Consider the following 461,373-nt stretch of genomic DNA (forward strand, 5'->3'; position numbering starts at 1 on the left):
AACGCAAGCCGCTGTTAAGGAATTAATGACAACTTCTCCTAAAGAACTTGAAGAGAGTTTTTACAAAAACTTAGAGTTTGGAACTGGAGGAATGCGTGGCGTTATGGGGGTTGGTGATAATAGAATCAACAAATATACGCTTGGAAAAAATACTCAGGGATTATCTGATTACATGCATGAAGTTTTTCCAAACGAACCTTTAAAAGTAGCTATTGCTTATGACTGTCGCCATAATAGCAATACTTTGGCTAAAGTAGTGGCTGATGTTTTCTCTGCAAACGGAATTCAAGTTTATTTGTTTTCTGATTTAAGACCAACTCCAGAATTGTCTTTTGCCCTTAAATATTTAAAATGTCAGTGCGGAATTGTTTTAACAGCTTCTCACAATCCACCAGAATACAACGGATACAAAGTATACTGGCAAGACGGTGGACAGATAGTTCCGCCTCAAGACAAAGAAATTGTCAATGTTATCGAAAGTTTGGGTTATGATAAAATCAAATTCAATGCTAATGAAAGTCTGATTCAGTATATTGATACAGAAATTGACAAAGCTTTTATAAAATCGTCTATCGAAAACGCGAGTTTCAATACCCCAGCTGAAGCTAAAGACAATCTTGATATTGTTTTTACTTCATTGCACGGAACTTCAATAAAATCAATTCCAGATACTTTAGCACAAGCTGGATACAAAAATGTGCATATTGTTCCTGAACAAGCTATTCCAGACGGAAATTTTCCAACTGTAAAATCTCCGAACCCAGAAGAACCAGAAGCTTTAACAATGGCTTTGGCTCTAGCAGATAAAACAAATTCTGACATTGTAGTGGGTACAGATCCTGACTGCGACCGCTTGGGAGTTGCTGTTCGCAACAACGATGGTAAAATGATTTTATTGAACGGAAACCAAACTATGGTTTTAATGACTTCTTTTTTATTGAAGCAATGGAAAAAAGCAGGTAAACTTAACGGGAAACAATTCGTTGGTTCTACAATTGTTTCAACTCCAATGATGATGGAATTGGCTACAAGCTATGGTGTTGAGTGCAAAGTTGGACTAACTGGCTTTAAATGGATTGCAAAAATGATCAAAGATTTTCCTGAACTTGAATTTATCGGCGGCGGTGAAGAAAGTTTCGGTTTTATGGTTGGTGATGCTGTTAGAGATAAAGATGCTGTCGCAGCAACCTTATTAATCTGCGAAGTTGCCGCTCAAGCCAAAGCCGCGGGAAGTTCTGTTTACAAAGAACTTTTACAGCTTTATGTTGAAAATGGTTTCTATAAAGAGTACTTAGTTTCGCTGACTAAAAAAGGAATGGAAGGTTTACAAGAAATCAACCAAATGATGATTGATTTACGCGAAAAACCTTTGAAAGAAATCAATGGACAAAGAGTTATTATGGTTGAGGATTACCAATCGTCTATTGCTTTAAATTTATTGAATGGCGAAGAATCAATAATGGAAATCCCAAAATCGAATGTATTGATTTATTATACAGAAGATGGATCAAAAATTTGCGCTAGACCTAGTGGAACTGAACCTAAAATTAAATTCTATATCAGTGTAAATGCTGAAATCCAATCGGTTTCTGATTTTGATGAAGCAGAGAAATTCTTAGACAACAAAATACAAAATATCATTGCAGATATGCAGTTAAACTAAACCTGCATTTCTCAATCTATACAATTTTGCAAATTGCATGCAGAATTAACAAGTTCTATATCTTTGAACTCTGATTTACTTTCAAGATTGTAAATCAGAGTTTTTTTTATAAAAAAAACTAAAAAGAAATTGAAAACTCCTCAATTGGATTAATTTTGTGCATTGAAAATTAAGTGCTCAAAATAAATACTAAAACCCAAAAGAGCTGACCAACCAAAGAAAATAACATCAAAAAAAATAAATGAGTAATTTCAAAAAAATAGTTCCTTTTATATACCCGTATAAAAAATACGCATTCTTAAATATCTTTTTCAATGTTTTGTATGCGCTTTTCAGCACACTTTCGTTTGTTGCTTTAATACCAATGCTTCAGGTATTATTTGAAAAAGGAAAAAAAGTCGAAATAGAACCGGTTTACGAAGGCATTTTTAAAATAAAAGAATATGCTGAAGACTATTTGGCTTATTACATTACTACTGCACAAAAAAACCATGAACCTGGTTATGTTTTATCGGTAATGGTCGCCATTATCATTTCAATCTTTTTACTTAAAAACTTAGCCGATTATTTGGCGATGTTTTTTATCAATTTCCTTAGAAATGGAGTATTAAAGGATATGCGAAATGCTTTGTACAAAAAAACACTAGAACTTCCTTTGGCATTTTATTCTGAAAAAAGAAAAGGAGACGTAATTTCTAGAATTTCAGCTGACGTAAACGAGGTTCAAAACTCTTTCTTGGCAATCTTGGAGCTTATTGTAAAAGAACCTTTAACGATTATCTTTACAATAACCACGATGCTTATCATTAGCGCTAAGCTGACTTTGTTTGTTTTCATTTTTATTCCTGTTTCTGGATATATTATTTCGCTGATAGGAAAACAACTTAAAAAACAATCAACCAAAGCGCAAGAAGAGCAAGGAAGATTCCTTTCTACTATCGAAGAAACAATTGGCGGATTGAAAGTTGTAAAAGGATATAATTCTGAAAATTACTTTAATAAAGTTTTCCAAAACTCGACAGAGCGTTTTTTCACTTTATCAAATAGTATCGGAAACCGCCAAAACTTAGCTTCTCCAGCAAGTGAATTTATGGGAATTACTGTAATTGCCATCTTACTTTGGTACGGCGGCCAAATGGTTTTAATTGACAAAACATTACAAGGCGCTGCATTTATTGCTTACATGGGATTAGCTTACAATATTCTTACTCCTGCAAAAGCAATTTCTAAAGCTTCTTATGGAGTAAAAAGAGGAAATGCTGCAGCAGAACGTGTTCTTGAAATTTTAGAACAAGAAAACACAATTACTTCTAAAGAAAATGCTGTTGAAAAAACAACTTTTGATGACAATATCAGTGTTCAAAATGTAAACTTTAAATACGAAGAAGAAACAGTTCTAAAAGACTTTTCTCTTCAAATAAAAAAAGGACAAACTGTTGCTCTTGTAGGACAATCTGGAAGTGGAAAAAGTACAATTGCGAATTTATTGACTCGTTTTTATGATGTAAACGAAGGGTCGATTTCTATTGACGGAATCAACATTAAAGACATGAATCTGCAATCTCTCCGAAGCTTGATGGGATTGGTAACGCAAGACAGCATTTTATTTAACGATACTATTAAAGCAAATATCGCTTTAGGGAAATTAGACGCTACTGATGACGAGATTATCGAAGCGCTTAAAATTGCAAATGCTTTTGAGTTTGTAAAGGATCTTCCGCAAGGAATCTACACTAATATAGGAGACAGTGGAAACAAACTTTCCGGAGGTCAAAAACAGCGTTTATCTATTGCTCGTGCCGTATTGAAAAATCCGCCGATTATGATTTTAGATGAAGCAACATCAGCATTGGATACAGAAAGCGAAAAATTTGTTCAAGTAGCATTAGAAAACATGATGCAGAATAGAACGTCAATTGTAATTGCACACCGACTTTCGACTATTCAGAAAGCAGATGTGATTGTCGTAATGCAAAAAGGAAAAATCGTTGAACAGGGAACTCACGAAGAATTAATTGCCCACAACGGAACTTATAATAAACTGGTAACCATGCAGTCTTTCGAGTCGTAAGAACACATCAAAAACCAGATTAATTTACACAGATTAAGGAAATATTAAAACTCAGTTTAATTTCTTTAATCTGTGTTTATTTTTATAACTTTAGGTTGATTTAGAACAAATCCTGTAACTCCGCCCAAAATGTATCTTAAAAACCCCAACATAAAACTTCCGGATGACCCTGATACTATTGTGTGGAAATATCTTGATTTATCTAAATTTCTTGACCTTTTACTTTCTAAAAAACTATTCATGTCACGTTCTGACAAGTTTGAAGATCAATACGAAGGTACTTTTAGCGAACCGACTTACGAAGAAATTAAAAAGCTAGCGGCAGATAACCCTGAATTTTTAAATTACTACAAAACACATCGTGAAAAAGTAGCTATAAGCAGCTGGCACATTAATGAATATGAATCTTTTGCCATGTGGCAGATTTTCACAAAAAATAATGAAGGCTTAGCTATTCAATCTACAATTGGAAGGTTGCAAAAAGCTGTAAAACCAGAAAACAATTATGATCAATATATTGGCGAAGTAAACTATATCGATTATAAAAAAGAATATATTCCGTTTGATAATTTATTCTTTCCGTTTTTATTTAAAAGAAAGAGTTTTCAATACGAGAGAGAAGTCCGCATTCTTAGCGACACTTCCAAAAGCGATATCAAATTAAATGACGGATTAAAAATCAATGTCGATATCAATCAATTGATCGAAAAAATCTACATTCATCCAAAATCTGAAAACTGGTATAAAAAACTGGTAATTGAATTGGTGGAACGTTTAGGATTTGGTTTCGAAATTGAGAAATCAGATCTGGAAAGTGATATTTTGATATGAAGCCGCTAAGGTTCTGAGGAGCTAAGGTTCTAAGTTTTTCTCTTATGCTGATTAAAAAGCATTAATAAAAGTGCAAAAAAAAAACTTAAAGATAATTATTTCTCTTTGAGTTTTTCTAAATACCTATTTCTAAGATCCAAATTTTGATCTTCAATGATTATTTGTCCATCTTTTTTATAATAATAAACAGAATCAGATTTAGACTTTTTCATCACAGAATCACCAATCTCCATTTTATCATATAATTCAGTACTCACTTGCCATCTAACCCCAGAATCCAAAAACAGACAATGTGGGAGACGATATCCCTCCCCTCCTTCTATTTTCTTCTCATAAACAACTCCAGAAAAGCCATATTCATTAGCTTCTTTATATTCCTTTTCTATGTATCCCATTGAATTACCAACGAAATATGCTCCAACAACAGTAAGAAAAAAAATGGGCATAAAGATTAGTTTTGCTATTTTAATTCCTTTATCATAGCCTTCAACCTCTTCCTCTGGATTCATAAAAACTATATAGGCTTATAAGACTTGACCTCCCATTTTTTAGAAGCCAAATCTATATAATTGTAATGCAAAACATCATTTTTATCGAATTGTCCGTTTTGGTTGGTATCTTCAATAGTTCTAAAATACAAACGGTTTTTAGATTCAATCAAACTCCAATCTACCAGCTCTTGAAGATCTGCTGAAACTTTCGTGAAATTTTCTCCGCTGATATCGCTTAAGTACAAAGTTTTAATATCACTTGTATCAATTTTTCCGTCTTTATTAGTATCTGAATCTGTCAGTGTATAAACCATAACATTATTATGTGTTTTATCTGCAACGGTTTTCAGAAAAGTAGCCGTTAAAATTAGAACTGGCTTATCAGACAAAGGTCGGATAGAATCTGAATCTACTTTTTGGAATTTTAAATTCTGAAGATATCCTGTAATTTCATATTCTCCTAAATTAGAAATCGTAAAACTTACATCATTAACGCTCGAAGAACCAAATCTTGCCTTAGATCCTCTTTCAAAAACCCTTAAATCTCCAACTGGGTGAATTAAATAATTGGTTCCTTCCATTTGAATTGGCAAATCGGCGATTTCAATCTGGGTTGTATCTGTTTTAGTAATACTCACTTTATTTGAAGCACCGTAGCTTACTTTTGGTTTTTGAACTTCTTCTCGGCAGCTTAGTACTGTTCCGATCAGTATTATGGCGATATATTTAAAATACTTTCTCATCTACATTGATTAATACGATTATCAAATATACTATTTTTGATTGTATTTTTTATTTTTATTGAATTTTATAACCGATCACGAAGCAGATTATAGCCTCGCATTAATCTTAACGTTAAAAACCCTCGAAGTCATATAATTCGGAATCGCATATTGATTTTTTGAATACACATCACGAACCCAAGTATTTGTAATCGCATTTTGATTATTAAAGAGATTAAAAATTTCTAACCCTAAAGACAATTCTTTAAAGTTTTTTAGCCAACCTGTTTTTGTGTTCTGTGTACTGCTGTCTACAAAAACTTTTGCAAAACCAATATCTGCTCTTCTATAATCATTCAATCTATTTTGATACAAGTATGGATCTGTGTAAGCTGGCGCACCACCCGGCAAGCCTGTATTATAAACTAAATTTAAATATACTTTCACACTTGGAATGTTCGGCATATAATCCTGAAACAGCATCGCAAATTTCAATCTCTGATCTGTAGGCCGCGCAATATAACCTTTGTTTTCGTAATTTTCTTCCGTTTTCATGTATCCAAAACTCACCCAAGATTCGGTTCCGGGAACAAATTCGCCGTTTAATCTAAAATCCAAACCTTGCGCATATGCTTTTGCATTATTATTGGCAACATAACGGATACGAACATTATCAATAGAATACACATTTACATCTGAAAGTGATTTATAATAAAGTTCCGTTACCCATTTAAATGGGCGGTTCCACATTTTAAAATTATAGTCATTACCCAAAACAACATGAATCGCTTCTTGTGCTTTCACATTCGGGTTTACAACACCTTCCAGATCTCGAAGTTCCCTATAAAATGGCGGTTGATGATACAACCCTCCAGAAATTCTAAAAACCATATCGCGATCCCAATCTGGTTTTATTGCAAATTGCGCACGGGGACTTACTACAAATTGAGTTTTTCCTTCTTCTGCAGCTCCTTCAACATTCCATCCTTGAAAACGAGCTCCTAAATGGTACCAAATCTGACTTGAACCAATTTCCGATTGTTTATTCCACTGCGTATAGCCAGAAAATCTATTTATGGTATTAAAATTTGTAGCACGAATATCTTGATATGGCAAAAGCGGCCCTGTATAAGGAGTATAGGGCTGATTATTTTTTGGAAGAATAAGCAAAGGAGGATTTATAGAAAATCCAGCAGAATCGATTACCTCCCATTCCACTACTCGATCTCGAATAGATTCTCTAGTATATTTTAAACCAAACTCTAACTGGCTTTCTTTCCAGTTCTGAATTCCTTTTAGTTCAATATTTGCAATTAAAGCATCCAAATCGTTTCGGGCATGATTCAGCTGAGAACCAATTCCACGTGTAAAATCAATAGCCGAAGCATTTTCTGGATCTTCAGCATTTACACTTCCTAAACGATATTGGGCTAAAATATCAAAATGCTCCTTTTCTTTAGTATGAAATAAAGAACCAATTAATTTTAAAGTGAGTGTAGAAGAGGCTTTGAAAGTAGTTTTCAAAGCTCCAAAATAAGTGTCGTATTGATCTTTTTCTTGTCCGTCATAATAAACCGAAAGCGCCATTGGCTGGTCTACCGTACCAAAATTAGTTTGACGCACTAAAGGTTCATATGAATACTTATTTTGAGAAATATTTCCTAAAAAGCTCATTTGCCACTTTTCAGAAATATCGTAATTGATATTCGTTTGAATATCGGCAAAAGTCGGTTTGTAATTCGTCTCTGTATCTTGGCTGTTTACTAGAAGGCTATTATTTCTATAACGCACTCCAGTTACCGCAGACCATTTTTTATTTTTAGAAACTAAATCGACCGCAGCACTTCCACCTAGGAAACTTGCTTCAAAAGCAGCACCAAATTGAGTTGGCTTACGATACGTAATATCTAAAACGGAAGATAATTTATCTCCAAACTTGGCTTGAAATCCGCCAGCAGAAAATTCAACATTCTGCACCAAATCTGTATTCGTAAAACTTAATCCTTCTTGCTGACCGGAACGAATTAAAAACGGACGATACACTTCTACTTCATTCACATAAACTAGATTTTCATCATAATTCCCGCCTCGCACCATATATTGCGAACTTAACTCGTTATTTGAATTAACACCAGGAAGCGTTTTCAGAATATTTTCAATTCCAGCATTTGCACCAGGAATTTTCTTTATGGTTTCTGTATCAACAGATGTAATTCCCTGAACTCGCTTCCTATTTCCAGAAGAAACAAAAACTTCTCCCATTTGCTCCTCAGAATTATTCATAATCGGATTAAAAACAAAAACTTCATTTGTTTTCAAACTAACAGTCAAACTCATCATTTTTAATGAAACGTGAGTAAAAATCAAAGAGACCTTTTTGTTTGAAGGAATTACGATTTCATAAAAACCATTCGAATCTGACTGAACAAAAGTATTCTGCCAAGAGACATTCACACCCGAAACAGGATGTTTCTCTACATCTAAAATCAGCCCTTTAATACGAGCGTTTTGAGCTAATGCAATACAGCTAAAAAATAAAAAGAGAAAAGCGAATGTAAACCTATTTTGACTCAAAGATTTTGGGTTTTATTTTTTTTGACTTCTGAAAAAACGAGTTTCAAAGATAGTAGTATTTCCTACATTATCAACTACCTCAATTTTTAAAACGTTTTCTCCTTCTGCCAAATACTGATCATCAAAAGTATGAGTAATTCTTCTGGCTTTATTTTCATATTCAAACAAAACCCAACTTCCATTTAAATATCCATTATAAGACTTAATTCCCGACAAAGCATCACCTATTGTAAAGTCAATTTTCTTTTGATCGCTAATCCATTTTCCCTCTACTGGTTTTGCAATTTTTATCACTGGCCCAATTGTATCTAAAACCAAACCATATGTACCCAATATTTTTGCTTTGGCAGTAAAAACGTCGCCTTTTCTAATGGTTCCATTGTAACTTGTTCCTTTACCAATATATAGTTTGTCTCGTAATGATTCTGGATAATTATCGTCTTTTATAGTAATCGTAAAGTTGGAATGAACCGGAACTGTATCGTCATGAATATAAATTTTATTATTTCTAACATCGAAATTCATATTAAAATCCTCATAAAAAGTTCCCGCAGGAAAAAACACAGACATATTATCTTTTTCGAAATTGGAATCTTTATTATATCTCACAAAATAAGGCCCTGTAACAGGTTCTGCCTGCACGAGCGGTGTTGCTGTGTCGTATTCGATAGGCACTGTTATAGAATTTAAATTTCCAAAATAATCTGAAACTTCGATTCTGTAATTCAAAGCCAAGTTTGGTTCTGGCGTGATAACTCCGTACTGCGAATCTGTTTTAATTATGCTTAAAGCGAAAGGCGTTTTCATAAAAAGCTTTTGAACTCTCTGACTTGTTTTTTTATACCTCGCATAATCTATAAAAGCATTGATATAACGCATTTCATCAAAGGAATACGTATTAAACTGATAATTATAATTTGGATTTCCGTTTAAAAAAGTCGAAACATTAAAAACCCCATTTTTGTTATACGAAACATCATCGGTATCTACCGCATTAATTCCAAAACCAATTTTTCCGTTTGCCTTAACTTTTGAAGCCAGATAAGTTCCGTCTTTCTGGAGAGCCATATTCACAAGCAAAGGCTGTTTAGATTGGTTGACCGTTGCATTATCCAGTGGATACACATACAAACTAGACAAAGTTGGTTTTTTAGTGTCCTTAATATTTTGGTCAAAGCCAAAGAAAATCGGATTGATAACAAATTCTGTTTTAGTATCACGAATTTCAAAATGAAGATGCGGTCCTTCTGAAGAACCTGTATTTCCAGAAAGCCCAATTATATCGTCTTTTTTTACAGGAAGTTCGTCTGGTTTTGGAAACATTTCAATTTCATATGCCTTTTCTTTGTAATGTGTTTTTTTTACATAATCCAAAATTGCACCGGTTGGCGTTTGCAAATGCCCATAAACAGAAGTATAACCATTTGGATGCGTGATGTAAATACATTTTCCGTTTCCAAAAGTCGAAATTTTGATTCTTGAAACATATCCATCGGCAATAGCATGTACAGTTAACCCTTCTCTCTGATTGGTTTTCAAATCAAAACCAGCATGAAAATGATTAGGCCTTAACTCTCCAAAATTACCCGAAAGTCGCATCGGAATATCTAATGGAGGACGAAAATAGTCTTTAGGATATTGCGTTTGAGCAAATATAAAATTACAAATCAAAAAGGTAAGGGCAGAAAATCTCATAAGCAACATTTTTGCTAAGATAAATAAAAATAGATCAATAAAAGCAAGAAAAAACCTATAATTTTACAATTAATTGAATTACATATATTTATCTATTTTAATGTAAAAAAATCGATAAAAAATTGCATTAATAAAAAGGAATATTAACTTTGTATGATTAAGTAATGAATAGGATGTATAATGAGTGTAATTGCAGAAATAATTGATACTCTTGAATATAAAGCCCAAAAGCTTTTTGAGAAATCAAAAGGTTTGGAGCAAAACAATCAAGTATTACGATTAGAATTAGCCAAAGCTGCGCAAATTATCCAGAAACAATCTGAGGAAATGGAGGCTTTGAAAAAGCAAAATGAAACACTTAAAATAGCCAATTCGTTGCTTGGCAGCGACAATAACAAGAGAGAGACAAAGCTTAAAATAAATTCATTAATTCGCGAAATTGATTACTGTATAGCACAACTATCAGATTAATAATATGGACGGAAAGCTTAGAATTAAAATATCAATTGCCGATCGCGTTTACCCACTTACGGTTGAACCGAGTCAGGAAGAGGGACTTAGAAGTGCTTCTAAAAAAATTGATGCTATGATAAAGCAGTTCGAAGAAAATTACGCGGTTCGTGACAAACAAGATGTTCTAGCAATGTGTGCACTACAATTTGCATCGCAAGTAGAACAAAAACAAATTGATAACGCAATCGATGGAGAAGAAACCATCGAAAGAATTAAAAGATTAAATACGCTTTTAGATCAATATCTCGAAAAATAAACGTTCTTTACAGAAACTAAGATACTGCCTACATTAGTTCACAATTGGTAAACTCAACACTAACAATTTAGAATGAGCAAATCGTCGCTACTATAGTATGCCCTCCATTTGGCTGGGAAACTTGAACAGTGAGTTAGCTCAAAACTTGTCTTTACGAGTTTATACAAGCAATTAATGTAGGCTTTTTTTATATATAAACCCTAACAAACATGGACATCATAACGATCATCATTGGTATTGTAGGTATTGCAGCAGGTTTTGCAATAGCTAAAATTATCGAGAAAAGTAATATTTCAAACCTAATTAAAAACGCTAAAAAAGAAGCAGCTTCTATCTTAAAAGACGCTAATTTGGAAGCTGAAAATATCAAAAAAGACAAAATTCTTCAAGCAAAAGAGCGTTTTATCGAACTTAAATCGGAACACGAACAAGTTATTTTAGCACGTGATAAAAAAGTGGCTGAAGTAGAAAAACGTGTACGCGATAAAGAATCTCAAATTTCTAACGAACTTTCTAAAGCTAAAAAAGTAAACGAAGATTATGAAGCTAAAACAGCCGAATACAACAACAAAATTGAGGTTTTAGACAAAAAACAAGCTGAAGTTGACAAACTTCACAAAAGCCAATTACAGCAATTGGAAGTAATTTCTGGTCTTTCTGCTGAAGAGGCAAAAGAGCAATTGGTTGAAGGTTTAAAAGCTGAAGCTAAAACAAAAGCAATGTCTCACATTCAAGAAACTATTGAAGAGGCAAAATTAACTGCACAGCAAGAAGCTAAAAAAATCATCATAAACACTATTCAAAGAGTTGGAACGGAAGAAGCAGTTGAAAACTGTGTATCTGTTTTCAACATTGAATCTGACGATGTAAAAGGACGCATTATTGGTCGTGAAGGACGTAACATTAGAGCTCTTGAAGCTGCAACTGGAGTTGAAATCATTGTTGATGACACGCCAGAAGCTATCATTCTTTCTTGTTTTGATCCTGTTCGTAGAGAAATTGCTCGTTTGTCTTTGCACAAATTAGTAACTGACGGACGTATTCACCCAGCTCGTATCGAAGAAGTTGTAGCTAAAACTGCAAAACAAATTGATGACGAAATTATTGAAGTAGGAAAACGTACCGTAATCGACTTAGGAATTCACGGTTTACACCCAGAATTAATTAAAGTGGTGGGTAGAATGAAATACCGTTCTTCTTACGGGCAAAACTTATTACAGCACTCAAGAGAGGTTTCTAAACTTTGCGGTATCATGGCTGCAGAATTAGGACTAAACGTAAAACTAGCTAAAAGAGCTGGTTTATTACACGATATCGGAAAAGTGCCAGATACAGAAAGCGATTTACCACACGCACTTTTAGGTATGCAATGGGCTGAGAAATACGGCGAAAAAGAAGAAGTATGCAACGCAATTGGAGCGCACCACGATGAGATCGAAATGAAATCTTTATTGTCTCCGATTATTCAAGTTTGTGATGCTATTTCTGGAGCAAGACCAGGTGCTAGACGTCAGGTTTTAGATTCTTACATCCAGCGTCTAAAAGATCTTGAAGATGTAGCTTACGGATTCAGCGGAGTTAAAAATGCTTATGCAATTCAAGCTGGTAGAGAACTTCGTGTAATTGTAGAAAGTGAAAAAGTTTCTGATGATAATGCAGCAAACTTATCTTTCGAGATTTCACAAAAAATTCAAACAGAAATGACTTACCCTGGACAAGTAAAAGTTACAGTTATCAGAGAAACTAGAGCTGTAAATATTGCTAAGTAATCAGGATTACAAATAAAAAATAAAGGCTGTCAATTGACAGCCTTTATTTTTTTAGTTCTATTTAAATTTTACATATCATTAAAAACGATTTTAAAGCTCGTTCCTACTCCTACTTCACTTTCTACTTCAACCGTTCCTTTCATAGCCTCAATTTGATTTCTTGTAATATACAACCCAATACCTCGAGCTTCTTCGTGTTTATGAAAGGTTTTATACATTCCGAATATTAAATCACCATAAACTTTCAAATCGATTCCCAGACCATTATCTGAAATCTTAAGCGACTTAAAGCCTTCTGGCTCGATTGCAAAATCAAAAGTAATAATAGGATCACGATCAGGATGTGCATATTTAATTGCATTTGTTGTAAAATTCAGCAAAACACTTTCCATATACGCTGGATTAAAATTAATCGTGAGATACTTTGGAACATTATTAATAATGGTTACTTTTCGCTGTTTATCATAACCTTTAATAGTCGAAATAGTCTTCTCGATATACTCACAAAGCTTTAACGGCACTACTGCAATATTAATATTGCTTTGCGTTTTGACAATTTGGGTAAGATTCGAAATAGTCTCATTGAGATCGTTAGAAACAGCTCTCAAGTATTCCAGCATTTCAGCTACAGTTTGCTTACTAACATCAGCATCAATAAGATCTAAAATAGATTTTATATTTCCAGCCTGCGTATTTAAATTGTGCGAAACAATATGCGAAAAATTCAACAATCGGCTATTTTGATCACTATACAGTTTCATCGTTTTCAAAAGTTCCAGCTCTTTTTCTTTTTGCGCCGATACATCTGTATGAGTTCCGATTACACGAAGAGGCTTTCCGTTTTCATCCCGTTCAATTACTTTTCCTCGATCCAAAATCCATTTGTAATTTCCACTAGAAGTCATTACACGATGATAATTTTCGTAAAACGGAATCTTATTATCAAAATGTTCGTGAATATCGGAGTAATATTTTGGAAGATCATCAGGATGAACGATTTTATCCCAACGCTCTGGATCATCAAAAATATCGGTAGATTCCAGTTCTAAAATTTTAAGAGACAAGGACGAATAAAAAACACTATTAGTAACCATATCCCAGTCCCAAATCCCCACCGTAGAAGCGTCAAGAGCAAATTGAAAACGTTCTTCAGAAATTCTAAGTTTTTCTTCTTTATCTTTCAATTCGGTAATATCCGAAACATGTCCATAAAAAATAACATCTCCTCCGGCTCCCGCTTCTGTTTTTGCAGAAATCCTAAACCAGCGAATGCCTTTTTTAGGAAGACTAGCCCTAAATTCAATTTCCCAAGGTTTTATTTCTTTCCTAGCCTTAATTAAAGACTGAAAAAAAAGTTCCCGATCCTGCGGTAAAATTCGATCGTAAACTATAAATTTTATATCATTATCAAAATTTGCTGAAGAAATTTCAAATATTTCATCAGCCGATTTACTTACGAGTGGAAAGGTGTAATTATTATCATCATCAATAATAAATTGAAAAAGTAAGTCGGGCATTTCGGCCAACAATTTTTTATAAAAATTATTTACCTCCAAGCAATCGTCATTTCCATATAAATCAAAAACCATATACTACTTTTTTATGTAAATAAAACATTAAGAACTTATGCGGGAGAAGCAAAACAAAACATCACATTTCACTGTATTTAATTCGTTTTAACTCAAATTTTTAACACAATATATAAATTTTCAAAACAAAAAACGCACAATACAATAAAAAATTATTTTCTTGGATGAAAACTATGCATAACCTCCTTTAAAAAACTGCGATCAAGATGAACATAAATTTCTGTTGTTGTAATAGATTCATGCCCAAGCATTAACTGAATGGATCTCAAATCTGCACCATTTTCAAGCAGATGTGTAGCAAAAGAATGGCGTAATGTATGCGGACTTATACTCTTATTCAATCCCATTTTTTGTGCAAGATCTTTAATGATAGTAAAAACCATCGCGCGTGTTAACTGATTTCCTCTTCTATTCAAAAATAAAGTGTCTTCTGCTCCTTTTTTAATATTGAGATTACAGCGAACTGCATTTCTATAAATATCAATATATTTCTGAGTTAATGATCCTATTGGAACAAATCTTTCTTTATTGCCTTTACCTGTAATTTTAATAAAGCCTTCATCAAAAAACAGATCAGATATTTTTAGAGAAATGAGTTCAGAAACACGAAGACCACAGCCATAAAGAGTTTCAATCATAGCGCGGTTTCGCTCGCCTTCGTTGGTGCTTAAATCGATTGTTTCGATCAGAGCATCAATTTCTGGAAGTGATAATGTATCGGGTAATTTACGTCCTGTTTTGGGCGCTTCGATTAATTCTAAAGGATTATCGTTTCTATAATCTTCAAAAACCAGATAATTAAAGAAACTTTTGAGTCCAGAGATAATTCTAGCCTGCGACCTTGGATTAACTTCTTTAGCTACCGTATAAATAAATTGCTGTAAAGTTTCGTCGGAAATTTTTATTGGCGAAATATCAATCTGATTGGTTTCCAAAAAAAGACACAAACGCTCAATATCAAAGCCGTAGTTTTCGATTGTATTTTTAGACAAACCTCTCTCAATCCTCAAATAGGACTGATAATCTTTTATATATCTGCTCCAATTCATATTTACAAAGTAAATGATTTTTTAGCATAAAAAAACCTCCCTAGTTTAAGGAAGGTTTTCAAATATTTTTAATTTCTTAATTAAATTTATAAGCCGCAGTTATAGCAAAAACACTGTTTTTTGGACTATCGTAATATTCGTCCCAAGTATCTGCGTCATTATCTGCAATATTAGACAAACCTACTGTATAACGAGCACCAACTGAGAAGTTATCAGTAAAGTTATATCCAAGTCCGAAATTAAATCCTGTATCAACAGATTTGAAACCATCTTTTACATCTCTGCCTTCACTTTTAGCAGAAACTAAAAATCCTAATTGTGGTCCAGCCTCAGCAGTAAATTGTTTTGTGATATAAAACTTCGCTAATACAGGCACATTAATATAATTTAATTTAGTATCAAATTTATCGCCTGCAAACTTCAATTTAGCGCCTTGAGTAGAGAACAAAAGCTCTGGCTGAATAGATAATCTTTCAATAACTTTAATCTCAGCAAAACCTCCTACTTGAAAACCTACTAAAGAGTTAGCATCCCAATAATTTCCGCCTGCAAAAGTTGTAATATTAAGACCTCCTTTTATTCCAAATCTTGTTTCCTGAGCATTTGAGAATGCAAAAGCCATAATTGCAATGGCAGATAAAATAATTTTTTTCATTCTAATTTGTTTTGGGTTAAATTAATCAGATCAAATATAAAAATATTCTTCATAAAACTACATTAGGAATTTAATAAATAAAATAGTAATAAGTTTGTAAGTTGTTAAATTAAAATCATATAAACTTTAAATGCAAAATCTAAAACAAAAAAAAACCTTCCCAAGGGAAGGCATAAAAAAACTAAATTATTATTATTATTATTTTTATTTTTAGAATTTATATCCAACAGTTAATGAAACTACATTATTATGGATTTTAACATCATTATCAAAGTCAGAAATGTTTGATAAACCAAAATTATATCTTACCCCAACTGATACATTCTCCGTGAAATCATATCCTGCTCCAACATTTAAACCGAATGAAACTGATTTAATATCATCTTTTGCATCATCATTTCCAGAATTTTTTTCTCCATAATACATCTCTTCCCATTTATCTTTAGCTGACAGTAAAAAACCTATTTGGGGCCCCGCCTCAACACTAAATTTATCAGCAACATAATACTTAGCCATAACTGGAACGTTTAAATAGCTAGTATTGATTGTTTCTTTAAAATAGTAATTAACCTCTGATTCCTCAAATTTAGCTCCTTGGGTAGAATACAAAAGCTCTGGCTGAATTGAGAATTTATCTGTAAGTTTAAATTCTGCAAAACCTCCCACTTGAAAACCAACTTTAGACGATGCGTCTTCAATGTCTCCCGAAAAACTTGAAAGATGTATTCCTCCCTTTAATCCAAACTTTACATCTTGAGCATTTGCCCATCCGAAAGTTAATACTGCAATAGCAGTTAAAACAATTTTTTTCATAATTTTTAAAAATATTATTTGATTAATATTCAACAAAACTAAGATTAGACCTACAAAAAACACTCCACTATAAGTTTAAAAAGTATTAAAATAAGACACAAATAATACTAGAATAGACTTCCTGAAAATCAAAACTTTAAAAGAGAAAACAAAGAATTTCATGCCTTAAAAAATAATTTGAGTGGGAATTTTAGTAATTATTTAATCCAAATTATAATGCAATAAAATGCTAAATATGTAGTTTTGAACTTTAAATAACATTTTAAAATACCAATTTTTAAAAACCTTTTTATGAAGAAAATACTTTTAGCAGCTGTTATGTTCATTGCAACATCAGCGGCAGTAAACGCACAATTTGTACAAATCGGGGTAAAAGCAGGAGCTAACTTTGCAAATCAAACTGGAGGTTCTGACTTTAATGGAATCTCTGTTGATAAAGAAGGAATTACAAGTTACCACGCAGGTCTTGTAGCAGAACTTAAATTATTAGAAAAATTCTCAATTCAGCCAGAGCTTTTGTATTCTACTCAAGGAGCTACTTATAAAAATGCTTTTTCAGAATTTAAAAACGAGATGGGATATATTGCTATTCCTGTAATGGCAAAAATCTATATGACTAAGTCTCTTAGTTTAGAACTTGGTCCACAGGCATCATTCCTTGTTAGCAATAAAAAAGAATTTGACGTTGCAGATCCAAAAACATTTGATTTTTCTCTAAATGCAGGTTTAGGATTAAAAGTTGTTGGAGGTCTTTTTGTTCAAGCTCGTTACGGTATAGGTCTGACTGAGATTTCAGAACAAGCTGATTTTAAAAACTCTGTATTCCAACTTTCTGCTGGATACATGTTCTAAAAATATATCACATACTTTTACAAAAACCGCTCTATTTATTAGTGCGGTTTTTTTTATTTTTACACTACTCAATGACAATTGCAAAAATCAATAGCAATGTCAATATCTCAAAACAAAACAAACACATATGAAAATCTGCATTATCAACGGACCAAACTTGAATCTTTTAGGAAAACGCGAACCAGAAGTTTACGGAAGCCAAACCTTTGAAGATTATTTTGAAACGTTGAAACAAAAATTTCCAAACATCGAACTTTCGTATTATCAAAGTAATATTGAAGGTGAATTAATTGGTAAAATTCAAGAATGTGGCTTTAGTTATGATGGAATAATTTTAAATGCAGGCGCATATACGCATACTTCTATTGGTTTGGGAGACGCAATGAAAGCCGTTACAACTCCTGTAATAGAAGTTCATATTTCTAACACTTATGCTAGAGAAAGCTTCAGACATCAATCCTATTTATCCGGAAATGCCAAAGGTGTAATTCTGGGATTTGGTTTAAAAAGCTACGAATTAGCGATTCAGTCGTTTTTGTAATTTTTTAAACAAATGTCATACTGAGCGAAGTTGAAGGCTAACGAAAATAAGATAAAGCTTCGACTTCGCTTAGCCTGACAAACAAGTCAGTAGTTTCTTATCGAATTTAACAAATTATTAGTAACCTCATTTTCAACTTCTTTTATTTTTGTGAGAGAAACCACTTTCATGAGAAACTATACTTTACTCGCTTTTTTATTATTTTCTATTTCTAATTTCGCCCAAATCATAGGAACTGTAACCGACGAAAAAGGAAATCCGCTTCCATTTGTTTCTATTTTTCAAGAAGGCACCTATCATGGCACCACTTCTAATGAACAAGGAAAATATCAGCTAAATGTAAAAGAAATTGCGGGAAGCACAATCATTTTTCAATATTTAGGCTATAAAACTCAAAAGAAAATTGTTCTCGCAGCAACGAAAACAGTCATTTTGGATGTTCAGCTTCAAGAAGAAAGCTTCGCATTAAATGAAGTTGTAATCGACCCTAAAAACAATCCCGCAAATGCAATTATAAAAAGCGCCATTGCCAATAAAAAAGAAAACTCAGATAAAACGGGAAGATATACTGCCGACTTTTATTCGAAAGGAATGCTTAAAGTAAAAGATCTTCCTAAAAAAATTCTAGGTAAAAAAGTAGAATTAGGTAGCGACATGGGAGCTAATTTAGATTCGACAGGAACAGGAATTTTATATTTATCCGAAACAATATCTAAAGTTAGTCTTGAAAAGCCAAACAAGTTTAAAGAAAATATTATAGCTTCTAAAGTTTCTGGAAATAACCGCGGCTACAGTTACAACACAGCAGCATTATCAAATTATGATTTTTATGATAATGCCTTAGATTTTGATGTTAAACTCATCTCTCCTATTGCAGACAATGCTTTTAATTACTACAAATACAAATTGGAAAGCACTTTTTACGATGATAACAATCAGCAGATTTATAAAATTAAAGTCATTCCGAAACGCGATAAAGAACCCGTTTTTGAAGGTTACATTTATATTGTAGAGGATAGTTTTGCGATTTATGCCATCGATTTAGATATCAAAGGCTATAGAATGAAAAATGAGTTCACTGAAATAATGAATTTAAAACAGAGTTTCAGTTATAACTCCAAAAATAAAATCTGGTCCAAAAACGCGCAGACACTTTCTTTTAACGCGGGTATTTTTGGCGTAAAATTTTCTGGAAATTTCAATTATGTTTATTCGAATTATGAATTTCCAACGTCGTTTGAAAAGAAAACCTTCGGAAATGAACTGGTGGCTTTTGATCTCAATGCGAACAAAAAAGATGATGCATTCTGGAATGAAATTCGTCCGATTCCGTTAACTCTGGAAGAAAGCAATGATTACACCAAAAAGGATAGTCTGCAAACCATTAGAAAATCAAAAAAATACACCGATTCTATTGATGCCAAAAACAATAAGTTTAAAGTTTGGGATATCTTAATGGGCTACGATTATAAAAACACTTTCAAGAAATATTCATTTGATTATAAAGGTTTGCTAAATATTTCTTCCTTAAGTTTTAATACCGTTCAGGGTTTTAATCTGGATTCTGGTTTCTCTTTTAAAAAATGGGATGAGGAAAAAGGGACAAACACTTCAATAAGCACAACTTTTAATTATGGCTTTTCGGATGAACGTTTTCGCGCAATTGGCGAATTCAGTCATCGATTCAACAACATCAACTATGCAACGATTTGGGGTTCTGGAGGAACAAAAACAGCGCAATTTAATAGTGCAGAACCTATTTCTAAATTGATCAACTCTATTAGTTCTTTGTTTTTTAAAGACAATTACATGAAGCTTTATAATTTAGAGTTTGCTGAAATCAATTATGGCCAAGATATTGCGAATGGAGTAAATCTTACTGGAAAAATCGGTTACGAACAGCGCAAACCACTTTTTAATACAACCGATTATTCTTTCTTTAAAAAAGATGATGTTTATTCGTCAAATAATCCTTTAGCGCCAGACGATTTTACTAACTCAGCTTTTGATCAGCATCATTTGTTTAAAGCTCTTGTAACTACGAGAATCAACTTTGGAAACAAATACATTTCAAGACCAGACGGCAGGTTTAATTTTAAAGATGATAAATATCCGACCGTTTATTTAGCATTCGAAAAAGCGTTCGCAGCAAGCGAAAAAAAGTACGAATACGAAAGAATAGGTGCCTCTCTTCAATATGATCTATCTCTTGGAAATAAAGGCCTTTTAGGAACCAATTTTAGAGCAGGCAAGTTCTTTAATGCAGAAAATATTTCGTTTATCGATTACAGACATTTTAACGGAAATCAAACTCATATAGGAACAAGCGAGCGTTATTTGAATGTTTTTAATATGATGCCCTATTATTCAAATAGCACAAACGATAGTTATTTTGAAATGCATACAGAATACAATGACACTGGTTTTATCATGAATAAAATTCCGTTATTGAATCTTTTAAAATCAACTATGAATGTTGGTTTCCATGCCCTTGCAATTCCTGACAGAAAACCATATTCTGAATTTACTGTTGGTTTAGATAATTTAGGTTTCGGAAAATTTAAATTATTCCGAGTAGATTATGTACATTCTTATCAAGGAGGGATTCAACAAAATGGTGTTGTGTTTGGGTTGAAGATTTTGAATGCGTTAGATTAAAAAAAGATGCTAAGGTTCTGAGATGCTAAGATTCTAAGTTTTTCTTTAGTCAAAGTTTTAAATGTTGACAAAGATTAATTTAAAAATCTTTGAGAAGGCTTCTCTGGAAGCCTCGGAATCACGCAGCCTAACAAAAAATAGTATTAGGCATAAAAAGAAAAACTTAGCATCTCAGAACCTTAGAATCTTAAGAATAATCATCTGGTTCAATATGAATCAAAACATTTCCTAATTGCGGAATCTGTTCTTTTAAAGTATCTTGCAATTTATGAGATAAATCGTGCCCTTCTTTTACTGAAATTTTCGCTGAAACTATGGCGTGAAGATCAACATGATAACGCATTCCTGCTTTACGAATAAAACATTTTTCGGTTCCAAGAATTCCTGAAACTGTCAAGGCAACAACACGAATTTCTTCTACTAAATCGTCATTTAAGTTTTCATCCATGATTTCGCCAAGCGCAGGTCTGAAAATTTTATAGCTGTTATATAAGATAAAAAAAGCGGCAAAAAGCGCAGCCCAATCATCAGCAGATTCATAACCTTTTCCCATAATCAACGCAATCGAAATTCCGATAAAAGCAGCAACAGAAGTAATCGCATCACTTCTATGATGCCAAGCATCGGCTGCTAAAGACGAACTATTGGTTTGCTTGCTTCTTTTCATTACCAAACGAAAGGAATATTCTTTCCAGATAATAATTGCGCCTAAAACATATAAAGTCCAAGATTTAGGCAAATCGTGCGAAGTTCCAATATTTGCAATACTTTCATAACCAATAATTGTTGCTGAAGTAATTAAAAACCCAACAACCAAAAACGTAATAAGAGGTTCTGCGCGACCATGACCATAAGGATGGTTTTCATCTGCCGGCTTATTCGAATATTTGATTCCAAATAGCACCAAGAATGACGCAAATATATCTGTTGTCGATTCAATCGCATCGGCAATCAAGGCATAAGAATTGCCAAAAAAACCTGCAAGACCTTTTACAAGGGCCAAGCAGGTGTTTCCAACTATACTAAAGATAGTAGCTTTTATAGCTTTTTGTTCGTTTGTCATTTAGACTATTTTTTTTCGCATCCCGATAGCTATCGGGATTACGAAATTTAAATCTTCAAAGATTATCAAAATAATTTGTGAATTGGCGGCAAACTCTTAATTTACGCTCTCACGATTTTTGCGCCGATTGCTCTCAAACGCTCGTCGATACGCTCGTATCCACGGTCAATTTGCTCGATATTCTGAATAGTACTTGTTCCTTTTGCAGAAAGCGCCGCAATCAATAATGAAATTCCTGCACGAATATCAGGAGATGACATTGTAGTTGCTTTCAATTGAGATTCGAAATTATGTCCCATAACCACAGCTCTGTGCGGATCACATAACATAATTTTTGCTCCCATATCGATTAATTTATCCACAAAGAACAAACGGCTTTCGAACATTTTTTGGTGAATTAAAACGTCTCCTTTTGCTTGCGTCGCTACAACTAAAACGATACTTAATAAATCAGGCGTAAATCCTGGCCATGGCGCATCAGCAATAGTTAAGATAGAACCGTCGATATCTGTTTTTACTTCATATCCATCTTTGTGAGCAGGAATATAAATATCGTCGTTACGTTTTTCGATTGTGATACCCAATTTTCTGAAAGTATTCGGAATTAACCCTAAATTTTCCCAGCTTACATTTTTGATTGTGATTTCGCTCTTTGTCATAGCCGCAAGACCAATCCAAGAACCAATTTCAATCATATCAGGAAGAATTGTATGCTCGCAACCTCCAAGGCTTTCAACACCTTCAATAGTCAACAAGTTAGACCCAACTCCAGTGATTTTTGCTCCCATAGAGTTCAGCATTTTACACAATTGCTGTAAGTAAGGCTCACAAGCAGCATTGTAAACTGTAGTTTTTCCTTTTGCTAAAACTGCAGCCATTACAATGTTTGCAGTTCCAGTTACAGAAGCTTCGTCTAAAAGCATATCTGTTCCTTTAAGACCTTCTTTAGGAGTTTCAACTCCGTAAAAATGATCTTCTCTGTTATATCTAAATTTTGCTCCAAGGTTAATAAAACCTTCAAAGTGTGTATCTAATCTACGGCGACCGATTTTATCTCCGCCTGGTTTTGGAATATATCCTTTTCCGAAACGAGCCAAAAGCGGACCAACAATCATAATAGAACCACGAAGCGCTCCTCCTTCTTTTTTGAAAGCTTCCGTTTCTAAATAACCAACGTTAACCTCGTCAGCTTGAAAAGTAATAGAACCTGGTTCGTTGCGTTGAATTTTTACCCCTAAATTACCCAACAAAGTGATTAATTTATTGATGTCTATAATGTCAGGAATGTTATTAATTTTTACTTTCTCTCCTGTTAGAAGCACGGCACATAAAATTTGTAATGCCTCATTCTTTGCTCCTTGCGGAGTGATTTCTCCTTTTAAAGGAGTTCCTCCTTCGATTTTAAAAATTCCCATAGATCTTTGTTAAGGTTCTTTCAAAGTTTCTAAGATTCTAAGATCCTGAGATTCTAAGTAAAACTTAGTATCTGAGAAACTCAGCGTCTTAGTAGCTTTTTTTATTTTTGATTATTGTTTTTTTGAAATGTCTTTTTTTGACCGCCTTTATTATTGTTTTTGTTATTCTGAGTTTTCGGCTGTATACCAGAAGCTGTTTTATTCGACATGCGTTTGTTGGTACGCATTAAGTCTGTTGTATTTAGCAGTTCTTCTGTACTATGCAATAAATTGATTTTGCCTCCCGATAATTCATATAAATGTTCAAAAATCACATCGTCTTTTACTGTGTCTTTATTCCAGCTCAAGAACGATTTTTTCATATGATTCGCAATTACCATCACCAAAGCATTTTTCATTTCGCCTTCTTCCCATTTATTAGCAACATCAATCATGTACTTAATGTTGTTTCCATAAAATCTATATTTTGGGAAATTCTGAGGATATTGTAAAATCTCAGGTTTCAGTTGCAAAACATCTCTTGACGGAATCGGATATGGTGATTCTACATTTAGTTTAAAATCAGACATAATAAAAAGCTGATCCCAAAGTTTATGCTGAAAATCTGGCACATCACGTAAATGCGGATTCAGACTTCCCATAACCTGAATGATATATTTTGCGGCTTTATTGCGCGTTTCATCATCTTCGATTGCAGTTGCCTGATCAATCAATTTTTGCAAATGACGACCGTACTCCGGAATAATTAAACGCTGTCTTTCAGAATTGTATTCTAAATTGAAAACAACGTCACTTGCGGCTTCTCTTTTATATTTTTCAATCATAAGTTTATAATGAAACTATACCTTCTATTGTAGAAACTTCTTTGTATTTACTGATTACATCATCTGAGCTGTGCATAGTAACATCTACAGAAACGCTGGTAAATTTACCAGTTTTTGATTTTGTTGTTTTAATCACCGCTCCCATTCTATCGAAAGCTTTTTCAACACGCTCTACATTATCTGCTACAGAAGGCACAATAAATTTGTACAAGTATTCTGCTGGCCAAGTGTTTGCGTTATCAAGCTCCAATTTCAATCTTTCGTAAAATTCGGCTGTATTTTTTTCTTTATCGTTCTCCATTCCTAATTAAAAATAAACGCAAATATACGGTTTTGAGTTTAGATTTTTGAGTTTAGATTTTAGATTTTTTTCGGGGTTAAAACTTTGTTTTAAAGGGACAAAGTTACAAAGGCGCAAAGGTGCAGAGAAAAAAGCAATCGAAGATTATTTCTTTGTAAAATTTACTCTTATATTTGAGAAAACAATCCGCCAAAATCTCTCGCAAAATCACAGAGCCGCAGAGAGATTTTTTAAGTTTTAAAAACTTCGCGCCTTAGCGACTTTTCGATATTAAAAAAATACTATAATGAAAAAACTCCTTTTACTTTTTATCGCTCTTACACTAAATTCAGTTCAATCGCAAGAAATCAAAACGCTCACTTATTTCCAAAACGACACTTTAAAACTAGATCTGGATTTATATCTGCCTAAGAAAAAAGCTGGCGAAAAAATTCCGTTGATTATGTTCGCTTTTGGTGGCGGATTTTCTGGCGGAGAGCGTACAAGCGAAAAAGATTTTGGTTTATTCATGGCGAAAAATGGCTATGCCGTCGCGAGTATTTCGTACAGCTTATACATGAAAGGAAAAGATTTTGGCTGCAAAGGAACTTTAACCGAAAAAATAAAAGCAATTCAAATTGGCGTGAGTGATATGTGGCAGGCTACAGCTTTCTTAGTTGAGAATGCTGACAAATATAATCTTGATGCTTCAAAAATCTTTATTTCTGGAATTAGTGCTGGGGCAGAAATTGGTTTTCATGCTTCGTTTTGGGATTATAAATTAATGAACTTATACAAAAACAATTTGCCTGAAAACTTTAAATACAAAGGTTTCATTGGAGGGTCTGGCGCAATTCAGGACATCAATTTGATTACAAAAGAAAAAGCAATTCCGATGTTATTGGCACACGGAAGCAATGATGACACCGTTCCGTACGCTGCAGGTTCACACCGATCTTGCCCAACAAACGCTTCGGGCTGGCTGATTCTTTTTGGTTCTTATGCGGTTTACAATCAAATGAAAGATTTGCATAAAGATATTGAACTGATTACTTTCTGCGGTGGCGGACATGAATTCTCTGGTTATCTTTTCCACGAAGGACAGCAATATGTTTTAGATTTTGTAAATGATGTTTCGAAAGGAAAAAAGTTTGAATCGCATTTGATTGTGCCTTCTAAAAAAGGAAAAGGTCCTGGGAAGTATTTGTTTTGTGAATAAAATAAAAAAAGAAGGATAATAACTACATTTGAAGCTATTTTATTTTACAAAAATGGAAGTAACAAAATCAGATATTCAAAAGCTAATAGAAGTTCAGAAAAACAATACCTTTTCAAATCATTTTATATGTTCCATCAAAAAAGATTACAAAATCTATGGAAGTATTGAAAAACATAAAATCAATATCTGGAAAAGAACAAGTTTAACTGGAAGCTCATATTCAGTATATTCTTTTGAATTTGATTCAGAAGACGTACTCACAAAAGTCAATGATAAATTAAATTCATTTGCTCAATTTTCACAACTATTATTTCCATTATTCTTTTTCTTTCCTTTGCTTTCGACTGCTTTTACAGATTTTCAAATTAAAAAATTCTTAGTCTGTATAAGTGTTTTTCTATTTTTGACTTTTGCATGTTATTTAGTTAGTCGCAGAATATATTTATTTAATAAAAAAGATCAATTGACAGACTTTTATCAATTAATAAATATTAAAGCAAATAATAAGCAATTAGCCAAAAAGCACAGAAGTCGAATCCTTGATTTAGAAACAGAAGAAAAATTGGAAAAAGAATGGAGTGGCAGTAAAATATTAACCCGAATATTTACATATCCATTTTGTTTAGCTTTAATATTATTTGGCATATTCGGTATGATTCCAGATGGCCATTTTTTTATTGCCATTCCCATGTTAGCAATTGTTGGAGTTTACTTATATTCTGATTTAAAAATGATATTCAAAGAAAGGAAATAACGAATATTATATTTGGCTAAAACCGGAATTTTAATTTTCAAAACTGCTCCAGCGGAGCAAAACATGTATAGCAAATTCAATTTTCACATCAGTCAAAAGCTCCAGCGGAGCGACATATAAATTACTCAAAAACATGTCGCTCCGCTGGAGCTTTATATTTATCGTCTATATTTTTTCTATAAATATATCATCCCTATCAGGACTTTAAAAATAAGAACTTTTGTTTATCAAAATATCAAATCTTTTGTTTCTGATAAATATTCTTTTTAATTACGAATAAGTTTAGGTAAATTTGCGCTTTATTTTTAGAATAGTGCAAAAAGAAATTATAGTCTTGCTTGGCGGACCTGGTACTGGAAAATCAACACTTATTAACGAATTGGTAGCTCGTGGCTTTTGCTGCTATCCAGAAATCTCTAGACAGGTTACCATGAAAGCACAGCAGGAAGGCATTGAGCAGCTGTTTTTGGAACAGCCACTTTTGTTTAGCCAAATGCTGCTTGAAGGTCGTATTGAACAATACAAAAATGCTCTTGAAGAACCAGATAATGTGGTTTTTATTGACCGAGGAATTCCAGATGTTGTAGCTTATATGGATTATATTGGCGACGAATATCCAGAAAGTTTCGTTAAAGCATGTGAAGATTATAAATATTCTAAAACTTTTATTTTACCGCCTTGGGAAGAAATTTACCAAAGTGATTCTGAACGTTATGAAAATTTTGATCAGGCAGTAAAAATCCAAGAGCACCTTGTTGAAACTTACAAAAAATATGGTTACGAACTGATTGAAGTTCCTAAAGATACAGTTGAAAACAGAATTCTTTATATCTTAGACAAAATTTAGCGGTATGGTTTAAAGTTGCAAAACTAGAAACTGTTTTCTAAATTTTTAACTTTAAAACTAAAGCAATGCTCGGAGCACAGGATATTCTTCTAAAATACTGGAAACACGACAGTTTTAGACCGTTGCAAAAAGAAATTATCGATTCGGTTCTTGAAGGACAGGATACTTTTGCCGTACTTCCGACGGGTGGCGGAAAATCAATTTGTTTTCAGGTTCCGGCCATGATGCAAGAAGGAATCTGCCTCGTTATTTCACCCCTGATTGCCTTAATGAAAGATCAGGTGATGAATCTGCAGAAAAGAGACATCAAAGCGATTGCGCTTACAGGCGGAATTCATACCGAAGAATTGATTGATCTTTTGGACAATTGCCAGTACGGAAATTATAAATTCCTCTACTTATCACCCGAGCGTTTGCAATCGGATTGGATTCTGGAACGCATTAAAAACCTGCCTATAAATTTAATTGCTATTGACGAAGCGCATTGTGTTTCACAATGGGGTCATGATTTTAGGCCTGCTTATCTTAAAATTTCGGAATTGAAAAAATTCTTTCCTAAAATTCCGTTTTTAGCTTTGACTGCAACAGCAACTCCGAGAGTTATTGAAGATATTAGAACGCAATTAGAATTAAAAAATCCAAGACATTTTCAGCAGTCATTTGAGCGAAAAAATATCGCTTATATGGTTTTTGAAGTTGAAGACAAATTATACCGTACCGAACAGATTCTTAAAAAAAATCCGCAACCTTCTATTATATATGTACGAAATCGCAAAGCGTGTTTAAACATGTCTTCGCAATTGCAATCGTTAGGTTTTACATCAACTTACTATCACGGTGGACTTTCGTCTAAAGAAAAAGATAAAAACATGCAGCTGTGGATGTCTGAGCAGGCTCAAGTTATTGTGGCCACGAATGCCTTTGGAATGGGTATTGACAAAGACAATGTTAAAACGGTTATTCACACCCAGCTTCCTGAAAACTTAGAAAATTATTATCAGGAATCAGGACGAGCGGGACGAAATGGAGCGAAAGCTTTTTCGGTTCTTTTGTATAATAATTCAGATTCTATTCAGACGGAGCAACAATTTTTAAACATTTTGCCAGACAAAAAGTTTCTGAAAATGATGTACAACAAACTTTGCAACTACTTTCAGATTGCTTACGGAGAAGGTTTAGACGAAACTTTTTCTTTCAAATTAAATCATTTTTGCAATAAATATGATTTTCCTACCCTCAAAACATACAATGCTTTACAGTTTTTGAATCAGCAGGGCATTATTACCATGTCTCAAGAATTCTCTGAAAAAATTAGCATTCAGTTTTTGATTGAATCTAAAGAAGTGATTAGATACATGAGCTTAAACCCAAATGACGAAGAAATCATTTTGGCAATTTTAAGAACTTACCCTGGAGTTTATGAAGTAAAATCTAATTTGAATCTGGGATTAATTGCTAAAAAATCAAACAGATCGGAAGAACAGGTTGTCGCTGTATTAGAAAAACTAAAAGAAAAAGAAATTATAGAATACAAATCTAAAAATAACGATGCTACAATTTTATTTAATGAAGTCCGTGAAGATGACCTTACTATAAATAGAGTTTCGAAATATTTAGAAAAACAGAACGAAGTTAAAAAAGAACAACTTTTATCGGTTCTTCATTATATCAAAGACACTAAAACCTGCAAAAACAGGTTGGTTTTGGACTATTTTGGAGAAGAAACAAACGAAAATTGCGGCATTTGTTCGTATTGCATTACTCAGAAAGGAAAAATTACTGAAGCCGATTCGATTGCAGACAAAATTCTTTCATTACTCAAAACAGCCTCGTTGACTTCGAGAGAAATCGAGAACCAGATAAAAATGGACACAAAAGACATTTTATCGGTCCTTCAGGAATTACTCGAAAACAATCATATCATTATACAAGCGAATAATAAATACACTTTAAAATCATAATGGAGAAATTGAGAATTATATTTATGGGAACACCAGAATTTGCTGTTGGCATTCTGGACACCATTATTAAAAATAACTATGAAGTTGTCGGCGTGATTACTGCAGCAGATAAACCAGCGGGACGTGGACAAAAAATAAAATATTCGGCTGTAAAAGAATATGCACTTGCCAACAATCTTACTTTATTACAACCAACCAATTTAAAAGATGAGAGTTTCTTAGCAGAATTAAAAGCTTTAAATGCCAATTTACAAATCGTAGTTGCTTTTAGAATGCTTCCAAAAGTAGTTTGGGAAATGCCTAGTTTAGGAACTTTTAACCTTCATGCCTCTTTATTGCCAAATTACCGCGGGGCCGCTCCTATTAACTGGGCTATTATTAATGGCGAAACTAAAACTGGCGTTACTACTTTCTTTATTGATGATAAAATTGATACAGGCGCCATGATTTTAAATTCTGAAATCAATATTGAGCCAGAAGAAACCGCAGGACAATTGCATGATCGTTTAATGCATTTAGGAAGCACAACTGTAATTGATACTTTAAAAGTTATTGAAAACGGAAACGTTACCACTACTATTCAAGAAGATAATGCAGAAATTAAAACTGCTTATAAATTAAATAAGGAAAACTGTAAAATTGACTGGACAAAATCTGGCGCAGAAATTAATAATTTGATTCGAGGATTAAGTCCTTATCCTGCATCTTGGTGTTATTTGAAAGATCAAAATGAAGAATTAAACATCAAAATTTATGAAGCCAAACTAGTCTCAGAATCACATTCTTATGAGATTGGAAAGCTAATTAGCACTAAAAAAGAAATCAAGATTGCAATAAAAGAGGGCTTTATTCAGTTATTAAGTCTACAATTTCCAGGAAAAAAGAGAATGCTTGCTTCAGAATTATTAAATGGAGTGAGTTTTTCAGATGCTGCAAAAGTGTATTAAGGTCAGTAAAACAGGGGTTTGTACCTGTTTTTCATCGATGAACAACACTCTTTATGAACAAAAAAAGCAAGTTATTAACAATTTTTGCTAAAAATAAAGAAAACACTTGCACGCAACGGATTTCCTACTAAATTTGTGTATTAACAATTTTTTTTAACCAACAATTAATAACTAATTATTATGAACAAATCAGAATTAATCGATGCTATCGCTGCTGATGCAGGAATCACAAAAGCTGCGGCGAAATTAGCTTTAGAGTCTTTTTTAGGTAATGTAGGAACTACTTTGAAAAAAGGTGGAAGAGTTTCATTAGTAGGTTTCGGATCATGGTCAGTATCTTCAAGAGCTGCTAGAGACGGTAGAAACCCTCAAACAGGAAAAACTATCAAAATCGCAGCTAAAAACGTTGTAAAATTTAAAGCTGGTGCTGAATTAGAAGGTGCAGTGAACTAAGTAAGAAAGTTCTCTAAACTTATAATATAATTAAAACCTTCCTTCTGGAAGGTTTTTTTATGCGGTTTAACGATTTTTTTTGTGATTTTAATTTTTTTATGATTAAATTTAATAAAAATTGTAACCGTATGATTTCAGAAAAATTAAAAAAAGGACACCTGCTTATTGCCGAGCCTTCAATAATTGGAGATTTATCTTTTAATAGATCGGTAATTTTATTAGCAGACCATAACAAAGAAGGATCAATTGGTTTTATAATTAATAAGCCATTAAAATACACTATTAATGACTTAATACCTGAGATTGATGCTAACTTTAAGATATATAACGGCGGCCCTGTAGAACAAGACAACCTTTATTTCATTCACAATATTCCTGAGTTAATCCCAAATAGTGTTGAGATTTCAAACGGGATTTATTGGGGTGGCGATTTTGAGTCAACCAAAGACTTAATAAACAACGGATCTATTAGTAAAAATAATATTCGTTTTTTCTTAGGCTACACTGGTTGGGAAGAAAATCAGCTTGAGAATGAAATGCAGGGAAACTCTTGGATTATTGCTGATAATAATTACAAAAATAAAATTATCGGAAAATCTACTACCCATTTTTGGAAAGAGCAGATTATTGAGCTTGGCGGCGATTATCTTATTTGGTCTAACGCACCAGAAAATCCATATCTGAATTAATTTTCAGAGATGGATTCATTTAGTCGCTGCACTAATAAATGAGCCAGATTTGCTGTAAACTCTTTTTTTCGATATTTGGTTATCGGCTGTATTCCCATGATTACATTAGTTAGAAATAATTCGTCTGCTTTTTGAAGATCAAACGGCGAAATTATTTCTTCTGATACTTCTATACCTTCTATTTTTTTAGCTAAAGCTAAAATCTGTTTACGCATAATTCCGTTTAAAGCACCTTCTGAAACTGGAGGCGTAATAAGTTTGTTACCCATTACCATAAAAATATTTCCCTGAAGTGCTTCTACAACATTTTTACTATCATTCAGCAATATACAATTAGCCAAGTCATTTTCACTCGCATAAATACTTCCCGTAATATTAATTATCTTATTTGTCGTTTTAAGAGACGATAATAATTGTTTTGTCACATAGAAGTCTTTATACAAATCAACTTCATAATCATTTGTATTTATACTGTAAGCTTTATTTCCAAGAGAAATCGCGTTGATTAAGAATGAAATATCATTGCTTTTTGGAAGATATAAACCGCCATCGTTTCTAAAAACGGTAATTCTTGCTCGAGCTGAAGCCTCAATTCCTTGTTCCTTTACCAAATTAAGAATCTGCTCTTCAAAATACTCCATTGTAAAATCCATCGGAATCATCATTCTAACCACACGCATTGAAGCCATTAATCTAAAATAATGATCTTCAAGGAACAAGATTTTCCCGTTGACAATTTTTACTGTTTCAAATATTCCGTCACCATATAAAAAAGCGCGATTTAGAGTTAACATATTGTCTTCCTGCGCTATATTTCCGTTAAAATTAATCATAAAAAAACCCTGAATTTTGTTCAGGGCAAATATAAGGTATATAATAGACTTTTACTAAACAGATCCTATAAGATGTTTTAGATCTGAGATCTGATTCTCCCACAATTGTTTAGCCTCGCCTAATTCATCTTTATCGGCAAAATCGACTACCATAAGCGATACGTCTTTAGTCAATTCATCGACCAAAATATGAAGTTCAAAAAAGTACTCAGTATCTTTACTGCTATCATCGACCCATTTGAATTTTACTTTTTCTCCAGATTTTTTTGAAGCCAGACGCGCTTTTTCCTGTGAATCATTCCACATAAACGTAAAAAATTCACCTCTTGAATTAACATTGTCAGCAAACCATTCTTGTAGACCTGACGGAGTTGATATATATTGATACAATAATTGCGGCGAAGAATTGATCGGAAACTCTATTTCGTAACGTATTTTTGAATCCATGTGCTACTTTAATTTTTTTCGAAATATAAGAATATATGTCCAAAAACAATGCATTTTTAAAAATATTTTTTTTTCTTCATTTTATGCTTGTATGCTTTAATAATATTTATATCTTTGCACCCGCAATCAGGAATTCATGATAGCAGTCCAGGCGAGGTAGCTCAGTTGGTTAGAGCGCAGGATTCATAACCCTGAGGTCACGGGTTCAACTCCCGTCCTCGCTACTAAAAGGTAAAACCCTTAGACAGAAATGTTTAAGGGTTTTTTATTATCTTTAAATAAAAAATACTCCTAATTTTATGGAAGGCGAAATAAATTTGAATACTATTTTAGAGAATCTTAATCCTATTCTTAATGAAGGAAAATATGTTTTTACAAAAGTAGATTCTCTAGAACAGGTTCCTTTTTCAAAAATTTTATTTTTATTTAAAGAAAAAGAGGGGATCACTATAGTATTAGAAAAACATTTTGCAGAAGAGCTTAATCTTCATTTCTCTTATATTGCTTCTTGGATTACTTTAGAAGTTCATTCTTCTTTAGCCGCTGTAGGTTTGACCGCCGCGTTTTCTCAGGCATTAGGAAATGCCAATATCAGCTGCAATGTTGTCGCGGCATACTTACACGACCATATCTTTGTTGACGAAAATGACGCTTTGAAAGCAATGGATGTACTCCTAAAATTAAAACAAGAAAATAAAAATTCTTTGTAATAAAAAATCAAAAAATAACCACAAAAACTGCCATTAAAATAGTTATTTTGCAGAGGTAATTTTATAACATATGGACATAGTAAAATTTAAGATCACATCTAAAACTATAAAAGTAGAAGTACGTAATTCTAATAATTATGTTTTTAATTTCAATACTGCTTTAGATATTGCCAAAGAAGACAAAGATGTTTTATTAAAACTTTACAATGCACTTGATCTTCTTTTTAAGAAAGAACAAATTAGCGAGAACAAAAACTACATTTCGCCAAATCAAACCAATATATTAGATCAGATCTCTGCTGCAGATTTGGAAAAGGAGGATAATTAATTTTATCTGGAGACCCTCTTTTGTAAATTAAAAACCATTTCCAGTTAATTCTTTTAACCAATCTCAAATGGATAACAAAATCATTTCTGAAAGAATAATTGAGTTGAAAAATGCTGATCTCAAATTGAGAAACAAGCTTATTGAAAACAAAAAACTTTTTGAAGGATATGATGAAGAAATGGAAAAGCTGCATAAACAACATGCAATAATCTTAGATGAAATCATAAATACAATCGGTTATCCTACGATTGATAAAGTTGGGAAAGAAGCCAGCGAAGCTGCTTGGCTAATCATACAGCATTCTATTGGATCTCCAGATTTTATGAAAAGATGTGCAGAGCAATTGCAAAATGCAGTCAAAGAAAATCAAGCAGACCCTATTCATCTTGCCTATTTAACAGACAGAATAGCCGTCTTTGAAGGAAATCCACAACTTTACGGAACCCAATTTGATTGGGATGAAAGAGGAAATTTAAGTCCAAATTTATTCGATGACTTACAAATGGTAAATCAAAGAAGACAATCTATTGGACTCAACTCTCTGGAAGAACAAACCGAAATTATTCGAAACCGAATAATACAAGAAAATCAAGTACCTCCTGAAGATTTCGAAAAACGAAAACAAGAAGCACTTGAATGGAGAAGAAAAACGGGATGGATAAAATAACTTCAAATCCAACTGTAATTCCCAATTAATTTCTCCTACGGTAAAAAGTCTGCAGATAGTTTTTACCGACTCGAATAAAAACATTACTTTTAATCTGTATCCCTAAAAAAAGTATTTTCTGTATCTGTACCCAAATCTACAATAGCAATAATTTTGCTAAAAAAAGATATGGAATCTAAAGCAACAACACAGGAAAAAAGAACTTTTAGAGAGGTATATATATTTGATATGGAGATTTTACAAAACATCTTCAATAAAAATAGCAATGTGAAAGCTGAAGATAAAATGCTTTTTGGAATACCTTTTCTACTTTTCGAAAAAGACAATAAGATTAATTCGTTTGCTAGTTTAATACTGGATGAAAAGAACGAAATTATATTTCAAATATATGACGACGGAAGTTTGACTAATGAAGACAGAACAATATTTAATGAATACATTCAGAATTTTCTAGAGAAAAAGAGAAATGCAAATTTCAATAACCCCGAACAATTAAGGCAAAGCACAGAACATTTTGTTCACTGCCTGAGTTTTTAAGCGCTTAACGGAAAAGAAAAATGAAAAATCACGAAACATTATATTTTAAAATTGCTAAAATCATTGAAGATCAAATTCACAATGAGACTCTTTCGCTTGGCGACAAACTGCCTTCTGTTAGAAGTGCACAAAAGCTGTATAATGTTAGCTTAAATACCATTAAACAGGCGTATTTGGAATTAGAGAGCCGTTCGCTAATAGAATCTCGCCCAAAAACAGGATATTATGTGAGTAAAAGTTCACAGCGCACGACGGCACTTCCTACAATCGCAAGTATAGATAATCATGAAAAGGAAAATACACCCGAAGATTTAATTGATAAAGTTTTCAGCACAATAAACAAATCGGATGTAACACAATTTGCACTCGGATTACCCGGGAAGAATTTTCTTCCAGTTGCCAAACTCAACAAAGGAATCATTAATGCTGTCCGCAATAGAGGCGATGCAGGCACTGCCTACGAACCGGTTCAAGGATCTGAAGAACTTCGACGCGCCATTGCCAAATGGGCACTTGTCATGGAAGGAAAAATTACGGAAGATGATCTTGTAATTACTTCTGGCGCTATGCATGCCATGTACAATGCACTTATGGCCGTGACATCTCCTGGAGACAGCGTTGCGGTAGAAAGTCCTGCCTATTTTGGAATACTCCAAGCCATTAAGGCATTAGGTCTAAAAGCGGTCGAAATTCCAACCCATCCTTTGTATGGATTAGATCTGGATGCTTTAAAAAAAGTACTGCCTGAAATAAAGGCCTGCTGTCTTGTTACCAATTTCAATAATCCAATGGGTTTTCAAATGCCTGATGAGAACAAACAAGAGTTGGTAAGACTAATTACACAATATAACATTCCGTTAATTGAAGATGATATTTACGGCAACCTGTACTTTGGTTCAGAGCGCCCTAAGCCTTGTAAATTTTATGACGAAGCTGGTTTGGTTTTGTGGATTGGATCTGTTTCTAAAACTCTTGCGCCTGGTTATCGTGTTGGCTGGATTGCTCCTGGAAAATTTAAAGATAAAATTATACGTCAAAAGCTGGTTCAAACGGTTTGTAATTCCTCTTTATACTCAGATGTTATTGCAGATTTCTTAGAACACGGACGTTACGATCATCATCTTAGAACATTTAGAAATAAGCTTTATGCTAATTATCTCCAGATTAATCGAGCTGTAGAATCTTATTTTCCGGACAACACTAAAATAGCACAACCAAAAGGCGGTTTTATGTTATGGCTAGAATTAGATGAAAGAATTTCTACAACAGAATTATACAACACTGCCATAGCTCACAAAATCTCCTTTGCACCAGGAAGGATTTTTTCGCAGTACAATCAATACAACAACTGCATGAGATTAACGTATGTTTTAGAATGGAATGAACGCGTAGATTCTGATTTGGAAAAATTGGGCAGAATAATAAAAAACAGTATTTAATAGCATTATGAAGAATAAAGATCAAGTAGAAATAGCAACTTACAACCCAAAATATCAAAAAAGCTTCAAGGATTTAAATATAGAATGGATTTCAAATTATTTTGTAGTTGAACCTAATGACGTAAAAGCGCTCGATCATGCCGAAGAATATATTATAAATAAAGGCGGTGAAATATTTTCTGCCATTTTAAATGATGAAGTTTTGGGCGTTTGCGCTTTAATCAAAAGTGACGGAAAAAATTATGATTACGAATTAGCCAAAATGGCTGTAAGTCCGAAAGCTCAAGGAAAAGGTGTTGGGTTATTATTGGCTGAATCAGCCATAAAATGGGCATCAGATAAAGGAGCTTCTAAAATTTATCTGGAAAGCAATACCAAACTGAAACCTGCTATTAAACTTTATGAAAAACTAGGTTTTAAAGAAATAACAGGACTTTCTTCAGCTTATAATAGAGTCGATATTCAAATGCTGCTTAAGCTGAATTCTTAAACATCCAAAAAAAATAAAACCCCTTAAACAGCGATATGTTTAAGGGGTTTTGTTTTTATCATTATTTAAAAATATTTCGAATGACTTTACCAATTTCCACAAAATCATCGTGACTGCTTACGGCTCTTTTCTCCGTAGTATTTATTTCTGTTTTGCTAAAAGGATAAATAAGTATATAATTCTTACTGCTTACTCTGCTATTAAGTAAATCTGGCACATCCCTCATGTGCGGAACATACGAATGCATTCCTTTATCGGCCATCATAATTATCAATCCAACATCTTCTCCTAAATTGAAAGCAATTTCTTGAGCTTCTTGCCAAGAACCAATTGTTTCAAATGTAGCTTCTATTGATGCTTTTTTTACAATTCTTTTTAAAATGAGCATGGTTTTGTCTTTTCCGTAGAAACTCATTTTCGCGCCAGAATTGCGTCCGATATTCCAGATCCTCAACATCGAATGAAAAAAACCAGCATCCATTTCTGCATTTTCAGGTATCAGCACAGCATATTTTTTAATTGTCGATACAGGCTGAACTGCATGATAAACCATGAGATTTATATTTTTATTTCGAAGGTATCCGTTATACAAATTGTATACAAATGAAGCCGAAAAACCTTTTCCGCCTTGTAACCCTACAATAAGATCGGTAATTTCTTTTTCCTTAATAACATTACTTATTCCGCTGGCGGTATCATTATCATGGCGCGTAATCGGGTTCAGTTTAACATCGGCCGCCGAAGCTGCTTTAACTGCCGATTCTAGAATTTTTTCTGCATTTTTTACCGACGATTCATTTTCTTCTTCATTAATAACATTTACAGCAAAAATACGATCTGTATTGGTCGATGTTTTCACCATAAGTCCCAGATTTACCATTTTTTCTACGGTATCTTCATGATTAAGCGCCAAAAGTATATTTTCTTTTTCTTCACTATTTCCCGATACCTTATTGTCTTTATCTGCATCTGCTATGCGCTGGGCAGTTGCCATAGAAACGAAAGAAGAAACAGTACAGGAAATCAAAATCAAAAGTATGCTGCCATTTAAAACATGATCATTTAAAAGTCTTATCGGTTCGCCGGCATCATTTTCTCCAATAATAATATTGTAACCAACCATCACTGACGCTAAAGTCGCAGCGGCAGAAGCAGAACTCATTCCAAAAATCAGTTTGCCTTCATCATTGGTCAATTTAAATGTTTTTTGAGTTAAGATCGCTGCAAAATATTTTCCACCAATTGAAGCAATCAGCATAATTGCGGCCACCCACAAGGTTTCCCAACTTTGTATAAAAGCACTAAAATCAATAAGCATTCCCACACTTATCAAGAAGAAAGGAATAAAAATGGCATTCCCTACAAATTCTACCCTATTCATTAAAGATGAGGTATGCGGAATCAGTCTGTTTAAAGCCAGTCCGGCAAAAAATGCTCCGATTATAGATTCAATTCCAGCAAGTTCTGCCAAAAGTGCCGCAAGGTAGATCATTACAATAACAAAAAGATACTGCGAAATTTTATCTTCTACATTCTTAAAAAACCAACGGGCAATTATTGGAAACACGAGCAAAACAATCGAAGTAAACAGAACCATAGAAATGGAAAGCTTGAGCCAAAACGCTGTTCCAACTTCTCCTTGCGACATTCCGACTACAACAGCCAAAACGAGAAGAGAAAGAACATCTGTTATCATGGTTCCGCCTACGGTTACATTGACCGCAAGATTTTTAGCAATTCCTAAACTGCTGATCATTGGATATACAATTAAAGTATGCGATGAAAACAAACTAGCAAAAAGCACCGAAGTCAGTAACGAAAAACCTAAAATATAATAACCGCCAACAAGTCCTAAAATAAAAGGGACAGCAAAAGTGTAAAGAGAAAAGGTGATGCTTTTCCATTTATTTTTTTTGAAATCGGCCATATCAATTTCCAATCCAGCCAAAAACATAATATACAACAATCCTGTTGTACCAGTTACCACAACGCTACTGTCTCTTGAAAGCAACCCAAAACCGTTAGGACCAACGACAGCTCCAGCAATGATAAGCCCAAGCAAATGCGGTACTTTAATCTTATTCAATAAAAGAGGAATACACAATATGATAATAATTTCGATAAGAAATTTTAAAAGCGGATCTTCTATTGGGAGAGTTATATGATGTATACTCAAAAACATAAATTATTTTTTAGATGGCGTAAGTTCAACCGAGAATTTTACGGTACAGTTGTCTTGTCCAATTATTGTCTGTGTCCCTTTAATGACATTCTTTTTGATATCGTCTAATACGACATTAATTTTTATATTGCTTTTAGCAGAACTCTCTTTGGCCGAATCGAGCACTATTTTATTGACTAAATACTGTCCTCTAAAAACTCTCTTAATCTGATTATTGCTTAATACATAGGCATACATCCCTGTAGAATCTGATGCAAACTGCCAGACTTCTGTACGCTGATCTCCAATAACATAATTGGTGCAATTGGATTCTCTACAAATCATTTTGCTGTTCCATTTAATCTTTAGGCTATCTGGCCAAGTCTGAATTTTGGGCACCGTATCTTTTATCTGGACAGCCAATTGAAGACTGTCTTTCATCTTCAACAATAATTCATATTCAGCTTCTTTGTCGGCAAATTTCTGTTCGCGTTCCAGAAGCTCGTTTTCTCTTTCTGTAAGTTCACGTTCTTTTTTATTATCACAGGAAATCAAAAAAGGAATAATAATTAAAACTAAAAGTCTTTGCAAAGTCATAGCAGTTGATTTTTTGTAACCAACAATTTAAGAATAAAAAATCGGTTTATCACAGTAATTGCCGAAAAACCCTCATACTTACATTGCTTATCCTTTGCTAATTTGTTTTTATAAATAAAAAAAAAAGCGCGCAAATTGTAACATTTATTATGCAAAAGCGTCAAATGTTAAATTAAATTACGGTTCTTTGTAACTTATTACATTCTCACTTGGGATTACTCAATTTCTGAATACAATAATATTGATTCCAATGAGTTTAGAACTAGGAAGCTAGTCACGATATTTTCGTTATGGACAATAAAAAAGTTATTTTAAGTTTAAAAAAAGGTAATGAAGCAGCTTTCAAAGAAGTTTACTTCAACTATTACGATAAACTTATAAATATTGCCAAACGCTTCCACTCTTCTGTATTTACTCCTGAAGACTTTGTTCAGGAAACTTTCATAAGATTATACAATAAAAGAGAACTGCTTAACGAAGAGGTGCTGTTCGACAAACAGATCTTTACTATCTGCAAGAACATTATTATCAATCATGTTAACAGAGAAAACAAAATAATACAGCTTGATCCTTCTCAAGTTGAAATGCTAGATGAAGAAACTGACACTGGAATTTTTGAAGAAAGACAAGAAAAACTACAAAATTTCATTAATCAGCTTCCAGAACAGCAACAAAAAATATTCACTTTACACAAACTGGAAAACCTTAGCTATAAGGAGATTGCAGAAATAACGGATCTTTCTGAAAAGACCATTGCCAATCATATTTATCTCGCCAGTAAATTTATTCGAAAAAAAATCGAAAACCATTAGGAACTTTTTAGTTCTCGTTTGTTATACTAAAAAACAAGAACTAAAAATGCATATTGAAGCGTATAAAACTAATGTAAAAACAAAGAAAGATGCAAGCTTACTTGTAGCTCACTTACAGTTTATCATTTCTGATTGTATCATAAATTTCGATCGCCAAGGACAAGAAAACATCCTTAAAATCGAAACTAATCGAGATATTAAAGAAATGGTTTACGGTGTTTTTAACAAACAAGGATTTCATTGTCAAATCATTTACACCTAAAAAAGATGGATCAGGAGAAATTTGACGAGGAATTTAAAAAGTTATGGGAAGAGTCTCCTCTTTCTCATTCAGACAGCGAAAAAGAAGCTTCGTGGGAACAATTCCGTGCTAAAACATTTTCTGAGAAGAAAAGAAAATCTAAACCTTGGCATCTTTATGCGGCGGCTTCGGTTTTACTTTTTACGCTTATTGGAACTGGAATTTATTTTAACCAAGAAACTGCAGCCGAAAATATCGTTCTTGCTGAAAATGTAATTGAAAATACTACCTCAGCCATAAAGCATGTTGTTTTACCAGACAGCTCAAAAGTAGAATTAGGTCCGAATTCTAAAATTATTTACGGAAACAATTTTGCTCTAAACAGAAAAATAGAAATTGATGGTGAGGCTTATTTTAAAGTTAAAAAAGACAAACAGCATCCTTTTCAGGTTTTCTGCGATGAAACGACAACTACAGTTTTAGGAACTTCTTTTACGGTTAAAGAATCTGAAAATGAAGAAGTGACAGTTGAACTTTTTGAAGGAAGCGTTCAAATGAATATAAAAGGCCAAAACCAGAAATGGATTTTGAAACCTGGTGATAAATTTACGTACGGAAACCAAACGGCTTCAGTAACAGAATTTAGCAGATTTATAGATTTTGATAACGAAAAACTGTCGGTTATCAGTCAATACATTGAAGAAAACTACAGTTATAAAGTCAATATTCCGAAAGAAAATCTGAATCAGAAAATTACAATTCGAATCAATAAAAAAGAGGATTTAAAAACAATTTTACAACTAATATCAGAAATGTATAACCTAAATTTTGAAATAAATGAAGATTTAAAACAGATCACTTTTCAATAAAAACAAGAAAGGATGTAAGCCGCGAAACTCCACATCCTCCTAATATTCAGGATAACACGAGGTTATTCCATTTAATAATATTCAAAAATACAAAATTTCATGAAGCATATAATTTCAGCATGCTTTTTTTTATTCAGTTTAGGAATGTCAGCCCAGAACGTTACACTAACTGTAGATCAAAATACTACATTAAAAGAGTTCTTCAAGCAGATTGAAAGTCAAACCGATTTTAAATTTGCTTTTACAGATCAAATTGATACGAATAAAAAATATTTTACGAAAAAAAGCACTTTTAAGACTATCGAAATTGAGAAGCTGATTTCTGAATTAAATCAAACTTCGATTGTACAGTTTTCTATTACAGGCAATAATATTTTTGTTAAACAGAAACCTCAAACTCAAAAACCAGCCAAAAAAAAAAATAAGCTGACAGGTCGCATTTTTGATGATGAAAGACAACCCGTTATTGGCGCCAATATTTTTATTAAAGAATTGGAAACAGGAGTTGTAACAGATGTTAATGGAAATTATAGCATTGAAGTTCCTGACGGAAATTATACGGTTCAAGTAAGTTATGTTGGATTTAAAAATGAGGAAAAACGAGTTTCTGTTACAGATGACAGTAAAGTTAATTTCAACATAGATCCAGATAGCCAGCAATTGGGAGAAGTTATTGTAATGAACAATAAAGCTGCTGATATTAAAGCAACTCAAATGAGCGTGAATAAGCTTTCGATGCAGGAAATTAAAAAAATTCCTGTTGCTATGGGCGAACCAGATCCTTTAAAATCAATTTTGACTCTCCCTGGAGTTACCAATGCGGGAGAAGCTTCTTCTGGTTTTAATGTCCGAGGCGGTGCTGCCGATCAGAATTTGATTCTTTTGGATGGCGCTCCGGTTTATGCAGATTCGCATATGTTCGGATTCTTCTCTATTTTTAATGCAGATATCGTTAATGGTTTAGATTTATACAAAGGCGGAATTCCTTCAAAATTTGGAGGACGTGTTTCTTCTGTTTTAGATGTAACACAGCAAACTGGAGATTTTGAAGAATACAAAGTGAATGGAGGAATTGGAATTATCTCAAGCCGTCTTTTAGTTCAAGGTCCGTTAGAAAAAGAAAAAGGTTCTTTTATTCTTTCTGGGCGTGCTTCTTATGCTCATTTATTTATGAAATTGGCAGATAATAATAACTCAGCTATGTTTTATGATTTGAATGCTAAATTAAATTATCGTTTTAATGCCAAGAATACACTTTCGTTTTCGGGTTATTTCGGAAATGATTTATTCGATATTAGCGACCGTTTTGCAAGTACGTACGGAAGCACAATGGGAATTTTAAATTGGAAACATAAATTTACTGATCGCCTGAACAGCAATTTATCCGTTTTCTATAGCGATTACAGATTCAATCTAGAAATTCCAATTGAAAGTTTTAAATGGGATAGCAATATTGCAAGCTACGGATTGAAATACAATTGGAATTTTCAACAATCTGAGAAGTTTAAAATCAATTATGGAATTGATGGTTTGTATTATAATTTCAATCCTGGCGTTGTAAAACCTACTTCTTCAGATTCGCAGTTTAATTATATGCAGCTGGATAAAAAATACGCTTTAGAAACTTCTGCTTTTGTCGATTTTGAAAATCAGATTACAGAAAAACTGACTTTCCGCTATGGGCTTCGCTACAGCATGTTTTACCGTTTAGGAGACGAAACCATCAGCACTTACGAAAACGGTCAGGCTGTCGTTTATAATCCTTTATACAATATTTATGAAGAAGGAACACCAAACGGGAGCATTTCTTATGGAAAGGGAAAAACAATCAGCAACTTCAATAATTTTGAACCGAGAGCTGCATTATCTTATGCCTTTAACGACGAAACTTCTGTAAAAGCAAGTTACAACAGAATGGCACAATACATTCATATTTTATCAAACACACAGTCTCCATTACCAATGAGCATCTGGACACCAAGCGGACCTTTTACAAAACCTCAGCTTTTGGATCAATATGCCATGGGGTATTTCAGAAATTTCAAAGACGGAGATTACTCTTTAGAAACCGAATTATTTTATAAAAATGTTCAAAATCGTATTGACTATATTGACGGTGCTGATGTCTTGGCTAACAACAATGTTGAGCAGGTTATTCTAAACGGAAAAGCAAGATCTTATGGTTTAGAATTGTTATTCAGAAAAAATACAGGCGTTTTCACTGGGTGGGTTTCTTATACTTTATCTAGAGCCGAACAAAAAACGCCAGGAAGAACTCCCGAAGAACCGGGTATTGCAAACGGCGACTGGTATTTATCTGGTTACGACAAACTGCATAATTTGAGCATTGTTGGAAGTTATGAACTGAACCCGAAATGGTCTTTTAATGGAAATTTCACGTTACAGTCTGGTCAGCCGGTAACGTATGCAAATGGCTATTATGAAATGGGAGGCATTCATATTCCGAATTATTCTTTGAGAAACGAAAATAGATTACCGCTTTTCCACCACTTAGATGTTGCGGCAACTTACACTCCAAAACCAGACAAAAAGAAAGGTTGGCAGAGCTATTGGGTATTTAGCCTTTATAATATTTACAACAGAAAAAATGCGGCTTCTATGAGTTTTACAACCAATGAAGATACAGGAGCAAATGAAACCAGAAGGCTTTCTATTTTCGGAATTGTACCTGGAGTTTCTTATAATTTTAAATTTTAATGCTATGAATAAATTGAAAAAATATACCCTAATGAACAGAGCACTAGCATTACTAAGTCTTCTTTTTGTTTTTTCTTTTGCTTCTTGCGAAGATGTAGTCAATCTAGATCTAGAAACTGGCGAAACGAAACTGGTTATCGATGCCGAAATTATCTGGAAAAAAGGAACTGATGGAAAGGAGCAAACTATAAAAATTAGTAAAACAGCTCCTTACTACAACAATTCTACGCCAAAAGTTTCTGGTGCGCAAGTACGAGTAGAAAACAGTAATGGAGATGTTTTTACCTTTAACGAAACTGAGGCAGGAGTTTACAAATGCACCAATTTTATTCCTGTAATCGATGCCGATTATAAATTATTTATTGATGCCGAAGGGCAAAGTTTTACCGCAACAGAAAAGTTAACTTCTGCAACTCCGATTAATAAAATTGAACAAAAAATTGTTCCTGATTTTGGAGGAGAAGATGTTATAGAATTGACTTTTTATTACAACGATCCAGCAGATCAGGTTAATTTTTATGTAACCGATTATCAAAGCGAATTCCTGATTTATCCTGAATATGAGATTACAAATGATGAATTTTACAACGGAAACGAAATCAGTACAAGATATTCTCATGAAGATATGAAACCAGGAAATACGGTAAAAATTACGCATAGAGGCGTTTCTAAAAACTTCTTCAATTACTGGAAATTAATTTTGGAAGCTTCCAGTTCAAATCCTTTTTCTGTTCCTCCAGGAAACATTAGAGGAAATATTATAAATACTTCTGATGCTAATAATTTTGCCTTTGGGTATTTTAGACTTTGTGAAGCAGATCAGATTGATTATTTACTGAAATAAAAATGGTTATCCATAAAAACACAAAAGCCTTAAACGAGAATGTTTAAGGCTTTTGTATTTTCCAATCCTCTTTATTTATTTGATATACAAAATTCAATTTCGGTTTTTCGCCAAAATAAGCCACTTCTTCTTCCGCAACTTTTTTGGCTCCTACTCTAGAGATTGCAACTTGTGATCTGATATTTTCTGAACCAATATGAAATTTCACTTTCGAAACATATTGAAAAAGATAATCCAGCATCGTATTTTTCACACTTAAGTTAAACCCTTTTCCCCAGCACGAAACAGCATAAAAAGTATAGCCTATAAAAATGCTGTCGTCTTCTTGATCAAAATCGTAAAATCGGGTGCTTCCAACAACTTCTTCTGTTTCTTTGTTTATTATTTTAAAAGCGCCTTTACTTTTCATGGCTCCTTCAAAAAAATTTTCAAAGACTTCTTTTTTCCATCTGTCTTTATTAGGATGCTGTTCCCAAATTTTAGGATCTGAAGCTGCTTTATATAAATCATCAAAATCTTTTTCTTCTAAAGGATATAGAATACAAAGATCATTTTCTAACACGGGTTGTAAATTAAAAATCATAGTTTTATTGTTATAATACCAATTCTTCAAAAATAGGATCCTGCAAAAGTGAAGCATACAAAGATTCTAAAGCATATTTAGAACCATGTATCTGCCATTCTAAAACTACATGATCCAAATTACGGCGCTGTGTCAATAATTTTGATTTTACACCATAGGCCGAAAAAAGTTCCTTACATCTTGCATGACCATCATCAGAACGTTTAAAGGTTATTCGAAGAGTTTTATGTTCGTTAATGAAATCTATTTTATTCTGAAGAAAGGTAAGCAGCGTAAGAATCGAAAGAATCATCAATGCCGCACAAGCCGATGCAAAATAATAGCCCGCTCCTACTCCCATACTTACCGCTGCAACCGACCATATTGTTGCGGCTGTTGTAATGCCCGAAACATGGCTATCTGATCTAAAGATTACTCCCGCACAAAGAAAACCTAAACCTGTAACAATATTAGAAGCTATACGATCCGGATTTCCTGGTCCGCCAATCCATTCTGACATCAAGGTAAAGAAACAAGCTCCGACCGATATCATTATTGTGGTGCGAAGCCCAGCGGCTTTTCCTCTATATTCTCTTTCGGCACCAATTAGAGCTCCCCAAAACGCTGCTAAAAGCAATCTTATGATGATTTCGATTTCCATTTAAGTCTTGTGTTTTTTCAAATTAAAATTAAGGAAAAAACATAAAAAAAACCTCCAAAATCAAAAATGACTTTGAAGGTTTTACTTTATTGAATTTTTGAATAGCACAGAATATACTTTAAGCCAGATGGCGCATTTAGTTGTTTATAAAAGTCTTTCGGCTTTTAGTACTTTTTATGTTAGTGCATTATATGGAGAAGCTTAGGGTTCAGAAATGAGGTTTAAACCTCTTTCTGAGATGAATTTTGAACTTTTAACTTTTGTTGAAGTTTTTTTTATTTTTATCGAAATTTGTTCAATATGTGAAGATAAAGTTTTTAATTTTTATGTGAACCTATAATTGGCATTAATTCTTTCGCTAACTCTACTTCAAGAACACTTATTAAAGCTTCCATTCCCTTATCCAAAACGATATAATTTAGTTTTAAATTACCATATTTGGTAACATCATACCAATAAGTAAGTTGCAAACTCACAGTTTTATTATTTACTGAATGTCCTAAATGATTTACAAAACGATAATGAAAATTCTTCTTCACCTTGCCTACATAAAGAGTATTTGAATTTTTATTATATGTTTTTGGTAAAAAAGAAAGCCCTCTTCCTGCTGTATTAATTTTTATATATTCAAAATCAAATTTCAATTCTTCTTCTTTAAATTTTTCCTTATCAAAAGTAAACCAATATAAAACTGGTTTATCTTTACAAAGACTTTTATACAATTCATTAAATTCTTTGGATTTTGAAAATTTCTTTGCACTTCTAAATGTTTCATGAAGATGACTTTCATTAATATCTATTGTCTTTATTAATTCGCTATTATTTAATTCTTGTAGACAAGATTGAAGATTTAAAATTTGCTTTTCAATTAAAGATGTTATTTTATTTATCATTTTTTATTTATTTTTCTACTCTACAACTAAGTTTAAGACTTTTTGATGATATAAACTTAAAATATTTTCAGAAAAATAATCTATTTTTGAATATCGGAACAAATCACAATCAAAATGGATAAATATAAAATAGTTATTGAAGAATTATTAAAATTTAGAAATGAAAGAGATTGGGAACAGTTCCATGATTCTAAAAATTTAGCATTAGCTATATCAATTGAAGCTGCCGAATTAAACGAACTTTTTTTGTGGAAAAAAGATTCTGAATCAGAAAATATAAATATTGAAAAAATTAAAGAAGAATTAGCAGATATACTTTCCTATTCCTTTTTGCTCGCTGAGAAACATAACCTTAATGTTTTTGATATAGTTTTAGATAAAATTAAATTAAATGCTGAGAAATATCCTGTAGAAAAAGCAAAAGGAACTGCAAAAAAATACAATGAATTATGAGTTCAAATCAATTATTTTCAATTGAAAGATATGATTTCGATTCTAATCTATTTGCAGAATTTCAAAGACTTCACTCAGTACAGGACTTATGGCCTCTTGTCTATATTTTAAGTGACAATATTTCAAAAGAAATTTATATTGGAGAAACAACTGATGCTTTTGCCAGAATGTATAATCATTTAAAAAACAGCACTAAAAACAAATTAACCCTTCTTCATTTAATAACCAGCGAAAAATTCAATAAATCGGCTACTTTAGATATTGAATCTAATCTTATTAAATATATTTCTGGCGATGGTTTGTTTAAACTAATCAATGGGAATATAGGTTTAGCTAATCATAATTATTACCAAAAGAAAGAAGTTTATTGGGATGTTTTTAAATCAATTTGGGATAACCTGAGAGCCGAAGGAATTGCTAAAAATTCTCTCGATTTTATTGATAATTCTGACTTGTTCAAGTATTCTCCTTACAAATCGCTTACGATTGAACAAAAAAATAGTCTGTTGACTATAATGAAAAATTTATTAGACAATACTTTTAAAAGTATTATTGTAGAAGGTGGAGCAGGAACTGGAAAAACGATTTTAGCCATTTTTCTCTTCAAATTATTAAATACCGATAACGATGATTTCAATTTTGAAGAATTTGGAGATGAGGAATTTGAATTCATGCAAATTGTTTATGAGCTAAAAAAGAAATATATTAATCCTAAAATGGCGTTAGTAGTTCCGATGTCATCTTTTAGAAATACTTTGAAAAAAGTATTTAAAAATATCAAAGGATTGAATGCTAAAATGGTTATTGGTCCTAGTGAAGTCGCTAATGATATATTCGACATACTTGTAGTAGACGAATCACATCGATTGAGGCGTCGTGTAAATTTAGGAGCATATTATGGTGCTTTTGATACTGCTTGTAAAAAGCTAGAATTTGATATAGAAAGTTGCAGTGAGCTGGATTGGATATTAAAACAATCTGAAACTTCAATTTTATTTTATGACGAAAATCAATCTATAAAACCATCCGATGCTAAAAAAGAAGATTTCGACAAACTAAAAGCGAACAGTTTTACTAAAATTGAATATTTAAAATCTCAGTTTAGAGTTAAAGGTGGTAACGATTATGTTCAATACATTGATGATTTACTTAATTGTCGCCTAAATACAACAGAATCAATATTTAATTCTAAAAATTATGCGTTTATACTTTTTGATTCAATCGAAGAATTAGTTGCAGAGATTAAACTAAGAGATAAAGAAAGTGGTCTTTCCAGATTAGTTGCGGGATATTCTTGGCAATGGATATCGAATAAAAACAAAGATTTATACGATATTAAAATTGAAAATACAGAACTAAAATGGAATAGTGTAGCTAGCGACTGGGTAAATTCACCAAACTCTATTAATGAAGTTGGATGTATACATACAACTCAAGGTTAGGACTTAAATTACACTGGAGTTATTTTTGGTAATGAAATCAGTTACGATAAAGTAAAAGATGAAATTGTAATTTTAAAAGAAAACTATTTTGATAAAAACGGGAAACAATCTATCAAAGACCCACAAGAATTGAAAGACTTTATTATAAACATATACAAAACGATAATGCTTAGAGGCATTAAAGGAACATATGTATATGTTTGTGACAAAAATCTGAGGGAGTATCTTTCTCAATTCATCCCAAAAAATAAGATCGAAAAAACCATCTCTTTTATCCCCGAAGAAAATGTAATTCCATATATAAATAGTATTCCTTTATTCGATTTGAAAGTAACTGCTGGTAATTTTAGTGAATTACAAACTGTAACTGATTGTGATTGGATCGAAATACCTAAAAGATACAAACCTTCAATCGATCTTTTTGCCTGCAAAGTTGTTGGAGAATCTATGAATAAAATTATCCCTAATAATTCTATTTGCTTGTTCAGAAAATATTCTGGAGGTTCCAGAGACGGAAAAATTGTTTTGGTGCAACATTCCAATATTCAAGAAGGCGATTTTGGTTCGGGCTATACAATTAAAGAATATAGAAGCAAAAAAATAATTGATAATGATTCTTGGAACCATCAATCCATTACTTTAAAACCATTATCATTTGATTCAACATTTAATGATATAATTTTAAAAGAAGAGGATTTAAATGAATTGAAAGTAATTGGAATTTTTGAGTGCGTTTTGTAACCAGTCTTCATTAGCTTTATTCAGTCTTCGTCTCGCCCACTCCTATTCTATGCAACTCATCCAACAACTCCATTTCATCATTCGGCAGTAACTGCAAAGCCATTTCAACCAAAATCATAGCATCAGAGAAAGGTTTGGTAGAATTTTCGCTTTGGAGCATGGTAATACTTGCTTTTAATAAAGCAGTAATCATAATATTCAATTCACTGTAACAAGATACATTCAGCGTTGCGGAAAAGGAATCATTATTAGGTTTGAGTTTATTAAAATAGTTTCCTTTATTCATTATTTCTAATAATTCTGTTACGGCTTTTTGTTGTGTTTCCATATTTATAATTGACGTTTTTTGATAAGTCAAAATTGAATTATTATTTTGGAATACAGGTTATCACATATGATAACCGCTCAAAAAAGTGAAAATAAAATTTATTAAAAAACCAAAAAAACCTCCAAAATCAAAAACTTGACTTTGAAGGTTTTTTTACTTTATCAAAAACTCTTATTTATATTCGGCTTCTTTCTGCTTGTACCAATCCTTCATCACATAAAAAGCTTTCTTTTTAATTCCTTGATCTGAAACTAAACCTTTACGGTTAAAGAAATCCTGAATATCTGGCAATTGTCTTCTTGGTGATCTGAAATCGACTAAAATCCACGGAGAAACGCCTGCTAAGCCTTCGATTCTATTAAACATTTGCGTGTTTTGAATGTACAATTCTTCTTGATATTCTTCGTTCCAGCGTTCTTTTTTATCGCCGTGACGACCTTGCAAAGCTTCGCCTCCAAACTCGCTGATAATAACAGGTTTGTTGTACGGAATTACCCATTGCATGTCTTTACAAGATTCATTGGTTCCTCGGTACCAGCCTAAATATTGATTAAAACTTACGATATCGACATACTCATTCATATTGTCATGAAGCGTATTGATATTATTAGAACTCGAAGTAACTTCCATCGCCATACTGATTAAACGCGAATTATCCTGTGTACGGGCAAATTTGGCCAACTTACTTAAGAAAGCGTCTCGATCATCTCCATGCGGAGTTTCGTTTGCTATAGACCAAATTACGATTCCGCAACGGTTTTTATCTCTATAAATCATATCATGCAATTGGCGTTCGGCATTGGCATACGTATTGGGGTTTGTCCACGAAATCGTCCAATAAACCGGGACTTCAGACCAAATCATCAAACCCATTCTTTCGGCTTGTTTGACCATATTTTCATTGTGCGGATAATGTGCCAATCGAACATAATTACAGCCTAGCTCTTTTGCCCAAGTCAATAACGTGATGGCATCATTTTGAGACCAAGCTCTTCCCGACCTGAAAGGCGCTTCTTCATGAATACTAATGCCGCGTAAAAAGACTTTTTTTCCGTTTAGCAGAATTTCTTTTCCTTTGGTTTCAATAGTTCTAAAACCAATTTGATCTGCGATATTTTCATCTGCTTTAGAAATGATTACGTCGTACAATTTTGGCTTTTCAGGTGTCCATAAAACAGGATTGGCTTTAACATCAAAATAGGCCATTCCCTTAGCATCTGTCGTAATGTTCTTTTTGATTTTTAATTCTGGAATGGAAACCGAAACCGTTTGATTTGCTGATTCGCTGTTTAGTTTTATCCAGCCCGAAATTTTTCCTTTTTCCTTTTTATCCAACTGAACCAAATAATCTTCGATATACGTATTTGGAACCTGAGCCAGAGTTACATCTCTGGTAATACCGCCATAATTCCACCAATCCATATTTACAGTTGGCACGTTGTCTTTGTGGCGTTTGTTGTCGACTTTTACTACTACGAAATTATTTCCGTCAACCAACAAATCGGTTACATCAAAATTGAAAGGCGTATAACCTCCCACGTGAGTTCCTGCCAATTTTCCGTTTACGTAGACTTTCGCATCATAATTGACAGCTCCAAAATGAAGAATTCCTTTGCTTTTGGCATCTTTTTTATAATTAAAGTCTTTCTGAAACCAAACCGTTCCTTCGTAAAAGAACAATCTTTCATCTTTAGAATTCCAATCAGACGGAATATCCATTACTGCTGAGGTTGCAAAATTATATTCACTCAGTTCTGTAGTGTTCCATTTTTTATTTTCAAAAAAACCATTGTCTTTAAAAGGCTCTAAGCGGTAGTTATAATATCCGTTTTCGAGAGGATCTACAATATATCTCCATTTTCCGTTTAACGTAATATTGTTTCGAGATGAAATGTTAGATACCAACGGAATTTCCTGCGCTATTGTTTTTCCCATTAACAGAAAAGTACAACACAGCATTATTATCTTTTTCATAGTTAAAATCATTTTGGTTTTGAAAGGTCTTTAGTTAGTAAAATATGAAGATTATAAAGTTAAAAAGTTTCTTTAAAGCATTATTAAATCAACCTCATCCATTTTTACAAAATAACCCATCAAATACTTATCAATATTATGCTATCTGCCTTGTATTATTGTTTTCATCCAAAAACACAGCCATCTTAAAAATCTCCAATGGAAAGCCCAGCAAATACTCGTGTCTTTGAATATTTGTTTTTTGAATATATTTGTTATGAAAGCAAAAAGCCAGAGACATTACTGTAGTTCTAACACCTTTTTTTTTAAAATGACAACAACAGAAATATTTAATATAAAATTAGCCGAATTAAAATCTCAAATAATTGAAGTTCAAAGAAAAAAAAATACTTCTAGCGTCCTTCTTTATAAAGATTATTTATCAAAAATGTATGAGTGGTATGTCGCATTAGGAATCGAAGAAAAATGGATTATTAACATTTACAAAACAAAAGATGGTCATAATTTATTCCATTTATTAGATCCCGAATTAAAAAACGATTTAATAGATTTAGAAGATTTTAGAGTTAATTATCTTAACGATATCACTATCATAAAATCTAAATATCGAGGTTTTGAATACATATATGTTTACCTATATATTTATTGGCAAATATTTAAAAATTCGCCACGTTTTGAGAAATATCAAAATCTTCCCGATCCTTATGAACCTGTAATAAAAATTTTATTAAGAGGAAATCATGTCTGTAAAGGAGAAATGTCGACAATAGAAGTTGATAATATGCCTATTAAAAGGCAAATCGACTTTCGCTTACCGTCACTTGATTACGATTTCTTAGAATATATAGACGAAATATGTATAAGAAGTGGAAGTGGAGGAATTCCTAATCAAGAAAAAACAAATCAGTTATGGAAAGATTTTCAAAAATTGAAATAAACAAATTAGAATTAAAATAAAATATTTTGAGAACAGTAAACTGCATGAAAATTTTTCAATTAAAATAGGCATGAAAAAAATAAATCTTTTTAGAATTTCACCACTATTTATTGTCATTTCTGGAGTGACTGCTTTTCTTATATACAACAATCAATTGAATAAAAAATTTATACAATTAGAGGTAAACAGCATTCTTGTAAAGAGAAATAATTGGCAACTAAGAACGACTGAGTTCTATTTGCAAAATGGATTGAGAATTGACTCTACATTTAAGGATAACTTTGACCTAAAAATAGGAGATTCTATTTCAAAAGAATCAAATACTAATATTTTTATTGTTTACAGAAAGGAAAATGGAAAATATAAATTTCACAAAAAAAATGCTATCAATTAAAGCAAACTTATCTTAGCTTTTAAAAATTTAAAAAGCCACTTCAATTAAGAAATGGCTTCTGTCTCTTCAATCAATCCTAAAATTTTGCCGTACGCAATCGCTGCTTTATGAACCTGAACCGTCCAATCTTCGGCAGCGTTATCATCGGCTCCATCAGAAATATATTTTAAGCTTAAAAACGGAATATTTTCTTTCATGGCAATCATGGCTAAAGCGTACGCTTCCATATCCACAACATTATAGGCGTCTGAGCAATGTCCCATTTCAAAATTGTCACCAGTTCCGCAGATTCCTTCTTGAAGATTATCCATTAACAGACCATATTCTAAAACTGGCGGTAAACCAGAAAGAGGAGTTTCATATAATGCAAAACCTAAACCGCGCACATCCATATCTCTTTGAACAAATTTGGTGCAACAGATTACGTCGCCTTTTTGAAAACAGCTGCTTCCTGCTGAACCTAAATTAATAATTACAGAAGGTTTTTTCTTTTGAATGGCTTTTGACAATTCGTAAGCTGCGTTTACTTTTCCGATTCCGGTAATTAAGACATTGTGATCTTTAAAAACTTCTGCCGCTTCAGATTCAAGTGCAAAACAGAATAATATATCTTCAACAGCAAATGATGCCGTTTGGTTAATTTGTATCATGTGTAATTTATTTTCGGTTTACAAAAATACGTTTAAAAATTTACGATGCTCTAACCTAGACTTAAAATCCAAAAAAGACGTTAAAGTCTGTTTTCGCTATTGGATTTTATGATATAAAAAATACATTTGCGAGAACCACTAAAAAAATAAAACCAGAAAGAATAATTGCATGGATAGTGAAAAATTTATTTTCTGCCTTGAAGGCGTTAAAGATATAGACGATCATACTCAGACCAATGTGGTAAAATGTCTGGAAGAATTGGCTATTGACCAAGGCATTTCGAGTATTCATAAAACTTGCGATACTATTGAAGGGTTGGAAGAAAGTCTGAATATTTTGCTTTACGAAGATCATAATTTCAAAGATTATGAAATTATTTATTTAGCCATGCCAGGTCAGGAAAATAATATCTGCCTTCATGATTATTATTACAGCATCGAAGAAATTGCCGAATTGTTTGAAGGTAAAATGAAAGGCAAGATTATTCATTTTGCCAATCTTAAGGTTTTAGATTTAAACGAAGAAGAAGCTCAATATTTTTTAGATATAACTGGAGCAAGAGCGATCTCTGGTTACGGTTCCACTTATAATAAAATTGCCAGCTGCAGTACAATTGACAAAGCTTTTTTTAGCTTGTATCAGGAAAATGACAATTTGATTGAAGTCGTAGAAGATCTCTATACCAAACATTACAATCTGTGCAAACTGCTTGATTTTAGATTATATTATTAGAATGAAAAAGCAGGCAGAGAAAATAAAAACCTATAACCCAAAAGGATTTAGAGAGAAGTTTTTAGGAGAAGACAATCCTATTCATTTACTTTTTAAATCGAATTCTGATCATTTTTTCTGTTTGGAAATCGAAGAAATGATGCAGATGCAGCATCCTGTTCCGCCTTCGAAACATTCTTGCCATACTTTAATTTTTATTTCTTCAGGCCAACATGTTATGAAATTGGGTTATCAGGAATATATCACGACTGATAACGAAATGATTATGGTTCCTGCCGGCCAGATTTTTTCGCTTGATAATGTGAACAATATCCATAAAGGTTATATCTGCCAATTTCATCCTGATATTTTGATTCGGAAATATGGCAGTCGTGAACTGCTCAATGATTTTGACTTTCTAAAAATTTCAGGAGATCCCAAAATTAAACTTGCTCCCGAAGATATTGCCCCAATTACCAATATTTTGGAACGATTGAAAAAGGAATATTCTGAAAAAACGGTTACAGATTTAAATATTGTTCAGTCGTATCTGATTACTTTATTTTATGAAATGAATAAAAATGCGGTGAAAACTTCTAAAAGCATTTCGGCGGCAGAAGCAATTACGGCAAAATTTAAAGAATTGATTCATGACCATATTAAAACCCAACATCAGGTCAATTATTATTCTTCTCTATTAAATGTTACTCCGAATCACTTAAACAAATGTGTAAAGAATGTAACCGGAAAATCTGCTGTAAAATGGATTGACGAAAACATATTGCTTGAGGCCAAATATTTATTATTTCAAACCACACTTTCTGTAGGTGAAATCGCAACGCAAGTAGGCTTTGAAGATCAATCTTACTTTAGTCGATTTTTTAAAAAAGCAGAAGGAATTTCTCCTATACGATATCGAAAAATGATTGATAAGTCCTAATTATTGATTATAGAATCCTAACAAATATGTGGGTGTTTTTCGGAAATTTGCTTCCTCAAAAATGCAAATTATGATTTATGTTTTTAAAACTTCCGTTGATAGTAAGGCCAAATTCGAATCGGCTTCTGCATTACTAAATGAATTATTACCCGAATCTCAGTGGAATTTCGATCTCGAAGATTGCGACAATATTCTGAGAGTTGACAGCGAGTTGAATGTAACCGCATTACTTCAAAACAATACTATTTTCGATTGTATCGAATTAGAATAAACTTTATAAGCCTTTAAAATTTATATGGAATCAAAATTATACCAAAACCGAACTTTTGAAACGATTGATTATTCGGATCAGAGTTTAGCCAATACCGAATTTGTTAATTGCGAATTCGTTAACTGCAATTTTTCTAAAAGCGATTTAAGTCATAACGACTTTCTAGATTGTGTTTTTAAAAATTGCAATCTTTCTTTGGCTACTTTGAGAAATACTGGATTGAAAAACATCCAATTCATCGGCTGCAAATTAATGGGATTGGATTTTAGCGCTTGCAATAGTTTTTTATTTTCAATGAACTTTCAAGATTGTATTTTGGACTATTCTACTTTCATTTATAAAAAACTAAAGAAGACCATTTTTATAGATTGCTTTTTAAAAGAAACAGATTTCTCGAATACCGATCTATCTTTGGCCTCTTTTAAAAATTGTGATCTTTCTGGCGCCACTTTTGTGGAAAGCATTTTAGAGAAAACCGATTTCAGAACTTCCAGAAACTATGCTTTTGATCCTTCAGAAAATAAAATTAAAGGAACAAAGGTTTCCCATACGGCACTTGCGGGTCTGCTTCAAAAATTTGATTTATCCATAGAATGATTTTTTGGTTTTCAGTTTCTTTATGCTACTGAAAATTATTTGTAAAATTAAAAAGCGGGACTACAAACTAAATTGTATCCCGCTTTTCTCTATTTAATCAACCACGATTTTTATTTTAACCAACGTGGATCTCCCACTTTTCTATCAATTAATGTTTGATTTTTAATTGTAAAATCACCATTTGGTGCATTAGGAAATTGAGGATCTAATACAGTTGCAGCAGCATCTGGTCTATTGTTACCTGTTGTTATCTGTAAATTAGGTGAATTGAAATTATTATTATTTGCAAACCCTGGAGCGAACGTTGCTGTAGAATTTGTATAAACTGCAGATCCAACTGCTAATAATGTATTACGTACTGTTGATAAATTAGAAACAAAACGTATATACAAAATTCTACTTGCCGCTGGTAATGTAGGTGCATAGATTGTACATCCATCGATTAACACATTACTTGTTAATCCCGTTCCTGTTAATCCTGCAGCAGCATCTAAACGGATGAAATCACGTGATGAACAAGTGTCAAATGTACTTTTTGTTAAAGAAACACTTCCCACATAAGTAGTTCTGAAGTCAATAAAATCAGCACCAGCATTAACGTTCACATTTTCAACAATACTATTATCCACAGAGAATGATTTCAATTTTGCTGATGCATTTCCATAGATTAATTGAGAAGGATAATCATGAACATAACATCCGCTTATTAAAACATCTCCTAAACCTGTAGCCGCTGCTGTACCAATTGTTATGGCTCCGCCAGTTGTACCAGTTCCGTTTAAGTCTAAATCTATTAAAGAAAGATTAACCACTTCACTTGAATTAGCCGGATTATTAGCCAAAGTAAAATTAACTTTTAATTTTGGTTTGTTTTCTGGTCTTAGACCTCTTAGCGTTATTGTTTTATTTATTGCAATTGTTCCAGTTTGAGCTGTGTAATCACCCGGCATGAAAACTAAAACAGATCCAGAAGGCGCATCAGTAATTTTTTGAAGGAAGTCATCTCCCTCTTTCACTAATATTCCAGTTCCAATGTCAATTCCGGTAGTAAAAGTTGCATCACCCCTTTTCTTTGTTCCGTTTAATAAAATTGCAGTGTATGCAGTTTCTGGAGTTAAACCTGTAATTGTAGCTACCCCAGCTGTTTTTTCAGCTGCTGTAATAGTGTGCGCAATATTTCCAGGCATAGCAGTAATTTGTGTTACAGCACTATTTGGAGTCCATCTTAATGTAACTTGAGTTGCTTGAATATCTGCATCTTGAACTGGGAACATTATCTGTTCTGATAATGTTGTAGCTGTTATAACCGACCATTTAGAATCTGCTAAGCCAGAAGTAACTGCTTTTACTCTAATCGAATAAACTGTTTCTCCTTCTAATGCTACTTTTACAGGAAGTTCTGTAGGAGCAACATTTATGGTTTTATAAATTGTAGCGAAGCTCGGATCATCAGCACTAAATTCAACTACATAATGATCTGCATTTTCATCTGATTTAACCGTCCAATCTAACTCAACCGTGGTTGAGTTTCTGATAGTAGCTTTAAGTCCGATGGGAGAAAATTCTCTTGTATTTCCTATACCGTCTAATAACGCTTCATTATAACTTTCACAGCTAGAAACTGCAACTGAAAGAAGTAATACGGTTATTAATCCTTTAAATATATTTATTGTTTTCATCATAATAACTTATAATTTATTATTAGTTTTTTGAAAGATTTTAATAACCGTAATCATTTTTTAACTGACCATTACTTGCATCAAGAAATACTTGCCATATTGCCAAAATTGTCTCTCATCAGGGTTCACTCCCACTTTATACAATGAGGCTATCTTAGCATCTGCAGCTGTTCCTGTCCATGTCCAAGCAGTAGAAGAATACAATGCTCCTGGATTTGTAGTTTCTCCACGATTAAGTCCATAGATATCTAAACTTACATTATCTGACTGATATTTATAGTACAAAGTAGCTGGCACATCTGCATATTGTCCTGTGCGCGTAGATAATTCTGCCATTTTTTGTTTTGCTTTATCTAAGTTTGCTTTAAGCAAATTCCAACGAATCAGCGCTTGTTTACGTTCCATCTCTCCTGTAAACTCATATTTATTTTCTTCAACAAGGGCATTAAACATGGCATCTTTGCTAGTTAAGCCATTTACATAAGATTCAACTTTGGTGGCTTGATCTGCTGAAGAAAATGATCTTCTACGAACTTCTTTCAAGTAAGGCATTGCTGCAGTTGGACCCTCCAATTCGTTTGCTGTTTCAGCAGCAATTAAAAGCACCTCAGCATAACGCATGTACATTTTATTAACCCCGTCATCATTTGTAGAAGTTACATAACGTTTCATCCATTCGTAACGGTATTTACCAAAATACCATGTGTCTAAAGTACCTAGCTCTTGTTTTGCAATACCATTCACTGCTGCCCCATACTTATAAGGCACACAAGTAACATTTCTACGAGCATCAGCTTGATCATAATCATAGAAAACAAATGGTAATGGACCTGCTACTCCACCACGGTTAGCACCATTAGCCTGAAATTGATCGGCAGCCGCAGTGTGTTTTACCGCAAAAGTGAACAACATTCTACCACGCCCATCAGAGAAAGGAAGTTCCCAAAGAGACTCTCCGCCAGCAGCAGTATTTTCTTCATTGTATTTTCTCCATAGTCCTTCAAAAGTAGACTCTAAACGAGCACTACCACTTTGGATCACTTCGCGAGATTCTTTTAATGCCAATGCATACATGTTTGCAACTGAAAGTTCTGGATCGCTACTTCTTCTTACTCCATCAGGATATTGCTGATAACCACTTGCTGCCAAAGCCAAACGTGCTCTAAATGCTTTTACAAAAGCTTTATTTACATGTTCTACTGTATTCGTATAAGCAGTTTCATTAGGCCATGCCACCAATGTTGATGCTTCACCTAAATCTGCGATTAATTGTTTGTAAATAATATCTCTACTCGCTTTAGGCAAATATAATGTTGCAGTAGTGATAGGCTCAAAACGAGCTGGAACATCACCCCAAGACTTAAGCAAATCGGCATAATAGATCGCTCTTAATGTTAAAGCTTCTCCTAGTAATTGTCCCATTTCTGAGCCTGGTGTAGGATTACCATATTGACGCAACCCCTGAATACAAACATTGGCACGCTCAATTCCTGAGTACATCATTGCATAGGCATTATTGGTCGTATTCATTTCTGTATTACTTGGCTTCGCATCATACACACACAAATCTGCTTTATCTCCTGCTGTTTGAGAAGTATTGTACCATTCTGTATCTGTATTTAATCCATAATATGGCAAAAATCTCCCTCTATAAGAATTAGTCTCCGCAAACGGCACTTTTATTCCATCTACAGCTCCTTTTGCAAGTGCAACTTCAGAAAATATCAAAGATGGCTCTAATGTTGACGGCGCTTCTGTATCTAAATAGTCATCTTCAAATTGCTGGCAAGAACTAAATAAAGCCGCAATAATCAATCCCGCTATTATTATTTTATGTTTCATTTTGTGATCGTTTAAAATTAGAAATTAAGATTCATACCAAAAATCATTTGTCTGCTTCTTGGATAAGGACTTGAATCTACCCCTGGTGTAAGTGGATTTTTTCTTTTTGTCGAAACTTCTGGATCAGAACCAGAATAGTTAGTCCAAACAAAAACATTGCTAGCCGTTAAATAAAATCTCAATTTTGAAATTCCTAGTTTAGATGTAAACATTTCAGGTGTAGTATACCCTAATGTCAAAGTATTCAATCTTAAAAAAGATGCATCTTCAACTGCCCAATCAGTAAAAATAGCCGATCTCATGTAAGGAGACCACATAGTTGTATTCGCATTAAGAGCTGCTAAAGCTTCAGGATTATCTGTTACTAATTGTCCTGTTGCTGGATCTAGGTTAGTCCATCTTTTTCCGTCAGCCATAGTAGAATTTAAGTTTTTATATCTTCCTGAAGCTGTAGCTGTAGAAAATTCAATTTTATCGGCATTATAAACCTCATTACCAATACTCCAGTTAAAAGCGGCCATTAAATCGAAACCATAAGCATTACCATTAATTACAAAACCTCCTGTGCTTTTAGGATTAACATTACCAATAACGGTTTTATCGTTTGCATCTACTTTACCATCTCCATTGATATCTTTTAATTTCATGTCTCCAGGCTTAAGACCGCTTCCGTCTCCTACTAGAGAAGTAGAAGTATTAACCACTCCGTTTTTCAAAACATACTTTCCTGCAACATAATCAAAGTCTGAAACTTCATATCTGCCATCATTTCTATAGCCATACATACTACCTAACGAAGAACCAACTGCTACTAAATAATCATCTCCAATTTGTGAAGAAGCCCATCCTGTTGCTTGTCCAAAATCACTCATAACCCCTAACGAGTTAATACGATTTTTGTTTACTCCCATATTGAATGAAAAGTTCAATCCGTATTTTGCCTTTTCAATCGCAACAACATTTATAGTAGCTTCAAAACCTGTATTTTGTGTTTCTCCCATGTTACGATATTGGAAATCGTATCCAACTCCTGAAACTGGAAAATTGATTAACAAGTCACTTGTAACATTTTTATAAACATCAAAATTACCACTTAAACGATTTTTGAAAAACGCGAAATCTAAACCAAAGTTTTGAGTCACTGTTGTTTCCCATTTCAAATCTGGGTTAGGCATTGTTTTAGAAGGCGCCCAAACACTAGTAACACCGTTAATCCAAGTTGTTGGTGTCGATTGGAAAATTTGCACCTGCTGTCCAACAGGAATATTATTGTTTCCTGCTTCTCCATAACTTGCTCTTAATTTTAAAAGACTTAACCAGCTTTTATTTTTCAAGAAATTCTCTTCAGAAAGTTTCCATCCTGCAGCAAATGCTGGAAAATATCCCCAACGATTCTGCTCTTGGAATTTACTAGAACCATCTGCACGAAATGTAGCTGTGAAAATATAACGGTTTTTGTAATCATAATTTGCACGTCCAAAAAACGACAATAATCTGTCATCAGGGCTATAATAATTATCTACTGCTTGTGGAGTTCCTTGTGTTGTTAATGTTTTTGCTTTTTCAAAATCAAAAAAAGTAGGATATCCATGAATTGTCGATGTAAGCGTATTTGTTGTATAATTAATGCTTTCTTCTCCAACAAGAGCCGTCAAATGATGATCTTCTCCCATTATTTTTTTGAAATCATAATTCAACGTATTAGCATTTCTGAAACGTCTCTCCTTACTATCTGACATAATCATTGCAGGCATATTCTGCAACGTAGCCAACGGCGCATTAGCCACATAATAAGTAGTAAGACCGTAAAAACGATAATCCTGATTATTAAAATTATCCAGACCTAAATCTACTTTCAATTTTAAATTATCTACAATCTCCCATCCGAAACTTCCTAACATATTAAAGTTTTTACGAAACTGCTGACGATTATTATCTGAAATAGAAGTAAAAGGATTTATTAACATATCTGTTCCATCCCCATTCACATCTTCTGAAGTTAAACCTGCAACTGGAAGTGGCGCATACCCCACAATAGTACGCATACGTGAATCTGAAGAAGATTTCTCATTTTGCTCATTCACACCACCACCATCAATTTCAGTATCTGAATAACGCACCGTAAAACCAACATCAACCTTATTGCTTAATTTGCTTTTTAAAGCTAATGCCAAGTTATTTCTTTTGTAGTTTGAACCAATCATAATTGCCTTTTCATCGTAATGAGCATAATTAAAGTTATAATTAAGCTTATCCGTTCCACCTCTAATTCCTAAATCACGGCTCTGAACTTCGCCCGTGCGTCCAAAAATTTGCTCTTGCCAATCATCACCTTTTAAACCTTGGTACAGATCATGATCTTGCCAATTTCCAAAGTACTTGGTATAGCTGTCTGGATTAGAAGCTACTTTAGTTCCGCTCTGCGAAAGCAAGGCATATTCATATTGCCATTTAGTATAATCTTCTGGAGATAAAACATCAATTTTATTCGCCATCGTTTTCATACCGTAAAACATATTAAAGTTTACGGCCATTTTTCCATCTTTTCCGCTTTTTGTCGTAATAAGAATTACCCCGTTTGCACCACGTGATCCGTAGATTGCAGTTGAAGCGGCATCTTTTAAAACCGTCATTGTTTCAATATCAGATGAAGAAATGTCATTCATATTGTTGATCGGAAATCCATCTACAATAATTAAAGGCGAAGCGTCTTGAGTAAGTGAACCTCCTCCACGAACTCTAATTCTAATATCAGCATCTGGAGAACCTTCTGCTGCAGTTACCTGCACTCCGGCAATTCTACCCGTTAAAGCTTCAGCAACATTGGCCACTGGCACTTTTTTCAAATCAGTACCTGAAATCGTAGATACAGCCCCAGTCAAATCAGATTTCTTAGCTGTCCCGTATCCAATTACAACAACTTCATTTAAGTTATTAGCATCTTCAACCAGGGTAGCATTTACTTTAGTTTTTCCTTCTGCAGAAATATTAAGGCTTTGAAATCCTATAAAAGAAAAACTTAATACTGCTTTCGGATTGGTTAGTTTTATTTTGTAATGCCCGTCAAAATCGGTAGAAGTTCCGTTCTTAGTTCCTTTTTCTAAGACGTTTACCCCAGGAAGAGAAAGTCCCGCAGCATCCTTCACGGTTCCCTCTATCGTTGTGCCCTGTGCGTGTACTTGACTACCGATCAATAAGCACAGTAAGAAAACAAGTTTAAAGCAAAAATTTGCTCCTTTGTTTAATAGTTCTTTAAAGTTCATGGTTGATTGTTTAAGTTATTAAAAGTTTTTTCTTTTTGGTTTAAGTGGTTTTTTGTGGTTACTTTCAATTCATTTTATAGTTAATATTTGTGGTTTTATTTTAACAGTAATTTATTTATCTCTTCATCAAAGCATTATTCCTGCTCTATTTTTCGTTCTATAACTTAATCGATTTCGAAGATCAAAAACAAAGTTGTAATCGATTACACAAACATAGATATTTTTTTAAAACGAAAAATAAAATTTCATAAAAATTTCATAAAAAAAATTACATAATAAAATTTATAGCAGTTTTTTCTATGAGATATATAATTTATCTTGATATAAAATATTAAATATATTTTTATTATTCGTGTATTTGATTCGATTTTTATAAAAAAAACAATCGATTACATCAATAAGTATTACGAAATTATTAGGTGTTATTTTTACACTTAAAAAGTTAAATTCAAGCTAAAAAAATGGGAGAGATTTCATTTATATTTTAAAATTTACAATGATTTTACCTATAAAAGAAATCAATAAGATGACAGAAAAAGTAATTTTGACTATAAGTTTGGTCTTTACAAGCACAAAAAAAGCCCTTAAACAAAAGTTAAGGGCTCTAAAAAATGATATTTTTAAACTTATGCAGGCTGTACCTGAACTTGTTTCTGATGTAACCTCATCAAGATGAATGTGATAATCATTCCAATTACTGACATTCCAACTCCGATAAGATTAGGAGAAGAATAGCTGAATCCCGCTGCCAAAGGCAATCCGCCAAGAAAAGCACCTAAAGCATTGCCGATATTAAAACTCCCTTGAAGAGATGCCGAAGCAATCATCTCTGCTCCTTTTGCTGTACGAATCATCAGCATCTGAATTGGCGCAATTACCGAGAATGAAATAGCTCCAGTTAAGAAAGTAAGAAATAAAGACATGTATTGATTGAATGAGAAAAAGTAAACTAGAATTAAATCTAAAGACATTACTAATAATAAAGCTAATGTAGTTGGCGCTGGTGAAAATTTATCTGCCAATTTACCTCCTACGAAATTTCCAACCACCATTCCTAATCCAGCTAAAATTAAAATGGAAGAAACATCTTCTGGCGAAAATTTAGAAACATTAATTAATAAAGGAGCAATATAACTGATCCAGGCAAAAAGACCTCCAAACCCAATTGCCGTAATTCCGATAATCAACCAAGCTTCTGTTTTCTTAAAGAACTGAAGTTGTGTTTTCATATTTACACTTTCTCCTTTTTCAAGATTTGGCATCCATAAATAAATTGCCAAAAAAGTCAATAATCCAACAATAGCAATTAATACAAAAGTATAACGCCAAATAAAATGATGACCTATATAAGTTCCAATTGGAACACCTATTAAGTTCGCAATGGTTAAACCAGCAAACATTATAGAGATTGCCTGTGCTTCTTTTCCTTTATCTGCCAAACGGCTTGCGACTACCGCTCCCACTCCAAAGAATGCACCATGCGGTAATCCAGATAAAAATCTAGACGCAAATAAAATAGTATAATCGGGAGCAATAATTGACAATGCATTAAAAACTGCCAACATTAAAGCTAAAATTAAAAGCATTTTTTTAGGTGCATAATTTCTTCCCGCGATTACTAACAAAGGCGCTCCAATAACAACTCCAAGTGCATAAGACGAAATTAAATATCCTGCAACCGGAATGGAAACTTTCATATCTGAAGCAATATCTGGGAGTAATCCCATCATTACAAATTCTGTAATACCAATAGTTAACCCTCCTAAAGAGAGCGCAATAAGACTTTTTTTCATTTTGATTTATTGTAGAAAGGAATAAATTTCTACGATGCAAAATTAATACCGATAGCCTTAAAAAAAATTGTAAATTTGCGACATAAAATTGTATATTTAAGTTATGCCTAAATTAAATCAGTTTAAAACGCTTGTTCTTGATGAATTCGAAGAAGAGAAGTTTCATCTTCCACCGCATACGCATACATATTACGAAATCATCTATATCAAGAAAGGAAGTGGTATTCATCATATAAATAATAATCTGCTTCATTATAAAGCAGGAGATCTATTTGTGATTTCACCAGATGATGAACATTATTTCGACATTAAAAAGAGTACTCGTTTTATTTTTATAAAATTTACCGATAACTATTTTAATTCGAAGCAAAACTTAACCTGTGATGAATTCTTAATTCACACGCCAGAAAGCTTTATGCGGGATAAAATTTTAAAAGAAACCGTTTTAAAATTTGATGAACCTTGCAAGACTATTCTAAAAAATACAGTCGAAAACATCACAAAGTATGGTGAATATATTGATGTGACCAATTCACCTATTGTTTTCTATCAGATTCTTTCCATTTTTGGTTTGATTAAAGAAACCATACGATGCATGAATTTACAAATGACATCAAAGCATCTGGATAATGAACAAATTGCCAATTACATTCATCAGAATATTTACCAGCCCAAATTGGTTCAGATAAAAGTAATTGCAGATCATTTTAACATTGCTCAAACCTATTTTAGTGCTTATTTCAAAAGAACTTTCAACATAAGTTACCGCGAATACATTCATAATTTGAGAACGACTTTAATCGAAAAAAGATTTCATAACAATCAATTGCCCATAAAACAGATTGCCTACGAATTCGGTTTTACAGATGAAAGTCATTTGACGAATTATTTCAAAAAACGAAAAAACATGAAACCGACTGATTTTAAGAAACTGTAGTTATCAAAATCTTAAAAAGTAATTTCTCCACACATTTTTAACTAAATTTGTACTTCTAAAAACAATTTCTTTGAAAAAGAAAATCCATATAATACTGCTTTTTAGAATACTCAGCTTCTTTTTGAATCCGAGTTATACTTACGCATGCAATATGGTGCATCACAAAGAAATTGCTTCTAAAGAAGAAAACAGCTGTTCTAAAAAATGCTGTGAAAAGAAAACTTCAAAACAGGAAAAACATAATTGTGACGGAAAATGTCGTCATTCTGGCTGCACAACTTCTGCATTGCAATTTGTTATTTTGACTTCAAATGATCTTGATTTACAAAATGATGTCTTCAATTTTTCTTTAAGAAACACTATTTCATCTTACAGTAATTCTACAATTTCTTCTGGATTTACTTCTATTTGGCTCAAGCCGAAAATATAATTATCGCATTTATGACAGCCCATATTGGGTGTTTTTTAAAACGAAATTTTTAATTAATTTTAAAGGAAATAAAATCCTTTACCTAAATATTATATACAATGAAAAAATCAATCATAGCTTTAGCAACAGTACTTACCGTATTATGTAGTACAAATAACATTCAGGCAAATACAGCAAAATTAGAGTCGGGAACAACAGAAATCGTTGATGCGAGTCAGCTTCAATCTGTTTATGATGCTTATTTTACGGTAAAAGATGCCCTTATTAAAAGTGACAGCAAATTGACTTCGGCGAAAGCCAAAGACTTACTGACAGCGATTACTGCGGTAAAAATGGACAAACTAAAAAGCAACGAACATGCGGTTTGGATGAAAGTGGTTAAAAAACTAACTGCCGATGCTAAAAGTATTTCAGCAACAACAGATCTTAAGAAACAACGCGAGACTTTTAAATCTTTATCTAAAAGCACTTATGATCTTATAAAAGTTTCTAATCCAGAACAGCCAATCTACAAGCAATATTGCCCAATGGCAGATGCTGACTGGTTGAGCAAAGAAAAAGCAGTTAAAAATCCGTATTACGGTTCTTCTATGCTGACTTGCGGAAATGTGGTAGAAACGATTAAATAATATGAAGCTTTACATCAAAAATATGGTGTGCAGCCGATGCAAAATGGTTGTGAAGTCTGAGTTCGAAAAACTCGGACTTCAAACTACTTCTGTTGAATTGGGTGAAGTCGAACTGGAAAAAGAAATCAGCGACGAGCAAAAAGAAGTTCTATTAGAAAACCTTCAAGTTTTAGGTTTTGATTTAATCGATGATAAAAAAACAAAAACCGTCGAAAGAATAAAGAACTTAATTGTCGATTTGGTTCATCACAAAAACAATGATTTAAAAATCAACTTGTCCGATTATTTAGCCGAAAATCTAAATCAGGATTATAATTCGTTGAGCAATCTCTTTTCTGAAATTGAAAACACAACAATCGAAAAATATTTCATTAGTCAGAAAATCGAAAAAGTAAAAGAATTATTGATTTACAATGAGCTTTCGTTAAGCGAAATTGCAGATATTCTCAACTACAGTAATGTGGCACATTTGAGCAATCAGTTCAAAAAAATTACAGGCTTTACTCCTACTTCGTTCAAACAATTGAAAGATAAAAAACGTATTCAGATCGAGAATATATAGTTTTTGATTTAACCGCAAAGAGCGCAAATATTTACACAATCCCGATAGCTATCGGGAACAAAGTTTATTAGCCACAGATTATAAGGATTAAAAGGATTTTTAAATCTGTGTTAATCTTTTTAATCTGTGGCTAACTTTTTTAAGAGCAATTCACAAACAAAATAAACATAACCAATGGTTTCAACCATTGGAGCACAACGATTGGACCCAATGATTAGAACGCACCAGATCATCCAATGCGTTCCCAAGGTTGAAACCTTGGGCTATGTTTTATCACCCCTTAAAAAGTTTTTTTTAGCCACAGATTATAAAGATTAAAAGGATTTTCAAATCTGTGTTAATCTTTTTAATCTGTGGCTAACTTTTACGCGCAAAGTTCATAAAGCTAAAGCTTTGAGAACTTTTAAATCTTAAAAAAATAAACATTCGTGTGCTTTGCGTAAACCTTTGCGCTCTTTGCTTTAAAAAACAGCATTTAGTAAATCTTACAAATCATTCCCAAAATTATACAAACCGAACTCACAGATACTTCAGAAATTTGCATTGTAATACTTAAAAACCAATACAATGACTCATCAATATATAATTTCAGGAATGTCTTGCAATGGATGTCGAACTAAAGTCGAAAAAACTTTAAATGAAGTTGAAGGCGTTCAGGCAGAAGTAACTTTGAATCCGCCAACAGCTACGATTACAATGGAGAAACATGTTCCGACAGAAAAATTCCAAGAAGTTTTATCTGCTGCTGGAAATTATACTATTGAAATGGATTCTCCTAAAAATCATGGCGAAGCTGCTAAATCTTGCTGTTCTGGTCATAAAAAAGAGAATCACAATCATCATAAAACAGAAACTAAAAAAGTACATCAGCATAGTGCAAATGGTGTTTATTACTGCCCAATGCATTGCGAAGGCGACAAAACGTATAACAAACCCGGAGACTGCCCAGTCTGCGGAATGGATTTAGTACCACAAGTTGCCATAACAGCAACGCAATTTACTTGTCCGATGCATCCGGAGATTGTTTCAAACGAGCCAGGCGACTGTCCGATCTGCGGAATGGATTTGGTTCCGATGCAAGCTTCTGAAAGTGAAGAAAACAAAACTTATTCTGATTTATTGAAAAAAATGAAAATTGCGATTTTATTTACGCTTCCAATTTTCATTATCTCTATGTCAGAAATGATTCCGAATAATCCACTTTACAATATAATCTCCATCGAAAAGTGGAATTGGGTTCAGCTTTTATTTTCGATTCCTGTTTTGTTTTATGCAGGATGGATGTTTTTCGTTCGCGCTTACAAATCTATTGTGACTTGGAACTTAAATATGTTTACTTTAATTGGAATTGGAACCAGCGTTGCTTTTCTATTTAGTATTGTTGGGATGTTTTTCCCAGATATTTTTCCAGCAGAGTTCAAATCGCATCACGGAACGATTCATTTGTATTTTGAAGCGGCGACCGTAATTATCACTTTAGTTTTATTAGGACAATTATTAGAAGCCAAAGCACACGGACAAACTAATGGAGCCATAAAAGAATTATTAAAATTAGCGCCGACAGAAGCGACTTTGGTCGAAAATGGAAATGATAAAGTAATTTCTATTCACAATATCAAAAAAGGCGATTTACTTCGTGTAAAACCTGGAGAAAAAATTCCAGTTGATGGTAAAATAACTTCTGGCGAAAGCAGTATAGACGAATCTATGATTACCGGCGAACCTATTCCAGTAGATAAAAAAACTGGCGATGCAGTAATTTCTGGAACTATAAACGGAACAAAATCTTTTGTAATGCTTGCTGAAAAAGTAGGTTCTGAAACGATGTTGTCGCAAATTATTCAAATGGTAAATGATGCCAGCAGATCTCGCGCTCCCATTCAGAAATTGGCCGATCGCGTTTCTAAATATTTTGTTCCTACAGTTGTTATTATTTCGATTGTAACCTTTTTTGCATGGGCAAAATTTGGTCCAGAACCAGCCTACGTTTACGGATTAATCAATGCCATTGCGGTTTTAATTATTGCCTGTCCGTGCGCACTCGGATTGGCAACTCCAATGTCGGTAATGGTTGGCGTGGGTAAAGGCGCTCAAAACGGAATCTTAATCAAAAATGCCGAAGCCTTAGAAAACATGAATAAAATTGATGTTTTAATTACCGATAAAACAGGAACAATTACAGAAGGAAAACCATCTGTAGAAAAAATATTTGCAATTCATAATGACGAAGATTTTCTGCTTGAAAACATAGCTTCTTTAAATCAACATAGCGAACATCCTTTGGCGCAGGCCGTAGTCTCTTTCGCGAAAGCAAAAAACAGTTCTCTGAAAGAAGTTCAGGGTTTTGAAACCATTGCTGGAAAAGGAGTTATTGGAACGATCGAAAACAAAAAAGTCGCTTTAGGAAATAAAAAATTAATGGATGAAATTGGAGTTTCTGTTGCTGATGATTTAGAAAGTAAAGTAACTGCCGAGCAAAATCTTGGAAAAACCATTTCATATATTGCTATTGAAAAAGAAGTTTTAGGCTATGTTGCCATTACCGATGCCATCAAAGAAAATAGTGCAAAAGCCATTAAAGAATTAATCGCTCAAGGTGTTGAAGTTATCATGATGACGGGCGATAATCACAATACAGCAAAAGCCGTTGCTGAACATTTGCATCTAAGTTCCTTCAAAGCCGATTGCCTTCCGGAAGATAAATTGAAAGAAATAGAACGTCTACAGGCTCAAGGAAAAATTGTGGCAATGGCAGGTGACGGAATCAATGATGCTCCTGCTTTGGCGCAATCCAACATTGGAATTGCAATGGGAACCGGAACGGATGTCGCTATAGAAAGTGCAAAAATTACTTTAGTAAAAGGCGATTTAAACGGAATTGTAAAAGCAAAAAACCTCAGCCATGCTGTAATGTCAAATATTAAACAGAATTTATTTTTTGCTTTTATATACAACACTTTAGGCGTACCAATTGCCGCAGGAATTTTATATCCATTTTTAGGAATATTGCTTTCGCCGATGTTGGCCGCGGTTGCTATGAGTTTGAGTTCAGTATCGGTAATTGTAAATGCTCTGCGATTGCGAAATCTAAAATTGTAGGTTGGAATGTAATTATTTTCAACGCATAGAAACATAGTTTTGCATTGTGCGTAAAGGCGTTTCACTTGCATCAATACACATCGCTATGTGTGGAAACTTGTTTCTTTTATTCTCTTTTTAGACATAAATTCTATGTCTCTATGTGTTAAAAATAAATTGTGTTCAATTTAGACCAACGATTTAAAATTATTATTTATCATGAAAATTAAATACTTCTTTATACTTTTCTTAATTGCTTTTCAGCTGAAAGCCCAAAAAGTGGTGCGATACGATTTATACGTTCGTGATACCATTGTCAATTTTTCGGGTAAAGAAAAACGTGCGATTGCTGTTAACGGGCAAATTCCAATGCCGACTCTAACTTTTACCGAAGGTGATATTGCTGAAATTTATGTGCATAACGAATTAAAAAAAGAAACGACTTCGATGCACTGGCACGGATTATTTCTGCCCAATAAAGAAGATGGTGTTCCGTATTTAACTCAAATGCCGATAGAACCTGGAACAACTCATAAATATACATTTCCGATTATTCAGAATGGAACGTATTGGTATCACAGCCATTCTGGTCTTCAGGAACAAATTGGTTTATACGGACTTTTTATTATCAATAAGAAAAAAGACGATTCAACAATCAGAAAAGGAATCGACGATTTACCGACAATTCCAGTTATTTTAAGCGAGTGGTCGGATTTGAAACCTGAGAATATTCAGCGAATGCTACACAATGCCAACGATTGGTTTGCTATCAAAAAAGGAACAACGCAAAGTTACACCGAAGCGGTAAAACAAGGACATTTTTCAACCAAGGTTACCAACGAATGGAAGCGAATGAATGCCATGGATGTGAGTGATGTTTATTATGAAAAATTTCTACTAAACGGAAAAAACGAGCAACAACTTTCGGATTTCAAACCCGGTTCGAAAGTCCGCTTAAGAATTGCAAACGGAGGCGCTTCCAGTTATTTCTGGCTGACTTATGGCGGAGGAAAAATCACCGTTGTCGCTAGTGACGGAAATGATGTTGAACCTGTAGAAGTCGATCGTTTAATTATTGCCGTTTCTGAAACCTATGATGTTGTGGTTACAATTCCAGAAGATAATAAATCTTTTGCTTTTTTGGCTACAGCCGAAGATCGAACAGGATCTGCTTCTTTATTTTTAGGAAATGGAGAAAAACAGCCCATTCATCATCTTTCAAAACTTAAATATTTTGAAGGCATGAAAATGATGAACGATATGATGAAAATGAATGGCGAAATGAATGATATGGGTATGAATATGTCTTTGAACAAAATGGATATGAACGCCGTAATGTATCCTGAAATTTCGGGCGAAGACGAAAATTCTAAACCAATGGATCATTCTGGTCATAATATGGAAGAGATGGAAATAAAAAGTGACAGCACTGAAACCTCCGAAATTGTGACTTTGAATTACGGAATGCTGAAATCGCCTTTTAAAACCAATCTTCCTAAAGATGCTCCCGTAAAAGAATTGCGCTTTACGCTCTCTGGAAATATGAATCGTTATGTCTGGAGTTTGGATAATAAAGTAGTTTCTGAAACCGATAAGATTTTAATTAAAAAAGGAGAGAACGTTCGTATTGTTTTATACAATGCTTCAATGATGCGCCACCCGATGCATTTACACGGACATGATTTTAGAATATTAAACGAACATGGCGATTATTCACCGCTAAAAAATGTCATCGATATTATGCCGATGGAAACCGACACAATCGAGTTTCAGGCAAATGCTGATGGTGACTGGTTTTTCCACTGTCATATTTTATATCATATGATGGCTGGAATGGGTAGAATTTTCAGTTACGAAAATTCAGCACCAAATCCACTGATTCATCATCCTGAAATGGCTTTCAAAATGTTGAAAATGGACGATCGTATGTTTCATTTTATGGCAGAAAATGATTTTGCGAGTAACGGAAATGATGGTGAAGCGATGTTCAGTAACACCCGTTGGAGCATTGGAACGGAATGGAGATTAGGTTACAACGACAAACACGGTTATGAAACGAAAACTCATATTGGACGTTACATTGGAAAGAATCAATGGTTAATGCCTTTTATAGGTTTTGACTGGCGTTATCGCAAAATGGGAATGGACGAACAGGAACAGAATCTTTTTGGCCAAAAAAACACCAAAGACAATCGTTCGGTTTTTAGTGCTGGTCTTGAATATACTTTACCTATGCTTATAAAAGCACAAGTTGAGGTTTATACGGATGGAAATGTTCGTTTGCAGTTTGAACGAAAAGATATTCCGCTTTCTCAAAGACTGCGAATGAATTTGATGTGGAATACAGATAAAGAATATATGGCTGGCTTAAAATATATTGTTGCCCGAAACTTCGGAATTACAACACATTATGATAGCGACATGGGAATTGGGTTTGGGTTGAATTTAAACTATTGATTTTTTCTTAAACCATATAAGTGATTTAAGTTCATTTTAGAAAAGCATTCTTACAGTAAATAAATTATATCTTCGTTTCTAAAATCAATAATCTGGATATAACGTATGAGAAAGCTATATTTTATACTACCCCTTTTCTGTTGCATATTCTTAACAAGTTGTGATCCTTCACAGGGTATTTTGTTTACTAATAAAGGAAAAAGCAATGTCAAGGTAAAACTTATTATCAATCCGAAAGTTAAAAACGATAAATTGGATGAGATGAAAAAAGGAGATTCAATTGTTTTTAATTTAATTCCTTATAATCCAGAAGAAAAACTAGGACATATTTATTTTGGAAGAGGTAGATGGAACGATGAAAATATTCGTGAAATCAGCAGATCTATCAGAAGCATTCAAATAGAAAACGCTAATTATAAAATCATTTATAAATCACAAACTGCAATAAACCGTTTGCTAAAAGAAAATTATAAAGGGATAATCATGAAATCACTCAATATTAAAATTGATGATGATTTTTTTAGCAAAAATTAAAACTTTCTTTTACCAAAACATTAACAATAGAACTATTCCTACAGTAAAGAAATCAATTTATATTTGATCTACCAATTATAATCTTTCTAACATAAAAAACATTTAAAACAAAATGACAAAAGTAATCACAATTTTAACTGTTGCTTTATTTTCAATTGGAGTAACCGCTCAAGAAACAAAACCAGCAGCAAAAGAAAAAGCTAAAAAAGAATCATGCTGTAAAAAAACATCGACAGAAAAAAAAGATAAAAAGTCTTGCTGCGTTAAAAAATAATTGAAACTCGATTTCAAAGAAAAAGGCCTCAAATATTTGAGGCCTTTTTTATGGTCTTTTTTCACCACGAATTCCACGAATTAGGAAATGCTTAATGCATTGTAAAAAATAATTCGTGAAATTCGTGGCAAAATAAAAAACTATTTCAATCTTACACTCCATTCAAAATCCATTTCAGAAACTTGAATTCCTTCTTCATTTGTTCCAATAGATTTCATCCAGAATGTCTGTCCTTCTCCAGTCTCTATGGTTTTCTTTATTGCCTCGGCAATTAAATGTCCGTCATTGCAGACAAAAGTAATTCTTCCTGTCGCTTTTTTTGTGAAGTTTCCTTTGTTGTTGGCCACCAACATCGAGATCTTTTTACCACTTTGTTGAATCTGTGAAATCACCAAAGCTCCCGTTGTAAGCTCTGCTGCCATAGCTTGAACTGCAAAATACATTGAGTTAAACGGATTCTGATTGATCCAGCGATGCTTGACACTTACAATGCAACTATCACTATCAATTGCTTTTACACGCACACCACAAAAGTATGCAGAAGGTAATTTGAATAAGACGAATTTGTTAAGTTTTGATACAGAAAGTGCCATAGATTTGTTTTTTTATGTAAAAATACAAAAAAACTATGCGCGCACAATAAATTATTCACATATCAAAAGGAACCCAATAAAGACGCGGATTTAGAATGATTTTCAATCATTTAAGCATTATTTCACAACATTAAATTTGTTAATTTTTTGTTAATATTTGGTACTATGCAAAACAAGATACTGTTTTTTAGACATATATTTGCATAAGAAATTACTATATACTTTTAATCATGGAAACAACAACACCACTCATCATGGAAAAAACATCAGAAAAGAATACAGCATCATTTACTCATTTGAGTACTTTAAGCCAATATATAATTCCGTTTGGGAACTATATTTTTCCGCTAATCATTTGGACAAACTATAAAGACAAATCTGAATTTGCAGATCATCACGGAAAACAAGCTTTAAATTTCCAGCTAAGCATTTTGCTTTACAGTTTGATCTTAGCACTTATTGCCATTCCAATTTTCGTTACTGTTTTCTTGCAGAATCTTCCGTTAGAAGCTGTTTTTAATGACGACGATTTTGTAATTAGAAACTTTAACTTTCAAGCAAACATTGGACTTTTAAGCGTCGGAATTACTGCTGTGGTCCTTTTTGGAGTTTTAAAATTCGTTGAATTCTTTTTAGTGATCTATGCTTCAATAAAAGCTTCAAACGGAGAATTATACAAATATCCGCTTACGATTCCTTTTATAAAGTGACATTAAAAAATTAAAAGTTATAGTCGAAACATCAATCAAATCATATAAGTTTCGAAATCAATCATCAATCAAATTATCATCAATCAAAAAACGAATTGTTCAATCAAAAAAAAACAAAATGAAATTATGAACATTGAAAACACAAAAGCACAGATGCGCAAAGGTGTTCTTGAGTTTTGCATCTTATCAGTTCTAAAAGAAAAAGACGCATATACATCTGAAATATTAGACACTTTAAAAAACGCAAAATTACTAGTTGTAGAAGGAACCGTTTACCCGTTGTTAACTAGATTAAAAAATGACGGTTTACTTAATTATCGCTGGGAAGAATCGACCTCTGGACCACCGCGAAAATATTATGGGTTAACCGAGATAGGACAAACTTTTTTAAACGAACTTAGCGGCACCTGGACAGAATTATCTGACGCCGTAAATCTAATCACCAATCAAAATCAATAAGTCATGAACAAAACAGTAAATATTAACTTAGGCGGGATGTTTTTTCACATCGATGAAGATGCATACTTAAAATTGACACGCTACTTTGACGCTATAAAACGATCACTTAACAACTCATCTGGACAAGATGAAATTATTAAAGATATCGAAATGCGTGTTTCTGAATTGTTGACAGAAAAACAGAAAAGCGAAAAACATGTTGTTGGACTGAAAGATGTTGACGAAGTGATTGCTGTAATGGGTCAACCAGAAGATTATAGAATTGAAGACGAAGAAAACGCAAATCAATCTTTCAATAACTACAATGCAAGAAAACACAAAAAATTATATCGTGACAAAGAAAATGGTATGATTGGCGGTGTGGCGACAGGTTTAGGACATTATTTCGGAATTGACGCAGTTTGGATTAAAATCATATTCTTAATCTTCGTTTTTGCAGGTTTTGGAACAGGAATCTTGGCTTATTTTGTTCTTTGGATTGTAACTCCTGAAGCTGTTACAACTTCTGAAAAATTGGAAATGACAGGAGAACCGGTAACCATTTCTAACATCGAAAAAAAAGTTAGAGAAGAAATTGATTCGCTTTCTGAGAAATTCAAAAATGCGGACTATGATAAAATGGGAAACCAGGTAAAGTCGGGAGCTGGGAGAATAAGTAGTTCATTTGGAGACTTTGTTATGACGGTTTTTAAAATCTTTGCTAAATTTTTAGGAGTAATTCTAATTATCTCAGGGATTTCTACCTTAATCATGTTATTGATCGGCGTATTTACTTTAGGAACTAATATTTTTATTGATTTCCCTTGGCAGAATTTTGTTGAAGCTGGAAACTTTACAGAATATCCTCTTTGGTCATTCGGATTGTTAATGTTCTTTTCTGTTGGAATTCCGTTTTTCTTCTTAACTCTTTTAGGATTTAAACTGTTATCTCCAAATTTAAAATCAATCGGAAACATCACAAAATATACCCTTTTAGCTCTTTGGATTATTTCTATCGCAATTCTTACTAGTATCGGAATCAAACAGGCAACTGAAATTTCATACGATAATAAAGTGGTGGAGAAAAAAGTTCTGGCAATCAAACCTACTGATACTTTATACATTAAGTTCAAGTACAATGATTATTACACAAAAAGCTTGAACCACTATAGAGAATTTGAGTTTGTACAAGATTCTGCAAACAAAGAACTGATTTATTCTAATGATGTACGTATACACGTATTGCGCACAGACGAATCAACTCCGTTTATGCAGATTGAAAAAAGTGCAAGAGGAAACTCTTTTACAAATGCAAAAAAAAGAGCAGAAAAGATCGATTATAAGTTTCAAGTTAACGGAAATCATTTAATTTTGGATAACTATTTTCTGACAGATGTAAAAAATAAATTTAAAGGCCAAGAAGTTGATATTTATCTTTATTTACCAGAAGGGCAATTAGTTAAACCAGATTCTTCTATAAGAGATTACTATAACTCAGATGACAATTTCTTTGAATTAAATTACAACGGAGATTACAATTACAAAGTTATCGGATCTAAAGTAAAATGTTTAAACTGTCCTGCTGATGAAGATAATGACAATGATGAAACTGACTACGAGAATATAAACGAAGAAGTTAATGATGCCATTAATGATGCTCAAATTGATGCCACTGATACTGTAAGAGAAGTTTCGGTTAAAATTAACGGAAAAGAAGTTATCAACGGAAAAAAAACTAAAGGAAGACTAACCACTGATAAAAACGGAGTAATAATCAAAATTAACTAAACCATGATAAAAATAATCATTCATATTACGAAATTTATAATTATAACTATTACTGCTTTATTGTTTGCTTCATGTAATTTTAACATGAATGCAATTGAAGGAAGCGGCAATGTTACAACAGAAAAAAGAACCGTTCAAGGAGAGTTTAAAAATATCTCTGTAAGCAATGCTATCGATTTGGTTATTGTACAGTCTGCCACTACAGAAATTACCGTTGAAGCCGATGACAATCTTCAAAAAGAAATCGTTACGAAAGTAGAAAACGGAACACTTATTATAGAATGCAAATACAGCTCTTTCCGCAACATTACATCAAAAACGGTAACGGTAAAAATGCCTGCTATTCATAAAATAGAAGCTTCAAGCGCTTCAACTGTCGAAGCCAATGGACTTATTCAAGGTGAAGACATTACTTTAGAAACTTCAAGTGCTGCTTCGATGGATGTTAAAATCGAATCGGACAGAATCGCAATAGATGCTGGAAGCGGAAGCTCTGTAGTTATTGAAGGGAAAGCATTAAGCCTTACTACTTCTGTTTCAAGTGGAGGAAGCATTGATGCCGAAAAATTAATGGCCAATGACATTCAAGCAGATGCTTCTAGCGGAGGAACAGTTTCTGTAAAACCAATCTTAAGCTTAAAAGCAGATGCTTCTAGCGGAGGAAATATTAACTACAGCGGTACTCCAAAAACAATTGAAAAATCTGCAACATCTGGAGGAAGTGTAAATAAAAGCTAAAAAAAGCAACTGTTAAATATAAACGAAATCATTCATCAAAAGTGGATGATTTTTTTATATTTGTCAAAATCAAATCTAGAATTAATGAAAAAAAGTACAGCCCTGCTCCTATTAGTATTTGTTACGACTTTGACTTTCGCTCAAAAAAGAGAAAAAATTAAAGGTTCTAAAATTGTGACAACCTCAGTAAAAGAAGTCGGAAGTTTTGATGCCCTTGAAGTCGATGATAATATTGAAGTTTATTTGGAACAAGGAGAAAAAAACGAAATTAAAATTGAAGCCGATGACAATCTCCACGATATCATTGGAATGGATTTAAGAGAAAAAACACTTAGATTATATACCAATAAAGAATCTTCTATATTCAAGAAATTATCTGTTAAGGTTACTTATACTAAATCATTAAATAAAGTTATCGCTAAAAATGAAGCTATAGTTTATGCTATTCAGGAATTGCAATTAGATGATATTACAATGAACTGCGTTGATTTTTCTAAATTGTATCTGAATGTAAATGCAAAGAAATTTACTTTAATTGCCGATGATAAATCTAGAACAGAATTAAACTTAAAAGCTGAAGACGGAAATTTACAATTGAGTAAAAATGCGGGAGTTAAAACATTGGTTTCTGCTGTAAAATTCAAATGCGATTTGTATCAAAAAGCCACTGCTGCAATTGAAGGCATTGCCGAAAAAGCAACAATTAGATTAGACAATAATTCTGTTTTTACAGGAACCAAATTTACTTTGAAAGATGCAAATGTCACAGCTGAAGGTTCTGCCGTTGCTACTATTTTAGCAGATACCACTATTGCAATAGCAGCTGGAGACAAATCTGAAATTTCGTTATATGGCGATCCAAAAATAGACCTTACACGCTTTAGCGAAGAAGCAAAACTAATTAAAAAGCCAGGCGCAACAAAAGCAAAAACAACGACATTGTAAACTTTAAAGTTTAAAAATAAACATAATGAAAAAGAAAAATCCCAGTCTAAAATTTTTAGACTGGGATTTTTTTATTACAAAAGGTTTCAAAGTTTTAACAACTTGAAAACTTAAACTTGAAACTTACTCCTTTGAAGCCAAATATCTTTCAGCATCCAAAGCTGCCATACACCCTGTACCCGCAGCCGTAATTGCCTGACGGTATACGTGATCTGCAGCATCACCAGCTACGAAAATACCCTCTACATTTGTTTTAGATGTACCTGGAGTATTTACAATATAACCAGTTTCGTCAAGGGTGATATAATCTTTAAAAATATCTGTATTCGGTTTGTGACCAATTGCCACGAAGAAACCAGTTGCAGGAATTTCGATTGTTTCGCCAGTTGTTTTGTTTAAAGCTTTAATAGCATGCACAACATTGTTGTCTCCTAAAACTTCAACCGTATCGTGATTCATTAAAATCTCGATATTTTCAGTTTTACGAACACGCTCTTCCATAATTTTAGAAGCTCTAAATTTTTCGCTTCTAACCAACATTGTTACTTTTTTACAAAGCTTAGATAAATAATGTGCTTCTTCACAAGCAGAATCTCCTGCTCCAACAATAACAACATCTTGGTTTCTGTAGAAGAATCCGTCACAAACTGCACAAGCAGAAACTCCACCACCCATATTTAAATAGTGCTGTTCTGATGGTAATCCTAAATATTTAGCCGAAGCACCTGTAGAAATAATTACCGTTTCACAGTGCAATTCGATTGTATCATTAATCCAAACTTTATGAATATCTCCAGAAAAATCAACTTTTGTAGCCCAGCCATCACGAATATCAGCACCAAAACGTTTTGCTTGTTCTTGCAACTGAATCATCATTTCAGGTCCCGTAACTCCATCAACATAACCAGGAAAGTTCTCCACCTCATTAGTTGTAGTCAACTGACCACCAGGCTGCATTCCTTGATATAGTACTGGATTCATATTAGCTCTAGCCGCATAAATAGCTGCAGTATAACCTGCCGGACCAGAACCTATAATAAGGCATTTAATTTTTTCGATTGTATTTGACATAGTAATAGTTTTTTTGAGTTGCAAATGTAAACTTTATTATAAAAAATAACGCCGAAAATAAATCTGAAATAGCTATGTCCAAATAAGTTTTATTTATTTTCATTTTTTCCTTTTACAAATCAAATTTATTTATATCTTTGCATCCGCTTTCGGGCACTACAACAAAATTACATCTTCGGGGTGTAGCGTAGCCCGGTTATCGCGCCTGCTTTGGGAGCAGGAGGCCGCAGGTTCGAATCCTGCCACCCCGACAAAAGCCGAACAGAAATGTTCGGCTTTTTTGTTTTTGCATAATTTCAAATTATAAAGTTGAACAGAATTACCACATTTTAGGACATAGCCTGCGGTTTCAATCGTGGGAACGCAACATGATAATTAAATGCTTCTCCGCGGTTGAAACCGCGGGCTATATTTAAAAAACAAACCTCTGAAAATCGATTGATTTTCAGAGGTTTTAATTTCAAAATATTTTTTTTCGTTTATTTCTCCATACTAATGTAAGCAGGGTAAGATTCGCGATTAGGCAAAGTAAATTCCTCATCATAAGGCTGTGTACCTTTATCATTATTATATGATGCCACTCGTTTTACACCAGTTGCTGTACTTCCTCCTGTACCATTTATAACATTTTGAATATTTCCTGAACCTGCAAAACGCGTGATACACATTTTTTCCAATTTTACATTCGGACTGTTCGGTGCTTCAAAGCCATTTTTCTTATTTACATTACCGTCTGTTCCCGTAAAAACAGCATAAGAACCCATTCCTATAGTATGATGCTCTTTTACCTTATTAGCCACTTTGAATGCTGCATAACCATCAACTCTACCTCCCTGACTGCTCCAGCTTGCTTGATTTGGCGCATCATATGGCGGTTCGTTTTGAAAGAAAAAAGTTCTACCGCGTTCTCCTAGCCATAAAACCTCATATTCCTGATAATGTTCAACAAACAATGCATATAGCGTAACATCATTCCCCTTAACAATAAGTCCGTTTTTACATCTGTCTCTTTGCCAGCGTGCATTGCCACCTTTCTGCGAACCGTGATCGGCACGCCACAACCAGAAATGATCCCCCACAACATTATTACTATTGATCTGCATAGAAGCTTGAATTTGAATATTATTTGACTGAACCCCGCCCACTCGGCAAGTAATGTCGCTAAGTAAGATTGGATCTGCACTATGATCTGCATTTGCTCCTTCATTACCAACTCTAACTTGATACGTCGTACTATTCAATGAATCCATTAAAAGCCCAGCAATAATAATTCCGTCTTTATCATCGGCATAAATACATCCCCAACTATTTTTTTCTGTTGGCTCTAGCGTTACAGAAGCAATACCAGCTCCCAGAAGTATGGCATCTTTTCTGTTTACCTGAATCGGAGCATTTAATGCATAATGACCTGGAGTGAAAAAAATATTCTTACCTGCTTTTAGCGCAGCATTAATTTCTTTATCGGTATCTCCTTCTTTAGCAACGTACCAGTTTGTAATCAAATCTTGAATTTCACCTTTTCCTATATCTGTAGCAGACCATGAAACTCCAACTCTATCCTTTTGCCATGCTGGTACAAAAACTTTATATTCTCCGTCATTATCAATAAAAAGAAAAGGTTTTTCTCGTATAATAGGCGTTGTCGAAATTGGAGAATTACTATCATCTGCTTTTGGAGGATTTACACATCCTTGCCAAACCATATTATATGAACCACCCATCGTTCCTGAACCAGAAGGAAAAACAGTATTTCTAGTATACCATTGTTGCTGTCCACCCCAGTTCGGTCTTGCAGATGTGTAATGAGTATCGGCAATAAAACCACCACTGCCCCAAAAGTTAGTATCTCCAATATCCGAAATATACTTTGAAGTACTTTCAATTAGTAATCTTCGTGCGCTAGTTGACTGAGAAACGGTCCATGAAAAATCACGCATTACTTCTACATTTTCAACAGAACGCCAAAATGTACAAGTCGCATTTGCACCGCCAGAAAGATGGGGTCTTGTAAATATTGCTCCCAATTTAACGTCTGAAGGCAATTTTCCTAAACCTCCAATATGAGAATAAAACCCTAATTCTATAGCATTAGATGTTGCAGACGATGCAGAACCCGATCCGCCAACATCGTAGGTTTGTTCATTCACATTTGGTTTAAAATAATAAGCCTGGCGTTTTGTTGTCCACTCTCCATTGGCACCTCCTAAACCAATACTGCTAAACTGTGCATTAATTTCATTTCGGGCTGTTTCAGCTTTTTCATGCTTTCTATCATAGAAATACATATTATCTCCAAAAATCTGATTTTCGACTGAAATTATAATAGTAACATCATTTCGAGTAACTTTATAATAATTCTCATATTTATCTTTATTAGGTTTATTATCGGTAAATGTCAATTTAGAAGTTGATCCTACTGAAACAAAATCAGATGCTAAACGGCTGCCCCCTCTAGTAATTATATAATTTCCAGAAGAACCAAAAGCTGACCATGATAATGTAATACTATGTTTCTTTTTGCTGTAAACGATTTTGCGTTCAATTTTTTTATTTCCTTCTATTTTTTCGTTATTCGAAAACGAAGAAGTAAAACTGCATAAAAGCAGCATAAATGCAAATGCTGTAAATAATGAAATTGCTTTTTTACTCATAAGAATGTTCATTTTGTGGTTTGATAGATTGTAATAATTGTAATTTTAAGAAAGCCCAAAATAGCAATAATCTCCAACCTTCGAGTCCGTTTTTGGACTCAATTTTCTTATCAAAAACACTACAAAATTTCGAAATTTATCTTTTTATAACATAAATATGACCTTTCCAGCCCATTTGTTTTTCTTTAATAGCTTTTTTTTGCCCGCTAATAGAAAAAGAAAACAAAATGAAAAAGATTCTATTATTTATTGCTTTAGTTTTTTCAACTGTCATAATCGCACAAGAAAAAAACATCATTTCTATAGATTCCTGTTCATTAGCTAGAGAAAGTGTGCTATACAAGAAAAATGCCCATGCTTCTTATTATCACGATAAATTTAATGGAAGAAAAACAGCGAGTGGAAAAAGATTCAATAATAATGAGCTTACTGCTGCGCATAAAAAATTCCCTTTTGGCACAATACTAAAAATAACAAACGAGGAAAACAATAAATTCACGATCGTAGAAATTACGGATCGAGGACCTTTTGTTAATGGAAGAGAAATTGATCTAAGCAAAAGAGCTTTTATGGATATTGCATCTAATAAAAAAAGTGGCTTAGTTTATGTCACTATCGAGATTTTAAAATAAAAAGTTTTTCACACAACAAAATTAGATTCTTGTCTTTTTGAGGTAAGAACATCACTAAATTGTCCCAAAAACTTATTAAAAATTTTATTCATAACTAAAATTATTTTGTATCAAACACCCATGAAACCCCGATTAGGCAGACTTTCACAAATGTTAACAAAATAGATTTTCAGAAACCATAAATAATTGTATTTTTACGGTTCAAAATTCAGAAAATAAATGGGCAAAATCATTGCTATTGCTAATCAAAAAGGAGGCGTTGGAAAGACTACTACATCAGTAAATCTTGCTGCCTCATTAGGTGTTTTAGAGAAAAAAGTATTATTAATCGACGCTGATCCACAGGCCAATGCTACATCTGGTCTTGGAATTGACGTAGAAACAGTTGAAACCGGAACTTACCAAATACTTGAACATACTGTAACACCAAAAGAAGCCGTTTTAAAATGTACAGCTCCAAACGTAGATGTGATACCTGCTCACATTGACCTTGTTGCTATCGAAATTGAATTGGTTGACAAAGAAAACCGTGAATACATGCTTAAAAAAGCATTGGAAGAAGCAAAAGAAGAATATGATTATATCATTATCGACTGTGCACCTTCTTTAGGTTTGTTAACCTTGAATGCTTTAACAGCAGCAGATTCTGTAGTTATTCCTATTCAATGTGAATATTTTGCACTTGAAGGATTAGGAAAATTATTGAACACTATTAAGAGTATTCAAAAAATCCACAACCCAGATCTTGACATTGAAGGTCTATTACTAACAATGTACGATTCAAGATTACGTTTATCAAATCAGGTTGTAGAAGAAGTTCAAAAACACTTTAACGATATGGTTTTTGATACTGTAATTCAGCGAAATGTAAAACTAAGTGAGGCTCCAAGTTTTGGAGAAAGTATCATTAATTATGATGCAACAAGCAAAGGTGCCGTAAACTATATTCATTTAGCACAAGAAATTATAAAGAAAAACAGTAAATAGTTTTTATGACAAAAGTAATTAAAAAACAAGCCTTAGGAAGAGGATTATCTGCATTATTAAAAGATCCGGAAAACGACATCAAATCAGTAGAAGACAAAAATGCTGACAAAGTTGTTGGAAATATCATTGAGCTTGAAATAAGTGCGATTGAAATAAATCCATTTCAGCCTAGAAGCAATTTTAATGAAGAATCATTACGTGAATTAGCCACTTCTATTAAAGAATTGGGTGTAATTCAACCTATTACTGTTCGTAAATTAGATTTTAATAAATACCAGTTAATCTCTGGAGAACGTCGTCTTCGTGCGTCTAAATTAGTAGGCTTAACTCATGTTCCTGCTTATATCCGTATTGCAAATGACAACGAATCATTGGTTATGGCTTTGGTTGAAAACATCCAACGTCATGATTTAGATCCAATTGAGATTGCTTTATCATACCAACGTTTAATCGACGAAATTCAATTAACTCAAGAACAAATGAGTGAAAGAGTGGGGAAAAAACGTTCGACAATTGCCAACTATTTGCGTCTTTTAAAATTAGATCCGATTATCCAAACCGGTATTCGTGACGGTTTTATCAGTATGGGACACGGTAGAGCAATTATCAACATTGAAGATTTAGACGTTCAAACCGATATCTATCAAAAAATTGTTAGCCAAAATTTATCAGTTCGCGAAACAGAAGCTTTAGTTAAAAATTACCACGAAGGTTTACAGCCAAAAGCGGATGGAAAGCCAAAAGCGGATGCTGCATTCGTAGTTAGAGAAACTCAAAAAAACTCTTTCAACGATTATTTTGGTTCAAAAGTTGATATAAAAGTCGCTGGTAACGGAAAAGGAAAAATTACAATTCCATTTAATTCTGAAGCTGACTTTAATAGAATTATGAAATTAATAAACGGATAGTGAATAAAATTGTCCCCATTGGCCTATTGTTCTTTCTAACAGGAACCGTTTCTCTTTTTGCCCAGGTAAAAAAAGACACGGTTTTGGTCGTAAAAGACACCACATCATTAGAAGAAATAGACCCGCTTACACCAGCAAAAGCAGCTTTTTACTCTGCAGTTTTACCTGGTTTAGGTCAAGCATACAACAAAAAATACTGGAAAATTCCATTGGTTTACGGAGCAATCGGAACAAGTTTGTATTTCTACATAGACAACAATAAAAAATACCATGATTATCGTGACGCCTACAAACGAAGATTAGAAGGCTATAACGATGATAATTACAAATATCTGGATGATAGCCGACTTATTGCTGGACAAAAATTCTATCAAAGAAATAGAGATTTATCTGCTTTATTCGTTGTCGGATTCTATGTTTTAAACATAATCGATGCCAATGTTGACGCCGCATTGATACAATTTAACGTAAACGAAAGACTTTCAATGCGTCCAGAAATTTATCCTGCCGATGTAACATTCAAACCAAACGTTGGTCTAACTTTTAATTATAAGTTTTAATAGATTAAATTCTATATAAAAAATCAAAAAACAAATCATAATGAAAATTGCGCTTTTAGGATACGGAAAAATGGGTAAAGTAATCGAAAGAATTGCTTTAGAACGAGGTCATGAAATAGTTTTAAGGAAAGATGAATTTAACACCTATGACGGCCTTTCAACAGCCGATGTTGCCATCGATTTCAGTGTTCCATCAGCTGCAGTGAGCAACATTTCTGCATCTTTTAACGCTAATGTTCCTGTGGTATCAGGAACTACTGGATGGCTAGAACATTATGACGAAATGATTGCACTTTGCAATGAGAAAAAAGGAGGATTTATTTCAAGTTCGAACTTCAGCTTGGGAGTAAATATTTTCTTCGGACTAAATGAATATTTAGCTAAAATCATGAAGCAATTCGATTCTTATAAAGTTTCGATGGAAGAAATTCACCATATCCACAAACTTGATGCTCCAAGCGGAACAGCTATTTCTTTAGCTCAAGGCGTTATCCAAAACAGCGATTATGCAAATTGGACTATGGATGAAGCACAAGCAAACGAAATTCATATTGAAGCAAAAAGAATTGGAGAAGTACCTGGAACACATACTGTAAATTACGATTCTGCTATTGACAGTATCGAAATTAAACATACTGCTCATAACCGCGAAGGTTTTGCCCTTGGTGCTGTTGTTGCAGCAGAATGGCTAGCAGGAAAACAGGGAATTTTCTCTATGAAAGACGTACTAAACTTACAATAATTGACCAAAATTCAGGATTATTAAAAACTTGAATTTGAAACTTAAAATACAATATTATGACACTTTACTCTTGGTTCGTATTTTTCTTAGCCGTTCAAATTATTCATTTTCTTGGAACATGGAAATTGTATCAGGCAGCAGGAAGAAAAAGCTGGGAAGCAGCAATTCCGGTATACAATTCTATCGTTTTAATGAAGATTATCGGACGTCCAACGTGGTGGACATTACTGCTTTTTATTCCAATTATCAACTTGATTATGTTTCCAGTTGTATGGGTAGAAACCTTAAGAACTTTTAATAAAAGATCTGCTTTAGACACTTTTTTAGGACTTTTTACATTAGGCTTCTACATCTATTACGTAAACTATACTCAGAAATTAGAGTATCGTAAAGACAGAAGTTTAACTCCAGAAAACAAAACAGCAGACACTGTCAGCTCATTATTATTTGCCATTATAGTAGCAACTTTAGTTCATACTTATGTTGTACAGCCTTACACAATTCCAACATCATCTTTAGAAAAATCTTTATTGATTGGTGATTTCTTATTTGTAAGCAAATTAAACTACGGCCCTAGAGTTCCAATGACGACTGTTGCATTACCAATGGTTCATGACTCTATTCCTTTAACTAAAAGCAAATCATATTTAAGCTGGCCACAATTACCTTATTTTAGATTACCAGCTATTCAGAAAATAAACCGATGCGACATTGTCGTCTTCAACTGGCCCGTCGATACAGTTCACTATTTCTTTGAACCAAAAGGAAGACCGGGTGTTATCAAGCCAATTGATAAAAAATCAAACTATGTAAAAAGATGTGTTGGTATTCCTGGAGACAGCTTATCAATAAAAGACGGCTATGTTTTTATTAACGGGAAAAAGCTAGTTTTACCTGAAAGAGCAAAACCTCAGTACTCATACGCTGTAGCATTAGACGGAAAAACATCTATTGACTTTGAAACCATTTTCAAAGAATTAGATATTACTGATCCAGCAGGTTTTAGAACTGAAAAAAGAGATACTCTTTATTTAGGTGCATTAACAGAAGCTGGAGCAGAAAGATTTAAACACACTCCAGGAGTTACTGCTGTAATTAGAAAAGTTGACACAGGAGACAACAACGACATTTTCCCTCACATCAACAAATGGAACCAAGACAACATGGGACCTATTTACATTCCTGAAGCCGGAAAAACAGTTGCTCTAACAAATGAGTCTCTTCCTTTCTATAAAGAGATTATCACCAATTACGAAGGAAATACATTAGAATTGCAAGGTTCAAAATTCATAATCAACGGAAAACCTGCAACAACATACACCTTCAAACAAAACTATTACTGGATGATGGGAGACAACCGTCACAACTCTGAAGATAGCCGTTACTGGGGTTATGTTCCCGAAAATCATATTGTAGGAAAACCAGTTTTCATTTGGATGAGCTGGGATACTAACGGAAAAGGCATCAATAAAGTTCGCTGGAACCGAGTATTTACAACTGTAGATGGTGAAGGTCAACCGCAATCTTACTTCAAATACTTCTTAATTCTTCTAGCTATCTATTTTGTAGGAGATTTTATTTGGAAAAAAAGAAGAGAAAATAAAGCATAATTAAAAAAAAGTTATTTTTGTGTCAGGTTTCAAGTTTCACGTTTTTTACGTCAACTTGAAACCTGAAACTTTTAAACTTGAAACAAAACGAAATGAATTCCTTAATACTTCCGACCTATTTTCCCTCTATTAGTCATTTTGCAGTTATTGCGCAATCTGAAACAATTACATTCGAAATGGAGGATAATTTTCAGAAACAGACCAATAGAAATAGAACTTACATCTATAGTCCAAATGGAATTCAATTATTAAATATCCCTGTTAAGCATTCTAAAGCGACACATCAGAAAACAAAAGACGTTTTGATCGAAAACGAATTTGATTGGCAGAAACAGCATTTTAAATCGCTTGAAGCAGCATATAGAAGCTCTCCGTTCTTCGAGTACTTTGAAGATGACATCGCTCCTATTTTTGAAAAAAAACACCAATTTTTAATGGATTTAAACTTCGAAGTTTTAGATATTGTAACTAAATGTCTTCGTATGAAATTAGAATTTGGGAAAACAACAGAATATTTTCACGAAGTAAATGATTTTACCGATTTCAGATATTTGGCAAATGGTAAAAAAGATGAAAATTCTTTTGAAAAATACACTCAGGTTTTTGATGACAAACATGGCTTCATCAACAATTTAAGTGTTTTAGATTTACTTTTTAACGAAGGTAAATTTGCAATGGATTATCTAAAAACACAAAAAATCATATAAATTATTTTTTAAGTTATCCATTACGAATTCTCGTATCACCATAACTTTCGGCTTTTGACTTTCGGCTTTCAACTTTTGACTTCCTATTAACAAATCATTCGACCAAAAGCCTTGTCATTATTGGATAATGATCTGAGTTTTCGAAATCAGAGAAACTTTCAAATTGCTTTACTTTCATTTTACTGTCTGTAAAAATATAGTCAATTCTTGCAGGATAATATTTGAATTTATAAGTAGCACCAAAACCTTCTCCCGCTTCTTCAAAAGCATCTTTTAGCTTGCCTTTAATACTTCTATAAACATAAGAAAACGGACTGTTATTCATGTCGCCACAAATAATAATCGGATAAGTGCATTTCTTAATATGCTCTTTAAAAATTTCAGCCTGTTCTTGCTGCTGTGTGAATCCTTTACTGATTCTAGCATAAATACGCTGTGATTTTTTCTGATTTACATTATCAATATCATCAGAAATCTCGCTTACATCTGGAGATATCTTAATAGATTGCAAGTGCATATTATAGACACGAATAATATCTTTTCCGCGCTTAATATCTGCATAAACAACATTATTATCTGATTTAGGAAAAACAATCTTTCCTTCGTCTATAATAGGAAATTTAGAAAAAATAGCCTGCCCCGTTTTAATTTTTTTACCATCAATAAAAATATAACGGTGTGGATATACTTTTAGATCTAAATGAGCAGAATTTGAGTATTCTTGAATACATAGAATATCTGGATCTTTTTCGTCGATAAAAGATTTAATATTGGACGGGATATCATCGCGGTCCAGCCATTTAAAGACATTAAACAGACGCACATTATAACTCATTACAGAGAAATCTTTTTCGTCTTTCACATACTCTTTTCCAGAAAACTTATAAAACTTACTAATGAATGTAATTCCTGTTAGCAAAACCAAACCAGACAAAATAAGGCGTTTTTTAAACTGAATTCCCCAATAGATAAAGAACAATATATTGGCCACAAAAAAGGCTGGCATAAACAAAGTAAGCACCGATAAAAGCGGAAAACTTTTAGGTGCTAAAAAAGGTAAAACATAGACGCTAAATGTAAGCACAGTCAGCACTATGTTCAAAAAGAACATTATTTTATTAAACCAAGAAAGGTTTTTCATATTTATTTCCTACAAGTTTATTTTCCAGCTTTAAATAAAAACTCTTTTTCTTCTTTTGTCAAGCAGTCGTATCCCGACTGGCTTATTTTGTCTAAAATTTCATCAATCTGTTGCTGCGTTTTATCTTTCGTAACAATTCTTGATGTGGTTTTTTCTGTAGGTTTTCTGTAATTTTTATGAACTTTTGTAAATGGGGTCGTAGGAGATTTTTTAAAAAGATTCGCAAAGAAATCTAAAGTTTTAGAAACGATAGTACTTAAATCGATACCGTTTTGCAGCAATTTAATATAAATAAATCCGAAGAAGGCACCGGCTAGATGCGAAATATGCCCGCCCATGTTTCCAAGACGAAACTGCATCAAATCTAAAATTATAATAACAGCAGTAATATGCCAGAGCTTTACGTTTCCAAATAGAAACAAGCGAACATTCATTAGCGGAGAATAAGTTGTTGTAGCAACCAAAATTGCCATGATGGCAGCAGATGCACCAACAATTGAGCCACCAATATTAGACAAATAAAAACTCAGCGCAAAAGCCACTCCTGCAAAAAGAGCACTTAAAAGATATAATCCTAAATATTGCTTTTGAGTAAAATACGTGAGAAACAAAGAGCTTGCAAAATTAAGCACCATCATATTAAACAACAAATGCAAAAATCCATCATGAAAGAAAGCGTATGTTAAAAGAGTCCAAGGTTTAAACATAAAAACCTGAGGATCTGAAGACAAAGCTACCCAGCTCGGAAAATCAAACAGGCCATTTGAATAGTTGTAGAAGAAAATAAGTGATACAATAAAACATGCTATATTCCAATACATAACACGCATGGCTATGCCTCCTAATCTATATTGTAATTTTAAATCGTCTAAAATATTCATAGAAACTCTTTTGTTTTAGAATTCGTACTTTAAAGTTAAAAATTAATTCCAACGGTTGTTATTAAACTGATTTTTTTTCCAGTACCACATCATTAAAAAACCAGTAATTGCACCTCCAACGTGGGCAAAATGCGCTATACCTGTACCGCCACCGCCAAACAGAGAAGTACCTTTAACACCTAAAAATAAATCCATTAATAAAAGCCCAGGAACAAAGTATTTAGCTTTGATTGGAACTGGGATAAACAAAAGTGCCAATTCTGCATTAGGAAACATAAAGGCAAAAGCAGTCAGCAAACCGTAAATAGCACCAGAAGCCCCAACAACAGTTCCAATGTAAGCACTTGTAAATCCATCAAATTGGGCTGGATTTACTAAACTTTGCCATCTCGTATCTATTTTTCCCTGACTTAAAATATTTAAGATATCAGCTTTATGAAATCCGTTTGCTGTCAATATATTAATTGTATCCTCAAAAAAGTAATAATTTACCGCTGTATGAAGCAATGCTGAACCCAAACCACAAGAGATGTAAAAAAACAAAAACTTTTTACCTCCCCAAAAATGCTCTAAAGCAGATCCAAACGAAACCAATGCAAACATATTAAACGCAATATGCATAATTCCGCCATGCATAAACATATGAGTAATAGGCTGCCATACGCGAAAACTTGGATTTTCCGGGAAGAACATCGCAAAATACTCGTAAGATATTGGCACTAACTGAGAACCAATAAAAAATATAATATTAATAATAAGCAGTTGTTTAACTACTGGAGTCATATTCATCATAAAGCAAACTTTTTATCTATATCTTCGACACGCATGGTGATGAAGGTAGGTTTTTGAAAAGGTGAAATATTCGGATCTTTACAGGCAAACAATCCGTTTACTAAATTATCTTGTTCTTTTTCGGTTAAATAAGACCCTGTTTTAACCGCTAAACTTTTAGCCATTGACTTGGCAATTGTATCGTTCTGACTGTAGCTGTTCGCTGGAATTCCGTCTTGCAAATCGCTTAATAATTGTTCGATTACCTGCGAAACTTCACTTTCTGTAATATTTACAGGAATTCCAGAAATTACAACATGATCGGTTTTGCTTTCATCAAAAACAAACCCAGTAGTTTCTAAAGAAGGTTTTAATTCTTCGATTAATTCCATTTCAGATGCCGAATAAAACAGATCTAAAGGAAAAAGCAACTGCTGGCTCGAAGCTTGATTAACGGTCATATTCAGCAAAAATTGTTCGTACAAAATTCTCTGATGCGCACGCTGTTGATCCACAATAATCATTCCTGATTTTATTGGCGAAACGATATATTTTTTATGAATTTGATACGTTTTCTGAGTAGATTGTTCTACATCTTCATCATTAAACAAAGAAGAAGTCACTTCTTCATTTTCGAATGTGAATGGCGAACTTTCTATACTTTCTGGATTTTCGACATCTAAACCAACATATAAACTTTCCCAGCTTGTGGTTGGCTCTACCCTTTTGGAATACCCAGAATACGATGTTCCAGAAGATGATGATCCCGACGAAGATGAAAAAGAAGACCCCGAACTATATCCTGATGATCCCGAAGCTGCTTTACTATAATGCTGATTGGTTTTATCGTCAGTAAACGGATTAAAAGTTCCATCCACCTGAATTGTAGGCACTTCTGCTTCAATATTTTTATAATGATAAGGCGTATCTAAATTAGCATCACGGTCAAAATCTAAAACTGGAGCAACATTAAACTGCCCTAAACTGTGCTTGATAGACGCTCTTAAAATAGCATACAAGGCCTGCTCATCATCAAACTTAATTTCCGTTTTAGTTGGATGTATATTGATATCAATTGTATTTGGCGGAACCTGCAGATATAAGAAATAACTGGGCTGAGAACCATCTTTAAGCAATCCGTCGTATGCAGACATTACAGCATGATGCAAGAAACTGCTTTTTATAAATCTATCGTTTACAAAAAAGAACTGTTCTCCTCTATTTTTCTTAGCAAATTCAGGTTTACATACAAAACCTTGAACGTTTATAATTTCGGTATCCTCGTTTACAGGAACCAATTTTTCATTCGTTTTTCCAGACATAATACCAACAATTCGCTGGCGATATCCTGCTGCAGGAAGATTGTACATCTCACTTCCGTTATGATAAAAACTAAAATGAATATTAGGATGTGCCAATGCTACACGCTGGAACTCATCCATCACGTGACGAAATTCAACCGTATCGGACTTTAAGAAATTACGGCGAGCTGGAATATTAAAAAACAAGTTTTTAACCGCAAATGAAGTTCCTTTTGGCAAAACAGCCACTTCTTGCGAAACAAATTTACTTCCCTCAATTACAATATGCGTTCCAAGTTCATCCTGATCCTGTTTCGTTTTCATTTCCATGTGCGCAATCGCCGCAATAGAGGCCAAAGCCTCTCCACGGAAACCTTTTGTTCCAAGTGAAAATAAATCTTCTGCTTGGCGGATTTTGGAAGTAGCATGACGGGCAAAACACAAACGGGCATCTGTAACGGTCATTCCAACACCATTATCAATTACCTGAACTAGCGATTTACCAGCATCTTTTATAATTAATTTGATATCAGTTGCTTTGGCGTCAACAGCATTTTCTAACAATTCTTTTACGACTGAAGCTGGTCTTTGAACCACTTCTCCAGCAGCAATTTGGTTAGCAACGTGATCAGGAAGCAATTGAATAATACTCGACATTAAGCAAAAATAATTTTAAAGTTTAGATTAGGTTTTTTATAAACCAAGAAGTACAAATTTAGTGAATTTTGATTGGCTTTTAGAATAAGAATAATCATAAAAAAAACAAAAACTACAACAGTCTATAAAACAGAATGATTGCGCGTTAGACACAAAAAAACTAGTTCATTTTATTTATTTCATCCAAGGTATAAACCTTGTATTCCATTCCCATTTCTTTTGCGTTTTCCTCAACTGTAGTTGCAAAACCGGCTTTCTTTCTTCGATCGTTAACTCTAGTAGGATTTTCAATTGGCGAGACGTAATTAAAAAACTCTTTTTTTCCTGTTTCTTTATTCGTTATTTGTTTCATCTGACCTTGCGTTCCATAAATCTGTTCTTTTCCTTGTTGCGTTAAAAAACGATCTTGCATTTTAGCAAAGTAGGTAAAAGGTATCTCTTTCTTTTTCGCTTCTTTCTCAATCATTGACAAATATTCTCCAATTTTAGAACTGTGTTGAATAACATACCACGCAGCAATATTGGTTGGTTCGCCAACTAAGCTTTTTCCTGGATAACCATATAGTTTTATAATTTCTTCAACCTTAATCAAATTAAGAGAATCTCGTTTTTTCATCTCTAACCAAATGCCCTTTCTAAAATTCGGATCATTTTCACGACCAAGGTCTTTTACGATTTCTTTTTTTCGATCCTCAGAAGTATCAAAATTGATATATTCCCTAAGAATTTGATCTGATTTCATAATTGAATCAAGTTCTCTTTTCAAATTTTCATTGATTTTATTCTGAGCATAACTTAGACTGAAGCATAAAATAAAAACGTAAAGTAGATATTTTTTCATAGAAATTAAATTAAAAACCAACTCAAATGTAATATAATTCCGAATTCGATGGAACCTAACACAATCACAAAAAAAGCATAAAAAAACCTACACTTTTAACAGTATAGGTTTTTTTATTTTTTTTAAAACAAATATATTTTATTCGTTCTCTATTTTTCTTGGCGTATCTTCGATTTGAATTGCACCTGAAGACAATAAAGGCTGGTTATAAGCATGAGCTATCGAAGCTTGCTGGCGAATATAAGCCATTTTGATTGCCGCAATTGCCGCTTCAGTTCCTTTGTTTCCATGAACTCCTCCACTTCTGTCAATAGATTGTTGCATATTATTATCTGTTAAAACACAGAAAATAACTGGAACATCAGTTTGAACATTCAAATCTTTAATTCCTTGAGTAACGCCTTCGCAAACAAAATCAAAATGTTTAGTTTCTCCTTGAATTACACATCCAATTACGATAACAGCATCTACATTTTGTGTTTGAAGCATTTTTTTTGCTCCGTAAATTAACTCAAAACTTCCTGGAACATTCCAACGGATAATTTGCTGAGCAGGAACATCGCAATCAACCAAAGCATCAAAAGCACCATTATAAAGTCCTTCTGTTATAGCATCATTCCATTCAGAAACAACAATCCCAAACCGAAAGTCTTTCGCGTTTGGGATTGTGTTTTTATCGTATTCTGATAGATTTTTATTTTCAGTAGCCATCTGTAATATTTTAGATTTTTGATTTTAAAATTTAAACTTGTAACTACAAATCTACAATCTTAAATCTAAAGTCTAAAATTTTTATTGCGCTAATCCAATCAAAGCATCAACAGACGCTGCTTCTGGAGCATTGTCGTAATTATCTTTAATATCATTAAAATATTTTAAAGCGTCTTCTTTTTGACCTAAAGCTAAAGCAGTTTTTCCAGCTTTTAACAAGAAACGAGGTGTTGTAAAATCGTTTTTGTTAGACTCAGCAGCTTTTACATAAAAATCTAAAGCTTCTTTTTGCTGATTTTTTTGAGAATAAGCATCTCCTGTAGCACCTTTAGCTAAAGCGCTTAAAACTACATCTTCTGACTTGAATTCACCTAAATATTTAATTGCTTCATCAAATTTACCCGTATTTAAGTAAGCGATACCAGCATAGTAGTTTGCTAAATTTCCAGCGTCAGTTCCAGAATATTCGTCAGCGATTTTAATAAATCCAAATTTACCTTCTGAACCGTTTAATGATAATTTAAATAATGAATCGCTAGAAACACCGTTTACAGCTTTTTCAAAGTTTTGTTGAGCAACAAACATTTCACTTGCAGCCTCTTCTTGTTTAGGAGTTGCTATAAATTTTTGGTAAGCCAAATAGCCAATTGTAGCAACCGCGATACCAGCAACTAAACCAATAATGATTTTTTGATTTTTAGCCACCCAATCCTCAGTTCTAGAAGCTGTTTCGTCTAATTTTGAGAAAACTCCAGCTGTTGTACTGTCTTTTTCGTCAATAACTACTTGTTGCTCTTCAGTAACCACTTCTTTTACTTCCTTTTCTTTTGGTGTCTTATATCCTCTTTTATTGTAAGTTGCCATTTAAATTTTATTTAGTGAACGGCAAAAATAAAATTTTTATTGAAACTGAGGTAAAAAATTTCAATTTTATCACTATTTTAAAAGAAATATTTTCATGATTCACTTATCCTTTCGCAAAAGCGGTAAAATAAATAAGCCTAAGAAAGGGCCAAAGCCAATTATATCGATAATTTTCGGTAATTTGCAGCCTCAAATTTTCACTGCTCAGAAGCGGTAAACTTTACACTTGGAGTCCTTACAAATGCATTTAAACAAAATCTCATTATTTAATTACAAGAACTTTTCTGAAGCAAGTTTTGATTTTGACATCAAAATAAACTGTTTTGTTGGAAAAAATGGCATTGGGAAAACTAATGTACTCGATGCTATTTATCATTTGGCTTACGGAAAAAGTTATTTTAATCCGCTTGCTGTTCAAAATATCAAACATGGCGAAGAGTTTTTTGTAATTGATGCCGAACTCGAAAAAAATCAGAGAACGGAGCAGATTGTTTGCAGTTTAAAAAAAGGACAGAAAAAAGTTCTAAAGCGAAATGGAAAACCTTATGACAAATTCTCCGATCATATTGGCTTTATTCCGTTAGTTATTATTTCACCAGCAGATAGAGATTTGATCGTTGAAGGAAGTGAAACACGCCGTAAATTTATGGACAGTGTCATTTCGCAATTAGACGCTACTTACCTACACGAATTAATACAATATCAAAAAGTAATCACCCAGCGAAATGCACTTTTAAAATATTTTGCTTTAAATCATGTCTTTGATAACGATACCTTATCTATATATAATGAACAGTTACAAGGTTACGGAAAATCGATTTTTGAAAAACGAAAAAAATTTCTAGAGCAGTTTATACCTATATTTAATACACACCATCAAGCAATAACGGGATCTGAGGAAATTGTGCAATTGGTTTACGAAAGTCATTTATTCGAAAAAGACCTTTTAACGCTTTTGCAGGAAAACATCAATAAAGATCGAGCGTTGCATTATACCACTGTTGGAATTCATAAAGATGATTTGTCTTTTGAAATTGATTTGCATCCGATAAAAAAATTCGGATCTCAAGGACAGCAGAAATCTTTTCTAATTGCTTTAAAATTGGCACAATTCGAGTTTTTAAAAAAACAAAGCGGTGTAAAACCTATTCTTTTGTTTGATGATATTTTTGATAAACTGGACGAAACGCGTGTTGCCAAAATTGTAGAAATGGTAAATAGCGAAACGTTTGGACAGCTTTTTATTTCTGACACTCATCCAGAAAGAACCGAAGCGATTGTTAAATCGACGCATCAGACTTACAAGATATTCAATTTGTAATTCGTGAAATTTGGTACAATTTGTATCAGTTTTAGAATCAATCCCAAAATAGAAATCAGTAAATTAGCCCGAACAAAAAAACTCATAATGCAACTGCAATAAAATATAATAGGATTATGTTAACGAAAGAATCATTGCAATTTTTAGACGATTTAAAAAAGAACAATAACAGAGAATGGTTTCAGGACAGCAAAAAGCGTTATGAAATTTTCAAGAAAGATTACCATCAATTGGTAAGTGATTTTCTTGACATCATGAAACCGCTTGATCCTTCTTTAGAATTATTAGAAGTTAAAAACTGTACTTTTAGGATTAATCGAGATATTCGTTTTTCTAAAGACAAATCTCCTTATAAAGCACATTTGGGCGTTTGGATGTCGGCCGGTGCAAAAGGCGCAAATCGTGCTGGATATTATGTTCATATCGAAAAAGGTGCGAGTTTTATTGCTGGCGGATTTTATTCGCCTGAAGCTGAAGATTTAAAGAAAGTTCGCAAAGAAATTGCTTTTTTCTACGAAGATTTACAGGAAATTTTAAACGACAAAAATTTCAAGAAAGAATTTGGAAGTTTAGACATCAACGAAAACAATTTGCTTAAAAGCATGCCTCGCGGTTACGAAAAAGATCATCCTGCAATAGAATTCTTGAAATTGAAAAGTTTTACTGCGACTCAAGTTTATGATATTTCTGAAGTAACTCAGAAAGATTTTGTTTCTAAAATGAGCAAAAAACTAATTGCTTTAAAACCTTTAAACGAATTTATCAATCGTGCTTTAGATACTGAAGAATTTTAGTTTTATTTGCCACAGATTTCACAGATTCTCACAGATTAATTTTTCGCAACAGCAAAAATCTTTTTAATCTTTCTAATCTGTGGCAAAAAACAATAAGCGAATGAAGAGGAGAATACTTTTTCTTGGAGAATCTTACCGTGCCGATGCTATAACCTGGATGAAGGGCCTCAAACAATTTGGCGATTTTGAAATTATAACTTGGGAACTTCAAACATCAAATAGTTATAGATTCAAACGTATTTTAGAGTATTTCTTTGCTCCTCTTTCTATTCGAAAAATCATTAAAAAAGAAAAGCCAGATATGGTAATTGCTGAAAGAACGACCAGTTACGGTTTTCTTGCGTCATTATCTGGTTCTAAAACCATCGCCATCGCCCAGCAAGGACGAACCGATTTATGGCCAGAGGAATCTAAATTGTATCCTTTTAAGAAATTCATCCAAAAATATGCTTTCAAAAAAGCGCATTTAATTCATGCTTGGGGACCTGTTATGGCAATTCACATGAAAGCATCTGGAGTTGACATGGATAAAGTTCTAGTTCTCCCAAAAGGAATTGATTTATCAATCTTTACTTCTTCCATAAATAATTCAAACAAAATCGAAGCGATTGTAACACGATCTTTAATGCCTGAGTACCGACACGATTCTATTTTAAAAGCATTCGGAATTTTGAATCAAAAAGGGATTGATTTTTCTTTAACTATTGTTGGCGATGGAACAAGATTGCAATATTTGAAAGATTTAGCGAAAGAACTGCAAATCGAAAATAAAGTGATTTTTACAGGAAGAATTGCAAATACAGAACTTCCAAAATTATTACAGCAATCTAATATTTATATCAGCATGCCAATTACCGAAGGCGTTTCGGCATCTTTATTTGAAGCAATGGCTTGTAATTGCTTTCCTGTAGTTTCAGATATTCCAGGAAATCAAAGCTGGATAACACATCGAGAAAATGGTCAATTAATCACAATTGATGACATCGAAATGTTAGCCAATGAATTAATCTGGTCTTTTGAAAATTCGGAATTGCGAAATGAGGCAATTATTCGAAACAGAAAATTTGTGGAAGAAAACGCTAATTATAATATTAATATGAAGATTATTTCGGAGAAATATCATGAGTTGTTGAACTCACACACCATTAAATAGTTTTAGTTTTTATTGTTTCGGATCGAACCTGAGAAACTTTTTTATTATCATCCAAAACTCCATTACTTGGAATTAATCGAATGGAATCCCCTTCTTTATAAATATAAAAAATACCTAAATCCTTAACAATACCTTCCTTCTTTATTTGTTTCATCCCACAATTCAATCCCAAAATATGAGCATCCTTCACGATCAAATGTATATGGTCATTATCAACTTGGGTATATGTTCCAGAAGTAAAAACAAAGCAATCATTAAGACATTGCACTGGTGCATCACAAAAAAATATGCCATCTAATTTGAATGTTAGACGACGACCATAATTGGCTTCCTTTACTTTTGTTAAAGAATATTCTGCAACATCTGTATATCCAATTATATCATTTGTCTTCCATTCTCCTACTATATCCGTTTGAGCAAAAGAAGACATTGACAAAAATACATTTAGAATCAGAAAAATGGCTACGCCGTTTTTAATAAGTGATTTTGACATAATTACACTATTATAATTAATTCAAACTTACAAAAAAATAGACTTTAATTCAGAACTAAGTCAAAATCAGAACGTAACATTTTCTATCCCCTATCGACATATTACTTATTAAATTCTCTAATTTAATCTTAAAACAATATGAACAATAGACGAAATTGGTTAAAAAAAGTAAGTTTAGGCGCAGTAGGATTAAGCCTTTGCCATTTTGAAACATTCGCAAACACTCCATCCGAAAATTACATTTTTCCTGATGCAGAAAAATCGCCCATTTTATTACGTTCGAATGAAAATCCGTATGGACCTTCTCCTTTAGCGCGTACAGCTATGCAAAAAAGCATCAGCAATAGCAATCGATATGGCTGGGATATTTCAGATGAATTAATTTCTCTTATTGCCAAAAAGAATAATGTTTCAAACCCCAACATCCTTCTTGGCGCTGGTTCAACTGAAATTCTAGACTTAGTTCTCCAATATACCGCACTTCAGAAAGGCAATTTTATCTTAGCTGAAACAACTTTTAATTATTGGGCATTTCCATCTGAAAAATTAGGAATTAAAAAAATTACCGTTCCATTAACTGCAGACAAAAAACATGATTTGCCAGCAATGCTAAAAGCAATTGATGCAGACACAAAAATGATTTACATCTGCAATCCTAACAATCCAACAGGTACAATATGCGATTATGAGCAACTAGTTTCTTTTGTAAAAGAAGCTTCAAAAAAAGCAATTGTTTTTGTTGATGAAGCTTATCTCGATTTCACAAAAGAAAAATCATTAAGTAGCCTCGTAATTGAAAACAAAAACTTAATCATTACAAAAACTTTCTCAAAAATGTATGGTCTCGCTGGCGCACGCATAGGTTACGCAGTTGCATCTTCATCAACAATTGAAGAACTAAGTGCTTTAAAATCTTCCCCTAATCTATCTGTTAGCAGAGTATCAACGGCTGCGGCAATAGCATCCTTAAATGATCATAAATTTATCGAGCAAGTGCATGCTGCAAATGAAGAAGTGAAAAAATATACTACCGAACAGCTTACTAAACTTAATTTAACTTGTATTCCCTCGCACGCTAACTTTATTTATTTTTCTTTAGATAATTACAAAAAAGACTTCTTTAAACAATTAGAAAACCACAATATACAGGGAACAAAAATCTATGAGGAGAAAGGAAAATGGACACGAATCACCATTGGAACAATGAAAGAAATGCAGCAATTTATTGAAGCTATCAAATAAAAATTTGAAAAAGTCTTTTTTCAGAAAATCTACTCAAATAAATTATTATCGTTACTTTTGATCTCAGAATTTTTCCGAAGTTTCGGAACTTAAAAAGCCTTTTTATTTATGGAAATCCAATCCAATTTTTCTTTAAAAAAATATAATACTTTCGGCATTGAAGCAAGTGCCAAACAATTTGTTGCAGTTCATTCTATTGCTGAATTAAAAACAGTTTTAGCAGCAAACAAAAACGAGAGAAAATTTATTTTAGGAGGCGGAAGTAATATGCTTTTAACCAAAGATATTGATGCTCTTGTTATTCACATCGATTTAAAAGGCAAAAAAACAATTAAAGAAGACGACGATTTTGTCTGGGTTGAAAGTCAAGCTGGAGAAACTTGGCACGATTTCGTTCTTTATACTATCGACAATAATTTTGGCGGATTAGAAAACATGTCACTTATTCCTGGAAACGTAGGAACAACGCCAGTCCAGAATATTGGAGCTTATGGAACGGAGATTAAAGACACTTTTGTTTCTTGCGAAGCCATGAATATTGCAACTCAGGAAATGAAAACATTCACTAATGATGAATGTAATTTTGGCTACCGCGAAAGCATTTTCAAACATGAAGCAAAAGACCAATATATTATTACGTCGGTTGTTTTTAAACTAACGAAACGCAATCATAAAATCAATACGTCTTACGGAGATATTTTGGCTGAATTGGCTAAAAACAATATTACAGAACCCACATTAAAAGATGTGAGCAATGCTGTAATTGCCATTAGACAAAGTAAATTGCCAGATCCAAAAGAATTAGGAAATAGCGGAAGCTTCTTTAAAAATCCGATTTTACTGAAATCTGATTTTGAAAAAATCCATCAAAAATTCCCAGAAATGAAATTTTACGAAGTTTCAGAAACCGAAGTAAAAGTTCCTGCTGGTTGGCTGATTGAGCAAGCTGGTTTTAAAGGAAAACGTTTTGGAGATGCTGGTGTTCATAAAAATCAGGCATTAGTTTTAGTAAATTACGGAAATGCGACAGGACAAGAAATTTTAGCCGTTTCAAAAGAAGTTCAGAAAACCGTTTTTGAAACTTTTGGCATTCAAATTGAAGTAGAAGTAAATGTGATTTAATTTTCTTTTGCCACGAATTTCACGAATTGGCACTAATTTAATTTGTGCTAATTCGTAAAATTCGTGACGACAAAACAACACAAAAAATGTACACTCCTGATCTATATAAAAACGAAAATCCAGAGGAAATTAGAGCTTTTTTGAAAGAAAATAGTTTTGGAATCCTGATTAATCAGACCGACGGAAAATTATGCGCTACTCATATTCCGATAGAATTGGAAATGAATGCTGACGGAAAAGAAATCTTGCAAGGACACATTTCAAAACTGAATCCGCAAGCTGCAGGTTTTAAAGAAAACGATCAGATTTTGGCTGTTTTTACAGGTCCGCACAGTTATATTTCTTCTTCTTGGTACGATTATGAAAATGTGCCTACTTGGAATTACATAGCTGTACATGTTTACGGAAGAATTAAAATTGTGGATTACGAAACTTCTGTAGAACAATTGAAAAAACTTGTTGACAAATACGAAGCGAATTCTAAGAATCCGGTACGCGTTGAAGATTTATCTGAAAAAACAATGCGCGAAGCTAGAGGGATTTTTGGTTTTGAAATCGAAATTGACGAAATTCAAGCCACAAAAAAACTCTCCCAAAACCGCGACGATTATAATTACAAAAACATAATTTCGGAATTGGAAAAAACCGAAAACCCTCAGTCTATTGCTGTTGCAAAAGAAATGTCAAAATGCCGAAAGTAAATTGGTTTTGATCATTGAATTTATCGAATTGATAAGTACATTTGCAGTCGCAGAACGTGAAAATTAATAGAACCAAATAAATCAGATGCTTATATACATATTTTACTTTTTTATTGCTATTGTCGTAGTTCAATTATTTTATTATTTAGGAGTTTTTGGGAAATTTGCTTTTGCTAAGCCACAGCTTATTAAGCCTAAAAATCTTCCAGTTTCTGTAATCGTTTGCGCTAAAAACGAAGAAGAGAATGTAAAAAAATACGTTCCGCTTTTAGCACAGCAAGATTATCCAGATTTTGAAATTGTCTTAATTGACGATGCATCTAGCGATGAAACTCTTGAAGTTTTTGAAGAATTTGAAAAAGAATTCTCTAATATCCGTTTGGTAAAAGTGGAGAACAACGAAGCTTTTTGGGGAAATAAGAAATACGCTTTAACACTTGGAATAAAAGCGGCAAAGAAAGATTATTTACTTTTTACAGATGCAGATTGTTTCCCAAGTTCTAAAGATTGGATTACCTCTATGACTTCACAATTTACCATGAACAAAACAATCGTTTTAGGATATGGAGGTTATGAAAAAGTAGAACGTTCGTTTTTAAACAAAATTATTCGCTTTGAAACTGTTCTAACAGCAATACAATATTTTTCTTGGGCAAAAATGGGGCTTCCTTACATGGGAGTCGGCAGAAATCTTGCTTATAAAAAAGAAGAGTTTTTTAATGTAAATGGTTTTATTGACCACATTCAGATTCGTTCTGGCGATGACGATTTATTCATCAATCAGGCCGCAAATAAAACAAATACTACTATTTCTTATACGCCTGAAAGTTTTACCTATTCAGAACCTAAGAAAACATACAAAGAATGGTTTACTCAGAAAAGAAGACATATTTCTACTGCAGAACATTATAAGTTCTTTGACAAAATGCAGTTAGGATTATTCTTCATTTCACAATTATTTTTCTTTTTATTAGTTATTGTATTATTAGCATTTCAATTTCAATGGATTGCCGTATTAGCAATTTTAGCAACACGCTATACAGTTGTATGGACAGTAATTGGATTTTCAGCAGGAAAATTAAAAGAAAAAGATATTAAAATTTGGTTTCCAGTTGTTGAGATAGCGCTAATATTAACGCAAATTAATATCTTTATAACTAATATCTTTTCAAAACCCGTATATTGGAAATAAATTCTAAAATAGAAAAAGCAAAAAAAGGCGATCAGATCGCCTTTACTTTTTTATTAGATCATTATTGGAATGAGGTGTATTCGTTTATGCTCAAACGAACCGAAAATGAAACCACCGCAGAAGATATTACCATAGAAACTTTCTCCAAAGCTTTTGACAAAATAGCTTCTTACAATTCAGAGTTTCAGTTTAACACCTGGCTTATTGCAATTGCAAAAAATGTCTATATTGATTTGCTTCGAAAAAAGAAAACCAATCTTTTTATAGAAATCACAGACAACGAAGACCAGCAAGCGTACAACATTGCCGACCCTACTCCATCTGCAGAAGATGCTTTAATTAAAGAACAGAATCTTTCTCGTCTGCTTCTATGCATCAAAGAACTTAAACCACACTACCAAGAAGTAATTCAGCTTCGTTATTTTCAGGAAATGTCTTATCAGGAAATTGCCGTTAAGATAAACGAACCGTTAAGCAGCGTTAAAGTGAAACTTTTACGAGCTAAAAAATTATTAGCCGAAATTATCGAACGTAACAGATAATTTATTATCTTTAAATAAAGAATAAATAATTACTTGTTTTATTCTTAAAATAAATAGATTTCCATAATACTAAAACTACAACTTTTACGTTGTTAGCTCAAACCTAAACCTTTTCTGCGTATGATTTAAAGTTACTTAACCTTAAAACCCAAAAATCATGTCTAAATTAAGCATTTATGAAAACAAGTGGACCGATCTTGTTTTCGAGAACAAAAACAAAGAATACGGCGCTTATCAGTTACGCCAGGAGAATTCCAAAAACTCTGTTACAGCTCTCTTTATGGGTTTATTGTTAATAACGGCTTTAGGAAGTGCACCGTTACTTATTAGCAAAATTAGGACTTCGCCTGTTGAAGTTGAGCCAGAACCAACAATCTACAAACCTACGGTTATACCCGTGGATCCTATTGTTGTACCACCGCCGCCAGCTCCGCCTGCACCTATGGCTGAACATAGTGCAACTCCAAAAACAGATGCAGTACAGCTAACGAATCCTGTAGTTGCGACAACACAAAATGCAGTTGAAAACATTGCAGCAAATACAGAAAATGTACCTGCTACAGACAATACCGCTGGAAATGGACCTGCAATTAATGCTATGCCTTCTTCTGGAGGAAATGGAGATGTCGCTTCGGTTGCACCACCAACCAACGATCCTGTTTCTATTGCGGTTTTAGATAAACTTCCAGAATTCCCAGGTGGAATCGCGCAGTTTTACAAGTATGTTGGAAACAATTTCCGCAGACCAGAACTTGATGTAGAAAAAACATTAAGAGTTTATGTATCGTTTGTTGTTGAAAAAGACGGATCGCTTACAGACATTATGGTAAAAAATGATCCTGGTTATGGTGTAGGAAAAGAAGCCATTAGAGTCTTGAAATCATTAAAAACAAAATGGGCTCCAGGAGTTCTAAACGGACAACCCGTGAGAACTGCATACAATCTTCCAATCACAGTAAAAACAGAAGTCGAATAATATAAATATTTTGAAAAGTGAAAAAGCAGAACTTAGGTTCTGCTTTTTTGTTTACATTTAATTCATCAATCAACCCTGTCTAATTAAAAACTCAACTTTAATGCCGTTTACATTTTCGCATCCTGCAATAATACTTCCCTTAAGATATTTACCAAAATCATGGTTTTCTCTAACAGCATTAATAATCGGAAGTCTTACTCCTGATTTCGAATATTTTCTCCGCATGAAAGTTAAAAGCGATTACAGCCATACTCTAAATGGCATTTTCTGGTTTGATTTACCTTTTGCTCTTTTACTAACTTTTCTCTTTCATAATTTAACTAGAAATCTCTTGTTTCAAAATCTTCCATACTTTATAAAAAATAGAGTTCTGGTTTTTACAGATTTTGACTGGAATATTTATTTTAAAAGAAATTGACTAATCGTTTTAATCTCTTTACTAGTTGGAATATTTTCTCATATTTTCTGGGATGCTTTTACACATAAACATGGTTATTTTGTCAATCAATTTGATGCTTTTCAAAAAATCGTATTACTATTTGGAATAGAAATTCCGTTTTGGAAAATAGCGCAGCATTCAAGTACTCTTTTTGGAATTATTGTTATACTGTATGCTTTCTCTAAACTCCCAAAAGTTTTCTATACCCAAACCACCATCAACAAACTGTATTGGATTGCTGTTATTTTATTTACCGCGACAATTATATCAATGAGATTTACATTAAATCCAAAAGCTTTAAATATTGGAAATATAATTGTGACTTTTATAGCGTCCTTTTTAATTGCAATAACAGCAGTCCCATTAATAATAAAATTTAAATCAAACCAAAAAAAATAACAAAATCGACTACATTTACTCCTTCAAAACGGAAATCATTTTAACTAAATTAAAACAGAATAATGGGAATATTTTCAGCCATTCTTGGTAATGCAGGTTCAGTTAGCCAAGAAGATTTAATTAAAAAATACGGACAGCTTTTAACGGCTAACGAAGAAATCGAAATGGGTTTCAAACTTATCCGTGATACTTTTATTTTTACTAACAAAAGATTAATCTTAGTTGATGTACAAGGAATTACAGGAAGTAAAACAGAATACAAATCTATTGGCTATAAAAGTATTACTCGCTTTAGTGTAGAAACAGCTGGAACTTTTGATTTGGATGCTGAATTAAAAATCTGGATTTCAAGCGAACAACATCCGAGTATTGTAAAACAATTTAATAAATCGGTTAATGTTTATGAAGTGCAAAAGATTCTTGCTTTTCATGTATTAGGATAAAAAAATAAACCCGGCAAAATTGTCGGGTTTATTTTTTTTATGATAACAACAACTCTTATTTCTTTTTGGTTGTTGTTGTTGTTTTCTTAGTGGTTGTAGTTGCTTTTTTTGTTGTAGCTGCTGGCGCAGTGTTTACAATCTTTTGCTGTACATATGGTTTATACAACCCATCTTTTTCTGCCCTTTTCTTAGCTTCATCTGCTCTTTTTTGAGAATCTGGATGCGAGCTCATCATTTGATCAATAAACGAAGCTTGAGCGCCTTCACTCATTTTTGCCAAAATTCTAAACGCAGATTCTTCAGCATTTACATTGTAACCGTTTTTCTTCATGAAATTGTAAGCAAATAAATCTGCTTCAGATTCTTGTTTACGGCTATATTTACTATCAATAATTGCGCTTCCAATTTTTCCAAGTTGACTATCTGTAACTGTCGCTACTGTTGCCGACTGAGAAGCTACTCCATCCATTAAAGCTTCTTTTTGATAAGCTGCACGAATAGCATCTCTAGAATCGTTGTTTGCTACGTGTCCGATTTCATGCCCAATTACAGCAATTAATTCATTGTCATCCATAATATCCATTAAACCTGAATAAACACGAACGCTTCCGTCTGCAGTTGCAAAAGCATTTACTTCTTTCAATTTATATACTTTGTAATTTAAAGTAAACCCGTCACCAGAAGCATGTTTTCCAAAAACTCGATTTAATCTTAAAGTATAACCATCTGTTGGCCCAGCAATTTCATGTTCTGCATCTAATTTATCTACTGCTTCTTTAGATAATTTTGCCGCATCGGCATTACTAAAAGTAAAACCAGTAACTCCTTTCTGAACTGCCCCAATTGCTTTATCTCCAAAATTAATCTGTGCAGTCATTTTAGTTAAACCAAATGCTGTAAATAAAAGCCCCGCTATTATAAATTTCTTTTTCATATTTTTTTATAATTACAATTTAACAACAAATGTAGCATAACAAAATGCTATTTTAATTTCCCACAAAACTTGTTTTTCAACAATTAAAGGTATAAAATTTTAACGAGTTATATAATTACCTAATAAATAAAACTATATAAAAAAACCGACAAACTCTAAAGAATTTATCGGCTCTATTTTTACTCTTTAAAAAACATTATTTCTTCTTTGTTGTCACTTTCTTTTTAGTTGTAGTTGCTTTAACCGGAGCAGTATTTACAATTTTTTGCTGTATGTAAGCTTTATACAAACCATCTTTTACTGCTCTTTTTTTAGCTTCTTCAGCTCTCTTGCCAGAATCAGGATGCGAACTTACCATCTTAGTAAGAAAAGACGCCTCTGCTCCTTCACTTAAATTTTGAAGAATTCTAAAAGCCGATTCTACCGCATTTACATCATACCCATTTTTTTTCATAAAATCATAAGAAAAGTTATCGGCTTCAGATTCTTGCTTTCTGCTATGTTTACTATCAATCATTGCACTTCCTAGTTGCCCTAATTGAGATTGGGTAATAGTCTCGATTTTTCCGGATTGCGACGATGCAACATCGAGTAAAGCCTCTTTTTTATAAGCTGCCTTTATTGCATCTCTTGTATCATGATTTACAACATGACCGATTTCATGACCAATAACAGCAAGCAATTCATTATCATCCATAATATCCATTAAACCCGCAAAGACACGCACACTCCCATCAGCACATGCAAAGGCATTAATATCTTTTACTAGATATACCTTATAATTTAATGCAACACCTTCACTAGATATATGTTTGCCAAATAAACGATTTAAGCGAATTGAGTATCCATCATTTGTTCCAGCTACAGGATTATTCGCATCCATTTCGTCAATCGCTTTTTTTGCTAAAGCAGCTGCATCGGCATCACTAAAAGTAAAACCAGAAACCCCTTTACCTAAAGCTCCCATAGCTTTATCCGAAAGGATTTGTGCATTTGCTTCGACAAAACCAAAAGACAAAAATAAAACTCCAAGGGCAATAAATCTTTTTTTCATGTTTTAAAACTGTTAAATTAACAGCAAAATTAGCACAGCATGAATTTTACAAGTTCTCAAGAAGCCAAATTTGTAACAGATTAAGACTGAACTTTTATATTCCACAAAAACCAAATAGAAATCTAAATATTAAACAGAAATCAAAAAAACTACACCTAAAAAAGCATTAAAAAATAAATTATTAACAATTGCATTCAATTATCTTAAATATTTGCCATTAACAAGATATGTAAACGAAAAGCAAATAAACATCTCAAAATAAACTACATTCCGTATCTTTGCACTTTGAACATTGATATATGGAAACAGTCACTGAAAATATACAAACCACAAAACCAAAGTGGTTAAAAGTAAAATTACCTATCGGACAAAAATATACTGAACTTAGAGGTTTAGTTGATAAATATAGTTTAAATACCATTTGTACTTCTGGAAGCTGTCCAAATATGGGCGAATGTTGGGGTGAAGGAACAGCAACTTTCATGATTCTAGGAAATGTTTGTACTCGTTCTTGCGGTTTCTGCGGTGTAAAAACAGGCAGACCAGAAACGGTAGATTGGGATGAGCCTGAAAAAGTAGCTCGTTCTATTAAAATCATGAATATCAAACATGCTGTAATCACTAGCGTTGACAGAGACGATATTAAAGACGGCGGCTCTATCATTTGGATGGAAACCGTGAGAGCCATCAGAAGAATGAACCCTCAAACTACTCTTGAAACTTTGATCCCAGATTTTCAAGGAATTGAAAGAAACCTTGATCGTATTGTAGAAGCAAATCCTGAAGTTGTTTCTCATAACATGGAAACTGTACGACGTTTAACTCGCGAAGTTCGTATTCAAGCTAAATATGATAGAAGTTTAGAAGTACTTCGCTATCTTAAAGAAAAAGGAATTAACAGAACAAAATCTGGAATTATGCTTGGTCTTGGAGAAACTGAAGAAGAAGTTTTCCAGACTATGACCGATTTAAGAAATGCGAATGTTGATGTGGTAACAATTGGACAATATTTACAGCCAAGTAAAAAACATCTTCCTGTAAAAGAATTCATTACCCCTGAACAATTTGCCAGATATGAAAAATTTGGTCTTGATCTAGGTTTCAGACATGTTGAGAGTGGACCTCTTGTTCGTTCTTCATACAAAGCACAAAAACATATTTTATAAATTTAGGTTAATAGTTTAATTGGTTAATCGTTTAGTCGCCAAGACGTTTAACGGTTTGAAACAATTAAACGATTTTAACAATAAAACGAATAAACCGAATAATTGAAAACAAGAATTGCTATTAATGGATTTGGGAGAATTGGAAGAAATTTATTCCGATTGCTTTTAAATCACCCCGAAATCGAAGTCGTTGCTATAAATGACATTGCAGACAACAAAACCATGTCGCATTTAATTAAATACGACAGTATTCATGGTGTTTTGAAAGCCGAAGTAAGTCATGACGAAAATAGTATCATAGTAGATGGAAGACATTTTTTCTTTTTTCACGAAAAAAACATTTCAAACATAGACTGGAAGTCGCATTCGATTGATATTGTGATTGAATCGACAGGCAAATATAAAACGCATGAAGAATTAAATGCGCATCTGGAAGCTGGAGCAAAAAAAGTAATTCTTTCGGCTCCATCAGAAGTTGACACTATCAAAACGGTAGTTTTGGGTGTAAACGAACATATTTTGGATGGAAACGAAGATATAGTTTCTAATGCAAGTTGCACAACCAATAATGCTGCTCCGATGATTAAAATTATCGAAGAATTGTGCGGAATTGAGCAAGCTTACATTACCACTATACATTCTTTTACAACAGACCAAAGTCTTCATGACCAGCCACATAAGGATTTACGCCGTGCGAGGGGAGCCAGCCAGTCGATTGTTCCAACAACTACGGGTGCAGCTAAGGCATTAACAAAAATTTTTCCTAAATTGCACAATAAAATGGGTGGCTGTGGCATTAGAGTCCCAGTTCCAGACGGTTCATTAACAGACATAACCTTCAATGTAAAACGTGCCGTGAGCATTGAAGAAATAAATAAAGCATTCAAACAAGCCTCAAAAACAAATTTAAAAGGGATATTAGATTATACCGAAGATCCGATTGTTTCGGTTGATGTAATTGGCAATACAAATTCTTGTTTATTTGATGCTCAGCTAACTTCGGTTATCGATAAAATGGTAAAAGTTGTAGGCTGGTACGATAACGAAATTGGCTATTCATCAAGATTGATTGATTTAATTTTACTGATAAGAAAAAAATAAGATTCATTGTAATAGCATTGCCATACATGAAATACTATCTTTTTATTGTTGTTTGTTTTTTTAACTCATTTTTGTATTCTCAAACTAAAAAGAATACGGATAGTGTTACCTATTATAACAAGCTGGCTAATTCTAACCTTAACAATAAAAAGTTTGATCAGGCGGTTTATTACACCGAAAAGTCTATTAATTTTTGCGAAGAAAATGGCAAAAAAGAGAATTTGGCCAATCAGACTTTTAAGCTAGGAAAAATCTATTATAACCAGAGAAAATTTGAAGACGCTTTAAAAAACTTCCACAAAACAGTTTCTTTATTTGACACCTTAAAACCAAGCTGCACAAAAGTTTTGGCATTGCATTATATTGGCGTAACAAATACCGCAAAAGGCGATTACAAAACAGCTAATGTTTATTACACAAAAGCCAAAGATTTACTTAAAAACCTGAACATCAATGATAACGCAGAAATATTAAATTATCAGAAAGCTTTAGCATTTAAAACCAATAACGATCTTAAATCGGCAATAAAGACTTTTAAAGCGATCACTAAAAAACCAGATAACAATGCAATTATAAAAACCAAAGTAGATACATATTATCAGCTTGGTTTAATTGAAGGGCAACTTAAAAGAAACGATTCTGCAATTATATATTTTAATAAAGCCTTAGATTACAATGCCAAAGTCAATGATTTTTCGAAGAAATCGAAAATCGTTTTAGCCATAAGCCAATACTATAAACAAAATAAAAACTATGATCTGGCATATTCCTACCTAGATGAGCATTATCAGCTGGAAAATTATATGCTAAAACTAAAAAATGCCAAAATTGATTTGGATGAATTCCAAAAATTCAAAAAAAATCAATCTTTAAGCAATACCATTAAGAAAGAAAGCGAAGAAAAATTTCAGCTCAAAACTTATCGTTACTCTAAGCTAGTCAGTATTTTAGCCATTGCCTTAATTTCAATTTTGTCTCTTTTAAGTTTGGCTTTGTATAAAAACAATATCATTAGAAACCAGAACAATTTACTGCTCAGAGAAAAAAATAAAGAATTGATTCTGGCCAAAAACAAAGCAGAAAAAGCATCAAAAGCAAGATCTGAATTTTTATCAACCGTAAGCCATGAACTCCGGACGCCGTTGAATGCAATAAACGGAATTACACATATCCTTCTAGAAGACAAGCCAAAGAAAAAACAACTAAAATACTTGGAGTCTTTAAAATTCTCTGGAAACTATCTAACCACCTTCATCAATGAAATTTTAGAAATTAATAAAATTGATTCGACTAAAGTGGAAGTTGAAAATATCAGCTTTAATTTGAAAGAATTGCTTTTTAATATTCAAAGTTCATTAAAAGAATTGGCAACCGCCAACAAAAACTACTTCAATTTAGAAATAGATAAAACTATTCCCGATAATTTAATTGGAGATCCTACAAAATTATCTCAGATCATACTTAATCTAATCAATAATGCATTAAAATTTACTCAGAACGGGCACGTAAATGTTATCGCAAAACTATATTCTCAAGAAGAAGAAAATGCAACGGTTTATTTTGAAATTGTCGACACTGGAATCGGAATTCCAGAAGACAAACTTCAATCTGTTTTTGAGAGCTTTTCTCAAGGTTCTATAGAGGTAAACAGAAAATATGGAGGAACAGGTCTTGGCCTCACTATTGTAAAAAAATTAATAGAACTTTTAGGAGGCGAAATAAAATTAAAAAGTGAAGTAGGTAAAGGTTCTACATTTACCTTCAAGTTAAACTTCAAAATCAATAATGAACCATTGGAAGTAATCGAAGAAGTAAAACCCTATAATGACAAACAATTGAAAAACAAATCTATTTTATTGATTGAGGACAACAAGATCAATCAAATGATCACTCGCAAAATGTTGGAAAACAAAAATATCACTTGCGAAATTGTTGACAATGGAGAAGATGCTGTCGAGCTTTTAAAAGTTAAACGCTTTGATATGATTTTAATGGATGTTCATCTTCCTGGAATTAACGGAACGACGGCTACCAAATTGATTCGCGAATTTGACAAAGCGACTCCAATTATTGCCTTAACAGCTATTTCGCTAGACGAAAACCGAGATATGCTCCTTTCGTTCGGAATGGACGATGTTATTACCAAGCCTTTTGTCCCAGACGAATTCTATAGTACTATTGCTAAGTTTTTTGATTAACTTTTTTAAGATGCTAAGTTTCTAAGATACTAAGACTCTAAGTTTTTCTTTTATACTTAAATTTCTAAATACTTTAAAATCGCAGCGTCGAAATCTTGCTGATGATTAATGAAAGAACTTTTTATTGGAAGATAATACAATTGATCTACTAACTGCGAATCTTTTAAACGCACGTAATCTTTCTCCGTTGTAATTATTTTTCTTCCATTTGCTTTGATTTGAATTGAATCTAGATCTGCATCAGAAAAATGATGATGATCTGGAAAAGTCAAGCATTCATCACTTTCATTTTTTAGGTAGTCAAAAAATGGTCTTGGTTTTGCAATTCCAGCCAAAAGAAGTTTAGACTCTGCTTTTATTTCGCTTATCGCAATTGTTTCGTTTTTGCCGTAAACAACTGTATCATAATCAATAAAAGTAAAAAAGACTTGCTGTTTAGGATTTAATTTCAGTTTTGATCTAATTTGCGTCTGTTCTTCTTCCGTTAAAATTTTAGGGCATTTTGTAACAACCACTATACTGGCTCTTTCTGCTCCGCTCCTGCTCTCACGTAAATTCCCCGTTGGCAGCATAAAATCATCTGCATATAAATCGCCATAAGAAGTCAGTAAAATATAAAAACCAGCTTTTACTTTTCTGTGCTGATAAGCATCATCAAGCAAAATAATTTCTGGTTTTTCATTTTGTGAAAGTAATTGCTGAATTCCGTTTGTGCGATTCGCATCAACAGCAACCATTACATTTGGAAATTTTTGATAAAACTGAAACGGTTCATCACCTAAAATTTCGGCATTTGAATTTTCATCAGCCAAAACAAAACCTTCCGATTTTCTTTTATAACCGCGGCTCAAAGTAGCAACTTTATACTTATCAGATAACAATCGAATTAAATATTCTATTTGTGGTGTTTTACCGGTTCCGCCCACGCTCAAATTTCCAACAGCAATAACTGGCAGATCAAATGAAGTTGATTTTAGAATTCCTTTATCAAAAAGAAAATTACGGATTGAAGTAATGAATCCGTATAAAATAGCGAAAGGGAAAAGTATTTTTCGAAGTAAGTTCATAGAATTATTTATCTGAGTAATGACCCATTGCAGAAACTATAATAACGGTGACAATCTCTTCTTCTACACGATAAATCATTCTATCTTTTTGATTAATTCTTCTAGACCAATATCCATTAAGGCTATACTTCAACTCCTCTGGTTGTCCTTCTCCAAAAAAAGGGGTTTCAGTTAGTTCTAAAAGTATTTTTTCAATCTTTTTTATGGTAGCTTTATTTCCTGATTTATAGTGATTTTTCAAATCTTTACGAGCAATATCGTCAAATTCTACAAAATACTTCCCCATATATCATCTGGATTTAATCTTGTCGTTTTTCCTTGTTTAATATTCTCTTCTGCTTTTTTAACTTTTTCAATAAATTCGGCACTATAAATACTTTGCTCCTCATTAACCTGTCCATAACTATCCGTTTCAACAATTTCAATACCATCAAGACCTTTAAAGAAAGTTTCGAACATTTCCATAAATGCTTTTCCTGTCTTCGTGTGTTCGTTAATTTTTATAGTTGTCATCACTTATAAATTTTATATTACAAATGTACTAAATTTGTACTTTTAGTATCAACTATTATTACCATTAGTATAAGATAGTTGTTACCAACAAAAATTTGGAAAAAACTGAAAATGAAAATCAAAAATATTATATCGTCTCTTGAAGAAATGGCTCCTTTGGCTTATGCCGAAGATTTTGACAATGTCGGACTTTTAGTCGGAGATTCTGAAACCGAATCTACAGGAGTTTTAGTCTGTCATGATGCCTTAGAAAGTGTTATCGACGAAGCTGTTGCTAAAAACTGTAATCTAGTCGTTTGTTTTCACCCGATATTATTTTCTGGAATTAAAAAAATTACAGGCAAAAATTATGTGGAACGCGCTATTTTAAAAGCGATCAAAAACGATATTGCTATTTATGCCGTTCATACTGCACTTGACAATCATTCTCAAGGGGTAAATAAAATTTTCTGCGATGCATTAGGATTGAAAAATACTAAGGTTTTGATTCCGAAACAAAATTTCATTCAAAAACTAGTCACTTTTACCGTTCCTGATAATGCAGATAAAGTTCGAAATGCGATGTTTGCAGCTGGAGCCGGAACAATTGGAAATTATGACAATTGCAGTTTCAACACGGAAGGTTTTTTTACTTTTCAAGGAAATGAAGACAGCAATCCTGTAATTGGAGAAAAAGGAAAACTCCATACAGGAGAAGAAATTAAAATTGAAGTGGTTTTTGAAAAACATCTTCAGTCCAGAATTTTAAAAGCACTATTTGCCAATCATATTTACGAAGAAGTCGCTTATGAGATTTACGATTTAAAGAATTCTCACCAAAATATTGGTTTAGGAATGATTGGCGAGCTGGAAAACGAAATGGAAGAAAAAGATTTCCTTGTTTCTGTAAAAGAAAAAATGATTGCCGACGGAATTCGTCATTCTGCCTTTTTAGGCAAAAAAATAAAAAAAGTTGCCGTTTTGGGCGGTTCAGGAAGTTTTGCCATAAAAAACGCTATTCAAGCTGGAGCCGATGCATTTTTGACTGCCGATTTGAAGTATCATCAGTTTTATGAAGCTGAAAACAAGCTACTTTTGGCCGATATTGGTCATTTTGAGAGTGAACGCTATACAAAAAATTATATTGTTGATTATCTTCGAAAAAAAATTCTTAATTTTGCAATCATTTTATCGGAAGAAAATACAAATCCAGTTAAGTACTTATAGAATATGACGAATACGAAAGAATTAAGTGTTGAGGACAAGTTAAGAGCAATATACGATTTACAGCTTATTGACTCTAGAATTGACGAAATCAGAAACGTTAGAGGAGAACTTCCTTTAGAGGTTGAAGATTTAGAAGATGAAGTTGCAGGTTTGAGCACTCGTTCAGAAAAACTGAAAGGTGAACTTGAAGTGATTGAGGAGCAAATCAAAGCAAAAAAAATTGCTATTGAGGAGCATAAAGAGGTTATCAAGAAGTACACTAAACAACAAGAATCAGTACGTAACAACAGAGAATTTAATTCTTTGACAAAAGAAGTTGAATTTCAAGAATTAGAAATTCAATTGGCTGAAAAGCAAATCAAAGAAATGAAAGCTTCTATCGAGCACAAAAAAGAAGTTATTTCTAACTTAAAAGAAAAACTTGATGCTAAAAGCTCTCATTTAAAACATAAAAAATCTGAATTAGACGCTATCATGGCTGAAACTCAGAAAGAAGAAACTTTCTTAACTGAGAAATCTGCTGAATTTGCTTCACAAATCGAAGACAGATTATTGGCTGCTTACAACAGAATCAGAAGCAGTGTTCGTAACGGATTAGCTGTAGTTTCTATCGAAAGAGGAGCTTCTGCTGGATCTTTCTTTACAATTCCACCACAAACTCAGGTTGAAATTGCTTCAAGAAAGAAAATCATTACTGATGAGCACTCTGGAAGAATTTTAGTTGATACTCAGTTAGCTGAAGAAGAAAAAGAAAAAATGGAACAATTGTTCGCAAAATTCTAATATCAAGTCCCGATTAAATCGGGACTTTTTTTTATACTTATTTTTTTGCCACAGATTAAAAGGATTAACGCAGATTAAATTACTCGTATGCTACATAAAATCTTTTTAATCCTTTTAATCTGTGGCAAAACATTTTTTACCTTTAGAAAAAAAATTAAGTTTTGGGAATTAAAAAAGGCATTCGTTTTATTACATTAAAATCTGTTGGATCTTACATTAATTTTTTGAGTTATGTGCGTCCGCAAAAAGCTATTGAACTTTCTTATGCACTTTTCAGCCAACCGAGAATTGGCAAATTGCAGAAAGAAAAACTTCCTAAGATTTTAAAAAACACTGAAACAGAAATTTTTCATCATAACGAACATCATTTTCAAACTTATGTTTGGAAAGGAAATGAAACCAAAATTTTATTAGTTCACGGTTGGGAAAGCAATTCTTCACGCTGGAAAAAGACGTTGCCACATCTTCAAAAATCTGGAAGCACAATTATAGCTCTTGACGCTCCTGCACACGGACAAAGCAGCGGAAAAGAATTTAACGTGCCGCTTTACGCTGAATTTATCAATAAAGCAGTAGAACAATACCAGCCCGAAATTATTATCGGACATTCTATTGGAGGTGCAGCTTGCGTTTACCATCAATATTTATTTCCAAATACAAGTATCAATAAAATGGTGATTTTAGGAGCTCCTTCGGAGTTAAAAACGTTAATTGACAATTACGTTTCAATGCTGAGCCTAAATACCAAAATGTTTTCTCTTTTAGAAAGTAAATTCTTGGACCGATTCAATTTTAAATTGGAAGATTTTTCGGGACAGAAATTTGCTTCAGAATTTACAATTCCTGGATTTATTGCTCATGATACTACAGACAAAATCGTAGCTTTTGAAGAAGGCCAAAAAATAGCAAGCAATTGGAAAAATAGTCAGTTTATTGAAACTTCTGGTTTAGGCCACGGAATGCATGATGATCAATTGTATGAGAAAGTAATTGAGTTTTTGTTTTCGGAAGGTTCAAAGTAGAATAGGTTTTCCATTTTGTCGTCCTGCGTTCCTCAGGATGACAAAATTGTTTAAAATTCTAAACAATAATTTTAAAATATTTCAACAGCTCTTTTTCTCCTTTTCCGGTAACCGTAATAGCTCGCGAATTTTCATTTTTTCTGAGCCAGTCTTCTTTTAGCATTTTATTAAAAAGCAATGTTCCAACCGAACCGGCAATATGATTTCTACGTTCGCTCCAATCTAAACATGGTTTTAAGAAAATTCGTTTTTGTTTTTGTGCTTCTTCTAAATTAATTCCAAAATCTGAAAACCACTTTTCCCCTTCTGAACTTATTTCAAAAGTATTATTTTGGTCTAATATTATTTTTTGTTCCAATAAACTATCCGTTAAAGCCACACCAATTTTTCCCGCTAGATGATCATAGCAAGTTCTGCAGAATTTTATTGGAGGATAAGTTTCTGTTTTACTTTTTGAAGCAACCTCAGACTTTGGAACTAAACTTGCCATTGCTTCAAGCGCATACGCGACTTCTTTATTTGAAAATCGATAATATTTATGACGCCCTTGTTTTTCTACACAAAGTAAATCGGCATCGAGAAGCTTCCCTAAATGCATACTAATATTTTGTGGAGATGTGTTGACGCTTACTGCCAATTCTGTAGCTGTAAAAGCTCTTCCGTCCATTAAAGTCCACAAAATTGAGGCGCGCGTAGGATCGCCAATTAAAGATGCTGTTTTTATAAATTGATCTTCCATTTAGATGTTCATAGTTAAGCGCAGAATGAAGTATCGCCTTGTAAAGTTAAATAACTTTGCTAAAAACATTCAATATGAATTCAACTTTATTCCTTCAATCTGATAGCATCGATCCTTATTTGATCTATAAAACCATGTTACAAAACAATCCCGTTTATTGGGATGAAACCAATAAAATATGGGCAATATATTCTTATGAAGATTGCGTTTCTATTCTGAAAAATCCTAAAGCCGAGATTCTAGATGTAAATCCAGGCAATAAACAAAAACTGAACAAAACGGCGTTAGAAATTTTAAATAACCTAACAAGATTATCAAATGGGATACAACATGAAATTTCAAAAGAAATCGCAATGTTGTTGTTTTTAAAAATGAAATCTGTCGATATCAATTCAATTATTTCTCAATTAATAAAGAATAATTTAGTTGAAAATAAAATAGATTGGGTAAATTCGGTTTGCAAAACACTTCCAGTTTTGGTTGTTTTGAAAAGTTTTGGTTTTGAAGAAAAGGACTGTGAATTTATTTCAACCCAGATAGAATCTTTGGTTAAAATAATGCTTCCGCAGAAAACTGAAGAGCAAGTGAAATCTATAAATAAAATCTCTGAACAGATCTTTTCAATTGCAGAAAAACAGCTTTCTTCATTACGCTTTTTCGAATCTTTATCCCCAAAAATTTCCGAATCAAATTCTCTTTCGCTTGACGAAATCAAAACGATAAGCATTAGCAATTTAATTGGATTATTTATTCAGAGTTTTGATGCCGGAAGAGGAATTTTGAGTAATTCGCTCTTGCAGATTCTAAATAACAAAACTTTTTCCAGTAAACAGGAAATTGAAAAATCGATTATCGAAACTTTGCGATTTGATCCGCCTATTCATAATACAAGAAGAATTGCAACGGAAGATATTCCCATTAGCGGAAGTCTAATTAAAAAAAATGATCCTATTTTAGCTGTTCTTGCGTCGGCAAATCGAGATCCGAAGAAGTTTGAAAATGAATTGAAATTTGATATTGAAAGAAATAATAACGCTGAAAATCTAACTTTTGGAATTGGCCCTCATATGTGTCTGGCAAAACATTTCTCCATTCATTTGACTACTGAAGCTTTATGGTTTTTATTTAATGAGCTTAAAACCGTTGAAATTTTAGAAAATAATATTCAGTATGAACCAATGATTAATGCCCGATTACCAAAAGCAATCTGGATTTCATTACAATAAAAAAAATAAAAATATGATAGCTGTAATTTTTGAAGTTATTCCGAATGAAGGAAAAAAAGAAGAATATCTGGATATAGCAGCGAGTCTGCGCCCAGAATTAGACCATATTGAAGGATTTATTTCGATAGAAAGGTTTCAGAGTTTTACCGATCCTTCAAAAGTTTTGTCTTTATCATTTTGGAAAGATGAAGAAAGCATTCAGCAATGGCGAAATCTTGAAATTCATCGTCATGCTCAAGCAAAAGGCAGAAATGAAGTTTTTAAAGATTATCATTTAAGAATTGCAACTGTCGTTCGTGATTATGGAATGTTTGAAAGAAAAGAAACTCCAGAAGATAGTTCCGTTTTTCATGACTCATAAAAGGTTCAAAGATCCAAAAGTTCATAGGAACAAAGTTTTTTTAGATTCTGAGTTCCTAGGATTCTAAGTTTTGCTTAACAAAATCTAAAATTCTAAGAAGTCTAACAATCTAAGAAGTCCTAAATTTTAGCTACTTTTGCACTATGGAAGAAAATTTAAAACGTCTTAATAAATTTATTGGAGAAACGGGTTATTGTTCTCGTCGTGAAGCCGATAAATTAATCGAAGAAGGACGCGTTACAATAAATGGCGCTGTAGCTGAAATGGGAACTAAAGTTTCGCCAGATGACGAAATACGCATTAATGGTAAACTAATCGTGGAGAAAAACGAAAAATTGGTTTATCTGGCTTTCAACAAACCTGTTGGAATTGAATGCACAACTAATTTGGAGGTTAAAAATAATATCGTTGACTATATTAATTACCCAAAACGTATTTTTCCAATCGGAAGATTGGATAAGGCCAGTGAAGGACTGATTTTTATGACCAATGATGGTGATATTGTAAATAAGATTCTTCGTGCCAGAAACAATCACGAGAAAGAATACACGGTAACAGTTGACAGACCAATTACAGATCGTTTTATTCAGCGTATGGGAAATGGTGTTCCGATTTTGGATACTGTTACCAAAAAATGTAAAGTAGAACAAATCAGTAAGTATACCTTTAAAATCATTTTAACACAGGGATTAAACCGTCAAATTAGAAGAATGGCCGAATACTTGGGTTATGAAGTAACGGCGCTTAAACGTATCAGAATTATCAATATTTCTTTGGATGTTCCTGTCGGGCGTTATCGCGATTTAACAGATGATGAGATAAAAGAATTAAATCAGTTAATTGAGCCTTCTAGCAAAACTGAAGAGGCGAGTTTTCCTAAAGTTGAAACTTCGTCTTCAGCTTCCACTCCAACTAGAAGAAAAAATTTTATCTCAAAACACGATCCTCGATTTAAAAAAAGGGGAGATAATAAATAAAAAAGAAAATCCCATTCGCACGAATGGGATTTTCTTTTTTATTTATTTTTATCCAAAAACTCGTAGTATAAAGCTTTAGATAAAAAGCTAGCATCTTGATAATTCCAAATCATTTCTTCTCTAACTGATTCTGCATATTTTCCGTCTAAATTGTTCTTTTTGAAATATTCTCGTCGAGTTTCATCATTAAAATTTAATCCGCTAAGGAAAACTGGTTCTACTCCTTTGTTTACAGAAATATTATAGTTTGTAATAAGACTTCCCCAGTTTACATAACTGCATAACAGAATTGTTCCGTAGAAATACCAAAGCATTTGATTGAAAAGAAAAGCATTTGTTTTCTGTTTGCTGATTTTTTGAAATGAGACTACTAATCCGATAATGGCTAAAATTAGAAAAGCATACACCCCTAACCTTTTATAAGTAAGACCATAAAAAGAAACATACTCTGAGTTTTTAATAATCGCGCTTATAATTAAAACCACATTTAGTCCAAGCCATACTTTAGCCAGCATTTTTAAAGAAGAAGCTTTTTCATCAAAATTAAAACCTCCTTTAAAATAAAATAAGATTACTCCAACCGCCATTAAGATTGAAAAAATTACGGCGTTTACGCGTTCGTGCGTGTCAGAACTTAAATTTGTTTTTTCTACTGCTTCAAAAAACTGCTCGTAATTGTAAGTTGCGATAAAAACTAGCAACATGATATTTAAGAGAAACAAAGTGATTACACCGCTTTTTCTTTCGAAATCAAGATCTAAAAACGAAAAAGTACTTTGATTTTTTACTTCAGAAATATTGGTAAAATCATTATTTAATTTTGGATTGTACTCATAACAAGTGTCTGGAACCCAATAATTCCAAAAACTGAACGAGATGTAAAAGCCCAAAATGCACATTGCAATTAATTGTGGCAAATTGATATCCAACTCATAATCTGTAAATAATGAAGAAAAATGATCACTTCCGAAAGAATAAACAATAAAAAACAATCCTAAGAAGATCACTGGAATAAGAACAAAGGCAACTAGCTTTTTAGCAAAATCATTATGGATTTTTCTTTCTGGAAGCCATTGCTTAAAGATAAAAATTCGCCCAATAGAAGTAAATCCGTTTAAGACTATTAGAGGGAAAACCTGAATCATTTTGAGTTCTCCGTCTTGGGTTTTGAATTGTAAAAAGAGTATTGATAAAGCTAAAGCAAAAAATGATGCTGCATCTCCGTACCATGCAAAGGCGAAACAAGACAAAATAGATGTCATTACAAGAACTAAATGTGATCTGTCGACAAACTTCTCTTGAAAGAAATAACTAATCAAGAGCGTAAGAACTACACCGAAAACAGAAATATTGATTCCCACAGATTGGTTGTAAAAAAGCAGTATAAAAACTGCTGTACAGGCTAAGATAATTTGATGTTTTTTCATGATTGATAGATTCAAAAGTACTTTGTAATTCAAAGTTTTTAGGTAAAAAAATAGTGTTATTTATGATTTCATTAATTTTTCAAGGTATGATAAGTGTTCTTTAAAAGCTGCACGCCCCAAATCAGTCACCTGATAAGAGGTTTTTGGCTTTTTACCTACAAATTCTTTCTTTACTTCGATATAACCCGCTTTTTCAAGTGCAGAGGAATGACTCGCTAAATTACCATCGGTGATATTCAAAAGCGCTTTCATCTCGGTAAAATCTACCCAGTCGTTAACCATCAGAACGGACATTATACCCAGTCTGACACGGCTTTCAAAATCTTTATTTAGTTTATCAATAATTCCCATTGGGTTATTTGTATTTTTTGAACATCACTAATCCGTATACAATATGCAGGATTCCGAATCCGATAATCCAGAAAATCAAACCATATCCTATATTAAAAAGTGCAATACATCCTAAAATCAGTTCCGAAAAACCTAGATATTTAATATCTGAAAATGTATATTTTTCTGCGTTTATAACGGCTAATCCGTAAAATATTAATGTTGATGGTGCCACTAAACCAAAATAACCATGGTACATCATTGCCAAGCAAAACACTCCACCAGCTAAAAGCGGAACAGCTAGATTGAACAACATCTTTTTTGTTGCTGAAGTCCAGATTGGCAAATTGTATTTTCGGCTTTTTCGAATGGTGAAAAAGATTCCGAATGCAAATGCAAATACTAAAATTGTGATTCCGATCCAGAATAATTCTGAAACGAGATTTGTAGAATACAATCTATGTTCATCGTTTAGATAATCCATTCCGTTTGCTTTGAACAACTGGTAAACATAGATTCCGCCAATTAAAGCCGAAAGACCAGCGAAAACTCCTGAAAGTCCGCTTAATGATATAAATCTTGAAGAGCGCTCCATCATGGAACGAATATGTGCTAAATCTTCTTGGTGCTTTTGATTCATAATTAAAGTACTTTGCAATACAAAGTTATTATTTATTTTGAATTAGCAAGCGAAAAAATGTTTTTTTTTTTATTTTGACAAGACCTAACAGGTTTTAAAAACCTATTACGTCTATTGTTCGCAAAGCTGCGTGAGGGATAGAAGCTAGCTACCGAAGTAGCGCGGATAGCCCGACCGTAACGAGATAAAAAGGCGTATATGCGCAAAGTATGTTTGCCTTTTTATCTCGGTACGGTCACGCCCAAATTATAAAAACGAAAAAGCCCATTCTTAACGAACAGGCTTTTAGTATTTTGAATTTTAAATTAAAACCATCTTCTTCTTTTGAATAGAAGAACTCCGAAAGTAGATAGAATTATAGAAACTAAAAGCAGAATCCAGATTCCGTATTTGCTTTCTTCTAATCCGTTTGGCACATTCATTCCGTACAAACTGGCAATTAGGGTTGGAATCATTAAGATGATCGAAATGGAAGTCATCTGCTTCATGATTGTATTCATATTGTTTGAAATTACAGAAGCGTATGCATCCATCATTCCTGTTAAGATGTTGTTGTAAATATTGGCTGTATCTTGCGCCTGATTTAATTCGATTTCGACATCTTCTAATAATTCTGGGTCGTAATTGGCTTTGTGCGCTTTTAAATTTTTAATTCTTTGAAATAAAACGTCGTTTGCTTTTAATGAAGTGATAAAGAATACAAAACATTTTTCGATTTGAAGCAAGGCTTGCAATTCTTCATTTTTGATCGATTTCTCTAAGTTATCCTCGGCAAGTTTTATTTTGTGATTGATTTGTTTCAGATATTTCAAATACCAAACGCTTGATGACAAAAGCAATCTCAGCACAAGATTGAAATTATCTTCAATTTCGATGTTTTTACGTTGTGAATACGATACAAAATCGGCAATAATTTCTGTTTTATAAAAACTGATGGTCACACAGATATCATCTTTAAAAATGATTCCGAGAGGAACGGTATGAAAAGGAATTTTGATATCGCCACTTTTAACTGGAATACGCATAATGATAAGCGTCCAGCCGTCTTCGATTTCGATACGGGGTCTTTCGTCGATATCCTCGATATCATTGTAAAAAGCTTCAGGAATTTGAAGTTCTTCTAATAAATAGTTTTTATCTGATTCTGTTGGAGATTCGATATGAATCCAGCAATTTGAAGTCCATTTTTGGATTTCTACCAATCCGTTGTTGTTTGTGTAAAAGGCTTTCATTTCAAAATACAGGTTTTTAGCGCAGCATTTTGAAATTTTCAAAAGCTGCTTTAATTAAATACTAACGAATAATAATAATCGTCCATTTGGAGAAGTGTTTTTTAAGTGGTGCAAAAGTATCCTTTATTTTTAAGAACCAAAACTTTAAAGTATTAATTATATATTAAAGTGCTGTTTTGAGTGGTTTTTAAACACATAGAACCATAGAAATGCTAGTTTTAGAAAAGGCATTTATTTGTATCCATTCACATCGCTATAGTGTTAGAAAGTTTAGCACAAAAAAAAAGCCTGTTCAATTGAACAGGCTCTGTATTATTTTGAAACAAAATTATTTATTTTTTGCGCTTCTCATTTTTCTTGCTAATAGCGTATTTTTAAGTAACATAGCAATTGTCATTGGTCCTACTCCACCTGGAACTGGCGTAATAAACGACGCTTTTTTGCTTACGCCGTCAAAATCAACATCTCCTTTGATAACGTATCCTTTTGCGTTTGAAGCATCTTCTACGCGTGTAATTCCAACATCAATAACTGTTACTCCTTCTTTTACCATATCGGCTTTTAAAAATTCTGGAACACCTAAAGCTGTAATAATGATATCAGCGTTTTTAGTGAATTCGGCTAAGTCTTTTGTACGGCTGTGAGTTAACGTAACTGTAGAATCACCTGGATTTCCTTTGCGGCTCATTAAAATACTCATAGGACGTCCTACGATATGGCTTCTTCCAATTACGACTGTATGTTTTCCTGCAGTTTCTACTTTGTAACGCTCTAGCAATTCCATAATACCAAATGGTGTTGCTGGAATAAAACTTTCCATTTCAAGAGCCATTCTTCCAAAGTTAGTTGGATGAAATCCGTCTACGTCTTTGTCTGGATCGATTGCTAATAAGATTTTTTGCTCATCGATATGTTTTGGCAATGGCAACTGAACAATGTATCCATCAAGGTTATCATCTTCGTTTAGCTCTTTAATTTTTGCTAAAAGTTCATCTTCTGTAATTGTTTCTGGTAAAGCAACTAAAGTTGAATCAAACCCAATCTCTTGGCATGATTTTACTTTACTTCCTACGTAAGTTAAACTTGCCCCGTTATTTCCCACTAAAACTGCTGCTAAATGAGGCACTTTTCCTCCAGCTGCTTTTATAGATTGAACTTCGGCTGCAATTTCGTTTTTGATGTCGTTAGATGTTTTTTTACCGTCTAGTAGTTGCATTGTTTTATTTCAAGTTTAAAGTTTCATGTTTCACGTTACTTGCGAAACTTAATATTTATTGAATTAAAAAAGTTTCAAATTTCAGTCTCTTAATTTGAAACCTGAAACTTGAAACTTTTAATTTTATTATTTCGGCATTCCTCCTGGCATACCACCCGGCATCCCTTTCATACCTCCCATCATTTTCATCAGATTTTTTCCTCCTGGGCCTTGCATCATTTTCATCATCTTGCTCATTTGGTCAAACTGTTTCATCAGCTGATTTACTTGCTCGACTTTAGTTCCCGAACCTTTTGCGATTCTGGCTTTTCTTTTTACGTCGATAATAGCTGGCTTACTTCTTTCTCCTGGAGTCATCGAATAAATAATCGCTTCGATATGTTTGAAAGCGTCGTCTTCGATTTCAACATCTTTCATGGCTTTTGAAGCACCTGGTATCATTCCTACCAAGTCTTTCATATTACCCATTTTCTTTACTTGCTGAATCTGCGTTAAGAAGTCGTCAAAACCAAATTCGTTTTTAGCAATTTTCTTTTGAAGTTTTCTTGCCTCTTCTTCGTCAAATTGTTCCTGAGCTCTTTCAACAAGAGACACAACGTCTCCCATTCCTAAAATACGCTCTGCCATACGTTCTGGGTAGAAAACATCAATTGCTTCCATTTTTTCTCCAGTACCGACAAATTTGATTGGTTTGTTTACAATCGATTTGATTGAAAGCGCTGCTCCACCACGAGTATCACCGTCTAATTTCGTTAAGATAACTCCATCAAAGTTTAAGATATCGTTGAAAGCTTTTGCTGTGTTTACAGCATCTTGTCCTGTCATAGAGTCTACAACGAACAATGTTTCTTGTGGCTGAATTGCTTTGTGTACACGTGCAATTTCGTCCATCATTTCCTGATCTACTGCCAAACGTCCTGCTGTATCGACGATAACAACATTAAAGCCGTTTGCTTTAGCGTGTTTAATTGCGTTTTGAGCAATTTCTACAGGATTTTTATTTTCTGGTTCTGAGTAAACCTCAACACCTATTTGGTCTCCTACAACATGCAACTGATTAATCGCTGCTGGACGGTAGATATCACACGCTACAAGAAGTGGTTTTTTATTTTTCTTTGTTTTTAAGAAGTTGGCTAATTTTCCTGAGAAAGTCGTTTTACCAGAACCTTGAAGTCCTGACATCAAAATAACTGTTGGGTTCCCTGAAAGGTTCACGCCAGCAACGTCTCCACCCATTAATTCAGTCAGCTCGTCTTTTACTAACTTAACCAACAATTGTCCTGGCTGTAATGTTGTTAATACATCCTGACCAATTGCTTTGTCTTTTACTCTTGCAGTAAAATCTTTAGCAATCTTAAAGTTAACATCGGCATCAAGTAAGGCACGACGAACTTCTTTTAAGGTATCGGCAACGTTTACTTCTGTAATTTTACCGTGTCCTTTTAATATATGGAACGCTTTATCTAACTTATCACTTAAATTATCAAACATATCATTTTCTTTATATGAAGTGCAAAGATAATCTAATTAGATATTTCAGGCAATTTATTTTTAAGGTTCATAGCCACAAAGACACAAAGGCGCAAAGTTTTTCTTTAAAAGATTTAATTAAGATAAAAATCTCGAAGATATGCTAAGACATAAAGTTATTTTTGTTACCAATTGCATTAATTTCCCGATTATTTTTCTCTCGCAGATTTAGCAGATTGTTATGATTTCTATTTAAAAAATCTGCCAACATCTGGTAAATCTGCGAGAGAAAAAAACTTCGTGCCTTAGCGTCTTCGTGGCAAACAAAAAAAGCGCAAAGAATAAAACCTTTGCGCCTTTGTGCCTTTGCGGCTATGAACCTTTGTAACTTTAAAATTAAAATTGGAAGTAAATAAATGGCTGTGAACCGGCTACTGCAGTTGCGTAAACAATCCAATAAACAAATCCTAAGATTATTGCTTTTACTAATAATGGCGTTTTGTCGAAAACAGATTTCATTCCGTTTGTGAACGATTCTGGTAAGAAATGCCAAACATAACCAAATAGCATCAATCCGAAAACATTTTTATAACCCAATACAATTGTTTTCCAAAGTTCTGGTTCGAATGTCAATTGACCAATATTATTAATTACCTGCAAAGCTGTTTCGAAATCTCTAGCTCGGAAGAAAATCCAACAAAAAACCACAAAATGGAATGTAATTACGATTGAGAAAAATCTCCAAAAGAAATTTGGACTTTTGTCTTTCTTCGAAGGAAAAAATTCCATAAATATTTTATGAACTGCCAAAGCTAATCCGTGAAGTGCTCCCCAAACAATGAACTGTGCTCCTGCTCCGTGCCACAAACCTCCTAAAAGCATCGTGGTAAACAGATTGAAATTTGTTACTAATGTTTGTTTTATTTTGCTTGAAAGTAAAAATGACAAAGCGAAAATTAAAATACTGATTCCTGCAATAATAAGCGGAATTACACTCTCATTATAACACGACATTCCCCAAAGCAATAATCCGAAAAAGAATAAACTAGGAAATAAATATCCTGCGAAAGATCCCTGACGGTTTCCTCCAATCGAAATGTATAAAAAGTCTTTTAACCAAGTCGACAGCGAAATATGCCATCTTCTCCAAAAATCGGTAATCGAAGTCGATTTGTATGGAGTTCTAAAGTTGACTGGCAATTTAAACCCAAGCAATAATGCAATACCAATTGCCATGTCTGAATATCCAGAGAAATCACAGTAAATCTGAATGGCATATCCGTACGAAGCCATTAAGTTTTCGAACGAAGTATAACTCATTGGCGTATCAAAAACACGATCGACAAAGTTTACTGATATATAATTTGAGATTACTGTTTTTTTGATTAAACCTCCAATAATTAAAAACAAAGCATTGTTTACATCTTGCTTGGTAAGATTTAATTTTTGATAAATCTGAGGCAAAAAGTCTTTTGCACGTACAATTGGCCCAGCAACTAATTGCGGGAAAAACGAAACAAAGAATAAATATTCGATGTAATTTTTTGTCGGTTTAATTTCTTCTCTATAAATCTCAATAATATAACTCATGGATTGGAAAGTATAAAACGAAATTCCAACAGGAAGAAAAACATTGTGAAGTGCAAAATTACCATGAAACATATCATTGTAAGTCACAATCAAAAAGTTCATGTATTTAAAATAGCCTAAAAGCGCTAAGTTCAAAATAACGCTTATTACCAAGTAAAATTTCTTAACGCTGTCTCTGCTTTCTCTGTAAATGATTTGGCTCAAACCATAATCTACAACAGATGAGAGCAATAACAACAAAAAGTAAATTCCGCTCGATTTATAGTAAAAGAATAGTGAAAAGAGAATAACATACGTTAATCTCAAATAAAATGTTTTGCGTAAAAAACCATACACAAAATAGAAAACCAGAAATAAACCTAAGAATAAACCGGTATTGAATAAAAGTTTTTCGTCTTCATTATAAACGAACCAACTTTTAACTTGTTCTATTGTAATTGCACCAAAATTTTGAATGAACCAATTATTAATGCTATCTATTGCTGTCAACTTACTTCTTTGATTTAAAATTATCGTATGATCTTAAAAACGCCTGAGTAAACAAATCTCCTTGTTTCTCGTATCCTCTTTTTGAATAATGAACCCAATCGGGCCCTATTAATCCTTGTATTTTTAATTGTCTGATTCCGCTCATTCCGCCAAACTCATCGTATAAATCCCAGACGGCAATATTTTCTTTCTGAGCTATATTAAGAATTTGTTTTGCATAATCATCAATATACGTATTTGGTTTTCTTCTTAGCAAAGATGGCGGCGGTGTCATTACAATGATCGGCGCATCTATTTTTTGTGCTCTAATATTGCTGATAAATTCTTTTAGCTCACGAATATATTTTTCTGCATCTAAATGATCATAGCTTTCATTTGTTCCTAAAGAGAAAACCAGTAAATCGGGATGCAATGATTTTAATTGCTCAAAGAATAACGGATATTTATTGTAATCTGAATATTTAGCTCCGTTTACTCCAATTCCGCTGTAAATAATTCCAGGAGTGTCTTTTTCTAAAACAATTCCGTTTAACTCATAATCTTTTGCTTCTTTGTTCGGAATCAAGAAAATTCGACTCAAAGCATTTTCAGAATTGTAATAGTGCGAATACGAATCTGATTTTACTGCTAAAGGAACAAATTCTGACATTGAAATCGTCTTTTGTCTCGTTTCCTTTGTGGCAATTTTTAAGGTTCTTCCCGCTCGGATATTATTAGACTTTAAATGATTGTCTCTTTTAATTTCTGCAATCGAAACATTGTATTTGTCTGCAATTGTACCAAGCACTTCGCCTTTTTTAATTTTATGTGTAATAACTTTTGGCTCTGTTGTCTGAATAGAATTGATTTTAGACGAAATTGCCAAATCAAACATATCCTGATTTTGAGGCGTAATAATTTTTATTGTATTGAATTTGTAAGCCAAATCTTTTACGTTCATTTCCATCACAAATCCGCCAGAATCTCTCCAAAGTCCTATTCCGCTTAACCCAATCGGACAATTCTTGACTGGGTGAATGTTTCTATAACTTTCCCAAGTTCTGTTCGATTTAAAACGCTCATTGTAAGAACCATTTGTTTTAGCTAATTGATACGGAAATACTAAACCGCGTCCTGCATTACCAAATTTCTGCTGCAGTTTTTTTCTGATCTCATTAGTCATCAAATCACCTTGAATGTGAGAATCTCCAATATGCACAATATTGAGTTTTTGACTCTTCTGATCTTCGTTTTTTTCCAGTTTCTGAAAAAAATCACTTAACGCTTTTGCATTATAAATTTGACCATCAGAAGGAGCATCAATTATTGCTGTATCTGCTTTTTGAATCATACTTTTGGGTGTTGGATGTACATCTGTTTTTGGAGTTTTTTCATTTGTTGCAAAAAAAAGACAACAAAAGAAAAAAATAAGTTTGTTTATCATACACTATCTTTTGTTACTGAAACGGAATCGGGTCTGGCTTTTCTTACTGGTTTTGGCTTAGTTCCTTCAGCATCTCTTTTTTCTCTGAGCACTTTATATTCTTCGTATCCTTTATTCAATTGTCCGTATAGCAAATTACCTATTGCTTTTGCACCACGTTGGTTAAAGTGGGTATAATCTTTATTTGCTTTTGCAGGAGTCTCATCAACCCATTTAATCATAGAACCATCTCCTCCCATCAAAGTATATAAATTTACAAATCCTGCCTGCGCTTCCAACGCATAGTGCTTTTGTGCTTTCATTAACGGAACTACAGCAGAATCGGTCTTCATTTCTAAATCATATTTTGTCGATTTATCGGCAGTAGAAACAATTAAAATTGAAACCCCTGGAAACGATTCTTTAATTTTATTTACGGTTTTTGTCATTCCTTTTTCATACCAAGAATAATTTTTTGTTCCGTAATTTAAAACGTTCGTTCCGTAGTGCAGAATAATCAAATCGTATTTCAGACTATTATTAAAAGCTCTCATTACATCTGCATTGAACATTGAAATTGGAAGTCCAGAATTTCCTCTCTGCGAGAAATTATCCACATGAACTCCACTTCCATTATCAAAATTAAATCCGTAAATAGGAATAGAATCTGCCTGAACGAAGTTTGCCTTGAAAGCTTTTAAACTTCCAGATGAAACTTTTAGTGTATTCACTAAACTATTTGGCGAAAGACTTTTTTTGATGGTATCTTTCCCAATAATAAAATTAACTTTCCCGGTTTTAGACGAACGCCCATAAAATAAGGTTGCATTATCTAAAGAAGTAGAATATTTGTTCAATCCGGCCTCGTACTGAACCCAGGTTGAATTGGATTTATCATTTGCAAAAAACACGTGTCCGTTAACTCCAAAAGGACTTATTGGTCTTTTTACATTTAAATAAGACTGTGTTTTCCAGTTTTTAGAACAAGTTGATTTTACAGAACCTCTAGAAGCAGCAGATTCTGAAGTAATAGAAACAAATCCAACTCCATTTCCTCCAAAACGTTCCTGATAATTAGTACGAACGTCCTGTACAATTAAATCTCCATCGGTCATGGAATCTCCATAATAAGCGATTCTCACCTTATTCTGAGGATTTTTTTCTAACTGATACAATTTCTCATAAAAGGAAATCAGGTATTGATATCCTTTGTAGTTTTCAAATGTTTCGGCTGGAAACTCGATTCCTTCCGTTTCATCAAAAACAATTTTCTGCCCGTTTAGTGCTTGCTCACTTTTTGCAATACTATCTTTGTCTAGCGATAATGAATCGTCGGCAACAGACTCTAAAAGCATACTATCTATCAATATGTTTTTAGAATCTAACTTAGTCTCAGAAAATATTTTGTCTGGAAGGATTTGTTTAAACCCAATAAAAGCAACCAATGCTAAGGCAACGATTGAAAAAGACTGAAAAAAATAAGATTTTGTATTCACCTAATAAATATAAAAAGTATAACTGACTGCATTCAAAAATTAAACCAATTAAATAATTGTTAACCTATTGCAGAAAAATTTGTGCAAAGATAGAATAACATTTTGTTTCTGTTTCATTTTAACAAGAAAGTAGAACAAAAAAAAGAGGTTAGAAAATCTAACCTCTTGAATCAAAAAAAAAATAAAAAAAACAAAGCTAATGATTAACTAGATTTTGATGCCGAAGCATTTAAGTTAAAATGAAATATTCTTTATAATCTTTAGATTTTTTCATTTATGAATTTATTTCAAGATAGCATACTGGAATGATGGGTGTCCTCTTTCTAAATCTGCTTTTGCTCCACCTGTAAATTTCATTTTATATACATTTCCAGCTGGATCTTTTACAACAAAGAATCGATCGGTTTTTAAAACAAACTGAGTTATAATATCTCCGTTTGGTCCTGTAGCAGAAGTCCCTCTCCAATTTGAACCAATATTTCTTTGATCCGCAGTAAACTTAGCCGTTTCAACATTAGCCAATGTAAAGTTCTCATATGTCGTTGTCGCCGTTACTAACACTTGGTAAGTTTGTGCTCCTCCTTTTACATTATTAACTACATAATCTGGGTAGAAATATGGCACTGTAGACCCTGCATAAGGAATCACATTAGTAAAGGTTGTAAAATTAAGATCCCATTGTGCCTTTTGTGGTTCAACGCTAACCGTTTTATTATCTAGTAAACTAAAGAAAGTAAAGTTATAAGCAGAATTTTTAGTAACAACAACTTCTTGGTGTGTTGTTGCATCAATATTAGCATATTGAATTTTATAGTCATTGCCACTTTTTAAAACTCTAATTTTTTTCCATCCTCTTGTTGCTCCTGCCACTGCACCTTCTTTTCCTAAAACTGGAGCGACATCTGCTGGCTTATTTCCTAAATAAACTAAATAAACTTTATTTTCAGAATCAGTTGCAGATACTTCAGCAATTGCTGTTTTTGTAATATCACCAGCTGAGTCATCAACTTGAGAAGAAAACCCGGTTCCTTGAGAAATAATCATCGTTTCATCAGCTACCTGAACCTCATCAATATTGCTTGTTTCAAGTTTTTTTGCAGCCATTTTAACTGAGCTGTTTAACACTACTCTAAATTCTGAACCAGAATAAAATCCTAGATCCCAAGAATTACGTAAAGCAGAAGTCATTTTTCCACTACTTAAATCAATATAAACTTGATTTGGCTCCATTGGCCCACCAACTTCTGGAGACAAAGACGTTCCTAAAGAAGCAGTTTCATTAAAGTTTACTTGAATTGATTTGTTTTCAGAAATTACAGCATTAATAGTTGCACTGCTAATAGTAAAAACAACATTTTTCACTTCGCCTTCTATAGCCTCTTTTAATTTCTTAAAAGTAAATGTTACTGAAGAAACATTTTTTTCGAAAGGAACTATTACTTTACTTGCTGCTATTGCTGGTGTTGTATTGTAGTCTGTACCATTTGCAACTGCAGTTTCAGTGTAAGACAGAGTTAGTGATCCTGCAGAAGATGTTGGAGAAGCAAATTTAATTTCGATTGGAGTTGTTTCAGCAGATAAATTTACTGAAGTTGCAGCGAAAGCAACTACATTAGCCTGCGCCACTTCATCATCACTACTACAAGCTCCAATAGCAAGCAGTACAAAAGATAATATTAAAATAAAGTTTTTTTTCATAGTATTGATTTATTAATTAAAATTTAGATTATATGTTAGTTTAAGAAAATAAGAGCGTCCATAAGCAAGCATTAATTCTGAACTTCCAGAACCATGAGCTCCTCCGCTTGCACCACCGTTACCCTGAGTAATTTGAACAGAAGTAATATTGAATAAATTACGAGCACCAACTGTAACTTCGAATTTATTATTGAAGAATGTTTTACGAGCCGAAGCATCCATCCAGCTATAAGGCTTAATTTCATTCAAATAAAATTTTGCTTTACCGTTTTCGTCCGTCCCTGCTGCAAATTGCTGCTGCTGCCCGTTATATTTATAATAAAGTGCTAGCAAAGTGTTCCATTTTGGAATATTATAAGAAACGCTAGAGTTCAACTGTAAGGAATACAAAAATTTATCATCAGAACTAATATTCAACTGAGCCAAATCTAGCTTTTGTGAAATACCAACAAGTGCAGCTCCAACTTTTACATTCCAGTTTTTATAAGCATATTGTTCTGTGGTTGAAATATTCCACATTTTGTACTTATTGATATTTATATATTGATACTTACCAGGAAGCTCAACTAAAACCATATCAATTCTGTCATTAACATCTAAAAAAGTTACGGCAAGATTATTTGCTATTTGAGCTCCCGAATCAAAACTGCAGGTTCTTTTAAAACTAACTTCATATGAAGTACTATTTTCTGGAACCAAATTAGGATTGCCTTGTACATTATGATTAGAATCTACAAAATAGGTATATAATTCATCAAAATTTGGCGTACGATATGACTTTCCAAGAGAGGCTCTAGCTTCTAATCCTTTTTTGAAAAGATATCTGAGTCCTAACGAACTCGCATATTGGTTTTCAAAAGCAGACTGAAAAGAATATCGAAGCCCTGGGCGGATAGAGAATTTATCTGTCAAACTAATCTCCGCAACTGTAAAAATATCGTAATTCTCCAATCTTTTTCTGACATCTTTAGACTGAAGCTGATTATCTAAAAATGTTCCTGCAGCACTACTATAAAACCCATTTTCGTTCGTAATCTCATAACCAAGCTGGAAATCGACTTTTTTATTATTAAAAAAGTTACTTAATGCTCCTGTTGAATAAAAAACTTCCTTAGATTGATATGTAAATCTGTTATTATTAGATTCTTTCTGAGTCTCCATTTGATAATCAAACAATTCTGCATCTCGTTCTTGTTTTTGATGCGAAATAGAAACATTGTAGTTCAATTTAGAAAAAACCTTCCCGTTTGCATTTAAATGATGGTAAAACCTATTTGTAATGTATCTTTTGTCTCTTGTAAAATAAGTCTCAGGGAAAGGATAATTATCTTGAGGAACCAATATTGGACTATAATAATCTACATTTTCCCCATAGTAATCAAATTTGTAGAAAATTTTAAAACTGTTTTTCTGGTATCCAAGCATTGCATTTCCAACCCATTGTTCTTTTGGTAACCAACTGTACCCTCTCAAACCATCTGTCGCATAATGATCTTTTCCTTTCATATTATCATAGAAGCCTTCAAAATTATTATGATTTCCCCCTACATTCACAAACCAATTATTGTTAAAATTATGACCTATTTTTGCTGATTGAATATGACGTCCTTTATCAGAAAATGAATATTCATTTCCTACTGTTTCTTCCTGAACAGTTGCGCTAATATCCCATTTATGATTTCCTCCTTTTTTAGTAATAATATTCAATATACCAGTAACAGCATTTGCACCATGAGTTACTCCCATTGAGCCTTCTATAATCTCGATACGCTCGACGTCATCAAGATTCACCTGTGTTAGATCTACATTTGTCCCCATTCCAGTATCACTTACCAATGGTATATTATCAACTAAAATTTTAAAATACTGTGAATCCAATCCAAACATAGAAACAGTCGAACGTCCATCACTTCCACTATTTCGAATTGTAATGTTTAAGTATTGGTTCAAAACATCCGCAAGATTATTTGCTGCTAATTGTTTAATATCTTCTTTTGAAATTACACGCACATTAAAAACAGACTTCTTTATAGATTGTGGCTCAAGCTGTCCTGTAACAACTACTTCAGACAATTTTTCTGCCGACTTAATCGAATCTTTTTGCTGCGCAAAAGAATAAGTACAAAAAAGAAGGCCAGCAAAAAGAGTAATTTTAATTTTCATTATTTTTATTCAGTCTTAATAATCGATGCAAATATATAACTATTTTTAATTGTTCTAAATTAAATTTATATATTTGCGAAAAATTTAAAAACAAAACAATAAGTTATGATTTCAAAAAGCCTTTTTCTGTCAGCCGCTTTGGCTTTAACATGTGGTCTTGGTTTTAGTCAGGACAAAAAACAACAAGACATTAAGTCAATTAAATCAATGTGTGGTTGTTACGAAGTGAAGTTTAATTTCACAGAAACATTTTCATATCCAAAAGACACTCTTACTTATAAGCCTTCAGAGACTAAACATGAATCTGCATTAGAATGGGTAGAGTTATTAGAAGACACTCCAAACAAAATTGTAATGCAACATTTACTTATTGTAAGTGATGATATGATTATCAAACACTGGAGACAAGATTGGCTATACGAAAACACAGACTTATACTCGTTTGATAAAGGCAATACTTGGAAATACAAAAAGCTAGACAAAAAAGCAGTCAAAGGTCAATGGACTCAAAAAGTATATCAAGTAGATGATAGTCCAAGATATGAAGGGTCTTCAACTTGGGTACATGTTGACGGGCAAGATTACTGGGCAAACGTTGCTGATGCACCGCTTCCGAGAAGAGAGCAAACAAAACGTAACGACTACAATGTTTTAAAAAGAAGAAATATTCACGAAATTACTGCTACAGGATGGAACCATGAGCAAGACAATGACAAATTGGTTCGTGACGATGCTGGAAAAGATGTTTTGTTAGCGCAAGAGAAAGGATTTGATGTTTACACTAAAGTTCCAGATGTAAAATGTCTAGCAGCTCAAAAATGGTGGAAAGAAAATAACGCGCTTTGGAAAAATATTCGTGACAAATGGCAGACTCTTTTTGACAGACACCAAGATTTAAACCTAGAAGCTAAAGTTGACAGAAAAGCGCTTTACTCTCTATTATTTGATTTAAAACCAGATACTGCAAAAGCAGAAACAGATAAAATCATTGACAAATTTGTTAAGTAATTAGAATTAGTTGTTAATAAAAAATCCGGAAGTTTTATAAACTTCCGGATTTTTTTTATTTGTTCTATTTAATTACTGAGCACACTCAGAATAGGTAACAGCATGTCTTGATAAATCTGTCCATTTTGGATCTGCTGAAGATGCAGTGATTAATTTGTCACATCCGCTCCACAATGTTGCAAATTCTTTTTTGTATTCTTTTTTCTTTAATAAAAATGCAGGTGCATCTTTTTTAGCAACATAGTAAGATTTAGCATCTCCACCTACAAATTTAATACCTCCAACTCCTAAAGAAGTAGTTTCTTTTGCATGTGGATCACAGTATATTTTAAATTCTTTACTAAATGCAGGGTTTAAAAGTTGCATTAATAATTTTGATTTTTTCTTTTTGATTTGCACATCAGCAGTTTCAAAATATGCGTAACCTTCCTTTAAGTACTCTTGGTTCAGTTTATCATCGTTCCATTTTTGAAAATCTGTACCAAAATCAATTTTTTTAGTCAAATTATCAAGTCCACTAGGTGGTAAGTACATATACTTAATATCCTCTGGTTTTAGTTTGTGTTTTTTTCCAGCTGCGTCTTGTAATTTAATAAATTCAATTAACCCTTTGTCTCTATCAATATCACGAATAGTTCCGCTAATTTCTGTTCCGTCTGCTAGCGTAATGTAAGCTGTTTTACTGTGCGAAAATCCATAAGATGGGTTAATTAAATCTTGAGCTTTTGTTGCTGTAAATGCAAAAAGAAGCATCATTAAAAGTAAAGGTTTTTTAATCATTGTTTTTGGGTTTAAATTTTGCCTACTCTCACGATTTTCGGCTTCCTCGTATTGATTTTATAGTATCATAAGCCGGTTTTTCTTCTTTGTTTTATGGCCCTTTTAGCTGTAAAATAACCAATTATTTCCTTCTGTAAACATACTTATAAAAACAACATATACAAATTCCGTTAATACTTTTTTACACGAAAATTCATTAAAAAAAATCCGGAAGTTTTTAAAGCTTCTGGATTTTTTTGTTTTTAAATTTTTATCATAATGGATTTTGCACAATTAATGGATTGGCATCAATTTCTGCTTTAGGAATTAGCCACTGCCATCTTTTATCTGCAGAGTCTACACTTAAAACTCCATTTACAATACTTGAATCATGATTTGCACCTGTTCTATCTAATGACGAATTTGTTCTCTTCAAATCATAGAATCGAAATCCTTCACCCCATAATTCAATTCTTCTTTGTAAAAGTATTTCCTCAACTAAGGCTTGACCTGTATTACTAGTCAAAACATAAGCAGGATCTCTCGTTATCTCAAAATCAAAAAGGACTTTTGCTGCATTGGCATCTCCAAGTCTGGCTTTAGCTTCAGCCTCTATTAGATACATTTCGGCAACTCGCATATATGGAATATCGCATCTACTATCTCCTGTATTTATTGATAAAAATTTCTGGCTAGTATAAGGAAATTTAGCATAATTCGATGCCAATGAAAGAGCTGTATGGCTTCCTGTTTTATCAAAAATTTTAGAACGAACATCTGTTTGGGGAATTATATTATACAATTTACTATTAATTGCTTTTGGGCAAGAACGTATAACAGTTGAATTATAATTTCTTGACATATATGCTCCAAAGTTTCCAAAATAATCAGTTTGAACTTCATTTATATGACTTCCCCACATCCATTCCTTATTAGAGTAATCATTAAATCCCGCAACATAATCTGATGCAGACATTAGTGTTTTTCCCGTTCTCGCTTTGTTCGCATAATTTGCTGCTACTGCCCAATTCCCTTGAGTTAAAGCAATTCTTGCTTTCAGACCTTGCGCTACTTTTAAATCAAGATGTGAATTGTTAGGTTTTGTGTAATCAGCTAGCAAAACATTTGCTTCATCCACATCCTTATTAATTTGCACATATACCTCTTCAACTGTTGAACGAGGAAATTTATCATTGCCAACAGTCAAAATAATAGGAACACCAAGCTGAGAATTATTATTTCCGTTTATATATCTTTCTCCAAAAAGCTGAACCAACTGATAATGACAAAAAGCTCTATAAAGTAAAGCTTGTCCTTTTACAATTTTCTTATCTGCATCAGAACCGATGGACGCATCTACTGCATTTATAATAGTATTTGCATTTCTAATTATTCTATAATAAGTTCTAAACTGGAATCTTAAATCCTGAGAATTCTCATTAGAAAATGCTGCCCAGTTATAAACTTGCAAATACCAGCCATTAGTAACAGGGAAAACAATGTCATCACCAGCAATATCTATCTGCTGCATCAAACTGCCTAACCCATTTTCATTTTGATTTCCTTCATATCTTATATATAAAGATCTGTGAATACCATTCAAAAGAGTCATTAGGTTTTCAGTTGTTTTTGTTGCTCCTTCATAATTCACAAACTCTGTTGGCTTTTTATCTAGAAAATCATCCGAACAAGATCCAAAAATAATTATGCATACAAATGCAAATATCAATTTTATATAATTTGATTTCATAATGTTAAAAATTTAAATTCAGACCTAATGTTATTACTCTAGATGGTATATATCTATTCTGCGTTGTACCGTTAAAAGTTTGTGTAGGATCCATTCCCTGACGTTTTGTAAACAACAATAAGTTTTCTCCATTAATGTAAACAGAAGCATTATCTATCTCTAACTTTGAAATAAACTCTTTTGGCATTTTATAAGATAAATTAATCTGTCTTAATGATAAATAATCAGAACCTTTTAACCATCTGTCTGAAGCGGCAGATGATTGAGTATTTCTATTTACATCTAATCGTGGTACATCTGTAACATCTCCAGGTTTTTGCCACCTGTTCAATATATCAGTACTAAATGCTGATCCGTAATTATTCCCAGTGTGCATTAAAACAGCATAATTAGTATCATACATTTGTCCTCCTATTTGGTAAGTACAAACAATATCTAATTGAAGACCTTTGTATTTAAATGTATTTCCAAAGCTTCCAAATAAATCTGGAATTGCTGAACCAGCATAATGGTATAAAGCTTTATTCTGGTCTGTAGTTACATTCACTCCATTCACAACTCTTATCGTACTATCTCCAGAGTTCACAAATTGAGGATTAGCTACATATAAAGCATAACCATCTGCTGGATCCACGCCATACCAATCTCTTAGCCAATAATCGTAAATTGAATGCCCTACCGAAAGTTTCTTAGTTCCATCAATAATTTCCCCTTGTGGCAGCTTTGTAATTTTATTATTGATAGTTGATGCATTAACATTTAGGTTCCAAGAAAAATCATTTGTTTTGATAATTGCACCATCTAATGAAATCTCAATTCCTTTATTTACCATTGAACCTATATTTTCCATTCTATTATCTAGGCCAGATGATAATGGATTTGGAACTGCAAAAATTAACCCATCAGTATTTCTATTATAATACTCAATACTACCTTTTAATCTATTTTTAAATAATCCAAACTCTACTGCAATATCTTTCTGGGTATTGACTTCCCATTTTAGATTAGGAGCTCCTGCAGCGTAAATTAACACACCGCCTTCTGTTCCATTATCATATCCTAAACTATAAGTATTCTGACTAACGTAATAATTCAAGCCATTAATTTGCGAACCTGCATCATTTGTATCACTAATAGTATGTGAGTCATTTCCAACTTCTCCAATAGATGCTCTTAATTTTAAGTCATTAATCCATGTTTTTTCTTTTAAAAAATTCTCTTTAGAGATTACCCACGCTCCCCCAAAAGACCAAAAATTTCCCCATCGATTATTTTTAGCAAATTTTGAGGATCCATCTCTTCGTAACGATGCAGAAAAAATATATTTATCATCATAGTCATACCCAACTCTAGAAAAATACGATTCGGTAGCGTAATTTCTCGTATAAGAATTCAAGCCTGTTGTAGTCGCATAATTAACAAACTCTATAATCTCTTGAGCTACCTGACCAGTTTTAGTGCCCGTAGTCCAATTTCTTTCATAATCGAAACTTTCATGACCCAAAAGTGCAGTAAAATTATGACTGCCAACTTTTTTAGAATAATTAAGCAACTGATTATATGTAACTCCTGTTAAAATTTTATCATCCTTTCCAATTAATCCTGTTGGCGCCCCATCTCCAATTAAAGTATTATAAGAATAGGTTCTATTAGAATATGTTTTATCAATTGAGGCATTTGTGGTGAATTTAAAATCTTTGAAAAAAGTTATTTCGAAAAATGTTCTTGCCGAAAGTGCCAATCCTTTTACTACATCAGTATCATGTAAAGTTTCATAAACAACATTTCGTCCATTAGAAGCACCCGCCCCCCTAGTTGTTGAATAAACTCTATCGCCATTATCATCAAACACATAATCTCCATTGGCGGTATGATCAAAAACTGGGTAAATAGGCCCCATCGTTCTTATAGTTCTAAATGGGTTTTTGAAAGAACTTGTATTTTCTACACCATCAGTCCCTAATTTAGAGTTAGTTAAAGCTCCTGAAATGTTTACTCCTGTTTTGAACCAATCTTTTAGACTTGTAACAAGATTTAATCTTCCTGTAGTTCTTTCGAAACCTGACTTTTGTATATATCCTTCTTCATTCAAATAACCGAGAGAAGCGAAATAATTTGATTTCTCCGATTTCCCTTGATAAGAAAAATCTACATTTTGACGAACTCCAGCTCTTTCCAATTGTTTTTCCCAATTCAAATCTTGTGGATAAAGCAATTGAGCATTTGGATTTAATTTTCCATCTGTTCCAACAATACTATTTGCAGGAACATTGAATGGATTTGTAACTAGAACAACTGGCACTCTTGTGGAAGCATAAGCATTAGCTGCATCAATTTGAGATTGGTTTGCCATAGGACGACTATTTCTAATCGCCTCCCATTCTAGAGGATAATAATCAAAAGCATTCACTCTTTCATAATCCTTAATTGAACGAGAAGTCATTCCAGTACTCATATTTAATGAAAACTTATCTTTTGATGACTTTCCTGTTTTTGTAGTGATTATAATAACTCCATTAGCAGCTTTTGAACCATAAAGAGAAGTTGAAGAAGCATCTTTTAGGACAGTTAGACTTTCAATATCACTTGAATTTAAACTGCTTATATCTCCTGCGTAAGGAACTCCATCAACAATATAAAGTGGAGTATTTGATCCATTTATAGAGCTGAATCCACGTATTCTTACTTCTGGTGCAGCTCCAGGTTGACCAGCCGAACTTTGAATTTGTACCCCTGAAGAACTACCTTCTAAAACAGATAAAGCATTCGTTAAGGGTCTATTCTCAAGCTGTTCTGATTTAATTTGAGTTGCTGATCCTGTGTAAGAACTTTTTTTTGCTTTTCCATAAGCCACCTGAACCACAACCTCCTCCAATTGCTCTCCACCATCTTGCATTTTGACATTTACAGTAGACGAATTACCAACTGTAATAGATTGGTCTTTCATACCCATGTAAGAAAACATGATAACGTCTCCTGTCTTGGCTTTAATTTTATACTTCCCATCAAAATCGGTTTGAACTCCATTGCTAGTTCCTTTTACCACAACATTTGCACCTGGAATTGGTCCACTTCCATCTGATACAATTCCTGAAATTGTTTTTTCCTGCGCAAAAAACAATTGAGCAGTCAACAAAAACACAAGAATTGCAAATCCTTTTAATCTTCTTTTCATTATAGTTTGTTTGAATTAAGGGGCGCAACTTATAAAATTAAATTAATTTTAACAAGATTTTACACTCATTTAACATAATTAATTATAAAAATAAACTTACAATTATTTAGAGAAAATAAAAAAACCACCTATCTCTAGATGGTTTCAATCCTGTATCATTTATACTAAAAGCTTACTAATTCAAAATAGTTAAAAAACGAATATTAGGAGATATCTTAATAACTATGTAATTAAACACTATGAAATCTGATACAAAACTAATACAGAACTAAACTGCAAGTATTACCGGATAAGCCAAAAAAACAATAAAAAAAGCCAATAGTTCGAAAACTATTGGCTTTAAAATTTCTTAAGATTTAATTCTTACATTCTCTCTGGAACTTCGATTCCTAATAATTGGAACGCAGATTTTATTACCTCAGCTACTTTTTGAGAAAGCTGAACTCTAAATATTTTCTTAGTTAAATCAACCTCTCCTAAAATATGAACTGATTGGTAAAAAGAGTTATATTCTTTTACTAAATCGTACGTATAATTGGCAATTAATGCGGGACTATGATTTTGAGCAGCGTTCTGAATTACTTCTGGGAAAAGTTCGATTTGTTTTACCAACTCTTTTTCTTTTTCATGAAGTTCTTCAATTTCAATTTTGTTAGAAAAATCAAAATCGGCTTTACGGATTATAGACTGAATTCTTGCGTATGTATATTGAATAAACGGACCAGTATTTCCAGCAAAATCAACAGATTCTTCTGGATTGAATAAGATACGTTTTTTAGGATCTATTTTTAAAATGTAATATTTCAAAGCTCCTAAACCAATTGTTTTGTACAATTTCGCTTTTTCTTCGTCAGAATAGCTGTCTAATTTTCCTAAATCTTCTGAGATTTGTTTTGCTGTATCAGTCATATCCTGCATCAAATCATCTGCATCTACAACAGTTCCTTCACGGCTTTTCATTTTTCCAGAAGGTAAATCAACCATTCCGTATGATAAGTGATATAAGTTTGAAGCCCAGTCAAACCCTAATTTCTTCAAGATTAAGAATAATACCTTAAAGTGATGATCTTGCTCGTTTCCAACTGTATAAATCATTCCACCAACATCTGGCATATCTTTTACGCGCTGAATTGCTGTTCCGATATCTTGTGTCATATAAACTGCTGTTCCGTCAGAACGCAATACAATTTTACGATCTAAACCTTCATCAGTCAAATCAATCCAAACAGAACCGTCTGGATCTTTTTCAAAAACGCCTTTATCTAAACCTACCTGAACAACATCTTTACCTAAAAGATAAGTGTTACTTTCGTAATAATATCTATCAAAATTAACTCCAAGATTAGTATAAGTTGTTGCAAAACCTTCATAAACCCATTCGTTCATTTTTTTCCAAAGAGAAATCACTTTTTCGTCGCCAGCTTCCCATTTTTTAAGCATGTCTTGTGCTTCAATGATAATTGGCGCTTGCTTTTTGGCTTCTTCTTCAGTTTTTCCAGCTTCTATTAAACCGTTAATTTCATTTTTGTAAGCTTTATCAAACTCTACGTAGTATTTACCAACTAATTTATCCCCTTTTAAACCAGAAATTTCAGGAGTTTCTCCGTTTCCGAATTTCTCCCAAGCCAACATCGATTTACAGATATGAATTCCTCTATCGTTGATAATTTGTGTTTTGTATACTTTTTTACCAGAAGCTTTAAGAATTTCTGCAACCGAATATCCTAACAAATTGTTACGAACGTGTCCTAAGTGCAAAGGTTTATTGGTATTTGGAGACGAATATTCTACCATTACCGCTTTATCATCTGGGTTTGGAGCTATAAAACCAAATTGATTTTGATCTTTTATTCCGTTAAAGAAATTTACATAATAACTGTCTGAAATAACAATATTCAAGAAACCAGAAACTACATTAAAACGGGCAACTTCAGAAACATTCTCAACTAGATAATTTCCAATTTTATTTCCTAATTCAACTGGATTGCTTTTAGTCAATTTCAATAGCGGAAAAATGACCATTGTAATATCTCCTTCAAACTCTTTTCTAGTAGTTTGAAACTCGATTTTATCAACAGTAACATCAAATAATGCTTGTATTGCTTTTTGTATAGAAGGTGTAAGAATTTGTGATAATGACATGTAAACTTATTTTTAAAGTGAGCAAAGATACTGCTTATTCATCAATTAGAGAAAATCAAAAACATATTAAATTCAGAAAAAGAGTTTCAATTTGACAAAAAAGCACATTTTTTATTTGTTAAAATTATCAAAAAATCAAAACCGTAATCTCTTACAAAACAGGCAATGAGAAAAAAAATATGCTTTTTTATTTAATTTCTTGTAACATATCAACCGTAAAAGAGTCTTAATAGAGACTTTAATTTTTTCAAAGTCACAAAAAAAAAGAAAAACTAACAAAACGAAATCATCATCAATCAAATCAAAAATAATCAGTAAAAAAATCATGAAATTAAAATTCTTTCTGTTTGCGTTATTCGGTATAATCGCAACAGCACAGGCCCAGAATACTGGAAGTATTACTGGAAAAATTACAGAAAAGTCGAACAATGCGCCAATTTCTTATGCAACTGTTTCGCTTAAAGAAAATGGAAAAGTGGTTTCTGGAGTAAATACAGATGATAACGGAGACTTTTCATTTAAAAACATTGGTCTAAAAAGTTACACAATCGAGATTCAATATATTGGATTTAGAAAATACATCGGTTCTGTTCTTTTGAGCGAAAACAAAAAAAATGCCACTTTAAATGTTTCGCTTGAAGAAGAAGCTACACAGCTTAAAGGTGTTAACATTGTTAGCGAGCGTTCAACTATCGAACAAAAAATTGATAGAAAAGTGGTTACTGTTGGTAAAGATTTAACTACGGCTGGAGCTTCTGCATCAGATATTATGAACAATATTCCTTCTGTAAATGTAGATCAAGACGGAAAACTTTCGCTTCGCGGAAATGACAATGTTCGTGTATTAATTGACGGGCGTCCAACAAATATTGACCCTGCCCAATTATTAAAACAAATTCCATCGACTTCTATCAAGAAAATTGAATTGATTACTAACCCAAGTGCAAAATACAATCCAGAAGGAATGTCTGGAATCATTAATATCATCTTGCATAAAAATGCGAATACTGGTTTTAACGGAAGTTATAGCGGTGGTATTACATTTGGTAAAACGGCAAAATACAACCAATCTTTAGATTTAAATTACAAAACTGGGAAAGTAAATTTCTTTGGAAATGTGGGACAAAACTTTGGAACTTACCAAAACACAGGATTCATACAAAGATTTGATCAAGATATAGTTCAAAATATTTCTGTTTTGAATGATAATGATTCCTACTTATACAAAATTGGAATGGATTATTTAATTGATGATCACAACACTTTGTCTATCTACACAAATCAAAACAAATCTAACGGAAAAGGCTTTGTAGATACTGATATTGATTACAATAATGTAACTGGTTCTGATATTTCTAATATCTTTCAAAAATCAAGCTATTGGGGACCTGATAGAGTTGGAACATACAATTTGGCATACAAACACATCTTCAAAAAAGAAGGCCATACTTTAGATTTTGAAGCAAATTACAGTGATAATAAAGAAACTCAAAATGCTTCTTTCGACACTAAAACAACCAAAATTGACAATACTGCTTCTGGTATTGTTTATAATGATTTTCTTCAAGGAACCAGAAAATTAAGCACTGTGAACGTAGATTATGTTAATCCGTTAAACGAAAAAACAACCCTTGAAGCTGGAGCTGAAGCAAGGATCACGAGAACTGATAACGATTATATTACTGGAAATCCTTTGTTACCTGTAGCAAGCCAAACCTCTCATTATACTTATGATACAGATATTTATTCTGCTTATGTAACATTTGGACAGAAATACAAAAAGTTTAGCTATCAATTGGGTGCACGTTTTGAAAGTTATAAAGTACAGGCAAATTTAAATTACGGTCAGACTAAATTTGATGATGATTATATTACATTGTATCCATCTGCCTATTTAACGTATAATTTGAATGAGAAAAACACTTTACAGTTAAGCTACAGCAGACGTGTAGACCGTCCGAGTTTAGAACAGACAAAACCTATTCGTGAATTTGCAACTCCATTGGTAACTTCATTAGGAAACCCAGAATTAAGACCTCAGTTTACCAACTCAGTAGAAGTAAATTATACTAAAACTCTTGAAAAAGGAAGCTTTACAACTGGAGTTTTTGTTAGAAGTATTAATGACCAAATCAGCAGAATTTTATATCCTGATCCAGCAGATCCGAGCATGGAAAAACAAATCATGAGTTTTACCAACTACGATCATAATACAGCTTACGGATTTGAAGTTTCTTTCAATTATAAAATCACAAAATGGTGGGATATCCAACCATCGATTGATTTCTCAAGTATTAATCAGCAAGGTATCGTATTCCAATATGATCCTGCAACAAACACAAGTAATCCAATCGACAGAAAAATCACAGTTGCTGCTTTCAACGGACGTATGAACTCTAATTTTAAAGTAAACAAACGTTTAAGTTTCTTAGCTTTTGGATTCTATAGAGGCGCTACAGACGGGCTTCAAAATAACAGCCACGAAATGTATAAAATGGATATCGGTACACGTTACACCTTATTGGACAACAAAATGAATTTGAGCGTTCGTTTCAATGACGTTTTCAATACCATGAAATATGCTTTTGACACCATGTATCCTTATCCTCAAGCAGGTCAGTTTAAATGGGAAAGCCAAACGGTTTACTTTGGTTTGACTTACAACTTTGGAGGCGGAAAAATCAAAAATTTACAACGTAAACAAAGAGACGACAATACTAACAAAGGCGGGGGCGGCATGTTCTAATCTTGTCTGAGAAAATTTTTTAAACAGTTTTTTAAATAATTTCTTGTAGAAAAAAAGTCTGGAGATTGCCACCTCCAGACTTTTTTTTGTTTTATTCTATACTATAAAAAGTTACACAATTCCTTTATTTCTTCTGGATTTGCAGTTTCAGAATTATCTGTGATTGCTGAAGAATGATAAAAAGTAAGGTCTAATTTTTCTTGTAACAATTTGATATTTGAAGATCTTAAACCTCCTCCTGGCATAATTTCAATTCTGTCTCCCGCTAGTTCTTGAAGCCTTTCTAAAGCGAAAATCCCTTCCTCTACATTTACACCTTGACCTGAAGTTAAAATGGTTTTGAAGCCACAGTCGATTACATCTTCGAGCGATTTTTCAGGATTTTTAACTACGTCAAAAGCGCGGTGAAAAGTACAAGATAAGGGATGCGCCAAATGCACTAATTCCTTATTCTGCTTTTTATTTACTTTTCCGTTTTCTTTTAAAATCCCGAAAACGAAACCGTCTACACCTAGTTTTTTATATTGCTTGATATCTTGTTTCATTTCGGTAAGCTCTTCGTCAGAATAAACAAAATCACCACCTCGAGGCCTTATAATAACGTGCATTTTTATATTTATACTTTCGCGAACTTTTACTACCAAAATAGAGTTTGGAGTAGTTCCTCCCAATTTCATATTTTCACATAGCTCAATTCTATCTGCGCCATTTGCTTGAGCAATTAATGCCGATTCATAATTAAAACAAGCTATTTCTAGTTGATTTTTTTTCATTTTGATTTCAATAGTTTTTCTCCAAATGAAACCAGATAAGTTTTAAAACCTGTCTGGTTTGAGTACGCAATTTATAAAAAAACCTGCTCCCAATAAGAAACAGGTTTTAAAAAAATATAATGTAAGATGATTATTTTACCATTTAATAATAGCACTTGCCCAAGTAAATCCACTTCCGAAGGCTGCTAAAACTACAGTATCTCCAGATTTGATTTTCCCTTGTTCCCAAGCTTCTGTCAGAGCAATCGGAATAGATGCTGCTGTTGTGTTTCCGTATTTCTGAATATTGTTGTGAACTTGGTCGTCTGTTAATTTGAATTTATTTTGAATGAATTGCGAAATTCTCAAATTTGCTTGATGCGGAATCAACATATCAATATCTGAAACTTGAAGACCATTTGCCTCCAATCCTTCATTGATTACTTCAGCAAAACGAACTACAGCATTTTTAAATACAAATTGTCCGTTCATATATGGATAATAACTTTCATCATTCGGATCATTATCTGCAATAATATCTGTTACCCAACGCGCTCCCATTCCTGGTGCCTGCAAAGCTAATTCTTCTGCATGCTCTCCTTCAGAGTGTAAATGTGTAGATAAAATTCCTTTGCTTAAATCTTCTTCACGGCTTAAAACTGCAGCTCCTGCTCCATCTCCAAAAATTACAGAAACTCCACGTCCGCGAGTTGTCATGTCTAATCCTGTAGAGTGAACCTCAGAACCAATAACCAAAATATTTTTATACATTCCTGTTTTAATATATTGATCTGCAACAGAAATTGCATAAACAAAACCAGAACATTGATTTCTAACATCTAATGCTCCAACTGTTCTTAAACCTAAATCTCTTTGAACCAGAACTCCAGGCCCTGGAAAATAATAATCTGGACTTAATGTAGCAAAAACTACAAAGTCAATATCTTCTTTGGCAACACCAGAACGCTCGATTGCAATTTTAGCTGCTTTTACTCCCATTGAAGTAGTAGTGTCTTCTCCACGGATAATGTGTCTTCTTTCCTGAATTCCGGTTCTTTCCTGAATCCATTCATCATTGGTATCCATTATCTTAGACAAATCATCGTTAGTCACCACATTAGAAGGAACATAATATCCTAAACCAGCTATTTTTGAATGATACATATATCTATTATTATTTATTAAAAAATTGGATTGCAAATTTACGCATACTTTAAAATATACGTACACAAAATACTATTTTTTTCGTTATTAGCAATTTAATATATTCTAATTATACGCTAACTTATCATCATTTACTTCTTGAAAAGGCAATTTTCGGACGCAAACATTGAAAAAAATTAAAAATCAGGCTCAAGATGTAACAAGACAAAACTATCTTAGACAAACATTTGAATACCGATTTACAAACCCATAAAATTCAAACTATGAAATTAAAGGTTACACTGTTTTTATTTTTAAATATAAGCTTTTTCTCTTTTGCGCAAGAGAACCTAACTTATCAAAAACCTTCAAAATCTATTTTAGATTTGGCAGATTATCAAAGAGCTCCTTCCGTATCAATGGATACCAAAAAAGAAAACATGCTCTTAATGTATCGCAATACTTATAAAACACTCGACGATTTAAACCAAGACGAAGTTCGTTTAGCTGGTTTGAGAATTAATCCGGTTACTAATATTTCAAGTACTGTAACATACTTAATCAATCTAAAACTAAGAAAAATAAACGGAAGGGAAGAAATTCAGGTTAAAGGACTCCCTGATAATCCGAAAATATCAAACATTCTTTGGTCACCAAACGACAAAAAAATCCTATTCTCACACACTACAAATTCTGGTGTAGAACTTTGGGTTTTAGATGTTGCAAGTGCACAAGCAACAAAACTTACAGAGGCCAGAGTAAATGCAAATCTTGGAAATCCGTTTAATTGGTTTTTAGACAGTGAAACCATCTTAGTAAAAATGCTTCCTAAAAACAGACCGCCACTTTTAGATTCTAAAAAAGATCTGCCTACTGGGCCGATTATTTCAAATACTTCAGGAGAAAAATCTCAAAACAGGACATATCCCGATATGCTAAAAAACAAAAACGACGAAGCTAATTTTGAAAACTGCATAACTTCTGAATTGTATAAAGTAAAACTAAATGGAGATGCTGTTTTATACAAAGACGCCGCTATGTTTGCCGGAGAAAGAATCTCTCCAGATGGTCAGTACATTATGCTGACAACAATTCAAAAACCTTTTTCTTATGTAGTTCCGTTAAACAGATTTCCATCCAAAACGGTTGTTTACGATTTAAGCGGAAGAGAGATTAAAACGGTAAACGAGGTTCCTTTAAATGAAATTATGCCAAAAGGCTTTATGGCTGTTCGAAAAGGAAAAAGAGAAATGGCTTGGAGAAACGACAAATCGGCAACTTTATCTTATGTGGTAGCGTTAGACGAAGGAGATCCTGCAAATCAAGTTGATTTTAGAGATGAAATTTTCCTTTGGGATGCGCCTTTTGACAAAGAAGCTTCTTCATTAGCAAAAACTCCTCAGCGTTTTAGTGACATTATATGGGGCAATGACAATTTAGCGATTGTTTCAGAAGAATGGTATGACACCAGAAGCACCAAAACATTTTTGATTAATCCATCAAACCCAAATCAGCAGCCAAAATTAATTACAGATAGAAATTCGCAAGATGTTTATTCTGATCCCGGAGTTTTTGAAACAAAAAAAAATGCTTACAATAAATATGTTTTAGCAATCGAAAAAAACAACCTTTATAGAATTGGCGAAGGTTATACTAAAAACGGACAATTTCCTTTTGTAGACGAATTCAATCTAGAAACTTTAAAATCAAAACGCATTTACACTTCTCCGTACAAAGATAAAAAAGAAGATATTTTAGAAATTGAAGATTTGAAGTCTGGGAAAATTTTAGTTCAGATTCAGTCAAAAACAGAATACCCAAATTACTATTTCAGAAATATTAAAAAACAAAATAGTCTAACACAAGTTACAGATTTCAAAAATCCGTTTGAAAGCATTAAAAATGTTAGCAAAGAAGTTATTAAATATAAACGCAAAGACGGATTGGAGCTTTCGGGAACTTTATATCTTCCTGTCGGTTATGATAAAAGTAAAAAAGAAAAATTGCCACTATTGATCTGGGCATATCCAGCAGAATATAAAGATAGGAATAGTGCTTCTCAATCGACTCAAAACTCAAACGAATTCACTTTTCCTTATTATGGTTCATTTGTATATTGGGTAACAAAAGGGTATGTCGTTTTAGATGACGCTGCTTTTCCAATTATTGGCGAAGGAACTACCGAACCAAACGACAATTTTATTTCGCAATTAGTAGATAATGCAGCCGCAGCAATTGATGCAGTAGATGCTTTAGGCTATATTAACCGTAAAAAAGTAGCTGTTGGAGGACATTCTTACGGAGCTTTTATGACTGCCAACTTATTAACCCATTCGGACCTTTTTGCCTGCGGAATTGCAAGAAGCGGTGCATACAATAGAACATTAACTCCATTCGGATTTCAATCTGAACAAAGAAATTACTGGGAAGCACCAGAAGTTTACAACGCAATGTCTCCATTTATGAATGCTGAAAAAATGAAAACGCCAATTTTGTTAGTTCATGGAGAAGCAGACAATAATCCAGGAACTTTTACTTTGCAGACAGAACGTTATTTTCAAGCATTAAAAGGATTAGGAGCGCCGGCAAGAATGGTTATTCTGCCAAAAGAATCTCACGGTTATGTAGCAAAAGAAAACATTTTGCACCTGCTTTGGGAACAAGATCAGTTTTTAGAAAAATATTTAAAGAATTAATATTCATCTATTTATAAAAAGGAACCCGATAGAATTAACTATCGGTTTCTTTTTATAAATAATTTAAAGCCAGAAAAACTTCTTGTTCAAGTGGCAAATCTATTTCGCTTTCAAAGAAAATCAACTGTCTTTTATAAACTGTTTCAATCAAATAATGGCTTCCTCTAAAATAAGTTCTTCTAATCTTTACCATCAACTTTGATTCCGAAACCATTTTAAATTGATGCGGATAAACCAATGTTTTATGCGTTTCGTCTGCGTAAGACAATAATAAATGAGTCGGAATTTCATTTACTTCTCCAAACAAAGATGCCACATATTTAACCTGTGGATCTTCATATATTTTTGAAGGATCGTCTTTTACCAAAACTTCTCCGTTTCTCATCACGATTGCCTGATCGGCAAAAGACAAAGCATCTGTACTATCATGTGTTGCAATAATACACGTAATTCCCTTTTGTTTTAGATAACGAAATAAATTACGACGTAAAGCATTTTTTCTAAAAGCATCTATCTGACTAAATGGCTCGTCTAACAAAATTACTTCTGGTTCTAAGGCCAAAACTCTAACCAGCGCCACTCTTTGCTGTTGTCCACCACTTAGAAATTTAGTCTTAACATTTGCAAACTGATCCATTTCTACCATCTCTAACAATTCCTGAACACGAAGCTTTTTCATGTTTGCAAAACCGTTCGAGAGAAACTTACCTACGTTTTCTGCAACCGTTTCATATGGAGACAAATCAAAATCCTGTGCCAGATATTTCATATAAGGCATCCCTGGAATGAGATTGAACTTTGGCCCCAAGATTGGTTTGTCACCATAAAAAATCTTCCCCTCATCGAGATCGTATAATCCGTATATAAGCTTGAGTAGCGTACTTTTTCCGCAGCCACTCTCGCCAATAATCGCAATATTCTGGCCTTTTTCAATAGAAAAAGAGATGTTTTTTATAACGGGGTTTTCGGTGTACGAAAAAGATATATTTTGAATGTCAAGCATGAGTTGTAATATGAGTCGTCAAATTTACAATGTTTAATTTCTAAAGTCAAAAAAAAGCTGCTTCAATTATTTGAAACAGCTTTTTTGATAATTTATTTTATTAGAAACTATTTTCCAGCTTCTGCTTTAGCGTCATTTACCATTTTGTCGTTTGCTGTAATTGAAAATTCAACACGACGGTTTTGAGCTCTTCCTTCTGGAGTATCATTTGTTGCAATTGGATCTGCAATTCCTAAACCTGAAGTTTTGAAACGGCTTGATTTTAATCCTTTTGAAACTAAATAAGCTTGCACAGAAGCAGCTCTTTGTCCAGAAAGTGTCAAGTTATATTCTGGTTTTCCAGTATTATCTGTGTAACCAAAAATTTGAATATCTGTATCTCCATAATCATTAAATACAGGAACTAACTTATCTAAATTAGCTTTTGCTTGAGCTGTCAAAGTAGATTTATTAGTATCAAAACGAACAGCATTTTCGTTTAATGTTAAGTGGATACCTTCACCAACTCTTTCAACAGAAGCACCTGGTAAAGCTTGATCAATTTCACGAGCTTGCTTATCCATTTTATTTCCGATCAAAGCTCCAGTTCCCCCACCTACAGCAGCTCCAATTGCAGCTCCTAAAGCAGCGTTTCCGCCTCGTCCGATATTATTTCCTAAAATACCACCAATAACACCACCTGCAACTACACCAATTCCGGCTCCTTTTTGTGTATTATTTGCGTTTTTTACTGAATCACAGCTTGTAAAAAAACTAGCTATAACCATTAAACTACTTAAACCTAAAACCGTTATCTTTCTCATTTTCTATATCTTTAAAATATTAATTAGCTCTTTGAAATTGGTAAACCACATCTTTAACCTGACCTCCAACATTGATATTATCAATTAACTGAAAAGAACTTTCAGTTACACCTGCAACTTTAAGCAAATAACCATCTCTTACTTTCTTCGCTTTTTCGCCTGCATTAAGAATTTTCAATACAAACAAACCTTGATTGTTGATACTCCATACAATTGGCGAAGAAAATCCAGTACAACTTGGCGAAGTCAAAGCCATTGTTCCTTTATTATTATTCGAAATAAAGCTCCAAGTACTTCTAATAAAACATTTTGAATCTGCGAGATCAAATGAATTTACTTTGATATAATCAGAACCTGGGTAAGAAACATTGGTAAGTACCCAATTCCCTTTTAACGCTACTTGAGTCGATTTGTCAAGTTTTGTTGAAAGCGTAGTAGCTTCAGAAGATGAAGCTGTTGACGAAGCTGATTTACACGCAAAAAACATAGCGGCAATCAAGCATATAAAAATACTTTTCTTCATTTTGTACAATTTTTTTTAGATTAATACTTGCCTTTTTAACAATTATTGTACCACAAATATACGATTCATAAAGATAATTTTCGTTTTAGAATCTATTTATTTTCTTTCAAAATTAACATTTCCGACATTTTGTCACCCTAAAAACAATTGGTATTCTATTTGAATAAGTGAAAATCATCACATTAAAATAAAAATCAAAAAATATGGCAACAGGTAAAATTAATGTTTCAGTAGAAAACATTTTTCCTTTAATTAAAAAGTTCTTATACAGCGACCATGAAATCTTCTTACGCGAGCTTGTTTCTAACGGTACCGATGCTACTTTAAAATTAAAACATCTTATCAGCATTGGTGAAGCGAAAGTAGAATATGGCAATCCGATCATTGAAGTTAAAGTGGACAAAGAAGGTAAAAAAATCCACATTATCGATCAAGGTTTAGGTATGACAGCTGATGAAGTTGAAAAATACATCAATCAAGTTGCTTTTTCAGGCGCTGAAGAATTCTTAGACAAATACAAAGATTCTGCTAAAGATTCTGGAATTATCGGACATTTTGGTCTTGGTTTCTACTCTGCTTTTATGGTAGCTGAAAAAGTTGAAATCATTACAAAATCGTATAAAGATGAGCCAGCAGCACATTGGACATGTGACGGAAGTCCTGAATTTACTTTAGAACCAGCTGACAAAACTTCACGCGGAACAGAAATCATTCTTCATATCGCTGAAGATTCTTTAGAATTCTTAGACGATTCTAAAATCAGTGGTTTATTAAATAAGTATAACAAGTTCATGCCTATTCCGATTAAATTCGGAACAAGAACTGAAACGCTTCCTAAACCAGAAGACGCTCCAGAAGATTACGTTAATGAAACAGTTGAAACTGATAATATCATTAACAACCCAAATCCAGCTTGGACAAAACAGCCTACTGAATTATCTGACGAAGATTACAAAAACTTCTACAGAGAGTTGTATCCAATGCAATTTGAAGAGCCTTTATTCCACATTCATTTAAATGTTGATTATCCATTTAACTTAACTGGTATTTTGTATTTCCCGAAATTGGGTAACGATATGCAAATCCAGAAAGACAAAATTCAGCTGTACCAAAACCAAGTTTACGTTACTGACAACGTAGAAGGAATTGTTCCTGAATTCTTGACAATGTTAAAAGGTGTTATCGATTCTCCAGATATTCCATTAAACGTTTCTCGTTCTGGCTTACAAGCAGATGGAGCTGTTAAGAAAATCTCAAACTACATTACTCGTAAAGTAGCCGATAAATTAAAAGCTTTATTTAATGAAAACCGTGCTGATTTTGAAGCAAAATGGAACGACATTAAAATCGTTCTAGAATACGGAATGCTTTCTGAAGAGAAATTCTACGAAAAAGCAGGTGCATTTGTTTTGTACCCAACTGTAGATGATACATACTTTACTTTAGAGGAATTAAAAGAAAAATTAAAAGAAAACCAAACCGATAAAGACGGCAAATTAGTTGTTCTTTACGCTGGAAACAAAGATGCTCAGCACTCTTACATTGAGGCAGCAAAAGATAAAGGCTACGAAGTATTGCTTTTAGATTCTCCGATTATTTCGCATTTAATCCAAAAAATTGAAAACGATAATAGCGGATTAACTTTTGTACGTGTTGACTCTGATCACATTGACAACTTAATTAAAAAAGAAGAAAACACTATTTCTAAACTTTCTGATGACGAAAAAGCTGCTTTAAAAACTTCTTTAGAAGCTTACATTCCAAAAGCATATAGTGTACAATTGGAAGCTATGGATTCTCAAGCAGCTCCATTCATTATTACGCAGCCAGAATTTATGCGCAGAATGAAAGAAATGAGCCAGACAGGCGGTGGCGGAATGTTCGGAATGGGTAATATGCCAGAAATGTACAATTTGGTGGTAAACACTAATTCTGATTTGGCTTCAAACATCTTGAATACAGAAGACAAAACGCACCAAGAGCATTTAGTTAAGCAAGCTTTAGATTTAGCTAAATTATCTCAAAACCTATTAAAAGGCGAAGCGCTTACTGCTTTCGTAAAAAGAAGTTTCGAAATGATCAAATAAGCATTTAGATACTATCTTATAAAAGCTGCCCAGTTTGGGCGGCTTTTTTTATTTCTCATCTCTTCGACCATAATTTTTTCTTCAAAAATTCGTTATAAAGCTCTATAGATTACCACTAAATGATCTTTATTGCAATTCATTTTTTTTATTACATTTGACTGCCTTATTTATCTAACCCAAAACAAAAAGACCCTATGAAAAAAACTGCTATCTTACTAACAACCATTTGTGCCACAGCACTTTTATACGTTTCTTGTTCAAGTGACAATAACGACCCAGCCGTCTCAACAGATTTGACCAGCGTTGGAGCATCAGTTGCCATTGATGCTTCAAACGAAATGGACCTCAACACCAGTCTTTTAATTTCAACAAGCACCTCAACTACAGGAAAAGCTGCTGAAACACCAGCCGGAATTTGCGCAACAGTTACTATTAGCACACCAAACGGAACAGAATATCCTAAAGTCTTTTTAGCTGATTTTGGAACAGCAGGATGCAAAGACGCAAATAATCTTACACGAAAAGGAAAACTAGAAGTAACTCTTTCAGGGCCAATTACAGAAACTGGAAGCAAAATGACAATTAAAAGAATTGACTACTCTATAAAAGACATCAAACTTGAAGGAATTATTGAATACACAAATACTACAACTGTACCTACCACACCGCAATGGACCAGAAAAGTGACTAATGGAAAATTAACAGACTTACAAGGAGGGGTTTATACCAATTCAGGAATTTACACTACTAAACAAACCGCAGGCGTAGATACTCCTTTTGTTTTATCTGATAATGTATATGAAATTACAGATGGCACACATACCGTAATAGCATCAAATGGGGCAACACTTACTTTAACAGTAAAAGAACCACTAATTAAAAAATATTCATGTTTATTTATCTCCAAAGGACAATTAAAAGTACAAGGAGGTATTTTAAACGGAGTCATAGATTACGGAAACAATGACTGCGATTCCAATTACACTTATACGCACGAAAATGGCACTTCGTTTATTTTGTCGATGTAAAGCCTTTTCCTGCACTACTTTAAAATCCCAATTTAGAAATAAATTGGGATTTATTTTTTTTATAAAAATAAAACATCAGCTCTATTTACATTTAAACTATTTTCTTTATTTTGCACCAAAATCTCAAAAACTAATGAAAAAAACACTAATTGCTTTTGTTACTCTTGCAGTATTAGCATCTTGCAGCAAAAAAGAATCAGCTGCTGATAACCTACACATCACAGGAAACATTAAAGGTTTAAAAACCGGAACTTTATATATCCAAAGAATTGTCGACACTTCTCTTGTTGCTATTGACAGCATCAAAATTGATGGAAACTCAGCTTTTGAAAGAGATATTAAATTAGAATCTCCAGAAATGCTTTATTTGTATTTAGATCGAGGGGTAACAAACTCATTAGACAATAACATTTTATTCTTTGCCGAGCCAGGAAATATAAATATCGATACTAATTTAGACAACTTCATCGCTGGTGCAAAAATTACTGGTTCAAAAAATCAGGAATTATATGAAGAATACCAAAAAATAAACACGCGTTTTAGAGACGATAATTTATCTATGGTTGAAGCAAAATTTAAAGCTTTAAAAAGACAAGACCAAAAAGCAATTGACAGCATTGACGCAAAACAACAGTCCAACATTAAAAGAAAATATTTGTACGCTACAAACTTTGCCATAAACAATAAAGACCACGAAGTAGCACCTTATATTGCTTTAGCAGAGATTTACGATATCAATTTGAAGTTTCTTGATACCATTCAAAAATCAATGACGCCAAAAGTAGCACAATCGCTTTATGGAAAGAAATTAACCAAGTATGTCGCTGAAGTCAAAAAAGCAGAACAAAATGCTCCAGCAGCCGCAACAACTCCAGCTCCAGCTGAATAAAACATAAAAACAACAATGAAAACGTCCTGAATTATCAGGACGTTTTTTTATGCTTAAATTCAACAATAATAACAATTGCAAACCTACTTCACCACCCTAACGTTTTTTAACTGTTAGAATGCAATTATATCATCATTATAGGATTATTACACTATATGTTTCCCGCAGCTAAAACCGAGGTTTACCTTTGAAAAAACTTCCGTAATCAAAAACTGGAATTTTGTATTTATTTTTTTGGGATTTTGTATTTTTTGCATAAAAAAAACCACCACATTTCTGTGATGGTTTTTGAGCCGATAGAGGGACTCGAACCCACGACCTGCTGATTACAAATCAGCTGCTCTAGCCAGCTGAGCTACATCGGCCTATTTTGCGAGTGCAAAGATATAAATGTTTTTTAATATTCCAAAAAAAAATTCACACCTCTCTCTATAATTAAAAAAACCACCACATTTCTGTGATGGTTTCCGTTGAGCCGATAGAGGGACTCGAACCCACGACCTGCTGATTACAAATCAGCTGCTCTAGCCAGCTGAGCTACATCGGCGTCATTACGGGTGCAAATATAAAGCGGTTTTTCAATTTCCCAAAATAAATTTGCACTTTTTTACACTTTTTTTTGCCTATAATGCGTTGATTTTTTCAATCAATTGATTAGCAGCTTGTTCTAATTCAACATTAATTTGCTTGAAGTGTGCTTTTTTATTTTCAACGTTCTTTGCGTTCACTTTTGTAATCAAAGTATCGAATGCAGCAATAGCTTCATCGACCAAAGCATTCGTTTCTGGAGTAGGATTTCCTGTTGTTGACATCTCAAACAAGTAAACTGCCTCAATAATATCTCCTAATACGAAGTTGATGTCTTTCTTTAAATTCTTAACGTTTGCCATTTTTCTTATTATTTTAATTTGCGTCTGCAAAAGTACATATTATCTTTAAATTTAATGCTAAGAAATGTAAATTTCTAAAATTGAAGCTTTTCCGCTCAAGTTAAATGCATTTATCGCAGCTGGAACCAAGACAGTATCTCCTTTAATGTAAGCATGCTTAAATCCGTCATATTCGATTTCGAAGCTTCCTTCAATACACATATAAACGGTAAATGTTTCACCATTTTTAGCCACTTCTAATTTATTTTCTAGCGGAAGAAAATTAGTTGTAAAATAAGGACAGTCTACAACTGTATTCGAAGTATTCGCTTTCGAATCGTATTTCTTTTGTGTATCAACTTTATTGTAGTTAATAGCATCAAGTGCTAAATCTACATGCAGTTCTCTTTTGTTTCCTTGTGCATCAACACGATCAAAATCGTATAAACGATACGTAATATCAGAAGTTTGTTGAATTTCTGCAACAACCAATCCCGCGCCAATTGCGTGAACAGTTCCTGTTTCTAAGAAAAAAACATCTCCCGATTTTGCTTTCACATCATCTAAAATAGAAACCAAAGTATTATCGTGTAAATGTTTCAAATATTCTTCTTTACTAGAATCTTCTTTAAAACCTACAATAATTCTAGCATCGGCATCTGCCTGCATTACATACCACATTTCGGTTTTTCCGAATGAATTATGGCGCTCTTTTGCCAGCTTATCATTTGGATGCACTTGAATAGAAAGGTCTTCCCTAGCATCAAGATATTTAAAAAGTAACGGAAACTGTTTTCCAAATCTTTCATAAACTTTAGTTCCTAAAATCGCATCTGGCGTTTCATCAATCAAATCCATTAACGATTTTCCTTTTAAAACTCCATTTGCAACCACACTTACATCTCCTGGCACCGTAGACAATTCCCAGCTTTCGCCAGTAATTTTAGAAACGATTGGTTTATTTAAAATAGTTTTCAATTTTTCTCCTCCCCAGATTCTTTCTTTCAAAATCGGTTCAAATTGCAAAGGGTATAAATTTTGACTCATGTTTTTTAGGCTAATATATTTATTTAATTAATTCTAACTTGATACTATTTTGGTAATCTACGATACTAATTCTTGAACGATTTCTAAGGCTTTCGGTATATGTTTTACAGCATTTGCACTGTCAAATATCGAAATCAGCAAACCATTTTTATCAATTATATAGGTAACGCGTCCTGGCAGAAGTCCGAACAAGTTATTGCGGACACCAAAAAGTTTTCTTAATCTTTTATCCTGATCAGAAAGCAAAATAAAAGGCAATTTGTGTTTAGCAGCAAATTTATGATGTGATTTTACACTATCACTGCTAATACCAATTACCTCAGCTCCTAAATCTTTAAAATCTTCGTATTGATCCCGAAAACTGCAAGCTTCGGTTGTACATCCTGGCGTATTATCTTTTGGGTAAAAATAAATCACCAGCGGTTTTCTTCCTAAAACGCTTTGGCTTTCAAAAAGTTCACCATTGTTGTCTTTCGCAGTAAAATTCGGAACTATATCTCCTATTTTTAATGACATTTTTTATTCTCCTTTATAAGTTACAAAATTTCGTTCCGTTTCGTTCAGCACGACTTCAAGATCAAAGTCAGTATGAATTCGTTGTCTAATTTTATTCCATATCACAACAGCAATATTCTCTGCGGTCGGATTCAAATCTGCAAATTCAGGAACATCCAAATTCAGATTTTTGTGATCAAACGGAATTTCTACTTCCTCTCGTATAATATCCGCTAATACTTTCACATCTAAAACAAAACCAGTTTCGGGGTCAATTTTTCCTGTAACACTTACTGTTAAACCATAATTATGACCATGAAAGTTGGGATTGTTGCATTTTCCAAAAACAGCATCGTTTTTCTCAAATGACCAATCCTTTCGATGCAGTCGATGTGCAGCATTAAAATGTGCTTTTCTTGATATGGTTACTCTCATTTATGCTTTTGGTTAGTTTGGCTATAATTTATGGTCTTCGAGATAATGATCAAATTCATCAAAAATTATCTTAAACCATACGGTGTAAATTTCGGGCTGTTTTTCAATATCTGCTTTAACATCTTCAATACTCATCCATTTCCAGTCTTCTACCTCGTCTGGATTTATGTTCGGTTCCTCATTATAATAACCAATCATAACATGGTCCAGTTCATGTTCTGTCAAACCGTTGTCAAAAGGCGCTTTGTATATAAAGTGAAACAGCTCTTTCAATTCGGCTTTAAACCCCATTTCCTCAAACAATCTTCGGCTTCCCGCTTCGATGTTTGTTTCTCCCTCTCTCTGATGGCTGCAGCAAGTGTTTGTCCAAAGCAACGGAGAATGGTATTTATGATGAGCACGTTGTTGCAGCATAATTTCGTTTTTACTATTTAAAATAAAAACCGAAAAGGCACGGTGCAATAGCGCTTTTTCATGTGCTTCTAATTTTGGCATTAAGCCAATCTGTTCATCGTTTTGATTAACTAGTATTACGTTTTCTTCTGTCATAAGGCTTCTTAAGCAAACAAAAATACGAAAAAAGAAATGGCTTAAAAATGCTAATTAAGCTTGTCCAAAAGTAAGCTTCTGACCAATTTTCTATTTTACTGATTTACAATATTATAATTTACACTAAATTTTTAAAAGCTGTTAAAATTAAGACATAAAAACTACATTGTCTTCTTTTACGTAACTAATAAAAAGTTAAAACACACTTAAAAAAATCTCAATAATAACCATGACTGTATTTTGAAGCTAATTCTCAGCGTATCTTTGATATACAGATTAATGCACCAAGAACTTATGAAATCTAAAAATTTAATTTTCAGCCTTTGCTTTTTACTGCCACTCTTTATTTTACAAGCCTGCGGACAGAACACGAAAAAACAATCTGCAAAAACAGTTATTATGGAAAATAAAATCAGTAAACCCGGAAATCCTTATTACTCCAATACCGACACAACTAAACTCAATGTAAGCAATGCCGAATGGAAAAAGGTTTTACCGGAAGATGTTTATGCTGTAATGCGTGAGGCTGACACCGAAAGGCCTTTTACGGGAAAATATTGGAATACTGACGAAAAAGGAACTTATTACTGCGCTTCTTGTGGCAACTTGCTTTTTAGATCGACTGCTAAATTTTCAAGCAGCTGCGGATGGCCAAGTTTTTTTGAACAGGAAAACAAAAAAAGCATTGTTTTTAAAGAAGACAACTCACTTGGAATGGAAAGAATCGAAACCCTTTGCGGACGCTGTGGCGGACATTTAGGACACATCTTTGATGATGGCCCTCCCCCTACAGGAAAACGCTACTGTATGAACTCGATTGCTCTTGATTTTGTTCCTGATAATAAATAATCTAAAATGAAAAATATACTTTTAATATGCTTTTTTGCGCTTTCGCTGAATGGCATTGCGCAAAATAAAAAAGCTAATCTGGAAACCATTACATTAGGCGGAGGCTGTTACTGGTGCGTTGAAGCAGTTTACGAACAGCTAGACGGAGTAAAATCTGTTGTGTCTGGATTTTCAGGAGGAAAAGTTGCAAATCCGACTTATGAAGAAGTTTGCACAGGACAAACAGGTCATGCCGAAGTAGTACAGATTACTTACGATAAAAACGTAACCGATATTAACGAAATTTTCAAAGTCTTTTTTACTGTTCACGATCCGACAACTTTAAATCGTCAGGGAGCCGATGTGGGAACTCAATATCGTTCTGTTATTTTCTACAAAAATGAAGAACAGAAAAAAGCAGCACAAAGCATTATTGCCGACCTCAACAAAGCAAAAGTTTACAGCAATCCCATTGTGACAAAAGTAGAGCCTTTTAAAGTTTTTTATAAAGCCGAAGATTATCATCAAAACTATTATGCAAACAATAAAAATCAGCCGTATTGCAAAATGGTCATTCAGCCAAAATTAGAAAAATTTGAAAAGGTTTTTAAAGACAAGCTCAAAAAGAAATAAAGAGTATTAAACAGATATTATAAAGACTGTCTTTTTTGAGACAGCCTCTTTCTTTCTTCAAGCTTCGGAGAAGCGAAATATTTATAGCAAGAATGTTTTTATAATACAAAGCTCCGGAGGAGCGGCATATATTAGATTGTAAAAAATATGTCGCTCCTCCGGAGCTTTTTTATTTGTCCTATTAAATTCTATAAATATTTCACCCCGCTGGGGTTTGCTGATAGCATAATTTTATAAATATTCTATTAACCCAAAAAGGCTGTCTATTGAGACAGCCTTCCTATTTCACAAACCCTTGTAAATATTGGGTTTTTATCTAGCTGAAAAAATAATTCACTTTTTTTTATTTTTTTTTGTCCAATTCTGAAAGTTCAGTTGTCATTAGGGTATAAACAATTAAAAATTATATATCATGGAAACTAGAATTAATGTATTCGAAAAAGGTCAAAAAGCAATAAGCACTTTATTTGGAATTACCGGCTATTTGAAAAAATCAACAATCGAGAGATCTTTAATGGAATTGGTAGATTTCAGAATATCTCAAATTAACAACTGTGCTTATTGTCTAGATATGCACTCAAAAGAAGCCTTAGCTAATGGCGAAACTACACAGCGTTTATTTGGATTGAGTGCATGGAAAGAAACTCCTTATTACACAAAACGCGAAAGAGTTGCCCTAGCTTATGCTGAAGCTGTAAACGCTTGCGATGTTCCTGACGAAATTTACGAGATGGCGAAATCTGAATTTACCGAAGAAGAATTAATTGACCTTACACTTGCTATTGCAACGATTAACACTTGGAACCGCATAAATATTGCTTTTGCTAATACTCCTGGAACTTACAGAGTGGGTCAATTTGGATAATAAACCAATTAGGTTGTTTTCTAAAAACGAGTAACTTTATAAAGCTAAAAAAATTGATCACTTATAAAACATAAAAAAATGAATGAGTTTTTATTGATTTTCAGAAGAGATTTTAAAACAAAAGAAACCCAGCCTTCTCCAGAAGAATTGCAACAGCATTTACAGCAATGGCAAAACTGGTTTGGCAGTCTGGCGGCACAAGATAAATTGGCAAGACCTTTACAGCGCTGGGACGGGCAAGGAAAACTTGTAAATTCGAATAAAGGAATTACCGACGGTCCATTTGTAGAAATCAAAGAATCAATTGGCGGTTTAATCATCATTAAAGCCAAAGATTATGATGAGGCAGCCGAAATTGCACAAGGCTGTCCAGTTTTAAATTTTGGAGGAAATGTCGAAATTAGAATGGCCGTTTAGATTTTAAACCAACATATAAAAATGCCTTTGTATCTTTACTTAGGCATTTTTTTCTTAAAAACATGGAACACAAAGAACTAATACCCAATTTATTTAGAACTGAATATCAAAAAATAGTTTCGGTTCTCTGCAGTTTATTTGGCATTCATCATATCGAAATTGCCGAAGATATTGTAAGCGACACTTTTTTGACTGCTTCAGAAACTTGGGCAATTAAAGGAATTCCAGAAAATCCAACCGCTTGGCTATATACCGTTGCCAAAAACAAAAGCAAAAACTATTTGAAAAGAAATAACGTTTTTGAAACCAAAATAGTTTCTGAAATTAAACACAATACGCCATTAAACAATCCTGAAATCGACATTGATTTATCAGATCAAAATATTGCCGATAGTCAGCTTGCGATGATATTTACGGTTTGCAATCCTTGCAATTCTGAAGAAGCTCAAATTGCACTTGCCTTAAATTTATTATGCGGTTTTGGAGTAAGCGAAATCTCTGATGCTTTTTTATCTAATAAAGAAGTCATTTATAAAAGAATTAATCGCGCCAAAGAAAAACTTAAAGAAGAAAACATAAAAATTCAGCATCCGAGCAATTCTGAAATAATAGACAGAATACAAACGGTTCTAAAAACTATTTATCTGCTTTATTCTGAAGGCTACTATTCTATTTCGCAAAATACTACTTTACGAAAAGACCTTTGTACGGAAGCAATGCGCCTTACTTACTTATTAATTCAAAATAAAAGTACAAATCTGCCGCAAGCCAATGCGTTAATGGCGGTGATGTGTTTTCATTCTTCAAGATTTGATGCGCGAACTGGTTTTAATGGTGAAATTATTTTATACGAAAATCAAGATCAATCCTTATGGAATAAAGAATTAATTGATAAAGGAACCTATTTTTTGAGCCAGTCCTCAACCGGAAATACACTTTCAAAATACCACTTAGAAGCTGGAATTGCCTATTGGCACACTATAAAAACAGAAACCTCAGAAAAATGGGAAAATATTCTGGAACTCTACAACAATCTAATTATTTTAGAATATTCGCCAATTGTGGCCTTAAATAGAACTTACGCCTTGGCCAAAGTCAAAGGAAAAGCAGAAGCAATCAAAGAAGCTGAAAAACTGAATTTAACCGATAATCATTTTTATTATTCCCTACTCGGAAATTTATATGCTGAAACTGACACAAAAAAGGCATTAGAACATTTTGAGAAAGCAAAAAATCTAGCCAAAACTACTGCTGACAAAAATATTATCAGTAAAAATATTGAGCAATTAAATCAAGATTTGATAGACTATAAAAACAAAAAAGTGAAATGAGGTTTATCATTTCACTTTTTCTATACTTATTTTTAAACTATTGCTTTGCTACTTTTTTAAATCTCATCATTGGGACATCGCCTTGAATTAAATTTAATTTTCCATCTTTATCAATAGAATAACTTGTAATTAGCCTAATTTGTTTTAAAAATTGCTGTTCTCCTCCTCCTTCACAAAACATCATTGTAGTTGGCCCCTCTTCACCAAAAGTCAAAGACTTTCCTTTTAAAGTATAAGATGCACTATAACCATTACATCCGTTATTCCCATATACTTTAGTTTCTTTTTGATCGAAAGTAAGCTGTGGTTTTTTGTTTGGATACAGTCCTTCAAAAGCAATTCTTGGTCCAGAAATATATTCTAATTCCCAAGTTGTACCAAATAAATCATCAGCACTTTTATCTGTTTTTGATGCCTTACAAGAAGCAAATAATAGAGTTAAAACTGAAAGGACTGCAAATGTGTATTTTTTCATAAAAATGTTTTTTTAAGATTTATAATTTGTTTTGTTTTTTGAACTAAAATAATTCTATAAAATCCTATTCTCAATATTCGTGCCCAGTTACAGCTTTTATCAAGTTTAAATTTAACCCGAAGCCATTCTTTTTTGTCTCTAAGTTACTACAATTTATTTAAAGTTTTACAGCTCAGATGTTTAAAATAAAACAAGTGACACTATTTTTTTTGTAATTTGCATCAATCAAAAAACCAAAAATCATCAATAAAAAACCAAAAAATGAAACATTTCCTATTCTTGTTTGTTTTTGCATTGACAACTTCACTTGTTCAATCGCAAGAAAATCTTCCAACCGATTATCTAACAAAAGAATTCCATCAAGGACGACGTGAAGCTTTTAGAGCTTTAATGCCTGCTAATTCTGTCGCAGTTGTTTTTTCTTATCCCGAAAGAGTCTTTTCTAGAGACATCGATTACAATTACCACGCAAACCCCGACATGTATTATTTATCGGGATACAAAGAACCAGATGCCGTCCTATTAATTTTTAAAGAGCCACAAGGAACCGAAAAATACAATGAAGTTCTTTTTGTTAGAGAAAAAAATGCAACTCGCGAAATGTGGACAGGAAGACGTCTAGGAATTGAAGGCGCGAAATTAAAGCTTGGATTTACAACTGTTTATAACGGAAAAGATTTTAACGCGTTTGCCATTGATTTCTCCAAATTCGATAAAGTTATTTACGATGAATTCCCTACAGATGCAAAAGAAAGCGACCATCCTGACAATCTATACGTATTGCTGAAATCATTTAAATCTAAAGCAGGAATTACGCAAGCAAATGAAGATTCAAAAAATTTATTCTCTAAAATTACCAGTTCTCTTCGCGAAATAAAAACGCCAGAAGAACTTGTCTTGATGCGCAAAACGGTAAAACTTTCGTGTATTGCACACAACGAAGTTATGAAGGCTGTAGGTCCAAATATGAGTGAAAACGAAGCCGATGGAATTCACGCTTACATTCATAAACATTATGGTGCTGAAGGGGAAGGCTATGGCCCGATTATAGGAGCTGGAGCAAACGGATGCATTTTGCATTACTGGGAAAACAACGCTACAAAAATCGACAATCAATTATTATTAATGGATGTTGGATCTGAATACCACGGTTATTCTGCAGACGTTACCCGAACAATTCCGGCAAACGGAAAATTTACTGAGGAACAAAAAGCAATTTATCAGATTGTATATGATGCACAAGAAGCTGTTTTTAAAATCTGCAAAGAAGGAACTCCGCTAGTGGCTTTAAACGAAACCGCAAAAGACGTCATAGCCAAAGGTTTGATTAAATTAGGAATTATTACAGATCCAAAAGATGTAAGATTATACTATCCTCATGGCTGTTCACACTTTCTTGGTTTAGATGTTCATGACAAAGGAACCTACAACGGACCGCAGACTCTTATAAAAGAAAACATGATTCTTACTGTTGAACCTGGAATTTATATTCCAGCAAACAGCAAATGCGATAAAAAATGGTGGAATATTGGCGTTCGTATCGAAGATGATATTTTAATGCTTAAAGATTCGTACGAAAACCTGTCTGCAGATTCTCCTAGAAAATGGCAAGATATAGAAGCTTTAGCCAAACAAAAAAGCACTTTTAATGATATGAAGTTTCCTAAAATCTAATTCGTTTTATTTTAGCCACAGATTAAAAAGATTTCCACAGATTATTTTTTTTTGTTTAAAATCTTAATAATCCTTTTGTCCCGATAGCTATCGGGAGTGCAAAAAAAAATATAAGCCTCAATTATTTTGAGGCTTTTCTTTTAAATTTTTCCCGAACTTTACATTCTTAAATCAGTTTAAAATGAAAGCACTTACCTTCTCTACTTTTGGAGATTCAGATGTTTTAGAATATATCGACATTCCTAATCCGCAATTAAAACAAGATGAAATATTAGTCGAGATGAAAGCCATCGGACTTAATTTTGCTGATGTTTACCGTCGAAAAGGAAATTACCATTTAAAAGGAAATCCACCATTTATTGCTGGTTATGAAGGCGCTGGAATTGTGGTCGATGCTAACAATCATCCAGAATATAAAACTGGTGACCGTGTGGCTTTTGCCGATGCACCTTTTGCTAATGCAGAATTGGTTGCTGTAAATGTAAATCACATCATTCCCTTATCTGAAAATATTTCTTTTGAAACGGCAGCTTCTGTTCTGCTTCAAGGCTTAACAGCACATTATCTGGCAACAGACAGCCACAAAACACAAAAAGGAGAAACCGTTTTAATACATGCTGTTGCAGGCGGAGTAGGCCAAATTTTAACTCAAATCAGCAAACTTCTTGGTGCAACGGTTATTGGTTTAACCTCATCTGCTGAAAAAGCAAAAACCGGATTTGAACAAGGTGCAGATCACGTTTTTCTTTATAATGAAGATTGGAAATCAGAAGTTTTTAAAGTTGTTCCAAATGGTGTTGATGCGGTTTATGATAGCATAGGAAGCACTTTAATGGATAGTTTTGAAGTTACTAAAGAATGCGGACAGGTCGTTTTCTTCGGAATGGCGGGCGGTGATCCAGCGCCAGTAGATCCAAGAATGCTAATGGACGGCTCTAAAACTTTAACTGGAGGCGACTTATGGAGTTATTTAAACTCTAAAGAAGAACGAATTAAGCGCGCAACTCAATTATTCGATTGGATCACCGAAGGAAAGATCAACCTTTCGGAACCTACTTCTTTCAAATTATCTGAAGGAAAACTGGCGCACGATTTCTTAGAAAGCAGAAAAAGTACAGGAAAGATTATTTTAATCCCTTAATTCTTTTCGCCATGACCCGACAGAAGCGAATAGACGAAGTAATTCTCGAATTTTAATTACAAACGATTCTTGAATTCGTGACTATATTTTACAACTGTGTAACTTCAATTTTTGTTAGTTCAGACAATTCTAAAATCCTTCCTACTTCATTTTTATTCGCAACAAAAAACAAATAATTATCTCCGTGCGTATCATAAGTCATTAATTCTAGATTGTGTTTTTCTAATGCCGATTGAATGTAAGGAAACAAATCATGACTATACGTTTCTTCCGGATATTCGAAATTTAAATCTTCACCTATCATTTCAGAAATAAAATATTCAGCATCTTCGGGATCAAATTTCCAGTCACTGTTCCAAGTATCTATGCTTTCGAAGAAATCAAAATGACCTTCGACTTTTTCATAATAGTCTTTTGTCTCTTCTTTTAAATCTTTAAAAAGTTTTTTCGATTGTTTTTTAAGATCTTTTTCTTCAATATCCCCTCTCGAAACTAATTTTATAAATTCTTCAAAAGCTTCTAGAGTAGCTTCTTCACTTTCTACTAGATTTTCAGACGAAGGAAGTTCGACAGTTTCTGGAATTTCAATATTCAAATATTGGCAGATTCCCTGTAAAACCAATTTAAAATCTCTAATTCCAATTGCTTCACTTTCATTCTTCGGATTATTTACATCCAAGAGCTCACTTTCTAATAATCCCTTTGTATAATCGAAGAAATGTGTTCCTGAATACAATATTTTAAAATCGTTTACTTCTAAACTATTGGTACAGCAAAAAAAGATTACAAAGTTTTTTATAGATCGTTTAAAAAACTTTTTCTCCTCTGCGGTTGGCTCCGAATAAAACTGAATATGTATAAAATCATATTCTAAACCTTCTTGTATGGCTTCATCAGAAAGAACACCAATATTCATTTTTTTATAAAGCTCATTTAGAACTTCATACGAATTATTGAAACCTGCTTTTTTAATTTCTTCTTTTCCTTCTTCATGATCGAAAGAACTTGGAAAGAAAAATAGATTTACAATAACATCTTCTTTAATTCCTTTTACTTTAAATTCAAGGCTAGATTCTTGATTATATAAATACGAATAAATGGGATCGACAACATCAAAAGAAATGATTGATTTTGGATCATTATTTCTATTAAATAAATTGGAGAAAAAGCTCATAAAAATATCTTGTTTAAAAACTAATCGTTTGAATATTTAAAACTCTGATTCATTTTATCAAAAGGAATTACTTCATTGACAATGGATTCTAATTCATAATCCGTCAACAATCCTCTAGCCGATTCTACTATTTTGGGAGAAACATGTATTTCATAATCAATAATTTCACGTTCTAAAATTTCTGCTAGAATACTATTTTGGCGATCGGTCAGATATTTTTTGTGCGATTTAAATACCGACTTGATATCGTTTCTAAACTCCTCATCAGTAAGTTCGTTGTACACATCTTGTTTCGACATATCGATCAATAAAACTTTGAAGATAAAATCCTGAAGGTTTTTCGCCAGATAATTAACCTCATTCATATCATGCCAAACGAAAACAATTGGAACATCACCATTATTTTCTTCGTTTAAAAAGAAACAATAATAATCTCCTCCTCCACTTTTAGCAAAAGGGATAAATTTAAACTCTGGATTTATATTTCGATAATTCTCTGGATCTCTAAGCTCTTCTATTTCCTCTGCAACCGATTTTAAATTGAGTGATTCAAAATCGTAAGAATGCAAAAGCAAAGGTGGATTATCTTTTAAGGTTGGATAAACTTCTGTATACCAATTTGGACCATATTCTCCAACATCCAGCATGCCATCGGCATCTAACTGTTTGTATAAAAGAGGAAAATGAAATCCGTATTTTGTTTCTATTTCTTGTACTGTCATCTTTTGGGGCAAATTCTATTACAATCAAACCACTAAGATAACAATCTTTTTACTACTCAAAAATCCTGAGGTCAATTATTTCAAGGATTCCGCAATCATCAAGGCACATTTTTCACCATCAATTGCTGCCGAAATAATTCCGCCGGCATAACCTGCGCCTTCTCCGCAAGGATATAAACCTTTGATTTGCAAATGCTCTAAAGTCATAGGATCTCTCGGAATTCTAACTGGTGATGAAGTTCTGCTTTCTGGCGCATGTAAAATCGCTTCATTTGTTAAATAACCTCGCATTGATTTGCCAAAATCCTGAAATCCCTGACGCATAATCTGCGTTAGGAAACCTGGAAAAACCTGTCCCAATTCAACCGAAGTAGTTCCTGGAACATAAGACGTTTTCGGAATATCTGCCGAAACTTTACTTTTAGTAAAATCAATCATTCGCTGAGCTGGAACTTTCTGCGTTTCACCAGCCAAATGCCAAGCTTTTTGTTCAATGCTTTTTTGAAATTCCATTCCGGCCAAAGCACCAAATTTTGCAAAAGGCTTAAAGTCTTCTAATTTTAATTCGACTACAATTCCAGAATTTGCTGTCGATTGATCACGTTTTGATGGCGACCAACCGTTTGTAACTACTTCGCCCGGACTTGTCGCGCATGGTGCAATTACACCTCCCGGACACATACAGAACGAATACATTCCGCGGCCGTTAACTTGTTTTACAATCGAATAAGGCGCTGGAGGCAAATGCTCTCCGCGGAAATCACAGCTGTATTGAATACTGTCGATTAATTCTTGTGCATGTTCTGCACGAACTCCCAAAGCAAAAGGTTTTGCTTCTATTAAAATTTTCTTTTTGTCTAATAATTCAAAAATATCACGCGCCGAATGTCCTGTTGCCAAAATCAACTTGTTGGCGTGAATTTTATCTCCGTTTTGAGTTACGATTCCTTCAACTTCATTGTTCTTTACTAAAATATCACTGACACGAGTTTCAAACAGAACCTGCCCTCCAAATTCCCTTATTTTATTTCTAATGTCTTCAATAATTTTAGGCAATTTATTGGTTCCAATATGCGGATGCGCTTCTACCAAAATGTCTTCAGAAGCTCCAAAAGCTACTAGAAGTTCTAAAATTCTAGTTACATCACCTCGTTTTTTAGAACGCGTATACAATTTTCCATCAGAATATGTTCCTGCCCCACCTTCGCCGAAACAGTAATTCGAATCTTCGTTTACAATATGCTCACGGTTGATTGCTTTCAAGTCACGACGACGACCTCGAACGTCTTTTCCTCTTTCTAGCACAATCGGTTTTAAACCTAACTCGATTAATTGCAAAGCAGCAAAAAGCCCCGCGGGACCAGCGCCAACAACAATAACTTCTTGTGCATTGGAAACATCCTTATATATAGGTAGCTCAATTTTGGTTTCCTGAAAAGGCTCGCCTTTTAAATAAATAAGAACCTTCAAATTAATTTTAATTGCTTTTTGACGCGCATCAATAGAGCGTTTTAAAATCGAAACATGCTGAATTTCTTGAGCAGAAACTTTAATTTGCTTAGACAAATGGTCTTTTAGCAATGATTCGTTTGCAGCAATTTCTGGTGTAACTTGAAGTAAAAGTTCTTTAGGCATTTTTGTATATTTATTCTATTAGCTTTTCTTTTTATGAAAAGAACATGCAAAAGTACTATTTTGAAATGAGATTTTATATTTACTCTAAAATTTGCACTCAGATTATTTACATCAAAAAGATTCCTTTTGACTGTATTGGATGCACTACAGTGTGTCTTTACAGAAAAAACTCAGAATCTTCGAACCTTTTTTTCAAATTAACCTTTGTACCTTTGCCTCTCTGAACCTTTGCACCTTTTAAAAAAAATGTCTAGAAAAATAAAATTGATTTGGGATTTTCGTGGACCAGCTTCAGCTAAGACAGCAGAACATCACGAAATTCATTTAAAAGAATATATAGTAATTGAAAAGCTACCTTTAAATATTACAGGATTTAAAGTCATAGACGATATGTACGCCATAGCTTTTATGGTTGTAACCGATGAAAATATGATTCAAGTAAGAGATGCTTTGAAACCGCATCGGGGAGAAATCTTTGAAGAATAAAATCCAATAAAAAAATTCCAAATTCCAATGCTTTAGATTGCTTGAAATTTGGAATTTGTATTTTTTAATATTCTGTTATTTTTGGATTTGGAATTTGAAAAAATTGGAATTTAATTCGCGACCTCGCTAATAAATTTAATACGCATTAGACGCAGTTCATCAATATCATAGTCGCCATCAAATTCTTTTAAGGCATCTTCGATTTTATCTGATTCTGATTCCATGAAGTAATCGTGAATTTCTTCTTGCTGATCGTCATCTAAAATATCATCCAGCCAATATTTGATATTTAGCTTTGTTCCAGAATAAACGATTTGTTCCATTTCTTTAATCAACGCATCCATCGAAAGTCCTTTCGCGGAAGCGATATCACTTAATGGCAGTTTTCTATCGATATTCTGAATAATATATAATTTGTTTGCAGAGTTTACTCCTGTAGATTTAACCACTAAATCGTCTGGGCGAATAATATCGTTGTCCTCAACATATCGGCTGATTAAAGCAACGAACTCGCTTCCGTATTTTTTTGCTTTTCCTTCACCAACACCATGAATATTGTATAATTCCTGTATTGTTATCGGATATTTTAAAGCCATATCTTCGATTGAAGGGTCTTGGAAAACTACAAATGGAGGAACTCCAAGTTTTTTGGCTACTTTTTTACGAAGTTCACGAAGCATTCCTGTTAAAACTTCATCTGCAGTACCAGAAGATTTCCCTCCCGTTACAATAGTTTCATCATCAGCCTCGGTGTATTCATGATCTTCAGACATCATAAATGAAACTGGCTTTTTGATAAAGTCAAGACCTTCTTGCGTAATTTTTATTACGCCATAAGTTTCAATATCTTTTGACAAAAGTCCTGTTACCAAGACTTGTCTCAATAAAGCCATCCAATATTTTTCGTCGTGGCCAGAACCAGAACCAAAATAAGGTTGTGTATCTGTTTTGTGCGCTTTAATGACAGCATTAATACGCCCTATTAAAGTAAAGACAATTTCTTTTGACTTGTAAATATGTTTCGTATCGCGAACAACTTCCAGCAGCTTAACCACTTCATCTTTGGCTTCTACTTTATGTTTTGGATTACGAACATTATCGTCCATATCGGCTCCTTCGCCTGTTTCGCTGTCAAATTCTTCACCGAAATAATGAAGAAGGAATTTTCTACGAGACATTGAAGTTTCGGCGTAAGCCACAACTTCCTGCAAAAGTGCAAAACCAATCTCTTGTTCGGCAACTGGTTTTCCAGACATAAATTTCTCCAGCTTTTCTACATCTTTATATGAGTAGTAAGCCAAACAGTGTCCTTCTCCTCCGTCACGTCCTGCACGACCCGTTTCCTGATAGTAGCTTTCTAATGATTTTGGAATGTCGTGGTGAATTACAAAACGAACATCTGGCTTATCAATTCCCATTCCGAATGCGATTGTTGCTACAACGACATCAACATCTTCCATCAAGAACATATCCTGATGTTTCGCCCGCGTTTTTGCATCTAAACCCGCATGATAAGGAACAGCACTGATTCCGTTTACTTGTAAAACTTCGGCAATCGATTCTACTTTTTTACGGCTTAAGCAGTAAATAATTCCAGATTTGCCTTTATGCTGTTTGATAAATCGAATAATATCCGATTCGATATTTTTTGTTTTTGTGCGAACTTCATAATATAAGTTCGGTCTGTTGAAAGACGCTTTAAAAGTATTGGCGTCTGCCATATCAAGGTTTTTCAGAATATCTTCCTGAACCTTTGGTGTTGCAGTTGCAGTCAGTCCAATAATAGGCACTTTCCCCAGCTGCTTAATTATATTTCTCAGATTTCTGTACTCTGGCCTAAAGTCATGTCCCCATTCTGAGATACAGTGCGCTTCATCGATAGCAACAAAAGAAATAGGTACACTTTGTAAAAAGGTTACATATTCTTCTTTTGTTAATGATTCGGGGGCGACATACAAAAGTTTGGTCAATCCAGACGTAATATCTTTTTTGACTTGAGCAATTTCTGTTTTAGTTAGGGAAGAATTTAATACATGTGCAATTCCATTCTCAGACGAAAGACTTCGAATTGCGTCAACCTGATTTTTCATCAAAGCAATTAAAGGAGAAACAACAATTGCTGTTCCTTCTTGAATTAAAGCTGGCAGTTGATAGCAAAGAGACTTTCCACCACCAGTCGGCATTATTACGAACGTATTCTTTCTGTCTAAAATACTCGTAATGACTTGCTCTTGCAAGCCTTTAAATTGGCTAAAGCCGAAATACTTCTTTAATTCTTTATGTATTTCAATTTCATTTGAATTCATTCTCTATATTAATGGTATTTTGTATAAATTTGCAACACATAAAGATACAACTTTCTTTTATACATACAAATTTTAAATATTCTGTTTTGATCACAAAAGAAAATATATTGGCGATTGCCAAGAAAACAATACTCTCTGAAAGTGAAGCAATTACAAAACTAATTGATTTTTTGGACGAAAATTTTTACGAAGCTGTCCAATGCATATACGAAACCAAAGGCCGTTTGATCGTGACGGGGATTGGAAAAAGCGCGATCATTGCACAAAAAATGGTGGCTACTTTTAATTCAACCGGAACTCCTTCTATGTTTTTACATGCCGCAGAAGCAATTCACGGCGACTTAGGAATGATTCAAAACGACGACATCATTATTTGCATTTCTAAAAGCGGAAATAGTCCAGAAATCAAAGTCCTTGTTCCTTTATTAAAAAGATTTGGAAACACCTTAATTGCTATTACAGGAAACACAACTTCATTTTTAGCAAAAGGTTCTGATTTGGTTTTAAACACAACTGTTGACACAGAGGCCTGCCCTATTAATTTAGCTCCGACAAATAGTACAACAGCACAGCTTGTAATGGGCGATGCTTTAGCCGTTTGTTTAATGGAAATGCGTGATTTTAAACCAGAAGATTTTGCAGTTTATCATCCAGGCGGTGCATTAGGAAAAAAACTATTGCTTCGCGTAAAAGATATGATAGAAAACTCACTAAAACCAACCGTTACCCCTGATACCTCTGTCAAAAAAGTGATTTTTGAAATCTCTGAAAAAAGACTAGGCGTAACAGCAGTTGTAGAAAATGATAAAATAATCGGAATTATTACCGATGGAGATATTAGACGAATGTTAAACGATAGAGATTCTATCGCAGACTTAACAGCCAAAGACATCATGACGAAAAATCCAAAAATGGTTTCATCTGAGACAATGGCAGTTGATGCTTTAAATATTTTAGAAGACTACTCTATTACACAATTAATTGTTTCTGACGAAGGAACATACAAAGGAGTTTTACATTTACATGACATTTTAAAAGAAGGAATCGTATAATGGCAAAAAAAAATCTTGGCGAAATGTCATTTTTAGATCATCTTGAAGAACTAAGATGGTTATTGGTTAGAAGTACACTTGCAACATGCATCATGGCATTTGTTACTTATTTTATTAGTGATTATTTATTTGATCAAATTATTTTAGGTCCGATAAGACCAACATTCTTTACCTATGTTTGGTTTTGCGACTTATCACATCAGCTAGGTTTTGCTGATAGCATTTGTATTACAGAACTGAATTTTATTATTCAGAATACCGAAATGGAAGGTCAGGTTAACATCTTTGTATGGATGTGTCTTTTGGCTGGTTTCATCTTGAGTTTCCCTTATATTTTATGGGAAATCTGGAAATTTATCAGTCCGGCCCTTTATGAAAAAGAAAGAAAGAATGCTAAATTATTCATTTTTGTCTCTTCCTTACTTTTCTTTTTAGGAGTATTATTTGGATATTTTGTTGTAATTCCGATGTCAGTAAACTTCGTTGCAACTTTCTCTGTGAGTGATGTTGTAAAAAACCAATTTACGCTGGAATCGTATATGGGAATGGTAAAAACAAGCATATTGGGAAGCGCGATCTTTTTTGAACTTCCAATTGCAATTTATTTCTTAACGAAATTAGGATTAGTAACCCCACAATTCTTGAGAAAGTACTGGAAATATGCCGTAGTAATCATTTTGATTATTGCCGCAATTGTAACTCCTCCAGACGTTGTGAGTCAAACTATTGTTGCAATTCCGATGTTACTTATTTACGAAGTCAGTATTCTAATTTCGAAGATTGTGTATAAAAATAAATTAAAAGAAAATGTCTGATATTATTCAAGAATTTAACGATTATCGTTCTAAAATGAACGAAAAACTGCTTGCTGACAATAACAAAATTGTAAAGCGAATTTTTAATCTTGACACTAATGCTTATGCTGAAGGCGCTCTTGATGTAAAAACAAAAGAACTTTTGGGTCTAGTAGCATCAACTGTTTTAAGATGTGACGACTGTGTAAAATACCATCTAGAAACCAGCTATAAAGAAGGCGTTTCTAAAGAAGAAATGATGGAAGCAATGGGAATCGCAACTCTAGTTGGAGGAACAATCGTGATTCCTCATTTAAGAAGAGCTTACGAATTCTGGGAAGCACTTGAAGAAGCAGGGAAATAATTAGAAAATGTGCCAATTTGATAATTAGATAATTTCTCCTGAAATACATTAATTATTTAATTTTGAAGCACAAATTCTAAATTTGAAAAACGCAATAATTTGTTAATTGATTTATCAAATCGATTATTTTAAATTTATTTTGTCTTTCAAATCAAATTATAAAATTGAATTTGAGATCGTTTTTTCATTATCTCATTATCTAATTTTCAAATTATCTAATTAAAAAAAATGAAGCTAAGAGCCGATAATTTAATCAAAACTTATAAAGGACGCAGTGTTGTAAAAGGGATTTCTGTTGAAGTAAATCAAGGAGAAATCGTGGGGCTTTTGGGTCCGAATGGAGCTGGAAAAACAACGTCTTTTTACATGATTGTGGGATTGGTAAAACCAAATCAAGGAAACATCTATCTTGACGATTTGAATATTACTGATTACCCAATGTACAAACGTGCACAGCAAGGAATTGGTTATTTGGCACAAGAAGCTTCTGTATTTAGAAAATTAAGCATTGAAGATAATATTCTAAGCGTTTTACAATTGACTAAACTTTCTAAAGAAGAACAGATTGCTAAAATGGAAAGTTTAATCGAAGAATTTAGCTTAGAACACATTCGCACCAACCGAGGCGATTTACTTTCAGGAGGTGAGCGTCGTCGTACAGAGATTGCTCGCGCATTGGCAACCGATCCTAAATTTATTTTATTGGATGAGCCTTTTGCAGGAGTTGACCCGGTTGCAGTTGAAGATATTCAGCGAATTGTGGCACAATTGAAAAATAAAAACATCGGAATCTTAATTACCGACCACAACGTTCAGGAAACCTTAGCGATTACCGACAAAACCTACTTAATGTTCGAAGGAGGAATTCTTAAAGCTGGAGTTCCAGAAGAATTGGTAGAAGATGAAATGGTTCGCCGCGTTTATCTTGGACAAAACTTCGAGCTTCGTAAAAAGAAACTTGAATTTTAAGAAAGTTATATCTGAATGGTAAAAAGTAAAATGCAAATTTCTTTTTACCATTTTTTTTTAATCTAATATTCTTAAAAAAGTTACGAATGAAATCAGAAAAACCAACTCAGGAAGATTACGATAATTGGCACAAAGATCCAAAGAATTGGTATTTCTTCAATACCTGTTATTATAATCCGAAAGACAAAAGATTACTTCCTCCCAAAAAGATTCAATGGATGGGCTACACTATAAATTTTGCCAATCCATATTCTGTCATGCTCCTATTGCCTTTTATAATAATTGTTATTTTAGTTTTATTGAAATAACTTTAAAAGTATTCCGTATTACTCAACAGTAATAAAATGCAATTGTTCTAAATCGCCATTGTAGATATTAACATCAACTCGGTGTTTGATTCCTGGCAAAGAAGCTTTTTCAGTAAACTGCCAAAACAGCCAATCATCTTCAATTTTTTCTCTGTAGAAATTATAATTGGCAATCCAGAAAAGATATTCGCTAAACTCTTCTTTTAAAAAATCTGAATAATATCGTTCCCCTGAATAAATTATTGGCCGAACCTGATAATGTTTCTCCACTTTATTCAACCAACGCTTCAAGCCTTTTTTCAAACTGTCTAAAGGCTGATTTTTCGGTAATCTTTCGATATCCAAAACTGGCGGAAGATCTCCCTTTTGCAATTTTACTGTTTTGATAAAAAGATCTGCTTGCTCAATCGAATTTTCGTTTGGACGATAATAGTGATAAGCGCCACGCATGATTTTATTTTCTTTTGCGCCTTCCCAATTTCTTTTGAATTGTCTATCTACACGATCATTTCCTGCAGTTGCACGAATAAAAACAAATTGAACCGGGTATTTTTCATCTAAAATTTCGACTTCTTCCCAATCGACTTTTCCCTGAAATTCAGACACGTCAATTCCAATTACTTTTCCTTTATGATTCTCAAGAACACGAATATTTCTAACATCAGAAAGGTGTTTGTCGACCGCATCTTCATCTAAAACCTTTTCTGTTTTAAAACCTAAATAATAAGCAAGCCCTTTGCGATAATGATAAATTATCCCAATGAATAAAAGTCCGAAAAAAATCAATAAAAGTCCTCGAAAAAGTCTGCTCAGAAAAGATCTTCCAGCTGGTTTTCTTGAATATGTTTTACGATAAGTCGTTTTTCTTGCCATTAAACAGAATTACTTTTTCAGAAATAGATTATTGATAATAGACAGTAAAACGTAGAATACAATAATCAGCGGAATTGCAATGTAATGAAGTAATGCCACTAGCAATACACAGACAATCAAAAATACGATTTGAAGTGCATTTTCTTTTAAGCTGAATTTTTTAATTTTTAAAGAAAACAACGGAATTTCAGCATTCATAATATAAGCGCTGCCTAATGTAATAAGTAATAAAACCCATTGATTTGTCAATAATTCAAGAATTATAAGAGACGAATCTGCATACATATCCAGAACTATTTGTAAACTAATAATAAAAATAGCATTTGCAGGAGTTGGCAAACCAATAAACGAATCTGTCTGACGCGTGTCGATATTAAAGTTGGCTAATCTGTAGCAGGCACCTAAAGTTATAATAAATCCTAAAAAAGGAACAATTGCTTGATTTCCTAATTGATCTCCGCCTCTTGCAAACATACTGTACATGACGTAACCTGGCACAACGCCGCTTGTCACCATATCTGCCAAAGAGTCCAACTGTAATCCAAGCGGACTTGAAACTTTAAATAATCTGGCAAAAAAACCATCAAAGAAATCAAAAAATATTCCTAAACAAACCATGTAAAAAGCCATTAAAAAATCTCCTTTCGAGACAAAAACAACTGCGACACAGCCACAGAAAAGATTGATTAATGTAATTAGATTTGGAATGTGCTTTTTAATATTCATAGTTTAAAGTTTTGATAATGGAAGAGAACAAATTTAGCATAATAACTCGATGCAAAACGAGTTTTTTGGAGAGTTTTTTATTTCAAAATATGACTTTCGGAATATTTAACTAAAGGAACTTATTAGATGAGTAAAATATTATATTTTTGATAAAAATTTAAAAACAGGCCTCGATCTGCAAAAACATATACATTGAAGAAATATTTAGTGTTTTTATTACTTTGGAGTTGTACTTTTCAGTATGCACAAACTGTTCGAAAATATTCGAATGAATTTATGAATATTGGTGTCGATGCCGCAGCTCTTGGAATGGCAAGTGCTGTAACTGCTTCGAGCAATGATGTAAATGCAGTTTACTGGAATCCTGCAGGTTTAACGCATCTTGAAGATCATCAAATTGCTTTAATGCACGCCAGCTATTTTGCTAATATTGCGCAATACGATTACATTGGCTATGCAAGCCCCATTGACGACAGAAGTGCTTGGGGAATTTCGATGATTCGTTTTGGAGTGGATGATATCATGGATACCACACAATTAATCGATAATCAAGGAAATATAGATTACAATAGAATTAGTCTTTTCTCTACTGCAGATTATGGTTTTACTTTTTCTTATGCTCGAAAACTACCTGTTGACGGATTTCAATATGGTGTAAACGCAAAAGTAATTCGAAGAATAATTGGAAAATTTGCTAATTCGTGGGGATTTGGATTTGATATTGGACTTCAGTTTGAAAGAAACGACTGGAAATTTGGCTTAATGCTTCGAGATATTACCACAACTTACAACATTTGGAATATTGACGAAGAAGAATATGCCAAAATCGCTAATGCAATTCCGGGAGAAAATAACGAATTGCCAGAAAGCACAGAAATAACACTACCAAAAGCACAATTGGGAATTTCAAAAAGATTTGATTTTCATAACGAATGCAGTCTTGTGACTTCTGCAAATTTAAATATGCGATTCGAACAGACAAATGATATCATTTCTTCAAAACCTATAAGTATAGACCCAGCTCTAGGGTTTGAGTTTGGATATACCGATTTGGTTTTCGTTCGAGCTGGCGCTGGAAATTTTCAGAACGTAACACAATTGGACAATACTGAAAAAGTAAACTTCCAGCCTAATATCGGTTTGGGATTTAGATATAAAGGCATACAAATTGATTACGCCTTAACTGATTTAGGAAATCAAAGCACTGCATTGTATTCTAATATTTTTTCGCTGAAAGTAGATTTAGGTATCTTTAGATAATAATTAGAAACCGAAAACATTAAAATTTTAAATCATGAAAACTGTCATGTCCAAGAAAGCACTTTTTATTTTATTATTCTTATCCAGTTTTATTGGTTTCAGCCAAAGTTTAGCTTTATCTAAAGATGCTAAAATTAGCATTCTGACTTGTGGACTTGGAAACGAAACGTATTCTTATTTCGGACACACAGGAATTAGAGTTTTAGATCCTGGAAACAATTTTGACGTTGTTTACAATTACGGAACTTTTGATTTTAGAACTCCAAATTTTGTTCTAAAGTTCGCAAAAGGAGATCTCCAATATTTTGCAACAGTACACTCTTATGCCGATTTTTTTAATGAATACACTTATGAAAAAAGAAGTATTTATGAGCAAGAATTACTGATTTCTCAAGATTTAAAACAAAAACTTTTTGACCGATTAAATGCCGTTTTAGCTTCTGACGAGCGTTATTATACATACAAATTTATCGATAAAAACTGCACTTCGATGGTTGTTGATGTGGTGAATAAAACTTTAGGCGGAAATGTAATTGCTAAAACAGAAGACACAGACAAAACCTATCGCTCTATTCTATTTCCTTACTTTGATGGTCATTTCTACGATCAATTGGGAACAAGCATTATTTTTGGAACGAAAGTAGATCAAATGGGAACAAGAATTTTTCTTCCATTTGAATTGAAAAACAGTTTAGACCAAACTACTTTTCAAAATAAACCTCTAGCTTCAAAAAGCACAACACTACTTGAATTTACAAAAGAAACACCAACTTCTTGGTGGAATAACATCTATACCTATCTTTTTATTCTGCTTTTTGTAATCTTCGCCCGAAACAAAACAGTCGATAAAATCTACTTTTTGATTTTATCTCTTATTGGAATATTCTTTGTTATTATGGGATTTTATTCTTTTCACCAAGAACTGGCAATGAATTATAATGTTCTATTATTCAGTCCACTATTATTGGTTTTAGTTTTATTTTCTATTTTCAAAAACAAATTATGGACTTATCGATTTTCGTTAATCAACTTTATACTTTTAGTGATTTACTTTTTGTTTTTGATTAACAAAGCACATTTCTTCATCACTTTACCGTTAATCGTTACAAGCGGAGTGGTTTTAGTGCGAACAGCTATTCGCAACAAAAAACCAATTCCGATTATAATCTAAAAAATATTATTGGCCTCTGTAGAACAAAACCGTAGTAATGGTTTTGAAAGTGATACTCAAATCAAGAAAAACACTTCTGTGCTTGATGTAGTATAGATCGTATTGAAGTTTAATCAAACTCTCATCTATAGATTCTCCATAAGAATAATTAACCTGCGCCCATCCTGTAAGTCCAGGCTTAATTACATGACGTGTTTCATAAAAAGGCATTACAGCAGCGATTTCTTCAACAAAAAAAGGACGCTCAGGCCTTGGGCCAATTACGCCCATGTCTCCTTTTAAAACATTAATAAATTGAGGCAGTTCATCTATTCTTGACTTTCGCATAAATTTACCAAATGGAGTAACCCTTTTATCATTATGAACAGCAAAAACAGCTCCATTGGTTTCTGAATTCTCTGTCATGGTTCTGAACTTATAGATCTTGAAAATATCTCCATTTTTCCCTACTCTTTCTTGAGTATAAAAAAGGCTTCCTTTATTTGCAAAGATGTTGCAAATAAAAATTATTGGCATAAAAACTAAGGAAATTAATAGTCCAAAAATAGAAAACATAATTTCTATAAGCTGAACAAATGACAAATAAAGTTTATTGCTATTACTTCTGCTGAAAGGAAAAAATCTATAAAAATCTTTTTCTATATGATGAACCGGGATTCGTTGTGTCTTACTTTCATAAACCTGAGTATATTCTCGTATAATAGTTCCCTTTTCTAATAAATGAAGCAATTGCTGATATAAATCTGGAGTGATTCCGTCTGTATTTTGAGAAGCAATAATGATTTCTGAAACATGATGTGTCGATACAAAATGTTCTAAAGCATCTTTCTTTACTTCTTTTACATAATGAAAATCTAGATTTTCATTTGCAATAGAATCGGAATTTACAAAACCAATAATTTTATAATGCGGATCGACATTCTCTAATCCTAAAACCAATTCTTCAACTTCGCTTTGGTCACAAATCAAAACTGCACTTTGAGAAAAACGATGAGAGGCTAGAAAGTAGCAGTAAAACAAACGCCATAACAACAGCGTGATTAATATTGTAAAATAAAATATTAGTATAACGAGCCTCTGTTTAGGCAATACAGGAGAAAGAATTGGTGTAAACAAATAAGCCAGGACAGTGGCAGTAACAGTAAAAACGACATTCTGCAGAATCTGAAGCTGATTGCTTGCCACTTGTAAATTATAAATTTCGAATATTACTCCAAAAATATAAAGATAGGCAATTAGTAAAAGAATACTCAACGAGCTGTGAATATCAAATTCAAAATAATGATAGTCAAATACTGAGCTTAATAGATATAACGCGGATAAAATAAAAATAGCATCGAAAGAAAGGAGTAATATCTTCCTCTCCGAAATTTCGAAATGCATTTTCTTTTTTGAGAACATCATTTGTAGGTTTTAATTGGGTTAGGGCAAAGCAAATGTATCGCAAAAAAATATAACTAATCTATTAATTTTCTGTTTCTTCAGGAATTTTCACTTGTACAAAAAGAAGCGATAATGCATATACAAACGCAGGGGCGGCAGTTCTCATTGCTGCATGATTAATGGTTAAAAGCCAAAATATTATAAATGGCAAAAAATATAAATGTTGTTTATTGTTTATATAAACTACAAATGGAACTGTAACAAGAATTAAAAAAGCTACAATCCCAAAAACTCCATGTTCGGCAAGTAGTCTGGTTATCTCACTATGTGATGCGGCTTGTCCTCCTAATTCCTCTTCCCTTTTGGATTTACTTAGCCCAGCTCCAACACCCAAAAGAGGGCTATCCATAAAAAGATTTATTTCTGCATCCATAATTTCTTCTCTTCCTCCCAAACGATCTTTTTTCTCACGGCCACGAGCATCTTTATTAGTATAACGTTTTTCAATTAGACCTCCTGTTTGAGAGGAACTATATGTCCAAACCCCAATACTGACGATTCCTGTTAAAATAAATATTAAATTTAATTTACTTTTCCCTTTGGCATTAGAAAAATAATAGAGTAAAAACAAAAAACACACAATCATTGCAGCTGCGGTCATAATTCCTCCTCTCGAAAAAGTAACAATGCCTCGATAACTGATGAAAATAAATAATATCGAATTAATAAATAACTCTATTTTAGATTTTGAGAATAAAATCAACTGTGTGAAAAAGATAAACATTCCAAGTCCCAAGATAGTAGAAACTTGATTCGGTCCAAAACCTCCTGAAGTTTCAAAATTTGATTGTGTACCAGTCACAACATCTTTAATACTTGGTGCATATAAAAATAGATATACAGTTATGGAAATTATTGGAAACCCCATTATTATTAAAACTTTCCCAAGTGTATCAAATGCAATTCTTCTATTAAACATATAAATCGCACACATAGCTATGCATAATGGGCCTGATAAATTAAAAAACAAAGATTTTTTAAGATCAACATCTATCCCAGCTTCCGAAATCGTAATGAAAATAGCAGGAACTAATAGTAATAAAAACACTAAATATATTAATCCATTTTTCGAAAAATTACTATAAACCATTCCAAAAATCATGAAGAATATTACGGAAAATTTTGCAAATTCATTGTTTAAATTTCCTCCCGTCATTCGTAAAAAAACCTCTGCTCCAACTAAATAAGCACTTACAAAAAGCACTTCATTATTTTTGTTTTTACTTGTATAAACAATTATAAATCCTACAATGATAATAAGTAAAGCATATATCTTGGATATAAATGGAATAACAAAGACGACTAATGCTAATAATGCATGAAAAACAATTAAGGTTAAATAAGTAAGTTTTGAGTTTTTCATTATAAAATATTTACTCTGCAAAAGTAATCAAAGATTGCAACCATGTAATGTACTCTTGTAAAATTGATTTTTCGCTAAAATTTTGATTCACAAAACAATTCAAATTTTTCCCTAATAATTTTCGGACACCTTGCTCTTCAATCAATTTCTGGACTGAATCTACAAACTGACTTAAATTATTTGAATCAATTATCAAACCTTCATTAGGTGAAGGAATAACTTTTGAAATTTCACCAACATTGGTTGCCACAACAGGTAAACTGGCTAGTCCATATTCTAAAACAGCCAAAGGAAGCCCTTCTGAAAAGGAGGTTAAAACTGCGATTTCGCACTGTTTCAACAAATCTTGTACATTATTTACTGCTCCATAAAAAAATACATTTTTAGAAAGTCCTTTATCTTTAACCTGATCAAATAGATTTGCGCTATAAGAATCGTTAAATTTTTTTCCTATCAAATGAAAAGTCCAATCCGGAAATTTTTCATGAATTTCCTTTGCACCATTAATCAATAATTCATGGTTCTTTTGAGGGCGTAAATTTGCAACACAAATTATTCTTTCACCATCTTTTCCTTCTAATTTAAAAGTACTTAAGGAAGCTTCAGGTTCGATAATAAAATTAGGAAAATATATAACATTTTGGCAATTTAGATAATTTTGCGCCCATTTTTTTAGAGGTTGATTGACAGAAATAATCCCTAAAAAGAAAAAGGATGAAAGTTTTAATATCAAATTTTTTCGTGCTGAAAGATTCTGTGAAATTCCATAATGATCATGCCAAATTATTTTAACCTTTGGTATTATTAGTTTCACTACCACTCCAATAAAGAATGAGGAACTATGTGCATGAATAAGCTCTACTTTATTCCTCTTGATATAATTTCTTAATCTTAAAATTGCACCTAAATCTAACGCAGATTTTTTTTTCAAGAATGAATAAGTTACTTTTTCATTTAAGTGATCTAAAAGTAAACCTTCATTTCTTGTAGCAATTAATCCTGAAAACTCAATTTTTCCAGCAAGTGAATTTGCATAGTTGACAGCCATACGTTCTGCACCACCAACTTCTAAAGAATCTATAATCTGTACAATTCTCATTTTATCAGCAATTTTGAGATTTCTTTTTCAAAAACATCTGTAGTGAAATTGCGTGACCATTCCATCGCTATTTGACTTTTCTTTAAAAAATCATTTTGGTTCACTATTAAATTCTCTATCTGTTCAACATCTTTATCCAAATCCATTTCAAGCAGAGTCCCACGTTTACCATAATCTAACATATAAGAAACACATGATACTTTTGTCGCTATTGGAGTGCAACCCCAAAACATTCCCTCTGCGATGGCTTTTGGCCACCCTTCACTTTTTGAAGGTAAAATTACAAAGTGACTTTTTTGATAAACATCCTTTAAAGTTTCTTTATTCTGATTTCCTTTTAAATTGATATATTCCTCCAGTTTATTCATTTGAACATAATTTTCTAGAGAATCTCTTTCGACACCATCTCCATACAAATCTAACGTCACATTGTAACCTTCTGTTACTAATTTTTCAACTAGTTCAATACTATATAAAGGATTTTTACCTGAAACTAAACTCCCAACAAAAACGAATTTAATTCCAATGTTAAAATCAGTTTTCTCAATATTCTCTTTTTCTGCTTCAGAATAAGTTGCTGTAAAAAATGGTTTTATATTCTTTGATTGATTTTCCCAGTCTCCATATACTAAAACTTGCATATTTCTTGTTAGAAATGCATTATTAAGAATCCATTTTTGTAAGCGATAGCTCCAAGGCTGTTTACTTTTAGGATCCCAATTTCCAGCATATTTTGCTGTTTTAATTTTATTTGGAAAAAGAACCTGAACAAAACAACCAATTAGCCCCATATTTCCTGGACATCTCAAATGAATATGATTGGCTGCTTTCATTGCCCAAAATATCTTCCAAAAGATAGTCGGCAATTTAAAAATTGATACTAAAATATTTTTTAGACTAATGAAACTAAAATCAGGAACTGCCTTAAAATTTATTTTATCATGCTGATACGAAATATCTATAGGAGTTATTTTTCGCTTTCTTAATGGAGCAACAATAATAACCTCGTCAACATATTCCAGCCAAATATTCATTTCTTGAACATAAGGTGAATATCCTAAATATTCATTGCTTTTGCAAACATGAGATACATGAGTTATGATAACAAATTTAACTGAGTTCAATCTTGTTTTTTTTTTCTACAATTGTTAGAATTCTCTTAATATAATTTTTAGGGTGCAAATATTTTTCACTCCAAAGCAGATTCTCTTCTCCCATTTCTAAATATTTCTTATTCTCTAATAGATAATCAATTTTTTCTGGCAGTTCTTCATAAGCATTACGACTGCTAAGCTTCTCATAATTCACATGTTCATTAAAATTGTCAACTGAAATATTGAGTGGTGTTGTAACAACTGCTTTTCCAAATAATAAGTATTCGCCTATCTTCCAACCAGGAGTATCTTTAAGCCCATCATCAGCTATACAAATATTGCTCTTATTTAACGTATTAAAATAATTATTTTTATTTGATTGTTTTTTATCAAGTATTAGATCGGGAGCCAAGGTAATTGCTAACGGGTCACTCAACAAACCTACCGAAGCCTGTTTATATTTTTTTCTCAATATCCTACACGCATTAACTCTAAATTCATTCTGAAGTCTTCTGCGCTCTTTTTCATCCTCATCTTTATGATTATCTGGATTCCATAATCTTGTATAAAAAATCACATTTCCTCCAAAATCAATTGCCTTCTTCGGATATCTTTTTACGTCTACATGCTTATGTGAGGAACTTGTAAAAAAAGAAAACCGATCCATTGCTCTAACTACTTCGGTCCGGCTATATTTATGAAATAGTATGTCAGTCTTTAAGTTCATCAACAATAAATGACTTTTGTAAGACATTGACGTATTAAAATTTAGAGGGTATATATTATTTACATGATCTGCAGTGCGAAGAGATCTTTTAAAATAAAAATCATACAATTCTGGCAAATCTATAAACTCTGGCGAGTCAGAATAATCAAAATAAATCCGTTTGTTTTCGATATATAATATTCCTCCGTTGTATTTTATTTTTTCATTTTTTACTAAATTAAACTCTATTCTCTCTTTTTTACAAAAATAAAAATAAGAATATACAAGCTGATTAATGTGTGAAGTCCAAACTGACAATTCTAATTTCATAATTACTCGCCTTAATTTTACTTTAACGATCTATTCTAATTATCAGAAGTAGGTAAAGCAGGTTTAGCAAAAACTAAGCTGAAATAGCCAACCATCCTTCCGACTCCCTCAGTTAAAGGGACTATTTTGTTTTTCTCGGTCAAGATATTAACAAACCGAATTAAAAATAGCAAAACAGTAATAGAATTCCATTTAAAGCGATCAATAAATTTTGGATTTGGATTTTTAATCCTCCAAACATACCATCCATTTCTTACTACCATTTTCCCATACTTATATCGATTTGGTCTCCCTGATGGATCATGATAATGATACAATTTAGCATTTGTATTAATGACATTTTTGCCAAATTGTAAAGCTCTTAAACTAAAATCAGCATCTTCATATAAACCATAACCTTCAAAAAATTTTGAAAATTTAATTCTATCAAGAATGCCTTTTTTAAATGACATAGACATTCCAATCAACAAATCCACTTCATAAGTTTTACCTGTCATAGGAAAACCACAAGTTCTTCCATGCGAATAAAGCGGCATCTTTCCAGGTCCTAAGTTTGAGGCTAAACCAAGAGAATTTCTTGCAACGTTTCTTAAACCTTCTTTATAAAAATATCCTTCAAACAAATAAAACTTCTTTTTATTATAATTTCTATTATTGTCTTGGGGCTTCCATTTGTTTTCATTAATTGCAATTCCTCCAACACCAATAATATCATCATTACTTTGAAATGTATTACAAATTTCCTTAAAATAATGAGGAGTTAATACAGTATCATCATCCAAAAAACAAACAATATCAGATTCTGGATCTACTTTTGAAATTCCAAAATTACGTTGTTTGGTTAACCCTCTGTCTTGATCCGAAACTTTGAAATATTTTAAATTATCATATTTATTTTGCTGCAAAATTATTCTCGTCTCATCGTTAATAGATCCGTCAATAATCAAAATTTCATTAGGATAATTTTCTTGAATTTTAACTGACTCAAGCAGTCTCTGCAAAGGTTTAGCCCTCATATAAGTACAGATTACTAACGAAACTCTCATTTTTTGCTGTTTAATTTGTTTGCCCAATGTAAGCTTCTATCCCATTGAATTTTATAATTGTTATAATATTTAATAGGGGTTTTAATTTTTTGAACGCTGTAGAATTTGAAAAACAGAGTCGTTTTATATCCTTTCAACTGTTGTTTGGTTGCATTCAAAAGATTATATAACATAACTGTTGGCGACGGTTTTGGCTGAATAAAATCATTCGTCCAAGCTAAAATATATTTTTCTCTAAAACCTCCAATTGGTGCTTTAAGATGGATTATTTCTGGTTTTGGAGAAAATATAATATCAAATCCCTTATTTCTAAGTTGCATTCCATAGTCACTATCTTCACCATAACCAAATTCAAAACTTGTGTTGTAAGATATTGATTCTATATTTTTTGATTTCACAATACTACAGCCAGAACCAAAATTGCTTGATTGCAATCTACGCTGGATTTTTTTGTTTTCGGCATAGTCAGGTGCATAACATCCAAATGTAACTTGTTCTGCTCCATCTTTTTTTATTACCTCAAAAGCTTTTTCCAAAAATCTTTTATCAATTCGGATATCATCATCAGCCATAAATACCCATTCACTGTTTATTTCCGCAAGAGCTAAATTTCTCGCATTACACGCTCCTGTTTTATGCGTAAAAATATGTTTTATGTAGAATGGCCAATTATCACTTTCAATAAAATCAAGTTCTGAAACAGAGCTAATAAAAGGATTTTGTTCTACAATTATTACGTTTTTTGGCAAATGAGTTTGTAATGCCAAATCATTTAAGAAATCATGCAAGTATTTTTTTCGTCCAATTGTCGGAATTATAATGTCTATAGAACCATCTTCTACTACCTTTCTTCGCGATTGGCTTTCTATAAGTTGTAATACATCGCCTCTTACATTGCGTTTACTATAGAAGAGTGTAAAAAAGAGAGGTGAAAAAGCAAACTTTTTTTCATAAAGAAATAAATTTAAAAACAGCAAAAATATCCAACGTGTTTTATAATGCTGTTTAATAAATCGAAACAATAGAAAATTATTGTTTTTGAATTTAGGGAATATTATATCTGATTTTTTAAGCAACCTTGGATCAGAATAACAATATAAACCTAGTGGCATTGTTAGTTTAGCCATTGAGTGCAAAAAATAATCAAAGTCTGAGTCTTTAAAAATTTGATTTTTCAAAGCATTTAAAACCTCCGCATGAATTCCGCCAACATGGCTGCTCATCATCCAAGTTGGATAACTAACTCCTTTGTTAATATTTAAAAATAGAGATAAATCTGCATATCCAATCGCTTCTGAAAAAAATGAATTTGTTGACAAATTATAAGATGCCATTATTTTTTTATGATGAAAAATTTCCGTCAGTTTAGTGTAATTCAAATTTGATTTTAAATCTAATTGACACCATACAATAAGACTTTCCGGATATTGCTCAGCAATTTGAAATAAATTGACCGCTATACTTTTTTGAGAAAATAGAATATTTTCTCCTTCAGAATTTACTTCTACAATTTTATTATTCTGATGATAAATAATTATCACTTTCTCTCTTTTTTAAATTTATAATTTTTTGGTAAAAATCAATATTATCAAATAGCAGTTTATTTATGTCAAATTTTTCTTCTACTCGAGCCCGTGCACCTTCTCTTATTTTTTGAGCTAGCTGCCTATCTTCAAAAACCTGCTTAATTCGCTTAGCGTATAAATCATGATTTGAAGGATGAACCAAAAAGCCACTTTCTCCATCAATAATCAATTCTTCCGACCAGCCAATATTACTATTGACAACTACTTTTTGCATTGCCATAGATTCAATTGTTACCATTCCTAGTGTTTCTGCAAAAGTTGGAAACACACAGACGTTGGCTTTCTTTATGTAATTTTGCATTTCGCTATATGGGATTTTACCTAGATAATTTACATTTTTCAAACCATCTACGGCAAATAACGTTTTCATTAACTCCCAAGTTGATTTGGAGTCCGTTTTTATATCTGGCGCATCGCCTCCAATTAGAATTAATTTTGCATCGGGAAAATCAGTTTGCACTTCCTTAAAAATTTTTGGAAGTTCTAAAACTCCTTTTTTTCTAATTAAGGTTCCTGCATATAAAATCAGATTCGTTTCAAATTCTTCTGGTTTTTCGTTTTCAAAACTTTGAAGATTCAATCCATTATGAATGGTCTTGATTTCTTTTCCTTTTATCTTAAAAAGTCTTTTTGAAACTTCTCCTGCAAATGTTGTTGGGGCTATAAATGCCTGCGCCTTATTTATTGCTAATTTTTCGAACCAAAAATTTTTAAGCTTTTGCTTTCTATTTTCTAAATGACAGAAATAAGTATCACTTCCGTGAAAACGAATCACTAAAGGAATTTTAAAATGCATAAATGCTGTAATTCCAGTCCAATCTGCGGCTTCAATTATTGCAATATTCTCTTGTTTTATTATCTTACTACAGTATTTCTCAATGTGCTTACGATACAAATACCATCCGAAAAATTTATATTTTATTCTTTTAATGCGATGAATTTTAACTCCATTATCATCTATAATTTCTTGTACAGGTTGATCATAAATAAAAATAGTAATATCATTTCCAGACTTATGCAGTGAGGTTACCAGATTTTTAATACTTGTTCCAATCCCAGCCGATTTTGGAATACTAGGATGTGAATATTCTGGCGTTAGAAAAGCTATATGCATTATTTATTAAAAAAGTCTTTTATAATTTTTGCTGTAAATTTTTTTGCTCCCATATCATTCATATGACTACAATTCGAGAAATACTTATCTTCAATCACCTTATTTTCATAATTATAAATTTCAGGATATAATTGATTTACCTTAATAAAATAATCCTTTCCGACCGCATTTTCACATACTGGAGTCATTACGGCAATAAGCTTAATATTATTTAATTGGCATATCTTTTTTATTTCCTCATAATATTTATTCCTTTTTGGTTGAAAATCTAAAATTTCAGGTTTCATATTTCCATTCTTATGGGATAATGCGTTATATCCGCCATTATCAAGTGCTTTGTTTTTTTTATTTAATGCATAAAAAAACACTTCTCTAAAACCAATTTTCGTATCAAATTTTAGATATCTGTAGAAAGGGATATAATAAATGCTATTAAAATCATTCTGACTCTCGAAATGTTTTTTAACAGATTCTGAATCATACAAATATGGTAGAAATTTCAAAGACATTCCTTCCGATTTTTCTTCAGATCTTAAAGTCACATCGACATCAATTATTACATTTTTGATTTTATTTTTTTTCTCTAAAAGCAATTTCAAAATCAAATCAGATTCAAATAATTTTGATCCTTGCATTCCGAAATTAAATGCTTTTAGCCCTTTATCAGTAAACATTTGTGTAACAAAATGATTATTTGCTCTTGACGAACCTAATATTACAACATCATATTCTGTTGGTGGAGAATTATAGATAAAACCTATTTTATCTCTTTTATTAGATTGAAGAAAAAAATAAGAATAAATCTTATCCATTACTAACATCAAAATAAAAGTCAAGATCAAGATCTTTAAAAGATAAAGTAAAAATTTTCGCATATCCATATAATTCTTTTGCAACAGAAATGAACTGCTATTATTTCTGAAAAAAATCTTTAATAATTCTTGCGGTAAACAATCTTGCTCCTTCATCTGTCATGTGCCCACATGAAGAAAAATATTTATTTTCAATAACTGAATTTTCGTAATTATAAATTTCTGGATACGTTTTTTTTACTTTATCAAAATAATTCATTCCAACAACATTTTCACACATAGGAGTCATAACAGCAATGAAATTGATATTATGCTTTTTACAAATGCTTTTGATCTCTTCGTAGTATTTATTGTGTGGCAAAGGATTTAAATTGACAATATTATTTTTCATATTGCCATTTTTATGTTTTTCTAAAGGGTAATATCCTAAATTATCTAAAGAATTTGTTTTTTTATTTATAAAGGTAAAAAATGTTTCTCTCCAACCAATTTTACTATCATATTTTATATATCTATAAAATGGTATATAGTATAATTCATTGAAATTGCTTTCCCTTTTATAACGTTCTTTGATGATTTCAGAATTATGAATATAAGGCAAAAACAATGCGGCAATTCCTTCAGCTTGATGATCGCTAGCAAGATTTAAATCAGCTTCTAGAATTACATTTTTGATTTCATATTTTCTTTCCACCATCAATTTCAAAAGTAATGAGGCTTCAAACAAATGTCCTCCGCTCATGCCGTAGTTGAATGTTTTTAATCCTTTGTCTTCAAACATTTTCGATACAAAATGATTATTAGCTCTTGAAGAACCTAGAATCACTACATCATATTTTTTTGCTGTAGAGTTAAAAACGGTTTCAATTTTCCCACGGTTTCTCGACTGCATAAAAATATAAGTATAGAACCCATCTAAAATAACCGCTATCAAAACTGTTAAAAGTAAAATTCCTAAGATGTATAATAAAAACTTCTTCATTAAAATTGGAAATAAATAAATTCTTTATAATCTGAATAGGTTCCAAAAGCAATAATAGCCATAATAGCGAGAGCCATTTTCAACCAACTTCTTTTTCCTGAGATTGGCTCCACTTTAGTTTTATTATTCCATTCTACTAAAACGAATAAGCCAATCATCATTAGTAATTCATAATTATATCGTTCGTTGTCTAAATACTGAGGGCTAAACTCTCCATTAGTAAATATTCTTTTTAGATACAAAACGGCATCCGTAATAGTTCGTGCTCTAAAAAATACCCATGCAACACAAGTCAATAAAAAAGTAGTGAGAATACTAAAAAGCACTTTTACCGAATCTAAATTCCATTTTAAAGTAATAGAGTCCATATTATTTCTATTACTATTGGATAATAATAAAGGAAGAAAGTAAACAGCATTTATAAATCCCCAAACAATGTACGTCCAGTTGGCGCCATGCCAAAATCCGCTGACAATAAAAATGATGAATGTGTTTCTAATTTTCATCCAAAGGCCACCTTTACTTCCTCCTAACGGAATGTACAAATAATCTCTAAACCAAGAAGAAAGTGAAATATGCCAACGGCGCCAAAACTCGGCTATATCTCTCGAAAAATAAGGGTAATTGAAATTTCTCAAAAGATCTAAGCCAAATAATTTAGAAACTCCCAGTGCAATATCTGAATATCCAGAGAAATCTCCATAAATCTGAAATGCAAAATAAATTGCTCCCATAATTAATGAGAAAGAATTCATTGAAGGATAATGATCAAAAATAGAATTGGCATACACCGCGCAAGTATCTGCAATAACCACTTTCTTTACCAGTCCCCAAACAATCTGATAAACTCCTTCTTTTGCTTTCTCTAAATTAAATTCACGTTTTTCTTTTAACTCGGGCAATAAATGCGTTGCTCTTTCTATTGGTCCAGCAACTAGAAGCGGAAAATAGCTTACAAAAAGTGAATAGTCTATAAAGTTGTATTCTGCTTTTATTCTTTTATAATAAATATCAATTACATATGATAATCCGTGAAAAGTATAGAATGAGATTCCAACAGGTAAGATCACATTCAACAAAAATGGACTTACTTTAAAACCAAAAGAAGTGAACATTTCTGCAAATGAAGTTGCAAAGAAGTTATAGTATTTAAAAATTCCTAAGAATCCTAAATTCACTAAAATACTCAACCAAAACCAGAATTTTCGGCCTTTGTCTGAATTGCTTTTCTCGATTTGAATTCCAGTGAAATAATCTAAAAATGTAGAAAAAACTAGCAGAAATAGAAATCTCGAGTCCCAACACGAATAAAAATAATAACTAGCAACAATTAATAAAGCATTTTGAGTGCTTTTAGTTTTATTGAAGACAAACCAATACAAGAAAAAAACGATTGGCAAGAATATGGCAAAGGCCAAAGAGTTGAAAAACATAAATTTAAAATCAGTTTAAAATAAAACAAAGTAAAAGTCTTACGATCATTTAGCTATACCATTTGTTAATGAATCCCTGAATTGGAAGATAAAAATCTTGCACATTTTCCTCCACTTTTTTTGGTTCCCAATTCCACCATGCAATTTGCTGCAATTTACTGATGGTTTCAGGATTATATTTCATTTTTATTATTGTTCCTGGAATTCCCCCCACTACAGCATAATCAGGAACATCTTTTGATACAACAGACCCAGCTAAAATTGTAGCTCCATTTCCTATTTTAACGTTGGGCAAAATAATAACATTCATGCCGATCCAAACGTCATTCCCAATTATAGTTTTACTTTCTGGAGTTACGATACTTTGTTTTAGTTTGTTTTTTGACTCTTCATCCAAAAACAAACTATTATTTCGCAAATGATTAAAATGAGGAAAGCTAGTAATCTCGCTAACTTGATGATGCCCAGAATCTAATATAAAATTGACATCGTTTGCTATTGAACAATATTTCCCTATTTCTAATGATGAATTATTATGCCATTGCCAAACAAATGCTCCATTGTGATAAGTTTTATATCCGATAGAAACATTTTTAGCAAAATGCAAATAATGCTTATTTTGTCCTTTTAAGAATGTATGATATTCATTCCCGAGGATTTTCCATGCTATTTTTCGTAAAAATTTTTTCATTTTACTATTTGCATTATTGCTTCCCAAGTACGCTGTGATGCTAATTGTGGGAGATGTTGATTGATTATTTTAAACCACTCTTTTGCTTGAACTTTAATTTCATTACTGTCTTCTAAAACTTTTTCAATTGAAGTTGCAATTGAAGTTGCATTATCCATAAAAAACACAGGATTTTTTTCAGGCATTGACCGAAAATGCACATAATTGTAGCACGTAAAGATATCCCAGTTTTTATCTACCTGATTTTCTTGATTGTATCTAAAATAGCCACATGGCTTATCATGGCAAATAAAATCAAAAACCATTGAAGATCCCATATTTACCACCATTTCAGAATGGTACACAGTATTAGTTAACAAGTTAACATCTGCTTTTGTTGGCAAAACGGTATTCCATCCTTCCCCTATTTTTTCCCAACTCGGATCAATTGAAACAATTAAATCTTTATTCTTAACTAAAACCTCATCATATCTGCCTGAAAAATCAACAGGACAACGTCTAAATATAATCCCTAATGAATAATTCTTCTCTTCGTTTATTTTTCGTACTGCATTAGCAAAGTCAGATAAATATTGCGGGTCATCGGGACAAGTAGTCGCATCATCTCCAGAATAGCAGATGTATTTTTTATTTAAATCCATCTTATGCTTACCAAAGAATTGTGCCTTATCTTCGATAATGCCTTGATCAAAATGGCTTTCAAATTGGGGTGTTCCTACAACAAAAATCTGATTTTCATTTATATATGGATAATACTTTTGAAGTTCAGCCTTCATGTGCTCGCTCCAGACAAAATAATAATCCGTTTCAACCACCATTGTTGCTTTAGGCAGATTATCCCATGAAAAAATAAAAGTTCCTGTTGGTATCTTAAGTTCATTGGCTGCTAATAAAGGTGCTATTGCCAAAACAGGACGCTGGTTAGTACAAAATACAAAATCAGGTTTTTCCTTTCGAAGTGTTTCTAAACAACCTTTATAAAACTCCGTATCTCTTTCTTGGATTTTTATCTTTTCTCTAACTTTTTCTAAGCCTTTTTCAGAATTGTTTATTAAGATGAAGAATTTTGCAAAACAACTTTTAACTGTACCTTTTAGACTTTTAAAAGAAAAAGGAAAACGATAAGAATCGTAAACTGTATCTTTTTCTTTTTTTATACTGAGATTAAGCTCAATATGTTTTCGAGCATTTTTGTAACTATCTGTTAAAGGATTTGGCTTCGCATTTTTAATTTTGATTTCTTCAAAACCGATTTTTTTTAAATCAAATGGCGTATTATTCCAGTACGTAATATTAAAATTTTTCTCTTGTCCAATTTTATAAAAATTAGAAAAAGCAAAATTTCTAAGCCCAACTCCGTCTGGCAATAAAATAAAAATCTTTTTAGGCATTAGCTGTCTCTGAATTGTTTTTGGTGATTGAGCTGCCAAATATCCGATTTCTGAAGATATTTAAGAAATAATTCTGCACTATTTCCTTGTCCAAAATCACAGTCAGATTTTTGTACTTTATGGGTGTCGATAATAGAAAGTGCCTCTTCTATTTCTTCTTCAGAATAATCCACATTTATTATATCTGCATGTATTGCCCTATTCTGTTGTCTAGTGCCAATATTGATAATCGGAATGCCGTAATAAGGCGCTTCGCGAATACCAGCACTACTGTTTCCTATAATGAATTTACTGTTTTTTAAAAGAGTCAAAAAATACTCAAACCGAAGTGAAGGAAAAATTTTAAATCGTTCATTATTTTTTAACTTCCCATAACTATCCAAAATAAATTGGCTTCCTAAATCATTGTTTGGATAAATGACCACATAATTGTGATTATCATTAAGCAAGGCAGAAACAAAATTTTCTGCATATTGCTTCATTGCATTTATTTCTGTCGTAACAGGATGAAACATCACAATTGAAAAATCAGCATATGGAATATTATAATATTCTTTTACCGTTGCTAAATCTGGCAGTTGTTCCGAAAACATGATATCAATATCTGGAGAACCGATTGTAAAAACAGATTCTTTTATTTCTCCCATTTGAATCAATCTTTTTTCAGCTTCGACATTAGAAGTAAAATGTATATGACTTAGTTTACTTACACTATGTCTAATCAATTCATCAACAGTTCCTGAAACTTCGCCTCCTTCAATATGGGCTACGAGAATATTGTTAAGAGATCCAACTATCGCACCGGCCAGAGTCTCAACACGATCTCCATGAACGACTATCATATCTGGTTTTATAGTATTGCAATAACTTGAAAATCCTTCTATAGTCTTTGCAAGAGTAAGATCCATAGTGGTTTCATGAGTATGATTCACGAAAGTATGGATGTTTTTAAAATTGCATCGTTCAATTTCAATTAGGGTGTATCCGTATTCTTCTTGCAGATGCATACCGGTTACGAAAACAAAAACCTCAAATTCCTGCTGTTTTTCAAGAATTGTGATTAATGATTTTATTTTCCCAAAATCGGCTCTGGTACCCGTTAAAAAAAGGATCTTTTTCATTGATATTATTGAATATCTTCCCAAGTTAATTGTTCATCATTCTTAATATCTCTTGTTGCCTTTTTTCCGATTATATCATTAAAACTTTCAGCTAAAATTTTTCCTGTTCCCGGCCTTTTTACCCAAATATTTTCTTTAGTAAAAACTTCTCCTTTTTTCATTGAAGCAATAGCACAAACTGTAGCAAAAGCAAAATCAATAGTTACTTGCTCTTCATCAGCAGGTTTTTTTGAACCTCCTCGCATTTGAGCGATTTCTGCACTTGAAATGATTAGTTCACGACAAGCACTTTCATCCATACTGCATACAATATCTGGACCTGTACGTTGCATGTGATCTGTAAAATGTCTTTCTAAAATGCTAGCTCCTAAGGCAACAGCTCCTAAACAAGCATTGTTATTCAAAGTATGATCGCTTAATCCGAAAACCTTATTTGGAAAAGCTTGATTCAATTCGACCATAGCGCCAAAACGAACCAAATGAATTGGCGTTGGGTATAAATTTGTAGTATGCAATAAAGCAACAGGAATATTATATTTATCAAATACCGCTACTGCTTTTTTAATGCTTTCAATTGTATTCATTCCTGTACTTAAAATGACCGGTTTTCCAAAAAAAGCAATATGCTCTAAAAGCGGATAATTGTTGCATTCGCCAGATCCTATTTTGTAAGCTGGAATATCAAACTTTTTTAGTCTTTCAGCTGCTGCACGAGAAAATGGTGTCGAAATAAAAATCATGCCTTTGCTTTCTACATAATTTTTAAGTTCTAATTCATCTGCTTCGTTAAGCGAACAGCGTTCCATAATTTCATATATCGAAACATCTGCATTTCCAGGAATGACTTTTTTGGCTGCGCCAGTCATCTCGTCTTCAACAATATGTGTTTGATGTTTTACAACTTCTACCCCAGCTCTTTGAGCTGCATCTACCATTTCTTTGGCAACTTGTAGAGATCCTTCATGATTAATTCCAATTTCGGCAATCACTAATGGTGGATAATCTGGGCCAATTTTTCGGCCTGCTATTTCGATATATGGATTCATTTCTTTATTTGTTTTTATATAAATATTGAGCGTAGTCAAAATCTTCTTGCGTATCAATATCAACGCTGGCAAAAATATGATTTATCTCAAATGGGAAAGCATTTTTGGATATAATTATATCATTTAAAATTTTTTGTGATTTTGTGATATAAAGCAAGCCGTTTTCAAAAAAAAGAGGTTCGAGATCTTGGCTCCTTTGGCCTATTTCATAATTAAAAGGAACAAACTTACCTTCAATTATTTTTCCAAATTTCTGATGATTTCGAGAAACTGTAAATAGACTGTCATAATTCCCTTTTAAATAAAGATCAAATGCATCTTTAAGTAAGTTTTCTGGACGTAACGGATTTGTTGCTTGTAATAAAATTACATTCTCGACATCTTCCTCAATTGCTTCTAAAACATGCTTTAATGCTGTTACTGTTGGTTCCAAATCTCCTGATAAAGATTCTGGCCGATGAATCACTTTTGCACCATATTCTAATGCAATTTTCTTTATTTTATCATCGTTTGTTGAAACATAAATTTCGTCAATTATTGCACTATTTTGTTTTGCATACAAAATTGAATGAGCCAATAGAGGAATATTACCAATTAATTTTGTGTTTTTTTCTGGTAATCGTTTTGAACCTCCTCGCGCAGGAATTATGGCAATAGTTTTCATTAGCTAAAATTCTTTTTTGCGTTTTCAATAATTGTATTCATTCCTTCATTCCAGCTTTTTGTAGAGTATAAATTTTCAGGAATCGAAATATTAGGCGTTTCTTTTTCTTCCAGAAACAATTCTATAGCCTGTACCCAATCTTCAATAAAGTTCGGGTTTTCAATCAGTTTTCCTAGTTTTCCGTATTGTAAAACTTCAGGAACGCCTCCATTTGCAGAAGCAATGCAATAACAACCACAATGTAAGGCTTCAATTAAACTCATTCCAAAACCTTCATGCCAAAGTGTTGGAAATAAATAACAATCTGCCATTTGATAATACTTTGGTAAATCATTATTGGGTATTCTTCCTAAAAAAGACACGCCATCGATATTTAAATCTCGATTTGCACCAATCACTAAAAGAACAGCATCTTTCTCTTGTATATTGATTCTTTTCCAAACATCTAAAATAAAGTCCAATCCTTTTTTAGGACGATCCTGAGAACACCAGATAAATACTTTTTTGTTTGTAATGCCTAGCTGTTTCCTTAGGTTTTCTTTTTCTTCAATATTTACTTCATGGAATTTAGAAGTATCGATTCCGTTATGTAAAACTGAAAATCTGATTGGTAAAACAGTATAGTAGTTTTTATGCGCTTTATAGGAGTCATGGGTCAACAAAACCATTTCATTTATACCCTCAAAAAACCACCTGCCTAAAAAATTCTCATAAAATGGAGGAAATCCATGGTAAAAGAATTGCAAATAGCATTGATTCCTTTTATTTTTAATTTTTAAAAAATCAAGTAATGGTTTAACGATTCCAAAATTATCAATGATTTGGATTATAAACTTATCATTCTTTTCAATAATTTTTTCAAGCTCATTAAAATATCCTAAGTAAGGATTTTTTAAAAATTTCTTTTGAATTTTTAACCGATTGTTGTTCAAAACTAAGCCATAATCTACTCCATTATATAAAGTTTCGGGCTTCTCGCAAATAATATAATCAATAGCATGATTACTCATTAAATAATTATGATATAAAGTTGTCCAACTCCCAATATGTGAGTAAGGCAATGGAATTTGAGAAATCAGAATTACTTTCGACATTTTGAGCGCTTTAACTTTAAATCTTACTTTTTTATTTTGAATGTAATACTATTTAAATCATCACTGACTTCCACAAAATAAGGAAGAGTATGATAAAACGAAATAATATGCAGCAACAGTAAATCATTAATTTCTTTTAAAGTATAATATTTAGGGACATTCTTACCTAAAAATTTCTTCATTTTATATTTCAATGAATTTTGGAAAGGATCTTTTAAAAAACGAAGATTTAAAATTCCCTCTTTAAAATTAGGCAATTCACTAAACAGAAAATGAGTGATAATTTCCTTTTTATTAAGTATTACTCTTTCATTGTCATCTTTCTTTAAATCTTCAAAATCATTTTCTGAAATACCAATCCCCCAATTTGCATTATTTACCTCTGCTCTCTTACTTTGAATATTTCCTAATAGTTTTTGATAATTAATTCTCACAATGTCTGTCAATTGCAAATCTTTTGTAAGAACTTTTTTTTCAGCCTTTCTATAACTGGTATGCCATTGATGGAGCATTTGAATTTCTTTCGAATAAAAAACACTTTCAGTTCCATTTTTTTCTAATCGATTGTGCACATCGATGTCTTCTGCACCCCAAAAATGCAAAAATTCATCGTATGCAGTTACTGCTTTTAAACTTTCAAGATTAAATAATGATAATCCCTGTGCCCCAACCTCACTACTGAAATCAATTTTAAAATCTTCAAATTTCTTATCCGATTTGGATTCTTTTTCATTAAGAAAACCAACTTTAAAATAATAACCTTTAGATGGATTTTTTAATTCATGTAGTTTAGAAATAAAATTTGGACTAAAAATCATATCAACATCAGCTGTAAAAATATACTCTGTAGTAACATTTTTCAGCCCTATATTAATTGCTTTAGCCCTAGACCAAGGCTGAAATTCTGAGTAATTATAAATATATTTTGCAAATTTATAATTAGAAACTAATTGCTTAATAATAGATGCCGATGCTGAATCTGAACCATAATCTACTAAAAGAACTTCAAATTCAGAATTTGTCTGCTCCTTAAGTGAATCTAAAGAACGCTTAACCCTCTCAGACTCCCTATTTCTATATGGATAAATTATCGTTATCATAAATTAAACTCTGGGATGATTGTCAATATATTTCAAAATTTTTGAACTTTAGCTTTTAAACTTTCTTGCAAAAAAGGCACAATTGTCTTCATATTCATTATTCACAATACTATTTTCAAAAATCTCACGATGTTTATCTAAAATAAAGGCTAGACCAGATGCAATCCTCCAGTCAACATAGGTTAAATTTCCTTTCAAATTTTTAATGCTCGAATTTCCACTCTCCGCCTTCATTTAATAATCCATATAGAAAATCATTCTTTTTTATTGGGTAATAGCTTCCACTAATTAAAACGTAATAATCGAGATTTCCTTTAAGTGCTTCAATCATTAAATTAAGAATTGCTTTTTGATGCGACCAATCTCCCTACCAAACCTTACCCCTTTTGATGAATTTAATATTTTCAAATCTTTCCAAGTTTGTTGGCATTAAAGATTTTTTATCAATATGAATGAAAAATAAACGTTATTATCATCTAAAACTGTCAACAATCGTTTTAGATCTTCATAATCATGATAGACCGTTATGAGATAAGCATTTTTTTTATTTTGCATATACTTTTAAATCAAATAATTGCTAGCTTCTTCTTTTGAAAGTCCTTTCCATCTTAAGAAGTATTTCATTATTTTTTTATTTAAAATAAATTTACCAAATACTTTACTTTTAAGAATGAAAAGCCATTTTGAGCTAGCCTCTATTGATTTTAATTTAAAATCAATTTCCGTATTATCTTTTTCTAATTTTGAAACCTCATTATACATCCATTGTTCAACTACATTACCCATATGGTAAGCATAATTGTCTTCTGAAGATAAACGCCAAAAGCCTTTTTTTACCACCGGAATATCTAGGATTTCACTTTCGCTATTTCCTCCCAATTTATAATTAGAATATTTTACTTCCAAACTATTAAAAATTTCACCTCTGTATGTTCCTACAAAATGCCCTGCTCCAATAACAGCTTTTTCGTTGCTACTCGAAATTGTAAAATAATTTTCTAAATGAGCTCTATTGTAAAAATCAGGATTTCCAACACTAATAGCAAAGTTTTTTAAAGCCAAAGGATTTTTAACTTTTGAAAAAGCGAGTTTTTTTGAAAAAAAATTATCCCAATAAATATTTGAAGTATAAGTTCTTAACGAGCGAGATGAGGGTGTAGGACAAACTACTCCAGCTTTTGGGAAATTTTCAAAAATAGAATATGTGGCTTTTTGCCATCCATTTAGAAATAATACATCTGAATCTGTAATTGTAATTAATGGAAAATTATGTCCAACTACACCCTTTAAAATAGCATTTAATTTCCCAATATTTGTTGTTTCTAAAATTTCATGAATTTTTTTTTCCACATACAATTCCTGCAAATAATTCTTCACCTCAGCGCAACTTCCATTATTTACAACAGTTATAAAAGTTTTTTTATGAACCGTAAGAAGTAATGACTCTAAACATAGCTTAAGAATAGCCAGACTATTTTTAAAATAATCATTCTGGTTTGGAATATAGACTGGAATAATAATTTGATGAGAATATGTCAAATTAGTCGTTTCCTGGTCTTTGTTCGGATTAAACCCTAATCTCATTTTATTATAGTTTTATACATTTCAATAACCTTCATTTTATTCTCAAAATAGTCCAGTCTTTCTCTAGCTATTTGTTGGTTTTTTAATGATGCCTTTTTGAGTAAATTTAAGTCTGAAATTGCTTTCAGAATATTCTCTTTAATCTCTTCAATAGATTCTGGGTTTTGAATTAAAAAACCGTTTTCATTGTTGGTAATTATTTCTTCTGTAACTCCACCAGGGTTTGACTGTATTGGAAAAGCTCCCATAACAATTGCCTCTAATAGAGTATTTGGCATTCCATCTGAAATACTATTTCCAATGTAAATTAAAGATTTCCCCATTAGCTTGGTTAATTCGCTATGTGAAAGCTCATGTCTATCAAAAAAATTAAAGTTTAACTGATTGATTTTTATATAATCTTCCACTTTAGAATGTGAACCAAAAACTACTATTTGATATTTTTTTATTTCTTTTTCTATTGAATGAAGCGCCTTTACAATATTTAGGCCTCTCCCTAAATCATGTTCATATCCTTTGACTAAAATAATTTTTCTTTCTAAAACTGGCAGCCTGAAAAATTCCAACTCGTTTATTTTATAACCAGCACCACCAGGAATCACATCTGAAAATTTTCCAGAAAAATTTAATTGAGTAGCTAAATTAAAATCTCGAATACAATCTGCGTGTAGAAAATCAACTCTTTTCAAAACATTTTTAATTTTATAATTATGTCTCTTAAAGTTCTTATAGTAAAAAAGGTCACTACCCCAGCAAGAATACAGCCATTTCACTTTTGGAAACTTTCGCATTGTTTTCAAAATAGGATAAGAACAATTCTGCATTTCAAAACTATGAACCACATCTGGCTTTATTTCTAAAATTATTTTTTCTAAAGCCTCATTTGCCGTCACTTCAAGATATGGAAGAATTTTTTCATATAAATCAGGGTATTTTTTTCGTAGAAAACTTTCCCCTTTTATATGCTTTGCCTTCCTTCTTTTCCATTCTGTGAATTGTGTAATCGAACTTAAAGTCTCAAGTTTTCCTCTTCCTAAAACATCAAACCAATATAACTCAAAATTTGCGTCTTTAAGGTTTTCTATCCAACGAATGACGTGAAGAGAAGGCATTGAAACTAAGAGGACTTTCATTTTAATAAATAGATTTTTTATTTTATGTCATTGTACGATCGCAAATTATAATTTAAAAAAATAGCTTCTAGCCTAAATGTAATAGCAATTTTATTTTTGAGAATAATTTTTATGATGACACTAGCCAAATATATATTTAAAAAAACTATAAAACTATTCTATTTAGAAAGCCCAAATTCCAAATTATGAGTAAATCAGCAATTTTATTTTTTCTGTATAATAATTTTGGATTTCCCCATTTTGTATGATACTTCACATAATCATCGAGAACTTTTTTGTCTTCCAAAAGATATTTATTGCCTTCTGTAAGTACATAGCTTGGTAATTTACTTATATCCAAATCTACACTTTCTTGAAGTTTTTTATATCCTTCACTTAGATCTTCTCGATTTTTTTTAACTTTTTCTCTTTCTAAATGTTCAACTTTAGAAGAATTAACCAAGGCATGTTTAATATTATGCTTTTTCAAAGTCATAGCATAATCATTATCTGCGTAACCAAAATTAAATGTTTCGTCTAAATAGCCTATTCTCTTCAAAACATCTTTATAAATTACTAAACACCACCCTTGAATGTGTGTTCTAACCTTATATCCCAGCTCAAATTCATTCGCAAAATCTAGATCATTAATATTCCCACTAGGAGAAAATGATTTTATCTTCTTATTGTTTTTACTTACCTTATGTATTGCACTAAACCAATTTTCATAAAAAATTAGATCGTTGTTACATAATGCTACAAATTGTCCTTTAGCTTCTTTTATTCCTATGTTCAAAAACTTATGAAAATTAAAATTTGAATCCGGAACAATAACTTTTACAAATTCTGGATATATAAATCCAGACTCGTTATAGTTTTTATTTGACTCAACTAAAATAATCTCTAAGTCGATATCTTTTTCGGATTCAATTAAAGAAGAGATACAATTAGAAGTCATCTTAAATAATCCCTCTGTAGTTGTGTACGATAATATTACTACTGACAATTGCATATAATTACTTTATTCTTTTTTGTATTTTTCTAAAGAAAGCTTTTAACATCTTAAAAAAACCAACGCTAATTAATACTTGCTTATTTTTCTTGGCATATTGTTCTATAAAATCGTCAATTGAAGTAGATGGAATATAATGCAATTTGTCCCATAATTCAGGTTTTAACGGATGTATATTTTTAAAATTATCATAATTACTTATGTCTAAATCACGCCAAAATTCGAAATGTTTTTGTGTATCAAAATCATCTCTATGTCCCCAATTTGTAATCTTAAAAAATATTTCTTCCTCAGATCTTGCCCAAGATTGATGAATAGCTTTTGCATTCATAAGATGATTGCTAATACTGTAATTTGTTCTGGGTCCATCATATTTTTTGCAGTTAGTAATAAATGGAAATCGCTCATTGTTTTCTATATAAAGGTATCCTTCTGGAAGCTTTTTGAATAGTGTAATCCAGATTCCTTTAAAAATGACAGGAGTAAATTTTGGAAAAATCATTAGATACCAATGCTGTTTTAAGAATATTCTAATTTTTTTAAAATCATACATATATTCATCAACGTCAAGTTGAATTAACCATCCATCACCCATCCTATTTAAAAGCATATTTCTTTCTCGAACATCACATTCCATTGGAGATAATCCTGGAACATAAAAATCATCATAATAAAACTCAATCTTGTTTTTAACATCAAACTTCTTAACTTTTTCAAAAAAGCTTTCTTCAATTTCAAATGAATTTCCACTCCAGGTTAGATAATTTTTATCAATTGCTAAAAAAATTACATCTACATAATCATACACTTGTTTAACTGATGTAAAAAACATATTGTAATCATATGACAGAAGATATCCTACCTTTATTTTCATCTTTTATTAAATTAACTATTTTAAAATCAACACTTTTTTCAAAAAACTTTTTCTAGTTTAAAAAATCTCTTAAGAAAGCTACTTTTTTATCATTTGAAAATTCATCAATATAGGCTTTCTTTATATCAATGCATTTTTGTAAAAAAAGAGATTCTCCATAGTTTAATATTTCTATGGCTTTCTTACTCAAATCTTCTTCGTCTATTGCAATCAATTCTGGAAATTTGTTTAATCGATCTTTCATTGCTCCAACGTCATAAGATAAAATTGGCAACCCATAAGCCATAATTTCTAATGCTACATTTGGTCCGCCTTCATATTTAGAAGTAATTAAAAAACAATTAAAGAGATCAAAAAAATTATATACTTCATCATATTGAACTTCTTCAAAACTAATTGTAATTAATTCTTCTAGATTTTTTTCTTTAGCTAAATTTTTGAGACTTTTATAATAATTTTGATCACAACCTCCTTTAATAATTAATCTTGCTTTCACTCCTTTATCTCTAAGATTTGCTATTAAGTTTATTGCATGCTCGAATTGTTTCTCTTCCGAATATCTACCTAAAATTCCAAAATCGTAAAGATCCGTTTTTCTTTGGTTCCTTACTTTATTAATTGCAACGTCTTCATTAAAAAGCAAAATTTCTTGTGCAACCGTATTTTTAAGGTCTAAATTTTTAATAAAGAATTCTTTTTGTTTTTGAGAGGTAACAATATTGTATCTTATTTGAGACAAATATCTTATAGTAGAATTTTCCAGTGGATTAAAAAATACAGTAGTGTATTTTATCACTATATCTTTTTTTGATTTATATAGTTGAATTAATGGAATATAATCATTTACCAGAGAAGTTTTGGTTATGATATATATTTTATCAAATCTTGACAATTTTTTAAATTTCCAATAAAGAAAATCGAATGGTAATGATTCCAACCTTAACTTTCTCTTTATACTCTTATTTATTTTATAAAAAAAGACATTATTGAAAAAGAAAGGTCTAGTAAAAAACTTTACTTTTCTATCAATATATATGTTTTTCGTAAAATTTAAATCAAACTCTCCCGCCACAAAAACATGCACTTCTTCGACTTCAAGAAGTGATGCAAAAGTATTAGCCGTATGAATTGTTTCTAACTCACTGCCACCCGAAAATTGAAAAAATGGCGTTGTTATTAGTATTTTCATTTAAAAATGACTTTCAGTAGAATTTATTTTTACGCTCAAATCTAGTCGTCTTTATTAGACTCCTAAATCTTTTTTATTTCATAGCTTGTTCTATTTTGCTATTTAAAATTTGATTAATAATATAACCACCTTTCATTTTTACTGGATAGTATGCAATTAAAAACTTTAATAATAGAAAAATTTTAAATCTAAAAGATGATTTAAAATTTATTATAAAGAATACTATATTATGAGCAAATACGCTTCTATGAATATTTTCTTGATTAAGATATCCCATCAAACTTAACGTATTTAACATTACCTCTTTCCTAAATTGCGTTTTTTCCTCTAAACTGAGTAGTTTATTTAAGCTTTTCAAAAACAACAAATGACTACGGAAAATTTTTTTTACAAAATCTCGATTTGTGTATTTTGATGTATTTTCTTCATAAATACGATAATAACAATCTGTTTTACTGATAATTTTAAATCTAATATCTTTGTTATATACTATCTTTATATTGAATTCATCATCATCAAAAAGATCTAATTCTTCATTGAATCCTTCTTGTTTTAGAAAGAAAGATCTTTCCCAAAAAGGTCTGGTCATATTCCAAGGTAAGGGTCCTGTCAAAAATAGACATAGCAATTCATCTCTCTTCACTTGCGACAAATCTGGATAATCGTAATTTCCAAACTCATAGTTTTTAAAAAAACCCATTGAAAAGACGGCAAAATTAAGGTCTGGAAATTTTTCAAAAATTTCTAATCTTTTTTCTAAACAATCATCTTTTAAGAGATCATCTGAATCAAGAAATAAAAAAAACTCCCCTTTACTTATATTAACACCAAAATTCCTACAGCTATTCGCTCCCTTCCTTTTATCATTTGGTCGAGAGAAAAATTTAAATCGGCTATCTTTTGAAGCATATTTATCAACCTCTCCTTTTACATCATCTGTGCTTCCATCATCGACGATTAAACATTCCCAATTAGAGTAAGTTTGAAGTAAAACACTTGATAACGTTTCGTGAATTAAATGTGCCCTATTAAAAACTGGAACGATGATTGAAACTAAGGGATCATTTTTTATAAGCATATATTAATCCCGAAATTGGCGATAAACTTTTTGAAAAGTACTCAAAATTATTATTTTTAAGTATTTCTTCAATTTTTTCTGCTCCTTTATCATGCCATTCTAGCATGAAAACATCTATCTTGTGAAGTAATTGTGAGTTCTTTAAATTTTCAAAAATTTCATATTCTGCTCCCTCACAATCCATCTTGATAACAATTTTTCTGCTTGGATTTTCATCCATTATTCTTACTAATTCTTCGCTAGCACTATTAATTTGGACTGGTACTTTAATAGCTGTATTAGTATTTGAATAACTAGGGCTCAATTCACCTCTTATACCGGTATTCCCTTTACTGTTTTTATTGAAAAGGAAAAATTCTTGTCTTGTTTTATCTCCTAAACCTATATTTTGAATACTTTCAACTTTTGAAATTAATTTATTTAAACCAAAATTATCAATCGCCTGATTGTATGTCTCTTCTATAGGTTCAAAACAATAAATTTTTTCTACATGAGGTAAATTTGAAAAAAACAATGATGCAATTCCAATATTAGTTCCGATATCAATTATTACGCTTTTATCATTACAAATAAAATTATAGTCGTTTTCTACAAAGACCTCTTTTAAAATAAAAAACTCTTCCGCACTTTCGACATAAATTTTTAAATTTAAAAAGCCAACTAGAAATCCTTTATTATAATTTACAATCGAAATATTTTTAAATTTTTCTTCAAGCTCTTCTATATGTTTTCTTGCTTTAAAAATTATATCGAAATTATCCTTAACGTCAAATTTCTTTAAGCCTTTAATTTCCGCATTAACAATCTTCTTTTTATTTTCGATTCTATAACCTAAATCATTGATTATCTTGTATAATATTTTTTTCATAATTTATTTAAAAGCAATATCGAAATCAATATTAATTTTACTTTGTCCTTTTGGTTTTTTCCCTTTAGTTAAAAAATAATTTCCCTCTTCAATACTGAAGGTAAAAGCATTATCTATCCAGTCTGAGTCTTCACCGTTAACTGCTAAATAAATTGTTGCCGAATAGATGCCATATTCAAAAGGATTTCTCTCGAAACTTAAGATAATTTTATTGGGGTTGTCAATATTTTCTACATCTTTTAGAATAGAACTCACCCAAACCATTCTTTGTCCAAAATCATCTTCAATCCTTAAATCGAATCTAATATCTTCTGAATTTAGGTTATTGATATTTACTATATCAAAAATAATAGACATTGGCTGACCTGTAACGGGTTTCAAATTTTCTGATGCACCAAAAACCTTGACACTATCGAAAAACACTTTTTTATTTCCTTTTCTGTTTTTAATTTCCGAAAGTTTCAAATCTAATGCATTGCCCTTAAGATATGCTAAAATACTCTCATCTGTGTTGCCTTTAAAAACAATTTTTCCATTTTCTAAAACTATTCCTCGAGTACATAAATTTTTGACCGCTGACATATTATGGCTTACAAAAAGGACAGTTCTACCTTCTCCTCTTGAAATATCCTTCATTTTTCCAATCGCTTTCTTTTGAAATTCGGCATCTCCAACAGCTAAAACCTCATCAACTACTAAAATTTCAGGTTCTAAAAAAGCCGCAACAGCAAATGCTAAACGAACTGTCATTCCAGAGCTATATCTTTTCACTGGAGTATCAATATAACGTTCGCAACCAGAAAACTCAATAATTTCATCAAGCTTAGAAGTAATTTCCTTTTTTGTCATTCCTAAAATGGCACCATTAAGAAATATATTCTCTCTTCCTGTCATTTCTCCATTAAAACCAGTTCCAACTTCTAATAAGGAAGCTATACGTCCTCTAGATTTTATACTACCTGTTGTTGGTGCTGTAACCTTCGAAAGAATTTTCAAAAGTGTAGATTTTCCTGCCCCATTCTTTCCAATGATCCCTAAAACTTCTCCACGTTCAACTTCAAAGTTAATGTCTTGTAAAGCCCAAACGTAATCTGAAGTTCCTTTTGTGGAACGATCGTTGGTATCACCAATTTTTAAATATGGATTTTCTTTTCCACGAATTTTATGCCACCAACGGTTTAAATCATGACTTAAAGTTCCTGTTCCTACCTGTCCTAAGCGGTATTGCTTAGAAATATTTTCGGCTTTTAATATAATCTCTTTCATTATACAGTGTCTATAAAGCTTTTCTCTGTTCTATTAAAAACCAATAATCCAATAAAAAAAATAGTTAATGTAACAACCATTGTATATACTAACCCTAAAATCGATATACTACCAACATTTAAAAGCATATAACGAGAAGTTTCAATCACATAAGCTAATGGATTGTATTCTACAATCCATCCAAATTTTGGAAGTTTATCTTTTATCAACTCCATAGGATACATTACAGCAGATATATACATTAGCAATTGTACTCCAAAACCAACTAAATTATTTAAATCCCTATATTTAGTAACCATTGAAGAAATCATCATCCCCAAACCTAACCCCAAAATTCCCATAAATGAAATTAAAATTGGGAAAAATAGTATGGATCCATTTAAACTTAAATCTGCTCCTTGAAAATAAAAGAAAATGTAAAAGAAAATAAATATACAAAACTGGATTCCGAACTTAATCAAGTTTGAAATTACTATAGATAGGGGAGTAATAATTCTAGGGAAATATACTTTTCCAAATATTCCTGCATTGGATTTGAAAGTATCTGAAGTCCCATTCAAACAAGCAGTAAAATAATTCCAAACCATTATTCCGGCAAGATTAAATAAAAATGGTGGTATGGAACCTGTTTTAATGCCAGCTACGTTATTAAAAATAATCGTAAAGGTAATAGAAGTAAACAAAGGCTGTATTAAATACCATAAGGGGCCTAAAACAGTTTGCTTATAAACTGTTATAATATCTCTCTTTACAAAGAGCATTAGTAAATCTCGATATTGCCAAATTTCTTTAAAATTAAGCGAGAAAAATTTATTCTTGGGTGTTATTTCAAACAACCAGTCATTTGTATTTTTAGAGTCCATTTAAAGGGGCATAAAAATCTTAATTTAAAAAATTAACAAGATTTTTAACATTTTAAAAATTGTTTAAAAATGTCAAAAGGCGTTTAAAAAAACACCTCTTGACTATATTTGAATTTATTTTCGTTTGATCTTATTTATCTAAAACTTCAAAAGTTGAATTCATGCTTTTGAATTCTGGCACTATCTTTTTCATCTTAGATACAATATCATCATTTTCATAAAAATCGGCAATTCCGATCAATTCATCAACTTCATTATGAAGATTTTCATACTCATCTTGAATTTCTTGCGCAATCATAATCTTATTATGATGTGTTGGAAGAGTCTTAGAAGTATCATTTAACAATTCTTCATAAAGTTTTTCTCCAGGTCTTAAACCAACAATTTTAATTTTAATTTCTTTATCTGGAATGAAACCAGCCAACTTAATCATTTTTCGTGCTAAATCAATAATTCTAACTGGTTTACCCATATCAAAAATATAGATTTCACCACCATTACCCATTGCCCCAGCTTCTAATACAAGTTGACATGCCTCAGGAATTGTCATAAAATAACGAATAATATCCTGATGCGTAATGGTTACTGGTCCTCCCTCTGCAATTTGTTTGGTAAATAATGGTACCACTGAACCGTTTGAACCTAAAACATTTCCAAAACGAGTCGTAATAAACTTCGTGCCTCCTTCTACGTTTTCGTTTTGATTTTTTAAAAATAAAGACTGCACATATTTTTCTGCAATTCGTTTACTAGCTCCCATCACATTACTTGGGTTTACAGCCTTATCCGTAGAAACCATTACAAATTTCTTTACATGATATTTGCAAGCTAGGTCAGCAAGGTTTTTAGTTCCTTTAATATTAGTTTGAATAGCCTGAGAAGGATTCTCTTCCATCAAAGGTACATGTTTATAAGCTGCTGCATGAAAAACTACATGAGGATTATAATTTTTGAATACTTTCTCTAATGCTTTCTTACTTCTTACATCAGCAATTACTGCTACAATCTTTGCATTCAAATTCATAGTCTGAGTCTCTAGACACAAATTATGTAATGGAGTTTCAGCATGATCTAAAACAATAACATTTTTAGGGTTAAAGTTTAAAACCTGCCTTACAATTTCACTTCCAATCGATCCAGCTGCCCCAGTAATCAAAATAGTTTTATCTTTTAATTGCTTAGAAATTGATTTACTATCTAGAACTATAGGTTTTCTTTCTAATAAATCCTCAATCTGTATATTTTTTACTTTTTGAGAAATTTCCTTCTGATTTTCCCAATCGGAAATCAATGGAACAGTATATACCCTGTAATTAAACTCTAAACATTGATCAACAATAATAAGCTGTTCCTCTTTGGTTAAGCTTTTATCCGCTATAATAACTCCTTCAGCCGCTACAGATCGCATTAATGCAGGAAGTTTTTTTCTTAAAATTAAGATTGGCAAATCGAGCATTCGTTTAGAAGCATTCTGATTATTCTTATCTACAAAACCCACAATTTTAAATCGTGAAGGTGTTTCAAATTTTAAGGCATTAGCTACAGAAATTGCATTTGCATCTGTACCATAAATTACCGTTCGCACAAGCTTTGTTGTAGTTTTCTCTGAAAAATACATTTCAAAAGTCTGTTTCACAATTACGCGATACAAAAATAAACCGCAAAACGATAAAACTAAATTGATAAAAAGTGCTGTATTTAAAAATGCTTTATGCCCCGTATATAGCTCAAATATTAGATTTATAAATAGAAAGAAAACCAAAACTGACATTTGAGAGAAAAGAAGTTTTATTGCGTCAATATATGAGGAGTGTCTAATAATTCCTGAATATGTTCTAAAGAGCCAAAAGAAAAATATATTGACCCCTATTAAGCTCGCTACAAAATAAAAATCATGAGAAGTTATAATGTACCCGATTGCAGTACCATCAAAAAGCAAATAAGTAAAGGAAAATGAAAAAAACAAAACCATTACATCAATAGCAATAATAATCCACCTAGGCAAATAACTCAAATTATTAATATTTGCCCTAAGGTTTCTGGGAGAAAAGGATCTATATAGCAAAGAGACTATATTATTTGGTTTTTCAGTATTCAATTTAGCATTTTTTAAGTCAGTAAAATTTGAACTTTATACAAAAATACAAATTAAAGGTTTTAAATAATTACTTGATGGTGCAAATTAAATTTTAACACCTTTTTTCTTTTGCTTTAAAAATTCTAATAAGTAGGTTCCGTACCCTGATTTAAGTAGAGGTTGAGCTAATTGTTCAAGTTGGGCATCATCAATAAAACCTTGTCTCCAAGCAATTTCTTCAATACAGCCTACTTTTAACCCCTGCCTTTCTTCAAGAACTTGAACAAATTGTCCTGCTTGCATCAAACTGTTAAAAGTTCCTGTATCTAGCCAAGCTGTTCCTCTACTTAAAATCCCTACTTTTAACTGACCTTTTTCCAGATAAACTTTATTTACATCTGTAATTTCATATTCACCACGAGCACTTGGCTTTATATTTTTTGCTATTTCCACAACAGAGTTATCATAGAAATATAGCCCTGGAACAGCATAATTCGATTTTGGTTCCAAAGGTTTTTCTTCTATAGAAATGGCATTTTTATTTTCGTCAAACTCCACTACTCCATATCTTTCAGGATCTGAAACATGATAGGCAAAAACAACACCTCCTTCTGGGTCGGCATTATCTTTTAAAAGTTGTTGCATATTTGTACCAAAGAAAATATTGTCTCCAAGTACTAAGGCCACTTTATCTCTCCCGATAAACTCCTCACCAATTACAAAGGCTTGAGCCAAACCATTTGGATCAGGCTGTTCTGCATAGCTAAATTTACAGCCAATTGCACTACCATCTCCCAAAAGTTTTTTAAAATGTGGTAAATCATGCGGAGTCGATATTATTAAAATCTCATTTATTCCTGCCATCATCAAAGTAGATAATGGATAATAAATCATCGGCTTATCATAAACCGGCATTAGTTGTTTACTTACCGCTAATGTTAAAGGGTGTAATCTTGTACCAGAACCTCCAGCTAGTATAATTCCTTTCATAAACTTAATTTTAGATTTTAGATTTTAGATTTTAGACGTTTAATTTTTCAAACCTCTAAAATTCTACTCTAAGATTTTTAAACAAACATTTTTTTTAAACTTTCCTTATAATTTGGAATATTTAAATTATAAATTGCTTTTATTTTTTCTTTATTCAACAATGAAAAACTTGGTCTCTTTGCTGGAGTTGGGTAAGATGCTGATGGAATTCCTCCTACTTTGCAATTATAACCTCCAAATTCTTTTATGCTTAACGCGAATTCGTACCAACTAATTTCTCCTTCATTCGAATAATTATAAACTCCAGGAATCCATTTTGAAGATTCAATGATATCAATCATTGTTTGTGCTAAATCTGCAGCATAAGTGGGCGAACCAACCTGGTCATTTACAACATTAATTTCATCCCTTTCCTCCATTAGTCGCTGCATCGTTTTTACAAAATTATTTCCAAATTTGCTATAAACCCATGAAGTTCTAATTATAACCGATTCTGGATTTTCTTTCAAACAAGCAATCTCACCAGCCAACTTACTTTCTCCATAAACATTTATAGGATTAGTTTCAGCCTCTTCATCTAAAGCAATTGATGAACAACCATCAAATACGTAATCTGTCGAAATATGAATCAATCTAGCATTATTCCCTCCGGTAAATCTTGCTATTAATTCTATTGCTAAGTGGTTCACTCTAAAAGCTAAATCTTTTTCTGATTCAGCTTTATCAACAGCAGTATAAGCTCCACAATTAAATATAATATTAGGACGAATTGCTTCTAATTGAGATTGAAGCATTTCTAAATTATCTAATGTAATTTGAGTTCTATCTGCAAATACCCATTTATATTGAGGATAAGAAGATGCTAAAACTGAAAGTTCAGATCCTAATTGTCCCGTTGCACCAGTTACTAGAATTTTTTTCATTAAAATAAACTATTACAATTTTCAATAAAAGGAAGAATTTGATCTTTTTCTGAAACTATTGCTTCTTCCAGATTCATTCCCCAATCAATATTCAAAGACGGATCATCGTATTTAATTCCGCCCTCAGAGGCTTTGTTGTAAAATTGATCACATTTATACATTACTGAAGCTGTTTCGCTAATAACAGAAAATCCGTGTGCAAATCCTTGAGGCACTAATAATTGTTTTTTATTCTCTGCTGATAATAAAACACTAAATGCTTTTCCATAAGTAGGAGAATCTTTTCTTAAATCTACCGCAACATCAATAATTTCCCCTTCTAAAACACGAACTAATTTTGTCTGCGCGAAAGGAGGATTTTGGTAATGTAACCCCCTTAAAGTTCCTTTCTTTGAGAATGATTGATTATCTTGAACAAATTCTATATTAATTCCTAAATCATCAAATTTTGTTTTACTATAAGATTCAAAAAAGTAGCCTCTTTCGTCTCCAAATACTGTTGGTTCTACAATTACCAAGTCTTTTATAAATGTTTCTTCAATTTTCATTTTTAATTTTATATTCATTTAAAGAAATTAATAATAACCTCCTTTATTCTATTTTTATCTATATTACTTAAATTTGATCCTGATGGCAAACATAATCCTTTTTCAAATAACTCTTCGGAAATCCTACTCCCATAATATGGATATTTTTTGAAAATTGGTTGCAGATGCATTGGCTTCCATAATGGGCGACTCTCTATATTCGCTTTTTCAAATGCAATTCTTAAACTTTCTTTTTCTTCTTCTGTTTTTAGGAGTACTGCATTAAGCCAATAATTAGAAAAGATATTATTGTTTAGATTGTCAAAAAGTTTTGCGTTTTCAACTTGTTTAAAGATTTCTTTATAAAATAAATGATTAGCTTGTCTTAAACTTATATTCTCCTCTAAGATTTTTATTTGTCCAAGTCCAATTCCTGCGCAAATATTACTCATTCTATAATTATAACCAATTTCGCTATGCTGATAATGTACCGCTGCATCTTTTGATTGAGTAGCATAAAAAATTGCTCTATCTTTTGTTTCTTTAGAATTTGAAATTAATGCTCCTCCACTAGAAGTCGTTATAATTTTATTTCCATTGAAAGATAAGATCCCTAAGGTGCCAAAACTACCACATTTTTTTCCTTTATAACTGCTTCCAAGTGCTTCAGCGCTATCTTCGATTACTGGTATCTCATATTTGTCAGCAATTGAATGTATTTCATCTACTTGATAAGGCATACCATATAAATGAACCGCTATAATTGCTTTTGGTTTTTTTCCTTTTTTTATTCGATCTTTAATTGCAATTTCTAAATTTTCAGGACAAATATTCCACGTGTCCAATTCGCTGTCTACAAAAATTGGGATGGCTCCCTGATACAGAATTGGATTGGCCGAAGCTGAAAAAGTCATACTTTGACAAATAATCTCATCTCCTTCCTTCACTCCTAACAAAACCAATGCTAAATGAATAGCTGATGTACCTGAATTGAGTGCCGAAACAAATAATTTCTCATCTAAATAATTTTCTAAAACACTTTCAAACTCATCAACATTTGGCCCTCCCGAAGTGATCCAATTTGTTTGTAAAGCTTTTTGAATATACTCTTGTTCAAAACCACTTAGTTCAGATAAGGATAAATAGATTCGTTTATTATCCATTAATTTTCCAGTAATCTGAAGGATAACGAATATCATCATCACCAACATTTGCAAGCGGTAATGTTGAAAAAGAAATTAGTTTTGAATCTTTTTCTAAAGACTCTATAGCATTCGCATAACCTGCAGGAATATGAACAATTTTACTTTCCGATCCACAAACAAAAACAGTTTCTATTATTAAATCTTTTGATGGATTCTCCCAGTTATCAATTTTTATAAAATGAATATTGAAAGAACCAGTTAAACAATAAAAGTTTTTGTTATCTAATTTATGTCCTTGCCAGGCACGAATAGGGTTTTCTTCAGAATTACTAATGATGTAGAATCTCTCGATATCCGTAAACTTAAAATCATTTACATACAAAATAGTTCCGCGATGATCGGAAAAATTACCTCCTTGTATTATTTTTGGAATCATGCCTTTAATTTTAAATCGCTTTTACTTAACAAATAAAACTTAAGTGTATATAATAAAAGTAATGGTGATATCACAATCACAAATAGTACTATATCACTAACCTTTTGATATAAAAAGATAATTAAAGCTGAAACTGCAATTTGAGCGATGGCGTAGTATAAAGACACCAAACGGTGTTGTATTTTATATTCATTACTTAAAACCTGATACAAATGAAGACGATGTGCTTCGAAAATATTTTGTTTTAAGTATAATCGATGCATAATTGTGCAAATGGCATCAACACCATAGATCGCTAAGAACAAAAGCCATACGAGAGAACTGGTTACTAATATCAATTTCAAAATCAAATAAATGACCCAAAAAGCAATAGCGATACTGCCAATATCCCCGGCAAAACATTTTGCCTTTTTTCTATAATTAAAAAACAAGAAAACTAAACTGGCAATCATGGCATACTTTATAAAAACAGCATCAAAGAAAAATTGAATGTTTTTGTTCACGTATAAGAGTGCGCCCATCACAACCAAAGTATATAATCCTGTGATACCATTAATTCCATCCATAAAGTTATAAGCATTCATCAATCCTATTGCCAGGATATATGCAATAATAACTCCATAAAAAGGCATCAGGGTAAATACTCCTAAATCATAAAAAATCAAGGTAATAGCTAAAAAGTGAATTGAAATCCTGATTTTGTTAGACAGACTCCGAATATCATCCCAAAAACTCACTAAGCTGACCAAAGTAATCCCGGTAAAGAAAAAATAATTCGTCTGAATATTTTGCAAAAAATAAATTAGAGCAGAAAACCAAAAAATGATTCCGCCGCCTCTTAAAGTGATTTCAGTATGTGAACTTCTTTGATTTGGTTTGTCAATGATATTAAACCGATCTGCCACTTTAAAATAAAGCAACATTATTATCATTAGTACAATTCCAATAACTGTATATTCCATTATTTTTAATTAATTTCTTTTATCCAAACATTTGGCTCACTGCTTACAAATAAACAAGAGAGCCATCCCTTTAATGACATTCGTTTGTATAGATCTATATCAATATTAGTGTAAGCTGACTCAAAGAACTCTTTAGTAAGCTTACTATTTTCCCTCTCTATAATTAAAATATTGTTAGGGTTATAAAATGCATATTTTTGAACTTCAGAATTTGTAGTGATTATTTTTCTTCTAGCTCCAATGGCCTCAAATGTTCTCATAGTGAGGCCTTTTTGCCCTGGATGATTTATATCTAAGATAACTTTTGATTCTTGATAAAAACGAAGTAAATCACTTGCAATTAAACTCTTAAAACTCAGTTTTTTATAGTTAAACTTTTTAAATGTTTTATCAAAAATTTTTTTATAGAAATAAACGATTCTACCTTGCATGTAGTAATAACAAAATGCTTTAAGGTTATTGTTATTACACCAAATTGCAATTTTATTACTGATTTCGTATCTATCTGAATGAGCTGTTCCTAAAAAAAGTAAATCATTTGAAATTTCAGAGTTTGAAATTGAATCAACACTTTTATAAAAATCTAAATAGAAAAGTGGTCTAAATTCTAATCCATACTTAATTGCATCATCTGAATCAAAAGAAAATTTCTTATGAAAATATTTTAAGATGTTTACTGCATTTTTATTATTTAAAAAAGAATCCCATGTGTAAAAAATACATTTACAATTAGGATGTATTTTTTGAAACTCTTTTAAAAAAAACTCAGGGATAACCTCTCCTTTGTTTACAAATAAAAAATCATACTTTTTATTAATCGTATTTCTTAAAATTTTTGAATAATACTTATTAATTAGTACCTGAAGTAAACTTCTTTTAAGTCGAATTATTCCTTTGACAAAATTATTGTTTGATGGCCTTTCATCATAATAATCAACATTTGCTCCCAATTCCTCTAACTTTTTGATAATCTCTTTTTCAAGATTAAAAGTTTGAACAGAAAAGAACAGTACATTTTTATTTCCAAGAACTTCTTCAATCATCATTTTAAAAGACCTTTTTTCTTCATCTCTTCTAATGATTTGCTTAATTTATCTTCCTGAATTTCTTGTTGTAGAACCCAAGACGAAAATTTATTAATACCTTCTTTAAAATACACCTTAGGCTCAAATCCCAAAATATTTTTAATTTTAGTTAAATCAGCATAGTTATGACGAATATCTCCTAGTCTAAATCTCCCTGTAATAGTTACAGGAACATCTATATTGTAAGCTTTAATTAATGAATTAGCCACATCAAGAACATCTGTCGCAACACCAGTTCCAACGTTAAAAACATGACCATTTGCTTCTTCTTTTTCAATTCCAAGGATAGTAGCTTCTACCACATCATCTATATAGACAAAATCTCTCGTTTCTTTTCCATCTTCAAAAATTTGAATCGAATTATTATTTCTAATTTGTGTTGAAAATATAGATAAAATTCCCGTATAAGGGTTTGACAAAGACTGCCCCGGACCATAGACATTTTGATATCTAAAACCTACTGGCGCGATTCCTATTGTTGGGCACACAGTCATAATCATTTGCTCTTGATTTTGTTTAGTGATACCATAAACAGAAGAAGGATGAATTTTTGAATCCTCATCAGTTGCTAATAATTCAAGAATTTGGTTATCCGCATATGTCAGCTCAAAATTTCCAGCAAGCATATCATTTTCTTTTCTATGAGAAGGATAAATTATTCCTAATTCTGGATGTCTATATTTTCCTTCACCATAAATAGATCTAGAAGAAGCAATTACAATTTTTTCAACAGAATTATTGTTATTTGCTAAAATGTCAAGCATAATGGCAGTTCCTTGAATATTTACTTCTGTGTATTTTTCAATACAATACATCGATTGACCAGTTCCCGTTTCTGCAGCAAAATGAACTATTACTTCTTGATTTTCAATAGCTTTCTGCCAATCATTTCTTGATGTAACAGTTCCATTTATAAAAGTAACTTTGTCTTTTATACTTTTAAATAATGGTGATGTAACCTCTGGATTCTCGCCATGTATTTGCTTTGAAAGATTATCTAATACCGTTATTTTATGTCCTTTTTCAATAAGTTTCAATGCAAGGTTACTCCCAATAAAGCCTGCTCCGCCAGTTATAAGTATGTTTTTCATCTTTAAAATTTCATTTTATTTTTTACAATTTTCTTGATTTTTTTATTATTGTTTCAAAGGATTAATAGTTTTCAAAACTATCTTACACCTTTCTGAAAGAAGTTTTTTTTTTATTTAATCGACTAATTAAATTTTATGTTATCTGCTAAAAAACTATGCAAAATATATTATTCAATTTTTATTTTATTCTCGATTAATTTTGCAAAATATTCGGCTCCAGCGTGAGTTAAATGTGAGCAATCTTGACTTATAAACTTACAATCAGGAGTAAAAACGGGAATATTACCATTTTTATCAATTATTAAACCAATAAGATCAATGTACTTATCTCCCCACTTCGTTTTCATTTTATAATTTCCTTCAAGATAACCTTCTCGCATGTTTATTCTTTGCTCACAATAATTTGGCTTATGCCTGTTATTATAAATTACGCCATTATTCTTACCAAAATTTTTTGTCCCGATAATCCATGTCCTTTTCATATCTATACTAAAGTGGGCGATTATTTGTTTTAAATTTAAATTAGAAGAAATTTCGTTTGATTCAGAGAGATAAATATAATCAGCCATATTTAACCTAGATTTAATATCCTTACATCCATAAATATCAAAAACATATGATATTTCAATTTTGTCTCTATATTTTGATTCTAACAAGATATTCGCCCAATCTCTTGCAAAACTGTTTCCAATTATTAAAATTTTTACTTTCTTAACATCTGTAAAATTCTTATCCAACTTATAAATTCGGTCATTATAAAGGGCATGCATATTTCGTTTTACATTGTTTTTTGTTATTTCTAACTCTGGCACATCATTAACCACACCTGCATTTTTATATATAATAAGAGAAATCGCCGTTGTTGCAAATGACAAGAAAAGTACCCCACTCAATAATAATTTTAAAGAAATTATTTTTTTATCCCTAAATATTTGCTCAACGAAGTAATATGATAATATAGAAAAAATTATTATAATAATAAAAAGCAATAAAAAAACTTCAATTGTAATTGAGTCTGATATAGTATACCTATAAAAGGCTAAAACCACTTGATGCCACATGTAAAGGCTGAAACTAATTTTACCTATAAATATCATTAGTTTATTTTCTAAAATAAAAGAAGAAAATTTATCTTGATTTTTATTCGATGTAATCAATAAACCTAGTGTTGTCAAAACTGCAAATAATATTTTCCAATCATTAGAAATTCTAATGAAAAACACACTTAACAGTGATATTAAAAAAGCAAATTTATATTTTCCGTTTAAATTCTTGTTAATAGTTAATATTGCACCTATTCCACCAAACGACAGCTCCCAAAAACGGTATTGAATCAAATAAAACTTTGAATTAGTATCAGAATAAAAGAAAAACAAAAGCACAGAAATTGCAGATAATAATATCAATAATGGAAGAATATATTTTACCTTCTTACTATTCCCAAATATCAAAAACAAAATAGGGTAGATAAAATAAAACTGCTCCTCAACCCCTAAACTCCAAGTATGCATTAAAGGCTTATATTCATTTACAATATTCCAATAGTCATGTGTTGTTATAAGTTGTAAAATATTGTTTGCAAAAAAATTAGTTGCCACGACAGATTGTGCTAAATTTTCCAAGTCATCAGGCAACATAACTATAACACCTATAACTATAGTTAGTGTTAAGATAAGCAGTACTAGAGGAATAATTCTCCTTACCCTTCTTATATAAAAATTAGTAACAGAGAACTTATTTTCTTTTGACTCCCTATATACTATAGTAGTAATTAAATATCCACTAATTACAAAAAAAACATCAACCCCTAAATAACCATTTGAGAAAAAACCGAAATGAAAAAATATAACCGCTAATACTGCAATAGCACGCAACCCATCTATATCAGTTCTATAATAGTCCTTTATTTTATTATCCATTTAAAATTTAAAATTATACTCTTAATAACCTTTACACTTTTTAAAAATCATCAATTAAAGAATTTCATTTTTCTTTATTTTGCATATCATTTCAAAATAAACATTTGTCATAATAAACAAAACGTTTAAGCGCTCCCTAAAATTCATTTACAACTTTCTCAATATATTAAAATAGCGTATAAAACCAACATTGTTTCTAGTAATGATTTTAAATTTAATTAGGTAAAATAATATCTTCTCCAGATTAGAAAAATAACTCTTGTAAGTTAACTCTTCCTTAATTACTTTTTGAAAAAACAACAAATCAAAGACATTGTTAATAATGCCTTGCTTGACTTTTTCATCGCCTTTGTTCATTAAAACGCTATGTATAATTGAAAATATCATTTTTATATATAATATTTTGAATTTTTCATAGTAAACTTCAAGTTTGTTCTTTTCTTTAAGGAAATCATAAAGACCGTCTAATACTATTGCCTTATCCAAAATTTTGGAAGAAATTGTTCTCATTATCGACCCTGGCCTTTGCCTATACCCTATTAAAACAGTCTCAATTTTTGAAACCTTATTGGCTGAGTAGAATGACCTGAATATAAAATCTAAATCTTCGAACCAAAGTCCTTCTTTAAAAATTAAGTCATTTTTTTTCAAAAAATCTCGTTTGTACATCTTGTCCCAGACTGCTAATGAGATATTATTTTTAAAAAGTATATCCATTTTATCTTCTAACAAAACTAAATCACCTTCAAAATTTATTTTATCAAATCTAAATTTCTTTTTATCAAAATTTATAAATTCGTAATAAGGTGCCATAACAATATCAGAATTATTTTGTTTAGCAGTTTCGAACATTTTATTAATAGCGGATTTATTTTCAATATAATCATCACTATCAAAAAAAACTACATACTCTCCTTTTGCAAATTGAAGTCCATAATTTCGAGCCGAACTCAAACCTCCATTTTCTTTTCTATACAATGTAACATTATCAAAGCGCTGAGTAAAATCAATTGCTATATCAATAGAAGAGTCTTTTGACCCGTCGTCTACCAATATCACTTCAATATTATCTTCTATAGGTAAAAGACTATCTAAAAATTGATGAAAGTATAATTCAACATTATAAAAAGGTACAACAATACTAATTTGGGGTATTTGAGCACTCATAATTTATTTAAAGTTTAATCCTATCAGCAACACTAAAAATAATTGGCCATAATAAGATTGTACCTACCGCGTACCACATATTATTAAATGTGGCCAAGAGAATTATTGAATTTAATGATGCAAGGGCTGTTAGATAATATTTGCTGTCTTTTTTAATTAATAAGGGATAAACCAAAGAACTTATCATAATAACAACATACATAAAAATTAAACCAAAAGAACCTAATGCTAAATAGGAACCGTAGTACACTGTTGGTGCATTTAATAATGGCGTAACTAAATAGTATGAAGGATCAAATGCTTCTATTTCGTCTTCATAACCAAAAATTGCAACTAATCTTTTACTAATGAAATCGGGAAACAATTGAGTTGTCGCAAAAATACCAATATTACTAATCTCAAAATGATCTTCTTTTTCAAGAATTATATTTTGAAGGTTTCCCATAGGGGAAATTATATATATATAACTCCAATAAAATTCTACTGGTACTCCGCTATCAAGAAAAGAGTCAGTAGCCCCTGCAACACGTAAGAGATATTCTTTATCATCTTTAGTTTGCTCTGCCCTAATATTTCCAACAACTCCAAATAAATAAAGTACAAGTAAAACTATACCTAGTGACCTAAAAACACTTATGAAATTGATTTTTTTTAATCGTATTAAATACAAAAAAACAAATGCAGAAAAAACTATCATAAAAGCACCTCGATTCATAATAAGTACATATGGAATCAAAGTCAATAAAAATTGAAAGAAAGCTTTTCTATTCTTGATTGCCAAATAACGATCAGCCAATAGGATAGATAAAAAAATATTGAAGGTACCTAAAATTGAATGAAGTGTAGGAATACCTTTGAATTCATCATATGAATAAGAAGACACCAAGAAAGTCTTTACAATAGGAATTGTAAATTCATATAAAAAATCTAAACTATATCCAATTGCAATGAAGTAAAGTGCTTTTTTGATGAATAAAGGACTTAAGTCAACATTATTTACATTTATTTTCAGCGTTTTCTTTTGCAAAAATGTCAAAAGAAAAGCCAACAGAATTGTGATAAACAAAAAACCTAACAAAAATCCGCTTAATTTTGGAAACAAATCTGACCAACCAATTTGATAAAGCAGTAAAAGTGAAGAGAAAGAAATTACATATACAAAACAAGGAAGATACAATATTTTATGATTCATATTTCTAGGAGAAAATTTGTGTTAACCATTCCTCTAAAGAAAGTACTATTCTTTTATTTTGTTCAATATTAGCCCCAATAAAACTTTCTTCAATATTGATATTGTCTAAATCGAATAGTGAAACCATTCCCGACTTTCCTACAATTTCATCTTTTTCAAAAAAAGTATTATTAGTTGCAACTTTTGTATTGCAAGCTAAAGATTCTATAACTCTCATAGCTAATCCTGTTTGTCGTGAATTACTGACATCAACCATTATACGACTCTTAGACAATATATCTAAATATTTTATTCTTTCCATATGTTTAAATGAAACAACAGATCTGTCAAGTGCTTTTCTTTTGAGAAAATATTTAACACGAGTCGTAAAAGGCATATATAAAAAAGGTTTTAAAGTATAACCTTTTACTGAGCAATATTCTTTAAATTTCAAAATGGCTTCATATCGCTCTTCAAAAAAATAACCCATAAAAAAGAAATCATATTCATATACTTTCTTTTTTTCTCTGTGCTCTTCAACATCTTTTGTATAAAACAATGGAACATACTGGATATCAAAATCTTCACAGTCCTGAAAATCAAAAGTCTTAACAACTTCGAATGAATTAATTAAATGCTTAAAAGGATTTGTTCTCTCAGAATCCCATTGATACATTATAGTTTTGCAATCTAAATTATTTAGTTTAAAAGCATCTAAAAAAGAAGGTGGCAACATATACCCTCTAATTACAAATAGATAATCATATCTTTTATTAGCTATCGAATTTAAAATTTTAGTATAATGTTTAGCTTGGAACCTTTGCATGTAGTTGCCAAAAAAATTATTTACAATGTTAAAATCGTAGCTGTAAGATCGCTCTGCAAAAAAATCAACATTAGCCCCCATTGATTCCAGCTCACTTTTAATCATTTTTTCGTAATCATGGAATATAGGACCAATAAACAATATTTTTTTATCTTGAAAATTCATCAATTTTTGAATACATTAAAAAACACTTGTGAGCATAAAAGTTGACAACCTAATTTAATAACCATTTATAAATCATTCTATTTAATAATCCTTTATTTTTTAAACCTATAAAAGAATCAACTAGTTTTTTTCTTTGGAGGTCAAATTTATCACCATATAAATAATTAACTTTTTCAATCTGTAAAATGTAAGGCAATAAATAATTACCATCATTAACTCTTGAAATAAAACTTTTTATTCGATTTCCAAATGTTATTTTTTCTTTTTCAGTAACTGTTCCAGTATGGCTACGATAATACATTAACGGCTCCTCAATATAAACTACATTTCCAAATCCATAACCTATTAAAGCAAGTAGATAGTCGTGCATAATAATATGTTCCATATCTGATTTAAGCATTTCTTCCTTCATGCACCTATTAATTATGCAAGTACATCCTGTTATTATATTAACGATAAGAAGTTTTCTGAAAGTAAATTTTTTAGGCACGAACTTATGAAGCTTCCAAAATGAATTATTTGTGACAATATCATTTTGATCAATTAAACGTAAATCATGAAAGCAAACTAAAGGTTTCCCATCATCGTGAGATTTTAGATTTATAGCATTCATTTGGATTTCAATTTTATTTCTGAACCAGATATCATCTTGATCACATAAGGCAATATAATTGTTCGTCGCTAAAGAAATAGCAAGTTTGAAAGATTTGTTCGACCCAAGATTGACATCATTAAAAAAGAGTTTTATGTTTCTATTCTTATCTTGAAACATTTTTAAAATTTCTTTTGTATTATCTGATGAACAATCGTCAACAATAATGATTTCATTTATATCATATGTCTGCTCTAAAATAGAGTTTAACTGTTTTTCTAAAAATGCACTTCCATTATATGTACACAATACAACACTTACCTTATTTTCTTCGTAATACATAATTTTAAACTATTTTTTTAATGCTAATCTGTAAACTCTAAATCTCTGAAAAACACTAAGAATCAATAAACTAATTTGATAAATCACAATTTGTCATAATAATTCATCAAATTATCACAAAATTTTTCTTCTAAAAAATTTGATATTGCATAATTGTAAGCTGTAGTTGTCACTCCTTCATATTTTTCCTTGTTAGTAATGATATCACTCATGTAGTTAACAAGCTCATTCTCGTTATTATAAAGAAAACCGGTTTTGTTATGTTCAACAATTTCGGCAGTTCCGCTATCATTATATCCAAAAACAATACAGAAATTTAACATGCTTTCTACAGTAACTCTGCCCATTGCTTCGTTTCTTGAACACATTAAAAATGCAGTTGCTTTTATCATTAACTCATCAACGTCCTTTCTAAAACCAAGAAAATCAATATCGTTTTCAAGTCCGATTTTTACTACTTTTTCTTTTAAATAATTCTCGTAATCCGATGAACCTTCCCCAACTATTAAGAGTTTATATCCATTATTTACTTTTACGACTTTACTAAAAGCATCTATTGCTTCTTCTACACCTTTACTTTTAGTGAGTGCTGAGCAAAATAAAAAGTACTTTTCTTTTGGCTGAGGTTTAGAAAAAATTGGCTTCTTTCTAACCGCATCATGCAAAACAAATGCTTTTTCGACAACATCAAAACCACGTGCAACACCATTTGTAATGCAAATGATATTATCTGTTCTTTTTATCCTCTTTTTATATTTTTGAATTCCGCCAAAAAGATAAAGACCATAACTTGGATGTATATATTCTCTTAAATGCCAAATATGTCTAATATTTTTGTTTTTCGCTAAAGCGACACCAATTGCAACTACTCCAGAATTTGAATGAATAATATTAATCTTATTTAAATCAACTATATCATATAATTCCTTAATTGCTAGTGAGTTCAAATATTTTTTATAAAATACCCGTAAAATATTTTTCAAATAACTAATTATTCCATCAGTTTTAGGCCGTAATTCATTCCTGAAACTTACAATATGATAATCCCATCCATTTTTGTCAAAAAAATCACAAATCATTCCTCTTAGAGGAAAAACTACTGTAACAAAAACGCCTCTCTCTTTTAAAGAAGATACAATATTTATTAAAGATTGATTTGCTCCGTATGCTCCTCCATCATGGGCTATAAAAAGTATTCTATTTTCCATATGCAAAATATCTTATTTTGTCTTCCTTAAATAGTAGGTTTGAGATATGAGAGTAAAAAAAAGACGAATAACGGTCTTAGGGCAATAAATTAATGCATTAGCAATTCCTTGATTTCTTAATACTAATAAAAATAATTCCCATCTTTCTCTATGCGAAACTTTTTTCTTATTTCTATCATTTGCAATCAGCCAATAATTTGTAAGATGACAACCCAAAAAAAGTGTCTTATTGTATTCTTTAACCTTTTTTTCATTATAAAATGCCTCTAAAAAAAGCCTTGTTCGCGGTATATAAGTTCTATAATCCCACCCCACTTCATCATTGTAAGAATTTATTAATGTATAATCTATAAATTCACAAATTGAACTACCATTTTTTTCTACATACTTTAAAACCATAATAATTGTACCTACCATACTAGATAAATTATTATAATAATCTTGTAAAGACGGTTTGATTTTTTCTATATTATACACGCATGAAGACATTGTAAAAGAGCTTGAAAAAACAATAAAACTCTTAAATTCTTCAATTAATTGTTCAAATCCAATTGTTCTAAATGAAACTCCTTTACAAAAATTAAAGAAAACGGTATTTTCTTCTCTATCTAATAATTCCAAAAGATAGTCCACTATACTCTCTTTTACAAAATCATCATCTGATAAAGTCCATAACCATTTTGTATTACAGTTTTCAAAACATCTCGCAATATTTGCATCTCCACCAACATTAACACTATTTCTTACTAAGCTAATTTTACTTAACTCTTCCCTAGTCAGTAGGCTTTCAACAGAAGATTTTGAAAAATTATCATAGACAATTAAATTAACACGATTATTTAGCTGTGGAATTAATAGTCTAATTTGTTTTTGAATTGCTTGTGGCCTATTATAAGTAGGTATAGCAATTGTTAATATTGGACAATCTTTTTTTAACTTGCTATCCATTATGCCATTCTTTTTTCTTGCTAATAAAAATAGAATAAGTCCATATAAAGGCTATTACAGTCAAAATCATATAACCAGATGTCAGACCAATTACGCCAAAATAGTTTCCAAGAGTAAGCGTAGAAATACAACATAGTATCCCTATTACCAAACTTGGAACCAACATAGGCTCTTTTTTATGGCAGCGCATATAAGTTGCCCAGCTAGAAATAGCATGATTGAGTAGAATCGGAATCATCATAAAAAGCATAGGCAAATACGGGAGAAATCTCTCTGACAAATTCTTACCTCCTATTTTTATTTCAAAATATCGCAACACAAAAATGATTGCAAAGAGAGTTGTGAGTGCAAGTATATTAAGCAGAGTAGATTGCAAAAGTGTTCTATTAAATAATTCATCTAATTTTCCGTACTCTTTCTGTGCTATTAAACTTGAAAAAACAGGGATCTTTGTCGAAATCCAACTAAACGCTAATGAAAAAATAGAATTCAAAATAGTTAATGTCATTCCCATCTGACCTGCGACAATAGCTCCTTCTGTAGCAAAAAGAACTGGGTTGAAAAGCTGAAATATGAAATAACCACTTATCCAACTTAAAGCAATTTTCCATTGGAAAGGAAAAATCTCAGATCTATAATTTACAGTCCATTTGTCAACTTTTGTCCATATAAATTTTAGCATTTTAATTTTAGAGCTAAATATTATCCATATTGGAACAATTAAAAAAGCTAAAGTCGCTGCTATAGGTGACGAATACAATTTAAATCCATATGAAAACAAACCTATTAATAGTAATAGTTGTATTAACTGTTGCAGAAATCTTATTTTTGCAACCTCTTTAACTCTTCCAAGACCTTCAAAATATGCCAGTAAAGGAGAAACCATTAAAGATAAAGAAGTTGTGATTGATAATATTAACCATGGAATTTGCCAATCTACATTAATGTTCTCTTTTCCAAATTTGTTAAAGAAAACATATCCTGCGATCACCAATCCAAAAAACAATAATATTGCTATTACTGCAAACCACTTTAATGTAAATCGCAACAATGAACTTAATCTAGAGCTTGACTCTACAGAACCCGTAAAACTAGTTTTATTCTGCCAAATCAGATTTGAATTTTCATGAGCAACAAATTGAGTGATAATTCCTGACAAACCCAACTCAAAAAAAATCTGAATGGCTAAGATGCTACCAAAGGTATAATAATATCCTTGCTCTACTTTTGTTAAGCATTTCGCAACCATCATCAGTGAAATGACACCTCCTCCTGCTTGTATTATTCTTGATAAAATTGTAAAAGCAATCGCGCCATCAATTCCAATTTTATTGGCACCTATTCTAATTAATTTAACCACATTAAGAATTTAAATATTCGCGAATAACATCAGCTATATAATCATAATGAGATTCATTCAAACCTGGCCATACGCCTAACCAAAAGGATTGATTCATTATAGCATCTGTATTCTCCAAAGTACCTACTAGCCTATGTTCAATATTGGCATAAGCAGGTTGTCTTAATAAATTACCTCCAAACAACAAACGTGTTCCAATTTTATTTTTTTCTAAATGCTGTACCAGCATATGACGATCATTTGCATCACCTTCACGAAGTGTCAAAAGAAATCCAAACCAAGAAGGTTCAGAATTTGGAGTAGGTTCAGGAAGAATAAAAACCTCTTCAAACTCTTTCATACGCTCATACAAGGCAGCATAATTTTCTTTTCTACGCTGTACAAATTTATCTATTTTTTTTATTTGAGAAACACCAAATGCAGCTTGCATATCAGTTACTTTCAAATTAAAGCCAATATGAGAATATGTATATTTATGATCATAACCATAAGGTAATGTTCCTAATTGTTGTCCAAAACGACATCCGCAAGTATCATCTTTACCAGGTTCACAATAGCAATCGCGTCCCCAATCACGAAAACTTTCAGCTAATTTACTCAATACAGGATTATTTATTAAAACTGCACCACCTTCTCCCATAGTGATGTGATGTGCAGGATAAAATGAAAAAGTTGCGATATCACCAAAAGTTCCCGTTTTCTTTCCATTATAAGTCGCTCCTAAAGAATCACAATCATCTTCAACAACCCAAAGATTGTGCTTTTTTGCAACACGCATCACTTCATCTAAATCAAAAGGATTTCCTAATGAATGAGCAATCATAATGGCTTTAGTTTTAGGACTTACAGCCACTTCAATCATATCAGACTTGACATTATGTGTCGCAATATCAACATCAATGAAAACTGGAATTGCGCCAAATTGAATTATTGGGTTTATTGTTGTTGGGAAACCTGCTGCCACTGTGATAACTTCATCACCTGGCTTGATAGCTCTTTCTCCTAATTTTGGAGACGTTAGGGCATAAAATGCAACTAAATTAGCAGAAGATCCAGAATTTACAAGTAGAGATCTATGTGCGCCGAAATAAGCTGCAAAATCAGCTTCAAATTTATTAGCAAAACGACCTGCAGTTAGCCATCCGTCTAAAGCAGCATCAACTCCAAATAAAATATCTTCTTCATCTAATACTTTTCCAGTAACTGGAATATAATTCTCCCCAGCAACAATAACTTGAGTTGATTTCTTTTTTGCAATTTCTTTTAAATTATTTAGTAGAGAATCCTCTTTTATATTTTGTAACATATCAATGACTGATTAAATTTTATTTTAATTTTCTAATTATTTTTACTTAGCTGATTCCAAAGAATGGTTCTATTAATAGAATCATTTATTGTAAATATTTCTTTTATATTTAAATCTTTTACAATTTTATTAGTATTAGGAACCAATTTAGAAATATTCAAATAATTTTCTTTTGATGATTTGGACAGAATTTCCACTTTAGCAATAGATTGACCTTGTACTTTTAAAGCCAATTCATTTAAAGATATGGGAATATTACTTCCTAGGTTATATATTTCTCCTACTTTCCCATCGATTAATGATTTTAAAATGGCATATGCCATATCGCTAGCATATAAATAACTTCTTTCGGTTAAACCATTTCCTAATATCCTAATTGGCCCTCCCAAAATTGCATCTCTAATAAAACTATTAACGGCCCAAGGTTTTTCAAGATCTTGATATGGCCCCATAAATGCAAAAGGCCTTAAAATTATTATAGGCAACCTTAGATTATTCTTATAATAAGAACATAAAGTCTCTGCAATTCTTTTAGATTCAGCATAACAATTAGAGATATTAAGCCCCTCAATAGGACCGAAAGAATTTTCATTGATTAATTGATCTGTTTCGTTTTTACCATATACTTGGTGTGAACTTAGATGAATAATTTTTTTTAAATTCTGAATTCTTGAAGCAACATCTAGTATAGATTGTGTTCCTTTATAAAATGTTTCGATAGTTCTTAATGGATCAGAAACATGTTCTCTATTATCCGGTGAACCGGCTGCATGTATAATGTAATCTATATCATTGGGCAAATCATGCAAATACCTAACGTCTTGTTCTATGAATCTTACAAAAGGTTTTTCAGACAAGTGCGGAACTTCTTCTTTAAATTTAGCTATATCTCTAGCTAGTAAGCATAATTTGATATTTACATCACTAGCTGAATTTATATAAGAAACCATTTCAACAATCCACTTACCAACAAAGCCGGTACCTCCTGTAACAAGGATAGATTGATTATTTAAAACCGAAAAGCTTTCGATATCTACACAAGAAGTCTTACAATCTTCAAATACAATTTTATTTTTAGCTAAACTCATTATTTTCGATTTCTCATTAAATCCATAACTACTTCAATAATAATATCTTCCTGTCCTCCCACTATTTTTCTTTTACCTAATTCACAGTAAACATCTCTGGGATCTACTTCATATTCACTTGAAATTCTCGTAACATGTTTAGCAAAACCAGAAAAAACTCCAGATAAACCACTTACAATACTATCAGATTTTATGGTAGGAACTGTGGTCATTATTTTTTTCTCGGCTATATCAGACGCATCAAGAATTTTATATAAGTCAACTCCCGTAACATAGCCCATTTTTTCTAAAACAGCAACCAAAACTTCTAATTGAGCATTACCTGCTCCTGCTCCAAAACCTCTAGCAGTTCCATCAAGAATTTTAGCTCCCGACTCAATAGCAGTAATTGAATTTGCTATTGCCATTCCAAGATTATTATGTGCATGAAAACCTACAGGAACTTTTAATCCATTCACTAATGCTGAAATTTTTTCTTGTACATCTGAAGGTAAGTATGCTCCAGCAGAGTCCATAATTATAATACCTTCTGCACCATAAAGCTCCATTTTCTGTGCTTCTTCAACCAGAATTGATGCAGATGCCATGTGGCTCATCATCAATACTCCATATGCTTCTTTACCTCTTTCTCTTACATATCCTAAATGACGCTGTGTAATATCTGCTTCTGTACAATGAGATGCTACCCTAATAACATCTACTCCAATATCTATAGCATTAACTAAATCGCGTTTTATAGTTGCGAATCCAGGAATAACATGTATTCCTAATTTACTTTTATTAAGGTGTTTTCTTGCAGTTTCTAAAATCGTTTTATCATCTTCCTTACTTAATCCAACTTGAAGTGAAGATGCACCTAATCCATTACCATGCCCCACTTCTACTACAGGTACTCCCGCATGATCGGCAGCTTGTGCATAGATTGCGATCTGTTCTGCACTTAACTGATGTGAACAAGCATGATTTCCATCTCGTAATGTAGGATCACTAATTAATATTTGCTTAATCATTATGAATTAATTGATATTATTTAAGTATTTTGAGTATTTTTCTGCAACGGCTATTGCCGCGCAATTGATAATATCTAAATTACCAGCATATTTTGGAAGATAATCTCCTAATCCTTGAGCCTTTACCATTATTACTATCCTTCCATTTTCAAAAACAGGCGGAACTAATAAACTGTATCCAGGCACATATTCTTGTATCTTTTCGATCATTATATCAATTTCCTCATTTAACAATTCCATATCAGGATTTTCTACCTGAGCAAATATTGTCGTTTGCATATCAATACAAGGATTTGCAGGATTTAAATTTAAAATCGCTTTTGTTTTTAAGACATTCGAAAAATGTTTTATTCCATTTTCAGTAGTATCTACATACTCATCTAAATTTAATCTTGTTGCAGGTCCAGCACTTCTAGATGCAATACTTGAAACAACTTCGATATATTGCACATTTTTTTGAGTTTTACCAATTACATAGGCAATAGGAATTGATGCTTGACCACCGCAGGTAATCATATTCACATTTCTGTGTTCAGTAATATCAACTAAATTTACTGCAGGAATACAAAATACACCTAATTTAGCAGGTGTCATATCAACAACAATCTTACCTAATTTATCTAAAATATCCCAATGAATTTTAGCATCTTTAGCCGAAGTTGCGTCAAACACCAAATCTACTAAATCTGAATTCTTAACTATTGCATTTATACTTTCATCTGAAACCTTCACTCCCATAGCTATTGCCTTAGCCATACCTGGTGATGATAAATTCCTACCAATGAATAGAACACATTCTAAAAATTCAGATCGTTGAATTTTTATTAATAAATCAGTACCAATATTTCCGCTTCCTAATATTGCGACTCTTAATTTTTTCATTTATTATATTTTAACTTCAATGTTAGTAGATTTAAGATGCAAACCATTTAACATGTTTTTACTCAATTCGTCTCGTGAAATAAATGGAGATAAATCTTCCAAAGGAGGAGATATTAAACTACCATCACTTTGGATAGCCAAACCTAATTTTGGAACGAATAATTGATGTGGATGCATAAAAACTTCACAAATTACAGGTCCAGAAATTTCTTGAATTTCAGGAATAAATTTATCAAAGTCTTCCCATGTTCTAATCTGATAAGAAGGTATTCCAAAAGCTTCCGCTAATGCACTAAAATTGGGGCATGTTACACCTGAGTTAGTGTCAACTCCAGCTCTCCTACCATTAAAAAGGGCATTTTGTGTATGCTTAATCATCAAATAACCATCGTTATTAAAAATAAATAATTTTACTGGTAATTTATAGTGGACTATTGTTTGCAATTCTTGCAAATTCATCATCATTCCACCATCACAATTTAAGCACATAACTTCTCCTTTTTCTCTGGCTACAGATGATCCTATTGCTGCAGGCAAACCATATCCCATCTCCCCCAAACCAGTAGAAGTCATTAATCTTTGATCTTTACCAATTCTCAATACCTGATGACCGCTCAAAAGTGCAGTTCCCATGTCTGTAGTAATATGCTGATCAGTTTTCAAATAAGAATTTAATCTTTCCATAAATTGATAAGAATTAATAAATCCGTCTTTATCGGGATGATCTTCTGAATTAAACCAAGGATATTGTTTACGATAATTATTACAGATCTCAATCCAATCTAAGAAATCTGATGTTTTATTCAACTCTTTATCAAGCATTTTTCTTATAAAATCTCCTGCATCAGCATTTACAGAATATTTATATCTTTCTTTATATTTATCTAATTCAAATTTATCAACATCGACAACGACAATATCTGCTTCTCTAGCTAGCTCATTAATATCATAACCAATCTGCGAGATAGCCATTCTTGTTCCAATACAGATCAATAAATCACAATTTTGAAGAATAAAGTTCGCACTCCTTTGTCCATATGTACCAGCTCTTCCGTAAACTAATGGATGATTAGAATCAATTGAATCTATACCAGCCCAAGTAACTAATGCAGGTATATTATATTTTTCTAGTAATGGTTCCAATAATAACTCAGCATTTGCTAAACGTATACCATTACCAAACCAAAACAAGGGCCTTTCAGCTTTATTTAGAGCTTCTACTATTAAATTTATATTTTCTGACAATTTTGAATCAGAATCCAAATGCAATTCAGGTAGCTCGTCTTGTCTAAAATGAACCACCTCTTTTTCTTCAATATTACTAGATTGTAAATTCATTGGAATATCAATCCAGCAGGGGCCAGGACGACCATGTTGTGCTATTGAATAAGCTTTCTCTAATTCATATACTACTAAGTTTGATTCAGAAACTTTTGTTGCGTATTTGGTTACTTTTTCAACCATTGCGGGGCTATCATATCCTTGCACTCCCCACATCCTAACATCTTTATGAATATCTACAAATTTTGAATGCTCATTACCAGATATTACAATTCCAGGTATTGAATCAGCCCATGCACTTACAACCCCAGTGATTCCATTAGTTGAACCTGCTCCAGTTGTTAAAATAGCTGCAGTCACTTTACCACTAGTCCTGTAGTAAGTTTGCATTGCCATACATGCCGCTTGTTCATGATGAACACAAATTATTTCAGTATATCCTTTTTGCTGAATTGAATCAAAAATATGTGCATTACCAGCACCAATAATTCCAAACACATGCTTTATTTCATTCTTAATTAAAAAATCTGCTATTAAATCGGATACTTTCATAATCATATTTATTTCGAAATGTTTAAAATATTTTTATTAAACGAGATTGTTTTTTCTAAACAAGCTTCAAGGTCTGTGTAAATTCTTAAATTTAATTCATTCATAGCTTTGTCCACATCTGGAACATATCTCAAGGCTGGAATATTAGATTTCTTTGTTTTAATAATAACTTTTGTTTGGCTACTATCATCTTTTTTTGAAATCAAATCTGCCAATTCCTCTATACTAATAGCATTACTCGAACCAACGTTGTAAGGACTATTATTTTTCCCTTTAATTAATATAGTCCATAACCATATAGTCAAATCAGCAGAATACATATAAGACCTATAAGGCGTTCCATCACCTTCTATTATAATATCTTCATTATTTAAAAGATTTTTAATAAAATTTCCAGCAGCAAAATGAGAATTTAATTCCAAAAATGGTCCTATAAAAGCATAACATCTCGCAACTTTAACGGGTAAATTGAATAATTTATGATAAGTCGCGCATAAAAGCTCTGCCATTCGCTTCCCTTCTCCGTACATAGATTTTGCATCAGAAGTCACAGGAGCTCCTATATAATCTTCTGAAATTTTTTCGATGTCTGATGGTTGTTTACCGTACACTGCTCCACTGCTAGTTAGTAAAAATGATTTTACTTTTTTTATTCTGGCAAACTCCAAAATTCTTTGTGTACCTAGGACAATAGTTTCAAACATTACCAAAGGCTTTTCATCATTTAACTTAATGCTTGCTTCAGTTGCTGCATGAATAATATAATCAATATTATTCTCGATAAACTCAAAGCTAGATATATCACCTTCTAAAAAACTAATTTCTCTATAGTCCTCAATCCATCCATGTTTTAATAGAAACTTTTTTTTGTCACGAGTTAAAACAATCATTTTAGAATTCAATTTCAATTTTCTATTTACAAATAAAAAACTCATTATTATCCATATTCCAAAAAAACCAGTTCCTCCAGTAAGGAAAAATGTTTTATCATTCTCATCAAACAAAATTCCTTTAGTATTATCATATATTAAATTCAAATCGTCTTCAAAAAAATTTAACATCGATTATGAATTTAAGTAAGAATTAATTTGCTGAAATGTAAAATTTGAAATCATTTCTGGCTCACTAAAAAAATATTTGTACCAATCAATTGTTATCTTCACAGCTTCTTCAGCATTCAACTTTGGTTCCCAGTTTAATTCAATAATAGCTTTACTAATATCAAGCTTTAGCAATCCTGCTTCATGAGGTTGATTTGTAGATGATTCTACTCTGTATTCTCCGCCTTTCCAACTTTCCATAGCTAGCTTTAACATGTCAATTACTGGAAGTGCATCCAAAAAATGCGGCCCAAAATTATACGCTTGATTAAATTGAATAGGTTTGGCTGCTAAATTAGCTCCTAACAGCAAATATCCTATTACAGGTTCCAATACATGCTGCCATGGTCTGATCGACTTAGGGTTTCTAATTGTGACAGGTTTGTCAATTGCGAATGCTTTGGCAATATCTGGTATTAATCGATCTTTAGACCAATCACCACCACCAATTACATTACCAGCACGACCAACTGCTATACCTTTTTTATGTAAATCATAATCCTTACTATTAAAAAAAGAATTACGATATGAATCAATAACTAATTCTGTACATGCTTTACTAGCACTGTAAGGATCATAACCTCCCAAACGATCATTTTCTCGATAAGGATAAATCCATTCATTGTTCTGATATACCTTATCTGTAGTAATTAAAACCACATCGCACTTTTTTTCTAATAATCGAACTACATCTAAAATGTTAGCAGTTCCTATAACATTTATTTCAAAAGTTTCTGCAGGAATATCATAAGACAAACGAACCAATGGTTGTGCAGCTAAATGAAATATGAAATCTGGTTGAAAATCGATTATTTCTTTTTCTAATCTTTTCTTATCACGCAAATCAGCTATTATGGATTCACAAATTTGTTCTCCATTTATTAAATGAAACAAATCGTCCTTTGTCTGTGGTTCTAATGCATAACCTTTGACTTTAGCTCCTAAAATTGATAATGTTTTAAGCATCCAAGCTCCTTTAAAACCAGTGTGTCCGGTCAAAAAAACTTTTTTACCGTTATAAGTCTGTTTCAATCTTTGAAATAATGTTTCTACCATGTTTTCCATTTAGCATTGCCTGAACTCCACATTTCTTCTAACTCATGACGATCTCTAAGGGCATCCATACATTTCCAAAATCCAGTATGTTTATAAGCTGCTAATTGATTATCGTCAGCAATTGCAGCAAGAGGACCTTTTTCCCATTGCACATCTTCAACATCGTAATCCAAATATCTAAATATGCCAGGCTCTAATACAAAAAAACCTCCATTAATCCACATACCATCTCCCATTGGTTTCTCTTCAAAGTGCCCAACTTCTCCAGACTGGTTGATATCTAAATTACCAAATCTACCTGGTATTTGCACACTAGTTAAAGTAGCTAAACGACCATGTGAACGATGAAAATTATAAAGGGCTGTTAAGTTCAGATCTGCCACACCATCGCCATAAGTCAACATAAAAGTTTCTCCCTTTACATACTTCTCTATTTTTTTTAATCGCCCAGCAGTATTAGTATGCAAGCCAGTATCAATCAATGTTACTTTGAAAGATTCAGTTTCTGAAAAATGCACATTTATATTATTATTAGCCAATTCAATTGTTACATCTGAATTATGCAGATAATAATTATAAAAATATTCTTTTATATAAGTAGCCTTATAACCTAGACAAATAACAAATTCATTATAACCATGTTGTTCATACATTTTTAATATATGCCATAAAATAGGTTTTCCTCCTATTTCAACCATAGGTTTAGGTCTCGCCTCGGTTTCCTCCATAAGACGGGTTCCAAAGCCACCCGCAAAAATTACTACTTTCATTTTTTATATAATTATAATGGTTATTATACTTCGATACAAACATTACCTGTCAACGGGTAACTACAACAAAGCAAATACTCATTTTCAGTTAGATCAGTTCGGGGTCTATCTAATCCAATCATTTTTAACTGTCCCGACTTAAGTATTCCTTTACATGTACTACAATTACCTGTTTGACATGAATATGGCAATTCAATGCCAAGTCCTAAAGCTTCTTCCAAGACAGATTTACCTTTGTTTACTTTTATATTTCTTTCTAATCCCTCAAAACTCAATAAAACTTCTTGATCTAAAATATCCTTAAAATCCTCTGGATTTTTTATTAACTCAAAATCTTCTGAAAATATAGAGTTTTCACTATATCCCAACTCGATTAAAGTTTTCTTTACTGTTTTTTTAAGTTCTATGGGACCACAAATATAATGTCTATCTGTAGAATGGGTACTTTTCATTAGATCCTCAACAAACTTTTTATGTATACGCCCTTTTTTGTTGTGTGAATCTTCTTCAAAAAATTCTTCCTGAGAAAAAAAGTTCCATACTTTGAAGCGAGAAACATAATCAACTTTAAGTTGCTCAAATTGTTTTTTAAAAATTATTGATGAGTTAGATTTATTTCCGTAAACAAGATGCACATCGACTGAGGGCTGATTTACTAATATATCTTTTATCATCGAAAACAAAGGAGTAATACCACTACCTACTCCCCAAAACGTCACACCCCTTACATCTTGAGAGTTCTCAAAAACAAAGTCTCCTATGGGTTCATATACCTCAATTACATCATCTACCTTAATATTATCATTAATATGATTTGAAATTATTCCACCAGTCACTCTTTTTACTGTAATATCAAGTGTAGAATCAATTACTGGCGCTGAAGAAAATGAATATGGTCTAATATATCTTCTGCCATTTATTCGAAACTGTAACGTAAGATATTGACCAGCCAAGTATTTGATTTTCTTTAGGCCTGGTTGCTTAAAACATACAGTCACTGTATCTTTTGTTTCTTTTCTAACTTCCTGAACCTTTAAAGTATATTTTTTCATTACAAATTATTGTAAAAGTTGTTTTAACAACCTCTTAGCAATTAAAAACAAAGAAATCAAAAAGACCGATAATCCACCTCCTAAAATTATTCCTTTCAGTTTTCCAAAGCGTTCTTTAAACAATGGTAAAATAGGCCTATCAATAACTTGTATCAATGGTGTCTCTTTGCGTAATGTTACTTTTGCTAATTCAGCTTGCTTGACTAGTTCTGTTAAAATTGCTGTATTTGCTTGTACATCAACTTGTCTTCTTGCAGAAGGCGCTCTTCGAACATTTAAAGCTGGATTTAAATTAAAAGTATTATCATTTGCAACTGCAACGCCAGTAATTGCACCATTTAATTCTCCTCTAATCGAATCTACCTGGTGCTCTAAAATATCCATATTCATTCTTGCCTTCTTACTTTTGGTCTCTACATAAAATTTTCCAACCTGTCTAGCTAAAGCTTCACAAAAATATTTTGCAAATAATTCATTAGTTGAATTAACATCAATACTAATAATTGAAACTTTTTTATCTTTTTGTGAAACAGATAGGCCTGTTTTAGACAAATTATTATACATTATTCCCAAAATACTATCCTGAATTCTTGTAAACTTCTGGCGATTGTCATTAGGTAAAAATTGAATTTTACTTAAAAATGGCTTTTTGATCCAAGCCTCCCTCCATTCATTATTTTGAATATACATTTCGGCCAGAGAAATTTGTTTTCCATTAAATTTAACCGGGGACAATAATGTTTTCTCAACCATGGTTCTTGATTTAAATAACTCAGTTAAATTAGAGCCTGTAAATATTCCACCTCCACTTCCTCCTAAGTCTAAACCAAAAGAACTTGCCAACCCTAAAGCTCCTCCAAAACCGTTACTAGGCTTATCATCTTCTAAAGCAAAAGATAGTGTTGCTGTATAAACTGGCTTTTTAAAAAAAGAATAACTTAATCCTAAACTAGCTCCTATAATGCCAAACAATACTATAAGCTTCCATTGAGAAATTAAATAGTTGTAATAATTTTTAACTTTTTCTAGTATTTCTTTTAAAGAAATCTCTTCGCTTCCAATAGGGGTATTATCCATCAAGAATTATTTAAATGCAGTTACAATTAATAATGCTAAACTCGCAAATGCCGTTCCAAGCCCAGCCCATTCTCCAGCACTCATTTTCTTTTTTTCAGGTTTTTCAGGCACAACAATTTGTGAATCTGGCTCTACTTTAGGATAAGATTTGAAAAACAAAAATGAGGTTGTTATGGCGGCTTTTCCATTAGGATAAATGATGTATGCTTTTCTTTTCCATCCTTTATTATCTACACCTCCAACAGAATTAATATAATATTTAAATCCTTTACCACTTCTATAAGGAATCTCAGAAGTCAACAAGACATTTCCTGTAACTTTAACCCCTTCGTTATATACAGCAACTTCAATTTCATCTCCAGGAAATAGAGTCACATTAGAATAGTGATTTTTATCTTTTACAATTTTTTCCCAGTTCACTGGAATCGTTGTATATTTTAATTCGTCTCTAAGTTTTTTTGACAATTTAGATTTAAGTGTATCTTTAGCTGTAATATTTGATTCTACTGAAGTTCCCTCTTTCTGCTCGAACGTTTCTTTTTTCTCCAAATTAAGATTTATACTTTCTAATTGCTCTATTTGTTCTTCTTTGATTGGTCTTTTTATCTTCATACCATCTAAATTCGCGATAGATGTTAATCCTCCAGCTCTCATTACCACATTATAAACCCTCTCTTTTTTATTAGCTAGCACGTATTTTCCAGGATAGGTAACCGCTCCACTTACTTTTACCATCTCTGGTTTCTCATAAACTGCCATACGGCGAATATTAATGACATCAAAAGGTTTTAAGACAAAATTCTTAACTTGTTCATTATTATCTGCGGTTATTTCCAACTCAACTAACTCTATACGTTTAGGATCAGCATCGTCAATAGCATCAGATTTAATCATTCTAGCAATTTCAACCCTTTTAGAAGCTGAACCTGTTAATCCTCCAACCTGAACAACTAAGTCATTTAGCGTAAGGTTTTCAAAATATTCGTATTCGCCTGGATTTTTTACTTCTCCATCTATAGTAACTTTATATTCTTCTCTAAAGTCAAGAATAGAATATACTGTAACTATATCTTCTCTTTTTAATTCAATGTCAGCATTCAAATCACCTGATAAAGCAGCTCCTAAATCTACATTAACAATTTCTGTTGTTAAATCGGTTTTTAAACGAATAATTCGTGCTCTTTTACTATATGCGTCTTCTTTTAGTCCTTCTGCTCTTGTAACAAGATCAGAAACTCTCATTCCTTCAGTAAAAGAGTAATAATCTGGTCTAAAAACGGCACCTTCAATCTTAATACGATTTTCAAATCGATTCAAAATCTTAGTAATTCTAAAAACATCTCCTGATTGAGGCTGGTAAGAATTATATTCACTTTCATTTATATCATGGACTTTAAATTCTTTTCCCGTCTTTTGCAACACATTTACTGAAGCAGTATAAGCAAACTCATTGAATCCAGAGGCAAAATTTAACAAATCAGAAAATTTCTCATCTTTTTTCATTTCAAAAATGCCAGGGCGCTTCACTTCTCCCTCAACGGTAACTCTTTGACTATATGCAGGGATTCTAATTACATCATTCTCTTTTAATGAAACATTATCAGATTGATCCCCTTTAACTAAGAATCTATAAATATCGATATTCTTGTAAACTTTATTGTTTCGAATTAATTCAATATTTCTATAACTTCCATTCTTTCCTGGCCCACCAGCTAAATGTAAAGCATTATAAACAGTTGCTAAGGAAGATATTGAATAGTTACCAGGCTGTTTGCCCCCAACGATTGTTACTTTTATAGTACGTATTTTTCCTAAACTAATACTCACCTGAGATTGCCCAGAACGAACCGTACTATATACTCTTGCAATCGCGGCTTTAATTTTTTGTGTAGCAGCCTCAATAGACATTCCGGAAACAGAAATTTGTCCTACATAGTCTATACTTACTTTTCCTTCTACACTTACGGGTATATTTGCATTATATTCTTGAACACCATAAACGCTTACTTGTAATTCATCACCAGGGCCTAGAACATAATTCATAGGTGTTGCCAAATTTAAATCTGGTTCAAAATTTAAAGTAGGATTATCAAATAGCTCTGATCCAAAAATTAATGCATTCAAAGAATCTTTTATCTTCTCATTTTTTATTTTGTCCTGTTTTCTACCAAACTCCGAATCCTTATCCCCAGTTTTTAATTTACCATCCTTATTTTTATCTTTACCTCCATCTTTTGCATTTTTCTTCTCATAGTCATTAAGCTTAATTTTAAGTTTATTAAACTCTGTTTGGCTCATCCCCTTTGAAAGAGCCATTGATTCAACTTGATCAATAGTGGCATTATTACTTTTTAACTGAGCACTAATTTTTGCCAATTCATCATCAGATAAGTAGTCAACTTTTATAGTACTTAAATCTTTAGATTTCATTATATCTTGTGCAGTTGCATTAAATGTTGTTAATGCTAAAAATAGAGTAAGAACGTATATTATATTTTTCATATTTACAGGAAAAAATTATCTTTAATATATTTATTATATACCTTTAGTTTGATGAGTACTGTTTTTGATAATAATCTTTATAGGATCCAGAAGTAACATTTTGAAGCCATTCTTGATTATTAAGATACCAATTTATAGTTTTTTCTAATCCTTCTTCAAAAGTCACTGTAGGTCTCCACCCTAATTCTCTATTAATTTTTGAAGCATCAATCGCATAACGCAAATCGTGACCAGGTCGATCTTTTACATAGGTAATTAGTTTTTCAGAAGTGCCAGCCTCTCTTTCTAATTTACCATCCATTATTTTACATAGTAACTTAACTAGATCTATATTTTTCCATTCATTAAATCCGCCAATATTATAAGTTTCATGATTTTTTCCTTCATGAAAAACTAGATCAATTGCTATAGCATGATCTTCTACAAATAACCAATCGCGGGTATAATTTCCATCACCATAAACAGGCAGTGGTTTATTATTTATAATGTTATTTATAAAAAGTGGAATTAATTTCTCAGGAAAGTGATAGGATCCATAATTGTTTGAACAATTTGTTAAAACATATGGCAACCCATAAGTTTCACCATAAGCCCTAACAAAATGGTCAGAACTTGCTTTTGAAGCTGAATATGGAGAATTTGGATCATAAGGGGTTTCTTCTGTAAATAATCCTGTTACTCCTAATGAGCCATAGACTTCATCAGTGCTTATATGATAAAACCTTTTGTCTTCAAAATTATCTTTCCATTGATTCTTAGCCGCATTTAATAAATTCATTGTTCCAATAACATTAGTTTTAACAAATGCAAGCGGATCTTCAATAGAACGATCTACATGCGATTCTGCGGCTAAATGTAAAACCCCATCAAATTTATGAATTTCAAAAAGATCATTAATAAAACTTTCATCGACAATATCTCCTTTAACAAAAGTGTAATTTGGTTTATTCTCTATATCTTTTATGTTTTCCAGATTTCCTGCATATGTCAATGCATCTAAGTTGAAAATTTGATATTCTGGATATTTGTTCACAAAACGTCTTACTACATGAGAACCAATAAAACCAGCACCGCCAGTTATTAGAATTTTTTTCATTTTTTAAATGCCTTTATTAATTTAATAAATTTGAATTTTGTTTTTCCAATTCGTTATATATATCCTTTACATCTTGCGAATTTTCTTTTTGTAAAATCAAATTAGCAGTGTCAGTGTGTACAAAAATAGTATTTCTTAAGCCTAAAAAAGTTGTATGACTATCACATCCTATTACCATATTTCCATTAGAATCTACAGGATGCCCCTTTGAAACTAAATACTCATATACTGATTCAAAAGAACCAAGATCAGACCAAGAAAAAGACGCAGGAACTACTTTAATTTTTTTACTTCTTTCCATCACAGCATAATCGATACTTATTGATGGAATTTGCATTGATAAATCTAAATCTAAAAATCCTTCTTTCGAAGCTTCCCAAACTGCTTTAGATTTTTCATAAATATCTGGCTGGAATTGCTTTAATTCATCAAGTAAAACCCCAGCCTTAAAACAAAACATACCACTATTCCATAGGAAATTTCCTCTTGAAATAAATTCTTTAGCAGTAGTTTCGTTGGGTTTTTCTCGAAATGATAAAACTTTATCACCTTTAGATTCAATATAACCATAACCTGTTTCTGGTTTAGTTGGGATAATTCCAAAAGTAACTATAAAACCTTCTTTGGCTTTAGCAATAGCTTCTTGAATTGCATTATTATACCCTTCCATTTTATCAATTATATGATCTGACGGAGTAACAATTAGTATATCTTCTGAATTTGAAGCAAATGCAGCGAAAGCAATAGCAGCTGCTGTATTTCTTGGGGTTGCTTCTACAATATTTAAGTACGAAGTTTTGGTTTTATTCATTACCTTCCCGCTCAAATGATGGTTATCTACATTTCCTACGACCATTACTTTATCGGCCAAATGACTATTACGCTCTACAGTCATCTCAAACAACGATTTACCCTCAAATATTTCTAAATATTGTTTTGGCTGGCTTTTACGAGAAAGCGGCCATAAGCGGCTTCCTACTCCGCCAGTTAAAATAACATGAGTTACAGACACCTCCATATACTATATCTTCTTTAATTGTTTTTCAGCAACTTCTTTTCTTAAGTTACTACTTGAGAATCGATGATCTCTAACATTAAAATATAATGTTATTCCTTTTTGCTCACAGTAATCACGACCCGTAAAGTTTTTCTCTCGATATTCATCACCAATAATTCTTACATCTATTGTAAAGGAGCGTAAAATATCTTCTAAATCTTGCTCTGTTGCATAGGGAACAATTTCATCTACAAATTTACAGCCTTTTAGCTGTATATATCGCTCGACAACAGTCTGTGAAGGACTATTTTTCTCTGGACGATCAAGTGTTGGATCTGTTTGTAAACCTACTATTAAATAATCACATTGCCTTTTAGCTTCCTCTAACATTTTAATATGACCCGCATGCAATAAGTCAAAGGCACTAAAGGTTATTCCTACTTTCATAATTCACTTTTAAATTAGAGCCTATTATCGGCTATATTACCTAGAACTCCTTTCACATCATATAATAAACTATTTGTTTTTTGCAACTTAGCAAAATCTAATTCTAAAAATTCGGCATGCGAAACTCCTAGGACTATGGCATCAAATTTATTATTTGGAATAGAGTTTAATGTTATTAAATTATATTCTTTTATTACATCACGTGCATTTGCAAGGGGATCAAATATGGTTACTAAAATTCCATATTCTTTTAATGCCTTTACAACATCTACAATTTTTGTGTTTCTAACGTCAGGACAATTCTCTTTGAAAGTGATTCCAAGCATTAATAATTCTGCACCGTTCACAGAGATACCTTTTTTTATCATTAACTTTACTATCTGCGAAGCTAAATATTCGCCCATACTGTCATTCAAACGTCTTCCTGCTAAAATTATTTCAGGATGGTATCCAAATTCCTGTGCTCTTTGTGCTAAATAGTAAGGATCAACACCAATACAATGCCCACCAACCAAACCTGGCTTAAATGGCAAGAAATTCCATTTTGTTGCCGCCGCTTCTAAAACTTCTTGCGTATCAATATTCATTAAGTTGAATATTTTAGCTAATTCGTTTACAAAGGCAATATTAATGTCTCGCTGAGAGTTCTCAATCACTTTTGCAGCTTCTGCCACTTTTATTGTTGGTGCTAAATGTGTTCCTGCTTTAATGACAGACTTGTACAAAGCATCTACTTTCAATCCAATTTCTGGAGTTGAACCTGAGGTTACTTTAAGTATTTTTTCAACTGTATGCTCTTTGTCTCCTGGATTGATTCTTTCTGGCGAGTATCCTGCAAAAAAATCTTCATTGAATTTTAAGCCGGAAAATCGTTCTAAAACAGGAACACACTGTTCTTCTGTAACTCCTGGATATACCGTTGACTCATAGATAACAATGTCTCCTCTTTTTAAAACTTTACCAACGGACTCACTTGATTTATACAGAGGAGTCAAATCCGGTCTATTGTTTTTATCTACAGGTGTGGGAACTGTAACAATATAATAATTACAATTTACAATATCATCGACTGAAGTTGTACAATACAATCCTTTTTCATTAGGTTTTTCAACTAAAACTTTTTGCAGGACATTATCTTCAACTTCAAATGTTGTATCTGTTCCCGATTTTAAAGAATTAACTCTTGATTCATTTATATCAAAGCCAACAACTGCATATTTGGTTGCAAATAATCGAGCTAAAGGAAGGCCTACATAACCTAGCCCAATAACCGCAATTTTTACATTTTTTTCTAATTCCATTTTCTAAATTTATTTAGGTCATTACAATTCACGGCTTCGCCATTCCAAGTCACAAATCTCTGACTCAGCTACCTAAATTAATCATTTTCGGCAAATATAGCACAATAAGTCTACTTATTCAATACGGTTTCCCGTAATACTTTAAAAACTAATTGTTAACAAAAAAACGTCTAACCACAATACCTTATTAATCAGGCTGTAAATAATTACTTGATAAAAAAAACAGAAGAAAAAAATCTAAAAAAAAGACTTTCTCTTCTGTTAATTTTATTAGGATAACGCTATTATTTATATTTTATTTTCAAAATACATCCTAGGCTTTCTAAAACCAGAGTGTAATAATTATTCGACACTTCCTGCACAATTGCATTCTGATTACTGAATGCTCCTGATTCTAATTTAATTTTATCGCCTACTTGAATACTGGAAACTGAAACATCACTTATATTTGGAGCTTTTAAACTTGTTTTTATAGTTTCAATTTCTTGATCTTTTACAATTGCGGGTTTTCCCAGCCAAAACAAATACCTAACTACTCCAGCTACTTTAAAAACAGAACTTCGTTCTGAATCCGCTAATTGGACAAAAACATAAGAATTAAAAAGTGGCACTTCAATCTTTTTCTTTCTATCAGACCATTGTTTAACTTGAGTAATCAGCGGACAATAGCACTCTATTCCCAACTGATTGAGTTTATCTGCTACTTTTTTCTCCCATTTCGGCTTTGTATAGACTACGTACCAATTCATTTTTCTTATTTTATAACGAAGTAAAACCCTTCCACTACTTCACATTAAACAACATCATTTTACTTCACGCAGAAATCAACTTAAGAACCTATGCCTTTGTAAACAAACCCAATAGACTCTAATTGTTTCGCATTCAAAATATTTCTTCCATCAAAAACAAAAGCAGGTTTATGCATTGAATCGTAAATTTTTTGCCAATCGTAAGTTGTAAACTCATCCCATTCGGTTAGGATTGCAATTGCATGTGCATCTTTGCATGCTTCATAAGCATTCTCAAATACATTTAAAGACTTTACATTTTCTTCTCTGCTTCTGGTTTCTAAATAATCCAGATCACTTAACATTTTATTTTTAGAAACTTTGGGATCAAAAACAGAGATTTTTGCCTGTTCGTTTATTAAATCATCCGCGACATAAATCGCCGCCGATTCTCTTGTATCGTTTGTATCTTTTTTGAATGCCCAGCCTAAAAAAGTAATTTTTTTATCGGCTACAGTATTATATAATGTCTGAACAATTTTATTAGAAAATCTTCTTTTTTGATGATCATTCATGATGATAACCTGTTCCCAATAATCTGCAACTTCATTCAAGCCGTATGACTTTGCGATATAAACCAAATTCAGAATGTCTTTTTGAAAACAAGAACCACCAAACCCTACAGAAGCTTTTAAGAATTTAGGGCCAATTCTGCTATCCATACCAATTGCTCTGGCAACCTCATTTATATCTGCACCTGTTTTTTCGCATAACTCTGACATTGCATTAATTGAAGAAATACGTTGCGCTAAAAAGGCATTTGCTGTAAGTTTAGATAATTCTGATGACCAAACATTCGTTGTCAAAATACGATCTTTACTTACCCAATTTGAATAAACGTCAACCAATGAATTTATAGCCTCTTCTCCATCTAAAGTTGTATCGCCACCAATCAAAATTCGGTCAGGATTTAATAAATCTGCAACCGCAGTACCTTCTGCTAAAAATTCTGGATTAGATAAAATTTGAAACTGAACGCCATTTCCAGTATTATCTAATATGCTTTTAATTGCTTCAGCCGTTCTAACTGGCAAAGTTGATTTCTCAACTACAATTTTATTTTGTTTTGCTACCCTTGCAATTTGTCTGGCGCATAACTCGATATATTTCAAATCTGCTGCCATTCCTTTTCCTTTTCCGTAAGTCTTGGTTGGTGTATTTACAGAAATAAATATCATTTGAGCATCATCTATTGCTTTATCCACATTTGTAGAAAAAAACAAATTTCTGCCCCTTGCTTCTGCTACAATTTCAGAAAGTCCAGGTTCATATATTGGAATATTTTCAGGATTCGGATCATTCCAATCTGCTATTCTTTGTTCATTTAAATCAACAACCGTAACCTGAATATGGGGGCAATTTTGAGCAATTACTGCCATTGTTGGCCCTCCAACATATCCTGCACCAATGCAGCAAATTTTTGTAATTTTCATTTGATCTATTTTATCTTGATCTTAAATTTATTTTAAATTATTCCAATACCATTCGACAGCTTCTTTTAATCCGTCTTGCAAAGAATACTTTGGATTATAACCAAGATTTCTTTTTGCTTTTTCGATACTTGCTAAAGAATGTGGAATGTCTCCTACTCGATTTTCGCCATAAACAACTGGAACATCTTTTATTTTCGGATCAAAGTCTGATAAATATTCTTTTAAATATCTAACTAAGTCATTTAATGTATTTCTGTCTCCAAATGCCGTATTATAAACCGTATTAATTGCTTCTGCATTTTGACAAGTCATTGCCAATTCATTCATTTGAATCACATTGTCTATATAAGTAAAATCACGAGAATAATTCCCATCTCCATTAATTATTGGACTCTCGTGGTTCATAAATTGCTTTACAAACTTTGGAATTACAGCTGCATAAGCTCCATTAGGATCTTGCTTTCTTCCAAAAACATTAAAATAGCGAAGTCCGATTGTTTCTAATCCATACGTCTTGCTAAAAATTTCAGCATAAAGTTCATTCACATATTTTGTAATTGCATAAGGAGACAATGGTTTTCCGATCACATCTTCTACTTTTGGCAATCCTTGAGAATCTCCATAAGTAGAAGAACTAGCCGCATAGACAAATCTTTTTACTTTAGCATCACTTGCTGCTGTAAGCATATTTAAAAATCCTGAAACATTCACATCATTAGTAGTAATTGGATCTTTTATCGACCTAGGAACAGACCCTAAAGCTGCTTGATGTAAAACATAATCTACCCCTTCAACAGCTAAATTACAATCAGATAAATTTCGGATATCACCTTCAATTAACTTAAAATCAGGGTTATTTAAAAAATCTTTTAAATTATAACGATGGCCTGTAGAAAAATTATCCAAGCAAACGACTTTATAGCCTAAGCCTAAAAAATACTCAGTCAAATTTGAACCTATAAATCCAGCTCCTCCTGTAATCAAAATTGTATTCTTTGCCCTGATTTCCATTTGTCAAAGTTTATTTTTTTCTAATTCGATTTAAAAATGCTTTCCAAAATCCATCTTTAACTTCCTCTTCATGATAACCATTTGAATAAGCTCCATAACCATATCCGTAACCACTACCGTATTTTGCTTTATTTTCATAACCATTTAACACAATACTAACGTTACTTAACTCTCCACGTTTAAGCCTAGTATTTAACAACGTTATCATATCTTTCTTAGTATAATTTTGCCTTACAATATACAATATTACATCTGCAAACTGAACTAATTCTAATGAATCTGCCACTAAACCAACTGGCGGAGTATCCAAAACTATATAATCATATTTATTTTTCAGTTCATCAATCAATTCTTTCATTGCATCACTTAAAATTAGCTCCGAAGGATTTGGGGGAATTGGCCCTGAAAGTATTATATCTAAATTAGGAATGGGTGTCTCATTAGTAATTTCTTCTAAATTATTTTGTCTTATTAAATAATTGACAACTCCCAGGGATGATTTCAGTTGAAATTCATCTGCCAATCTTGGTTTTCTTAAATCCAGACCAACTATTACTGTTTTTTTCTCGCTTAAAGCAAAAACCGTAGCGATATTTATTGAACAGAACGTTTTTCCTTCTCCACTAATTGAAGAAGTAATCATTAAGGTTTTTGATCCATCAACTTTTTGTTTTTTGTATAAAAACTGAAGGGAAGAACGTAAGCCCCTAAATGATTCCGAAAGAGCAGATTTAGGCTTATCAAAAACCGCTAAACTTCCTGAATCTTTATTAATACCAATTATTCCAAGCAATGGGATTTGTGTTAATTTACTAATGTCATCACCATTCTGAATTGAATTATTAATGAAAAATATTACTAGGACAAATAACAAAGGCACCAAAATCCCTAAAAACAAAGCCATTACATAGTTTACAGAAGTCTTTGGTCCAATTAAACCTCCGCCAATATCTTTTGCAGGATCAATAAAATGAATATCAGATAGATTAGATGCTCTTACAATTTCTGCTTCATTTCTCTTTTGAAGGAACTCTGTATAGATATTGTCATTCAGATCATATTTCCTTTTAATCTTCAGTAATTCTTGTTGTTCTTCAGGAAGTTTTTTAACAGTACTTTCTGCTTGGCCAATTTTGGCATTTAACAAAGATAAATCATAAACTAAAGAAGACTTGGCAGTAGCAATATTCTCTTGAAGAACATTTTTTACTGCAGCCATTTGATTATCAAAATCTTTAAATATTTTTTCGCTTTTTACAGCATAAGCCATTTCTGATCTTTGAGTAGAAAGGGCTATAAGCTTGGAAACATTCGCAACAACATTCGGATCTTCAATTCCAGCAACAGAAGGTGCTGGTAACCTAGAATAGTCGTCACTACTATTTAAATATGATCTTAACGAATTATAATAAGCTATTTTTCTAGTAACTTGATCTTTTTCAACATCAAAACTCATTATCTTTTCTGAAACCCGAGAGCCACCATCTTCTATTTGGTAAATATTTTTATCTTTTTGAAAAGACTTTAATTCGTTACCCGTCTCTTTAAGCTGAGATTCCATTGCAACAAGAGTACTATCAATAAATCTAATGGTGTTTGTTGCAAATTGGTTTTTACCATCTAATTGCAATTTCATAAGCATCCTTACGGTAGCATTCAGATAGTCAACCATTCTTGCTTTATTTGTTCCCTGCATTGACAAAGTTAACAACGACCCCGCACTTTTTCCAGCATCTACGTTTATGCCTTTGTACTGAGATACAGTTCCATCAAAATCATTAAAGCTTACAAAGTATTCTTTACCTTTATAAAAACCTGGATTATCTACTATTTGAAGTTTCCAATTTAAAAATGGAAGATTAACACGTTCTCCTACTTTGTATTTTTTAATAAAAGTTGTAGGCTGTACTGACGTGTTACTATAAGAATTATTGCTATAAGTAATTAACGAAACAGTATTAACTTCAAATGGTATCTGAATTTGATACTCATTTTCGCTTAAAAATTTTATATTAATTAATGTATTTGCAAGCTGCCCCTTTGTTTTGTCAATATTGACATAAAATGGCACCGCTCCGTAAGAATCAACTAAATTGTATTTCCCTTGCTCTAAATAATTAATATAAAATTGAAGCTTATCTACGACTAACTCATTGTGAGATCTTGATTGCAAAATTGTAGAAATACCATTTACCTGATCTGAAACTCCTCCCCAATTGAAAACTAAACTTGTATTTGAGGTAAAAAAAGGATTGCTTTCTTCTTTAATAGAAATCATGGTTTGCATTCCGTAAATTTTTTCTTTACGAATATTTATCTGGTAAGCAATAGTGAATGCAATAATCAAACTTGCAAAAAACCATTTCCAGTAACTTGCAATTTTCAACAGAAACCCTTTAAAATCAAAATGAGAATGATTTTCAAAAATGGCAAAATCTTTAATATCTAACATTTTAAAAATGTATTTTTTACTTTATAATTAAATAAACTGTTGTTGCCAAAGACAATAATGTGATTATTGTTCCTATTGATTGTATCCCTGTTTGACCCGTTCCCCATGTTTTTTGCCTCAATGGTTTTACATAGATATAATCATTTGGTTGCAAATAATAATAAGGTGATTTCATTACATTTACATCGGTAAGATCAATATTATGCATCTGCACTCCTGTTGGACTTTGACGAATTACTGTTACTTCTCTCCTATTACCAACTGTCGTAATATCTCCAGCATTTGCAACAGCTTCTAAAATATTTACATTATCTTTAAATAATGTTTTTGTCCCGGTACTTCCAACTTCGCCATTAATTGTATATCTAAAACCAGCCAACTTAACAGTTACAAATATATTGGCTTCACTTTTAAAATATTCTTCTAATAATTTCTTTTCGATTTTTACACGAACTTCTTCAAGAGTATACCCAATTACATTTATTTCTCCTAAAATTGGCATTCTGATATTTCCATGATCATCAACTGTAAATCCATCAAAATATAAGGCCGACTCACTTTTTCCTGTTTGCCCACCTTGACTCTCTGTTGTATTAAAAATAGAAACTAATTTAGGATCAATTGCTTTTATATTAATACTTAAAACATCATTAACTTGTAGTCTATAGGGTTTTGATTCCACTGCAGCAATTGTTGTTTGCTCATCTGAATCATTTTTATCCTGAAGATAAACCAAATCTTTGATTGGAATGCACGAGGTAAATAATGTAGAAATTAATAAGAATAGAAGAAAACTGTTTTTTGTCATTCGTTCAATTTTATGGTAAGTATAGATTTTCGTTTAGTGTATACAGAAACCTAACTTTTATTTGGGGTTTAGTTAATTATTTTTAAATGTTTTTTCGAAGGGCACTCTATGTAATATACTACGCCCAAGTGTTATTTCGTCTGCATACTCTAATTCATCTCCAACCGATATTCCTCTTGCAATTGTCGAAATTATAATCTCAGAATCTGCAATTTGTTTATAGATATAAAAATTTGTTGTATCTCCTTCCATAGTTGAGCTTAAAGCAAAAATAATTTCGGTTACATTTCCAGATTTTACTTTTGTTACTAAACTAGAAATATTTAACTGATTGGGACCAACTCCTTCAATAGGTGAAATTTTCCCTCCAAGCACATGATATATTCCTTTAAATTGTCCCGTATTTTCTATCGCCATAACATCTCTAATATCTTCTACAATACATATTGTTTCATGGTTTCTAACTGGATTAGCACAAATCTCGCACATTTTAGTATCAGAAATATTATGGCAACTTTCACAAAACTTAATATCCTCACGCATTTTCAATAATGCTTGAGACAAAAAAGCTGTTTGTTCTTTAGGCTGTTTTAACAAATGAAGAACTAATCGAAGTGCCGTACGCTTACCTATACCAGGCAATTGTGACATTTCGTTTACCGCTTTTTCAATTAATTTTGATGAAAATTCCATGACGACAAAAGTAATACTTTTAATGGTTTAGCCTACATTACAGCCATTAAATTCAAAGCTTAACACTAACGAGAATTTATCAAGAAACCCCTTTCTTTTATGATTAAATAAAAGCAACAAAGAATTTTTAGTATTGATTTGTAGCCAACAAAACTAATGTACAAGCTACCTCTACTTGAATATCATTTAATTCTAGTAATTGGTATAGCTCTGGGTTTTCGGTTCCTGGATTAAAAATCACTCGCTTAGGATGCGACTCAATAATATAATTATAATAATCTCTCTGACGAATAGGATTTAAATACAAAGTGATAGTATCAATATTTTTAACTGGTATTGCTTTAGTTTGAATCTTTACTCCTGCAACTTCTCCAGCTTTTTGTCCGATTGCTAAAACAGAATTCCCTTTTCCTACCAACATATTTACTGCTCTATAAGAATAACGCTCTGGATTTGTAGACGCTCCTATAACTAATGTTTTTTTATTTTTCATTGTTTTTGTTTAGACTGCAAAAGTAATCAAAAAGAACGATTAAACTTTATGTCTTTGATACAGAATAAATAGCAATAAAACATCAAAAAATAACTACATTTACTTCAACCAACCAATACAATATGGAATTATTTATTTACTTATTTGCCGCCTTGTTCTCAGTGTTAAACCCAATTGGAACTGTACCTATTTTTGTCGGATTAACTCAACACGACTCTCAAAAAGAAAGATCCAGAATCTCTCTTTGGACCGCAATCAATGTCTTCATCATATTATTAGTTTCTTATTTCATTGGCCAATATGTTCTAACTTTTTTCGGAATCAGCATAGACGCTTTAAGAATTGCTGGGGGAATTGTAATTGTAAATTCTGGTTTTTCTTTACTTTCTGGAAAATTCAACAAGAAACGAGGAATCAATAAAAAAATTGAAAATGAAGCGCAACACAGAAACGATATAGCATTAACGCCTCTAGCAATACCAATGCTAGCTGGCCCTGGGTCAATGTCGCTTTTAATTGCTTTTTACCAAGAACATCATGAAATAAACGAAATTATAATTTCGTCATTGGCTATTCTTGCAATTGCTGTAGCGATTTTTGCCATTTTAAAAAGCGCTCATTATCTAGCTAGAATTTTAGGAGCATCTGGAATAGTTGCTATTTCAAGAATTGTTGGCTTTATCGTTATTTCCATCGGAATTCAATACATAGTAAGTGCTATAGTAAATATTATAAAAGGAAATTTTTAACTCCAAAATATTCTTAAAAAGAAAGGGATAAAACCTTACTTGATTTTATCCCTTTCTTTTTAAGATCTTTTTGTTTTAACTCCTTGGCAGAAAAACTTCTGCCATCATACATCTTGCACTTCCTCCCCCACAAGCTTCAATTGTATCAAGGCTTGAACTTAAGATTTCTGCATGATTTTCTAATTGAGAAATTTGTTTTGGAGTTAAACTCTGGTGTGCAGAAGCACTCATAACAATATACTTTTTATCATCTTTACCACGAACTTCTAGCATATTTCCAGCAAAATTATTCACTTGATCTTCTGTGATTAAAATGATTTCTTTTTGATCTTGTTTAAGATTATCTAAAACCATTTTTCGCTCTTTCTTATCATCGATAGAATCTGCACAAATAACAGCAAAAGTCTCGCCTAAACACATCATTACGTTAGTATGATAAATTAGTTTACGTTCGCCACCAACCGTTTGAAAAGCTTCAAAAATAACCGGAGCATAATCAAAATCTTCGCAGAATTCTATAAAAAGCTCTTCATCTGCTCTTGGAGATAATGCGCAATATGCTTTTCCATTAGCTCTATCCAATAACAAACTACCCGTTCCTTCTAAGAAAATACCATCTTCTTCTGCTGAAGTATAATCCATTATATTAGCAATTTCGAATCCTTTTTCTTCCAAAGTATCCAAAATATCTTCACGACGTTCCTGGCGACGATTTTCAGCAAACATCGGATAAAGTGCTACATCACCATTTTCATGAAATGAAACCCAATTGTTTGGAAAAATACTATCAGGAGTATCAGTCTCTAAATTGTCATCAACAACAGTAACATCTACTCCGACCGCTCTTAATTTTTCAACAAAAGCATCAAACTCCTGTTGCGCTTTAGCATTAACGGTACTTGGTAAAAGTCCATCTAAAACTTTTTGATAATAATTATTTACAGCCGTCTGCTCATTCATTCTGAATGCAACTGGCCGAATCATCACGATAGCATTGGTAGTTTGTTTCATTTTTTATATTTTTTTTGTTTCAGGTTTCAAGTTTCAGGTTTCACGTCTTGTACGAAATTGAAACCTGAAACCTGAAACAAAAAACTATTTTTAGTCTCTAATTAATGGAAGCGTCGAGCATCTCAACAAACCTTCTTGCTTTGAAATTTCAGCATATGGAATTTCTTCAACTGTAAAACCATTTTCACGAAGCCAATTATTCAATCTCGTAAAATTCTTTTCAGAAACCACCACATTTTCATCAATTGAAAATACATTCGAAAACATATTATACATTTCGTTTCTTTCAATATGAAATAGATTTTCTTTCCCGAAAAGCTTCACTAAATAAAGATAATCTGCTTCTTCACGAAAACCTCTTTTATAAATAATGCCTTTATTTTTTCCGACTGGCTGAAAACAACAATCTAAATGTAACGCATTATCTCTTGCTTCTAATTTAGATTTCACCAAGTCAAATTCTTTAACAATCTTATTAGGAAATAACGATTTAATATAGTTCACACCATGCATATTGGTTCTTGCTGTAATGTAGTCTTTATAATCACTTCCTTTATAAGTTCCGATAAATATATGATCATTCCAAAGCATCACATCTCCTCCTTCTATATGAACTTCTTCTGGAGGACGAACTACTTTTAATGGATCTATCTGATCAATTACATATTGAATAGCATCCAATTCACGTTCTCTATCTGGAAGAATATTCGATTTCACAAAGACATCATCAATTACGAACCCAATATCTCTTGCAAAAATCTGATTGTAGTTTTCAATCATTTCTGGACGATAAACTGTTACATCATATTTTTGAAAAACAGCATTAAAAGCATCCATTTCAGCAATCATATCTTTTTCTAAAGGATAAGTTCCCGCCTTAATATGTTCCAATGATTTAGGATCATAAGCCTCTTCTATAGTTGGAGTTGGTCCATTATGAACAGCAGAACCCAGAACTACAGCACGAAGTCGAGACGTTTCGTTCTTTACATTTAATTGCAACATAACTCTATTGTATTTTGAGCAAATATAAAAAAAGCTTCACAGTTAAGTGAAGCTTTCGTTTTTTATTTATTAGACTTAAACTCTCGTAAAGGATGTCCTGTATAAATTTGTCTTGGTCTTCCAATTGGTTCTTTGTTTTCACGCATTTCTTTCCATTGCGCAATCCAACCTGGCAGCCTTCCAATTGCAAACATAACAGTAAACATATCTGTTGGAATTCCTAAAGCTCTGTAGATAATTCCAGAGTAGAAATCAACGTTTGGATATAAGTTTCTTGCTTTGAAGTATTCATCTTCAAGAGCAGCTTTTTCTAATTTTCTTGCGATATCTAAAATCGGATCTTCAACACCTAAAGTCTCTAATACTTCTGTTGCAGCTTTTTTGATAATTTTAGCTCTTGGATCAAAATTTTTATAAACTCTGTGCCCGAATCCCATTAAACGGAAAGGATCATTTTTGTCTTTTGCTTTTGCTAAGAATTTATCTGTATCTCCACCGTCTTTATTAATTTCTTCAAGCATTTCAAGTACAGCTTGGTTTGCTCCACCGTGAAGTGGCCCCCATAAAGCAGAAACTCCTGCAGAAACTGAAGCAAATAATCCTGCGTGAGAAGAACCTACCATTCTAACAGTAGATGTAGAACAGTTTTGCTCATGATCAGCGTGAAGGATAAATAATTTATCTAAAGCATTTACGATTACCGGATTTGCGGCATAAGGACCAGTAGGCAATTTAAACATTAATTGCATAAAGCTTTCTACATATCCTTTTGTATTATCGTAGTAGTTCAAAGGATAACCCATAGATTTTCTATAAGTCCATGTAGCAATTACAAGAAACTTTGCCATTGTTTTACAAATAGCCTCGTACATTTCTTTTTCATTATCAACATTAACTGCTTTAGGGTTGAATGCTGTTAAAGCACTTGTTAAAGCAGATAACACTCCCATTGGGTGAGCCGTTTTAGGAAAACCGTCAATGATATTTTTCATTTCTTCGTTTACCAAAGAATGCTTTTTTATACCATTTTCAAAATCTTCTAATTGTGAAGCTGTAGGCAATTCACCAAAAATTAAAAGATAAGATACTTCTAAGAAATTTGCTTTTTCTGCAAGATCTTCAATTGAGTATCCTCTGTAACGCAAAATTCCTTCTTCTCCATCTAGGAAAGTGATTTCGCTTGTACAAGATCCTGAATTTTTATAACCTGGATCAAGGGTAATGAAACCTGTTAAATCACGTAATTTGTTAATATCGATAGCTGATTCGTTTTCGCTTCCTGTGATTACTGGAAGCTCAATCTTTTTACCATCTATTTCTAATGTAGCTATTTTTGACATAATATACTGGAAATAATTCTTTAAATAATAATTTATCAAATCTAATGAATTTAAGACTAATTAAAAAAAGAATACTGCTATGAATTTGTTAAAACTCCAAAAAAAAACCATTCATTAAAAAATGAATGGTTTATCTTAATATATCTCTTATGATTATTTAATCTTAAAAGCATTTAAACCTGGAAAATAAGCAGTGCTTCCTAATTCTTCTTCAATTCTTAACAATTGGTTGTACTTTGCCATACGATCTGAACGAGAAGCCGAACCAGTTTTGATTTGACCACAGTTTAATGCTACAGCTAAATCAGCAATAGTATTATCTTCTGTTTCTCCAGAACGGTGAGACATTACAGATGTATAACCAGCGTTTTTCGCCATGTTTACAGCAGCAATAGTTTCAGTCAAAGTACCAATTTGGTTAACTTTTACTAAAATTGAATTAGCAATTCCTTTTTCGATTCCTGTTGACAAACGCTCAACGTTAGTAACAAATAAATCATCACCAACTAATTGTACTTTATTTCCAATTTTTTCAGTTAAGTATTTCCAACCATCCCAGTCATCTTCATACATACCATCTTCGATAGAGATAATTGGATATTTAGCAGCTAATTCAGCTAAGTAATCAGCTTGTTCTTCAGAAGTTCTAATTTTTCCAGTTTCTCCTTCAAATTTAGTATAATCGTATTTACCGTTTACATAGAATTCAGAAGCTGCGCAGTCAAGAGCAATCATAATTTCGTCACCGAAAGTATATCCTGCTTTTTCAACCGCTAATTTGATAGTATCTAAAGCATCTTCAGTACCACCAGCCAAGTTTGGAGCAAAACCTCCTTCATCACCAACTGCTGTACTTAAACCTCTGTCATGTAAAACTTTTTTTAAGCTGTGGAAGATTTCAGTTCCCATTTGCATAGCATGTGTAAAAGAAGTTGCTTTTACAGGAAAAATCATAAACTCTTGGAATGCGATAGGTGCATCAGAGTGAGAACCACCATTGATGATGTTCATCATTGGAACTGGCAATGTATTAGCAGAAACACCTCCAACATATCTGTATAATGGCAATCCTAATTCATTAGCAGCAGCTTTTGCAGCAGCTAAAGAAACTCCTAAAATAGCATTAGCCCCTAATTTTGATTTATTTGGAGTTCCATCTAAATCAATCATTAATTGGTCAATTGTGTTTTGTTCGAAAACAGAAGTCCCAACTAACTCTTCAGCAATAACGGTATTTACATTATTCACTGCATTCAAAACACCTTTACCTAGATAAGCTTTACCTCCATCACGTAATTCAACAGCTTCGTGCTCTCCAGTTGATGCTCCAGATGGAACAGCAGCTCTACCTAAAACCCCATTTTCAGTTACTACATCAACTTCAATAGTTGGGTTTCCTCTAGAATCAAGAATTTGTCTTGCGTGAACTTTAATTATAATACTCATTATTTTTGTTTTTTATTAATAAATTATATTTTTTTTTCGAAATTATAAAAATATTTAATACTATAAACGCATTGTAGTCATTAAACACCTTTATTTATTAACTACATCGTTTTAGACTTTGTCGCTTTTAATATTCTCTACAAATTGGTCAAACAAATATGACGAATCGTGTGGTCCTGGACTAGCCTCTGGGTGATATTGAACTGAGAAACAATTTTTGTTCTTCATTCGCATTCCCGCAACAGTACCATCATTTAAGTGAACATGCGTAATTTCTAATTCTGGATGATTTTCCAATTGCTCTCTCTTAACCGCAAATCCATGGTTTTGAGATGTTATTTCGCCTTTACCTGTAATGATATTTTTTACTGGATGGTTAATTCCTCTGTGTCCATTAAACATCTTGTAAGTTTCAACACCATTAGCCAAACCAATTACCTGATGTCCTAAACAGATTCCGAACAATGGCTTATTATCTGCCAAAATCTCCTTTGCAACCTGAATCGCCCCAAACAGCGGATCTGGATCTCCAGGGCCATTTGACAAGAAATATCCATCAGGATTAAACTCAGACATATCTTTATAAGTTGAATCAAACGGATATACTTTAATATAACAATCTCTTTTTGCAAGGTTTCTCAAAATATTTTTTTTGATACCAAGATCTAAAGCTGATATTTTATAAGTAGCATTTTCGTCGCCAAAGAAATACGGCTCTTTAGTTGAAACTTTAGAAGCCAACTCTAAACCTTCCATATTTGGAACATTAGCCAACTCTTTTTTCAAATCCTCGATTGAAGTTCCATCTGTACAAATTACTGCATTCATAGCGCCATTATCTCGAATGTAGCTTACAAGTGCACGCGTATCAACATCAGAAATACAGATTAAATTTTGTTTCGCAAAATAATCCTCTAAACTTCCAGAAGCATTTTCTCTAGAATAATTAAAACTAAAGTTTTTACAAACTAAACCGGCAATTTTAATACTATCAGATTCAACTTCAGAATCATTAACACCATAGTTTCCGATATGTGTATTTGTAGCAACCATTATTTGCCCAAAATAAGAAGGATCAGTAAAAATTTCCTGATACCCAGTCATTCCTGTATTAAAACAAACTTCACCAAAAGTTTTACCGCTAATTCCGATAGATTTTCCGTGAAAGATTGTTCCGTCACTAAGTAATAAAATGGCGCTTTGTCGTGTTGTGTATTTCATTATTTAATTTGTATTGTTTTTTAATCAAGTTATAAAACCAAATATAGATTTTAAGTGTAATTAGAATTTTGCAAATTTACTTCTTTAAAATAGCCCCTCCAAGATTTTTTAAAACTTTCATCTGTAAAAATAAAACCTATCATTTTAAATAAGTTACATTTTTATGGTTTCAAAAAAATCAAAAAAAAAGGATAAACTAAAAATTAGTTTATCCTTGATTTCTATAGAATGATTACTTTCATAATTATTCAGAAGCTTCAGTAGTCGTTTCTGTTTCAGCAGCAGGAGCTTCTGGAGCAGAAGTTTCAGCTTTTTTAGCTTTACCACCACGACGGCTTTTCGCTTTTTTAACTTCTTTTTTACCTCCATTGTAAAGTTCATTGAAGTCAACAAGTTCGATCATTGCCATATCAGCATTATCTCCCAAACGATTTCCAACTTTAATGATACGAGTGTATCCACCTGGACGGTCTCCAACTTTAGCAGCCACATCTCTGAACAAGTCAGTTACAGCATATTTGCTACGTAGGTATGCAAAAACAATACGACGATTGTGAGTCGTATCTTCTTTTGATTTTGTGATTAAAGGCTCAACAAATTGTTTAAGCGCTTTAGCTTTAGCAACAGTAGTGTTAATACGTTTGTGCTCAATAAGAGAACAAGCCATATTAGCCAACATAGCTTTTCTATGTCCAGTCTGTCTGCTTAAGTGGTTGAATTTTTTTCCGTGTCTCATGACGTGTTTTTTTTATCTTCATCTTGCTACAATCCACTATGGAGAGCAAAATATGAAGTAAATTATTCTTTATCTAATTTGTATTTAGCTAAATCCATTCCGAAAGTTAAATTCTTCACTGCAACAAGTTCATCAAGTTCAGTTAAAGATTTTTTACCAAAATTACGGAATTTCATTAGGTCATTTTTATTGAACGATACTAAATCACCAAGTGTATCAACTTCAGCCGCTTTCAAGCAATTTAATGCTCTCACAGATAAATCCATATCAACAAGCTTAGTTTTAAGCAATTGTCTCATATGCAATGACTCTTCATCATACGATTCTGTTTGTGCAATTTCGTCAGCCTCAAGTGTAATTCTTTCATCAGAAAACAACATGAAATGGTGAATTAAAACTTTAGCAGCTTCAGTAAGAGCATCTTTTGGATTAATAGATCCATCAGTTTTAATTTCAAAAACTAATTTTTCGTAATCTGTTTTTTGCTCTACACGGAAATTTTCGATTGCATATTTTACATTTTTTACCGGAGTAAAAATAGAATCTGTAAAAATTGTTCCAATTGCAGCATTCTGTTTTTTGTTCTCTTCAGCAGGAACGTATCCTCTACCTTTTTCGATTGTCAAATCGAAGTTCAATTTGATTTTAGAATCTAAATTACAGATAACAAGGTCTGGATTCAAAACTTGAAAACCTGAGATAAATTTTTGAAAATCACCTGCTGTTAATTGATCTTTACCAGAAACAGAAATAGTAACTGATTCATTATCGATATCTTCAATCTGACGTTTGAAACGTACTTGTTTTAGATTAAGGATAATTTCGGTAACATCCTCAACAACACCTGAAATAGTAGAAAACTCATGATCTACACCTTCGATACGAACAGATGTAATTGCATAACCTTCTAACGCTGAAAGCAAAACTCTTCTAAGTGCATTACCAACTGTCAATCCGTAACCAGGTTCTAAAGGTCTAAACTCAAATTTACCTTCAAAATCGGTTGAATCGATCATGATAACTTTATCGGGCTTTTGAAAATTAAATATTGCCATAAATTTCGACTAAGTCAATTATTATTTGTTGTACAACTCTACGATTAATTGTTCTTTAATGTTTTCTGGAATTTGAAGTCTCGCAGGTACAGAAACGAAAGTTCCTTCTTTAAGATCATTGTTCCAAGTAATCCATTCATAAACATGACTTGAATTTGATAAAGAACGTTCGATAGCTTCTAAAGATTTAGATTTTTCACGAACTGCAACTTTATCACCAGGCTTAAGGTGGTAAGAAGGAATATTAACAACCTCTCCATTTACAGTAATGTGTCTGTGAGAAACGATTTGACGCGCACCTCTTCTAGATGGAGCAATTCCCATTCTAAAAACAACATTATCTAATCTTGCTTCGCATAATTGTAATAAAACTTCACCAGTTACTCCTTTAGTTGCTGATGCTTTTTCGAATAAATTTCTGAATTGTTTTTCTAAAATTCCATAAGAATATTTAGCTTTTTGCTTTTCCATTAACTGAACAGCGTACTCAGATTTTTTTCCTCTTTTTTTAGCCATCCCGTGTTGTCCAGGTGGGTAATTTCTTTTTTCGAATGATTTATCATCTCCGAAGATTGCCTCGCCAAATTTACGAGCGATTTTGGTTTTAGGACCAGTATATCTTGCCATTTTAAAAAAAATTTAAGGTAGAAATTATGAATTCAGGTCTAATCCTTCGATAATCTATGTTCTACCTTGTTTATACTATAAAAATAAAAAATTAAACTCTACGTCTTTTTGGAGGGCGACATCCGTTGTGCGGCATTGGAGTAACATCGATAATCTCTGTAACTTCAATTCCACCGTTATGAATAGAACGGATAGCAGACTCACGTCCGTTACCTGGTCCTTTTACATAAACTTTCACTTTTTTAAGTCCCGCCTCAAGTGCTACTTTAGCGCAATCTTCTGCTGCCATTTGAGCTGCGTAAGGAGTGTTCTTTTTAGAACCTCTGAAACCCATTTTACCAGCTGAAGACCAAGAGATAACTTCACCTTTCTTATTAGTCAAAGAAATAATAATGTTATTAAAAGTGGCAGAAATATGAGCCTCACCCGTTGATTCAACGATAACTTTACGTTTTTTTGCAGTTGCTTTAGCCATATTACTTATTATTTAGTTGCTTTTTTCTTGTTAGCAACAGTTTTTCTTTTACCTTTTCTTGTTCTTGAGTTGTTTTTAGTTCTTTGCCCTCTTAACGGAAGACCAGATCTATGACGAATACCTCTGTAACATCCGATATCCATTAAACGTTTAATGTTTAAAGATATTTCAGAACGTAATTCTCCTTCAATTTTGTAAAATGAAACAGCTTCACGAATTGCTCCGATTTCATCATCATTCCAATCTTGAACTTTTTTATCTTGGCTAACTTGAGCTTTTTCCAAAATCTCGATAGCTCTACTTTTTCCTAATCCGAAGATGTAGGTAAGTGCAATAACACCTCTTTTGTTTTTTGGGATATCTACCCCTGCTATTCTTGCCATAATTATCCTTGTCTTTGTTTAAATCTAGGATTCTTTTTGTTTATTACGTACAGTCTCCCTTTTCTACGCACGATAATGCACTCGGCACTTCTCTTTTTTACTGATGCTCTAACTTTCATAGTGAATATCCTTTAATATCGATAAGTAATTCTTGCTTTTGACAAATCGTAAGGACTCATTTCTAGTTTCACTTTATCACCAGGTAATAATTTGATGTAATGCATTCGCATTTTACCAGAAATATGAGCAATTACAATATGTCCATTTTCTAACTCTACACGGAACATCGCATTTGACAATGCTTCAATGATTGATCCGTCTTGTTCTATTGCTGATTGTTTTGCCATAAATATATTAAGCTACCGCTTTTCTATTTTTACCAGTCTTCATTAAACCATCATAATGTTTGTTTAACAAGTATGAATTGATTTGTTGAATAGTATCTATTGCAACACCAACCATAATTATTAATGAGGTACCTCCAAAAAACATTGCCCAAGATTGTTGTACATCCATAATACTTACAACAATAGCTGGGAACACAGCAATCAAAGCAAGGAATAAAGATCCTGGGAAAGTTATTAAAGACATCACTTTATCAAGGAAATCAGAAGTTTCTGCTCCAGGACGAACTCCAGGAATAAAACCACCGCTTCTTTTTAAATCATCAGCCATTTTGTTAGTAGGTACAGTGATCGCAGTATAAAAGAATGTAAATACAATAATTAAAGTTGCAAAAACAAAATTATACCAGAAACCAAACATATTACTAAATGCACCAACAATAGATTGTGATGTATCTGATTTAGACAATCCAGCTACAGCCGCAGGAATAAACATAATTGCCTGCGCAAAAATAATTGGCATAACTCCTGAAGCATTAAGCTTAAGAGGAATCCATTGTCTATTACCTCCTGCCAAATCTTGCTCGTAATCTCCCGTAGTCGTACGACGAGCATACTGAACAGGGATTCTACGTACTGCCATTGTAAGCAATACACAAGAAATGATAACTAACAACCACACAATAATTTCAATAACTAATAACATTGGACCTCCATTGTTATTGGTAACACGAGTGGTAAACTCTTGGATAAAAGCTTGCGGTAAACGAGCTAAAATACCAACCATAATTAACAATGAAATACCATTTCCAATACCTTTATCTGTAATTTTCTCACCCAGCCACATAGCAAAAATTGTACCAGTAACTAAAATGATAACAGACGAGAACAAAAATTCAGGAGAATTAAAGCCTAGCAAAAATGCATTACTAGGCAATGTTCTGTATAAATTATAGATATAAGTTGGACCTTGAACCAATGTGATAGCGATTGTCAACCAACGAGTGATTTGATTAATCTTTTTTCTACCACTTTCCCCATCATTTTGAAGTTTTTGTAAATATGGAATCGCAATCCCCATCAACTGAACAACAATAGACGCAGAAATATAAGGCATGATACCTAAGGCAAAAACTGAAGCCTTAGAGAAAGCACCCCCGGTGAACATGTCTAGAATAGATCCTAGACCATTTTTAGTTTGTCCCGCTAAACCAGTCAATTGCGTTGCGTCAATTCCAGGAAGCGTAACGTGTGCTCCAAAACGATATACTAAAAGCAATCCTAATGTAATTAAGATTCTATTCTTTAGTTCTTCGATTTTCCAAACATTACTTATTGATTCAATAAATTTCTTCATCTTAATAGATAAGTTATATAGTTACAGCTTCTCCACCAGCAGCTTCAATAGCAGCTTTTGCAGTAGCAGTAAATTTGTGGGCAGTTACTTTTAATTTTGCTTTCAATTCTCCTCTACCTAAAATCTTAACGATTTCATTTTTAGTAGCCAGACGATTTGCCACGAACTCTGTCATAGAAACAGAATCAGTAATTGCACCGTTATCAACTAATAATTGAAGAGTATCTAAATTAACACCTTCGTATTCTTTACGATTGATGTTTTTGAAACCAAACTTAGGTACACGTCTTTGAAGCGGCATCTGCCCTCCTTCAAAACCAATCTTTTTAGAATAACCAGAACGAGATTTTGCCCCTTTGTGTCCACGTGCAGCGGTACCACCTTTTCCAGAACCTTCTCCTCTACCTAATCTTTTATTTTGATTGTGTGTAGATCCCTCAGCAGGTTGTAAGTTACTTAAATTCATAACAGTATTTGTTATTTAGCTTCTTCAACAGAAACTAAGTGTTTAACTTTGTTTATCATCCCAAGGATAGCAGGATTTGACTCATGCTCCACAACTTGTCCAATTTTACGTAGACCTAAAGCTTCCAACCCTCTCTTTTGAGAAAGAGGACAGTTGATTTTGCTTCTTACTTGTTTTACTAATAATTTAGCCATAATTTCCTGAATTAACCTTTAAAAACTTTCTCTAAAGAAACACCTCTTTGTTTTGCAACAGTATGAGCACTTCTCATTTGCAATAAAGCATCAAAAGTTGCTTTTACTACGTTATGCGGATTTGATGATCCTTGAGATTTAGACAATACATCGTGAATACCTACTGACTCAAGAACTGAACGAACAGCTCCACCAGCAATAACTCCAGTACCATGAGACGCTGGAATTAAGAATACGCGTGCACCACCAAATTTACCTTTTTGTTCGTGAGGAACAGATTGTCCATTCAAAGGAATTCTAACTAAATTTTTCTTAGCATCTTCTACTGCTTTCGCAATTGCTTCAGAAACGTCTTTAGATTTTCCTAATCCATGACCAACTACTCCATTTTCATCACCTACAACTACAATAGCAGAAAAACCGAAAGCTCTACCTCCTTTTGTAACCTTAGTAACACGATTAACACTAACTAGACGATCTTTTAATTCAAGACCACTAGGTTTTACCAATTCTACATTTTTGTATTTAGACATAATATATTAGAATTTAAGTCCAGCGGCTCTTGCGCCTTCTGCTAATGATTTAATACGCCCGTGATATAAATATCCACCTCTATCAAAAGTGATGGTATCAATCCCAGCTTTTAACGCTTTCTCTGCAACTAGCTTTCCAACAGCAGCAGCTACTTCAACGTTAGTACCTTTTCCTATTTCTTTTTCTCTAGAAGATGCAGCTAAGATAGTAACTCCATTTACATCATCAATAATTTGAGCGTAAATTTCTTTATTACTTCTAAAAACAGAAAGTCTAGGTCTTGCAGCAGAACCACTAACCGATTTTCTAATTCTGAATTTAATTCTCTGTCTTCTTTCAGATTTTGTTAATGACATAATCTTATATTTTAAGCTGATTTACCTGCTTTTCTTCTTAATACTTCACCCACAAATTTAACACCTTTTCCTTTGTATGGCTCAGGCTTACGGAAACCTCTGATTTTCGCAGCTACTTGACCTAAAAGTTGTTTATCAAACGATGTTAATTTTACGATAGGGTTCTTACCTTTTTCAGATACTGTTTCTAAAGATACTTCTGGAGCAATTTCTAAAACAATATTGTGAGAATATCCAAGAGCTAAATCTAATTTTTGACCTTGGTTTGAAGCTCTATAACCTACTCCAACTAATTCTAGTTCTTTTGTGAAACCTTCAGATACACCAACAATCATATTATTGATCAAAGATCTAAATAATCCGTGTTTTGCTCTATGGTCTTTATGATCAGACGATCTTTCAACTAAAACTTGATCGCCTTCAACAGTTACATTTACGTCCGAAAACTCTTGTACTAGTTGACCTCTTTTTCCTTTTACTGTAATAATACCGTCTTTAACTTCAACAGTTACACCAGCAGGGATTACAATTGGGCTTTTACCTATTCTTGACATCTTTATCTAGTGTTTAAAATTAGTATACGTAACAAATTACTTCACCACCTACATTTAATTGCTTAGCTTGTTTTCCTGTCATCAAACCTTTTGATGTAGAAACAATAGCAATTCCTAATCCGTTAAGGATTCTAGGTAATTTGGCAGCACCTGCGTACTTACGTAAACCAGGTTTACTAATTCTTTGGATATCTTTGATTACAGGCTCTTTAGTATCTTTATCATACTTCAAAGCAATTTTGATAGAACCTTGAACTGTGTTCTGCTCAAATTTGTAACTTAAGATGTAACCTTGATCAAATAAGATCTTAGTTATCTCTTTTTTAAGATTAGATGCTGGAATTTCAACAACTTTGTGGTTTGCAGCCACAGCGTTACGAACTCTAGTCAAATAATCTGCAATAGGATCTGTATACATATGTATTTGATTGCGATTATGGTTTTCGGGAGATACTCATCTCCCGAACCTTTAATCAATTAAAAATTATTTTTTGGTTTGCAAAAGTAATAACTTATTGCCAGATTACCAAGATGCTTTTTTAACACCAGGAATTAATCCATTGTTAGCCATTTCACGGAAAGTTACACGTGAAATACCGAATTGACGGATGTAACCTCTAGGTCTACCTGTTAATTTACAACGGTTGTGTAAACGAACTGGTGAAGCATTTTTAGGTAATCTTTGTAAACCTTCATAGTCTCCAGCTTCTAATAAAGCTTTTCTCTTTTCAGCGTACTTAGCTACCGTTTTCTCTCTTTTCACCTCGCGGGCTTTCATTGATTCTTTAGCCATGTCTTAATTCTTTTTAAAAGGTAATCCTAATTCAGCCAATAATGACTTTGCTTCCTTGTCTGTTTTTGCAGTAGTAACAAAAGTAATATCCATTCCTGAAATTTTGTTTACTTTGTCAATATCAATTTCTGGGAAAATGATTTGCTCTAAAACTCCAAGATTGTAGTTACCTCTTCCGTCGAATCCAGTAGCTTTAATACCACCAAAATCTCTAACACGTGGTAAAGCAGAAGTGATAAGTCTATCTAAAAACTCATACATTCTTTCTCCACGTAAAGTAACTTTTGCTCCAATAGGCATCCCTTTTCTCAATTTGAAAGACGCAACGTCTTTCTTAGAGATTGTAGAAACTGCTTTTTGTCCAGTGATCTTTGTTAACTCATCAACTGCATAGTCAATAAGTTTTTTATCAGATACAGCTGCACCAACTCCACGGCTCAAAACGATTTTCTCAAGTTTAGGAACTTGCATCACGTTTGTATATCCGAACTCTTCTTTAAGAGCAGAGATCACTCTACTCTTATATTCTTCTTTTAGTCTAGGTGTATATGCCATTACTATAGTACTTGATTAGATTTTTTTGAAAATCTTACTTTCTTATCTCCTTCTACTCTAATACCTACTCTAGTTGTTTCCTTAGTTTTAGGATCAATTAAAGCAATGTTAGAAATTTGAATAGAAGCTTCTTTCTTAACGATACCACCTTGAGGGTTTTTAGCACTTGGTTTAGTATGTTTAGAAACCATGTTTACACCTTCAACGATCGCTTTGTTTTTTTCACGGTAAACACGTAAAACTTTACCTTCAGCCCCTTTATGGTCTCCAGCAATAACTCTTACGATATCTCCTGATTTTATTTTTAGCTTTATCATCTTAAAACGAATTAAAGCACTTCTGGTGCTAATGATACAATTTTCATGAATTGTTTTTCACGAAGTTCTCTTGCTACCGGACCAAAAACACGAGTTCCTCTCATTTCCCCTGCAGCGTTCAAAAGAACACATGCATTATCATCGAAACGGATATAAGAACCATCAGCTCTTCTCACTTCTTTTTTAGTACGCACAACAACTGCAGTTGAAACAGCTCCTTTTTTCACGTTTCCGTTTGGAGTTGCATCTTTGATAGAAACTACAATTTTGTCACCAACAGAGGCATATCTTCTTTTAGTACCTCCTAAAACACGAATAGTTAAAACTTCTTTAGCTCCCGTGTTATCTGCTACTTTTAGTCTTGATTCTTGTTGTACCATAATTATTTAGCTCTTTCTAAGATTTCAACTAATCTCCAACATTTTGTTTTACTTAAAGGACGCGTTTCGCTAATTCTTACAGTATCTCCAATGTTACAGTCGTTTGTTTCGTCGTGTGCAACATATTTCTTAGTTTTCAACACGAACTTACCGTATAATGGGTGTTTTACTTTTCTTACTTCCGAAATAACGATAGATTTATCCATCTTATTTGAAGTAACAACACCTATTCTTTCTTTTCTTAAATTTCTTTTTTCTTCCATCTTTCAGCAGAATACAATTATTGTAACTCTCTTTTAGTTAACTCTGTAGCTAATCTTGCAACTGTTCTTCTAACGCTTCTAATTTGAAGTGGGTTAGCAATTGGAGAGATTGCGTGAGCCATTTTTAGGTCAGCATATACTTTCTTAGTTTGACTAAGCTTTTCTTGCAACTCCGCTGCAGAAAGATCTTTTATTTCTGATTGTTTCATAATAAATATAAATTATGCTTCGAAATCTCTAGCAACGACGAACTTAGTTTTTACTGGAAGTTTTTGAGCTGCAAGACGTAAAGCCTCTTTTGCAACTGACAATGGAACTCCTCCAACTTCAAACATAATTCTTCCTGGTTTAACAACAGCAGCCCAATACTCAACTGCTCCTTTACCTTTACCCATACGTACTTCAAGAGGTTTCTTAGTAATAGGTTTGTCTGGGAAAATTTTAATCCATAATTGTCCCTCTCTTTTCATGTAACGAGTTGCAGCGATACGCGCAGCTTCGATTTGACGAGAAGTTAAGAACATTCCATCTTCATGTACAGATTTAATACCAAACATTCCATTTGAAAGCTCATGCCCTCTTTGAGAGTTACCTTTCATTCTACCTTTTTGTACCTTACGGTATTTTGTTCTTTTAGGCTGTAACATTTTTCTTTAGTTTAAAAATTTACTTTCTTTTACGAGCGTCTGGTTTTCCACCTTTGTTAAAGTTAGATTTGCCTCTAGGAGCATCTCCACCTTTTCCACCACCTGTACCAGATTGTTTTTTGTCCATTCCAGCAAGTGGAGAAAGTTCTCTCTTACCGTAAACTTCACCTTTCATGATCCACACTTTGATACCCATTCTACCGTAAGTAGTATGAGCTTCAGCAAGTGCATAATCAATGTCAGCTCTGAAAGTTGATAGAGGAATTCTACCTTCTTTGAAACCTTCCGAACGCGCCATCTCAGCACCATTCAAACGACCAGAAATCAAAACTTTGATACCTTCAGCGTTCATACGCATAGAAGCAGCAATAGCCATTTTGATTGCACGTCTGTAAGAAATACGGCTTTCGATTTGACGAGCGATGCTTGTCGCCACAAGATAAGCATCTAACTCAGGTCTTTTGATTTCAAAGATGTTGATTTGAACCTCTTTGTCAGTAACTTTCTTAAGTTCTTCTTTTAACTTGTCTACCTCTTGCCCACCTTTTCCGATAATGATACCAGGTCTAGCAGTAGTGATAGTAACGGTTACAAGTTTTAAAGTTCTCTCGATGATTACTTTTGATACACTAGCTTTTGATAAACGAGCGTGGATATACTTTCTGATTTTGTGATCTTCGGCAAGTTTATCACCGTAATCATTTCCACCATACCAGTTTGAGTCCCATCCTCTGATGATACCAAGTCTATTTCCAATTGGATTTGTCTTTTGTCCCATGCTGCTTAAGAATTGCTTTGTGTGTTATTGATAGCTCCAAGCACGATTGTTACGTGATTAGAACGTTTTCTTATTCTGTGTGCACGACCTTGTGGAGCTGGACGAAGTCTTTTTAACATCATTCCACCATCTACTCTGATCTCTTTAACAAATAATCCAGCCTCTTCTAAATTACCTTCACTATTTTTTTGCTCCCAGTTATTGATTGCAGATAATAATAGTTTTTCTAATTTTCTTGAAGCTTCTTTAGAACTGAATCTTAAAATGTTAAGTGCTCTTTCTACCTTCTGACCTCTTACCAAGTCCGCTACTAAGCGCATTTTTCTAGGTGAAGTAGGGCAGTTATTCAATTTTGCGAAAGCGATAGACTTATTAGCCTCTTTTCTCGCATCTGCTGTTTCTCTTTTACGAACTCCCATTGCTTCTTTTATTTTTTACCTTTATTTTTTGCTCCAGCATGACCTCTAAAAGATCTAGTTGGCGAAAACTCTCCTAATTTGTGACCTACCATGTTTTCTGTTACGTAAACTGGTACAAATTGACGACCGTTATGAACTGCGATAGTTTGTCCAACGAAATCTGGAGTAATCATTGAAGCTCTAGACCAAGTCTTAACAACTGCATTTTTACCACTTTCTACGTTTTCTTGAACTTTCTTGTCTAATTTATAATGAACGAAAGGTCCTTTTTTTAATGAACGTGCCATATCTTATTATTTCTTTCTACGTTCTACGATATACTTGTTACTCGGGTTTTTCTTAGAACGAGTTCTGTAACCTTTAGCTGGCAATCCGTTTCTTGAACGTGGGTGCCCTCCAGAAGAACGTCCTTCACCACCTCCCATAGGGTGATCAACTGGGTTCATCGCTACTGGTCTAGTTCTAGGTCTTCTTCCTAACCATCTTGTTCTACCTGCTTTTCCAGATACAACTAATTGGTGGTCAGAATTAGAAACAGCTCCAATTGTAGCCGAACAAGTTAACAAGATTAATCTTGTCTCACCAGAAGGCATTTTAATTGTTGCATATTTCCCGTCTCTTGCCATTAACTGAGCAAAAGTTCCAGCTGAACGAGCGATAACAGCTCCTTGTCCTGGACGTAACTCAATACAAGATATAACAGTTCCAAGAGGAATTCTGCTTAAAGGTAATGTATTACCGATTTCTGGTTGAGACTCTGGCCCAGAAACTAATTTCTGACCAACTTTCAATCCGTTTTGTGCGATAATATAAGTTTTCTCTCCATCAGCGTAAGCTAATAAAGCGATAAATGCAGTACGATTTGGATCGTATTCAATTGATTTCACTGTAGCTGGAATTCCATCTTTAGTTCTTTTGAAATCAATAATACGATATCTCTGCTTGTGACCACCACCCGTATAACGCATGGTCATCTTTCCTTGACTATTTCTACCTCCAGAGTTTTTTATCGGCGCTATCAATGAGCGTTCCGGCTTATCAGTTGTAATAGCGTCATAACCATTCACAACTCTAAATCGCTGACCCGGGGTAATAGGTTTTAATTTTCTTACTGACATTTTTCTATCTTAGATATTGTTGTAAAAATCAATTGTTTCTCCTTCTTGTACTTGTACAATTGCTTTTTTGTAAGCATTTGTCTTTCCACTGATTAAACCACTTTTAGTGTATTTAGTAGATCTATCTGGTCTCACATTCATTGTATTAACAGAAACGATAGTTACTCCATAAGCAGCCTCAACAGCTTTCTTAATCTCAACTTTGTTTGCTTTTTTGTTAACAACGAATCCGAAGCGGTTTAGAACTTCACTTTCTTTGGTTACTTTTTCCGTTACTATAGGTCTAATAATAATGCTCATATTCCTATTATTTACTTAAATTTTCTTCAATTAACTCTAAAGAACCTTCCAAAAGCACTAAATTATTAGCATTTAATATTGCGTAAGTGCTTAATTCTGAGCTAGTTACGACGTTTGAAGCCTTTAAATTACGTGACGACAAATATACATTTTTATTTGACTCACCCAACACAAATAAAGATTTTTTATTCTCTAACCCTAAAGCTTTCAAAACGTTAATGAAATTTTTAGTGTTTGGCGCTTCAAAATTAAAGTCTTCTAAAACTACGATATTTGACTCTTTTGCTTTGATTGAGAAAGCTGATTTTCTAGCTAATCTCTTTAAGCCTTTATTCAATTTGAATGAATAACTTCTTGGTCTTGGTCCGAAAACTGTTCCACCACCTTTAAACAATGGATTCTTAACACTTCCTGCACGTGCAGTACCAGTTCCTTTTTGTTTTTTAATCTTACGAGTACTTCCAGTTACTTCAGCTCTTTCTTTAGCTTTGTGAGTACCTTGTCTTTGATTAGCAAGATATTGCTTAACATCAAGATATACTGCGTGATTGTTTGGCTCAATTGCGAATACTGAATCAGAAAGTTGAACTTTTCTACCAGTATCTTTTCCGTTGAAATCTAATACTTTTACTTCCATTACTTCTGAATGATTACATAAGAGTTTTTGTGCCCAGGAACACATCCTTTAACAACAAGTAGATTCTTATCAGCAACTACTTTTAAAACTCTAAGGTTTTGAATTTTTACATTTTCTCCTCCCATTCTTCCAGCCATACGCATTCCTTTGAATACTCTAGATGGATAAGAAGAAGCTCCTACAGAACCTGGCGCTCTTAAACGGTTGTGCTGACCATGAGTAGCTTGTCCAACACCACCAAAACCGTGACGTTTAACAACACCTTGGAAACCTTTACCTTTAGACACACCTTGTACATCCACAAATTCCCCTTCTTCAAAAATAGTAACATCTACAAGATCTCCTAATTTTTGTTCAGTTGCAAAATCCTGAAATTCAACGACTTTTTTCTTAGCAACAGTTCCCGCTTTTTTAAAGTGCCCTAAAGCAGCTTTAGTAGAATGTTTCTCGTTTTTGTCATCGAAACCAAGTTGCAACGCTTCATACCCGTCAACCTCTTTGGTTCTGACTTGGGTAACAACGCATGGGCCAGCTTCGATTACTGTACAAGGAATGTTTTTCCCGTTTTCATCAAAGATACTAGTCATGCCGATTTTCTTACCAATTAACCCAGACATAAATATTAATTATTAATTACTAAAATTCCCTTCAATTTGAAAATAACAGAAATTTCCAAACAGGGAGTGCAAAAGTAGACATTAAAAACGAATATACCAAACAGTTTCAAAAATTAAATCGCTCATAATCAAAATCCAAGCATCAAAAGACCGTCAAAACAAACCCCACTTGCAACAAAATTTCAATCTATTTTTTCAATCTTCAAACATTCTACACGTAACAATTAATTAATAAAATCACAACAAAAGAAACTTGCATCCCTTTAAAACAAAGGACTTTATAAAAAACAAAAAGATTTTACAAATAACAAAAGATTAAATTTCACAAACTAAAAACAACTTTTGAAAACAAAAAAAGCGAGACAAAAAATGCCTCGCTTTTTATATGAAAAAATATAAAAAAATTATACTTTAATCTCTACTTCAACTCCACTTGGCAATTCAAGTTTCATTAAAGCATCAATAGTTTTTGATGAAGATGAATAAATATCAATCAATCTCTTGTATGACATTACTTCAAATTGCTCTCTCGCTTTTTTATTAACGTGCGGAGAACGTAATACAGTGAAAAGTTTTTTGTGAGTTGGCAACGGAATTGGACCCGTTACAACCGCTCCAGTAGTTTTTACTGTTTTCACGATCTTTTCAGCAGATTTATCTACCAACATGTGATCGTAAGATTTTAGTTTTATTCTGATTTTTTGACTCATTTTCTTAAAATTAAGCGTTACCTTTTGCTTTTTTGATTACCTCTTCTGAAATATTAGAAGGTGTTTCTGCATAGTGAGAAAACTCCATTGTTGAAGTCGCTCTACCAGAAGACAATGTTCTCAATGTAGTTACATAACCAAACATTTCTGATAAAGGCACATCAGCTTTAATCGTTTTAGCACCATTTCTATCACCCATATCATTAACTTGACCTCTACGACGGTTCAAGTCACCTACGATATCACCCATGTTTTCTTCTGGAGTGATAACTTCGATTTTCATGATTGGCTCAAGAATAACAGCTCCAGCAGCACGTCCAGATTCTTTATAACCCATTCTTGCAGCTAATTCAAAAGAAAGAGCATCAGAATCCACAGGGTGGAAAGATCCGTCTAACAAAGTCACCTTCAAACTATCAACAGCATATCCAGCTAAAGGACCTGTTTTCATAGCCTCACGGAAACCTTTTTCAACAGCAGGGATATATTCTTTAGGAACGTTACCACCTTTTACCTCATTAACGAACTGTAATCCCACAGGAACTTTACCATCAACTTCATCAGCAGGCTCGATTCTAAATACGATATCACCGAATTTACCACGACCTCCAGATTGTTTCTTATAAGTTTCTCTATGTTGAGCAGATTTAGTAAACGCCTCTTTGTACTCTACTTGTGGCTCACCTTGATTAACCTCTACTTTAAACTCACGCTTCATACGATCAACTAAGATATCTAAGTGAAGCTCACCCATACCAGAAATAATAGTCTGACCTGAAGCTTCATCAGTTCTTACAGTAAACGTCGGATCTTCCTCAGCTAATTTAGCCAAAGCCATACCCATTTTATCAACGTCAGCTTTAGTTTTAGGCTCAATAGCGATACCAATTACTGGCTCTGGGAATTTCATAGATTCCAAGATAATTGGACTCTTCTCATCACACAAAGTATCTCCAGTTTTGATATCTTTAAATCCTACAGCAGCTCCAATATCTCCAGCCTCAATAAATTCGATTGGATTTTGCTTATTAGCGTGCATTTGGTAAATACGAGAGATTCTCTCTTTATTACCAGAACGAGTATTTAAAACATAAGAACCAGCATCTAAACGTCCAGAGTAAGCACGGAAGAAAGCTAAACGACCTACGAATGGGTCAGTAGCAATTTTAAATGCCAAAGCAGCAAACGGCTCTTTTACATCTGGGCGACGTAAGATTTTAGTTTGATCTTCTTCTAATAATTCAGCATCGTCAGGGTGAATTCCCTCAATACCTTCTTTATCCAATGGAGATGGCAAATACTTACAAACAGCATCTAACATAAATTGAACTCCTTTGTTTTTAAAAGAAGAACCAGCAAGCATTGGAATGATAGCCATATCAATAGTAGCAGCTCTCAACGCATTGTTAATCTCTTCTTCAGTAATAGAGTTCTCATCCTCCATATACTTATCTAAAAGATTTTCATCATAAGTAGCAATCTCCTCGATAAGAATAGAACGGTAATGCTTAACATCATCAACCATATCAGCTGGGATATCAACGATATCAAAAGTAGCTCCTTGAGTTTCATCATGCCATACAATAGCCTGATTCTTAACTAAGTCAACAATACCTTTAAAATCTGCCTCATCACCAATAGGCAAAGTAATTGCAACCGCATTCGATTTCAACATATCTTTAACCTGTCCGCATACAGCTAAAAAGTTAGCACCTTGACGGTCCATTTTATTTACGAATCCCATACGAGGAACTCTATATTGATCAGCAAGTCTCCAGTTAGTTTCAGATTGAGGCTCAACACCATCAACAGCACTAAATAAGAAAACCAAACCATCAAGTACACGTAAAGAACGGTTTACCTCTACAGTAAAGTCAACGTGTCCAGGAGTATCAATAATATTAAAGTGGTATGGTAATGATTCTGGAATAACTTTACCTTGTACAGTTGGAAAATTCCAAGTACAAGTTGTAGCAGCAGAAGTAATTGTAATACCTCTTTCTTGCTCTTGAGCCATCCAGTCCATTGTTGCAGCACCATCGTGCACCTCACCAATTTTGTGTGACTTTCCAGTATAAAAAAGAATACGCTCAGTTGTTGTTGTCTTACCAGCATCAATGTGAGCAGCGATTCCGATATTTCTTGTATATTTTAAATCTCTAGCCATTTCTTTACGAATTAAAATCTAAAATGAGAGAATGCTTTGTTAGCTTCTGCCATTTTGTGAGTATCCATTCTTTTCTTAACTGCAGCACCTTCTTCTTTAGCAGCAGCTAAACACTCTGAAGCTAAACGTTGTGCCATAGATTTTTCATTTCTTCTTCTTGAATAAAGTATCAACCACTTCATTGCCATAGAAATTTTTCTGTCTGGACGAATTTGCATTGGGATTTGGAATGTAGCTCCACCAACTCTACGGCTACGTACTTCTACGTGAGGCATAACGTTTGTTAAAGCATCTTTCCAGATCTCTAATGAAGTTTTCTCATCATTTTGCTTTTTAGTTTCGATGATATCAATAGCATCATAAAATACTTTAAAAGCTGTAGATTTCTTACCATCCCACATTAAGTTATTCACAAAACGTGTTACTAATTGGTCATTAAACCTTGGATCCGGTAAAAGTGGTCTTTTCTTTGCCGCTCTTTTTCTCATGTCTTTTTCTTAAAAGTTTTTAAATTACTTTTTTGCTTCTTTTGGGCGTTTAGCACCGTACTTAGATCTTCTTTGCGTTCTTCCTGCAACACCTGACGTATCAAGAGCTCCACGAACGATATGATATCTAACACCTGGTAAATCTTTTACCCTTCCACCTCGCACTAATACTATCGAGTGCTCTTGTAGATTATGTCCTTCTCCAGGGATGTAAGCATTCACCTCATTACCATTTGTCAAACGCACACGCGCAACTTTACGCATTGCAGAGTTTGGTTTTTTTGGTGTAGTAGTGTAAACACGCGTACAAACCCCTCTTCTTTGAGGACAAGAATCTAAAGCAACCGATTTACTCTTCTTAGTGATCTGAGTTCTTCCTGTTCTTACTAATTGTTGAATTGTTGGCATAATTAATACTAAAAATTATTATGTTTATTAAATTCCCGCTTTTTACGGGGTTGCAAATGTATAAAATAAATTTCAGTATACAAACGTTAAATCATTAATTTTCAACAACATTATTTATATCTATGATTTCACAAAGAAACATTAGATATTTGCTTTACATTTAACCGACAAAACAATTGCTTTTGAAACAATTACATTACATACTTATTTTACTACTATCCTCAAATTGTTTTGCGCAATCTTTCTACCTTAATATAAACGGAATAAACAAAAAACAAAATCAAACTATTGACTCGATTTTTTACATAAAAAAACATTCAAATATAAAATCACTAAACAATGAGATTGCAACAGTAACAAACAAACTAGCAAAACAAGGCTACATAGACTCTAAAACATTAGAAAACAAAAAGATAAACGACAGCACTTATGCTATTTTAATAGACCTGCAAACTAGAATAAAGGAGATACATATATATATAGGTATAAATAGTTTTTTTTACAACTCAAAAAAAACAGCAAAAGACAGCATAATCATACCCTATACAGAACTTGAAAATTTCTTAAATCAACAAATATCAGACAACGAAAAAGCAGGATTTGCTTTTTCTAAAATCAAGCTTGAAAACATCAAAAAAAAGAATTCAACAATTTACGCCGACTTAAATTTTGATTCCGAAAAAAAAAGAACTTTAAATTCCATTATTGTAAACTACACGAATTCTTCTTCGAAAGATTATTTCCCAAAAGGAGCACTTAAGCAATTAAACAAAAAATACCTTAACAAAACTTTTAATCAAGAAACCGTCAAAAAACTTTATGACGACATCAATAGTTTTGAATTTGTTTCGCAGCCCAAATATCCAGAAATCTTATTCACATCAGATTCTACCAAAATCTACACTTATCTTGACAAAAGAAAAGCTAATAACTTTGATGGATATATTGGTTTTTCAAATGATGAAAACAAAAAGTTAATTCTAAATGGCTATTTGGATATTTCTTTAACAAACATACTACGAGCTGGCGAAAAATTTTCTCTTTATTGGAAAAGCGATGGAAACCAACAAAAAACCTTCAACACCAAACTTGAAATTCCATATCTATTCCAATCTTCTCTTGGAATTAAAGCACAATTAAACATCTTCAAACAAGACAGCACATTTCAGAACACTAAAACAGACATCAATCTTGGTTATTATTTAAATTACAATTCCAAGATCTATCTCGGCTACCAATCAACCGAATCAAGCGATATTCAAAACATCAACAATTCTACTATTAGCGATTTCAACAATTCATACTTTACTTCAACATACGAATACAAAAAAACAGACTCCAACAATAGCCTCATGCCTGGAAAAGCTTTTTTAAATTCGATAATAGGCCTTGGAAAAAGAGAAACAAATAACGATCCGGAAACGGCAGATCCAAGCAAACAATTTTATATAAATCTAAATGCAACGTATAATTTCGAGCTTAATAACAAGAATTTCATTAATATAAATTCTCAGAATTTCTATTTGGATAGCAAAAATTACATTTCTAATGAATTATTTCGATTTGGCGGAATGAATTCAATTAGAGGATTTTCCGAAAATAGCCTTCAAGCAAATTTTTACTCTGCAATTCTTACAGAATACAGATATCTATTCTCAAAAAGCGCATACATCCATTCTATAGCTGATTATGCTATATATCAAGACTTAACCAATATTTCAAATCCTAAAAAAATTAAGAATTTAATAGGAATCGGTATAGGTGTGGGAATAGAAACAAAAAACGGAATTTTACGAATTATTCTCACGAATGGACAGCAAAATCAACAGGAAATACAATTATATAACACTATCGTAAACATATGTTATAATGTTAAATTTTAGGGTTTACCAAAAAAAATATTTTTTTTATTAGGAAAGTTAACAAATTATTAAGAGTTCTGCGATACTAATTCAAAATATTTAAAAATGAAACTAAAGTTCAATGGATTCTTAGTGCTTTTATTAGTACTAGTTGCGCAATTGACATTTGCGCAAGAAAGAGCTGTTTCAGGAACAGTTTCCGATAATACAGGTATGCCTTTACAGGGGGTAAGTGTATTAGTGAAAGGAAGCAAAACTGGAACACAAACTGATTTTGATGGAAAATATTCTATTAAAGCATCTTCAAGCCAAGTTTTGGTATTTAGCTACATTGGAATGAAAACCCAAGAAGTAGCTGCAAGCTCATCTGTAGTTAATGTTAAATTATCAGGTGATGCACAAGAACTTGAAGCAGTTGTAGTAACAACAGCTTTAGGTATCAAAAGAGAGAAAAAATCTTTAGGTTACTCATCACAAAAACTTGATGAAAAAACAGTTAACTCAACACCAACAAACAACTTCCTAAACAACTTATCAGGTAAAGTTGCAGGTTTAGAGGTTAAAACTAACTCTAACTTTGGTGGATCTACCAACATCGTACTTCGTGGATCAAAAAGTTTAACTGGAAACAACCAAGCATTAATGGTTGTTGATGGTGTTGCTATCAGCAATGATAACTTAAACTCAGCATCAGCAAAAAGTGGAAGACAAGGTTTTGACTTTGGTAACTCTGCTTCTGATATTGACCCAAACAACATTGAATCTATTACAGTACTTAAAGGTGCTGCTGCAACTGCATTATATGGTAGCCAGGCTGCGAATGGTGCGATTATGATTACTACTAAAAAAGGTAAGAAAAACAGCGCTTTAGGAGTAAGTTTCAGTTCTACAACTTCTATGGGTTCTTATGACAAAGATACTTTCATTAAGTACCAAAAAGGTTACGGAGCTAATGGTTATTCAGGACCAAACGATAGTTTCTACACAGCAGATGCTAACGGAGATGGTATTCCTGATCAAGTTGTTGATATGACTGCCGATTCATCTTTCGGTAATGCTTTCGACCCAAGTTTAAACGTGTTCCAATGGACTGCTTTTGCTCCAGGTAACGCTAATTATGGTAAAGCTACTCCATGGGTTGCTGCTGCTAATGATCCTGGTAAATTCTTCCAAAAATCTTTCAGCACAGTTAACAACATTGGTTTAAGTGGTGGAGACGAAAAAGGATCTTACAACTTTAGCTACACTAACAACAATGAATCTGGAATTTTACCAAACAGTAGATTAAACAGAAATATTATCAATGGTAGTTTCTCAAGAAACTTATCAGATAAAATTAAAACAACTGCATTCTTCACATTCTCTGACCAATCTACAGTAGGTAGAAACAGTACAGGTTATGGAGATAACATCTTAACTGGTTTCAGACAATGGTGGCAAACTAACGTTGATGTTAGAGACTTAAAACAAGCATACCAATTAAACGGACAAAACGTTACTTGGAACATGAATGATCCATTATCTGGAAATTTTGCTCCAGCTTATTGGAACAACCCATACTTTGACCGTTACAAAAACTACTCTTCTGATGACAGAACGAGAGTTCTTGCAGGTGCTAATATCTCTTACGATATAACAAAAAACTTTAATGTTTTAGGACGTGTTACTGTTGATACTTCTAATGACAGACAAGAATTAAGAAAAGAAAAAGGAAGCCACGCTGAAGAGTTTGGTTTACAAGCTCTTGATGAAACTTCAGGATACGAGCTATACACAAGAAGTTTCTTACAGACAACTTACGATTTCATTGCAACTTACGATCTAAAAATCTCTGAAAAAATTTCAGCAAAACTTTTAGGTGGATCAACTTTCATCAAATCTCACGTAGATTCATTCGACGGATCAACAACTGGAGGTTTAGTAGCTCCTGGATTGTTTACTTTAGCAAATTCAATGTCATTTGTTGCTCCATTAGAGCAAGAAATCAACTACAACAAATTAGGTCTTTATACTCAAGGTTCTATTGACTACAACAGAATCGTTTTCGTTGAAGGTTCATACAGAAGAGATCAATCTACTGCTTTACCACAAAACAACAACAAATATGATTACTGGTCACTTGGAACAAGTTTCATTGCATCTGAGTTAATCAAACAAGATTGGTTAAACAACTTAAAACTTAGAGCTAACTACGCAGTTGTAGGTAATGACCCTGCTGCTGGTTTAATTGGTGCAAAAGTTAATAATGGATTAATTGGCGGTAACTTAATGTTCGCTAACAGTTCTACTTTTGTTGATTTTAAAAATTTAAGATCTGAAAAATTAAAAAGCTGGGAGTTTGGTGTTGAGGCAGCGATGTTCAAAAACAGATTAAGCTTTGACGTATCTGTTTACCAATCTAACACTACAGACCAAATTTTCAACGTACCGCAATCTACTTCTACAGGATATGCAACTTCACAAATTAATGCTGGAGAAATGCAAAACAATGGTGTGGAGGTATCTTTATTTGGTTCACCAGTTAAAACTAAAGATTTCGAATGGCAAGTTGGCGTAAACTGGTCAAGAAACAGAAACAAAGTTGTTTCTTTGAACCAAGGAAGAGATAACTTACAATTAGCTTCATGGCAAAATGGAGTTTCTTTAAATGCTACTGTTGGTCAACCATACGGTACAATGAGAGGAACAGACTACGTATATGATGCAAACGGAAACAAAACAGTTGACGAAGATGGTTACTACCTACTTGCTACTGATAAAGTAATTGGAAACATCCAAGCTGACTGGATCGGAGGTCTTTCTAACAGATTAAACTATAAAGATTTCTCTTTAAACTTCTTAATCGATATGAAAAAAGGAGGAAGTGTTTATTCTCTAGATCAAGCTTACGGACAATACACAGGTCTTTACCCAGAAACTGCTGGTCTTAACGACTTAGGAAACCCATTAAGAAACTCTATCGCTAATGGTGGAGGTATTATCCTTGATGGAGTTTACGAAGATGGTACTCCAAACCAATCTAGAATCCCTGCAAACATGGTAGGAGCTGGTTTTGGTGTTGAAGTTGAGCCGAACAAAAAATTCATCTACGATGCATCTTACGTAAAATTAAGAGAAGTTGGTTTCACATACAATGTACCGTCTAAATTCTTAGACAAAACAATGGCTAAATCAATCTCATTTAGTTTATTAGGAAATAATCTTTGGATTATTCACAAAAATTTACCGTATGCTGACCCAGAAGCTGGACAATCATCTGGAAACATTCAAGGTTTTCAATCAGGTGTAATGCCAACAACAAAAGTATACTCATTTAATATTAAAGCGACTTTCTAAGATGAAAAAATTAATCCTCTCAATAACAGCATTGTCATTATTTATGACAAGCTGTGTAAGTGATGATCCTACATACAACAATGACCAGGACAAATCTTACGATGTGCCTTCTGAGACGCTTTTCACAAATGCTGAAAAAGAGTTGACAGATCAACTAGTAACTCCAAGTGTTAACTTAAGTATCCTAAGATATGCATCTCAATATTGGGCTGCAACTCAATATAATACAGAAGCCAGATTCAATATTACTACAAGAAGAATTGGAGACGGACACTGGAATGCATTATATAGAAGTACATTAGGGAACTTACAAACTTCAAAAGAAGTAATTTTAACTGAAACAGGTGATGCTGCCGTACAGAAAAATAAAATTGCTTTAATTGAAATCCTACAAGTTTACACTTTCCAAGTTTTAGTGGATACTTATGGAGATGTTCCTTATACTGACGCATTAAAAGTAAAAGAAGTAATTTTACCTAAATACGAAGATGATGCAGCTATTTACCCTAAATTAATCACTAGATTAGATGCAGCTATTGCTCAATTAGATACTAGTGCTGATTCTTTTGGTTCTGCTGACTTTATTTATGGAGGTGATGTAGCAAAATGGAAACTTTTTGCTAACACTTTGAAATTAAAAATTGGTTTGAATTTAGCTGATGCTGATGCTGCACTTTCTAAAAGTACAGTTGAAAGTGCTTACAATGCTGGAGTTATCTTAAACAATACTCAAAATGCAACTTTCGACTATCCAGGAGCTGCTCCAATGTACAATCCTATCTTTGCTAACTTAGTAGCTAGTAACCGTAATGACTTCGTTGCTTCTGAAACTATTGTTAATGCAATGAACGCTTTAGAAGATCCAAGAAGAGCTATTTATTTCAATGCAATGCCTGACGGATCTTACAAAGGAGGTCTTAATGGTCCAACTAACGTTTACCAAAATTTCTCTGCTATTGGAGATAAGTTAAAAGCTGCTGATTTCCCAGGTTTATTAGCTGAGGCTACTGAATCTAACTTCTACTTAGCTGAAGCTGCTGCAAGAGGATATGCTGTTGGAAATACTGCTGAGTACTACTATAACAGAGCGATTACTGCTTCTTTCGAAAACTGGGGAATTGCAAGTGAAGCTGCTGCTTACTTAGCTAAACCAGAAGTAGCTTATGCTACTGCTTCAGGAACAACTTACAAAGAAAAAATCGGTAAACAAGCTTGGATTGCTTTCTTCAACAGACCGTTCGAATCTTGGAACTCTTACAGAAGATTAGATTTCCCTGCTTTAGTTGCACCTGCTAACGCTGTTGCTGCTGCTGAAGGAGAAATTCCAAAACGTTATACTTATCCAATCAACGAGCAAACAGTAAACAATGCAAATTGGGCTGCTGCTTCTACTGCAATTGGAGGAAACAAACTTAAAGTTCACGTTTTCTGGGATAAATTCTAATTTATTCTGAAAAACAATATATCAAAACCGCTCTGTTAATTCAGGGCGGTTTTTTTATATAAACATATTACCTATATTTGTCCAATGGAAAAAGAACATCAAATATTTGGCATTAGAGCCATCATAGAGGCAATTCAAGCAGGAAAAGAAGTAGATAAAGTTTTCATACAGAAAGACATTTCTGGCGAACTTATGAAGGATTTAATGAAGGTAATGAAACGTGCAAACGTTAACTTCTCTTATGTACCTGTAGAAAAACTAAACCGCCTTACTCCAAATAATCACCAAGGTGCAGTAGCAACCATCTCCCCTATCGGTTTTATTGATTTAGAACATTTAGTTGAGTCTACAATTGAATCAGGTCAAAAACCTCTTTTTCTAATATTAGATCAGGTATCAGACGCTAGAAATTTTGGTGCTATTATTAGAACTGCTGAATGTACTGGTGTAAATGGAATCATTATACAAAAAGCAGGTTCGGCACCCGTTAATGGAGATACGGTTAAGACTTCTGCTGGAGCTGTATTCAATGTACCTATTTGCAAAGTTGAACATATAAAAGATGCTATTTTTTATTTGCAAGGTTCTGGTATAAAAACAGTTGCTGCAACTGAAAAAACAGATCAAAACATATACGACATATCACTATCAGAACCATTGGCTATTATTATGGGATCTGAAGATCGAGGAATAAATCCTTCTGTTTTAAAAATAGTAGACGAAAAAGCCAAATTACCAATGTTTGGCACAATTGGCTCATTAAACGTATCTGTTGCCTGTGGTGCTTTTCTATACGAAGCTGTTCGACAAAGAACCTAAAAACACATTGAGAGATTATGATGCGAATGAAATAATTAAATACCTTTAATTAATGCTTTCAAAATCTAATTCAAAATCAAAAGTTACAATATTCCGCTGCCTGTTTGTAATTTTACTAATTACAAACAGCTACGGACAAAATACTACGTATAATCAATTTTGGAATGAAATCCAATTCAACCAAACTTTAAGCAAAAAATGGGCAACAGAAATAGATGTTGCCGCTGCTTATAGCAGTAAAGAATCATCTCCAAATTTATTTGATAACACTATTCAAAGATCCATTAGAGGTTGGGGACATTATTACTTTTCTCCCAGATGGAAGTTCTCTGCTTTCATCGCTTATTTCAACAATAGAGATGTTCCAGAAATTGGTCAATTTGAATCTCCCGAAACACGCTTTGCTCTTCAAGGAATTTATTACTTTCATAAAAAGGGATATACTTTAAGCACAAGAATGCGTACTGAATTCCGTCATATGAGAAATGAGGATGATGATTATGAAAATGTTCTTCGATATAGACAGCAAATTAAATATATACAACCAATCAATAGTAAAATATTAAGAAGCGGTGTTGTATATGCGATTGCGTCAGATGAGCTTTATTTCAAATCTGGAGCAAAAGTTACTGGTGAAAGTTTTTTTGATCGGAATCGTTTAAATATTGGAGCCGGATATTTATTTTCGGATGATTTTCAGGTGGAACTAACCTATTGCAACGAATATCTTCCACGAAACAAAGGTAATCAGACAACAAACGCTGCATCGCTTACTATAACTTTCAATAATCTTATTCGAAATCTTAAAAAGAAAATCGAAGCCAAAAAGCATCCTGAAATAAAGGATGAAGAATAATTAGTTTTCTTCTTTCTTTAAAAAACATTTAAGCTGTTCGATGATAGCGTCTTTGTGAAGCTTAAAGTTATAGCTTCTCACAAATTCAGTTCCTTGCATATTGATTTCAGCAGTAATAGCTTCGTAATTAGAAAACGCTTCAAGATCTTTATTGTCTATCAAATAGAGAACTTGCATTATAGAATCGTTACGTCGATATTGTGTATCGTAATGCGCTAAATTATATGTTTTGTTATCCGCCAGATGAATTATTAAATCATCCTTGATCTTTTTTCCAACTTTCTTTTCTGGAAACGGTGTCGGTTGCAGGGCAACAAAATAATTTTCTTTATCTGTAACAATATTAATTTTCAAGGATTTTGATTTCGTAGTATAAAAAACTGCTGGCTCAAAATAGTAAATCATACTTCCATCTGCCTGTACCCTATTTTTTATCTCGCATTGAGCAATTCCTTTCCCAGTAAAAACAAAACTAAAAAACAAAAGTAGAAATTTCATTTTCATAGCGCTCAAAATTAAATTGTTACACTAACAAATTTACTTTTTTTATTTCAAAGAAAATTATTCATCGGTTTCTTCTTGATCTCTTTTTTTAACTACAATATAATTTACTGGATGACTAGATGAAAAATAATCTATCTGATCCTGTTCTTCCTCATGGGAAAAAGTAACGAAATTTCCATTTTCATCAAAATGCTTCATAAAAGGATCGCTGCCCGGATCAAAATCTGGACGCTGCCAATCGTAAACAATTGGCTTTGCATATTCGGGTGCTTTATAAAATAAGGTCAAAACAAAACCGGTAATAAGTCCAGCCAAATGCCCTTCCCAAGAAATAGATTGATCAACATCTGGAAAAACATACCATATCATTCCGCCATAAAGTAAAATCACGGTTAAGGATAATGCCACCAATCTATAATATTTAGTCTGAATACCCTTAAAGAAAATAAAACTAACTAAAACATAAATTAATCCGCTGGCGCCGATATGAAAATTTTCTCTTCCAACAACCCAAGTAATTAATCCCGAAAAGAGAATCCCGTAGCTTATAACACCTAATGTTTGTTTTGGATAAAAAAACTGCATCGCCGCCAATAGTATTACAAGCGGAATACTATTATTATACAAATGATCTAAATTTTCATGAATGAACGGACTAAATAAAATACCTCGAATTCCAATAAAATCCCGAGGATAAATTCCGTATCGATAAAAATCAAAATCAAAACGGATCTGAAGCCAATATACTATCCATAAAAAAAGGACAAAAAACATCGGAAGTCCAATAACCGAATTTGAAAACTTAAAATTAGTATCGTTCATATATTCATAAAATAACAATTAACAGGACTCAAAAAACTATCCAAAAATATTTTACTGATATTTTGTCATATCAAAATTTAAAATTGTCTCAAATCAGAACAATCGTTCTCTCTGCAAACTGTTTTAACTTTTGAATGAATGAAATTTAAATCTTAAAATAGTAATTTTGTAATATGGAAGCACCTTTAGCAGAGCGTATTCGTCCGCAGAAATTAGAAGATTATATAAGCCAACACCATTTGGTTGGACCAACTGGTTCCTTAACACAGCAAATTTCAAAAGGAATTATTCCTTCATTGATTTTTTGGGGACCACCTGGTACGGGAAAAACAACATTGGCCCAAATCATTGCTCAGGAATCCAAAAGACCTTTTTATATTTTAAGCGCTATAAATTCTGGCGTAAAAGATATTCGTGATGTTATAGAAAAGGCAAAACAAAGTGGAGGACTTTTTACTGCTAAAAACCCTATTCTGTTTATCGATGAGATTCATCGATTTAGTAAGTCACAGCAAGATTCACTTTTGGCTGCTGTAGAAAAAGGCTGGATAACTTTGGTCGGTGCGACAACCGAAAATCCAAGTTTTGAAGTCATTCCTGCATTATTGTCACGTTGCCAGGTTTATATACTAAATGCATTTACAAAAGCAGATCTAGAAGCTCTTTTGCAACGTGCAATGAAAACCGATGCCTATTTACTAACAAAAAAAATAAATCTAAAAGAAACAGAAGCTTTATTGCGTATCTCTGGCGGTGACGGAAGAAAACTCCTAAATGTATTTGAACTTGTCGTTAATGCTTCAGCTGGTGATGAAATTACCATTACCAATGACCGTGTTTTTGAACTTGTACAACAAAACACCGTTCTTTATGACAAAACGGGCGAACAGCACTACGATATTGTTTCTGCGTTTATTAAATCTATTCGCGGTAGCGACCCTAACGGAGCCGTTTATTGGTTGGCAAGAATGATCGAAGGCGGAGAAGAGGTTAAATTTATTGCCAGAAGAATGCTTATTTTGGCAAGTGAAGATATTGGCAATGCTAACCCAACCGCTCTTATAATGGCTAATAATACTTTTCAAGCTGTTACAACAATTGGATATCCGGAAAGCCGAATCATTTTAAGCCAATGTGCAATTTATTTGGCCACTTCGCCAAAAAGCAACGCTTCTTATATGGCAATTGGCAACGCACAACAACTGGTTAAACAAACTGGCGATTTGCCTGTTCCTATTCATTTGCGAAATGCTCCTACTAAACTGATGAAGGAATTAGGATACGGAGATGAATACAAGTATTCGCACGATTATGCAAATAATTTTGCCGAACAAGAATTCCTTCCAGATGCCATAAAAGAAACGGTTCTTTATAATCCCGGAAACAATTCTAGAGAGAACAGCACCCGCGAATTTTTAAAGAACCGCTGGAAAGATAAATACGGTTATTAAACCGTATTTTGTATTTAGAATTTAACTACAATTTTTTCTGAAACTAATTTATCATTTTGATAAGATTCAAAGTACCACTGTCCATCTTCTTTTAAGATTAACGAACCTTGAACATTATCTTTTATAGCGATATAAACATTTGGTTGAGAAGTTTTAAGAAGCTTCATAACTACCTTTGGTGTTTTATCAATCAATTGGTAACCAGATTCTGTTGGTTGAGCATATAACAAATTTGGATCTTTCAAATCTGGCGAAGATGCAGTAGCAACTGGAGTTGCAACTACTGTTGTTGCCACAGCAGCTTTTACAGGAGCAGACGTTTTTGCAGTCGCAACCGAATTTCCGCTATACTTATAACGTAAAGCATAAACTGACTTAAAGGCATTGTCTAATGCTTCTTTATAAGCCACTTCATATTCTTTCTCTCTACTTTTTCCTGCTTCTGAAGTAAAAACTACTTGTCCAAAACAATCTTTAAATTGTATAATAAGTTTTGTTACCAAGAAAGCATTATCTCTTACTACGTCCATATATAAAACCTGGCAACGGTCTGTATATCCCTCAGGAAGTTGTTCATTTGAATAAAAAGCTTCTAAACCCGCTTTAGTCAAATTTTGTTTACTTAAAGTTGCCAAACGATATTGATTATCTGTCTTCATAAACTCATATTTCAGAGGAATAATTACAGCTTTGTAATCATTAATAGACTGTGCAAATCCAACAACTGAACATAAAATTGCAGTAAGTAAAATTTTAATTCTCATCATTATAAATATTTTTTTAGTTCTAATAAATGGTTAATTTGTTTATAATTTTCGGAAACGTCCACTCGTTTTTCATTAAAGAAAATAGCATCTATGCCAGCATTTAAAGCTCCGTTTACATCAGCTTCAAAATCATCTCCGATCATGATACTGCTTTCTTTTGATGTATTGGCTAATTTTAATGCATAGTCAAATATAATACTATTTGGCTTTTTAACTCCAGCTAATTCCGAATTTGTAATTGTGCTGAAATATCCCCCAAGTGAAGCATTATTGATTTTCTTTTCCTGAACATGAGCAAATCCGTTTGTTATAATATGAAGCTTATACTTAGGCTTTAAATATTCCAAAACTTCAATTGCTCCATCAAAAAGATAATTGTTGTCGGTAAGAAACTCGATATAGTCGTTGGCAATTTCTAAAATATTCTCTTCTGAAATTACATAATTCAAAGCGTCGAATGAAAACTTCAAACGATTATAGCGCAACTCCTGATGTGTAATTTTATCATTCTGATACAATCTCCAACATTCTTGATTGATCGGAATATATTGTTTAATAAAATCTTGAGTAACGATTTCTTGATACTTAGTTTTGAAAATTCGATCAAAAGCCATTTCTGAGTTTTTATCAAAATCCCAAAGCGTGTGATCTAAATCGAAAAAGATGTCGGTAATATTGGTGTTCATGTATTAAAAAATTCCTTCATCTACAAAACTATAATATTTTGATTCAGTTATAATCACATGATCTAAAACTTTAACATCTAAGATATCTCCTGCAGTTTTTATTTTCTTAGTAATTTGCTTATCGGCATTACTTGGATCTAAACCTCCGGAGGGATGATTATGACACAAAATCAAGGCCGTAGCTCCATTTTCTAACGCTAATTTAAAAACCAATCGTATATCTACAACAGTTCCAGCAATGCCTCCTTTACTTAATTGCGATTTAGAAATCACTTTATTTGAATTATTAAGAAAAAGTACCCAAAACTCTTCATGAGGAAGTTCACCGATAATGGGTTGCATGATATCGAAAACAGCCTTACTTGAAGTTATTTTTTTAAGTTTTATTATATCTTCCGCTCTTTGCCTTCTGCCTAATTCCAAAGCTGCTACGATCGAAACAGCTTTTGCTTCACCTATGCCTTTAAATTGCATTAGCAGAGAAATAGTCATTTTTCCTAAGGCATTTAGATTTTTTGAAGATGCTAAAATCCTTTGACTTAACGCAACAGCAGATTCATTGCGGCTACCAGAACCAATCAAGATGGCCAATAATTCAGCGTCACTTAAAGCATCTTTTCCCTTGAGAATTAATTTTTCGCGAGGTTTGTCATCATCTGACCAATTTTTTATAGCGAAATGCCCTCCTTCCATAATATAAATTTTGAAAGGCGAAGATATTAAAAAGAAGAAAAATCTTTCAAAAATTAAATCGATTTTTAAAAAAAGCCGACTGTATAAACAGTCGGCAAATTATATAATTGGCTAATAATCAAATTTTCTAATTAATCAACCCTTTTACTTCGTCAAAATTTAAACCTCCATAGTTTCCTGAACTCATCAATAAAAGTGCAGAATTATCTAAATTTAAGTTGAATAAGTATTCTTTAAATTCAGCTGGATTGGTATAAATAATTAAATCTTTTCTATTGAATGCTGTAGCAATCTGTTCATATGTTACTTCCTCTAATTGTTTAATTTTCACCGCATCTGGAGAATAGAAAACTACTGCAACATCGGCATATTCCAAAGCACCTTCATACTCTTTTAAAAACTCCGCATTTAAACTGCTGTAAGTATGTAATTCTAAACAAGCCACCAAAGTTCTATTTGGGTATTGCTCTTTTACAGCTTTTGTTGTTGCTGCTACTTTACTAGGCGAATGCGCAAAATCTTTATAAGCTACTTTTCCTTTTCCTTCCGCAATTTTCTCCAAACGTTTAGACGCACCTTTAAAACTTGCAATTGCTTCGTAAAAATCGGCTTCGTCTACGCCCATATTTTGACAGATCCATTTTGCTCCAGCCAAATTATTTAAGTTATGCGCTCCAAAAACTTCAATTGGCATATCACCTTCTGGGGTTTTCAATAAAGTTACACCGTCACTCACAGAATATTCTGGAGTTGAATACGCAATTTTTCTAATCGGATTTGTGGCAGCTTCTGAAACAAGTTTTACTTCTGGATCATTTTCGTTATAAACCAAAATTCCTCCGTTTGTAATTTTTTCGATGAAAATCTCAAACTGTTCAACGTAGTTTTCATACGTTGGAAAAACATTAATATGATCCCAAGCAATTCCAGAAATCAAAGCAATGTTTGGCTGATATAAATGAAATTTAGGACGTTTGTCAATTGGAGAAGATAAATACTCATCACCTTCCAAAACCATAAAATCATTTTCTTCAGTTAGATGCACCATTGTATCAAAACCTTCCAACTGTGCTCCAACCATATAATCGACAGCAATATTATGATAATGCATTACATGCAAAATCATAGAAGTAATCGTTGTTTTTCCGTGAGAACCACCAATTACGACACGAGTTTTATTTTTAGATTGTTCGTATAAAAATTCTGGATACGAATAGATTTTCAAACCTAATTCCTGCGCTTTTAATAATTCAGGATTATTTGCTTTTGCATGCATTCCTAAAATAATCGCATCAATATCTGAAGTGATTTTTTCTGGAAACCAACCCATTTCTGCAGGAAGAATTCCTTTTTTCTCTAATCTTGATTTTGAAGGTTCAAAAATAGCATCATCACTTCCTGTAACCTGATATCCTTTATTATGTAATGCTAATGCAAGGTTGTGCATAGCGCTTCCGCCAATGGCGATGAAATGTGTTTTCATTTAAAATGTTTAATCGTTAAACTGTTTAATCGGTTAATCGAAATGGCAAATAACTTATTAAACTCAATAATTATTCTTCAAAAATAAGGAATTATAGATTCTATCATTTGGTTTTAAAGATAAATTGTTAATTTGTACGAAATTTATTTTAAAAAAACAGCAGCACTCCCAACCTTCTTTAAAAACAGAGCATCTTTAGATTAAAACTATCTTATGAAAAATATATTATTTGTATTCTTATTGGTTTCTACAACCCTTCTTGGTCAGCAAAATGATAAAAAATGGAATAATGTTATTGCATTGGAAAACGAAGGAAAAATAAAATCTGCAAACGAAATCGTTGCTAAAATTTACAGAAAAACAATAAATCAGAAAGACGAAGTTGAGATGATAAGATGTTTTTTCTATGAATCTAAATATCTACAGGTTTTTGATCAAAATGCACAGACTAAAATTTTAAATAATCTCAAAACAGATATTAATCGTGTTTCTATTCCCTCGAAAGCCATTTTGAATTTGGTTTATGCTAAATGTTTAACCGATTATTACACTATCAACCGATATCAAATTGACAGAAGAACAAACACAACCATTTCAGATAATGACTTCTTAACTTGGACTGAAAACAATTTCACTTCACAAATCAATCTTGCTTTAAAAAACGCATTGGAAAATGAGGCTGTTTTAAAAACCACTCCTTTAACAAAATATGAAGCTATATTTGATTATCCTACGATAGAAAAATTCAAAACTCTTAATTTACTAGATTATGTAATTTCAGAAAACATTACAATTCAGTCACAAAAAATTCGTTCTTGGGAAATTAAAAAAGATGATTTTTTTGCTTTTAAAAAAGATCTTTTAGGAAATTCAAATGATTTTCTAAAACTAAATTTTGATTCTGTTTCTAACGAAAATCTTAAGGTGATTTTGAAACTTTATCAAAAACAAGAAATTAATAATCCTTCAGCAGATAACATCTGGCAAAGGATTCAATTCAGCAAAAATTATATTGTTGATATTGATGCAGATTATGTAAAAACTTTGACAGCACTTCAAAAACAAACAAATGACATAAGTCTTATTCAAAATATTCAACTCGAAAAAGCTTATTATTTATCTAAACACGCTTCAAAATATAATTATCCAGATTATAATATCAAAGCAATTGCTACTTTAGATAGTATCCTTAAAACAGAAAACAAATCCAATGCTTACAAACTGGCGCTTAAGAAGAAAGAAGATATTTTACGCAAATTTATAAATGTACAGCTTCAAAAATTCGTTTACAATAATGAAAATATGAGAGGTTTAATTCAATATCAAAATATTGAAAATCTTAAAATTTCATTCTTTAAAATCAATCAGGCACAAATTAATTTGGTTAAAGATTATCCGAAAGATACCATAATTGAAAATATAGTCAAAAAAATAAAACCCACAACTTCGCAAACCTATACACTTATAAATAAAAAAGATTACTATGAATATTCGACAGAAGTTTTGCTTCCGAAATTAGAAACAGGTTCTTATTTGGTATATTTTGAAAGTAATTCTGACGTAAAAGGCAAAAAAGCGACTGCTTTTGAAACTATAACTGTTTCTCAATTTATTGTTTTGTGTTCAAAAAACGAAAAGTTCGAAAATTATCAGGTTTTAGATCGAAAGACTGGAAAACCTTTAGAAAATGTAATAGTAAAAACTCCATTTTTTTCAGTGAAAACCAATAAAAATGGAAATGCTGAGTTGGATAAAGTAAAAGAAGGCCAAAATAAACTCATCTCTTTCTACACTGCAAATGACACACTTTCGTTAGATAAAAATTATATTTATTATAACGCCGAATATCTGGATAATGAAAATCCAAAAATTAGCGCTACAGTACAATTCTATCTTGACCGAGCTATTTATCGTCCGGGGCAAACAGTATATTATAAAGGAATTGCTGTACAGAGATTAAAAGGCAAAGTTTCTGTAGTTCCATACACCTCATTTAAAATTACTGTTGAAGATTCTAATCGAAATGATTTTAAAGAATTTGACGTCACTACAAATGAATTTGGATCTTTTTCTGGAGAATTTATTTTACCAAAAACAGGACTTACTGGTACTTTTACCATTAAAGCAGATGAACCAGATGAATATGAAAAAGACAAAGCTTATGATAAAACTAAAGAGAAACATCCATTTTGGGACAATGTTAACTTGTCTTACTCAGATTTACTTTTTAAAGTTGAAGAATATAAACGTCCGAAATTTGAAGTCAATTTTGAACCTAAAAAAGAGAGTTTCGAGCTTAACAAACTGGTAAAAGTAAACGGAACAGCAAAAGCTTTTGCAGGAAGCACTATTTCTGATTCGAAAGTAACTTATAGTGTTATCAGAAGTATAAATTATTTTAGAAATTACTATTCGCAAGAATCTATTAAAGTACTAAAAACAGGAGAAACGAAAACGGATGCATCAGGAAAATTTACGATTGATTTTACAGCACTTCCTTCGGAAAATGCTATAAAAGAAAAACTTCCAGTTTTTTCATATTTGATAAAAGTTTCTGTAACCGATATTAATGGCGAGACGCACGATGCTCAAACTACTATAAATGTGGGGTATCATGATTTAGAACTTAGTACTGCTGTTAAAGACGTACTATTAACCAAAAACAAAAATGATATCAAACTTTCGAGTACTAATTTAAATGGCGAATCGAAATCGGTTAAAGGAGAAATAAAGATTTATTTTCTTAATCCGATCTCTAAAAAATTCAAAACACGAGTTTTTTCTGAGCCCGATATAGAAGGGTTTTCAGATAAAGAATTTGAAAAACTGTTTCCTTACGAATCCAACGTAAAATTAAAAGATAAAACACCAGAAACTTTAGTATTTTCTAAAGAGATCAACACACAAACCGACAAAGAACTTCCTTTAGATTTTATTTCTAATTACCAATCTGGAAACTATAAAGTTGTCTTTTCAGCTCAAGATAGCTTTGGAAATTTAATTAAACACAGTTCAACTTTTAAAATTAAACAAAGCAAAGATAAATTTGATACAAGCAGGCTATTTACTGTTGCTCAAATAAATTCTGATGCCAGAAAAGATGGCTTTGCATTAATAAAATTAGTTTCCGTCATACCAGATTTATATGTTATAGGTATTGCTAATTTTGAAGGCAATATCTTTTCAGAAGAAACGTATCACATTGTAAATCATGAAACGGTAATTAAAATTCCAATTAAAAAAGAGTTCAAAGACATTGTTACAATTAATTTTGAAAGTGTTTTTGAAAATGAAAAATTTGATAGTAGCATTTCTGTGATCTTGAAATTAGAAAAACCAGAGTTAAAATTTGATGTAGGCACCTTTAGAAGTAAGTTACAACCAGGAAGCACCGAAAATTGGTCTTTTAAACTTACAGCAACAGCAACAAAAAAAGAAGCTGAAGTTTTGGCATCTATGTATGACACTTCTTTGGATCAATTTGCGACAAAAAATTGGGAAAAGTGGAATAGTGGAAGTATCGTACGTGGCACATCTAAATCCGTCTTAGGAAGTGAAAAAACGAGTACAATTCTCTCTAATTTAAATAGTGCATCTAAAAAAATAGAACTTAAAAATGAAAGCACCAAATTAATCTGGTTCGGATTTGACTTTAACAACACAAATTATAATACACTTTATCTTCAAAGAGAATATCAAAGACAATTAACAAAAAAAGTTAAAAAACCTTTAAACGCTAAATTGATTTCTGGTATTGTAACAGATTTGGCAAACATTCCAACTCCCGGTGTCAGCGTTAATGTTAAAGATACACAACGAACTACAGTAACCGATTTTGATGGATACTATGAAATTGAAGCGAAAGAAAATGAAGAACTTGTGTTCTCCTTAATTGGGTTTAAAAGCCAGTCTATAAAAGTTGCTCAAGACAAAACAATCAATTTCACACTAAAAGAAGAATCAAATAATTTACAAGAAGTTGTTGTTACTGCTAATGGCATAAAAAAAGAAAAAAAATCACTTGCTTATGCAACAACGCAAGTTACATCCCAATCTGAACTTGTTCAAGAAGACAATACGGTTTATAATACTGCCGGAAGTATAGAGACATTTGATGGCAAAGTTGCCGGTATAAGTGTAAGCGACTATAAAGTTATGATTAAAGGGAACGGTTCGATATCAGGCACAAATCCTCGAATGTATGTAGTTGACGGAATAATAGTAGCCAATGTAGAAAATGTAGACCCAAAAGATATTTTAGCAATCGATGTTTTAAAAAACGAAAAAGCAACTGCCCTCTACGGAAGCAAAGCGGCAAATGGAGTAATTATAATTACAACAAAGAAAGCACTAGAAGAATTAACCCAAGTAAAAGCGAGAAAAAATCTTTCTGAAACGGCATTCTTTTTTCCAAATTTAAAAACGGATTCTAAAGGAAAAGTAAGTTTCAATTTCACATCACCAGAAGCTTTAACGGCTTGGAAACTTCGCTTGTTAGCTCACAATAAAGATGCAGTTTCTGGTTATTTGGAGAAAAGTGTTATTACTCAAAAAGAATTAATGGTGTTGCCTAATTTTCCACGCTTTTTTAGAGAAAAAGACACTATTGTAATAAGTGCAAAAATTTCAAATGTTACTGCTGAAGCAAAAACTGGAATCGCAAGTTTACAGTTTTTTGATGCGGTAACAATGCAACCAATCGATGCCAAAATGCTGAATGCGAAAAATATCAAAAACTTTACAATTCCAGCTTACGGAAATACAACTACAAACTGGACCATAACAATTCCTGAAGGTTTACAAGGTATTCAATATAAAATCGTCGCAAAAGCGGGCAATTTTTCTGACGGAGAAGAAAACATTCTTCCTGTTCTGACCAATAATATTCTCGTGACAGAAAATATTCCGATTTGGGTACGCGAGAATTCAACAAAAGAATACACATTCGAAAACTTAAAGAACAATAATTCAACGACTTTAAAAAGCCATCAATTTACGTTGGAATATACTTCTAATCCAACTTGGATTGCCGTTCAATCTTTGCCTTACTTAATGGAATATGAACACGACTGTGCCGAACAGACTTTTGCAAGATATTATGCCAATGCTTTAGCTTCAGAAATCATTTCCAGTAATCCAAAGATTGCTGCGGTATTTGAAAATTGGAAAAAAAGCGGAAAACCGATTTCCAAATTAGAAGAAAATGAAGAACTGAAAGCATTGATTTTAGCCGAAACACCTTGGTTAAATGATGCGCAAAGTGAAGATGAAAAGAAAAAGAATATGGCTCTTTTATTCGATTTAGAAAAAATGAAAACTTCACAAGAAACTACTTTTGATAAGTTAAAGCAAAAACAAAAACCTTCTGGTGCTTTTGGCTGGTTTGACGGAAGTGATGAAAGCGAATATATTACTAGACATATTTTGGCTGGTTTAGGTCATTTAAAAAAACTAAGTAAAAACAATGTTTCTAAAATTGATGAAATTGCAAAAACTGGAATTCCATTTTTAGACGAGAAGTTTTTAGACTATCATAAAACAAGAACAAAAAATTTAAAAGCAACAGATAAATTAATCTGGATCAATCCATATTCTGATTTGCACTACTTGTATACCAGAAGTTTTTATTTAGAGAAATATCCCTTTTCTGATACTTTGAAAAAAGCAACAAAAGTATATCTGGAAACTGCAAAAAAAGATTGGCTAAATTATTCTATTTATGAAAAGGGTTTAGCTGCATTGACTTTAAATCGTTTTGGAGAAAAAGAAAGCGCTAAAAAAATAATTGAAAACCTAAAAGAAACATCATCAAACAATGAAGATTGGGGAATGTATTGGATTGCCAATAAATCGGGATGGTATTGGTATCAAGCTCCAATCGAAACTCAAGCATTATTGATTGAGGCTTTCGCCGAAATAACGAATGATACCAAATCTGTTGATGCTATGAAAGTTTGGTTATTAAAAAACAAACAAACCAAAAACTGGCCAACAACAAAATCAACAACCGAAGCAATTTATGCCTTATTAATACAGGGAACAGATTGGCTTTCAGTAAAAGATAATACTGTTATAAAATTGGGAGATGAAAAAATCATAACCAAAAAACTGGCAGAAAACGAAAAAGAAGCCGAAACAGGTTACATCAAACTAAACTGGCAGGCAAATGAAGTAAAGAAAGAAATGACAACTATCAAAATTCAAAACAAGTCTAATGTTCCTGCTTTTGGCGGCGCTTATTGGCAGTATTTTGAAGATTTAGATAAAATCAAAAATAATACTGGCGCAGTTTTATCAGTTTCTAAAGAATTGTATTTGAAAAAAAGCACTTTAAAAGGCGACGAATTACAAAGAATAACAACTAAAAATCCTTTAAAAATTGGAGATTTAGTTACAGTTCGATTAGTTATTACTTCAAAAGAAGACACCGAATACATTCATTTGAAAGATATGCGTGCTTCTTGTTTTGAACCGGTAAATGTTCTTTCGCAATATCAATATAAAGAGCGGTTAGGATATTACATGAGCACAAAAGATGCAGCAACACATTTCTTCTTTGATCAAATAACGAAAGGAACCTATGTTTTAGAATATGACATTCGAGTAAATAACAGCGGCGAATTCTCAAACGGAATTACTACAATTCAAAGCATGTATGTACCAGAATTTGCAAGTCACACAAAAGGAATTCGAGTAAAAGTGAATTAGAAATTCCAATTTTTAAATTCCAAATTCCAAGGAAAGTATATAATGTATCTTTTTGTCAGTCTGAGCGAAGTCGAAGACCCGTTCCAATTGGCAAGCCTTAGAATCTGCTCAGGACGCCATAGTGTACAATAATAAAAAACCCGACAGCTTAAAACTGTCGGGTTTAATTTTATATAAAGAAATGAAAATTATTTCACAATCGTCAATTCATCAATAATATTTTTAGCTCCAGCGTATTTGTCAATAATCCAAAGTACATAACGAATATCAACGTTGATCGTTCTTTGTAATTTAGGATCAAAGATAACGTCTCCAGCCATAGCTTCGATATTTCCATCAAAAGCAATTCCAATTAATTCTCCTTTTCCGTTAAGAACCGGCGAACCTGAATTTCCTCCAGTGATATCGTTATCAGTTAAGAAGTTTACTGGCATGTAACCTGCTTTGTCAGCATATTGTCCGAAATCTTTTTTCTTGTTCAATTCCAATAAACGAGCTGGCAAGTCAAATTCTTGATCTCCTGCTTTGTATTTTTTAACCATACTTTCCATTGTAGTATAGTTATTGATTTTTGCATCGTTACGAGGATCTGCAGGTAAAGCACGAACTTTTCCGTAAGTTAACCTCAACGTAGAGTTTGCATCAGGATATTTAATTGCATTCAATTTAGATTCTCTCAAACCTTCAACCAATTTACGGTAAGCAGTTGCAAAACCATCATCAGCTTTTGCTTGATCGTCTGTTTTAGAACGGTATTTTGTCAATAAATCATTAGAAATAATATACAACGGATCGTGTACAATTGCTAATGGCTTTGGATCAGCTAAAAATGCTAATACTTTTTCTTTATTTGTAAAATAACTAATCTCCGTTGCTTTTGCTACATCTGCAGTAAAGTCACCATTGTTAGCTGTTTTCATTTTTGCAATCTCTGAAGCAAGTCCATATTCAGCACCTTTTGAAGCGTACAAATTCAATTGGGCTGTCAAAATGTCTTTTTCTAATGGAGCATAAAACTCACCATAAATGCTTTCAACCATTGCATTGATTTTAGGAAGCATTTCTGCTTTCTTAGCATCATTTTCTTTGTAGTAAGCAATTAATGCATTTCCTAAATTAGCAGGTCCAGTTGCATAACTAGAAGTACGTAAAAGCTGCATCAAATAATTATCGTGACGTGCTTTTAAGTTTGTTTCTCTGTAATAATCGTTGATAGTCGGAATTACATTCTCGTACTTTTCTTTGTTTGCAGGTTTACTTGCCCACTCGTAGAATTTATCTTCTTGTTCTGCTTTTGTATCAACAGTTCCAGCTTTTGTTAAAGCATCGATCATACCTTGACGGTTTTTCCAGTAGTTTGCAGTCGAAGCATATTTAGAAGCATAGTCTAAACGAACAGTTGCATCTTTATCCATATACTTTTTCATTACGTCCATTCCGGTTTTTGCACCTTCAACCCAAGCAGGATAAGCATATTTAATATTTTGCTCAATTCCTCCAGCTGGCATCCAACGGTTTGTTCTTCCTGGATAACCCAAGATCATTGCAAAATCATTTTCTTTTACTCCTTTTAAACTTACAGGTAAATGATGTTTTGGTTGCAAAGGCACATTGTCTTTAGAATATGCAGCAGGATTTCCGTCTTTATCTGCATAAACTCTAAACATAGAGAAATCTCCAGTTTGACGAGGCCATTCCCAGTTGTCTGTATCTCCACCAAATTTACCAACACTTTCAGGAGGAGTTCCAACTAAACGTACATCTGTGTAATCTTGGTAAACAAAATAGTAATATTCATTTCCTTGAAAGAAAGGACGAACAGAAACAGTGTATTTTCCATTTTCGCTATTTTCTTTTTCAATTAAAGCGATTTCTTGCTGAATGATTTTGTTTCTTTCCGTTTCTGTCATAGTATCATTTACTTTAGACAAGATTCTTTTTGAGACATCATCCATACGAACAAAGAAACGAACGTATAAAGATTTAGGCTTTAGTTCTTCTGAACGATTTTTTGCCCAAAAACCATTTTTCAAATGATTTTGTTCTGCTGTTGAAAGTTCTGCAATCGCGCTATATCCACAGTGATGATTAGTCAATACCAATCCGCTGTTTGAAACGATTTCAGCAGTACATCCTCCATTGAATTGTACAATCGCATCTTTTAAGCTATGATTGTTGATACTGTAAATTTCTTCGGCTGTCAATTGCAAGCCCATTTTTTCCATATCCCTATGGTTCAATCTTTCGATAAACATCAAAAACCACATTCCTTCATCGGCTCTCATTGGGAAAGCCATAAGGCACATGGTCAAGAATAAAATTACTTTTTTCATGTTATTTTGTTTAAGTGATGCGAATATAACTCATTTTCGCAAAAAAAATGAGCTAAACAATCATAAACTAAACATAACAAACAAAACAAAAAGGCGATTTTGCGAAATTCACAATTTTAGTAAAACAAGAATAACCTTTAAATTTTGAAAGTTACTTCACAAAAAATTATAAAAATGTCAGATAAAACAATTTTAATCTTTAATTAAAATCATTATTTATAAAAATAAACTTTCAAATTTAAAATTACATCTTAATTTTTTTCTTACAAATTGTTTTCTACTACATTTGCCATCCAAATAAAAATTAAATTAAAATGAAAAAATTGTTAGTAGCAGTTGTAATTTTATTTACAACTATCGCAAGTGCACAGAAAAACTCTATCCTATTAGGCGGAAATGTTGGATTCTCCTCTGAGAAAATTGGAGAATCAAAACTTGAAAATTTTGAATTTTCTCCAAAAGTTGGATATCAGTTTGCTGACCAATGGACAGCTGGAGTTGAAGGTTCTATTGTGAACGTAAAAACAAAAGGAACTGATACAACTGAAAAATATAAAATTGGAGGTTTTGTACGTTATACTGTACCGCTTTCAGATGTGTTTTCTGTCTTTGGTGATTTAGGTGCTGGATACCAATCTACCAATGTTAATGATGCAAAAGGAATGTATGTAAGTCTTACTCCAGCTTTATTCATTAATATGAAAAGAGGATTTGGTTTAAATTTCTCTATTGGAGGAATCAATTACGATAATCTTGATGGAAAAAATGATCCAAGACAAGAACGTTTTGGTTTTAACTTTGGAAAGACTTTAAACATCGGAATATCTAAAAACTTTGGATTGTAATTAGACAAGATCTAGCCATCTTAATTCTTTTTTGTTTTTTCGTGCAAAAAAGTAAAAACCCGACAATAACTCGTATTGTCGGGTTTTATATTTTTAGTAAAGTACTTTTACTCGTTAAGCATTTTCCAAAGTCTATCTTTCAGATCTGTTAAACCTTGCTGGGCAACAGACGAAATAAACATATAAGGAACTCCGTTGAACGAAACATCTAATTCTGCTTTCAGCTCTGCTTTTAATTCGTCATCCAACATATCGCATTTTGAAATAACAACAAGACGTTCTTTATCCAGCATTTCAGGATTGTATTTCGTTAATTCATTAACCAAAATATCATATTCTGCTTTGATATCAGCGGTATCAACTGGAATTAAAAATAATAACGTCGAGTTACGCTCAATATGACGCAAGAAATAATGTCCTAAACCTTTTCCTTCGGCAGCACCTTCAATAATTCCAGGAATATCGGCAATTACAAAAGATTGAAAATCTCTATATGCTACAATTCCTAAATTTGGTTTTAATGTTGTAAAAGGATAATCTGCAATTTTTGGTTTTGCTGAAGTTAATACAGACAATAAAGTAGATTTTCCAGCATTTGGAAAACCAACCAAACCAACATCGGCCAAAACTTTAAGTTCAAGAATAACATCCATTTCTATCCCAAGCAAACCTGGCTGTGCGTAACGAGGTGTTTGGTTTGTAGAACTTCTAAAATGCCAGTTCCCTAAACCTCCCTTTCCTCCTCTTGCAAGAATCTGTTTTTCTCCGTGCTCCGTAATTTCAAAAAGTGTCTCTCCAGTTTCCTTGTCTTTTACAACAGTTCCTAATGGCACTTCAATGATTTTATCTTCTCCATCTGCACCCGTACTGCGATCGCCACCCCCATCTCCACCGTGACCAGCTTTAATGTGACGTGCAAACTTTAAATGAAATAATGTCCAGAGTCCTTTATTTCCAACTAAATACACATGTCCTCCACGGCCTCCATCTCCTCCGTCGGGACCTCCTTTTTCAATAAATTTCTCTCTATGTAAATGCGTAGATCCTTTTCCTCCTTTTCCGGAAGAAACATATATCTTAACGTAGTCTACAAAATTTCCTTCTGTCATTTTCTTTGTTTATGTAAAGTTTCAAGTTTCAGCTTTCAGCTTTCAGGTTATGCATTACGCAACTTGAAACTTAAAACCTGAAACTTAAAACAAATTTTCTCTACTCTTTCAATGCTCTCACAAGCACTTTGTCAATCTTAACTCCGTCCATATCGATTACTTCTAAGACGAATTTCTGCCAAACTAATTTTTCGCCTTCTTTTGGAATATGAGAAAGCTCAGTCATAATCATTCCGCTTACAGTGTTTACTTCGTAATCGTTTGTTAGTTCGTCTAACTCGAAATAAGTTAAGAAATCGTGTAACGAATAATGTCCGTCAACCAGCCATGAACCGTCTTCTCTTTCTATAAGCTGGAATTCATCTTTATAAAACTCAGATGCATCTCCAACTAAAGCTTCTAGAATATCATTCAAAGTAATTAAACCTTGAAAAACACCATATTCATCAGAAACTAAAGCGTAATGAACTCCCGTTTTCTTGAAATTTTCTAAAGCTTTATAGGCTGTTGTTTGCTCCATTAAATAAGGTGCATCAGAAACTATTCCTGACAAATCAAAATTATCGTTTTCGATGTTAGCAAAAATATTTTTAAGCGTTACAACTCCAACAATATCATCATAATTATCGTTGTAAACTGGATAAACAGTGTGCAGATCCTGAACTACCAATTCTTTGATCTTTTCTCTGTCTGCTTTTAATGGAAGCATATCAACAGATTTTCTGTGCGTCATTAACGAACTTACTTTTCTATCTCCGATATGGAAAACACGCTCCACAATATCTTGCTCTATTTCCTGAACCTCTCCTACTTCTGTACCTTCTTTAATAATGGCTTTAATTTCTTCTTCTGTAACTTTTCCGTCAGCAGTTGGCTTTATCTGAAAAACATTCAGCAAAAAATCTGTTGATGAAGTTAAAAGCCAAATAAATGGCGCCGTAATAATCGAAACCACTTTCATTGGCATTGCAACCATTTTAGCAATAGCTTCCGGATAATTTAATCCGATTCGTTTTGGAAGTAATTCTCCCAAAACCAATGAGAAAAAAGTTAAAACTACCACTACAATTCCAACTGCAATTGAATGTGCATAAGGTTTAAGAGCTACAAAACCTGCCACAAAAAGCTCTACATCGGCAGTGATTTTGTCACCAGAATAAATACCCGTCAAAATTCCGATTAAGGTAATTCCGATTTGTACAGTAGATAAAAATTTATTTGGGGAATTGGCTAAATCGAGTGCCGTTTTAGCACTTTTGTTGCCTTTTTTCGCTGCTGTTTCAAGCCTGTTTTTACGGGCCGAAATCAAGGCGATTTCAGACATGGAGAAAACTCCGTTTAATAGAATTAGAAAAAATATAATTAGTATTTCCAATTGATAGGGGATTCGTTAAAAAATGGTCTCGTTAAATGCAATTTGTGTTCAATTTATTAAGGCTGTCAATTAAAAAACTAATTTTTCTAACCCAAAAACATTGATTGTCAAAAACATTTGAAAAGCTCGTTTTAGAGTTAGAAAAATAGTTTTTTTGAGCCCGATAATTATCGGGGTAACGTACAGCTTAAAAAGCTTCTACAAATTATCTATAACTGACGTTAAGCGCTCTGTAATTTGTTCAATAGTTCCGATACCGTCTACGGCATGAAATTTATTTTGTTCTTTGTAATATCCAATAAGCGGAGCTGTTTTCTCATTATATTCTTGATATCTTACACGAATTTTTTCTTCGTCTTGATCATCAGCTCTTCCGCTTGTTTTTCCTCTTTCTAATAAACGTGCTACCAAAATCTCATCATCAGCTTCTAAAGCGATTGTTGCTGTTACGCTTGACCCGATTGTTGGTAAAAATTTATCTAAAGCTTCTGCCTGATTGATTGTTCTTGGATAACCGTCAAACAAAAATCCTGCAGTATCTGGATGTTTTTTAACCTCATCAATTAACATTGCAGTTGTTACTTCGCAAGGAACTAATTCTCCATTGTCCATAAAAACTCTTGCTTTTTTTCCTAGTTCAGTATCATTTTTTAAATTGAAACGAAAAATATCTCCTGTTGAAAGGTGTGTTAAATTATATTTTTCTTTTAAAAATTCTGCCTGAGTTCCTTTTCCTGCACCAGGCTTTCCAAATAAAACGATGTTAATCATAATTGAAATGAGTGTTGTTACTTCTGTCTTTCAGAAGTCTTTAAATGAATATTTAGTTGTGTTTTGTTATTCTGCTAATTTGTAAACTTCAGTTAGGTTTCTTCCAAGACCATCGTAGTCTAAACCGTAACCTACAATAAATTTATTCGGAATTCTAATTCCGATATAATCTATTTTTATATCTTTTTTATACGCTTCTGGTTTAAAAAACAATGTCGCAATTTTAAAATGCTTTACATTCTGCGCTTTAAACAAATGCTTTAATTCTTCGATTGTGTTTCCAGTATCAATAATATCTTCGATAATAATTACCGTTCTTCCAGATAAATCTTGATTAATTCCAATTAGTTCTTTAACCGAATTTGTTGTTTCAGTTCCTTCATACGATGCCATTTTGATAAACGAAACCTCGCACGGTTTTTTATATTTTTTCAAAAAATCTGACACTACCATAAAAGCGCCATTCAAAACTCCAATAAAAATTGGCGTATCATCTCCAAAATCATCTTCGACCTGAGCCACTATTTTAGTCAAAGCAAAATCAATTTCTTTAGCCGAAATAAACGGAACAAATTGTTTATCGTGAAGTTGTATCATTATTTTTCATTTTAAAATAATGGACAAAGATAAAGAATTAGAACTTAACTGCTTCTATCAAAATAGACTGTATCGAGATATTTTTTAAGAATGTTAAATATCAGTTAATGTTTACAAATTATTTTTTGAGACTATTCGAATTTTAAGTAAATTGTTGTCCTATAATTATTTAACTCCAAAAAACCAATGAAAAAATCCTTAACCTTATTTTCAATCCCATTATTAGCCTTAATGACTGCCTGCAATGGGCAAGTAAAAAAAGAAGAAAAAGAAGCTTTGGCGAAACAGCCGGGCAATGTTGTAAAAACCGCTATTGGAGATATTAAGCTTCCTCCGCCTTACGCAACCGAATCTAAAACCAACAATAGTAAAGTGGTTGGCTGGCCTACTGGCAAAACTCCAAAAGCTCCTGAAGGTTTTACCGTAACCAAATTTGCTGACGGATTTGAGAATCCGCGTTGGACTTATATTGCGCCAAACCAAGATATTTTTGTGGTCGAAAGCGGAACTCGTACCAGCAAAAATCAAATTACAGTTTTAAGAGATAAAGACAAAGATGGAAAATTTGAAACGAGAGAAGTTTTTATTTCTGGACTAAACAAACCTTTCGGAATGCTGGTTCTTAAAGACTTTTTCTACATTGCCAATACCGACGGATTATACCGTTATCCTTATAAAAACAATCCACTTAAGTTAGAAACTAAAGGCGAAAAAATCCTTGAACTTCCTGCAGGAGGTTACAACAATCACTGGACTAGAAATTTATTGGCAGGTCCCGACGGAAACAAAATTTACGTTTCTGTAGGTTCTGGCAGTAATGTTGGCGAAAACGGAATGGACAAAGAAGTGCGTCGTGCAGCGATTTTAGAAATTAATCCTGACGGAACTGGAGAAAAAATCTTCGCTTCGGGTCTTAGAAATCCAGTGGGAATGGACTGGAATCCTGCCAACAAAGAACTGTGGACAGCTGTAAATGAACGCGACGAATTGGGCGACGACTTAGTTCCAGATTATATTACAAGCGTAAAAAAAGATGGTTTCTACGGATGGCCGTATTCTTATTTTGGAAGTATTCCTGATCCAAGATTGAAAGGTGAAAGAAAAGATTTGGTTGAAAAAGCTATTGTCCCTGATGTTCCTGTAGGTTCTCATACTGCTTCTTTAGGGTTGGCTTTTTATACTAAAGATGCTTTTCCTGCAAAATATAAAAACGGCGCTTTTGTAGGTCAGCATGGTTCTTGGAACCGCTCTAAAATTTCTGGCTATAAAGTCCTTTTTGTTCCTTTTAAAGATGGAAAACCTTCAGGAAAACCAGAAGATTTTTTAACCGGATTTACTTCTGATGAAAACAAAGCAGAAGTTTACGGACGTCCAGTTGCTGTAACAGTTATGAATGACGGATCGCTTTTGGTAAATGACGACAGTAGTAATACTATTTGGAAGGTTACAGCGAAGAAATAAAAAAACTAAATTCCAAACTAAAAATTCCAAATTCCAACTATAAAAAGATTTTAAACACATAGAGACATAGATTTTTGTTTAAAAAGAAGTTACTATAATAATTGAAACGCCTTTTTTGCCTCAATCAATGCTGTGTTTCTATGTGTTAAAATAAATCCCAATACTAATCTGTTCAGATTAAATTCCAAACTCCAAGAATTGCTACATAAAATATATGTTTTTAAAAAAATACTATTTTCTAATTATTGTTTTTTCGATTTTACAAAATCTCATTGCACAAGAAAAAGAAGTCCAAAATATTGATTCTGTCAAAACTCAAAAACTGAACGAAGTTTTAATAAGTCCGCTTCATATCAATCGTGATTTACAGAATAGTCCCGCATCGATTGGCATTTTATCCGAAAAAGAATTACTTCGAAATAACACTACAGACATTAGCAATGTCATTAATACAATTCCTGGCGTTTTTATGCAATCGTCAAATATCACGACAACCCGAATTTCGATTCGCGGAATCGGTGCGAGAACTCCTTACGGGACGAATAAAATCAGAGCTTTTTACGGAAGCATTTCGCTGACATCTGGAAACAGCGAAACGGTAATTGACGATATTGATCTTCAAAACATCAATCAACTTGAAGTTATAAAAGGACCGCTTTCGAGTATTTATGGAGCGGGTTTGGGTGGCGCGATTTTAATTTCTCCTCAAACATTAAAAAAAGGCGAATATCAAGCCGAAATGAGTTCTGTTTTTGGTTCTTTTGGATTACTGAAAAACAGAGTCAGTTTTGATTTGAATGAAAAAAGCTCTTCTTTAAGTCTGAATTATCACAATTTAAAAACAGATGGCTGGCGCGAAAACAGCGCTTATAATCGCGAAGGAATTACACTTTCTGGAGAATTATTCCGAAAGAAAAACAGCAAACTGACTTACTTTTCGAATTATACTTATTTGAAAGCTTATATTCCAAGTTCCATAAACAAAACGGCTTTCGACAATAATCCGCAATCAGGCGCACCCACGTGGGTCGCTTCAAAAGGTTTTAAAGAATATAAATCGACTCTTGGCGGATTGGCTTATGATTTCAAAATAAACGACCACCTCAACAATTCGACTTCTGTTTTTATTAATTATAAAGACAGCAACGAACCACGTCCTTTTGATATTTTACGCCAATATACTTTTGCATCAGGCTTGAGAACTCAATTTTCAGGAGATTTTACAATCGGAAAAATCAACAATCAATTTATCGGCGGAATTGAATATTTCAGAGATAATTATAGCGGAAATACTTTCGAAAATCTCTATCAGCAAAATAATGGAAATGGAAGTTTGCAAGGCGATCAACTTACAGCAATTGATCAAAAAAGAGATTTTTACAATATCTTTTCTCAAATTCGAACTTTACTTTCTGATCGATTTGAAATTCAAGCAGGATTAAATTACAACAAAACCAAATTTGAACTTCTGAATGATTTTCCCGCTTCCGCGAATAATCCGAAGGAAAAATATAGTTATGACGGGATTTTTTCGCCACAACTTTCTTTTTTGTACAAACCGAATGAAGTTCGAACTTTTTACTTTTCTGTAAGCCGAGGATTTTCTCTTCCTGCAACCGAAGAAACTTTAACCTCAACAGGAAACATTAATCCAGACATTAAACCCGAAACAGGTTATAATTTTGAATTGGGCGGAAAATTGCATTTCTTCAACAAAAAACTTTATACACAAATTGCCATTTACCGAATGGAAATTAAAGATTTATTGGTTGCGAAAAGAATTGGTGACGATCAATACGAAGGCGTAAATGCTGGAAAAACTTTTCATGAAGGAATCGAAATTTCATTAAACCACAATTGGCCAATCAATCAAACTTTTAATTTAAATTCTTATGTTGGAACTTCAATCGGAAATTATGAATTCAAAGAATTTGTCGACAACGGAAATGATTATTCTGGAAACAAATTAACTGGAGTTCCCGCAAATACAGCAAGCGCTGGTTTTATTCTAAACACAAATTCAGGGTTTTATCTTTCAGCCGATTTTCAGTTCACAGATAAAATCCCAATGAATGATTCAAATGCCAATTTTTCAGATTCTTATTCTCTTTTGAATTTAAAAACTGGTTATCAATTCGAAATTCTATCGGGTTTAAAAGCACATTTTGATGCTGGCGTAAATAACATAACAAATGAAAAGTACGCTTCGATGATTCTTACCAACGCAACTGCAGTAGGAAATGCACAGCCAAGATTTTATTACCCAGGCTTACCAATAAATTATTACGGAATTATCTCATTAAATTACTTATTTTAGCCTTGTATTAAATACCAAAAAACGATGCCGTCTGAATTGCAAAAAAAATTGGATTACGTAAATGCTTATAGAGAAAACCGTCTCAAGGCAGCGCAAGATGTTTTAGAAAACCATTCACTTTATAAAGAATTGGTTTCGATTTGCTTTTCTCCCCAAGACAAAAACAATCATAAAGCCTGCTGGATTTTGGAATTTGTTTCTTATGAAGAATTAAATTGGCTTCAGCCTCATCTCGATTTTTTCTGTTCCAACTTGAAAGTTTTAAAAGATGAAAGTTCGCTTCGCCCAATTGCAAAAGTGGTACAGCTTCTTATAAAATCACATTACAAGAAAAATGAAAACTGCATTAAACTTTCTGAAGAAAATCTACAAGACTGTATTGAAGCAAGTTTTGACTGGCTAATAAGTGATGTTAAAGTCGCAACAAAAGCCTATTCCATTAGAACTTTATACATTCTAGGAAATCATTACGATTGGATTCATCCTGAACTAAAAGTGATTATTGACAAAGATTTCGGAGATCATTCTGCTGCTTATAAAGCCGTCGCAAAAGAAGTTTTGAAAAAAATAAAATAGGTTTAGCCACAGATTAAAAGGATTAGAATGATTTATACTTTCTTTTTTTTCGCCACAAATTACACGAATTAGCACAAATTTTTCACGCAATGCAATTCGTATAAATTCGTGTAATCCGTGGCAACTTAAAAAATTCATTTTTAATCCTTTTAATCTGTTGCAAAAACTAAATTTTGGCTAAAAAAAGATTAAAAGGTATCTTTGCAAAAACAACAACACAAAATGAATTATTTTTCTTCTGATTTTAAATTGGGAATATTAGGTGGCGGACAATTGGGTAAAATGCTTTTGTTCGATACCCGAAAATTTGATATACAAACTTACGTTCTAGATCCGAGTGACGAAGCGCCTAGTAAAATCGCTTGCAACAAATTCTTTCAAGGCGATCTAATGGATTATGAAACCGTTTACAACTTCGGGAAAAAAGTTGATGTTTTGACTTTCGAAATCGAATTGGTCAATCTTGAAGCTTTAACGCAATTAGAAAACGAAGGATTAAAAATATATCCATCTCCAAAAACTTTAAAAGGAATTCAGAATAAAGGTGTTCAAAAAGATTTTTACGCTAAAAATAATATCCCAACTGCACCATTTGAAAGATTCGAAAATTTAGATCAACTAAAATCTAAAATCAACGATTTACAATTACCATTTGTATGGAAATGCACTGAATTTGGTTATGACGGAAATGGCGTGAAAATAGTTCGCCAAGCTTCAGATTTAGATACGCTTCCAAATGTAGAATGCATTGCAGAAACTATGGTTCCGTTCAAAAATGAATTGGCAGTGATCGTAGTAAGAAATATATCAGGAGAAATGAAAACTTACCCTGTTGTAGAAATGGAATTTCACCCAGAAGCAAACCAGGTTGAATACGTAATCTGCCCAGCAAGAATCGATGATAAAGTAGCTGAAAAAGCAAGAGCAGTTGCCTTAAAGGTTTCAGAAAATTTTAATCATGTTGGCCTTTTAGCAGTTGAAATGTTCCAAACTCAGGACGATGAAATTTTGGTAAACGAAGTTGCTCCTCGCCCACACAATTCTGGACATTATTCTATTGAAGCGAGTTATACTTCACAATTCGAAAATCATTTACGCGCTATTTTAGATCTTCCTTTAGGAAATACTGACAGTAAAGTTGCCGGAGTTATGGTAAATTTAGTAGGTGCCGAAGGATTTTCTGGAGATGTAGTTTATGAAAATATCGAAACCATTTTAGGATGGAACGGTGTTACTCCTCATATTTACGGTAAAAAACAAACGCGTCCTTTCAGAAAAATGGGCCACGTTACGATTGTAAATGAAAATATGCAAGAAGCCAGACGAATTGCTGAGGAAGTTAAGAATACTATTAGAGTAATTTCTCAATAGTTTGAAGTAACAGTTTTAAGTTTCCGAAAACTTGAAACTTTAAACCTTAAACAAAATAAACAAAACACACATGAGCAAAGTAGCCATTATAATGGGAAGCATCTCAGACATGCCAGTTATGCAAGATGCAATCGACATATTAAAACAATTTAATGTAGAAGTTGAAGTTGATATCGTTTCGGCACACAGAACGCCGGAGAAGTTATTCGATTTCAGCAAAAATGCACATACCCGTGGAATTTCGGTAATTATTGCCGGAGCTGGAGGAGCTGCTCATTTACCAGGAATGGTAGCTTCAATGTCTCCACTTCCTGTAATTGGAGTTCCTGTAAAATCAAGCAATTCAATTGATGGATGGGATTCCGTTCTATCTATTCTTCAAATGCCAGGCGGAGTTCCTGTTGCAACTGTTGCATTAAACGGAGCAAAAAATGCTGGAATCTTAGCAGCACAAATCATCGGAAGCCATGATAAAAAAGTTTTAGATACTATTATTTCTTATAAAGAAGAATTGAAAGCGGCAGTTAATAAAGCTGCTGAAGGTCTTAATAAATAAGTTAATTCCACAGAGATTCACAAAACAAACACAAAGCTTCGCAAAGAGTAATTTAAAAAACTTTGCGAAGCTCTGTGTCTTCTTAGCGAACCTTTGCGTAACACAACAACACTATGAGCGTATTAACACAATATTTCAACACCAAACATAACACTGCACCTTTTTCGAAGATTAAAATCGAAGACTACGTTCCAGCTTTTCAAGAAGGAATTGCTTTGGCTAAAGCCGAAATCGATGCAATCGTAAATAATCCTGACGCGCCGACTTTTGAAAACACAATTGTAGCAATGGATTTTTCAGGCGATATTTTAGATCGTCTTTCTAGTATTTTCTTCAATTTGAATTCGGCTGAAACTAATGACGAAATGCAGAAAATTGCCCAGGAAGTTTCACCTCTGCTTTCAGAATTCGGAAATGACATTCGCTTAAATGCCGATTTGTTTACGAGAGTAAAAACGGTTTACGATCAAAAAGATAGTTTGAACCTCAACCCAGAGCAAACAACTTTATTAGACAAAAAATATAAAAGTTTTTCAAGAAACGGTGCCAATTTACCGGAAGACAAGAAAAATCAGTTAAGAGAAATTGACAAAGAACTATCTAAGTTGAGTCTGCAATTTGGAGAAAATGTTTTGGCGGAAACGAATGCTTTCGAATTACATTTAACTGACGAAAAAGATTTGTCAGGTTTGCCAGAAGGAACAATCGAAGCTGCTAGATTATTAGCCAAAAATCAGGAAAAAGAAGGCTGGATTTTCACTTTAGATCATCCAAGTTATGTTCCGTTTTTGACTTATGCTGACAATCGTGAATTGCGTAAAAAAATGGCAATTGCTTTTGGTGCAAAAGCATTTCAAAATAACGAATTCGATAATCAGGAAAACGTTTTGAAAATTGCGAAATTACGTTTTGAAAGAGCCAATTTATTAGGTTATAAAACGCACGCACATTTTGTTCTGGAAGAAAGAATGGCCGAAAGTCCGGAAAAAGTTTTCTCTTTCTTAAATGATTTATTGGCAAAAGCAAAACCGGCAGCTCAAAAAGAGTTTGCAGAATTAGCCGCTTTCGCGAAAGAACTGGACGGAATCGAACAATTAGAAAAATGGGACGGCGCTTATTATTCTGAAAAATTAAAACAACAGCTTTTTAATTTAGATGATGAAAAACTGAAACCCTATTTTCAATTAGAAAAAGTTTTAGACGGTGCCTTTACTGTTGCCAAAAAATTATACGGTTTAACTTTTACTGAGGTTTTTGATATTGATAAATACCACGAAGAAGTTACAACTTATGAAGTAAAAGATGCTAACGGAAATTTAGTTTCTATTTTCTATGCTGATTTCTTCCCAAGAAAAGGAAAAAGAAACGGTGCTTGGATGACTTCATTCAAATCACAATATGTAAAAGACGGTGTAAACGAAAGACCACACATTTCGAATGTTTGCAATTTTACAAAACCAACAGAAACAAAACCTTCGTTATTGACTTTTAATGAAGTAACAACTTTATTCCACGAATTCGGTCACGGTTTACACGGAATGTTGGCTGATACAGTTTATCCAAGTTTATCCGGAACTTCTGTTTACTGGGATTTCGTAGAATTACCAAGTCAGATTATGGAAAACTGGTGTTATGAACCTGAAGCTTTGGCTTTGTTTGCAAATCATTATGAAACGGGAGAAATTATTCCGATTGAATATGTTCAGAAAATTAAAGAAAGTGCAAGTTTCCAAGAAGGTTTGGCAACGTTACGCCAATTAAGTTTCGGACTTTTAGACATGGCTTGGCACGGACAAGATCCAACCAATATTACAGACTTAAAAGCTTTTGAAACTGAACAATTTGCCAATACACAATTGTATCCAGATGTAAAAGAAAATGCGATGAGTACAGCTTTTTCGCATATTTTTCAAGGCGGTTATTCTTCTGGATATTACAGTTACAAATGGGCAGAAGTTCTAGACGCTGATGCTTTTGAATATTTCCAGGAAAAAGGGATCTTCAACGAAGAAGTAGCGAAAAAATTCAAAGACAATGTGCTTTCAAAAGGAGGAACAGAACATCCAATGACTTTGTACAAACGTTTTAGAGGTCAGGAACCAAAAGCGGAAGCTTTATTGAAGAGAGCAGGATTGGTTTAATATTTAATATCTTTGTGTATTATTTAAAATATTGAAAGAAAAAAATCTATATATAATTGCGGGTTGTAATGGAGCTGGAAAAACAACTGCTTCATATTCAATACTGCCTGAAATTTTAAACTGTAAAGAATTTGTAAATGCTGATGAAATCGCAAAAGGTTTATCACCATTTCAACCTGAAACAGTAAGTTTTGAAGCTGGAAGAATAATGCTTAATCGAATAGATGAGCTATTACAAAAAGAAGTCGACTTTGCTTTTGAGACAACTCTTTCTGCAAAAAGCTATATTTCTATTGTAAAAAAAGCACAAAGTCAAGGTTATTTTGTAACATTAATTTTCTTTTGGCTCAACTCTATTGAATTAGCAAAACAAAGAGTTAAAGTAAGAGTAATGGAAGGTGGTCATAATATCCCCGAAGATGTAATAGAACGAAGATACATTCGTGGTATTAAAAATTTCTTTGAAATTTATCTTCACAAGTGCGACAATGTAATGTTGTTTGACAACTCAAATAAATTACCAATACTTGTTGCCGAAAAAGAGATTAACGAAGAGATTCAAATTACCAATGAAAATTTATTTGATGAAATAAAAACTTTTTTAAAGATATGACAAAAGATAAAATCAAAGAATTACAGCATAAAATTGTTGAAGGTCTAAAAGTTTCTTCAAAAAAAATGATTGAAAACAAAAAGAAAACTAATGGAAAAATTGTGGTTTTTGCAGATGGAAAAATCCAAACAATAAACGCAGTTGACATTAAAGATTAATACCTATCAACTTTGAAAAAATATTTTAAAATCTTCCTTTACCTTGCAATTATTGGATTGGCCGCAATTGTTTCTGTAAACTATTACGTAAAATCTTCGACCAAAAAGAACATTTATTATTCCATTAAAAGATTCCCTAAAAATGATGTGGGAATCATTTTTGGTGCTGGAATTAATGGAAATCAGCCAAGTAAATATTTAAAAGATCGTCTTGACGCAGGAATAATGCTTTGGAAAGCAAAACGCATCAATAAAATTTTACTTTCTGGCGATAACGGCCGAGATGAATATGACGAATTGACCGTTATGAAAAACTATTGTTTTAATCACGGAGTTGATACCACAAAAATCTTTGTTGATTATGCAGGCTTTGACACTTACTCTACAATGTATCGAGCCAAACATATTTTTAAGATTAAAAAAGCAACTTTAATTTCGCAGGAATATCATTTGAACCGAGCGATTTACATTGGCAACAAACTCGGAATTAAATCAGTTGGATATTCGGCAAATAAGGGAGAATATTTAGGTTACAACTATGTTCGTTTTCGAGAATATGGTTCAATCTTCAAATCTTTTTTTGATGTTTTGAGAAATCGACAACCTCGTTTTTTAGGTGGAGAAATTAATATCAACCGAGAATCCAATTATTCGAAAGAAGATAAACGATAAAAAAAACCTGCAAGACGTTCTTGCAGGTTTTTTTATAAAATATTTAGTTTATAATTTAAAGATAAGAAATCTTAATTTTTGATTCTTTACTCTTTATTCTATCTTCTATATTCTACTCTTTCTCCAAAACTCTTTTTGCTAATTTTCCAACAGTAAGTCCTTGTACTACAATTGAAAATAATACGACAATGTAAGTTACTTCAAGTAAAAGGTTTTTGTATTCTCCTTCAGGCATCGATAGTACTAAAGCAATAGAAACTCCGCCGCGAATTCCTCCCCAAACTAAGACCATCAGAGAACCTTTGTTGTAGGCAGATTTGATTCCGAAGAACTTAAAGATATCGAAGAATTTCCAAGGTAAAACAATAGAAGTTAATCTTGAAAAAAGAACAATAAAAATTGCTACAAAACCTGTTATTAATTGTTTGTTTAAATCTGGCAGTAACAACAATTCGAAACCAATAAACAAAAACAAAATAGCATTTAAAATTTCGTCAATAAGTTCCCAGAACTTTCCCAGATAATCTTTGGTTACTTCACTCATGGCAACTTTTTTACCATAATTTCCAATAATCAATCCAGCTACGACCATTGCTAACGGGCTAGAAACGTGTAATGCTTGTGCAACTAAAAATCCGCCCGTTACTATAGAGAGCGTGATTAAAACCGAAACTTTATAGTCATCAACTTTTTTCATGACTCTTGAAGCTGTAAATCCAAATACCGCTCCTAATAAAAGTCCGCCGATTCCTTCTTCTATAAACAACAAAGAAATTGAGCCAAAAGTCGCATCAAATGTTGGATCTGTTGCCATTTTAAGAACAACAGCAAACATTACAACCGCTACTCCGTCGTTAAATAGCGATTCTCCAACGATTTTAGTTTCGATTCTTTTTGGAACTTTAGCTTCTTTTAAAACTCCTAAAACCACAATTGGATCGGTTGGAGAAATTAAAGTTCCAAAAACTAAGCAAAATATATAGGGAATAGTAATTCCGAGAAGCGGTGCGATATAATAAAGCAGAACAGAAATAATTAACGCTGATAAAACGACACTAACTGTCGAATAAATCATAATAGGAACTTTTTGTTCTTTAAGATCTGACATGTTTACGTGTAGAGCTCCTGCGAATAATAGAAAGTTCAACATTGCTCCCATTAAGATCTCATTGAAATCAAATTCTTTTATCAAATCGAAAAAATGTTTGGTGGTTGCAGGAAAGTAAGAATCTCCCAAAAGACGAATTCCTACCGAAACCAACATAGCAATAATCATGATTCCGATAGTTCCTGGAAGTTTTAAAAATCTTAAATTTAAATAGGCGAAGAAAGAAGCCAGTACAATAAGTACCGAAAATGTGTAGTATAATTCCATAAAATGTGATTTTTACAAAAATAGCCGTATCATTATTTAATCAAAAATTTCAAGCATTCAATTAACATAACTTTATAATTCGTTAAATATGTTTCAATTATTTTTGAAAGTTTAAAAACTTTTACTTACATTTGGTCTATGGAATTCAAAGAAGCAAAAAATAAGTTTGTACAAACCTGGGGAGCATTAGGTTCTCAATGGGGCATTAATAAAACGATGGCACAGATCCACGCTTTATTAATGGTTTCGAACGAACCTGTTTCTATGGAAGATATTATGGAAGAATTGCAGATTTCCCGAGGAAATGCCAGTATGAACTTAAGAGGTTTAATGGATTGGGGAATTGTTTATAAAGAATATAAAGCTGGAGAAAGAAAAGAATTCTTCACGGCAGAAAAAGATTTAGACGAATTAGCAGTTAAAATCTCGAGAGAAAGAAGCAAAAGAGAAATCAAACCAACGCTAAAAATCTTAAAAGAAGTTTCGACTATCGAAGCGAAAGATTCGGCAGAAGAAAAACACTTTGTAGATCAGACTACCAAATTGTATGATTTCGTTTTAAAAGCAGACAATATGTTGGACAAAATGACTGAATTTAATGATAACTGGCTAGGAAAACTGGTTATAAAAATGATGAAATAAAAAAATTCAAACTAAACTTTCATTTTTTTCTGAAAGTTTAAAAAATTAAAAAATAAATCTCATGAACTTCTTAAAAGCAGAATGGAAAAACTTAGCACTTTTCAATTATGAAATTGATGCTGAAATTTTAGAAAAATATCTTCCCGCAGGAACTCAAATTGACATTTGGAATAACAAATGCTACGTAAGCTTGGTTGGTTTTATGTTTAAAAACACCAAAGCCTTAGGATTAAAAGTTCCGTTTCATACCGATTTTGAAGAAGTGAATCTGAGATTTTATGTCAAACGCTTTGAAAATGGCGAATGGAAACGCGGAGTAGTTTTCATTAAAGAAATTGTCCCTAAAAAAGCGATTACATTTATTGCGAATACTTTGTATCAGGAACATTATGAAACTCAGAAAATGAGACATGAAATCGTAGAAAATAAAAACACAAATACTTTTATTTATCAATGGAAAAATGATAAAGAATGGAATACAATTGAAATTGAAACCAAAAAAGAGTTAAGCAAAATCGAAATTGATTCTGAAGCAGATTTTATTACAGAACATTATTTCGGATACACCAAAATCGATGAAGAAACCACTTTTGAATATGAAGTGACACATCAAAGATGGGAACAATTTGAAGTTTTAAATCACCGAATTGATATTGATTTCGAAAAAAATTATGGAACTGATTTTGGATTTCTTCAAACTCAAAAACCAACTTCTACTTTCTTGGCTAAAGGTTCAAAAATTACGGTTAAAAACAAGCGCAAAATTAAATTGATTCCTGTTGAAGAAAAATTTTACGCATAAAACTATTCATCTTTAAAACCAAAAATCATGAAAACGCTCGAAAACCAAACTTTACTTTATGACGAAGATTGTCCGCTTTGCAGTTTGTATACAACTGGCTTTGTAAAAAGCGGAATGCTTGATGAAAACGGAAGAAAATCTTATTGTCAACTTTCTGATGAAGAACAAAGTTTTGTAGACTTAAAACGAGCGCCAAATGAAATTGCGTTGATTAATAATAAAACCAAAACAGTCACTTACGGAATTGATAGTTTGATAAAAGTGATTGGATTTTCTTTTCCTTTAATAGAAAAAATCGCAACTATAAAACCGATTCATTTTGTTCTGAAAAAAATGTATTCTTTTGTTTCTTATAACAGAAAAGTAATCATTCCAGGAATTGTAAAAGAAGAAAACAAATTAGAATGCACGCCTGATTTCAATTACAAATACAAATTTCTTTTTATTGGATTCGCATTAACCATTACTAGTTTTGTTCTATTTGGATATTCTAATTTGATTCCGATTTTACCAAAATCAAATATTACTAGAGAAATTATTTTGGCATTTGGACAAATTGTTTTTCAAAGCTTATTTCTTTTAAAATTCGATAAAAAAACTATAATCAATTATGGTGGAAATTTAATGACTGTTTCTTTAATGGGATCTTTGATCTTAGTTCCGGTTTTGATTCTGAATCAGTTTATCAATCTTCCGGAAATGTTTGTTTTAGGTTGGTTTGGAATTACGGTTTTCATTATGTGTGCAGAACATTTTAGAAGAGTCAAAGTTTTAAAACTTCCTTTTTACTTATCTTACACTTGGATTCTTTATCGAATTCTTGCTTTACCTTTAATATTAAATTAAAGTTTGCACAAATTTTTACAAATGTATTTTTATAATTTTTGCCACAGATTAAAGTGATTATTCAGATTTATAAATTGTATAAAAATCATTAAAATCCTTTTAATCTGTGGCAAAAAAAAACAACCAATGAAAAAACTCATAATCGCAGCAGGAACTGGATTTTTAGGACAAGTTTTAGTCAATCATTTCAAAAATAAATTTGAAGAAATTGTAATTCTGACTCGTGGAAAATCGAAAATCATAGACGGAATTAAATATGTAAACTGGAATGCCAGAACTTTTTCTGGCTGGGAAAAGGAATTGGAGAATGCAACGGTTTTAATAAATCTTGCAGGAAAATCTGTGGATTGCCGTTATACCAAAGAAAACAAAAAAGAAATTCTTTTATCCCGAATTGAAAGCACAAAGATTTTAAATAAAGCTGTTTTAAATTGTCAAAATCCACCGAAACATTGGCTTAATTCATCAACCTCAACTATTTATCGTTTTTCTTTAGACAAACAAATGGATGAAGTTGATGGCGAAATCGGAAATGACTTTTCTATAAATGTGGCGTTGTCTTGGGAAAAAGCATTCTTTAAAACCGAAACTCCAAACACTTTAAAAACCGCTTTGCGAACTTCAATTGTTTTAGGGAAAAATGGCGGTGCTTTTATTCCGTTAAAAACTTTGGCTAAAATTGGTTTTGGCGGAAAACAAGGAAGCGGCAATCAGTTTATAAGCTGGATTCATGAAGAAGATTTTGCAAATGCAATTGATTTTATTATTGAAAAAGAACTTGGTGGCATTATCAATATTGTCTCACCAGAACCAATCAGAAATGCTGATTTTATGCAGAAACTTAGAAAATCAGTTGGTTTTCCTTTCGGAATTCCGATGAGTAAATTTTTTCTTGAAATCGGATCTTTCTTTATTAGAACAGAAACCGAATTGGTTTTGAAAAGCAGAAATGTGATTCCAAAACGACTTTGGGAAAATGGGTTTCAGTTTCAATTTGGAGATATTGATGAAGCTTTTAAAGATTTAATTTAGGCATTATTTGTCATTTAGACGAAGGAGAAATCACAAGATTCTGTAAAAAAAATGTAAATCATGACAACTATAAACTTAATTACCAAAATAAGCGCACCCAAACAAATCGTTTTTGATCACTCAAGAAATATCGATATTCATCAACAATCTGCGAGTAAATCAAAAGAAAAAGCTATTGCTGGCGTAACATTTGGTTTGATTAATTTAAACGAAACGGTAACGTGGCGCGGCAAACATTTCGGATTTTACTTGACTCATAAAAGCAGAATTACCATAATGAATTTGTATGATTATTTTGTGGATGAAATGGAACACGGTAAATTCAAATCGTTCAAACATGAACATTTTTTTGAAGAAGAAAATGGAATTACAATCATGAAAGATAAAATGCAATATGAAACTCCGTTTAGTTTTTTTGGGAAATTATTTGATGTTTTATTTTTGAAAAAGCACCTAACGAATTTTCTTTTAGACAGAAATAAAATCCTTAAAGAAGTCTCTGAAAAACAGTTTTAAAATAATTTCCTTACTTTTAAGAATGTATCTAATTCAAAAACAGACTTATGAAATTAAAAACTAAAGTTTTATCGATAGCATTTTTCGCTTTTTCTATTGTTGGATTTTCTCAAAGCAATTGTACAACTTTAAAAGGCTGTGAAAGAAAATTATGCGAATTAAACACAAAATTAGCTGCAGCTAAAAAAGCTGGAAATCAAAATCAGATTAAAGGAGTTGAAGATGCGATTGCGCAAACCAAGAAAAACTGCACCACCAAAACGGTAAATAAGGATCTTGACAAAAAAGTAAAAGAGAAACAGCAAAAAGTAAATGAAAGAACTGCTGATCTGAATGAAGCGATTAAAGACAAAGAAAGCAAAGAGAAAATCGACAAGAAAAGAAAGAAACTAAATGAAGCAAAAGCCGATTTGAATAAAGCTTTAGCTGAGCAGAAAACAAAATAGATTAGTTGTTTTTTGAAAGATTATCAAAAGTTATTTTTTTATGCAGATTTGGCAGATTTAAGCTGATTTTTGAATCTAGTGACTTGCCTCCAGCTTTAGCTGGAGGAGAAATAAGGTTGAATACTATTGGCTTTAGCCAAACTTTATCATTTGGCTAAAGCCAGATTGGAGACACTTTTCACCTCCAGCTAAAGCTGTAGGCAATTCAAAAGTTAAGCTTATTGAATGGTTTTAATTGTTTTCTTTTGAAAATGAATTTTCTGGTTTTACGGTTTGCGTGAGGGATAGAAGCTAGCTACCGAAGTAGCGCGGATAGCCCGACAGCATCTTGGTAAAAGGGCGTATAAGCGCAAAGTGAATTTGCCCTTTTATCAAGATGGTGGCACGCCCAAAATATTTTTATAGAAACGCAATCATTAACCACCAAAAAATGGGTACACTTTCGACCCAAAAGGAAGTATAATATTTCGAGCGGTTTGTATTGGCAAACAGAATAAACAACATCAAAGTGACAACCATAATGAGGTTGATAATAAGATCGTGAAGGGTAAAAGTCAAAATTCCTAAAACCCAAAACGGAACTAGGAGCGAGAATCCTAAAATCTTTGTTCGTTTTACGCCTATTGTTTGCGGAACAGTTTGCAAATGCGGATCGTCATTGGCTAAATCTAAAATCTCAAAAACTAAAATCAGCACAAAAACCAACACAAAACGCTGAATGCATTTTATAAAAAAGTTGGCTGTAAAGGGAACTTCGGCATTTATGTAGGGCAAAACTAAAGTGGCTCCTACCCAGCAAAGTGAAACAATATAAATTTTTACGCCTGCCCAGTTTCGCGCATTTTTTTTGTTTGGAAAAAACGGTAAAGTGTAAAGTGCGGTTATGGCAAAAATTCCAACAGAAACGATTTGTGTTATTCGCTTTAGATGGAAAAAATAATAGCCAACTAAAAGCAGCGAAATAAAACTTAAAACAGCAATAATTTTTAACTGCTTTCCAATTGGTTTTTTCTTGACGCGAACCAAAGCATCATATTTTACAAAATTATATCCTACAATTGTTCCAAAAAAAACGAACAAAGCCATTGGCTCATCATATTGAAGATGAAAGAAATAAAACGTAATTCGGACCAAAGCATAACACGATAAAGCCACGTGAATACTGCTGTTTAAATAAAAATCGAAAATTTGTTTTAGAAGTTTCATGCCTCAAATCTAATCAATTGGTAACAAATCAACTCTTTAGTTAGAAATTTGATAAAAATTGAAGTTAAAAATACCTATTAAATTATTAATAATACTTAATTTTGCGCCACAAAAAAACAACACATTTACTTTTAAATGTGATTCGTACAGCAAAATGGTGCACGAACACATTAATTTAAAAAACTTAGATAGCTACATGAAAACAGATGCTTTTGCTTTAAGACACATTGGTCCAAGAGAAACTGATCTTCAGCACATGCTGAAAACTATTGGAGTTGACTCGATTGAGCAACTTGTTTATGAAACCCTTCCGGACGATATTCGTTTAAAAGCACCTTTGAACTTAGATCCTGCGATGACAGAATATGAATTCGCAAATCACATTCAAGAATTAGGGAAGAAAAATAAAGTATTCAAATCATATATTGGTTTGGGTTATCATCCAACTATCGTTCCTGCGCCAATTCAGAGAAATATCTTCGAAAATCCAGGATGGTATACTGCTTATACTCCTTACCAAGCAGAAATTGCTCAAGGTCGTTTGGAAGCAATTTTAAATTTCCAGACTACTGTTATCGAATTGACAGGAATGGAAATTGCAAACGCTTCTTTACTTGACGAAGGTACAGCTGCTGCTGAAGCGATGGCTTTGTTATTTGATGTTCGTACTCGTGATCAAAAGAAAAACAATACAAACAAATTCTTCGTTTCTGAAGAAATTTTACCACAAACTTTATCTGTACTTCAAACACGTTCAACCCCAATTGGAATTCAATTAGTTGTTGGAAACCACGAAAATTTTGATTTTTCAACTGAGTTTTTTGGAGCTATTTTACAATATCCAGGAAAATACGGTCAGGTAAACGATTATAGTGCTTTTGTGGCTAAAGCAAAAGAAAACGAAATCAAAGTAGCCTTTGCAGCCGATATTTTATCATTAGCAACTTTAACTTCTCCAGGAGAAATGGGAGCTGCAGTAGTAGTTGGAACTACACAACGTTTTGGTGTACCAATGGGTTATGGTGGTCCTCACGCTGCTTACTTTGCAACTAAAGAAGAATACAAAAGATCTATGCCAGGTCGTATCATTGGAGTTTCTATTGACGTAAATGGAAACCGTGCTTTACGTATGGCTTTAGGGACTCGTGAACAACACATTAAACGTGAAAAAGCAACTTCAAACATTTGTACTGCTCAGGTTTTACTAGCAGTTATGGCTGGAATGTACGCAGTTTACCACGGTCCAGAAGGATTAAAATACATTGCAAATAAAGTTCATGCATCAGCGGTTACTACTGCTGAGGCTTTAAATAAAATTGGAGTTTCTCAAATTAACTCAGCTTACTTTGATACTATTTTAGTAAAAGCAGACGCTCAAAAAGTAAAAGCTGTCGCAGAGAAAAACGAAGTAAACTTCTTCTATGTTGATGCTGATACGATTTCTATTTCGTTAAACGAAACGACTTCAGTTTCTGACATCAACCAAATCGTTGCAATTTTTGCTGAAGCTTTAGGAAAAGAAACTGTTTCTGTTTCTGAATTAACTGAAACTAGCCAATTACCGGCTTCATTAGAAAGAACGTCTTCTTTCTTAACGCATGATGTATTCAACAATCATCATTCAGAAAGTCAGTTGATGCGTTATATCAAAAAATTAGAGCGTAAAGATTTATCATTGAATCATTCAATGATTTCATTAGGTTCTTGTACAATGAAGTTAAACGCGGCTTCTGAAATGTTACCTCTTTCAATGCCAAACTGGAACAGCATTCACCCGTTTGCACCAGTAGAACAAGCTGAAGGTTACATTACAATGCTTAAAAAATTAGAACAGCAATTAAATGTAATTACAGGATTTGCTGGAACTACATTACAACCAAACTCAGGTGCTCAAGGAGAATACGCTGGATTAATGGCAATTCGTGCTTACCACATGTCAAGAAACGAAGGTCACCGTAATGTGTGTTTAATTCCTTCATCGGCTCACGGAACCAATCCTGCTTCTGCAGCGATGGCTGGAATGAAAATTATCGTTACTAAAACTACTCCGGAAGGAAATATTGATGTAGAAGATTTAAGAGAAAAAGCAATTGAGCATAAAGATGATTTATCTTGTTTAATGGTAACTTATCCTTCTACTCACGGAGTTTTCGAATCTTCAATTATTGAAATCACAAAATTAATCCACGATAATGGTGGATTAGTATATATGGATGGCGCAAACATGAACGCGCAAGTTGGATTAACAAATCCTGCTACAATTGGTGCTGACGTTTGTCACTTAAACTTACACAAAACATTTGCTATTCCTCACGGTGGTGGCGGACCTGGAGTTGGACCAATCTGTGTGAACGAGAAATTAGTTCCGTTCTTGCCGACAAACCCAATCTTAAAAGTAGGTGGTGAACAAGCTATTACAGCTATTTCATCTGCGCCTTACGGATCTGCTTTAGTATGTTTAATCTCTTACGGTTACATCACAATGATGGGTGCTGACGGATTAAAAAGTGCTACTGAACACGCAATCTTGAATGCGAACTATATGAAATCTCGTTTCGAAGGTCACTACCCAATTCTTTACACTGGAGAATGCGGAAGAGCGGCTCATGAAATGATTTTAGATTGCCGTGCATTTAAAGAAAACGGAATCGAAGTTGGTGATATTGCCAAACGTTTAATGGATTACGGTTTCCACGCTCCTACAGTTTCTTTCCCAGTAGCGGGAACTTTAATGATTGAACCAACTGAATCTGAAGATTTAGCAGAATTAGATCGTTTTTGTGATGCTCTTATTTCAATCAGAAAAGAGATTGAAGCTGCAACTGCTGATGATAAAAACAATGTATTGAAAAATGCACCTCATACATTGGCAATGTTAACTACAGACAATTGGGATTTCCCTTATACTAGAGAAAAAGCGGCTTACCCATTAGAGTACATCGCCGACAATAAATTCTGGCCATCAGTTCGTCGTGTTGACGATGCTTATGGTGACAGAAATTTAGTTTGTAGCTGTGCTCCTATTGAAGCTTACATGGAAAGCTAAAATTTGGTTTTCTTATAATATACAAACCCGACAGGTTTAAAAACTTGTCGGGTTTATTTTTGTTTTAAATTTCAGGTTCTAGCGTAACTTGAAACTTAAAACTTTCTAACCCAAACAACAAAGAAGAAATCTGATTTAAAGAAACATAACTTTCTGCTAATCTTTTGTGAAATTATTTCAATAAAAGTAAGATAAAACCAGAAAAAAAGTAGCCTCTAAATCTCCTTCAATCGTTTGAAATATAGGAAATATTAAAAAATCATTAGAAAAAAAACAATATATCAACAGAAAAATAGTTATTTCATAATTATATGCATGCATACTATTTTTTATGATAGTTATCATAATATTATTTATACATTAGCACTAAATTTATCGGATAATTAAAGGGAAATGAAAATAAAAATTATTGGTATTGGGAGTTATATTCCTAATTTAGAAGTAAAAAACACAGATTTTGACAAACATGTTTTTTTAAATGAGGATGGAACTCCTTTCGGTTATCCTAATGAAGTTGTAATTAAAAAATTTAAAGGTATTACGGGAATTGAGAATCGCCGTTATGCTGAACCACAATATAATTCTTCTGATTTAGCTTTCTTTGCAGCTGAAAAAGCAATTGCAAATGCGGGAATCGATGCAGAAACTTTAGACTACATTATTTTCGCACATAATTTCGGTGACGTAAAAACAGGAACGCATCAAACTGATGTTTTGCCAAGTTTAGCAACAAGAGTGAAAAACAAATTAGGAATTAAAAACCCTAAATGTGTGGCTTATGATATTCTTTTTGGATGTCCTGGATGGATTGAAGGCGTTTTACAAGCAAATGCTTTTATCAAATCTGGAATGGCAAAAAGAGTAATGGTAATTGGAGCTGAGACTTTATCAAGAGTTGTAGATGATCACGACCGTGATTCTATGATCTATTCTGATGGAGCTGGAGTTTCAATTTTAGAAGCATCAAATGATGAAGCTGGATTATTAGCTTATGAAAGTGCTACTTATGCCAACGATGAAGCGAATTATCTTTTCTTCGGAAAATCATACAATCCAGATTTAGATCCAGACATTAAATACATCAAAATGTATGGCCGTAAAATTTACGAGTTTGCTTTAAGCAATGTGCCATGCGCCATGAAAAGCTGTTTAGACAAAAGTGGCCTTGGTATTGACGATGTGAAAAAAATCCTGATTCACCAAGCAAACGAAAAAATGGACGAGGCTATTATCGAGCGTTTTTACAAATTATACGATAAAACGGCTCCAAAAGATATTATGCCAATGAGTATTCACGATCTAGGAAATAGCAGCGTTGCAACTGTTCCAACTTTATTCGATTTAATTTTACAAGGAAAAATAGAAAACCACGAAATCAACAAAGGCGACGTTCTAATTTTTGCTTCAGTGGGAGCAGGAATGAATATTAATGCTTTTGTTTACCGATACTAATCGCAATATTCAGTTTTGCAGACTAAAAACTGTAACTGAGACTGAAAAACTAAAAAAGTCCACACTATTAGGTGCGGACTTTTTTAGTATATTTGCGACCTAATTAAAATCAAGAACGAGAGATTAATTCGTTCGCAATGACTATGTACGAAAAAACGTTTCCGAATAAAAGATTCAAACTTACCTTAGAGTTTTTAAAAAAGCACGTTAGCACATCTGAAACTATTTTTGATTTTGGTGTATCCAATCCGTTTTCTAAAATAATGGAAGAAAATGGTTATACCGTAAAAAACACAAAAGGCGAAGATTTAGACAACGATCATACGGCGCTACAAACGGAAGAATATACTGTTTTTACTGCATTTGAAATTTTCGAACATTTACTAAATCCCTACACCGTTTTACAAAATGTAAAATGTGACAAACTATTAATTTCAATCCCGTTACGTTTATGGTTTTCGCCAGCATATCGTTCTAAAACCGATATGTGGGACAGACATTACCATGAATTTGAAGATTGGCAATTGGATTGGCTTTTAGAAAAAACGGGCTGGAAAATAACCGATCGATTACAATTTACACATCCAGTAAAAAAGTTTGGATTAAGACCCTTATTAAGATATTTCACTCCAAGATATTATATTGTTGTGGCTGAAAAAGTTAAGAACTAAGATTATAGATTAACGATTTTTGATTTTTGATTTTTAGATAACCTTTTACAGAATCTAAAACCTAAAATCTAAAATCTAAAATTCTTAAAATGAAATATTACATCGTCATTCCCGCACACAACGAACAAGATTTAATAGGCTTGACTTTAGAATCTTTGGTTTCTCAAACTGTTTTGCCTTCAAAAGTTGTGGTTGTAAATGACAATTCTACAGATAAAACTGAGGAAGTCGTTTTAGGTTTTGCTAAAGATAATCCGTATATTTCTGTTGTAAATAAAACTTCAGATGCTATACATATGCCAGGAAGTAAAGTGATTCAGGCTTTTCAGAAAGGTTTTGAAACTTTAGATTCGAATTACGATATCATTGTAAAAATAGACGGCGATTTAATTTTTCCTCCCAACTATTTTGAGACCATTATCAAACATTTCGAATCAGATGAAAGAGTTGGAATGGCTGGAGGATTCTGTTATATTGATAAAAATGGCGAATGGGTTTTAGAAAATCTTACCGATAAAGATCATATTCGCGGAGCTTTAAAAGCGTATAGGAAAGAAACCTATCAACAAATTGGTGGCTTGCGTCCAGCAATGGGTTGGGACACTGTTGATGAATTGCTTTGTAAATATTACGATTGGAAAATTGTGACCGACCAATCTTTACATGTAAAACATTTAAAACCAACGGGAGCAAATTACAACAAAACAGCTCGTTACAAACAAGGCGAAGCTTTTTACACTTTAGGTTATGGCTTTTGGATCACCGCAATTGCTTCGGCAAAATTGGCGATGATGAAGAAAAAACCATTTCTGTTTTTAGATTATATAAGAGGTTTTTGGAAAGCCAAAAAAGCCAATACTCCTTTATTAGTTACCCCCGAACAGGCTAAATTTATCAGAAAATATCGTTTTGCAAAAATGAAACAAAAGCTTTTTTAATCTTAAAAAAATTAAAAAACTGCCCAGCTGAAACGGTAAACTGTAAACTAATCCTTAATTTAGCCAATATTTAAAAATTATGATGCTAATCCGTTATTTATCCCAAGTAGGGAAATATTTTTTAATGCTGAAAGAAATTTTCAACAAACAGACTAAATGGCCTGTTATGAAAAATCTAATCCTAAAAGAAATTGATGATCTTATTATTGACTCACTAGGAATTGTTTGCTTTATCTCTTTTTTCATCGGAGGAGTTGTTGCCATTCAAACAGCATTAAACTTAACTAATCCTTTAATCCCAAAATATTTAATTGGTTTTGCTACACGTCAATCTGTAGTCTTGGAGTTTGCCCCTACTTTTATTTCGGTAATTATGGCTGGAAAAATGGGGTCTTACATTACTTCAAGTATAGGAACAATGCGAGTTACAGAACAGATTGATGCGTTAGAAGTTATGGGAGTCAACTCAGTAAACTATCTTGTTTTTCCAAAAATAGTCGCTTTATTAATGTATCCTTTTGTAATCGGGATTAGTATGTTTTTAGGAATTTTTGGAGGATGGCTTGCTTGTGCTTACGGAGGATTTTCAACTGGTGCAGATTTTATTATGGGAGCGCAGAAAGATTTCATACCATTTCATATTACTTATGCATTTATCAAAACTTTAATATTTGCCATGTTATTGGCAACAATCCCATCTTTTCATGGCTATTATATGAAAGGTGGCGCATTAGAAGTTGGTAAAGCAAGTACAACAGCATTTATATGGACATCTGTCACTATAATCCTTTTAAATTATATATTAACTCAATTATTATTAGGATAATGATAGAAGTAAAAAATATAGTAAAATCATTTGGAGATAGTAAAGTTTTAAAAGGCGTTTCGACGGTATTTGAAACCGGAAAAACCAACTTGATTATTGGACAAAGTGGATCTGGGAAAACAGTTCTATTAAAAACGTTATTAGGAATTCACACGCCAGACTCAGGAACAATTGAATTTGATGGAAGAGTTTATTCTGATTTAGACAAAGATGAAAAACGTGACTTGAGAACCGAAATCGGAATGGTATTTCAGGGAAGTGCGTTATTTGACTCGATGACTGTTGAAGAAAACGTAGCTTTCCCATTAAAAATGTTCACAAATAACAACAAAGCGCAAATCAAAGAACGCGTTGATTTTGTTTTAGAAAGAGTAAATCTAGTAGAGGCTCATAAAAAACTACCTTCTGAAATTTCTGGAGGTATGCAGAAACGTGTGGCTATTGCTCGTGCGATTGTAAACAATCCAAAATATTTGTTTTGTGACGAACCTAACTCTGGTTTAGATCCAAACACTTCGACCTTGATTGATAACTTAATTCAAGAAATTACAAAAGAATACAACATTACAACCGTAATCAATACTCACGATATGAACTCTGTAATGGAGATTGGTGAGAATATTGTCTTCTTAAAGAAAGGTCTTAAAGCTTGGCAGGGAACTAAAGAGGAAATCTTTAGAACAGACAACAAAGACATTGTGAAATTTGTTTATTCTTCAAACCTTTTCAAAAAAGTAAGAGAAGCCTATTTGAAAGGCTAGTCTTTTAAATTCAAATATTAAAAAATCCCAAAGTCCAAAGTTTACTACAATTGGAATTTGGGATTTTTTTATTCATCCTTATTTTGGAATTTAATTTATCAATTCCACTTCCGCATTTGGGTTAAATAGATAAGTCTTTCCAGAGCTAATTTCTAAACACTCAAAACGCTTTGTTCTAACGGCTATTTTTTTAAAAACTTTACCATTTTTAATTCTAAAAACACTTCCGTACGGAATTTCAAAAACATAATTTTTATCATTTTCCTTATCGTATTGTTTTAAAGCCAAAGACAAAGTGGTATCGGTATCACTACTCGCTGAAGGATTTTTGAAATGCCTTGCCAAAAGAGGCAATATTTGTCCTGGAAATATTTCTGGCCGAATAAACGGAACCATTAAACGCTGAAAAGTATATTTCCATTCATTTCCATGCGGTTTTATATTTCGTCCGAATTTCTCAAAAGCAACCAAATGTGCAATTTCATGAATCAGCGTAATTAAAAAACGATATTTATTCAAACTTGCATTAACCGTAATTTCATGCTTTCCACTTGGTCCTCTTCTATAATCCCCATGACGCGTCTGACGCTCATTTACAATTTTCAAGTGAACCTGATTGGACACTATCAAATCGAAAACAGGTTTTACCGCATGTTCAGGAATATATTTAGCTAAAGTTTCGCTCAATTTAAAGTTAAATGTTATTTGTTAGAGGTTAGACGTTTTAAAATTGAAATTTGTTTTTTTATTTATTTTGGAATTTAATTTAAGGATTTGTTGAAGAAACTTCTAAAACTTTTCCGTTAAAATATTTATTCCCATTTAATGTAAAATCATAAATATAAGTTGCCATTCCTTCAGCAGAAATTTGAGCTTGATAACCAGGGAAAGCTTCATTCAGCATTTCAGTTTGAACAGAACCCAAAGCCAAAACATTAAATGAAATTCCTTTTTCTTTATATTCTTCAGCCAATAATTCAGTTAAAGTAATTACTGCGCCTTTGCTTGAACTATATGCTGCTAATCCGGCAAATTTCAAACTTCCACGAACCCCACCAATGGAACTTATAGTCACAACATGACTTCCTTTTTCTAAATACGGAATACAGATACGAGTTAAATTGGCAACGGCAAAAACATTCACTTTATAAATATTTTCAAAATCTGCCTGCGTAGTCTGCTCAAAAGGTTTTAAAAGTAAAGCACCCGCATTGTGAACCACTGCGTCTACTTTTTTCCATGTTGAAGAAAGAAAATTTTCAACCTGACCCAAAGCCGTTTCATCTGCCAAATCAACAGATAGACAAGTTACATTTTGATGTTCTAAAAGTGCTTGCGGTATTTTTCTGGAAATGGCCAAAACCTGATGACCTGCTTCGGCAAATTTCAAGGCTAATTCGTAACCAATTCCTCTGCTTGTTCCTGTAACGATAATATTTTTCATGTAGCAAAAATAATCAAATGCTGTAAAACAGCCTCTTATTTGTTCATGGTTATTTCTTGCGTTGGTGAAACCGCAATTTTGGTTACTGCAGGCAACAATTCTTGCGTGAATGCTGTAATATGAGGAATATCCATTAATTTAAATTCGTCTGAAACATGGTGATAGTAATCAAAATTTTCAAAATCGAAAGTGCTTAAGGATTGGCATGGTTTTCCAAAAGCTTGAAAAAACGAATAATTATCAGAACGGTAGAATAATTGATACTCTGCTTCTTTCGGTAAAAAACCGATTGTATTTTTTCCTGTGTATTCGTTTATTTTTTGCGCCATGTTTGATTTATCAAAACCAGTTATGTAAGCCAAATAATCTCGTTTCATTGGCACGCCGATCATTTCTATATTTAATTGCGTATAAAGATTAAAATTTTGTTTTTTCAATTTCTCTACTAAACTTTTTGATCCTAGTAATCCTTTTTCTTCTCCAGCAAAAAACACAATTAAGATGCTTCGCTTATTCGCTTTAGTTTCGCTAAAATATTTTGCCATTGCCGCTACAGAAGTTACCCCCGAAGCATCATCGTTTGCCCCATTATTTATTTTATCGGCTTGTTCTTTTTTTTCTAAACCAATATGATCGTAATGCGCGCTCAGGACAACAAATTCTTTTTTTAATTGAGGATCTGTTCCTTCAATAACTCCAACAATATTGAAAGCTGGCGAATCAAAATTGGTCAAAGTATCACGATAGGTTTTAAAATAGGGTTTGATTTTATTTTTCTTTAAAAAGTCTTCCAAGAAAACCGCAGCTTTTTCAATTCCTTTCGTTCCTGTCTCACGGCCTTCCAACTCATCAGAAGAAAGATATTTTAGAAAATCTGAAATTTCAGTTTCTTTTACTTTATAGCTAATTTCTATTGGCTTTGAATCTGTTTTTGCCTCATTTTTATTTGAAGTTGAAGTTCCTGATTTACATGCTAAAAAAATAAATGGAAGCAAAAAGTATAGCTTTCTCATGGTTTCTGTTTTTATTGATGATTGATAATAAATAGTATTGGAGTATAAACTTATGAAAAGTAATAGAATATTCATAAAAAAACCCTTTCAACTAAAAGCCGAAAGGGTTTAAAATATATTCTTAAGATTATTTATCCCGCAATAACTGCTCTAGAAATTACGATTTTCTGAATTTCAGAAGTTCCTTCGTAAATCTGAGTGATTTTAGCATCACGCATGAAACGCTCTACGTGGTATTCTTTTACATACCCGTTTCCTCCGTGAATTTGAACAGCTTCAACTGAAGTATCCATTGCAACTTGAGAAGCAAATAATTTTGCCATTGCACCGCTCACGTCGTAATTTTTATGATTGTCTTTATCCCAAGCTGCTTTCATACATAAATGACGCGCTGCTTCGATATTTACTGCCATATCTGCCAATTTAAAAGCAATTGCCTGATGGTTGCAGATTTCAGTTCCAAACGCTTTACGCTCTTTAGAATATTTTAAGGCCAATTCGTAAGCTCCAGAAGCAATTCCTAATGCTTGAGAAGCGATTCCAATTCTACCTCCTGCAAGAGTTTTCATTGCAAATTTAAATCCAAAACCATCTTCACCTATTCTATTTTCTTTTGGAACTTTAACATCAGAAAACATTAAGGAGTGCGTATCAGAACCACGGATTCCCATTTTCTGTTCTTTCGGACCAACTGAAAAACCTGGCATATCTTTCGTCATAATCAAAGCATTGATTCCTTTGTGCTTTAATTCTGGATGTGTTTGTGCAATTACTAAATATACAGATGCTGTATTTCCGTTTGTGATCCAGTTTTTTGTACCATTAACCAAATAATGATCTCCCATGTCAACCGCAGTTGTTTTTTGCGAAGTTGCATCACTTCCTGCTTCTGGCTCGCTCAAACAGAAAGCACCGTGAATTTCTCCAGAAGCCAAGCCTGGAAGATATTTTTGTTTTTGCTCTTCGGTACCATATTCTTGTAATCCCCAACAAACTAATGAATTATTTACAGACATTACAACAGATGCAGAAGCATCTACTTTAGAGATTTCTTCCATTGCAATAACATAAGAAATAGCGTCTAAACCGCTTCCTCCATATTTTGGATCAACCATCATTCCCATAAATCCAAGCTCACCCATTTTTTTGATTTGCTCAGTTGGAAAAGTCTGGTTTTCGTCACGTTCAATAACTCCCGGCAATAATTCATTTTGAGCAAAATCTCTCGCTGCCTGCTGAATCATTAAATGTTCTTCGGTAAGATTAAAATCCATAGTAGTATTCTTTAAAGTTTTTTCAACCAAATTTCAAAAGCAATTTTAGTTGATGGTTTTTTATGTTTTGTTTTGTTTTCAGTTCCTAAACTTTTCAGTTCAAAGGCTTCCAAAGATACTTTTTAAAAGTGTAATTTACAATGCGCGCATATAAAATTAATAGATCAGCAAAGATTACGATAACGTTTTCGTTATTGTTTAGCTTTTTCTTCAAATCAGCATTAATCTCGCAACAATTCTTTTAAAATTTAAAAACCTATTTTTCTTTTTAAGCATTAAAAAGATGAACATTTTGAACAAATTTATATCAGTCAATCCTTAAACAATTCTTAAAACACGTAAATCTACGTAAAACTAGTCTTACTAATTTGATTTTTAATGCAATAGAAAAAATAAATGTATATTTTACAGAAAAAAAACATACTGAAAATGAACCAAATATTAATAAATTACTATTATTTTTGCCTTAAAAATAAAAAATTGATAGAATATGAAAAAGATTTTACTTTTACTGATAGTCCTTCTAAGCTTACAATTTTCTACTGTTTCAGCACAAACTCAAATCGAAGTTAACGGTGTAACAGTTCCTAGAAAAATAGAATTTCAAGGCAAGTCATTACAGTTAAACGGGGCAGGCGGAAGATCAAAAATGTGGCTAGAAGTATATGTTCAGGCATTGTATTTATCTCAATTAGCTCAAGATCCGCAATTCATTATCGATAGTGACACTGAAATGGCTGTTAGAATCGAAATTACTTCTTCTATGGTTTCTTCAAACAAACTAACAAAAGCAATGAACACAGGTTTTGAAAAATCTGCAGGAGCAAATCTTGAACAATTACGTCCTAGAATCGAACAACTAAAAAGTTTTTTAAGTGACGCAATTACAGAAAAAGATGTATTCGTTTTAGCTTACAACCCTTTTGACCAAAATGTTTACGTTTCTAAAAACGAAGTCTTGAAAGGAAAAATTCCTGGATTTGATTTCAAAAAAGCGTTATTCGGAATCTGGCTTTCTGACAAACCAGTTGACGAAACTTTGAAAAAACATTTATTAGGACAATAGTTCTTAATTTTCTGAATATTCAAAAAGCCGAAAACCAAATAGTTTTCGGCTTTTCTTTTTTGTTTTATAAATTTGATGCAAAATACATTATTCGCATTATTCTATTTTATACATTTACGCAAAATAAACATATCACAACAAAATGAAAGATTTATTACAACAATTTGAAAACAAAGCACCTGAAATTGTTTTCAATTGGAAAGATTCTGAAACAGAAGCCGAAGGGTGGACTGTTATTAATTCACTTCGTGGAGGAGCTGCGGGTGGAGGAACAAGAATGAGAAAAGGCTTAGACATGAATGAAGTTTTGTCATTGGCAAAAACTATGGAAGTTAAATTCTCAGTTTCTGGTCCTGCAATTGGAGGAGCTAAATCTGGAATTAACTTTGATCCAAACGATCCTCGCAAAAAAGGTGTTTTGCAGCGTTGGTACAAAGCCGTTTCTCCGTTATTGAAAAGCTATTATGGAACTGGAGGAGATTTGAATGTTGATGAGATTCACGAAGTTATTCCAATGACAGAAGAATGTGGTGTTTGGCATCCGCAAGAAGGAGTTTTCAACGGACACTTTAAACCAACAGAAGCTGATAAAATTAATAGAATAGGCCAATTACGTCAAGGTGTAATTAAGGTTATCGAAAACCCGAAATTCTCTCCAGACGTAACTAGAAAATATACAGTTGCCGATATGATTACGGGTTATGGCGTTGCCGAAGCGGTTCGTCATTTTTACGCAACTTACGGAGGAGACATAAAAGGCAAAAAAGCAATTGTGCAAGGTTTTGGAAACGTAGGCTCTGCTGCAGCTTTTTATCTAGCTGAAATGGGAGCGAAAGTAATCGGAATTATTGATCGCGACGGCGGACTGATTAAAGAAGATGGTTTTTCTTTTGAAGAAATCAGAACGTTATTTTTAAATAAAGACGGAAATAAATTGGTTGCTGAAAATATGATTCCGTTTGATGAAATCAATTCTAAAATTTGGACAATCGGTGCCGAGATTTTTACACCTTGCGCTGCATCTAGATTGGTAACTCAAGCACAAATTGATAGCTTAATCGCAAACGGATTGGAAGTTATTTCATGCGGAGCAAATGTTCCTTTTGCTGACAAAGAAATTTTCTTTGGCTCTATTATGGAGCAAGTAGACCAAAAAGTAAGTTTAATTCCTGACTTTATCTCAAACTGCGGAATGGCAAGAGTTTTTGCTTATTTCATGGAGAAAAAAGTTCAAATGACTGATGAAGCTATTTTTAACGACACATCCGAAACGATTAAAAATGCAATTGTTAAAGCTCACGCTTTGAATTCGTCAAAAACAAATATTAGTGCAACTGCTTTTGAAATTGCTTTGAAACAATTAGTGTAGTTTTTTTTCTATTATAATATTAAAAGGATCAAATTTAAATTTGGTCCTTTTTTGTTTCTCGTAGATTTTTTAACGCAAAGCACGCTAAGATATTTTAATTCAGAACGGAAGCAATATCTAAATATCAAGTTCGCAAAGCTTTGTGTAAATCTAGCTTTGCGAACTTAATCGGAGACTTGCTCAAACTTGAGACAAACGAAACTTTGCGTTATAATTACAAGTCTTTTTTTAACGCAAAGCATGCTAAGGTAGTTTAATTCAGAACGGAAGCAATATCTAAATATTAAGTTCGCAAAGCTTTCTGTAAATCTAGCTTTGCGAACTTAATCGGAGATTTGCTCAAACTTGAGACAAATGAAACTTTGCGTTTCTTTGCGCAAATCTTTGCGAACTTTGCGTTATAATTACAAGTCTTTTTTTAATGCAAAGCATACTAAGGTAGTTTAATTCACAGCGGAAGCAATATCTAAATATTAAGTTCGCAAAGCTTTGTGTAAATCTAGCTTTGCGAACTTAATCGGAGATTTGCTCAAATTTGAGACAAATGAAACTTTGCGTTTCTTTGCGTAAATCTTTGCGAACTTTGCGGTCAAATTCTCTCGCACATTCTAAACAATTTTTAGTACTTTTAAACGTTTTTAAAATAATACATTTCATAATTCAGAATCTAAATGAGTTCCTCAATTTCTTCAGATCAAAAGAAATCATTACTATTCACCACTGCGATATATGCAGTAATTATTGCATTGCTGCTATTAATACGTTTTTGGCCTCCTTATAATCCTGAAAACAATGTAGCTCTTGCTGATGGCGGAGGTGGCGGCGGAGGCGTAACGGTAAATTTTGGAGATAGCGATTTAGGTTCTGGAGCCAATTATAAGAGCGAAGTTCTAGATGTAAAAAACAATGTAAAACAAGCGCCCGCAAAAGCAACTCCTGAAGAAGAAGCTATAATTAGTCAAGAGAATACAACTGCCGATAATGATGTTGTAATTCCGACAAAAGAGAAACCAAAGAAACCGGTTCCTGTTGAAAAACCTGTACAGAAACCTGTTCCTGAAAAACCAAAAGTTTCTAATTCAACAAACGATGCACTAGCAAGCATTATGAAAGGTTCCAATAAAGGTGGTGACGGAGACGATAAAGCAGCTGGAAATAAAGGAAAAGCAAACGGAAGTTTAAATTCTAACGGATATTATGGCTCTGGAGGTTCTGGCGGAGGAACTGGAGGCGGTAACGGAACTGGAAACGGCATTGGTACTGGAAGCGGTTACGGAGCTGGAAGTGGTGGAGGTTCTGGTGGAGGTTCAGGTTATAATCTAAACGGAAGAAAAGCATTGTCTAAGCCAGCTCCTAAATATACTTGCAATGAAGAAGGAAAAGTAGTTGTAGAAGTTACAGTTGACCAAAACGGAAAAACAATAAGCGCAACTCCAGGAGTAAAAGGAACGACCAATACAGCAAGCTGTTTGTTAGAACAAGCTAAAATTGCAGCATTAAATACAAAATGGTCGGCAGATGCAAATGCTGCAGCAAAACAAGTGGGAAAAATTATTTATAATTTTAGTTTGGATTAAAACACGAATTTCACGGATTTACACTAAAATCTTATCTTATAAAAAAGGCTTTCAGAAAATCTGAAAGCCTTTTCTTTTCGTCTAGTCTCCTTCGTCGAAATGACAAAACTGTGAAGTACACTATTAATATATTGCTTCGTTCCTCTTAATGACCTAGATCACGTTTGCTCGCGTGAGGGATAGGAGCTAGCTACCGAAGTAGCGCGGATAGCCCGACCAGAATAAAAAAATGGGCTAATCAACGTATGCTGATTAGCCCATTTTCTTTATTTTGGTCACGCCCAAATAATTATTCTTATTTTGGACTCGTGGCAATTACAAATTTCAAATTGTTCTTCACTCCTATCTGTAAAACGTCTACTAAATCTTGAACTTGCAGATTAAACGGAATTCGAACAACAACGGTTTGTTCTTTGTCTGTTCCTATTTTTGACATTAAACTAGTTTCTAGATTTTCAAAATCGACTTCCTGTTTGTCAATGTAGAACTTTTTATCTTCGGTAACCGATAAACTAATTAATTGTTTATTGGTCTTTTCATTCGCTTTAGCTTTTGGCAATGTCATCTTAATCACATTCGGATTTGCCAGTGTTGAGATAATTAAGAAAAACAACAGCAGGAAAAACATAATGTCGCTCAAAGATGAAGTCGCAACTTCGGCATGAAATCTTCTTTTTCTTTTAATAGACATGGCTTATGCTCTTTGAATTATATTGACAAATTCTAAAATCTGTTTCTGAATTTTTAAAGCAAAATTATCAATCTTTCCGTTTAATAAGTGGTACGCACTATAGGCAATAATACCCACAATTAATCCAGAACCAGAACTGATCATTTTCTCATATAAACCTCCAGAAATGTTTCCAATACTAATATTTTCGGTAACCGAAATGCTGTAGAAAATTTTGATAACTCCAGAAATCGTTCCGATAAAACCAAGCGTTGGCGCAATACCAGCAATAAGTCCAAGATGACCTAAATGTCTTTCCATTTCGCCAATCTCGATATCGGCAGCGCGATCCATATTGGATTCGATTTCGGCAATTGGTCTTCCAATTACTAAAACTCCCTCTTTCAAAATATTTCCAGCTGCGGTATTATTTCTTTCTACAATTGTTCTTGCTAATTCAATATTTCCAGAATGCAATTTCTCACCAATATCCTGCATTAATCTACTATCAATTCTAGAAGCACGGCTAATGTACATATAACGTTCAAAAATCAGGTAGATAGTATAAAACAATAAAATCGCGATTGGAATTAGGAACACTCCTCCTTTCATGATGAAACCAAACATTGAAATTTCATTTTGCGGCGCTGCAATCTTCTCGATCACTACATTTGAAGCATTTGCGATTGTATCTGTTTGTAACTGAATAAAACTAAACATATATTAATTCTGGTTTTTAATAATTAATTCTAAAAAATATTTGAAATTTGCAATAAAGATAATTTTCGCTGTAATATTAAACTACAAAAATCGAAATTTATTTCAATCAACAACCATTTTATCTAAACAAATGAACTATCAAGAGACCACCAATTGGATGTTTAATCAACTTCCAATGTACCAATTGCAAGGTGCTTCGGCTTATAAAGAAGATTTAACGAATATTAAATTGTTGGCGGCTCATCTTGATAATCCGCAAAACGATTTAAAATGTATTCACGTTGCAGGAACAAACGGAAAAGGTTCTACCTCACATATGCTTTCGTCTGTTTTACAAGAAGCAGGTTATAAAGTCGGATTATACACTTCTCCGCACTTGAAAGATTTTAGAGAAAGAATAAAAATAAACGGTAAAGAAATCTCTGAGGCATTCGTGATTGAATTCATCGCAAAACACAAAGATTTTTTTGAAGCAAATGATATGAGTTTCTTCGAAATGTCGGTTGGATTGGCTTTTGATTATTTTGCTGCAGAAAAAGTAGATATTGCGATTATCGAAGTTGGTCTTGGCGGAAGATTGGATGCTACTAATATTATTACGCCTTTGGTTTCGGTAATTACCAATATTGGTTTAGATCATACTCAGTTTTTAGGAAATACGTTGGAAGCAATCGCGGGCGAAAAAGCGGGAATTATTAAACCGAACGTTCCTGTTGTTATTGGCGAATATACAGATGAGACCAAACCTGTATTTCTAGCAAAAGCCGAAGCAAACAATGCGCCGATTTCTTTCGCATCTGATTTAATTGATCAGATTTATTTGTCTGACTTGATTGGCGATTATCAATTTCATAATAAAAAAACGGTTCAACAGACAATTTCTATTTTGAATAATGAAACCGATTTTAAAATTTCGATCGAACAGTTGAAAGAAGGTTTATTGCATGTTGTAAAAAATACGGGTTTACAAGGAAGATGGCAGCAATTGGGAGAAAGCCCGAAAATTATTTGCGACACGGCGCATAACAAACACGGATTATCGGTTGTAATGAATCAGCTGAAGAATGAAAAATACGAGAAACTTCATATTGTTTTAGGAGTGGTTAATGATAAAGATTTAGATTCTATTTTGCCACTTTTTCCAAAAGAAGCGCAATATTATTTCTGCAATCCAGATTCGTCACGAGCTTTACCAGCCGAAACTTTACAAAGTGAAGCAAAAAAACACGATTTGATTGGGGAAAAATACGATTCTGTTGCCATCGCTTTCGCGGAAGCGAAGAAAAATGCTTCAGAAAATGATTTTATTTATGTTGGCGGAAGCACTTTTGTCGTTGCTGAATTGCCTTTGAACTAAAATATACTTTTGATCTAGAAAAAACTTTAAAAAATTCATTTTAATAACAAATTCATAAACAAATAGATATGAGTTATTTTTAAAAAAGTTTTATTTTTTATTCTTTTTTCTTTGCAGGACTCGAAAACAAGCGTATATTTGCACTCGCAATCACAAACGATAGCAACCTAGTAAAATAGGGCGATTAGCTCAGCTGGTTCAGAGCACCTCGTTTACACCGAGGGGGTCGGGGGTTCGAACCCCTCATCGCCCACCACCTATTTTAGGAATGATATTATAAAGTTCCACAATCTTACTAAAAACCTGCAAATTTCGGATTTGCAGTTTTTTTTATTTCTACCTGTTTCCTCCAAAATTTTCAAAAACGCTCAAAATTACATGGCATTTTTATGGCACTTTTAAATTTTAAAAAAATGTGCCATAAAATAAAGCTTAAACAACTGATTATCAACATGTAAAACACCTTAACGACTTGATTTTAAGACGCTATAGTTCGACATTTACTAATTAAAATTGTTGAATTATGTTAGAAAGCAGTTTTGGATTAACCTTCTTTTTGAAGGCTCCACGTAAAAAGAACAATCTCAGGTATATTTACCTAAGAGTTATCGTTGATGGAATCCCTAAAGAAACTTCCACTAAACGTAAATGGGATATTAACAGATGGGATCAAAAAGCCGAAAGAGCAGTAGGTACAAAAGAAGATGCCAAGACCACTAATTTTTTTCTTACTACAATTGAGACTAAAGTTAATCAATACAGAAATGATTTACTTTATGCGGAAAGTTCGATTACATCTCAAAAAATAATAGACTTTATTATGGGAAGAATAGCCCCAAAAGTAAAAGTCATTGAGGAATTCCTAAAGCATAATGACGAATTACTAGCTCTTGTAGGCAAGGGAGAATATGCTATTGGAACACATGAACGTTTTGAAATATCTAAAAAACATGTAAAAGAATTTCTATTATTTAAATTCAACTTGGAAGATATGGAATTCAGGGATTTAAATTACGAATTTATAAAAGATTATGAATTTTATCTCAAAACCGTTAAGAACTGCAATAACAACACTGCGTTAAAGTACATTACAAATTTTAGAAAAATTGTAAGACGAGCAATTGACAAAGAAATTATTAAGGAAGATCCTTTCAAAAAATTTACTGGTAAAAAGACAAAAACTAAGAAAAAACCACTCACAGCAGTAGAGTTGCATAAGATTGAGAACCATATTTTTTCTACTCCAAGATTAACCGTTATACGCGATGTTTTTATCTTCCAATGTTATACTGGTCTTGCATACATTGATGCATTTCAACTTCAGAAAGAAGATATTAAAATCGGTATTGATGGCGAATACTGGATTATGTCTGACCGTCAAAAAACAGAATCAGAAACAAACATTCCATTGCTGCCGAAAGCTCTTGAAATTATAAAGAAATACAAAGATCATCCACTTTGTCTTAGTAGAGGGACTGTTCTTCCTGTAAAATCAAATCAGAAAATGAATGCTTATCTAAAAGAGATTGCTGATCTATGTGGCATTACTTCTGTATTAAATACTCATAAAGCAAGACGGACTTTTGGAAGTACTGTTACACTTGCTAATGATGTACCGATTCACATTGTAAAAGAAATGCTCGGTCATAAATCGGTACAACAAACGGAAGAATATGCAATAACCGAGCAACAGACAGTTGGTCGACAGATGATTGAATTGAGAAATAAACTAAATAAAAAAGCATCCTTCGACTCCGACAATGGTTTATTAATTTTGGAAAAACTTGAAAATGAAATTCTAGATTTAAAGAAAAAATTTGCTATCAGCGGAAAAAGTGGTTACTAATTTTTTTTTTTGAATATCTTAAATGTGTTATATAAAAATCCCACAAATTAGTGGGATTTTTGTAGTTCCTGTGTTTTATCATTTCTATGGTAGATTATAACTAAATTTCCAAACAAGGCTTATATGGTACTAATTGTCCCTCCTTAATTGCTGTAGCAGGATTAGCTACCACTTTTACGGTTGGCTGTGGACTATCTGTACCGTATACCCGATAAAGAGAATATAGTTCACCTTTACTCATCATAAATTCCCACTCCTTAGAAGATAGATAAACTAGATCTTTGGTTAAAGACGGTGTCCCTTTTACATCAATAAATGATATAACGCCATCCTGTTCTAATACAAAATCATAAGGTTTATAGCTTTCAATTTCTTTATTCATCCAAGTTATATTTGCTGTTGGATATTTTTGAATCAACAGCCCTTCAACAAATTCTTCCGCCCATTTTCCATGTCCTTTACGAGCTGATTCGTCTGACATTTCTGTATAGACAGCTTCATCCACGATTTGATCAGTGTAGGTTCCTTTATTCTCAATAAAAATTTTTGAAAAATCAAAATGACCTGGATTATATGTTGGCACAAATTCATTTACATCATCAAATACCTCTACAGCAGGAGCTCTGGTCGCGAATATAATCTCTTCATCACTTTGTTGACCATCTAAAATTAAAGGAGCAAATATCTCCAATTTTCTGAATTTTTGAACACTTTTTAGTTTAGCCAAATCAATATCATTTTCCTTCAGCCAAATTTCAATTTCACGAAAATCAGGCTCTAATAACAGGAAACGAAATTCCTCATTGGTGCCTGGGAATTTTAAGAACATCTTTAGTTCTTGTATTAGCTCTAAAAGGATTCTCTCGCTTTTCCATTTTCCCTGAAAGGAAATTTTGTCCCGTTCACGAAAAACCTTAATCATTGGACCAGTAATAATATCTTCCCCATCTCTGAATGATAAGTATATAGCGTCTGCCGTCCCAAATGACAGATGATCTAGCAGTGCATAAAGCCTCTCAAATTCATTAGTTTCTTCAAGGCTTTTCTTTTGGGCAACCGCAGCCAAATACGGTAAAATTACTTCAAATCTTTCTTTCAAAGTACTCTCATTTGACAGATTATCATATTCAGGAATAAACTCTCGTATAGTTAATACCCCAAATAAATCCATTAATTCATTGAGATCTTCTTTTTCACAATTGACTGGGATGTAAATTAATTTCAAGCCAGAAACTTGCGAAAACCCATCTTTGGTTATTCGTTTCAATTCTGTTATGGGCTCATGAATCTCAGTAGTTGCTAATAGGTGTGCGGTTTTCCCCCATTCCCTAATTATATCCTTTTTATCACTCGCTAAATCCGGTAGAAGGTTCACTAATTTATTGTAGATCTTGCCAATAATTTTTATATCTTTCTTAGATGGTTTATCACCTTTTTCAGCAATCTTATCGAGTATCACAAGGTAATCTTCAATTTCAAGTTTATTTTTAAAATTAAAAAAAACATTCCAGTCACCAGTAATATTGTCATCATATTCTAAAACGGGAAAATATTCTCCTGCAATATCGTTAATTTCTTTCAGGCATAAATAAACATCTTTAGAATATCCTAAGGTTCCCAAGGAAGTTGGCAGGCAGGCATTATTTTCAACAAAGTATCCAAAATAATTTTTTACAGGCTCCTGATATCTGTGCTTGCCATTTCCGGTGCCATAATAAAATGATGCATTTCCAGTAAGCTCCCGAGCAGCATTTGAGTTATCCAGCATATACTTCCAAAAAATTTTGCTATACTCGTAATTACTAGCAGTTAAATGCAAGAATGATGGGATCTTAACTCCATAGATTAAATTAGACCTTTCGAACCCAAAACCATTAATTCTGCGCGCTGCTTCTTCACCAGATCTTCTAGTGATTGCGACCCATTCGACGCTTGTGATTTCTTCTATGCTCGAAATACTGCAATTTGATGTAATTGTTTCAATCTCAATCTTATCTTTTACACTCAATGCTTTAAAGAATGTATGCAAGTCACTAGAAGAAACCCCTATCTCTAAATAGTCTTCTGAAATAAAACACAACGGTATAATTGATTCTAAATCAATAGCAGGACTATAGGCATTTGAAAGATAACATTTTTGAGCTTGCTCGAAAGAAACTTCATTTTCCTTTGTTTTGATTTTAAGTACCCGCAGTCGCGCTAACATATCAGAGTTCAAAATACCTTTTTTGTACATCTTAACTAAGTAAGCTGTTATTTTTAAATAGTTCTCTGTTGTAACAAACGTATCATCATTTAATTGAGGAAGAATAATATTATTGATATAGGCGCTTTCTGATGGATTTTGAGTTCCTATGTGTAAGAACCAATCATAGATTGCAGTATCTTGTTGAATAAGTTGGAAAATTTCAGGTGCAATGACAGGCACATCTCCCATCTCAAAACGGTGAACACCATCCCCTGCTGGAAAACAAACCCCATCTTTAGGGTTACGTAAGATATGATCCTGATCAAATATAAAAGACAAACCTCTAAGTTCGTCTAAGAGGACACCGGTATGATCCTGATCGGATTTTACTTTCAAAAATTTAATTAGTTCAAAATTTTCATGAATTTTATGACTATCTACGAAATCTTTTGATTCAAAAAAATCAGTGATGTTATCCAAAGAAAACTCAACTACATCTAATTGAGACAATTTACTTTTTTGCTCCATTTGTGGGTGAAGAAAGCAATTATCCTTGAAAATTATTTTTTTTTCGTTTTCAAGATACCTTGTGATTACGCTTTTTTCTATAAAGGTTTGTTCTGATAATGACGTTTTATCGAAAAGTGTTTCATCAGAAGTAAGAGTATCGCCATTGAATGCCGTTAAAATTTTTCGCTTCTTGGCAGATAAATTGAAGCCATGGTTAAAAGCATTTTTTAATTCATTTGTTCCGACACTGAATTTATTAGGAAGCAATTTTAAAACCTGAAGTTTATAAGATGTCTTTGCTAGCTCCTCTAACCATAAAAGGTTGAGATGAGCTATTGTTTCAAATAGCCATATATTCCAAGGATTGTCCTGATGTATAGATTCACGCGGCGCATTTGTTAGAAAATTGCCATTTACAAGATATGGTAATTCATATTCTTTAACTTTTGTTGGAAGAAATGTATAAATCAACCTTTGATCTTTTGAAGGAGTATCTATTTGATCATCATTTAAAACGGCGGCAAACGTAATTTCAGAATGTGTGGCTGATCTAAGTTTTTCTGGAACTTTTTCATCTTTTATAAGGAGTTCAGAAACACTGGACGGTACAGGAATATCGGAGAAGGTACGAACTAACCAAGTACTAAGATTTTCAGTGTTTTTAAGTAAAATTACTTTTTTTGACAATTGAGTTTGTGCTACGACTGATTTTGTCAAAACATCAACCACTTCGCCATTCAAGGAAATTACTATTCTATTTACTCGTCGGAGAAAAAGCAAAATACGTCCATCGCCAAGCAACTCTAACAAGGAAGCTTTTAGTTCAGCAGCCTTATCCATCTCAATGATTGTTATCACCGAATGTTTTAGAGTTGAGACTACTTCTTGCAAATTAAGAGGTAAGTCACTTAATTCTGTCCAAATTGGGATAGTCTGCCAGGGATAACCTTCCTTGATTGCAGCTTTGTCAAACCTAAACTGATAGCCCTCTGAAAAAATACTTACGCGACGAGATTTACCAAATACAGATTTAAATCCAATTCCTTTATACCCTGTTGTAGCTTTTTTAGATGTTTTTGTACTTGCTCCTGCATCAGTAACTGAATCAATATCATTCTCTGAGAAAGCATCCCCATCGTGAGACACAATAAGAGCATTATCCCGAAAATCTATATATACAGCATTTTCGCTTAACGAGGCAGAATCATCTGCATTTTGTATAAGTTCATAAAAAAAGCGTTGGCTTTCGGAATAAATATCTGCCGAAACAATATCTAGTAATTTAGTTATTGTCTTTGCATGTGAGTCATGATTGAAGTTAGAGCGTATTTCATAAAGGCTTTCAATAAATTCTTTAGGGATCATCTTAGGGAGGTATGGTTTGTATTTTACAAATAATATAAATTCTCTACAGAATTTCTTCGATATTAAAATTTGCAAATTGGTTTTGAGTACAAAGTTTTCAACAAAGAAATAAATGTTGAAAATTATGAAAAATTATAAATATACCCACCAGTAAAAATACCTTTTTATTCGAAAATGTATTTTATTATTCTGCTTATAACTTATTTATTATGGAAAAAATGTCAATATAAAAATTGCAGTGAAATTTTATGGTAGAATCAGTAAATCAATTTTACTTTTGCATCCGAGATGATAGGAAGGCATATATTTTAAATATCCCATTTCTAGCGGATTAAGTAAGCCTAAATCTTTCCGTTATAGACTATTTTCCAAGTGCAAACCCAATTAAAATTACTGTTAGGCGCTGATTCTATTACGCCATTTCTACTTTTAACATTTCTTCGTATGTTGTCTTTATTATCTCTTTTCCATATATTTTTTCTAATCTTCTTACGACAAAATGACCTTTTGCCATATCTTGAAAATGATCAATAAATATAGTATTAACAATTGCTCCACCAGCAGCACCAATTGCAGGGATTGCTTGAGCAGCAACTTTTTCAGTGACTTGAATACTGAATCTTTCAGCGATTTTGACTATGAATCTTATTAAGGCAGGTGCACCTTCTTCCGCAAGTGTTTTAGTTGCAATAAACTCGACCGCTTCAGCAACTGATTTTGCTAAGGCTGCTCTAACTACAAAGTAACCACTTTCTGTTGCATTATCAGATTTACTTTTACCTCCTAAAGCAAAGACTTCTAAACACGCTAATTTTGTTCGAGGGTCATTTATAGATTCTCCTTCTGATCTTGCAATATCGGCAATTGATCTTAACATAATAGTTGTGGAAACTGGTAACTCGATAACTAAAGCAGGTAAACCAAAAAAACCTCCGACACCTCCACTTACAGCAACTCCTAGTTTATGCCACCAATTAGAAGACTCTTCATTTGGATTGTCTTTCATTGTGAATATTGCTGCATCTGCAGATTTTAGAAGTGCTGTTTGAGTAATATCTCCAATTTTTTCGTTCCAGCTTTCTGGAAGCATTGCTAATCCTTTTTCGATTGGTGTACCGATTAAGTTAGTTATTTTGGCTGCTATGCCAGGATTCTCTAATAAAAGCATTGCTTTAAGTAATTCTTGGCGATCTTTTTCAGTTAAATTCATTATGTATGTATTTGTTTTTCAGAGGGTTTTCATTTGCTTCGAATTTGCGCCCTAACGTTTGGTCGCTTGGCGATGTGGCGAATTAATTAAGCCTAAACCCAAATTGCTTGTAGCGAATGTTTTTTATTTTTATAGTGAGATATTGTTAAAAACAGCATTTTGTCTATAACATTTTATTACTAATTTTAATGGTTTATTATAATAGCCTTCGTCATTTATAATTTGATAAATTCTATAATTTTTGATATCATAATAAGAATTATAATCTGGACAACATTCATATTTATGCCAATCTTTTGATAGTTTTTGATAATTTTTTCTAAATCTTATTCTTGTTATAGGGTCAAACAATTCGTTTTCAAGGTCGTGATTTTCATTTGAATAACCACTCAGCACTTCTGTGCTATCATTTTCTGTAACAATTGTACAATTTAATAAAGAAAACATCATTTCAGAAATTACTTTACGACCTGTTCCTAATGTGTCATTTAATTTTAATGTATTCAAAGCCTGAATAAATTCTTGATTGAAATTAGTTTTAATCTTTTTTACGTTTGGAATTGTTTTTTCGTTTTTAAAACCCCAATAATCTCTATATGTATTTGATAAAAAGGGAATAGCACAACATTGGTTCCGTGAATTAATTAATACTAAAATTTTTTGTGGGTCATTCACACTATCAGGTTCAGAACGGAGTTGAAGTTTAAATTCATTTTCTCCATAAGTAACACTTCTAACGAGTTTATAATATTCTATTTGCTTTGATTTACCTTTTCTGAATTGCGGAAAATTATTCGTCAAATCGGAAAGTGCTTCTTCCAGATTTGGTTCATTATTCAATTGTTTGCAACCAATTAAAATTAAACACATCAACGCAAAAACAAAAATCCTTATTAATATATTTACTTTCATCATATATAGCTGATTTTCTTTTATTTACGATTTTTTTTTTACAAAGTATACGCTAACGTCGGTCTGTGAAAAAACTAAAATCAACCTCATGAGAATTTCATATTTGAGTTTTTTCTTTGGTAGCCGTACTAATACTTTCTAAATTTGAAGAGGTTCTTTTAACAGCCTGACGTTCTCGCGCTACAAGCAGTTTGGGACTAAATTAATCTCTATTTTCGGATTTGCAAAATGTTCCAAATATAAAACCAACTTTCCATTAAGCCAAATGCCCAAATCCGTTGTAGTGGCTCAGCGGTTCGGCATTTTATTTACTATCATTTTTTAAGAACTTTTTTCTTGTTTGAAAATCTAATGACAACATAATAAATTTTAATTTATTGTTAGAACAATTCTGTCTTTGGGCTCAGCTGACCATTGAACTTGCCATACACGTCCATCAATTTGGTCAAGCAAAATGAAATTATATATGTTTGTTGTCGGATAAAGAAAAAATCTTCCATTCTTCTCATCTTCTTTTGTAACTCGGGTTATTAAGGATATCGGAGTTTCAGACTCATTACCTTTTGCAGACCATTGAACTTGCCACATTTGTCCATTTTTTGTATTCATTTTAATAAATGTATACATATTTTTTGTTGCGAATAGCCTATACCCAACATCACTATCTGTAGAAATATTTTGAGTTGGTGTGTCAGATGTACTTTGTGCAAAAGCAGAAATTGTCGTCAAAGTAATAATTGTTACAAAGAATAATTTTCTCATTTGTTTCAGTGTTTTAATTGTCTTTATATCTGTCGAATTTTTTATGCTGACCGTTAACGTTTGGTCGCTTGGCGATGTGGCGATTAAGTAAGCCAAATATTTCGGTTAATGATTAATTTTCCAAGTACAAAACCATTTTCAAATTAATCTAAATCTCGCCATATTGCCAAACGACGGTTACCAGCAGTGTTTTTATATCAGTTTATTTATTCTTTATATGTACTTCTTGAGAAAAAGTTCCGCCTGAATACATTCCATTCACATTTGAGATTGTAGTTGTGTATGTTTTCTTTGCTTTTGATGAATCTACTTTTTCAGAATTTGTTATGTCTTTTTTTAATACTTCACAAGCCTTTTTAAAATCTTCAATAAAAGTTTCAAGTACAAACAATGTACACGAGTTAGGTTCTTTGCTTCCAATGTTTTTAAGATGTTCATCTCCATTTTTTATTTCAGCTTGAGTAGTTAGAGCAATTTTTTCAGAAGGTCTACCAGAATGTGCAAATCCACATCTCATTCCATAATATATGTCTCTGATGACACTTTGGTATTTAGTATTTTCAAATAATTCTAAACCTTTTTTGAATCTCTTATATGGAAGTTCAGGTTCATAATCTCCAAAACTAACATTATCATAAAAGCTTCCTAAAAATTCTATTGTACAAGAAATAACTGAAAAGCAATAAAAAGGTTCAACTTCTTTAATTTTTTCTATTCCAGGAATAAGTATTTGGTCAATATATTCGGATGGTTTGTATTTTTTTGATGCCATAAATATTTATGATGTTTAGTAAAAAGAGGTTATTTGTTTTCTGCGATAACATTCCTTGTAGCGTATGTTATGGGGGGTGTTTTGTCGAAATTAATATTAAACTGCAAATTTTTCACGCTTCTGTTTTTCACGTTTCAGCTACCAAACTTTTTTTAGCCAACATTACTTAACTCAAGTCTGAATCTGTAGAAAACTTTATTGCTTTTATGATTAGTTTATAAATTAAAGTTAATATGATATACGCGAAAAATAGTAAAATTATAATTAATCCAAAAAAGAAAAAGAATCCTAAAGCCATTAGAATAACGTCAATAATTGGATATTTACTAATTAAGATGATATAAATTAAACTTGAAAATATTATTAAATTGCTTAATAATTTTAATTTTTTCGAACCAATTTTTCTGATATGTATGCTAATTAGAAAAAGGGTTAAAAAAATAATTGCAGTGAGAATGAATTCATTTGAAGAACAATGTTTACATATTGCACTACCATTTCCATCATCTGGTTCAAAATAATCCCAACCGTGAGCAAACAAGTTTAAATAAAACAATAAAAACATTATTGACAATACTATTTTATGTTGCTTTCTCATTGGAATTTCTTGATTTTTGATCAAAGGTTTACTAACTTCAAGTTTCTGCTTTTTACACTTCTGTTGGAAATTACTATTTTCACGCTTCTGTTTGTAAAATTCCTGTTGAAACAAATGTTTATTTTCAAATCGGAATTATCTGCTTAATTTAGGCGCAACTCCCGCATAACGTTGTAGCGTATGTTATGTGCCGTAATTTTTTCAGTTGTCATATAAAACATCAAACGTTGTGGATTCAAATTTGTCACGTAACCTATTACCAACAAATTTATTTTTCCAAATAATATTTGTTTCTTCATAGTCTTTTTGACTATAGTCAAGTCCAGAATTTACACGTCCAATCGCGTGAATTGTTATAGGGCTTTTAACATATGAGTTAAGTAATTTATTAATGTCACGATCAATAAGATATGTCTCATAATCATCATTAGAATCTTGATAAGCATTTAGCATATGTTCAATTTGAGTATCTGAAACACAATTTTCCAAAGTTTTAAAATTTTCACAATCATTACAAACTTCAATGATATCTCCAAAGACTTCATAGTATTGATTATTTTCGCTAAATACTAAAATATTGAAAATTTCTCCTTTACAATGTTTGTCAGAGCATCTTTTTATTTTTTGGAGTACTCGAATAGTTTTTGCCTCAATACTTAAAAGTTTATCAAACTCATTAATAAATTTTGTTATTTCTTCTGGAAAATTTTTGAGAACTAAAATATTTTCAAAACTACTTGTAGCATTTGGTGACCAGTTAAATGAACCATTTAAAATTGTTTCATTGTCAATTATTGAAAATTTATGGTGCATATGGTTCGTATTTCTATGCATTTTCAAAAGTCTAATTTCTGCACCTAATTTCACTAATGCATCTATGTAGAACTGATGTGAACGGTTTTGCCAATTATCGGTACAAACAATTTTAAGTTTTGCATTATTTTTTAATACTTCTTTGAAAATCTCAAAGTATTCTCTGAAGTTAATCCAAGCTACAGCAATTAAGACGCTTTTTTTAGCCAGTTTCAGTTCCGTTTCAATAATTGATTTATGATTTTCAAAATGTGATTCTACAGTCATAATATTTTTTCTTTTGTTTATTATATTGGAATTTTGTGCTTTTGTTTTAAAAACGGTCAATTATTTTTCTAAGTTGATAGTCTTTCCGTTTTTTGTAATTATGGCACATAACTTATTTATATGTGTTATAGAATCACACAAAGTCACCTCATAGGTTAGATATGTGTGACAAATGCATTAAAAATTGGGATACGAATGTATAAATAATTTTTTACAAATATTCAAACGCCCTTTTAATTTATTGTAAGTTTTGTATACTCAAATTGGTGGGTATTTCGTTGTTTTGCTGCTGTTATCACTTAATAGTTTCTCTATATACCGTAAATAGGTGCCGCTTTCTAGCAGGTTCGTCGCATAACTGTGAATCCTTTTAGAAATTTCAGATAAAATAAAATCATTTGTCCATTTCGGATTTGCGTTGACATTTATTGTTGCTTTTTTAGCTCATTCTGCTAGTGGGGATCTGATCTCTTTATCCAGAACACAAATTATCTTTTAGTGATTTTGGACATATTACAAACGCAATTTTATAGTTTTATCAGTAAATCAATTTTACTTCTATAACCAGGATGATAAGATGGTACATATCTGATATATCCCATTTCCTGCAATTGCTTAAAATACTTGTGGTATGTGGGTAAAGTATGGATATGCGATAAGGCCATAATTTTGCTTCTGCTAACACTTATAGATTTTTTTTGTCCTTGACGGTATCCTAAATACAGAATAGCACTCAATAGGGCAAAATGCCATACATTCAGTCTGCAGTCATTCTCAATGACAGTTAAATAATCCAATAATTCTCCTAAGTCCATGATTGTCATTCTTCGCCAAACAGCTTTTTCAGGTCGGTCTTATTATAATAATAGGAACCCAATACTTTTTTAAACCTTACTTTTCCTGTCACCCTCAAATTTTGCAGTGAGCCCGCAGACATATCCATCAATTTCCTTACCACCCGGCTTTTGAGCCATTCAGGATCCAGGGATTCTTTCTCACTCGTTTGACTCTCATCTATCATCTTACGAATATCATTTAACAGGAGCAATCCAAATTGCCTCAAGTCATCCTTTGTTACACTATCATTCATCATCTGCCTCTTTTTTAATCTGATTATTAGAATTTAAAAGTACATCAGAACTGACCACACCTTACAGCAGTGTCTTTTCATGGAACTATTTGTCCGGCTGAGTCACCTGCACCAGTGTTTTGTTATTGATGTATTGATGCGGATAATAAAAATAGAAACCACATACCAGAACACTTTCCAATACGAAAAAGGATAAAAAGGCAGCTAAGGTATTATGGACACCCGCCGCATCCCCCGCCAAAAGACTACGGCATAAACGGTTTCCTCCCCTAAAGGGTACCCCTCCAATTATTCCGTTTCCTTTTGGCCTTCCGCAATGTCCATACCTTTTTGTTGCTTTCTTTTTTTCCGTTTTTTCTTTTGGATAAATATTTTTTGAGGCAGGCGGATGAAGAAAAAAAAGACTGTACAACACTAAAAAAAACGATTATGAACATTATTGGAAGAGTGACATCAGATGCGCAGGTACGCAATGTGTCAAACAGCAGACAGGTAGTAAACTTCTCAGTAGCCATCAACGACAGCTACCGAAACAAAGCGGGCGAACAAGTAGAGCAGACAACGTATTTTGACTGCGCTTACTGGATTAGCTCCAAGGTTGCCAAGATACTCACTAAGGGTTCCATTGTGGAACTCACAGGCAGGGTAAGTGCAAGGGCGTGGACAGGCAGTAACGGGGAAGCAAGGGCAGGACTTAATTTCAACACCTCACAGATCAAACTGCACGGGGGCGGTAAAAAATCGGAAACGGTACAGGCTACCACAGGAACAAGTAATGACAAGCCGGAGAACGACCTCCCGTTTTAATTAAGAAGTATTCAAACAATTATCAATTTTTAAATCATTTTATCATGGCACATAATATCAATTTCAACGAGGAAACAGGCAAGTATTCATTTTTCAGTGTTCAGCAAAAAGCGTGGCACGGTTTGGGGCAGATTGTTTCAGAGTACCCGACAAGCGAGCAGGCAATCAAACACGCAGGATTGGATTATGAGGTAGTAAAATCCCCGCTGTTTACCAAAGGTTCTGGCATTATTGAGACCTCTAACGGTATTGAAATAGGCAGTAACGAATTGCAAGTATCCAATTATTTTGCCAATATCCGTACGGATAATAATGCTGTATTAGGCGTGGTAGGTAAAGACTATCATATCGTGCAGAACCGTGAAGCCTTCAATTTTTTCGATGCCATTGTAGGCGGTGAGCAGGGAATTCTCTATGAAACCGCAGGGGCATTGGGCAATGGAGAACGCATATTTATCACAGCCAAACTGCCCGATTATATCCGTGTAGGCAATGGTGATGATGTAACGGAGCGTTACATTTTCCTGACCACCTCGCACGATGGCAGTGGAAGTATCACAGCAGCATTTACACCTATTCGAATTGTATGCCAAAACACCCTTAATGCTTCACTACGTTCGATGACCAATGTAGTGCGTATCAAACATACTTCGGGTGCAAAACAGCGTATCGAGAATGCCCACAAGATTATGGGATTGGCAAACACACTCAGCAGTCAATTAGAGGGCATTTTTAATGAGTGGGCAAAGGTAAAGGTAACAGACCGAGAGATAAGAAAGCTTATTGAATTGGCACTCTGCCCGAACAAGGAAACCCTTGACCTAATCCGAAAAGGTGCGGAAGATGAAATTTCTACCGTTTTCAAAAATACAGTTGACGATGCTTTTTCCTATGCGATGATGAGTGATACCCAGCAGATGGAGACCACCAAAGGCACTTTGTTTGGAGCTTACAACGCAGTGACAGGCTACTATCAGAATGTACGCAGTTACAAGAATGATGAAGCCAAACTACAGAGTATTGTATTGGGTGGTACGGCACAGCTAAAGTCCCAAAAAGCTTTTGAACTATGTACCTCATTTGCAACGGACGGTTCGGAAATCCTGCATCTTAATTAAGAAACCACAGGCTACTGCCTTAAATGGTGGTAGCCTATAAAAACAACAGTTATGAATATCGGAATTATAACATACAAAAATTACGAGGAACGCCTAATGTTAAATTGGAATTTCAACTTATTAGAACTGTTCAGTATTATATTGAATGACAAAGATTTTGTCCGCTTTGAAATTTTGGACAGCAATAACAGCCTTTTACTCTCCACACATTATCCCGATGTAGAAAAAAACGGAGTATATATCAAAGTTGTTAAGATGGTAAAAGAAAAAGAAATTACGGGAATTACCTATGACGCATTCAGAACACCGTCAACTATCCGCAGGATAAAAGTGCGTTGGAACGTAAACGGTGCAAAGTTCAGAATCAAGAAAAGAGCCCTTGAATATGTCTATTGGGAAAACAGAAAGGCAGGCTTGAAAATTGAGTCATTCGTTGACCGCAGATAGTCTAAAAAAAAAAACGATTAAACAACACTTTAAAACCTTACAACGATGAGCACAAATTTTTTCAATCAGATAACACAGTTGAATTTCACAGGTAACCTACAACTGACAATAGCAAAAGGGGCAGAAAATAAGATTATAGTATCGATAATGCTCCAAAATGAGGGGTGCGCAGATACTGCAAAGAATATTATACCACCCCTTAATCTTCGGGGAACAGCCGAAGAACTTGACAACGGTTTTTTTGAGAAGATAACCACACCTATACAGACCGCATCAGGCTTGATGATAGATATGGAAGGCTTTATGAAGCAATTGGAACAAGCCAAAAAGCAATCGGCAATGGAGAAAGAAAAACAAGACAGGCATAAGAAAGAACAGGAAACCAAAGACAAGAAGTTTAAGGACGCAATGGCAAAGGCGGACGAACTTGAAAAAGAAGGCAGATTCCGTGAAGCATGGATAAAAGTTCCCGAGATGGCAGAGTTTCCCGACAAGGCTGATGAGATACGCAGACGTAAAACAGCATTGTCTGACAAGTTTTCTGCACCGAGCCTTTTCGGGGGAATGGAAGAAGCAAAGCCTGAACCGTCTATAGAGGCACTATATCCCGATTATTCAGCAAAGGATACAGAACAGGAAATGGAATTGGAAAACGAAAACCCGCAGGAGTATTAACACCAAAATCAGAAACTATGTTATTAGCAACCCAATTAGAAAGAGTGTTTATACTCAGAGACAAAGGACAGGACATTAGACTGACCGACCCCGAACCACGTTGGAACTTGGAAGCCGTAATGAATTTTTATGCCAGTACGTACCCAATTTTGACAACGGCAAAAGTATCAGCTCCGCAGATAAAAGACGATGCAGTAGAGTACAAATTTGAAAGTGTAATGGGTACAAAAGGTTAAACAAAAAATAGTAAAACGATGAATTATGCAACACAACATCATATCGGGAGTTATCAGACTGCCCAAGCAGAAACGACAACAGCAGTTGCACCGACAGCTCAGCGGGTTCGCCAATTGGATGCAGAGACCCAAAGATGCAAACGAGCTGCGCAAAGACAAACAGAAATCCTTACCGACAGCCATGTTGCCAATGGTTTTCTAAAGTGCAGTTTTCTTCCCAAACTGAAAACGGAGCAATCTGTACAGGCTTGTAAGAAAACGGCAAAAACGCAGAGAGATTTTTACAAGTCCCTTTGCAAACTTGCAAAGCATTACAATATTGAACCAATGCAGACACAGCTTTACAGTTATCCCTATAATTTGGCTTTGGCGATGTGGGATATGGAAACCAAATTAAAACGTACCCATACCAATTGGGATGGTTTTAAATTGGTACAGGACAGCAAAAAAACCTTCTTTATAAGTGAGGAACGATACAATACAAGAACCACACTGTATTATATTCCCATAGTTCCGCTCTTTAAAATGCTTCACGACCCAAAGCGGAAAAAGACTGCACAGTTACTTATTTCAGTTTGCAGTTATCTGTACCATATAGCCGATATTCCGTATTACAGGCAGGAAAACACCTATTTGTACGGTATGTATGAAATGATGGAAGACTGGGTAGAACAAGACGATGAAGCGGACGAAACCGAAAGCTGTAAAAGTGAGTTAAGGCAAGCCGAACAGGTTGGCGATAAGATAGAACAGAAACTATTCAACCGCATCAATTTACTGCTTTTTGAACAGCGTTTAAAAAACTTCAAAAGCCCTGATGCATTTGACCAGGAATGCAGGGAGATGGCGAGCAATGCCTTTGCACTTTTTACGGAATATCCCACAGCAGGCATTTTTCGAAACGCTCCCATTTCCGAAGAAGATCCCGACAATGATGACTTTGATAATGAAACCATCGCAATGGAAAAGTACATCTCCTTTATAGCCGATACCAAAGGCTGGCTCTATGAAAGCCTTTGCGAGAGTATCAACAATGAATTTAATGAGTACGGAACAATGGAAGAACCCGTCATTAGCAAATCCTTTGATGGAAGTCAAGTAACAGCGGGAAGCCTTGATTTTGAGAACCGCCTGTTTGCGCTATTGAATGATTTATGCGGTTTACTATATGAATATAAAACTGAATCAAAATGAACTATTTAAACGATATAACCGAGAATTTCGGAACATTATACCACCCGAAATCCGCATTGGTCTTTTATGAAACCAAAGCAATGCAAAGTGATATGTATGTAGAACATTTTGACATGGACAAATACGGAAATCCGATAAATGCGCACCCATTAACGGTAAAGGAAGCCAATGTATTAGCGAAGGCTTTGCATACAGATGAAGAAAAAAGCATCGCTTTTTTAAAGCCAAAGGGAATCTTGCCGACAAGCATTTTGCATATCAACCCGAGCGAAAAAGGCACGGTGATTTGGTACACCAAAGCTCAGCAAAGGCAGATGTATTTTGTTAATGGTTTGGGCATTGCTAACGGCAAGGCTCAAGTACCGCCAATGGTCTGGTCTGCCAATAAAAACAGTCTTTCTGTTTTTGCTTTGCTTAGCCAGAGAAGACCCACAGAAAAAACGCCATTGTATTATGCACCTTTTTTCAACATCTATGAAAACGGCAATGTGTGTATGGGAACGGTAAATATTGACATTCAAAATTCGGCTTCAGTAGAGGAATTTATTTGCGCTTGGGAAAGTTATTTTTTTAACAGCTATTTCAGCCATTTATTGGGAAACTACAATCCGATAAAAGGAAATTGTGTAAACCTGTGGAAAGAACTAATTGATATAGACAAATCCTTTCCGAAAGAAGTATTAAAACCTAATAACAGCACACTTAAAAATCTACTGAGATGAACACCGAAAAAACAAAAGTCCATTTTACGGACAACTATTTGATTAATCCCACCAATCCGATTTGCATAAACCTTATCGGGGCAGGCGGTACAGGCTCAAAAGTATTGACCTCCCTAATGGAAATGAACCACAGTTTAATTGAACTCGGACACGCAGGTCTGCAAGTCCGCCTTTGGGATGATGATAGTATCACGAGTGCCAATTTAGGCAGACAGCGTTTTGCACAGAGCGAAACAGGATTGTACAAATCCGTTTCTTTAATCAATCGTGCAAACCGTTGGTCAGGGACAAATTGGAAAGCTGAAACGGTAAAATTTGAAAAGGACAAGTTTGGCAGACTGCCCGAAAATGCAAGGGCAATTATTACTATTACTTGTGTGGACAACGTACAGGCAAGGTTTGGAGTGGCTGAAATCCTGAAAGAAATGAGCACCTGCAGAAATTACAGCGATACGCCAAAGTATTGGCTTGACTTTGGCAACAGCCAGCACACAGGGCAGGTACTGCTTTCTACCATTTCAGAGATAAAGCAACCCAGTTCAGAGAAATACCAAACGGTGGCAAGCCTGCCAATGGTTACCGATGAATTTGCAGAACTGCTCCAGCAGTCCGAAGAACAGGACGATACGCCAAGCTGTAGTTTGTCCGAAGCATTGGAGAAACAGGATTTGTTCATTAATTCCTCTTTGGCTCAGATGGGATGCTCATTGCTTTGGGGTCTGTTTCGCAACGGAATGACCCAGTACAGGGGCTTTTTTCTTAATCTGAAGGATTTCCGCTCACAGCCCATAAAAGTAGCCTGAAAACCAATTTTCGGCAGCAAAAAGACAGACCCTTCCGATGGTCGGGACAGTCTTTTTGCATAAAATCGGGACATCCACATTGGCAAAATGCACCTTCCCGCATTCCTTTTACTGACATTTTACCAAAGCGGTTGTTTTTTTTATTAGGGATACACATCCCTAAAATACATTTTTGACTTCTTTTCTTTCCACATTAGCGGCCAAAGAAAAGAAGCAAAAGAAGACCGCCATTTAGGACAGCTTTTATAAATTGTTGCCACTATTTAATTGGTACTGTTTTCCAAACAGAAAAACCTTTAAAAAGATGTTCAATGTTTTCAAACTCAATAAATGCAATCAGTTCTTTTTTACATTTCCCTTTAAATCCCCTTAAACACTGAAAATCCTTGAGTGGGATAACAGCAAGTTCTCCTATGGTACTGATCCCTAAAGACTCGATTATGTTATACATTCTCTTGCTAAAAGGAAAGTGGCTGTCATACAGCAATTTATTCAGGTCAGTGTCAGGTGTAATTCTTCTTTTTTTAATCCGCCCTGACTCATATTCAAAATCATGTTTTAGCTGCTCTAATTTTTCCTTATAGAAATCTATATCGGCAAGCACCTCAGTAACACTCTTCACTTTCTCAAATGTCCTTTCGTACATCCTGCGTACGCTCTCGCTATTGATCCCATAATTATCTCCTACTTCAGTAAGAGTCTTTTTTTCTATCAAAAGCTTCTGTAGTATATCATGTTCCTTTTCAGAAAGTACTTTTTTGGATATTTCGATATAAAATCTATTAGTGCGGTCTATCAGCGGGTTAGTTAACATTATTGGTAAGATTATAATTAAGTGCCGTCACAATTACATATAGTGCCGAACATTATATTTACAAAGAGTAATTCTGTATTAGTGCAAATTACTGTTTTCTGCTAAATAGCTTACGGCAGTTTGACTTATTGTCTCACTAAAATAATATTCCCCTTGATGAAGTTTGATTACAGCTGTTTTAAGTTTTTCAGCAGCGGATCCTTTAAGTACATATCCCTTGACTCCCAGACTAAGCATTTCCCTTATACTTCTCTTATTGTCAAGACTGCTGAAGACCAATATCTTGATTCCGGGGTATCTCTCTGCCAATTCCTTAGCGGTCTGGTAGCCATCCATAACGGGCATGTTAATATCCAAAATACAAATGTCCGGCAGTACTTCCAGCATCTGCAGACTCTCTATGGCCAGCTGACCATTGGCAGCTTCAAGCACCACTTTAAAATTACTGTACTGTAAAAAATTTTGAAGGGATACCCTAAGCCCTGAATGGTCCTCAATTATACTAATAGTAATCTGTTTTTCTTTTTCCATTATTCTTTTTAATGTTGAACAAATTATAGAAAATAATGACTGATAATTTGTCATTATAAGACTTTGATCCTGTAATAGTGATTAAAACTTTACTAATACCTTATAGCAAAAATAAAAGAGCCCTACAAATTACCTGCCGATAACGCAAATATGTTCCTTAAGTTTAAGTGGCATGAGTACCATTATAAAAAAACATGGCGCAGACCACTACACTTTCCGGAACTGAGGTACTGGTATACCCGACCACGAATAAGCGAGCGCCCACGCCAATGGCATGAGCGTCCTTACTTATTTGTCTCGCAGTCTTTAAAAATTACCAGTTTTCAGTTACCGAGTCCTAAGCAAAAACACTATAAGAGTTTTTCTATATTTTGCGCAAATATAGTAACGTTTGTGCAGTAATCCAATGTTTATATTTCGGAATACCAGAACAGACTGCAAATAAAACAACCCGGAGATCGGATCCGGGCTGTGCTTAAAATATGAAATTTTACTGCTGGCATAAACCAGTACGGTACTGCTAATCGCTGCTGTTAAATTCAAAACTCAACTGTTTTTCGTTTCCAAAATTATCCGAAATCCATACTTCAAAGGACTGGGAAACGGTAGAGTTTGAAGTATAATACAACCTGAATTGCCTTGCTGGTATCCCATATAAATCATTGGGCTGGTAAGGTGGTTCATTGTAATACCGCAACGTACCCTGCCCGTCGAATTGAAAGTAGCGAATGAAATACTGCGTATTGTTGTAATTACCCGTTGGCTGTATTGTTAACCTTATCTCCACGGTATTTCCATTTGCAATGGCTGCAGGTACTGGCATCACCGTTACCTCAAAAGGGAAGTCATTCTGTATTTCCAGTTCGTCCTTATCACAGGACAAGAGTAGAACAGAACTTATCAGGATTGCCAGCAATACCGGCAGAAATCCTTTACTGAACTTATTAAAAAATGCTGTCATCGTTTTTGTTTTAAAAATTAAACCTTAAACCTAAACCTGCCGATGGTCGGAACTGCTCCAGATCCGTACCCCACAGGACTTTTGTTTTGCCTTGAAGGATTATCACTAATCGGTCAGACAGGTAGGTTTCAATAGTCAAACGCCCACCAGCTCCGTAGATAAAATTATCCTCGCTTAGTATTTTCGCCCCATCATATAATACATCATCGCCCCGGTTGATACTTTCGTAGCCGGCTACACCTGTTATGGCTGCATTAAGCGTAACGTTCTTCAGGGCATCACCAAGAAGGAAAAAACTATAACCACCCTCAGCAGTGTAGGTTTCCTGGGGTATGCGGATTTCGTTATAGTCGTAGTATTGGCGTGAATATTCCAACGCCAAAATCTTATAATTACCGTTTTTTCCGTTAACGGTCATTCCGATATTGATAAAGTAATCATTGCCGATTTTATCATCGGACAAAATTCCGACATTTACCTCCAGTCCTTTTTGCTTAGGCAGCATTCGTTGCGCCTGTGCCATTGTGATGCTCATCAAAACGAGTATCACGGTATGGATATATTTTTTCATTTTATATTGTTGTTTAATGGATTACTAAAACTTCAAATGCATATCATTAATGAGCCGGGCTCTTATCAAATCCGAATTTTCAACCTGAAGTACCTGATTCCTGCCGCCGTTTTTCTCGAAAATTTCGATCTGCAGTACCTTGTCATCGGCAATGGTAAACTGGTCTAAAAGGAATACATTTTGCTCCATTGATTTTCCGCTAATTGCGTCTAATGGCTTGTAAATGCGTAACGGTATCATCGGACGTTCCTGTACTACGGTACGCTTGGCTACCTTTTTATCGACAACTTTGAAATTGATAAAGTCGATCTGAAACGGCACATTAGTACGGTTTCCAAGTGCCGTATGAAAGTAGTATTTACCGTTGTGGATGTAAATTCCTTTCAGTATAAATTGGATCCCAAAGCTTTTAGCCCCAATATGCTTTACGATACGCTTGTCGTTTTTGTAAATGGTTTCCAAAAGCAAACCCGCCAATGATGGAGAATTGCTGCCCAATTCTTCAAAAAGAACATCGTTTCCGCTGGCTTTATCCAACGTTTTCTGCATGGTTAACAGGTCATAACTTATTGCTTCGGGGAAGGAACTGTAATGCACATTGAAGCTGTAAAAACGTCCGTCATTGGTAATGACCGAAAAGTTCGTTTCGGGCTCAAATTCCCTTACCGACGCTTTTACACGCAATACGTTTTCCGCATCATCAGCTTTCCCGGCAATCAGGTACTCACTGCCCAAGTCCACATAGCGGATGGCAGTGGGGAAAATCAAATGTGAAGTTTTATCATAGGTAACTTCCATTTTGTAAGGCTCAATCTTGCCCAATGCAAGCACAGTTTTTGATTTTACACTGTCTTGTGCAAAAGACGTTACGGCCAGACTGATGCTCAGGGCAAATGCCACAAAGGTTTTAAAAAGATTTTTCATTGTTTTATTTATTTGAATTCAACATTATTGCTTGGAAACAAGCAAGACTTGGTGCCCTGCCTTAAGGGTAACTTTTGGTGTGCGAACCTTTTTGGCGAAATAACCTGAAATGCCCTGTACAACGCCACGGCTTAGATCAGCGGCAACCTGTTGTCCGGCAGATTGGGTAAGCATCAGGCTTGTTCCTGACTGCTGGCTCATATTACCTGCCATTTCTGTAAGGGCATTCATCTCGGGAGAGTACGGAACATACAAGCCCTGTTGTCCGTCCAGATCGTAAATGGTAATCTCAACAGGAATGATATTACCATCCAATTCGACAGAGGTTACTTTTAGCTGTAAACGACCACTCTGATATTTAGCATTTGCCGTCACAATAGTCCCTTTTGGAATAGCACGACTGGGCGTTTGGGCAGCTTCAAGCAGACGCAATCGAACTCCCGTATCGCCAATGACTGTTTGTGTTTCATCTACGCAGGCTTTTATACTGTTTTTGGGCTGTACCAATTGTTCGGCAGAACCTGCTGTATAAAATCCTCTGTTTCTTGTTTCGCTCCAATTGGCTAAAAAGGTACTGTCTGAAGGCTCACGGTGTAAGGCGGATACACTATTTTTTTTGGCTGAAGTGAACGATACAAAATGTTCTTTTTGCGTTGAGACTTTTGAAGATGGAGCTGCATCCTTGACAGGCACAACTTCCGGTGAATTAGCACCTGACGGAAGATACTTCGCCGCCATCTGATAGGACTTTTCCATCAATTCCAATTGGTCATCTACGGTTACAGCTTTAGGCATATCTTTTTCAACAAGCTTTTCCCTCAGTTCGTCCAATTGTCTGCGGAGTTCCATCGTTTCACGATTGTCATCCTGATAAAAAGAACCTAATGCAGCTTGTGCGTTCCGGTAGCTGTTGACTGTCGGGTTCTTGTCTTCACCAGATTTTTCGCTATCATAGTTCTCCTGCTTATCAATCGCCTGATCTGCTGGATCTTCTGTGTTATCGGTATTCCAATAATCAGAAAGTGTCGTTAATGAACTGCGTTTTTCTGCATCCTTCTGTTCCAGCATTTCCTGCTCATAAGCCTTTTGCTTGTCTGCCTGCATTCCAGCTTCGGTAGCCTCGGGAACAGCATCGTTAATACCGATGTTGTCGGTTTCCTTCTTGTCTTCTGACGGTTTAAAGATGAGGTACATACAACCAACGAAAACAATACCCATCAAGCAAAATATTAATGGTTTTTTCAATTTATCGTCTTTATTCTGCGTACTGTCTTGCAGTACCTCAGCGGTTGCCGCCGGGTTTCCTTCCGTAACCCGAACAACGGTCTTTTTGTTCTCATTTTCTTTCATAAATCCTATTTTTTAAAATTGTTGATAATGTGTCCTGCAGGACTGCAGGACGTTCTTTCTTTTTCAGGACAGGGTTTTCGATATGCCCAATGACCATATTGTTATCTGGCTTTCCGGCATCATACCACACTTTAAATAGTACTCCTGCTGTGAGAATTAGGTAAGCGACGAAAAAATACAGCGTGTATTGGTGCTGCTTCCTAATGGGCAACAGCCGCCATCGTTCATCGAGCCTGTCAAACCACTTGTCCATATTTGCTCTTAATTTTTTCATACTTCTCATTATTTAAGCTGTTACATTCTAAATCCTCTTTTTTGGGAAGAAAGCTGTTCATTAAGTTTTTCGGACACTTGGGCAATGGCTTCTTTCGATGTAGGAACTGACCTGGTGGTAAGATTTGTCAGTTCAGATTTATTTATTGAATCACCGTACTGGCCTTTTTTTTCAATATTCATTTTCTCTACATCGAAAAGACCGTTTTCATACTTTATCCACATATAACACTCGACATATGGCTTATCCTCACCATTCCATTGCAGGTAAGTTTTCAGCAGCAGCATGTTGGGCAGCCTTGGTTCATCTATACCTTTTCTGCAAGCTTCCAAAAACCTGCTGATGCTTTCTTTGATTTTGTCGCCATAAGCGGCTTGAGTTTGGAAGCTGCCATCGTATCCCTTATCGGTCAGGGTTTTTGCCAGTGTGTCTAAATCGAGTAATTGTTTCATAATCTTGATTTTTAGCGTTCGATGACCTCTATATCCTTGTTTTCTATTACCGCAAACTTTTCAATATTAAAACCTTGCGGATTGTTGTCTGAACGAACGGAGTTTACGAGATAACAGGAACTAATAAGGCTGCGTTTTGTCACATAGCTCGAACGGATGATAAACTGTTTGGCATAGGTACGGGCGGTGTAGGGATAGGTCTCGAAACTGCAGGACACACTATCTATTTCGATGCGCTGCTGCACATTACCCGATATAATACGGTTGTAATACCCTTTTTCCGAAAGGTCCTTATAATAATCAAAGGCACTTTTATCAGCAAGATTGAAAGCCCTTTTCATATTGCTTTCAATAGCATTTTTGTCGGGAGCGAGCGTAAAGAACAGTTCGTGAAAACGTCTGACGTGTTCACGTGCTTCTACCGGACGGTTGATCGATGCATCCTGCGCGAGTGCCAGCATGAGTGACTTTCCATTGTCCAGGACATAGATTTTCTGCCGCTGCTGTTCTGCAAAACGGTAGGAATGCCATACACCATATCCCGTGATACCTGCGCATAGTAAGGCAAACACAATGGCATACAAGCGTATCTGCCTGAAACTGTTTTCGATATTTCTTAGCGTTTTAAATTCCATTTTCTTCTGTGATTAATTATTTTTATTTGTTTATGAGCCTGCCACCGATATTTCCTACTGCGGAACCCGTTCCGGCTCCGGCAATATTTCCGGTTTTCATCGCCGTTTGGTTAACATTACGGGCAAAGTTGTTTGCTCCCCCTGCCTGAATAATCCAGCCTGTTACCGTCGGAATGGTGAAGTAGCCCACAATACCTATAATCATAAAGATTATATAAATGGTGTTTGAAGTATCAGGAATGAATGTCGGATCGGCAAGCATTTCAATGTCCCTCTCAATAATCAGGGATTGTATTTTAGCTAGCATAGAGCTAAACAAATCTGCTACCGGAAGCCATAAATAAACACTGACGTATCGGGAAAGCCACTGCGTGAGTGTGGACTGAAATCCGTCCCAGACTGATATGGCAAAGGCTATCGGTCCGAGTATGGACAGGACAATGAGGAAAAATGTCCGAATAGTGTCAATGACAAGTGCCGCGGCCTGAAAGAGTATTTCCAGCAGATTGCGAAACCATTCCTTTATGGCTTTCTCTATCTTATAAGCTTCTCTGCCCATATACATTCCTGCCATTGTGCCCACATCGGCGGGTGACCAGCCCAATTCATCGAGTTTTTTGTCAAATTCTTCGTTCGACACCATATAGGCAGTTTCCGGATTACGGAGCATTGCCTCGTGATCGAGCTGGTCTTTTTTTGCCTGTAACTCGTTCAGGTCAAGCACCTGATCTTCAAGGATGGAATGGGTTCCTGTAACCACAGGACTTAAGACCGAATTTATGGTTCCCAGTACCATGGTCGGGAAAAACATAATACACATTCCCAAGGCAAAAGGACGCAGGAGCGGAAAGACATCTATTGGTTCGGCCCGGCTGAGAGCCTGCCAAACCTTTAGCGCCACATAGAATAAAGCACCCAGCCCGGCAAGGCCTTTGGCCACTGCCGCCATATCGGCGGACAGCGGAAGCATCTCATCATACAAGGAACGCAGAACTTGGTGAAGATTATTAAATTCCATGGCTTACCAGTATTTTTGATTTGAGGTTCCATAGAGTTCAAGCACTCTTTTGGTATTGTTCTGCTTCTTTGCCCTTAGAATGCTTACCGAGATATTCTTATTGGTATAGTAACGGACAAGGCTGTGGTATTCTTTGACTTCTTTGTACACACGGTCAATAATATCCATGCGCTCTTTATCATTCAGGGACAGGCTGGAGGAATTTACAATCTGTTTGAGTTCTTTTAGCAGTTCGGTACTTTCTCCCAGAAGAGCCGAATAGCCATTTGCAATAGCTGCCAATTCCTGGGCAGAAAAATTGGGGTCATTCATCATTTTACCAAAATTCTTTACATACATTTCCGATACATCGCCCACCAGCAGTACAGTCTGCTGTACTTTGCGTGCATCTTTCACCAGATTGTTTACCGCCTGGAGTTTGTCGTAATATTCCTTGCCCTGTTTGTACACTTTTTCTACTTCCTTGAAATTTTTCACGACATTGGACACAGTGTTAGAGGTCTGTACTATTTCATTGGCACTATTGAGAATACCCGATGCCAGATTGGCCGGATCGGTTACTACAAATTGTGCTTTTACGGACGGTGCACAGGCAAGGATAAGCGCCGTATACACCATAAATAATATTTTTTTCATTGTTCTTCGATTTTTTAAATTAGTAATCATTGTTGATTTTCTTGTGCGCGCCGCCTCATGGCGATGTGCTTAATGGCGAGTTCTACATTGCCGTCCAGTTCTGCCGCAAGCTGCATCACTTCCAGTTTTTCGGTTTCTTCGGTGGTATAGGCGAGATATTCCTCGCCGGAAACTTCTGTAGCATATACCGCAGAGTGTGTTCCGCCAAGCCCAATCCATACTTCCTTGTAGAACCGTGAGGGATCGTTGTTCATATTGATGGAAAGCACCTGCGCTTTTTCCTTGTCGGTCAGACCAAGCATTGCCTGTATATCGTCAAACTTGTTCATGTACTTGCGCTGGTCAAGCAGGATCTTACAGTCACTATTATTGATGATACTTTCTTTTACAATGGGCGATTGGATGATGTCATCCACTTCCTGCGTGACTACGATAGCTTCCCCAAAAAATTTACGCACAGTCTTGAAAAGATACTTTATGTAATTTGCCATTCCTTCCTTCGCAATGGCTTTCCAAGCCTCTTCAATCAGTATCAGCTTGCGGATACCTTTGAGCCTTCTCATCTTATTGATAAAGACTTCCATAATAATGATGGTCACTATTGGGAAGAGGATTTTATGATCCTTAATAGCATCTATCTCAAAAACGATAAATCGCTTGGAAAGCAGGTCTAACTGTTTATCCGAATTCAGCAGATAATCGTATTCGCCACCTTTGTAGTAAGGTTCCAGTACATTGAGAAAATTGGCAATATCAAAGTCTTTTTCCCTTACCTGTTTTTCTTCCAATACTTTGCGGTAATCAGTACGCACATAATCATAAAAGGCATTAAACGAAGGTTTTGCATTTTCCTGTTTGATTATTTCGATATAACCGCTTACGGCATTGGAAAGAGCTACTTCTTCCGAACGGGTCGGCGGTTCATCATCTCTTTTCCAAAGCGTTAGTATGAGTGTTTTGACACTTTCTCTTTTTTCAATATCGAAAATACCATCATCGGTATAGAAAGGATTAAAAGCAATAGGATTGTCTTCCGTATAAGTAAAATACACGCCATCTTCGCCTTTGGTTTTTCCTTTGATGAGTTCGCACAATCCCTGATAACTGTTTCCGGTATCTACCAGCAGCACATGGGCTCCCTGCTCATAATACTGCCTGACCATATGATTGGTAAAGAAAGATTTTCCGCTGCCCGAAGGACCCAATATGAATTTGTTACGATTGGTAATAATTCCTTTTTTCATCGGCAAATCAGAAATATCCAGATGTATGGGGTTGCCTGTGAGCCTGTCTGCCATCTTGATACCGAACGGCGAAGGTGAATTGTGGTAATTCGTTTCTTCTGTGAAGAAGCACAACGCAGGTTCAATGAAAGTGTAAAAACTTTCTTCGCTTGGAAAATCTCCGGCATTGCCCGGCATTCCAGCCCAATACAGCGTAGCCACATCAGTCGTATTGTGTCGTGGCTTACATTCCATAAGAGCGAGTGCACTACCGCAATCGTTCTTTAACTGCTTGAGTTCCCCCGGATCTTCCGACCACGCCATAATGTTGAAATGTGCCCTAATAGACGAAAGACCAAATGAATGTGCTTCATTCAGGTATTTTTCTATCCACTCTTTATTGATTTGGTTGGCACGGCTGTAACGGGCTAAAGAGTGCATATTTCTTGCAGATTTTTCAAACTTTTGCAGGCTCTCTTCGCTGTTATCCAAAAACAGGTATTGGTTGTAAATATGGTTACAGTTAAGCAGCAAACCTACGGGCGCTGCGAATGACAGACGGCAATCACTGCGATCTGTAGACAGTTTTTCGTAACGGGTATCTGCCGATACTGCTGCCGGCAGATCGTCCGTATCGGACATGGTATGCAGTGATAACCTTTTGTTGCCTATACGAACTTCTTCAGTTCCGAGTGCGATATCCTGCATTGGTGTCCCGGCTTCTCCTGACAGGGTAAGGTACTGTTCCAATAAGCCCTGTTTTCCTTTCGCGCCAACAATGTCTTCTTCGCTCAGGTGCTGCAGTTTTACAAATTCGCAATCGTTAATGATACGCTCAAACTGGGCAACCACTTCCATAAAGCGATGAATCGCTTCCTTGTCCCTTATTTCCTTTGGTATGAGTGAACCTTTGCATAGTGATGAGAAATTACTCTGCATCCGCATCCGCTCTTTGGTTGTCTTGGTAAGGAACAAGTAGCAATAATGGTTCAGGAACGGACGCTCATTGAAATGGCGCTGATAAGACTTTGCTAAAAAACTTTGGTCGTCCTGTGCCATATCAGGTGCATAGTTTTCCTTGATGTACCAATCCTGCTTGTGTACTACCGTAAAATCAGGCAGGGTTTTGATGGCTTTATGCCAGGCGGAATGAATGGCTTCATATTCCGCTGAAGCTACCGTGAACAGTTCCGGTAAATGGACCTGAAAACAGACAGTAATATCCGCATCTTTTGATAGTATACAATTGTTCTCTACCGCCAGAAGCGGGAACTTGCTTTCCAGGGTTGTGGTCTTGGCTATATTTCTCATACGTGATTACATTTAAGAGTGAACTTCAGATAGCGGTGTACAGGCTTGCGGCAGATAATGTAATGGGGATGCCTTTTTCTCGCACCTGCTTTCATCATTCCGTGTTCTCCATACTTTTTGTTCAGGGAAAAGGTCTGCCATACGATTAGCGAAGCACCGCCAGCTCCCAGAAACAGACAGATATAAGAATTGACCCCAGCCATATAAAGTATCATGACCAGGATAAGTGTCCCTAAAAGTCCGCCAGCGAAGATGAACAGGTATTGTGCTTTCAATCCTTTAAACTCGACCGTTGTTCCGATGCCTTTGTTGATATTGTAATTGTTCATATATCAGTTTTAAAGGAAGAAGGAACGCAGGATCGTAGCCGCTACGATAAGGAAGATACAGGCCCCAAACCAGCTTGCAGCGGTTTTGCTCGTATCGGGATCTCCACTACTGAATTTGTTGTACACTTTTACGCCACCGATAAGACCAACCACAGCTCCAATGGCATAGATGAGCTGTGTGGCGGGGTCGAAATAAGAAGTTACCATTTGGGTTGCTTCGTTGATCCCGGCTGTACCGTTTCCCTGGGCAAGTGCTCCGAAACCTGCCAGCATTGCCACTGCTGCCTGCAGGATTTTTTTTCTTTGTTTTTTCATGATTAAACCGAGTTAAATTTCTCATTTATACCTGCGCCTTGCAGGTTATCGGGACAAATATCTTATGGAAATCAAGTCGTTGTAACAAATTGGAAGTCAGTGGAATTACTTGGCTATCAGTGGCATTATTGTGAGTGTTTGAGCATAAAAAAAACGTCAAACATTTTATGCTTGACGTTTGAAAGTTTGGAATTACAGAATTATATTCTTCGGTTATTTTGTTTTGGCTGGATTAGATGTTTTTTCTCAATAGCTTTTTCCTGCTTCTTTTCTGCTTTTAGATTGCTTTTAATCAAATCAACAAGAAAAGTATTTTTCCAAGGAACATTCTTTGCAGCAAACTGCAATTTTAAACCCTGCCTTACCAGACCGTGCCTAATCTCAAATCCATATTTTCGGTTCCAGCCAATTCTGTCAAGTAATCTTTCAGAGGGAAATCTTACAGCGATTAAATCTTTAGGAAGTTCTTTTATATTTAGGTAATCAGGTTCCTGAAATTCGTGTGTCTTGGGATTATAAGGAATGGTGTAGGTCCTTTTTTCTAAATCGTAGTATCTTTCTATATCCGAGAATACAATACCATTGGAAAGGAAATCGTCTTTTGGACGAAGCTTATCCATTCTAATATCAACATAAAAGATATGTCCGGCGATATCCACAGTCGGTAGCATTCCCTTGTTTACCCGCAGATCAAAAGCCTGCTGATCTACCATAAGGCCAAAATCTGACTTATCCATTATCTCGCTTACAGGATGGTTGTTTTTATTGGCCATGCCGATCGGATCTAGAATAATAAATTCAGGAATTCTGACAGTTTTGCTTTCATTGTGAAACATCCCTGGAAGGTTTTTATTCTTAAGGCTGTATTCAAAAGTATAGCCGTCGCCGACATCACGCATATCTTCAAACGCGATAACATTTTTATGATCGGCCTTTTCAATAAGCTCAAGCTTGTTTACATCTACTATAAAGTCGGTACCTTCAATAGTAATAACCGGAAGTTCTCTTTCCATCAGATACTTTATTTTTTATTATAAAATAAAGGGGACTTATCTTTTCAGACAAAGTCCCCAATATCAAAATTAATTTCATCAATTTTCTGCAAATCAGAAGCAGCAGAATCAGCCGTAAAAGAAAGGCTCCCGTCCAACAGCTCTGCTATTTTACGGGAGGCGCTTTCCATAGAATTCTCCAGCAGGATAAATAATTCGGTTCCCTGTATTTTCTGGACTATGACTGCCGCTGTTTCCTTTTGAGACGGCTCCAATTTTTCCTTTTGCAGCAGCATCCCCACGGAGCTTAGTTCTTCAAAGGTAACCCCTTGAGCAAAACCGTCATTCCCACTGGATATTCCATACGTGTTCCATTCTTCTTCCTCTTCTTCCAAATCAGGCATATTTCCAAAAACTTCGTCTAGTTCTTCCTGCGGAATTTGAATACCAACGTTTTCATTTTCGTTACATTCAACCTCAAAATTATAGCGATTTATCTCTTGTTCCTCTATTTGGCTTTCATTGGTAGTGTTTGGCACTGAAAGACTTCTTAAAGGCTTGGGCTGCCCCATAATATCGGGCAGGTTCGGATTGACTTTTGCCTGAAATGACTTTTGCTCTGTCCTTTTCTTGATAACAACTTTATCCTGTAGCAACAGGACAATAATTATCAACAGGCATATTACAATAATTGTTTCCATAATTAAAGAATTGGTTTGTTGCGTTCATTGAAATAAGCTGTGATTTCTTCTCCAAATTCCCTGAAGTGATATTCCATAATGTTGTCAATATAGGAATAGAGCGTAATTTTTTCTTCCCTTGACAATTGGACAATGCGCAGCAGACGCTCATGGTACTCAGGACGCAGATATACAACTTTTCCAGTTCGTCCTGAAGGAAAGCGATTGACCATAAACAATTTTTGAAATTGTTCTTTACCGGTCTCTTGGATTTTAATTTTTATTTTCATGGCTACTTTATAAAATAGGTTTGTATTTCTCATTAAAACTTTTGGTAATCTGTTCTCCAAATTCCTGAAAATGATATTCCAGTACATTATTTAGATAGGCATAAATCGCCAGCTTATCCTCGCCGATAACCTGAACGATCCGGGATAATTTTTCATGAAAATCAGGTTGTATATACACCGTTTTGCCATCTCGCGCATTAGTATGAGTCTTCTTAAAAAAAATGGCTTCATAATCAGTATCAGTTCCTCTTTTAATTCTTATGCGCTCCTTTATCAAAGACTTTTCCTGCAGCGTCTCTGGTGAAGGTTTGTGTTCTTCCAGCGGAGGCGTTAGTCCTTCCTTTTTAACGCCATCTGCCATTATATCCATCATCAGCGCCTCGTCAATCTCAGGAGTGATTTTTTTCTTATTATCTTTTTCCATAGCTTTATAATTGAACAATGTTTAAAAATTCTTCCATAAACTGATCTAACCGACAGGCTTTCATCAGGTGTTTGTCCGGAGGCATTAAAGTGGATCGGAAAACAGACTTTGTATCGAGTTCGCTTTCTTTTCGAAAGCGGGTACTGTTCATGATGCTGCACTGCATAAGGCTAAATCCCAAATCATCGATAAGTTTATTATAGATATCATATAAAGGGGAGCGTTCCCTGCCATCTACCTGATTCCAGAAAAGATTAACACTTTTAATGGACGTTTGACCTTTTTTCATAATAATATCCCGCATCAACTGTGTAAAAACAAGGGTGCTTTCCATCACAAATCGATCAGCGGTAATTGGGGTAAAAATATGATGCATCCCTGCCAGGGCATTCAAAATGCCAGGTGTATTTACCGTACCGGGAAGATCAAAAAAGATCACGTCTATTGGAACTGTTGAGGATTCTAAAAAATCATTTGCTGCCTCCAAAACGCCTTCGGCTTTATGCTGGATAATTGGATAGGCTTTTTTGTTAATCGTGGTAAACTGTGTGTATGCCATTCTTTTTAAAACCTCATTTTCCATGACCATTGCCAGATCACGTGCTTTCATTTTCATTAAGCTGAGTTGTGGGAAATCGGCATCGAATACTACAACATTGTAACCTAAACGATAATGAAGCGTACTGGCAGCAAGTGCCGTAAAAGTACTTTTGCCTACGCCTCCCTTTTGAGAAGAAAAGGCAATAAATACGGGGTTGTTTTCTGTTTTCATTTCTTATTGTTTTTAATTGTTGATACTTATCTAACTATGTAAGCAATCAGGCAGGTAATTCTTTGTCTATTCCTGTACACGGGTAGTTTTGTCTCGAACCACTTACCTGATTACGTTTGTATTATCCTCATCAACTGCCTCGCTATAGTAATACCCTTTGAGGTAGCACTACGCATATTGAGATACTTATTCCATTACATCTGCGCCCATATAGCCCAATCTGTAGGTGGGTAATCAGCAAGCTGCTTTTGCTTATACTTATAAACACAATTAGCAGCTTATGTACATTCCAATTTTAATAGCTACAATGCTCTGTAGATAAATACAGAGGTAGTTCTAAAACTACCTTGCTATCGCGCTGCCTACCTGCATCTGCTTTCTTGTACAAAGGAATGTAGTTATCTATGTGCTTTTATTAATGCGACAGTACTTGGCATTCAAAGGCTGTTTTTGGCACTCCAGCACATTGCATTACTCTTGTAAAGAGCACTTTACTTTGTAAAATAATTTTTATTAACAGACTTATGAAAAAGCATTATGACACATCGGCTAAGAAAGTGAACGGCCAAAAGCCGTTTTGCCTGCTTACTTTAATCTGCCTGAAAGAGCGGATTTTCCTTTCACCAGAAAGGAGCAAGTTGTGTTTTGAGCTGCTGGAAATGAATTCCGCTGCTCAAAACAACTTGCCCCGCCGGGGGCTGGAAAACATTCTCCGAAGTCGATGTTTTATAAGATTCTAATTGGATTTATCATGGAGCAAAGCAATAACAGACAACCCGGAAAATCAGGGCGTAATCCTAAAAAGGATCCTGCCATATTTCGCTATTCCATATCATTGAATGCGGAAGAAAACGCCCGTTTTCTTTCTCTTTTTGAACAGTCCCAAATGAATGTAATGGCACATTTTATCACTGCATGCATCTTTCAGAAGACCATTAAAACAGTCAAAATCGATAAAGCTGCAATGGATTATTATATGCGGTTAACCACTTTGTATGGACAATTCCGGAGCGTTGGAGTGAATTATAACCAAATCGTAAAACTGCTTTATCGCAATTTCTCCGAGAAAAAAGCGGCCGCTTATCTCTATAAGCTAGAAAAGCATACCGCTGAAATGGCAGTATTATGTCAAAAAATCATTCAGATTACCGGAGAATTTGAAACAAAATATATTAAAAACAACAAGTAAAATGGTAGCTAAAATTGGCAGAGGACAAAACCTGACAGGCGTGCTTACCTATAATCAGCTGAAAGTCGAGAAGGAAAATGCGGAGATTCTCTTTACTCATAAGATCCAGGAAACTCCTGATGGACATTATTCTGTAGCCCAGATGCTGCGTTCTTTTGAACCTTATCTGCTGGCGAATCGTAAAACAGAAAAAACGGTCCTGCATATTTCTCTCAATCCTGACCCAAAAGATAATGTCAGTGATGAAAAATTTAATACTGTTGCGCAGGAGTATATGGAAAAAATGGGATACGGCGAGCAGCCTTACGTAGTGTTCAAACATACTGATATTGAACGCACCCATATCCATATCGTTTCGGTTTGTGTAGATGAACAAGGCAGGAAAATTTCAGACAGTTATGAGCGCAGACGTTCGATGGACATCTGCAGGAAGCTAGAAGAAAAATACCAATTAACCTGCGCTGGCGAAAAAGAATCCAAACAGGACGAAAAGGCATTTCGTGTCGTGGATTACAAGAGTAATGATCTTAAAGGGCAGGTCGCTTCGGTGGTACGGTATCTGCCTAAAAAATATGCGTTTCAAAGTTTTGGGGAATACAATGCTTTACTGTCGCTTTTCAATATTACAGCTGAGGAAGTCAAGGGCGAATTACATGGAAAACCCAAACAAGGAGTGGTCTATTTTGTCCTGAATGAAAATGGTAAAAAAGCCAGCAGCCCATTTAAAGCCTCTCTTTTTGGAAAAAGTGCAGGATATATCGAGATGCAAAATCATTTTACAGCGTCCAAAGAGATACTTAAAGAAAGTGATGCGAGACCTACAATTAGAAAAAAAATTGAAACAACCCTGCAATCGGCCATTGACGAACAGGACTTTAAAAAACAGCTGACTGAAAAAGGCATTAATGTGATTACTCGCAAAAATGATACGGGACGCATTTATGGAATTACATTTATTGACCACAATTCCAAAACGGTATGGAATGGTTCGCGTTTGGGAAAAGAACTCTCAGCCAATGTATTCAACGACTGGTGGAATAATGGGCTACAACCGGAAGTTAAAAATAGTGAGAATACCAAAACAATTTCAATCAAAACAGTATCCGAAAATCTACCAGCTGAGAAACCTCACGATTTATTTGATTTTCTAAGTAATCAAAGTACTATTCAATCTAACGATATCCATAGTAGTATAGAAGGTTTTGGCGGGATATTGCCGGAAGCTCAGGGAGAAGATTATCAAGAACAGGATTTTGCCAATAAGATGAAGAAGAAAAAGAAACGTAAGAGAGGACAATAGGTTTTATTGTACTTTATGAACTCACGATTATGAAGATAATTTCAATCCCCAAGCATAGCTCCAATACAAAACCTTCGGAGCAATTCGTGTCTTGAACTGATAAATACTATAGATATATAATGAAAAAAGGATGAATGCTCCCCAACTAAACCCAATACACAATATACCCTGTCGTTCGGTCGGATTGAACATCCCAGCAACCAATGATTTTACTATAAATGAAGGGACAATGCAGCATAATAATACACAGAGTACCCACGGTAATATCCATAACTTCCTGTTGTTTGCCAGCAATCCGATGATAGTTCCTTTAAAGAAATAAATGATGCAGAAAATAAGATAGGTAAAAAATATGGAGAAACCCCAAATTTTGAATTTGTTAGTTTCTTCTCCCCACAGTTTTTGAGACAGTAAAAATCCGGCATAAAAGAAAATACCGAAAATAGCAGCCATTTTTAAGACAAAAATAAAAACTCCAGCGATACCAAACATTAATCCTGTTGCAGATTTACTTTCTTCATTTTTCCGTGCTTCATATTCTTGTTCACTTTCACCTGGATCAATATCAGGATTATAGTAATTCATATTATTTTTCTTTAATGTTGATATTTAAATTGATGAGATACCCAAAATAATTTTCAGGACTATAAATTTAATAAAAAAAGCGATGTAAAATCTAAACCTGATTAGAACCGCTTGAGCGCCAAATACTTCCACGCAACTCCAATACCTGCCACATTCTTACAGCCATGCTTCAAAGCCTTTAAATTCACGTCCAAACATTTAATAATTAGAAAATGCAGGGAGAAGATGACTTAAGAGGATTAGCCAAAATCATGGAGTTTATGAGAGCGGTCAGTATTTTATTAGTCCTGATGCACTGCTATTGGTTTTGTTACGAGTTTTTCAAAGAAGAACAATGGACATTATCTGTCATTGATAAAATACTGGGAAACTTTCAGCGCACAGCAGGACTGTTTTCCCATACGCTGTATACGAAGGTATTTGCTTTGGTTCTTTTGGCATTAAGCTGTTTGGGCAGTAAGGGTGTTAAAAATGAAAAGATTACATGGAGCAAAATCTATACAGCGCTTACAATAGGCGTTATTTTTTTCTTTCTCAATACGCCATTACTCAGGCTGCCCATTGAAATGGCCGCATTTTTATATGTTTTCACCTTGAGTTTGGGATATATTTCACTGCTGATGGCAGGTGTATGGATGAGCAGGCTGCTCAAAAATAACCTAATGGAGGATGTATTTAATATGGAAAACGAAAGTTTTATGCAGGAAACCCGGTTGATGCAAAATGAGTATTCCATCAATCTGCCTACTAAATTCTGGTATCGCAAAAAACAGCACAATGGCTGGATAAATATTGTAAATCCTTTCCGCGCGACTATCGTATTAGGCACCCCGGGTTCCGGTAAATCGTATGCCATTGTAAACAACTACATTAAACAGCAAATCGAGAAAGGTTTTTCGATGTACATCTATGATTTCAAGTTTGATGACCTTTCTACCATTGCGTACAACCATCTATTACAACATACCGACAAATACAAAGTCAAACCAAAGTTTTACGTCATCAATTTTGATGATCCCAGAAGAAGCCATCGATGCAATCCGATCAATCCTGATTTTATGACCGACATATCTGATGCTTACGAATCAGCCTATACCATTATGCTTAACCTGAACCGTTCGTGGATTCAAAAACAGGGAGATTTCTTTGTCGAAAGCCCGATTATTCTTTTGGCGGCTATCATCTGGTTTTTGAAGATTTATGATAATGGAAAGTATTGTACTTTTCCTCATGCTATTGAACTGCTTAACAAAAAATATGCAGATGTTTTTACCATTTTAACCACCTATTCCGAACTGGAAAATTATCTGTCGCCGTTTATGGATGCCTGGCAGGGAGGTGCTCAGGACCAATTACAAGGCCAGATAGCATCAGCAAAAATACCATTGTCCCGTATGATATCCCCAAGCCTTTATTGGGTAATGACCGGTGATGATTTCTCATTAGATATTAATAATCCTGCAGCTCCAAAAATCCTTTGCGTGGGCAATAATCCTGACAGGCAAAATATTTATTCCGCTGCATTGGGTTTGTACAATTCACGAATCGTAAAACTCATCAATAAAAAAGGACAGCTCAAAAGTTCTGTAATCATTGACGAGCTTCCCACAATTTACTTCAGGGGGCTGGACAATCTGATTGCTACGGCAAGGAGCAATAAGGTAGCGGTATGTCTGGGGTTTCAGGATTATTCCCAATTGACAAGGGATTACGGAGATAAGGAGAGTAAAGTCATTCAGAATACGGTAGGGAATATTTTCAGCGGGCAGGTTGTCGGGGAAACGGCTAAAAGCCTTTCGGAACGCTTCGGTAAAATATTGCAGCAGCGTCAGAGTATGACCATCAATCGAAATGATAAATCAACTTCTATTTCAACACAGCTCGAAAGCCTGATACCAGCATCCAAAATCTCAACCCTGACACAGGGAATGTTTGTGGGGGCAGTTTCCGATAACTTTGAGGAACGTATCGAACAAAAGATCTTTCATGCGGAGATTGTGGTCGATAATGAGAAAGTGGCTGCTGAAACTAAAACCTACCAGAAAATCCCGGAAATACTTTCTTTTGTAAATGAAAATGGAGAAGATAGGATGAAGGCTGAAATTGAGGCCAACTACAAACAAATCAAACTGGATATTGTCTCAATAGTAGCAGATGAACTGGAACGGATTAAGAACGATCCGAAACTGCAGCATTTAATACCAAAAACAACTGATAAGAAAAGTAAAGATGAACAGAATTAAACCTTCGCCATAAAAATTCTATATTCAATAACCAACTAAATATTTTAGAATTAAATTGATAAATAATTGCTATTCTAAGTTCATCTATGATTCAAAAACTGAAGATTTGTTGATGAATTATTATATATTTAAGCTCTTTTAATATCTAATAATTGTACTATGCCAGTAAGCCGTAAGAGAAAGATTGTGAAAAAAAATAAATCTTCTAAGAAAAAATATAAACCTTACCAAGCAGTTACACAAAATCTTTACCGAATTGACAATCCTTTTCAAGAAGAAATAAGTTTTGAGCAAAGAATAAAACCATTTTTAGAACTAGCTGAAAGATCGACTATTGAATTTGAAATTGAGTTTCAAAAATTGCAGGAGTATTTTAAGGACTATGATCCTCTATACTTATGTTCTTTTTGTATTTTTTATTTTATTGCTGAAGAAGAAGGCATAGATAGAGAAGCAATTGAAGGGAGACTAGACTTTCATATGTTTTATTTAGAGATTTTACAGTGCTATTCCTTATATCAGGAGAGGACTCTAAGTGCAATGCCATTAAATGAAAAAGAAGAAGATTTTAAAAAATTATTGCAAGATTTAAATCAACATCAATCGTTTGCCTATTTTAAACTTTCCGATAAAGCAGCAACAGAGGAAGAATTTGGTCCTGTCATGTTAAGACTGGAAATGATGCATCATACTCTTGCAGTTCGTAATTGGGCATATGAGGGACAAATGCAAAAAATTGCTTATGAGTTATCAGCTCGTATAAGTGCTAAGTTCGAAGATAAATTAGGATTTAAGCCTGAAGTATTTCTTGATGTTTTATTTGGTCTGGCAGATCTAAGTACCAAAAAACTTAATGCGCATAAGAATAATATCCGCCCGGCAATTATAGCTAAGAACTTTAATGCAGTATTTGATGCATATGAAAATAATATGCCTGGTGTTAGCCCAACTAATGCTCTATCAAGATTGAATTTATGGGAAGAATTCGGAAAGAATCTGCAAATGTTAAAAAGCTTCTTTATAGAGCATTCGGATTTAAAACTTAAAGATATTTTTACTATTGATTTTGAAGAAATTAAAGCCTTAACAAATACTTCGCTGAGCAACGAAGATATAAGCCAAATTTTTGATCCGCTGGCATACCGCTTTGGTGACTTAGTTAACGTAGACAAAAACCATGTTTTTTTAAATAATCCGATTCATTCAAAACCTTTTATAAGGCTTGATGAGAATAAGTATTTTTCTGCGGTGCCATTTTTATTCTCGCATCTTGGAATTGATTTACTTGAAAGTTTTATTGTACAAGAGAAAACCCTTAAAGATCTTTATATTAAAGAAAAAGGAAAATATCTGGAAGAAAAGATAGAGAAACTTTTTAAAGATGCATTTCCTGATGCAAAAATTTTTAGTGGAAGTTTATGGACTTGCCCCACAACTAATAAAATATTTGAGAATGATCTGATAGTCCTAATTGAAGATTTCGCTATCATTGTTGAAGCCAAATCCGGAACGGTAAGTAATCCTGCAAAACGTGGTGCGCCTGACCGATTATTTCAAACACTCAAGGATTTAGTGGTGGCACCATCTGAGCAAACTATAAGGTTTAAAAATTACCTGCAGAATAATAGAAAATCACATGTTTTTAAGACCAAATCGGGCGCGAAAAATGAGTTTGATTCCAACATGATAAATTACTATGTCCCACTTGGAGTGACCCTGTCTAATTTAGGATCAATTGGATGTAACTTAAAGAAACTAATTGAGGCAAAAGTTGTCACACATAAATTAGAAGAATTAGCGCCATCAATAAGTTTCACAGATCTTGAAGTTATCTTTGATATTCTTCCTTTACAAAGTGAGAAAATACATTATCTTTCTAGAAGAAGGGAGTTTGAAGCCCATGTTAACTTTCAAGGTGATGAGCTTGATTTATTTGGTTTTTATTTAAAAAATGGTTTTAACATAGGAGAAGATGAGTACAATAACTCCACCTATTTGAATCTTACTTTATTATCTAAAGAGCTCGACCCCTATATGATCGGAAAAGGAAGAGCAATACAGGTAAAAAAACCTTTTTTGCAAAAAACACAGTATTGGTCAGACACTCTTAATTATATCAATAGCAATGGTGAAAATTGGCTGGTGGCATCTTTTATTTTATTAAACTTACCAAAACAAGATCAAGCACTATTTGAGAAGAAATTAAATGAACTGAAAAGCAGCATAGTAAGAGGCAAAATGAGTAAACCTCATAATTGGGTAAGCCTTACCTGCGGACCCGAAAGAAGACAGTATGCAATAGTTGGGTATCCTTATAAAGATATTGATACTGCCACCAGGAATAATGTGTTAGACCAGATATTAGAACTGGAAAGTAAAGAGAATTTGCGTGGAGTCGTTGTCTTAGGTTATAATCTTAATAATCCAAATTATCCCTATTCCTTTATTGCAGGAAATTTAGAAACGAATTTGTTTGATAAACTGGATCTGACAGATAATTAGTCCTGCAATCAGGAGATTTTCAGTTTCTGAGAAGGCTGTGATGTCTTATTTTCTTGTAGTTTTTGTTCAGGATCTTCTACTTGTTGTTCCGGAGTAATGGATAATTGTATTGACCGTTCCAGTGTTGCCAATTCATTTTTTAGTTCGGCAAGTGTATTCTCTTTGGTCCAAATGCTGTTTACTACTTCATGAAGTACAGGAATATCTTTTTCAATGGCATTAATCTTTTTCTTTTCCTGTTCTATCAATGCTGGTATTTTATCCAGCGCATTTAAAAAGTTCATGGCTGCCAGTTTAGAATCGGTCGCCATCTGCCCGTTGTTATAGGTGTATTTTATATTTCCTTCTCCCTGAATAAAAAAACGGTTATCCCTGATGCTAATCCCTTCTTTTTGCGAAACCTCTGTTTTTACCAAAAGTGTAAATCCGTACAATGTACCAATTTCCTCATACTGTCCCTCTGTACGTGCTTTATCAGCAAGCAGATTGAGCTTTTGACCAATCTGCTTTGTATCCGCGTCCCCAGATAATCCAATGAGCTTCACAGGATTCGTTACTGTACCATCCTTATTTTTCTGAATGCGTTTTTCAATATTCTGCCAATCAATTGATATTCTTTCCAATAATGATTTTGCTGATTCAAGGGTTGCCGTACTACTTTCCAGTTTATATCTTGACATAGACTTGGAACGGGTGAAAGCCTGTTTTTCGCTTTCCAAGGAAGTAATCTTTTTTTCCAATTTGGCTTTTTCCAGCAAATCGGTATTGCCTGATAGAATGGCGACATACTCCGAGAAATTCATTCCAGATTTTTCATCCATACCTCCTTCGTCAATGGTACGCTTACCGAGACTATTGTTTTTGAGCTGATCGATAAATAACTGTTTGTTGTGTAACAGGTTAAATTTGTAGCTGTCCAAAGATTTTTCAACTGCATAAATGATTACATCTACTTTGTTATCTGCAAAATATTTGGCAATCTCATTGCCTTTGCGAATGGCCCTGCCATCCCGTTGGGCTAAATCACTTGGTCTCCAAGGCGTATCCAAATGATGTATCGCAACTGCACGTTTCTGGGCATTGACTCCAGTTCCCAGCATATCGGTTGATCCAAACAGTATTCTGATTTTCCCTTCGTTCATAGCACTGATGAACTCCTTGCGCATCTTGTCGGTTTTTGCCTCCTGAATAAAGCGTATTTCATGTGCAGGAATTCCGTGATCCTCTATCAGTTTGCGTTTGATTTCCGAATACACATTCCATTCCCCCGGTTTGTAGGTGCCTAAATCAGAGAATACAAACTGGGTTCCTTTTTGGGCATTAAAGCGATTGTAATATTCGGACAACTTTGCCGCACAATGGGAGGCTTTACTGTCCGAGTGATCATCATACTTCTGACTGATCATACGCATATCTAAAGACATCTTACGGGCATAGTCGGTAGCGATTAGCATTTTTGCTTTTTCTTCGGAGGCAGACAGTTTTGCTCTTCCCAGTAGTGTTGCATCACCCATTTTGGCAAACTCCATCAATTTTTGGATGAATATCTCCTGCTCGGGGGTAGCCGGAATATTATGCAGTATTTCATTCTTTTGTGGACGGTCTATACCAATACCTTTTGCTGTGCGGTAATCCGTAATCTCTGTGTAAAACTGAGCCAGTTCCGGTACTTTTATAAAATACCGGAAGCGTTCTTTTTGAGCAATATTGTTGGCTACTGAGAATTCATAATCTGTAGTTTTTCGCGCATAGATAGCTGCCCACGCATCAAAGCAATTGACACCTTGTTTTTCCAAAGCCTTCGGGCGCAGGTATTTAAATAATAAATAAAGTTCAGTCAACGAGTTGCTGATGGTGGTTCCGGAAAGAAAAGTAGCACCTAAATCCTTTCCGCTTCGTTCCTGTATCGTTCTAATAGCAAATAACAGGTTCAATGCCTTTTGGCTTCCCTGCATATTGCCGAGTCCCGCAACACGGTCATGTCGGGTGTTGAACATCAGGTTTTTGAATCGGTGGCTTTCATCCACCAGCAAATGGTCAACGCCCATCATCTTAAAATCAACTATATCATCCTTGCGGTTTTCAATATCATGTTGCAATGTTTTGAGTTTGACTTCCAGATTTTGTTTTCGTATAATGACTCCCTTGAGCATTGCCCGTGATATTTCTTTTCCCTGAGACTGCAATGCTTCAAGGTTTTCTTCAACACTATCGAGTTCCGTCTGTAAGATCTCTTTTTGCATTTCCGGGGATTGCGGTATCATCCCGAATTGGTCATGGGTCAGGATAATGCAATCCCAATTATTGTTTTTAATCTCCCCGAAAATACGCAGTCGTTTTTGAGGTGTAAAATCTTCTTTACCCGGATATAATATTTTAGCATGTGGATACGCTTTGCGATAATTTTCGGCTATTTCGTGAACATTGGCTTTCAGTCCAATAATCATCGGTTTATGCGCCAATCCCAAGCGTTTCATTTCCTGAGCGGCAATACACATAATGAGTGTTTTCCCCGCGCCAACTTCATGATCACATATTGCCCCGCCGTTTAACTTGATCATCCATACCGCATCCTTCTGGCTCGAATATAGGTCTTCAATCCCCAACGCTTTTCTGTCCAGCCCTGGAAAGTCCTGATGGCTGCCGTCATATTGCGGACGAACAAAACAATTAAAGGTATTATTGTATTTGTCAGTCATGCGTTTCTTAAATTCATCGTTTTGAGCATAGAGCCACTGGGAAAATGCTTTTCGGATTTCATCAATCTTCGTATTGGCCATCTGGATGGCTTCCATATCACGCACCTTTATTTCCTGATCGCCATGCATTACTTTTTTGGTAATGTCAGGTGTGGTATTTACCAGAGCATGTTTAAGCAATGCAATTCCGTCATAAGTACGGCTTTGAGATTTTATAGCATACTTCTCCGTTATACGGATATTTTTGGTATCACAATTAATTGAAAAATCATCCGTATTTTCCGTGTAGTGAATCCGGACGTCGGTATCAAACAAATGAGAAGCAAAATGGTTGTAAATATTAGTGGGTATCCATCGTTCGCCTAAATTAAAATCCAGTTCTTCAAACTCGATGCGTCTGGGAAAAGCCTGCTGCAGAGCGGAAAAACTATCCCGGGCTTGCAGATCTTCGGGATTTTGTTCTAAATAGTTATTTATAGCGTGGGCTTTTTCCACCACATTTCCTGAAATCCACCGCTCTGCTATTTCATATTCATTTTCCAAAGGATTATAGAAAATATGCCCTTGTAAGCTCTCTTTCAGATTGTCAAGGGATAATCCGCTGATCTGCGACATATATTTCAAATCGACAATGCCATATTTATTGAGTGATGCGGCCAATGCTTCGTCAGGATTATCAACTGTTACTGTACTTACTGAAAAACTGACAGGATGGTGGAAAATATCCGATTTGTGGACCACACCGCCAATCACACGTTCCAGATAAGGAATCTCGTTTCCGGCGCTATCGGTTTTGATCAGCTGGATGTTCTCCGCGCTGTTCACATTCCCAAATCTTTTGACAAAGACATCATACAGACGATTGAATTTTTCCCTTTCGGGTGTATGTTCAGTTTGTTGTTCCGCTTCCTTCTGATACAAGTCCAGATAAGCATCACGTAACTGAATATAGCACTCTGCCCGCATTTTTTGCATTGGAGGAAGTGGCAGTGGCTCAAATTCCGCTTTTTGTTCGTCTCGATCCAATACCTTAAGATAGCCGACATAGCCTTTGTATATCACCAGACAATCCTTTCTGTAAAAGGACTGTAATTTGTCCGTATAAATGCGCAGTTCTTCAGCGCTTATATTTTGTGAGCCCGCACTATCTGAGAATAAATCTCCCAATATTGGCTTATTTTCTCTATCGTGTTCTTTTGGAACTGATGGGATCGTATTATTTTGGCTCAATGGTAAATCAAATAAATTTCCCTGCCGGATGGGTGAAACCATTTTTCGTTTCGATCGGTGGACCGCTTTCTTTTTTTGAGGTGTTATTTTTATTTCGGATGTATTCTCATATAAACTAAACAAGCTTAATTGTGAAGCTGCTGAAAAATTCACTTTAACTATTGATTTATCGGTAGCAGATTCCTCTTTTTTAATGGCAATTACAGGTGTAATGGCCTTAGCTATAGAATCTTTAGAAATAATTTCTGTGGTATTATGTCCATTATATAAGTCGGAATCCAAATGATTGGAGATATCGTCGGACAACATTCTTTTTAAATCTTTTGCTATTCCTTCAATACCGCCTTCATGTTCATAAATCAAAGCGGGCTTGCCATACATATCGGTTGCTTGGTATGAAGAGGTATGTACTATATACTCAGCGTTTTCAAATAACATACTGTTTGAAGTATTGTCAGAAGTGGTATAAGTGCTACAGAAATGCTGCTCCCTTTGGGAAAGTCCTGATTTGCCATTGTTTTTTTGCAGTACAATCAAATCGCTCCCCACTTCGGTTCCCGCATAATCGGTAAACAAATTATTGGGTAAGCGTATGGCAGAAACCAGGTTGCAGTTTTGCATCAAAGCCTGACGTACGGGTTCATTTTTGGCACTGTTCAAAACTCCCTGTGAGGTGATAAATGCCAATAGACCACCGTCCCGAAGCATGTCTGTGGATTTTAGAAAGAAGTAATTATGAATACTTCGGGCAGCTTGTACGCGAGCCGGATCCTTGCTGCGTATATAAGAAAGGTCAAATATTGATGCATCTCCAAATGGAATATTGCTGGCAATTACATCATAGGTTTCTTTGTCCCTATCCGGGATTTCTTCAAATCCGGCAACCCGGATGTTGTTATCAGGATAAAGCTGTTTTAATAGTTGTCCTGTGAGGAATTCCTTTTCGTATGCCGTTATATGTGATAGCCTTTCATTCCTGAATGCTTCTATAAATGATCCTGTTCCGGCGGATGGTTCCAGAAAGCGTTCGATATTTATTTGATTTTCCCCAAAGGAATCTGCAATGGCTCCAATGACTGAAGGCGGGGTGTAAAAGGCTGTCAGGACGGAAGCTTTTATACTGTCTACATAACGATAGTATTGTTTTTCGTCCTGTGCATTTTCCCGTAATAGGTGGTGAAGTTCCTGAGTCAGCGAAAATAAATCCTGTTCGGATTTTACCCATCGGTCAATATCATTGGCTTTATCAGCTGGATTGAGTACAAATTTAAGACCACCAAAACCACTATATTTCATGAGCAATTGCCGCTCGGTTTCAGTAGCTTGGCGTTTTTCTTTTTCCAGCAGGAAAACAAGCTGCAACGCCTCGATATTCTTTTTTAAATGTTCTCTTTTATTGTAGCCCATTATCTTCTATCCAGATTTGAATAGTGCCGGTAAGTTCGGTGTAGAGCAATTCAAATTCCTGGCTGTCGGCAAAGTCATCCGTAATTCGGTATTGCTCAAATACAGGGATGCTGACAGGCATCATTTTCAAGGCAAATGGGCGCAATTCCTCGTCAGCCATGATCGTGTCGAACTCGTTACAGATGACCCTATATATAGTATCGAATTTTGAAAAGTGCAATCCTTCAAATAATACATATTGCGCAATCTCATTGCATTGCTCAATTGTATTTCCGGCCATAAAGGCATCATTGTACACTTTAGCGGCTAATTGCCCGCGTTGTTCAATGAATTTTTTGTCCCCTGATAACTCAGGAAAGCTGCTGTTGAGCAATTCCTTTAATCGTAATGAGTAATAGGATATTTTATTCTCTGACGCCATAAGTATATCATTAGGGGATTATAATTTTACTTTACTAAAAAGCAGAGTAAAAATATAAAGAAGTATGTTAATGAATACTTTTTAGGCATTATTTGCCTTCAAACGGCTTTGATTGGCTTTTGCTAGTAATATTAAGATCTGTAACATGTTCAAAACACATAGTAAACTCTACAAAACGATTTTAATCCCACTAAATTATATCGGTGTTAAAAGAATTCAGCTCATAAAGGTGCTTTATTTTCAATTTGCATCGTATTTAGCAATTCCATTGAAAAATTATCTTTAGCCTGCAGGTAAGCAAATTTTGAAATTAGCTGTGCACCCAGTTTTCTTTTTTCAAATGTGGCTGTGATTCCAAGTTCTACTCTTTTATAATGCAGTTCCTGTGCCCGTTTAATTCCCTGGAATAAGAGTTGGCGGTATAAATTGTATTTTCTGGATACTGTATAATCCATTCCTATTAGTGATGGTACATAAGTGTGTGCACAATTCTTATAACAAAAAAGCACTCCAACAGGCTCCAGATCTGTATCATCCTTAAGATAAACCAAGATAAATTCCCAAAATGGATGGGCAGCCATTTTTTCAAAGACAGCAATGGGATACGTGAAGGTATTTACGGCATAATTGTTATTTTTTACATTTTTATACAAGCTGTATGCGTGCGCAACTTCATTATCAGTTAACCGGTCTTTGATAATAACCCGAAACATTTTTTCATACGGCAATACTTCTCTGGTAAAGTGTTTTTTAGAGCGTGGGGAAAGAATTGCAGCAAATTCCTGATTGTTATTCCAGTTGATATCCGTGATAACACAGGTTTGTGGCATTCCTATTTTTATAAAACCCAGATTATGAAACAGATCACTAAGCCATTGGTTTTCTTCGAAATCCCTTAACACCAGCATATCAGCATTTAAGTCCTGATACAGCATTTCTGCCTTCTCCAAAAGAAGCAGTAAGGCATCTTTGGATAAGGAATGCTTTTTATTTATATAGCAATGATTCCCTTCGGTAAAAAGTGATCCCATACCCAGCACTTTGGAGGTCATGTAAAATGGGTTCTTCATTCTTTTTTCTTCAAGCTGTAGAGAAACGGACACTGGCGCAAGCATATCGTCTTTCCATAGTCCAAAAGTAAAAAAAGTGGCCACTATTGGATTACCAAAATTATCACTGATGATAAAATAGTGAAATTCCCAATTATTTTCAATTTCACTGCAGTTTGTAAATGCATCCTCCAAAAAACACAGTCCATCCCAGTCAAATATATTCTGTTTATCTATGAGCTTATTCCATAACGCTGCATTAATTTGTTTGATACTCGTTTTATACTGGTAATTCAATGCCGGCTTTATAGTATTTTCTTTTTCCTGAGAGTCAGGCTGTGGAATTCCAAATGCCATCGAAACCTTATTAAGGGTATTGGAAGTTTCTTCGAGTGCTAAAGGATAGTGGTATTCTAAAGCTTCTGTGAGCCCTTTAATTTGTTCATCACCATTGTTTCTCGATATTGTAATGCGAATACCGGTGTTTTTTACCGGAACTGCCGGATACAATCCAGGATTGACAAAATAACCTTCATTAAAAAGACGCTGTACTAATTTATAGGCAGTCAGGGGCATTGCAGTACCCAAAAAGAAAACAGGTGAATTATTTGGGGTTATTACAGGCAGGGTGCTTTTGGTGATCATCTCATTGAAAAGAGATATTTTTTGTTCCAGTTCCTGTTGTAATATTGTAATTTCATCTGAAAGATGGATGTCTGCCGAAGCGCAGGCAGCAGCGACTGAGGCCGGTTCCAGCTGGGCAGAGAACGTCAGTGGTCCTCCAAAATTTTTAATCCTGTCGTATAGTTTTTTATCGGGACAAAAAAATGCAGCACCGCTCGCTCCAAATGATTTACTGAGCGTACTCATTAAAAAAACATTTTCGGGCAACTCTTTTAAAATATCCAATACGAATCCTGTACCATTTTTTCCTCTCCAGCTCATTCCATGAACATCATCAAAATAAAGCTGCAGCTGCGGATATTTTTTGCTCAATGCAAGCAGTTCGTTTACCGGTGCGTAATCACCAAACATGGAATACACACCGTCTGCCATATACCATATTTTATTGCATTTTGAAGACAAGTCTTTTATCTTGTCTTCCAGCATTTGGAGGTTATTGTGACGAATCATCTCCACGGGAATATTTCTTAGTTTCAAAGGCAGGCTGGCATTCTGAACGCTCCAATGTACCTGATGATCCAAAATTATTCCTTCCTCATCCTTTATCAGATTTGGTATTACGCCCAGATGTCCAAGTGTACTGTTTTTAGTTACAATTGCAGGCATACCATACATGGTTTCAATCTTGCTTTCCAGCTGCTGATAGACCGGATGTGAAATATAAGTTTTAGAAAGCGGAAATTGCGTTCCATATTTTGTAATGGCAGCAATAGCAGCATTTTTCAGCCGATGGTCATATTCCAGCCCCAGATAGCTGGTAGTGGCAAAGTGGAACAGGTTCCTGCCATTAATTTGTATGGTTCGTCCATCGAGTACCGTATCTTCAGCATAAAGATGGATTGTGCCTTGCTGCTTTGCCCCGGAAAGAATTTCATCTATAGTCTGAATAAAATCATTGTGCTTAATTTTTGCCATTACTATTGGATTAAAGTTGATGAATTTGTCTTGTTTTTTGAAAAAAGGATTATAAAGTTCCGAATTTAAAATAGTGGTATTACTGGATTTTAGTTAAAAATTCCGAATTGACAAACAATACTCCTGAATTGATAAGCCTCAGTAAAAATGATTGCTTACTATTGCTTTTTGCCTTGTTTTTGCAACAATCCTTTGCTGGGTATTTGCTAATTTACAAGGTCCTAAAAGCATAAGTATGGAACGCTATTTTGAAAACGAATTTGCCGTATTCTGGATCAGTGAAAAGATTCTTTTTTTTAACTACAAGCCTAATGTGGTCATTGATCTGTTGTCAGCCCAGCAGATTGTAGCGGACCGTATAGAAATTCAAGATGGAACAGCATATCCTGTTCTTTGTGACATCCGTGGAATTATCGATTCGGACAAAGCGGCCAGAAACTATCTGGCACAACACGGTTCAATCTTAGCTAAAGCGGTTGGAATTATTGCCTCGGATCAGAAAAGTGTGTCTTTTTATATGATTTCTTTTTATATGAAAATCAGCAGGCCTCAGATTCCTACCAAAGTATTTACCAACAGATCATCTGCACTAGAATTTCTAAAACCTTTTGTTTAGTATTTAAATGCACAAATAATGAAGTATATGCATCAGGAGATCAATCAGCAACGCGTAAAAAATATTAATGAAATGCTTCTGGAAATGGCGGCTGGAAATTTTTTCTATCAGATACCCCGAACAGGGAATGATGATGAGCTTGAGGTTTTGACTGTTTTAATCAATTGGCTGGCACAGGAGATAAAGGAAGGGGTGTTTCATCTGGGCTATATTAATCCTCATGCGGCCTATCGTTATGTAGTACAAAGTACATTTTTATTGGACTTAGATTTTGTTATTAAAGATTTTAGTGATGATATTCCAAGTCTATTAGGCACAGAACCAAGTAAAATACTTGGAAAGAAACTTGATGAAATTCTGGCGACCGAATCAGTACCGATATGGAGGACCATAGCAGATAAACTGCAACAGGGAGCGTTACATTACACCACGCTGCCTCTTATATTTCTAACATCTGATAAATTAATTATTGACACTTTTTGCAGCGTGTCGAAGCTTTTTCCATCCGGACTGGTAATAGTCAGCTCATTTAAGGCTTCCCCGGTAGAACAAAAAAATATCATTGGGCAGGAAAAAGAAACATATAATGAACTGGATGTACAATTAATACAGACCGTTTACGATTATGTCCTGGAATATAATGGTGCATCCTTTCCAACATTGCAGGAACTCGCCAGAATTTTTGGCACCAATGAAAATAAATTAAAAGTTGGTTTCAGATACCTTTTTAAAACCTCGATTTATCAATTGTATAATAATCAAAGACTTGAACGCTCTTTACATTTGATTCAGCACACCAAGATACCTTTAAAAAATATTGCACTCCTGATCGGATTTTCTACACATTCAAGTTTTTCGAGGGCTTTCAAAATTAAATACGGATATCCACCCACACATTTTGAAAGGAAATCTTCCTCGAAAAGTGACAATCCAATGCTATAACAATTTAATAGAGGTGTTGTAGAGGCTGAATGTAAATAATTCCGAATTGACAAATCAATCTCCTGATTGGATAACAGTTATGTAAAACTATTTTGAGAATTTTACATCACCAATTCTCAATCATCCGTCATGAAATTCAGCCAGCGTCATAAGTATATTTTTGTAGAAGTAGTTTGTTTGCTTTACATTCTGTTATTTGTTTATGCAGCAACAAGTAAATTGTTCGATTTTGAAAACTTCCGAGTACAGTTGGGACAATCCCCATTATTAAGCGCTTTTACGGATTGGATTTCTATAGTAGTTCCTGCTATTGAATATTTAATTTGTATACTGATTCTAATTCCGAAACTTCGTCTTATAGGACTTTTTGCAGCTTATGGATTAATGGCAATGTTTACAATCTATATTTTTATAATTCTTCATTATACTTCTTTTGTACCATGCTCGTGTGGAGGTGTTTTGGAAAAACTCAATTGGAAACAACATTTAATTTTCAATATATTCTTTGTTTTCTTGGCGGTGCTAGCAATACTTTTTCACTCTTTCAACAATAGAGATGCCGGAAGTAAAATAAGATTAAGATCAATATTTGCCCTTTTTTTTAGTATTTCAGTTTCTGCTTTTGCAATAGTGATTGCACTATTTCTAATGTCTGAGAATATAATTCATTATCATAATAAGTTAACCAGACGATTTCCACATACTCCCATTCATACGATGGCTACTTCTGACCTGAAATTGAATTCATATTATATTGCCGGAGCAGATCAAGATTGCATATATCTTGGAAATACTACAGCACCGCTACTAATTACAGTGTTAAGTAATAAACTGGTACAGACAGAAAAGAAACTAATCGATTTAAACCAAAAAGATTTACCATTTAAAGGAGTAAAAATCATCGTTCAGACACCTAATTTTTTCGTTGTCGATGGGACAGTACCTTGCGTATACCGAGGCAGTATTTCTGATTGGAAAGGTAAATTAATAAAAAAAAACGGAGAATATTTTACAACAGCAGAAGCTATTGATTCTACTACAATCGCTGTTTGCACGTATAGTTCCAAAAATGGAGAAGCTGTACTAGGTGTCATACATCTTGAAGACAGTGCAAAGACTATTTTAAATCCTCAAATTTTGCAAAAGCAATTTGATGGTGTTTTTGATACCGACGGACAACTGTTATATAGCAGGGGTTTGAAAAGAATCATTTACCTGTATGCTTATCGCAACCAGTTTACTGTTGCTGATACCAGCTTAAAAATTGATTTCAGAGGAAATACGATCGATACAATTTCTCATGCCAAACTAAGTATTGTCAAAGTTAAAAGCCATCATCAGAGAAAATTTTCCAAGCCTCCATTATTTGTGAATAAAAGCAGTACTGCATATAGTAATCTTCTCTTTGTAAATTCTGCTATTCCTGGGCGGTATGAAGAGGATCAAATGTGGAAAGAAGCCAGTATCATAGATGTATACGATTTGTCAAAAAACGGCTACCTATTTAGCTTTTGTATCTATAATATTGATGGAAAGAAAATGAAAAGTTTTGTTGTCCAAAATGATAAATTATATGCCCTTATCGGTAACCATATTGTTCGATATTTTCTAGACGAAAGGATTACTTCAAATTACATAAAATAAGTTACAAACAATCTATTGGCCAAATAGCAGGGATTAGATCGAAAACCTGTAAAAAAGAGTAGATCAATAACCATAAATTTCTATTACTATGAAAACTAAAATTTTCAAAATCGTTTTGCCAATGGCAGTGGTTGCACTGGGATTGGCTGGTGCTGCCAACACAAGTGCAATGGATAAAAGCGGGAAAACTGTAGCTATTATGGGCTACAAGCATATCTCGAATCCAAACAGTTGTGTGGCTGTACAGGAATGTTCCAACACTGGAAACTTTAATTGTACGGCTCCAGATGGTAGTCAGCTTTTTGCTAAACCAGCTTCAACATGTCTTACACCTCTTAAAAGAGATGTACAATAGTTGAAATTGAAGCAAAAATGATGTAGCCGCCTAATTAATTAGGCGGCTACATTTATGAAAGGGAATACTATATTTTAATTATTGAAAATCATTTTTCATCCACTGGTATTGCTTGCCGTTTTTAAGATAATAATCAAACCATTGTCCAATGCGCTGGGTAAGGTCTTTTTGGTTTTTTCTTTGGTCTAAATTATGCTCTTCTTCAGGATAAACGAGTAATGTATGTGTTTTGCCTAATCGGCGAAGTGCCATATAGAATTCCATACTTTGCAGGGAATGAATATGTCGGTCTTCTTCACCTGTCCAACCCAATAATGGAGTATTTACATTGACTGCCTGCAAAACCGGAGAATTTTTCAAATAACTATTTATGTCCTCAAAAAGCGATTTACCGATACGAAGCTGATCGTGTTCGGCCCGGTAAAAATCCGGTCGTCTGAAAGTGGCCCCAACATAGAGATAACTGCTTATTAAATCAGTCCAAGCTGCCCCGGAAACAGCTGCGGCAAAACGATTCGTTTGTGTAATAACAAGATCGGTTTCATAACCTCCGAAAGAATGACCAATGAGCCCTAATTTTTTAGGATCAACAAGTCCTTTTTCAATAACTGCATCTACAGCAGCCAAGACACTTTTGGTCGTGGAATCTGCTAAATTTCCAATTTCAAATGCCATATCAGGAAGCAGTACAAAATAGCCTTGTTGGGTAAAATTACTGACGTTAAAACCATCACTGCAGTACAAAGTTGGATTCTGATAATCATTAAAATATTGGAATTGCCGCTCATAGATGTGCACGATCATTGGGTATTTAGTTGCATTGTTATATCCAGCCGGATAGTACAAAATACCCTGCAATTTTTTCCCATTAACAATATACTCAATAGCCTCAGCTTTACCCCAATAAAAATGTTCTTGCTGTTTATTGGTTTTGAAAATTTGTTTTGAAAAGCCGTCATACACCATAAGCATTGGAGATAACTCATAACTCTGTTCTATGTACAGATAACAATCGACGTTCGATGCTTTGCTGAGTTGATTTATTTTTTTGTTTTCCCATACCATATCTGATATTCCGGTAGTTAGTATCCATTTACTGAAACCCGAGGCACCAGTGTTTTTATCTTTCGTTTCCAGTATTAAACCGCTTTTCAAATCGAGTGTTGTTTTTTTAGCTTCGATGTCATTTAATCGGAATCCGGAAACTAAATCTTTTATCCGATATGTTTTTTGTATTTCCCTTCCTTCGGTCAATCGCTTTTTAGCGGAGCCATCCAAAGCAACTTGCCAAAGATCATACTTATCGTATAGAATAATGAAACCATCAGCAGTCCAGCCTCCAATTCCATATGGACTGGCACTAATAGGCATATCCTGATCCCCACGGAAAAAAGATTCCGACATATCTAAAGTGATGTTTGTGTAGATGTCTTTTTTTGTATTGTATATCCACCAATTATTTTCTTTTGCATACAGCAAATACTGTCCGTTTGGTGATGGAATAGGCATTTGATCAGAGTCATAATGCTCCAAAATGCATTTTCTTTTTCCGGTCTGTAAATCAACAACATACAAATCAAAAGGTCCGTCAAAACTATTCTGCGGTTCATAAGCTATTGGATCAAAAATAAAAGCTTGCGTATAGTCTGTACTTAGAAATCCACGGGGCAACTGTCTGTCGGTAATTTGGAGAAATTTATTTTCTTTTACTGACCATACAGCCATTTTATCCAGTAAACTATATTCTCCAATATACTTCTTATGGTCAAATAGCAGTCTGTCCTTGGTATTCCATATCTGGACCGCATTGGAGTCAATATTTGGGAGCCTTTCTTTATTTTCTTTAAGCCAGAAAAAAATACGGTTCCCATCGTCTGATACCATTAAACTATTATATAGTTCTGCTGAGATCTTCATATCAGGGGGAAAACCTTTTTGGCTGGTAGGATCCAACTCTTTTAGTCTGCCATTTTTTATATTATAATTTAAAAGCAACGGACTGTCTTTTTTATTTTGCAGAAAAGCAATGGTATTGTTTTTCCAAATGAGATTTTGGAATGCTGATTTGTAATTGGACAGAATCATTTCTTTTATCATTCCTGCCTCCAGCTTTATAAATCCAATACTATGGTTTTCCCCTGATATTGTAGCATATACAATCCCTTTGTGTTGGGGCTCAAAATACCATTGGCTCACATCGCAAACTCGCTCCCGAGTTTTGCCAGAATCGTCCTGAATTTCCAATGTATATTTCTCATCGGCTTGTTTTATGAGTATAGCCAAAAATTTTTGATTGGCTGAAAAGACAAAGTCAAAAACATTGGATGTTTTGATGAGGTTCCCAGTGCGCAAATTTTGGAGTAACAGCGTATCTCTGGCAATACAGGCAAATTCCGATTCTCCATTAAATTCTCCGTCCTTGGCATTTGGAAAATGATAGGTCGCATTGTCTCTAGTATTCTTTACAAAGAGGGTATCCTTCTTGGATTCATACAACAGTAGATAACTAGCCCAATTACCATCATTGGATAGTTTTCGTGCTACGAGTTTACTCCACAAGGAATATTCTTCTTTACTCAGGAAACGTTTTTGGTTACCCTGTCCCCATAATTGGGGACAGGCAACTAACCAAAAAATGAAACCGGCAAGACCAGCAACAAAGGGTTTATATGGTTTAATATCCTGCATTTTGGGGGGCAATATTTGGATTTAACAGCAGTTCAGCTTCAGGGATTGGAATCAGTCTATCCGTTGTATTCCATTGAGTTTTCACGGTAGATAAGACAGCATCAAGTTTTCCCGTTCTTTTGAGATCAAGAAAACGATGACCGAATTCGGTAAAAAATTCAAGACGGCGTTCCTCCAATACAGCCGCAATGATTTCATCTGCTGTAATAGCAGTTGTATCACCAAGTCCTGCCAGATTTCTTGTTTTATTTAAGTCTTCTTTGGATCCAATTAAGTCACCACTATGAGCACGGGCTTCTGCACGAATCAGGTATTGCTCTGCCATTCTGAGCACAATAGAATATTCCATTGAAGAGCCGGTATTGGAAGATTCTTTGTATTTGTTGGCATGATACCATGTTGTAGTACCGTCCGTAACGCTTTTAATCCACTGGTCACGACGAAGGTCATTACTGCTGAATGCTCCAAAGAGTTCCTGACTAATAGCAAGTGAGGGCGGCGGTCCTTGAGTAAAAATAAAAATTCCTCCTTCGTAGGTATTAGCTCCCTGAACGGCAGGCATGAGCTGCCAAACGGTGGATAAACTCTCTTTGCCGAATACTCCGTCAAGTCCTGTCGGCCAAACATATAAGCCTGTTTGGTTCAAAACAGCTGAAGCCGCATTCGAGGATTCATCCCACTGCTGCAAATACAAACATATCCTTGCCAGCATCGCCTGTGCTGCCCATTTGTTTGGACGTACGCGTTCGATTCCAATATAATCAGCAGGAAGTAATACGGCTGCCTGTTCCATATCAGATTTGATCTGGGTATAGACTTCAGTTTCGGACATACGATGCACCACACTATTTTGTCTGTAATCGGTAGTGATGATAAAAGGAACCGGACCAAAAGTATTCACTAGATAAAAATGGATTAACGCTCGCACAAAAAGTGCTTCCCCAGTTAATTGTGCTTTATCAACAGCTGATAGCCCCATTGATTTTGCTACGCCTTCCAGCACGGCATTTGCCGCATAGATCTGATTGTAACTGCTGTTCCATAATTCACTCATTTCTGAATCAGAAGCCAGTAGTGAATTGTTGTAAAAATTAGCCTGACCTGTTCCCGAAAGACCGTAAAACTTCAATTCATCAGCGTATAAACCCAATTGGCTCGAAAGCCCCGATGGGTAACCTGTAAGGAGTCCATGATCCCTGATTTTAGAGTAGATGTCTACCATTGCTGCATTAGCGGTGGCTTTGTTTTCAAATACATCCGCAGCGGTTAACTGTGAAGAGGGCAGGTCAACGTCAGTAAAATTATCACAGGCTGTAAAGAGACATGATAACGTACTAATTAAAAATAATAGAGGAATTACGTGTAAAAGTTTTTTCTGCTGGTTCCAATGGTATAAGCAGAGTGGATTATATTTTTTCATGATATGATTCTTTAATATTAAAAAGTAAGTTGGATACTAGTGGTATAAATGCGCAGTGGCGGTAAATACCCCGAGGATCTAAACTCCGGATCAATCCCTTTATAAGAAGTGATCGTGAAGATGTTCTGACCTTGCAAACTCAATTTGCAGGCAAATTTCTTTGTCCAGCTCTGTGGCAGATCAAAAGAAAGTGAAACGTTTTTTAAACGGACAAACGAGGCATCGCTGATTGCCGCATCACTTTGAGAAAAACGTGTACTGGCAGCCCTTAGTGTTGCATTGCTGTCACTATAAGCTTGGTATGGACCTACATCGCCCGGGTTCTGCCAGTGCTGGGTCACTCCGTCAGGTTGGTTTACCATCGTACCGGGCATTGACGTTCTGTAATTTTCATTGAAATTCAACTGCTTGACAAACTGAAAAAGGAAATCCAGTTGTACATTACCATAACGGAATTGGTTCTGTAATCCTCCGTAGTATTTCGGGCTTAGGTCTTTGATAGTCTTTTTATCATCAGCGGTAGAAAGAATACCATCACCATTGACATCTTCAAATTGATATACTCCAGTATTGGCATCCAGTCCGGTGTAATGGTATACTTGAACAATATTCACAGGCTGTCCGATAACGTATTGGTTTTTATAAGAAGAGGCTTCAAGTCCGGGAAAGGACAACAGTTTATTCTTGGTGGTTGTAAGGTTAAAGTTCGTGGTCCAGCTGAAATTCTTTTGTTTGATATTCACGGTTCTCAGACTCAGTTCCACTCCGCTGTTTTGCACCTCGGCATCCAGATTCGCCTGTAGGGTACTAAATCCCGTAGTACCTGGAAGCGGAATACCAACCAATTGATTGGAAGAGCGGTTACGGAAGACAGCCACGGTTGAAAAAATACGATCGTTCAGAAATCCTGTTTCCAATGCCAGTTCCAATTTTCTATTGGTTTCCCAGCCAAAATCAGGATTAAAAAGCCTTGTAGGTTGTATGCCGCCTATGCCCTGATATGTATAACCCGAAGTACTATAGGTATCTAAATACTGATAATCTCCAATCTGATCGTTACCACTGGTTCCGAAACTGGTACGTAATTTTCCAAAGCTTAAAAAAGACATTTTTTCTTTTATGAAATCTTCCTCACCAAATACCCATGCCGCTCCAATAGCCCCAAAGGAGGCAAACTGCCTGCCGGGTCCAAAACGGCTTGATCCGTCTCGTCTGCCGGTCAGATTCAATAGGTATTTACTTTTCCAATTGAGATTTACCCTTCCAAAAAAGGCTTGGTATTTATATACCGTTTCATCGCTGTTTAAAATCAGATAGAATGCCGCAGAAGCGGGATTTTCCATTAAGCTGTTACTGGCAAAACCTTCTGATACGCTGACCAATTGATCTCCTTTTTGCTTTTGGAAGGTGCTTCCTGCTAAAACTTCAATTTTCCCTTTACCTAAAGTACGGCTCCAGCCCAATTGCGGCTCTATAATCCATGAACTACGGTTCAGGGTATTTGAAAATACGGAAGAAACCTCACTTCCCAATCCATAAGCCGGATTGTATATCGTAGAGGGCAATAAGTTTAGCTGTTCTTGTCTGAGATCGGTATATCCTAAACTGGCTTTTGCGATAAATCCTAAACCCAATTCATAAGATAATAATGTATTGGCTAAAAAGTCATAGGTCTGTCCTTTGATTTTTCCTTCTAATTTTGCCATCGGATTATCAAAAGTATTATTCTCCCAGTTCAGATTTCCAAACCCGTCGTATAACGATGGAGCATTGGGTACCAAAGTAAGGGCGTCACGGGTAAGGTCGATGGATGGAAGACTACTAAACTGCGCAGTATAACCTGTGGTAAAGTTGATTTTGAATTTTTTATTCTCTGATTCGTGGTTAACGCTTAGATGTCCGTTAGCTTTGATATAATCAAAATCTCCATTGAAGACCGTAGTTTCTTTATTATAGTTCCCACTAAGAAGGAATTGAGTTTGCGCGGAACCTCCGGATAGTGAAGACTGAACATTTGTATATGTGGCAGTGCCGCCAATAATTTCTTTCTGCCAGTCAGTATTTCGATTCTGATCCCAAATGCCATTGACATCATAAGCATAGGATGGAAAATTTGTTACGCCATCGTTCGCAAATGCTTCTCTTCGCATAGCGAGATACTCTGGAGTTTTCATCAATTTCATAAAATGGGCTACCTGACCAAAACCATTTGCATAGTTTGTGGTAAAGGTTGTCTTACCTTCTTTTCCTTTTTTAGTAGTGATAAGAACCACACCATTGGCTCCACGCGAGCCATAAATTGCTGTAGCATCGGCATCTTTCAATACTTCGATATTTGCAATATCACTCGGATTGATACTGTTAAGTGGATTGTTCTGACTCGGTATGTTGCCCGATGTATAGCCGCTGCCTATATCCTGTGAGGAATAGGGAACACCATCAATAATATACAAAGGGTTGTTACCTTCCAATCTAAGGCTGTTCTGTCCACGAATTTCGATATTAAAACCACCACCAGGCATTCCTGTATTTTGCGTAATGTTCACCCCAGCCATCCGTCCCTGCATCGTAGCCAGCACATTGTTGACGGGTTGTTTTTCAATATCCTTGGAGGTTATTTTTGCAATGCTTCCTGTACGTTCTTTTTCCTTGACAGAATAGTAACCTGCGTTGACTGTTATCTCACGTAACGATGTAGTGTCATCAAACATTTTGACATCAATAATCTTGTGGTTTCCCACAGTAATTTCGATTGTTTTGTATCCCAGATAGGAAAAAATCAAGACATCAGTAGTGTTAGCAGTAATGGAATACTTGCCATCGTAATCACTAACAGTACCTCTAGTGTTGCCTTTTACTTTTACAGTAACACCAGTAAGAGGTATTGTCCCGTTTGTAATGATTCCTGTAATTTGTTTCTGCTGGTTAGGCAGATTTAGCAAAGTTGGGTTCGCTCTTAAAGTATTACTAAACAGATAAATTGTTAAAATAACTATGTAGCAAAGAAGCATCCAACCCTTGTAAAATGAAAAATTTTTCATAATATTGAATAAGGTTAAATTAAAACGAAAGTTTGTTTAATGAGGCTCTTTATTCTTGCGTCAACAGTGGATAGAGGGCCTTTTTTTGTTTAGTTTCAACAGTAAATATTGTTGAAACTTAGAAAGTAGCATGAAATTTGAAAAGCCCATACTGTTTTACTAATTCAAATAAAATTTAAACAGTACAGGCAGTAAGTATCACAAAGGTTTATTTCATAGGCAGGCAAGCAATTAATTGTTAGACAAAAAATGTTGATGCGATACTATGAAATAAAGAAGATTGCTATGAATAAAGCGGAGAAAAATTAAACCTAAAAAAAGGCGCGGAACTCAGCTTATCGAACAGAGGTACTGGTATACCCACACAACAATAAGAGAGCCCACGCCAATAAAGCGTGAGCATCATACTTATCATCTCGCGTGTTAAAAATTACCAGTTTTCTGTTCGAGATTCAAAGCGAATGCTTCAAATATTTTTTATATGAAGAATCGCAAAATTAAACAATCATATTCAGATTTTCTCATTGAATGATTATTTAATTTTCAAATATAATAAAAAAAGTTAACGCATCCACCTGTAGGTGTGTGTATTTTAAAAAAAAGACATTTCTTTCATCTTTTATAACTATGGAAGAAGAAGTAATAGAAATAGTAATTTCCCAATTAGACTTTTATTTGATTGAAAAAGTCAGAGATATGAGAATTAATTCAATTCCTTATATTTCTCAAGTAGCTTTGTCGCAAAAATTAGATTTATCAGAAGGATTTGTAAGTAAAGTAGAAAATCTCAAAGAAAGGGCAAGGTATAATATTCGTCTTGTTAACAGAATTGTCAACATATTTAACTTACAAACTTATACAGATTTGTTTCCCGGAGAAATTATTAAGAATGACATTGTTAGAATTAGAATAAAATTGTTTAAAAATACAAAGTCTAACTCCAAAAAAGTTGATAAAAAAATTTCAAAAAAGAAATATCAAGTAATTTCTACAACCCCATTAAGTGAGCAAGAAGTTTTACTATGGAAATCAGATAAATTAGAATATCTGACCATTATAAATTAAAACAATTATCTGTACTTGAATAAACCTCAAAAAAAGAGGTTTTCCAAAAATTACTTTTAGAAAACCTTATTATTTTTAAAACGATTTCAAATATTATTTTACTAGTTCTAAATCCATTATCTTATAAATAATGCTGTCATTAATTATTTTTTTTCCATATTTTTAAATCATATTATATAAAGTCTATGCTAATAATTTCTAATCTATTAAATTAAAAATTTGATAACCTATTTATTTATTGCTTTATCAAACTTAAAAACTGTCTTCCCATCATCGGTAAGTACAATATAAGCATTGAATTTTTTCCCAGACTTACTCATCATACCTTTTATAAGAGGGGTCTTTCCCTTATTGACTAAATTTTCTATATTTTGTATACTTAGCTGAACTCCGCAAACATTTCGAAACTGTATCCATTTGCAGCTGTCATCGGGACATTTAACAAGGATATCTTTGATGAGTAATTGTTTGTCTCTGCATTTAGGGCAAATCAGGGTTGGTAAGCCTTCAATTACTACAGGAGTATTAAGAAGTTCTTCAGTAATAGAAACGGCATAAGCTTCGATTTCTCTTTGGAATATAACAGAATCCATTTGATTATGTACTATTTTTTCTAAAGTTAATTCCCATTCGCCGGTCATTGCTACATCTGCAATTTTCTTATCTTTCACAATATTATATACTTGTAAACCTTTTTCAGTTGGTATCAGTGATTTTTTTTGCCGTTGAATATACTTTCTGCTAAAAAGTATTTCTATGATAGTAGCTCTTGTCGCCGGCGTACCTATTCCAATATTTTGTAATGCTTTTCGAGCGTCTTCACTTTCAATTTCTTTTCCGGCAGTTTCCATAGCTGATAAAAGCCCAGCTTCTGTGTATAAAACAGGAGGCTTCGTTTTCTTTTCCAGTACAACAGCTTCTTGGATTTTAATTTCATCACCAACTTTTAATGCTGGCAGCTCCTGAATGTGTTCGCTTTCCTCGTCAAAAAAACTTCCTTTAATGGCACGCCATCCTGCCTGCATGACTTTAGAGCCTTTCAAAGAAAAATCATAATGTAAAACCTGTAACGTTATCTCTGTAATTTCTTTTATGCTAGCCTCCGAAACTGCTTCAAGTAACCTTAGTGCAATCATATCATAAATCGCATTTTCCTTAGCTGATAATGCCGATGGATTTTTTTCTGTAATAAGCAGCCCATGATGATCGTTTACTTTCAGGTCATTAACTATGCGTTTATTCAATCGTCCCCATTTTATTCTGGTAAAAGCTTCTTTAAAAGAGTCTCTCGTTTCCAATGCTCTGACCAGATTAGGAATATCATCCCAAAGATCTTCCGATATATATTTACTTCCGGTTCTTGGATAGCTGATGAATCTCTTTTCGTATAGACTTTGGGCAATAGTAAGGGTTTCTTCTGCTGAAAAGTTCAGCTTTTTATTGGCTTCTTTTTGTAGACCCGTCAGATCGAAAAGCAATGGTGGCTGCTCAGTAATTGTTTTGCTTTCTATGGAAGTAACATTGGCAGTTTTACTTCGCTGAATAGATTTAAAAATAGCATCAGCTTGTTTTTTATCATCCCATTTGTTTTTGGAGAGACTTTTAAAGTTAATAAACTCTTTTTGATGACTAAGCTCTAGCTGCCAGAACGTCTTGATTGCAAAACTTTTGTTTTCCAAATATCGTTTACAGATTAAAGCCAGCGTTGGTGTTTGTACTCTTCCTAATGTATAAATACTTCTGCCTGCTGAAACACTGAGCGCTTGTGAAGCATTGATACCTACAAGCCAATCGGCACGGCTTCTTGCCCGTGCCGCCAGATATAAACCATCAAAATTACTGCCTGGTTTTAGATTATCAAATCCCTGTTTGATGGCTTTCTCAGTAAGTGAGCTAATCCACAAACGTTCAAAGGGTTTCTTAAATTGCAGGTATTCGTAGATGTAACGGAAAATCAATTCGCCTTCACGTCCAGCGTCAGTAGCCACAATGATGCTATCACATTTGTTAATGACATGTTGGATTATTTTAAGTTGTTTTACCGCACCAGTATCAGTTACATAGTTTTTCTCTTTTTTTATTTTTCTTATTTTCAATAAAAAAGGATTAGGTAATATGGGCAGGGTTTCCTTTTGAAAACCCGAAATCCCATAATCTTCCGGCATAGCCAGTCCTACCAAATGCCCCAAAGCCCAGGTAACCATATAACCATTCCCTGTAAAGAAACCATTTTCCTTATTTACTGCGCCAAGTAATAGCGCTATCTCACGGGCCACACTTGGTTTCTCGGCGATCACTGCTTTCATATCTCAATATTTTATGGTTACATTTTTCTGCCTTTGCTTTTAGCTTGTGTATTGTCTTGTTCTTGTTCTTCCTGTTGCTTTTTACTGTCAGGTTCTTTTTGTCCTGATTTTAGTGGTTCCGTGATATTTTTGGTAGCCTCATTAGTTTTACCCTCTGAATTGACAGCAGTCTGGGTTTTATGTTCTTCTGCTGGCTGAACTTTCACACTGTTAGGATTGCTAAATGAAAAAGCGACTTTACCACTGTCTTTATTGAAAGTCAGGTATCCTTTGTATTCTTTACCTTGTTTATCCACCAATCCGTCTACGTAAATAGTTTTTCCTGCTGCAAATTGTTCGTACTGTTGTTCGCTGAGTTCTTTCCCTCGTATGGTTTTTGGAACTTCCTGGTTTTGTTGCTGATGATTGTTTTGGGTTTGACTAGTACTTTGGGTTCTGTCAAATTGGAATTCGACATATCGTTTATCGGCGTTAAACTGGATAGTAGCATTAAATGGCTCTCCTTTTTTAGAGATCATACCCTCGATGTAAATCGGTTTCCCTTCCAGTAAGGTTTGTTTTTGTTCTTCTTTAAGTTTGATTCCTTTAATTTCATCGGGAATTTTTATCTTATCAACATGAAGAGCGACCAGTTCATTGGTTAGCCTGTCTACACTGATGATTGAGGGAACCGGTTCTCCGGTTTTGAGATTGGTAAGATCTACAACACGTCCCATATTTCCGGTTTTTAGCAGGTTCTCCTTATCTTCTTTATTGAATTCATGCCCGAAAAATGGAAAATTTAATGTTGGTTCTTTCCTTATACCGTGAATGGCAACCACAACCTGTCCTTCTTCATTTGACTGCAATGAAAGTCTCGCATCCATGCGTGTTATAGCAGTTCCTAAATTAAGGCTGATGGGTACCAGCTCATTCGACTTGTACCCCTTGAGTAACGGTTCAAGCAGATTCATTTTTTCAAGTTTTTCTTTACTGAGTCCCAGATTGTTCATGGTATCCCAATCGATTTGTTCTGGTTTGAAACGATACTCGTTTGTTTCTGATGTTGTTTGTGTTGTGTCCATGTTTTTATGATTTTCTACTTTGTTATCTTTTTGCAATTCCATTTTAACTTCATGTTTTTTCATTAGTATTTCGCCTTCCGGCTTTGGATTATCAATCTGTTTTTGCATTTCTGCCGCAATATCAACAGACAGAAGTTGTGGGACTTTGAAAAAATTGAAACGGGTCGGATTTTTTAGCTGGCTGAAGAAATTGGAAAAGAAGTTGGAGAAGAGATCTCCTTGCTTATCAACCCGCATAAATTGATTTTGATTTTTTTTATCAGCGGGAACCGTTTCCAATTCTCCATTTTTATCAATTCCTTTTACAGCTACAATTTTCATTTTTTCCTGATCCAGTACTAAAAGAATATCGGTCAGTTGTTCTGGAACTTCTTGTTCGGGTTTCTCTTGTTCACTCATAATATATTTTTTAGTATTGTTAAAGTACAGTCGAAATTACACTAAGACTGAACAGTTTGGCGCATCAGTTCTTCGACAGGCTTTATTTGTCCGGTATTGTCTTGATTTTTTTTCTCAATGGAGCAGAAAAGCTATCGCGGACGAATTGGTTTACATCAGATAATTTATAATACAATTTGCCGCTAATAGTGTAATAAGGAAGCTTACCGGAGGATCGGTAACGTTGTAAAGAACGAGAACTGACCTTGAGCATCATAAACAAGTCCTGACTGTCCAGCAATTCTTCTCCATCAATAGCGCTCTTTTGTTTCTGAGCGTTTTCAAAGTGTTCACCCAGTATATCGAAGCGGTCCATTATTCGCTCCATCCATGCCATAAATTCCATTCTGTCGATATTCATAATAGATTTGTTTTTTCAATTACTAATTTTCGCTTAATGATCTATGCAAAATTGGAGAGCATCCACGACATTACCTGCCAAGTCTTGCCAATTGAAAAGTATGTTTTTGAGGGTTTTCAAAAAATAAATAATTTGCCTGTTTATCAATACTTTTTTGATTTTACAGCTAGGATTCTGAGACCAGAGAAATATTATGCCAAAGGGTAGACATGGGTAAGTACAATAAAAAAAGCAGTGTTTTTTTTTGTAACACTGCCTTAGTTGGGAAAAAAATATGACTATTATAAATCTTTATCCATATACTGATCTAAAGAAGATTTGAGCTGGTCTAAAAATAAGGTGCGATTATCCGCACGTTCTTTCATACGGTGAAAAGCATGGTGAATATCACCTAGTTGGATACGAAACACCATTTGAAAGATTAAGCTAATTTTGCGGATTCCAGTTTTGCCGTTAGAAATTGCCCCGGATGTATAAAGTGCATAAATCAATTCTATCAGTGCATTTTTCGATTCTGTCCAGAAAATATCTTTTGTAGATTCAGCATTCTGCAAAACCACATCCGGCTTATCTACAGGATTAATCTTGATAATCAAGTAATTATAGAGCAGTTCATCAGCTATGATACGGGAAACTTTGTAATCATAGTATGTGGAAAATTGAGTATCAACTTCAAAAATAAAACTGTTTAGGCCAGTGTTTAGATTTATTCTTCCTAATTTAAAAAAGTCATGGTCTCTGTCCGTACGTCCTGACCGATAATACCGGTAAAAATCAGAATTGCAAATATGCTCTTTGTATTCATTTTTCAAATGCTGCAATTCACCGGAAAAATATTTATAATACATTTTTCCTCCATTTACCGGACAGGATGTTTCTATCCTGTAAACTTTATTATAGTAAATCAACTTTCCAAGTATTTGAGGCTTAATAATTCTGAAGAATTCGATTTCTTCATTTGCCTCTGTAAAATGATGCTCCAAAACTTGCTTTTTCATTCCTGACAATAAATCCTGCAGGAAAATAATCATACGATAGGATTCGTCTATTACATGCACGGATTCCAAACTGATTTCCTGTTCTTTTTTCACGATACTGTAAAGGACATCTTTGTAAGCGGATTGTATCATATTAATAGTATTATGCAAACAATAATTCCATCTTTCAGGTTCATTCAGATCCCAGCCTTAAACGGTACTCCGAGGGGGACATGAAAGTTGATTTTCTAAAAAAATTGCTAAAAGATGAGGAATTACAAAAATGTAATTCCTCAATAATCTGCAAAATGGTCAAGTCATCATTTTGAAGCAAAATTTTAGCTTCCAAAATAAGTGCTTCTTCGATAAACTGCTTAACGGTCTTATTGGTGACCTGCTGTACGGTTTTACTAAGGTGTCCTTTTGTTATTAATAATGCATCAGCATAAAACTTCACACTATGCTCTTTTGCACAATGAAGCTCTACCAGTTGTAAAAATTGGAATACCAGTTTTTCCTTTCTGGTATGTTTTTCTTTTACATTACAGGAATCTTTGCTGTATATTGAAGCAAGCACATACAACAAAAGATTGAAACTAAGGGACAGTACTTCGTTATAAAATGGATATTCACTTGTTTTGTATCTTTTGTTTCCTGTCAAAGCGAACAAATCATTTAGTAAAAGAGAATCCTCATCCTTAAGATTTATTTTCGATGGACATTTTGAAATAAAAAATTCAAAGAAACCTATGTTTGGTTTTCGTATTGTATTCTTAAAGATAAAGCCTGGTGTAAAAGAAAGTAGAGAAATCTCCATTGTTTCACTCATCAATACAATCTCGCAAGAAGTTCTAACCGGTATTACAAGCAGCTCACTTGGACACAAACAATACTCCACATGGTTTGCCTGCAAGGTTACACATCCTGAATTTATCAAAATTATAATGAAGTAACTGCTATTAAAATATTGTTCCAGTGCAGCTTTCGAGGAAAACCTTTCAAACGTAAAGACCTTTAAGTCTGAATTCCGGTATAATAAACTTTTTTTTATCAAAACATTAATTTTAAACATTTGCTATGATAAACCCTGAAGAAAATTTTGAATCATTTTGTATCATGAGTCTTGACGGAACTATCGGACATTAATATCCACATCAAGGAAACGGACACAAATAATAAATTGGCAAGATTATCTGTAAAAAACAGAAAAGCCAGTGGTCGTATATTGCGGGTTTTAATCTCATTTATGGATGGGTAACCGATCATTTCATCAAACTTCGACATCTCATAAATGAAATAAAGCTCGATAAGATTAAAAATGATTAGAAACACACAAAAAATAGTTACGATCCTTTTTTCATTTTTTGGTGATATATACATGATTTTTTTTTTATAAATTATTTTGAATAATTCCGGACAGCAAAGCCATTCTCACCGTTTTAAAAGTAACTTGATCAACCTTGTTACCAACTGCTGTTTCCCAATCTTTATCTTCTCGCTTTTTTTCATAAAAAATGGAAGAAGCTGCAATCGAAGATATAGCGAGTATGACACACTTATCCTCTGAGCTATAGGAATTATCCGTGCTAATATTAGATTGATAAAGTGCTATTGAGTCCAGCATACTTTCGTAATCAACATTATTGAATTGCATTGTGCTTTCAATAAAGTCCGACAGACTGGCTTTCCCTGCTAATGTCATAGATGGATTCTCGACGTTTAATTCAAATAGGCCCTGCGATTGGCCTACTGCATTTCTGATTTCATCTATAGAGGAATTGGTTAGGTTTAAATTACTTGTAACCAATGTTACTGTTGTATTTCCATTGGGATGGATCGCCTGATTAATAAAAATAATAGATTCAGCATCGAAATTACTTTGATCATAAAATTGCGATAGCAGTTGATCGATTTCCAGATTAAGTGAATTTTTAGCGAAACTGGATACATTGGATTTACTCAGCTTAGAATTTGAGCCCTCAAAGGAATTAATTTCTTTTAATTCGCTGTCAGCTGTAAAATCATTTGTACAGGAAATCGACAGAATTGTAATGATAAGTACCCATAATGATAAATTTTTCATGATTAAGTGTGTTAAATGTGACTGGCTACTTTTTTTTTCGCCAGTTCATTTCCCCGGGAAGCAGAACTTTTATTTAGCACGATGCCAAACATTTTTGCTTTTGAATTCGGGACAAAGCTAGACGCTGGATTTCAATCTCACAAAACATGTATTGTTGATTTTCCGAAAATAGCATATTGATTTTCCGAAAATCAACATCCTATTTTTTAAAAATATAAACCTCATTATCAATTGTTTATATTATATTTGATGCTCCTTTTTTTTAAAAAATTGCTCAAGAACATTTTTGGAAGACAAAACCCGTTTATTTAAGTTTTATCCTATAAATAAATAGTATGCACTTTTATCTTAACCTATGATTAAAAAATATCTACTCGTTTTTTTCCTATGCTTGTGCTTGGGAAATCAAATTAAAGCACAAGAAAATGCCTTTAAAAATCCAGACTCACTTCTACGTAGAGATTATGACTATCTTTATGACAGGATTGAGCAGTTACAAGGTGATACTATCAATCAGTCCTTGTATTTAAAATCGTTTTTATTAAAGTCGAAATCTGAAAAAAATTTCGAGGAAATCGTCAATGGATACAAAAATTACCTTCATCATTCACCTGATAAGTTAAAGCTTGTTTACGCTGACAGCATGATATTCAGTGCTAAGCAGTCTAAAAAGAACAATCTGATCGGTTCGGCTTATTTATCAAAAGGAATCGTTTACTACGGCTTGAAACAACATGATCAGGCCTTAGACAATTACCTCATTGCGAATGATTTTATTTCAAAAACTACAGACAACTATTTAATTTATAAAGTAAAGTATACGATAGGCCATATAAAATATTATTTAGGTTTTTATGATGAAGCCATATCGTTATTTCGGGAATGTGTTGTTTACTTTAAAAAAGAAAATCCCAGAGGCTATCTAAACTCGCTTCACTCACTTGGATTATGCTATAACAGAGTTGGCAATTATGGTTTATGTTCAGAAATAAATAAAAAAGGTTTGACCGAAGGCATAAGACTGAACAATACAGATATGGAATCTTATTTTATTCATTCGGAAGGAATTAATCAATTTTCTCTGAAGAATTATAGGGATGCTATCAAGCACATCAACTATTCTTTAGCTGTTATAAAAGAAAAGAAGGACTTTGCAAACCAAGCTGTTGGTTATTTTTATATTGGTAAAAGTTATTGGCAGTTAAATGAACATGAAACAGCGTTGCCTTACTTTAAAAAAGTCGTTCAGATTATTGAAGCTAAAAATTATATTCGGCCAGATCTTCGCGAGAATTATGAGTTGATGATACGTTATTATAAGTCTAAAGACGATTTAAACAATCAGCTTTATTACATACAAAAGTTACTAAATGTAGACAAGATCTTAGACAGCAGGTATCGATATCTATCCAACAAGATTCATAAAGAGTATGACACCAAAAAACTATTAGCAGATAAAAAAAGTATAGAAGATCTTTTTACTAAAAGAAAATACAATGATTCGATTCTGGGTTTGGTTATTGCTTTCTTATTTTTTTTACTAGTCTTTTTGTTATACAGGAATATTAACAATAAGCGTATTTATCGACAAAAATACGAAGAACTAATGACCAAAGGTAAATCCGCCAAAGTTGAAGAGAGACAAATAACCAGCATAATTGCTGATATAAATCAGGATAAAGTAAAATCACTTTTGAAGCAACTGGAGAAATTTGAAAAGGATGATAAATTCCTTGAAAAAGATTTGACTTCTAGCAAATTATCTGTAGCCTTTGGGACAAATGTAAAGTATCTATCAAAAATAATTTACCATTATAGAGGAAAAAAGTTCGTCGATTACATTAATGACCTCAAAGTAGATTATTTAATTTCTCTATTGCAAAATGATAAAGCGGTTAGAAAGTATAGCAATAAAGCTTTGGCTGAGGAAGTTGGATTCAGTACTACACAAAAGTTCTCTCATGCTTTCTTTGCACGAGCAGGAATGCCAGTTTCCTTTTTCATTCAGGAAATTAAAAAAGAAGAAATAACTGATTTAGATGAAAACAGAGGGGTTAATTTTGATTAATTCATTTAAAAATAGCATTTCTTGAATTATACATTTTAATATAAAGTTAAATTATACTATTTTCTTGTAAAAAATATCACAAACTAAATAGCTGTAAACTAACATATTACATTTAACAAGAAAATAATTAAATATATTTCAGATGATACTTAGTTATTTATATGTGTTTTATTTTACATTGTAAGAAAAACATGTACCTTTAAAACCGTAATTAATCTTACATTTTAAAGGTTTAGTTAATTGTTTTTTTAATAATTGAATAAAATAAATAACTAATAATCAATTACATATATGTAATATGTTGTAAGTTTTTTAATTGATAAGATAAAATCATATATAGCCAATAATTATTTAATATGTCAGATTTAAAAAGAGTATTTTTAGATAAAGATACTGTTGCATTAGAATTTACACCTTTTAGTCAAACTAGAACCTATGGCTTTATTTGCCAAAATTTTGAAAACGACCAGATAATTAACAGCATACATTTCGAAGTAGATGTAGTATGCATCCAAAGTTATAGTAATAATAATTTATCTTTTGAAATAAATAGAAAACAAGTGTATGTTGACAATCTTGAACCTGATTTAAAGATAGAACAAATAGCTGACAGCAGTTCAAAAGCAATTTATCCACTTAACATAAAAGTAAGCGAAGAGGGAAACATCATTGAAATAACAAATCATAATGACATTAAAAATAGATGGCTTCCAATAAAAAAAACACTATCTAAATACTATGTTGGAAATATCGTCTCTGAAATACTGCAAAAAATCGAATCAACTTTAAATAATGAAATTTTATTAAAAGAATCAATTTGTAAAACTTGGTTTTTTCATCTCTATTTCAAACCAATCTTTAACAACTACACCAAAGATGAATCACTAAACTTTATTTGGAAATCACCTGTTTTTGGGAATCAAATTATCTCTTATGATGTTAAACAGTCAATAGAAGAATATTATTCTGCAACAGATAAAATTTTCATCAACGTTAAAGGTAATTCAATAGACAAAAGATCAATAAATGAAGTGTTGAATCAATACACTTATCCAAAATCAGAAATGTCTGGAATCGACGTTACACCTTTAAAATCAGAAATGGAGGTTAAATATAAATTGTATGGTGAAGACCGAAGTATTTTTTCAATAATAGGAACTTACAAAACTACGGTCACAGAAAAAATAAATAGAACAACCCAAATAGAGATTTATCATTTACCTGAAAATAGTTCTTTTAGACCTCAATCAAAACCGAAACAGAGGAATATTTCTTTTTTTGTAGAAGAAGAAAATGAGCCGGTAAAAAAGAAAACAGGCTTTTGGGGCAAATTATTTTAGTATAAAACAAAAATTAAAGAAAACTAACACCTATTTATTATGTCTGAGAAACATTTTGTAATTCAAGGGGCAACGTGCCAATGTAAATTTAGTGTTGAGCCAAAAAAAGATAAGTTAAAAGTTAAAACCCAATCTAAACATTATGCTAATGATAAAGATGGAGAAGAAAAACTTATTGCTACTGATAAAGAAATTGGGCAAACTTTGGAGAAAAACACTTTTGGTAAATGTAAAATGCAACCTAATGGAAGTGGTGATTACTTGCCTTGTCAAGCCACAATTACAAAATGGAGTGATTTTTATGAAAAAACAACTTTATCAAATCAAGGTAAAATACTGTTGGAAGACAGTAAGGGAACTTGCCCAATTGGAGGTCCCGATTGTATTACTATAAAAGATCATGGTCAAACTTCGGAAGTTACTAAAAAAAACACGGAGAAAAGTAAGCCTGAAGTGTTGAATGAAATCTTTCCCGGTGTGAATTTTGGAGATCTCGGAAATGCTATTTTAATGATTGAAAACAAAAATTAAACAAGAAAAACATGAGCAAAAATTTACATCTTGTTCCCAAACTTACCAAAGATCAAAAATTTGATAAGGCAATGGGATGCTTAACATTATCAAAAGCAGAAATTTTCACAGTTGAAATTGTTCCTACAGCTGCACTCCATAATGGAGCTCCGAAAAAACTTCCTCCTTTTAAAAAACTAACTCAGGAAGAGGTTTGGAAAATGCCGGATATTGGTGATAGACACATGTATGTTGCCGATCACAAAAGAAGAGAAAAACAAGAAGAAGAATATGAAAAAGATAAAGATGCTTTTAATAAAAAAATAAGTGAGGAACTTTCTACGTTAAGTTGGTGTTGGGAAGTGATAGGTAATACTATGGATGGTAGAGTTTTAGAACATAACTCTGACTTTACTATCGGAATGCCTAAAGAACATGAAAAGCGCATCAGCTTTCCGGAAATTCTTGTAGGGGGTGGTTTTGCCTGGCTGGAAGTTTTTACTAAAAATGATCCTGCTTTAGGCGATACTCCAAACGGCTTATTTGTTACTGCAAAAGGTACTCCCCAAATTGTTCGGATAGCCTGGACAGATCTTGATTGCAAACCAATTACAGGAAAAGTAAGTTTTGGATCCACTGTACTTTTAAATATTTATACAACTCATATGTATGGAAATAATTTAGAGGTTGAATTGTGGGATAGAGACGTAGTCGATCGAGATGATTTATTATCCATTTCTAATATGGCTAATTTTACATGTGAAGTTTTAATCTATAAATTACTTGCAAATGAAATAAATAAAACTGGGATTTCTGGCGGAATAAAAATAAATGGTAAATCTGAAACACACGTTCAAAAAGTACGAATTCCTGTTCTTATAGATCATAAATGGATGTTTTCTGCTGGAAAAAACCTTAAAATTTATCCTACTGTAAAATCACTTGAAACCAGAAAATCATTAAAAGTCCCTAAAGATTGTTTTTTAGAAGTTTCGGTTGACGGAGAAAAACACCAGACAGTAATAGAACAAACCAACAATCCTGTAGTTGTTGGTAAAGTAAAAACGAATATAGCAAGTTTTACACCCTGCCAATATACAGGTATAGAAATGGTAAATGCTAAAGGCGAGATTACAGATTTATACAAAGAAGACAATGAAAAAATAGGGTTATCGACCATAGAAGTAGGATTAATGTCAGGTATTGATAAAAAGAAAACTATAATTCAGGTAGATCAGAACAGTAATATCGACGAATGCATTTTGTCTGGAAAAAGTAAACATGTAAATCAACTTACTGCTGTCGTTGATAATTTACCAAAAAATATAACGATACTTAGTCAGAAACCTTCTAGAATTGATTTTGAATCTTTTTTTAATTACGACGAAATTAACCTTTTTGAATATTTTTTTCTTACAGAATCAAAACTTAAAGAATTACCAGTATTATCAATAAAATCAAATACATGTAGACATAATCATAACATAAATATAAAAATTGTTCCTGATATTAAATGGGAAGCTTACATTTTGATTACGTCTAAAACTTCTGAAAGTTTTGCCCATACTTTAATGCCTAGTGATAAAGATTCTTTTGGAGATCCAATTGTTACAGATGAAAAAGGTAAACCTACACGAAAAAATATTTTTCAAATACACCAAAAAAAGGCAAGAGAAACTGGTGTTTCTGCAAAAAAAATGACAAGAGACTTCACAGGAGAGGTACATATCAAAGCCAGTACGAATAATGGAGCTAATACATCTGATTATGGTGCTTTTATTGAAGACAAAATAAAAACAGTATTATCAACTCTTAGTAGTGTAAAAGAGGTTTTAGATACAATATCACACAGAGATGAAGCGGCTAAGGGTAATGCACAAGGAGCAATGCAAATGGCGAAAGACAAAAACATAGTAGGCTCTAAATTTCCCGTTTTTATAGAATTTAGCTTTCCTACAGTACGTTTAGGAGGAGGATGGTATTGGGATGTAGATAAAAAAGATGGAAAAGTCAAATGTATAGGAAACCTACAATTTGGATTAGAACCTTTAATACAGGGTAAAGGAGGAATAGATTTAGTGGCTGCTGCAGATTACATACCACCTGTAAAACCTGTATTAGCAGCTTTAAGATATGTTAAAGTTGGTGCAAAATGGTTAACTGATCGTAGCAATATTCCAGTGAACATTGATAGTGAATTATATTTTAATTTATATGTAAAGGGAAAAATTGACCTAAGACAAACTATTGATTTTATGAACGCTAGTAATGATAAAACAGATGCTAAGATTTCGCTCTTAATAGGCATTGAGTTAGGGTTTAAAATTAAAGCAACGATTTCTAAAGTAATTTATACAAAATCAGAAAAAGCAGGAGAAGAGAAAATAAGTGAAACGAGTACAGGTGTAGATGGGCAATTATCCGCAGAAGCGGAATGTGGTTTTGTTGGCATAGCCACCGGAGGAAGGGATGAAAAAGGAATGTATCTACAATTAAGCGCCGATTTTACAGGAATTACATTAAAGGTTGTAGGAAAATTAACGATTAGCAGGCGTGATAAAACACCAGATAATTTTGGTGTTAATGGTAAATTTGACTTAGTAGATTATCATAAGGATATATGTAAAACAGAGAAATATTATGTACTTTAAAAAAACTATTATTTGCATTACAAGCCTATTTTTTATGAATAGCTGTGCACAGAATTCAAAAAATGATAAAAAGAATAATTTAAAAGAAGAAATTAAAATGGAAGAAGAGATTATAGCGTATCAGGATAAAATGTACGATAAAATAGAAACATTTGATAAAAAACCACTTTATGTATTACAAGTAAATAAAAATAATTGTAGGGTATTGGTTTCCTGTAATGACATACCGCATTGGATTACTTTTTTTAATAATAGTGGTGCAAGTACACCTCTCTTTTTAAACGATTATATAACAAAGTCAGGAAAACAGCTCATAACCATACAAATATATCCTAAAGAAGGACAGGAGTTTATCGCTGATAATGCAGATTTAGATGTCAAATTGCATTATGCAAAACATAAAGATGATGGAGTGGATACTTATACAAATTTAGCTCATGTAGAATTACCCGAAAATATTGGCAGTATGAAAGTACCCTATTTTGAACTCAAAATACCATTTGAAGCAATTGTTCCGTTTGATTTTAGTAAGGATTTAGAGTTAGCTCAAGACTTATCAAAAATTCCTAATATAGAAGAAAAAGTTGTTGCCAAATATAATCAACTGCGAGAATTATTGGTAAATGGAGATGGTTTATCTTTTCTTAAAGAAATTGAGCGTAGTGATTTAAGAACAATTTCTTACTTGTATTTTACGAAAAAAGAAATGTTAGATCAAAACAAAGAAGAAAATCTTGATATAAAAAGAGTTAGAAAAGATGTTAAAAATAGAAAAGTATATCCAATTGAAAATTATGAAATGACTTTTAGTGCAAATAATAGATTGGTGATCTTAAGAAGAAAGAAAGATAAGGAAGAGATAATTAACTTAGAGTTTGAAACAGAAATGGGTATCGACGGTTCTATCAGATGTACAATTCTTTATATGCCAAAAGGGAGTAATGAATTAAAAGTTTGGTAATGAAAAAAGATTCTGATTTATTAGAAAATAAACTAGAAGAAAAAAAGCCTACAGGATGTAATTTAGTTATTTGGTTTTTTATATTCGCAGTTATAGCAATGTTTATGATGCTTTTTACTAAAGTTTATCGCCATAACATTTTACAATAAATATCGCCATAATTCTGAAAATAATTGTATGGAAAAAGCTGGTAGATCTAAGGTACTTTCATTAACATTGTGGATATACGAATTTGCAAAAGGAATGAGGTCACATTAATACTAAAATTATGTAAATAAATATTTCAAAAAAATAGGTACTACTTGCAATAGTATTTTCTGCAATAGGATATAATTTATTGGAATAAATAAGATATGGAGAAAATATTAACTTTAGAGTTTGAAATTGAAATGGTTGGCGATCGCATTATATATACAATTATTTATATGCTACATTATACTAATGAATTAAAAGTTTGGTAATGAAAAAAGAATCTAATTTGCCAAATAAAAATTCAGAAGATAAAAAGCTTGTAGGGTGCAATGCTGCTATTATTTTTTTTATAATAGCTGTAATTGCAATGTTTTTAATACTTTTTACTAAAGTTTATTTTTTCAAAACAAAGTATTAGAATGTTAGTAAGAAAAATAATTTATGTAATTTTTGCATCGCTATCTGTCCTGAATAGTATTTACTTATCTTATATTTATTTAGAAGCATTTATGTTAGATGGCACAAATCAGGAGCTTAGTTCAAATTTTTTGTTAGTACTTATTTCCACATTATTTATAGTTACGATTATAGTTACAATTGGTTATTTCTTTAATAAAAAGAAAAGAGTAAATTTTAAATTTACAGAACATCTAACATTAATAATATGTGGTCCTGTATTTTTTGTTTTTTGCCTGCTATTTATTTATGAGAATTTAAATTATGATAGTCCAGAATTATTATTGCAAAGAATAGGATTTTCAATAGAAGGGTTAGCTATTGCTTTAACTATAGGTAAGAAAAGGGACAATGCATTAATTAAGCTTTTGGGTATTGCTTTTCTTTGGTTTTGTGTAGCAACTGTTTGTTACTCTGTTACGGGAATTTTTGATCAACATTTAGGATATAAGGAATTATATGATAATAATTTAAAATTATTATTTACAGCTATTTTCTATCATTTAGTCAATGCTTGCCTTTTACTATATTCATATCTACCTGATTACATGACTAAAGGTGCATTCTGAAAAACAAATTCAAGATTGCAAAAAAGTAAACGAACAGTTTTAATAGATAAATAATATAAGCGCCTTTTATTGAAATTCTCAATTAACGTTTCATAACTAATTAAGTGCCAAAATTAGTATTCATAAAATTCTTCAAATTTCATTAAATTATATTTTATGGTTTTATCATGTTTTTTACTATTCAAATTTTTAGTATTTTGAAATGCTTTGTAGTTCGTAACATTCGCATTATCAACTTAATAGAAAATATAGTGCGGAAGATGAAAGAAACTACTTTAATAACTTCAGAATGAAAAAAATTAAAATACTCAATTGTGAACATATAATTTACATTTTTATTCTAATCTGTTTTATATTATTGATAGTTTTCCTTATCAATAATTACAAGGAAACTATGGTACTAGAAAAGGAGCGTATTAGAATAGATAGAGAAATCAATCTAAAGCAAGTGATTTCAAAAATGAAAGAACAGGAATTTAATGGATAAGGAATAAGAGTAAAAAGAATGTTTTAAAAAAAAACACAAAATTAAGATAAGTAAAAATGGTTGCGAATATGAATCTAAATGAAGCGATAAATATCGTTAAAATTTTTAAAAACGAAAATATCAGTGAAACCCTGAAAGATTTACAGAGATTAGAGAAGACAATTTCATTTCCTAATTTCGAGAGTATTTTCACGGCTGCTAAAATAATAAAAGAAGCGTCATCGCAAATTGATGAAATTGTCCATGCATCTGGCATCATGATAGCAAAAGAAGTATGGCTTCATGAAGATGAAAAAATGCAGTATTTATCCCTAGGTGCAGGAAATCATAAAGAACATTTTGACATGGAAACCAATTTACGTATTGCTGAATTCAAATTTGGCAAATGGAATGAAAATAGTGCAAATGGTATAAGACGACGAGGTTATTTCAGTAACTATATTAGTCTTCTTACTGCAAATGATCATCGCAGTAAATATTTTGTAGTTGAAGATAAAAATTCATTTGTGAAATTTATGAATGGTAAAGCAACTTGGAGAAATGTATTGAGTAAAAATCTATCTAGTTTTAAAAAACTGGAAAAATTTTTAATTGAGAATAAAAAAGAACATTTAGTTACAGTTTGTGAAATTTATAAAGAATTTGAAGAACAGGTAACCATAATCGAGTATAATCAAATAATGAAAACTGATGATAATGGAGAACTATTACATGCCTGAAAATTAAGACATTAAAAATATAAAAAGTAAAAAAAATCAAAATGAACAATGAAATATGCTTAAAATCAATAAGCGAATTGTTAGAGGAAAGCTTTTATATATCATCTTATCAAAGAGGATATAGATGGACTGAGCAGCAAATTTTTGATTTATTAAATGATATTTATTCATTTGCTAAAAAGAAAAACAAATCTGAAAAAGAGTTTTATTGCCTGCAGCCTATTATAGTAAAGAAGCATTTCTGGAATAGAGCCAGCAATGATAAGGATGAAACAATAGTTGGATGGGATGTTGTAGATGGCCAACAAAGACTAACAACAATTAGAATACTTTTTAAATATCTATTAAATGAGTTTTTAACTGGTCGTAGTTTGAAGCAACGTTATAACAAAGACTTATTTACAATAGAATATCAAACTAGACCTCATTCCTATGAATTTCTAGATAATCCTGAAAAGGAGGATCATTCCAATATAGATTTTTATCACATTAGTGAAGCATACAAATTTATAGCAAAATGGTTTAATCAAAAAGTTAAAAGTGATGGTTTGATGTTTGATGATTTATGTGATTCAATCACAAAATTATTGGTTTACAACAAAACTAACCAGAAAGAAGAAGGTGTGGTTCAAGTAATTTGGTATCAATTGGCAGATGAAAAAGTAAATCAAATAGAAACTTTTATCAGAATTAATTTAGGAAAAATATCATTAACTAACTCAGAACTTATAAAGGCATTATTTCTGCAAGAAAGAAATTTTGGAATTGGTGATGCTGCAAAATTAAAACAATTAGAAATAGCACATGAATGGGATCAAATTGAGAATTTTCTACAAGATGAAAATTTTTGGTGGTTTCTAAATAAATCTAAGAATGAAGCCTCTTCTCATATTGAATTCATCTTTGATATGATGTGTGAAATTGCGGTAAAAAATAATGCTGAAATTGCAAAACTTTTAGGTAATGATAAGTTTGTTACTTTTAGATATTTCAATTTACTTTTTGGTGACGATATAGATTATCTAGCTATAAAGCGCAATTGGGATACGATAAAAAAATATTTTGAAACTTTTGTTGAATGGTATGAAAATCCAATATGGTACCATTACATTGGTTTTTTAGTTTACTGTGGAGAAAGTGTTTTAGACATATTTAATCTTCTTACAGCTTCTGAGATTGAAAATAAAGAAGATGTAACTATTGCTTTAGTTAAGCAAATAAAAAATAAACATCTCAAAGGAATTAGCTGGAAAGAAAAAACAGATGATAATAATGAAAAAGTATTTGAACTAAATCTAGGCTACAATAGTGATAAGCATTTGCTGCGCAAAACTTTTTTACTTTTTAATTTAGAGTATATTGTTAAAAAAGCTAACCAGCAAAATTTAATTTATAAATTCCCTTTCAAGACATTTAAAGCAAATAAAAATATTAAAGATGAAAACATTGCTTGGGACATTGAACATATAGATTCTGCAACAGAAAATAGTTTAACAAAAAATGAAGATCAAAATATCTGGCTCGGCAATGCATTAATAGATGTTTCCGGAGATTAGCAAAGATAAAGTTTTATTAGGCGAGATAAATAGTTTCATTACTAGTCAAGTAGGAGATTTTGATCAACTGTTTAAAAAAGTACAAGCACTTTCTAATGAGGAACAATTGACTGATGACCTTAAAAACAGTTTAGGAAATCTAACTCTTTTAGATGCTGGAACAAATAGAGGCTATGGTAATGCTTTATTTGTTACAAAAAGAAGGATAATTATAGAAAAAGATAAAGGAGGTGTATTTATACCAATCTGTACCAAAAATGTTTTTCTAAAATATTTTGACGGAAATACTAAAGGTAGATGGACCGCAGAAGATATTATAGCTTATAAAATAGAAATAGAAAATACTTTGCAAAAATTTCTTCCAACAAAAAAATTAACAAAATGAACAAGTATAATTTAATAAACTTACTTTCAGATACAATTGAGATTAGTGAGGGAGAAACTTTAAAAAGAGTAAAACTTGACGGAATAAAAGTTCCTATTATTCAGCGTGATTATGCACAAGGACGAAAGAATGAAAAGATCATAAGAGATCGTTTTTTATCAGCCATATTTGAAGCATTAGACAATAACAGAGAACTTGAATTAGATTTCGTTTACGGTTCTATAAAAATAAATAATAATGACGAAAAGGTTTTTCTTCCTTTAGATGGTCAACAAAGATTAACAACACTTTACCTTTTATATTGGTTTGTTGGCAATAAGGAATTGAAAGATCAAGAATTAACTGATCTGAGAAAAAAACTATTAGGATTTACTTATGCGACAAGAACAACTGCAACTGCTTTTTGTGAAAAGCTAGCAGAAATTAATTTTAAAGAAGATCCATCAAAAGAAATAAGAAAATCTTATTGGTTCCATAAAAGATTTGAAAAAGACCCAACCGTTATTGCAATGCTTAACATGTTGGATGCTATTAAAATAAAGTATGATGAAATTAATAAGCCAATTTTCAGCAATCTAAATAAACTTTGCTTTTATATACTTCCTCTTGATGGTTTTGAATTAACAGATGAGTTATATATAAAAATGAATGCTCGTGGAAAGCAATTAACCGATTTTGAGAATCTCAAAGCAGATTTAAATAATTGGCTGATTAGTGATTCAAATAAAATGAAAGAGAACTTTCAGAAAGAAATTAATTACAATAGTCTTTCAATTCCTTATTACCTTGTTTTACTTTCTAAAATTGACAACGAATGGACAAATATATTCTGGAATCACCTTTTAAAGCTAAAAGATTCACTTAAGAATGAGGAGGAAAAGGAAAAGATGAAGATGGTTGTTGATCCTTTCTTTATGAATTTTATATCTCGTTATATTGTTAATACATACATTTTAGAAAGCACGAAAACAAATTTAGAAATTGAAATTTCAATAATATTTAGATTCTTTTATAATGAGGCATATAATCAAAAATACAATTCATTTGATATGTATGAGGAGGTTTTTAAGCAAGACAATGTTATTCAAAATTTAGAAAAAACATTAGATACATTAGCTCAGAATTATCAAGAAATAGCGGAAATCATTAAACCTATTTGGAATAAAGGAACAAATTGGTCACTTACAGACGAAAGAATTAATCAACAACAAAGAATATTGTTTTGCGGAATATGTTTGTACCTTGAAAAAAAAACCTTTGAACCAACCTACTTTGCCAATTGGATAAGGGTTGTTTGGAATTTAGCAATTGATCCTGATATCAGAAGTATTGGACCTATGATCAATACAATGAAATTAATTAAAGAGTTGTCAATCGGAAGTGAAAATATTTACACCTATTTTGCTACTCAAGAATTTCAAGATATTATAAATAATAGAAAAGATTTTTTCAAAACGCAACTTGAAGAAGAAAAGATTAAAGCTTCATTAATAATAGACCCAAACTGGGAAGAATATATTCTTAAAGCTGAATCGCATCCCTTATTCCTTGGAAACATTGGTTTTTTAATTAATGATAATCCCGAAATAGATTTATTTAAAAAAAGAATTGAAAACGCATTTCTGTTATTTGACAATTCTGGGTCAAACAAAAGTTTTAGTTCAAAACACGATTTGTTTAGATACTTGATAAGTAAATTTTCGAATTGGAATCAAATTCAAAATTTTATCTATAGTGATTCTGAAAATAATTGGCGATTAATTTTACGTCGTGATACTGCTTATAAAAACAAACAATTCATTAAAGAAATTTGTTCTTTAGACTCAATTGATAAAATAAAAGAACATATTACAGCGGCTTTATTAATTGAATCTTCAGCTACTGGATGGAATACTGATTCTGTTATCAAAGTAAGAAAAGCACATACAAATCTTTACTTTGATACAGGTTTTTGCTCATGGATGCAAACAACTGGTGCAAATAAAGTAAAATTGCTTCAAGAATATATTTATATAATACGGCCAGGTGCTTGGTACGATAAAGTAATGATAGATTGTTTTAGAAATGAATTAATAACTCTTGCTTTGGTAGAATTTAAATTAAACTCTGAGGGTAAACAATGCGGTAATAGTATGTTTTTCAAAGAAGAAAATATAAAATTCACAAAACATATTGGTGATCGTCTATTTGTAATAATTTTTGGAGCAACTGGATATTTTACAATTAAAGAAAAAATTAATGAAGATTGGATAGAAATAATTTCTGAAAACTATACCAAAATCAGTGCGATTGATGAACTGACAATTTTCATGAATAATTATAAAAATAAATTAGAAACTAATGTTGATAAAGAATTGATCAGGTTATTTGAATAGTCCTTTAGCTGGCTCATTTAAATATGAAAGGTAAATTTTAGAAATATAGTTCATAACAACCTTAAAGAAAAAACAACTGCTATTTTCTTTTGAAATTAAACCAATATTTATTTAGTTTCATTATTTATTTGTTATTTTTCAAGGTTGTTATCTACTTACATACAAGACATCTAATAAACTAATTACACAAGAATTATTCTAACTTTAGAGCATATATCAGGTTCTATTTTGCAAATAAATTCTACTAAAACTAAAACTCCAATTCATGTCCCATTTGACTTGCTAAATTTTTACAAATGGAATATGGAAATTTATCTAAATATGAGAAATAAGCTATTTTTTTTAGGTTTTCTCTTTGAGTTTTCAAATCAGAATCACATAAAAGAGCCAAATCACTTTTATTAAAATTGATACCTTCTTGCAATCTTTTTAAATATTTACTTAGATCATTATTCAAGTTTAGTTTTTCATCATCACTTAAAAAGAACGCTTCAAAAATTTCTATGTATTCCTCCATAGTAATCTTTCTATCTTTTCTAACAAATCTATCTCCAAAATAAATTTTAAGCCATTTTTTTAAGGTTCTCTTATTACATTTAAATTCTGCAGCAATAGTCTCCTTAGTTACATAAGCTATTCTTTTTAAAAGTATTTTGCTTTCTTCCCTGGTTTTGCCTTCTAAATTAATATCAAATGAAGTTGCAAAAACATATTCTGCAAAAGATTTCTGAATTGCAAACATTTTTGTCAAGCCCTCATGGTCAGTAATCAAGCTAGCTAATTCGCTGTTAAATTGTAGTTTATTTGTAGACTCAATTAAATCTGATATATTATTAAACTGCAATATTTCTGATACTTTCAGCCAAAAATTAAAATTAGTTTCAATTTTCAAAATTTCAAAAATTTCTTCATCCGTATTTGATTCTTCTTTTAATTCATTTAATCTTGATATCAATTGTTTTTCACCTCCATAAAACATAACGAACAAAACATTAATCAATTCCTCTTCTTTTTCAAAAGACAGTTTCTTATAATTTTCTAAAAGTTTATTTAGCATAAAAAGAATTGTTTATAAATAAAAAAAGTAACAGAATCAAAACTAGTAAATTATATCACTGTCTGATTATAAAACTCTAAGTAACATTAAGCAACTTATTTTCATGTTAATCATGATTAAATTCCCAATCATCACCAAAATTATCATCATCCCAGTCACAATTATCTTCTTTCTTAGAATTTACTTTCGTATTCTTGTTTACATGGACTTTCTGATATTCAATATTATTCGGATTCAATTGATTTGATCTATTATCTATTGATTTTTGTTTGGTTGAGCTTATTTTAATTTTTTGCACACTCATTTTACTGAAAGCAATTTGATTTTTCTTAGACATTTTTAATATTTATAAAGTTTGTACTTCAAAAATAGGATAAAGAAAAAATGCTAATCTAAATTATGCACGATAAGTTTCTAAAGTGCTTTAAAATGTGTCTTAAAGATAGATTAGAGGCAAGAAAGAATTGAGTCATTTTATTAAAAACTAAAAATAAGTTGTATTTTTGCAAGTACAAAAGAATTATAACGTTCTTTAAAACACAAGAAGTTTCATGCAGGAGCTTTTTTTAAGATTTTGAAAAGAAATGATAATTGTGGCAGATTCATGGCACAGTTATTTTCTAAAAATAAAAACACGGTATTGGTGCGGGTTTAGCTCGTTAGGTTCGAACCCCTCATCGCCCACAAAAAACTCCTTAAGAAATTAAGGAGTTTTGTTTTAAATATGAAGACTAAACAGAATTTTAAAAACTCACAAAAGTTAAAAATTCTTTGCAGAACTCAAAAACAAACGTATATTTGCAATCGCAATCACAAACGATAGCAACCTAGTAAAATAGGGCGATTAGCTCAGCTGGTTCAGAGCACCTCGTTTACACCGAGGGGGTCGGGGGTTCGAACCCCTCATCGCCCACAAAAAAACTCCTTAAGAAATTAAGGAGTTTTTTTTTACCCTCCTTTCAATGTTGTTTTTCGAGACATCAAAAATTTAAAATTATGAGCGAACTGATAGGCTTCAATATTAGAGTTTATGCTTTTTGTATAAATGATAATAAAATTTTGGCACTGCATGAAAAATATGCAGGAACACAAATATGCAAATTACCAGGAGGAGGGCTCGAATTTGGAGAAGGCACAATTGAATGCCTTCATAGAGAATTTGAAGAAGAATTAAACTTAAAGATTGAAATATTAGATCATCTTTACACACAAGAAGACTTTATTGAATCTCGTATTAAAGACAACAAACAGATTCTCAACATTTATTATACAGCCAAAATCCTCAATCTTGAAGATTTAAAAGTTCAAATTCCAGGATTAGAAAAATTAGAATGGATAGACATTGATTCTAAAGAAAATCCTTTTGTTTTGCAAGCGGACATAATTGCATTTGAGAAATTGAAGAAAAAGCACTTAATCGAATAAGTAATATTCTCAATATACTTTTCATTGTTGATTTCTAATTAAACACAATCTTATCTAGATTTAACTCGTAATTGAAAAAATAACAAAAAGAAATAACCTTTTAAAGCATAAAAAAACTCCATTATTTCTAATGGAGTAGTTTTTTTTATTTGCCCAACTCTTTGTCAATTTCTTTAATAAGTTCAACTGCGAGCGGTTTTGTATTTTCTTCATAAACCCTTATGTTATTCTTACCTAGTTTAACAAGATATCCGAGTGTCTTTTTATATTTTGGATCTGAATATAATTCTTTTTCTGGCTTATCGGCATTTTCTATTTCTTTATCAAAACACTTAAACAAAAATTCCGTATACATTTTATCAACCTCATTAGCGGCTGGAACAAATATTTGGTAATAGTTTAAGATTTTCTGTTTCAATTTTTCGTCTTCAATGTAGCCAAGTTTACCACTTGATTTAAAACCTTCATAATTACCTATAGTCAATGTTTGCCCATGTGAATGAATTGGGAAATTAACTTTACTTTTAGATCTATAAATACTGTCCAGTTGAGAAGTCGTTAATGCCAAAATTTTTTCGTATTCTGCGTTTGTCTTTTGGTATGCGTGTATTTCTCTATCGATACTTTCCATATCATTCTTTAAATCGTTCTTTAAATTAGCAAGAAACACAGATACTTCTTCTTGTTGGTGTCTATGCTCGCTCCAACCGTGTAGCCATATCGAAAGCGTCACAGCAAAAACGATTATAAATATTTCTATAATAATCTCTTTTACCTTCTCACCTACTGTGTGTTCTGTTTTTTTCACAGCTTTGTAAATTTTGTTTGAATGTTTGGTTATTTCTTCTTGCATAATTTAGTTTTGTAATTTTAACTTTGGTTGTTATTTGTAGTTTACTTTAGTACTTTACTCTGTGTTTTATCATAAAAAATAATTATCTCATTCGCTGCTATTTAATCACCGCAAATCGCTAATTTCGTTAAATAAATACAATCATTTTTTCTCTTTAGTACCCCACTTTTATTTAAAAGCGAATATAATACTATTTATAAAATCTTATATTGATTTCTTAATTACGCACAAAAATTTTCTTAAATAGTTAAATAAAACCACAAAAAACTCCTTAAGAAATTAAGGAGTTTTTCTAATCTTTTTAGACTTTAACAATCTGCCATTATTGCTTTTGTATTTTCTCACATACTTTTTCAAGAAGATTCTTAGTCTGTTTAAAATATCTCATCTTATCATCAATCTCTTTTATTTTGGCTTGAAAAAGATCTAATGTTTCGGGTTTTGCATCAGTCGTTTCGAACCAGCTGGTCAATATTTTTTTTATTTCTGCTAGAGTAAATCCGACTTCTCTTGCTTCTATGATAATTTCCAAACGCTCAATAGTATTAGCATCATAATGCTTATAATTATTAGATGTCACCTTTGCGTCAGTTAATCCCTTTATCATTCCCAAATTTTCGTAATATCTAATAGTATGGATTGATAATCCGGTTTTTTTTGATAATTCGTTTACAAGCATAGTTTTATTTTTTAAAAGAAAACAATAAAGCATAGAGCATAGTCTACACTTTACTCTTGCAAATATAGTTTTTTTTCTTTTAAAACTTTTAAAACACAACAGAATTAAAATATTTGCATAAAAAAAACTCCATTATTTCTAATGGAGTTTTTAAAATGAGAAAGAAATCTTATTTCAATTTCGTCAACGCTGCAGAATTTCTCAGCAAAAACACATATTGAAAATAATCCGTAGCAGAAGCATCTTTTAGAGGCACAATATTCTCTCCAAAAGCTCTAGATTTAACTGTTATAAAATTCTGCGACTTCAAGTAAGGTGAATTTTTCGCATTAAGTTTAAAAAGTGTAATTGATTCTGGCTTGCTCAATTCTTTTACATCATTAATTCCTTTCACGAGCATTAATGGGCCGTCAGCATTTATCCAATCTACTTTTTCATTTTCAGGAGTTGGAAACTGAGGAATTTTAGGAAGATACATTTCACTGTCAATTGTATAACTTACCATGCTTGTCACTTTTACTCCCGAGTCTTTTAATCCTGCAGCAAAAGTTGCTCTGCCCGATTCTGTTTTCTTTTGTAGTGTATGAAAATATCCAAAAAGTCCGTAAAACTTTTCATTTTCAAGATGCCTTTTTTTAATTGAATTTTCAAAATTTCTCACCATTGCGTCGTCTCTTGAACCTTTCGATTCGTCATCAAAATTTTTATCGATTCCGATCACGGTAATTTTTAGAGAATCTGCTAAATTTTTATTGTAATCGTAAACAGCATTCCATTTATCAAATAATTCCTGGCTAGCTTGTTGTGGAATTCGTTTCTTCACAGATTCAACAACTTCTTTTAAAATCGCTTTATTCTTTTGCTTTTCGCACAAAAAGACATTTAATTTTTTAGCCGTCAAACTATCCATTTCAGCAATATAATATTTGACTCCCACTTTTTTATTCAAGAAAAAAAGCATTTCCTGATCTATCTTCTGATTGTCAGCATAACCATGAATTTCTCCTAATAAAAAAACTTGTGATTTATAAAACTCATCATCAAATAACTTCCCATCTATGGAAGCCCCTATCTGAACTTTATTTTTTGACAAATAACTTATATTATCATCATCTTTCGATCCTAAAAATAATTTGTTGCTGATATACAAATAGGCAATAAAAAGTACAATAATACTCAAAAGGGTAATAAACGTGATTTTGATAAATTTTAAAATTTTCTTCATGATTATGGATTATGGTTGTTTTGATTTTGATGTAAAAATATTTTTATTCGGCACAAGATTCAATTTTTATTGACCGAATTGTCATTTCCAGAAGATGAATTGTACTATTCTTCTACGATTTGTTTATCAATATCTCTGTTAGTGAAATTTTTAGCTGATTTTACAAAGAAGATGTTTTTTTCTTATAAATAAAGATTCCTTGTTAGGCTAGAATAAATCATTCGTACCTTTAAAGAATCAAAAAAAATAAAAAACTTCACAACTTAAAATGGAAATACTAATAATTACTGGCCCTCCTTATTCTGGAAAAGGTACGCAATGCGAAATTTTAAAAGACGAACTTAAATTTGAACATATTTCAACTGGAGACAGATGCCGTTTGGAGAAACAAAATGAAACGGAAATTGGAAAAATAATGTCTCAATATGAAGAAAAAGGAGATTTGGTTCCCGATTCTATAATGAAAGATCTTTTCAGTAAAATATTGGATGAAAACAGAAATGTAAACGGAATTATCTTAGACGGTTACCCGAGAACCGAACCACAAGTAAATGACTTATTAGAACTTGTTAAATCTAAAAATCTGGAAATTGGAAAAGTAATTAATATTGATGTTCCAAAAGAAGAACTTTTAAAAAGAGCACAAAAAAGAGCTGAAACTTCCAATCGAAAAGACGACAAAGACACCGAGATTCACCTTAAAAGAATTGAAGTTTTTGAAAACTCAACCAGACCAGCAATCGAATATATGAAGTCGAAAATTAAAGTTTTGACTTTTGATGGAATGGGCACAATTGAGGAAATAACTAAACGCATTAAAGATAATCTATAAACGAAATGGAGTTATTCCATTACTATAGCAAATTCAAAAAGCTCCTAATTTAGGAGCTTTTTGAATTTAACAAACGAATTAAAACCTAATTTAATTCCTATTTTATCATCTTAATTAATGCTTCCAAGTCAGATTTTTTCTGATTTAAAATTATCAACTGGCTTTTGTCTTCTAAAAGAATCTTATCTGCAAATTCTTTATCAGGATTTGCTTTCCAGTTTTTCAATTCTTTAAACTTGTTTTTCAGGAGTCTAATTTTTTCTTTGCTGTCTTTTGAAATAATTACCATTTTTGTCAATGGTATCTGCTTCATTTTTTCAATACTGCTTTCCGTAATTTGATCTTCATATTCCGTTCTAGAACGATAACGAAACAGTTTATTTATAGTTTTAAAATCTTTTTCGTTTTCAGTAATCACATAACGATACGTCATTATATTATCCAATTCGTTAATCCAATCTGGAAAATTGGTCTCGTAAATCTGAATATACTGATCTATAAAATTTTTATCAATTGGCCTCTTTTGATCGATGTATTCTTTGGCTAGCGGATAAATCTTCTTTGCCATCAAATTGATATATTTATTATTATACCATTCTCCTGCATCTAATTTACCGTCTAATTTTTCGTAAACATAACCGTTTCCTAATACTGTCGCCAAGACTTCATTCAATAGTTGATAGGCATAATTACTGCATTTTGATTTATTCGCTTTAAAATAAGTATCAATTTCGGTTTTAACTTCAAGTGATTGCTCATCGTAAATAATGTGATACGTTTCATGCATCATTACACTAAACAAATCTTTATGCGATTTTAAATCGGTTTGAATAGCACTTACAAAATTATTGCAAAAAGCCGAAGCTGTAAATCCTTTTGAATTAGGCAATGGATAAAAAGCAGCCTCAAACGGAATCGAACTATCCCAGCTAGAATTATAAAATACTAATCCCGTTTTAAAGTAATCTTCAATCTTGTGATCATTAGAATATTTTTGAATTTCATCTAACTGTTTTTCAAACTTTTCTTTGTTCGGATTATAGATCAATTCATTGTAAATAGGAGTAAATTCTGAAATACATTCTCCTAAATCACTCAGCGTTTTATTGGGAATCATCCCTGCAGAACGAATTTTGAAATCATTTAAATTATCGGTTTCAATCAAATTCTTTTTCAAAATATCCTGCGTCTGCATTGTTTTCTTTGATCCGTACGGAAAATCTTCAAATCGGAAACTATAAGAAATAGATAATTGCTCAAATTTTGAGATTATATTTTTATACTTCTCAATATTGTATTTTGATTTTTGAAACTCTGTTTTAAAAACATTGTCTGGATAATATTCAGATAGATTTTCTAAAAAAACAAAAACTGCCAGCTGTTCCGAATATTTAATTTTAAAAGAGGCATTTTGTCCAAATGTCTGCAAGGTTAAAAAGAAAAACAGATATTTTATTACAATATTAATTTTCAAATTTATTCATTTTAAGTTACTAAAAACATTTGTAGGATTATAAATCTAATATACCATATTTTTCCAAAGCATAGTAGTTTAATATTTTAATACAAAAAATAAATATCTAGGAGCTTATTAAGAAAGCTCTCATTTAAGAATTTGCAGCTATGTTTTTCTTTCTTTTATTATTTAAATAATTCCTAACTGGGATATCATACATCACCATTACTAAATAAGCAAACCCAACCAACAAAATCACTGAAGTTATTACAATTAAAGTCAGTTGCGTTGTATCTGGCTTGTAGTTGGTAAAATAATTCCCAAACATCCATAAAACTGCATAATGCGTCATATATAACGGATAAGATATTTTCCCAGAAAAGATGCAGGCTTTTTTTAATCTTGGTTTTAATACAGCCCCTGCTCCCAAAGAAATTAATAACGGAAAATAAAGCATTACAACCAATGGTTCAGAAATCCAATTATATTCTGAAAATGGCATAATGAAAGCTAACAGCAATAATATGGTTAATCCGCCAAAACCAAGTTTATTTTTTATAATCCAATTCGATCTGTAAATAAGTAATCCAGCTAAAAAAGAATACGAAATTCTTGCACATCCATCCCAAAAAGTTGGTCCGCTCCAGCCCCCTAACAAATTACCCGAATTATATCCAACATAACAAATAGCCGCTGCAGATAATATCGTTAATAAAAGCAAAACACTTCTTCTAATTCTCCAAAGAACAAATGCATAAGCGATATTAGCGATATATTCCCAAAAAAGTGACCAAGCAGGGGCATTAAAACTGAACAAATTAAATCCGCGATCAGCAATAACAGGGAACGGAATAAGAAATATTGAACAGATAAATGTCAAAATAATTTTTCCAGTACTATATAATTCCAAATGACCTCCAAACGGATCGAATAAAAATGCTAATAGTCCTAATAATGATCCAGCTATAACTAAAGGATGCAATCTTATTATTCTTGAGATAAAAAAGTTACGAAGTCCCATTTTTGCGATACGATCATCGTAAGCATATCCTATTACAAATCCCGAAAGGCAAAAGAAAAAATCAACAGCCAAAAATCCGTGCCCTATAAAATTCTGACTTGGATCAGTAAAAATCCATTCCATAAAATGAAATATTACAACCGCAAAAGCTGCAATACCTCTTAATCCGTCTAAAATTTCAAAATGTTGTTTAGTTTCAAGAACTACTGTAGTTGACTGGCTTGTACTCATTAGATTGTAATAAACTTATAGATTAGGTAATTGGCTATCGTTGCAAGTTCTACAAATAAATATTCAAATCAAAATCAGATTTATTTAATTCAGTTGTTAAATTGTTTGAAGTTTCACATTTAAATAACTTTTTACACTTTTCCACGGAATGCTTTTTTCTTAATTTTACCGAAAATCAAATTTTATCATGAGTTTTAAAGGTTGTCTTCCTCCTCCAATAAATTAATAATGCTTCTTTAGTATTGACACTTGACTGAAGCTTCAGTCCGATTTGTTGTGTCTTTACCTCAATCACATTATTAATATTAAAAATATATCCTCCAAAAAAGGATAGACAACTTCTTATGAAAAAATCTTATTTGATACTGCATTCTGCAGTTTTACTTGCTGGTTTTACTGGCGTTTTCGGAAAACTTATTTCTCTTAACGAAATCACTTTAGTTTGGTATAGAGTATTATTTGCTTCTATTATTCTCTTTTTCATTTTAAAAATTTACAATCTTAAAATGCTAAAGTCATTTTCTGAAGCAGTAAAAATTTCTAAAGCTGGAGTCTTGATTACCATTCACTGGATTTTCTTTTATGCCAGCATTAAATATTCCAACATATCAATTGGTGTTGTTTGCTATTGTCTTACCAGTTTTTTTACAGCTTTTTTTGAACCTATTCTCAATAAAAAAAGATTCAATTTAACTCAGGTTTTATTAAGCATGTTGACCTTATTAGGAATAAGCTTGATTTTTCATTTTGATTCTTCTTACCAGCTTGGAATTTTACTCGGGGTAATTTCTTCCGCATTTGCTGCTTTGTACACTATTTACAACGAAAGACTTGTACAATTTTACGACAGCAAGCTCATTAATTTTTATCAGATGCTTGGAGGAACTTTAGTTTTAGGGCTTGCTCTTCCGTTTTATTTTTACAATTTTCCAGAACAGGTTTTTATTCCAAACCTAAAAGACATTTTTTATTTATTAATTTTAGCTTCATGCTGTACCGTTGCGCTTTATGTAATGTTTGCAGAATCCCTTAAAAAAATCCCAGCGTTTACCATAAATCTGACGTTCAACTTAGAACCAATTTATTCGATAATATTAGCCTTTTTATTTTTTAATGAAGGACAATCGGTCAATTTTTCTTTTTACATCGGAATAAGTTTGGTTATGATTTCCGTTCTTTTCCAGTCTTTAATTTCTATTCGAAAGAAAAACACCATCAAAGAGCAAATCTCTTAAAATAATAAACAAAAAAAACTCCTTTGTATAAAAGGAGTTTTTGTATTTATTATTTTTTTAATCATTCAATCCTTTTCCGTCTAGAATTCGCGGAATATGTTTTTCTATTCTAGCTTCTCTAGTTTTAGATTGTTTAGGCTGAGAAAAATGAATTAAATAAGCGCGCTGCCTTCCAGGAGTTAAAGCATAAAAAGCTTTTTTAAAATCAGCATCTGAATCAAATTTATGCTGAAGCTCTTCTGCAATTTCAAAATCAGAAACTTTTTTCAGTTCCACTTTTTGTCCCGATTTCTCAATTTCGGCCGCTTCAAAAATATACTTCTTTAGAATTTCTTTTTTGGCCAAAATATCTTGAACATTCGTAAATCGAACCTGACGAGCCGCCTGTACATTATCCGATTGTTGGATCAAGATATTATCAGGATCTTTCATTAAAGCACCTTTGAAAAACAAAAAAGCACAATATTCTTTAAAATAATGAATTAATACAATGTTGGCTTTTTCAAAAGTATAACAAGGAGATCCCCATTTCAATTCTTCCGACAAATGACAGTCTAAAACAATTTCTCTCATTTGTTCGATTTCGGCTTTCCATTTTTCAGCTTTTTCGAAATAAAAATCAACTTTAGAGTTTGTACTATGTTTTGTCATAACGAGTTAATTTATAAATATAAATTTAGCATTTTTATATATTTAAATTTCAAAACCTTTAATAATTCCTCTTTTAGATTGGCGGATAAAATTTAGAATATTATCCCGTTCAACTGTCTGCTCAAATTCTTCATTGATTATTTCCAGAGCAAATTTTGTATTTCTCTTTTCTTGAAATATAATTCTATAAATTGATCGAAGCTCGTCAATTTTTCGAGAACTAAATCCTCTTCTTTTTAAACCAACGGTATTTAACCCTGCAAATCTTAAAGGTTCATGTGCAGCAATCACATAAGGAGGAATATCTTTAACTACTCGACTTAAACCACTAATCATAGCATGTTCGCCAATAACCGAAAATTGATGAATAGCAGTTAATCCACTTATATTTACCCAATCCTGAACAATTACTTCACCAGCCATTCCGACACTAAATCCAATAATAGAATTATTACCTATTATACAATCGTGCCCAATATGCGCATTAGACATAATCAGATTGGAATTACCAATACACGTCCTACCTTTAGAGATAGTCCCCCTGTTAATAGTTACAAACTCCCTGATTATATTGTTATTGCCTATTTCCAAAAGAGTGTACTCTCCTTTGTATTTCAAATCTTGAGGTACACCGCCCAAAACAGCATTAGAATGGATTTGACAATTTTCTCCTATTCTTGATCCGTTTAAAATCGTTACATTATTACCTATTTGCGTGTCATCACCAATTACGACATCTTTCTCAATAGTCACACCATTTCCTATAAAAATGTTATTACCTAGAATCGCATTTTTATCAATAAAAGCTTCTTTCAATTTTTGCATCTTTAGTTAGCTACAAAAGTTGAAAAACCTTAAATAATTTCCATTGATGTAATATCAAATAATTGATGCACGAATCCTGCTCAAAGTTTCCTGACTTACGCCAATCAACGACGCAATGTGCTTCAATTTGGCTTTTTTAATAATTAGCGGAAATGACTCTAAAAGAAATAAATATTTTTTCTCGGCAGTCATTAAACGAAATAAATGATTAAACTCATTTATATTTGAAAGGTAGTATCGAAGTTGCTTAATATGAAATTTTATAAATATGGGATACTCTAATAAAATCTGTTCATCCAAATACGATAATGAATATACTAATGTTTCTTCACAAGTTTGAAAATTTTCATATGAAGGTTTCTGTTCAAAAAAACTACTCATTGAAGTTACAAATTGATTATCAGTATAAATCCACTTCGTAACTTCTATCCCGTCTTCAATACAAAATCTTCTAATCGCACCAGATTTAATAAAATAGATTTTATTGCAAACTTTACCCTCTTCAACAATAAACTCGCCTTTTTTAAAAGTTTCTTCCACAAAACTTTCTTTAATAGCAAGCTCCGTCTCCGAATCTAATTTTTCAAAACTATTTATAATCTCAATTAGCTTTTCCATCCATTTTTATTTCATAATAACCAAATTTAAAGCGAATTTAAGAGAAAAGCTAAACCTAATAACAAATCGTTATTTTTAACAGCTTTTAAGAGCTTTAAAGGACGAACAATAATAATTTGACGTAAATCCCCTTGCAAATAAATATTACGCGAATTAAAACACAAAGAATAACTTCAACAGCAAACAATGATATTTTTATGGCGTTTCCCTCCGGGCCGTGCTGTCCGCTGTATCTTTTGCGGATTGGCGTCTATGGGGAAAAGAGGCCCTCAGCGCCCCGCAAAAGGATGCCGCTTCCATCACTAACGCGCGCGCCACTCAGTCAGAAGCCGCCGTCCGATCATGGTGCGGCTTTGCCACCCCCTCCAAAAACCAGAAAATCCCTTCCGACGGGTCGGGAGGGATTTCTGGAGGAAAGGCTGGGCTCTAGCGCAGCTCCAATATTTTACAAAAGCAGAAAACCCCATCCGATTTGGATGGGGTTTTCAAAAGAAAGGCGACGACATACTCTCCCACATAACTGCAGTACCATCTGCGCAGGCGGGCTTAACTTCTCTGTTCGGGATGGGAAGAGGTGAGCCCCGCCGCAATAACCACCTTAAGGTTTTTAGTCTAAAGCCTAAGGTCGTAAAGTCTAAAGTTTTCACTTGAGGCTTTCAACTTTCGTCTTTAAGACTGCCCGCGACGGGCAAATATTTTAACATACTGAGATAAAGAAAAGCAAATATATTTTAGAAAGTTTCCTCCCGAGCCTTGCGGCCCGGGAAAAGGGTGTGCATAAGCTTACGGATTATTAGTACTACTCGACTATGACATTACTGCCTTTACATCTGTAGCCTATCAACGTGGTCATCTTCCACGATCCTTAAAAGAAATCTCATCTTGTGGTGGGTTTCGCGCTTATATGCTTTCAGCGCTTATCCCTTCCAAACGTAGCTACTCTGCGGTGCCCCTGGCGGGACAACAGATACACTAGAGGTTTGTCCAATTCGGTCCTCTCGTACTAGAATCAGATCCACTCAAATTTCTAACGCCCGCAGTAGATAGAGACCGAACTGTCTCACGACGTTCTGAACCCAGCTCGCGTGCCACTTTAATGGGCGAACAGCCCAACCCTTGGGACCTTCTCCAGCCCCAGGATGTGACGAGCCGACATCGAGGTGCCAAACCCCCCCGTCGATATGAGCTCTTGGGGGAGATCAGCCTGTTATCCCCGGCGTACCTTTTATCCTTTGAGCGATGGCCCTTCCATGCGGAACCACCGGATCACTATGCTCTACTTTCGTACCTGATCGACCTGTATGTCTCTCAGTCAAGCTCCCTTATGCCATTGCACTCTACGCACGGTTACCAAGCGTACTGAGGGAACCTTTAGAAGCCTCCGTTACTCTTTTGGAGGCGACCACCCCAGTCAAACTACCCACCAAGCACTGTCCTCTTCTTTGAAGAGTTAGGCCTCAGATAAACAAAGGGTTGTATTTCAACAATGACTCCACAACGCCTGGCGACGCCGCTTCATAGTCTCCAACCTATCCTACACATCATTTATCCAAGGTCAATACTAAGCTATAGTAAAGGTGCACAGGGTCTTTTCGTCCCACTGCGGGTAAACGGCATCTTCACCGTTACTACAATTTCACCGAGCTCATGGCTGAGACAGTGTCCAGATCGTTACACCATTCGTGCAGGTCGGAACTTACCCGACAAGGAATTTCGCTACCTTAGGACCGTTATAGTTACGGCCGCCGTTTACTGGGGCTTCAATTCAATGCTTCTCCGAAGATAACATCTCCTCTTAACCTTCCAGCACCGGGCAGGTGTCAGGCCCTATACTTCATCTTACGATTTTGCAGAGCCCTGTGTTTTTGATAAACAGTCGCCTGGACCTCTTCACTGCGGCCCCGATTGCTCGGGGCGACCTTTCTCCCGAAGTTACAGGTCTATTTTGCCTAATTCCTTAGCCATGAATCTCTCGAGCACCTTAGGATTCTCTCCTCAACTACCTGTGTCGGTTTACGGTACTGGTTCTTACTGCCTGAAGTTTAGAGGTTTTTCTTGGAAGCCCTTAGGCGCACTATCTCTTTGTCCGAAGACTCCGAGTACTATCGCATTTCACCAAGATCTCCGGATTTGCCTAGAGACCCTATAGCTAGGTGCTTTAACGAACTATTCCGTCAGTTCGCGGCGCTTTCATCACTCCGTCACCCCATCACAGCAATAAGAAGTACGGGAATATTAACCCGTTGGCCATCGACTGTCCCTTTCGGGTTCGCCTTAGGTCCAGACTAACCCACAGCTGATTAGCATAGCTGTGGAAACCTTAGTTTTTCGGTGTGCGGGTTTCTCGCCCGCATTATCGTTACTTATGCCTACATTTTCTTTTCTGACCGGTCCAGCATACCTTACGATACACCTTCAGCCCTGTCAGAATGCTCCCCTACCACTTTGCATTGCTGCAAAATCCATAGCTTCGGTAATATGCTTATGCCCGATTATTATCCATGCTCGTCCGCTCGACTAGTGAGCTGTTACGCACTCTTTAAATGAATGGCTGCTTCCAAGCCAACATCCTAGCTGTCTGGGCAGACAAACCTCGTTCTTTCAACTTAGCATATATTTGGGGACCTTAGCTGATGGTCTGGGTTCTTTCCCTCTCGGACTTGGACCTTAGCACCCAAGCCCTCACTGTTATCAATCATTATATAGCATTCGGAGTTTGTCAGGAATTGGTAGGCGGTGAAGCCCCCGCATCCAATCAGTAGCTCTACCTCTATATAACTAAAATAACGCTGCACCTAAATGCATTTCGGGGAGTACGAGCTATTTCCGAGTTTGATTGGCCTTTCACCCCTACCCACAGGTCATCCGAAGACTTTTCAACGTCAACCGGTTCGGTCCTCCACTGTGTGTTACCACAGCTTCAACCTGCCCATGGGTAGATCACACGGTTTCGCGTCTAACACTACTGACTAAAGCGCCCTATTCAGACTCGCTTTCGCTGCGGATCCATGGCTTAACCACTTATCCTTGCCAGCAGCGTTAACTCGTAGGCTCATTATGCAAAAGGCACGCCGTCACCCCACGAAAGGGCTCCGACCGCTTGTAAGCGCATGGTTTCAGGATCTATTTCACTCCGTTATTCACGGTTCTTTTCACCTTTCCCTCACGGTACTGGTTCACTATCGGTCTCTCAGGAGTATTTAGCCTTAGCGGATGGTCCCGCCAAATTCAGACAGGGTTTCACGTGCCCCGCCCTACTCAGGATACCGCTATCCATTATGCTCGTTGCCCATACGGGGCTGTCACCCTCTATGGCGCTCCTTTCCAGAAGCTTCCGGTTCCTTGCACATGAAATGTCGCGGTCCTACAACCCCAGCTATGCCGTAACATAGCTGGTTTGGGCTAATCCGCGTTCGCTCGCCACTACTTACGGAATCACTTTTGTTTTCTTCTCCTCCGCCTACTTAGATGTTTCAGTTCAGCGGGTTTGCCCACCTATCGGTGTGCTATATCTTCAATATAGCGGGTTGCCCCATTCGGGTATCTGCGGATCAATCAATGTGTGCTTGTCCCCGCAGCTTTTCGCAGCTTATCACGCCCTTCATCGCCTCTGAGAGCCTAGGCATTCCCCATGCGCCCTTATTTTGCTTATTGCACCAATCCTGATTATTAAAACAGGACCGTTTTTGTTTGTTTTTTATATTTTGCACGGATGCTCAATAAAAAACGCTTTCTACTTTCTTATTATTTTCTTATCTCAATATGTCAATGAACTTTATTTAGTCGAATGTCAAAAGTCGAAAGTCGTAAAGTGAATCACTTTAGGCTTTATGACTTTAGGCTTTCTCACTAAAATCGTGGAGAATAACGGAGTCGAACCGTTGACCTCCTGCGTGCAAGGCAGGCGCTCTAGCCAGCTGAGCTAATCCCCCAATTTTTAAATCTCAGATTTTAGAATTCAGATTTTAGATTTCCTTTTCTTCTCTAATCTCCTTTGGCGAATCCCAGCTTCCAGAATTTCCTTCTTTAAGTCAAATAGTAGTCCCGGGCAGACTCGAACTGCCGACCCCTACATTATCAGTGTAGTACTCTAACCAGCTGAGCTACGAGACTCTGTTTTACTTAAGTTTTATCATTTTTTTAAATTAACAGCAAGAGCAATACAATCTCAGATTCCAAACCCACAGTCCGGCATCTTATTTCCCCAGCGTGCGTTGCCGCTAACGCTAAGGCTCTAGAAAGGAGGTGTTCCAGCCGCACCTTCCGGTACGGCTACCTTGTTACGACTTAGCCCTAGTTACCAGTTTTACCCTAGGCAGCTCCTTGCGGTCACCGACTTCAGGCACCCCCAGCTTCCATGGCTTGACGGGCGGTGTGTACAAGGCCCGGGAACGTATTCACCGGATCATGGCTGATATCCGATTACTAGCGATTCCAGCTTCACGGAGTCGAGTTGCAGACTCCGATCCGAACTGTGACCGGCTTTATAGATTCGCTCCTGGTCGCCCAGTGGCTGCTCTCTGTACCGGCCATTGTAGCACGTGTGTAGCCCAAGGCGTAAGGGCCGTGATGATTTGACGTCATCCCCACCTTCCTCACAGTTTGCACTGGCAGTCTTGTTAGAGTTCCCGACATGACTCGCTGGCAACTAACAACAGGGGTTGCGCTCGTTATAGGACTTAACCTGACACCTCACGGCACGAGCTGACGACAACCATGCAGCACCTTGTAAACTGTCTTGCGAAAGATCTGTTTCCAAATCGGTCAGTCTGCATTTAAGCCTTGGTAAGGTTCCTCGCGTATCATCGAATTAAACCACATGCTCCACCGCTTGTGCGGGCCCCCGTCAATTCCTTTGAGTTTCAAACTTGCGTTCGTACTCCCCAGGTGGGATACTTATCACTTTCGCTTAGCCACTGAACTTGCGCCCAACAGCTAGTATCCATCGTTTACGGCGTGGACTACCAGGGTATCTAATCCTGTTCGCTACCCACGCTTTCGTCCATCAGCGTCAATAAATTGGTAGTAACCTGCCTTCGCAATTGGTATTCCATGTAATCTCTAAGCATTTCACCGCTACACTACATATTCTAGTTACTTCCCAATAATTCAAGTCCTGCAGTATCAATGGCCGTTCCACCGTTGAGCGATGGGCTTTCACCACTGACTTACAAGACCGCCTACGGACCCTTTAAACCCAATGATTCCGGATAACGCTTGGATCCTCCGTATTACCGCGGCTGCTGGCACGGAGTTAGCCGATCCTTATTCTTACGGTACCGTCAAGCTGATTCACGAATCAGTGTTTCTTCCCGTACAAAAGCAGTTTACAATCCATAGGACCGTCATCCTGCACGCGGCATGGCTGGTTCAGGCTTGCGCCCATTGACCAATATTCCTCACTGCTGCCTCCCGTAGGAGTCTGGTCCGTGTCTCAGTACCAGTGTGGGGGATCTCCCTCTCAGGACCCCTACCCATCGTTGCCTTGGTAAGCCGTTACCTTACCAACTAGCTAATGGGACGCATGCTCATCTTTCACCGTTGTGACTTTAATAACCAAACCATGCGGTCCGATTATGCTATGAGGTATTAATCCAAATTTCTCTGGGCTATCCCTCTGTGAAAGGCAGATTGCATACGCGTTACGCACCCGTGCGCCGGTCTCAAAGCCCGAAGACTTCTACCCCTCGACTTGCATGTGTTAAGCCTGCCGCTAGCGTTCATCCTGAGCCAGGATCAAACTCTTCATCGTATATTTTAATATTATATTGCGATGCTCTTCCTATCGGTTCTTTCGAATCTTCCGACTCTACTGCTCTTATTCTTTTTGTTCTGAAATCTCTTTCAGAACGGCTGTCAATTCAATATGTCTACGAACGTGTGTTTCTTTTTGTTTCGCCTGTATCTCAAAGCGGGTGCAAAACTAAAACTTCTTTTTGTTTCCTGCAAGAAAAAATTGAAAAAATTTTGAAGCTTTTTTTTCGCCTCTTTTTCTCTATTTCCCTCTCAGCATCTCAATGAACTTTTCCGTGTTTTGCGGGGTGCAAATGTAAAAAGCATTTCTCAATCTCGCAAGCTTTTCAGAATCTTTTTTTTTGAAAATTTCTTTTCTTCAGATCCCCAATTCCTGCCAGTATTTCGATGAACGCCTTCGCTGTTGCGGGTGCAAAAGTAGAACCTTTTTCCGCTTCCGCAAGCTTTTTCAAAGAGTTTTTTCAATCTTTTTCCGGTTTATTCCTTAACTTTCTAATAACGGGCAATTTACATTTCAGCTTTTTTTTATTGCTTGTGCGGTTTTTCTTCTTTTAACTCCTATTTGGTACGTTTTGCCGCAAAGGCACTAAGACGCAAAGCATTCTTTTCTGCCGTTTTTAATCTCGCAAAGACACCAAAGCGCTAAGTTTTCCCTATTCTCTCTTGTGGAAACTGGTGCCCTAGCCCCGATAGAAGCGGAAATCATTTTGCTTTTTCCTTTAAAAAGCAAAAGATTGGAACGGATAGCGGGATTTGGATTCTTAATAAAGAAAAGTAATTTTCATTTTTATACAGTGTTCAAAAAGTAAAATCGTATAAAAAGCAATTTAACAAGCTCCCCTAAAAGAAAAAATCTCTTAACCAGAACTAGACACAAAGACTTATGAGTAGGAATAAAAAATATCCAACGATAAAATTCCCAACACAAAAGCTATAATTAAAATTCAGCAAAAAATTATAAATTTAAAAAAATCCTTCATAAAATTTATCGCAATAAAAAATTTACCATACAACCTTTCATCTCAACCATAACAACCTCCTCAATCTTTAAAATTTCATAACCCCTCTTAACAAAATACAATCACCACACTTCGCAGTATTAATACTCAATCTATAAAAAAAAAAGCACTTGTCTATTTTGAATATTAAAACACAACCAAACTAGAACACATTTCTATCCAAAAATTTAAAACAATATCTACTTACAAAGAAATTGCTTCATCTTTTATTTTTTTTACCAGACCACCATAAGTAGTTAAGCATCGAAAAAGAACATCCCCATTCAGAAGAATTTCGCGTAAACAAAAGATTGTTAAATCAAAAGAATTTTAACTTAGAAGCATCGAAATGAAATCCTAACAATTAAAAAAATTACCATACACATTATATTAAAAAACAACAAATAGCAAATGTTTTAAGCATAATAATTTGAGGGTTTCCCTTCGGGTCGGGCTTGTCCACCATATCTTTAGCCAAAGAAGCTTTATAGAAAGGCTTCACCAAAAGTTTAGGATTTCGCAAAATAATACCTCTTCTATCTCTAACGCGATCCCACGTAAAGAATACATCTATTTTTGAAAAGAAATTCTAATTCTAAAACTTAGGAATAAAATCTCAAACTAACGATTAAAAATTTTCAGCTTCAATTACATCTCAATAAACTTTGCAAACTTTATTACTTCACAAGGACTACAAAATAAAATTTATTGCACTCTTTGGAATTAAATCTCAAAGTTGATCCCACACAGCCTTGCATTTTTGCAGTTAAACCCACAAAGCCACCCCCTCCAAAAACCAGAAAATCCCTTCCGACGGGTCGGGAGGGATTTCTGGAGGAAAGGCTGGGCTCTAGCGCAGCTCCAATATTTTACAAAAGCAGAAAACCCCATCCGATTTGGATGGGGTTTTCAAAAGAAAGGCGACGACATACTCTCCCACATAACTGCAGTACCATCTGCGCAGGCGGGCTTAACTTCTCTGTTCGGGATGGGAAGAGGTGAGCCCCGCCGCAATAACCACCTTAAGGTTTTTAGTCTAAAGCCTAAGCTCGTAAAGTCTAAAGTTTTCACTTGAGGCTTTCAACTTTCGTCTTTAAGACTGCCCGCGACGGGCAAATATTTTAACATACTGAGATAAAGAAAAGCAAATATATTTTAGAAAGTTTCCTCCCGAGCCTTGCGGCCCGGGAAAAGGGTGTGCATAAGCTTACGGATTATTAGTACTACTCGACTATGACATTACTGCCTTTACATCTGTAGCCTATCAACGTGGTCATCTTCCACGATCCTTAAAAGAAATCTCATCTTGTGGTGGGTTTCGCGCTTATATGCTTTCAGCGCTTATCCCTTCCAAACGTAGCTACTCTGCGGTGCCCCTGGCGGGACAACAGATACACTAGAGGTTTGTCCAATTCGGTCCTCTCGTACTAGAATCAGATCCACTCAAATTTCTAACGCCCGCAGTAGATAGAGACCGAACTGTCTCACGACGTTCTGAACCCAGCTCGCGTGCCACTTTAATGGGCGAACAGCCCAACCCTTGGGACCTTCTCCAGCCCCAGGATGTGACGAGCCGACATCGAGGTGCCAAACCCCCCCGTCGATATGAGCTCTTGGGGGAGATCAGCCTGTTATCCCCGGCGTACCTTTTATCCTTTGAGCGATGGCCCTTCCATGCGGAACCACCGGATCACTATGCTCTACTTTCGTACCTGATCGACCTGTATGTCTCTCAGTCAAGCTCCCTTATGCCATTGCACTCTACGCACGGTTACCAAGCGTACTGAGGGAACCTTTAGAAGCCTCCGTTACTCTTTTGGAGGCGACCACCCCAGTCAAACTACCCACCAAGCACTGTCCTCTTCTTTGAAGAGTTAGGCCTCAGATAAACAAAGGGTTGTATTTCAACAATGACTCCACAACGCCTGGCGACGCCGCTTCATAGTCTCCAACCTATCCTACACATCATTTATCCAAGGTCAATACTAAGCTATAGTAAAGGTGCACAGGGTCTTTTCGTCCCACTGCGGGTAAACGGCATCTTCACCGTTACTACAATTTCACCGAGCTCATGGCTGAGACAGTGTCCAGATCGTTACACCATTCGTGCAGGTCGGAACTTACCCGACAAGGAATTTCGCTACCTTAGGACCGTTATAGTTACGGCCGCCGTTTACTGGGGCTTCAATTCAATGCTTCTCCGAAGATAACATCTCCTCTTAACCTTCCAGCACCGGGCAGGTGTCAGGCCCTATACTTCATCTTACGATTTTGCAGAGCCCTGTGTTTTTGATAAACAGTCGCCTGGACCTCTTCACTGCGGCCCCGATTGCTCGGGGCGACCTTTCTCCCGAAGTTACAGGTCTATTTTGCCTAATTCCTTAGCCATGAATCTCTCGAGCACCTTAGGATTCTCTCCTCAACTACCTGTGTCGGTTTACGGTACTGGTTCTTACTGCCTGAAGTTTAGAGGTTTTTCTTGGAAGCCCTTAGGCGCACTATCTCTTTGTCCGAAGACTCCGAGTACTATCGCATTTCACCAAGATCTCCGGATTTGCCTAGAGACCCTATAGCTAGGTGCTTTAACGAACTATTCCGTCAGTTCGCGGCGCTTTCATCACTCCGTCACCCCATCACAGCAATAAGAAGTACGGGAATATTAACCCGTTGGCCATCGACTGTCCCTTTCGGGTTCGCCTTAGGTCCAGACTAACCCACAGCTGATTAGCATAGCTGTGGAAACCTTAGTTTTTCGGTGTGCGGGTTTCTCGCCCGCATTATCGTTACTTATGCCTACATTTTCTTTTCTGACCGGTCCAGCATACCTTACGATACACCTTCAGCCCTGTCAGAATGCTCCCCTACCACTTTGCATTGCTGCAAAATCCATAGCTTCGGTAATATGCTTATGCCCGATTATTATCCATGCTCGTCCGCTCGACTAGTGAGCTGTTACGCACTCTTTAAATGAATGGCTGCTTCCAAGCCAACATCCTAGCTGTCTGGGCAGACAAACCTCGTTCTTTCAACTTAGCATATATTTGGGGACCTTAGCTGATGGTCTGGGTTCTTTCCCTCTCGGACTTGGACCTTAGCACCCAAGCCCTCACTGTTATCAATCATTATATAGCATTCGGAGTTTGTCAGGAATTGGTAGGCGGTGAAGCCCCCGCATCCAATCAGTAGCTCTACCTCTATATAACTAAAATAACGCTGCACCTAAATGCATTTCGGGGAGTACGAGCTATTTCCGAGTTTGATTGGCCTTTCACCCCTACCCACAGGTCATCCGAAGACTTTTCAACGTCAACCGGTTCGGTCCTCCACTGTGTGTTACCACAGCTTCAACCTGCCCATGGGTAGATCACACGGTTTCGCGTCTAACACTACTGACTAAAGCGCCCTATTCAGACTCGCTTTCGCTGCGGATCCATGGCTTAACCACTTATCCTTGCCAGCAGCGTTAACTCGTAGGCTCATTATGCAAAAGGCACGCCGTCACCCCACGAAAGGGCTCCGACCGCTTGTAAGCGCATGGTTTCAGGATCTATTTCACTCCGTTATTCACGGTTCTTTTCACCTTTCCCTCACGGTACTGGTTCACTATCGGTCTCTCAGGAGTATTTAGCCTTAGCGGATGGTCCCGCCAAATTCAGACAGGGTTTCACGTGCCCCGCCCTACTCAGGATACCGCTATCCATTATGCTCGTTGCCCATACGGGGCTGTCACCCTCTATGGCGCTCCTTTCCAGAAGCTTCCGGTTCCTTGCACATGAAATGTCGCGGTCCTACAACCCCAGCTATGCCGTAACATAGCTGGTTTGGGCTAATCCGCGTTCGCTCGCCACTACTTACGGAATCACTTTTGTTTTCTTCTCCTCCGCCTACTTAGATGTTTCAGTTCAGCGGGTTTGCCCACCTATCGGTGTGCTATATCTTCAATATAGCGGGTTGCCCCATTCGGGTATCTGCGGATCAATCAATGTGTGCTTGTCCCCGCAGCTTTTCGCAGCTTATCACGCCCTTCATCGCCTCTGAGAGCCTAGGCATTCCCCATGCGCCCTTATTTTGCTTATTGCACCAATCCTGATTATTAAAACAGGACCGTTTTTGTTTGTTTTTTATATTTTGCACGGATGCTCAATAAAAAACGCTTTCTACTTTCTTATTATTTTCTTATCTCAATATGTCAATGAACTTTATTTAGTCGAATGTCAAAAGTCGAAAGTCGTAAAGTGAATCACTTTAGGCTTTATGACTTTAGGCTTTCTCACTAAAATCGTGGAGAATAACGGAGTCGAACCGTTGACCTCCTGCGTGCAAGGCAGGCGCTCTAGCCAGCTGAGCTAATCCCCCAATTTTTAAATCTCAGATTTTAGAATTCAGATTTTAGATTTCCTTTTCTTCTCTAATCTCCTTTGGCGAATCCCAGCTTCCAGAATTTCCTTCTTTAAGTCAAATAGTAGTCCCGGGCAGACTCGAACTGCCGACCCCTACATTATCAGTGTAGTACTCTAACCAGCTGAGCTACGAGACTCTGTTTTACTTAAGTTTTATCATTTTTTTAAATTAACAGCAAGAGCAATACAATCTCAGATTCCAAACCCACAGTCCGGCATCTTATTTCCCCAGCGTGCGTTGTCGCTAACGCTAAGGCTCTAGAAAGGAGGTGTTCCAGCCGCACCTTCCGGTACGGCTACCTTGTTACGACTTAGCCCTAGTTACCAGTTTTACCCTAGGCAGCTCCTTGCGGTCACCGACTTCAGGCACCCCCAGCTTCCATGGCTTGACGGGCGGTGTGTACAAGGCCCGGGAACGTATTCACCGGATCATGGCTGATATCCGATTACTAGCGATTCCAGCTTCACGGAGTCGAGTTGCAGACTCCGATCCGAACTGTGACCGGCTTTATAGATTCGCTCCTGGTCGCCCAGTGGCTGCTCTCTGTACCGGCCATTGTAGCACGTGTGTAGCCCAAGGCGTAAGGGCCGTGATGATTTGACGTCATCCCCACCTTCCTCACAGTTTGCACTGGCAGTCTTGTTAGAGTTCCCGACATGACTCGCTGGCAACTAACAACAGGGGTTGCGCTCGTTATAGGACTTAACCTGACACCTCACGGCACGAGCTGACGACAACCATGCAGCACCTTGTAAACTGTCTTGCGAAAGATCTGTTTCCAAATCGGTCAGTCTGCATTTAAGCCTTGGTAAGGTTCCTCGCGTATCATCGAATTAAACCACATGCTCCACCGCTTGTGCGGGCCCCCGTCAATTCCTTTGAGTTTCAAACTTGCGTTCGTACTCCCCAGGTGGGATACTTATCACTTTCGCTTAGCCACTGAACTTGCGCCCAACAGCTAGTATCCATCGTTTACGGCGTGGACTACCAGGGTATCTAATCCTGTTCGCTACCCACGCTTTCGTCCATCAGCGTCAATAAATTGGTAGTAACCTGCCTTCGCAATTGGTATTCCATGTAATCTCTAAGCATTTCACCGCTACACTACATATTCTAGTTACTTCCCAATAATTCAAGTCCTGCAGTATCAATGGCCGTTCCACCGTTGAGCGATGGGCTTTCACCACTGACTTACAAGACCGCCTACGGACCCTTTAAACCCAATGATTCCGGATAACGCTTGGATCCTCCGTATTACCGCGGCTGCTGGCACGGAGTTAGCCGATCCTTATTCTTACGGTACCGTCAAGCTGATTCACGAATCAGTGTTTCTTCCCGTACAAAAGCAGTTTACAATCCATAGGACCGTCATCCTGCACGCGGCATGGCTGGTTCAGGCTTGCGCCCATTGACCAATATTCCTCACTGCTGCCTCCCGTAGGAGTCTGGTCCGTGTCTCAGTACCAGTGTGGGGGATCTCCCTCTCAGGACCCCTACCCATCGTTGCCTTGGTAAGCCGTTACCTTACCAACTAGCTAATGGGACGCATGCTCATCTTTCACCGTTGTGACTTTAATAACCAAACCATGCGGTCCGATTATGCTATGAGGTATTAATCCAAATTTCTCTGGGCTATCCCTCTGTGAAAGGCAGATTGCATACGCGTTACGCACCCGTGCGCCGGTCTCAAAGCCCGAAGACTTCTACCCCTCGACTTGCATGTGTTAAGCCTGCCGCTAGCGTTCATCCTGAGCCAGGATCAAACTCTTCATCGTATATTTTAATATTATATTGCGATGCTCTTCCTATCGGTTCTTTCGAATCTTCCGACTCTACTGCTCTTATTCTTTTTGTTCTGAAATCTCTTTCAGAACGGCTGTCAATTCAATATGTCTACGAACGTGTGTTTCTTTTTGTTTCGCCTGTATCTCAAAGCGGGTACAAAACTAAAACTTCTTTTTGTTTCCTGCAAGAAAAAATTGAAAAAATTTTGAAGCTTTTTTTTCGCCTCTTTTTCTCTATTTCCCTCTCAGCATCTCAATGAACTTTTCCGTGTTTTGCGGGGTGCAAATGTAAAAAGCATTTCTCAATCTCGCAAGCTTTTCAGAATCTTTTTTTTTGAAAATTTCTTTTCTTCAGATCCCCAATTCCTGCCAGTATTTCGATGAACGCCTTTCGCTGTTGCGGGTGCAAAAGTAGAACCTTTATTTACATTTGCAAGACTTTTTTTTATATTTTTTCCATGTTTTTTCCGTTTATTTCTTAACTTTCTGATAACAGAGCATTTGCGCCCCAAACTTTTTTACGCCATTGTAGGCTTTTTCTTCTTTCATCTGTTGTTTCCTCAGTTTAAGCCCGCTTTACCATTCCGTTTTTGCAGAGTTTTTAGTTTTCAGCGCCCTTTTCTGCCGCTTTCCATTCAATTGTTCTTTTGAAAGCAGATGCCATAGCCCCGATAGGAGCGGAAATCCTTTTGCTTTTTTCTTTAAAAAGCAAAAGATTGGAACGGATAGCGGGATTAAGCTCCTAATAAATTCCATATTTCAATTTTAGGCTCCAAATTCCAAAAGCCGCGCCAAAAAGGGCTTCGGCTTCGCTCAGACTGAAAGAGTTTTTTTATATATACATATATATGTATAAAAACCAAACCCGACAGGTTTTCAAAAACTGTCGGGTTGAATATTATACTTCGTTTTTTACTTAGTCGAAACGGATTGCTTTTACAGGCGATATTTTTGTTATTATATAAGACGGTATTAATAACACCAAGAAACAAACACCAACCGTAAGCAGGTTTAACAATAGTATATAAATCCAATTTAGATAAACTGGCGCTTGATTTACATAATAGTTTTCAGGATTGAGCTTAATTATGCCGAATTGCTGCTGTATTAACAGAATTGAAATTCCGATCAAATTTCCCCAGAATAGTCCACGTAGAATTAGATAAAACGCATTATATAAAAATATTTTACGTACTGACCAGTTATTTGCGCCCATAGATTTTAAAATTCCAATCATTTGAGTTCTTTCTAAAATGAGAACCAGCAATGCCACAACCATATTAATTGTTGCCACGAGAATCATAACCCCTAAAATGATTACAATATTAAAATCAAAGAGTTTAAGCCAGTCAAAAATATAACTGTATTTTTCAACAATGGTTTCTGTATCTAGATTAGACGAGGTTATTTCGTAAATTTTATTTCCCGTGGATTTAATTTCATTAAAATCCTTTACAAAAATCTCAAATGCTCCAACTTGGTTCTCACTCCACTTATTGATTCTTTGAATATGACGGATATCTCCAATAATATATGTTGCATCAAAATCTTGGAATCCGGAATTAAATATTCCGACAATCTTAAATCTACGACTATTTGGAAGTTTACCTTGCTCTTCCTTTATAAAAAAAGTATTGAACTGGTCACCAATTTTTAAATTTAAACGATCTGCAAGAAATCTTGAAATAATAACATCTTCATTCAATGCTTTCGCAAAATCTGGAAGTCTTCCCTCGACAATATATTCTTTAATATTATTCCAATCGTAATCTGCTCCTACTCCTTTAAAAACAATTCCTTCAAAAGCATTTTCTGTTCTAATAATTCCGGCTTTACTGGCCACTGCTTGGATATGGCTTACTTCTGGAACCGATTTAAAATTAGGATAAAAATCTTGTTCTTTTGAAATTGGAACTGTTGTAACTTCTGAATTGTTATTGTCATAATTAGAAATTATAATTTGGCCATTAAAAGCAGAAACTTTATCGCGTATTTTTTTTTGCAAGCCCATTCCTGTCGCAACAGAAACCATCATCATGATTATTCCGATTGCAATTGCAGAAATTGCAATTTTTATAATCGGCGCCGAAATACTGCTTTTGTAATCTTTTGCAGTAATAAGTCTTTTGGCTATGAAATATTCTAAATTCAAATTATGAGTTTTCTTTATGTTGTTTAATTATTTCCTTTCTCAAAAATACATCTTAAAAAAGGAAATCAAGATATTCTTAAAAACAATTGCCTGTTTATTCAATTATAACGGCAGCTTCTTTTTCATTTCCTCGACGATATTGAATGCCGCCGGACAAATTTCGACGTTTTTCAAAGTTAAATTAGAAATCTGATAAAATTTATTTCGATCTGTATGAGGAAACTCTCTACAAGCTTTGGGACGAACATCATAAATCATACAATAATTTTCATTATCCAAAAACGTACATGGAACGCTCTTCAAAACAAAATCTTTGTCTTCATCAATTCTCAAATACTGATCAATAAATTGCTGAGGCTTTTGTCTAAAGTGTTTAGAAATTCGTTCTATATCTGCCAAAGTAAACAATGGCCCTGTCGTTTTACAGCAATTAGCACACTTCAAGCAATCCGTCTTTTTAAATTCAGCATCATGCAAATCCTGCATAATGTAATCTAAATTCTTTGGCGGTTTCTTTTTAAGCTTATCGAAATACTTTTTATTCTCGTTATGCTTATCTTTGGCTAACTTACTTAAATTATTTAAAATCTGTTTCAAGTTTAGTATTTAAAGTTGATTTGCAAAATTAAACAACTTTGAACTTGAAACCTTAAACTTTGAACTAAAACAATGAAAGATCTTTTTGGGAAAGCAATATTTGATTTTTACACCAAAAATTCACCTGAAGACATTATTACTGAAACTTCTATATCTGAAGAAGACGAAATGAGTGTCGAATATCTTTTCCGCTCATATAATAAAATGCCGAAAATTGAACAAAAGGCTTTGCAATTGGCAAAAGGAAAAATATTGGATGTAGGATGCGGAGCCGGAAGTCATGCTTTATCCCTACAAAATGAACGCAGTTTAGACGTAACCGCTATTGATATTTCGGAAAAAGCAATTGAGACTTGCCGTCTTCGAGGAATAAAAAACGCTAAAGTTGAAAATATTCTCGATTTTGATGGAGAAAAATTCGACACAATTTTACTTCTCATGAATGGAACAGGAATTTTTGGCCAGTTAAAAAACTGCAATTCCTATTTAACTAAACTTAAATCTCTTTTAAATCCTGGCGGGCAAATTTTAATTGACAGTTCGGATATCATTTATATGTTTGATGAAGATGAAGATGGCGGAAAATGGATTCCGTCTGAAAATGATTATTATGGAGAGCTCGTTTTTAATATTACCTATAAAGGAGAAAAAGAGGAACCTTTTGATTGGTTGTATTTGGATTATAATACGCTTCAAAATGCAGCAATTGCCAATGATTTAAATTGTGAACTTGTTCTAGAGGGCGAGCATTATGATTATTTGGCTAGGCTTACCATTTAAAACAAACCATAAAAAACCCATGAAAGAACTAGATTTAGAGAAATTAAAATATCCTATCGGAAAATTTATTGCTCCAGAAAATTTTTCAGCAGAATATCTTTCTGAGAAAATTAAAGAAATTGAAACTCTTCCAGAAAGATTAGCAAAAGAAACGATTCATTTAACAGATGAACAATTAGATACGCCTTATCGCCCTGATGGATGGACCGTGAGACAAGTCATTCATCATTGCGCCGAAAGCCATATGCACTGTTTTATCAGAATTAAATTGACATTAACAGAGAACAATCCCGTTATCAAAGCTTACGACGAAGTTCTTTGGTCTGAATTAAATGATAATTTAACAATGCCTATTCAGCCAACTTTGGAATTATTGAAAGGACTTCATTTCAGACTAGGCTATCTTATGAGAAAATTATCTGAATCTGATTTAGAAAAAACTTTTATACATCCTTCAGATAATTCGGAAAACAAACTCAAAAAAATTATCGGAATGTATGCCTGGCATGGTAACCACCATCTGGCACATATTACCGCCTTGAAAAATCATAAAAACTGGAAATAATAGAGTGTTTACTTTTTACACAAACTGTATACTTGTATAAAACAAAAAATCTCTTCTATCGAAGAGATTTTTTGTTTTATGGAATATTAAGGTACTTATGTGTCTGTAGTGAAACTCTCCATTTTGGATTGTTCATGACATAATCAACAATAAGTGGAGTCATTTCTTCTTTTTTACTCCATTCTGGCTGAAGGAATAAAATTGCATTATCGTTTACTAATTCTGCTTGCTCTTCTGCAAAAATAAAATCGTGTTTATTATAAATAATCACTTTTAACTCATGAGCATTATCATACACGGTTTGTGTTGGCAGTTTGTTCTTTTTGGGCGAAAGACAAATCCAATCCCAAGTTCCTGATAATGGAAAAGCTCCAGAAGTTTCGATATGAACTTTTAGATTTTTTTCTTTTAATCGTTTTGTTAAAAATGTCATATCCCAAGATAAAGGCTCTCCACCAGTCACTACAACTGTATCAGCATATTTTGCAGCATTTTCAACAATTAAATCCACACTTGTTGGCGGATGAAGCTCGGCGTTCCAGCTTTCTTTCACGTCACACCAATGACATCCTACATCGCATCCACCAATTCTAATAAAATAAGCAGCTCGTCCTGTATGTGAACCTTCTCCTTGGATGGTATAAAATTCTTCCATCAAAGGAAGCATTGCTCCTTTATTTACTTCTAATTGTATTTCTTTTGGTAACATTTTAATATTTTAAGAGTGCAAAGATAGTCAATAATATACGGAACAAAAAAACCGATAGTTTTTTGAACTATCGGTTTTTATATTCTTTTTAAACTTTCTAATTATTTTAAAGCTTTTATAGATTGTGTAGCGTATGAATTTGCAGGATCTAAAACTAAAGTTTTATTAAAATATTCAATAGCTTTAGCTTTATCTGTATTAGCATAAGCTGCACCAATACCATTGTAAGCTTCAATAAATTTCTTAGCTACAGCTGGCTTAGCCACTTCTTCTGCACCTTTTGCTGAAATTTTAGTAACGTATTCTTCGTAGTTTTTAATGATCAAATCATCTTTATCTAATAACGAATTAATTCTTGCTTTGTACAAGTATGCTTCATCATAACTAGGAGCAGTTGCTAAAACTTTATCAAAAGCTGCATCAGCTTTCCCTAAAGCAACAGCATCACGGCTTTCTTTTGGTTTACTAGCATTACCATAGTATAAAGAAATTCCATAATAAACGCTATCATCTAAGTAATTTTTAGACTCAGAATTACCTGCTCCAAGTTCAAAAATAGCAGCAGCTTGTGCATATTGTTTTTTACCAAATAACTCTTTTCCAAAGTCAGCGAATTCTTCAACTACTAAAGGCTCTAATTCAACCGCTTTTTTGATATCAGCTAAACCTGCATCAAAAGCTGCTTGATCTACTGTACCATCAGCTGCAGTTCCTTTTTTGATTTTAGCTAGACCTAAATAGTAGTAATCTCTACCGATAACTTTGTTTCCTGGAGCTTTGATATAATCTTCAATAGATTTAATAGCTACATCTACATTTCCATTTTCGTAAGCAGCATATCCTAAATATCTGTAAATTCTAGGATTTACTTTATCCTGAGCAATCATTTTGTTTGCAACAGTCTCTAATTGTTTGTAATCTTTAACTAAGATTAAGAAATCTGCATGACGCATTTTAGAATCAAGAGAGTAATCTGTCAAACTTAAGTACTTCTCATAGTTTGTAATTGCATTTTGCAAGTTAACTTTAGCTGTAGAAGGTTTGTTTCTTGCCCATTTGTAATATGTTTCAGCAAGTTCTCTGTAAACTGGTCCGTAATTAGCATCTAACGCAATAACTTCATTAAAAGATTTAATTGCTTCATCGTAAGATTTAGCACCTTTTAATAAAACTCCTAATTGCATTTTTGCTCTCAACAAAGTGTTATCAGCTGTAAAAGCATCACGATATGCTTTGTAAGCATCGTTTTGGTTGTTTGCTCCATAGTAAGCATCTCCAATTGCCAAAAGTGCCTGTGCATTTTGAGGATCTACTAATAAAGCTCTTTTCAAAATGTCAGTAGCATTTTTATAATCTGGATTCTCAGAATTCATGTAAGCTCTAGCGATGTAAACAAATTCATTTACATCTTTTTTCTTCATGTCTTTAGTTGCCAAAGCAAAATTAGCTTGAGCAGCAGCAGTATTCTTTGCATCAAGATCTAATTGCCCTAAACCAATGTAGCTTAAATTTTTCTTATCTGAAGCTTGTAATCCATTATTGTAATAGATTTTTGCAGAATCGACAACTGATTGATTTAAATAAACATTTCCTAAAACAAAATTTGCTTCCCCATCTGAAGGTTTAGCTTTGATAATTGATTTAAGGATTGTTTTTGCTTTATCAAATTGTTCAGCATCAATTGCCTTCTTTGCTTGGTTGATATCTTGCGCTTTTGCTACGGTAGCCGAGGCAACTAATGCAAGACTTAAAATTTTAAATTTATTCATCTTTATTGTAATTAATTTATTCTTTATCTTTTATAATTTCATTTCTAATTTTTAGCTTTCGTCCTGGAGTTTTGTATGGCAACAGACCTGATTTTAAAACTATTCTCTGGCCGATGTCTCCCGCTATGAATGAAGCAAAGCCCATTCCTAATCCAGAATAGCCTTGACAATTAATAATAAACAAATCACGTGCCAAAGGATATTTTCCAATTTCCAAGTCATTTTGAGTTGGACTATAATATTCATTACTATCCAAACCTTTAACATAAAGAACATTAATTTTATTAATAGTCTCTGTCATATCAGGAGTTGGCTGATAAAACCAATTAATACCAATAACACCAATCATTCCTTCATTTTCGGAAACAAATTTGATTACTTCATTATTTGTTTTAAATGAGAAAACTCCAGATTTAGGTATTTCATTCACTTTCGCTAATTCTTTCATGTAACGAACAGTGCTCGAATTAGGATTATCGAAAACAAGGCCTTTAATTTTACCATCTGTTTTACCCTGCATGAAATCAATCACAGTTTTCAACGCAATTAATGTATCATTATTGCTTTTATTTGAAATAAAAGCAATAGCGTCATGAGCAAAAGGAGTTACTCTTGGATTAATTTTACTTTTGTCAAAACGAGCTTTTTCTTCTACAGTTAGATCACGAGTTGTAATTGCAACCTTAGCCTTTTGATTTAATAAATCATTAATTACTTCAGCTTCTGATTTTGGCTTTACTTTAATTTTTGCATCATAGTAAGTACCTTCAAAAACAGCAACCTGATCGTCTACGATTTGTTTTACCGTTTCGTCAACCGCAAGATCAAGTGATCCTTTCAAAATGGTCTCTTTTTCAGTTTCGTTTTTGCTTTTTTGGTTGCACATGGCAAACAAAAAGACAAAAACAACTAAACCTAAAGGCTTACTATATTTCAACATAATTATTATTCTTTTGAATTAATTAATCTTAAAAATCTTATTGCAGAATACACAATTAGTAATCCACCAAAAGCATATCTGTATTTTGGTTCCATGTTAAGCGGTAGTTTTTCCCAAAACATAATCATTAAACCGAGCACAAGATAAATTAAAAAAAACAGTATTCCTAAAACAAGAAGAAATCGCTCTTTGAGCGATTTCTTCTGAATATTATTAAGCATATCTTTTAACATTATTCTGCAGATTGAATAGTAATAGGAAGAGAGTATAATACCCTAACTTTTTTACCATTTTGCTCGCCGGGAGTCCATTTTGGACATTTTTTAAGAACACGAATTGCTTCTGCTCCTGTACCATAACCGATATCTCTTAAAACTTTAATATCTGTTAATGACCCGTCTTTTTCAACTACAAACGTAACGTAAACTTTACCTTTTAAACCTTCTTCTTCTGGAGTTTTGTAGTTGTTTCCTACGAATTTGTAGAATTTCTCAATACCTCCTGGGAAGTCTGGTTTTACTTCGATACCAGCTGTATTATATACAGTGTTATCTTCTTGTACCACCTCTGCTACTGGTCCTTTTCCAACTGGCTCATCAACAGTTAAAACTGCATCTGGATCTCCTTTGATAGTCTCAGCACCAACTTTTTTGTCTTTTAACTCAACAATTTTTGGTGGGTCTTCAGTTACTTCTTCCGCTTTTGCAACCACAGGTTTAACGAATTTAACCTGATCCACTTTTGGTGGCGGTGGCGGTGGCGGTGGCGTGTTAGGCTTAATTTCCTCTTTTTTCGGAGGTAATTTTACCGCAGCCATCTTAACCTCTTTTACCTCTTCTTCTTCTGTTGAGTCTGGCAACAAACTCGCGATAAGAGGAGCAGCAATAGCAGCACTAAAGATAAGAGAACCAATAACAAGTGCTTTCACAGTTGTTTTTCCGTTTGATTTTCTCAGCTCGTATGCTCCATATATCTTATTACGTC

General features: G+C 33.5%; 419 protein-coding genes, 10 tRNA genes, 6 rRNA genes and 3 pseudogenes (2 of these 438 only partly in view). 170 read left to right on the plus strand and 268 right to left on the minus strand.

Annotated elements, in window-relative coordinates:
- The 3 genes from M0M44_RS00590 to M0M44_RS00600 form a co-directional block, all read left to right on the plus strand.
- On the plus strand, positions 1-1,663 hold the 3' portion of the coding sequence (locus tag M0M44_RS00590) for a phospho-sugar mutase (RefSeq protein WP_248728058.1). 65 nt of this gene lie to the left of the window's left edge; the window shows 1,663 of its 1,728 coding nt (coding positions 66-1,728); the start codon falls outside the window, past its left edge; its stop codon occupies positions 1,661-1,663.
- A gap of 241 nt (positions 1,664-1,904) precedes the next feature.
- On the plus strand, positions 1,905-3,734 hold the full coding sequence (locus M0M44_RS00595; RefSeq protein ID WP_248728059.1) for an ABC transporter ATP-binding protein: 1,830 nt from the start codon (positions 1,905-1,907) through the stop codon (positions 3,732-3,734).
- A 129-nt stretch (positions 3,735-3,863) separates the two neighbouring features.
- Positions 3,864-4,565 (plus strand): hypothetical protein, encoded by a 702-nt coding sequence (locus M0M44_RS00600; protein WP_248728060.1) that lies wholly within the window; start codon positions 3,864-3,866, stop codon positions 4,563-4,565.
- A 95-nt stretch (positions 4,566-4,660) separates the two neighbouring features.
- On the opposite strand, the gene M0M44_RS00605 is transcribed toward M0M44_RS00600, so the two are convergent.
- The 4 genes from M0M44_RS00605 to M0M44_RS00620 all read right to left on the minus strand — a co-directional run bounded on the left by M0M44_RS00605 (position 4,661) and on the right by M0M44_RS00620 (position 10,047).
- Complete coding sequence (locus M0M44_RS00605) at positions 4,661-5,074, minus strand: hypothetical protein (RefSeq protein ID WP_248728061.1); 414 nt, start codon at positions 5,072-5,074, stop codon at positions 4,661-4,663.
- Between the two features lie 5 nt (positions 5,075-5,079).
- Positions 5,080-5,799 (minus strand): CREC-EF hand family protein, encoded by a 720-nt coding sequence (locus M0M44_RS00610; protein ID WP_248728062.1) that lies wholly within the window; start codon positions 5,797-5,799, stop codon positions 5,080-5,082.
- A gap of 87 nt (positions 5,800-5,886) precedes the next feature.
- The gene (locus tag M0M44_RS00615) at positions 5,887-8,352 is read right to left on the minus strand and encodes a TonB-dependent receptor plug domain-containing protein (RefSeq protein WP_248728063.1); all 2,466 of its coding nucleotides are present in this window, start codon (positions 8,350-8,352) and stop codon (positions 5,887-5,889) included.
- A gap of 12 nt (positions 8,353-8,364) precedes the next feature.
- The gene (locus M0M44_RS00620; RefSeq protein ID WP_248728064.1) at positions 8,365-10,047 is read right to left on the minus strand and encodes a M23 family metallopeptidase; all 1,683 of its coding nucleotides are present in this window, start codon (positions 10,045-10,047) and stop codon (positions 8,365-8,367) included.
- Positions 10,048-10,227: 180 nt separating this feature from the next.
- Here M0M44_RS00620 and M0M44_RS00625 point away from each other — a divergent pair, with 180 nt between their 5' ends.
- The 3 genes from M0M44_RS00625 to rny all read left to right on the plus strand — a co-directional run bounded on the left by M0M44_RS00625 (position 10,228) and on the right by rny (position 12,585).
- On the plus strand, positions 10,228-10,518 hold the full coding sequence (locus M0M44_RS00625) for a hypothetical protein (protein WP_095929500.1): 291 nt from the start codon (positions 10,228-10,230) through the stop codon (positions 10,516-10,518).
- Positions 10,519-10,522: 4 nt separating this feature from the next.
- Positions 10,523-10,816 carry a cell division protein ZapA gene (locus M0M44_RS00630; protein WP_248728065.1) on the plus strand — a complete coding sequence of 98 codons (294 nt, stop codon included), beginning with the start codon at positions 10,523-10,525 and terminating at the stop codon, positions 10,814-10,816.
- Between the two features lie 209 nt (positions 10,817-11,025).
- The gene (gene rny, locus M0M44_RS00635) at positions 11,026-12,585 is read left to right on the plus strand and encodes a ribonuclease Y (protein ID WP_248728066.1); all 1,560 of its coding nucleotides are present in this window, start codon (positions 11,026-11,028) and stop codon (positions 12,583-12,585) included.
- A gap of 68 nt (positions 12,586-12,653) precedes the next feature.
- Here the strand turns inward: rny and M0M44_RS00640 are convergent, their stop codons facing one another.
- From M0M44_RS00640 to M0M44_RS00655, 4 genes are all read right to left on the minus strand, one after another.
- Positions 12,654-14,174, minus strand: coding sequence for a sensor histidine kinase (locus M0M44_RS00640; RefSeq protein WP_248728067.1), 1,521 nt, complete (start codon positions 14,172-14,174; stop codon positions 12,654-12,656).
- A 152-nt stretch (positions 14,175-14,326) separates the two neighbouring features.
- Complete coding sequence (gene xerD, locus M0M44_RS00645) at positions 14,327-15,223, minus strand: site-specific tyrosine recombinase XerD (protein WP_248728068.1); 897 nt, start codon at positions 15,221-15,223, stop codon at positions 14,327-14,329.
- 76 nt (positions 15,224-15,299) lie between these two features.
- Entirely contained in the window at positions 15,300-15,878 is a 579-nt protein-coding gene (locus tag M0M44_RS00650; RefSeq protein WP_248728069.1) for a porin family protein, read from the minus strand.
- Between the two features lie 210 nt (positions 15,879-16,088).
- The gene (locus tag M0M44_RS00655; protein WP_248728070.1) at positions 16,089-16,691 is read right to left on the minus strand and encodes a porin family protein; all 603 of its coding nucleotides are present in this window, start codon (positions 16,689-16,691) and stop codon (positions 16,089-16,091) included.
- Between the two features lie 291 nt (positions 16,692-16,982).
- Here M0M44_RS00655 and M0M44_RS00660 point away from each other — a divergent pair, with 291 nt between their 5' ends.
- From M0M44_RS00660 to M0M44_RS00670, 3 genes are all read left to right on the plus strand, one after another.
- The gene (locus M0M44_RS00660) at positions 16,983-17,543 is read left to right on the plus strand and encodes a porin family protein (protein WP_248728071.1); all 561 of its coding nucleotides are present in this window, start codon (positions 16,983-16,985) and stop codon (positions 17,541-17,543) included.
- 127 nt (positions 17,544-17,670) lie between these two features.
- Complete coding sequence (aroQ, locus tag M0M44_RS00665; RefSeq protein ID WP_248728072.1) at positions 17,671-18,084, plus strand: type II 3-dehydroquinate dehydratase; 414 nt, start codon at positions 17,671-17,673, stop codon at positions 18,082-18,084.
- 168 nt (positions 18,085-18,252) lie between these two features.
- Positions 18,253-20,742 (plus strand): DUF5686 and carboxypeptidase regulatory-like domain-containing protein, encoded by a 2,490-nt coding sequence (locus M0M44_RS00670; protein WP_248728073.1) that lies wholly within the window; start codon positions 18,253-18,255, stop codon positions 20,740-20,742.
- 187 nt (positions 20,743-20,929) lie between these two features.
- Here M0M44_RS00670 and M0M44_RS00675 read toward each other — a convergent pair whose 3' ends face one another.
- From M0M44_RS00675 to M0M44_RS00690, 4 genes are all read right to left on the minus strand, one after another.
- Positions 20,930-21,805, minus strand: coding sequence for a cation diffusion facilitator family transporter (locus tag M0M44_RS00675; protein ID WP_248728074.1), 876 nt, complete (start codon positions 21,803-21,805; stop codon positions 20,930-20,932).
- Positions 21,806-21,906: 101 nt separating this feature from the next.
- Positions 21,907-23,220, minus strand: a complete 1,314-nt coding sequence (gene murA / locus M0M44_RS00680) for a UDP-N-acetylglucosamine 1-carboxyvinyltransferase (RefSeq protein WP_248728075.1) — start codon at positions 23,218-23,220, stop codon at positions 21,907-21,909.
- A gap of 101 nt (positions 23,221-23,321) precedes the next feature.
- On the minus strand, positions 23,322-24,044 hold the full coding sequence (locus M0M44_RS00685) for a DUF4290 domain-containing protein (protein WP_248728076.1): 723 nt from the start codon (positions 24,042-24,044) through the stop codon (positions 23,322-23,324).
- 4 nt (positions 24,045-24,048) lie between these two features.
- Positions 24,049-24,345, minus strand: a complete 297-nt coding sequence (locus tag M0M44_RS00690) for a DUF493 family protein (RefSeq protein ID WP_035649758.1) — start codon at positions 24,343-24,345, stop codon at positions 24,049-24,051.
- 286 nt (positions 24,346-24,631) lie between these two features.
- Here M0M44_RS00690 and M0M44_RS00695 point away from each other — a divergent pair, with 286 nt between their 5' ends.
- The 7 genes from M0M44_RS00695 (at position 24,632) to M0M44_RS00725 (ending at position 31,194) form a co-directional block, all read left to right on the plus strand.
- The gene (locus tag M0M44_RS00695) at positions 24,632-25,543 is read left to right on the plus strand and encodes an alpha/beta hydrolase family protein (RefSeq protein ID WP_248728077.1); all 912 of its coding nucleotides are present in this window, start codon (positions 24,632-24,634) and stop codon (positions 25,541-25,543) included.
- Between the two features lie 52 nt (positions 25,544-25,595).
- A complete protein-coding gene (locus M0M44_RS00700; RefSeq protein ID WP_248728078.1) occupies positions 25,596-26,297 on the plus strand; it encodes a hypothetical protein in 702 nt (233 codons plus the stop codon).
- A 313-nt stretch (positions 26,298-26,610) separates the two neighbouring features.
- Positions 26,611-27,144, plus strand: a complete 534-nt coding sequence (locus tag M0M44_RS00705; RefSeq protein WP_248728079.1) for an AAA family ATPase — start codon at positions 26,611-26,613, stop codon at positions 27,142-27,144.
- A 65-nt stretch (positions 27,145-27,209) separates the two neighbouring features.
- On the plus strand, positions 27,210-29,105 hold the full coding sequence (locus M0M44_RS00710; protein WP_248728080.1) for a RecQ family ATP-dependent DNA helicase: 1,896 nt from the start codon (positions 27,210-27,212) through the stop codon (positions 29,103-29,105).
- Complete coding sequence (gene fmt, locus M0M44_RS00715; RefSeq protein WP_248728081.1) at positions 29,105-30,052, plus strand: methionyl-tRNA formyltransferase; 948 nt, start codon at positions 29,105-29,107, stop codon at positions 30,050-30,052. Before M0M44_RS00710 ends, fmt begins: the two co-directional genes overlap by 1 nt.
- A 180-nt stretch (positions 30,053-30,232) precedes the next feature.
- Entirely contained in the window at positions 30,233-30,505 is a 273-nt protein-coding gene (locus M0M44_RS00720) for an HU family DNA-binding protein (protein WP_008464760.1), read from the plus strand.
- Between the two features lie 128 nt (positions 30,506-30,633).
- Complete coding sequence (locus tag M0M44_RS00725) at positions 30,634-31,194, plus strand: YqgE/AlgH family protein (protein WP_008464759.1); 561 nt, start codon at positions 30,634-30,636, stop codon at positions 31,192-31,194.
- Here M0M44_RS00725 and M0M44_RS00730 read toward each other — a convergent pair.
- A complete protein-coding gene (locus tag M0M44_RS00730; RefSeq protein ID WP_248728082.1) occupies positions 31,191-32,027 on the minus strand; it encodes an aminotransferase class IV in 837 nt (278 codons plus the stop codon). The genes M0M44_RS00725 and M0M44_RS00730 overlap by 4 nt on opposite strands.
- A 54-nt stretch (positions 32,028-32,081) precedes the next feature.
- On the minus strand, positions 32,082-32,474 hold the full coding sequence (locus tag M0M44_RS00735) for an START-like domain-containing protein (RefSeq protein WP_095929482.1): 393 nt from the start codon (positions 32,472-32,474) through the stop codon (positions 32,082-32,084).
- Between the two features lie 150 nt (positions 32,475-32,624).
- Between M0M44_RS00735 and M0M44_RS00740 the strand changes: the two genes are divergently transcribed.
- The 7 genes from M0M44_RS00740 to M0M44_RS00770 all read left to right on the plus strand — a co-directional run bounded on the left by M0M44_RS00740 (position 32,625) and on the right by M0M44_RS00770 (position 36,645).
- A tRNA-Met gene (locus M0M44_RS00740) sits at positions 32,625-32,698 on the plus strand.
- A gap of 75 nt (positions 32,699-32,773) precedes the next feature.
- Positions 32,774-33,184, plus strand: a complete 411-nt coding sequence (locus M0M44_RS00745; RefSeq protein WP_248728083.1) for an ACT domain-containing protein — start codon at positions 32,774-32,776, stop codon at positions 33,182-33,184.
- Between the two features lie 70 nt (positions 33,185-33,254).
- Positions 33,255-33,512, plus strand: coding sequence for a hypothetical protein (locus M0M44_RS00750; RefSeq protein WP_248728084.1), 258 nt, complete (start codon positions 33,255-33,257; stop codon positions 33,510-33,512).
- 67 nt (positions 33,513-33,579) lie between these two features.
- Complete coding sequence (locus M0M44_RS00755) at positions 33,580-34,179, plus strand: DUF6624 domain-containing protein (protein WP_248728085.1); 600 nt, start codon at positions 33,580-33,582, stop codon at positions 34,177-34,179.
- 168 nt (positions 34,180-34,347) lie between these two features.
- Entirely contained in the window at positions 34,348-34,716 is a 369-nt protein-coding gene (locus M0M44_RS00760) for a hypothetical protein (RefSeq protein ID WP_248728086.1), read from the plus strand.
- A gap of 20 nt (positions 34,717-34,736) precedes the next feature.
- A complete protein-coding gene (locus M0M44_RS00765; protein WP_248728087.1) occupies positions 34,737-36,155 on the plus strand; it encodes an aminotransferase-like domain-containing protein in 1,419 nt (472 codons plus the stop codon).
- Between the two features lie 7 nt (positions 36,156-36,162).
- On the plus strand, positions 36,163-36,645 hold the full coding sequence (locus tag M0M44_RS00770; RefSeq protein WP_248728088.1) for a GNAT family N-acetyltransferase: 483 nt from the start codon (positions 36,163-36,165) through the stop codon (positions 36,643-36,645).
- A 61-nt stretch (positions 36,646-36,706) separates the two neighbouring features.
- Here the strand turns inward: M0M44_RS00770 and M0M44_RS00775 are convergent, their stop codons facing one another.
- Both M0M44_RS00775 and M0M44_RS00780 read right to left on the minus strand, forming a co-directional pair.
- Positions 36,707-38,827, minus strand: a complete 2,121-nt coding sequence (locus M0M44_RS00775; protein ID WP_248728089.1) for a cation:proton antiporter — start codon at positions 38,825-38,827, stop codon at positions 36,707-36,709.
- Between the two features lie 3 nt (positions 38,828-38,830).
- Positions 38,831-39,403, minus strand: a complete 573-nt coding sequence (locus M0M44_RS00780) for a hypothetical protein (protein WP_248728090.1) — start codon at positions 39,401-39,403, stop codon at positions 38,831-38,833.
- 290 nt (positions 39,404-39,693) lie between these two features.
- Here M0M44_RS00780 and M0M44_RS00785 point away from each other — a divergent pair, with 290 nt between their 5' ends.
- The 5 genes from M0M44_RS00785 to M0M44_RS00805 all read left to right on the plus strand — a co-directional run bounded on the left by M0M44_RS00785 (position 39,694) and on the right by M0M44_RS00805 (position 44,887).
- The gene (locus M0M44_RS00785; protein ID WP_248728091.1) at positions 39,694-40,215 is read left to right on the plus strand and encodes an RNA polymerase sigma factor; all 522 of its coding nucleotides are present in this window, start codon (positions 39,694-39,696) and stop codon (positions 40,213-40,215) included.
- 46 nt (positions 40,216-40,261) lie between these two features.
- Positions 40,262-40,477: a hypothetical protein gene (locus tag M0M44_RS00790; RefSeq protein ID WP_248728092.1), complete on the plus strand. Its 216-nt coding sequence runs from the start codon at positions 40,262-40,264 to the stop codon at positions 40,475-40,477.
- 5 nt (positions 40,478-40,482) lie between these two features.
- Complete coding sequence (locus M0M44_RS00795; RefSeq protein WP_248728093.1) at positions 40,483-41,325, plus strand: FecR family protein; 843 nt, start codon at positions 40,483-40,485, stop codon at positions 41,323-41,325.
- Positions 41,326-41,424: 99 nt separating this feature from the next.
- Positions 41,425-44,043, plus strand: a complete 2,619-nt coding sequence (locus tag M0M44_RS00800) for a TonB-dependent receptor (protein ID WP_248728094.1) — start codon at positions 41,425-41,427, stop codon at positions 44,041-44,043.
- A 31-nt stretch (positions 44,044-44,074) separates the two neighbouring features.
- Positions 44,075-44,887 carry a DUF4249 domain-containing protein gene (locus M0M44_RS00805; protein WP_248728095.1) on the plus strand — a complete coding sequence of 271 codons (813 nt, stop codon included), beginning with the start codon at positions 44,075-44,077 and terminating at the stop codon, positions 44,885-44,887.
- Between the two features lie 43 nt (positions 44,888-44,930).
- On the opposite strand, the gene M0M44_RS00810 is transcribed toward M0M44_RS00805, so the two are convergent.
- The 3 genes from M0M44_RS00810 to M0M44_RS00820 form a co-directional block, all read right to left on the minus strand.
- On the minus strand, positions 44,931-45,470 hold the full coding sequence (locus M0M44_RS00810) for a GNAT family N-acetyltransferase (protein WP_248728096.1): 540 nt from the start codon (positions 45,468-45,470) through the stop codon (positions 44,931-44,933).
- Positions 45,471-45,480: 10 nt separating this feature from the next.
- Complete coding sequence (locus tag M0M44_RS00815) at positions 45,481-46,110, minus strand: MgtC/SapB family protein (RefSeq protein WP_248728097.1); 630 nt, start codon at positions 46,108-46,110, stop codon at positions 45,481-45,483.
- 317 nt (positions 46,111-46,427) lie between these two features.
- On the minus strand, positions 46,428-47,003 hold the full coding sequence (locus tag M0M44_RS00820; RefSeq protein WP_248728098.1) for a hypothetical protein: 576 nt from the start codon (positions 47,001-47,003) through the stop codon (positions 46,428-46,430).
- Between the two features lie 114 nt (positions 47,004-47,117).
- Here M0M44_RS00820 and M0M44_RS00825 point away from each other — a divergent pair, with 114 nt between their 5' ends.
- Together M0M44_RS00825 and M0M44_RS00830 are read left to right on the plus strand one after the other, a co-directional pair.
- Positions 47,118-47,456 carry a nucleotide pyrophosphohydrolase gene (locus tag M0M44_RS00825; RefSeq protein WP_248728099.1) on the plus strand — a complete coding sequence of 113 codons (339 nt, stop codon included), beginning with the start codon at positions 47,118-47,120 and terminating at the stop codon, positions 47,454-47,456.
- Positions 47,453-49,639: pseudogene (locus M0M44_RS00830) on the plus strand (DNA/RNA helicase domain-containing protein). The gene M0M44_RS00825 and the pseudogene M0M44_RS00830 overlap by 4 nt, the downstream one beginning before the upstream one ends.
- A gap of 16 nt (positions 49,640-49,655) precedes the next feature.
- Here the strand turns inward: M0M44_RS00830 and M0M44_RS00840 are convergent.
- The gene (locus M0M44_RS00840) at positions 49,656-49,967 is read right to left on the minus strand and encodes a hypothetical protein (RefSeq protein WP_248728100.1); all 312 of its coding nucleotides are present in this window, start codon (positions 49,965-49,967) and stop codon (positions 49,656-49,658) included.
- 171 nt (positions 49,968-50,138) lie between these two features.
- Positions 50,139-51,941, minus strand: a complete 1,803-nt coding sequence (locus tag M0M44_RS00845) for a glycoside hydrolase family 2 protein (RefSeq protein WP_248728101.1) — start codon at positions 51,939-51,941, stop codon at positions 50,139-50,141.
- A gap of 310 nt (positions 51,942-52,251) precedes the next feature.
- On the opposite strand from M0M44_RS00845, the gene M0M44_RS00850 reads away from it, so the two are divergent.
- Together M0M44_RS00850 and M0M44_RS00855 are read left to right on the plus strand one after the other, a co-directional pair.
- Positions 52,252-52,878, plus strand: coding sequence for a hypothetical protein (locus tag M0M44_RS00850; protein WP_248728102.1), 627 nt, complete (start codon positions 52,252-52,254; stop codon positions 52,876-52,878).
- 70 nt (positions 52,879-52,948) lie between these two features.
- Positions 52,949-53,272: a hypothetical protein gene (locus tag M0M44_RS00855; RefSeq protein WP_248728103.1), complete on the plus strand. Its 324-nt coding sequence runs from the start codon at positions 52,949-52,951 to the stop codon at positions 53,270-53,272.
- A 44-nt stretch (positions 53,273-53,316) separates the two neighbouring features.
- Here M0M44_RS00855 and M0M44_RS00860 read toward each other — a convergent pair whose 3' ends face one another.
- Complete coding sequence (locus M0M44_RS00860) at positions 53,317-53,922, minus strand: 5'-methylthioadenosine/S-adenosylhomocysteine nucleosidase family protein (RefSeq protein WP_248728104.1); 606 nt, start codon at positions 53,920-53,922, stop codon at positions 53,317-53,319.
- 169 nt (positions 53,923-54,091) lie between these two features.
- Here M0M44_RS00860 and M0M44_RS00865 point away from each other — a divergent pair, with 169 nt between their 5' ends.
- The 4 genes from M0M44_RS00865 to M0M44_RS00880 all read left to right on the plus strand — a co-directional run bounded on the left by M0M44_RS00865 (position 54,092) and on the right by M0M44_RS00880 (position 56,442).
- Complete coding sequence (locus M0M44_RS00865; RefSeq protein WP_248728105.1) at positions 54,092-54,655, plus strand: DUF6642 family protein; 564 nt, start codon at positions 54,092-54,094, stop codon at positions 54,653-54,655.
- A 1-nt stretch (position 54,656) separates the two neighbouring features.
- Positions 54,657-55,574 carry a helix-turn-helix domain-containing protein gene (locus M0M44_RS00870; RefSeq protein ID WP_248728106.1) on the plus strand — a complete coding sequence of 306 codons (918 nt, stop codon included), beginning with the start codon at positions 54,657-54,659 and terminating at the stop codon, positions 55,572-55,574.
- 70 nt (positions 55,575-55,644) lie between these two features.
- Positions 55,645-55,845 carry a hypothetical protein gene (locus M0M44_RS00875; RefSeq protein ID WP_248728107.1) on the plus strand — a complete coding sequence of 67 codons (201 nt, stop codon included), beginning with the start codon at positions 55,645-55,647 and terminating at the stop codon, positions 55,843-55,845.
- Between the two features lie 24 nt (positions 55,846-55,869).
- Positions 55,870-56,442, plus strand: a complete 573-nt coding sequence (locus tag M0M44_RS00880) for a pentapeptide repeat-containing protein (protein ID WP_248728108.1) — start codon at positions 55,870-55,872, stop codon at positions 56,440-56,442.
- A 110-nt stretch (positions 56,443-56,552) separates the two neighbouring features.
- Here the strand turns inward: M0M44_RS00880 and M0M44_RS00885 are convergent, their stop codons facing one another.
- The 4 genes from M0M44_RS00885 to M0M44_RS00900 all read right to left on the minus strand — a co-directional run bounded on the left by M0M44_RS00885 (position 56,553) and on the right by M0M44_RS00900 (position 65,019).
- Positions 56,553-58,124, minus strand: coding sequence for a DUF4957 domain-containing protein (locus tag M0M44_RS00885; protein WP_248728109.1), 1,572 nt, complete (start codon positions 58,122-58,124; stop codon positions 56,553-56,555).
- Between the two features lie 57 nt (positions 58,125-58,181).
- Entirely contained in the window at positions 58,182-59,963 is a 1,782-nt protein-coding gene (locus M0M44_RS00890) for a RagB/SusD family nutrient uptake outer membrane protein (protein ID WP_248728110.1), read from the minus strand.
- Positions 59,964-59,980: 17 nt separating this feature from the next.
- Complete coding sequence (locus tag M0M44_RS00895) at positions 59,981-63,226, minus strand: SusC/RagA family TonB-linked outer membrane protein (RefSeq protein WP_248728111.1); 3,246 nt, start codon at positions 63,224-63,226, stop codon at positions 59,981-59,983.
- A 626-nt stretch (positions 63,227-63,852) separates the two neighbouring features.
- Positions 63,853-65,019, minus strand: a complete 1,167-nt coding sequence (locus M0M44_RS00900; RefSeq protein WP_248728112.1) for an MFS transporter — start codon at positions 65,017-65,019, stop codon at positions 63,853-63,855.
- 103 nt (positions 65,020-65,122) lie between these two features.
- Here M0M44_RS00900 and M0M44_RS00905 point away from each other — a divergent pair, with 103 nt between their 5' ends.
- From M0M44_RS00905 to M0M44_RS00940, 8 genes are all read left to right on the plus strand, one after another.
- On the plus strand, positions 65,123-65,956 hold the full coding sequence (locus M0M44_RS00905; protein ID WP_248728113.1) for an AraC family transcriptional regulator: 834 nt from the start codon (positions 65,123-65,125) through the stop codon (positions 65,954-65,956).
- A 70-nt stretch (positions 65,957-66,026) separates the two neighbouring features.
- Positions 66,027-66,386 carry a hypothetical protein gene (locus M0M44_RS00910; RefSeq protein WP_248728114.1) on the plus strand — a complete coding sequence of 120 codons (360 nt, stop codon included), beginning with the start codon at positions 66,027-66,029 and terminating at the stop codon, positions 66,384-66,386.
- Between the two features lie 98 nt (positions 66,387-66,484).
- Positions 66,485-67,015, plus strand: a complete 531-nt coding sequence (locus M0M44_RS00915) for a DUF3347 domain-containing protein (RefSeq protein ID WP_248728115.1) — start codon at positions 66,485-66,487, stop codon at positions 67,013-67,015.
- Position 67,016: 1 nt separating this feature from the next.
- A complete protein-coding gene (locus M0M44_RS00920; RefSeq protein WP_248728116.1) occupies positions 67,017-67,577 on the plus strand; it encodes a helix-turn-helix domain-containing protein in 561 nt (186 codons plus the stop codon).
- 567 nt (positions 67,578-68,144) lie between these two features.
- A complete protein-coding gene (locus M0M44_RS00925) occupies positions 68,145-70,676 on the plus strand; it encodes a heavy metal translocating P-type ATPase (RefSeq protein ID WP_248728117.1) in 2,532 nt (843 codons plus the stop codon).
- A gap of 198 nt (positions 70,677-70,874) precedes the next feature.
- Entirely contained in the window at positions 70,875-73,112 is a 2,238-nt protein-coding gene (locus M0M44_RS00930; RefSeq protein ID WP_248728118.1) for a multicopper oxidase family protein, read from the plus strand.
- Between the two features lie 180 nt (positions 73,113-73,292).
- Positions 73,293-73,646 carry a hypothetical protein gene (locus tag M0M44_RS00935; RefSeq protein ID WP_248728119.1) on the plus strand — a complete coding sequence of 118 codons (354 nt, stop codon included), beginning with the start codon at positions 73,293-73,295 and terminating at the stop codon, positions 73,644-73,646.
- A gap of 112 nt (positions 73,647-73,758) precedes the next feature.
- Complete coding sequence (locus tag M0M44_RS00940) at positions 73,759-73,920, plus strand: hypothetical protein (protein ID WP_248728120.1); 162 nt, start codon at positions 73,759-73,761, stop codon at positions 73,918-73,920.
- 140 nt (positions 73,921-74,060) lie between these two features.
- Here the strand turns inward: M0M44_RS00940 and M0M44_RS00945 are convergent, their stop codons facing one another.
- Positions 74,061-74,513, minus strand: a complete 453-nt coding sequence (locus M0M44_RS00945; protein ID WP_248728121.1) for a DUF4442 domain-containing protein — start codon at positions 74,511-74,513, stop codon at positions 74,061-74,063.
- A gap of 230 nt (positions 74,514-74,743) precedes the next feature.
- On the opposite strand from M0M44_RS00945, the gene M0M44_RS00950 reads away from it, so the two are divergent.
- The 5 genes from M0M44_RS00950 to M0M44_RS00970 all read left to right on the plus strand — a co-directional run bounded on the left by M0M44_RS00950 (position 74,744) and on the right by M0M44_RS00970 (position 79,132).
- On the plus strand, positions 74,744-75,223 hold the full coding sequence (locus tag M0M44_RS00950) for a DUF4870 domain-containing protein (protein ID WP_248728122.1): 480 nt from the start codon (positions 74,744-74,746) through the stop codon (positions 75,221-75,223).
- Between the two features lie 126 nt (positions 75,224-75,349).
- Complete coding sequence (locus M0M44_RS00955; RefSeq protein WP_008464689.1) at positions 75,350-75,682, plus strand: PadR family transcriptional regulator; 333 nt, start codon at positions 75,350-75,352, stop codon at positions 75,680-75,682.
- Positions 75,683-75,685: 3 nt separating this feature from the next.
- Positions 75,686-77,449 carry a PspC domain-containing protein gene (locus M0M44_RS00960; RefSeq protein ID WP_248728123.1) on the plus strand — a complete coding sequence of 588 codons (1,764 nt, stop codon included), beginning with the start codon at positions 75,686-75,688 and terminating at the stop codon, positions 77,447-77,449.
- A gap of 3 nt (positions 77,450-77,452) precedes the next feature.
- Positions 77,453-78,187 carry a head GIN domain-containing protein gene (locus tag M0M44_RS00965; protein WP_248728124.1) on the plus strand — a complete coding sequence of 245 codons (735 nt, stop codon included), beginning with the start codon at positions 77,453-77,455 and terminating at the stop codon, positions 78,185-78,187.
- An 84-nt stretch (positions 78,188-78,271) separates the two neighbouring features.
- Entirely contained in the window at positions 78,272-79,132 is an 861-nt protein-coding gene (locus tag M0M44_RS00970; RefSeq protein WP_248728125.1) for a GIN domain-containing protein, read from the plus strand.
- 123 nt (positions 79,133-79,255) lie between these two features.
- Here the strand turns inward: M0M44_RS00970 and trxB are convergent, their stop codons facing one another.
- Positions 79,256-80,203, minus strand: a complete 948-nt coding sequence (trxB, locus tag M0M44_RS00975; RefSeq protein WP_248728126.1) for a thioredoxin-disulfide reductase — start codon at positions 80,201-80,203, stop codon at positions 79,256-79,258.
- Between the two features lie 176 nt (positions 80,204-80,379).
- On the opposite strand from trxB, the gene M0M44_RS00980 reads away from it, so the two are divergent.
- Positions 80,380-80,454: transfer RNA gene (locus tag M0M44_RS00980), tRNA-Pro, on the plus strand.
- A gap of 228 nt (positions 80,455-80,682) precedes the next feature.
- On the opposite strand, the gene M0M44_RS00985 is transcribed toward M0M44_RS00980, so the two are convergent.
- Entirely contained in the window at positions 80,683-82,854 is a 2,172-nt protein-coding gene (locus M0M44_RS00985; RefSeq protein WP_248728127.1) for a hypothetical protein, read from the minus strand.
- A 227-nt stretch (positions 82,855-83,081) separates the two neighbouring features.
- Here M0M44_RS00985 and M0M44_RS00990 point away from each other — a divergent pair, with 227 nt between their 5' ends.
- The 8 genes and pseudogenes from M0M44_RS00990 (at position 83,082) to M0M44_RS01020 (ending at position 89,000) form a co-directional block, all read left to right on the plus strand.
- Complete coding sequence (locus tag M0M44_RS00990) at positions 83,082-83,486, plus strand: septal ring lytic transglycosylase RlpA family protein (protein WP_248728128.1); 405 nt, start codon at positions 83,082-83,084, stop codon at positions 83,484-83,486.
- A 219-nt stretch (positions 83,487-83,705) separates the two neighbouring features.
- The gene (locus tag M0M44_RS00995; protein WP_008464569.1) at positions 83,706-84,473 is read left to right on the plus strand and encodes a ParA family protein; all 768 of its coding nucleotides are present in this window, start codon (positions 83,706-83,708) and stop codon (positions 84,471-84,473) included.
- Positions 84,474-84,478: 5 nt separating this feature from the next.
- Positions 84,479-85,381: a ParB/RepB/Spo0J family partition protein gene (locus tag M0M44_RS01000; RefSeq protein ID WP_095929441.1), complete on the plus strand. Its 903-nt coding sequence runs from the start codon at positions 84,479-84,481 to the stop codon at positions 85,379-85,381.
- Entirely contained in the window at positions 85,381-85,941 is a 561-nt protein-coding gene (locus M0M44_RS01005) for a DUF5683 domain-containing protein (RefSeq protein ID WP_248728129.1), read from the plus strand. Before M0M44_RS01000 ends, M0M44_RS01005 begins: the two co-directional genes overlap by 1 nt.
- 40 nt (positions 85,942-85,981) lie before the next feature.
- Positions 85,982-86,659 (plus strand): annotated as a pseudogene (gene dapB, locus M0M44_RS01010) (4-hydroxy-tetrahydrodipicolinate reductase); the annotation flags it as partial.
- Positions 86,626-86,715, plus strand: a complete 90-nt coding sequence (locus tag M0M44_RS23860) for a hypothetical protein (RefSeq protein WP_420842752.1) — start codon at positions 86,626-86,628, stop codon at positions 86,713-86,715. The pseudogene dapB and the gene M0M44_RS23860, both read left to right, overlap by 34 nt.
- Before the next feature lie 24 nt (positions 86,716-86,739).
- Positions 86,740-88,293 (plus strand): signal peptidase I, encoded by a 1,554-nt coding sequence (gene lepB, locus M0M44_RS01015; RefSeq protein WP_248728131.1) that lies wholly within the window; start codon positions 86,740-86,742, stop codon positions 88,291-88,293.
- Positions 88,294-88,385: 92 nt separating this feature from the next.
- On the plus strand, positions 88,386-89,000 hold the full coding sequence (locus M0M44_RS01020) for a WbqC family protein (RefSeq protein ID WP_248728132.1): 615 nt from the start codon (positions 88,386-88,388) through the stop codon (positions 88,998-89,000).
- Positions 89,001-89,094: 94 nt separating this feature from the next.
- Here M0M44_RS01020 and M0M44_RS01025 read toward each other — a convergent pair whose 3' ends face one another.
- The 7 genes from M0M44_RS01025 to M0M44_RS01055 form a co-directional block, all read right to left on the minus strand.
- Positions 89,095-90,141 carry an endonuclease/exonuclease/phosphatase family protein gene (locus M0M44_RS01025; RefSeq protein ID WP_248728133.1) on the minus strand — a complete coding sequence of 349 codons (1,047 nt, stop codon included), beginning with the start codon at positions 90,139-90,141 and terminating at the stop codon, positions 89,095-89,097.
- Positions 90,142-90,158: 17 nt separating this feature from the next.
- Entirely contained in the window at positions 90,159-91,022 is an 864-nt protein-coding gene (locus tag M0M44_RS01030) for a rhomboid family intramembrane serine protease (RefSeq protein ID WP_248728134.1), read from the minus strand.
- A gap of 42 nt (positions 91,023-91,064) precedes the next feature.
- Positions 91,065-91,814 carry a rhomboid family intramembrane serine protease gene (locus tag M0M44_RS01035; protein WP_248728135.1) on the minus strand — a complete coding sequence of 250 codons (750 nt, stop codon included), beginning with the start codon at positions 91,812-91,814 and terminating at the stop codon, positions 91,065-91,067.
- Positions 91,811-93,751 carry a DNA mismatch repair endonuclease MutL gene (gene mutL / locus M0M44_RS01040; protein WP_248728136.1) on the minus strand — a complete coding sequence of 647 codons (1,941 nt, stop codon included), beginning with the start codon at positions 93,749-93,751 and terminating at the stop codon, positions 91,811-91,813. The genes M0M44_RS01035 and mutL overlap by 4 nt, the downstream gene beginning before the upstream one ends.
- A 160-nt stretch (positions 93,752-93,911) precedes the next feature.
- Positions 93,912-94,592, minus strand: a complete 681-nt coding sequence (locus M0M44_RS01045; RefSeq protein ID WP_248728137.1) for a DUF6624 domain-containing protein — start codon at positions 94,590-94,592, stop codon at positions 93,912-93,914.
- A gap of 138 nt (positions 94,593-94,730) precedes the next feature.
- Positions 94,731-95,303, minus strand: coding sequence for a 6,7-dimethyl-8-ribityllumazine synthase (ribH, locus tag M0M44_RS01050; RefSeq protein WP_248728138.1), 573 nt, complete (start codon positions 95,301-95,303; stop codon positions 94,731-94,733).
- An 81-nt stretch (positions 95,304-95,384) separates the two neighbouring features.
- Positions 95,385-96,167: a tetratricopeptide repeat protein gene (locus tag M0M44_RS01055; RefSeq protein ID WP_248728139.1), complete on the minus strand. Its 783-nt coding sequence runs from the start codon at positions 96,165-96,167 to the stop codon at positions 95,385-95,387.
- A gap of 241 nt (positions 96,168-96,408) precedes the next feature.
- On the opposite strand from M0M44_RS01055, the gene recF reads away from it, so the two are divergent.
- From recF to M0M44_RS01070, 3 genes are all read left to right on the plus strand, one after another.
- Positions 96,409-97,488, plus strand: a complete 1,080-nt coding sequence (recF, locus tag M0M44_RS01060; protein WP_248728140.1) for a DNA replication/repair protein RecF — start codon at positions 96,409-96,411, stop codon at positions 97,486-97,488.
- A gap of 116 nt (positions 97,489-97,604) precedes the next feature.
- On the plus strand, positions 97,605-98,282 hold the full coding sequence (locus tag M0M44_RS01065; protein ID WP_248728141.1) for a DUF2461 domain-containing protein: 678 nt from the start codon (positions 97,605-97,607) through the stop codon (positions 98,280-98,282).
- A 100-nt stretch (positions 98,283-98,382) separates the two neighbouring features.
- A complete protein-coding gene (locus M0M44_RS01070) occupies positions 98,383-99,435 on the plus strand; it encodes a glycosyltransferase (protein ID WP_248728142.1) in 1,053 nt (350 codons plus the stop codon).
- Here M0M44_RS01070 and M0M44_RS01075 read toward each other — a convergent pair.
- On the minus strand, positions 99,428-99,928 hold the full coding sequence (locus tag M0M44_RS01075) for a hypothetical protein (protein WP_248728143.1): 501 nt from the start codon (positions 99,926-99,928) through the stop codon (positions 99,428-99,430). The two genes, M0M44_RS01070 and M0M44_RS01075, sit on opposite strands and share 8 nt — an antisense overlap.
- Positions 99,929-100,066: 138 nt before the next feature.
- On the opposite strand from M0M44_RS01075, the gene hisC reads away from it, so the two are divergent.
- The 8 genes and pseudogenes from hisC to M0M44_RS01115 all read left to right on the plus strand — a co-directional run bounded on the left by hisC (position 100,067) and on the right by M0M44_RS01115 (position 106,984).
- Positions 100,067-101,170 (plus strand): histidinol-phosphate transaminase, encoded by a 1,104-nt coding sequence (hisC, locus tag M0M44_RS01080; protein ID WP_248728144.1) that lies wholly within the window; start codon positions 100,067-100,069, stop codon positions 101,168-101,170.
- A 108-nt stretch (positions 101,171-101,278) separates the two neighbouring features.
- Complete coding sequence (gene murB, locus M0M44_RS01085; RefSeq protein ID WP_248728145.1) at positions 101,279-102,292, plus strand: UDP-N-acetylmuramate dehydrogenase; 1,014 nt, start codon at positions 101,279-101,281, stop codon at positions 102,290-102,292.
- Between the two features lie 86 nt (positions 102,293-102,378).
- Positions 102,379-102,993, plus strand: coding sequence for an FMN-binding negative transcriptional regulator (locus M0M44_RS01090; RefSeq protein WP_248728146.1), 615 nt, complete (start codon positions 102,379-102,381; stop codon positions 102,991-102,993).
- Positions 102,994-103,078: 85 nt separating this feature from the next.
- Positions 103,079-104,185: a glycosyltransferase gene (locus M0M44_RS01095; RefSeq protein WP_248728147.1), complete on the plus strand. Its 1,107-nt coding sequence runs from the start codon at positions 103,079-103,081 to the stop codon at positions 104,183-104,185.
- Entirely contained in the window at positions 104,176-104,727 is a 552-nt protein-coding gene (locus M0M44_RS01100) for an RNA polymerase sigma factor (RefSeq protein ID WP_095929424.1), read from the plus strand. The genes M0M44_RS01095 and M0M44_RS01100 overlap by 10 nt, the downstream gene beginning before the upstream one ends.
- 157 nt (positions 104,728-104,884) lie before the next feature.
- On the plus strand, positions 104,885-105,703 hold the full coding sequence (locus M0M44_RS01105) for an energy transducer TonB (protein WP_248728148.1): 819 nt from the start codon (positions 104,885-104,887) through the stop codon (positions 105,701-105,703).
- 100 nt (positions 105,704-105,803) lie between these two features.
- Positions 105,804-106,541: pseudogene (locus tag M0M44_RS01110) on the plus strand (DUF4184 family protein).
- Between the two features lie 62 nt (positions 106,542-106,603).
- Positions 106,604-106,984 (plus strand): PH domain-containing protein, encoded by a 381-nt coding sequence (locus tag M0M44_RS01115; protein ID WP_095929421.1) that lies wholly within the window; start codon positions 106,604-106,606, stop codon positions 106,982-106,984.
- Between the two features lie 55 nt (positions 106,985-107,039).
- On the opposite strand, the gene M0M44_RS01120 is transcribed toward M0M44_RS01115, so the two are convergent.
- Together M0M44_RS01120 and M0M44_RS01125 are read right to left on the minus strand one after the other, a co-directional pair.
- Entirely contained in the window at positions 107,040-107,918 is an 879-nt protein-coding gene (locus M0M44_RS01120) for a M48 family metalloprotease (RefSeq protein ID WP_248728149.1), read from the minus strand.
- Positions 107,919-108,114: 196 nt separating this feature from the next.
- A complete protein-coding gene (locus M0M44_RS01125; protein WP_248728150.1) occupies positions 108,115-108,972 on the minus strand; it encodes a M48 family metalloprotease in 858 nt (285 codons plus the stop codon).
- A 299-nt stretch (positions 108,973-109,271) separates the two neighbouring features.
- On the opposite strand from M0M44_RS01125, the gene lipA reads away from it, so the two are divergent.
- The 3 genes from lipA (at position 109,272) to M0M44_RS01140 (ending at position 113,437) form a co-directional block, all read left to right on the plus strand.
- On the plus strand, positions 109,272-110,138 hold the full coding sequence (lipA, locus tag M0M44_RS01130; RefSeq protein ID WP_095929418.1) for a lipoyl synthase: 867 nt from the start codon (positions 109,272-109,274) through the stop codon (positions 110,136-110,138).
- A 102-nt stretch (positions 110,139-110,240) separates the two neighbouring features.
- Entirely contained in the window at positions 110,241-111,239 is a 999-nt protein-coding gene (gene gap / locus M0M44_RS01135) for a type I glyceraldehyde-3-phosphate dehydrogenase (RefSeq protein WP_248728151.1), read from the plus strand.
- 26 nt (positions 111,240-111,265) lie between these two features.
- The gene (locus tag M0M44_RS01140; protein WP_248728152.1) at positions 111,266-113,437 is read left to right on the plus strand and encodes a tetratricopeptide repeat-containing hybrid sensor histidine kinase/response regulator; all 2,172 of its coding nucleotides are present in this window, start codon (positions 111,266-111,268) and stop codon (positions 113,435-113,437) included.
- Between the two features lie 56 nt (positions 113,438-113,493).
- Here M0M44_RS01140 and lpxK read toward each other — a convergent pair whose 3' ends face one another.
- The 3 genes from lpxK to M0M44_RS01155 are packed head-to-tail and all read right to left on the minus strand — an operon-like array spanning position 113,494 to position 115,017.
- Positions 113,494-114,504 carry a tetraacyldisaccharide 4'-kinase gene (gene lpxK, locus M0M44_RS01145; RefSeq protein ID WP_248728153.1) on the minus strand — a complete coding sequence of 337 codons (1,011 nt, stop codon included), beginning with the start codon at positions 114,502-114,504 and terminating at the stop codon, positions 113,494-113,496.
- A gap of 4 nt (positions 114,505-114,508) precedes the next feature.
- The gene (locus M0M44_RS01150) at positions 114,509-114,790 is read right to left on the minus strand and encodes a Txe/YoeB family addiction module toxin (RefSeq protein WP_248728154.1); all 282 of its coding nucleotides are present in this window, start codon (positions 114,788-114,790) and stop codon (positions 114,509-114,511) included.
- The gene (locus M0M44_RS01155; protein ID WP_113676411.1) at positions 114,772-115,017 is read right to left on the minus strand and encodes a DUF2683 family protein; all 246 of its coding nucleotides are present in this window, start codon (positions 115,015-115,017) and stop codon (positions 114,772-114,774) included. The genes M0M44_RS01150 and M0M44_RS01155 overlap by 19 nt, the downstream gene beginning before the upstream one ends.
- A gap of 111 nt (positions 115,018-115,128) precedes the next feature.
- Between M0M44_RS01155 and M0M44_RS01160 the strand changes: the two genes are divergently transcribed.
- The 3 genes from M0M44_RS01160 (at position 115,129) to M0M44_RS01170 (ending at position 118,028) form a co-directional block, all read left to right on the plus strand.
- Complete coding sequence (locus M0M44_RS01160) at positions 115,129-116,223, plus strand: Nif3-like dinuclear metal center hexameric protein (protein ID WP_248728155.1); 1,095 nt, start codon at positions 115,129-115,131, stop codon at positions 116,221-116,223.
- Positions 116,224-116,226: 3 nt separating this feature from the next.
- Entirely contained in the window at positions 116,227-117,006 is a 780-nt protein-coding gene (locus tag M0M44_RS01165) for a zinc ribbon domain-containing protein (RefSeq protein WP_095929412.1), read from the plus strand.
- A 161-nt stretch (positions 117,007-117,167) separates the two neighbouring features.
- Positions 117,168-118,028 carry an alpha/beta fold hydrolase gene (locus M0M44_RS01170; RefSeq protein ID WP_248728156.1) on the plus strand — a complete coding sequence of 287 codons (861 nt, stop codon included), beginning with the start codon at positions 117,168-117,170 and terminating at the stop codon, positions 118,026-118,028.
- 58 nt (positions 118,029-118,086) lie between these two features.
- On the opposite strand, the gene M0M44_RS01175 is transcribed toward M0M44_RS01170, so the two are convergent.
- A complete protein-coding gene (locus M0M44_RS01175; RefSeq protein WP_248728157.1) occupies positions 118,087-118,767 on the minus strand; it encodes an ArsR/SmtB family transcription factor in 681 nt (226 codons plus the stop codon).
- Positions 118,768-118,841: 74 nt separating this feature from the next.
- Here M0M44_RS01175 and M0M44_RS01180 point away from each other — a divergent pair, with 74 nt between their 5' ends.
- The 3 genes from M0M44_RS01180 (at position 118,842) to rluF (ending at position 121,331) form a co-directional block, all read left to right on the plus strand.
- Positions 118,842-119,993, plus strand: a complete 1,152-nt coding sequence (locus M0M44_RS01180) for a cytochrome P450 (RefSeq protein ID WP_248728158.1) — start codon at positions 118,842-118,844, stop codon at positions 119,991-119,993.
- Positions 119,994-120,006: 13 nt separating this feature from the next.
- Positions 120,007-120,354 (plus strand): antibiotic biosynthesis monooxygenase family protein, encoded by a 348-nt coding sequence (locus M0M44_RS01185; protein ID WP_248728159.1) that lies wholly within the window; start codon positions 120,007-120,009, stop codon positions 120,352-120,354.
- A 143-nt stretch (positions 120,355-120,497) separates the two neighbouring features.
- Positions 120,498-121,331, plus strand: coding sequence for a 23S rRNA pseudouridine(2604) synthase RluF (gene rluF / locus M0M44_RS01190; protein ID WP_248728160.1), 834 nt, complete (start codon positions 120,498-120,500; stop codon positions 121,329-121,331).
- Between the two features lie 38 nt (positions 121,332-121,369).
- Here the strand turns inward: rluF and M0M44_RS01195 are convergent, their stop codons facing one another.
- From M0M44_RS01195 to M0M44_RS01245, 11 genes are all read right to left on the minus strand, one after another.
- Positions 121,370-122,758 carry a DUF4153 domain-containing protein gene (locus M0M44_RS01195; RefSeq protein WP_248728161.1) on the minus strand — a complete coding sequence of 463 codons (1,389 nt, stop codon included), beginning with the start codon at positions 122,756-122,758 and terminating at the stop codon, positions 121,370-121,372.
- 60 nt (positions 122,759-122,818) lie between these two features.
- Positions 122,819-123,109, minus strand: a complete 291-nt coding sequence (locus M0M44_RS01200; RefSeq protein WP_198858408.1) for a winged helix-turn-helix domain-containing protein — start codon at positions 123,107-123,109, stop codon at positions 122,819-122,821.
- A gap of 4 nt (positions 123,110-123,113) precedes the next feature.
- On the minus strand, positions 123,114-123,728 hold the full coding sequence (locus M0M44_RS01205; RefSeq protein WP_095929405.1) for a hypothetical protein: 615 nt from the start codon (positions 123,726-123,728) through the stop codon (positions 123,114-123,116).
- Positions 123,729-124,033: 305 nt separating this feature from the next.
- Entirely contained in the window at positions 124,034-124,960 is a 927-nt protein-coding gene (locus M0M44_RS01210) for a magnesium transporter CorA family protein (protein ID WP_121360189.1), read from the minus strand.
- A gap of 328 nt (positions 124,961-125,288) precedes the next feature.
- Entirely contained in the window at positions 125,289-126,176 is an 888-nt protein-coding gene (locus M0M44_RS01215; protein ID WP_248728162.1) for a bifunctional 5,10-methylenetetrahydrofolate dehydrogenase/5,10-methenyltetrahydrofolate cyclohydrolase, read from the minus strand.
- A gap of 126 nt (positions 126,177-126,302) precedes the next feature.
- Positions 126,303-127,667, minus strand: coding sequence for a signal recognition particle protein (gene ffh, locus M0M44_RS01220; RefSeq protein WP_095929402.1), 1,365 nt, complete (start codon positions 127,665-127,667; stop codon positions 126,303-126,305).
- A gap of 375 nt (positions 127,668-128,042) precedes the next feature.
- A complete protein-coding gene (locus M0M44_RS01225) occupies positions 128,043-129,725 on the minus strand; it encodes an MBOAT family O-acyltransferase (RefSeq protein ID WP_248728163.1) in 1,683 nt (560 codons plus the stop codon).
- 1 nt (position 129,726) lies between these two features.
- Entirely contained in the window at positions 129,727-131,055 is a 1,329-nt protein-coding gene (locus M0M44_RS01230; protein ID WP_248728164.1) for a GDSL-type esterase/lipase family protein, read from the minus strand.
- A gap of 89 nt (positions 131,056-131,144) precedes the next feature.
- Positions 131,145-132,623 carry an SGNH/GDSL hydrolase family protein gene (locus M0M44_RS01235; RefSeq protein WP_248728165.1) on the minus strand — a complete coding sequence of 493 codons (1,479 nt, stop codon included), beginning with the start codon at positions 132,621-132,623 and terminating at the stop codon, positions 131,145-131,147.
- Between the two features lie 282 nt (positions 132,624-132,905).
- On the minus strand, positions 132,906-134,321 hold the full coding sequence (locus M0M44_RS01240) for an HmuY family protein (RefSeq protein ID WP_248728166.1): 1,416 nt from the start codon (positions 134,319-134,321) through the stop codon (positions 132,906-132,908).
- A 12-nt stretch (positions 134,322-134,333) separates the two neighbouring features.
- Positions 134,334-136,484 (minus strand): TonB-dependent receptor plug domain-containing protein, encoded by a 2,151-nt coding sequence (locus M0M44_RS01245; protein ID WP_248728167.1) that lies wholly within the window; start codon positions 136,482-136,484, stop codon positions 134,334-134,336.
- Between the two features lie 105 nt (positions 136,485-136,589).
- Between M0M44_RS01245 and M0M44_RS01250 the strand changes: the two genes are divergently transcribed.
- Positions 136,590-137,492 carry a DUF6607 family protein gene (locus M0M44_RS01250; RefSeq protein ID WP_248728168.1) on the plus strand — a complete coding sequence of 301 codons (903 nt, stop codon included), beginning with the start codon at positions 136,590-136,592 and terminating at the stop codon, positions 137,490-137,492.
- Between the two features lie 72 nt (positions 137,493-137,564).
- Here M0M44_RS01250 and M0M44_RS01255 read toward each other — a convergent pair whose 3' ends face one another.
- The 4 genes from M0M44_RS01255 to argS form a co-directional block, all read right to left on the minus strand.
- Entirely contained in the window at positions 137,565-138,272 is a 708-nt protein-coding gene (locus tag M0M44_RS01255) for a YgdI/YgdR family lipoprotein (protein ID WP_248728169.1), read from the minus strand.
- Positions 138,273-138,525: 253 nt separating this feature from the next.
- A complete protein-coding gene (locus tag M0M44_RS01260) occupies positions 138,526-140,001 on the minus strand; it encodes a RagB/SusD family nutrient uptake outer membrane protein (RefSeq protein ID WP_248728170.1) in 1,476 nt (491 codons plus the stop codon).
- A 4-nt stretch (positions 140,002-140,005) separates the two neighbouring features.
- Positions 140,006-143,176: a SusC/RagA family TonB-linked outer membrane protein gene (locus tag M0M44_RS01265; RefSeq protein ID WP_248728171.1), complete on the minus strand. Its 3,171-nt coding sequence runs from the start codon at positions 143,174-143,176 to the stop codon at positions 140,006-140,008.
- Positions 143,177-143,539: 363 nt separating this feature from the next.
- Entirely contained in the window at positions 143,540-145,318 is a 1,779-nt protein-coding gene (gene argS / locus M0M44_RS01270) for an arginine--tRNA ligase (protein WP_248728172.1), read from the minus strand.
- Positions 145,319-145,643: 325 nt separating this feature from the next.
- Here argS and M0M44_RS01275 point away from each other — a divergent pair, with 325 nt between their 5' ends.
- Positions 145,644-148,064: a TonB-dependent receptor gene (locus M0M44_RS01275; RefSeq protein ID WP_248728173.1), complete on the plus strand. Its 2,421-nt coding sequence runs from the start codon at positions 145,644-145,646 to the stop codon at positions 148,062-148,064.
- Positions 148,065-148,165: 101 nt separating this feature from the next.
- Here the strand turns inward: M0M44_RS01275 and M0M44_RS01280 are convergent, their stop codons facing one another.
- Together M0M44_RS01280 and M0M44_RS01285 are read right to left on the minus strand one after the other, a co-directional pair.
- The gene (locus M0M44_RS01280) at positions 148,166-148,837 is read right to left on the minus strand and encodes a copper homeostasis protein CutC (protein ID WP_248728174.1); all 672 of its coding nucleotides are present in this window, start codon (positions 148,835-148,837) and stop codon (positions 148,166-148,168) included.
- Positions 148,838-148,972: 135 nt separating this feature from the next.
- Entirely contained in the window at positions 148,973-149,980 is a 1,008-nt protein-coding gene (locus tag M0M44_RS01285) for a 3-oxoacyl-ACP synthase III family protein (protein WP_248728175.1), read from the minus strand.
- A gap of 263 nt (positions 149,981-150,243) precedes the next feature.
- On the opposite strand from M0M44_RS01285, the gene M0M44_RS01290 reads away from it, so the two are divergent.
- Positions 150,244-152,655 (plus strand): S9 family peptidase, encoded by a 2,412-nt coding sequence (locus M0M44_RS01290; RefSeq protein WP_248728176.1) that lies wholly within the window; start codon positions 150,244-150,246, stop codon positions 152,653-152,655.
- Between the two features lie 52 nt (positions 152,656-152,707).
- Here the strand turns inward: M0M44_RS01290 and M0M44_RS01295 are convergent, their stop codons facing one another.
- The 3 genes from M0M44_RS01295 to M0M44_RS01305 form a co-directional block, all read right to left on the minus strand.
- The gene (locus tag M0M44_RS01295) at positions 152,708-153,658 is read right to left on the minus strand and encodes an ABC transporter ATP-binding protein (RefSeq protein WP_248728177.1); all 951 of its coding nucleotides are present in this window, start codon (positions 153,656-153,658) and stop codon (positions 152,708-152,710) included.
- A 107-nt stretch (positions 153,659-153,765) separates the two neighbouring features.
- Positions 153,766-154,461, minus strand: coding sequence for a YiaD family glycine zipper/OmpA-like lipoprotein (locus M0M44_RS01300; protein WP_095929388.1), 696 nt, complete (start codon positions 154,459-154,461; stop codon positions 153,766-153,768).
- 19 nt (positions 154,462-154,480) lie between these two features.
- Complete coding sequence (locus tag M0M44_RS01305; protein WP_248728178.1) at positions 154,481-154,984, minus strand: lipocalin family protein; 504 nt, start codon at positions 154,982-154,984, stop codon at positions 154,481-154,483.
- 203 nt (positions 154,985-155,187) lie between these two features.
- On the opposite strand from M0M44_RS01305, the gene htpG reads away from it, so the two are divergent.
- From htpG to M0M44_RS01320, 3 genes are all read left to right on the plus strand, one after another.
- Positions 155,188-157,071 (plus strand): molecular chaperone HtpG, encoded by a 1,884-nt coding sequence (gene htpG / locus M0M44_RS01310; protein ID WP_248728179.1) that lies wholly within the window; start codon positions 155,188-155,190, stop codon positions 157,069-157,071.
- A 194-nt stretch (positions 157,072-157,265) separates the two neighbouring features.
- On the plus strand, positions 157,266-158,099 hold the full coding sequence (locus tag M0M44_RS01315; protein WP_248728180.1) for a hypothetical protein: 834 nt from the start codon (positions 157,266-157,268) through the stop codon (positions 158,097-158,099).
- A gap of 133 nt (positions 158,100-158,232) precedes the next feature.
- On the plus strand, positions 158,233-158,988 hold the full coding sequence (locus M0M44_RS01320) for a DUF4369 domain-containing protein (RefSeq protein WP_248728181.1): 756 nt from the start codon (positions 158,233-158,235) through the stop codon (positions 158,986-158,988).
- Positions 158,989-159,279: 291 nt separating this feature from the next.
- On the opposite strand, the gene M0M44_RS01325 is transcribed toward M0M44_RS01320, so the two are convergent.
- From M0M44_RS01325 to idi, 7 genes are all read right to left on the minus strand, one after another.
- A tRNA-Thr gene (locus M0M44_RS01325) sits at positions 159,280-159,353 on the minus strand.
- Between the two features lie 108 nt (positions 159,354-159,461).
- Positions 159,462-159,535, minus strand: a tRNA-Thr gene (locus M0M44_RS01330).
- Between the two features lie 76 nt (positions 159,536-159,611).
- Positions 159,612-159,878, minus strand: coding sequence for a hypothetical protein (locus tag M0M44_RS01335; RefSeq protein WP_111364281.1), 267 nt, complete (start codon positions 159,876-159,878; stop codon positions 159,612-159,614).
- 57 nt (positions 159,879-159,935) lie between these two features.
- Entirely contained in the window at positions 159,936-160,904 is a 969-nt protein-coding gene (locus tag M0M44_RS01340; protein WP_248728182.1) for a type I phosphomannose isomerase catalytic subunit, read from the minus strand.
- Positions 160,905-160,961: 57 nt separating this feature from the next.
- Complete coding sequence (locus M0M44_RS01345; RefSeq protein ID WP_248728183.1) at positions 160,962-161,420, minus strand: peroxiredoxin; 459 nt, start codon at positions 161,418-161,420, stop codon at positions 160,962-160,964.
- A 3-nt stretch (positions 161,421-161,423) separates the two neighbouring features.
- Positions 161,424-161,834: a 6-carboxytetrahydropterin synthase gene (locus tag M0M44_RS01350; protein WP_248728184.1), complete on the minus strand. Its 411-nt coding sequence runs from the start codon at positions 161,832-161,834 to the stop codon at positions 161,424-161,426.
- 21 nt (positions 161,835-161,855) lie between these two features.
- Complete coding sequence (gene idi, locus M0M44_RS01355; protein ID WP_073408979.1) at positions 161,856-162,383, minus strand: isopentenyl-diphosphate Delta-isomerase; 528 nt, start codon at positions 162,381-162,383, stop codon at positions 161,856-161,858.
- A 294-nt stretch (positions 162,384-162,677) separates the two neighbouring features.
- On the opposite strand from idi, the gene msrB reads away from it, so the two are divergent.
- The 5 genes from msrB to M0M44_RS01380 all read left to right on the plus strand — a co-directional run bounded on the left by msrB (position 162,678) and on the right by M0M44_RS01380 (position 166,457).
- Complete coding sequence (gene msrB / locus M0M44_RS01360; RefSeq protein ID WP_248728185.1) at positions 162,678-163,232, plus strand: peptide-methionine (R)-S-oxide reductase MsrB; 555 nt, start codon at positions 162,678-162,680, stop codon at positions 163,230-163,232.
- Positions 163,233-163,238: 6 nt separating this feature from the next.
- A complete protein-coding gene (gene msrA, locus M0M44_RS01365) occupies positions 163,239-163,844 on the plus strand; it encodes a peptide-methionine (S)-S-oxide reductase MsrA (protein ID WP_248728186.1) in 606 nt (201 codons plus the stop codon).
- Positions 163,845-164,256: 412 nt separating this feature from the next.
- Positions 164,257-164,709 (plus strand): carboxymuconolactone decarboxylase family protein, encoded by a 453-nt coding sequence (locus M0M44_RS01370; RefSeq protein WP_248728187.1) that lies wholly within the window; start codon positions 164,257-164,259, stop codon positions 164,707-164,709.
- 78 nt (positions 164,710-164,787) lie between these two features.
- Positions 164,788-165,126 carry a YciI family protein gene (locus M0M44_RS01375; protein ID WP_073408983.1) on the plus strand — a complete coding sequence of 113 codons (339 nt, stop codon included), beginning with the start codon at positions 164,788-164,790 and terminating at the stop codon, positions 165,124-165,126.
- Positions 165,127-165,188: 62 nt separating this feature from the next.
- On the plus strand, positions 165,189-166,457 hold the full coding sequence (locus M0M44_RS01380; protein WP_248728188.1) for an RNA polymerase sigma factor: 1,269 nt from the start codon (positions 165,189-165,191) through the stop codon (positions 166,455-166,457).
- A 37-nt stretch (positions 166,458-166,494) separates the two neighbouring features.
- On the opposite strand, the gene M0M44_RS01385 is transcribed toward M0M44_RS01380, so the two are convergent.
- Positions 166,495-166,932 (minus strand): META domain-containing protein, encoded by a 438-nt coding sequence (locus M0M44_RS01385; RefSeq protein ID WP_248728189.1) that lies wholly within the window; start codon positions 166,930-166,932, stop codon positions 166,495-166,497.
- A 261-nt stretch (positions 166,933-167,193) separates the two neighbouring features.
- On the opposite strand from M0M44_RS01385, the gene M0M44_RS01390 reads away from it, so the two are divergent.
- Together M0M44_RS01390 and M0M44_RS01395 are read left to right on the plus strand one after the other, a co-directional pair.
- A complete protein-coding gene (locus M0M44_RS01390; protein WP_248728190.1) occupies positions 167,194-168,606 on the plus strand; it encodes an aminopeptidase P N-terminal domain-containing protein in 1,413 nt (470 codons plus the stop codon).
- Between the two features lie 181 nt (positions 168,607-168,787).
- Entirely contained in the window at positions 168,788-169,747 is a 960-nt protein-coding gene (locus M0M44_RS01395; protein WP_248728191.1) for a quinone oxidoreductase family protein, read from the plus strand.
- An 88-nt stretch (positions 169,748-169,835) separates the two neighbouring features.
- Here the strand turns inward: M0M44_RS01395 and M0M44_RS01400 are convergent, their stop codons facing one another.
- The 3 genes from M0M44_RS01400 to M0M44_RS01410 all read right to left on the minus strand — a co-directional run bounded on the left by M0M44_RS01400 (position 169,836) and on the right by M0M44_RS01410 (position 173,278).
- The gene (locus M0M44_RS01400) at positions 169,836-170,921 is read right to left on the minus strand and encodes a DUF6630 family protein (RefSeq protein ID WP_248728192.1); all 1,086 of its coding nucleotides are present in this window, start codon (positions 170,919-170,921) and stop codon (positions 169,836-169,838) included.
- Between the two features lie 20 nt (positions 170,922-170,941).
- Positions 170,942-171,643 carry an SMI1/KNR4 family protein gene (locus M0M44_RS01405; RefSeq protein ID WP_248728193.1) on the minus strand — a complete coding sequence of 234 codons (702 nt, stop codon included), beginning with the start codon at positions 171,641-171,643 and terminating at the stop codon, positions 170,942-170,944.
- 75 nt (positions 171,644-171,718) lie between these two features.
- Complete coding sequence (locus M0M44_RS01410) at positions 171,719-173,278, minus strand: NAD(P)/FAD-dependent oxidoreductase (RefSeq protein ID WP_248728194.1); 1,560 nt, start codon at positions 173,276-173,278, stop codon at positions 171,719-171,721.
- A 246-nt stretch (positions 173,279-173,524) separates the two neighbouring features.
- On the opposite strand from M0M44_RS01410, the gene M0M44_RS01415 reads away from it, so the two are divergent.
- Positions 173,525-173,764, plus strand: a complete 240-nt coding sequence (locus tag M0M44_RS01415) for a hypothetical protein (RefSeq protein WP_248728195.1) — start codon at positions 173,525-173,527, stop codon at positions 173,762-173,764.
- A 110-nt stretch (positions 173,765-173,874) separates the two neighbouring features.
- On the opposite strand, the gene recQ is transcribed toward M0M44_RS01415, so the two are convergent.
- Positions 173,875-176,070: a DNA helicase RecQ gene (gene recQ, locus M0M44_RS01420; protein WP_248728196.1), complete on the minus strand. Its 2,196-nt coding sequence runs from the start codon at positions 176,068-176,070 to the stop codon at positions 173,875-173,877.
- An 86-nt stretch (positions 176,071-176,156) separates the two neighbouring features.
- Between recQ and M0M44_RS01425 the strand changes: the two genes are divergently transcribed.
- The 5 genes from M0M44_RS01425 (at position 176,157) to M0M44_RS01445 (ending at position 179,557) form a co-directional block, all read left to right on the plus strand.
- Positions 176,157-177,122 carry a KpsF/GutQ family sugar-phosphate isomerase gene (locus tag M0M44_RS01425; protein ID WP_248728197.1) on the plus strand — a complete coding sequence of 322 codons (966 nt, stop codon included), beginning with the start codon at positions 176,157-176,159 and terminating at the stop codon, positions 177,120-177,122.
- A complete protein-coding gene (gene tatC, locus M0M44_RS01430; RefSeq protein ID WP_248728198.1) occupies positions 177,122-177,937 on the plus strand; it encodes a twin-arginine translocase subunit TatC in 816 nt (271 codons plus the stop codon). Before M0M44_RS01425 ends, tatC begins: the two co-directional genes overlap by 1 nt.
- Positions 177,930-178,280: a carboxymuconolactone decarboxylase family protein gene (locus tag M0M44_RS01435; protein ID WP_144217757.1), complete on the plus strand. Its 351-nt coding sequence runs from the start codon at positions 177,930-177,932 to the stop codon at positions 178,278-178,280. The genes tatC and M0M44_RS01435 overlap by 8 nt, the downstream gene beginning before the upstream one ends.
- Before the next feature lie 228 nt (positions 178,281-178,508).
- A complete protein-coding gene (gene lptB / locus M0M44_RS01440; protein WP_029272155.1) occupies positions 178,509-179,249 on the plus strand; it encodes an LPS export ABC transporter ATP-binding protein in 741 nt (246 codons plus the stop codon).
- Positions 179,250-179,335: 86 nt separating this feature from the next.
- Positions 179,336-179,557: a DUF5808 domain-containing protein gene (locus M0M44_RS01445; RefSeq protein WP_095929367.1), complete on the plus strand. Its 222-nt coding sequence runs from the start codon at positions 179,336-179,338 to the stop codon at positions 179,555-179,557.
- An 18-nt stretch (positions 179,558-179,575) separates the two neighbouring features.
- Here the strand turns inward: M0M44_RS01445 and M0M44_RS01450 are convergent, their stop codons facing one another.
- Together M0M44_RS01450 and M0M44_RS01455 are read right to left on the minus strand one after the other, a co-directional pair.
- Entirely contained in the window at positions 179,576-180,430 is an 855-nt protein-coding gene (locus tag M0M44_RS01450) for a glycoside hydrolase family 25 protein (RefSeq protein WP_248728199.1), read from the minus strand.
- 9 nt (positions 180,431-180,439) lie between these two features.
- Positions 180,440-181,156, minus strand: a complete 717-nt coding sequence (locus tag M0M44_RS01455) for a CDP-alcohol phosphatidyltransferase family protein (protein ID WP_248728200.1) — start codon at positions 181,154-181,156, stop codon at positions 180,440-180,442.
- Between the two features lie 192 nt (positions 181,157-181,348).
- Between M0M44_RS01455 and M0M44_RS01460 the strand changes: the two genes are divergently transcribed.
- Both M0M44_RS01460 and M0M44_RS01465 read left to right on the plus strand, forming a co-directional pair.
- On the plus strand, positions 181,349-182,416 hold the full coding sequence (locus tag M0M44_RS01460; RefSeq protein WP_248728201.1) for a putative type IX sorting system protein PorV2: 1,068 nt from the start codon (positions 181,349-181,351) through the stop codon (positions 182,414-182,416).
- A 34-nt stretch (positions 182,417-182,450) separates the two neighbouring features.
- Entirely contained in the window at positions 182,451-183,587 is a 1,137-nt protein-coding gene (locus M0M44_RS01465) for a lipoprotein N-acyltransferase Lnb domain-containing protein (protein WP_248728202.1), read from the plus strand.
- Between the two features lie 6 nt (positions 183,588-183,593).
- Here M0M44_RS01465 and M0M44_RS01470 read toward each other — a convergent pair whose 3' ends face one another.
- The 67 genes from M0M44_RS01470 to M0M44_RS01795 form a co-directional block, all read right to left on the minus strand.
- Complete coding sequence (locus M0M44_RS01470; protein WP_248729974.1) at positions 183,594-184,988, minus strand: sugar transferase; 1,395 nt, start codon at positions 184,986-184,988, stop codon at positions 183,594-183,596.
- A gap of 64 nt (positions 184,989-185,052) precedes the next feature.
- Positions 185,053-186,393, minus strand: a complete 1,341-nt coding sequence (locus tag M0M44_RS01475) for an O-antigen ligase family protein (RefSeq protein ID WP_248728203.1) — start codon at positions 186,391-186,393, stop codon at positions 185,053-185,055.
- 10 nt (positions 186,394-186,403) lie between these two features.
- A complete protein-coding gene (locus M0M44_RS01480; RefSeq protein ID WP_248728204.1) occupies positions 186,404-187,492 on the minus strand; it encodes a glycosyltransferase in 1,089 nt (362 codons plus the stop codon).
- The gene (locus M0M44_RS01485; RefSeq protein WP_248728205.1) at positions 187,489-188,616 is read right to left on the minus strand and encodes a glycosyltransferase; all 1,128 of its coding nucleotides are present in this window, start codon (positions 188,614-188,616) and stop codon (positions 187,489-187,491) included. Before M0M44_RS01485 ends, M0M44_RS01480 begins: the two co-directional genes overlap by 4 nt.
- A complete protein-coding gene (locus tag M0M44_RS01490) occupies positions 188,603-189,622 on the minus strand; it encodes a hypothetical protein (RefSeq protein ID WP_248728206.1) in 1,020 nt (339 codons plus the stop codon). The genes M0M44_RS01485 and M0M44_RS01490 overlap by 14 nt, the downstream gene beginning before the upstream one ends.
- 35 nt (positions 189,623-189,657) lie before the next feature.
- Positions 189,658-190,668 carry a glycosyltransferase family 2 protein gene (locus M0M44_RS01495; RefSeq protein WP_248728207.1) on the minus strand — a complete coding sequence of 337 codons (1,011 nt, stop codon included), beginning with the start codon at positions 190,666-190,668 and terminating at the stop codon, positions 189,658-189,660.
- Positions 190,665-192,209 carry a glycosyltransferase family 2 protein gene (locus M0M44_RS01500; protein WP_248728208.1) on the minus strand — a complete coding sequence of 515 codons (1,545 nt, stop codon included), beginning with the start codon at positions 192,207-192,209 and terminating at the stop codon, positions 190,665-190,667. Before M0M44_RS01500 ends, M0M44_RS01495 begins: the two co-directional genes overlap by 4 nt.
- Complete coding sequence (locus M0M44_RS01505) at positions 192,184-193,368, minus strand: glycosyltransferase family 4 protein (RefSeq protein WP_248728209.1); 1,185 nt, start codon at positions 193,366-193,368, stop codon at positions 192,184-192,186. The genes M0M44_RS01500 and M0M44_RS01505 overlap by 26 nt, the downstream gene beginning before the upstream one ends.
- The gene (locus tag M0M44_RS01510) at positions 193,368-194,180 is read right to left on the minus strand and encodes a hypothetical protein (protein WP_338030077.1); all 813 of its coding nucleotides are present in this window, start codon (positions 194,178-194,180) and stop codon (positions 193,368-193,370) included. Before M0M44_RS01510 ends, M0M44_RS01505 begins: the two co-directional genes overlap by 1 nt.
- A gap of 100 nt (positions 194,181-194,280) precedes the next feature.
- Positions 194,281-195,162, minus strand: a complete 882-nt coding sequence (locus tag M0M44_RS01515) for a hypothetical protein (protein ID WP_248728210.1) — start codon at positions 195,160-195,162, stop codon at positions 194,281-194,283.
- Positions 195,162-196,595, minus strand: a complete 1,434-nt coding sequence (locus tag M0M44_RS01520) for an MBOAT family O-acyltransferase (RefSeq protein ID WP_248728211.1) — start codon at positions 196,593-196,595, stop codon at positions 195,162-195,164. The genes M0M44_RS01515 and M0M44_RS01520 overlap by 1 nt, the downstream gene beginning before the upstream one ends.
- Positions 196,596-196,644: 49 nt before the next feature.
- Positions 196,645-197,286: a CatB-related O-acetyltransferase gene (locus tag M0M44_RS23815; RefSeq protein ID WP_275981821.1), complete on the minus strand. Its 642-nt coding sequence runs from the start codon at positions 197,284-197,286 to the stop codon at positions 196,645-196,647.
- Positions 197,283-198,716 carry a glycosyltransferase family protein gene (locus M0M44_RS01530; RefSeq protein WP_248728212.1) on the minus strand — a complete coding sequence of 478 codons (1,434 nt, stop codon included), beginning with the start codon at positions 198,714-198,716 and terminating at the stop codon, positions 197,283-197,285. The genes M0M44_RS23815 and M0M44_RS01530 overlap by 4 nt, the downstream gene beginning before the upstream one ends.
- Positions 198,677-199,798, minus strand: coding sequence for a UDP-N-acetylglucosamine 2-epimerase (gene neuC / locus M0M44_RS01535; RefSeq protein ID WP_248728213.1), 1,122 nt, complete (start codon positions 199,796-199,798; stop codon positions 198,677-198,679). The genes M0M44_RS01530 and neuC overlap by 40 nt, the downstream gene beginning before the upstream one ends.
- A 5-nt stretch (positions 199,799-199,803) precedes the next feature.
- Positions 199,804-200,844, minus strand: coding sequence for an N-acetylneuraminate synthase (gene neuB / locus M0M44_RS01540; RefSeq protein ID WP_248728214.1), 1,041 nt, complete (start codon positions 200,842-200,844; stop codon positions 199,804-199,806).
- Between the two features lie 4 nt (positions 200,845-200,848).
- A complete protein-coding gene (locus M0M44_RS01545; protein WP_248728215.1) occupies positions 200,849-201,508 on the minus strand; it encodes an acylneuraminate cytidylyltransferase family protein in 660 nt (219 codons plus the stop codon).
- Entirely contained in the window at positions 201,508-202,602 is a 1,095-nt protein-coding gene (locus M0M44_RS01550; protein ID WP_248728216.1) for a glycosyltransferase family 4 protein, read from the minus strand. The genes M0M44_RS01545 and M0M44_RS01550 overlap by 1 nt, the downstream gene beginning before the upstream one ends.
- A gap of 23 nt (positions 202,603-202,625) precedes the next feature.
- Positions 202,626-203,702: a glycosyltransferase family 2 protein gene (locus M0M44_RS01555; RefSeq protein WP_248728217.1), complete on the minus strand. Its 1,077-nt coding sequence runs from the start codon at positions 203,700-203,702 to the stop codon at positions 202,626-202,628.
- Positions 203,703-203,904: 202 nt separating this feature from the next.
- The gene (locus M0M44_RS23765; RefSeq protein ID WP_256469742.1) at positions 203,905-204,033 is read right to left on the minus strand and encodes a hypothetical protein; all 129 of its coding nucleotides are present in this window, start codon (positions 204,031-204,033) and stop codon (positions 203,905-203,907) included.
- A 230-nt stretch (positions 204,034-204,263) separates the two neighbouring features.
- Positions 204,264-205,286, minus strand: a complete 1,023-nt coding sequence (locus tag M0M44_RS01560) for a glycosyltransferase (protein ID WP_248728218.1) — start codon at positions 205,284-205,286, stop codon at positions 204,264-204,266.
- Positions 205,283-206,419 carry a glycosyltransferase gene (locus M0M44_RS01565; RefSeq protein WP_248728219.1) on the minus strand — a complete coding sequence of 379 codons (1,137 nt, stop codon included), beginning with the start codon at positions 206,417-206,419 and terminating at the stop codon, positions 205,283-205,285. The genes M0M44_RS01560 and M0M44_RS01565 overlap by 4 nt, the downstream gene beginning before the upstream one ends.
- Positions 206,420-206,564: 145 nt before the next feature.
- On the minus strand, positions 206,565-207,410 hold the full coding sequence (locus tag M0M44_RS01570) for a glycosyltransferase family 2 protein (protein WP_248728220.1): 846 nt from the start codon (positions 207,408-207,410) through the stop codon (positions 206,565-206,567).
- A 4-nt stretch (positions 207,411-207,414) separates the two neighbouring features.
- Positions 207,415-208,284 carry a hypothetical protein gene (locus M0M44_RS01575; protein ID WP_248728221.1) on the minus strand — a complete coding sequence of 290 codons (870 nt, stop codon included), beginning with the start codon at positions 208,282-208,284 and terminating at the stop codon, positions 207,415-207,417.
- Positions 208,285-208,336: 52 nt separating this feature from the next.
- Entirely contained in the window at positions 208,337-209,473 is a 1,137-nt protein-coding gene (locus tag M0M44_RS01580) for a glycosyltransferase family 4 protein (RefSeq protein WP_248728222.1), read from the minus strand.
- A 73-nt stretch (positions 209,474-209,546) separates the two neighbouring features.
- Positions 209,547-210,551: a glycosyltransferase family 2 protein gene (locus M0M44_RS01585; protein WP_248728223.1), complete on the minus strand. Its 1,005-nt coding sequence runs from the start codon at positions 210,549-210,551 to the stop codon at positions 209,547-209,549.
- A complete protein-coding gene (locus M0M44_RS01590; protein ID WP_248728224.1) occupies positions 210,535-211,419 on the minus strand; it encodes an FkbM family methyltransferase in 885 nt (294 codons plus the stop codon). Before M0M44_RS01590 ends, M0M44_RS01585 begins: the two co-directional genes overlap by 17 nt.
- A gap of 3 nt (positions 211,420-211,422) precedes the next feature.
- On the minus strand, positions 211,423-212,685 hold the full coding sequence (locus M0M44_RS01595) for an ABC transporter ATP-binding protein (RefSeq protein WP_248728225.1): 1,263 nt from the start codon (positions 212,683-212,685) through the stop codon (positions 211,423-211,425).
- Positions 212,685-213,548: an ABC transporter permease gene (locus M0M44_RS01600; protein WP_248728226.1), complete on the minus strand. Its 864-nt coding sequence runs from the start codon at positions 213,546-213,548 to the stop codon at positions 212,685-212,687. Before M0M44_RS01600 ends, M0M44_RS01595 begins: the two co-directional genes overlap by 1 nt.
- Before the next feature lie 130 nt (positions 213,549-213,678).
- Positions 213,679-215,622, minus strand: a complete 1,944-nt coding sequence (locus M0M44_RS01605) for a polysaccharide biosynthesis protein (RefSeq protein WP_420842772.1) — start codon at positions 215,620-215,622, stop codon at positions 213,679-213,681.
- Between the two features lie 108 nt (positions 215,623-215,730).
- Positions 215,731-216,615 (minus strand): glucose-1-phosphate thymidylyltransferase RfbA, encoded by an 885-nt coding sequence (rfbA, locus tag M0M44_RS01610; RefSeq protein ID WP_248728228.1) that lies wholly within the window; start codon positions 216,613-216,615, stop codon positions 215,731-215,733.
- A 77-nt stretch (positions 216,616-216,692) separates the two neighbouring features.
- Positions 216,693-217,538 (minus strand): dTDP-4-dehydrorhamnose reductase, encoded by an 846-nt coding sequence (rfbD, locus tag M0M44_RS01615; RefSeq protein WP_248728229.1) that lies wholly within the window; start codon positions 217,536-217,538, stop codon positions 216,693-216,695.
- Positions 217,538-218,086, minus strand: a complete 549-nt coding sequence (gene rfbC, locus M0M44_RS01620) for a dTDP-4-dehydrorhamnose 3,5-epimerase (protein ID WP_248728230.1) — start codon at positions 218,084-218,086, stop codon at positions 217,538-217,540. Before rfbC ends, rfbD begins: the two co-directional genes overlap by 1 nt.
- A 14-nt stretch (positions 218,087-218,100) precedes the next feature.
- The gene (locus M0M44_RS01625) at positions 218,101-219,228 is read right to left on the minus strand and encodes a DegT/DnrJ/EryC1/StrS family aminotransferase (protein WP_248728231.1); all 1,128 of its coding nucleotides are present in this window, start codon (positions 219,226-219,228) and stop codon (positions 218,101-218,103) included.
- Positions 219,221-219,646 (minus strand): WxcM-like domain-containing protein, encoded by a 426-nt coding sequence (locus tag M0M44_RS01630; protein WP_248728232.1) that lies wholly within the window; start codon positions 219,644-219,646, stop codon positions 219,221-219,223. The genes M0M44_RS01625 and M0M44_RS01630 overlap by 8 nt, the downstream gene beginning before the upstream one ends.
- On the minus strand, positions 219,643-220,608 hold the full coding sequence (locus M0M44_RS01635) for an MraY family glycosyltransferase (RefSeq protein ID WP_248728233.1): 966 nt from the start codon (positions 220,606-220,608) through the stop codon (positions 219,643-219,645). Before M0M44_RS01635 ends, M0M44_RS01630 begins: the two co-directional genes overlap by 4 nt.
- A gap of 5 nt (positions 220,609-220,613) precedes the next feature.
- A complete protein-coding gene (locus M0M44_RS01640; RefSeq protein ID WP_248728234.1) occupies positions 220,614-221,654 on the minus strand; it encodes a WaaS/CpsH family glycosyltransferase in 1,041 nt (346 codons plus the stop codon).
- Complete coding sequence (locus tag M0M44_RS01645; protein ID WP_248728235.1) at positions 221,651-222,784, minus strand: NAD-dependent epimerase/dehydratase family protein; 1,134 nt, start codon at positions 222,782-222,784, stop codon at positions 221,651-221,653. Before M0M44_RS01645 ends, M0M44_RS01640 begins: the two co-directional genes overlap by 4 nt.
- A gap of 167 nt (positions 222,785-222,951) precedes the next feature.
- Positions 222,952-224,703 (minus strand): acyltransferase family protein, encoded by a 1,752-nt coding sequence (locus tag M0M44_RS01650; RefSeq protein ID WP_248728236.1) that lies wholly within the window; start codon positions 224,701-224,703, stop codon positions 222,952-222,954.
- A 147-nt stretch (positions 224,704-224,850) separates the two neighbouring features.
- Complete coding sequence (locus M0M44_RS01655; RefSeq protein WP_248728237.1) at positions 224,851-225,870, minus strand: glycosyltransferase; 1,020 nt, start codon at positions 225,868-225,870, stop codon at positions 224,851-224,853.
- Positions 225,871-225,877: 7 nt separating this feature from the next.
- Complete coding sequence (locus tag M0M44_RS01660; protein ID WP_248728238.1) at positions 225,878-227,062, minus strand: O-antigen polymerase; 1,185 nt, start codon at positions 227,060-227,062, stop codon at positions 225,878-225,880.
- Positions 227,063-227,066: 4 nt separating this feature from the next.
- Entirely contained in the window at positions 227,067-228,032 is a 966-nt protein-coding gene (locus M0M44_RS01665) for a WaaS/CpsH family glycosyltransferase (protein ID WP_248728239.1), read from the minus strand.
- A gap of 49 nt (positions 228,033-228,081) precedes the next feature.
- The gene (locus tag M0M44_RS01670; protein ID WP_248728240.1) at positions 228,082-228,966 is read right to left on the minus strand and encodes a glycosyltransferase family 2 protein; all 885 of its coding nucleotides are present in this window, start codon (positions 228,964-228,966) and stop codon (positions 228,082-228,084) included.
- Positions 228,967-229,049: 83 nt separating this feature from the next.
- Positions 229,050-230,174: a glycosyltransferase family 4 protein gene (locus M0M44_RS01675; protein ID WP_248728241.1), complete on the minus strand. Its 1,125-nt coding sequence runs from the start codon at positions 230,172-230,174 to the stop codon at positions 229,050-229,052.
- Positions 230,175-230,186: 12 nt separating this feature from the next.
- On the minus strand, positions 230,187-231,122 hold the full coding sequence (locus M0M44_RS01680) for a glycosyltransferase family 2 protein (RefSeq protein WP_248728242.1): 936 nt from the start codon (positions 231,120-231,122) through the stop codon (positions 230,187-230,189).
- On the minus strand, positions 231,115-232,482 hold the full coding sequence (locus M0M44_RS01685) for an MATE family efflux transporter (RefSeq protein ID WP_248728243.1): 1,368 nt from the start codon (positions 232,480-232,482) through the stop codon (positions 231,115-231,117). The genes M0M44_RS01680 and M0M44_RS01685 overlap by 8 nt, the downstream gene beginning before the upstream one ends.
- Position 232,483: 1 nt before the next feature.
- Positions 232,484-233,788, minus strand: coding sequence for a lipopolysaccharide biosynthesis protein RfbH (gene rfbH / locus M0M44_RS01690; RefSeq protein ID WP_248728244.1), 1,305 nt, complete (start codon positions 233,786-233,788; stop codon positions 232,484-232,486).
- Between the two features lie 32 nt (positions 233,789-233,820).
- A complete protein-coding gene (locus M0M44_RS01695) occupies positions 233,821-234,876 on the minus strand; it encodes an NAD-dependent epimerase/dehydratase family protein (RefSeq protein ID WP_248728245.1) in 1,056 nt (351 codons plus the stop codon).
- The gene (gene dmpG / locus M0M44_RS01700) at positions 234,876-235,886 is read right to left on the minus strand and encodes a 4-hydroxy-2-oxovalerate aldolase (protein WP_248728246.1); all 1,011 of its coding nucleotides are present in this window, start codon (positions 235,884-235,886) and stop codon (positions 234,876-234,878) included. The genes M0M44_RS01695 and dmpG overlap by 1 nt, the downstream gene beginning before the upstream one ends.
- Before the next feature lie 6 nt (positions 235,887-235,892).
- Complete coding sequence (locus M0M44_RS01705) at positions 235,893-236,768, minus strand: acetaldehyde dehydrogenase (acetylating) (RefSeq protein WP_248728247.1); 876 nt, start codon at positions 236,766-236,768, stop codon at positions 235,893-235,895.
- 3 nt (positions 236,769-236,771) lie between these two features.
- Positions 236,772-238,601, minus strand: a complete 1,830-nt coding sequence (locus M0M44_RS01710) for a thiamine pyrophosphate-binding protein (RefSeq protein ID WP_248728248.1) — start codon at positions 238,599-238,601, stop codon at positions 236,772-236,774.
- An 8-nt stretch (positions 238,602-238,609) separates the two neighbouring features.
- Positions 238,610-239,662 (minus strand): NAD-dependent epimerase/dehydratase family protein, encoded by a 1,053-nt coding sequence (locus tag M0M44_RS01715; protein WP_248728249.1) that lies wholly within the window; start codon positions 239,660-239,662, stop codon positions 238,610-238,612.
- 3 nt (positions 239,663-239,665) lie between these two features.
- Positions 239,666-240,757, minus strand: a complete 1,092-nt coding sequence (gene rfbG / locus M0M44_RS01720) for a CDP-glucose 4,6-dehydratase (protein ID WP_248728250.1) — start codon at positions 240,755-240,757, stop codon at positions 239,666-239,668.
- Entirely contained in the window at positions 240,751-241,527 is a 777-nt protein-coding gene (gene rfbF, locus M0M44_RS01725) for a glucose-1-phosphate cytidylyltransferase (RefSeq protein WP_248728251.1), read from the minus strand. Before rfbF ends, rfbG begins: the two co-directional genes overlap by 7 nt.
- Positions 241,528-241,550: 23 nt before the next feature.
- The gene (locus M0M44_RS01730; protein WP_248728252.1) at positions 241,551-242,579 is read right to left on the minus strand and encodes a flavin reductase family protein; all 1,029 of its coding nucleotides are present in this window, start codon (positions 242,577-242,579) and stop codon (positions 241,551-241,553) included.
- 6 nt (positions 242,580-242,585) lie between these two features.
- Positions 242,586-243,656, minus strand: a complete 1,071-nt coding sequence (locus M0M44_RS01735; protein ID WP_248728253.1) for a Wzz/FepE/Etk N-terminal domain-containing protein — start codon at positions 243,654-243,656, stop codon at positions 242,586-242,588.
- Between the two features lie 6 nt (positions 243,657-243,662).
- Positions 243,663-246,158: an SLBB domain-containing protein gene (locus M0M44_RS01740; RefSeq protein WP_248728254.1), complete on the minus strand. Its 2,496-nt coding sequence runs from the start codon at positions 246,156-246,158 to the stop codon at positions 243,663-243,665.
- Between the two features lie 43 nt (positions 246,159-246,201).
- Positions 246,202-247,254 carry a dTDP-glucose 4,6-dehydratase gene (gene rfbB / locus M0M44_RS01745; protein ID WP_248728255.1) on the minus strand — a complete coding sequence of 351 codons (1,053 nt, stop codon included), beginning with the start codon at positions 247,252-247,254 and terminating at the stop codon, positions 246,202-246,204.
- 16 nt (positions 247,255-247,270) lie between these two features.
- A complete protein-coding gene (locus tag M0M44_RS01750; RefSeq protein WP_248728256.1) occupies positions 247,271-248,272 on the minus strand; it encodes a mannose-1-phosphate guanylyltransferase in 1,002 nt (333 codons plus the stop codon).
- 3 nt (positions 248,273-248,275) lie between these two features.
- The gene (locus M0M44_RS01755) at positions 248,276-248,698 is read right to left on the minus strand and encodes an adenylyltransferase/cytidyltransferase family protein (RefSeq protein WP_248728257.1); all 423 of its coding nucleotides are present in this window, start codon (positions 248,696-248,698) and stop codon (positions 248,276-248,278) included.
- Positions 248,699-248,712: 14 nt separating this feature from the next.
- Positions 248,713-249,999: a nucleotide sugar dehydrogenase gene (locus M0M44_RS01760; RefSeq protein WP_248728258.1), complete on the minus strand. Its 1,287-nt coding sequence runs from the start codon at positions 249,997-249,999 to the stop codon at positions 248,713-248,715.
- Between the two features lie 284 nt (positions 250,000-250,283).
- Entirely contained in the window at positions 250,284-250,748 is a 465-nt protein-coding gene (locus tag M0M44_RS01765) for a UpxY family transcription antiterminator (RefSeq protein ID WP_248728259.1), read from the minus strand.
- Positions 250,749-250,828: 80 nt separating this feature from the next.
- Positions 250,829-252,220, minus strand: coding sequence for a UDP-glucose 6-dehydrogenase (locus tag M0M44_RS01770; RefSeq protein ID WP_248728260.1), 1,392 nt, complete (start codon positions 252,218-252,220; stop codon positions 250,829-250,831).
- Positions 252,221-252,247: 27 nt separating this feature from the next.
- Complete coding sequence (locus tag M0M44_RS01775; protein ID WP_248728261.1) at positions 252,248-253,231, minus strand: SDR family oxidoreductase; 984 nt, start codon at positions 253,229-253,231, stop codon at positions 252,248-252,250.
- 10 nt (positions 253,232-253,241) lie between these two features.
- The gene (locus tag M0M44_RS01780; RefSeq protein WP_248728262.1) at positions 253,242-255,683 is read right to left on the minus strand and encodes a polysaccharide biosynthesis tyrosine autokinase; all 2,442 of its coding nucleotides are present in this window, start codon (positions 255,681-255,683) and stop codon (positions 253,242-253,244) included.
- A 16-nt stretch (positions 255,684-255,699) separates the two neighbouring features.
- Positions 255,700-256,491: a polysaccharide biosynthesis/export family protein gene (locus M0M44_RS01785; RefSeq protein ID WP_248728263.1), complete on the minus strand. Its 792-nt coding sequence runs from the start codon at positions 256,489-256,491 to the stop codon at positions 255,700-255,702.
- Positions 256,492-256,563: 72 nt separating this feature from the next.
- Positions 256,564-257,184: a recombination mediator RecR gene (gene recR, locus M0M44_RS01790; protein WP_248728264.1), complete on the minus strand. Its 621-nt coding sequence runs from the start codon at positions 257,182-257,184 to the stop codon at positions 256,564-256,566.
- Between the two features lie 127 nt (positions 257,185-257,311).
- Positions 257,312-257,677 carry a CoA-binding protein gene (locus M0M44_RS01795; RefSeq protein WP_248728265.1) on the minus strand — a complete coding sequence of 122 codons (366 nt, stop codon included), beginning with the start codon at positions 257,675-257,677 and terminating at the stop codon, positions 257,312-257,314.
- Between the two features lie 122 nt (positions 257,678-257,799).
- Between M0M44_RS01795 and M0M44_RS01800 the strand changes: the two genes are divergently transcribed.
- Complete coding sequence (locus M0M44_RS01800; RefSeq protein ID WP_095931487.1) at positions 257,800-258,426, plus strand: MarC family NAAT transporter; 627 nt, start codon at positions 257,800-257,802, stop codon at positions 258,424-258,426.
- Between the two features lie 75 nt (positions 258,427-258,501).
- Here M0M44_RS01800 and ctlX read toward each other — a convergent pair whose 3' ends face one another.
- The 37 genes from ctlX to rpsL form a co-directional block, all read right to left on the minus strand.
- On the minus strand, positions 258,502-259,437 hold the full coding sequence (ctlX, locus tag M0M44_RS01805) for a citrulline utilization hydrolase CtlX (protein WP_248728266.1): 936 nt from the start codon (positions 259,435-259,437) through the stop codon (positions 258,502-258,504).
- Positions 259,438-259,527: 90 nt separating this feature from the next.
- On the minus strand, positions 259,528-260,442 hold the full coding sequence (locus M0M44_RS01810) for a dimethylarginine dimethylaminohydrolase family protein (RefSeq protein WP_248728267.1): 915 nt from the start codon (positions 260,440-260,442) through the stop codon (positions 259,528-259,530).
- 62 nt (positions 260,443-260,504) lie between these two features.
- Positions 260,505-261,782, minus strand: coding sequence for a citrate synthase (locus tag M0M44_RS01815; protein ID WP_095931490.1), 1,278 nt, complete (start codon positions 261,780-261,782; stop codon positions 260,505-260,507).
- Positions 261,783-261,935: 153 nt separating this feature from the next.
- Complete coding sequence (eno, locus tag M0M44_RS01820) at positions 261,936-263,228, minus strand: phosphopyruvate hydratase (protein ID WP_248728268.1); 1,293 nt, start codon at positions 263,226-263,228, stop codon at positions 261,936-261,938.
- A gap of 111 nt (positions 263,229-263,339) precedes the next feature.
- Positions 263,340-264,449 (minus strand): glutamine-hydrolyzing carbamoyl-phosphate synthase small subunit, encoded by a 1,110-nt coding sequence (gene carA / locus M0M44_RS01825; protein ID WP_248728269.1) that lies wholly within the window; start codon positions 264,447-264,449, stop codon positions 263,340-263,342.
- Between the two features lie 244 nt (positions 264,450-264,693).
- Entirely contained in the window at positions 264,694-265,185 is a 492-nt protein-coding gene (rplQ, locus tag M0M44_RS01830) for a 50S ribosomal protein L17 (protein ID WP_248728270.1), read from the minus strand.
- 62 nt (positions 265,186-265,247) lie between these two features.
- Complete coding sequence (locus M0M44_RS01835) at positions 265,248-266,240, minus strand: DNA-directed RNA polymerase subunit alpha (protein WP_008464329.1); 993 nt, start codon at positions 266,238-266,240, stop codon at positions 265,248-265,250.
- A 21-nt stretch (positions 266,241-266,261) separates the two neighbouring features.
- Positions 266,262-266,867 (minus strand): 30S ribosomal protein S4, encoded by a 606-nt coding sequence (gene rpsD / locus M0M44_RS01840; protein ID WP_008464326.1) that lies wholly within the window; start codon positions 266,865-266,867, stop codon positions 266,262-266,264.
- Between the two features lie 91 nt (positions 266,868-266,958).
- Positions 266,959-267,342, minus strand: a complete 384-nt coding sequence (rpsK, locus tag M0M44_RS01845; RefSeq protein WP_026727866.1) for a 30S ribosomal protein S11 — start codon at positions 267,340-267,342, stop codon at positions 266,959-266,961.
- Positions 267,343-267,350: 8 nt separating this feature from the next.
- Positions 267,351-267,725: a 30S ribosomal protein S13 gene (rpsM, locus tag M0M44_RS01850; RefSeq protein ID WP_008464322.1), complete on the minus strand. Its 375-nt coding sequence runs from the start codon at positions 267,723-267,725 to the stop codon at positions 267,351-267,353.
- 2 nt (positions 267,726-267,727) lie between these two features.
- Positions 267,728-267,844 (minus strand): type B 50S ribosomal protein L36, encoded by a 117-nt coding sequence (ykgO, locus tag M0M44_RS01855; protein WP_002987490.1) that lies wholly within the window; start codon positions 267,842-267,844, stop codon positions 267,728-267,730.
- 12 nt (positions 267,845-267,856) lie between these two features.
- Positions 267,857-268,072: a translation initiation factor IF-1 gene (gene infA / locus M0M44_RS01860; RefSeq protein WP_007136545.1), complete on the minus strand. Its 216-nt coding sequence runs from the start codon at positions 268,070-268,072 to the stop codon at positions 267,857-267,859.
- Between the two features lie 7 nt (positions 268,073-268,079).
- Positions 268,080-269,426, minus strand: coding sequence for a preprotein translocase subunit SecY (gene secY / locus M0M44_RS01865; RefSeq protein WP_007803669.1), 1,347 nt, complete (start codon positions 269,424-269,426; stop codon positions 268,080-268,082).
- 13 nt (positions 269,427-269,439) lie between these two features.
- The gene (gene rplO, locus M0M44_RS01870) at positions 269,440-269,892 is read right to left on the minus strand and encodes a 50S ribosomal protein L15 (protein WP_095931496.1); all 453 of its coding nucleotides are present in this window, start codon (positions 269,890-269,892) and stop codon (positions 269,440-269,442) included.
- A gap of 11 nt (positions 269,893-269,903) precedes the next feature.
- Positions 269,904-270,086 carry a 50S ribosomal protein L30 gene (gene rpmD / locus M0M44_RS01875; RefSeq protein ID WP_008464315.1) on the minus strand — a complete coding sequence of 61 codons (183 nt, stop codon included), beginning with the start codon at positions 270,084-270,086 and terminating at the stop codon, positions 269,904-269,906.
- Between the two features lie 11 nt (positions 270,087-270,097).
- Positions 270,098-270,622, minus strand: a complete 525-nt coding sequence (rpsE, locus tag M0M44_RS01880) for a 30S ribosomal protein S5 (protein ID WP_085949269.1) — start codon at positions 270,620-270,622, stop codon at positions 270,098-270,100.
- 3 nt (positions 270,623-270,625) lie between these two features.
- A complete protein-coding gene (gene rplR / locus M0M44_RS01885) occupies positions 270,626-270,976 on the minus strand; it encodes a 50S ribosomal protein L18 (protein WP_035650451.1) in 351 nt (116 codons plus the stop codon).
- A gap of 11 nt (positions 270,977-270,987) precedes the next feature.
- Complete coding sequence (gene rplF, locus M0M44_RS01890; RefSeq protein ID WP_248728271.1) at positions 270,988-271,530, minus strand: 50S ribosomal protein L6; 543 nt, start codon at positions 271,528-271,530, stop codon at positions 270,988-270,990.
- Between the two features lie 19 nt (positions 271,531-271,549).
- Positions 271,550-271,948, minus strand: coding sequence for a 30S ribosomal protein S8 (gene rpsH / locus M0M44_RS01895; RefSeq protein WP_008464306.1), 399 nt, complete (start codon positions 271,946-271,948; stop codon positions 271,550-271,552).
- Positions 271,949-272,053: 105 nt separating this feature from the next.
- Complete coding sequence (rpsN, locus tag M0M44_RS01900) at positions 272,054-272,323, minus strand: 30S ribosomal protein S14 (RefSeq protein ID WP_008464305.1); 270 nt, start codon at positions 272,321-272,323, stop codon at positions 272,054-272,056.
- Positions 272,324-272,326: 3 nt separating this feature from the next.
- Positions 272,327-272,878 (minus strand): 50S ribosomal protein L5, encoded by a 552-nt coding sequence (rplE, locus tag M0M44_RS01905; RefSeq protein WP_012022484.1) that lies wholly within the window; start codon positions 272,876-272,878, stop codon positions 272,327-272,329.
- Between the two features lie 2 nt (positions 272,879-272,880).
- Entirely contained in the window at positions 272,881-273,195 is a 315-nt protein-coding gene (gene rplX, locus M0M44_RS01910) for a 50S ribosomal protein L24 (RefSeq protein ID WP_026727873.1), read from the minus strand.
- Between the two features lie 11 nt (positions 273,196-273,206).
- Positions 273,207-273,575 carry a 50S ribosomal protein L14 gene (rplN, locus tag M0M44_RS01915; RefSeq protein ID WP_007803649.1) on the minus strand — a complete coding sequence of 123 codons (369 nt, stop codon included), beginning with the start codon at positions 273,573-273,575 and terminating at the stop codon, positions 273,207-273,209.
- A 2-nt stretch (positions 273,576-273,577) separates the two neighbouring features.
- Complete coding sequence (gene rpsQ, locus M0M44_RS01920; RefSeq protein ID WP_012022485.1) at positions 273,578-273,838, minus strand: 30S ribosomal protein S17; 261 nt, start codon at positions 273,836-273,838, stop codon at positions 273,578-273,580.
- A 17-nt stretch (positions 273,839-273,855) separates the two neighbouring features.
- The gene (gene rpmC, locus M0M44_RS01925; RefSeq protein ID WP_008464297.1) at positions 273,856-274,047 is read right to left on the minus strand and encodes a 50S ribosomal protein L29; all 192 of its coding nucleotides are present in this window, start codon (positions 274,045-274,047) and stop codon (positions 273,856-273,858) included.
- Positions 274,048-274,059: 12 nt separating this feature from the next.
- Complete coding sequence (rplP, locus tag M0M44_RS01930) at positions 274,060-274,485, minus strand: 50S ribosomal protein L16 (protein WP_008464295.1); 426 nt, start codon at positions 274,483-274,485, stop codon at positions 274,060-274,062.
- A 19-nt stretch (positions 274,486-274,504) separates the two neighbouring features.
- Positions 274,505-275,263: a 30S ribosomal protein S3 gene (rpsC, locus tag M0M44_RS01935; protein ID WP_008464292.1), complete on the minus strand. Its 759-nt coding sequence runs from the start codon at positions 275,261-275,263 to the stop codon at positions 274,505-274,507.
- Positions 275,264-275,268: 5 nt separating this feature from the next.
- Positions 275,269-275,682, minus strand: coding sequence for a 50S ribosomal protein L22 (rplV, locus tag M0M44_RS01940; protein WP_007803631.1), 414 nt, complete (start codon positions 275,680-275,682; stop codon positions 275,269-275,271).
- A gap of 8 nt (positions 275,683-275,690) precedes the next feature.
- Positions 275,691-275,969 (minus strand): 30S ribosomal protein S19, encoded by a 279-nt coding sequence (rpsS, locus tag M0M44_RS01945; protein WP_008464288.1) that lies wholly within the window; start codon positions 275,967-275,969, stop codon positions 275,691-275,693.
- 6 nt (positions 275,970-275,975) lie between these two features.
- Positions 275,976-276,800, minus strand: coding sequence for a 50S ribosomal protein L2 (gene rplB, locus M0M44_RS01950; protein ID WP_008464287.1), 825 nt, complete (start codon positions 276,798-276,800; stop codon positions 275,976-275,978).
- Positions 276,801-276,809: 9 nt separating this feature from the next.
- Positions 276,810-277,100 (minus strand): 50S ribosomal protein L23, encoded by a 291-nt coding sequence (gene rplW, locus M0M44_RS01955; RefSeq protein WP_008464286.1) that lies wholly within the window; start codon positions 277,098-277,100, stop codon positions 276,810-276,812.
- A 7-nt stretch (positions 277,101-277,107) separates the two neighbouring features.
- Complete coding sequence (gene rplD / locus M0M44_RS01960) at positions 277,108-277,737, minus strand: 50S ribosomal protein L4 (RefSeq protein ID WP_111379744.1); 630 nt, start codon at positions 277,735-277,737, stop codon at positions 277,108-277,110.
- Positions 277,737-278,354, minus strand: coding sequence for a 50S ribosomal protein L3 (gene rplC, locus M0M44_RS01965; RefSeq protein ID WP_248728272.1), 618 nt, complete (start codon positions 278,352-278,354; stop codon positions 277,737-277,739). Before rplC ends, rplD begins: the two co-directional genes overlap by 1 nt.
- A 404-nt stretch (positions 278,355-278,758) precedes the next feature.
- Positions 278,759-279,064 (minus strand): 30S ribosomal protein S10, encoded by a 306-nt coding sequence (rpsJ, locus tag M0M44_RS01970; RefSeq protein WP_007803605.1) that lies wholly within the window; start codon positions 279,062-279,064, stop codon positions 278,759-278,761.
- Positions 279,065-279,074: 10 nt separating this feature from the next.
- Positions 279,075-281,231, minus strand: coding sequence for an elongation factor G (fusA, locus tag M0M44_RS01975; protein WP_111364460.1), 2,157 nt, complete (start codon positions 281,229-281,231; stop codon positions 279,075-279,077).
- 11 nt (positions 281,232-281,242) lie between these two features.
- The gene (gene rpsG / locus M0M44_RS01980; protein ID WP_026727879.1) at positions 281,243-281,719 is read right to left on the minus strand and encodes a 30S ribosomal protein S7; all 477 of its coding nucleotides are present in this window, start codon (positions 281,717-281,719) and stop codon (positions 281,243-281,245) included.
- A gap of 24 nt (positions 281,720-281,743) precedes the next feature.
- Positions 281,744-282,127, minus strand: coding sequence for a 30S ribosomal protein S12 (gene rpsL / locus M0M44_RS01985; protein ID WP_007136570.1), 384 nt, complete (start codon positions 282,125-282,127; stop codon positions 281,744-281,746).
- Between the two features lie 182 nt (positions 282,128-282,309).
- Between rpsL and M0M44_RS01990 the strand changes: the two genes are divergently transcribed.
- The 5 genes from M0M44_RS01990 (at position 282,310) to M0M44_RS02010 (ending at position 290,444) form a co-directional block, all read left to right on the plus strand.
- The gene (locus M0M44_RS01990) at positions 282,310-284,010 is read left to right on the plus strand and encodes a BamA/TamA family outer membrane protein (protein WP_248728273.1); all 1,701 of its coding nucleotides are present in this window, start codon (positions 282,310-282,312) and stop codon (positions 284,008-284,010) included.
- A gap of 84 nt (positions 284,011-284,094) precedes the next feature.
- Entirely contained in the window at positions 284,095-287,325 is a 3,231-nt protein-coding gene (locus M0M44_RS01995; protein WP_248728274.1) for a SusC/RagA family TonB-linked outer membrane protein, read from the plus strand.
- Between the two features lies 1 nt (position 287,326).
- The gene (locus tag M0M44_RS02000; protein WP_248728275.1) at positions 287,327-288,769 is read left to right on the plus strand and encodes a SusD/RagB family nutrient-binding outer membrane lipoprotein; all 1,443 of its coding nucleotides are present in this window, start codon (positions 287,327-287,329) and stop codon (positions 288,767-288,769) included.
- 84 nt (positions 288,770-288,853) lie between these two features.
- On the plus strand, positions 288,854-289,588 hold the full coding sequence (gene rlmB / locus M0M44_RS02005) for a 23S rRNA (guanosine(2251)-2'-O)-methyltransferase RlmB (RefSeq protein WP_248728276.1): 735 nt from the start codon (positions 288,854-288,856) through the stop codon (positions 289,586-289,588).
- 52 nt (positions 289,589-289,640) lie between these two features.
- Positions 289,641-290,444 carry a DUF2490 domain-containing protein gene (locus M0M44_RS02010; protein ID WP_248728277.1) on the plus strand — a complete coding sequence of 268 codons (804 nt, stop codon included), beginning with the start codon at positions 289,641-289,643 and terminating at the stop codon, positions 290,442-290,444.
- On the opposite strand, the gene M0M44_RS02015 is transcribed toward M0M44_RS02010, so the two are convergent.
- Complete coding sequence (locus M0M44_RS02015) at positions 290,445-290,948, minus strand: hypothetical protein (RefSeq protein WP_248728278.1); 504 nt, start codon at positions 290,946-290,948, stop codon at positions 290,445-290,447.
- A gap of 57 nt (positions 290,949-291,005) precedes the next feature.
- The gene (locus tag M0M44_RS02020; RefSeq protein WP_248728279.1) at positions 291,006-291,770 is read right to left on the minus strand and encodes a rhomboid family intramembrane serine protease; all 765 of its coding nucleotides are present in this window, start codon (positions 291,768-291,770) and stop codon (positions 291,006-291,008) included.
- A gap of 173 nt (positions 291,771-291,943) precedes the next feature.
- Here M0M44_RS02020 and M0M44_RS02025 point away from each other — a divergent pair, with 173 nt between their 5' ends.
- The gene (locus M0M44_RS02025) at positions 291,944-293,221 is read left to right on the plus strand and encodes a replication-associated recombination protein A (RefSeq protein WP_248728280.1); all 1,278 of its coding nucleotides are present in this window, start codon (positions 291,944-291,946) and stop codon (positions 293,219-293,221) included.
- 14 nt (positions 293,222-293,235) lie between these two features.
- Here M0M44_RS02025 and M0M44_RS02030 read toward each other — a convergent pair whose 3' ends face one another.
- The 4 genes from M0M44_RS02030 to M0M44_RS02045 all read right to left on the minus strand — a co-directional run bounded on the left by M0M44_RS02030 (position 293,236) and on the right by M0M44_RS02045 (position 296,850).
- Positions 293,236-293,988, minus strand: a complete 753-nt coding sequence (locus M0M44_RS02030; protein WP_248728281.1) for a hypothetical protein — start codon at positions 293,986-293,988, stop codon at positions 293,236-293,238.
- Entirely contained in the window at positions 293,988-294,674 is a 687-nt protein-coding gene (locus M0M44_RS02035) for a YjjG family noncanonical pyrimidine nucleotidase (RefSeq protein ID WP_248728282.1), read from the minus strand. The genes M0M44_RS02030 and M0M44_RS02035 overlap by 1 nt, the downstream gene beginning before the upstream one ends.
- A 3-nt stretch (positions 294,675-294,677) precedes the next feature.
- On the minus strand, positions 294,678-295,367 hold the full coding sequence (gene radC / locus M0M44_RS02040) for a RadC family protein (protein WP_248728283.1): 690 nt from the start codon (positions 295,365-295,367) through the stop codon (positions 294,678-294,680).
- Positions 295,368-295,494: 127 nt separating this feature from the next.
- Positions 295,495-296,850 carry a UDP-N-acetylmuramate--L-alanine ligase gene (locus M0M44_RS02045; protein ID WP_248728284.1) on the minus strand — a complete coding sequence of 452 codons (1,356 nt, stop codon included), beginning with the start codon at positions 296,848-296,850 and terminating at the stop codon, positions 295,495-295,497.
- A 213-nt stretch (positions 296,851-297,063) separates the two neighbouring features.
- On the opposite strand from M0M44_RS02045, the gene M0M44_RS02050 reads away from it, so the two are divergent.
- Positions 297,064-303,558 carry an alpha-2-macroglobulin family protein gene (locus M0M44_RS02050; RefSeq protein ID WP_248728285.1) on the plus strand — a complete coding sequence of 2,165 codons (6,495 nt, stop codon included), beginning with the start codon at positions 297,064-297,066 and terminating at the stop codon, positions 303,556-303,558.
- 188 nt (positions 303,559-303,746) lie between these two features.
- Here M0M44_RS02050 and M0M44_RS02055 read toward each other — a convergent pair whose 3' ends face one another.
- A complete protein-coding gene (locus M0M44_RS02055) occupies positions 303,747-305,891 on the minus strand; it encodes a S46 family peptidase (protein ID WP_248728286.1) in 2,145 nt (714 codons plus the stop codon).
- A gap of 314 nt (positions 305,892-306,205) precedes the next feature.
- Here M0M44_RS02055 and M0M44_RS02060 point away from each other — a divergent pair, with 314 nt between their 5' ends.
- Positions 306,206-306,736 (plus strand): outer membrane beta-barrel protein, encoded by a 531-nt coding sequence (locus M0M44_RS02060; RefSeq protein ID WP_248728287.1) that lies wholly within the window; start codon positions 306,206-306,208, stop codon positions 306,734-306,736.
- 107 nt (positions 306,737-306,843) lie between these two features.
- Here the strand turns inward: M0M44_RS02060 and obgE are convergent, their stop codons facing one another.
- The 4 genes from obgE to hpt form a co-directional block, all read right to left on the minus strand.
- Positions 306,844-307,845, minus strand: coding sequence for a GTPase ObgE (gene obgE, locus M0M44_RS02065; protein WP_248728288.1), 1,002 nt, complete (start codon positions 307,843-307,845; stop codon positions 306,844-306,846).
- A gap of 100 nt (positions 307,846-307,945) precedes the next feature.
- Positions 307,946-309,220: a hemolysin family protein gene (locus tag M0M44_RS02070; protein ID WP_420842754.1), complete on the minus strand. Its 1,275-nt coding sequence runs from the start codon at positions 309,218-309,220 to the stop codon at positions 307,946-307,948.
- Between the two features lie 198 nt (positions 309,221-309,418).
- Positions 309,419-309,991: an adenylate kinase gene (locus tag M0M44_RS02075; RefSeq protein ID WP_057114947.1), complete on the minus strand. Its 573-nt coding sequence runs from the start codon at positions 309,989-309,991 to the stop codon at positions 309,419-309,421.
- A 66-nt stretch (positions 309,992-310,057) separates the two neighbouring features.
- Positions 310,058-310,588 carry a hypoxanthine phosphoribosyltransferase gene (gene hpt, locus M0M44_RS02080; RefSeq protein WP_244165420.1) on the minus strand — a complete coding sequence of 177 codons (531 nt, stop codon included), beginning with the start codon at positions 310,586-310,588 and terminating at the stop codon, positions 310,058-310,060.
- Positions 310,589-310,774: 186 nt separating this feature from the next.
- On the opposite strand from hpt, the gene M0M44_RS02085 reads away from it, so the two are divergent.
- From M0M44_RS02085 to M0M44_RS02125, 9 genes are all read left to right on the plus strand, one after another.
- Positions 310,775-312,049 (plus strand): PQQ-dependent sugar dehydrogenase, encoded by a 1,275-nt coding sequence (locus tag M0M44_RS02085; protein WP_248728290.1) that lies wholly within the window; start codon positions 310,775-310,777, stop codon positions 312,047-312,049.
- Between the two features lie 214 nt (positions 312,050-312,263).
- Complete coding sequence (locus tag M0M44_RS02090; RefSeq protein ID WP_248728291.1) at positions 312,264-314,366, plus strand: TonB-dependent receptor; 2,103 nt, start codon at positions 312,264-312,266, stop codon at positions 314,364-314,366.
- Positions 314,367-314,390: 24 nt separating this feature from the next.
- A complete protein-coding gene (locus tag M0M44_RS02095; protein ID WP_248728292.1) occupies positions 314,391-314,942 on the plus strand; it encodes a hypothetical protein in 552 nt (183 codons plus the stop codon).
- Between the two features lie 222 nt (positions 314,943-315,164).
- The gene (locus M0M44_RS02100; RefSeq protein WP_248728293.1) at positions 315,165-316,313 is read left to right on the plus strand and encodes a 5-(carboxyamino)imidazole ribonucleotide synthase; all 1,149 of its coding nucleotides are present in this window, start codon (positions 315,165-315,167) and stop codon (positions 316,311-316,313) included.
- A gap of 70 nt (positions 316,314-316,383) precedes the next feature.
- On the plus strand, positions 316,384-316,869 hold the full coding sequence (gene purE / locus M0M44_RS02105; RefSeq protein WP_068843754.1) for a 5-(carboxyamino)imidazole ribonucleotide mutase: 486 nt from the start codon (positions 316,384-316,386) through the stop codon (positions 316,867-316,869).
- A 113-nt stretch (positions 316,870-316,982) separates the two neighbouring features.
- Positions 316,983-319,010, plus strand: coding sequence for a M3 family metallopeptidase (locus M0M44_RS02110; protein WP_248728294.1), 2,028 nt, complete (start codon positions 316,983-316,985; stop codon positions 319,008-319,010).
- A 31-nt stretch (positions 319,011-319,041) separates the two neighbouring features.
- The gene (locus tag M0M44_RS02115) at positions 319,042-319,623 is read left to right on the plus strand and encodes an ATPase (RefSeq protein ID WP_248728295.1); all 582 of its coding nucleotides are present in this window, start codon (positions 319,042-319,044) and stop codon (positions 319,621-319,623) included.
- On the plus strand, positions 319,620-319,781 hold the full coding sequence (locus M0M44_RS02120; RefSeq protein ID WP_162789261.1) for a hypothetical protein: 162 nt from the start codon (positions 319,620-319,622) through the stop codon (positions 319,779-319,781). The genes M0M44_RS02115 and M0M44_RS02120 overlap by 4 nt, the downstream gene beginning before the upstream one ends.
- A gap of 12 nt (positions 319,782-319,793) precedes the next feature.
- Positions 319,794-320,453, plus strand: a complete 660-nt coding sequence (locus M0M44_RS02125; RefSeq protein WP_248728296.1) for a SanA/YdcF family protein — start codon at positions 319,794-319,796, stop codon at positions 320,451-320,453.
- A 112-nt stretch (positions 320,454-320,565) separates the two neighbouring features.
- On the opposite strand, the gene M0M44_RS02130 is transcribed toward M0M44_RS02125, so the two are convergent.
- Positions 320,566-321,828: a cation:proton antiporter gene (locus M0M44_RS02130; protein WP_248728297.1), complete on the minus strand. Its 1,263-nt coding sequence runs from the start codon at positions 321,826-321,828 to the stop codon at positions 320,566-320,568.
- 138 nt (positions 321,829-321,966) lie between these two features.
- On the opposite strand from M0M44_RS02130, the gene M0M44_RS02135 reads away from it, so the two are divergent.
- The 6 genes from M0M44_RS02135 to M0M44_RS02160 all read left to right on the plus strand — a co-directional run bounded on the left by M0M44_RS02135 (position 321,967) and on the right by M0M44_RS02160 (position 326,112).
- On the plus strand, positions 321,967-322,470 hold the full coding sequence (locus tag M0M44_RS02135) for a GbsR/MarR family transcriptional regulator (protein WP_129054171.1): 504 nt from the start codon (positions 321,967-321,969) through the stop codon (positions 322,468-322,470).
- Between the two features lie 61 nt (positions 322,471-322,531).
- The gene (locus M0M44_RS02140) at positions 322,532-323,272 is read left to right on the plus strand and encodes a YqjF family protein (protein WP_248728298.1); all 741 of its coding nucleotides are present in this window, start codon (positions 322,532-322,534) and stop codon (positions 323,270-323,272) included.
- Positions 323,273-323,299: 27 nt separating this feature from the next.
- Positions 323,300-324,118, plus strand: coding sequence for a thiol-disulfide oxidoreductase DCC family protein (locus M0M44_RS02145; RefSeq protein ID WP_248728299.1), 819 nt, complete (start codon positions 323,300-323,302; stop codon positions 324,116-324,118).
- A gap of 126 nt (positions 324,119-324,244) precedes the next feature.
- Complete coding sequence (locus M0M44_RS02150) at positions 324,245-325,150, plus strand: TIGR01777 family oxidoreductase (RefSeq protein ID WP_248728300.1); 906 nt, start codon at positions 324,245-324,247, stop codon at positions 325,148-325,150.
- A 60-nt stretch (positions 325,151-325,210) separates the two neighbouring features.
- Positions 325,211-325,666, plus strand: coding sequence for an SRPBCC family protein (locus M0M44_RS02155; protein WP_248728301.1), 456 nt, complete (start codon positions 325,211-325,213; stop codon positions 325,664-325,666).
- A gap of 47 nt (positions 325,667-325,713) precedes the next feature.
- Positions 325,714-326,112 (plus strand): DUF1090 family protein, encoded by a 399-nt coding sequence (locus M0M44_RS02160; RefSeq protein WP_248728302.1) that lies wholly within the window; start codon positions 325,714-325,716, stop codon positions 326,110-326,112.
- Between the two features lie 399 nt (positions 326,113-326,511).
- Here the strand turns inward: M0M44_RS02160 and M0M44_RS02165 are convergent, their stop codons facing one another.
- Positions 326,512-327,318, minus strand: coding sequence for a UbiA prenyltransferase family protein (locus M0M44_RS02165; protein ID WP_248728303.1), 807 nt, complete (start codon positions 327,316-327,318; stop codon positions 326,512-326,514).
- Between the two features lie 196 nt (positions 327,319-327,514).
- Here M0M44_RS02165 and gcvP point away from each other — a divergent pair, with 196 nt between their 5' ends.
- The 6 genes from gcvP to M0M44_RS02195 all read left to right on the plus strand — a co-directional run bounded on the left by gcvP (position 327,515) and on the right by M0M44_RS02195 (position 335,012).
- Positions 327,515-330,364: an aminomethyl-transferring glycine dehydrogenase gene (gene gcvP / locus M0M44_RS02170; protein WP_248728304.1), complete on the plus strand. Its 2,850-nt coding sequence runs from the start codon at positions 327,515-327,517 to the stop codon at positions 330,362-330,364.
- Positions 330,365-330,757: 393 nt separating this feature from the next.
- A complete protein-coding gene (locus M0M44_RS02175) occupies positions 330,758-331,816 on the plus strand; it encodes a 3-oxoacyl-ACP synthase III family protein (RefSeq protein ID WP_248728305.1) in 1,059 nt (352 codons plus the stop codon).
- A 143-nt stretch (positions 331,817-331,959) separates the two neighbouring features.
- Positions 331,960-332,487, plus strand: coding sequence for a methyltransferase (locus M0M44_RS02180; RefSeq protein ID WP_248729976.1), 528 nt, complete (start codon positions 331,960-331,962; stop codon positions 332,485-332,487).
- 89 nt (positions 332,488-332,576) lie between these two features.
- Entirely contained in the window at positions 332,577-333,425 is an 849-nt protein-coding gene (locus M0M44_RS02185) for a glycosyltransferase family 2 protein (protein ID WP_248728306.1), read from the plus strand.
- Positions 333,426-333,504: 79 nt separating this feature from the next.
- Complete coding sequence (locus tag M0M44_RS02190) at positions 333,505-334,251, plus strand: MlaE family ABC transporter permease (protein ID WP_248728307.1); 747 nt, start codon at positions 333,505-333,507, stop codon at positions 334,249-334,251.
- A complete protein-coding gene (locus tag M0M44_RS02195; protein ID WP_248728308.1) occupies positions 334,251-335,012 on the plus strand; it encodes an ABC transporter ATP-binding protein in 762 nt (253 codons plus the stop codon). The genes M0M44_RS02190 and M0M44_RS02195 overlap by 1 nt, the downstream gene beginning before the upstream one ends.
- A gap of 90 nt (positions 335,013-335,102) precedes the next feature.
- Here the strand turns inward: M0M44_RS02195 and M0M44_RS02200 are convergent, their stop codons facing one another.
- From M0M44_RS02200 to M0M44_RS02215, 4 genes are all read right to left on the minus strand, one after another.
- A complete protein-coding gene (locus tag M0M44_RS02200; protein WP_248728309.1) occupies positions 335,103-335,699 on the minus strand; it encodes a SprT-like domain-containing protein in 597 nt (198 codons plus the stop codon).
- Positions 335,700-335,778: 79 nt separating this feature from the next.
- A complete protein-coding gene (locus tag M0M44_RS02205; RefSeq protein WP_248728310.1) occupies positions 335,779-336,456 on the minus strand; it encodes an SDR family NAD(P)-dependent oxidoreductase in 678 nt (225 codons plus the stop codon).
- 35 nt (positions 336,457-336,491) lie between these two features.
- Positions 336,492-337,469: a M20/M25/M40 family metallo-hydrolase gene (locus M0M44_RS02210; protein WP_248728311.1), complete on the minus strand. Its 978-nt coding sequence runs from the start codon at positions 337,467-337,469 to the stop codon at positions 336,492-336,494.
- 131 nt (positions 337,470-337,600) lie between these two features.
- A complete protein-coding gene (locus M0M44_RS02215; RefSeq protein WP_248728312.1) occupies positions 337,601-338,743 on the minus strand; it encodes an acyl-CoA dehydrogenase in 1,143 nt (380 codons plus the stop codon).
- 490 nt (positions 338,744-339,233) lie between these two features.
- Between M0M44_RS02215 and M0M44_RS02220 the strand changes: the two genes are divergently transcribed.
- The 3 genes from M0M44_RS02220 (at position 339,234) to M0M44_RS02230 (ending at position 342,755) form a co-directional block, all read left to right on the plus strand.
- Positions 339,234-339,809 (plus strand): chalcone isomerase family protein, encoded by a 576-nt coding sequence (locus tag M0M44_RS02220; RefSeq protein WP_248728313.1) that lies wholly within the window; start codon positions 339,234-339,236, stop codon positions 339,807-339,809.
- A 142-nt stretch (positions 339,810-339,951) separates the two neighbouring features.
- On the plus strand, positions 339,952-341,178 hold the full coding sequence (locus M0M44_RS02225; RefSeq protein WP_248728314.1) for a Glu/Leu/Phe/Val dehydrogenase dimerization domain-containing protein: 1,227 nt from the start codon (positions 339,952-339,954) through the stop codon (positions 341,176-341,178).
- Positions 341,179-341,849: 671 nt separating this feature from the next.
- Positions 341,850-342,755, plus strand: a complete 906-nt coding sequence (locus M0M44_RS02230; RefSeq protein ID WP_248728315.1) for an energy transducer TonB — start codon at positions 341,850-341,852, stop codon at positions 342,753-342,755.
- Between the two features lie 295 nt (positions 342,756-343,050).
- On the opposite strand, the gene M0M44_RS02235 is transcribed toward M0M44_RS02230, so the two are convergent.
- Together M0M44_RS02235 and M0M44_RS02240 are read right to left on the minus strand one after the other, a co-directional pair.
- Entirely contained in the window at positions 343,051-343,446 is a 396-nt protein-coding gene (locus M0M44_RS02235) for an ExbD/TolR family protein (protein WP_008464192.1), read from the minus strand.
- A 3-nt stretch (positions 343,447-343,449) separates the two neighbouring features.
- Positions 343,450-344,145, minus strand: coding sequence for a MotA/TolQ/ExbB proton channel family protein (locus M0M44_RS02240; RefSeq protein ID WP_248728316.1), 696 nt, complete (start codon positions 344,143-344,145; stop codon positions 343,450-343,452).
- Positions 344,146-344,275: 130 nt separating this feature from the next.
- On the opposite strand from M0M44_RS02240, the gene M0M44_RS02245 reads away from it, so the two are divergent.
- The 3 genes from M0M44_RS02245 to M0M44_RS02255 all read left to right on the plus strand — a co-directional run bounded on the left by M0M44_RS02245 (position 344,276) and on the right by M0M44_RS02255 (position 347,348).
- Complete coding sequence (locus tag M0M44_RS02245; RefSeq protein ID WP_248728317.1) at positions 344,276-345,502, plus strand: bifunctional folylpolyglutamate synthase/dihydrofolate synthase; 1,227 nt, start codon at positions 344,276-344,278, stop codon at positions 345,500-345,502.
- A 178-nt stretch (positions 345,503-345,680) separates the two neighbouring features.
- Positions 345,681-345,758, plus strand: a tRNA-Val gene (locus M0M44_RS02250).
- A 267-nt stretch (positions 345,759-346,025) separates the two neighbouring features.
- Positions 346,026-347,348: a site-specific integrase gene (locus M0M44_RS02255; protein ID WP_248728318.1), complete on the plus strand. Its 1,323-nt coding sequence runs from the start codon at positions 346,026-346,028 to the stop codon at positions 347,346-347,348.
- Between the two features lie 100 nt (positions 347,349-347,448).
- On the opposite strand, the gene M0M44_RS02260 is transcribed toward M0M44_RS02255, so the two are convergent.
- The 9 genes from M0M44_RS02260 to M0M44_RS02300 form a co-directional block, all read right to left on the minus strand.
- Positions 347,449-351,411: a protein NO VEIN domain-containing protein gene (locus M0M44_RS02260; protein WP_248728319.1), complete on the minus strand. Its 3,963-nt coding sequence runs from the start codon at positions 351,409-351,411 to the stop codon at positions 347,449-347,451.
- A 412-nt stretch (positions 351,412-351,823) separates the two neighbouring features.
- On the minus strand, positions 351,824-352,621 hold the full coding sequence (locus tag M0M44_RS02265) for an EcsC family protein (protein WP_248728320.1): 798 nt from the start codon (positions 352,619-352,621) through the stop codon (positions 351,824-351,826).
- A gap of 129 nt (positions 352,622-352,750) precedes the next feature.
- Positions 352,751-353,536, minus strand: coding sequence for a hypothetical protein (locus tag M0M44_RS02270; protein ID WP_248728321.1), 786 nt, complete (start codon positions 353,534-353,536; stop codon positions 352,751-352,753).
- A 366-nt stretch (positions 353,537-353,902) separates the two neighbouring features.
- A complete protein-coding gene (locus M0M44_RS02275) occupies positions 353,903-354,295 on the minus strand; it encodes a hypothetical protein (RefSeq protein ID WP_248728322.1) in 393 nt (130 codons plus the stop codon).
- A gap of 202 nt (positions 354,296-354,497) precedes the next feature.
- Positions 354,498-355,067, minus strand: a complete 570-nt coding sequence (locus M0M44_RS02280; protein ID WP_248728323.1) for a hypothetical protein — start codon at positions 355,065-355,067, stop codon at positions 354,498-354,500.
- A 166-nt stretch (positions 355,068-355,233) separates the two neighbouring features.
- Complete coding sequence (locus M0M44_RS02285) at positions 355,234-355,779, minus strand: hypothetical protein (protein WP_248728324.1); 546 nt, start codon at positions 355,777-355,779, stop codon at positions 355,234-355,236.
- Positions 355,780-355,866: 87 nt separating this feature from the next.
- Positions 355,867-356,745 carry a phospholipase D-like domain-containing protein gene (locus tag M0M44_RS02290; RefSeq protein WP_248728325.1) on the minus strand — a complete coding sequence of 293 codons (879 nt, stop codon included), beginning with the start codon at positions 356,743-356,745 and terminating at the stop codon, positions 355,867-355,869.
- Between the two features lie 527 nt (positions 356,746-357,272).
- Positions 357,273-357,560: a hypothetical protein gene (locus M0M44_RS02295; protein WP_248728326.1), complete on the minus strand. Its 288-nt coding sequence runs from the start codon at positions 357,558-357,560 to the stop codon at positions 357,273-357,275.
- Between the two features lie 5 nt (positions 357,561-357,565).
- The gene (locus M0M44_RS02300; RefSeq protein ID WP_248728327.1) at positions 357,566-357,838 is read right to left on the minus strand and encodes a DNA-binding protein; all 273 of its coding nucleotides are present in this window, start codon (positions 357,836-357,838) and stop codon (positions 357,566-357,568) included.
- A gap of 426 nt (positions 357,839-358,264) precedes the next feature.
- Between M0M44_RS02300 and M0M44_RS02305 the strand changes: the two genes are divergently transcribed.
- The 8 genes from M0M44_RS02305 to M0M44_RS02340 are packed head-to-tail and all read left to right on the plus strand — an operon-like array spanning position 358,265 to position 363,837.
- Entirely contained in the window at positions 358,265-358,642 is a 378-nt protein-coding gene (locus M0M44_RS02305) for a single-stranded DNA-binding protein (RefSeq protein ID WP_248729977.1), read from the plus strand.
- A 44-nt stretch (positions 358,643-358,686) separates the two neighbouring features.
- Positions 358,687-359,760: a DUF932 domain-containing protein gene (locus M0M44_RS02310; protein WP_248728328.1), complete on the plus strand. Its 1,074-nt coding sequence runs from the start codon at positions 358,687-358,689 to the stop codon at positions 359,758-359,760.
- A 51-nt stretch (positions 359,761-359,811) separates the two neighbouring features.
- Positions 359,812-360,207, plus strand: coding sequence for a hypothetical protein (locus M0M44_RS02315; RefSeq protein ID WP_248728329.1), 396 nt, complete (start codon positions 359,812-359,814; stop codon positions 360,205-360,207).
- Between the two features lie 45 nt (positions 360,208-360,252).
- Positions 360,253-360,882 carry a PRTRC system protein E gene (locus M0M44_RS02320; protein ID WP_248728330.1) on the plus strand — a complete coding sequence of 210 codons (630 nt, stop codon included), beginning with the start codon at positions 360,253-360,255 and terminating at the stop codon, positions 360,880-360,882.
- 17 nt (positions 360,883-360,899) lie between these two features.
- A complete protein-coding gene (locus tag M0M44_RS02325) occupies positions 360,900-361,118 on the plus strand; it encodes a PRTRC system protein C (RefSeq protein WP_248728331.1) in 219 nt (72 codons plus the stop codon).
- An 18-nt stretch (positions 361,119-361,136) separates the two neighbouring features.
- A complete protein-coding gene (locus tag M0M44_RS02330; protein WP_248728332.1) occupies positions 361,137-362,312 on the plus strand; it encodes a hypothetical protein in 1,176 nt (391 codons plus the stop codon).
- A complete protein-coding gene (locus M0M44_RS02335) occupies positions 362,309-363,034 on the plus strand; it encodes a PRTRC system protein B (protein ID WP_248728333.1) in 726 nt (241 codons plus the stop codon). Before M0M44_RS02330 ends, M0M44_RS02335 begins: the two co-directional genes overlap by 4 nt.
- Positions 363,031-363,837, plus strand: a complete 807-nt coding sequence (locus M0M44_RS02340; RefSeq protein ID WP_248728334.1) for a PRTRC system ThiF family protein — start codon at positions 363,031-363,033, stop codon at positions 363,835-363,837. The genes M0M44_RS02335 and M0M44_RS02340 overlap by 4 nt, the downstream gene beginning before the upstream one ends.
- Positions 363,838-364,096: 259 nt before the next feature.
- Here the strand turns inward: M0M44_RS02340 and M0M44_RS02345 are convergent, their stop codons facing one another.
- The 19 genes from M0M44_RS02345 to M0M44_RS02435 all read right to left on the minus strand — a co-directional run bounded on the left by M0M44_RS02345 (position 364,097) and on the right by M0M44_RS02435 (position 378,339).
- On the minus strand, positions 364,097-364,651 hold the full coding sequence (locus M0M44_RS02345) for a sigma factor-like helix-turn-helix DNA-binding protein (protein WP_248728335.1): 555 nt from the start codon (positions 364,649-364,651) through the stop codon (positions 364,097-364,099).
- Between the two features lie 78 nt (positions 364,652-364,729).
- Complete coding sequence (locus M0M44_RS02350; RefSeq protein ID WP_068840755.1) at positions 364,730-365,182, minus strand: response regulator; 453 nt, start codon at positions 365,180-365,182, stop codon at positions 364,730-364,732.
- A gap of 520 nt (positions 365,183-365,702) precedes the next feature.
- The gene (locus M0M44_RS02355) at positions 365,703-366,143 is read right to left on the minus strand and encodes a DUF3872 domain-containing protein (RefSeq protein ID WP_248728336.1); all 441 of its coding nucleotides are present in this window, start codon (positions 366,141-366,143) and stop codon (positions 365,703-365,705) included.
- 10 nt (positions 366,144-366,153) lie between these two features.
- Positions 366,154-366,714: a conjugal transfer protein TraO gene (locus tag M0M44_RS02360; RefSeq protein WP_248728337.1), complete on the minus strand. Its 561-nt coding sequence runs from the start codon at positions 366,712-366,714 to the stop codon at positions 366,154-366,156.
- A gap of 24 nt (positions 366,715-366,738) precedes the next feature.
- Positions 366,739-367,638, minus strand: a complete 900-nt coding sequence (gene traN, locus M0M44_RS02365) for a conjugative transposon protein TraN (protein WP_248728338.1) — start codon at positions 367,636-367,638, stop codon at positions 366,739-366,741.
- A gap of 24 nt (positions 367,639-367,662) precedes the next feature.
- On the minus strand, positions 367,663-368,988 hold the full coding sequence (gene traM / locus M0M44_RS02370; RefSeq protein WP_248728339.1) for a conjugative transposon protein TraM: 1,326 nt from the start codon (positions 368,986-368,988) through the stop codon (positions 367,663-367,665).
- Positions 368,975-369,262, minus strand: a complete 288-nt coding sequence (locus M0M44_RS02375) for a nitrogen regulatory IIA protein (RefSeq protein ID WP_248728340.1) — start codon at positions 369,260-369,262, stop codon at positions 368,975-368,977. Before M0M44_RS02375 ends, traM begins: the two co-directional genes overlap by 14 nt.
- Positions 369,263-369,282: 20 nt before the next feature.
- Positions 369,283-369,714, minus strand: a complete 432-nt coding sequence (locus tag M0M44_RS02380) for a hypothetical protein (RefSeq protein ID WP_248728341.1) — start codon at positions 369,712-369,714, stop codon at positions 369,283-369,285.
- 11 nt (positions 369,715-369,725) lie between these two features.
- The gene (traK, locus tag M0M44_RS02385; RefSeq protein WP_248728342.1) at positions 369,726-370,349 is read right to left on the minus strand and encodes a conjugative transposon protein TraK; all 624 of its coding nucleotides are present in this window, start codon (positions 370,347-370,349) and stop codon (positions 369,726-369,728) included.
- Positions 370,350-370,371: 22 nt separating this feature from the next.
- A complete protein-coding gene (gene traJ / locus M0M44_RS02390; protein ID WP_248728343.1) occupies positions 370,372-371,367 on the minus strand; it encodes a conjugative transposon protein TraJ in 996 nt (331 codons plus the stop codon).
- 3 nt (positions 371,368-371,370) lie between these two features.
- Positions 371,371-372,003, minus strand: coding sequence for a DUF4141 domain-containing protein (locus tag M0M44_RS02395; protein WP_248728344.1), 633 nt, complete (start codon positions 372,001-372,003; stop codon positions 371,371-371,373).
- A 26-nt stretch (positions 372,004-372,029) separates the two neighbouring features.
- Complete coding sequence (locus M0M44_RS02400) at positions 372,030-374,537, minus strand: TraG family conjugative transposon ATPase (protein WP_248728345.1); 2,508 nt, start codon at positions 374,535-374,537, stop codon at positions 372,030-372,032.
- The gene (locus tag M0M44_RS02405) at positions 374,534-374,866 is read right to left on the minus strand and encodes a DUF4133 domain-containing protein (protein ID WP_248728346.1); all 333 of its coding nucleotides are present in this window, start codon (positions 374,864-374,866) and stop codon (positions 374,534-374,536) included. The genes M0M44_RS02400 and M0M44_RS02405 overlap by 4 nt, the downstream gene beginning before the upstream one ends.
- Positions 374,867-374,875: 9 nt before the next feature.
- Positions 374,876-375,181, minus strand: coding sequence for a DUF4134 domain-containing protein (locus M0M44_RS02410; RefSeq protein WP_248728347.1), 306 nt, complete (start codon positions 375,179-375,181; stop codon positions 374,876-374,878).
- A gap of 200 nt (positions 375,182-375,381) precedes the next feature.
- Complete coding sequence (locus M0M44_RS02415) at positions 375,382-376,194, minus strand: hypothetical protein (RefSeq protein WP_248728348.1); 813 nt, start codon at positions 376,192-376,194, stop codon at positions 375,382-375,384.
- Between the two features lie 44 nt (positions 376,195-376,238).
- Positions 376,239-376,874, minus strand: a complete 636-nt coding sequence (locus M0M44_RS02420; protein WP_248728349.1) for a conjugal transfer protein TraD — start codon at positions 376,872-376,874, stop codon at positions 376,239-376,241.
- A gap of 2 nt (positions 376,875-376,876) precedes the next feature.
- Positions 376,877-377,176, minus strand: coding sequence for a DUF3408 domain-containing protein (locus M0M44_RS02425; RefSeq protein WP_248728350.1), 300 nt, complete (start codon positions 377,174-377,176; stop codon positions 376,877-376,879).
- Positions 377,151-377,567, minus strand: a complete 417-nt coding sequence (locus M0M44_RS02430) for a DUF3408 domain-containing protein (RefSeq protein ID WP_248728351.1) — start codon at positions 377,565-377,567, stop codon at positions 377,151-377,153. Before M0M44_RS02430 ends, M0M44_RS02425 begins: the two co-directional genes overlap by 26 nt.
- 4 nt (positions 377,568-377,571) lie before the next feature.
- The gene (locus tag M0M44_RS02435; RefSeq protein WP_248728352.1) at positions 377,572-378,339 is read right to left on the minus strand and encodes a ParA family protein; all 768 of its coding nucleotides are present in this window, start codon (positions 378,337-378,339) and stop codon (positions 377,572-377,574) included.
- 751 nt (positions 378,340-379,090) lie between these two features.
- Between M0M44_RS02435 and mobA the strand changes: the two genes are divergently transcribed.
- Together mobA and mobB are read left to right on the plus strand one after the other, a co-directional pair.
- Positions 379,091-379,528, plus strand: coding sequence for a conjugal transfer protein MobA (mobA, locus tag M0M44_RS02440; protein WP_248728353.1), 438 nt, complete (start codon positions 379,091-379,093; stop codon positions 379,526-379,528).
- 1 nt (position 379,529) lies between these two features.
- On the plus strand, positions 379,530-380,828 hold the full coding sequence (gene mobB, locus M0M44_RS02445) for a conjugal transfer protein MobB (RefSeq protein WP_248728354.1): 1,299 nt from the start codon (positions 379,530-379,532) through the stop codon (positions 380,826-380,828).
- 27 nt (positions 380,829-380,855) lie between these two features.
- Here the strand turns inward: mobB and M0M44_RS02450 are convergent, their stop codons facing one another.
- Positions 380,856-381,413 (minus strand): hypothetical protein, encoded by a 558-nt coding sequence (locus M0M44_RS02450; RefSeq protein ID WP_248728355.1) that lies wholly within the window; start codon positions 381,411-381,413, stop codon positions 380,856-380,858.
- 212 nt (positions 381,414-381,625) lie between these two features.
- Between M0M44_RS02450 and mobC the strand changes: the two genes are divergently transcribed.
- Complete coding sequence (gene mobC, locus M0M44_RS02455) at positions 381,626-383,656, plus strand: conjugal transfer protein MobC (RefSeq protein WP_248728356.1); 2,031 nt, start codon at positions 381,626-381,628, stop codon at positions 383,654-383,656.
- Positions 383,657-383,815: 159 nt separating this feature from the next.
- Entirely contained in the window at positions 383,816-386,158 is a 2,343-nt protein-coding gene (locus M0M44_RS02460; RefSeq protein WP_248728357.1) for a hypothetical protein, read from the plus strand.
- Positions 386,159-386,166: 8 nt separating this feature from the next.
- Here the strand turns inward: M0M44_RS02460 and M0M44_RS02465 are convergent, their stop codons facing one another.
- The 3 genes from M0M44_RS02465 to M0M44_RS02475 form a co-directional block, all read right to left on the minus strand.
- Complete coding sequence (locus tag M0M44_RS02465; RefSeq protein ID WP_248728358.1) at positions 386,167-391,494, minus strand: N-6 DNA methylase; 5,328 nt, start codon at positions 391,492-391,494, stop codon at positions 386,167-386,169.
- On the minus strand, positions 391,481-391,915 hold the full coding sequence (locus tag M0M44_RS02470; protein WP_248728359.1) for a DUF1896 domain-containing protein: 435 nt from the start codon (positions 391,913-391,915) through the stop codon (positions 391,481-391,483). The genes M0M44_RS02465 and M0M44_RS02470 overlap by 14 nt, the downstream gene beginning before the upstream one ends.
- 221 nt (positions 391,916-392,136) lie before the next feature.
- Positions 392,137-394,563 (minus strand): aminotransferase class I/II-fold pyridoxal phosphate-dependent enzyme, encoded by a 2,427-nt coding sequence (locus tag M0M44_RS02475; protein ID WP_248728360.1) that lies wholly within the window; start codon positions 394,561-394,563, stop codon positions 392,137-392,139.
- Between the two features lie 235 nt (positions 394,564-394,798).
- On the opposite strand from M0M44_RS02475, the gene M0M44_RS02480 reads away from it, so the two are divergent.
- From M0M44_RS02480 to M0M44_RS02495, 4 genes are all read left to right on the plus strand, one after another.
- Positions 394,799-395,179 (plus strand): DUF7793 family protein, encoded by a 381-nt coding sequence (locus M0M44_RS02480; protein WP_248728361.1) that lies wholly within the window; start codon positions 394,799-394,801, stop codon positions 395,177-395,179.
- Positions 395,180-395,206: 27 nt separating this feature from the next.
- Positions 395,207-396,121 carry an AraC family transcriptional regulator gene (locus M0M44_RS02485; protein ID WP_248728362.1) on the plus strand — a complete coding sequence of 305 codons (915 nt, stop codon included), beginning with the start codon at positions 395,207-395,209 and terminating at the stop codon, positions 396,119-396,121.
- Positions 396,122-396,250: 129 nt separating this feature from the next.
- Positions 396,251-397,765, plus strand: coding sequence for a MauE/DoxX family redox-associated membrane protein (locus M0M44_RS02490; RefSeq protein WP_248728363.1), 1,515 nt, complete (start codon positions 396,251-396,253; stop codon positions 397,763-397,765).
- A gap of 88 nt (positions 397,766-397,853) precedes the next feature.
- Entirely contained in the window at positions 397,854-398,120 is a 267-nt protein-coding gene (locus M0M44_RS02495; protein WP_248728364.1) for a DUF6520 family protein, read from the plus strand.
- A gap of 78 nt (positions 398,121-398,198) precedes the next feature.
- Here the strand turns inward: M0M44_RS02495 and M0M44_RS02500 are convergent, their stop codons facing one another.
- From M0M44_RS02500 to M0M44_RS02510, 3 genes are read right to left on the minus strand one after another with little or no spacing between them, the layout of a single operon-like run.
- A complete protein-coding gene (locus M0M44_RS02500) occupies positions 398,199-400,808 on the minus strand; it encodes a S9 family peptidase (protein WP_248728365.1) in 2,610 nt (869 codons plus the stop codon).
- Positions 400,795-402,228: a RagB/SusD family nutrient uptake outer membrane protein gene (locus M0M44_RS02505; RefSeq protein WP_248728366.1), complete on the minus strand. Its 1,434-nt coding sequence runs from the start codon at positions 402,226-402,228 to the stop codon at positions 400,795-400,797. The genes M0M44_RS02500 and M0M44_RS02505 overlap by 14 nt, the downstream gene beginning before the upstream one ends.
- Positions 402,229-402,245: 17 nt before the next feature.
- A complete protein-coding gene (locus M0M44_RS02510; protein ID WP_248728367.1) occupies positions 402,246-405,269 on the minus strand; it encodes a SusC/RagA family TonB-linked outer membrane protein in 3,024 nt (1,007 codons plus the stop codon).
- A 627-nt stretch (positions 405,270-405,896) separates the two neighbouring features.
- Here M0M44_RS02510 and M0M44_RS02515 point away from each other — a divergent pair.
- Positions 405,897-406,334, plus strand: coding sequence for a hypothetical protein (locus tag M0M44_RS02515; protein WP_248728368.1), 438 nt, complete (start codon positions 405,897-405,899; stop codon positions 406,332-406,334).
- Positions 406,335-406,561: 227 nt separating this feature from the next.
- Here M0M44_RS02515 and M0M44_RS02520 read toward each other — a convergent pair whose 3' ends face one another.
- The 6 genes from M0M44_RS02520 to M0M44_RS02545 all read right to left on the minus strand — a co-directional run bounded on the left by M0M44_RS02520 (position 406,562) and on the right by M0M44_RS02545 (position 413,563).
- Positions 406,562-408,640: a type IA DNA topoisomerase gene (locus M0M44_RS02520; RefSeq protein WP_248728369.1), complete on the minus strand. Its 2,079-nt coding sequence runs from the start codon at positions 408,638-408,640 to the stop codon at positions 406,562-406,564.
- A 17-nt stretch (positions 408,641-408,657) separates the two neighbouring features.
- Positions 408,658-410,103 (minus strand): DUF3945 domain-containing protein, encoded by a 1,446-nt coding sequence (locus M0M44_RS02525; RefSeq protein ID WP_248728370.1) that lies wholly within the window; start codon positions 410,101-410,103, stop codon positions 408,658-408,660.
- An 82-nt stretch (positions 410,104-410,185) separates the two neighbouring features.
- Entirely contained in the window at positions 410,186-410,503 is a 318-nt protein-coding gene (locus M0M44_RS02530; protein ID WP_248728371.1) for a helix-turn-helix domain-containing protein, read from the minus strand.
- Positions 410,504-410,784: 281 nt separating this feature from the next.
- A complete protein-coding gene (locus tag M0M44_RS02535) occupies positions 410,785-411,633 on the minus strand; it encodes an RteC domain-containing protein (RefSeq protein ID WP_248728372.1) in 849 nt (282 codons plus the stop codon).
- Between the two features lie 40 nt (positions 411,634-411,673).
- Positions 411,674-412,534: a helix-turn-helix domain-containing protein gene (locus tag M0M44_RS02540; RefSeq protein WP_248728373.1), complete on the minus strand. Its 861-nt coding sequence runs from the start codon at positions 412,532-412,534 to the stop codon at positions 411,674-411,676.
- 336 nt (positions 412,535-412,870) lie between these two features.
- A complete protein-coding gene (locus tag M0M44_RS02545) occupies positions 412,871-413,563 on the minus strand; it encodes a hypothetical protein (RefSeq protein WP_248728374.1) in 693 nt (230 codons plus the stop codon).
- Positions 413,564-413,918: 355 nt separating this feature from the next.
- Between M0M44_RS02545 and M0M44_RS02550 the strand changes: the two genes are divergently transcribed.
- From M0M44_RS02550 to M0M44_RS02605, 12 genes are all read left to right on the plus strand, one after another.
- Positions 413,919-415,631 carry an AraC family transcriptional regulator gene (locus M0M44_RS02550; RefSeq protein ID WP_248728375.1) on the plus strand — a complete coding sequence of 571 codons (1,713 nt, stop codon included), beginning with the start codon at positions 413,919-413,921 and terminating at the stop codon, positions 415,629-415,631.
- A 356-nt stretch (positions 415,632-415,987) separates the two neighbouring features.
- A complete protein-coding gene (locus tag M0M44_RS02555; protein ID WP_248728376.1) occupies positions 415,988-416,971 on the plus strand; it encodes a hypothetical protein in 984 nt (327 codons plus the stop codon).
- A gap of 39 nt (positions 416,972-417,010) precedes the next feature.
- Entirely contained in the window at positions 417,011-417,502 is a 492-nt protein-coding gene (locus M0M44_RS02560) for a DUF4280 domain-containing protein (RefSeq protein WP_248728377.1), read from the plus strand.
- An 11-nt stretch (positions 417,503-417,513) separates the two neighbouring features.
- Entirely contained in the window at positions 417,514-420,132 is a 2,619-nt protein-coding gene (locus M0M44_RS02565; RefSeq protein ID WP_248728378.1) for a hypothetical protein, read from the plus strand.
- Entirely contained in the window at positions 420,122-421,093 is a 972-nt protein-coding gene (locus M0M44_RS02570) for a hypothetical protein (RefSeq protein WP_248728379.1), read from the plus strand. Before M0M44_RS02565 ends, M0M44_RS02570 begins: the two co-directional genes overlap by 11 nt.
- Entirely contained in the window at positions 421,093-421,242 is a 150-nt protein-coding gene (locus tag M0M44_RS02575) for a hypothetical protein (RefSeq protein WP_248728380.1), read from the plus strand. The genes M0M44_RS02570 and M0M44_RS02575 overlap by 1 nt, the downstream gene beginning before the upstream one ends.
- 311 nt (positions 421,243-421,553) lie before the next feature.
- On the plus strand, positions 421,554-421,703 hold the full coding sequence (locus M0M44_RS02580; protein ID WP_248728381.1) for a hypothetical protein: 150 nt from the start codon (positions 421,554-421,556) through the stop codon (positions 421,701-421,703).
- A 1-nt stretch (position 421,704) separates the two neighbouring features.
- The gene (locus M0M44_RS02585) at positions 421,705-422,310 is read left to right on the plus strand and encodes a hypothetical protein (RefSeq protein WP_248728382.1); all 606 of its coding nucleotides are present in this window, start codon (positions 421,705-421,707) and stop codon (positions 422,308-422,310) included.
- A 555-nt stretch (positions 422,311-422,865) separates the two neighbouring features.
- Complete coding sequence (locus M0M44_RS02590; RefSeq protein WP_248728383.1) at positions 422,866-423,516, plus strand: hypothetical protein; 651 nt, start codon at positions 422,866-422,868, stop codon at positions 423,514-423,516.
- Positions 423,517-423,557: 41 nt separating this feature from the next.
- Positions 423,558-425,072, plus strand: coding sequence for a DUF262 domain-containing protein (locus tag M0M44_RS02595; RefSeq protein WP_248728384.1), 1,515 nt, complete (start codon positions 423,558-423,560; stop codon positions 425,070-425,072).
- A complete protein-coding gene (locus M0M44_RS02600) occupies positions 425,056-425,457 on the plus strand; it encodes a GmrSD restriction endonuclease domain-containing protein (protein WP_248728385.1) in 402 nt (133 codons plus the stop codon). The genes M0M44_RS02595 and M0M44_RS02600 overlap by 17 nt, the downstream gene beginning before the upstream one ends.
- Complete coding sequence (locus M0M44_RS02605) at positions 425,454-427,832, plus strand: DUF262 domain-containing protein (protein ID WP_248728386.1); 2,379 nt, start codon at positions 425,454-425,456, stop codon at positions 427,830-427,832. Before M0M44_RS02600 ends, M0M44_RS02605 begins: the two co-directional genes overlap by 4 nt.
- Positions 427,833-428,082: 250 nt before the next feature.
- Here M0M44_RS02605 and M0M44_RS02610 read toward each other — a convergent pair whose 3' ends face one another.
- Together M0M44_RS02610 and M0M44_RS02615 are read right to left on the minus strand one after the other, a co-directional pair.
- The gene (locus M0M44_RS02610) at positions 428,083-428,889 is read right to left on the minus strand and encodes a hypothetical protein (protein WP_248728387.1); all 807 of its coding nucleotides are present in this window, start codon (positions 428,887-428,889) and stop codon (positions 428,083-428,085) included.
- A 106-nt stretch (positions 428,890-428,995) separates the two neighbouring features.
- Positions 428,996-429,226, minus strand: coding sequence for a hypothetical protein (locus M0M44_RS02615; RefSeq protein ID WP_248728388.1), 231 nt, complete (start codon positions 429,224-429,226; stop codon positions 428,996-428,998).
- Between the two features lie 501 nt (positions 429,227-429,727).
- Here M0M44_RS02615 and M0M44_RS02620 point away from each other — a divergent pair.
- Together M0M44_RS02620 and M0M44_RS02625 are read left to right on the plus strand one after the other, a co-directional pair.
- Positions 429,728-429,802: transfer RNA gene (locus M0M44_RS02620), tRNA-Val, on the plus strand.
- Positions 429,803-429,885: 83 nt separating this feature from the next.
- Positions 429,886-430,314, plus strand: coding sequence for an NUDIX domain-containing protein (locus M0M44_RS02625; RefSeq protein ID WP_248728389.1), 429 nt, complete (start codon positions 429,886-429,888; stop codon positions 430,312-430,314).
- Positions 430,315-430,459: 145 nt separating this feature from the next.
- On the opposite strand, the gene M0M44_RS02630 is transcribed toward M0M44_RS02625, so the two are convergent.
- The 3 genes from M0M44_RS02630 to M0M44_RS02640 all read right to left on the minus strand — a co-directional run bounded on the left by M0M44_RS02630 (position 430,460) and on the right by M0M44_RS02640 (position 433,071).
- Positions 430,460-431,167 carry a DUF6090 family protein gene (locus M0M44_RS02630; protein WP_248728390.1) on the minus strand — a complete coding sequence of 236 codons (708 nt, stop codon included), beginning with the start codon at positions 431,165-431,167 and terminating at the stop codon, positions 430,460-430,462.
- A gap of 322 nt (positions 431,168-431,489) precedes the next feature.
- Positions 431,490-431,846, minus strand: a complete 357-nt coding sequence (locus M0M44_RS02635) for a MerR family transcriptional regulator (RefSeq protein WP_248728391.1) — start codon at positions 431,844-431,846, stop codon at positions 431,490-431,492.
- Between the two features lie 169 nt (positions 431,847-432,015).
- Positions 432,016-433,071 carry a hypothetical protein gene (locus M0M44_RS02640; RefSeq protein ID WP_248728392.1) on the minus strand — a complete coding sequence of 352 codons (1,056 nt, stop codon included), beginning with the start codon at positions 433,069-433,071 and terminating at the stop codon, positions 432,016-432,018.
- 268 nt (positions 433,072-433,339) lie between these two features.
- On the opposite strand from M0M44_RS02640, the gene M0M44_RS02645 reads away from it, so the two are divergent.
- The gene (locus M0M44_RS02645; protein ID WP_248728393.1) at positions 433,340-433,903 is read left to right on the plus strand and encodes an adenylate kinase family protein; all 564 of its coding nucleotides are present in this window, start codon (positions 433,340-433,342) and stop codon (positions 433,901-433,903) included.
- Positions 433,904-434,000: 97 nt separating this feature from the next.
- On the opposite strand, the gene M0M44_RS02650 is transcribed toward M0M44_RS02645, so the two are convergent.
- Together M0M44_RS02650 and M0M44_RS02655 are read right to left on the minus strand one after the other, a co-directional pair.
- On the minus strand, positions 434,001-435,377 hold the full coding sequence (locus M0M44_RS02650; RefSeq protein WP_248728394.1) for a hypothetical protein: 1,377 nt from the start codon (positions 435,375-435,377) through the stop codon (positions 434,001-434,003).
- Between the two features lie 133 nt (positions 435,378-435,510).
- Positions 435,511-436,611 carry an acyltransferase family protein gene (locus M0M44_RS02655; RefSeq protein WP_248728395.1) on the minus strand — a complete coding sequence of 367 codons (1,101 nt, stop codon included), beginning with the start codon at positions 436,609-436,611 and terminating at the stop codon, positions 435,511-435,513.
- 344 nt (positions 436,612-436,955) lie between these two features.
- Here M0M44_RS02655 and M0M44_RS02660 point away from each other — a divergent pair, with 344 nt between their 5' ends.
- A complete protein-coding gene (locus M0M44_RS02660; protein WP_248728396.1) occupies positions 436,956-437,846 on the plus strand; it encodes a DMT family transporter in 891 nt (296 codons plus the stop codon).
- 57 nt (positions 437,847-437,903) lie between these two features.
- On the opposite strand, the gene M0M44_RS02665 is transcribed toward M0M44_RS02660, so the two are convergent.
- The 15 genes from M0M44_RS02665 to M0M44_RS02735 all read right to left on the minus strand — a co-directional run bounded on the left by M0M44_RS02665 (position 437,904) and on the right by M0M44_RS02735 (position 455,626).
- A complete protein-coding gene (locus M0M44_RS02665; RefSeq protein WP_248728397.1) occupies positions 437,904-438,497 on the minus strand; it encodes a YdeI/OmpD-associated family protein in 594 nt (197 codons plus the stop codon).
- 42 nt (positions 438,498-438,539) lie between these two features.
- Entirely contained in the window at positions 438,540-439,322 is a 783-nt protein-coding gene (gene lpxA / locus M0M44_RS02670; RefSeq protein ID WP_420842755.1) for an acyl-ACP--UDP-N-acetylglucosamine O-acyltransferase, read from the minus strand.
- A 54-nt stretch (positions 439,323-439,376) separates the two neighbouring features.
- Positions 439,377-439,940, minus strand: a complete 564-nt coding sequence (locus tag M0M44_RS02675) for a Crp/Fnr family transcriptional regulator (protein WP_248728399.1) — start codon at positions 439,938-439,940, stop codon at positions 439,377-439,379.
- A 491-nt stretch (positions 439,941-440,431) separates the two neighbouring features.
- Positions 440,432-440,541: ribosomal RNA gene (rrf, locus tag M0M44_RS02680) — 5S ribosomal RNA — on the minus strand.
- Positions 440,542-440,713: 172 nt separating this feature from the next.
- Positions 440,714-443,595 (minus strand): 23S ribosomal RNA (locus M0M44_RS02685).
- Between the two features lie 203 nt (positions 443,596-443,798).
- Positions 443,799-443,872, minus strand: a tRNA-Ala gene (locus M0M44_RS02690).
- A 107-nt stretch (positions 443,873-443,979) separates the two neighbouring features.
- Positions 443,980-444,053, minus strand: a tRNA-Ile gene (locus M0M44_RS02695).
- 125 nt (positions 444,054-444,178) lie between these two features.
- Positions 444,179-445,692 (minus strand): 16S ribosomal RNA (locus M0M44_RS02700).
- Between the two features lie 1,915 nt (positions 445,693-447,607).
- A 5S ribosomal RNA gene (gene rrf, locus M0M44_RS02705) occupies positions 447,608-447,717 on the minus strand.
- 172 nt (positions 447,718-447,889) lie between these two features.
- Positions 447,890-450,771: ribosomal RNA gene (locus M0M44_RS02710) — 23S ribosomal RNA — on the minus strand.
- A gap of 203 nt (positions 450,772-450,974) precedes the next feature.
- Positions 450,975-451,048: transfer RNA gene (locus tag M0M44_RS02715), tRNA-Ala, on the minus strand.
- A gap of 107 nt (positions 451,049-451,155) precedes the next feature.
- A tRNA-Ile gene (locus M0M44_RS02720) sits at positions 451,156-451,229 on the minus strand.
- Positions 451,230-451,354: 125 nt separating this feature from the next.
- Positions 451,355-452,868 (minus strand): 16S ribosomal RNA (locus tag M0M44_RS02725).
- Together the 16S, 23S and 5S rRNA genes with 4 tRNA genes alongside form the textbook arrangement of a ribosomal RNA operon.
- 925 nt (positions 452,869-453,793) lie before the next feature.
- Positions 453,794-455,029 carry an ABC transporter permease gene (locus M0M44_RS02730; protein ID WP_248728400.1) on the minus strand — a complete coding sequence of 412 codons (1,236 nt, stop codon included), beginning with the start codon at positions 455,027-455,029 and terminating at the stop codon, positions 453,794-453,796.
- A gap of 102 nt (positions 455,030-455,131) precedes the next feature.
- Positions 455,132-455,626 carry a YkgJ family cysteine cluster protein gene (locus M0M44_RS02735; RefSeq protein ID WP_248728401.1) on the minus strand — a complete coding sequence of 165 codons (495 nt, stop codon included), beginning with the start codon at positions 455,624-455,626 and terminating at the stop codon, positions 455,132-455,134.
- Between the two features lie 72 nt (positions 455,627-455,698).
- Between M0M44_RS02735 and M0M44_RS02740 the strand changes: the two genes are divergently transcribed.
- Positions 455,699-456,406, plus strand: coding sequence for a class I SAM-dependent methyltransferase (locus M0M44_RS02740; RefSeq protein WP_248728402.1), 708 nt, complete (start codon positions 455,699-455,701; stop codon positions 456,404-456,406).
- A 19-nt stretch (positions 456,407-456,425) separates the two neighbouring features.
- Positions 456,426-456,971: a YfiT family bacillithiol transferase gene (locus M0M44_RS02745; RefSeq protein ID WP_248728403.1), complete on the plus strand. Its 546-nt coding sequence runs from the start codon at positions 456,426-456,428 to the stop codon at positions 456,969-456,971.
- 76 nt (positions 456,972-457,047) lie between these two features.
- Here the strand turns inward: M0M44_RS02745 and M0M44_RS02750 are convergent, their stop codons facing one another.
- The 5 genes from M0M44_RS02750 to M0M44_RS02770 all read right to left on the minus strand — a co-directional run.
- Positions 457,048-457,680 (minus strand): 7-carboxy-7-deazaguanine synthase QueE, encoded by a 633-nt coding sequence (locus tag M0M44_RS02750; RefSeq protein ID WP_248728404.1) that lies wholly within the window; start codon positions 457,678-457,680, stop codon positions 457,048-457,050.
- 101 nt (positions 457,681-457,781) lie between these two features.
- On the minus strand, positions 457,782-459,449 hold the full coding sequence (locus tag M0M44_RS02755) for a tetratricopeptide repeat protein (protein ID WP_248728405.1): 1,668 nt from the start codon (positions 459,447-459,449) through the stop codon (positions 457,782-457,784).
- 16 nt (positions 459,450-459,465) lie between these two features.
- Entirely contained in the window at positions 459,466-460,389 is a 924-nt protein-coding gene (locus M0M44_RS02760) for a PstS family phosphate ABC transporter substrate-binding protein (protein ID WP_248728406.1), read from the minus strand.
- Between the two features lie 5 nt (positions 460,390-460,394).
- Positions 460,395-460,622, minus strand: a complete 228-nt coding sequence (locus M0M44_RS02765) for a hypothetical protein (protein WP_095928219.1) — start codon at positions 460,620-460,622, stop codon at positions 460,395-460,397.
- Positions 460,622-461,373: the 3' portion of an energy transducer TonB gene (locus tag M0M44_RS02770; RefSeq protein ID WP_248728407.1), read on the minus strand. It continues 49 nt past the right edge of the window; 752 of the gene's 801 nt are visible here — the last part of the coding sequence; its start codon lies beyond the right edge, outside the window; the stop codon is at positions 460,622-460,624. The genes M0M44_RS02765 and M0M44_RS02770 overlap by 1 nt, the downstream gene beginning before the upstream one ends.

The organism is Flavobacterium humidisoli, from assembly GCF_023272795.1.
Classification (GTDB): Bacteria; Bacteroidota; Bacteroidia; order Flavobacteriales; family Flavobacteriaceae; genus Flavobacterium; species Flavobacterium humidisoli.

Excerpts from the sequence above, each read along its gene's own strand:
- M0M44_RS00595 (WP_248728059.1), top strand. The coding sequence starts at position 1,905 with ATGAGTAATTTCAAAAAAATAGTTCCTTTTATATACCCGTATAAAAAA.
- M0M44_RS00600 (WP_248728060.1), top strand. The coding sequence starts at position 3,864 with ATGTATCTTAAAAACCCCAACATAAAACTTCCGGATGACCCTGATACT.
- M0M44_RS00605 (WP_248728061.1), bottom strand. The coding sequence starts at position 5,074 with ATGAATCCAGAGGAAGAGGTTGAAGGCTATGATAAAGGAATTAAAATA.
- M0M44_RS00610 (WP_248728062.1), bottom strand. The coding sequence starts at position 5,799 with ATGAGAAAGTATTTTAAATATATCGCCATAATACTGATCGGAACAGTA.
- M0M44_RS00620 (WP_248728064.1), bottom strand. The coding sequence starts at position 10,047 with ATGAGATTTTCTGCCCTTACCTTTTTGATTTGTAATTTTATATTTGCT.
- M0M44_RS00625 (WP_095929500.1), top strand. The coding sequence starts at position 10,228 with ATGAGTGTAATTGCAGAAATAATTGATACTCTTGAATATAAAGCCCAA.
- M0M44_RS00630 (WP_248728065.1), top strand. The coding sequence starts at position 10,523 with ATGGACGGAAAGCTTAGAATTAAAATATCAATTGCCGATCGCGTTTAC.
- rny (WP_248728066.1), top strand. The coding sequence starts at position 11,026 with ATGGACATCATAACGATCATCATTGGTATTGTAGGTATTGCAGCAGGT.
- M0M44_RS00640 (WP_248728067.1), bottom strand. The coding sequence starts at position 14,174 with ATGGTTTTTGATTTATATGGAAATGACGATTGCTTGGAGGTAAATAAT.
- xerD (WP_248728068.1), bottom strand. The coding sequence starts at position 15,223 with ATGAATTGGAGCAGATATATAAAAGATTATCAGTCCTATTTGAGGATT.
- M0M44_RS00650 (WP_248728069.1), bottom strand. The coding sequence starts at position 15,878 with ATGAAAAAAATTATTTTATCTGCCATTGCAATTATGGCTTTTGCATTC.
- M0M44_RS00655 (WP_248728070.1), bottom strand. The coding sequence starts at position 16,691 with ATGAAAAAAATTGTTTTAACTGCTATTGCAGTATTAACTTTCGGATGG.
- M0M44_RS00660 (WP_248728071.1), top strand. The coding sequence starts at position 16,983 with ATGAAGAAAATACTTTTAGCAGCTGTTATGTTCATTGCAACATCAGCG.
- aroQ (WP_248728072.1), top strand. The coding sequence starts at position 17,671 with ATGAAAATCTGCATTATCAACGGACCAAACTTGAATCTTTTAGGAAAA.
- M0M44_RS00670 (WP_248728073.1), top strand. The coding sequence starts at position 18,253 with ATGAGAAACTATACTTTACTCGCTTTTTTATTATTTTCTATTTCTAAT.
- M0M44_RS00675 (WP_248728074.1), bottom strand. The coding sequence starts at position 21,805 with ATGACAAACGAACAAAAAGCTATAAAAGCTACTATCTTTAGTATAGTT.
- murA (WP_248728075.1), bottom strand. The coding sequence starts at position 23,220 with ATGGGAATTTTTAAAATCGAAGGAGGAACTCCTTTAAAAGGAGAAATC.
- M0M44_RS00685 (WP_248728076.1), bottom strand. The coding sequence starts at position 24,044 with ATGATTGAAAAATATAAAAGAGAAGCCGCAAGTGACGTTGTTTTCAAT.
- M0M44_RS00690 (WP_035649758.1), bottom strand. The coding sequence starts at position 24,345 with ATGGAGAACGATAAAGAAAAAAATACAGCCGAATTTTACGAAAGATTG.
- M0M44_RS00695 (WP_248728077.1), top strand. The coding sequence starts at position 24,632 with ATGAAAAAACTCCTTTTACTTTTTATCGCTCTTACACTAAATTCAGTT.
- M0M44_RS00700 (WP_248728078.1), top strand. The coding sequence starts at position 25,596 with ATGGAAGTAACAAAATCAGATATTCAAAAGCTAATAGAAGTTCAGAAA.
- M0M44_RS00710 (WP_248728080.1), top strand. The coding sequence starts at position 27,210 with ATGCTCGGAGCACAGGATATTCTTCTAAAATACTGGAAACACGACAGT.
- fmt (WP_248728081.1), top strand. The coding sequence starts at position 29,105 with ATGGAGAAATTGAGAATTATATTTATGGGAACACCAGAATTTGCTGTT.
- M0M44_RS00720 (WP_008464760.1), top strand. The coding sequence starts at position 30,233 with ATGAACAAATCAGAATTAATCGATGCTATCGCTGCTGATGCAGGAATC.
- M0M44_RS00725 (WP_008464759.1), top strand. The coding sequence starts at position 30,634 with ATGATTTCAGAAAAATTAAAAAAAGGACACCTGCTTATTGCCGAGCCT.
- M0M44_RS00730 (WP_248728082.1), bottom strand. The coding sequence starts at position 32,027 with ATGATTAATTTTAACGGAAATATAGCGCAGGAAGACAATATGTTAACT.
- M0M44_RS00735 (WP_095929482.1), bottom strand. The coding sequence starts at position 32,474 with ATGGATTCAAAAATACGTTACGAAATAGAGTTTCCGATCAATTCTTCG.
- M0M44_RS00745 (WP_248728083.1), top strand. The coding sequence starts at position 32,774 with ATGGAAGGCGAAATAAATTTGAATACTATTTTAGAGAATCTTAATCCT.
- M0M44_RS00750 (WP_248728084.1), top strand. The coding sequence starts at position 33,255 with ATGGACATAGTAAAATTTAAGATCACATCTAAAACTATAAAAGTAGAA.
- M0M44_RS00755 (WP_248728085.1), top strand. The coding sequence starts at position 33,580 with ATGGATAACAAAATCATTTCTGAAAGAATAATTGAGTTGAAAAATGCT.
- M0M44_RS00760 (WP_248728086.1), top strand. The coding sequence starts at position 34,348 with ATGGAATCTAAAGCAACAACACAGGAAAAAAGAACTTTTAGAGAGGTA.
- M0M44_RS00765 (WP_248728087.1), top strand. The coding sequence starts at position 34,737 with ATGAAAAATCACGAAACATTATATTTTAAAATTGCTAAAATCATTGAA.
- M0M44_RS00770 (WP_248728088.1), top strand. The coding sequence starts at position 36,163 with ATGAAGAATAAAGATCAAGTAGAAATAGCAACTTACAACCCAAAATAT.
- M0M44_RS00775 (WP_248728089.1), bottom strand. The coding sequence starts at position 38,827 with ATGTTTTTGAGTATACATCATATAACTCTCCCAATAGAAGATCCGCTT.
- M0M44_RS00780 (WP_248728090.1), bottom strand. The coding sequence starts at position 39,403 with ATGACTTTGCAAAGACTTTTAGTTTTAATTATTATTCCTTTTTTGATT.
- M0M44_RS00785 (WP_248728091.1), top strand. The coding sequence starts at position 39,694 with ATGGACAATAAAAAAGTTATTTTAAGTTTAAAAAAAGGTAATGAAGCA.
- M0M44_RS00790 (WP_248728092.1), top strand. The coding sequence starts at position 40,262 with ATGCATATTGAAGCGTATAAAACTAATGTAAAAACAAAGAAAGATGCA.
- M0M44_RS00795 (WP_248728093.1), top strand. The coding sequence starts at position 40,483 with ATGGATCAGGAGAAATTTGACGAGGAATTTAAAAAGTTATGGGAAGAG.
- M0M44_RS00800 (WP_248728094.1), top strand. The coding sequence starts at position 41,425 with ATGAAGCATATAATTTCAGCATGCTTTTTTTTATTCAGTTTAGGAATG.
- M0M44_RS00805 (WP_248728095.1), top strand. The coding sequence starts at position 44,075 with ATGAACAGAGCACTAGCATTACTAAGTCTTCTTTTTGTTTTTTCTTTT.
- M0M44_RS00810 (WP_248728096.1), bottom strand. The coding sequence starts at position 45,470 with ATGATTTTTAATTTACAACCCGTGTTAGAAAATGATCTTTGTATTCTA.
- M0M44_RS00815 (WP_248728097.1), bottom strand. The coding sequence starts at position 46,110 with ATGGAAATCGAAATCATCATAAGATTGCTTTTAGCAGCGTTTTGGGGA.
- M0M44_RS00820 (WP_248728098.1), bottom strand. The coding sequence starts at position 47,003 with ATGATAAATAAAATAACATCTTTAATTGAAAAGCAAATTTTAAATCTT.
- M0M44_RS00825 (WP_248728099.1), top strand. The coding sequence starts at position 47,118 with ATGGATAAATATAAAATAGTTATTGAAGAATTATTAAAATTTAGAAAT.
- M0M44_RS00840 (WP_248728100.1), bottom strand. The coding sequence starts at position 49,967 with ATGGAAACACAACAAAAAGCCGTAACAGAATTATTAGAAATAATGAAT.
- M0M44_RS00845 (WP_248728101.1), bottom strand. The coding sequence starts at position 51,941 with ATGAAAAAGATAATAATGCTGTGTTGTACTTTTCTGTTAATGGGAAAA.
- M0M44_RS00850 (WP_248728102.1), top strand. The coding sequence starts at position 52,252 with ATGACAACAACAGAAATATTTAATATAAAATTAGCCGAATTAAAATCT.
- M0M44_RS00855 (WP_248728103.1), top strand. The coding sequence starts at position 52,949 with ATGAAAAAAATAAATCTTTTTAGAATTTCACCACTATTTATTGTCATT.
- M0M44_RS00860 (WP_248728104.1), bottom strand. The coding sequence starts at position 53,922 with ATGATACAAATTAACCAAACGGCATCATTTGCTGTTGAAGATATATTA.
- M0M44_RS00865 (WP_248728105.1), top strand. The coding sequence starts at position 54,092 with ATGGATAGTGAAAAATTTATTTTCTGCCTTGAAGGCGTTAAAGATATA.
- M0M44_RS00870 (WP_248728106.1), top strand. The coding sequence starts at position 54,657 with ATGAAAAAGCAGGCAGAGAAAATAAAAACCTATAACCCAAAAGGATTT.
- M0M44_RS00875 (WP_248728107.1), top strand. The coding sequence starts at position 55,645 with ATGATTTATGTTTTTAAAACTTCCGTTGATAGTAAGGCCAAATTCGAA.
- M0M44_RS00880 (WP_248728108.1), top strand. The coding sequence starts at position 55,870 with ATGGAATCAAAATTATACCAAAACCGAACTTTTGAAACGATTGATTAT.
- M0M44_RS00885 (WP_248728109.1), bottom strand. The coding sequence starts at position 58,124 with ATGATGAAAACAATAAATATATTTAAAGGATTAATAACCGTATTACTT.
- M0M44_RS00890 (WP_248728110.1), bottom strand. The coding sequence starts at position 59,963 with ATGAAACATAAAATAATAATAGCGGGATTGATTATTGCGGCTTTATTT.
- M0M44_RS00895 (WP_248728111.1), bottom strand. The coding sequence starts at position 63,226 with ATGAACTTTAAAGAACTATTAAACAAAGGAGCAAATTTTTGCTTTAAA.
- M0M44_RS00900 (WP_248728112.1), bottom strand. The coding sequence starts at position 65,019 with ATGAAAAAAAGTCTTATTGCGCTCTCTTTAGGAGGGTTAACTATTGGT.
- M0M44_RS00905 (WP_248728113.1), top strand. The coding sequence starts at position 65,123 with ATGCCTAAATTAAATCAGTTTAAAACGCTTGTTCTTGATGAATTCGAA.
- M0M44_RS00915 (WP_248728115.1), top strand. The coding sequence starts at position 66,485 with ATGAAAAAATCAATCATAGCTTTAGCAACAGTACTTACCGTATTATGT.
- M0M44_RS00920 (WP_248728116.1), top strand. The coding sequence starts at position 67,017 with ATGAAGCTTTACATCAAAAATATGGTGTGCAGCCGATGCAAAATGGTT.
- M0M44_RS00925 (WP_248728117.1), top strand. The coding sequence starts at position 68,145 with ATGACTCATCAATATATAATTTCAGGAATGTCTTGCAATGGATGTCGA.
- M0M44_RS00930 (WP_248728118.1), top strand. The coding sequence starts at position 70,875 with ATGAAAATTAAATACTTCTTTATACTTTTCTTAATTGCTTTTCAGCTG.
- M0M44_RS00940 (WP_248728120.1), top strand. The coding sequence starts at position 73,759 with ATGACAAAAGTAATCACAATTTTAACTGTTGCTTTATTTTCAATTGGA.
- M0M44_RS00945 (WP_248728121.1), bottom strand. The coding sequence starts at position 74,513 with ATGGCACTTTCTGTATCAAAACTTAACAAATTCGTCTTATTCAAATTA.
- M0M44_RS00950 (WP_248728122.1), top strand. The coding sequence starts at position 74,744 with ATGGAAACAACAACACCACTCATCATGGAAAAAACATCAGAAAAGAAT.
- M0M44_RS00955 (WP_008464689.1), top strand. The coding sequence starts at position 75,350 with ATGAACATTGAAAACACAAAAGCACAGATGCGCAAAGGTGTTCTTGAG.
- M0M44_RS00960 (WP_248728123.1), top strand. The coding sequence starts at position 75,686 with ATGAACAAAACAGTAAATATTAACTTAGGCGGGATGTTTTTTCACATC.
- M0M44_RS00965 (WP_248728124.1), top strand. The coding sequence starts at position 77,453 with ATGATAAAAATAATCATTCATATTACGAAATTTATAATTATAACTATT.
- M0M44_RS00970 (WP_248728125.1), top strand. The coding sequence starts at position 78,272 with ATGAAAAAAAGTACAGCCCTGCTCCTATTAGTATTTGTTACGACTTTG.
- trxB (WP_248728126.1), bottom strand. The coding sequence starts at position 80,203 with ATGTCAAATACAATCGAAAAAATTAAATGCCTTATTATAGGTTCTGGT.
- M0M44_RS00985 (WP_248728127.1), bottom strand. The coding sequence starts at position 82,854 with ATGAGTAAAAAAGCAATTTCATTATTTACAGCATTTGCATTTATGCTG.
- M0M44_RS00990 (WP_248728128.1), top strand. The coding sequence starts at position 83,082 with ATGAAAAAGATTCTATTATTTATTGCTTTAGTTTTTTCAACTGTCATA.
- M0M44_RS00995 (WP_008464569.1), top strand. The coding sequence starts at position 83,706 with ATGGGCAAAATCATTGCTATTGCTAATCAAAAAGGAGGCGTTGGAAAG.
- M0M44_RS01000 (WP_095929441.1), top strand. The coding sequence starts at position 84,479 with ATGACAAAAGTAATTAAAAAACAAGCCTTAGGAAGAGGATTATCTGCA.
- M0M44_RS23860 (WP_420842752.1), top strand. The coding sequence starts at position 86,626 with ATGGCTAGCAGGAAAACAGGGAATTTTCTCTATGAAAGACGTACTAAA.
- lepB (WP_248728131.1), top strand. The coding sequence starts at position 86,740 with ATGACACTTTACTCTTGGTTCGTATTTTTCTTAGCCGTTCAAATTATT.
- M0M44_RS01020 (WP_248728132.1), top strand. The coding sequence starts at position 88,386 with ATGAATTCCTTAATACTTCCGACCTATTTTCCCTCTATTAGTCATTTT.
- M0M44_RS01025 (WP_248728133.1), bottom strand. The coding sequence starts at position 90,141 with ATGAAAAACCTTTCTTGGTTTAATAAAATAATGTTCTTTTTGAACATA.
- M0M44_RS01030 (WP_248728134.1), bottom strand. The coding sequence starts at position 91,022 with ATGAATATTTTAGACGATTTAAAATTACAATATAGATTAGGAGGCATA.
- M0M44_RS01035 (WP_248728135.1), bottom strand. The coding sequence starts at position 91,814 with ATGATGAATATGACTCCAGTAGTTAAACAACTGCTTATTATTAATATT.
- mutL (WP_248728136.1), bottom strand. The coding sequence starts at position 93,751 with ATGTCGAGTATTATTCAATTGCTTCCTGATCACGTTGCTAACCAAATT.
- M0M44_RS01045 (WP_248728137.1), bottom strand. The coding sequence starts at position 94,592 with ATGAAAAAATATCTACTTTACGTTTTTATTTTATGCTTCAGTCTAAGT.
- ribH (WP_248728138.1), bottom strand. The coding sequence starts at position 95,303 with ATGGCTACTGAAAATAAAAATCTATCAGAATACGATAAAAACACAATC.
- M0M44_RS01055 (WP_248728139.1), bottom strand. The coding sequence starts at position 96,167 with ATGGCAACTTACAATAAAAGAGGATATAAGACACCAAAAGAAAAGGAA.
- recF (WP_248728140.1), top strand. The coding sequence starts at position 96,409 with ATGCATTTAAACAAAATCTCATTATTTAATTACAAGAACTTTTCTGAA.
- M0M44_RS01065 (WP_248728141.1), top strand. The coding sequence starts at position 97,605 with ATGTTAACGAAAGAATCATTGCAATTTTTAGACGATTTAAAAAAGAAC.
- M0M44_RS01070 (WP_248728142.1), top strand. The coding sequence starts at position 98,383 with ATGAAGAGGAGAATACTTTTTCTTGGAGAATCTTACCGTGCCGATGCT.
- M0M44_RS01075 (WP_248728143.1), bottom strand. The coding sequence starts at position 99,928 with ATGTCAAAATCACTTATTAAAAACGGCGTAGCCATTTTTCTGATTCTA.
- hisC (WP_248728144.1), top strand. The coding sequence starts at position 100,067 with ATGAACAATAGACGAAATTGGTTAAAAAAAGTAAGTTTAGGCGCAGTA.
- murB (WP_248728145.1), top strand. The coding sequence starts at position 101,279 with ATGGAAATCCAATCCAATTTTTCTTTAAAAAAATATAATACTTTCGGC.
- M0M44_RS01090 (WP_248728146.1), top strand. The coding sequence starts at position 102,379 with ATGTACACTCCTGATCTATATAAAAACGAAAATCCAGAGGAAATTAGA.
- M0M44_RS01095 (WP_248728147.1), top strand. The coding sequence starts at position 103,079 with ATGCTTATATACATATTTTACTTTTTTATTGCTATTGTCGTAGTTCAA.
- M0M44_RS01105 (WP_248728148.1), top strand. The coding sequence starts at position 104,885 with ATGTCTAAATTAAGCATTTATGAAAACAAGTGGACCGATCTTGTTTTC.
- M0M44_RS01115 (WP_095929421.1), top strand. The coding sequence starts at position 106,604 with ATGGGAATATTTTCAGCCATTCTTGGTAATGCAGGTTCAGTTAGCCAA.
- M0M44_RS01120 (WP_248728149.1), bottom strand. The coding sequence starts at position 107,918 with ATGAAAAAGAAATTTATAATAGCGGGGCTTTTATTTACAGCATTTGGT.
- M0M44_RS01125 (WP_248728150.1), bottom strand. The coding sequence starts at position 108,972 with ATGAAAAAAAGATTTATTGCCCTTGGAGTTTTATTTTTGTCTTTTGGT.
- lipA (WP_095929418.1), top strand. The coding sequence starts at position 109,272 with ATGGAAACAGTCACTGAAAATATACAAACCACAAAACCAAAGTGGTTA.
- M0M44_RS01140 (WP_248728152.1), top strand. The coding sequence starts at position 111,266 with ATGAAATACTATCTTTTTATTGTTGTTTGTTTTTTTAACTCATTTTTG.
- lpxK (WP_248728153.1), bottom strand. The coding sequence starts at position 114,504 with ATGAACTTACTTCGAAAAATACTTTTCCCTTTCGCTATTTTATACGGA.
- M0M44_RS01150 (WP_248728154.1), bottom strand. The coding sequence starts at position 114,790 with ATGGGGAAGTATTTTGTAGAATTTGACGATATTGCTCGTAAAGATTTG.
- M0M44_RS01155 (WP_113676411.1), bottom strand. The coding sequence starts at position 115,017 with ATGACAACTATAAAAATTAACGAACACACGAAGACAGGAAAAGCATTT.
- M0M44_RS01160 (WP_248728155.1), top strand. The coding sequence starts at position 115,129 with ATGAAAATCAAAAATATTATATCGTCTCTTGAAGAAATGGCTCCTTTG.
- M0M44_RS01165 (WP_095929412.1), top strand. The coding sequence starts at position 116,227 with ATGACGAATACGAAAGAATTAAGTGTTGAGGACAAGTTAAGAGCAATA.
- M0M44_RS01175 (WP_248728157.1), bottom strand. The coding sequence starts at position 118,767 with ATGGAAGATCAATTTATAAAAACAGCATCTTTAATTGGCGATCCTACG.
- M0M44_RS01180 (WP_248728158.1), top strand. The coding sequence starts at position 118,842 with ATGAATTCAACTTTATTCCTTCAATCTGATAGCATCGATCCTTATTTG.
- M0M44_RS01185 (WP_248728159.1), top strand. The coding sequence starts at position 120,007 with ATGATAGCTGTAATTTTTGAAGTTATTCCGAATGAAGGAAAAAAAGAA.
- rluF (WP_248728160.1), top strand. The coding sequence starts at position 120,498 with ATGGAAGAAAATTTAAAACGTCTTAATAAATTTATTGGAGAAACGGGT.
- M0M44_RS01195 (WP_248728161.1), bottom strand. The coding sequence starts at position 122,758 with ATGAAAAAACATCAAATTATCTTAGCCTGTACAGCAGTTTTTATACTG.
- M0M44_RS01200 (WP_198858408.1), bottom strand. The coding sequence starts at position 123,109 with ATGGGAATTATTGATAAACTAAATAAAGATTTTGAAAGCCGTGTCAGA.
- M0M44_RS01205 (WP_095929405.1), bottom strand. The coding sequence starts at position 123,728 with ATGAATCAAAAGCACCAAGAAGATTTAGCACATATTCGTTCCATGATG.
- M0M44_RS01210 (WP_121360189.1), bottom strand. The coding sequence starts at position 124,960 with ATGAAAGCCTTTTACACAAACAACAACGGATTGGTAGAAATCCAAAAA.
- M0M44_RS01215 (WP_248728162.1), bottom strand. The coding sequence starts at position 126,176 with ATGCAACTACTAGACGGTAAAAAAACATCTAACGACATCAAAAACGAA.
- ffh (WP_095929402.1), bottom strand. The coding sequence starts at position 127,667 with ATGTTTGATAATTTAAGTGATAAGTTAGATAAAGCGTTCCATATATTA.
- M0M44_RS01230 (WP_248728164.1), bottom strand. The coding sequence starts at position 131,055 with ATGATTCAAAAAGCAGATACAGCAATAATTGATGCTCCTTCTGATGGT.
- M0M44_RS01240 (WP_248728166.1), bottom strand. The coding sequence starts at position 134,321 with ATGAAAAAAAACTTTATTTTAATATTATCTTTTGTACTGCTTGCTATT.
- M0M44_RS01245 (WP_248728167.1), bottom strand. The coding sequence starts at position 136,484 with ATGAAAATTAAAATTACTCTTTTTGCTGGCCTTCTTTTTTGTACTTAT.
- M0M44_RS01250 (WP_248728168.1), top strand. The coding sequence starts at position 136,590 with ATGATTTCAAAAAGCCTTTTTCTGTCAGCCGCTTTGGCTTTAACATGT.
- M0M44_RS01255 (WP_248728169.1), bottom strand. The coding sequence starts at position 138,272 with ATGATTAAAAAACCTTTACTTTTAATGATGCTTCTTTTTGCATTTACA.
- M0M44_RS01260 (WP_248728170.1), bottom strand. The coding sequence starts at position 140,001 with ATGAAATCAAATTATATAAAATTGATATTTGCATTTGTATGCATAATT.
- M0M44_RS01265 (WP_248728171.1), bottom strand. The coding sequence starts at position 143,176 with ATGAAAAGAAGATTAAAAGGATTTGCAATTCTTGTGTTTTTGTTGACT.
- argS (WP_248728172.1), bottom strand. The coding sequence starts at position 145,318 with ATGTCATTATCACAAATTCTTACACCTTCTATACAAAAAGCAATACAA.
- M0M44_RS01275 (WP_248728173.1), top strand. The coding sequence starts at position 145,644 with ATGAAATTAAAATTCTTTCTGTTTGCGTTATTCGGTATAATCGCAACA.
- M0M44_RS01280 (WP_248728174.1), bottom strand. The coding sequence starts at position 148,837 with ATGAAAAAAAATCAACTAGAAATAGCTTGTTTTAATTATGAATCGGCA.
- M0M44_RS01285 (WP_248728175.1), bottom strand. The coding sequence starts at position 149,980 with ATGTATCATTCAAAAATAGCTGGTTTAGGATATTATGTTCCTTCTAAT.
- M0M44_RS01290 (WP_248728176.1), top strand. The coding sequence starts at position 150,244 with ATGAAATTAAAGGTTACACTGTTTTTATTTTTAAATATAAGCTTTTTC.
- M0M44_RS01295 (WP_248728177.1), bottom strand. The coding sequence starts at position 153,658 with ATGCTTGACATTCAAAATATATCTTTTTCGTACACCGAAAACCCCGTT.
- M0M44_RS01300 (WP_095929388.1), bottom strand. The coding sequence starts at position 154,461 with ATGAGAAAGATAACGGTTTTAGGTTTAAGTAGTTTAATGGTTATAGCT.
- M0M44_RS01305 (WP_248728178.1), bottom strand. The coding sequence starts at position 154,984 with ATGAAGAAAAGTATTTTTATATGCTTGATTGCCGCTATGTTTTTTGCG.
- htpG (WP_248728179.1), top strand. The coding sequence starts at position 155,188 with ATGGCAACAGGTAAAATTAATGTTTCAGTAGAAAACATTTTTCCTTTA.
- M0M44_RS01315 (WP_248728180.1), top strand. The coding sequence starts at position 157,266 with ATGAAAAAAACTGCTATCTTACTAACAACCATTTGTGCCACAGCACTT.
- M0M44_RS01320 (WP_248728181.1), top strand. The coding sequence starts at position 158,233 with ATGAAAAAAACACTAATTGCTTTTGTTACTCTTGCAGTATTAGCATCT.
- M0M44_RS01335 (WP_111364281.1), bottom strand. The coding sequence starts at position 159,878 with ATGGCAAACGTTAAGAATTTAAAGAAAGACATCAACTTCGTATTAGGA.
- M0M44_RS01340 (WP_248728182.1), bottom strand. The coding sequence starts at position 160,904 with ATGAGTCAAAATTTATACCCTTTGCAATTTGAACCGATTTTGAAAGAA.
- M0M44_RS01345 (WP_248728183.1), bottom strand. The coding sequence starts at position 161,420 with ATGTCATTAAAAATAGGAGATATAGTTCCGAATTTTACTGCGAAAGAC.
- M0M44_RS01350 (WP_248728184.1), bottom strand. The coding sequence starts at position 161,834 with ATGAGAGTAACCATATCAAGAAAAGCACATTTTAATGCTGCACATCGA.
- idi (WP_073408979.1), bottom strand. The coding sequence starts at position 162,383 with ATGACAGAAGAAAACGTAATACTAGTTAATCAAAACGATGAACAGATT.
- msrB (WP_248728185.1), top strand. The coding sequence starts at position 162,678 with ATGAAATCTAAAAATTTAATTTTCAGCCTTTGCTTTTTACTGCCACTC.
- msrA (WP_248728186.1), top strand. The coding sequence starts at position 163,239 with ATGAAAAATATACTTTTAATATGCTTTTTTGCGCTTTCGCTGAATGGC.
- M0M44_RS01370 (WP_248728187.1), top strand. The coding sequence starts at position 164,257 with ATGGAAACTAGAATTAATGTATTCGAAAAAGGTCAAAAAGCAATAAGC.
- M0M44_RS01375 (WP_073408983.1), top strand. The coding sequence starts at position 164,788 with ATGAATGAGTTTTTATTGATTTTCAGAAGAGATTTTAAAACAAAAGAA.
- M0M44_RS01380 (WP_248728188.1), top strand. The coding sequence starts at position 165,189 with ATGGAACACAAAGAACTAATACCCAATTTATTTAGAACTGAATATCAA.
- M0M44_RS01385 (WP_248728189.1), bottom strand. The coding sequence starts at position 166,932 with ATGAAAAAATACACATTTGCAGTCCTTTCAGTTTTAACTCTATTATTT.
- M0M44_RS01390 (WP_248728190.1), top strand. The coding sequence starts at position 167,194 with ATGAAACATTTCCTATTCTTGTTTGTTTTTGCATTGACAACTTCACTT.
- M0M44_RS01395 (WP_248728191.1), top strand. The coding sequence starts at position 168,788 with ATGAAAGCACTTACCTTCTCTACTTTTGGAGATTCAGATGTTTTAGAA.
- M0M44_RS01400 (WP_248728192.1), bottom strand. The coding sequence starts at position 170,921 with ATGAGCTTTTTCTCCAATTTATTTAATAGAAATAATGATCCAAAATCA.
- M0M44_RS01405 (WP_248728193.1), bottom strand. The coding sequence starts at position 171,643 with ATGACAGTACAAGAAATAGAAACAAAATACGGATTTCATTTTCCTCTT.
- M0M44_RS01410 (WP_248728194.1), bottom strand. The coding sequence starts at position 173,278 with ATGCCTAAAGAACTTTTACTTCAAGTTACACCAGAAATTGCTGCAAAC.
- M0M44_RS01415 (WP_248728195.1), top strand. The coding sequence starts at position 173,525 with ATGTCTAGAAAAATAAAATTGATTTGGGATTTTCGTGGACCAGCTTCA.
- recQ (WP_248728196.1), bottom strand. The coding sequence starts at position 176,070 with ATGAATTCAAATGAAATTGAAATACATAAAGAATTAAAGAAGTATTTC.
- tatC (WP_248728198.1), top strand. The coding sequence starts at position 177,122 with ATGGCAAAAAAAAATCTTGGCGAAATGTCATTTTTAGATCATCTTGAA.
- M0M44_RS01435 (WP_144217757.1), top strand. The coding sequence starts at position 177,930 with ATGTCTGATATTATTCAAGAATTTAACGATTATCGTTCTAAAATGAAC.
- lptB (WP_029272155.1), top strand. The coding sequence starts at position 178,509 with ATGAAGCTAAGAGCCGATAATTTAATCAAAACTTATAAAGGACGCAGT.
- M0M44_RS01445 (WP_095929367.1), top strand. The coding sequence starts at position 179,336 with ATGAAATCAGAAAAACCAACTCAGGAAGATTACGATAATTGGCACAAA.
- M0M44_RS01450 (WP_248728199.1), bottom strand. The coding sequence starts at position 180,430 with ATGGCAAGAAAAACGACTTATCGTAAAACATATTCAAGAAAACCAGCT.
- M0M44_RS01455 (WP_248728200.1), bottom strand. The coding sequence starts at position 181,156 with ATGAATATTAAAAAGCACATTCCAAATCTAATTACATTAATCAATCTT.
- M0M44_RS01465 (WP_248728202.1), top strand. The coding sequence starts at position 182,451 with ATGAAAACTGTCATGTCCAAGAAAGCACTTTTTATTTTATTATTCTTA.
- M0M44_RS01470 (WP_248729974.1), bottom strand. The coding sequence starts at position 184,988 with ATGTTCTCAAAAAAGAAAATGCATTTCGAAATTTCGGAGAGGAAGATA.
- M0M44_RS01475 (WP_248728203.1), bottom strand. The coding sequence starts at position 186,393 with ATGAAAAACTCAAAACTTACTTATTTAACCTTAATTGTTTTTCATGCA.
- M0M44_RS01480 (WP_248728204.1), bottom strand. The coding sequence starts at position 187,492 with ATGAGAATTGTACAGATTATAGATTCTTTAGAAGTTGGTGGTGCAGAA.
- M0M44_RS01490 (WP_248728206.1), bottom strand. The coding sequence starts at position 189,622 with ATGAAATTAGAATTGTCAGTTTGGACTTCACACATTAATCAGCTTGTA.
- M0M44_RS01495 (WP_248728207.1), bottom strand. The coding sequence starts at position 190,668 with ATGAGAGTTTCGTTAGTAATCTGTACTTATATGAGGGCTAAACCTTTG.
- M0M44_RS01505 (WP_248728209.1), bottom strand. The coding sequence starts at position 193,368 with ATGCATATAGCTTTTCTAACGCCAGAATATTCACATCCTAGTATTCCA.
- M0M44_RS01510 (WP_338030077.1), bottom strand. The coding sequence starts at position 194,180 with ATGGATAAGATTTATTCTTATTTTTTTCTTCAATCTAATAAAAGAGAT.
- M0M44_RS01515 (WP_248728210.1), bottom strand. The coding sequence starts at position 195,162 with ATGAAGAAGTTTTTATTATACATCTTAGGAATTTTACTTTTAACAGTT.
- M0M44_RS01520 (WP_248728211.1), bottom strand. The coding sequence starts at position 196,595 with ATGTTTTTCAACTCTTTGGCCTTTGCCATATTCTTGCCAATCGTTTTT.
- M0M44_RS23815 (WP_275981821.1), bottom strand. The coding sequence starts at position 197,286 with ATGAAAAAATTTTTACGAAAAATAGCATGGAAAATCCTCGGGAATGAA.
- neuC (WP_248728213.1), bottom strand. The coding sequence starts at position 199,798 with ATGAAAAAGATCCTTTTTTTAACGGGTACCAGAGCCGATTTTGGGAAA.
- neuB (WP_248728214.1), bottom strand. The coding sequence starts at position 200,844 with ATGAATCCATATATCGAAATAGCAGGCCGAAAAATTGGCCCAGATTAT.
- M0M44_RS01545 (WP_248728215.1), bottom strand. The coding sequence starts at position 201,508 with ATGAAAACTATTGCCATAATTCCTGCGCGAGGAGGTTCAAAACGATTA.
- M0M44_RS01550 (WP_248728216.1), bottom strand. The coding sequence starts at position 202,602 with ATGTCGAAAGTAATTCTGATTTCTCAAATTCCATTGCCTTACTCACAT.
- M0M44_RS01555 (WP_248728217.1), bottom strand. The coding sequence starts at position 203,702 with ATGATAACGATAATTTATCCATATAGAAATAGGGAGTCTGAGAGGGTT.
- M0M44_RS23765 (WP_256469742.1), bottom strand. The coding sequence starts at position 204,033 with ATGATTGAAGCACTTAAAGGAAATCTCGATTATTACGTTTTAATTAGT.
- M0M44_RS01560 (WP_248728218.1), bottom strand. The coding sequence starts at position 205,286 with ATGAGATTAGGGTTTAATCCGAACAAAGACCAGGAAACGACTAATTTG.
- M0M44_RS01565 (WP_248728219.1), bottom strand. The coding sequence starts at position 206,419 with ATGAAAGTCCTCTTAGTTTCAATGCCTTCTCTTCACGTCATTCGTTGG.
- M0M44_RS01570 (WP_248728220.1), bottom strand. The coding sequence starts at position 207,410 with ATGCAATTGTCAGTAGTAATATTATCGTACACAACTACAGAGGGATTA.
- M0M44_RS01575 (WP_248728221.1), bottom strand. The coding sequence starts at position 208,284 with ATGAAAATAAAGGTAGGATATCTTCTGTCATATGATTACAATATGTTT.
- M0M44_RS01580 (WP_248728222.1), bottom strand. The coding sequence starts at position 209,473 with ATGAAAATACTAATAACAACGCCATTTTTTCAATTTTCGGGTGGCAGT.
- M0M44_RS01585 (WP_248728223.1), bottom strand. The coding sequence starts at position 210,551 with ATGCTTATAAAAAATGATCCCTTAGTTTCAATCATCGTTCCAGTTTTT.
- M0M44_RS01590 (WP_248728224.1), bottom strand. The coding sequence starts at position 211,419 with ATGAAAAAAATATTATACAAGATAATCAATGATTTAGGTTATAGAATC.
- M0M44_RS01595 (WP_248728225.1), bottom strand. The coding sequence starts at position 212,685 with ATGAAAGAGATTATATTAAAAGCCGAAAATATTTCTAAGCAATACCGC.
- M0M44_RS01600 (WP_248728226.1), bottom strand. The coding sequence starts at position 213,548 with ATGGACTCTAAAAATACAAATGACTGGTTGTTTGAAATAACACCCAAG.
- rfbA (WP_248728228.1), bottom strand. The coding sequence starts at position 216,615 with ATGAAAGGAATTATACTAGCTGGAGGTTCTGGTACAAGATTACACCCT.
- rfbD (WP_248728229.1), bottom strand. The coding sequence starts at position 217,538 with ATGAAAAAAATTCTAGTAACTGGTGCAACGGGACAATTAGGATCTGAA.
- rfbC (WP_248728230.1), bottom strand. The coding sequence starts at position 218,086 with ATGAAAATTGAAGAAACATTTATAAAAGACTTGGTAATTGTAGAACCA.
- M0M44_RS01625 (WP_248728231.1), bottom strand. The coding sequence starts at position 219,228 with ATGGATAATAAACGAATCTATTTATCCTTATCTGAACTAAGTGGTTTT.
- M0M44_RS01630 (WP_248728232.1), bottom strand. The coding sequence starts at position 219,646 with ATGATTCCAAAAATAATACAAGGAGGTAATTTTTCCGATCATCGCGGA.
- M0M44_RS01635 (WP_248728233.1), bottom strand. The coding sequence starts at position 220,608 with ATGGAATATACAGTTATTGGAATTGTACTAATGATAATAATGTTGCTT.
- M0M44_RS01640 (WP_248728234.1), bottom strand. The coding sequence starts at position 221,654 with ATGATGATTGAAGAAGTTCTTGGAAATAAAAATGTACTGTTCTTTTCT.
- M0M44_RS01645 (WP_248728235.1), bottom strand. The coding sequence starts at position 222,784 with ATGAAAAACATACTTATAACTGGCGGAGCAGGCTTTATTGGGAGTAAC.
- M0M44_RS01650 (WP_248728236.1), bottom strand. The coding sequence starts at position 224,703 with ATGGATAATAAAATAAAGGACTATTATAGAACTGATATAGATGGGTTG.
- M0M44_RS01655 (WP_248728237.1), bottom strand. The coding sequence starts at position 225,870 with ATGAGTGCTCAAATACCCCAAATTAGTATTGTTGTACCTTTTTATAAT.
- M0M44_RS01660 (WP_248728238.1), bottom strand. The coding sequence starts at position 227,062 with ATGAATCATAAAATATTGTATCTTCCTTGTTTTGTATATGTAATTTCT.
- M0M44_RS01665 (WP_248728239.1), bottom strand. The coding sequence starts at position 228,032 with ATGAATTTTCAAGATAAAAAAATATTGTTTATTGGTCCTATATTCCAT.
- M0M44_RS01670 (WP_248728240.1), bottom strand. The coding sequence starts at position 228,966 with ATGTATTACGAAGAAAATAAGGTAAGTGTTGTATTGTGTACATATAAT.
- M0M44_RS01675 (WP_248728241.1), bottom strand. The coding sequence starts at position 230,174 with ATGGAAAATAGAATACTTTTTATAGCCCATGATGGAGGAGCATACGGA.
- M0M44_RS01680 (WP_248728242.1), bottom strand. The coding sequence starts at position 231,122 with ATGGATAGCAAGTTAAAAAAAGATTGTCCAATATTAACAATTGCTATA.
- rfbH (WP_248728244.1), bottom strand. The coding sequence starts at position 233,788 with ATGTTACAAAATATAAAAGAGGATTCTCTACTAAATAATTTAAAAGAA.
- M0M44_RS01695 (WP_248728245.1), bottom strand. The coding sequence starts at position 234,876 with ATGAGTTTAGCTAAAAATAAAATTGTATTTGAAGATTGTAAGACTTCT.
- dmpG (WP_248728246.1), bottom strand. The coding sequence starts at position 235,886 with ATGATTAAGCAAATATTAATTAGTGATCCTACATTACGAGATGGAAAT.
- M0M44_RS01705 (WP_248728247.1), bottom strand. The coding sequence starts at position 236,768 with ATGAAAAAATTAAGAGTCGCAATATTAGGAAGCGGAAATATTGGTACT.
- M0M44_RS01710 (WP_248728248.1), bottom strand. The coding sequence starts at position 238,601 with ATGAAAGTATCCGATTTAATAGCAGATTTTTTAATTAAGAATGAAATA.
- M0M44_RS01715 (WP_248728249.1), bottom strand. The coding sequence starts at position 239,662 with ATGTTAAATTTTTTTGAAGACGATTTGAATTTAATATATGATAATACT.
- rfbG (WP_248728250.1), bottom strand. The coding sequence starts at position 240,757 with ATGGTAGAAACATTATTTCAAAGATTGAAACAGACTTATAACGGTAAA.
- rfbF (WP_248728251.1), bottom strand. The coding sequence starts at position 241,527 with ATGAAAGTAGTAATTTTTGCGGGTGGCTTTGGAACCCGTCTTATGGAG.
- M0M44_RS01730 (WP_248728252.1), bottom strand. The coding sequence starts at position 242,579 with ATGAAAAAATATACTTTAAAGGTTCAGGAAGTTAGAAAAGAAACAAAA.
- M0M44_RS01735 (WP_248728253.1), bottom strand. The coding sequence starts at position 243,656 with ATGGATAATACCCCTATTGGAAGCGAAGAGATTTCTTTAAAAGAAATA.
- M0M44_RS01740 (WP_248728254.1), bottom strand. The coding sequence starts at position 246,158 with ATGAAAAATATAATATACGTTCTTACTCTATTTTTAGCATTAACAACA.
- rfbB (WP_248728255.1), bottom strand. The coding sequence starts at position 247,254 with ATGAAAAAAATTCTAATAACTGGCGGTGCTGGTTTTATTGGTTCTCAT.
- M0M44_RS01750 (WP_248728256.1), bottom strand. The coding sequence starts at position 248,272 with ATGGAGGTGTCTGTAACTCATGTTATTTTAACTGGCGGAGTAGGAAGC.
- M0M44_RS01755 (WP_248728257.1), bottom strand. The coding sequence starts at position 248,698 with ATGAAAGTAGGAATAACCTTTAGTGCCTTTGACTTATTGCATGCGGGT.
- M0M44_RS01760 (WP_248728258.1), bottom strand. The coding sequence starts at position 249,999 with ATGGAATTAGAAAAAAATGTAAAAATTGCGGTTATTGGGCTAGGTTAT.
- M0M44_RS01765 (WP_248728259.1), bottom strand. The coding sequence starts at position 250,748 with ATGAATTGGTACGTAGTCTATACAAAGCCGAAATGGGAGAAAAAAGTA.
- M0M44_RS01770 (WP_248728260.1), bottom strand. The coding sequence starts at position 252,220 with ATGAAAATTACAAAAATTTGCTGCATTGGTGCAGGATATGTTGGAGGG.
- M0M44_RS01775 (WP_248728261.1), bottom strand. The coding sequence starts at position 253,231 with ATGGAAATCAGGGCAAAGAATACAATTTTGATTACAGGAGGAGCTGGA.
- M0M44_RS01780 (WP_248728262.1), bottom strand. The coding sequence starts at position 255,683 with ATGTTAGATATTAAAGATTTTGCCATTTTTGAAAATCATTCTCATTTT.
- M0M44_RS01785 (WP_248728263.1), bottom strand. The coding sequence starts at position 256,491 with ATGACAAAAAACAGTTTTCTTCTATTCTTATTAATTTCTACATTATTT.
- recR (WP_248728264.1), bottom strand. The coding sequence starts at position 257,184 with ATGGAATTTTCATCAAAATTAATTGAAAAAGCGGTAAACGAAATGTCA.
- M0M44_RS01795 (WP_248728265.1), bottom strand. The coding sequence starts at position 257,677 with ATGAAAAATAAAAAAACATTAGTTATAGGAGCGTCTACAAATCCAGAG.
- M0M44_RS01800 (WP_095931487.1), top strand. The coding sequence starts at position 257,800 with ATGGAATTATTTATTTACTTATTTGCCGCCTTGTTCTCAGTGTTAAAC.
- ctlX (WP_248728266.1), bottom strand. The coding sequence starts at position 259,437 with ATGAAACAAACTACCAATGCTATCGTGATGATTCGGCCAGTTGCATTC.
- M0M44_RS01810 (WP_248728267.1), bottom strand. The coding sequence starts at position 260,442 with ATGTTGCAATTAAATGTAAAGAACGAAACGTCTCGACTTCGTGCTGTA.
- M0M44_RS01815 (WP_095931490.1), bottom strand. The coding sequence starts at position 261,782 with ATGTCAAAAATAGCTACATTAGAAATAGATGGTAAAAAGATTGAGCTT.
- eno (WP_248728268.1), bottom strand. The coding sequence starts at position 263,228 with ATGAGTATTATAATTAAAGTTCACGCAAGACAAATTCTTGATTCTAGA.
- carA (WP_248728269.1), bottom strand. The coding sequence starts at position 264,449 with ATGAAATACACAACACGACAAAGCGCCATTTTATTACTTAGTGACGGA.
- rplQ (WP_248728270.1), bottom strand. The coding sequence starts at position 265,185 with ATGAGACACGGAAAAAAATTCAACCACTTAAGCAGACAGACTGGACAT.
- M0M44_RS01835 (WP_008464329.1), bottom strand. The coding sequence starts at position 266,240 with ATGGCAATATTTAATTTTCAAAAGCCCGATAAAGTTATCATGATCGAT.
- rpsD (WP_008464326.1), bottom strand. The coding sequence starts at position 266,867 with ATGGCAAGATATACTGGTCCTAAAACCAAAATCGCTCGTAAATTTGGC.
- rpsK (WP_026727866.1), bottom strand. The coding sequence starts at position 267,342 with ATGGCTAAAGCAACTGCAAAAAAACGTAAAGTTATCGTTGAATCAACG.
- rpsM (WP_008464322.1), bottom strand. The coding sequence starts at position 267,725 with ATGGCAAGAATAGCAGGGGTAGATATCCCAAAAAACAAAAGAGGTGTT.
- ykgO (WP_002987490.1), bottom strand. The coding sequence starts at position 267,844 with ATGAAAGTTAGAGCATCAGTAAAAAAGAGAAGTGCCGAGTGCATTATC.
- infA (WP_007136545.1), bottom strand. The coding sequence starts at position 268,072 with ATGGCAAAACAATCAGCAATAGAACAAGACGGATCAATCATTGAAGCA.
- secY (WP_007803669.1), bottom strand. The coding sequence starts at position 269,426 with ATGAAGAAATTTATTGAATCAATAAGTAATGTTTGGAAAATCGAAGAA.
- rplO (WP_095931496.1), bottom strand. The coding sequence starts at position 269,892 with ATGAATTTAAGTAACTTACAACCTGCTGAGGGATCTACACACAATCAA.
- rpmD (WP_008464315.1), bottom strand. The coding sequence starts at position 270,086 with ATGGCTAAATTATTAGTAAAACAAGTAAGAAGCAAAATCAACTGTCCT.
- rplR (WP_035650451.1), bottom strand. The coding sequence starts at position 270,976 with ATGTCATTAACAAAATCTGAAAGAAGACAGAGAATTAAATTCAGAATT.
- rplF (WP_248728271.1), bottom strand. The coding sequence starts at position 271,530 with ATGTCAAGAATAGGTAAAAGCCCAATTGTAATCCCTGCTGGTGTAACT.
- rpsH (WP_008464306.1), bottom strand. The coding sequence starts at position 271,948 with ATGTATACAGATCCTATTGCAGATTATTTGACTAGAGTTCGTAACGCT.
- rpsN (WP_008464305.1), bottom strand. The coding sequence starts at position 272,323 with ATGGCTAAAGAATCAATGAAAGCCCGCGAGGTGAAAAGAGAGAAAACG.
- rplE (WP_012022484.1), bottom strand. The coding sequence starts at position 272,878 with ATGGCATATACACCTAGACTAAAAGAAGAATATAAGAGTAGAGTGATC.
- rplX (WP_026727873.1), bottom strand. The coding sequence starts at position 273,195 with ATGATAAAGCTAAAAATAAAATCAGGAGATATCGTAAGAGTTATTGCT.
- rplN (WP_007803649.1), bottom strand. The coding sequence starts at position 273,575 with ATGGTACAACAAGAATCAAGACTAAAAGTAGCAGATAACACGGGAGCT.
- rpsQ (WP_012022485.1), bottom strand. The coding sequence starts at position 273,838 with ATGGAAGAAAAAAGAAATTTAAGAAAAGAAAGAATAGGTGTTGTTACT.
- rpmC (WP_008464297.1), bottom strand. The coding sequence starts at position 274,047 with ATGAAACAATCAGAAATAAAAGATCTTTCTGCAGCGGAGTTGCAAGAA.
- rplP (WP_008464295.1), bottom strand. The coding sequence starts at position 274,485 with ATGTTACAGCCTAAAAGAACAAAATACCGTAAGGTACAAAAAGGTAGA.
- rpsC (WP_008464292.1), bottom strand. The coding sequence starts at position 275,263 with ATGGGACAAAAGACAAATCCAATTGGAAATAGACTTGGTATCATCAGA.
- rplV (WP_007803631.1), bottom strand. The coding sequence starts at position 275,682 with ATGGGAGTTCGTAAAAGAGAAACAGCAGATGCGAGAAAAGAGGCTAAT.
- rpsS (WP_008464288.1), bottom strand. The coding sequence starts at position 275,969 with ATGGCACGTTCATTAAAAAAAGGACCTTTCGTTCATTATAAATTAGAC.
- rplB (WP_008464287.1), bottom strand. The coding sequence starts at position 276,800 with ATGTCAGTAAGAAAATTAAAACCTATTACCCCGGGTCAGCGATTTAGA.
- rplW (WP_008464286.1), bottom strand. The coding sequence starts at position 277,100 with ATGAGCATTATTATTAGACCTATAGTAACGGAAAAAGTAACCAAAGAA.
- rplD (WP_111379744.1), bottom strand. The coding sequence starts at position 277,737 with ATGGAAGTAAAAGTATTAGATTTCAACGGAAAAGATACTGGTAGAAAA.
- rplC (WP_248728272.1), bottom strand. The coding sequence starts at position 278,354 with ATGTCTGGGTTAATTGGTAAGAAAATCGGCATGACTAGTATCTTTGAT.
- rpsJ (WP_007803605.1), bottom strand. The coding sequence starts at position 279,064 with ATGAGTCAAAAAATCAGAATAAAACTAAAATCTTACGATCACATGTTG.
- fusA (WP_111364460.1), bottom strand. The coding sequence starts at position 281,231 with ATGGCTAGAGATTTAAAATATACAAGAAATATCGGAATCGCTGCTCAC.
- rpsG (WP_026727879.1), bottom strand. The coding sequence starts at position 281,719 with ATGAGAAAAAGAGCGGCAAAGAAAAGACCACTTTTACCGGATCCAAGG.
- rpsL (WP_007136570.1), bottom strand. The coding sequence starts at position 282,127 with ATGCCAACAATTCAACAATTAGTAAGAACAGGAAGAACTCAGATCACT.
- M0M44_RS01995 (WP_248728274.1), top strand. The coding sequence starts at position 284,095 with ATGAAACTAAAGTTCAATGGATTCTTAGTGCTTTTATTAGTACTAGTT.
- M0M44_RS02000 (WP_248728275.1), top strand. The coding sequence starts at position 287,327 with ATGAAAAAATTAATCCTCTCAATAACAGCATTGTCATTATTTATGACA.
- rlmB (WP_248728276.1), top strand. The coding sequence starts at position 288,854 with ATGGAAAAAGAACATCAAATATTTGGCATTAGAGCCATCATAGAGGCA.
- M0M44_RS02010 (WP_248728277.1), top strand. The coding sequence starts at position 289,641 with ATGCTTTCAAAATCTAATTCAAAATCAAAAGTTACAATATTCCGCTGC.
- M0M44_RS02015 (WP_248728278.1), bottom strand. The coding sequence starts at position 290,948 with ATGAAAATGAAATTTCTACTTTTGTTTTTTAGTTTTGTTTTTACTGGG.
- M0M44_RS02020 (WP_248728279.1), bottom strand. The coding sequence starts at position 291,770 with ATGAACGATACTAATTTTAAGTTTTCAAATTCGGTTATTGGACTTCCG.
- M0M44_RS02025 (WP_248728280.1), top strand. The coding sequence starts at position 291,944 with ATGGAAGCACCTTTAGCAGAGCGTATTCGTCCGCAGAAATTAGAAGAT.
- M0M44_RS02030 (WP_248728281.1), bottom strand. The coding sequence starts at position 293,988 with ATGATGAGAATTAAAATTTTACTTACTGCAATTTTATGTTCAGTTGTT.
- M0M44_RS02035 (WP_248728282.1), bottom strand. The coding sequence starts at position 294,674 with ATGAACACCAATATTACCGACATCTTTTTCGATTTAGATCACACGCTT.
- radC (WP_248728283.1), bottom strand. The coding sequence starts at position 295,367 with ATGGAAGGAGGGCATTTCGCTATAAAAAATTGGTCAGATGATGACAAA.
- M0M44_RS02045 (WP_248728284.1), bottom strand. The coding sequence starts at position 296,850 with ATGAAAACACATTTCATCGCCATTGGCGGAAGCGCTATGCACAACCTT.
- M0M44_RS02050 (WP_248728285.1), top strand. The coding sequence starts at position 297,064 with ATGAAAAATATATTATTTGTATTCTTATTGGTTTCTACAACCCTTCTT.
- M0M44_RS02055 (WP_248728286.1), bottom strand. The coding sequence starts at position 305,891 with ATGAAAAAAGTAATTTTATTCTTGACCATGTGCCTTATGGCTTTCCCA.
- M0M44_RS02060 (WP_248728287.1), top strand. The coding sequence starts at position 306,206 with ATGAAAAAATTGTTAGTAGCAGTTGTAATTTTATTTACAACTATCGCA.
- obgE (WP_248728288.1), bottom strand. The coding sequence starts at position 307,845 with ATGACAGAAGGAAATTTTGTAGACTACGTTAAGATATATGTTTCTTCC.
- M0M44_RS02075 (WP_057114947.1), bottom strand. The coding sequence starts at position 309,991 with ATGATTAACATCGTTTTATTTGGAAAGCCTGGTGCAGGAAAAGGAACT.
- hpt (WP_244165420.1), bottom strand. The coding sequence starts at position 310,588 with ATGATACAACTTCACGATAAACAATTTGTTCCGTTTATTTCGGCTAAA.
- M0M44_RS02085 (WP_248728290.1), top strand. The coding sequence starts at position 310,775 with ATGAAAAAATCCTTAACCTTATTTTCAATCCCATTATTAGCCTTAATG.
- M0M44_RS02090 (WP_248728291.1), top strand. The coding sequence starts at position 312,264 with ATGTTTTTAAAAAAATACTATTTTCTAATTATTGTTTTTTCGATTTTA.
- M0M44_RS02095 (WP_248728292.1), top strand. The coding sequence starts at position 314,391 with ATGCCGTCTGAATTGCAAAAAAAATTGGATTACGTAAATGCTTATAGA.
- M0M44_RS02100 (WP_248728293.1), top strand. The coding sequence starts at position 315,165 with ATGAATTATTTTTCTTCTGATTTTAAATTGGGAATATTAGGTGGCGGA.
- purE (WP_068843754.1), top strand. The coding sequence starts at position 316,384 with ATGAGCAAAGTAGCCATTATAATGGGAAGCATCTCAGACATGCCAGTT.
- M0M44_RS02110 (WP_248728294.1), top strand. The coding sequence starts at position 316,983 with ATGAGCGTATTAACACAATATTTCAACACCAAACATAACACTGCACCT.
- M0M44_RS02120 (WP_162789261.1), top strand. The coding sequence starts at position 319,620 with ATGACAAAAGATAAAATCAAAGAATTACAGCATAAAATTGTTGAAGGT.
- M0M44_RS02130 (WP_248728297.1), bottom strand. The coding sequence starts at position 321,828 with ATGGAATTATACTACACATTTTCGGTACTTATTGTACTGGCTTCTTTC.
- M0M44_RS02135 (WP_129054171.1), top strand. The coding sequence starts at position 321,967 with ATGGAATTCAAAGAAGCAAAAAATAAGTTTGTACAAACCTGGGGAGCA.
- M0M44_RS02140 (WP_248728298.1), top strand. The coding sequence starts at position 322,532 with ATGAACTTCTTAAAAGCAGAATGGAAAAACTTAGCACTTTTCAATTAT.
- M0M44_RS02145 (WP_248728299.1), top strand. The coding sequence starts at position 323,300 with ATGAAAACGCTCGAAAACCAAACTTTACTTTATGACGAAGATTGTCCG.
- M0M44_RS02150 (WP_248728300.1), top strand. The coding sequence starts at position 324,245 with ATGAAAAAACTCATAATCGCAGCAGGAACTGGATTTTTAGGACAAGTT.
- M0M44_RS02155 (WP_248728301.1), top strand. The coding sequence starts at position 325,211 with ATGACAACTATAAACTTAATTACCAAAATAAGCGCACCCAAACAAATC.
- M0M44_RS02160 (WP_248728302.1), top strand. The coding sequence starts at position 325,714 with ATGAAATTAAAAACTAAAGTTTTATCGATAGCATTTTTCGCTTTTTCT.
- M0M44_RS02165 (WP_248728303.1), bottom strand. The coding sequence starts at position 327,318 with ATGAAACTTCTAAAACAAATTTTCGATTTTTATTTAAACAGCAGTATT.
- gcvP (WP_248728304.1), top strand. The coding sequence starts at position 327,515 with ATGAAAACAGATGCTTTTGCTTTAAGACACATTGGTCCAAGAGAAACT.
- M0M44_RS02175 (WP_248728305.1), top strand. The coding sequence starts at position 330,758 with ATGAAAATAAAAATTATTGGTATTGGGAGTTATATTCCTAATTTAGAA.
- M0M44_RS02180 (WP_248729976.1), top strand. The coding sequence starts at position 331,960 with ATGTACGAAAAAACGTTTCCGAATAAAAGATTCAAACTTACCTTAGAG.
- M0M44_RS02185 (WP_248728306.1), top strand. The coding sequence starts at position 332,577 with ATGAAATATTACATCGTCATTCCCGCACACAACGAACAAGATTTAATA.
- M0M44_RS02190 (WP_248728307.1), top strand. The coding sequence starts at position 333,505 with ATGATGCTAATCCGTTATTTATCCCAAGTAGGGAAATATTTTTTAATG.
- M0M44_RS02195 (WP_248728308.1), top strand. The coding sequence starts at position 334,251 with ATGATAGAAGTAAAAAATATAGTAAAATCATTTGGAGATAGTAAAGTT.
- M0M44_RS02205 (WP_248728310.1), bottom strand. The coding sequence starts at position 336,456 with ATGAAAAATATTATCGTTACAGGAACAAGCAGAGGAATTGGTTACGAA.
- M0M44_RS02210 (WP_248728311.1), bottom strand. The coding sequence starts at position 337,469 with ATGAGAAAGCTATACTTTTTGCTTCCATTTATTTTTTTAGCATGTAAA.
- M0M44_RS02215 (WP_248728312.1), bottom strand. The coding sequence starts at position 338,743 with ATGGATTTTAATCTTACCGAAGAACATTTAATGATTCAGCAGGCAGCG.
- M0M44_RS02220 (WP_248728313.1), top strand. The coding sequence starts at position 339,234 with ATGAAAAAGATTTTACTTTTACTGATAGTCCTTCTAAGCTTACAATTT.
- M0M44_RS02225 (WP_248728314.1), top strand. The coding sequence starts at position 339,952 with ATGAAAGATTTATTACAACAATTTGAAAACAAAGCACCTGAAATTGTT.
- M0M44_RS02230 (WP_248728315.1), top strand. The coding sequence starts at position 341,850 with ATGAGTTCCTCAATTTCTTCAGATCAAAAGAAATCATTACTATTCACC.
- M0M44_RS02235 (WP_008464192.1), bottom strand. The coding sequence starts at position 343,446 with ATGTCTATTAAAAGAAAAAGAAGATTTCATGCCGAAGTTGCGACTTCA.
- M0M44_RS02240 (WP_248728316.1), bottom strand. The coding sequence starts at position 344,145 with ATGTTTAGTTTTATTCAGTTACAAACAGATACAATCGCAAATGCTTCA.
- M0M44_RS02245 (WP_248728317.1), top strand. The coding sequence starts at position 344,276 with ATGAACTATCAAGAGACCACCAATTGGATGTTTAATCAACTTCCAATG.
- M0M44_RS02255 (WP_248728318.1), top strand. The coding sequence starts at position 346,026 with ATGTTAGAAAGCAGTTTTGGATTAACCTTCTTTTTGAAGGCTCCACGT.
- M0M44_RS02260 (WP_248728319.1), bottom strand. The coding sequence starts at position 351,411 with ATGATCCCTAAAGAATTTATTGAAAGCCTTTATGAAATACGCTCTAAC.
- M0M44_RS02265 (WP_248728320.1), bottom strand. The coding sequence starts at position 352,621 with ATGAATTTAACTGAAAAAGATCGCCAAGAATTACTTAAAGCAATGCTT.
- M0M44_RS02270 (WP_248728321.1), bottom strand. The coding sequence starts at position 353,536 with ATGATGAAAGTAAATATATTAATAAGGATTTTTGTTTTTGCGTTGATG.
- M0M44_RS02275 (WP_248728322.1), bottom strand. The coding sequence starts at position 354,295 with ATGAGAAAATTATTCTTTGTAACAATTATTACTTTGACGACAATTTCT.
- M0M44_RS02280 (WP_248728323.1), bottom strand. The coding sequence starts at position 355,067 with ATGGCATCAAAAAAATACAAACCATCCGAATATATTGACCAAATACTT.
- M0M44_RS02290 (WP_248728325.1), bottom strand. The coding sequence starts at position 356,745 with ATGACTGTAGAATCACATTTTGAAAATCATAAATCAATTATTGAAACG.
- M0M44_RS02295 (WP_248728326.1), bottom strand. The coding sequence starts at position 357,560 with ATGGACTTAGGAGAATTATTGGATTATTTAACTGTCATTGAGAATGAC.
- M0M44_RS02300 (WP_248728327.1), bottom strand. The coding sequence starts at position 357,838 with ATGATGAATGATAGTGTAACAAAGGATGACTTGAGGCAATTTGGATTG.
- M0M44_RS02305 (WP_248729977.1), top strand. The coding sequence starts at position 358,265 with ATGAACATTATTGGAAGAGTGACATCAGATGCGCAGGTACGCAATGTG.
- M0M44_RS02310 (WP_248728328.1), top strand. The coding sequence starts at position 358,687 with ATGGCACATAATATCAATTTCAACGAGGAAACAGGCAAGTATTCATTT.
- M0M44_RS02315 (WP_248728329.1), top strand. The coding sequence starts at position 359,812 with ATGAATATCGGAATTATAACATACAAAAATTACGAGGAACGCCTAATG.
- M0M44_RS02320 (WP_248728330.1), top strand. The coding sequence starts at position 360,253 with ATGAGCACAAATTTTTTCAATCAGATAACACAGTTGAATTTCACAGGT.
- M0M44_RS02325 (WP_248728331.1), top strand. The coding sequence starts at position 360,900 with ATGTTATTAGCAACCCAATTAGAAAGAGTGTTTATACTCAGAGACAAA.
- M0M44_RS02330 (WP_248728332.1), top strand. The coding sequence starts at position 361,137 with ATGAATTATGCAACACAACATCATATCGGGAGTTATCAGACTGCCCAA.
- M0M44_RS02335 (WP_248728333.1), top strand. The coding sequence starts at position 362,309 with ATGAACTATTTAAACGATATAACCGAGAATTTCGGAACATTATACCAC.
- M0M44_RS02340 (WP_248728334.1), top strand. The coding sequence starts at position 363,031 with ATGAACACCGAAAAAACAAAAGTCCATTTTACGGACAACTATTTGATT.
- M0M44_RS02345 (WP_248728335.1), bottom strand. The coding sequence starts at position 364,651 with ATGTTAACTAACCCGCTGATAGACCGCACTAATAGATTTTATATCGAA.
- M0M44_RS02350 (WP_068840755.1), bottom strand. The coding sequence starts at position 365,182 with ATGGAAAAAGAAAAACAGATTACTATTAGTATAATTGAGGACCATTCA.
- M0M44_RS02355 (WP_248728336.1), bottom strand. The coding sequence starts at position 366,143 with ATGACAGCATTTTTTAATAAGTTCAGTAAAGGATTTCTGCCGGTATTG.
- M0M44_RS02360 (WP_248728337.1), bottom strand. The coding sequence starts at position 366,714 with ATGAAAAAATATATCCATACCGTGATACTCGTTTTGATGAGCATCACA.
- traN (WP_248728338.1), bottom strand. The coding sequence starts at position 367,638 with ATGAAAAATCTTTTTAAAACCTTTGTGGCATTTGCCCTGAGCATCAGT.
- traM (WP_248728339.1), bottom strand. The coding sequence starts at position 368,988 with ATGAAAGAAAATGAGAACAAAAAGACCGTTGTTCGGGTTACGGAAGGA.
- M0M44_RS02375 (WP_248728340.1), bottom strand. The coding sequence starts at position 369,262 with ATGAAAAAATTAAGAGCAAATATGGACAAGTGGTTTGACAGGCTCGAT.
- M0M44_RS02380 (WP_248728341.1), bottom strand. The coding sequence starts at position 369,714 with ATGAAACAATTACTCGATTTAGACACACTGGCAAAAACCCTGACCGAT.
- traK (WP_248728342.1), bottom strand. The coding sequence starts at position 370,349 with ATGGAATTTAAAACGCTAAGAAATATCGAAAACAGTTTCAGGCAGATA.
- traJ (WP_248728343.1), bottom strand. The coding sequence starts at position 371,367 with ATGGAATTTAATAATCTTCACCAAGTTCTGCGTTCCTTGTATGATGAG.
- M0M44_RS02395 (WP_248728344.1), bottom strand. The coding sequence starts at position 372,003 with ATGAAAAAAATATTATTTATGGTGTATACGGCGCTTATCCTTGCCTGT.
- M0M44_RS02400 (WP_248728345.1), bottom strand. The coding sequence starts at position 374,537 with ATGAGAAATATAGCCAAGACCACAACCCTGGAAAGCAAGTTCCCGCTT.
- M0M44_RS02405 (WP_248728346.1), bottom strand. The coding sequence starts at position 374,866 with ATGAACAATTACAATATCAACAAAGGCATCGGAACAACGGTCGAGTTT.
- M0M44_RS02410 (WP_248728347.1), bottom strand. The coding sequence starts at position 375,181 with ATGAAAAAACAAAGAAAAAAAATCCTGCAGGCAGCAGTGGCAATGCTG.
- M0M44_RS02415 (WP_248728348.1), bottom strand. The coding sequence starts at position 376,194 with ATGGAAAGAGAACTTCCGGTTATTACTATTGAAGGTACCGACTTTATA.
- M0M44_RS02420 (WP_248728349.1), bottom strand. The coding sequence starts at position 376,874 with ATGGAAACAATTATTGTAATATGCCTGTTGATAATTATTGTCCTGTTG.
- M0M44_RS02425 (WP_248728350.1), bottom strand. The coding sequence starts at position 377,176 with ATGAGAAATACAAACCTATTTTATAAAGTAGCCATGAAAATAAAAATT.
- M0M44_RS02430 (WP_248728351.1), bottom strand. The coding sequence starts at position 377,567 with ATGGAAAAAGATAATAAGAAAAAAATCACTCCTGAGATTGACGAGGCG.
- M0M44_RS02435 (WP_248728352.1), bottom strand. The coding sequence starts at position 378,339 with ATGAAAACAGAAAACAACCCCGTATTTATTGCCTTTTCTTCTCAAAAG.
- mobA (WP_248728353.1), top strand. The coding sequence starts at position 379,091 with ATGGAGCAAAGCAATAACAGACAACCCGGAAAATCAGGGCGTAATCCT.
- mobB (WP_248728354.1), top strand. The coding sequence starts at position 379,530 with ATGGTAGCTAAAATTGGCAGAGGACAAAACCTGACAGGCGTGCTTACC.
- M0M44_RS02450 (WP_248728355.1), bottom strand. The coding sequence starts at position 381,413 with ATGAATTACTATAATCCTGATATTGATCCAGGTGAAAGTGAACAAGAA.
- mobC (WP_248728356.1), top strand. The coding sequence starts at position 381,626 with ATGCAGGGAGAAGATGACTTAAGAGGATTAGCCAAAATCATGGAGTTT.
- M0M44_RS02460 (WP_248728357.1), top strand. The coding sequence starts at position 383,816 with ATGCCAGTAAGCCGTAAGAGAAAGATTGTGAAAAAAAATAAATCTTCT.
- M0M44_RS02465 (WP_248728358.1), bottom strand. The coding sequence starts at position 391,494 with ATGGGCTACAATAAAAGAGAACATTTAAAAAAGAATATCGAGGCGTTG.
- M0M44_RS02470 (WP_248728359.1), bottom strand. The coding sequence starts at position 391,915 with ATGGCGTCAGAGAATAAAATATCCTATTACTCATTACGATTAAAGGAA.
- M0M44_RS02475 (WP_248728360.1), bottom strand. The coding sequence starts at position 394,563 with ATGGCAAAAATTAAGCACAATGATTTTATTCAGACTATAGATGAAATT.
- M0M44_RS02480 (WP_248728361.1), top strand. The coding sequence starts at position 394,799 with ATGGAACGCTATTTTGAAAACGAATTTGCCGTATTCTGGATCAGTGAA.
- M0M44_RS02485 (WP_248728362.1), top strand. The coding sequence starts at position 395,207 with ATGCATCAGGAGATCAATCAGCAACGCGTAAAAAATATTAATGAAATG.
- M0M44_RS02490 (WP_248728363.1), top strand. The coding sequence starts at position 396,251 with ATGAAATTCAGCCAGCGTCATAAGTATATTTTTGTAGAAGTAGTTTGT.
- M0M44_RS02495 (WP_248728364.1), top strand. The coding sequence starts at position 397,854 with ATGAAAACTAAAATTTTCAAAATCGTTTTGCCAATGGCAGTGGTTGCA.
- M0M44_RS02500 (WP_248728365.1), bottom strand. The coding sequence starts at position 400,808 with ATGCAGGATATTAAACCATATAAACCCTTTGTTGCTGGTCTTGCCGGT.
- M0M44_RS02505 (WP_248728366.1), bottom strand. The coding sequence starts at position 402,228 with ATGAAAAAATATAATCCACTCTGCTTATACCATTGGAACCAGCAGAAA.
- M0M44_RS02510 (WP_248728367.1), bottom strand. The coding sequence starts at position 405,269 with ATGAAAAATTTTTCATTTTACAAGGGTTGGATGCTTCTTTGCTACATA.
- M0M44_RS02515 (WP_248728368.1), top strand. The coding sequence starts at position 405,897 with ATGGAAGAAGAAGTAATAGAAATAGTAATTTCCCAATTAGACTTTTAT.
- M0M44_RS02520 (WP_248728369.1), bottom strand. The coding sequence starts at position 408,640 with ATGAAAGCAGTGATCGCCGAGAAACCAAGTGTGGCCCGTGAGATAGCG.
- M0M44_RS02525 (WP_248728370.1), bottom strand. The coding sequence starts at position 410,103 with ATGAGTGAACAAGAGAAACCCGAACAAGAAGTTCCAGAACAACTGACC.
- M0M44_RS02530 (WP_248728371.1), bottom strand. The coding sequence starts at position 410,503 with ATGAATATCGACAGAATGGAATTTATGGCATGGATGGAGCGAATAATG.
- M0M44_RS02535 (WP_248728372.1), bottom strand. The coding sequence starts at position 411,633 with ATGATACAATCCGCTTACAAAGATGTCCTTTACAGTATCGTGAAAAAA.
- M0M44_RS02545 (WP_248728374.1), bottom strand. The coding sequence starts at position 413,563 with ATGAAAAATTTATCATTATGGGTACTTATCATTACAATTCTGTCGATT.
- M0M44_RS02550 (WP_248728375.1), top strand. The coding sequence starts at position 413,919 with ATGATTAAAAAATATCTACTCGTTTTTTTCCTATGCTTGTGCTTGGGA.
- M0M44_RS02555 (WP_248728376.1), top strand. The coding sequence starts at position 415,988 with ATGTCAGATTTAAAAAGAGTATTTTTAGATAAAGATACTGTTGCATTA.
- M0M44_RS02560 (WP_248728377.1), top strand. The coding sequence starts at position 417,011 with ATGTCTGAGAAACATTTTGTAATTCAAGGGGCAACGTGCCAATGTAAA.
- M0M44_RS02565 (WP_248728378.1), top strand. The coding sequence starts at position 417,514 with ATGAGCAAAAATTTACATCTTGTTCCCAAACTTACCAAAGATCAAAAA.
- M0M44_RS02570 (WP_248728379.1), top strand. The coding sequence starts at position 420,122 with ATGTACTTTAAAAAAACTATTATTTGCATTACAAGCCTATTTTTTATG.
- M0M44_RS02575 (WP_248728380.1), top strand. The coding sequence starts at position 421,093 with ATGAAAAAAGATTCTGATTTATTAGAAAATAAACTAGAAGAAAAAAAG.
- M0M44_RS02580 (WP_248728381.1), top strand. The coding sequence starts at position 421,554 with ATGAAAAAAGAATCTAATTTGCCAAATAAAAATTCAGAAGATAAAAAG.
- M0M44_RS02585 (WP_248728382.1), top strand. The coding sequence starts at position 421,705 with ATGTTAGTAAGAAAAATAATTTATGTAATTTTTGCATCGCTATCTGTC.
- M0M44_RS02590 (WP_248728383.1), top strand. The coding sequence starts at position 422,866 with ATGAATCTAAATGAAGCGATAAATATCGTTAAAATTTTTAAAAACGAA.
- M0M44_RS02595 (WP_248728384.1), top strand. The coding sequence starts at position 423,558 with ATGAACAATGAAATATGCTTAAAATCAATAAGCGAATTGTTAGAGGAA.
- M0M44_RS02600 (WP_248728385.1), top strand. The coding sequence starts at position 425,056 with ATGTTTCCGGAGATTAGCAAAGATAAAGTTTTATTAGGCGAGATAAAT.
- M0M44_RS02605 (WP_248728386.1), top strand. The coding sequence starts at position 425,454 with ATGAACAAGTATAATTTAATAAACTTACTTTCAGATACAATTGAGATT.
- M0M44_RS02610 (WP_248728387.1), bottom strand. The coding sequence starts at position 428,889 with ATGCTAAATAAACTTTTAGAAAATTATAAGAAACTGTCTTTTGAAAAA.
- M0M44_RS02615 (WP_248728388.1), bottom strand. The coding sequence starts at position 429,226 with ATGTCTAAGAAAAATCAAATTGCTTTCAGTAAAATGAGTGTGCAAAAA.
- M0M44_RS02625 (WP_248728389.1), top strand. The coding sequence starts at position 429,886 with ATGAGCGAACTGATAGGCTTCAATATTAGAGTTTATGCTTTTTGTATA.
- M0M44_RS02630 (WP_248728390.1), bottom strand. The coding sequence starts at position 431,167 with ATGCAAGAAGAAATAACCAAACATTCAAACAAAATTTACAAAGCTGTG.
- M0M44_RS02635 (WP_248728391.1), bottom strand. The coding sequence starts at position 431,846 with ATGCTTGTAAACGAATTATCAAAAAAAACCGGATTATCAATCCATACT.
- M0M44_RS02640 (WP_248728392.1), bottom strand. The coding sequence starts at position 433,071 with ATGAAGAAAATTTTAAAATTTATCAAAATCACGTTTATTACCCTTTTG.
- M0M44_RS02645 (WP_248728393.1), top strand. The coding sequence starts at position 433,340 with ATGGAAATACTAATAATTACTGGCCCTCCTTATTCTGGAAAAGGTACG.
- M0M44_RS02655 (WP_248728395.1), bottom strand. The coding sequence starts at position 436,611 with ATGAGTACAAGCCAGTCAACTACAGTAGTTCTTGAAACTAAACAACAT.
- M0M44_RS02660 (WP_248728396.1), top strand. The coding sequence starts at position 436,956 with ATGAAAAAATCTTATTTGATACTGCATTCTGCAGTTTTACTTGCTGGT.
- M0M44_RS02665 (WP_248728397.1), bottom strand. The coding sequence starts at position 438,497 with ATGACAAAACATAGTACAAACTCTAAAGTTGATTTTTATTTCGAAAAA.
- lpxA (WP_420842755.1), bottom strand. The coding sequence starts at position 439,322 with ATGCAAAAATTGAAAGAAGCTTTTATTGATAAAAATGCGATTCTAGGT.
- M0M44_RS02675 (WP_248728399.1), bottom strand. The coding sequence starts at position 439,940 with ATGGAAAAGCTAATTGAGATTATAAATAGTTTTGAAAAATTAGATTCG.
- M0M44_RS02740 (WP_248728402.1), top strand. The coding sequence starts at position 455,699 with ATGAAAGATCTTTTTGGGAAAGCAATATTTGATTTTTACACCAAAAAT.
- M0M44_RS02745 (WP_248728403.1), top strand. The coding sequence starts at position 456,426 with ATGAAAGAACTAGATTTAGAGAAATTAAAATATCCTATCGGAAAATTT.
- M0M44_RS02750 (WP_248728404.1), bottom strand. The coding sequence starts at position 457,680 with ATGTTACCAAAAGAAATACAATTAGAAGTAAATAAAGGAGCAATGCTT.
- M0M44_RS02755 (WP_248728405.1), bottom strand. The coding sequence starts at position 459,449 with ATGAATAAATTTAAAATTTTAAGTCTTGCATTAGTTGCCTCGGCTACC.
- M0M44_RS02760 (WP_248728406.1), bottom strand. The coding sequence starts at position 460,389 with ATGTTGAAATATAGTAAGCCTTTAGGTTTAGTTGTTTTTGTCTTTTTG.
- M0M44_RS02765 (WP_095928219.1), bottom strand. The coding sequence starts at position 460,622 with ATGTTAAAAGATATGCTTAATAATATTCAGAAGAAATCGCTCAAAGAG.